This window comes from Polynucleobacter sp. MWH-Creno-3A4 (assembly GCF_018881885.1).
Classification (GTDB): Bacteria; Pseudomonadota; Gammaproteobacteria; order Burkholderiales; family Burkholderiaceae; genus Polynucleobacter.
The window spans coordinates 401726-858441 of sequence record NZ_JACXSA010000001.1 but is presented as its reverse complement, the minus strand read 5'-3'; the positions used below and the strand labels follow the sequence as shown (position 1 = coordinate 858441).

General features: G+C 46.0%; 475 protein-coding genes, 11 tRNA genes, 3 rRNA genes, 1 other RNA gene, 3 pseudogenes and 1 riboswitch (2 of these 494 running past the window's edge). Of the genes and pseudogenes, 231 read left to right on the top strand and 262 right to left on the bottom strand.

Going from position 1 to position 456716, the window contains the following annotated elements; translation table 11 throughout:
* From mraZ to bioB, 3 genes are all read right to left on the bottom strand, one after another.
* Nucleotides 1-20 carry the beginning of a division/cell wall cluster transcriptional repressor MraZ gene (gene mraZ, locus IEN92_RS04370; RefSeq protein ID WP_215376719.1) on the bottom strand. 409 nt of this gene lie to the left of the window's left edge, so only the first 20 of its 429 coding nucleotides appear in the window; its start codon is at nt 18-20; its stop codon lies off the left edge, out of view.
* A gap of 293 nt (nt 21-313) precedes the next feature.
* The gene (gene coq7 / locus IEN92_RS04365; RefSeq protein WP_216160914.1) at nt 314-943 is read right to left on the bottom strand and encodes a 2-polyprenyl-3-methyl-6-methoxy-1,4-benzoquinone monooxygenase; all 630 of its coding nucleotides are present in this window, start codon (nt 941-943) and stop codon (nt 314-316) included.
* A 12-nt stretch (nt 944-955) separates the two neighbouring features.
* A complete protein-coding gene (gene bioB / locus IEN92_RS04360) occupies nt 956-1993 on the bottom strand; it encodes a biotin synthase BioB (RefSeq protein WP_216160911.1) in 1038 nt (345 codons plus the stop codon).
* Nucleotides 1994-2082: 89 nt separating this feature from the next.
* On the opposite strand from bioB, the gene bioA reads away from it, so the two are divergent.
* From bioA to IEN92_RS04340, 4 genes are read left to right on the top strand one after another with little or no spacing between them, the layout of a single operon-like run.
* On the top strand, nt 2083-3429 hold the full coding sequence (bioA, locus tag IEN92_RS04355) for an adenosylmethionine--8-amino-7-oxononanoate transaminase (protein WP_216160907.1): 1347 nt from the start codon (nt 2083-2085) through the stop codon (nt 3427-3429).
* Complete coding sequence (gene bioF, locus IEN92_RS04350; protein ID WP_216160903.1) at nt 3426-4661, top strand: 8-amino-7-oxononanoate synthase; 1236 nt, start codon at nt 3426-3428, stop codon at nt 4659-4661. The genes bioA and bioF overlap by 4 nt, the downstream gene beginning before the upstream one ends.
* Nucleotides 4662-4669: 8 nt before the next feature.
* A complete protein-coding gene (gene bioD, locus IEN92_RS04345; protein ID WP_255539758.1) occupies nt 4670-5377 on the top strand; it encodes a dethiobiotin synthase in 708 nt (235 codons plus the stop codon).
* Between the two features lie 59 nt (nt 5378-5436).
* A complete protein-coding gene (locus IEN92_RS04340) occupies nt 5437-6630 on the top strand; it encodes a M20 aminoacylase family protein (RefSeq protein WP_216160898.1) in 1194 nt (397 codons plus the stop codon).
* A gap of 7 nt (nt 6631-6637) precedes the next feature.
* On the opposite strand, the gene IEN92_RS04335 is transcribed toward IEN92_RS04340, so the two are convergent.
* From IEN92_RS04335 to apaG, 3 genes are all read right to left on the bottom strand, one after another.
* Complete coding sequence (locus IEN92_RS04335) at nt 6638-7414, bottom strand: enoyl-CoA hydratase (protein WP_216160895.1); 777 nt, start codon at nt 7412-7414, stop codon at nt 6638-6640.
* A gap of 28 nt (nt 7415-7442) precedes the next feature.
* Entirely contained in the window at nt 7443-8573 is a 1131-nt protein-coding gene (locus IEN92_RS04330; protein WP_216160893.1) for a murein transglycosylase A, read from the bottom strand.
* A 125-nt stretch (nt 8574-8698) separates the two neighbouring features.
* Complete coding sequence (apaG, locus tag IEN92_RS04325) at nt 8699-9073, bottom strand: Co2+/Mg2+ efflux protein ApaG (protein ID WP_216160891.1); 375 nt, start codon at nt 9071-9073, stop codon at nt 8699-8701.
* Nucleotides 9074-9122: 49 nt separating this feature from the next.
* On the opposite strand from apaG, the gene rpe reads away from it, so the two are divergent.
* Genes rpe through trpC form a run of 5 tightly spaced genes read left to right on the top strand, consistent with a single transcriptional unit; the run spans nt 9123 to nt 13746 of the window.
* Nucleotides 9123-9848, top strand: coding sequence for a ribulose-phosphate 3-epimerase (gene rpe / locus IEN92_RS04320; RefSeq protein ID WP_215374876.1), 726 nt, complete (start codon nt 9123-9125; stop codon nt 9846-9848).
* A complete protein-coding gene (trpE, locus tag IEN92_RS04315) occupies nt 9848-11353 on the top strand; it encodes an anthranilate synthase component I (RefSeq protein WP_216160889.1) in 1506 nt (501 codons plus the stop codon). The genes rpe and trpE overlap by 1 nt, the downstream gene beginning before the upstream one ends.
* Entirely contained in the window at nt 11337-11903 is a 567-nt protein-coding gene (locus IEN92_RS04310) for an aminodeoxychorismate/anthranilate synthase component II (RefSeq protein ID WP_215374870.1), read from the top strand. Before trpE ends, IEN92_RS04310 begins: the two co-directional genes overlap by 17 nt.
* Before the next feature lie 7 nt (nt 11904-11910).
* Nucleotides 11911-12936, top strand: coding sequence for an anthranilate phosphoribosyltransferase (gene trpD, locus IEN92_RS04305; protein WP_216160886.1), 1026 nt, complete (start codon nt 11911-11913; stop codon nt 12934-12936).
* A gap of 6 nt (nt 12937-12942) precedes the next feature.
* Nucleotides 12943-13746 carry an indole-3-glycerol phosphate synthase TrpC gene (gene trpC / locus IEN92_RS04300; RefSeq protein ID WP_215374864.1) on the top strand — a complete coding sequence of 268 codons (804 nt, stop codon included), beginning with the start codon at nt 12943-12945 and terminating at the stop codon, nt 13744-13746.
* Here trpC and IEN92_RS04295 read toward each other — a convergent pair.
* Nucleotides 13727-14296, bottom strand: a complete 570-nt coding sequence (locus IEN92_RS04295) for a hypothetical protein (protein ID WP_216160883.1) — start codon at nt 14294-14296, stop codon at nt 13727-13729. The two genes, trpC and IEN92_RS04295, sit on opposite strands and share 20 nt — an antisense overlap.
* A gap of 123 nt (nt 14297-14419) precedes the next feature.
* Between IEN92_RS04295 and IEN92_RS04290 the strand changes: the two genes are divergently transcribed.
* The gene (locus IEN92_RS04290) at nt 14420-14770 is read left to right on the top strand and encodes a hypothetical protein (RefSeq protein WP_216160880.1); all 351 of its coding nucleotides are present in this window, start codon (nt 14420-14422) and stop codon (nt 14768-14770) included.
* Here IEN92_RS04290 and ychF read toward each other — a convergent pair whose 3' ends face one another.
* Nucleotides 14771-15865 (bottom strand): redox-regulated ATPase YchF, encoded by a 1095-nt coding sequence (ychF, locus tag IEN92_RS04285; RefSeq protein WP_215374855.1) that lies wholly within the window; start codon nt 15863-15865, stop codon nt 14771-14773.
* Nucleotides 15866-15905: 40 nt separating this feature from the next.
* On the opposite strand from ychF, the gene IEN92_RS04280 reads away from it, so the two are divergent.
* The 4 genes from IEN92_RS04280 to IEN92_RS04265 are packed head-to-tail and all read left to right on the top strand — an operon-like array spanning nt 15906 to nt 20449.
* The gene (locus IEN92_RS04280; RefSeq protein ID WP_216160877.1) at nt 15906-17180 is read left to right on the top strand and encodes an FAD-dependent monooxygenase; all 1275 of its coding nucleotides are present in this window, start codon (nt 15906-15908) and stop codon (nt 17178-17180) included.
* Entirely contained in the window at nt 17173-17889 is a 717-nt protein-coding gene (locus IEN92_RS04275) for a DsbC family protein (RefSeq protein WP_216160875.1), read from the top strand. Before IEN92_RS04280 ends, IEN92_RS04275 begins: the two co-directional genes overlap by 8 nt.
* Before the next feature lie 2 nt (nt 17890-17891).
* The gene (locus IEN92_RS04270; RefSeq protein WP_216160872.1) at nt 17892-19676 is read left to right on the top strand and encodes a M61 family metallopeptidase; all 1785 of its coding nucleotides are present in this window, start codon (nt 17892-17894) and stop codon (nt 19674-19676) included.
* A 17-nt stretch (nt 19677-19693) separates the two neighbouring features.
* A complete protein-coding gene (locus tag IEN92_RS04265; protein WP_216160869.1) occupies nt 19694-20449 on the top strand; it encodes a uracil-DNA glycosylase in 756 nt (251 codons plus the stop codon).
* Here the strand turns inward: IEN92_RS04265 and IEN92_RS04260 are convergent.
* Nucleotides 20438-20734, bottom strand: coding sequence for a hypothetical protein (locus tag IEN92_RS04260; protein WP_255539755.1), 297 nt, complete (start codon nt 20732-20734; stop codon nt 20438-20440). The genes IEN92_RS04265 and IEN92_RS04260 overlap by 12 nt on opposite strands.
* Before the next feature lies 1 nt (nt 20735).
* Here IEN92_RS04260 and hemA point away from each other — a divergent pair, with 1 nt between their 5' ends.
* The 5 genes from hemA (at nt 20736) to rmuC (ending at nt 25684) form a co-directional block, all read left to right on the top strand.
* Nucleotides 20736-22052 carry a glutamyl-tRNA reductase gene (hemA, locus tag IEN92_RS04255; protein ID WP_216160866.1) on the top strand — a complete coding sequence of 439 codons (1317 nt, stop codon included), beginning with the start codon at nt 20736-20738 and terminating at the stop codon, nt 22050-22052.
* Nucleotides 22053-23132 (top strand): peptide chain release factor 1, encoded by a 1080-nt coding sequence (gene prfA / locus IEN92_RS04250; protein WP_216160864.1) that lies wholly within the window; start codon nt 22053-22055, stop codon nt 23130-23132. It abuts the gene before it with no gap.
* Nucleotides 23133-23138: 6 nt separating this feature from the next.
* Nucleotides 23139-23990 carry a peptide chain release factor N(5)-glutamine methyltransferase gene (gene prmC, locus IEN92_RS04245; protein WP_216160862.1) on the top strand — a complete coding sequence of 284 codons (852 nt, stop codon included), beginning with the start codon at nt 23139-23141 and terminating at the stop codon, nt 23988-23990.
* Nucleotides 23991-24088: 98 nt separating this feature from the next.
* Nucleotides 24089-24397, top strand: a complete 309-nt coding sequence (gene grxD, locus IEN92_RS04240; protein ID WP_215374829.1) for a Grx4 family monothiol glutaredoxin — start codon at nt 24089-24091, stop codon at nt 24395-24397.
* A 12-nt stretch (nt 24398-24409) separates the two neighbouring features.
* Nucleotides 24410-25684 (top strand): DNA recombination protein RmuC, encoded by a 1275-nt coding sequence (rmuC, locus tag IEN92_RS04235; protein WP_216160859.1) that lies wholly within the window; start codon nt 24410-24412, stop codon nt 25682-25684.
* An 86-nt stretch (nt 25685-25770) separates the two neighbouring features.
* Here the strand turns inward: rmuC and IEN92_RS04230 are convergent, their stop codons facing one another.
* Complete coding sequence (locus IEN92_RS04230) at nt 25771-26355, bottom strand: phasin family protein (RefSeq protein ID WP_216160856.1); 585 nt, start codon at nt 26353-26355, stop codon at nt 25771-25773.
* 173 nt (nt 26356-26528) lie between these two features.
* On the opposite strand from IEN92_RS04230, the gene IEN92_RS04225 reads away from it, so the two are divergent.
* Nucleotides 26529-27875: an MFS transporter gene (locus IEN92_RS04225; protein ID WP_216160853.1), complete on the top strand. Its 1347-nt coding sequence runs from the start codon at nt 26529-26531 to the stop codon at nt 27873-27875.
* A 62-nt stretch (nt 27876-27937) separates the two neighbouring features.
* Here the strand turns inward: IEN92_RS04225 and IEN92_RS04220 are convergent, their stop codons facing one another.
* The 9 genes from IEN92_RS04220 to petA all read right to left on the bottom strand — a co-directional run bounded on the left by IEN92_RS04220 (nt 27938) and on the right by petA (nt 34579).
* Nucleotides 27938-28771, bottom strand: coding sequence for a glycosyltransferase family 47 protein (locus tag IEN92_RS04220; protein ID WP_216160850.1), 834 nt, complete (start codon nt 28769-28771; stop codon nt 27938-27940).
* 10 nt (nt 28772-28781) lie between these two features.
* Nucleotides 28782-29459 carry a hypothetical protein gene (locus IEN92_RS04215; RefSeq protein WP_216160847.1) on the bottom strand — a complete coding sequence of 226 codons (678 nt, stop codon included), beginning with the start codon at nt 29457-29459 and terminating at the stop codon, nt 28782-28784.
* 32 nt (nt 29460-29491) lie between these two features.
* On the bottom strand, nt 29492-29887 hold the full coding sequence (locus IEN92_RS04210) for a hypothetical protein (RefSeq protein WP_216160844.1): 396 nt from the start codon (nt 29885-29887) through the stop codon (nt 29492-29494).
* 625 nt (nt 29888-30512) lie between these two features.
* Nucleotides 30513-30588 (bottom strand) — tRNA-Thr (locus tag IEN92_RS04205).
* Between the two features lie 17 nt (nt 30589-30605).
* Complete coding sequence (locus IEN92_RS04200) at nt 30606-31013, bottom strand: ClpXP protease specificity-enhancing factor (RefSeq protein ID WP_216160841.1); 408 nt, start codon at nt 31011-31013, stop codon at nt 30606-30608.
* 28 nt (nt 31014-31041) lie between these two features.
* Nucleotides 31042-31653 (bottom strand): glutathione S-transferase N-terminal domain-containing protein, encoded by a 612-nt coding sequence (locus IEN92_RS04195; protein WP_215374814.1) that lies wholly within the window; start codon nt 31651-31653, stop codon nt 31042-31044.
* Between the two features lie 97 nt (nt 31654-31750).
* Nucleotides 31751-32524: a cytochrome c1 gene (locus IEN92_RS04190; protein ID WP_370623863.1), complete on the bottom strand. Its 774-nt coding sequence runs from the start codon at nt 32522-32524 to the stop codon at nt 31751-31753.
* 41 nt (nt 32525-32565) lie between these two features.
* On the bottom strand, nt 32566-33966 hold the full coding sequence (locus IEN92_RS04185) for a cytochrome bc complex cytochrome b subunit (RefSeq protein ID WP_216160832.1): 1401 nt from the start codon (nt 33964-33966) through the stop codon (nt 32566-32568).
* Between the two features lie 10 nt (nt 33967-33976).
* Nucleotides 33977-34579 carry a ubiquinol-cytochrome c reductase iron-sulfur subunit gene (gene petA, locus IEN92_RS04180; RefSeq protein WP_215374808.1) on the bottom strand — a complete coding sequence of 201 codons (603 nt, stop codon included), beginning with the start codon at nt 34577-34579 and terminating at the stop codon, nt 33977-33979.
* A 137-nt stretch (nt 34580-34716) separates the two neighbouring features.
* Here petA and mscL point away from each other — a divergent pair, with 137 nt between their 5' ends.
* Genes mscL through IEN92_RS04160 form a run of 4 tightly spaced genes read left to right on the top strand, consistent with a single transcriptional unit; the run spans nt 34717 to nt 40810 of the window.
* Nucleotides 34717-35139: a large conductance mechanosensitive channel protein MscL gene (gene mscL, locus IEN92_RS04175; protein ID WP_216160829.1), complete on the top strand. Its 423-nt coding sequence runs from the start codon at nt 34717-34719 to the stop codon at nt 35137-35139.
* A gap of 46 nt (nt 35140-35185) precedes the next feature.
* Nucleotides 35186-37420, top strand: coding sequence for a glycosyltransferase family 41 protein (locus IEN92_RS04170; protein WP_216160826.1), 2235 nt, complete (start codon nt 35186-35188; stop codon nt 37418-37420).
* A 10-nt stretch (nt 37421-37430) separates the two neighbouring features.
* Nucleotides 37431-38609: a Do family serine endopeptidase gene (locus tag IEN92_RS04165; RefSeq protein WP_216160823.1), complete on the top strand. Its 1179-nt coding sequence runs from the start codon at nt 37431-37433 to the stop codon at nt 38607-38609.
* 17 nt (nt 38610-38626) lie between these two features.
* A complete protein-coding gene (locus IEN92_RS04160) occupies nt 38627-40810 on the top strand; it encodes a tetratricopeptide repeat protein (RefSeq protein ID WP_216160821.1) in 2184 nt (727 codons plus the stop codon).
* A 92-nt stretch (nt 40811-40902) separates the two neighbouring features.
* Here IEN92_RS04160 and IEN92_RS04155 read toward each other — a convergent pair whose 3' ends face one another.
* Nucleotides 40903-42150, bottom strand: a complete 1248-nt coding sequence (locus tag IEN92_RS04155) for a porin (protein ID WP_216160818.1) — start codon at nt 42148-42150, stop codon at nt 40903-40905.
* Between the two features lie 209 nt (nt 42151-42359).
* Here IEN92_RS04155 and IEN92_RS04150 point away from each other — a divergent pair, with 209 nt between their 5' ends.
* Nucleotides 42360-43820 (top strand): tetratricopeptide repeat protein, encoded by a 1461-nt coding sequence (locus IEN92_RS04150; RefSeq protein WP_216160816.1) that lies wholly within the window; start codon nt 42360-42362, stop codon nt 43818-43820.
* Here the strand turns inward: IEN92_RS04150 and tatC are convergent.
* From tatC to hisB, 10 genes are read right to left on the bottom strand one after another with little or no spacing between them, the layout of a single operon-like run.
* Complete coding sequence (gene tatC / locus IEN92_RS04145) at nt 43817-44590, bottom strand: twin-arginine translocase subunit TatC (protein WP_216160812.1); 774 nt, start codon at nt 44588-44590, stop codon at nt 43817-43819. The two genes, IEN92_RS04150 and tatC, sit on opposite strands and share 4 nt — an antisense overlap.
* A gap of 20 nt (nt 44591-44610) precedes the next feature.
* On the bottom strand, nt 44611-45087 hold the full coding sequence (tatB, locus tag IEN92_RS04140) for a Sec-independent protein translocase protein TatB (RefSeq protein WP_215374790.1): 477 nt from the start codon (nt 45085-45087) through the stop codon (nt 44611-44613).
* A gap of 50 nt (nt 45088-45137) precedes the next feature.
* Complete coding sequence (gene tatA, locus IEN92_RS04135; protein ID WP_215374788.1) at nt 45138-45359, bottom strand: Sec-independent protein translocase subunit TatA; 222 nt, start codon at nt 45357-45359, stop codon at nt 45138-45140.
* Nucleotides 45360-45376: 17 nt separating this feature from the next.
* A complete protein-coding gene (locus IEN92_RS04130; protein ID WP_216160809.1) occupies nt 45377-45733 on the bottom strand; it encodes a histidine triad nucleotide-binding protein in 357 nt (118 codons plus the stop codon).
* A gap of 6 nt (nt 45734-45739) precedes the next feature.
* Complete coding sequence (locus IEN92_RS04125) at nt 45740-46141, bottom strand: phosphoribosyl-ATP diphosphatase (protein ID WP_216160806.1); 402 nt, start codon at nt 46139-46141, stop codon at nt 45740-45742.
* 28 nt (nt 46142-46169) lie between these two features.
* Entirely contained in the window at nt 46170-46577 is a 408-nt protein-coding gene (gene hisI, locus IEN92_RS04120; RefSeq protein ID WP_216160804.1) for a phosphoribosyl-AMP cyclohydrolase, read from the bottom strand.
* Between the two features lie 32 nt (nt 46578-46609).
* Entirely contained in the window at nt 46610-47368 is a 759-nt protein-coding gene (hisF, locus tag IEN92_RS04115) for an imidazole glycerol phosphate synthase subunit HisF (protein WP_216160801.1), read from the bottom strand.
* Nucleotides 47368-48129, bottom strand: coding sequence for a 1-(5-phosphoribosyl)-5-[(5-phosphoribosylamino)methylideneamino]imidazole-4-carboxamide isomerase (hisA, locus tag IEN92_RS04110; protein ID WP_216160798.1), 762 nt, complete (start codon nt 48127-48129; stop codon nt 47368-47370). The genes hisF and hisA overlap by 1 nt, the downstream gene beginning before the upstream one ends.
* Before the next feature lie 20 nt (nt 48130-48149).
* The gene (gene hisH, locus IEN92_RS04105) at nt 48150-48812 is read right to left on the bottom strand and encodes an imidazole glycerol phosphate synthase subunit HisH (protein WP_216160795.1); all 663 of its coding nucleotides are present in this window, start codon (nt 48810-48812) and stop codon (nt 48150-48152) included.
* A gap of 50 nt (nt 48813-48862) precedes the next feature.
* On the bottom strand, nt 48863-49450 hold the full coding sequence (hisB, locus tag IEN92_RS04100; RefSeq protein WP_215376713.1) for an imidazoleglycerol-phosphate dehydratase HisB: 588 nt from the start codon (nt 49448-49450) through the stop codon (nt 48863-48865).
* Between the two features lie 116 nt (nt 49451-49566).
* Between hisB and hisC the strand changes: the two genes are divergently transcribed.
* Nucleotides 49567-50634, top strand: coding sequence for a histidinol-phosphate transaminase (gene hisC / locus IEN92_RS04095; protein WP_216160792.1), 1068 nt, complete (start codon nt 49567-49569; stop codon nt 50632-50634).
* Nucleotides 50635-50636: 2 nt separating this feature from the next.
* Here hisC and hisD read toward each other — a convergent pair whose 3' ends face one another.
* From hisD to IEN92_RS04015, 16 genes are all read right to left on the bottom strand, one after another.
* Entirely contained in the window at nt 50637-51959 is a 1323-nt protein-coding gene (gene hisD, locus IEN92_RS04090; RefSeq protein ID WP_216160789.1) for a histidinol dehydrogenase, read from the bottom strand.
* A gap of 26 nt (nt 51960-51985) precedes the next feature.
* Nucleotides 51986-52612, bottom strand: a complete 627-nt coding sequence (gene hisG / locus IEN92_RS04085) for an ATP phosphoribosyltransferase (RefSeq protein WP_215374763.1) — start codon at nt 52610-52612, stop codon at nt 51986-51988.
* A 20-nt stretch (nt 52613-52632) separates the two neighbouring features.
* A complete protein-coding gene (gene murA, locus IEN92_RS04080) occupies nt 52633-53907 on the bottom strand; it encodes a UDP-N-acetylglucosamine 1-carboxyvinyltransferase (RefSeq protein ID WP_216160786.1) in 1275 nt (424 codons plus the stop codon).
* A gap of 37 nt (nt 53908-53944) precedes the next feature.
* A complete protein-coding gene (locus IEN92_RS04075) occupies nt 53945-54193 on the bottom strand; it encodes a BolA family protein (protein ID WP_216160784.1) in 249 nt (82 codons plus the stop codon).
* Nucleotides 54194-54210: 17 nt separating this feature from the next.
* A complete protein-coding gene (locus tag IEN92_RS04070) occupies nt 54211-54999 on the bottom strand; it encodes an ABC transporter permease (RefSeq protein WP_216160781.1) in 789 nt (262 codons plus the stop codon).
* Nucleotides 54996-55748, bottom strand: coding sequence for an ABC transporter ATP-binding protein (locus IEN92_RS04065; RefSeq protein ID WP_216160778.1), 753 nt, complete (start codon nt 55746-55748; stop codon nt 54996-54998). The genes IEN92_RS04070 and IEN92_RS04065 overlap by 4 nt, the downstream gene beginning before the upstream one ends.
* Nucleotides 55749-55752: 4 nt before the next feature.
* Nucleotides 55753-56010 (bottom strand): lipid asymmetry maintenance protein MlaB, encoded by a 258-nt coding sequence (locus IEN92_RS04060; RefSeq protein WP_216160775.1) that lies wholly within the window; start codon nt 56008-56010, stop codon nt 55753-55755.
* 23 nt (nt 56011-56033) lie between these two features.
* Nucleotides 56034-56678 carry a phospholipid-binding protein MlaC gene (locus tag IEN92_RS04055; RefSeq protein WP_216162160.1) on the bottom strand — a complete coding sequence of 215 codons (645 nt, stop codon included), beginning with the start codon at nt 56676-56678 and terminating at the stop codon, nt 56034-56036.
* 63 nt (nt 56679-56741) lie between these two features.
* Entirely contained in the window at nt 56742-57503 is a 762-nt protein-coding gene (locus IEN92_RS04050; RefSeq protein WP_215374748.1) for a VacJ family lipoprotein, read from the bottom strand.
* Entirely contained in the window at nt 57500-57982 is a 483-nt protein-coding gene (gene mlaD, locus IEN92_RS04045) for an outer membrane lipid asymmetry maintenance protein MlaD (protein ID WP_215374746.1), read from the bottom strand. The genes IEN92_RS04050 and mlaD overlap by 4 nt, the downstream gene beginning before the upstream one ends.
* A 21-nt stretch (nt 57983-58003) precedes the next feature.
* Nucleotides 58004-58792 carry a lipid asymmetry maintenance ABC transporter permease subunit MlaE gene (gene mlaE, locus IEN92_RS04040; RefSeq protein ID WP_216160772.1) on the bottom strand — a complete coding sequence of 263 codons (789 nt, stop codon included), beginning with the start codon at nt 58790-58792 and terminating at the stop codon, nt 58004-58006.
* Nucleotides 58792-59643 (bottom strand): ABC transporter ATP-binding protein, encoded by an 852-nt coding sequence (locus tag IEN92_RS04035; protein WP_216160769.1) that lies wholly within the window; start codon nt 59641-59643, stop codon nt 58792-58794. Before IEN92_RS04035 ends, mlaE begins: the two co-directional genes overlap by 1 nt.
* Before the next feature lie 10 nt (nt 59644-59653).
* Complete coding sequence (locus IEN92_RS04030) at nt 59654-61117, bottom strand: glutamate synthase subunit beta (protein ID WP_216160766.1); 1464 nt, start codon at nt 61115-61117, stop codon at nt 59654-59656.
* A 38-nt stretch (nt 61118-61155) separates the two neighbouring features.
* Complete coding sequence (locus tag IEN92_RS04025) at nt 61156-65901, bottom strand: glutamate synthase-related protein (RefSeq protein WP_216160763.1); 4746 nt, start codon at nt 65899-65901, stop codon at nt 61156-61158.
* A 184-nt stretch (nt 65902-66085) separates the two neighbouring features.
* Nucleotides 66086-66790, bottom strand: coding sequence for a transposase (locus IEN92_RS04020; RefSeq protein ID WP_215374730.1), 705 nt, complete (start codon nt 66788-66790; stop codon nt 66086-66088).
* Nucleotides 66791-66802: 12 nt separating this feature from the next.
* Nucleotides 66803-69136: a penicillin-binding protein 1A gene (locus tag IEN92_RS04015; protein WP_215374727.1), complete on the bottom strand. Its 2334-nt coding sequence runs from the start codon at nt 69134-69136 to the stop codon at nt 66803-66805.
* 139 nt (nt 69137-69275) lie between these two features.
* On the opposite strand from IEN92_RS04015, the gene IEN92_RS04010 reads away from it, so the two are divergent.
* The 4 genes from IEN92_RS04010 to aroB are packed head-to-tail and all read left to right on the top strand — an operon-like array spanning nt 69276 to nt 72718.
* A complete protein-coding gene (locus tag IEN92_RS04010) occupies nt 69276-69980 on the top strand; it encodes a hypothetical protein (RefSeq protein ID WP_216160760.1) in 705 nt (234 codons plus the stop codon).
* Between the two features lie 4 nt (nt 69981-69984).
* Nucleotides 69985-71082 (top strand): type II and III secretion system protein, encoded by a 1098-nt coding sequence (locus IEN92_RS04005; protein ID WP_216160757.1) that lies wholly within the window; start codon nt 69985-69987, stop codon nt 71080-71082.
* Nucleotides 71083-71094: 12 nt separating this feature from the next.
* Entirely contained in the window at nt 71095-71619 is a 525-nt protein-coding gene (locus IEN92_RS04000; RefSeq protein ID WP_216160754.1) for a shikimate kinase, read from the top strand.
* A gap of 16 nt (nt 71620-71635) precedes the next feature.
* Nucleotides 71636-72718 (top strand): 3-dehydroquinate synthase, encoded by a 1083-nt coding sequence (aroB, locus tag IEN92_RS03995; protein ID WP_215376705.1) that lies wholly within the window; start codon nt 71636-71638, stop codon nt 72716-72718.
* On the opposite strand, the gene cyaY is transcribed toward aroB, so the two are convergent.
* Nucleotides 72715-73092, bottom strand: a complete 378-nt coding sequence (cyaY, locus tag IEN92_RS03990) for an iron donor protein CyaY (protein WP_216160751.1) — start codon at nt 73090-73092, stop codon at nt 72715-72717. The genes aroB and cyaY overlap by 4 nt on opposite strands.
* 47 nt (nt 73093-73139) lie before the next feature.
* Between cyaY and IEN92_RS08945 the strand changes: the two genes are divergently transcribed.
* Complete coding sequence (locus tag IEN92_RS08945; protein ID WP_223146549.1) at nt 73140-73334, top strand: lipoprotein; 195 nt, start codon at nt 73140-73142, stop codon at nt 73332-73334.
* Nucleotides 73331-74629 (top strand): diaminopimelate decarboxylase, encoded by a 1299-nt coding sequence (gene lysA / locus IEN92_RS03985; protein WP_216160748.1) that lies wholly within the window; start codon nt 73331-73333, stop codon nt 74627-74629. The genes IEN92_RS08945 and lysA overlap by 4 nt, the downstream gene beginning before the upstream one ends.
* 70 nt (nt 74630-74699) lie before the next feature.
* On the opposite strand, the gene IEN92_RS03980 is transcribed toward lysA, so the two are convergent.
* The gene (locus IEN92_RS03980; RefSeq protein ID WP_216160745.1) at nt 74700-75419 is read right to left on the bottom strand and encodes a cytochrome c; all 720 of its coding nucleotides are present in this window, start codon (nt 75417-75419) and stop codon (nt 74700-74702) included.
* 115 nt (nt 75420-75534) lie between these two features.
* Between IEN92_RS03980 and yihA the strand changes: the two genes are divergently transcribed.
* Together yihA and hemB are read left to right on the top strand one after the other, a co-directional pair.
* Nucleotides 75535-76200 carry a ribosome biogenesis GTP-binding protein YihA/YsxC gene (yihA, locus tag IEN92_RS03975; protein WP_216160742.1) on the top strand — a complete coding sequence of 222 codons (666 nt, stop codon included), beginning with the start codon at nt 75535-75537 and terminating at the stop codon, nt 76198-76200.
* Nucleotides 76178-77203: a porphobilinogen synthase gene (gene hemB, locus IEN92_RS03970; protein WP_215374704.1), complete on the top strand. Its 1026-nt coding sequence runs from the start codon at nt 76178-76180 to the stop codon at nt 77201-77203. The genes yihA and hemB overlap by 23 nt, the downstream gene beginning before the upstream one ends.
* Before the next feature lie 7 nt (nt 77204-77210).
* Here hemB and dsbD read toward each other — a convergent pair whose 3' ends face one another.
* The 53 genes and pseudogenes from dsbD to IEN92_RS03705 form a co-directional block, all read right to left on the bottom strand.
* Nucleotides 77211-78893, bottom strand: coding sequence for a protein-disulfide reductase DsbD (gene dsbD, locus IEN92_RS03965; protein WP_216160739.1), 1683 nt, complete (start codon nt 78891-78893; stop codon nt 77211-77213).
* The gene (gene cutA / locus IEN92_RS03960) at nt 78890-79240 is read right to left on the bottom strand and encodes a divalent-cation tolerance protein CutA (RefSeq protein WP_216160735.1); all 351 of its coding nucleotides are present in this window, start codon (nt 79238-79240) and stop codon (nt 78890-78892) included. The genes dsbD and cutA overlap by 4 nt, the downstream gene beginning before the upstream one ends.
* 67 nt (nt 79241-79307) lie before the next feature.
* A complete protein-coding gene (rplQ, locus tag IEN92_RS03955) occupies nt 79308-79703 on the bottom strand; it encodes a 50S ribosomal protein L17 (protein WP_215374697.1) in 396 nt (131 codons plus the stop codon).
* A gap of 16 nt (nt 79704-79719) precedes the next feature.
* Nucleotides 79720-80700, bottom strand: a complete 981-nt coding sequence (gene rpoA / locus IEN92_RS03950; RefSeq protein WP_215374694.1) for a DNA-directed RNA polymerase subunit alpha — start codon at nt 80698-80700, stop codon at nt 79720-79722.
* 23 nt (nt 80701-80723) lie between these two features.
* Nucleotides 80724-81347: a 30S ribosomal protein S4 gene (rpsD, locus tag IEN92_RS03945; protein WP_215374691.1), complete on the bottom strand. Its 624-nt coding sequence runs from the start codon at nt 81345-81347 to the stop codon at nt 80724-80726.
* 116 nt (nt 81348-81463) lie between these two features.
* Nucleotides 81464-81871, bottom strand: a complete 408-nt coding sequence (rpsK, locus tag IEN92_RS03940; RefSeq protein ID WP_011901923.1) for a 30S ribosomal protein S11 — start codon at nt 81869-81871, stop codon at nt 81464-81466.
* Between the two features lie 18 nt (nt 81872-81889).
* The gene (gene rpsM / locus IEN92_RS03935; RefSeq protein WP_215374689.1) at nt 81890-82255 is read right to left on the bottom strand and encodes a 30S ribosomal protein S13; all 366 of its coding nucleotides are present in this window, start codon (nt 82253-82255) and stop codon (nt 81890-81892) included.
* A 24-nt stretch (nt 82256-82279) separates the two neighbouring features.
* Nucleotides 82280-82396 (bottom strand): 50S ribosomal protein L36, encoded by a 117-nt coding sequence (rpmJ, locus tag IEN92_RS03930; protein WP_012357167.1) that lies wholly within the window; start codon nt 82394-82396, stop codon nt 82280-82282.
* 34 nt (nt 82397-82430) lie between these two features.
* Complete coding sequence (infA, locus tag IEN92_RS03925) at nt 82431-82649, bottom strand: translation initiation factor IF-1 (RefSeq protein ID WP_068320132.1); 219 nt, start codon at nt 82647-82649, stop codon at nt 82431-82433.
* A gap of 4 nt (nt 82650-82653) precedes the next feature.
* Nucleotides 82654-83988, bottom strand: coding sequence for a preprotein translocase subunit SecY (gene secY, locus IEN92_RS03920; protein WP_216160732.1), 1335 nt, complete (start codon nt 83986-83988; stop codon nt 82654-82656).
* Between the two features lie 17 nt (nt 83989-84005).
* Entirely contained in the window at nt 84006-84446 is a 441-nt protein-coding gene (rplO, locus tag IEN92_RS03915; protein ID WP_216160729.1) for a 50S ribosomal protein L15, read from the bottom strand.
* Nucleotides 84447-84470: 24 nt separating this feature from the next.
* Nucleotides 84471-84659 (bottom strand): 50S ribosomal protein L30, encoded by a 189-nt coding sequence (gene rpmD, locus IEN92_RS03910; RefSeq protein ID WP_215374680.1) that lies wholly within the window; start codon nt 84657-84659, stop codon nt 84471-84473.
* 23 nt (nt 84660-84682) lie between these two features.
* Nucleotides 84683-85201: a 30S ribosomal protein S5 gene (gene rpsE / locus IEN92_RS03905; protein WP_068947703.1), complete on the bottom strand. Its 519-nt coding sequence runs from the start codon at nt 85199-85201 to the stop codon at nt 84683-84685.
* An 18-nt stretch (nt 85202-85219) separates the two neighbouring features.
* Nucleotides 85220-85573 carry a 50S ribosomal protein L18 gene (gene rplR / locus IEN92_RS03900; RefSeq protein WP_215374677.1) on the bottom strand — a complete coding sequence of 118 codons (354 nt, stop codon included), beginning with the start codon at nt 85571-85573 and terminating at the stop codon, nt 85220-85222.
* 13 nt (nt 85574-85586) lie between these two features.
* The gene (gene rplF, locus IEN92_RS03895; protein ID WP_215374674.1) at nt 85587-86120 is read right to left on the bottom strand and encodes a 50S ribosomal protein L6; all 534 of its coding nucleotides are present in this window, start codon (nt 86118-86120) and stop codon (nt 85587-85589) included.
* A gap of 10 nt (nt 86121-86130) precedes the next feature.
* Nucleotides 86131-86526, bottom strand: coding sequence for a 30S ribosomal protein S8 (gene rpsH / locus IEN92_RS03890; protein WP_216160726.1), 396 nt, complete (start codon nt 86524-86526; stop codon nt 86131-86133).
* Nucleotides 86527-86550: 24 nt separating this feature from the next.
* Nucleotides 86551-86856 (bottom strand): 30S ribosomal protein S14, encoded by a 306-nt coding sequence (gene rpsN / locus IEN92_RS03885; RefSeq protein WP_071464445.1) that lies wholly within the window; start codon nt 86854-86856, stop codon nt 86551-86553.
* A 9-nt stretch (nt 86857-86865) separates the two neighbouring features.
* On the bottom strand, nt 86866-87408 hold the full coding sequence (rplE, locus tag IEN92_RS03880) for a 50S ribosomal protein L5 (protein WP_015420243.1): 543 nt from the start codon (nt 87406-87408) through the stop codon (nt 86866-86868).
* A 16-nt stretch (nt 87409-87424) separates the two neighbouring features.
* A complete protein-coding gene (rplX, locus tag IEN92_RS03875; protein WP_015420242.1) occupies nt 87425-87733 on the bottom strand; it encodes a 50S ribosomal protein L24 in 309 nt (102 codons plus the stop codon).
* Between the two features lie 9 nt (nt 87734-87742).
* Nucleotides 87743-88111 (bottom strand): 50S ribosomal protein L14, encoded by a 369-nt coding sequence (rplN, locus tag IEN92_RS03870; RefSeq protein ID WP_011901910.1) that lies wholly within the window; start codon nt 88109-88111, stop codon nt 87743-87745.
* Between the two features lie 183 nt (nt 88112-88294).
* Nucleotides 88295-88564: a 30S ribosomal protein S17 gene (rpsQ, locus tag IEN92_RS03865; RefSeq protein ID WP_011901909.1), complete on the bottom strand. Its 270-nt coding sequence runs from the start codon at nt 88562-88564 to the stop codon at nt 88295-88297.
* Between the two features lie 12 nt (nt 88565-88576).
* Nucleotides 88577-88771 (bottom strand): 50S ribosomal protein L29, encoded by a 195-nt coding sequence (gene rpmC / locus IEN92_RS03860; RefSeq protein ID WP_215374672.1) that lies wholly within the window; start codon nt 88769-88771, stop codon nt 88577-88579.
* A gap of 14 nt (nt 88772-88785) precedes the next feature.
* Nucleotides 88786-89199 carry a 50S ribosomal protein L16 gene (rplP, locus tag IEN92_RS03855; protein WP_071464443.1) on the bottom strand — a complete coding sequence of 138 codons (414 nt, stop codon included), beginning with the start codon at nt 89197-89199 and terminating at the stop codon, nt 88786-88788.
* A 2-nt stretch (nt 89200-89201) separates the two neighbouring features.
* Nucleotides 89202-90029: a 30S ribosomal protein S3 gene (rpsC, locus tag IEN92_RS03850; protein ID WP_215374669.1), complete on the bottom strand. Its 828-nt coding sequence runs from the start codon at nt 90027-90029 to the stop codon at nt 89202-89204.
* Between the two features lie 8 nt (nt 90030-90037).
* Nucleotides 90038-90370: a 50S ribosomal protein L22 gene (gene rplV, locus IEN92_RS03845; protein WP_215358374.1), complete on the bottom strand. Its 333-nt coding sequence runs from the start codon at nt 90368-90370 to the stop codon at nt 90038-90040.
* Between the two features lie 7 nt (nt 90371-90377).
* On the bottom strand, nt 90378-90656 hold the full coding sequence (rpsS, locus tag IEN92_RS03840) for a 30S ribosomal protein S19 (RefSeq protein ID WP_087908800.1): 279 nt from the start codon (nt 90654-90656) through the stop codon (nt 90378-90380).
* 19 nt (nt 90657-90675) lie between these two features.
* On the bottom strand, nt 90676-91506 hold the full coding sequence (rplB, locus tag IEN92_RS03835) for a 50S ribosomal protein L2 (protein ID WP_068947694.1): 831 nt from the start codon (nt 91504-91506) through the stop codon (nt 90676-90678).
* Between the two features lie 2 nt (nt 91507-91508).
* Nucleotides 91509-91823 carry a 50S ribosomal protein L23 gene (gene rplW / locus IEN92_RS03830; RefSeq protein ID WP_215374667.1) on the bottom strand — a complete coding sequence of 105 codons (315 nt, stop codon included), beginning with the start codon at nt 91821-91823 and terminating at the stop codon, nt 91509-91511.
* On the bottom strand, nt 91820-92440 hold the full coding sequence (rplD, locus tag IEN92_RS03825; RefSeq protein WP_215374664.1) for a 50S ribosomal protein L4: 621 nt from the start codon (nt 92438-92440) through the stop codon (nt 91820-91822). Before rplD ends, rplW begins: the two co-directional genes overlap by 4 nt.
* A gap of 11 nt (nt 92441-92451) precedes the next feature.
* Nucleotides 92452-93108 carry a 50S ribosomal protein L3 gene (rplC, locus tag IEN92_RS03820; RefSeq protein WP_216162158.1) on the bottom strand — a complete coding sequence of 219 codons (657 nt, stop codon included), beginning with the start codon at nt 93106-93108 and terminating at the stop codon, nt 92452-92454.
* Nucleotides 93109-93305: 197 nt separating this feature from the next.
* The gene (gene rpsJ / locus IEN92_RS03815; RefSeq protein WP_011901899.1) at nt 93306-93617 is read right to left on the bottom strand and encodes a 30S ribosomal protein S10; all 312 of its coding nucleotides are present in this window, start codon (nt 93615-93617) and stop codon (nt 93306-93308) included.
* Nucleotides 93618-93734: 117 nt separating this feature from the next.
* Complete coding sequence (gene tuf, locus IEN92_RS03810; protein WP_215374647.1) at nt 93735-94925, bottom strand: elongation factor Tu; 1191 nt, start codon at nt 94923-94925, stop codon at nt 93735-93737.
* A gap of 50 nt (nt 94926-94975) precedes the next feature.
* The gene (fusA, locus tag IEN92_RS03805; RefSeq protein WP_215374662.1) at nt 94976-97078 is read right to left on the bottom strand and encodes an elongation factor G; all 2103 of its coding nucleotides are present in this window, start codon (nt 97076-97078) and stop codon (nt 94976-94978) included.
* A 27-nt stretch (nt 97079-97105) separates the two neighbouring features.
* Nucleotides 97106-97576, bottom strand: coding sequence for a 30S ribosomal protein S7 (gene rpsG / locus IEN92_RS03800; RefSeq protein ID WP_068320103.1), 471 nt, complete (start codon nt 97574-97576; stop codon nt 97106-97108).
* Between the two features lie 161 nt (nt 97577-97737).
* The gene (gene rpsL, locus IEN92_RS03795) at nt 97738-98118 is read right to left on the bottom strand and encodes a 30S ribosomal protein S12 (RefSeq protein ID WP_068947691.1); all 381 of its coding nucleotides are present in this window, start codon (nt 98116-98118) and stop codon (nt 97738-97740) included.
* Between the two features lie 176 nt (nt 98119-98294).
* Nucleotides 98295-102557 carry a DNA-directed RNA polymerase subunit beta' gene (rpoC, locus tag IEN92_RS03790; protein WP_216160723.1) on the bottom strand — a complete coding sequence of 1421 codons (4263 nt, stop codon included), beginning with the start codon at nt 102555-102557 and terminating at the stop codon, nt 98295-98297.
* Nucleotide 102558: 1 nt separating this feature from the next.
* The gene (gene rpoB / locus IEN92_RS03785; RefSeq protein WP_216160720.1) at nt 102559-106659 is read right to left on the bottom strand and encodes a DNA-directed RNA polymerase subunit beta; all 4101 of its coding nucleotides are present in this window, start codon (nt 106657-106659) and stop codon (nt 102559-102561) included.
* A 227-nt stretch (nt 106660-106886) separates the two neighbouring features.
* Complete coding sequence (gene rplL / locus IEN92_RS03780; RefSeq protein WP_068947688.1) at nt 106887-107264, bottom strand: 50S ribosomal protein L7/L12; 378 nt, start codon at nt 107262-107264, stop codon at nt 106887-106889.
* Nucleotides 107265-107423: 159 nt separating this feature from the next.
* Nucleotides 107424-107939 (bottom strand): annotated as a pseudogene (gene rplJ, locus IEN92_RS03775) (50S ribosomal protein L10); the annotation flags it as partial.
* A gap of 237 nt (nt 107940-108176) precedes the next feature.
* Complete coding sequence (rplA, locus tag IEN92_RS03770) at nt 108177-108878, bottom strand: 50S ribosomal protein L1 (protein WP_215374652.1); 702 nt, start codon at nt 108876-108878, stop codon at nt 108177-108179.
* Nucleotides 108879-108880: 2 nt separating this feature from the next.
* Complete coding sequence (gene rplK, locus IEN92_RS03765) at nt 108881-109312, bottom strand: 50S ribosomal protein L11 (RefSeq protein ID WP_011901890.1); 432 nt, start codon at nt 109310-109312, stop codon at nt 108881-108883.
* Between the two features lie 163 nt (nt 109313-109475).
* The gene (gene nusG / locus IEN92_RS03760; protein WP_087908791.1) at nt 109476-110048 is read right to left on the bottom strand and encodes a transcription termination/antitermination protein NusG; all 573 of its coding nucleotides are present in this window, start codon (nt 110046-110048) and stop codon (nt 109476-109478) included.
* Between the two features lie 7 nt (nt 110049-110055).
* Nucleotides 110056-110433, bottom strand: coding sequence for a preprotein translocase subunit SecE (gene secE, locus IEN92_RS03755; RefSeq protein ID WP_215374649.1), 378 nt, complete (start codon nt 110431-110433; stop codon nt 110056-110058).
* A 20-nt stretch (nt 110434-110453) separates the two neighbouring features.
* Nucleotides 110454-110529: transfer RNA gene (locus tag IEN92_RS03750), tRNA-Trp, on the bottom strand.
* Nucleotides 110530-110553: 24 nt separating this feature from the next.
* Nucleotides 110554-111744: an elongation factor Tu gene (gene tuf, locus IEN92_RS03745; protein ID WP_215374647.1), complete on the bottom strand. Its 1191-nt coding sequence runs from the start codon at nt 111742-111744 to the stop codon at nt 110554-110556.
* Between the two features lie 65 nt (nt 111745-111809).
* A tRNA-Thr gene (locus tag IEN92_RS03740) sits at nt 111810-111884 on the bottom strand.
* A gap of 21 nt (nt 111885-111905) precedes the next feature.
* Nucleotides 111906-111979 (bottom strand) — tRNA-Gly (locus IEN92_RS03735).
* A 5-nt stretch (nt 111980-111984) separates the two neighbouring features.
* Nucleotides 111985-112069 (bottom strand) — tRNA-Tyr (locus IEN92_RS03730).
* Between the two features lie 105 nt (nt 112070-112174).
* Nucleotides 112175-112288: ribosomal RNA gene (gene rrf, locus IEN92_RS03725) — 5S ribosomal RNA — on the bottom strand.
* Between the two features lie 105 nt (nt 112289-112393).
* Nucleotides 112394-115267 (bottom strand): 23S ribosomal RNA (locus IEN92_RS03720).
* A 268-nt stretch (nt 115268-115535) separates the two neighbouring features.
* Nucleotides 115536-115611: transfer RNA gene (locus IEN92_RS03715), tRNA-Ala, on the bottom strand.
* Between the two features lie 30 nt (nt 115612-115641).
* Nucleotides 115642-115718, bottom strand: a tRNA-Ile gene (locus tag IEN92_RS03710).
* Nucleotides 115719-115777: 59 nt separating this feature from the next.
* Nucleotides 115778-117310: ribosomal RNA gene (locus tag IEN92_RS03705) — 16S ribosomal RNA — on the bottom strand.
* Together the 16S, 23S and 5S rRNA genes with 5 tRNA genes alongside form the textbook arrangement of a ribosomal RNA operon.
* Nucleotides 117311-117518: 208 nt before the next feature.
* On the opposite strand from IEN92_RS03705, the gene IEN92_RS03700 reads away from it, so the two are divergent.
* Both IEN92_RS03700 and IEN92_RS03695 read left to right on the top strand, forming a co-directional pair.
* On the top strand, nt 117519-117767 hold the full coding sequence (locus IEN92_RS03700) for a hypothetical protein (RefSeq protein ID WP_216160715.1): 249 nt from the start codon (nt 117519-117521) through the stop codon (nt 117765-117767).
* Nucleotides 117768-117785: 18 nt separating this feature from the next.
* Nucleotides 117786-118442, top strand: a complete 657-nt coding sequence (locus IEN92_RS03695) for a GNAT family N-acetyltransferase (protein ID WP_216160712.1) — start codon at nt 117786-117788, stop codon at nt 118440-118442.
* A 6-nt stretch (nt 118443-118448) separates the two neighbouring features.
* Here IEN92_RS03695 and IEN92_RS03690 read toward each other — a convergent pair whose 3' ends face one another.
* From IEN92_RS03690 to IEN92_RS03680, 3 genes are read right to left on the bottom strand one after another with little or no spacing between them, the layout of a single operon-like run.
* A complete protein-coding gene (locus IEN92_RS03690) occupies nt 118449-118775 on the bottom strand; it encodes a c-type cytochrome (protein ID WP_215374639.1) in 327 nt (108 codons plus the stop codon).
* Between the two features lie 47 nt (nt 118776-118822).
* Nucleotides 118823-119473: a BON domain-containing protein gene (locus IEN92_RS03685; RefSeq protein ID WP_216160706.1), complete on the bottom strand. Its 651-nt coding sequence runs from the start codon at nt 119471-119473 to the stop codon at nt 118823-118825.
* Between the two features lie 33 nt (nt 119474-119506).
* Complete coding sequence (locus tag IEN92_RS03680; RefSeq protein WP_215374634.1) at nt 119507-120109, bottom strand: phosphoheptose isomerase; 603 nt, start codon at nt 120107-120109, stop codon at nt 119507-119509.
* An 85-nt stretch (nt 120110-120194) separates the two neighbouring features.
* On the opposite strand from IEN92_RS03680, the gene rsmI reads away from it, so the two are divergent.
* Entirely contained in the window at nt 120195-121094 is a 900-nt protein-coding gene (gene rsmI, locus IEN92_RS03675) for a 16S rRNA (cytidine(1402)-2'-O)-methyltransferase (RefSeq protein WP_216160703.1), read from the top strand.
* Nucleotides 121095-121143: 49 nt separating this feature from the next.
* On the opposite strand, the gene IEN92_RS03670 is transcribed toward rsmI, so the two are convergent.
* Nucleotides 121144-121374 carry a hypothetical protein gene (locus tag IEN92_RS03670; RefSeq protein ID WP_251366755.1) on the bottom strand — a complete coding sequence of 77 codons (231 nt, stop codon included), beginning with the start codon at nt 121372-121374 and terminating at the stop codon, nt 121144-121146.
* 102 nt (nt 121375-121476) lie between these two features.
* Here IEN92_RS03670 and IEN92_RS03665 point away from each other — a divergent pair.
* From IEN92_RS03665 to gcvH, 3 genes are all read left to right on the top strand, one after another.
* Nucleotides 121477-121552, top strand: a tRNA-Arg gene (locus IEN92_RS03665).
* 190 nt (nt 121553-121742) lie between these two features.
* On the top strand, nt 121743-122777 hold the full coding sequence (locus IEN92_RS03660; RefSeq protein ID WP_216162156.1) for a fatty acid desaturase: 1035 nt from the start codon (nt 121743-121745) through the stop codon (nt 122775-122777).
* 295 nt (nt 122778-123072) lie between these two features.
* Nucleotides 123073-123468: a glycine cleavage system protein GcvH gene (gene gcvH, locus IEN92_RS03655; RefSeq protein ID WP_215376696.1), complete on the top strand. Its 396-nt coding sequence runs from the start codon at nt 123073-123075 to the stop codon at nt 123466-123468.
* A gap of 3 nt (nt 123469-123471) precedes the next feature.
* On the opposite strand, the gene priA is transcribed toward gcvH, so the two are convergent.
* The 26 genes from priA to dnaA form a co-directional block, all read right to left on the bottom strand.
* A complete protein-coding gene (priA, locus tag IEN92_RS03650; RefSeq protein WP_216160700.1) occupies nt 123472-125610 on the bottom strand; it encodes a primosomal protein N' in 2139 nt (712 codons plus the stop codon).
* 264 nt (nt 125611-125874) lie between these two features.
* Nucleotides 125875-126993 (bottom strand): uroporphyrinogen decarboxylase, encoded by a 1119-nt coding sequence (hemE, locus tag IEN92_RS03645; RefSeq protein WP_216162154.1) that lies wholly within the window; start codon nt 126991-126993, stop codon nt 125875-125877.
* A gap of 9 nt (nt 126994-127002) precedes the next feature.
* Entirely contained in the window at nt 127003-127419 is a 417-nt protein-coding gene (locus IEN92_RS03640) for a F0F1 ATP synthase subunit epsilon (protein WP_215374625.1), read from the bottom strand.
* A 21-nt stretch (nt 127420-127440) separates the two neighbouring features.
* A complete protein-coding gene (gene atpD / locus IEN92_RS03635) occupies nt 127441-128841 on the bottom strand; it encodes a F0F1 ATP synthase subunit beta (protein ID WP_071467468.1) in 1401 nt (466 codons plus the stop codon).
* Nucleotides 128842-128896: 55 nt separating this feature from the next.
* Nucleotides 128897-129766 carry a F0F1 ATP synthase subunit gamma gene (atpG, locus tag IEN92_RS03630; protein WP_215374622.1) on the bottom strand — a complete coding sequence of 290 codons (870 nt, stop codon included), beginning with the start codon at nt 129764-129766 and terminating at the stop codon, nt 128897-128899.
* A gap of 17 nt (nt 129767-129783) precedes the next feature.
* The gene (gene atpA / locus IEN92_RS03625) at nt 129784-131325 is read right to left on the bottom strand and encodes a F0F1 ATP synthase subunit alpha (protein WP_215374619.1); all 1542 of its coding nucleotides are present in this window, start codon (nt 131323-131325) and stop codon (nt 129784-129786) included.
* Nucleotides 131326-131370: 45 nt separating this feature from the next.
* On the bottom strand, nt 131371-131907 hold the full coding sequence (locus IEN92_RS03620) for a F0F1 ATP synthase subunit delta (RefSeq protein WP_216160697.1): 537 nt from the start codon (nt 131905-131907) through the stop codon (nt 131371-131373).
* A 1-nt stretch (nt 131908) separates the two neighbouring features.
* Nucleotides 131909-132379, bottom strand: a complete 471-nt coding sequence (locus IEN92_RS03615) for a F0F1 ATP synthase subunit B (protein WP_215374616.1) — start codon at nt 132377-132379, stop codon at nt 131909-131911.
* A 63-nt stretch (nt 132380-132442) separates the two neighbouring features.
* Nucleotides 132443-132709 (bottom strand): F0F1 ATP synthase subunit C, encoded by a 267-nt coding sequence (atpE, locus tag IEN92_RS03610; RefSeq protein WP_011901869.1) that lies wholly within the window; start codon nt 132707-132709, stop codon nt 132443-132445.
* Between the two features lie 45 nt (nt 132710-132754).
* The gene (gene atpB, locus IEN92_RS03605; protein ID WP_216160694.1) at nt 132755-133630 is read right to left on the bottom strand and encodes a F0F1 ATP synthase subunit A; all 876 of its coding nucleotides are present in this window, start codon (nt 133628-133630) and stop codon (nt 132755-132757) included.
* Between the two features lie 40 nt (nt 133631-133670).
* Entirely contained in the window at nt 133671-134165 is a 495-nt protein-coding gene (locus tag IEN92_RS03600) for an ATP synthase subunit I (RefSeq protein ID WP_216160691.1), read from the bottom strand.
* A 69-nt stretch (nt 134166-134234) separates the two neighbouring features.
* Complete coding sequence (locus tag IEN92_RS03595; protein ID WP_215374601.1) at nt 134235-135125, bottom strand: ParB/RepB/Spo0J family partition protein; 891 nt, start codon at nt 135123-135125, stop codon at nt 134235-134237.
* A 22-nt stretch (nt 135126-135147) separates the two neighbouring features.
* Nucleotides 135148-135918, bottom strand: a complete 771-nt coding sequence (locus tag IEN92_RS03590) for a ParA family protein (RefSeq protein WP_215374598.1) — start codon at nt 135916-135918, stop codon at nt 135148-135150.
* Between the two features lie 18 nt (nt 135919-135936).
* The gene (gene rsmG, locus IEN92_RS03585; protein WP_216160688.1) at nt 135937-136605 is read right to left on the bottom strand and encodes a 16S rRNA (guanine(527)-N(7))-methyltransferase RsmG; all 669 of its coding nucleotides are present in this window, start codon (nt 136603-136605) and stop codon (nt 135937-135939) included.
* The gene (gene mnmG / locus IEN92_RS03580; protein WP_216160685.1) at nt 136602-138521 is read right to left on the bottom strand and encodes a tRNA uridine-5-carboxymethylaminomethyl(34) synthesis enzyme MnmG; all 1920 of its coding nucleotides are present in this window, start codon (nt 138519-138521) and stop codon (nt 136602-136604) included. The genes rsmG and mnmG overlap by 4 nt, the downstream gene beginning before the upstream one ends.
* 106 nt (nt 138522-138627) lie before the next feature.
* Nucleotides 138628-139380: a TSUP family transporter gene (locus IEN92_RS03575; RefSeq protein ID WP_216863893.1), complete on the bottom strand. Its 753-nt coding sequence runs from the start codon at nt 139378-139380 to the stop codon at nt 138628-138630.
* Between the two features lie 109 nt (nt 139381-139489).
* On the bottom strand, nt 139490-140419 hold the full coding sequence (locus IEN92_RS03570; protein ID WP_216162151.1) for a branched-chain amino acid ABC transporter permease: 930 nt from the start codon (nt 140417-140419) through the stop codon (nt 139490-139492).
* 2 nt (nt 140420-140421) lie between these two features.
* A complete protein-coding gene (locus IEN92_RS03565) occupies nt 140422-141342 on the bottom strand; it encodes a branched-chain amino acid ABC transporter permease (protein ID WP_216160682.1) in 921 nt (306 codons plus the stop codon).
* 18 nt (nt 141343-141360) lie between these two features.
* Complete coding sequence (locus IEN92_RS03560) at nt 141361-142584, bottom strand: ABC transporter substrate-binding protein (protein WP_215374587.1); 1224 nt, start codon at nt 142582-142584, stop codon at nt 141361-141363.
* A 22-nt stretch (nt 142585-142606) separates the two neighbouring features.
* Nucleotides 142607-143311: an ABC transporter ATP-binding protein gene (locus IEN92_RS03555; RefSeq protein WP_215376684.1), complete on the bottom strand. Its 705-nt coding sequence runs from the start codon at nt 143309-143311 to the stop codon at nt 142607-142609.
* Nucleotides 143305-144066 (bottom strand): ABC transporter ATP-binding protein, encoded by a 762-nt coding sequence (locus IEN92_RS03550; protein WP_216160679.1) that lies wholly within the window; start codon nt 144064-144066, stop codon nt 143305-143307. The genes IEN92_RS03555 and IEN92_RS03550 overlap by 7 nt, the downstream gene beginning before the upstream one ends.
* Nucleotides 144067-144154: 88 nt before the next feature.
* Nucleotides 144155-144379 carry a DUF3717 domain-containing protein gene (locus IEN92_RS03545; protein ID WP_370623900.1) on the bottom strand — a complete coding sequence of 75 codons (225 nt, stop codon included), beginning with the start codon at nt 144377-144379 and terminating at the stop codon, nt 144155-144157.
* A 14-nt stretch (nt 144380-144393) separates the two neighbouring features.
* Nucleotides 144394-144888, bottom strand: a complete 495-nt coding sequence (locus IEN92_RS03540; protein WP_215374579.1) for an SET domain-containing protein — start codon at nt 144886-144888, stop codon at nt 144394-144396.
* Between the two features lie 3 nt (nt 144889-144891).
* Nucleotides 144892-147390, bottom strand: a complete 2499-nt coding sequence (gene gyrB, locus IEN92_RS03535) for a DNA topoisomerase (ATP-hydrolyzing) subunit B (protein WP_216160672.1) — start codon at nt 147388-147390, stop codon at nt 144892-144894.
* Between the two features lie 11 nt (nt 147391-147401).
* Nucleotides 147402-148517 carry a DNA polymerase III subunit beta gene (dnaN, locus tag IEN92_RS03530; protein WP_216160669.1) on the bottom strand — a complete coding sequence of 372 codons (1116 nt, stop codon included), beginning with the start codon at nt 148515-148517 and terminating at the stop codon, nt 147402-147404.
* A 264-nt stretch (nt 148518-148781) separates the two neighbouring features.
* Entirely contained in the window at nt 148782-150209 is a 1428-nt protein-coding gene (gene dnaA / locus IEN92_RS03525; protein WP_255539753.1) for a chromosomal replication initiator protein DnaA, read from the bottom strand.
* Between the two features lie 223 nt (nt 150210-150432).
* Here dnaA and rpmH point away from each other — a divergent pair, with 223 nt between their 5' ends.
* From rpmH to mnmC, 7 genes and pseudogenes are all read left to right on the top strand, one after another.
* Nucleotides 150433-150567, top strand: coding sequence for a 50S ribosomal protein L34 (rpmH, locus tag IEN92_RS03520; RefSeq protein WP_011903922.1), 135 nt, complete (start codon nt 150433-150435; stop codon nt 150565-150567).
* 8 nt (nt 150568-150575) lie between these two features.
* The gene (rnpA, locus tag IEN92_RS03515) at nt 150576-150893 is read left to right on the top strand and encodes a ribonuclease P protein component (protein ID WP_251366752.1); all 318 of its coding nucleotides are present in this window, start codon (nt 150576-150578) and stop codon (nt 150891-150893) included.
* A gap of 1 nt (nt 150894) precedes the next feature.
* Entirely contained in the window at nt 150895-151128 is a 234-nt protein-coding gene (gene yidD / locus IEN92_RS03510; RefSeq protein ID WP_215374570.1) for a membrane protein insertion efficiency factor YidD, read from the top strand.
* A gap of 15 nt (nt 151129-151143) precedes the next feature.
* Nucleotides 151144-152817: a membrane protein insertase YidC gene (gene yidC / locus IEN92_RS03505; protein WP_216160666.1), complete on the top strand. Its 1674-nt coding sequence runs from the start codon at nt 151144-151146 to the stop codon at nt 152815-152817.
* 43 nt (nt 152818-152860) lie between these two features.
* Nucleotides 152861-154216, top strand: coding sequence for a tRNA uridine-5-carboxymethylaminomethyl(34) synthesis GTPase MnmE (gene mnmE / locus IEN92_RS03500; protein WP_216162147.1), 1356 nt, complete (start codon nt 152861-152863; stop codon nt 154214-154216).
* A 92-nt stretch (nt 154217-154308) separates the two neighbouring features.
* Entirely contained in the window at nt 154309-156174 is a 1866-nt protein-coding gene (locus tag IEN92_RS03495) for a phosphoenolpyruvate carboxykinase (GTP) (RefSeq protein WP_215374566.1), read from the top strand.
* Nucleotides 156175-156221: 47 nt separating this feature from the next.
* Nucleotides 156222-157223: pseudogene (mnmC, locus tag IEN92_RS08910) on the top strand (FAD-dependent 5-carboxymethylaminomethyl-2-thiouridine(34) oxidoreductase MnmC); the annotation flags it as partial.
* A 59-nt stretch (nt 157224-157282) separates the two neighbouring features.
* Here mnmC and IEN92_RS03490 read toward each other — a convergent pair.
* Both IEN92_RS03490 and dprA read right to left on the bottom strand, forming a co-directional pair.
* The gene (locus IEN92_RS03490; RefSeq protein WP_370623862.1) at nt 157283-159946 is read right to left on the bottom strand and encodes a DNA topoisomerase III; all 2664 of its coding nucleotides are present in this window, start codon (nt 159944-159946) and stop codon (nt 157283-157285) included.
* Between the two features lie 221 nt (nt 159947-160167).
* Nucleotides 160168-160842 (bottom strand): DNA-processing protein DprA, encoded by a 675-nt coding sequence (gene dprA / locus IEN92_RS03485; protein ID WP_216160663.1) that lies wholly within the window; start codon nt 160840-160842, stop codon nt 160168-160170.
* 71 nt (nt 160843-160913) lie between these two features.
* Between dprA and def the strand changes: the two genes are divergently transcribed.
* The 24 genes and pseudogenes from def to IEN92_RS03365 all read left to right on the top strand — a co-directional run bounded on the left by def (nt 160914) and on the right by IEN92_RS03365 (nt 179737).
* Nucleotides 160914-161429, top strand: coding sequence for a peptide deformylase (gene def / locus IEN92_RS03480; protein WP_216160660.1), 516 nt, complete (start codon nt 160914-160916; stop codon nt 161427-161429).
* A 7-nt stretch (nt 161430-161436) separates the two neighbouring features.
* Complete coding sequence (gene fmt / locus IEN92_RS03475; protein ID WP_216160657.1) at nt 161437-162435, top strand: methionyl-tRNA formyltransferase; 999 nt, start codon at nt 161437-161439, stop codon at nt 162433-162435.
* Nucleotides 162420-163751 (top strand): 16S rRNA (cytosine(967)-C(5))-methyltransferase RsmB, encoded by a 1332-nt coding sequence (gene rsmB, locus IEN92_RS03470; RefSeq protein ID WP_255539751.1) that lies wholly within the window; start codon nt 162420-162422, stop codon nt 163749-163751. Before fmt ends, rsmB begins: the two co-directional genes overlap by 16 nt.
* Complete coding sequence (locus tag IEN92_RS03465) at nt 163748-164329, top strand: DUF4390 domain-containing protein (RefSeq protein ID WP_216160654.1); 582 nt, start codon at nt 163748-163750, stop codon at nt 164327-164329. The genes rsmB and IEN92_RS03465 overlap by 4 nt, the downstream gene beginning before the upstream one ends.
* Nucleotides 164326-166614, top strand: a complete 2289-nt coding sequence (locus IEN92_RS03460) for an ATP-binding protein (protein WP_216160651.1) — start codon at nt 164326-164328, stop codon at nt 166612-166614. The genes IEN92_RS03465 and IEN92_RS03460 overlap by 4 nt, the downstream gene beginning before the upstream one ends.
* Before the next feature lie 2 nt (nt 166615-166616).
* Nucleotides 166617-167300 (top strand): response regulator, encoded by a 684-nt coding sequence (locus IEN92_RS03455; protein WP_215374553.1) that lies wholly within the window; start codon nt 166617-166619, stop codon nt 167298-167300.
* Nucleotides 167301-167407: 107 nt separating this feature from the next.
* Nucleotides 167408-169612 carry an OsmC domain/YcaO domain-containing protein gene (locus tag IEN92_RS03450; protein WP_216160648.1) on the top strand — a complete coding sequence of 735 codons (2205 nt, stop codon included), beginning with the start codon at nt 167408-167410 and terminating at the stop codon, nt 169610-169612.
* A 47-nt stretch (nt 169613-169659) separates the two neighbouring features.
* Nucleotides 169660-169735, top strand: a tRNA-Phe gene (locus IEN92_RS03445).
* A 193-nt stretch (nt 169736-169928) separates the two neighbouring features.
* The gene (locus IEN92_RS03440) at nt 169929-170684 is read left to right on the top strand and encodes a class I SAM-dependent methyltransferase (protein ID WP_216160645.1); all 756 of its coding nucleotides are present in this window, start codon (nt 169929-169931) and stop codon (nt 170682-170684) included.
* Between the two features lie 409 nt (nt 170685-171093).
* Nucleotides 171094-171810 carry a Crp/Fnr family transcriptional regulator gene (locus tag IEN92_RS03435; protein WP_215279283.1) on the top strand — a complete coding sequence of 239 codons (717 nt, stop codon included), beginning with the start codon at nt 171094-171096 and terminating at the stop codon, nt 171808-171810.
* A 96-nt stretch (nt 171811-171906) separates the two neighbouring features.
* The gene (locus IEN92_RS03430; protein WP_112318537.1) at nt 171907-172119 is read left to right on the top strand and encodes a DUF2892 domain-containing protein; all 213 of its coding nucleotides are present in this window, start codon (nt 171907-171909) and stop codon (nt 172117-172119) included.
* A gap of 45 nt (nt 172120-172164) precedes the next feature.
* On the top strand, nt 172165-172719 hold the full coding sequence (locus IEN92_RS03425) for a YeeE/YedE thiosulfate transporter family protein (protein ID WP_216160642.1): 555 nt from the start codon (nt 172165-172167) through the stop codon (nt 172717-172719).
* A 2-nt stretch (nt 172720-172721) separates the two neighbouring features.
* On the top strand, nt 172722-173252 hold the full coding sequence (locus tag IEN92_RS03420; RefSeq protein ID WP_216152637.1) for a YeeE/YedE thiosulfate transporter family protein: 531 nt from the start codon (nt 172722-172724) through the stop codon (nt 173250-173252).
* 90 nt (nt 173253-173342) lie between these two features.
* Nucleotides 173343-173519, top strand: coding sequence for a hypothetical protein (locus IEN92_RS03415; protein ID WP_216160639.1), 177 nt, complete (start codon nt 173343-173345; stop codon nt 173517-173519).
* Nucleotides 173520-173654: 135 nt separating this feature from the next.
* Complete coding sequence (locus tag IEN92_RS03410) at nt 173655-173972, top strand: RodZ family helix-turn-helix domain-containing protein (RefSeq protein WP_216130863.1); 318 nt, start codon at nt 173655-173657, stop codon at nt 173970-173972.
* Between the two features lie 145 nt (nt 173973-174117).
* Nucleotides 174118-174261 (top strand): hypothetical protein, encoded by a 144-nt coding sequence (locus IEN92_RS03405; RefSeq protein ID WP_216160636.1) that lies wholly within the window; start codon nt 174118-174120, stop codon nt 174259-174261.
* Between the two features lie 7 nt (nt 174262-174268).
* Nucleotides 174269-175303, top strand: a complete 1035-nt coding sequence (locus IEN92_RS03400; RefSeq protein WP_216160633.1) for a helix-turn-helix domain-containing protein — start codon at nt 174269-174271, stop codon at nt 175301-175303.
* A 365-nt stretch (nt 175304-175668) separates the two neighbouring features.
* Nucleotides 175669-176034 carry a hypothetical protein gene (locus IEN92_RS03395; protein WP_071467002.1) on the top strand — a complete coding sequence of 122 codons (366 nt, stop codon included), beginning with the start codon at nt 175669-175671 and terminating at the stop codon, nt 176032-176034.
* Nucleotides 176035-176095: 61 nt separating this feature from the next.
* Complete coding sequence (locus tag IEN92_RS03390; RefSeq protein WP_216160630.1) at nt 176096-176605, top strand: hypothetical protein; 510 nt, start codon at nt 176096-176098, stop codon at nt 176603-176605.
* Between the two features lie 107 nt (nt 176606-176712).
* The gene (locus tag IEN92_RS03385) at nt 176713-177990 is read left to right on the top strand and encodes an MFS transporter (RefSeq protein ID WP_216160627.1); all 1278 of its coding nucleotides are present in this window, start codon (nt 176713-176715) and stop codon (nt 177988-177990) included.
* 67 nt (nt 177991-178057) lie between these two features.
* Nucleotides 178058-178447, top strand: coding sequence for a tautomerase family protein (locus IEN92_RS03380; RefSeq protein ID WP_216160624.1), 390 nt, complete (start codon nt 178058-178060; stop codon nt 178445-178447).
* Between the two features lie 17 nt (nt 178448-178464).
* Nucleotides 178465-178572 (top strand): annotated as a pseudogene (locus tag IEN92_RS03375) (sodium-dependent bicarbonate transport family permease); the annotation flags it as partial.
* Between the two features lie 71 nt (nt 178573-178643).
* Nucleotides 178644-179327 (top strand): haloacid dehalogenase type II, encoded by a 684-nt coding sequence (locus IEN92_RS03370; RefSeq protein WP_216160620.1) that lies wholly within the window; start codon nt 178644-178646, stop codon nt 179325-179327.
* An 11-nt stretch (nt 179328-179338) separates the two neighbouring features.
* Nucleotides 179339-179737 carry an MAPEG family protein gene (locus tag IEN92_RS03365; RefSeq protein ID WP_216160617.1) on the top strand — a complete coding sequence of 133 codons (399 nt, stop codon included), beginning with the start codon at nt 179339-179341 and terminating at the stop codon, nt 179735-179737.
* Nucleotides 179738-179813: 76 nt separating this feature from the next.
* On the opposite strand, the gene IEN92_RS03360 is transcribed toward IEN92_RS03365, so the two are convergent.
* Nucleotides 179814-180305, bottom strand: coding sequence for a Dps family protein (locus tag IEN92_RS03360; protein ID WP_216160615.1), 492 nt, complete (start codon nt 180303-180305; stop codon nt 179814-179816).
* Nucleotides 180306-180436: 131 nt separating this feature from the next.
* Here IEN92_RS03360 and IEN92_RS03355 point away from each other — a divergent pair, with 131 nt between their 5' ends.
* From IEN92_RS03355 to IEN92_RS03335, 5 genes are all read left to right on the top strand, one after another.
* Nucleotides 180437-180862 (top strand): MarR family winged helix-turn-helix transcriptional regulator, encoded by a 426-nt coding sequence (locus IEN92_RS03355; protein WP_255539750.1) that lies wholly within the window; start codon nt 180437-180439, stop codon nt 180860-180862.
* A gap of 17 nt (nt 180863-180879) precedes the next feature.
* Complete coding sequence (locus IEN92_RS03350; RefSeq protein ID WP_216160612.1) at nt 180880-181290, top strand: DoxX family protein; 411 nt, start codon at nt 180880-180882, stop codon at nt 181288-181290.
* Nucleotides 181291-181314: 24 nt separating this feature from the next.
* Nucleotides 181315-181872: a flavodoxin family protein gene (locus IEN92_RS03345; protein ID WP_216160609.1), complete on the top strand. Its 558-nt coding sequence runs from the start codon at nt 181315-181317 to the stop codon at nt 181870-181872.
* A 97-nt stretch (nt 181873-181969) separates the two neighbouring features.
* Nucleotides 181970-182485, top strand: coding sequence for a DUF1003 domain-containing protein (locus tag IEN92_RS03340; protein WP_216160606.1), 516 nt, complete (start codon nt 181970-181972; stop codon nt 182483-182485).
* A 24-nt stretch (nt 182486-182509) separates the two neighbouring features.
* Nucleotides 182510-183358, top strand: a complete 849-nt coding sequence (locus IEN92_RS03335; RefSeq protein ID WP_216160603.1) for a lysophospholipid acyltransferase family protein — start codon at nt 182510-182512, stop codon at nt 183356-183358.
* 4 nt (nt 183359-183362) lie between these two features.
* Here the strand turns inward: IEN92_RS03335 and IEN92_RS03330 are convergent, their stop codons facing one another.
* Complete coding sequence (locus tag IEN92_RS03330) at nt 183363-183713, bottom strand: DUF3147 family protein (protein WP_216160600.1); 351 nt, start codon at nt 183711-183713, stop codon at nt 183363-183365.
* Nucleotides 183714-183803: 90 nt separating this feature from the next.
* Between IEN92_RS03330 and IEN92_RS03325 the strand changes: the two genes are divergently transcribed.
* Genes IEN92_RS03325 through IEN92_RS03315 form a run of 3 tightly spaced genes read left to right on the top strand, consistent with a single transcriptional unit; the run spans nt 183804 to nt 185958 of the window.
* Nucleotides 183804-184700: a cation diffusion facilitator family transporter gene (locus tag IEN92_RS03325; RefSeq protein WP_216160597.1), complete on the top strand. Its 897-nt coding sequence runs from the start codon at nt 183804-183806 to the stop codon at nt 184698-184700.
* Between the two features lie 54 nt (nt 184701-184754).
* Complete coding sequence (locus tag IEN92_RS03320; RefSeq protein WP_216160594.1) at nt 184755-185408, top strand: MIP/aquaporin family protein; 654 nt, start codon at nt 184755-184757, stop codon at nt 185406-185408.
* On the top strand, nt 185401-185958 hold the full coding sequence (locus IEN92_RS03315; RefSeq protein ID WP_216160592.1) for a peroxiredoxin: 558 nt from the start codon (nt 185401-185403) through the stop codon (nt 185956-185958). Before IEN92_RS03320 ends, IEN92_RS03315 begins: the two co-directional genes overlap by 8 nt.
* A gap of 25 nt (nt 185959-185983) precedes the next feature.
* Here the strand turns inward: IEN92_RS03315 and IEN92_RS03310 are convergent, their stop codons facing one another.
* Nucleotides 185984-186628 carry a histidine phosphatase family protein gene (locus IEN92_RS03310; RefSeq protein WP_216160589.1) on the bottom strand — a complete coding sequence of 215 codons (645 nt, stop codon included), beginning with the start codon at nt 186626-186628 and terminating at the stop codon, nt 185984-185986.
* A gap of 68 nt (nt 186629-186696) precedes the next feature.
* On the bottom strand, nt 186697-186837 hold the full coding sequence (locus IEN92_RS03305) for a hypothetical protein (RefSeq protein ID WP_216160586.1): 141 nt from the start codon (nt 186835-186837) through the stop codon (nt 186697-186699).
* Between the two features lie 168 nt (nt 186838-187005).
* Here IEN92_RS03305 and IEN92_RS03300 point away from each other — a divergent pair, with 168 nt between their 5' ends.
* Nucleotides 187006-187239 (top strand): DUF2798 domain-containing protein, encoded by a 234-nt coding sequence (locus IEN92_RS03300; protein ID WP_216160583.1) that lies wholly within the window; start codon nt 187006-187008, stop codon nt 187237-187239.
* Nucleotides 187240-187262: 23 nt separating this feature from the next.
* Nucleotides 187263-187502, top strand: coding sequence for a hypothetical protein (locus IEN92_RS03295; RefSeq protein WP_216160580.1), 240 nt, complete (start codon nt 187263-187265; stop codon nt 187500-187502).
* 7 nt (nt 187503-187509) lie between these two features.
* On the opposite strand, the gene IEN92_RS03290 is transcribed toward IEN92_RS03295, so the two are convergent.
* Nucleotides 187510-189138, bottom strand: a complete 1629-nt coding sequence (locus IEN92_RS03290; RefSeq protein ID WP_215377071.1) for a peptide chain release factor 3 — start codon at nt 189136-189138, stop codon at nt 187510-187512.
* 56 nt (nt 189139-189194) lie between these two features.
* Entirely contained in the window at nt 189195-189932 is a 738-nt protein-coding gene (locus tag IEN92_RS03285) for a pseudouridine synthase (protein WP_215374434.1), read from the bottom strand.
* A gap of 100 nt (nt 189933-190032) precedes the next feature.
* On the opposite strand from IEN92_RS03285, the gene IEN92_RS03280 reads away from it, so the two are divergent.
* Nucleotides 190033-191361, top strand: coding sequence for a dicarboxylate/amino acid:cation symporter (locus IEN92_RS03280; protein ID WP_215374431.1), 1329 nt, complete (start codon nt 190033-190035; stop codon nt 191359-191361).
* Here IEN92_RS03280 and IEN92_RS03275 read toward each other — a convergent pair whose 3' ends face one another.
* The 4 genes from IEN92_RS03275 to can are packed head-to-tail and all read right to left on the bottom strand — an operon-like array spanning nt 191362 to nt 195134.
* The gene (locus IEN92_RS03275) at nt 191362-192780 is read right to left on the bottom strand and encodes a protein kinase (protein ID WP_216160577.1); all 1419 of its coding nucleotides are present in this window, start codon (nt 192778-192780) and stop codon (nt 191362-191364) included.
* A 3-nt stretch (nt 192781-192783) separates the two neighbouring features.
* Nucleotides 192784-193536, bottom strand: a complete 753-nt coding sequence (locus tag IEN92_RS03270) for a metallophosphoesterase (RefSeq protein WP_215374425.1) — start codon at nt 193534-193536, stop codon at nt 192784-192786.
* Between the two features lie 25 nt (nt 193537-193561).
* Complete coding sequence (locus IEN92_RS03265; RefSeq protein WP_216160574.1) at nt 193562-194461, bottom strand: lipid A biosynthesis acyltransferase; 900 nt, start codon at nt 194459-194461, stop codon at nt 193562-193564.
* 7 nt (nt 194462-194468) lie between these two features.
* Entirely contained in the window at nt 194469-195134 is a 666-nt protein-coding gene (can, locus tag IEN92_RS03260) for a carbonate dehydratase (RefSeq protein ID WP_215374420.1), read from the bottom strand.
* 22 nt (nt 195135-195156) lie between these two features.
* On the opposite strand from can, the gene IEN92_RS03255 reads away from it, so the two are divergent.
* On the top strand, nt 195157-195453 hold the full coding sequence (locus IEN92_RS03255; RefSeq protein WP_216160570.1) for a DUF167 domain-containing protein: 297 nt from the start codon (nt 195157-195159) through the stop codon (nt 195451-195453).
* Between the two features lies 1 nt (nt 195454).
* Here IEN92_RS03255 and IEN92_RS03250 read toward each other — a convergent pair whose 3' ends face one another.
* Nucleotides 195455-196351, bottom strand: a complete 897-nt coding sequence (locus IEN92_RS03250) for an aspartyl/asparaginyl beta-hydroxylase domain-containing protein (protein WP_370623899.1) — start codon at nt 196349-196351, stop codon at nt 195455-195457.
* A gap of 231 nt (nt 196352-196582) precedes the next feature.
* On the opposite strand from IEN92_RS03250, the gene IEN92_RS03245 reads away from it, so the two are divergent.
* Nucleotides 196583-196873 (top strand): hypothetical protein, encoded by a 291-nt coding sequence (locus IEN92_RS03245; protein WP_255539749.1) that lies wholly within the window; start codon nt 196583-196585, stop codon nt 196871-196873.
* 113 nt (nt 196874-196986) lie between these two features.
* Nucleotides 196987-197271: an HU family DNA-binding protein gene (locus IEN92_RS03240; RefSeq protein WP_087908896.1), complete on the top strand. Its 285-nt coding sequence runs from the start codon at nt 196987-196989 to the stop codon at nt 197269-197271.
* 81 nt (nt 197272-197352) lie between these two features.
* Here the strand turns inward: IEN92_RS03240 and rodA are convergent, their stop codons facing one another.
* From rodA to IEN92_RS03215, 5 genes are read right to left on the bottom strand one after another with little or no spacing between them, the layout of a single operon-like run.
* Complete coding sequence (rodA, locus tag IEN92_RS03235; RefSeq protein ID WP_215374410.1) at nt 197353-198504, bottom strand: rod shape-determining protein RodA; 1152 nt, start codon at nt 198502-198504, stop codon at nt 197353-197355.
* The gene (gene mrdA, locus IEN92_RS03230) at nt 198486-200393 is read right to left on the bottom strand and encodes a penicillin-binding protein 2 (RefSeq protein ID WP_216160564.1); all 1908 of its coding nucleotides are present in this window, start codon (nt 200391-200393) and stop codon (nt 198486-198488) included. Before mrdA ends, rodA begins: the two co-directional genes overlap by 19 nt.
* Before the next feature lie 8 nt (nt 200394-200401).
* Entirely contained in the window at nt 200402-200926 is a 525-nt protein-coding gene (gene mreD / locus IEN92_RS03225) for a rod shape-determining protein MreD (protein ID WP_216160561.1), read from the bottom strand.
* Nucleotides 200923-201858 (bottom strand): rod shape-determining protein MreC, encoded by a 936-nt coding sequence (gene mreC, locus IEN92_RS03220; RefSeq protein ID WP_216160558.1) that lies wholly within the window; start codon nt 201856-201858, stop codon nt 200923-200925. The genes mreD and mreC overlap by 4 nt, the downstream gene beginning before the upstream one ends.
* 24 nt (nt 201859-201882) lie before the next feature.
* Nucleotides 201883-202926, bottom strand: coding sequence for a rod shape-determining protein (locus IEN92_RS03215; RefSeq protein ID WP_215374401.1), 1044 nt, complete (start codon nt 202924-202926; stop codon nt 201883-201885).
* A 61-nt stretch (nt 202927-202987) separates the two neighbouring features.
* On the opposite strand from IEN92_RS03215, the gene gatC reads away from it, so the two are divergent.
* The 12 genes from gatC (at nt 202988) to IEN92_RS03155 (ending at nt 214309) form a co-directional block, all read left to right on the top strand.
* A complete protein-coding gene (gene gatC / locus IEN92_RS03210) occupies nt 202988-203281 on the top strand; it encodes an Asp-tRNA(Asn)/Glu-tRNA(Gln) amidotransferase subunit GatC (protein ID WP_215374398.1) in 294 nt (97 codons plus the stop codon).
* On the top strand, nt 203278-204795 hold the full coding sequence (gatA, locus tag IEN92_RS03205; RefSeq protein WP_216160553.1) for an Asp-tRNA(Asn)/Glu-tRNA(Gln) amidotransferase subunit GatA: 1518 nt from the start codon (nt 203278-203280) through the stop codon (nt 204793-204795). Before gatC ends, gatA begins: the two co-directional genes overlap by 4 nt.
* Nucleotides 204795-206264, top strand: a complete 1470-nt coding sequence (gene gatB / locus IEN92_RS03200) for an Asp-tRNA(Asn)/Glu-tRNA(Gln) amidotransferase subunit GatB (protein ID WP_216162137.1) — start codon at nt 204795-204797, stop codon at nt 206262-206264. The genes gatA and gatB overlap by 1 nt, the downstream gene beginning before the upstream one ends.
* 35 nt (nt 206265-206299) lie before the next feature.
* Nucleotides 206300-206974: a DUF484 family protein gene (locus tag IEN92_RS03195; protein ID WP_216160551.1), complete on the top strand. Its 675-nt coding sequence runs from the start codon at nt 206300-206302 to the stop codon at nt 206972-206974.
* The gene (locus tag IEN92_RS03190; RefSeq protein WP_215374390.1) at nt 206955-207956 is read left to right on the top strand and encodes a tyrosine recombinase XerC; all 1002 of its coding nucleotides are present in this window, start codon (nt 206955-206957) and stop codon (nt 207954-207956) included. The genes IEN92_RS03195 and IEN92_RS03190 overlap by 20 nt, the downstream gene beginning before the upstream one ends.
* Nucleotides 207957-208024: 68 nt before the next feature.
* Nucleotides 208025-209083 carry a GTP-binding protein gene (locus IEN92_RS03185; protein ID WP_216160548.1) on the top strand — a complete coding sequence of 353 codons (1059 nt, stop codon included), beginning with the start codon at nt 208025-208027 and terminating at the stop codon, nt 209081-209083.
* A gap of 222 nt (nt 209084-209305) precedes the next feature.
* Nucleotides 209306-209683 (top strand): RNA polymerase-binding protein DksA, encoded by a 378-nt coding sequence (gene dksA / locus IEN92_RS03180; RefSeq protein ID WP_050747259.1) that lies wholly within the window; start codon nt 209306-209308, stop codon nt 209681-209683.
* A gap of 13 nt (nt 209684-209696) precedes the next feature.
* Nucleotides 209697-210599: an acetylglutamate kinase gene (gene argB / locus IEN92_RS03175; RefSeq protein ID WP_216160545.1), complete on the top strand. Its 903-nt coding sequence runs from the start codon at nt 209697-209699 to the stop codon at nt 210597-210599.
* A gap of 9 nt (nt 210600-210608) precedes the next feature.
* Nucleotides 210609-211259, top strand: a complete 651-nt coding sequence (slmA, locus tag IEN92_RS03170) for a nucleoid occlusion factor SlmA (protein WP_215374380.1) — start codon at nt 210609-210611, stop codon at nt 211257-211259.
* Nucleotides 211256-212395, top strand: coding sequence for a homoserine O-acetyltransferase (locus IEN92_RS03165; RefSeq protein WP_215374377.1), 1140 nt, complete (start codon nt 211256-211258; stop codon nt 212393-212395). Before slmA ends, IEN92_RS03165 begins: the two co-directional genes overlap by 4 nt.
* Nucleotides 212392-212985: a methionine biosynthesis protein MetW gene (metW, locus tag IEN92_RS03160; RefSeq protein WP_215374374.1), complete on the top strand. Its 594-nt coding sequence runs from the start codon at nt 212392-212394 to the stop codon at nt 212983-212985. Before IEN92_RS03165 ends, metW begins: the two co-directional genes overlap by 4 nt.
* Nucleotides 212948-214309, top strand: a complete 1362-nt coding sequence (locus IEN92_RS03155; RefSeq protein ID WP_370623861.1) for an AmpG family muropeptide MFS transporter — start codon at nt 212948-212950, stop codon at nt 214307-214309. Before metW ends, IEN92_RS03155 begins: the two co-directional genes overlap by 38 nt.
* Nucleotides 214310-214312: 3 nt before the next feature.
* Here the strand turns inward: IEN92_RS03155 and IEN92_RS03150 are convergent, their stop codons facing one another.
* Entirely contained in the window at nt 214313-215095 is a 783-nt protein-coding gene (locus tag IEN92_RS03150) for an exodeoxyribonuclease III (protein WP_216160542.1), read from the bottom strand.
* Nucleotides 215096-215103: 8 nt separating this feature from the next.
* Here IEN92_RS03150 and pyrE point away from each other — a divergent pair, with 8 nt between their 5' ends.
* Nucleotides 215104-215772: an orotate phosphoribosyltransferase gene (pyrE, locus tag IEN92_RS03145; RefSeq protein WP_216160539.1), complete on the top strand. Its 669-nt coding sequence runs from the start codon at nt 215104-215106 to the stop codon at nt 215770-215772.
* Nucleotides 215773-215784: 12 nt separating this feature from the next.
* On the opposite strand, the gene dapF is transcribed toward pyrE, so the two are convergent.
* Genes dapF through IEN92_RS03130 form a run of 3 tightly spaced genes read right to left on the bottom strand, consistent with a single transcriptional unit; the run spans nt 215785 to nt 218475 of the window.
* A complete protein-coding gene (gene dapF / locus IEN92_RS03140) occupies nt 215785-216639 on the bottom strand; it encodes a diaminopimelate epimerase (protein ID WP_216162133.1) in 855 nt (284 codons plus the stop codon).
* 53 nt (nt 216640-216692) lie between these two features.
* Nucleotides 216693-217592, bottom strand: a complete 900-nt coding sequence (locus IEN92_RS03135) for a lipid A biosynthesis acyltransferase (RefSeq protein ID WP_216160536.1) — start codon at nt 217590-217592, stop codon at nt 216693-216695.
* A 22-nt stretch (nt 217593-217614) separates the two neighbouring features.
* Nucleotides 217615-218475 (bottom strand): lysophospholipid acyltransferase family protein, encoded by an 861-nt coding sequence (locus tag IEN92_RS03130; protein ID WP_370623860.1) that lies wholly within the window; start codon nt 218473-218475, stop codon nt 217615-217617.
* A gap of 201 nt (nt 218476-218676) precedes the next feature.
* Here IEN92_RS03130 and metK point away from each other — a divergent pair, with 201 nt between their 5' ends.
* From metK to metF, 3 genes are all read left to right on the top strand, one after another.
* Complete coding sequence (metK, locus tag IEN92_RS03125; protein ID WP_216160534.1) at nt 218677-219843, top strand: methionine adenosyltransferase; 1167 nt, start codon at nt 218677-218679, stop codon at nt 219841-219843.
* A gap of 75 nt (nt 219844-219918) precedes the next feature.
* Nucleotides 219919-220024: riboswitch (S-adenosyl-L-homocysteine riboswitch) on the top strand.
* Nucleotides 220025-220086: 62 nt separating this feature from the next.
* Nucleotides 220087-221538 carry an adenosylhomocysteinase gene (gene ahcY, locus IEN92_RS03120; protein ID WP_215374359.1) on the top strand — a complete coding sequence of 484 codons (1452 nt, stop codon included), beginning with the start codon at nt 220087-220089 and terminating at the stop codon, nt 221536-221538.
* Nucleotides 221539-221570: 32 nt separating this feature from the next.
* A complete protein-coding gene (gene metF / locus IEN92_RS03115) occupies nt 221571-222401 on the top strand; it encodes a methylenetetrahydrofolate reductase [NAD(P)H] (RefSeq protein WP_216160531.1) in 831 nt (276 codons plus the stop codon).
* Here the strand turns inward: metF and IEN92_RS03110 are convergent.
* Nucleotides 222390-223016, bottom strand: a complete 627-nt coding sequence (locus tag IEN92_RS03110; RefSeq protein WP_215374352.1) for a 5-formyltetrahydrofolate cyclo-ligase — start codon at nt 223014-223016, stop codon at nt 222390-222392. The genes metF and IEN92_RS03110 overlap by 12 nt on opposite strands.
* 97 nt (nt 223017-223113) lie before the next feature.
* Between IEN92_RS03110 and IEN92_RS03105 the strand changes: the two genes are divergently transcribed.
* The 3 genes from IEN92_RS03105 to IEN92_RS03095 are packed head-to-tail and all read left to right on the top strand — an operon-like array spanning nt 223114 to nt 227123.
* Nucleotides 223114-225060, top strand: a complete 1947-nt coding sequence (locus IEN92_RS03105; protein WP_216160528.1) for a lytic transglycosylase domain-containing protein — start codon at nt 223114-223116, stop codon at nt 225058-225060.
* Between the two features lie 24 nt (nt 225061-225084).
* On the top strand, nt 225085-225993 hold the full coding sequence (locus IEN92_RS03100; RefSeq protein WP_216160525.1) for a complex I NDUFA9 subunit family protein: 909 nt from the start codon (nt 225085-225087) through the stop codon (nt 225991-225993).
* Nucleotides 225993-227123: a polynucleotide adenylyltransferase gene (locus tag IEN92_RS03095; RefSeq protein ID WP_216160522.1), complete on the top strand. Its 1131-nt coding sequence runs from the start codon at nt 225993-225995 to the stop codon at nt 227121-227123. The genes IEN92_RS03100 and IEN92_RS03095 overlap by 1 nt, the downstream gene beginning before the upstream one ends.
* On the opposite strand, the gene IEN92_RS03090 is transcribed toward IEN92_RS03095, so the two are convergent.
* Entirely contained in the window at nt 227120-228307 is a 1188-nt protein-coding gene (locus IEN92_RS03090; RefSeq protein ID WP_216160519.1) for a class I SAM-dependent methyltransferase, read from the bottom strand. The genes IEN92_RS03095 and IEN92_RS03090 overlap by 4 nt on opposite strands.
* Nucleotides 228308-228332: 25 nt before the next feature.
* On the opposite strand from IEN92_RS03090, the gene IEN92_RS03085 reads away from it, so the two are divergent.
* The 8 genes from IEN92_RS03085 to IEN92_RS03050 all read left to right on the top strand — a co-directional run bounded on the left by IEN92_RS03085 (nt 228333) and on the right by IEN92_RS03050 (nt 239808).
* On the top strand, nt 228333-229139 hold the full coding sequence (locus IEN92_RS03085) for an SDR family oxidoreductase (protein ID WP_216160516.1): 807 nt from the start codon (nt 228333-228335) through the stop codon (nt 229137-229139).
* A gap of 14 nt (nt 229140-229153) precedes the next feature.
* Nucleotides 229154-229549 carry a dihydroneopterin aldolase gene (locus tag IEN92_RS03080; protein ID WP_216160512.1) on the top strand — a complete coding sequence of 132 codons (396 nt, stop codon included), beginning with the start codon at nt 229154-229156 and terminating at the stop codon, nt 229547-229549.
* 10 nt (nt 229550-229559) lie between these two features.
* Nucleotides 229560-230468 carry a tRNA 2-thiocytidine(32) synthetase TtcA gene (gene ttcA, locus IEN92_RS03075; RefSeq protein ID WP_215374331.1) on the top strand — a complete coding sequence of 303 codons (909 nt, stop codon included), beginning with the start codon at nt 229560-229562 and terminating at the stop codon, nt 230466-230468.
* Complete coding sequence (gene glmU, locus IEN92_RS03070) at nt 230465-231955, top strand: bifunctional UDP-N-acetylglucosamine diphosphorylase/glucosamine-1-phosphate N-acetyltransferase GlmU (RefSeq protein WP_216160508.1); 1491 nt, start codon at nt 230465-230467, stop codon at nt 231953-231955. The genes ttcA and glmU overlap by 4 nt, the downstream gene beginning before the upstream one ends.
* Entirely contained in the window at nt 231955-233787 is a 1833-nt protein-coding gene (gene glmS / locus IEN92_RS03065; RefSeq protein ID WP_216160505.1) for a glutamine--fructose-6-phosphate transaminase (isomerizing), read from the top strand. The genes glmU and glmS overlap by 1 nt, the downstream gene beginning before the upstream one ends.
* Before the next feature lie 127 nt (nt 233788-233914).
* Entirely contained in the window at nt 233915-235456 is a 1542-nt protein-coding gene (locus tag IEN92_RS03060) for an efflux transporter outer membrane subunit (RefSeq protein ID WP_216160502.1), read from the top strand.
* A 169-nt stretch (nt 235457-235625) separates the two neighbouring features.
* Entirely contained in the window at nt 235626-236765 is a 1140-nt protein-coding gene (locus IEN92_RS03055; RefSeq protein ID WP_216162129.1) for an efflux RND transporter periplasmic adaptor subunit, read from the top strand.
* A gap of 7 nt (nt 236766-236772) precedes the next feature.
* Nucleotides 236773-239808: an efflux RND transporter permease subunit gene (locus tag IEN92_RS03050; RefSeq protein ID WP_216162127.1), complete on the top strand. Its 3036-nt coding sequence runs from the start codon at nt 236773-236775 to the stop codon at nt 239806-239808.
* Here the strand turns inward: IEN92_RS03050 and IEN92_RS03045 are convergent.
* A complete protein-coding gene (locus IEN92_RS03045) occupies nt 239795-240295 on the bottom strand; it encodes a flavin reductase family protein (RefSeq protein WP_216160500.1) in 501 nt (166 codons plus the stop codon). The genes IEN92_RS03050 and IEN92_RS03045 overlap by 14 nt on opposite strands.
* A 10-nt stretch (nt 240296-240305) precedes the next feature.
* On the bottom strand, nt 240306-240602 hold the full coding sequence (locus IEN92_RS03040) for a hypothetical protein (protein ID WP_216160497.1): 297 nt from the start codon (nt 240600-240602) through the stop codon (nt 240306-240308).
* 87 nt (nt 240603-240689) lie between these two features.
* On the opposite strand from IEN92_RS03040, the gene IEN92_RS03035 reads away from it, so the two are divergent.
* On the top strand, nt 240690-241673 hold the full coding sequence (locus IEN92_RS03035; protein ID WP_216160495.1) for an MDR family oxidoreductase: 984 nt from the start codon (nt 240690-240692) through the stop codon (nt 241671-241673).
* A gap of 14 nt (nt 241674-241687) precedes the next feature.
* On the opposite strand, the gene IEN92_RS03030 is transcribed toward IEN92_RS03035, so the two are convergent.
* Nucleotides 241688-241864 carry a DUF1289 domain-containing protein gene (locus tag IEN92_RS03030; RefSeq protein WP_216160492.1) on the bottom strand — a complete coding sequence of 59 codons (177 nt, stop codon included), beginning with the start codon at nt 241862-241864 and terminating at the stop codon, nt 241688-241690.
* 47 nt (nt 241865-241911) lie between these two features.
* Here IEN92_RS03030 and IEN92_RS03025 point away from each other — a divergent pair, with 47 nt between their 5' ends.
* The gene (locus IEN92_RS03025; protein WP_216160489.1) at nt 241912-242997 is read left to right on the top strand and encodes an MBL fold metallo-hydrolase; all 1086 of its coding nucleotides are present in this window, start codon (nt 241912-241914) and stop codon (nt 242995-242997) included.
* Here the strand turns inward: IEN92_RS03025 and IEN92_RS03020 are convergent.
* Nucleotides 242909-243358, bottom strand: coding sequence for a PhaM family polyhydroxyalkanoate granule multifunctional regulatory protein (locus tag IEN92_RS03020; RefSeq protein WP_216160486.1), 450 nt, complete (start codon nt 243356-243358; stop codon nt 242909-242911). The two genes, IEN92_RS03025 and IEN92_RS03020, sit on opposite strands and share 89 nt — an antisense overlap.
* A gap of 74 nt (nt 243359-243432) precedes the next feature.
* On the opposite strand from IEN92_RS03020, the gene IEN92_RS03015 reads away from it, so the two are divergent.
* Nucleotides 243433-244497 (top strand): homocysteine S-methyltransferase family protein, encoded by a 1065-nt coding sequence (locus IEN92_RS03015; protein ID WP_216160483.1) that lies wholly within the window; start codon nt 243433-243435, stop codon nt 244495-244497.
* Complete coding sequence (gene metH / locus IEN92_RS03010; RefSeq protein WP_216160480.1) at nt 244494-247244, top strand: methionine synthase; 2751 nt, start codon at nt 244494-244496, stop codon at nt 247242-247244. The genes IEN92_RS03015 and metH overlap by 4 nt, the downstream gene beginning before the upstream one ends.
* On the opposite strand, the gene IEN92_RS03005 is transcribed toward metH, so the two are convergent.
* Nucleotides 247241-247552 carry a DUF1840 domain-containing protein gene (locus IEN92_RS03005; protein ID WP_215374295.1) on the bottom strand — a complete coding sequence of 104 codons (312 nt, stop codon included), beginning with the start codon at nt 247550-247552 and terminating at the stop codon, nt 247241-247243. The two genes, metH and IEN92_RS03005, sit on opposite strands and share 4 nt — an antisense overlap.
* A 35-nt stretch (nt 247553-247587) precedes the next feature.
* Here IEN92_RS03005 and argS point away from each other — a divergent pair, with 35 nt between their 5' ends.
* From argS to IEN92_RS02990, 3 genes are read left to right on the top strand one after another with little or no spacing between them, the layout of a single operon-like run.
* Nucleotides 247588-249315 (top strand): arginine--tRNA ligase, encoded by a 1728-nt coding sequence (gene argS / locus IEN92_RS03000; protein ID WP_216160477.1) that lies wholly within the window; start codon nt 247588-247590, stop codon nt 249313-249315.
* Nucleotides 249316-249353: 38 nt separating this feature from the next.
* On the top strand, nt 249354-249965 hold the full coding sequence (locus IEN92_RS02995; RefSeq protein ID WP_215374291.1) for an SPOR domain-containing protein: 612 nt from the start codon (nt 249354-249356) through the stop codon (nt 249963-249965).
* Nucleotides 249962-250609, top strand: a complete 648-nt coding sequence (locus IEN92_RS02990) for a thiol:disulfide interchange protein DsbA/DsbL (RefSeq protein ID WP_216160475.1) — start codon at nt 249962-249964, stop codon at nt 250607-250609. The genes IEN92_RS02995 and IEN92_RS02990 overlap by 4 nt, the downstream gene beginning before the upstream one ends.
* A gap of 20 nt (nt 250610-250629) precedes the next feature.
* Here the strand turns inward: IEN92_RS02990 and IEN92_RS02985 are convergent, their stop codons facing one another.
* Genes IEN92_RS02985 through IEN92_RS02965 form a run of 5 tightly spaced genes read right to left on the bottom strand, consistent with a single transcriptional unit; the run spans nt 250630 to nt 255393 of the window.
* Complete coding sequence (locus IEN92_RS02985) at nt 250630-251406, bottom strand: SDR family oxidoreductase (protein WP_216160472.1); 777 nt, start codon at nt 251404-251406, stop codon at nt 250630-250632.
* On the bottom strand, nt 251403-252698 hold the full coding sequence (locus IEN92_RS02980) for a cyclopropane-fatty-acyl-phospholipid synthase family protein (RefSeq protein ID WP_215374280.1): 1296 nt from the start codon (nt 252696-252698) through the stop codon (nt 251403-251405). Before IEN92_RS02980 ends, IEN92_RS02985 begins: the two co-directional genes overlap by 4 nt.
* Nucleotides 252695-253480, bottom strand: a complete 786-nt coding sequence (locus tag IEN92_RS02975) for a DUF1365 domain-containing protein (RefSeq protein WP_216160469.1) — start codon at nt 253478-253480, stop codon at nt 252695-252697. The genes IEN92_RS02980 and IEN92_RS02975 overlap by 4 nt, the downstream gene beginning before the upstream one ends.
* On the bottom strand, nt 253481-254869 hold the full coding sequence (locus IEN92_RS02970; protein WP_216160466.1) for an FAD-dependent oxidoreductase: 1389 nt from the start codon (nt 254867-254869) through the stop codon (nt 253481-253483).
* On the bottom strand, nt 254866-255393 hold the full coding sequence (locus IEN92_RS02965; protein ID WP_216162125.1) for a glutathione peroxidase: 528 nt from the start codon (nt 255391-255393) through the stop codon (nt 254866-254868). Before IEN92_RS02965 ends, IEN92_RS02970 begins: the two co-directional genes overlap by 4 nt.
* Nucleotides 255394-255551: 158 nt before the next feature.
* Between IEN92_RS02965 and rfaE2 the strand changes: the two genes are divergently transcribed.
* A complete protein-coding gene (gene rfaE2 / locus IEN92_RS02960) occupies nt 255552-256040 on the top strand; it encodes a D-glycero-beta-D-manno-heptose 1-phosphate adenylyltransferase (RefSeq protein ID WP_216160464.1) in 489 nt (162 codons plus the stop codon).
* Here rfaE2 and IEN92_RS02955 read toward each other — a convergent pair.
* Nucleotides 256037-256849: a type III pantothenate kinase gene (locus IEN92_RS02955; protein ID WP_216160461.1), complete on the bottom strand. Its 813-nt coding sequence runs from the start codon at nt 256847-256849 to the stop codon at nt 256037-256039. The two genes, rfaE2 and IEN92_RS02955, sit on opposite strands and share 4 nt — an antisense overlap.
* Entirely contained in the window at nt 256846-257646 is an 801-nt protein-coding gene (locus IEN92_RS02950) for a biotin--[acetyl-CoA-carboxylase] ligase (protein WP_216160458.1), read from the bottom strand. The genes IEN92_RS02955 and IEN92_RS02950 overlap by 4 nt, the downstream gene beginning before the upstream one ends.
* 37 nt (nt 257647-257683) lie before the next feature.
* On the opposite strand from IEN92_RS02950, the gene IEN92_RS02945 reads away from it, so the two are divergent.
* The 7 genes from IEN92_RS02945 to IEN92_RS02915 are packed head-to-tail and all read left to right on the top strand — an operon-like array spanning nt 257684 to nt 262356.
* Nucleotides 257684-258787: a VanZ family protein gene (locus IEN92_RS02945; protein WP_215374263.1), complete on the top strand. Its 1104-nt coding sequence runs from the start codon at nt 257684-257686 to the stop codon at nt 258785-258787.
* Between the two features lie 5 nt (nt 258788-258792).
* Entirely contained in the window at nt 258793-259101 is a 309-nt protein-coding gene (locus IEN92_RS02940; RefSeq protein WP_370623859.1) for a ferredoxin, read from the top strand.
* 20 nt (nt 259102-259121) lie between these two features.
* Nucleotides 259122-259847 (top strand): alpha/beta hydrolase, encoded by a 726-nt coding sequence (locus IEN92_RS02935; protein ID WP_216160452.1) that lies wholly within the window; start codon nt 259122-259124, stop codon nt 259845-259847.
* 9 nt (nt 259848-259856) lie between these two features.
* Nucleotides 259857-260123, top strand: a complete 267-nt coding sequence (locus tag IEN92_RS02930) for a DUF493 family protein (RefSeq protein WP_216160449.1) — start codon at nt 259857-259859, stop codon at nt 260121-260123.
* A gap of 5 nt (nt 260124-260128) precedes the next feature.
* Nucleotides 260129-260785 carry a lipoyl(octanoyl) transferase LipB gene (gene lipB / locus IEN92_RS02925; protein ID WP_370623858.1) on the top strand — a complete coding sequence of 219 codons (657 nt, stop codon included), beginning with the start codon at nt 260129-260131 and terminating at the stop codon, nt 260783-260785.
* A complete protein-coding gene (lipA, locus tag IEN92_RS02920) occupies nt 260772-261782 on the top strand; it encodes a lipoyl synthase (protein WP_215374250.1) in 1011 nt (336 codons plus the stop codon). The genes lipB and lipA overlap by 14 nt, the downstream gene beginning before the upstream one ends.
* Nucleotides 261775-262356 (top strand): hypothetical protein, encoded by a 582-nt coding sequence (locus IEN92_RS02915; RefSeq protein WP_216160443.1) that lies wholly within the window; start codon nt 261775-261777, stop codon nt 262354-262356. The genes lipA and IEN92_RS02915 overlap by 8 nt, the downstream gene beginning before the upstream one ends.
* Nucleotides 262357-262362: 6 nt before the next feature.
* Here the strand turns inward: IEN92_RS02915 and IEN92_RS02910 are convergent, their stop codons facing one another.
* Nucleotides 262363-262620: an accessory factor UbiK family protein gene (locus IEN92_RS02910; protein WP_216160440.1), complete on the bottom strand. Its 258-nt coding sequence runs from the start codon at nt 262618-262620 to the stop codon at nt 262363-262365.
* Between the two features lie 262 nt (nt 262621-262882).
* Between IEN92_RS02910 and IEN92_RS02905 the strand changes: the two genes are divergently transcribed.
* The 8 genes from IEN92_RS02905 to ptsP all read left to right on the top strand — a co-directional run bounded on the left by IEN92_RS02905 (nt 262883) and on the right by ptsP (nt 270476).
* Nucleotides 262883-263788, top strand: coding sequence for a TorF family putative porin (locus IEN92_RS02905; protein WP_216160437.1), 906 nt, complete (start codon nt 262883-262885; stop codon nt 263786-263788).
* A gap of 24 nt (nt 263789-263812) precedes the next feature.
* The gene (locus tag IEN92_RS02900; protein WP_011903792.1) at nt 263813-264151 is read left to right on the top strand and encodes a P-II family nitrogen regulator; all 339 of its coding nucleotides are present in this window, start codon (nt 263813-263815) and stop codon (nt 264149-264151) included.
* A 13-nt stretch (nt 264152-264164) separates the two neighbouring features.
* Nucleotides 264165-265649, top strand: coding sequence for an ammonium transporter (locus IEN92_RS02895; protein ID WP_216160434.1), 1485 nt, complete (start codon nt 264165-264167; stop codon nt 265647-265649).
* A 104-nt stretch (nt 265650-265753) separates the two neighbouring features.
* The gene (gene gshA, locus IEN92_RS02890) at nt 265754-267052 is read left to right on the top strand and encodes a glutamate--cysteine ligase (protein ID WP_215374242.1); all 1299 of its coding nucleotides are present in this window, start codon (nt 265754-265756) and stop codon (nt 267050-267052) included.
* A gap of 14 nt (nt 267053-267066) precedes the next feature.
* Nucleotides 267067-268008: a glutathione synthase gene (gene gshB, locus IEN92_RS02885; protein WP_216160430.1), complete on the top strand. Its 942-nt coding sequence runs from the start codon at nt 267067-267069 to the stop codon at nt 268006-268008.
* 1 nt (nt 268009) lies between these two features.
* A complete protein-coding gene (locus tag IEN92_RS02880; protein WP_216160427.1) occupies nt 268010-268432 on the top strand; it encodes a PTS sugar transporter subunit IIA in 423 nt (140 codons plus the stop codon).
* A 17-nt stretch (nt 268433-268449) separates the two neighbouring features.
* A complete protein-coding gene (locus IEN92_RS02875) occupies nt 268450-268719 on the top strand; it encodes an HPr family phosphocarrier protein (protein ID WP_215374237.1) in 270 nt (89 codons plus the stop codon).
* Nucleotides 268720-268721: 2 nt separating this feature from the next.
* Nucleotides 268722-270476, top strand: a complete 1755-nt coding sequence (gene ptsP / locus IEN92_RS02870) for a phosphoenolpyruvate--protein phosphotransferase (RefSeq protein ID WP_215374235.1) — start codon at nt 268722-268724, stop codon at nt 270474-270476.
* Here the strand turns inward: ptsP and IEN92_RS02865 are convergent.
* Genes IEN92_RS02865 through gpmA form a run of 3 tightly spaced genes read right to left on the bottom strand, consistent with a single transcriptional unit; the run spans nt 270473 to nt 273379 of the window.
* Nucleotides 270473-271225: a HesA/MoeB/ThiF family protein gene (locus IEN92_RS02865; protein WP_216160423.1), complete on the bottom strand. Its 753-nt coding sequence runs from the start codon at nt 271223-271225 to the stop codon at nt 270473-270475. The two genes, ptsP and IEN92_RS02865, sit on opposite strands and share 4 nt — an antisense overlap.
* Before the next feature lie 17 nt (nt 271226-271242).
* The gene (locus IEN92_RS02860; protein WP_215374232.1) at nt 271243-272676 is read right to left on the bottom strand and encodes a S41 family peptidase; all 1434 of its coding nucleotides are present in this window, start codon (nt 272674-272676) and stop codon (nt 271243-271245) included.
* A gap of 13 nt (nt 272677-272689) precedes the next feature.
* A complete protein-coding gene (gene gpmA, locus IEN92_RS02855; RefSeq protein ID WP_216160420.1) occupies nt 272690-273379 on the bottom strand; it encodes a 2,3-diphosphoglycerate-dependent phosphoglycerate mutase in 690 nt (229 codons plus the stop codon).
* 22 nt (nt 273380-273401) lie between these two features.
* Here gpmA and IEN92_RS02850 point away from each other — a divergent pair, with 22 nt between their 5' ends.
* Genes IEN92_RS02850 through IEN92_RS02835 form a run of 4 tightly spaced genes read left to right on the top strand, consistent with a single transcriptional unit; the run spans nt 273402 to nt 275664 of the window.
* A complete protein-coding gene (locus tag IEN92_RS02850; RefSeq protein WP_216160417.1) occupies nt 273402-273815 on the top strand; it encodes a rhodanese-like domain-containing protein in 414 nt (137 codons plus the stop codon).
* Nucleotides 273816-273823: 8 nt separating this feature from the next.
* Nucleotides 273824-274078 carry a glutaredoxin 3 gene (gene grxC / locus IEN92_RS02845; protein WP_216160413.1) on the top strand — a complete coding sequence of 85 codons (255 nt, stop codon included), beginning with the start codon at nt 273824-273826 and terminating at the stop codon, nt 274076-274078.
* Between the two features lie 27 nt (nt 274079-274105).
* Nucleotides 274106-274621 carry a protein-export chaperone SecB gene (gene secB, locus IEN92_RS02840; RefSeq protein WP_216160410.1) on the top strand — a complete coding sequence of 172 codons (516 nt, stop codon included), beginning with the start codon at nt 274106-274108 and terminating at the stop codon, nt 274619-274621.
* A 20-nt stretch (nt 274622-274641) separates the two neighbouring features.
* Entirely contained in the window at nt 274642-275664 is a 1023-nt protein-coding gene (locus IEN92_RS02835) for an NAD(P)H-dependent glycerol-3-phosphate dehydrogenase (RefSeq protein ID WP_216160407.1), read from the top strand.
* Nucleotides 275665-275677: 13 nt separating this feature from the next.
* On the opposite strand, the gene trmL is transcribed toward IEN92_RS02835, so the two are convergent.
* The gene (gene trmL / locus IEN92_RS02830) at nt 275678-276148 is read right to left on the bottom strand and encodes a tRNA (uridine(34)/cytosine(34)/5-carboxymethylaminomethyluridine(34)-2'-O)-methyltransferase TrmL (protein WP_216160404.1); all 471 of its coding nucleotides are present in this window, start codon (nt 276146-276148) and stop codon (nt 275678-275680) included.
* Nucleotides 276141-276890, bottom strand: coding sequence for a ComF family protein (locus IEN92_RS02825; RefSeq protein WP_216160401.1), 750 nt, complete (start codon nt 276888-276890; stop codon nt 276141-276143). Before IEN92_RS02825 ends, trmL begins: the two co-directional genes overlap by 8 nt.
* A 23-nt stretch (nt 276891-276913) precedes the next feature.
* Between IEN92_RS02825 and IEN92_RS02820 the strand changes: the two genes are divergently transcribed.
* The 7 genes from IEN92_RS02820 (at nt 276914) to IEN92_RS02790 (ending at nt 282495) form a co-directional block, all read left to right on the top strand.
* Entirely contained in the window at nt 276914-277711 is a 798-nt protein-coding gene (locus IEN92_RS02820; protein ID WP_255539746.1) for a class I SAM-dependent methyltransferase, read from the top strand.
* A 180-nt stretch (nt 277712-277891) separates the two neighbouring features.
* Nucleotides 277892-279049 carry a cytochrome c oxidase subunit II gene (gene coxB / locus IEN92_RS02815; protein WP_215374220.1) on the top strand — a complete coding sequence of 386 codons (1158 nt, stop codon included), beginning with the start codon at nt 277892-277894 and terminating at the stop codon, nt 279047-279049.
* Nucleotides 279050-279089: 40 nt separating this feature from the next.
* Complete coding sequence (ctaD, locus tag IEN92_RS02810; protein WP_215374218.1) at nt 279090-280709, top strand: cytochrome c oxidase subunit I; 1620 nt, start codon at nt 279090-279092, stop codon at nt 280707-280709.
* The gene (locus IEN92_RS02805) at nt 280609-280824 is read left to right on the top strand and encodes a cytochrome oxidase small assembly protein (RefSeq protein ID WP_216160398.1); all 216 of its coding nucleotides are present in this window, start codon (nt 280609-280611) and stop codon (nt 280822-280824) included. The genes ctaD and IEN92_RS02805 overlap by 101 nt, the downstream gene beginning before the upstream one ends.
* Nucleotides 280825-280838: 14 nt before the next feature.
* The gene (locus tag IEN92_RS02800) at nt 280839-281420 is read left to right on the top strand and encodes a cytochrome c oxidase assembly protein (protein ID WP_215374214.1); all 582 of its coding nucleotides are present in this window, start codon (nt 280839-280841) and stop codon (nt 281418-281420) included.
* Complete coding sequence (locus IEN92_RS02795; RefSeq protein WP_215374212.1) at nt 281417-281611, top strand: DUF2970 domain-containing protein; 195 nt, start codon at nt 281417-281419, stop codon at nt 281609-281611. The genes IEN92_RS02800 and IEN92_RS02795 overlap by 4 nt, the downstream gene beginning before the upstream one ends.
* A 29-nt stretch (nt 281612-281640) precedes the next feature.
* Nucleotides 281641-282495, top strand: a complete 855-nt coding sequence (locus tag IEN92_RS02790) for a cytochrome c oxidase subunit 3 (RefSeq protein ID WP_215374210.1) — start codon at nt 281641-281643, stop codon at nt 282493-282495.
* 53 nt (nt 282496-282548) lie between these two features.
* Here the strand turns inward: IEN92_RS02790 and IEN92_RS02785 are convergent, their stop codons facing one another.
* The gene (locus IEN92_RS02785) at nt 282549-282761 is read right to left on the bottom strand and encodes a twin transmembrane helix small protein (protein ID WP_215374207.1); all 213 of its coding nucleotides are present in this window, start codon (nt 282759-282761) and stop codon (nt 282549-282551) included.
* A gap of 14 nt (nt 282762-282775) precedes the next feature.
* Here IEN92_RS02785 and IEN92_RS02780 point away from each other — a divergent pair, with 14 nt between their 5' ends.
* Genes IEN92_RS02780 through IEN92_RS02760 form a run of 5 tightly spaced genes read left to right on the top strand, consistent with a single transcriptional unit; the run spans nt 282776 to nt 286817 of the window.
* Nucleotides 282776-283552, top strand: coding sequence for an SURF1 family protein (locus IEN92_RS02780; RefSeq protein WP_255539745.1), 777 nt, complete (start codon nt 282776-282778; stop codon nt 283550-283552).
* 2 nt (nt 283553-283554) lie between these two features.
* Complete coding sequence (locus IEN92_RS02775; protein WP_215374205.1) at nt 283555-284211, top strand: hypothetical protein; 657 nt, start codon at nt 283555-283557, stop codon at nt 284209-284211.
* A complete protein-coding gene (locus tag IEN92_RS02770; RefSeq protein ID WP_255539744.1) occupies nt 284211-285335 on the top strand; it encodes a heme A synthase in 1125 nt (374 codons plus the stop codon). Before IEN92_RS02775 ends, IEN92_RS02770 begins: the two co-directional genes overlap by 1 nt.
* The gene (gene cyoE / locus IEN92_RS02765; protein WP_215374202.1) at nt 285332-286225 is read left to right on the top strand and encodes a heme o synthase; all 894 of its coding nucleotides are present in this window, start codon (nt 285332-285334) and stop codon (nt 286223-286225) included. The genes IEN92_RS02770 and cyoE overlap by 4 nt, the downstream gene beginning before the upstream one ends.
* Before the next feature lies 1 nt (nt 286226).
* On the top strand, nt 286227-286817 hold the full coding sequence (locus IEN92_RS02760; RefSeq protein ID WP_216160396.1) for an SCO family protein: 591 nt from the start codon (nt 286227-286229) through the stop codon (nt 286815-286817).
* Between the two features lie 8 nt (nt 286818-286825).
* Here IEN92_RS02760 and rpoH read toward each other — a convergent pair whose 3' ends face one another.
* Together rpoH and ftsY are read right to left on the bottom strand one after the other, a co-directional pair.
* The gene (rpoH, locus tag IEN92_RS02755) at nt 286826-287755 is read right to left on the bottom strand and encodes an RNA polymerase sigma factor RpoH (RefSeq protein WP_215374194.1); all 930 of its coding nucleotides are present in this window, start codon (nt 287753-287755) and stop codon (nt 286826-286828) included.
* Nucleotides 287756-287847: 92 nt separating this feature from the next.
* Nucleotides 287848-288738, bottom strand: a complete 891-nt coding sequence (ftsY, locus tag IEN92_RS02750) for a signal recognition particle-docking protein FtsY (RefSeq protein WP_216160393.1) — start codon at nt 288736-288738, stop codon at nt 287848-287850.
* A gap of 62 nt (nt 288739-288800) precedes the next feature.
* Here ftsY and IEN92_RS02745 point away from each other — a divergent pair, with 62 nt between their 5' ends.
* From IEN92_RS02745 to IEN92_RS02725, 5 genes are read left to right on the top strand one after another with little or no spacing between them, the layout of a single operon-like run.
* Nucleotides 288801-290168, top strand: a complete 1368-nt coding sequence (locus IEN92_RS02745; RefSeq protein ID WP_216160390.1) for a pitrilysin family protein — start codon at nt 288801-288803, stop codon at nt 290166-290168.
* Nucleotides 290168-291505 (top strand): pitrilysin family protein, encoded by a 1338-nt coding sequence (locus IEN92_RS02740; RefSeq protein WP_216160387.1) that lies wholly within the window; start codon nt 290168-290170, stop codon nt 291503-291505. Before IEN92_RS02745 ends, IEN92_RS02740 begins: the two co-directional genes overlap by 1 nt.
* A complete protein-coding gene (gene rsmD, locus IEN92_RS02735; RefSeq protein ID WP_370623898.1) occupies nt 291498-292112 on the top strand; it encodes a 16S rRNA (guanine(966)-N(2))-methyltransferase RsmD in 615 nt (204 codons plus the stop codon). Before IEN92_RS02740 ends, rsmD begins: the two co-directional genes overlap by 8 nt.
* 36 nt (nt 292113-292148) lie before the next feature.
* On the top strand, nt 292149-292646 hold the full coding sequence (gene coaD / locus IEN92_RS02730) for a pantetheine-phosphate adenylyltransferase (RefSeq protein WP_215374182.1): 498 nt from the start codon (nt 292149-292151) through the stop codon (nt 292644-292646).
* A 16-nt stretch (nt 292647-292662) separates the two neighbouring features.
* Complete coding sequence (locus tag IEN92_RS02725) at nt 292663-292932, top strand: YfhL family 4Fe-4S dicluster ferredoxin (protein ID WP_215374179.1); 270 nt, start codon at nt 292663-292665, stop codon at nt 292930-292932.
* A gap of 5 nt (nt 292933-292937) precedes the next feature.
* On the opposite strand, the gene pth is transcribed toward IEN92_RS02725, so the two are convergent.
* The 6 genes from pth to IEN92_RS02695 all read right to left on the bottom strand — a co-directional run bounded on the left by pth (nt 292938) and on the right by IEN92_RS02695 (nt 297877).
* On the bottom strand, nt 292938-293528 hold the full coding sequence (gene pth, locus IEN92_RS02720; protein WP_215374176.1) for an aminoacyl-tRNA hydrolase: 591 nt from the start codon (nt 293526-293528) through the stop codon (nt 292938-292940).
* A gap of 94 nt (nt 293529-293622) precedes the next feature.
* Nucleotides 293623-294273 (bottom strand): 50S ribosomal protein L25/general stress protein Ctc, encoded by a 651-nt coding sequence (locus IEN92_RS02715; protein ID WP_215374172.1) that lies wholly within the window; start codon nt 294271-294273, stop codon nt 293623-293625.
* Between the two features lie 145 nt (nt 294274-294418).
* Complete coding sequence (locus tag IEN92_RS02710) at nt 294419-295387, bottom strand: ribose-phosphate pyrophosphokinase (RefSeq protein WP_215374169.1); 969 nt, start codon at nt 295385-295387, stop codon at nt 294419-294421.
* A gap of 52 nt (nt 295388-295439) precedes the next feature.
* A tRNA-Gln gene (locus tag IEN92_RS02705) sits at nt 295440-295516 on the bottom strand.
* Nucleotides 295517-295521: 5 nt separating this feature from the next.
* Nucleotides 295522-296397, bottom strand: coding sequence for a 4-(cytidine 5'-diphospho)-2-C-methyl-D-erythritol kinase (gene ispE / locus IEN92_RS02700; RefSeq protein ID WP_216863888.1), 876 nt, complete (start codon nt 296395-296397; stop codon nt 295522-295524).
* Nucleotides 296390-297877: a lipoprotein insertase outer membrane protein LolB gene (locus tag IEN92_RS02695; protein WP_215374166.1), complete on the bottom strand. Its 1488-nt coding sequence runs from the start codon at nt 297875-297877 to the stop codon at nt 296390-296392. The genes ispE and IEN92_RS02695 overlap by 8 nt, the downstream gene beginning before the upstream one ends.
* A gap of 35 nt (nt 297878-297912) precedes the next feature.
* Here IEN92_RS02695 and mutM point away from each other — a divergent pair, with 35 nt between their 5' ends.
* Both mutM and mutY read left to right on the top strand, forming a co-directional pair.
* The gene (gene mutM, locus IEN92_RS02690) at nt 297913-298749 is read left to right on the top strand and encodes a bifunctional DNA-formamidopyrimidine glycosylase/DNA-(apurinic or apyrimidinic site) lyase (RefSeq protein ID WP_215374164.1); all 837 of its coding nucleotides are present in this window, start codon (nt 297913-297915) and stop codon (nt 298747-298749) included.
* Entirely contained in the window at nt 298734-299879 is a 1146-nt protein-coding gene (mutY, locus tag IEN92_RS02685) for an A/G-specific adenine glycosylase (protein WP_216160384.1), read from the top strand. Before mutM ends, mutY begins: the two co-directional genes overlap by 16 nt.
* On the opposite strand, the gene rapZ is transcribed toward mutY, so the two are convergent.
* The 9 genes from rapZ to IEN92_RS02640 form a co-directional block, all read right to left on the bottom strand.
* Nucleotides 299824-300714 carry an RNase adapter RapZ gene (rapZ, locus tag IEN92_RS02680; protein ID WP_215374158.1) on the bottom strand — a complete coding sequence of 297 codons (891 nt, stop codon included), beginning with the start codon at nt 300712-300714 and terminating at the stop codon, nt 299824-299826. The genes mutY and rapZ overlap by 56 nt on opposite strands.
* Before the next feature lie 3 nt (nt 300715-300717).
* Nucleotides 300718-301704 (bottom strand): HPr(Ser) kinase/phosphatase, encoded by a 987-nt coding sequence (hprK, locus tag IEN92_RS02675; RefSeq protein ID WP_216160381.1) that lies wholly within the window; start codon nt 301702-301704, stop codon nt 300718-300720.
* Nucleotides 301701-302162, bottom strand: a complete 462-nt coding sequence (locus tag IEN92_RS02670; RefSeq protein ID WP_216160379.1) for a PTS sugar transporter subunit IIA — start codon at nt 302160-302162, stop codon at nt 301701-301703. Before IEN92_RS02670 ends, hprK begins: the two co-directional genes overlap by 4 nt.
* A 33-nt stretch (nt 302163-302195) precedes the next feature.
* Nucleotides 302196-302519 (bottom strand): ribosome hibernation-promoting factor, HPF/YfiA family, encoded by a 324-nt coding sequence (gene hpf, locus IEN92_RS02665; RefSeq protein WP_215374151.1) that lies wholly within the window; start codon nt 302517-302519, stop codon nt 302196-302198.
* Between the two features lie 184 nt (nt 302520-302703).
* Entirely contained in the window at nt 302704-303471 is a 768-nt protein-coding gene (lptB, locus tag IEN92_RS02660; RefSeq protein WP_215374149.1) for an LPS export ABC transporter ATP-binding protein, read from the bottom strand.
* Nucleotides 303468-304034, bottom strand: coding sequence for a lipopolysaccharide transport periplasmic protein LptA (lptA, locus tag IEN92_RS02655; protein ID WP_216160375.1), 567 nt, complete (start codon nt 304032-304034; stop codon nt 303468-303470). The genes lptB and lptA overlap by 4 nt, the downstream gene beginning before the upstream one ends.
* Nucleotides 304031-304678: an LPS export ABC transporter periplasmic protein LptC gene (lptC, locus tag IEN92_RS02650; protein WP_216160372.1), complete on the bottom strand. Its 648-nt coding sequence runs from the start codon at nt 304676-304678 to the stop codon at nt 304031-304033. Before lptC ends, lptA begins: the two co-directional genes overlap by 4 nt.
* A 3-nt stretch (nt 304679-304681) precedes the next feature.
* Nucleotides 304682-305254, bottom strand: coding sequence for an HAD family hydrolase (locus tag IEN92_RS02645; protein WP_216160369.1), 573 nt, complete (start codon nt 305252-305254; stop codon nt 304682-304684).
* Nucleotides 305255-305275: 21 nt separating this feature from the next.
* Nucleotides 305276-306268, bottom strand: coding sequence for an SIS domain-containing protein (locus tag IEN92_RS02640; RefSeq protein WP_216160367.1), 993 nt, complete (start codon nt 306266-306268; stop codon nt 305276-305278).
* Between the two features lie 11 nt (nt 306269-306279).
* Here IEN92_RS02640 and IEN92_RS02635 point away from each other — a divergent pair, with 11 nt between their 5' ends.
* Nucleotides 306280-308262, top strand: a complete 1983-nt coding sequence (locus IEN92_RS02635; protein ID WP_216160364.1) for a monovalent cation:proton antiporter-2 (CPA2) family protein — start codon at nt 306280-306282, stop codon at nt 308260-308262.
* A 2-nt stretch (nt 308263-308264) separates the two neighbouring features.
* Here the strand turns inward: IEN92_RS02635 and uvrA are convergent, their stop codons facing one another.
* The gene (uvrA, locus tag IEN92_RS02630) at nt 308265-311186 is read right to left on the bottom strand and encodes an excinuclease ABC subunit UvrA (protein ID WP_216160360.1); all 2922 of its coding nucleotides are present in this window, start codon (nt 311184-311186) and stop codon (nt 308265-308267) included.
* Between the two features lie 37 nt (nt 311187-311223).
* On the opposite strand from uvrA, the gene IEN92_RS02625 reads away from it, so the two are divergent.
* The gene (locus tag IEN92_RS02625) at nt 311224-312408 is read left to right on the top strand and encodes an MFS transporter (RefSeq protein WP_216160357.1); all 1185 of its coding nucleotides are present in this window, start codon (nt 311224-311226) and stop codon (nt 312406-312408) included.
* A gap of 79 nt (nt 312409-312487) precedes the next feature.
* Nucleotides 312488-312943 (top strand): single-stranded DNA-binding protein, encoded by a 456-nt coding sequence (gene ssb, locus IEN92_RS02620; RefSeq protein WP_215295892.1) that lies wholly within the window; start codon nt 312488-312490, stop codon nt 312941-312943.
* A 78-nt stretch (nt 312944-313021) separates the two neighbouring features.
* Here the strand turns inward: ssb and queF are convergent, their stop codons facing one another.
* From queF to ilvA, 3 genes are read right to left on the bottom strand one after another with little or no spacing between them, the layout of a single operon-like run.
* Nucleotides 313022-313849, bottom strand: coding sequence for an NADPH-dependent 7-cyano-7-deazaguanine reductase QueF (gene queF, locus IEN92_RS02615; RefSeq protein ID WP_216160354.1), 828 nt, complete (start codon nt 313847-313849; stop codon nt 313022-313024).
* A gap of 18 nt (nt 313850-313867) precedes the next feature.
* Nucleotides 313868-314776: a 5'-nucleotidase gene (locus IEN92_RS02610; protein WP_215374124.1), complete on the bottom strand. Its 909-nt coding sequence runs from the start codon at nt 314774-314776 to the stop codon at nt 313868-313870.
* 12 nt (nt 314777-314788) lie between these two features.
* Complete coding sequence (gene ilvA, locus IEN92_RS02605; protein WP_216160352.1) at nt 314789-316309, bottom strand: threonine ammonia-lyase, biosynthetic; 1521 nt, start codon at nt 316307-316309, stop codon at nt 314789-314791.
* Between the two features lie 134 nt (nt 316310-316443).
* On the opposite strand from ilvA, the gene IEN92_RS02600 reads away from it, so the two are divergent.
* The 12 genes from IEN92_RS02600 to rnpB all read left to right on the top strand — a co-directional run bounded on the left by IEN92_RS02600 (nt 316444) and on the right by rnpB (nt 330425).
* Nucleotides 316444-320283 carry an FAD/FMN-binding oxidoreductase gene (locus IEN92_RS02600; protein ID WP_216160348.1) on the top strand — a complete coding sequence of 1280 codons (3840 nt, stop codon included), beginning with the start codon at nt 316444-316446 and terminating at the stop codon, nt 320281-320283.
* Nucleotides 320283-320669 carry a gamma-butyrobetaine hydroxylase-like domain-containing protein gene (locus IEN92_RS02595; protein WP_215374115.1) on the top strand — a complete coding sequence of 129 codons (387 nt, stop codon included), beginning with the start codon at nt 320283-320285 and terminating at the stop codon, nt 320667-320669. Before IEN92_RS02600 ends, IEN92_RS02595 begins: the two co-directional genes overlap by 1 nt.
* On the top strand, nt 320669-321412 hold the full coding sequence (gene ubiE / locus IEN92_RS02590; RefSeq protein ID WP_216160344.1) for a bifunctional demethylmenaquinone methyltransferase/2-methoxy-6-polyprenyl-1,4-benzoquinol methylase UbiE: 744 nt from the start codon (nt 320669-320671) through the stop codon (nt 321410-321412). Before IEN92_RS02595 ends, ubiE begins: the two co-directional genes overlap by 1 nt.
* A 68-nt stretch (nt 321413-321480) precedes the next feature.
* Nucleotides 321481-322392 (top strand): Tim44 domain-containing protein, encoded by a 912-nt coding sequence (locus tag IEN92_RS02585; protein ID WP_216160341.1) that lies wholly within the window; start codon nt 321481-321483, stop codon nt 322390-322392.
* 53 nt (nt 322393-322445) lie between these two features.
* Nucleotides 322446-323066, top strand: coding sequence for an SCP2 domain-containing protein (locus IEN92_RS02580; RefSeq protein ID WP_216160339.1), 621 nt, complete (start codon nt 322446-322448; stop codon nt 323064-323066).
* A gap of 3 nt (nt 323067-323069) precedes the next feature.
* Complete coding sequence (ubiB, locus tag IEN92_RS02575; RefSeq protein ID WP_216160336.1) at nt 323070-324656, top strand: ubiquinone biosynthesis regulatory protein kinase UbiB; 1587 nt, start codon at nt 323070-323072, stop codon at nt 324654-324656.
* Between the two features lie 52 nt (nt 324657-324708).
* Entirely contained in the window at nt 324709-325362 is a 654-nt protein-coding gene (locus IEN92_RS02570) for a DUF502 domain-containing protein (protein WP_216160333.1), read from the top strand.
* Nucleotides 325363-325378: 16 nt separating this feature from the next.
* On the top strand, nt 325379-327178 hold the full coding sequence (aspS, locus tag IEN92_RS02565) for an aspartate--tRNA ligase (RefSeq protein WP_216160329.1): 1800 nt from the start codon (nt 325379-325381) through the stop codon (nt 327176-327178).
* A gap of 20 nt (nt 327179-327198) precedes the next feature.
* Entirely contained in the window at nt 327199-327642 is a 444-nt protein-coding gene (nudB, locus tag IEN92_RS02560) for a dihydroneopterin triphosphate diphosphatase (protein ID WP_216160326.1), read from the top strand.
* Between the two features lie 16 nt (nt 327643-327658).
* Nucleotides 327659-328999: a glycerate kinase gene (locus IEN92_RS02555; protein ID WP_216160323.1), complete on the top strand. Its 1341-nt coding sequence runs from the start codon at nt 327659-327661 to the stop codon at nt 328997-328999.
* 1 nt (nt 329000) lies between these two features.
* Nucleotides 329001-330059: a dihydroorotase gene (pyrC, locus tag IEN92_RS02550; protein ID WP_216160320.1), complete on the top strand. Its 1059-nt coding sequence runs from the start codon at nt 329001-329003 to the stop codon at nt 330057-330059.
* Nucleotides 330060-330118: 59 nt separating this feature from the next.
* Nucleotides 330119-330425, top strand: an RNA gene (rnpB, locus tag IEN92_RS02545) — RNase P RNA component class A.
* Here rnpB and IEN92_RS02540 read toward each other — a convergent pair.
* Nucleotides 330426-330848: an OsmC family protein gene (locus IEN92_RS02540; protein WP_216160317.1), complete on the bottom strand. Its 423-nt coding sequence runs from the start codon at nt 330846-330848 to the stop codon at nt 330426-330428.
* 419 nt (nt 330849-331267) lie between these two features.
* Here IEN92_RS02540 and rplM point away from each other — a divergent pair, with 419 nt between their 5' ends.
* The 4 genes from rplM to erpA all read left to right on the top strand — a co-directional run bounded on the left by rplM (nt 331268) and on the right by erpA (nt 333762).
* Entirely contained in the window at nt 331268-331696 is a 429-nt protein-coding gene (gene rplM / locus IEN92_RS02535) for a 50S ribosomal protein L13 (protein WP_011903721.1), read from the top strand.
* A gap of 9 nt (nt 331697-331705) precedes the next feature.
* The gene (gene rpsI / locus IEN92_RS02530; protein WP_071466175.1) at nt 331706-332107 is read left to right on the top strand and encodes a 30S ribosomal protein S9; all 402 of its coding nucleotides are present in this window, start codon (nt 331706-331708) and stop codon (nt 332105-332107) included.
* A gap of 138 nt (nt 332108-332245) precedes the next feature.
* Nucleotides 332246-333304: an N-acetyl-gamma-glutamyl-phosphate reductase gene (gene argC, locus IEN92_RS02525; RefSeq protein ID WP_216160315.1), complete on the top strand. Its 1059-nt coding sequence runs from the start codon at nt 332246-332248 to the stop codon at nt 333302-333304.
* Nucleotides 333305-333384: 80 nt separating this feature from the next.
* Nucleotides 333385-333762 (top strand): iron-sulfur cluster insertion protein ErpA, encoded by a 378-nt coding sequence (erpA, locus tag IEN92_RS02520; protein ID WP_215374082.1) that lies wholly within the window; start codon nt 333385-333387, stop codon nt 333760-333762.
* A gap of 7 nt (nt 333763-333769) precedes the next feature.
* Here the strand turns inward: erpA and IEN92_RS02515 are convergent, their stop codons facing one another.
* Nucleotides 333770-334897, bottom strand: a complete 1128-nt coding sequence (locus tag IEN92_RS02515; RefSeq protein ID WP_216160312.1) for an anhydro-N-acetylmuramic acid kinase — start codon at nt 334895-334897, stop codon at nt 333770-333772.
* A 76-nt stretch (nt 334898-334973) separates the two neighbouring features.
* Here IEN92_RS02515 and tyrS point away from each other — a divergent pair, with 76 nt between their 5' ends.
* Nucleotides 334974-336206, top strand: coding sequence for a tyrosine--tRNA ligase (gene tyrS, locus IEN92_RS02510; protein ID WP_216160309.1), 1233 nt, complete (start codon nt 334974-334976; stop codon nt 336204-336206).
* A gap of 6 nt (nt 336207-336212) precedes the next feature.
* On the opposite strand, the gene ruvB is transcribed toward tyrS, so the two are convergent.
* From ruvB to IEN92_RS02460, 10 genes are all read right to left on the bottom strand, one after another.
* Nucleotides 336213-337283, bottom strand: coding sequence for a Holliday junction branch migration DNA helicase RuvB (gene ruvB, locus IEN92_RS02505; RefSeq protein ID WP_216160306.1), 1071 nt, complete (start codon nt 337281-337283; stop codon nt 336213-336215).
* A 27-nt stretch (nt 337284-337310) separates the two neighbouring features.
* Entirely contained in the window at nt 337311-337892 is a 582-nt protein-coding gene (ruvA, locus tag IEN92_RS02500) for a Holliday junction branch migration protein RuvA (protein WP_215374071.1), read from the bottom strand.
* A 29-nt stretch (nt 337893-337921) separates the two neighbouring features.
* On the bottom strand, nt 337922-338440 hold the full coding sequence (gene ruvC / locus IEN92_RS02495; protein ID WP_216160302.1) for a crossover junction endodeoxyribonuclease RuvC: 519 nt from the start codon (nt 338438-338440) through the stop codon (nt 337922-337924).
* A 21-nt stretch (nt 338441-338461) separates the two neighbouring features.
* The gene (purH, locus tag IEN92_RS02490; RefSeq protein WP_216160299.1) at nt 338462-340042 is read right to left on the bottom strand and encodes a bifunctional phosphoribosylaminoimidazolecarboxamide formyltransferase/IMP cyclohydrolase; all 1581 of its coding nucleotides are present in this window, start codon (nt 340040-340042) and stop codon (nt 338462-338464) included.
* Between the two features lie 48 nt (nt 340043-340090).
* A complete protein-coding gene (locus tag IEN92_RS02485; protein ID WP_216160297.1) occupies nt 340091-340330 on the bottom strand; it encodes a helix-turn-helix domain-containing protein in 240 nt (79 codons plus the stop codon).
* Between the two features lie 41 nt (nt 340331-340371).
* On the bottom strand, nt 340372-341388 hold the full coding sequence (dusB, locus tag IEN92_RS02480) for a tRNA dihydrouridine synthase DusB (protein ID WP_216160293.1): 1017 nt from the start codon (nt 341386-341388) through the stop codon (nt 340372-340374).
* A 140-nt stretch (nt 341389-341528) separates the two neighbouring features.
* Nucleotides 341529-342686: an FAD-dependent monooxygenase gene (locus IEN92_RS02475; protein WP_216160290.1), complete on the bottom strand. Its 1158-nt coding sequence runs from the start codon at nt 342684-342686 to the stop codon at nt 341529-341531.
* A 3-nt stretch (nt 342687-342689) separates the two neighbouring features.
* Nucleotides 342690-344057, bottom strand: coding sequence for an aminopeptidase P N-terminal domain-containing protein (locus IEN92_RS02470; protein ID WP_255539742.1), 1368 nt, complete (start codon nt 344055-344057; stop codon nt 342690-342692).
* Entirely contained in the window at nt 344050-344766 is a 717-nt protein-coding gene (gene murU, locus IEN92_RS02465; protein WP_216160285.1) for an N-acetylmuramate alpha-1-phosphate uridylyltransferase MurU, read from the bottom strand. Before murU ends, IEN92_RS02470 begins: the two co-directional genes overlap by 8 nt.
* Nucleotides 344767-344776: 10 nt before the next feature.
* The gene (locus IEN92_RS02460) at nt 344777-345778 is read right to left on the bottom strand and encodes an aminoglycoside phosphotransferase family protein (protein WP_216160282.1); all 1002 of its coding nucleotides are present in this window, start codon (nt 345776-345778) and stop codon (nt 344777-344779) included.
* 108 nt (nt 345779-345886) lie between these two features.
* Here IEN92_RS02460 and IEN92_RS02455 point away from each other — a divergent pair, with 108 nt between their 5' ends.
* From IEN92_RS02455 to rsmA, 4 genes are read left to right on the top strand one after another with little or no spacing between them, the layout of a single operon-like run.
* Nucleotides 345887-348331, top strand: coding sequence for an LPS-assembly protein LptD (locus IEN92_RS02455; RefSeq protein WP_370623897.1), 2445 nt, complete (start codon nt 345887-345889; stop codon nt 348329-348331).
* Nucleotides 348332-348378: 47 nt separating this feature from the next.
* Nucleotides 348379-349785: a peptidylprolyl isomerase gene (locus IEN92_RS02450; protein WP_255539740.1), complete on the top strand. Its 1407-nt coding sequence runs from the start codon at nt 348379-348381 to the stop codon at nt 349783-349785.
* Nucleotides 349757-350767: a 4-hydroxythreonine-4-phosphate dehydrogenase PdxA gene (gene pdxA, locus IEN92_RS02445; protein WP_216162108.1), complete on the top strand. Its 1011-nt coding sequence runs from the start codon at nt 349757-349759 to the stop codon at nt 350765-350767. Before IEN92_RS02450 ends, pdxA begins: the two co-directional genes overlap by 29 nt.
* A gap of 3 nt (nt 350768-350770) precedes the next feature.
* Nucleotides 350771-351547 (top strand): 16S rRNA (adenine(1518)-N(6)/adenine(1519)-N(6))-dimethyltransferase RsmA, encoded by a 777-nt coding sequence (gene rsmA, locus IEN92_RS02440; protein ID WP_216160276.1) that lies wholly within the window; start codon nt 350771-350773, stop codon nt 351545-351547.
* A 5-nt stretch (nt 351548-351552) separates the two neighbouring features.
* Here rsmA and IEN92_RS02435 read toward each other — a convergent pair whose 3' ends face one another.
* From IEN92_RS02435 to IEN92_RS02395, 9 genes are read right to left on the bottom strand one after another with little or no spacing between them, the layout of a single operon-like run.
* A complete protein-coding gene (locus tag IEN92_RS02435) occupies nt 351553-352287 on the bottom strand; it encodes a 1-acyl-sn-glycerol-3-phosphate acyltransferase (protein WP_215374040.1) in 735 nt (244 codons plus the stop codon).
* A gap of 7 nt (nt 352288-352294) precedes the next feature.
* Nucleotides 352295-352867, bottom strand: coding sequence for a D-glycero-beta-D-manno-heptose 1,7-bisphosphate 7-phosphatase (gmhB, locus tag IEN92_RS02430; RefSeq protein ID WP_215374038.1), 573 nt, complete (start codon nt 352865-352867; stop codon nt 352295-352297).
* Entirely contained in the window at nt 352864-355002 is a 2139-nt protein-coding gene (gene glyS / locus IEN92_RS02425) for a glycine--tRNA ligase subunit beta (RefSeq protein WP_216160273.1), read from the bottom strand. The genes gmhB and glyS overlap by 4 nt, the downstream gene beginning before the upstream one ends.
* Nucleotides 354999-355880 (bottom strand): glycine--tRNA ligase subunit alpha, encoded by an 882-nt coding sequence (glyQ, locus tag IEN92_RS02420; protein WP_215374034.1) that lies wholly within the window; start codon nt 355878-355880, stop codon nt 354999-355001. The genes glyS and glyQ overlap by 4 nt, the downstream gene beginning before the upstream one ends.
* 59 nt (nt 355881-355939) lie before the next feature.
* Complete coding sequence (lnt, locus tag IEN92_RS02415) at nt 355940-357466, bottom strand: apolipoprotein N-acyltransferase (RefSeq protein WP_255539739.1); 1527 nt, start codon at nt 357464-357466, stop codon at nt 355940-355942.
* A gap of 8 nt (nt 357467-357474) precedes the next feature.
* Nucleotides 357475-358314: an HlyC/CorC family transporter gene (locus IEN92_RS02410; RefSeq protein ID WP_216160271.1), complete on the bottom strand. Its 840-nt coding sequence runs from the start codon at nt 358312-358314 to the stop codon at nt 357475-357477.
* 56 nt (nt 358315-358370) lie between these two features.
* Entirely contained in the window at nt 358371-358829 is a 459-nt protein-coding gene (ybeY, locus tag IEN92_RS02405; protein WP_216160268.1) for an rRNA maturation RNase YbeY, read from the bottom strand.
* Entirely contained in the window at nt 358819-360165 is a 1347-nt protein-coding gene (gene miaB / locus IEN92_RS02400; protein WP_216160266.1) for a tRNA (N6-isopentenyl adenosine(37)-C2)-methylthiotransferase MiaB, read from the bottom strand. Before miaB ends, ybeY begins: the two co-directional genes overlap by 11 nt.
* Nucleotides 360166-360213: 48 nt before the next feature.
* Nucleotides 360214-361476 carry a putative Na+/H+ antiporter gene (locus IEN92_RS02395; protein WP_215374026.1) on the bottom strand — a complete coding sequence of 421 codons (1263 nt, stop codon included), beginning with the start codon at nt 361474-361476 and terminating at the stop codon, nt 360214-360216.
* 58 nt (nt 361477-361534) lie between these two features.
* On the opposite strand from IEN92_RS02395, the gene IEN92_RS02390 reads away from it, so the two are divergent.
* Nucleotides 361535-361945, top strand: a complete 411-nt coding sequence (locus tag IEN92_RS02390; protein WP_215374024.1) for a rhodanese-like domain-containing protein — start codon at nt 361535-361537, stop codon at nt 361943-361945.
* Nucleotides 361946-361976: 31 nt separating this feature from the next.
* Entirely contained in the window at nt 361977-362366 is a 390-nt protein-coding gene (locus IEN92_RS02385; protein ID WP_216160263.1) for an OsmC family protein, read from the top strand.
* Between the two features lie 39 nt (nt 362367-362405).
* Here the strand turns inward: IEN92_RS02385 and IEN92_RS02380 are convergent, their stop codons facing one another.
* Together IEN92_RS02380 and IEN92_RS02375 are read right to left on the bottom strand one after the other, a co-directional pair.
* Nucleotides 362406-362693, bottom strand: a complete 288-nt coding sequence (locus tag IEN92_RS02380; RefSeq protein WP_216160260.1) for a glycine zipper domain-containing protein — start codon at nt 362691-362693, stop codon at nt 362406-362408.
* A 46-nt stretch (nt 362694-362739) separates the two neighbouring features.
* Complete coding sequence (locus IEN92_RS02375; protein WP_216160256.1) at nt 362740-363102, bottom strand: Rap1a/Tai family immunity protein; 363 nt, start codon at nt 363100-363102, stop codon at nt 362740-362742.
* Between the two features lie 111 nt (nt 363103-363213).
* Here IEN92_RS02375 and IEN92_RS02370 point away from each other — a divergent pair, with 111 nt between their 5' ends.
* Both IEN92_RS02370 and IEN92_RS02365 read left to right on the top strand, forming a co-directional pair.
* Nucleotides 363214-363738, top strand: coding sequence for a gamma carbonic anhydrase family protein (locus IEN92_RS02370; RefSeq protein ID WP_216160253.1), 525 nt, complete (start codon nt 363214-363216; stop codon nt 363736-363738).
* Between the two features lie 16 nt (nt 363739-363754).
* Nucleotides 363755-364684 (top strand): AEC family transporter, encoded by a 930-nt coding sequence (locus IEN92_RS02365; RefSeq protein ID WP_216160250.1) that lies wholly within the window; start codon nt 363755-363757, stop codon nt 364682-364684.
* Here IEN92_RS02365 and maiA read toward each other — a convergent pair.
* Nucleotides 364661-365335, bottom strand: a complete 675-nt coding sequence (gene maiA, locus IEN92_RS02360; RefSeq protein ID WP_215374015.1) for a maleylacetoacetate isomerase — start codon at nt 365333-365335, stop codon at nt 364661-364663. The two genes, IEN92_RS02365 and maiA, sit on opposite strands and share 24 nt — an antisense overlap.
* A 90-nt stretch (nt 365336-365425) precedes the next feature.
* On the opposite strand from maiA, the gene IEN92_RS02355 reads away from it, so the two are divergent.
* Entirely contained in the window at nt 365426-366055 is a 630-nt protein-coding gene (locus IEN92_RS02355; RefSeq protein WP_215374013.1) for a trimeric intracellular cation channel family protein, read from the top strand.
* A 210-nt stretch (nt 366056-366265) separates the two neighbouring features.
* On the top strand, nt 366266-367936 hold the full coding sequence (locus tag IEN92_RS02350; RefSeq protein WP_216160247.1) for an MFS transporter: 1671 nt from the start codon (nt 366266-366268) through the stop codon (nt 367934-367936).
* A gap of 66 nt (nt 367937-368002) precedes the next feature.
* On the opposite strand, the gene IEN92_RS02345 is transcribed toward IEN92_RS02350, so the two are convergent.
* The 3 genes from IEN92_RS02345 to IEN92_RS02335 are packed head-to-tail and all read right to left on the bottom strand — an operon-like array spanning nt 368003 to nt 369183.
* Complete coding sequence (locus IEN92_RS02345; RefSeq protein WP_216160244.1) at nt 368003-368614, bottom strand: MOSC domain-containing protein; 612 nt, start codon at nt 368612-368614, stop codon at nt 368003-368005.
* 32 nt (nt 368615-368646) lie between these two features.
* Nucleotides 368647-368967, bottom strand: a complete 321-nt coding sequence (locus tag IEN92_RS02340; protein ID WP_216160242.1) for a DUF6150 family protein — start codon at nt 368965-368967, stop codon at nt 368647-368649.
* 36 nt (nt 368968-369003) lie between these two features.
* Nucleotides 369004-369183 (bottom strand): hypothetical protein, encoded by a 180-nt coding sequence (locus IEN92_RS02335; RefSeq protein WP_215374006.1) that lies wholly within the window; start codon nt 369181-369183, stop codon nt 369004-369006.
* Between the two features lie 242 nt (nt 369184-369425).
* On the opposite strand from IEN92_RS02335, the gene IEN92_RS02330 reads away from it, so the two are divergent.
* The 14 genes from IEN92_RS02330 (at nt 369426) to IEN92_RS02265 (ending at nt 379635) form a co-directional block, all read left to right on the top strand.
* Nucleotides 369426-369581 carry a hypothetical protein gene (locus tag IEN92_RS02330; RefSeq protein ID WP_216160239.1) on the top strand — a complete coding sequence of 52 codons (156 nt, stop codon included), beginning with the start codon at nt 369426-369428 and terminating at the stop codon, nt 369579-369581.
* A 20-nt stretch (nt 369582-369601) separates the two neighbouring features.
* Nucleotides 369602-369943 (top strand): hypothetical protein, encoded by a 342-nt coding sequence (locus IEN92_RS02325; RefSeq protein WP_216160236.1) that lies wholly within the window; start codon nt 369602-369604, stop codon nt 369941-369943.
* A gap of 94 nt (nt 369944-370037) precedes the next feature.
* A complete protein-coding gene (locus tag IEN92_RS02320) occupies nt 370038-370604 on the top strand; it encodes an SRPBCC family protein (protein WP_216160233.1) in 567 nt (188 codons plus the stop codon).
* 123 nt (nt 370605-370727) lie between these two features.
* A tRNA-Met gene (locus IEN92_RS02315) sits at nt 370728-370804 on the top strand.
* 60 nt (nt 370805-370864) lie between these two features.
* Nucleotides 370865-371398, top strand: coding sequence for a DUF2878 domain-containing protein (locus IEN92_RS02310; RefSeq protein WP_216160230.1), 534 nt, complete (start codon nt 370865-370867; stop codon nt 371396-371398).
* Nucleotides 371399-371516: 118 nt separating this feature from the next.
* Nucleotides 371517-372608, top strand: coding sequence for a recombinase RecA (gene recA / locus IEN92_RS02305; RefSeq protein ID WP_215373989.1), 1092 nt, complete (start codon nt 371517-371519; stop codon nt 372606-372608).
* A 4-nt stretch (nt 372609-372612) separates the two neighbouring features.
* A complete protein-coding gene (gene recX, locus IEN92_RS02300; protein ID WP_216160227.1) occupies nt 372613-373134 on the top strand; it encodes a recombination regulator RecX in 522 nt (173 codons plus the stop codon).
* Between the two features lie 188 nt (nt 373135-373322).
* On the top strand, nt 373323-374492 hold the full coding sequence (gene sucC, locus IEN92_RS02295) for an ADP-forming succinate--CoA ligase subunit beta (protein ID WP_215373985.1): 1170 nt from the start codon (nt 373323-373325) through the stop codon (nt 374490-374492).
* Between the two features lie 15 nt (nt 374493-374507).
* Complete coding sequence (gene sucD / locus IEN92_RS02290) at nt 374508-375401, top strand: succinate--CoA ligase subunit alpha (RefSeq protein WP_216160224.1); 894 nt, start codon at nt 374508-374510, stop codon at nt 375399-375401.
* Between the two features lie 80 nt (nt 375402-375481).
* The gene (locus IEN92_RS02285) at nt 375482-376186 is read left to right on the top strand and encodes a TerC family protein (protein ID WP_215373982.1); all 705 of its coding nucleotides are present in this window, start codon (nt 375482-375484) and stop codon (nt 376184-376186) included.
* Between the two features lie 120 nt (nt 376187-376306).
* Complete coding sequence (locus IEN92_RS02280; RefSeq protein ID WP_216160219.1) at nt 376307-376804, top strand: pilin; 498 nt, start codon at nt 376307-376309, stop codon at nt 376802-376804.
* An 84-nt stretch (nt 376805-376888) separates the two neighbouring features.
* Nucleotides 376889-378865, top strand: coding sequence for a tetratricopeptide repeat protein (locus IEN92_RS02275; protein WP_216160216.1), 1977 nt, complete (start codon nt 376889-376891; stop codon nt 378863-378865).
* A gap of 100 nt (nt 378866-378965) precedes the next feature.
* Nucleotides 378966-379313 carry a hypothetical protein gene (locus tag IEN92_RS02270; protein ID WP_216160213.1) on the top strand — a complete coding sequence of 116 codons (348 nt, stop codon included), beginning with the start codon at nt 378966-378968 and terminating at the stop codon, nt 379311-379313.
* Nucleotides 379249-379635 (top strand): hypothetical protein, encoded by a 387-nt coding sequence (locus tag IEN92_RS02265; protein ID WP_216160210.1) that lies wholly within the window; start codon nt 379249-379251, stop codon nt 379633-379635. Before IEN92_RS02270 ends, IEN92_RS02265 begins: the two co-directional genes overlap by 65 nt.
* Before the next feature lie 80 nt (nt 379636-379715).
* Here IEN92_RS02265 and moaC read toward each other — a convergent pair whose 3' ends face one another.
* The gene (moaC, locus tag IEN92_RS02260; RefSeq protein ID WP_216160208.1) at nt 379716-380195 is read right to left on the bottom strand and encodes a cyclic pyranopterin monophosphate synthase MoaC; all 480 of its coding nucleotides are present in this window, start codon (nt 380193-380195) and stop codon (nt 379716-379718) included.
* A gap of 23 nt (nt 380196-380218) precedes the next feature.
* Here moaC and IEN92_RS02255 point away from each other — a divergent pair, with 23 nt between their 5' ends.
* Complete coding sequence (locus IEN92_RS02255; protein WP_216160205.1) at nt 380219-381916, top strand: M48 family metalloprotease; 1698 nt, start codon at nt 380219-380221, stop codon at nt 381914-381916.
* Here IEN92_RS02255 and IEN92_RS02250 read toward each other — a convergent pair.
* From IEN92_RS02250 to IEN92_RS02230, 5 genes are read right to left on the bottom strand one after another with little or no spacing between them, the layout of a single operon-like run.
* Entirely contained in the window at nt 381913-382539 is a 627-nt protein-coding gene (locus IEN92_RS02250; RefSeq protein WP_216160202.1) for a DUF2946 family protein, read from the bottom strand. The two genes, IEN92_RS02255 and IEN92_RS02250, sit on opposite strands and share 4 nt — an antisense overlap.
* 8 nt (nt 382540-382547) lie before the next feature.
* Nucleotides 382548-382982, bottom strand: coding sequence for a nuclear transport factor 2 family protein (locus tag IEN92_RS02245; RefSeq protein WP_215373968.1), 435 nt, complete (start codon nt 382980-382982; stop codon nt 382548-382550).
* 23 nt (nt 382983-383005) lie between these two features.
* Nucleotides 383006-384037 carry a lipopolysaccharide heptosyltransferase II gene (gene waaF / locus IEN92_RS02240; RefSeq protein ID WP_216160199.1) on the bottom strand — a complete coding sequence of 344 codons (1032 nt, stop codon included), beginning with the start codon at nt 384035-384037 and terminating at the stop codon, nt 383006-383008.
* Nucleotides 384038-384082: 45 nt separating this feature from the next.
* A complete protein-coding gene (locus IEN92_RS02235; protein WP_216160196.1) occupies nt 384083-384271 on the bottom strand; it encodes a zinc-finger domain-containing protein in 189 nt (62 codons plus the stop codon).
* Nucleotides 384272-384297: 26 nt separating this feature from the next.
* On the bottom strand, nt 384298-385221 hold the full coding sequence (locus IEN92_RS02230) for a branched-chain amino acid transaminase (RefSeq protein ID WP_216160193.1): 924 nt from the start codon (nt 385219-385221) through the stop codon (nt 384298-384300).
* Between the two features lie 191 nt (nt 385222-385412).
* Between IEN92_RS02230 and IEN92_RS02225 the strand changes: the two genes are divergently transcribed.
* The 7 genes from IEN92_RS02225 to IEN92_RS02195 all read left to right on the top strand — a co-directional run bounded on the left by IEN92_RS02225 (nt 385413) and on the right by IEN92_RS02195 (nt 392937).
* Nucleotides 385413-386624: a phosphoglycerate kinase gene (locus IEN92_RS02225; protein ID WP_216162099.1), complete on the top strand. Its 1212-nt coding sequence runs from the start codon at nt 385413-385415 to the stop codon at nt 386622-386624.
* Nucleotides 386625-386626: 2 nt separating this feature from the next.
* The gene (gene pyk, locus IEN92_RS02220; protein ID WP_216160191.1) at nt 386627-388069 is read left to right on the top strand and encodes a pyruvate kinase; all 1443 of its coding nucleotides are present in this window, start codon (nt 386627-386629) and stop codon (nt 388067-388069) included.
* 70 nt (nt 388070-388139) lie between these two features.
* The gene (fba, locus tag IEN92_RS02215) at nt 388140-389204 is read left to right on the top strand and encodes a class II fructose-bisphosphate aldolase (RefSeq protein ID WP_215373958.1); all 1065 of its coding nucleotides are present in this window, start codon (nt 388140-388142) and stop codon (nt 389202-389204) included.
* Nucleotides 389205-389211: 7 nt separating this feature from the next.
* Nucleotides 389212-390108 carry a phosphoribosylaminoimidazolesuccinocarboxamide synthase gene (locus tag IEN92_RS02210; RefSeq protein WP_216160188.1) on the top strand — a complete coding sequence of 299 codons (897 nt, stop codon included), beginning with the start codon at nt 389212-389214 and terminating at the stop codon, nt 390106-390108.
* A gap of 38 nt (nt 390109-390146) precedes the next feature.
* Entirely contained in the window at nt 390147-390641 is a 495-nt protein-coding gene (purE, locus tag IEN92_RS02205; protein WP_216160185.1) for a 5-(carboxyamino)imidazole ribonucleotide mutase, read from the top strand.
* Nucleotides 390642-390644: 3 nt separating this feature from the next.
* The gene (locus tag IEN92_RS02200; RefSeq protein ID WP_216160182.1) at nt 390645-391829 is read left to right on the top strand and encodes a 5-(carboxyamino)imidazole ribonucleotide synthase; all 1185 of its coding nucleotides are present in this window, start codon (nt 390645-390647) and stop codon (nt 391827-391829) included.
* 1 nt (nt 391830) lies between these two features.
* Nucleotides 391831-392937, top strand: a complete 1107-nt coding sequence (locus IEN92_RS02195) for an L-threonylcarbamoyladenylate synthase (RefSeq protein WP_216160179.1) — start codon at nt 391831-391833, stop codon at nt 392935-392937.
* On the opposite strand, the gene dacB is transcribed toward IEN92_RS02195, so the two are convergent.
* Genes dacB through IEN92_RS02175 form a run of 4 tightly spaced genes read right to left on the bottom strand, consistent with a single transcriptional unit; the run spans nt 392883 to nt 398382 of the window.
* On the bottom strand, nt 392883-394424 hold the full coding sequence (gene dacB / locus IEN92_RS02190; RefSeq protein ID WP_216160176.1) for a D-alanyl-D-alanine carboxypeptidase/D-alanyl-D-alanine-endopeptidase: 1542 nt from the start codon (nt 394422-394424) through the stop codon (nt 392883-392885). The two genes, IEN92_RS02195 and dacB, sit on opposite strands and share 55 nt — an antisense overlap.
* Nucleotides 394425-394473: 49 nt before the next feature.
* Entirely contained in the window at nt 394474-396909 is a 2436-nt protein-coding gene (locus tag IEN92_RS02185; protein ID WP_216160173.1) for an ATP-binding protein, read from the bottom strand.
* A 7-nt stretch (nt 396910-396916) separates the two neighbouring features.
* Entirely contained in the window at nt 396917-397540 is a 624-nt protein-coding gene (locus IEN92_RS02180; protein WP_215373945.1) for a response regulator transcription factor, read from the bottom strand.
* The gene (locus IEN92_RS02175; protein WP_216160171.1) at nt 397540-398382 is read right to left on the bottom strand and encodes a diguanylate phosphodiesterase; all 843 of its coding nucleotides are present in this window, start codon (nt 398380-398382) and stop codon (nt 397540-397542) included. Before IEN92_RS02175 ends, IEN92_RS02180 begins: the two co-directional genes overlap by 1 nt.
* Before the next feature lie 314 nt (nt 398383-398696).
* Between IEN92_RS02175 and IEN92_RS02170 the strand changes: the two genes are divergently transcribed.
* From IEN92_RS02170 to IEN92_RS02160, 3 genes are all read left to right on the top strand, one after another.
* Nucleotides 398697-398987: a co-chaperone GroES gene (locus IEN92_RS02170; protein WP_087909492.1), complete on the top strand. Its 291-nt coding sequence runs from the start codon at nt 398697-398699 to the stop codon at nt 398985-398987.
* Between the two features lie 28 nt (nt 398988-399015).
* The gene (gene groL / locus IEN92_RS02165; protein ID WP_215373942.1) at nt 399016-400668 is read left to right on the top strand and encodes a chaperonin GroEL; all 1653 of its coding nucleotides are present in this window, start codon (nt 399016-399018) and stop codon (nt 400666-400668) included.
* A gap of 126 nt (nt 400669-400794) precedes the next feature.
* Entirely contained in the window at nt 400795-401277 is a 483-nt protein-coding gene (locus IEN92_RS02160; RefSeq protein WP_216160167.1) for a hypothetical protein, read from the top strand.
* 62 nt (nt 401278-401339) lie between these two features.
* Here IEN92_RS02160 and IEN92_RS02155 read toward each other — a convergent pair whose 3' ends face one another.
* Genes IEN92_RS02155 through IEN92_RS02145 form a run of 3 tightly spaced genes read right to left on the bottom strand, consistent with a single transcriptional unit; the run spans nt 401340 to nt 404234 of the window.
* On the bottom strand, nt 401340-402707 hold the full coding sequence (locus IEN92_RS02155) for an NAD(P)(+) transhydrogenase (Re/Si-specific) subunit beta (RefSeq protein WP_216160165.1): 1368 nt from the start codon (nt 402705-402707) through the stop codon (nt 401340-401342).
* Between the two features lie 28 nt (nt 402708-402735).
* The gene (locus IEN92_RS02150) at nt 402736-403077 is read right to left on the bottom strand and encodes a proton-translocating transhydrogenase family protein (protein WP_215373937.1); all 342 of its coding nucleotides are present in this window, start codon (nt 403075-403077) and stop codon (nt 402736-402738) included.
* Nucleotides 403078-403103: 26 nt separating this feature from the next.
* Nucleotides 403104-404234, bottom strand: a complete 1131-nt coding sequence (locus IEN92_RS02145; RefSeq protein ID WP_216160163.1) for a Re/Si-specific NAD(P)(+) transhydrogenase subunit alpha — start codon at nt 404232-404234, stop codon at nt 403104-403106.
* A gap of 177 nt (nt 404235-404411) precedes the next feature.
* Between IEN92_RS02145 and mnmA the strand changes: the two genes are divergently transcribed.
* Complete coding sequence (mnmA, locus tag IEN92_RS02140; RefSeq protein ID WP_216160160.1) at nt 404412-405524, top strand: tRNA 2-thiouridine(34) synthase MnmA; 1113 nt, start codon at nt 404412-404414, stop codon at nt 405522-405524.
* A 25-nt stretch (nt 405525-405549) separates the two neighbouring features.
* Here the strand turns inward: mnmA and IEN92_RS02135 are convergent, their stop codons facing one another.
* A complete protein-coding gene (locus IEN92_RS02135) occupies nt 405550-406164 on the bottom strand; it encodes a glutathione S-transferase (protein WP_216160157.1) in 615 nt (204 codons plus the stop codon).
* A gap of 94 nt (nt 406165-406258) precedes the next feature.
* On the opposite strand from IEN92_RS02135, the gene purB reads away from it, so the two are divergent.
* Together purB and IEN92_RS02125 are read left to right on the top strand one after the other, a co-directional pair.
* Nucleotides 406259-407638, top strand: a complete 1380-nt coding sequence (gene purB / locus IEN92_RS02130) for an adenylosuccinate lyase (protein WP_216160154.1) — start codon at nt 406259-406261, stop codon at nt 407636-407638.
* A gap of 77 nt (nt 407639-407715) precedes the next feature.
* On the top strand, nt 407716-408996 hold the full coding sequence (locus IEN92_RS02125; RefSeq protein WP_255539738.1) for a 3-deoxy-D-manno-octulosonic acid transferase: 1281 nt from the start codon (nt 407716-407718) through the stop codon (nt 408994-408996).
* A 6-nt stretch (nt 408997-409002) separates the two neighbouring features.
* Here IEN92_RS02125 and secF read toward each other — a convergent pair whose 3' ends face one another.
* The 5 genes from secF to queA form a co-directional block, all read right to left on the bottom strand.
* A complete protein-coding gene (gene secF, locus IEN92_RS02120; RefSeq protein WP_216160148.1) occupies nt 409003-409977 on the bottom strand; it encodes a protein translocase subunit SecF in 975 nt (324 codons plus the stop codon).
* Between the two features lie 3 nt (nt 409978-409980).
* On the bottom strand, nt 409981-411840 hold the full coding sequence (secD, locus tag IEN92_RS02115) for a protein translocase subunit SecD (protein WP_215373924.1): 1860 nt from the start codon (nt 411838-411840) through the stop codon (nt 409981-409983).
* 25 nt (nt 411841-411865) lie between these two features.
* Nucleotides 411866-412192 carry a preprotein translocase subunit YajC gene (gene yajC, locus IEN92_RS02110; protein WP_215373923.1) on the bottom strand — a complete coding sequence of 109 codons (327 nt, stop codon included), beginning with the start codon at nt 412190-412192 and terminating at the stop codon, nt 411866-411868.
* Between the two features lie 130 nt (nt 412193-412322).
* Complete coding sequence (gene tgt / locus IEN92_RS02105; protein ID WP_215373921.1) at nt 412323-413480, bottom strand: tRNA guanosine(34) transglycosylase Tgt; 1158 nt, start codon at nt 413478-413480, stop codon at nt 412323-412325.
* Entirely contained in the window at nt 413477-414523 is a 1047-nt protein-coding gene (gene queA / locus IEN92_RS02100; RefSeq protein WP_216160145.1) for a tRNA preQ1(34) S-adenosylmethionine ribosyltransferase-isomerase QueA, read from the bottom strand. The genes tgt and queA overlap by 4 nt, the downstream gene beginning before the upstream one ends.
* A 30-nt stretch (nt 414524-414553) precedes the next feature.
* On the opposite strand from queA, the gene recG reads away from it, so the two are divergent.
* Nucleotides 414554-416620: an ATP-dependent DNA helicase RecG gene (recG, locus tag IEN92_RS02095; protein WP_216160142.1), complete on the top strand. Its 2067-nt coding sequence runs from the start codon at nt 414554-414556 to the stop codon at nt 416618-416620.
* A 10-nt stretch (nt 416621-416630) separates the two neighbouring features.
* Complete coding sequence (gene ubiA / locus IEN92_RS02090) at nt 416631-417494, top strand: 4-hydroxybenzoate octaprenyltransferase (RefSeq protein ID WP_216160140.1); 864 nt, start codon at nt 416631-416633, stop codon at nt 417492-417494.
* On the opposite strand, the gene proC is transcribed toward ubiA, so the two are convergent.
* From proC to IEN92_RS02065, 5 genes are read right to left on the bottom strand one after another with little or no spacing between them, the layout of a single operon-like run.
* Nucleotides 417491-418360, bottom strand: coding sequence for a pyrroline-5-carboxylate reductase (gene proC / locus IEN92_RS02085; protein WP_215373914.1), 870 nt, complete (start codon nt 418358-418360; stop codon nt 417491-417493). The two genes, ubiA and proC, sit on opposite strands and share 4 nt — an antisense overlap.
* Nucleotides 418357-419082, bottom strand: coding sequence for a YggS family pyridoxal phosphate-dependent enzyme (locus tag IEN92_RS02080; protein WP_216160137.1), 726 nt, complete (start codon nt 419080-419082; stop codon nt 418357-418359). The genes proC and IEN92_RS02080 overlap by 4 nt, the downstream gene beginning before the upstream one ends.
* Complete coding sequence (gene glcF / locus IEN92_RS02075) at nt 419079-420356, bottom strand: glycolate oxidase subunit GlcF (protein ID WP_216160134.1); 1278 nt, start codon at nt 420354-420356, stop codon at nt 419079-419081. The genes IEN92_RS02080 and glcF overlap by 4 nt, the downstream gene beginning before the upstream one ends.
* Before the next feature lie 8 nt (nt 420357-420364).
* A complete protein-coding gene (gene glcE, locus IEN92_RS02070; RefSeq protein WP_216160131.1) occupies nt 420365-421507 on the bottom strand; it encodes a glycolate oxidase subunit GlcE in 1143 nt (380 codons plus the stop codon).
* The gene (locus IEN92_RS02065) at nt 421507-422997 is read right to left on the bottom strand and encodes an FAD-linked oxidase C-terminal domain-containing protein (RefSeq protein ID WP_216160128.1); all 1491 of its coding nucleotides are present in this window, start codon (nt 422995-422997) and stop codon (nt 421507-421509) included. The genes glcE and IEN92_RS02065 overlap by 1 nt, the downstream gene beginning before the upstream one ends.
* A gap of 42 nt (nt 422998-423039) precedes the next feature.
* Between IEN92_RS02065 and IEN92_RS02060 the strand changes: the two genes are divergently transcribed.
* Nucleotides 423040-423609 carry a cob(I)yrinic acid a,c-diamide adenosyltransferase gene (locus IEN92_RS02060; protein ID WP_215373907.1) on the top strand — a complete coding sequence of 190 codons (570 nt, stop codon included), beginning with the start codon at nt 423040-423042 and terminating at the stop codon, nt 423607-423609.
* 39 nt (nt 423610-423648) lie between these two features.
* Here IEN92_RS02060 and IEN92_RS02055 read toward each other — a convergent pair whose 3' ends face one another.
* Genes IEN92_RS02055 through IEN92_RS02040 form a run of 4 tightly spaced genes read right to left on the bottom strand, consistent with a single transcriptional unit; the run spans nt 423649 to nt 431257 of the window.
* Nucleotides 423649-424773, bottom strand: a complete 1125-nt coding sequence (locus IEN92_RS02055; protein ID WP_215373906.1) for a 3-deoxy-7-phosphoheptulonate synthase — start codon at nt 424771-424773, stop codon at nt 423649-423651.
* A gap of 30 nt (nt 424774-424803) precedes the next feature.
* Entirely contained in the window at nt 424804-426294 is a 1491-nt protein-coding gene (gene tldD, locus IEN92_RS02050) for a metalloprotease TldD (protein WP_251366728.1), read from the bottom strand.
* A 20-nt stretch (nt 426295-426314) separates the two neighbouring features.
* Nucleotides 426315-427148 carry a carbon-nitrogen hydrolase family protein gene (locus IEN92_RS02045; RefSeq protein ID WP_216160125.1) on the bottom strand — a complete coding sequence of 278 codons (834 nt, stop codon included), beginning with the start codon at nt 427146-427148 and terminating at the stop codon, nt 426315-426317.
* The gene (locus tag IEN92_RS02040) at nt 427145-431257 is read right to left on the bottom strand and encodes a YhdP family protein (protein WP_216160122.1); all 4113 of its coding nucleotides are present in this window, start codon (nt 431255-431257) and stop codon (nt 427145-427147) included. Before IEN92_RS02040 ends, IEN92_RS02045 begins: the two co-directional genes overlap by 4 nt.
* Nucleotides 431258-431322: 65 nt before the next feature.
* On the opposite strand from IEN92_RS02040, the gene glnE reads away from it, so the two are divergent.
* On the top strand, nt 431323-434148 hold the full coding sequence (gene glnE / locus IEN92_RS02035; RefSeq protein ID WP_216160119.1) for a bifunctional [glutamate--ammonia ligase]-adenylyl-L-tyrosine phosphorylase/[glutamate--ammonia-ligase] adenylyltransferase: 2826 nt from the start codon (nt 431323-431325) through the stop codon (nt 434146-434148).
* Between the two features lie 5 nt (nt 434149-434153).
* On the opposite strand, the gene recN is transcribed toward glnE, so the two are convergent.
* Complete coding sequence (gene recN, locus IEN92_RS02030) at nt 434154-435824, bottom strand: DNA repair protein RecN (RefSeq protein ID WP_216160116.1); 1671 nt, start codon at nt 435822-435824, stop codon at nt 434154-434156.
* A 26-nt stretch (nt 435825-435850) separates the two neighbouring features.
* Nucleotides 435851-436756 (bottom strand): NAD kinase, encoded by a 906-nt coding sequence (locus tag IEN92_RS02025; protein ID WP_215373897.1) that lies wholly within the window; start codon nt 436754-436756, stop codon nt 435851-435853.
* 37 nt (nt 436757-436793) lie between these two features.
* Here IEN92_RS02025 and hrcA point away from each other — a divergent pair, with 37 nt between their 5' ends.
* The 5 genes from hrcA (at nt 436794) to dnaJ (ending at nt 442906) form a co-directional block, all read left to right on the top strand.
* Nucleotides 436794-437804, top strand: coding sequence for a heat-inducible transcriptional repressor HrcA (hrcA, locus tag IEN92_RS02020; RefSeq protein ID WP_216160114.1), 1011 nt, complete (start codon nt 436794-436796; stop codon nt 437802-437804).
* A 21-nt stretch (nt 437805-437825) separates the two neighbouring features.
* Entirely contained in the window at nt 437826-438920 is a 1095-nt protein-coding gene (gene hemH / locus IEN92_RS02015; RefSeq protein ID WP_216160111.1) for a ferrochelatase, read from the top strand.
* A 66-nt stretch (nt 438921-438986) separates the two neighbouring features.
* Entirely contained in the window at nt 438987-439544 is a 558-nt protein-coding gene (grpE, locus tag IEN92_RS02010) for a nucleotide exchange factor GrpE (RefSeq protein WP_216160108.1), read from the top strand.
* 190 nt (nt 439545-439734) lie between these two features.
* Nucleotides 439735-441669 carry a molecular chaperone DnaK gene (dnaK, locus tag IEN92_RS02005; RefSeq protein ID WP_216160106.1) on the top strand — a complete coding sequence of 645 codons (1935 nt, stop codon included), beginning with the start codon at nt 439735-439737 and terminating at the stop codon, nt 441667-441669.
* 100 nt (nt 441670-441769) lie between these two features.
* Entirely contained in the window at nt 441770-442906 is a 1137-nt protein-coding gene (gene dnaJ / locus IEN92_RS02000; RefSeq protein WP_216160103.1) for a molecular chaperone DnaJ, read from the top strand.
* Here dnaJ and panB read toward each other — a convergent pair.
* Genes panB through IEN92_RS01970 form a run of 6 tightly spaced genes read right to left on the bottom strand, consistent with a single transcriptional unit; the run spans nt 442903 to nt 448174 of the window.
* Nucleotides 442903-443721: a 3-methyl-2-oxobutanoate hydroxymethyltransferase gene (gene panB / locus IEN92_RS01995; RefSeq protein WP_215373887.1), complete on the bottom strand. Its 819-nt coding sequence runs from the start codon at nt 443719-443721 to the stop codon at nt 442903-442905. The genes dnaJ and panB overlap by 4 nt on opposite strands.
* A 17-nt stretch (nt 443722-443738) precedes the next feature.
* On the bottom strand, nt 443739-444266 hold the full coding sequence (folK, locus tag IEN92_RS01990; RefSeq protein ID WP_216160100.1) for a 2-amino-4-hydroxy-6-hydroxymethyldihydropteridine diphosphokinase: 528 nt from the start codon (nt 444264-444266) through the stop codon (nt 443739-443741).
* A gap of 52 nt (nt 444267-444318) precedes the next feature.
* Nucleotides 444319-445722 carry a polynucleotide adenylyltransferase PcnB gene (gene pcnB / locus IEN92_RS01985; protein WP_216160097.1) on the bottom strand — a complete coding sequence of 468 codons (1404 nt, stop codon included), beginning with the start codon at nt 445720-445722 and terminating at the stop codon, nt 444319-444321.
* Nucleotides 445719-446399 carry an HAD-IB family hydrolase gene (locus tag IEN92_RS01980; RefSeq protein ID WP_216160094.1) on the bottom strand — a complete coding sequence of 227 codons (681 nt, stop codon included), beginning with the start codon at nt 446397-446399 and terminating at the stop codon, nt 445719-445721. Before IEN92_RS01980 ends, pcnB begins: the two co-directional genes overlap by 4 nt.
* A 19-nt stretch (nt 446400-446418) precedes the next feature.
* A complete protein-coding gene (gene hda, locus IEN92_RS01975; RefSeq protein WP_216160091.1) occupies nt 446419-447174 on the bottom strand; it encodes a DnaA regulatory inactivator Hda in 756 nt (251 codons plus the stop codon).
* Nucleotides 447175-447184: 10 nt separating this feature from the next.
* The gene (locus IEN92_RS01970) at nt 447185-448174 is read right to left on the bottom strand and encodes an AI-2E family transporter (RefSeq protein WP_215373877.1); all 990 of its coding nucleotides are present in this window, start codon (nt 448172-448174) and stop codon (nt 447185-447187) included.
* Between the two features lie 72 nt (nt 448175-448246).
* Between IEN92_RS01970 and purM the strand changes: the two genes are divergently transcribed.
* A complete protein-coding gene (gene purM, locus IEN92_RS01965; protein WP_216160088.1) occupies nt 448247-449299 on the top strand; it encodes a phosphoribosylformylglycinamidine cyclo-ligase in 1053 nt (350 codons plus the stop codon).
* A gap of 15 nt (nt 449300-449314) precedes the next feature.
* On the opposite strand, the gene miaA is transcribed toward purM, so the two are convergent.
* Entirely contained in the window at nt 449315-450319 is a 1005-nt protein-coding gene (gene miaA, locus IEN92_RS01960; RefSeq protein ID WP_216160086.1) for a tRNA (adenosine(37)-N6)-dimethylallyltransferase MiaA, read from the bottom strand.
* 54 nt (nt 450320-450373) lie between these two features.
* On the opposite strand from miaA, the gene IEN92_RS01955 reads away from it, so the two are divergent.
* Nucleotides 450374-451018, top strand: coding sequence for a VTT domain-containing protein (locus IEN92_RS01955; protein ID WP_216160083.1), 645 nt, complete (start codon nt 450374-450376; stop codon nt 451016-451018).
* A gap of 10 nt (nt 451019-451028) precedes the next feature.
* On the opposite strand, the gene IEN92_RS01950 is transcribed toward IEN92_RS01955, so the two are convergent.
* Nucleotides 451029-451871 (bottom strand): SirB1 family protein, encoded by an 843-nt coding sequence (locus IEN92_RS01950; protein WP_215373870.1) that lies wholly within the window; start codon nt 451869-451871, stop codon nt 451029-451031.
* A 5-nt stretch (nt 451872-451876) separates the two neighbouring features.
* Entirely contained in the window at nt 451877-453430 is a 1554-nt protein-coding gene (gene murJ, locus IEN92_RS01945) for a murein biosynthesis integral membrane protein MurJ (RefSeq protein ID WP_215373868.1), read from the bottom strand.
* A gap of 150 nt (nt 453431-453580) precedes the next feature.
* Here murJ and rpsT point away from each other — a divergent pair, with 150 nt between their 5' ends.
* Nucleotides 453581-453847: a 30S ribosomal protein S20 gene (rpsT, locus tag IEN92_RS01940; RefSeq protein ID WP_215373866.1), complete on the top strand. Its 267-nt coding sequence runs from the start codon at nt 453581-453583 to the stop codon at nt 453845-453847.
* A gap of 73 nt (nt 453848-453920) precedes the next feature.
* Here the strand turns inward: rpsT and IEN92_RS01935 are convergent, their stop codons facing one another.
* A complete protein-coding gene (locus IEN92_RS01935; RefSeq protein WP_215373865.1) occupies nt 453921-454235 on the bottom strand; it encodes a DUF3579 domain-containing protein in 315 nt (104 codons plus the stop codon).
* 152 nt (nt 454236-454387) lie between these two features.
* On the opposite strand from IEN92_RS01935, the gene argF reads away from it, so the two are divergent.
* The 3 genes from argF to IEN92_RS01920 form a co-directional block, all read left to right on the top strand.
* The gene (gene argF / locus IEN92_RS01930; protein ID WP_215373864.1) at nt 454388-455335 is read left to right on the top strand and encodes an ornithine carbamoyltransferase; all 948 of its coding nucleotides are present in this window, start codon (nt 454388-454390) and stop codon (nt 455333-455335) included.
* Between the two features lie 65 nt (nt 455336-455400).
* Entirely contained in the window at nt 455401-456633 is a 1233-nt protein-coding gene (locus tag IEN92_RS01925) for an argininosuccinate synthase (RefSeq protein ID WP_216160080.1), read from the top strand.
* Between the two features lie 36 nt (nt 456634-456669).
* Nucleotides 456670-456716: the 5' end (the start) of a pyrimidine/purine nucleoside phosphorylase gene (locus IEN92_RS01920; protein WP_071466051.1), read on the top strand. Its footprint extends 259 nt past the window's final position; 47 of the gene's 306 nt are visible here — the first part of the coding sequence; its start codon is at nt 456670-456672; its stop codon lies beyond the right edge, outside the window.

Below are 456716 nucleotides of genomic sequence, written 5' to 3'. Positions count from 1 at the left end.
GCTGACGCACCTTGAAACACCATTTACCCCACTTTTTCACACTTCCTCCCACTTTAGAGGATCACGCTAGGGGGGTCAAGTGTTTTTGGGGATTTTTTTGGGAATTTCTCTAGTGTTTACAAACACTTAGCGTCATGTCCTGAGAAAATACTGATAATAAAATAGCTACTTGAAACAATGGCTTGGAAAATATACTTAAGAATAGGTCTTAGCTATAAGGCCAGATAATGCCTAAATATACTGTATTTAAAAACAGTATTCTAAAAAATGACTTTAAAAAAATAATCGTTAAATGTAATTGCTTTGATTTATTTTAAATTTTGTAAGCAGTTGTCGTCATGAGTTTTGACATCGCTTGCATAATTTTCTGAATTGGCTCTGGCAAGCTAACACCGCCTGCATGCAAAGCTGCTTGTCCATGTGCAATTTCATCCATGCGCATTTGATCAACAATAGCGCGTGAACGTTGATCTGTTTCGGGCAACTTTTGGAGATGACTTTCTAAATGATTCTCGACTTGCTTTTCAGTTTCTGCAACAAAACCTAAGCTCCATTGATCGCCCGCTAAGCCAGCCACCAAGCCGATTGCAAAGGATCCGGCATACCAAAAAGGATTGAGATAACTCGTGTGCGAACCCAACTCTTTAAGACGTGTTTCACACCAAGCCAAGTGATCCATTTCTTCTTGACCAGAGTGATCTAGCATCTGTTGAATTTGCGAATTTCTGGCAGCTAATTTTTGTGATTGATAGAGTGCTTGAGCACAGACCTCACCAACGTGATTCACGCGCATCAAGCCGGCAGCATGCTTTCGCTCAGCAGCATCAAGAGCTGTCGTTACTCCCACTTCTGAGCCAGGCGTTGGCCGCCCCGCATTCGCCCCACCTACAACCGAGCGCAGCGCAGTGTCAAATTCAATAATGAAACGGTCGATGAGGGCCATAAACCGAAAAAATTAGACCAAAACCTCAGCTTTACAACTTTGCTTAGTCTTAAGCCCCAATTCTGCCAATAGCGCGCGATCTTGCTCTGCCTCAGGGTTGCCGGTTGTGAGTAACTGCTCACCATAGAAGATGGAATTGGCTCCAGCCAGAAAGCACATGGCCTGCACAGCTCTTCCCAGCTCTTGTCTACCAGCAGATAAACGCACACGTGCCTTGGGCATAGTGATTCTGGCAACAGCGATTGTTCTCACGAATTCCAAGGGGTCTAAAGGCTTTTGATCGGCTAGGGGAGTGCCTGCAACTGGCACGAGATGGTTAATCGGCACTGACTCAGGATAGGGGCTGAGATTCGCTAAGCGAGCAAGGAAAGCAGCACGTTGTTCGCGAGATTCCCCCATGCCCACAATACCGCCACAGCACACAGACATCCCTGCAGCACGAACGTTTGAAATAGTATCCAGACGATCTTGATAGCCCCGTGTAGAGATCACGGAACGATAAAAGTCTTCACTCGTATCTAGATTGTGATTGTAAAAATCCAAGCCAGCCTCTTGCAGTGCCTGGGCCTGATCGGCCTCCAGCATGCCTAAGGTAGCGCAAGTCTCAAGACCCAAGGCTTTGACACCTTTGATCATCGCAGTGACTTTTTCAATATCCCGATCCTTAGGCTCACGCCAGGCGGCGCCCATGCAAAAACGATTTGAGCCAGCTGCTTTAGCTGCTTTAGCAGCCTCTAAAACCTCTTCCAAGCCCATGAGTTTTTCTGCTTTGACATCGGTGTCATAGCGGGCAGCCTGTGGGCAGTAACCGCAGTCCTCGGGACAGCCGCCTGTCTTGATGGAGAGCAATGTTGCCAATTCCACATCGCCCTCAGGGAAATTCACTTTATGTGTTTCTTGGGCTTTGCTCATTAATTCATTGAAAGGCAAGTCAAATAAAGCCTCTATTTGCGCGACTGTCCATTCACCAGAGGCATCGACCTCTTTACGTAAATTTGCCTTAGATTTGACTAAGGTAAGCGGTTTTTCAACAGTTTGGGCGTCCAACATGGGCAAATTCCAGAAAATAGATCAATTCAAGGCATAAACATAACAGATACAAGCCGGAAATTGGAAAAACTAGTGGTCAAATATCAAACATGAAGGATATTTCTGATTTAAATCAACCCAGTCTCGTTGATCGCAGCCTCGCTGCCGTTTGGCACCCCTGCACTCAGATGAAACACCATGAATCCTTTCCTCTGGTGGGGATTAGCAAAGGTAAGGGTGCATGGCTTTACGATGAGCAGGGAAATGCTCTGCTTGATTGCATTAGTTCATGGTGGACAAATCTATTCGGCCACTCCAATCCTCAAATCAATCAAGCCATCATCGATCAATTAGAAAAGATTGAGCATGTGATGCTGGCAGGCTTTACTCATGCTCCCGTTGTTGAGTTGTCTGAAAAACTCTCCGCACTAACTGGCGGCAATTTAGGCCACTCTTTCTATGCTTCTGATGGTGCCTCTGCAGTAGAGATTGCCTTAAAGATGAGTCACCACTTTTGGCAACTCAAAGGCAAACCTCAAAAGAAAAAATTTGTTTGCTTAGAAAATGGGTATCACGGAGAGACACTAGGGGCATTAGCAGTCACTGACGTTGCCATCTTCCGCGAGGCTTACGGATCACTGCTACAGGATGTTTTCACCGTTGCATCACCTGATGCACGTAAGGCAAATATTAGTGAGAGCGCAGAGCAAGTTGCTCAACATGCGGCCAGTGAGCTTGAACAACTGCTTCAAAAAGAACATGAACAGATTGCTGCCATCATCATCGAACCCTTGGTGCAATGCGCGGGACAAATGGCTATGTATTCGCCTGAATATCTTCGTCTAGCAAGAGATTTATGCAATCGCTATGAAGTTCATCTGATAGCAGATGAGATTGCGGTGGGCTGCGGCCGAAGCGGTCGATTTTTTGCCTGTGAGCATGCCGGTATTTGGCCCGATTTTTTAACCTTATCTAAAGGCATTAGCGGAGGCTATCTACCGCTTTCTCTTTGCCTCACTAAGGATTCTATCTATCGCGCTTTTTATAGCGACCAAACACAACAGGGCTTTCTTCACTCCCACTCTTATACTGGAAATCCATTAGCTTGCGCTGCAGCTCTAGCTTGCTTAAATATTTTTGAAACTGAACATGTTTTAGAAAAAAATAGTCTTCTCTCACAAGATTTAGCAAATGCTTTTACATGGGCAAAAGCAGATTCTCGTATCGAGCATTGGCGCCAACAAGGAATGATTTTGGCTTTTGATGTCAAAACTTCTGCCATCAAAAACCCAAGCCTCTTTGCACGTGAGATGTTTGCGAATGGCTTAACTCAGGGCATTTTGATTAGACCCATTGGCAATACGATTTATGTCATGCCGCCCTATATCTTGTCTGCTGACGAGACAAAGCAAATGGGTGCTGCAGTTCAAAGTGCGCTGGAGAAAACTCTCGCATGAAAAAAGTATTTACAGCCCTAAACCTGGCTCAAGAACAGATTGAAGAGCTGGACTCACAACTTCTGAAGCGCACTTTACGTGCCACTCAATCGCCTTGTGATGTCAATGCCATCGTTGGCGACAGGGAGCTTAAAGCGTTTTGTAGTAATGATTATTTAGGTCTTGCCAACCACCCTGAACTTATAAAAACACTAGCACAGGGCGCTGAAAAATATGGAGTTGGTAGTGGCGCATCTCATTTAATTAGTGGCCATAGTGCTGCCCATGAATTACTAGAAGACAAATTAGCTACTTTTCAAAAAGAGCATATTCCTCAAGCCCGTGCCTTATTTTTTAGCACTGGATACTTAGCTAATCTTGCTGCAATTACAGGCCTGATTCGACTTGCACCCCCAAAGGGTGCGAGCATTTACTCTGCCAAACTCAATCACGCCTCTTTGATTGATGGCGTCCGCCTTGCAAGCGCTCAGTCGAGCGCAAGTGTTAGCTTGTTTGATCACACTGACCTTAGCTCTCTGATTGAGCAACTCAGTCTAGACAGTAAAGCGCTAAAACTCATCGTAACGGATGGTGTTTTTAGCATGGATGGAGACCTCGCACCAGTTAGAGAGCTGCTGAAAATTGCCGAGCAATACGATGCTCTGCTCTTAGTGGATGATGCGCATGGCTTTGGAGTGCTAGGTAAATCTGGTCACGGCATTTTGGAGCAGGAAAATATTCATTCCGATCGAATTATTTATATTGGCACCCTAGGTAAGGCTGCGGGCGTCAGTGGAGCATTCATTTGCGCTCAAGACACCTTTATAGAGTGGCTGATACAAAAAGGGCGTCCCTATATTTACAGCACTGCAACTCCGCCAGCCATTGCACATGCCCTACTAAAGAGCCTAGAAATTATTGAGAGTGATGAAGGTGCTCGACGCCGTACCCAACTAAGCCAATTAATCAACATGTGGCGAGACGAAATGGTGTTCACAAGCTGGCAAAAAGTTCCATCTTGCACGCCGATTCAACCTGTCGTTCTTGGTAGCAATGCCAATGCACTACTGGCAGCTAAATTGCTAGATGAAGCGGGTTATTGGATTCCAGCAATACGTCCGCCAACCGTTCCGGTTGGTAGTGCGCGCTTACGTATTACCTTTTCAGCTAATCACAGTCTTGAAGATTTACAAAAACTCATGAAGACTTTAAATTCAATCGAGCAAACAGTGATCGAGCAAGCATCTTCATGAGTAATCGCATGAATTTTTTCGTAACTGGGTCTGATACGGAGGTTGGCAAAACCCTGGTGAGTGGCGCGCTCATTGTGAAGCTGCGTGATCAGGGCATTAACGCAATTGGATTTAAGCCTGTTGTTGCAGGAACCTTCAAAAACTCAAATGGCCAAGTTCTGAATGAAGATTTAGAAACGCTTCGATTAGCCTCTAGGCTATCCCCAGGTGATCTAACTTTGTGCCCTTACGTGCTGGATGCCCCCGCTGCCCCACATTTAGTGGCCGCTAAAGATAACTTGCGGCTGGAGATGCAAACCATCATGCAAGCGCTTCATGTCGTTCAAAAGCAATGTGATTATGTTGTCGTCGAAGGTGCGGGTGGGCTCTTAACTCCGATCAATGATCAAGAGGATCTTGGTGATTTTGCCCAGCAGCTTGGTTTCCCAGTCATTTTGGTGGTCGGCATGAAGTTGGGTTGTATCAATCACGCACTGCTCACTCTAGAGGCAATCCAATCTCGCAAATTAACAATTGCTGGTTGGATTGCAAATTCTCCATTAATTGAAATGCCATTCTTAAATGAAAATATCCAAACCTTGCAATCTAGAATTCATGCTCCTTTTTTAGGAAACATTCCGACATTACCTAAGGATCTTCAAAAGCTACAAAATCAACCCTACTCTATCGAAGCCCTTAATTTTGCAGCACAGCATATTCGATTGCCAGCACCTTAAATTCATCCTTATAGCGGTGTAAAAGTGCATGCGGAATGACTTTCAGATAAGATGAAGGCATGCATTTACTCCCTGAAATCCTGGATTCTGCAGAATCTATCCAAGACATTCGTCGCAATATTCATGCTCATCCAGAATTGCGTTTCGAAGAGAACCGCACGGCTGATCTCGTAGCTGAAGCACTATCAAGCTGGGGTATATCCGTTTACCGCGGTATGGGGAAAACTGGTGTCGTGGGTCGCTTAGATGGCGACTTAGGCCCGGGCAAGATGATTGGTTTGCGCGCTGATATGGATGCGCTGCCCTTACAAGAGCACAATAATTTTGCACACGCATCCCGCAATGTTGGAAAGATGCATGCTTGTGGACATGATGGTCACACTGCAATGCTTTTGGGTGCTGCGCAATATCTTTCTAATCACCGAGACTTCAAGGGGAGCATCATTTTTATTTTCCAACCCGCCGAAGAAGGTGGTGCTGGTGCAAATGAAATGATCAAAGATGGACTCTTTAAGCAATTTCCTTGCGATGCTGTCTTTGGTTTGCATAACTGGCCGGGCTTAGCCGCAGGTCACTTTGGCGTGACAGCAGGCCCCATGATGGCCTCAAGCAATTCTTTTGAAATTACTATCACCGGCAAAGGTGGTCACGCCGCACTTCCTCACAATAGTGCCGACCCAGTGCTCACTGGCGCACAAGTAGTACTAGCATTACAGAGCATCATCACCCGTAACAAGCGCCCTGTTGATGCCGCAGTGCTATCAGTGACGCAATTTCATGCGGGCGAGACTAGCAATGTGATCCCGGATAGCGCCTTCATTGGCGGCACGATTAGAACCTTTACGCTTGAAGTACTCGACTTAATGGAAGAGCGCTTGCGAGAAATTTCCCATAATGTTGCGACCGCATTCGATTGCCAGGCAGAAATTATCTTTTCTCGAAACTATCCACCACTAATCAATCATGAGGCTGAAGTCGAATTTGCCAGTGAAGTGATGAGCGAATTAGTGGGCAAGCAAAATGTCGATACAGCAATTGACCCCACTATGGGCGCAGAAGATTTTGCATTTATGTTGCTTGAAAAGCCTGGATGCTACGTGTTTCTGGGTAATGGTGATGGGGATCACCGCTCTGTAGGGCATGGCATGGGACCATGCCATCTACACAATCCCTCTTATGACTTCAATGACGCTTTGATTCCGATCGGCGTGAGCTATTGGGTCAAACTAGCTCAGCGCTATCTAGAAAAATAATCCAAGCTTAAGAATTGGTAAATTTCGCAGGGCGTTTTTCCATGAATGCTGCCATTCCCTCTTTTTGATCATTCGTTCCAAAGCAAGCATGGAATAAACGACGCTCAAAATGGATTCCTTCGGAGAGAGTTGTTTCATAAGCTGTATTCACAGCCTCTTTCACCATCATCGCAGTTAGCAAAGGCATGTCAGCAATCTCTTTGGCGATGGCTTTAACTTCTTTTAATAGTTCAGCTTTAGGAAATACTCTCGCTACTAAACCTGAGCGCTCAGCCTCTGCAGCATCCATCATGCGACCAGTTAAAGCCAAATCCATGGCTTTCGCTTTAGAGATCGCACGTGGTAAACGTTGTGTCCCGCCAGCCCCTGGAATAATGCCAAGCTTTACTTCTGGCTGGGCAAACTTGGCATTATCTGCTGCCATGATTGTGTCGCACATCATGGCCAACTCACAGCCCCCACCAAGCGCATAACCAGAGACGGCTGCAATTACCGGTTTACGAATTTTTCGAATGGTTTCCCAATTACGGGTAATGAAATCATCACGATAAACATCCTTTAAACCATACTTCGCCATGGATGCAATATCTGCGCCAGCAGCAAATGCTTTTTCACTACCAGTCACAATGATGCAACCAATATTGTCATCTGCATCAAAACTCAGCAATGCCGCGCCAAGCTCGTCCATTAATTGATCATTTAGCGCATTGAGAACCTCGGGGCGATTTAAGGTAACCATGGCAACCTTGCCCTCTACTTCTGTCAAAATTGTTTTGTAGCTCATCAATTTCTTTCTATTTAAGATCCATTAATTAACGCGGTAACAATAACCACATCTTGCCATTTTGTTTCATACGGCCAGCAATTTCTCCAGCAGACTCCCCAGAACCCCAATAATAGTCAGCTCTAACGCCCCCGACAATGGCCTTACCTGTATCTTGCGCCATGACTAATTTTTGCAAGGTCTGATTACTTAAAGGTTTTGTAGTGGATAAGAATACAGGCGCCCCTAATGGCATCGCTTGCAAATCTACTGCTATGCTACGCTCGCTAGTTAAAGGAACGCCTAGCGCGCCTATGGGACCTAAATTCTCATCCATGCTACTTGGCAACTCTTTAAAGAACACAAAGCGAGGGTTGGCATTGAGCATTTCATTGACACGATCTGGGTTGCGTTTAGCCCATTGAGAAATGCCTTGCATTGTTGCTTCACTGCGCGTAATTTCCTTGCGATCTAGTAACCACTGCGCTGAAGATTTGAAGGGCTGCTCATTGGTTCCTGCAAACCCCAATCTCATGATGCGGCCATCTGGTAAGCGAATCTTTCCAGACCCCTGAATTTGCAAAGAGGCTGCTGCTACTGGGTCTTGAACCCAAGCAATTTCTGAACCCTGAAGAATCCCTGAGCTCATCAGCTCTGTACGGGTTGGGCCAGGATTTGGTCGAGATTTTTTCCAGGCATTGGGATAGGCATATAGCGGGACGGTATAAGTACTTGTACGAGTTTGAGAACCCTCCATTAAAGGCTCGTAGTAGCCTGTAATTAAACCGGTTTCACTTCCAGCGCTATTGCGAATTTCATAAGCCTGAAAATTGCTTTCGAAATATTGACGGATAGCTCGCGTATCACGACTAGCTACATTAGTAGTCTGGGAGCACACCTGCCGCCAATTCACTTCGCCACCACGCTTACGTAGGGCGTCGCAACTTCTGAGCCATGCAGGCCAAGCTTGCAATAGATCATCTTCCTGCCACCCCGGCACAGCCTGCCATGAAACTGCACTAAAGGTCGCAATCGAAGAACTGTAAGTGCTTGGGGGACCACCCGATCCGCCGGAGCGATAACCCGTTCCACGAGTCGGGGGTGTTGAACAGCCAGCGATCAAGGCAGCAATCAAAATTGCGAATACACTTGCTGGAAATAATTTACATTTAGAAATCATGATTGCCAATTTACTCGATGAATACCCCATGCTGCTTTTTGTGATTGAAGGCGCTATTGCCTTGGGGCTCTTATTATTTATTGTCCTTTGGACTGGCAAGGGCAAAAAATAGTTTTTATACGCTGCTAATGTAGCGTGCGAGGCATCACAAGGGCAAATTCAGGAATGGGTGCCTGAAAAAACTGTGCCTCTTCCGTTACGCAAAAATACTCTCCACGCATCGTTCCAGCTGGTGTTGGCAATGTTGCCCAACTGGTGTACTCAAATTGCTCTCCACCCCGCAATAAAGGCTGCTGCCCAACCACACCCAAGCCACGAACCTCTTGGACATCGTTATCACCATCGGTAATGAGCCAATGGCGGGCAATTAACTGAATACTGGCTGTTCCAGTATTTCGGATAGTGACCGTATAGGCAAAGGAAAATTGGCGGTTATCGGGGTCAGATTGCTCAGGAAGGTACTGGGCTTTGACCGTAATACTCATTTCATGGGGATTCATGATCGAATTCTGCTCCATCCCAAGGCCAACTGCAAGCTAGAATCTAGGGATGGAAAGCCAAAATTCATCCTTAAATAGCCAATTTGTTATAGCCCCATCCATTTTGTCGGCGGATTTTGCCTGCCTAGGCAAAGAGGTCCAAGACGTTTTGCTGGCTGGTGCCGATTGGATTCACTTTGATGTGATGGATAACCATTACGTTCCCAATTTGACTATTGGTCCATTAGTTTGCGAGGCTATCCGCCCACATGCTACTAAAAATGGCAAACCCGCTGTGATCGATGTGCATTTAATGATTGAACCTGTAGATCGCATCGTTCCTGATTTTGCAAAAGCGGGAGCAAATTTAATTAGCTTTCATCCTGAGGCCAGTCCTCATGTAAATCGCACACTGAACCTTATTCGTGATCAAGGTTGCCAAGCGGGTCTTGTATTAAATCCCGCAACTCCACTTGATCATTTAGATCACACTTTGGAATTACTTGACCTAGTGCTTCTGATGTCAGTCAACCCTGGCTTTGGCGGGCAATCATTTATTCCGAGTACCCTTCATAAGATCGCACAAGTGCGCGAACGTCTCGACCGCTATCAAGCTGAAACTGGACGCCACATTCGTCTTGAAGTCGATGGTGGCATTAAGGTGGATAACATTGGCCAAGTTGCACAAGCAGGTGCAGATACTTTTGTTGCAGGCTCTGCAATTTTTGGTAAAGAGAATTACGCAAAAGTCATTGAAGCGATGCACTCAGAATTAGGTAAGTTAGGAAAAGCCTAATGCAGCTTGAAGAATTTAATGCCTTAGCCCAACAGGGCTTCAATCGCATTCCTCTAGTCAAAGAAGTGCTTGCCGATTTAGAAACACCTCTATCGCTCTACGTCAAGCTCAGCCTGGCCTTTGGGACAAAAAATACTTATCTACTAGAGTCAGTTTTGGGTGGCGAGCGCTTTGGTCGCTTCTCTTTTATTGGTCTACCTGCAAGAACCATCCTCAGAACAGTTGGTACGCCAATAGCACCTCTGAACGAAGTACTTACCGATGGAAAAGTGGTTGAGAGTAATACTGATAATCCACTGGATTTTGTTGATGCCTATTTCAAGCGTTTTAAAGTTGCTCTTCAACCAGGCTTGCCCCGTTTTTGCGGTGGTCTTGCTGGCTACTTTGGTTACGATACCGTTCGCTATATTGAAGCACGCTTAGCTACACATGCTTTACCTGACGAACTGGGTGTTCCTGATATCCAATTGATGTTGACTGAAGAACTTGCAGTGATCGACAACGTGGCTGGCAAAATTTATTTGATTGTCTATGCGGACCCTAGTATTGCTGATAGTTTTGACAAGGCGCAGCAGCGCTTAAAAGAATTGCTTGCCTGTCTCGGTAAGCAAACCAATATGCCAGCATCATTGCCAAGCACCAAAACAGAATTGCTTCGCAAATTTAAGGCGGCTGATTTTGAAGATGCAGTCCGCAAAACCAAAGAATATATTTTGGCTGGCGACTGCATGCAAGTGGTCATTGGTCAACGCATTAGTAAACCCTTTACTGAGTCCCCATTGGCTTTATACAGAGCACTTCGCTCCCTAAATCCCTCGCCCTATATGTATTTCTATGACTTTGGAGATATGCAGATTGTGGGCTCCTCCCCAGAAATTTTGGTACGACAAGAAAAGCGTGCTGCAGAAAAGATTGTGACCATTCGTCCTTTAGCTGGAACACGCCCACGGGGTGCCAACCCTGAAGAAGATGAACGTCTTGCTAAAGAGCTCTTAGCCGACCCTAAGGAAATCGCTGAGCACGTGATGCTGATTGACCTTGCCCGTAATGATGTTGGCAGAATCGCAAAAACTGGCTCAGTAAAAGTCACGGATTCCATGTCAATTGAGAAGTACTCCCACGTACAACATATTGTGAGCTCGGTAGAGGGTGATCTTCTCGATAATATGAGCAATATGGACGTGTTACGAGCAACCTTCCCTGCGGGGACACTCTCCGGCGCACCAAAAATTCGTGCCATGGAAATCATTGATGAGATGGAAATTGTAAAGCGCGGAGTTTATGGTGGTGCAGTAGGCTATCTTTCTTTCTCGGGAGATATGGATGTAGCGATTGCTATTCGTACTGGTGTGATTCGTAACGGTATGCTGCATTCCCAAGCTGGTGCTGGCGTAGTCGCGGACTCCGATCCTACTGCTGAGTGGAAAGAAACTGAAGCTAAAGCACGCGCAGTTTTGACTGCCGCAGAACTAGTACAAGGAGGACTTGATGCTCCTAATGATTGATAACTACGATTCATTTACCTATAACCTTGTGCAGTATTTTGCTGAGCTAGGAGAAGAGGTGAAAGTCTTTCGTAATGATGAAATTGCAGTGGATGAGATTGCGAAACTCAATCCTGCCAGAATCTGTATCTCCCCTGGACCGTGCAGCCCAGCTGAGGCAGGTATCTCAGTGGAGACCATCAAACGCTATGCAGGACAGATACCAATTTTGGGAGTATGTCTTGGTCATCAAGCTATTGGTGAAGCCTTTGGCGGCAAAGTCATTCGTGCTCAAAAAGTGATGCATGGTAAGACTGACTTTATTCATCACACTGGTGTGGGTGTTTTCCAAAACCTGCCTGATCCATTCAAGGTCACTCGCTATCATTCACTGGCCATTGAGAAAAGCTCTTTGCCGGCTATGTTGGAAGTAACAGCTACCTCTTCTGATGGCGAGATTATGGGAGTGCGTCACCGTGAACTTGCAGTGGAAGGCGTGCAATTTCACCCTGAATCTATTCTTTCTGAGCATGGCCATGCCCTGCTAAAGAATTTTTTACAAACTAAATAAACGTCCGATGCCTATTACTCCACAAGAAGCATTACAACGCTGCATTGAACATCGTGAACTGTTTCATGACGAGATGACCGCCATGATGCGGCTCATCATGAGTGGCGAAATGCCACCTGAGCTTGTGGCTGGACTATTAGTAGCCTTACGCACAAAAAAAGAAACCGTTGGAGAAATCGCTGCTGCTGCACAAGTCATGCGGGAATTTGCTACTCCTGTGCATATTGGTGATCGCACTCACCTAGTTGATGTTGTGGGCACTGGTGGCGATGGCGCACATACCTTCAATATTTCGACTGCAGCCATGTTTGTGGCGGCAGCGGCTGGAGCAAAAATTGCAAAACACGGTAACCGGAGTGTCAGCAGTAAATCTGGCAGTGCCGATGTTCTGGAAGCTTTGGGGGTAAATCTCAATCTCTCTGCAGAACAAGTTGCCAAATGCATCGCCACAGTGGGAGCTGGCTTCATGTTTGCCCCCAACCATCATCCCGCCATGAAAAATGTAGTGCCTATTCGTAAGCAGTTGGGCGTTCGCACGATTTTCAACATCTTGGGGCCTCTTACTAACCCCGCAGATGCGAAACGTATTCTGATGGGCGTATTTCATCCAGATCTTGTTGGCATTCAAGCGCGGGTATTGCAAGCTCTGGGTATGGAGCATGCATTAGTGGTCTATGGTCGCGACGGTTTAGATGAGATCTCTCTTGAGGGCCCCACACTTGTTGGTGAGCTCAAAGATGGAGTAGTACGCGAATATGAAATTCAACCAAAAGATTTTGGACTCAGCACCGCGCCTACCATAAGCTTCAAAGTTGCCAACGCTGAAGAATCCAAGAATATTGTTTTAGATGTAATCGATAACAAGCCTAGCGCAGCAAGCGATATTGTCTGCTTGAACGCCGGCGCCACCCTCTATGTCGCTGGGGTCGCTAAAGATATTGGCTCAGGAGTCGCAATGGCCAAAGCAGCAATTGCATCCGGCGCAGCCCGTCAGAAGTTAGACGAATTTATTGCTGCAACCCAATCTAAATAATTTCCTATGAGCGATATTCTCAACAAAATTGTTGCAACCAAGAAGATTGAGATTGCAAACATCTCAAAGCAAATTTCACTAGCTAATCAACGTGATCTCGCGCAGTCAAATAATCAAGATGCTTTGCTGAAGCCCCGCGGCTTTATCGACGCCATCAACAATAAGATTGCACAAGGCAAAGCGGGCGTCATTACTGAGATTAAAAAAGCAAGCCCTAGTAAAGGGATTTTGCGAGAGCACTTCAAACCAGCAGAAATTGCCCAATCTTATGAAAAATATGGCGCGGCCTGCTTATCCGTACTGACGGATATCGACTACTTTCAAGGTTGCAATGCCTACCTAAAAGAGGCGAGATCTGCTTGCGGCATTCCCGTGCTGCGCAAGGATTTCACCATCGATCCCTATCAAATCTATGAGGCTCGTGCGATTGGTGCAGATGCTATTTTGTTAATCGTCGCCTGCCTGGAGCTCAACCAGATGAAAGAGCTCGAAGCGTGTGCCCACGAATTAGGTCTCGACGTTTTAGTTGAAGTTCATAATGCTCCAGAGCTAGAGCAGGCCCTAGAACTCAAAACATCTTTAGTGGGAATCAATAATCGCAACCTGAAGACCTTTGATGTCACTCTAGAAACTACTCTCTCACTTTTATCTATGGTTCCAAGTAATAAGACCTTGGTAACTGAATCCGGGATATTGAATCGTGCTGACGTACAACGAATGCGTGACAACCACATCAATGCATTCTTAGTTGGCGAGGCCTTTATGCGTGCGCCAGATCCAGGCATCGCTCTTAATGAGCTGTTTTCATAAACCTCTTCAAGCTATCTAAGCAGTATTTAATCAATGCAATGAGCAGTATTGAACCCAATACATCGCCAATAAACATCACCAAAAAGTGATTGAGGCTACCAGCATCTTCAAAGCCTGAGAGAGTGAACCACACTTGATGTGCCCCAGCGCTCAAGGCGGCATATACCAAAATACAACCCAGTAACTTTGGCATATTGAGGTCGCTTAAGTCGGGTGCCAGCTGAATATTCCTGATTACTAGAACCCTGGCAAGGTAAGGGGCAAATCCAGAGATCAGGCCAATGCCGATGCACACACTCAAATCATGCGGGAAGTCGCCATAGTAGCTAATTAAGAATGAGCTTAGAGCAATGCCAATAGCCCCCGGCAGGCCAAAAATCAGCGTTAAAAACAAGCGAAGGCCAGCAGGCAAATAAATCCAATTGACACCAAGACTAAAAGTGAGCTCACTGGTAAGCCAGTTATTGAAATAGAAAAGAGATGCGTAAGTCAGGGCGCTGATGGCAAACCCAAAAAACGTCTCAGAAAAAATTGCTGAAATTTTAGACATTGCTTTAATTATCAACCTATTCATTTGCGCAACACATCTCATCAGCGAAGAGCCTTATTAGGGAATATACTAGCTGTAACCCAAGTTTTATTGCACAACAAGAAAATTAACCTTCGAGACATTATGGCAACCAATAAGCCGCTTTCTTATCTTCGCTTTCTCAATTTGATCGATGCCTTAGATCGAATGAACCCCGGCAAAAAATTAGATGGTATTGAAGAAAACTTGCTAGATAAGATTGTTAACTGTGCACATACAAAAGAATCTATCTTGGTAGGTGATTTAATTGCCCTCTCAGAGCTTGGTTCTCAAGCAACATTACATGGTCGCCTGAAAAATCTCAGCGCTATGGGTTATATCAAGATGGTTGCAAACGCTGATGGGCGCAAGAAAGAGGTCGTGCCTACCAAATTAGCCCTGAAACGCTATGAAGAAATCTCTAAATGTCTTGAGAAAGCAATTAAAGCTGCTTAATTAAACATTAAATAAGAAGTTCAGTACGTCTCCATCTTTAACGACGTATTCCTTACCCTCAGCGCGCATCTTGCCAGCCTCTTTAGCGCCTGATTCACCCTTAAACTGAATGAAGTCTTCATAGGCAATCGTTTGTGCTCGGATAAATCCACGCTCGAAGTCCGTATGAATTACACCAGCTGCTTGTGGAGCTGTATCACCCTGGTGAATAGTCCAAGCGCGAACTTCTTTAACCCCAGCAGTAAAGTAAGTCTGCAAGCCCAATAAAGAATAGCCCGCACGAATCACGCGGTCTAAGCCAGGCTCTTCCATACCTAAGTCAGCCAAAAACTCTGTTTTATCAGCATCATCTAAATCTGCAATCTCTGCTTCAATCGCTGCACAGACAGCAACGACTGGGGCCTTTTCTTTTGCAGCGTGCTGCTTTACTGCCTCAAGATGCGGATTATTAGTGAAGCCGTCTTCTTTGACGTTAGCGACGTACATTGCTGGCTTTGCAGTAATTAAACACAAAGGTTTAATTAGGAGGAGCTCCTCCTCGCTCAAATTTAGGCTGCGCACTGGCAGTGCTGAATCGAGATGGGCTTGCACCTTGGTCAGAACGGCAACTAAAGCAGCAGCCTCTTTATCATTACCCGACTTAGCTGCTTTAGTAGAACGGCTAAGCGTTTTCTCCACAGTAGCTAAATCGGAGAGAGCCAACTCGGTGTCAATGACGCCGATATCAGCAATAGGATCCACTTTGCCAGCCACGTGAATAACATTCGCATCCTCAAAACAGCGCACCACATGAGTAATTGCATCTGTTTCGCGAATATTGGCTAAAAATTGATTTCCGAGGCCTTCACCCTTAGAAGCTCCCGCCACTAAGCCCGCAATATCGACAAATTCCACGGCGGCAGGCAAAACGCGCTCGGGCTTGACGATCTCGGCTAAGGCAGCAAGACGGGGGTCAGGAACCTCAACTACGCCCACATTAGGCTCAATCGTGCAGAAAGGATAGTTTTCCGCTGCGATTCCAGCCTTGGTAAGCGCATTAAAGAGGGTAGATTTGCCGACGTTAGGCAGGCCGACGATGCCACATTTCAAAGACATGGGCTTATTGTAAAGGGGCTGGTTTCGATATCATCGAGTTATGTCAGAAGCTCACCAAAACAAGCCCTCCAAATCCTCTACCCATTCGGCCAAAAAGCGCTCTGCGGATGTCGTTGTTATTGGCGGAGGCATTGTGGGCAAGGCCTGTGCCCTCGGGTTAGCCCAAATAGGTTTACAAACCATCGAGATCGCCCCAGATCTCGAGCAGGCCATTACAAGCCCCCAAGGCTCTCAATGGGGCCAAAGAATCTATGCTTTTTCACCAAGCACTCAAAAACTGCTCGCCCATCTACAAATTTGGGATGCGCTAGATCACACCCGCATGCAAGCAGTACGGGATATGCGCATCTTTGGCGATCGTGGCGAATTGCAAGATCAACTCCACCTTTCTGCATTCGAAGCTGGAACACCACAACTTGCCTGGATCGGTGAATCTAATTTAATTGAACACACCCTTGATCAAGCGTCCCGCTTCCAAAATAAATTGGAGCGAATTAACGATGCTGTCGACAGAATAGATGTTGATGCAGATGGAAGTACGCTGCATTTAAAAAATGGTGAGTCTATTCATGCGCAATTAGTGATTGCTGCCGATGGCGCCAACTCACCTATTCGAGCATCGCTTGGCATTACTACGAGCGAAGAGAGTTATTCACAAAGTGCAGTTGTTGCCAATTGGATTTGTACATACCCCCACTTAGAAACCGCTTATCAATGGTTCTTGCCAGGTGGCGATATTGTCGCAATGCTGCCTTTACCTGGCAAACAAATATCTATGGTGTGGTCTACCTCACCTGAGCATGCCGCCGACTTATTAAAGCTGAATCAAGCCCAATGGCAAGAGCGTTTTAGCTTAATTGCCAAGGGCGCTATTCTGAAGCAATTAGGAGATCTCACGCTGAATTCAACCCCCGCAGGATTTCCATTAAGAAAGATTCGTGCAGAGCGCTTTATCGGCCCCGAATCTACTCCCAAGGTTGTTCTCATTGGGGACGCTGCCCATGTGATGCATCCCCTAGCGGGGCAAGGCTTGAACTTGGGCTTACGGGATGTTGCGGTGCTTCTCAACATTCTGGGAAAACGTGAATCTTTTCGGTCACCCAGTGATACGGTATTACTCCGCCGCTATGAGCGTCAAAGACAGGGTGATACAAGTGCACTACTTTGGGTTACCGATAAGCTAAAGAAATTATTTTCTGCTAGTAGCAATACAGAGCGCCATCTACGTAATTGGGGCCTTGGTCTTGTGAACAAAAGCCACTTCATCAAACAGCGTCTCATTGAGCGCGCCCTCGGAGAAATTGATTTTGATTAAATTGTTATCTGTATTGAGTATTTTTCTTGCTACCCTACTTTGCTCTGGATTTGCCAATGCGCAAGCTGAACAGCAGATCAAAACAGAGATACAGAAAAAGTTAGGGACAAACACAAAAGTGAGAAGTGTCACTAGCTCGCCAGTGACAGGTTTATATGAAGTTTTGGTGGGAAATGAGATTTTTTATACAGACGCGTCTGGTAAATACCTGATCCAAGGCGAGATCATTGAGTTATCTAGCGGTAAAAATATTACCGAGCAAAGGCAATCTGATTTGAATCGTATTAAGTGGGCCGATTTGAATCAAGCCAACGCCATCAAAAACGTCCGAGGCAATGGCAGTCGTCAACTGGCAGTCTTTTCTGATCCCAATTGTGGCTACTGCAAACGCCTAGAGAAATCTTTACAGCAATTGGATAACGTCACAATTTATACCTATCTGATTCCGATCTTATCTGCAGATTCAGCCCAGAAATCAAAGCAAATTTGGTGCTCCGCAGATCCCTATAAGTCTTACATTGATTGGATGGTCAATGGAGTAGGTCCAAGTGGCAAAACGGATTGCAGTACACCCCTTGATAAAAATCTAGCCTTTGCGAAAACCTATGGGATTACTGGCACACCAACGCTATTTTTTGCCGACGGCAGTCGTTTTCCTGGTGCAGTTCAAATCGCCGATATTGAAAAGAAATTGGGCTCCCTTAAATAAATATGACAACCGTAACTCATCTTCCTGCAATCCAATACACGGTATGGCCAGCCGATTTACATGGGCACCGCTATCAGGTGAAATTGCAGATTGCAAACCCGGACTCAGAAGGTCAGGTATTGCAAATGCCTGCTTGGATTCCGGGAAGTTATTTGATTCGGGATTTTAGTAAGCATATTGAATCGATTGAGGCGTATTCGACTCAAACCAAAAAGAAACTGTTGTTGGAGAGAATGAATAATGATCAATGGCGATTACCTAAGGTCAATGGTGCAGTAGAAATCCTCACTACGATCTACGCCTATGATTCTTCCGTGCGTGCAGCCTATCTCGACACTGAGCGTGCATTCTTCAATGCGAGCAGCTTATGTTTAGAAGTCAAAGGTCAGTCAGATTTACCTTGCTCACTCGCAATCGCCCCCCCCGAGACTGAGTTTGCCGCTCACTGGTCAATCCAAACTACCCTAAGATCAGTCAAAACCGATGATCGAGGCTTTGGTTTTTATCTTGCACAAAACTATGCCGATCTTCTGGACCACCCTGTAGCCATGGGTGAATTTCAGCTGGTTCAGTGGGTCTCCAATGGCACGCCGCATAGCATGGCAATTCAAGGATGCATTCACCCAGTCGATGCAAAGCGACTTTCACAAGATCTCCAAGCGATCTGCAACTGCACAATCAATCTCTTTGAACCAAAAACAAAGCAAGCGCCCTTTAGTCGCTATCTCTTTTTGGTCAATGCAGTGTTAAATGGTTACGGCGGCCTCGAGCATCGTGATAGCACAGCATTACTGTGTCGCCGTGATCAAATTCCTCAACGCGACACACCATTAGATGAAACTGCTTACCGCGATTTTTTGGGCTTATGCAGCCATGAATATTTCCACGCCTGGTTAGTCAAGCGAATCCAAGCGAAAGCATTTCAACCCTATGATCTGAGCCAACGGAATCACACTCGTTTACTTTGGTTATTCGAAGGCTTTACAAGTTACTACGACGATTTGCAACTTTTGCGTAGCAAACGTATTGATCTTCAAACCTATTTAGATTTGGTGACGAATAACTGGAATGCTATCCTGCGCGGGCCTGGCAGAAATAAACAAAGTCTTGCTGATAGCTCATTTGATGCCTGGACTAAGTATTACCAAACCGACGAGAACACCCCGAATGCTGTAGTTAGCTATTACGGCAAAGGTGCACTACTGGCACTTGGGCTTGATTTACAAATTCGGGCATTCTCGAAAAATCAAAAATCACTAGATAATCTCATGCGTCTTGTTTGGCAAAAGCATGGTGTCACCCTTGAGGGCATTGCCGAGAATGGATTAGACGATTTGGTGCTTGAAGCTATCGGCACAGATTTTTCCAAGACTTGGAATGAAATCAAGACTCGCTATATTTTTGGTACTGAAGATATCCCGATTCAAAAGTGGATCGCGTCGAAATTCGTATCAGTGAAAACAAAATCATCATCTAAGTTGGAGAAGATCAAGTTACAGCTTGGGATGCGTCACACTGATGTTAACGGCTGGCTAAAAATAACCCATGTACTGGATAGTGGAGTAGCGCAGTCGGCGGGTCTAGCGCCTGGTGACCTTCTGGCTAGCATCAATGGTCAACGCATTACGGGCGCCCGTATTGATAAGGTACTTGGCAGTCTTATGGAAGGCCAAAATATTCATTTCTGCTTCTATCGAGATGACTTGGAACATGAGCGTATTGCGAGCTTGAATCCGAATCAATTACCCGCCCAGTATGAGCTCATTGCCAATAGCGCCAAAACTTAATCTAATTGACTTTTCTAGTGTCTACTTTTTCTAAAGACAACATACCGGAAGATTGGCGCAAATTATTAGGCGACTATCTAGATTCTGATGCTTGGAATACATTGCAAAGCAATTTACAAGCCGTCCTTGATGCTGATCCAAAAATGATTCGACCTGAGCCTAGTCATTTTTTTAAAGCCTTAGATTTGACATCTGTAGCATCCACTAAGGTTGTGATTCTTGGGCAGGATCCTTATCACTCCCCTGGCCTTGCACAAGGTCTTGCATTTTCGATCCCCAAAAATATCCCTACAAACTCTCGCGAGTTTCCCAGTTCATTACGTAACATCAGCAAAGCACTCATGCTCGAAGGCTTTGGCAATTTACCAAATGGAGATTTACAACATTGGGCAAAGCAAGGGGTGTTATTACTCAATACCGCCTTGAGTGTTCGACTGGGAGAAGCAGGTAGTCACGCTAATCTGGGATGGAAAGGCTTTGTGGATCAATTGATTACAAATCTTGCATTGCAAAAACCGCATTTGGTTTGGATGCTATGGGGTGGACATGCTCAATCCAAACTCCCGCTGATAGAAGCAGGCAAGGATCAATTTATTTTGCAATCATCACACCCTTCAGGCTTGGGCGTATATAAGACTAATCAGCCTTTTTTAGAGCCTGGCGCTAAAGCAAGCTGTGGGCACTTCACCAAGACCAACCAATGGCTAAAACAGTTTGGCAAAGAAGAGATTCGGTGGATTGCTTCAACAGATCAAGCAGACCTATTTCACTAAAGCAGTAAAAATACAGCCCACCAAACAAGAGGCAAAAATGGCGCTGAGCCACTCCAGCATTTGCCCTGACTGAAAAAATCCCAGATATTGCCCAAGGTAGGAGCTCACAGTAGCCGCCAAAAAGCCCATAAAGGCAGTCAGTAAAAGCTTGCCTGCCTTTAGTCGGCCAGCTTGCCCAGGATAAAAAATCCAAGCGGAAGCCCCGGATATCCCCCCAATCACCAGAAAAGCCAAAAACCCCATCGTTGCCCCCATTAATGCTGCCATCAAATCTATAATCACCATTATGAAGTTGTTGACACTCGGCATCAATCATCACACAGCGCCGGTCGCCATTCGGGAAAAGGTCGCCTTTGACCCCGAATTTCTTCAAGAAGCGTTGCACGATTTACGCCAACATTTGGTTGGCGCGAATCAGACCGGCCTGCCTGAAGCAACCATCTTGTCAACTTGTAATCGTACCGAGGTTTACTGCGCAGCAAATGATGACAGTGCTGCGGGCCTCCTTCATGAAGCTACTTTTGACTGGCTAGCCAAAACCCAACAGGTATCAACGACCAGTCTTCAGCCGCATATATATTCACTACCCCAATCTGATGCCGTACGACATGCCTTTAGGGTTGCCTGTGGCTTAGATTCTATGGTGATTGGTGAGACCCAAATTTTGGGACAAATGAAAGATGCAGTTCGGACTGCAAATGATGCGGGCGTATTGGGAACCTACCTCAATCAACTTTTTCAGAAAACATTTGCAGTAGCAAAAGAAGTGCGTGGTTCTACTGAAATTGGCGCCCATTCGATTTCAATGGCAGCTGCCTCAGTTCGTCTTACCGAAAGAATCTTTGAAAAGATTTCTGATCAGCGTATTTTGTTTATTGGTGCTGGCGACATGATCTCGCTTTGCGCGACGCATTTTGTTGCACGTAAACCAAAAAATGTAGTGATCGCCAACCGCACGATTGAACGTGGTCAAGAATTAGCAGACTCCATTTCCGCTCAAGGTATTGACGCCCAGTCCTTTAAGCTTTCAGAACTTCCTGGCCGCCTCCATGAATTTGACATTATTGTTTCCAGTACAGCATCCTCTTTACCCATTATTGGTCTAGGGATGGTCGAAAGTGCTCTGAAACAACGCCGCCATAAGCCGATGGTCATGATTGATCTTGCCGTACCTCGTGACTTTGAGCCCGAGATCTCTCGCTTGGACGATGTCTATCTATACACCGTAGATGATTTGGGTGTGATGATTCAAACTGGCGCTAACTTACGCCAAGCTGCAGTCAGTCAAGCAGAAGCCATTATTGAAGATCGGGTTGGTAACTTCATGCATTGGATGCAAGGACGCAATACCGTACCAATCATTCAAGATATCCAGCAGCAAGGTGAGCGCCTCAGACAACTTGAGTTAGAGCGCGCCATGAAACGTCTCATGCGTGGTGAAGACCCGCAAGAAGTGCTCAATGCCATGGCACAAGGTTTGACCAATAAATTTTTACATGGCTCGCTTCATGCCCTACAACATTCCAATGGGGCAGAACGTGATGCCCTCATTAAGCTCTTACCTAAACTATTCGCCTCCCACTCTAAGCCAGAAGATCATTAGATGAAGCCTAGCATGCGGGCTAAGCTAGAACATCTAGACACGCGCTTAGCCGAACTTAATTCCCTGTTAACTTCCGAAGAAGCAACCAAAGATATGGATGCCTATCGGAAACTCACGCGTGAACATTCTGATATCGCGACTGTGGTTGAGCAATTTGGCCTCTACAAGCAAGCCGAGGCGGATGCAGCGGCCGCAGAAGAGATGCGTAAAGATCCAGATATGAAGGACTTTGCCGATGAGGAGCAAAAAGAAGCCTTAGCTACCATGGAAGCCCTTGAAGGAAATTTGCAAAAGCTACTACTACCTAAAGATGAAAATGATGAGCGCAATGTCTTCTTAGAAATACGAGCAGGAACTGGTGGTGATGAAAGCGCCCTCTTTGCTGGCGATCTTTTGCGTATGTACACCCGCTTTGCAGAACGTCAAGGCTGGAAAGTAGAGGTTGTGAGTGCCGCTGAATCTGACTTGGGTGGATATAAAGAGGTTGTCCTCCGTTTGGTTGGTCAATCTGTTTATTCTCGCCTCAAGTTTGAGTCTGGAGGGCATCGCGTACAACGCGTTCCCCAGACAGAAACTCAGGGACGTATTCATACATCAGCTTGTACCGTAGCCGTGATGCCCGAGGCGGATGAATTAGAGGCGGTGAAGATTAATCCTGCTGAGTTACGCATAGATACGTTCCGCGCCTCTGGTGCTGGTGGCCAACACATCAATAAAACCGATTCTGCTGTCCGCATCACCCACTTACCAACCGGCACAGTAGTGGAATGCCAGGATGATCGCAGCCAACATCGCAATCGTGAGCAGGCTATGAAAGTCTTAGTCTCTCGGATTATGGATGCGCGTGAGCGTGAGAAGCATCAGCTTGAAGCCCAAACCCGAAAATCCCTGATTGGCTCGGGTGATCGAAGTGATCGCATCCGTACTTATAACTTTCCACAAGGACGCATCACTGACCACCGCATCAATCTCACACTCTACAAAATAGATGCCATGATGGATGGTGACATTGATGATCTGTGCAATGCTTTAGCCTCTGAGCACCAAGCAGAACTGCTCGCCGCCCTGGGCGACAGCTAAGCATTCATGGGGCAAGAATTGCGCTTACGCTCTTTGCTGGGCGCTTCTGTACTGCCACCAAATGAAGCGCGCATTCTGATGGCGCATGTACTCGATGTCCATTACCAATTACCACGCTCTGCCCTGTTATCGCGGGATGATCTAGAGCTCAACGCCAAGGCACTAGAGAGCTGGAAGTCCCTTGAGTCCAAAAGAATTCAAGGTGAACCGATTGCTTACCTCATTGGTAAAAGAGGTTTTCATAACATTGAGCTCCATGTTGCGCCTGGTGTCCTCATCCCCCGCCCTGAAACTGAACTGTTAGTTGAAATTGGCCTGCGAGAAATCGAACGCCTTCATCACTCAGTGAAGGTATTGGATTTAGGCACTGGTTCTGGGGCTATTGCTCTAGCAGTCGCATCTTCGGCACGCAATGCAATAGTGATAGCTACAGATCAGTCCTCTGAGGCTTTGGAGATTGCAAAAACCAATGCCAAACTTTTGGATTTAGAGAATCAAGTGCAATTTTTACAGGGCAACTGGTATCAGGCCTTAGATGCTGAAACTTGCTTTGACATCATCCTCAGCAATCCCCCTTATATTGCCAAACAAGATCCGCACTTGACTCAGGGTGACCTGCGCTTTGAGCCTATCTCAGCACTCACTGATCAGGCCGATGGACTTGAGTGCATAAGGGCCATCATCAGTGACGCAAAGAAATACCTCACCCCCAATGGCCTACTGGCGCTTGAACATGGTTTTGACCAATCGGATGCAGTGATGGGTTTGATGGGGTCTGCCGGGTTTGCTGACATTCAGGCGCACCTGGATTTGGCCGGTCATAAGCGCGTCGCCTCTGGAAGAAATGCTATTGCCTAGTAGTTCCTTTAATAACCTTTTTCCACATAAAGTCTTAAAATCTACCCTATAGCGTTTTAACCCCTTTTTACAGAATGACTGCTTTCAAGAAAGAATTTATGGATACACAAGCTCAAATCAAAGAAATCGTTACTAGCCATCCCGTTGTCTTATTTATGAAGGGAACTGCACAGTTTCCACAATGTGGATTCTCTGGCAACGCAATCAATATCTTGAAAGCTAGCGGCGTTGAAAAACTCCATACTGTGAACGTATTGGAAGATGCTGGGATTCGCCAAGGCATCAAGGAGTATGCCAATTGGCCAACCATCCCTCAGCTATATATCAACGGCGAGTTCATTGGTGGCTCAGACATCATGACTGAAATGTTCCAGTCAGGTGAACTTCAGAAACTGGTTAAAGCCTAAAGTATTGCCTGAGTGACTTTTGATCTAAGCTCCCTCCTACTATTTGGCCTGCCATTTGCTGTATGTGCAGGCCTTTTGGTTTATGCGCTCAGTTTGCGTTCAAGTCTTGCGCGTGCAGAACTTCAAATACAAACCGAAGTTGCTCTAGCATTTAGTCTCAGGGCCGAACGTGATCAAGCCCTTCAAAATGCCATTCGTCTCGAGGCTGAATTAGATTCTGAACGCAAGCAAGGTCTTGGACGCATTGAATCTCTGAATGAAGCTAAAGAGGCTCTTACAAATCAATTTAAAAATCTGGCTAATGAGATTTTGGAAGATAAGTCAAAGCGCTTTACAGAACAAAATACCGCAAGCCTTGATGCACTCCTTAAGCCTTTGCAAACCAAGCTCACTGAATTCAAAGAGCAGGTTAATACCTCTTATGGCAATGAAGCGCGCGAACGCCATGCACTCAAAAGTGAAATTGAGCGCCTTGCTAATCTGAATCTGCGCATGTCCGATGAGACACGTTCCCTCACCCAAGCACTCAAAGGTGACTCCAAGGTTCAAGGCAACTGGGGCGAACTCGTTCTGGAATCCATCCTGGAATCCTCTGGCCTTCGCAAGGGTGAAGAGTACCTTGTGCAGGATAGCCATACCCAAGCTGATGGCTCACGTCTTCAGCCCGACGTAGTCATTAAGCTTCCCGAAGGAAGAAGTCTGGTCGTCGATAGCAAGGTATCGATAACCGCTTACGCAAGGCATGCCGAGACTACTGACCCAGTAATCGCCGAACAAGAGCTAGCGGCCCACATCCAGTCTTTGCGTCAGCATATTCAAGGACTTTCTGGAAAGAACTATAGCGCCTTGTATGGCGCTGGCTCTGTTGATTTTGTTTTAATGTTTGTGCCCATTGAACCCGCATTTTTATTGGCTTTAAAGACAGCGCCAAATCTCTATCAAGAAGCCTTGTCTAAGAATATTGTGTTAGTTTGTCCAAGCACTCTGATGGCAACCTTACGCACTGTCGCTCACCTCTGGAGACAGGATCACCAGAACCGCAATGCGCTTGAAATTGCTAAACAGTGTGGCAATCTTTATGACAAATTTGTAGGTTTTGTTGAGGATCTCGAAAAGCTTGGGCAACGCCTGGATCAAGCGCAAACCAGCTATCACGATGCCTTTAATAAGCTTAAGACTGGCAAAGGCAATCTGATTCGCTCCGCTGAAAAGGTGCGTGAGCTCGGCGTCAAACCCAGCAAGAATCTATCAACTCCCTTGATCGAATCCTCTTCGGATTCTGAGTAAACCAAGCAAGAAAAATCCCCGCCTAGTTCGTACTAAGCGGGGATTTATTTAAAACCCAATTCCGATAAATCTATTGCTTCAGTGACTTATGCAGATTTGCGTGCACGTGCTGCAGGTGTAGCTGCTTTCTTTACTTGAGCAATTTGACCTTGAACAGCTTCAATTGCTTGATCAGTAGTTTTTTCTGCAGTTGCAAATGCTTCTTTGCTAGCAGCACGGAACTGCTCGAAGCCCTGCAAAGCGCTACCGTATGCAGTTTTGAAAGAAGACAAAAATACATCTGAGCCTGCAGGTGCATTAGCGGCAAAGGTATTCATCCAATCCTGGAATCCATCTTGCAACTGGTCAATGCTGGCATCAACAACGTTTGCAAACTCTTTATTGCCTTCGCGCAATACTTTGCTAACTTTCTTCTGGTAGGCAACTGCTTGATTGCTAGCAGCTTGCAAAGTTTCTGTACTCAAAAGTTCTGTAACTTCTTTTGGGTCTTTAGCAGACAATACTTGCGTAATACCATCTTGAGCATTTACCAATACATCCTTAGAAGCAGCGTAGTTCAACTCAGCCAATTTTTGGGCATTTTCCAAAGCAGCTTCGCTTAAAGAAAATGAGGCCTCGAGGCCTTTGCTATTCATTTGAGACAATTTAGCGGTGATTTGAGCTTGGTTCATGTATTTCTCCATAAATTAAGTGGTACAACTAGTTCATTAAGTGCACGATTTAATAATCTGGAGGCTGCGGATGCTTAAATATTGCACTGCACCATCAAACTGTAACTGAAGGAATATGGCAAATCAAGAACTTTTTGCTGCTTTGCAACAAATAATTCGCAAGATTATATAAATTGAATAAAATCAATAACTTAGAAAAAATTAAAGGTTCAAATTCCTATCGAAAAATAGCCATTGCAACCTGCTTTGGGACATTTTTGGAATGGTATGACTTTCTGACCTTTGCTACCTTAGCGGTTGTTTTTGGCCCGCTCTTCTTTCCGTCAAGCGACCCAAGCACAGGCCTTTTGGCCAGCTTAGCGACCTTTGGGGTTGGAATGGTAGTCCGTCCTGTTGGCGCAGCTATATTCGGCTCAATGGGCGATCGGATTGGTCGCAAACCCGTTTTCATGATCACCATTGCGCTGATGGGTCTCGCAACCGTCTGCGTCGGCTTTTTGCCTACTTATTCCCAAGTTGGCATCTGGGCTCCCATCCTCCTAGTAAGTTTGCGCCTACTTCAAGGTCTATCTGCCGGGGGCGAAATCGGCGGTGGCGCTGTCTACCTAACAGAACATGCCGGCAACCAGTACAGGGGATTTAAAACAAGCTTTTTGCAGCTGATGGGTCCACTCGGAATCTTGGTATCGACAACGCAAATTACATTGATACAGCATTACCTATCACCAGAGGAATTTGAAACTTGGGGGTGGCGCGTACCATTTTGGATTTCCATTTTGCTATTAATCATTGCGTTTAAAGTACGCATGACTTTAGAGGAGACGCCAGTATTTATGGAACTTGCAAGCCAAGGAGAGAAAACTGACTCTCAGTTGATCAATAATTTTAAGGATACTGAAATTCGCAAAAGAATGTTCATATTATTTTTCTGCATATCCTCTAGTGGCGCAATATTATTCTTTTGCGTTCAGGTATACACAGCAATTTTTCTGAAGACGACGGTTCAAATACCATCAGAGCTTGTGGATAAATTAAGCATCTACGGGACTGTTGCCCTCTTGCCCCTGACTGTTTTTGCTGGCTGGCTTTCAGACAAAATTGGGCGTAAACCAGTCGTATTAAGTGGCGTTATTTTAGGCGCCCTATTTATTCGGCCAGCATTTGAGCTTCTCCAAAACCTAGGGCAGATCTACATCACAACTGGTGGTCAAAAGGCAATTGTGGGTATTGGACTAATCTTAACGATACTCTCCTTATCTCTTGCACTCGTAGTAGGCCCACAAACAGCCCTACTAGCAGAGCTCTTTCCAGCAAAAAATAGAAATAGTGCAGCAACACTTCCTCACAACCTAGCGGCAGGCTGGATTGGGGGACTGCTCCCCCTAATAGTCACTTGGATCAATCAAGAATGGGGAAATAGTTTTGCGGGGCTCTGGTACCCGGCTATTTTTCTTGGGATGGCAGCGATTGCTGCGATACCATGGTTGCCGGAAACCAATAATAGAAACCTATTAACGTAAATTTACAACGATGCAATACGTTCAGCTATTTTTTTCTGAATAGCTGACTTGTAATCAGTCCACTAAGTAATGCAGCGTTGCTGTAGCTCGAGAATTTCATTTGGATGAGCAGCAATCCTCGCCCTCATTTCATCCAAAAATTCAGGTAAGTCAGACCAAGACTGAAGAATCGGGAACGGTACTGGACCAATAAATGCTAACGCATCTGGTGAAAGCAAAAATTCATGTGATAGTGAAATCGGAATGCAGCCCAATTCCAAAGCATCATATAGTCGAATGGTTTCAGAGTTATTGCCAGATGGGCAAGGCGCCAGTACGCTATCTTCCATAATTGCCGCATATAAACCTACGTTGTACCCGCTAGCAAATCCATTTGATGGCATTAAATATAAGTTTTCACCGCAATTACTTGTGGCCTGACCAAAACTAGCACGCTCATTATTGAAAGAATCAGCATTATTAATCCATCCCAGGAAAGAGGCCAAAGTTTGGCGTTGTGAGGCCTTTTTCAGCAGGCCACCCAACCTAGGGCCGACCCCTGTCCTAAATCCATTTGGCGCCCACATTACCCTACCATCAAGATAGGCTGAGTTAATAATGCTAGGGAAATAATAATTTCTAACTACTAAATCACACTCGGCATATACAGAAATATCCTTATCCAAGCGCTCGCCGCCCATGTGGTAGAGCACAAGCTTGTTTCCCATAGATTTAATATGGCGAATGAGATCAACATTAATCTGGTTGAGCTCTAAATAAATAACGGCTGCATCTCCAAAATGCGCTGAAGAGACCCCAAGACTATAAGGTGCTCCTCCAAAAAGATTATTCTGAACAAACCAGGTTTCTAAAGCTCCGTTCAGTGAATCAGGTGAGCTGATTATTTGTAGATTCATTTATAGAAAGTTAGCCTTGATGATATTGAATAATGGAATCCCCGCTGGAATAGTATTTACTCAATTCCTCAAAGAATGGAGGGGGATCAACATAGTCATGCCATATTTTGATTGGTCCAAAAAAACTTCTTTGCCATTGCGGGCGAAAATTCCAATTCATAGGCAGCACAAAAGGATTGAAGCCCGTCTCCTGAATCGCTAAAGCAAAGGAGCCCTGGTCATTTGCGGGCATTCTGTAAGGACCATCTTTATTGACCCCTAAAATTGAGGAGTCAACTATATTTGCCAGCTCACTCCATTTTTCAAAAACAGATTTTGCCTGTTTAGCAAAAAAAATAACGCCAGTGTTATATTCGATTTCATCTCCCTTGAATATATTCTGATATCTCTTTCCCCATGGGGACTCGCAAATAGATAGGGCCAGGCCAAATTGTCTCGCCTTTTCAAAACCGAAATCTAGATTGCCCAAGACTACCGTATCTAAATCCAAAAAAAGGGTTTCTTCAAAGGGTGATAACTCAAACATAGCCGCTTTTTTATTTAAGCTAGATGGCTCATTGACTGGCGCCTCTATTTTGATTATTTCATGAGTCAATTCAGGATGAAACTTTTTGACTGATGCCTTTAAACGATCAATCGGAAGCTTAGTTTCATCCCCCCAGTAAATAGATAAGATTCCGCGAGACATTGATATCCTTGGTTAGCAGTTATTGAGTTTGATTAAAGTAATAGTGTACTTAGGGGGAAGCCGTAAAGAATAGCCCAATGGCTGCGAAGACCTGTGTATGGGTCAAGCATAATGTGTCTATTCGCCTCCAATCCATGATTGAAAACTGCCAATAAACCTCCAAGCCAGGTAAATTGGGCATGCCTCATTCCAATCAAATAATCGCACTCGCCGAGTAATGAGATATTTTTGCCTGCAGTAATGCTTTCCTGAAGAGCTAATGCGGGATTTTGGGCTACCATGCCCGCATTGAAATTATTGTATCTTTTTTCGAGCTCATCCCAGCGCACATCAACCCCAACCAATCCAGCCTGAATATGCTCAATAGCATTAGGGTCATCGCTGGATAAAAAAATTAATATTTTTTTCTGTGGGTATTTAAAAATCAAACTCCTGACCTGCTGCAAGTATGACTCAGTAGGAACGTAGGGGCACTCTGAATTTTTGTCTCCCCTACGGACATGTAAGCCAATACGAAAATCGTAAGAATCCCAGCAAAGGCGCTCTTTCAACAAATCAATTTCTTTTTGGAGGAATGCGCTAGGCGTCCCACAAATAGCTTGTGCTAGGACCGCGCACCACTGATGACGAGATAGTTCAATACAACTTTCTATTGGAGGCGCTGGGTATTGGTGATCAGCCTTGATTTTGGGCGATGCATTCCATGTATCCCTCATGAAATCCCATTCAATAATCTCTTGGTCCCTAGCCACTTCTATAGGTTGCTTTACTTGGATATCAAATATTTGCTCTATTAGATAAGGTGATTCGATCAAAAAAGAGTAATTTGCATCTAGTGCAAGAGAAATATTTAAACCTGTCATCAGCCTAGAGGTAATCGCACCAAAGCCGCCATGCTCAACACGATGAAATAATGTACTCCCACTCTTTAATTTGTTTGTAGCAAGGAGAGCTTGGAGATAATAATCCGGTGATTTCTGAGCAGCCATCATTCGAAATTATTATTAATTTTGGGGTGTTGGTTTTAACGCCCGTGTAGTGAGAGCTCATAAATGGTGCCCCTTGTCCGACTCGAACAGACCACCTACTGATTACAAATCAGTTGCTCTACCAGATGAGCTAAAGGGGCAACGGGATTATTTTAGCCTATTTCACAATCCTTAAGGAAGGTCTGCCGGCTTTGGGTTTTTCAGACTCCTGATCCCCAGAATCAGCAACGTGTAGATCCCTGGCTTTAGCTGGATCAAATGGGAAAGACATGCCCTGCCCATTCTCTCTGGCGTAAATAGCCAAGACATGGCTCACGGGCACCATAATCTTTCTAGGAACGCCCCCAAACCGGGCTTGAAAGCTAATCCAGTCATTTTCCATTTGCAGCTGGTGACATGCCTCTAGCGAGAGATTTAAAACAATCTCATCATTCTTCACAAACTCCATCGGCACCTCCACCCTAGAGTCCACAAAGACCGCAATAAAGGGGGTAAAACCAAAATCCGTGCACCACTGATGTAGAGCACGGATTAAGTAGGGTTTGTTGCTTGGAACGTCAGGCATGCCGACCATAATGAACCGCTAGAGTTGCTTAGCGGCGCATGACCTTTTCCGAAGGGGTCAATGCTTCGATATAGGCTGGTCTGCTGAAAATACGCTCAGCGTATTTCAAGAGCGCTGCAGCATTACGAGAAAGATCAATACCGTAGTGCTCAAGACGCCATAGCAATGGCGCAATGGCAACGTCTAGCATTGAGAACTCATCACCGAGCATGTACTTATTCTTCACAAAAATCGGCGCCAACTGTGTCAAGCGATCACGAATAGCTAAACGCGCTTTTTCATGATTCTTTTCTGCAGCCTTACCTTTTTCATTTTCCAATGAGGCGACGTGTACGAATAACTCTTTCTCAAAATTGAAGAGGAAGAGACGTGCGCGCGCACGGGCGACTGGATCAGGCGGCATCAACTGTGGATGAGGAAAACGCTCATCAATATATTCATTGATGATGTTTGATTCATACAAAATGAGATCGCGCTCAACCAAGATAGGCACTTGGCCATAAGGGTTCATCACCGAGATATCTTCTGGCTTATTAAACAAGTCAACATCGCGGATTTCAAAATCCATGCCTTTTTCAAAAAGCACCAAACGGCAGCGTTGCGAGAAGGGGCAGTTAGTACCCGAGTACAACACCATCATAAATATAGTTCCTTAAATTTCTACTTCAATACAACAAACGCACAACAGCGTTAAATCTTTTCACTCATGAGCCCCAATTCAGGACTCATGAACTACATTAGTGAATATCTTTCCAATAAGCTTTGTTCAAACGCCAAGCCAAGATCGTGAAGATCGCCAAGAACAGAAGCACGATCACGCCAAGACGCTTACGCTCCAACTGGACAGGCTCTGCCATCCAAGACATAAAAGCAACCAAGTCAGCGATGTTGTCGTCATATTCTTGGGGCTTCATCGTTCCAGGTGTTAATTGCTCAAAGCCAACAAACACCTTTTCCACTCTGCCTTCATCATGCGGATCTTTGTGCTCTTCAAACTTCGCAGCACGCTCACCCTGTAGCTGCCAAAGTACATGCGGCATACCTACGTTTGGATAAACCAAATTATTCCAACCCGTTTGAGTGGTGTCGTCTTTGTAGAAGGTACGGAAGTAGGTATACAGCCAATCCGTTCCACGCGCACGAGCCTCTACAGATAAGTCTGGAGGATTCTTACCAAACCATGCCTTAGCCTCCTTTGGAGACATTGAAATGGTCATCAAGTCACCCACCTTGGCATCAGTAAAAATCAGATTGTCTTTGATTTGCTGATCAGTTAGGCCGATATCGCGCAAGCGGTTGTAACGCATGCTAGAAGCTGCGTGGCAATTTAAGCAATAGTTCACAAAAATCTTTGCACCGTTTTGCAATGAAGCATTGTTGCTTACGCGGTTAGGTGCAGCGTCTAATGGAAAGCCGCCTTCATTTGCATTGGCATTCAGACTCAGACCAAGGGCGGCAACTAATACTGTTGCTTGGCAGATGCCCATCAAAGTTTGCAGAATTCGTTTCATACTAGTTCCTAATTTCTCTTCGCTGTTATCGCAGGCTTAAATTAATGGGACTTAAAGGTAACGCGTGTTGGAACTGGCTTGAATGTACCAAGCGTGCTCCAGAACGGCATTCCTAAGAAGAAGCCCAGATAGTAAATAGTGCAAACCTGAGAAATCTTTTCAAATACTGGTGATGGTGGCTGAATTCCCAAGTAACCCAAGATCACGAAGCTCACCACAAAGACGCCATAAATGTATTTATGGAAATCTGGGCGATAGCGAATGGATTTCACTGGGGAATGATCAAGCCATGGCAAGAAGAACATGATCACTACAGAACCACCCATGATCACAACACCCCAAAACTTAGCATCAAACAAATAGAAGCCGCCAGCTAAAGCCAAAGCGATTGCAGCACAAGCGCCCTTCACTTTGAGATCTTTGGTTTTCAAGGCAAACATCCCTAAAATCACTGCCAAGAAAATCCATAAGGGCAACAAGAAGTTTGAGGTGGTTGCACGCAACATAGAGTAGAACGGCGTGAAATACCATACTGGTGCAATGTGTGGAGGCGTTTGCAATGGGTTTGCAGGTACAAAGTTATTGGCTTCAAGGAAGTAGCCGCCCATCTCTGGAGCAAAGAACACGATGCAAGCAAAGACCATTAAAAATCCGCCCAAATACATCACGTCATGCACGCTGTAATAAGGATGAAAAGGAATGCCGTCTACTGGGTGTCCGTTTGCATCAAGGGTATCTTTGATCTCAACGCCATCAGGATTGTTGGAACCAACTTCATGCAAAGCAAGAATATGGGCTGCTACCAAACCAACCAATACCAGTGGAATCGCAATCACGTGGAATGCAAAGAAGCGGTTCAGAGTTGCATCACCCACAACATAATCACCACGCAACCAAAGGGATAGGTCTGGACCAATGAATGGGATTGCAGAGAACAAGTTCACAATTACTTGAGCGCCCCAGTAAGACATCTGACCCCATGGGAGCAAGTAACCGAAGAATGCCTCGCCCATTAAGCATAAGAAAATTGCGCAGCCGAAAATCCAAATGAGTTCACGTGGCTTGCGATATGAACCGTAGATCAAACCACGGAACATATGCATGTAAACCACCACGAAGAACATGGAAGCACCGGTGGAGTGCATATAGCGAATCACCCAGCCCCACGGCACTTCGCGCATGATGTACTCAACAGAGTCAAACGCCTTGGCAGCGTCAGGCTTGTAGTTCATGGTCAAGAAAATACCGGTAAATATCTGGTTTACCAACACAACAATCGCTAAGGCGCCAAAAATATAGAAGAAATTTAAATTCTTTGGTGCGTAATACTCACTCATATGCCGCTTGAAAGCTTCCGTTACCGGCAGGCGTGAGTCAACCCAAGCCATCAGCTTTTGAGCAGCAGAGGCGTCTGCTGGAACTTGTTTTTCGTGGAATGCCATCTATCTCTCCTTAGGCCTTCTTATCGTCGCCAACCAAAATCTTGGTATCGCTCAAATACATATGTGGCGGTACTTCAAGGTTATCTGGGGCTGGTTTGTTTTTATACACACGGCCGGCCATGTCAAAAGTAGAGCCATGACATGGGCAAAGGAAACCACCTGGCCAAGTATTTGGCAAAGATGGTTGTGGACCCGCTTCAAACTTCGCATTTGGTGAACAACCCAAGTGAGTGCAAATACCAACCACCACAAGGTATTCAGGCTTAATGGAGCGCCATTGGTTCTGAGCATATGGTGGTGTGAACTGAGCAGGATCACGCAATGAATCTGGATCAGCCAATTCGCTATCCAACTTAGAAAGTTCAGCAACTTGCTCTGGGGTGCGACGAATAACCCAAACAGGCTTACCGCGCCATTCAACTGTTCTCATCTCATCAGGCTGCATGCCAGTGATATCGATTTCGACTGCAGCACCAGCGGCTTTTGCACGCTCTGATGGCTCAAAACTATCAATAAAAGGGTAAAGGGCTGCTGCTGCACCTACACCACCTACTGCCGAAGTGGCGATCAACCAATTACGGCGATCCTTGTCCATGGAGGGCTTGTCACTCATTTACAAAATTCCTAAAAAGGGTATTTATGGGTGGAAATTGCTTAAAGATAGGATTTTAAAGTAAAAAGTGGGGTAAGCAAGAAAGTTATGGGGTTAATCTCGAGTTAATCAGGATCCAGATAGGAAGGGAAGGCTAAATGAGCGTTTTAAAGGAATTTCGGGACTTTGCCGTCAAGGGCAATGTCATTGATTTGGCGGTAGGCGTGATTATTGGCGGGGCCTTTGGGAAAATCGTGGATTCCCTGGTAAATGACATCGTGATGCCGGTGATTTCGACCCTTTTTGGGGGTCATATCGACTTTACAAACCTATTTATTGTCTTAGGTCACGTCCCAGAGGGAGTTCCCAGAACTTTTGACGCCCTCAAAAAGGCTGGGGTGCCGATTTTCGCCTATGGCAACTTCATCACCATTTCGATTAATTTCATCTTGCTGGCGTTTGTCATTTTTCAAATGGTCAAGGTCGTCAATAAAATTCGCATTATGGATGCCCCTCCTCCTCCTCCAACACCAGAAGATATTGTGTTGTTGCGTGAAATTCGGGATAGCCTAAAGAAGTGAGTTATTTCAACTTACAAATAAAAATTTAGCCTACAGGTAGCATTACTTGTCATCCCTAACAACTACTCAAGAAAAGACTCGAGCACAACTCATTTTTCAGGATGGGCTTGCACACTTTCAGCAAGGTAGATTGAAAGAAGCCGATGATTTGTTTTATCAAGCTCATCAACTCGATCGAAATAACGTAGGGGCACTTAACTTATTGGGTATTCGTGCGTATCAAAAAAATGAATTCTCAATTGCTCTCAATTTTTTAAATAGCGCTAATTTACTTGCACCACATTCTCCACACACCCTGAGCAATTTGAGCTTAGTGCACATTGCACTCTCACAATTTCAAGAGGCGCTTAATTTTTGCGATCTGGCGATTGAGCAAGACTCGAGCGTTCCAGAAGCCCACAATAATCGTGGCAATGCATTAAAGGGCTTAAAACGGAATCTGGAAGCACTTGATGAATATAAAAAGGCCATAGAATTGCGCCCAAATTATTCGGAAGCTTTGAGTAATACAGGGATAGTTTTGCTAGAAGAGGGTATGCCAGACCAGGCTATTCCCCTGTTAAAGCAAGCAACTCTTGTCAACCCCGATCTCGCGGAAGCTTTTAATAGCTTAGCTAATGCCCTTACTGATTTAGGCAACTACGAAGATGCCTTTTATAACTATGAGCGGGCCTTACAAATTAACCCAAATTATTTGGATGCCTGTTTAAATTTTGGCAACAGCCTTAAAAAAGGTAAGCAGTATCAAGGTGCCATTCATTGTTATGAGCATGCGCTCAAAATTAAGCCTGATCACTCGCAAACATTTTATTTATTAGGGGAGTTGTATTACGACATTGGCAACCCCTCTGTAGCAAAAGAGCATTACGCCAAGTCGCTTGTACTCGACCCTCAAAATATCGAAACAGCATATGGTCTAGCTATTGCTCAAATTCCCAAGATTTACAAAAACTCAAATGAAATAAACGCCTCTAGAGCTTCCTTTTCAAAGGAGTTAGATTTTTTAAAAACCTTCACTCCGACGAAAGACAGTCTAGAAATCACTTCAAAGTGCATCGCACGGCACCCTTTTTATCTCGCCTACCAAGAAGAAAATAATCGAGAACTGCTTACTCAATTTGGGAAGATTTGTACTCAACAAGCTCTGCCAATCCAAAAAAGTCTAGGCTCCATACAGGGAGAAACTCAATCTGGGAAAAAAATTCGAATTGGTATTGTTAGTAAATTCTTTTGCGATCATCCAGTTTGGTATGCCATTACTAAAGGATGGGTAAATCACCTCAATACCAATCAATTTGAGCTTCTCCTTTTTAATACTGGTGGCACCGAGGATGAGGAGACTGCACTTGCCAAATTAAAAGTTGCTCATTACTTCAATTGCGGCAAAGTGCTTGGACCTGCTGCGCAGCAAATCCTTGATGAACACTTAGATGTCATTTTGTACCCTGAAATTGGCATGGATACTACTTCCAAAGCGCTTGCATGCCTGCGCCTTGCCCCTCTACAACTTGCAAGCTGGGGTCATCCGGAAACGACGGGATTACCCAACATTGACTACTTCCTTTCATCCGAGCTGTTAGAGCCTCTTGAGGCAGAGAAGAATTACAGTGAAAAATTAATTCTGCTGCCCAACCTAGGAACCCATTTTGATCCCCCTCACGTAGAAATTACAGCCCCTAATTTCCTCGAACTAGATATTGATGAAACGTTGCCAATATTACTTTGCGCAGGCTCCCCTTCAAAATATTTACCAAGCTACGACAGCATTTTTGTTGAGATTGCAAAAAGGCTAGGTAAATGTCAATTTGTTTTCTTCTCGTTTGATGAAAACTTAAGCGTGGCGCTACAAGAGCGTCTTCGCAAAGCCTTTTTAGAAGCGCAGCTTAATGTAGATCAATTTATTCGCTTTATTCCGTTTCAAAAGAAAGAGGTATTTTTTGGACTTATGAAAAAAGCCGATATCTACTTGGATACGATTGGATTTTCTGGTTTTAATACTGCAATGCAGGCCCTTTTTTGTAATTTGCCAGTAATCACTATTGAAGGCCGGTGGATGCGTGGTCGCTTAGCAAGCGGAATACTCAATCAGATTGGGCCCTCCCAGTTAATTTGTAAAACAGAGGGTGCCTATATAAATCTGGCGGTGGAGATGATTCAGAATAAAGACTTACTCCAATCCTATAAGTCTGCAATCGCAGAACGTAAAATGGGCCTATTTAACGACCTCATTCCTATCAGAGCACTAGAAGATTTCTTGAGTCATCACACTCCAAAAAAATGATTGCCCTCAGATGAATTCTCAATTGCATAAGCACTGGCTCATTTTTTCGCAAGCAGTCACGATTCTATTGGCAGCCTTATTTATTGTTGTCACTCTTAAGCCCGAATGGATCGAAGAATCCAGAGTAAGCACCCTTACAGAAAATGCCACCTTTCGAGAGGTGGGTGGAGAAGGTCAATTAAACCCTCACTCCTATCATGATGCTGTAAGACGTTCAATGCCAGCAGTGGTGAACATTTTTACCAGCAAATCTCTTACAAAACCTAAGGCTCGCAAAGAGATCAAGCCTAGCCCCTCTGATCCTCTATCTCAATTCTTCTTTGGCGAACAGCCGCCCCAAGAGCAGTCCAATACAAGCTTAGGTTCTGGTGTTCTGGTTAGCCCCGAAGGTTACATCCTGACCAATCATCACGTCATCAGTGAGGCAGACAGTATTGAGGTAGCTCTAGCGGACGGCAGAAGGGTGAAAGCGCAGGTGATTGGAAGTGACCCAGAGACCGATATTGCAGTCTTAAAAATTGATGCCAAAAGTTTGCCAAACCCTATCAGTTTAGGCAAGGTCGAATCTGTTCGGGTGGGTGATGTGGTGTTGGCCATTGGCAACCCCTTTGGTGTTGGCCAAACTGTTACGTCCGGAATTGTTTCAGCTTTGGGTAGAGACCATGTAGGCATTAATACATTTGAAAATTTTATTCAAACGGATGCCGCTATTAACCCCGGCAATTCTGGTGGCGCCCTTGTCGATACTCGCGGAAATTTAATTGGTATTAATACTGCTATTTTTTCAAATAATGGTGGATCTATGGGCATTGGTTTTGCCATCCCCGTCAATCTTGCCAAGCAAGTGATGGAAGCCATCTTAAAAAATGGTTCAGTACTGCGTGGCTGGCTTGGAGTTGAGCCACAAAATCTTTCCAAGGAGTTGTCAGAATCCCTGAACCTTCCAGAAGCGACTAAAGGCGTTCTTATTGCTGGTGTCTTAAGCGGTGGACCAGCAGATCGTGCTGGCGTAAGGCCCGGTGATATTCTGATTGAGTTAAATGGCCGTAACGTATCCGATATAAGAGATCTATTGAATCAAGTGGCACAACTTTCTCCCGGCACTGAGGCTAGCTTACAGATTTTGAGAAAGGGTAAACCTATCTCACTAAAAACTACTATTAGTAAACGCCCACGACCGAATAATTAATGCTACAAAATTAAATTATGAATCCTAAAAATCAAATGCGTATCGGTGAGGCCGTTGGAGTGATACAAAGCGGTCAATTTTCAAAAGCAGAAAACCTTCTCAAAGAGGTTTTGCAAAGTGAGCCCTTAAATATCGCTGCATTGGAGATTTCTGGCCTAGTGAACGCAGCACAGGGAAAGCATGCTGAGGCAGCTAAGTATTTAAAACAAGCCGCCCAAATCAATCCCCATAATTTCTCCACGCAATATAACCTCGCCAAAGCATTAAGTGAGTGCAATGAACATCAAGCCTCCATCGCACATCATGAGCTTGCTATTAAGCTATCCCCCAACAACCCTGAAGCCTGGAATAACTATGGCAAAAGTCTTTCTAGCATTAAGCAATCTGATAGGGCCATAGAGGCATTTACTAAGGCGCTTGAAATAAACCAGCAGTACCCTGAGGCAATGCATAACCTAGGGTCTACTCTGGCTGAGTTAAAACAACACGATAAGGCTATTGAGGTCTTTGATAAACTGATTGCACTAATGCCAGATCGAGCAGAGGTTTGGAGCAATAAAGGTAAGGCTCTATATGAGCTTAAGCGCTACAGTGAAGCTAATGCTCACTACGAAAAGGCGATTTCTTTAAAACCAGATTTTGCTGATGCCTGGTTAAGCTGGGGAAATGTGTTTTGGGGTCTTAAACAATATGATGAAGCCATTTCTTGCACATTAAAAGCAATTGAGCTCAATCCTAATATCCCACTGTATTGGCATAACCTCGGGGTTAATTTCACAAGCCTAAGGCTTTATAAAGATGCCCTAAAGGCCTTTGACAAAGTTTTAAGCCTTGATCCTGACTTTCCTTACTTAATGGGAACTTGGCTACACACGAAAATGCTACTGGCTGACTGGTCAAACCTTGATCATGATTTGAATATCTTAAATACCAAAATTGAACAAGGTAAAGGTGTTGCAACCCCTTTTTCAATCCTCGGGCTATCCAACTCAGAAGCAATTAATCACCAGACTGCAAAGATACAAATTGAACATAAATACCCCTTCAACCCCTCACTTGGGCCAATACAACCGCGACAGAATCCTAAGATAAAGCTTGGTTACTTTTCAGCTGACTATAAAACTCATGCTGTAGCAGCGCTAATTGCCAATCTCATCGAGTCGCATGATCGCAATCATTTCGAGGTTATTGGGTTTTCTTATGGGGTAGCAGATCTAAAGGATCCCATGCGCGAAAGACTCTCAAAGGCATTTGATACGTTTATTGATGTGCAAGATAAGTCGGATTTGGAGATAGCTGCATTATCAAGAGAGCTTGGGGTTGATATCGCGATTGATTTAGGTGGCCATACTGCTGATGCCAGAACCGGTATATTCGCCTTCAGGGCGGCTTCGATTCAAGTCAATTACCTTGGCTACCCAGGAACAATGGGCGCCAACTACTATGACTACATCATCGCAGACAAAACCATCATCCCAGAAGCTAATGCACAATTTTTCACGGAAAAAGTAGCCTATCTTCCGCACACCTATCAGCCAAATGATAGAAAACGAGAGATTTCATCGAGGCAATTTACACGCTCTGAATTAGGGTTGCCGGAAGACAGCTTTATCTTCTGCTGTTTTAATAACAATTACAAAATTACTCCAATAACATTTGATAGTTGGTGTCGAATTTTGCATGCGGTTGAGAGCAGCGCATTATGGCTGCTTGAAGATAATCATACTGCTGCGCCAAATCTACAAAAAGAGTTTGCCGCCCGAGGAATTAATCCTGCTAGATTGGTCTTTGCGCCTCGCATAGATTCTGTAGAGCACCTAGCGCGTCACAGACTCGCCGACCTATTTATTGACACCCTGCCTTACAACGCACATACCACTGCTAGCGATGCACTATGGGCCGGACTACCAGTATTGACTTTGCTAGGTCATACCTTTCCAGGAAAGGTTGCAGCCAGCCTGCTACACGCAATCCGTCTTCCAGAGCTAGTTACCCACTCAACTAAAGAGTTTGAGGCATTGGCGATAGAACTCGGCAATCATCCAGAGAGGCTGAATTCAATCAAACAAAAGCTTGCTAGCAATCGCCTAACCAGCCCCCTGTTTGATATCGACTCTTTTACTAGAGATATTGAATGCATTTATCAAAAGATGCATCAACACCAGCAACGACACTTGGCTCCACAAACCTTCTCTGTTTGAAAATAATTTTAGGCAATAAAAAACCCGCCCTATTTCTAGGGCGGGTCAGTTTGATGCTTTTTTAATTCTAGCTAGCTTACGCTAGCATTGAATTAGAAAGTGTGACGCAAGCCAAGGGCGTATCCACTTGCACTGGAACTAACTGTAGTTGTTCCATATGAAGCAGTAGACTGAACTTGCTGACCATAGATAGCATACAAGTTTGTACGCTTGCTTAGGTAATAGTTAGAGCCCAACTGCCATGCATTGAAGTTAGCTGTTGGAGTAGTAGCACCCAATGCTGTGTAACGACCTAGACCAGCACTTGCCCAACCTTCAATTGTTGGAGTAATGTAGCTACGAACACCAATCTGCTCGCTTTGACGCTTCATGTAGTAGTTGGCATTTTGAGTTGCGCTTGCAGTACGTGAAACATACTGACCATAGGCTGTCAAGATACCAAAGTCATAAGTTGCGCCAATCAAGTACTGATTGTCTTGAACGTTCAAGCCGTTCTGTGTAAGTGTACCAACACCTGTGCTTGAGTTAACTCCAGAGGAAGGCTGAGCATTTACCCATGGGTTATTAACAGTTGTACCGGATGGAGTAGTTAAATTGCTTGTATAAGTTAGCTGCTTGAGTTGCTGAACAGCAGCACCAATGTAAAGCTTATGCCATGTGAAATCAGCACCTAAACCCCAACCGCTAGCATTGGTGTTACCGCCAGAAGAAGAAGAAAGAACTGTTGTGTTGCTGTTTGCTAGCGTGTAGATACCGCTTGCTGTAAAACCAGAGAAGCTGTCAGTTTTGAATGACAAAGTATTGGCAGTACGGTTGGTGTATGCAGCGTTGTAGTCTTGACCAGCGTTATCTTTTGCAAGAGTACCAGCTGAGTAAGTTACGTTACCAACAATGTTGTTGTTTTTACCTGGGTCAGTTACTGCACCGAGGTTAAAGATTGGGGTGTATTGCAAACCAACAGCTGCTTGGCCCAAACCATTTTTCTTCAAACCAACAAAAGACTGACGGTTTAACAAACCTTTGTTTGCGTTACCACTGTTGTCTTGATCTTCAGGATACATTTCAACTTCATAGGTGAAGAATGCGCTAGTACCGCCGCCTAAATCTTCGTTACCTTTGAAACCCAAACGTGAAGTTTGCTCAGCACCTTTGCCAGTAAAACCATTGGCTGTAGTTTGAGTACCGCCTCTGTTCATATATGCAGATGAATTAGAGTTCAACTTTGTGTTAGTACCTACATAACCAGCGTCAATGATGCCGTACACGGTTACGCTTGATTGAGCTTGGGCAGCACCAGCAAAAGCTGTTACTGCTGCAACTGCGAATAGCGATTTTTTCATTCTTCAAATCTCCAAAAATTAAAAGTAATGCCCAAATAAAAACTGGGACCTACGAATTTTGCTGGTTTTGCCCTTGCAGACTGGGGGTAAGAGTATTTAGGACCTCTTTTTGCTTGTCAAAAGGGAGTTTTTTGGTTTTCTTCGTTGTATCTCGGCAACAAGGGACAAGATTCCTGTCTTTTATGGCGTCTAGATGACAAAATTGTCACATGGCAAGCCGCGAATTCTTAAAAATCCTCAGTTCAGCCCGTTTAGGTGATGTATTAGCGCAACAAAAGCTAGCTGAGGCCTATTTAACAGGGGCGTATAAAACCCCGATTCAGCCTGCAAATGCACTCATTTGGCTCGAAAAATCCTATTTTTCCGTTACAAATCAAGAACTTAAAGATAAGCAGACTAGCTCAAATTCCACCACTGAGATTTTGACTCAAATCGCCCGCATTCCTCTGGCTCAAACTTTTCAGTCCCCTGCGTTTGGCTTCGGTTGGACTTCTTTTTGGCAGTTGGCTCACACAAAGGCCGAAACTCAACTCCATTTAGCTGCCAAGTGGCAGCTTGCTAACCTCTTGATCAACCCAGACCACCAAGAAATTCAAGCTCAACTCATGGAGTTTCTCAAAGGCAAAAATATTTCAAGCTCTCTTGAAGCAATTGCTGGACTGGATTTAAAAGGTCTGCAAAAAATTGCGAAACAATTTTTACAGGAGCTCGCTGAGACCGACTCTCCATTTACATCAGCAGCTAAAGAACTGCTCATCAAACTCCAACCGAAAAATGCAGCGCTATCGTCTTTATGGATCTCTTGGCTTGATGATAAAAATGAAGAGGCTTTGCTACAAGCTGCTGAGCTTGGACTCACCATGGCAAGATTGACCTTAGGACTTCGGCTTGCCCAATTAGATGGCGGGGATACTAAATCCAATGCCTCACTTAAGAAGGCGGCTTATTGGTTAGAGCTTGCAGCCAAAGATGGTGATCGTGATGCTTGGTATGCGCTTGGAGAAATTTATCGTCGCCCGCAGTTCTCTGGCTATAGTGCTGCGGAAAGCGATCGCTGCTTTGACCGAGCAGCTGACCTTGGCCATGCTGAAGCACAACTGCGCAAAGGCGCCAACCTTTGGCGTAAACGAGAAAAGTCTGATGAAAAAGTTCGCGGCTTGCAAGCCTCCTACTGGGTATGGCAAGCCCACCAGCAAGGCATTGCAGAAGCCAAAGAACTGCTCGGCAAAATTTTAGAAAGTTGTCCCGATCCCCAGAAAAATGATTGGCACGAGCTTGCACTTCAGGCAGAGCAAGCGATTAACCATCATGTTGAACACCAACTAGATGAAGATTGGCTGTTGTTGTGCCATCGCATTGTGATTGCCAATCAATTTCATTTCAGTAAGGCGGAGTTATTGCTCTGTGAAGTGGGTCAGCTACAACATGAGCACTGCGTTGTTGTGGATATTCGCTGGGAGTTACCTAAGATCTTACCGAGATTGATTCAGATCGAGACTATTCAGCAGCGTCGTGCTTTATTGGCTGCAGGCAAGGTGTTTGCCAGTTCTGATTTAGAAATCGAAGGTAACTTACGACAAAGACGTTATCGCTTTGATCGTGTTACTCATTGGCTAACGACTACCTTCGCCAAGGCGAATAAACATCAGACGAATACCGAGCTAGCTTAATTCTCCGAATTGACTTCTTCATCCGCAGGCTTAGGGGTATAGAAGCGCGCAACCAATAAGCCCAACTCATATAGCAAGGTCATTGGAACAGCTAACAGCAACTGAGAAAGCACATCGGGCGGAGTCACTACTGCCGATATCACAAAAGCGCCCACAATCACATAAGGGCGAATCTCTTTGAGTTTAGCCAAAGGCACAATTCCCATGCGCACTAGGACAACTACTACTACGGGCACTTCAAAAGTAATACCAAAAGCCAAGAAAGTGGTCATGGCAAAACTTAAATAGTTATCAATGTCAGTCGACATCTCGGCGCCCAAGGGAGCGTTATAACTTGCCATAAATTTAAATACGGTCGGAAATACCAAGAAATACGCAAATGCCATGCCGATGATGAATAAGGTGTAGCTGCTGACTACCAATGGCAAGATTAACTTGCGCTCATGTAGATACAAACCTGGGGCTATGAACGCCCACAACTGGTACATCACGATTGGGAGCGCAATAATGAAAGCAACCAGCATGGTGACTTTCATCGGCACAAAGAAAGAGCCGGTGACATCGGTCACGATCATCTTGCCGCCCGCAGGCAAAGCTTCCAATAAAGGCTGAGCAAATAAATGAAAAATATCTGGGGCCCAATAGACTAAGCCTATAAACACCACAATAATTGCCAGCGCTGCCTTAATGACACGATCGCGCAGCTCATATAAGTGCGACAGAAATGATTCTTGTAAACCAGAGTCTTCAGTTGAGTGGCTATCAGTCATGCAAGGGTCTTATTCTGCTTTTATTTATTAGTACTGTGATGAAAGCGCTTCATCCGAGCAGCGCCAGACTGCACGCGAGTACGCAGTCCTGTTGAGCGCTTAAACCACATTGGCCGAGCTGCGCGCCTCACGCCCCAGCTATTTCGGCCTTGGCGCTTGGATTTGCGTAGCACTTCTTTTTCGTCAAGTGGCGGTTTCTCAAAAGAAGTTTCAAAGATGTCCGCTTGATCACTCAGATTGGTGTTAGCTTCTTGAACAGTGGAATGAATACTGCTCTCCACTTCCTTTAGCGCCGCAGTACTTTCTTCACGGAATTTTTTGAGCTCATCAATCTCCATCTGGCGATTGACCTCAGACTTCACTTCAGCCATGTAGCGTTGTGCTCGGCCGAATAAATTACCAGCCATACGCGCCACTTTTGGCAAGCGTTCTGGACCTACAACAACTAAAGCAACCACTGCGATAAGCGCAAGTTTTGAAACTCCGAGATCAATCATTTAAACCAGTCTTCTGAAAACTGCATGAATTTCGATTGCGCTATCAATAATTATTTATTGAGGTCTTTGGCCTGCACATCAACGGTTTTATCGACTGTTGAAGCACCTTGTTGGATCTGCTCTTTTGGTTCTTCAGATGTTTTCATGCCATCTTTAAAACCTTTTACAGCGCCACCTAAATCTTGACCGATGTTGCGTAATTTCTTGGTACCAAATACCAACATCACGATGACCAAAACAATTAACCAGTGCCAAATGCTAAATGAGCCCATTTTTTAATCTCCTTGGATTATTTTTTCCAGGGGCGCGGACCGCCCATCACATGCAAATGCAGGTGATAAACCTCCTGCCCTCCATCCGCACCATTGTTCACCATCAATCTAAAGCCACCATCCTTGCCTGGACGGCAGCCCTGTTCTTTGGCAAGACGAGGTGCTAATTCCATCATTCTACCCAGCAAAGGGGCGTCTATGCTTTCTGCTGACTCCAGCATGGGAATATGTTTCTTGGGAATCATCAAAAAATGCACTGGTGCTGCTGGATTGATATCTTTAAAGGCATAGATCTCCTCATCCTCATAAACCTTATGTGAGGGGATCAAACCTTGTGAAATCTTGCAAAAGAGGCAGTTAGGATCGTGTGACATGCTAACTTACTCCTGACCAGATGCTTTTCTGGCGGCTTTTTCTTCTATTCCAGATGTTCCAAGGCGACGATCTAACTCCGCAATCACGTCTTCTGGGCGCAAATGAAATTGTGACAATGCAATCAGGCAATGAAACCAAAGATCGGCCATCTCGCCCACCAAGAGCTTTTGTTGCTCGGTGGCTAAATTTGTACTGCGGGCATCCTTGGCAGCCATCACCGCTTCAGTTGCCTCTTCACCAATCTTCTTCAAGATCCCATCGTCACCCTTAGAAAAGAGTAAAGCGGTATAAGAAGTTTTGGGATCGGCCTGCCCAGCTTTGAATGCATCGCGACGTTGATCCACCACATCCGCTAAATGCGCTAATGCAGAATCTAGATTGGTAGGCTTATTTGCAGAACTTGTCATGATGTGATTTTATGTCTTTTTAGAAAGTTCACTTCTGAGATTCATCTACCCAGGCAGATTTATTCGAATCCCATTGCAAAAAGAAACAGCTGTGTTCCCCGGTATGGCAAGCGATACCATCTTTTTGCTCAACAATCAGCAAAATCGTATCGCCATCACAATCTAAGCGAATCTCTTTTACCTTCTGAGTGTGGCCAGACTCCTCACCTTTATGCCACAGCTTTTGACGAGAGCGTGTCCAATAGACTACCTCACCCAGTTGCAAAGTCGCTAATAGGGCATCGCGATTCATCCAAGCCATCATCAAGATGTCCTTACTACCAAACTCTTGTGCGATCACCGGCACCAAGCCTTGCTCATTCCAGGCCACTGCATCTAGCCAAGCACCGGCTTGCAAAGATTGCATGGGGGTAAAAGTACTTTGTGGATTGCTCATAGATGAACTTTACAGCGAATCAGGAAATACAGCTAAATACGAACCGGGATCCCCTGGGCTGCCATATATTCTTTTGCCTGTCCTACGGTGTATTCACCATAGTGGAAAATACTTGCTGCCAAAACTGCATCGGCATGGCCTTTAGTGATGCCATCGACCAAATGTTGCAGATTGCCGACGCCACCCGAAGCGATGACCGGGACAGAAACGGCATCACTGACTGCGGCAGTTAAGGCCAAGTCAAAGCCATCTTTACTGCCGTCACGATTCATGCTGGTGAGCAAAATTTCACCAGCGCCGCGTTTGGTAACTTCAATAGCCCAATCCACCACATTTATACCAGTAGCAGTTCTACCGCCATGGGTAAAGACTTCCCAATTCCCAGCAGCGGTTTGCTTGGCATCGATAGCAACTACGATGCACTGTGAGCCGTAATAGGCGGCAGCATCAGAAACCAAATCGGGATTAGCGACTGCCGAGGAATTCATACTCACCTTATCTGCGCCAGCGTTGAGTAAGCGTCGCACATCTGCTACAGCGCGCACGCCACCACCTACAGTCAAGGGAATAAATACTTGTGATGCCACATCTTCAATGATGTGCAAGATTAAATCGCGACCATCCGAAGTTGCGGTGATATCGAGAAAAGTTAATTCGTCTGCACCTTGCGTGTCATAGCGCTTAGCGATTTCTACAGGGTCGCCTGCATCGCGTAAACCTACAAAGTTCACACCTTTAACAACGCGCCCTGCAGTGACATCAAGACAAGGAATAATTCGCTTGGTTAACACTAGCTAATTTTCTTTGCATACTTGAGTGTTAACTCATCAGCATATTTTTGTGCAGCTGCGAGATCCAGATCGCCAGCGTAAATAGAGCGGCCAGCAATGACGCCCATGACGCCCTCTTCTTCCGCCTTACAAAGCGCCTCGATATCGTGATTGTTTGAAAGGCCGCCACTGGCAATGACCGGAATCCGAATCGCCTGAGCCAACTTGATAGTCGCTTCAATATTGACGCCCTTAAGCATGCCATCGCGCCCAATATCGGTATAGATAATGGCCTCAACACCCCAATCTTCGAATTTCTTAGCAAGATCAATCACTTCGTGACCGGTAATCTTGCTCCAGCCATCAGTAGCAACTTTGCCATCACGAGCATCTAAGCCAACCATGACATGCCCAGGGAATGCAGTGCAGGCGTCCTGGACAAAACCGGGATTTTTCACTGCGGCAGTGCCAATAATGACGGTGCTAATGCCGTCATCCAATAAGCGCTCAATGGTTTCGAGATCACGAATACCGCCGCCCAGTTGAACTGGAATTTCATCGCCAACTGCTTTAAGAATGGATTTAATCGCTGCTTCATTTTTTAACTTGCCTGCAAAGGCACCATTTAGATCGACTAAATGTAAACGGCGTGCGCCTTTACTAATCCAATGCGTTGCCATCGCGCCAGGATCTTCAGAAAAAATAGTTGCTTTATCCATGTCACCTTGTTCGAGGCGAACACAATGGCCGTCTTTGAGATCAATTGCAGGAATGAGCAGCATAACTAAGGGCTAATAAATTATTAAGGTTGCCAAGAAACAAAATTTTGATAAAGCTTTAATCCGTATTCTGCACTTTTTTCTGGATGAAATTGTGTCGCAAAAATATTATCTCGCGCTACTGCAGATGTAAACCAGTCTCCATATTCCGTTGAGCCAGCAATATCCTCTTTGCGCTGCGGCACAACATAGTAACTATGCACAAAATAAAAGCTTGTTTGGTCCGGAATGCCATTCCAAAGAGAGTGCTTACTATCCTGACGAACCTGATTCCAGCCCATATGGGGGACTTTATAAACAGAGCCGTCTGCCTGTTTCTGACCTGCTAGCTCAAAACGGCGAACCTCGCCCGGAATCAAGCCCAAACAAGGGGTCCACTGCGCACTTTCGGATGCCCGTACTTCAGCACTTTGATCAAACAACATTTGCTCGCCTACACACACCCCAAGAAGGGGTTTATTTTTAGAGGCCTCCAATAAGGCATCCAATAGACCAGATTCTTCCAAGTGCTTCATGCAGTCTGGCATTGCCCCTTGACCAGGCAAAACAACCCGATCAGCAGAACGAATTTCTACTGGATGATGCGCAATCAAGACATTGTCATCAGGCGCTACATGATGGAATGCTTGATATACGGAACGAAGATTTCCCATTCCGTAATCGATGATCGCAATGGTTTGCGCCAATTTAGCCTGTCTTTCGCAATTGTCTACAGAGCAACTATAGGGTGTCTAGATTAGAGACTACCTTTAGTGGAGGGAACCGCACCGGATGCTCGTGGATCAATAGCCAGAGCCATGCGCAAGGCACGGCCAAAGGCTTTGAAGACCGTTTCGATTTGGTGGTGCGCATTAATACCGCGCAGATTATCGATGTGCAAAGTCACTCCAGCGTGGTTCACAAAACCACGGAAGAATTCAATACTGAGATCGACATCAAAGTCACCCACACGCGCACGGGTAAATGGCACATTAAATTCCAAACCAGGGCGACCTGAAAAATCGATCACCACGCGCGAAAGTGTTTCATCCAAAGGAACATAGGAGTGGCCATAACGGGTAATCCCGGCTTTATCACCTACCGCCTTGGCAAAAGCTTGACCCAAGGTGATTCCTACATCTTCAACTGTGTGATGATCATCAATATGGGTGTCGCCATTGGCAACCACCTTGAGATCGATCATGCCGTGACGGGCGATCTGATCCAACATATGGTCTAGAAAAGGGACACCGGAGGCTAGCTCAGCCTTACCAGTACCATCTAAATTGATGGAAATTTGAATTTTGGTTTCCGAAGTGTTTCGGGTAACGTCGGCTTGCCGCATGCTTCGTTGCGCCGCGAGGCGAAGTGTTGATTGAAGCCTCATAATATCATTCCTAGCAGAGATTTAAATGCCGTTATTGCTTCACTTTCTTACTGATTTTTGAGCTGAGTACCCTCATGAGCCGTTTTTGGAGCCCTGTTGTTCAAACTTTGACCCCTTATGTTCCTGGGGAGCAACCGCAAATGCAGCGGCTGGTGAAGCTCAACACTAACGAAAGCCCTTACGGTCCCTCACCCAAAGCGCTTGCCGCAATTCAATCCCAAAACACTGAAGATTTGCGTCTTTATCCAGATCCAGAGGGTGCCACACTGAAACAGGCGATTGCCAAACTGCATGGACTAGATCCAAAACAAGTCTTTTTGGGAAATGGCTCAGACGAAGTTCTGGCACATGTGTTTGCTGGACTCTTAAAACACAGTCAACCCGTTTTATTTCCTGATGTGACTTATAGCTTTTATCCGGTGTACTGCAAGCTATTTGGCATTGAACATAAAACAATTCCGCTCGGAGGAAATTTTGAGATCAGTATCAGCGACTACAACAAACCCAATGGGGGGATTATTTTTCCCAACCCCAATGCGCCAACGGGCAGATCGATAGCCCGCTCTGAAATCGAAACCCTGCTCTCTCAAAACAAAAACTCAGTAGTAGTGATTGATGAAGCTTATGTCGATTACGGTACGCAGTCTTGCATTCCCTTGCTGCGAGGTGCATCTTGCCCAGAAAATCTCTTAGTAGTTCATACACTTTCCAAGTCCCGCGCGTTAGCAGGTCTGCGGGTTGGTTTTGCGGTCGGACACCCTGATTTAATCGAAGGCTTGGAGAGAGTCAAAAATAGCTTTAACTCTTATCCCTTGGGTCGCTTAGCGCAGGCAGGTGCCATTGCTGCAATTGAAGACCAGGCCCATCTTGAGCAAACTGCCACCATGGTGATCAATACGCGCACCAAGTTGGTAAGTGAATTAAGTGCACTCGGATTTGAAACACTTCCCTCAACAGCAAACTTTGTGTTCACCCGCCATCCTAAGCATGCTGGCATAGAGCTCTATCAAGCATTACGAGATCGCGGCATTATTGTGCGTCACTTTAAATTACCGCGCATCGATACCTTTTTACGAATCACGATTGGCACAGATGAACAAAGCGGCGAACTTGTCGCCGCTTTAAAAGAAATCCTAAGGTAGATTTATTTTTTCAGGCGCATCTCAGCAGCACGTGCGTGGGCTTGCAAGCCCTCACCATGAGCTAAGGTGCTCGCTACCGCGCCCAAAGTTTGGGCTCCAGCTTCACTCACTTCAATCATGCTGGAACGCTTGATAAAGTCATAGACACCCAATGGCGATGAAAAGCGTGCTGTACGAGCTGTAGGGAGGACATGGTTCGGTCCTGCACAGTAATCGCCCAGGGATTCACTGGTGTAGTTACCCATAAAGATTGCGCCTGCATGACGAATCTTCTCCGCCCACTTTCGTGGTTCAGCCGCACAAATCTCTAGGTGCTCTGCGGCGATTGCATTTGCAATCTCGCAGGCCTCATCCATACTTTTTACCTGAATCAAAAGTGCACGATTTACGAGAGAGATTTCAATAACTTTTGCTCTGGACATCTCCGGAAGCAGCTTATTGATACTGGCTTGCACTTGCTCAATAAAAGCAACATCAGGGCATAGCAAAATGGATTGGGCTTGCTCATCGTGCTCTGCCTGAGAGAACAAATCCATTGCAACCCAATCAGGATTGCTTGAGCCATCGCATAAAACCAGAATCTCTGAAGGGCCTGCGATCATATCGATGCCCACAATGCCAAATACTCTGCGCTTTGCAGCAGCAACATAAGCATTTCCTGGACCAACAATCTTATCTACGGCTGGGATTGTCTTCGTTCCATAAGCCAAAGCACCTACTGCCTGAGCGCCACCAATCGTAAAGACGCGATCAACCCCAGCTAAATAAGCAGCTGCCAATACCAAGGGATTGCGTGCTCCATCAGGGGTTGGCACCACCATGATCACTTGCTCAACACCGGCTACTTTTGCAGGGATGGCATTCATCAAAACAGAAGATGGATAAGCTGCTTTACCACCGGGTACGTAAATACCAACGCGATCCAATGGAGTCACTTTTTGACCTAAACGCGTGCCATCTGACTCTTCATACGCCCAAGAGTGGCAACCTACTTCAATCTTTTGCTTCTCGTGATAAGCCCGAACACGTTGGGCAGCAATATCGAGTGCATTCTTTTGCTCGGCTGATAAGGTCTTATAAGCTTGCTCTAAATCTTGCCGGGAAATCTCTAATTCAGAAACCTGAGTCGCATTTAGACGATCAAACTGTTTCGTGAAATCCAGAACAGCCTCATCACCCTTCTCTTTAACCGCCAGAAGAATCTTTGCGACAGCGCCATCAATCGCTTCATCATCAGCCATCGGCAATGAAAGACTAGAGAGCAAGGTTTCTTTAAAACCCGCATCCTGACTATTGAGGCGCTTGACGTTAATTTTGGCGGACATTTGAAAGTGTTGCGTTCTTTTGGTGCTTACTTGAGCAACTCAAAAATTGGTTGTAGCTGCGCACGCTTACGTTTGTAAGAAGCCTGATTAACTACTAAGCGTGCACTGATGTCTGCAATTGGCTCAACTTCAACCAAGCCATTTGCACGCAAGGTATTTCCGGTCGAAACCAAGTCCACAATCGCATCTGCCAAACCCACCAGTGGAGCCAGCTCCATCGATCCATAGAGCTGAATCGTATCGATGTGTACGCCTTTATTCGCAAAGTGTTCACGAGCGCAATTGACATACTTGGTTGCAATTTTTAAACGTGAGCCTTGTTTGACAGCTGCTGCGTAGTCAAAACCTTCGCGCACAGCCACTGACATACGGCACTTGGCAATATTCAGATCGTATGGCACATAGAGGCCATCGGTGCCTTTTTCCATCAACACATCTAAACCTGCTACACCAAAATCAGCTCCACCAAATTGCACATAAGTAGGCACATCTGAGGCGCGCACAATAATCAAGCGGACGTCAGGATTGGAGGTCTCAATAATGAGTTTGCGAGACTTCTCAGGATCTTCCTTCGGCACAATGCCGACCTTAGACAAGATCTCAGCAGTCTCTTCGAAGATGCGCCCTTTAGAGAGGGCTAAAGTCAATTTCATGGACTAATTATCCATCAGGCTTACTTAATGCGCTCAATCTTGGCGCCTAACAGCGTCAATTTCTGCTCCATACGGTCATAGCCACGATCTAAATGGTAGATCCGATCCACTTGAGTTTCACCTTGGGCAGCCAAGCCAGCAATGACTAAGCTGGCTGAAGCTCGCAAATCGGTCGCCATCACAATAGCGCCAGAAAGCTTTTCCACACCCTGCGCAATTGCCGTATTGCCTTCAATTGCAATATCTGCACCCAAACGATTGAGTTCTTGGACGTGCATAAACCGATTCTCAAAAATCGTTTCTGTAATTGTGGAGCTGCCACTTCCTACCGCATTCACAGCCATCAACTGTGCCTGCATATCTGTAGGGAATGCAGGGTACTCAGAGGTGCGGAAACTCACCGCCTTTGGGCGTCCTCGCATGGAAGCCTTAATCCAATCCGGACCAACTTCCATTTGTAATCCTGCTTCCTTAAGCTTGACTATGACGGCATCTAAAGTATCTGGACGACATTGCTTCACCAGCACATCGCCACCAGCCGCAGCAACTGCACATAAGAATGTACCTGCTTCAATGCGATCCGGAATAACGGAGTGCTCAGCACTGTGCAGCCTTTCAACGCCTTCGATCACTAAGCGATCGCTACCAATGCCAGTAATTTTGGCGCCCATCTTCACGAGCAATTCAGCAAGATCACCAACCTCAGGTTCACGTGCTGCGTTTTCCAGAATTGTCGTCCCCGACGCCAAGGTAGCAGCCATCAGTAAATTTTCTGTACCAGTGACCGTAATCATGTCAGTCAAAATTGAAGCACCCTTTAAGCGATCCGCTGGCGACTTAGTCTCTGCCTGAATATAGCCGCTCTTAATCTTGATATTGGCTCCCATCGCTTTGAGACCCTTGATGTGCTGATCCACCGGGCGGGCACCAATAGCACAGCCACCAGGTAAAGATACTTTGGCGTTATGCATACGAGTCAAAAGAGGGCCTAACACCAAAATGGAGGCTCGCATGGTTTTCACCATTTCATACGTTGCCTCTGAACTCTTAATCACTGCGGCATTCAATATCAAATGGCTGCGATCTGCTGGATCTGGAAAGCTGACGGTCACGCCAATTTCTTGCAAGAGCTTGAGCATAGTACGCACATCTTGCAAATCAGGCACATTACGCAATACCACCGGCTCATCCGTTAGTAGGCACGCACACAAAATTGGGAGTGCTGCATTTTTAGCGCCTGCGATGATCACCTCACCTTTCAGTGGTGAGCCGCCTTGCATTCGTAATTTATCCATGAAGCAATTCCAATAAAAACGGGGTATTTAATAAAATTTATACAGCAGAATTCTGAGCAAATTCTTCCGGTGTAAAAGCCTTGATTGACAAAGCATGCACTTCAGCTTTCATGCGATCGCCCATTGCACCATAGACCAGTTGATGACGCTGCACCAAACGCTTGCCTTCAAACTGGGGGCTCACAATGGTTGCAAAAAAGTGTTGGCCATCACCCTCTACCTGAATATGCGTGCACTCAATGCCTTGCTTGATATAGCTCTCAATTTGTTCTGGGGTCGGTAACATCATTTCTCCTATCAAACCTAGTGCCTGAGCTTATAGCCCTTTTGCAACAAACGTAAGGCTATTGCCGAAACCAGCACAAAAAAGCAAGCAACGATTGCCAAACTATTCCATGGGGAAATATCGGATACCCCAAAGAAGCCATAACGAAAACCGTCAATCATGTAAAAGAAGGGGTTGAAATGAGAGACTGTTTGCCAAGCGGGCGGTAGCGAGTGAATAGAATAAAACACTCCTGACAACATCGTAGCTGGCATGATCAAAAAGTTCTGAAAGGCAGCCAATTGATCAAATTTATCTGCCAAAATGCCCGCAATTAAACCGAGACTTCCCAAAATAGCGGCCCCTAAAAAAGCAAAGATCAAAATCCACAATGGATATTCAATCGATGGCAAGCCATACCAAGCGGTAACTAAAAAGACACCGGAACCCACCACCACACCCCGAAATACCGCTGCCAACACATACGCTGCAAAGAATTCAAAGTGACTCAAGGGGGCGAGCAAGACAAAGACCAAATTACCAGTAACCTTGGACTGTATTAACGATGAGGAAGTATTGGCAAAAGCATTTTGCAAAACACTCATCATCACTAAGCCCGGTATCAAAAACGCGGTGTAGCTTAAGCGCCCATAAACCTCTTTACCTTCGAGTACATGACCAAAAATCATGAGATACAAAATAGCCGTTAGTACTGGGGCAGCAACCGTTTGAAACCCTACCTTATAAAAGCGTTTGATTTCTTTGCTGAGCAAGGTAGGGAAGCCGCTGCCGTACTCCAGGGGAGGTGTATTGAGCCCATGCTTCATAAGGCGCCTCCAGACATGATGTTGACAAAAACTTCTTCCAAATCCGTCTTGCCCTCACCATCTTTTTTGACTGAGCCATAGCGAGCCAATAAGTTAGAGGTTGTATCAAGAGCAACAATCTTGCCTTGCTTGAGCATGGCAATCCGCTGACATAGGGCCTCAGCCTCCTCTAAATAATGGGTCGTCAAAACAATGGTGTGTCCATCTTGATTGAGTCTGCTGACAAATTGCCACAAAGACTGACGTAGCTCAACATCTACCCCTGCAGTTGGCTCATCCAAAATAATGACTGGGGGGCGATGCACTAATGCCTGAGCAACTAAAACTCGCCGCTTCATACCACCTGACAAGGAGCGCATATTACTGTCTGCTTTGGAGGTGAGATCGAGGTTGGACATAATCTCATCAATCCAGGCATCGTTATTGCGAATGCCAAAATAACCTGACTGAAAACGTAAAGTCTCACGTACAGTAAAAAAGGGATCAAATACCAATTCTTGTGGAACCACACCCAACATACGACGCGCCTCACGAAATGCTTTTTGCACATCGGCGCCCATGATGGCGGCGTGTCCCTTACTTGGAGTCACTAAGCCGGCCAAAATGGAAATTAGGGTGGTCTTACCAGCACCATTTGGGCCAAGCAAACCAAAAAATTCGCCCTGTTCAATATTTAAAGAAACATCATCTAGGGCTTGAAGTGCCCCGTAATGTTTGGATATATTTTTGACAGAGATTGCAGGATGCATGCCGTTACAAACCTAGCAATGCAGAAACACCATACAGGCCAGCAAGTACTTTCAATTTCTCGGGTGCATGCTCTACTACAAGAGAATGGCCATCGGTTTGAAGCTTTTTTTGCCAAGCCAATAAAACCGTCAGCACCGTAGAATCAAAATCCTTCAATGCTGAACAGTCAACCATTTGTAGGCTTGCTAGATTTAACAAGCCCTCTTTCTCAAGCTGCAATGCATTTTCTTGCGTTACTGTTTTTGGCAAAAAGAATGGCATTGCTAGATATTGAAAGTGATCAATTAAGAATTCGTAGGCTTAGCGCTAGCTAGCTGCTTATTGCGGTCTTGCAAGAATTTCACTAGACCATCAATACCGTTTTGACTAATTTGGTTGGTGAACTGGTTGCGGTAAGCCTCTACCAACCAAACACCCATGATGTTCATGTCGTAGACTTTCCAGCCCTTATCGGTTTTCTCAAGACGGTAATCTAATGGGACCGGATCTCCGCGCCCAAGTACAACCGTTTTTACAACTACCTCTTTATCGTCAGGTGCAGCACGAAGTGGTTTGAATTGCACAGTCTGATCGCGCAGCTGACTTAACGCTCCTGAGTAAGTGCGAATCAAGAGGTTTTTAAATTCTGAAACCAACTGGTTTTGTTGCTCAGGAGTTGCCTTCTTCCAATTTGGACCCATGGCCATTTCGGTAGTACGACGCATATCGGTATAGGGAACAATTTTCTTGTCGACTAACTCAACAATTTTAGGAATATTGCCCTTTTGAATATCTGGGTCTGCTTTTACTGAAGCCATCACATCGGTGACAACCATTTTGATCAAGGCATCTGGAGTAGTTGTTTGATCCGGAGTTTGAGCAAAGACTGCACTATAGATGGACAGCAAGCCACACACTAAAAATCTGAAAATGCTTTGGTAACTTTTCATATCCACTATCTCGCTATCTTTATCTAGACTGGGACTCATTTTAGCCCCTTCTCGTTATATCAATTATTCGTAGGGGTTTTCATATACCGGCATTGGAGGCTCTTCATCATCGCGCCCCTCATTGATTTGATACTCGCGCCGCTGAATATAGGCATCCCGCATGAAGCTGTATTTATCAATCGCAGCACCATCCAATAAATCACCCGCTTCGTAATAGGTATTACGAGCATTGACTACCCGCAACCCAGTAATGCTATTTCGAAGTGCCACATTGGGCATGATGCTAAATAAGTAATCGGACTCTAGATCTGCCACTGTACCGAAAGTATCGCGCACGTTACTTGGCCCAAAGAATGGCAAGACAACATATGGACCAGCAGGAACACCCCAGACGCCTAAAGTTTGGCCCCAATCCTCTTTATGCTTTTCAAGACCACCGGGAGTAGCCATATCAATCAAACCGCCTAAACCAAAAGTAGTGTTTACTACGACACGCATCAAATCACTGAAAGCGTAATCAGGCTTGCCTTGTAAGAGATTAAATAGTGCCGTATAGATATCGTTGTAATTACTAAAGAAGTTATAGATACCTTCACGCACAAACTCAGGCAACACAAATCGATACCCAGCAACTACCGGCTTCAGAAGATAAGCATCCAAACCTTCGTTGAACTCGAAGACAGAGCGATTAAAGGGCTCCCAGGGATCGTGTGGCGAGGGCTCTACGCCAGCAGGAATCGAGGCACAGCCTACTAGAACAGCAGCAAAACCCAGGAGCACTATGTGCTTAAGCTTATGCTGCAGACCTAGTACCCACAAACTCATTTTGCTGCACCCTTGTCTTGACCGCTATCTGCTGCCTTGTTGTAGAGAAACTGGCTAATCAAGTTTTCCAAAACAATGGCTGATTGAGTCTGAGCAATCTTTTCGCCATTCACCAACATATCATCCGAGCCACCCGCCTCAAGACCAATATATTGTTCGCCCAGCAGACCGGATGTCAAAATCTTGGCGGATGAATCTTTGGGAAATTTATAGGCGTCTTCAATGGTCATCACTACTGTTGCTTGATAGGTCTTATCGTCAAAAGAGATGCTGGCAATTCGACCGACCACTACTCCAGCACTTTTGACTGGTGCGCGTGGCTTCAAACCACCAATATTGTCAAAGCGTGCAGAAATTTTGTATGTCGGTGCAAATGACACCGCATTCATATTGCCCACTTTCAATGCAAGAAATAACGCGGCCAACAATCCAATGGCAACAAAAATTCCTACCCAAATATCAATTGCACTTTTTCTCATAAGGGCCCCAGTTTATTCTTTCTAATTTGAAAACATCATTGCGGTTAGCAAGAAATCCAACGCTAAAACCGATAAAGAAGAAATCACCACCGTACGGGTGGTCGCTTGTGAAACACCCTCAGGCGTCGGTTTAGCCTCATAGCCTTGATAGAGAGCAATAAATGTCACTGCCACACCAAAAACCATGCTTTTAATTAATCCGTTGCCGATATCAGAAAAGAGGTCTACTCCTCCCTGCATCTGAGACCAAAACGCCCCAGAGTCGACCCCAATCAGTGGAACTCCGACAAAATAGCCGCCCATGACACCCACTGCCGTAAAGATCGTTGCCAAAATCGGCATTGAAATAATGCCAGCCCACAATCGAGGAGCAATCACACGACCCAGTGGATCCACAGCCATCATTTCCATTGCGCTCAATTGTTCGCCGGCCTTCATCAACCCGATTTCTGCAGTTAAGGAGGTGCCTGCGCGCCCAGCAAACAATAAAGCAGTAATGACAGGCCCTAACTCGCGAGTTAAAGAAAGCGCTACCAATAAACCTAATGCCTGCTCAGAGCCATAACGGTTCAAGGTGTAATAGCCCTGTAATCCTAAGACAAAGCCAACAAACAAGCCCGATACCGCAATGATCACAAAAGAGTGATTTCCAACAAACAGAATTTGATCCACCACTAAACGCGGTCGTTTTAATAAAAATCCTGAACGCCAAATCACTGCTACAAACATGCGGGCAGCAAGCCCAAGACTCGCTAAATTGCTACGAACGAAAAATCCAAGATCGCCAAAAAAGTTGAGGAGTGCATTCATCAAACACTTACTCCAAAATCTTCTGCCAAGCTTTGTCCTGGATAGTGAAATGGCACTGGTCCATCAGGTGCTGCATCTAAAAACTGTCTGACAAACGGATCTGTTGAACGACTTAATTCCTCTGGCGTGCCTTGCGCACCAATACTGCCATTAGCAATAAAGTACACGTAGTCCGCAATCTCAAAGGTCTCCTCAACATCGTGCGTCACTAACAGACTGGTGGCGCCAAGTGCATTATTCAAATCCCGTATCAACCGAGCTGTAATGCCCAAGGAGATAGGATCCAAGCCAGCAAACGGCTCGTCGTACATGATGAGTGGGGGATCTAAAGCAATGGCTCTCGCTAAGGCAACTCGTCGCGCCATTCCCCCAGAAATCTGTGAGGGCATTAAATCACGAGCACCACGCAAGCCAACGGCATTTAATTTCATCAACACCAGTGAGCGCAATAGTTCTTCACTTAAGTCAGTGTGCTCGCGCAAAGGAAAAGCGACATTCTCAAAGACACTCAAATCCGTAAACAATGCGCCAAACTGAAATAACATCCCCATACGGCGACGTGATGCCATCAACTGATCAGTGGTCATCTTGCCAATGTCTTGGCCTTCAAATAACACTTCGCCAGATTGGGCAATATTTTGACCGCCAATTAAACGCAGAATGGTTGTCTTGCCACACCCAGAGCCACCCATCACGGCAACTACTTGACCACGCCGAAACTCCATATTGAGCCCGGACAGAATCTGTCGCTCCCCTGCAGCATAAGAAAAGTTAACGTCTTTAATGGAGACGACTACCTCTCCTGCTATTTGCGTACTTGCATCCAAAGAGTGTGAGTGGGCAATGTTCATATCCCCGATATTATCGGGGTAAAACAGATGACCCCATCAAATACTCGTCTACTGCCTGGGCGCATTGACGCCCTTCACGAATTGCCCAAACCACCAAAGACTGTCCACGACGCATATCGCCAGCCGCAAATACCTTGGGAACGTTTGTTTGATAAGCATTTTGGCCATCCACAGTGGCTTTGGCATTGCCACGAGCATCTTTCTCTACACCAAAAGCATTGAGAACTTGTTGCACTGGAGAGACAAATCCCATCGCTAAAAGCACTAAATCTGCCTTGATCTCAAATTCAGAATTGGGAACTTCAGCCATCTTGCCGTCTTTCCACTCCAAACGCACGCCAATGAGTTTTTCTACTTTGCCGTTTTTACCTTCAAAGCGTTTTGTGCCGACAGACCAATCGCGATCACAGCCTTCTTCGTGAGAAGAAGAGGTGCGTAGCTTGGTTGGCCAATATGGCCACACCAAAGGCTTATTCTCCACTTCTGGAGGTTGTGGAAGTAACTCAAACTGAGTAATTTTTGTAGCGCCATGACGATTTGAGGTGCCCACACAATCAGAACCCGTATCGCCACCACCAATAACAACAACATGCTTATCAGTAGCGCGGATTTCATTTTTGAAATCACCAGCATTCTCTTTGTTTTGTGGAATCAAAAACTCTAATGCATAGTGCACTCCAGAGAGTTCGCGGCCCGGTACTGGGAGATCGCGTGGTTGTTCAGCGCCACCACTGATCACTACTGCATCAAAATCTTTCATCAACTGCTCAGGGGACACAGTCTTATTAGAGTAATTTTTTACTTCAGCACCAATCGCTTCTTTACCAACAAAAACACCAGTTTCGAATTTCACGCCCTCAGCTTGCATTTGCTCTACGCGACGATCAATCAACCACTTTTCCATCTTGAAATCAGGAATGCCGTAGCGCAGTAAGCCGCCAACACGGTCGTTCTTTTCAAAGACGGTGACATCGTGACCAACGCGAGCCAGCTGTTGTGCAGCTGCCATACCTGCAGGGCCGCCACCGACAATTGCGACTTTTTTTCCGGTCTTCATTTTAGGTGGCTGTGGTTTTACCCAACCGCTCTCCCAGCCTTTATCAATAATCGCGTGCTCAATGGATTTAATACCAACAGCGTCATTATTAATGCCTAAGGTACAAGCAGCTTCGCAAGGTGCTGGGCAAATACGGCCAGTAAATTCAGGGAAGTTATTGGTCGATTGCAAAACGTCTAAAGCATTTTTCCAATCGTTATGAAACACCAAATCATTGAAGTCGGGAATGATGTTATTCACTGGGCAACCGTTATTGCAAAACGGAATACCGCAATCCATACAGCGAGCGCCTTGAATCTTAGCTTCTTCGTCAGTTAGGGCTGCAACAAACTCTTTGTAGTGGTGGAGACGTTTCACGGGCGCTTCGTATGTTTCGTCGACGCGCTCAAATTCCATAAATCCAGTGACCTTACCCATATCTAATCCTTAGTATCTTTTCTTAATGTCAGCATCAGTTAAGCAGCAACAGTTTTGTTTTGCGCTTTATCCCACAACTCACCTAAAGCACGCTTGTACTCCGTTGGAAGAACCTTCACAAAACGACCGCGTGCATTTTCCCAATCGGCCAAGAGGGCTTTTGCCCGCTCTGAGCCGGTATAGCGGAAATGACGTTCAATCAAACTCTTCAGAATTTGCTCATCGGTTAAACGTTCGCCGCCATCCTTAACATCGACTGGAGCATGCCATTCAGACTTTGGCATCTTGGCGATTTGCTCAGCTGAAGGCAGAACCTTTTCCAAAGTTGCCATGCTGGTGTTGCAACGCTTACTGAACATGCCGTCTTCGTCATAGACATAAGCAATACCACCACTCATACCGGCAGCAAAGTTACGGCCAGTGGTTCCCAATACAACTACGGTGCCACCAGTCATGTATTCACAACCGTGATCGCCAGTACCCTCAACAACGGTAGTTGCCCCGGAGTTGCGAACTGCAAAACGCTCACCAGCAACGCCATTAAAGAATGCTTCACCGGCAATTGCACCATAGAGGACAGTATTACCCACAATGATGTTCTGTGAAGTATCACCACGGAACTCATGCGGAGCGCGAACGATCACCCGACCACCAGATAAGCCCTTACCAACGTAGTCATTACCATCGCCTACTAAATCTAAGGTAATGCCCCGAGCTAAGAAAGCTGCAAAGCTTTGGCCGGCAGTGCCATTGAGCTGTATATGAATGGTGTCATCAGGCAAGCCTGCATGGCCATAACGCTGCGCCAACTCACCAGAGAGCATCGCGCCCACAGTGCGGTTGACGTTTTTCACTGGAACAATGAAAGACACTTTCTCGCCACGCTCCAGTGCAGGCTCACTCTTTTCAATCAAAATATTATCGAGCGCATTTCCCAAACCGTGATCCTGTGTCAGAACCTGATAGCGTGGAACTTCAGCAGCTACTTGAGGTTCAGCAAAAATCTTGCTGAAATCCAAGCCATGCACCTTCCAGTTCTCAATACCTTTACGGGTATCTAACAAATCAACGCGGCCAATCAAATCATCAAACTTACGGATGCCCAATTGCGCCATGATCTCGCGCGCCTCTTCAGCAATAAAGAAGAAGAAGTTCACAACATGTTCTGGCTTACCAGAGAACTTTTTACGTAGCTCTGGATCTTGAGTGGCCACACCAACAGGACAAGTATTCAAATGACACTTACGCATCATGATGCAACCCTCGACCACCAATGGAGCGGTCGCAAAACCAAACTCATCAGCGCCCAACAAGGCACCAATCACCACATCGCGACCCGTCTTCATTTGACCGTCAGCCTGAACACGAATACGGCTACGCAGGCCGTTGAGTACTAGGGTTTGCTGTGTTTCAGCAAGACCGAGTTCCCAAGGGGAGCCAGCATGTTTAATTGATGAAAGTGGGGATGCGCCCGTACCGCCATCATGGCCAGCGATTACTACGTGATCTGCTTTCGCCTTGGCAACACCAGCGGCAACTGTACCAACACCAACCTCAGAGACCAGCTTCACAGAAACGTCGGCTTTTGGATTGACGTTTTTCAAATCATGAATCAACTGAGCGATATCTTCAATCGAGTAAATGTCATGGTGCGGAGGAGGCGAAATCAAACCTACGCCCGGGACTGAGAAACGCAACTTACCGATGTAGTCAGAAACTTTGCCTCCAGGCAATTGACCACCTTCGCCAGGCTTAGCGCCCTGCGCCATCTTGATCTGAATTTGATCAGCAGAACGCAAATATTCAGTCGTAACGCCGAAACGTCCTGAGGCAACTTGTTTAATTTTGGAACGCAATGAGTCGCCATCCAACAAAGGAATATTGGCTTCAACCACATCACTTCCCAAGACGCTTGCGAGGGTTTCGCCCTTTTTAATTGGAATGCCTTTAAGCTCATTCACATAACGGTTAGGATCTTCGCCGCCCTCACCGGTATTGGACTTGCCACCGATACGGTTCATGGCAATCGCCAGAGTAGCGTGCGCTTCAGTAGAGATAGAACCCAAGGACATCGCACCCGTTGCGAAACGTTTGACGATTTCTTTAGCAGACTCTACTTCATCCAATGGAATTGCTTTTGCTGGATCAATCTTGAACTCGAATAAGCCACGCAATGTCATTTGACGCTTAGTTTGATCATTGATGATATTGGCGTACTCTTTGTAAGTCTGATAGCCCTTATCGGCACCAATGCGTGTGGAATGTTGCAATTTCGCAATCGTGTCTGGAGTCCACATATGGTTTTCACCGCGAATACGGAAAGCATATTCACCGCCAGCATCGAGCATATTGGTCAACACTGGATCATTACCAAAGGCAGAAGTGTGCATACGCAAGGCTTCTTCAGCAACTTCAAATACACCAATACCACCCACGTTAGATGGCGTACCTTTGAAGTACTGATCAATGATGTCGTGGTTCAAACCAATGGCTTCAAAAATCTGTGAGCCGGTATAAGACATGTAAGTAGAGATGCCCATCTTAGACATCACTTTTTGCAAGCCCTTACCAACCGCTTTGATGAAATTCTTAACAGCTTTTTCACCAGATAAATCGCCCGACAAGCCTTTAGCCATCTCGGTCAAAGTTTCCATAGCAAGGTATGGATGAACGGCTTCTGCACCATAGCCAGCCAAGAGTGCGAAGTGATGTGTTTCACGCGCACTACCGGTTTCCACGACGAGGCCAACGCTAGTACGCAGACCTTTTTGTACTAAATGCTGATGGATTGCTGAAGTTGCCAATAGCGCAGGAATCGCCACATGCTTCTCATCTACCTGACGATCACTCACGATCAGGATGTTGTAACCAGAGCGAACCGCATCTGCTGCTTCAGCACACAGTGATGCTAAACGCGCTTCAATACCAGCCTTACCCCAAACTGCTGGATAACAAATATCCAATTCATATGAGCGGAACTTGCCATTGGTGTAGTGACCAATATGACGAATCTTCGTCATATCATCAAAATCTAAAATGGGCTGACTCACTTCCAAACGCATTGGCGGGTTGATGTTGTTGGTATCTAATAAATTGGGTTTTGGTCCAATAAATGACACCAAAGACATCACCATGTTTTCACGGATTGGATCAATCGGGGGATTGGTAACCTGTGCAAACAATTGTTTGAAGTAGTTATACAAAGGCTTGTTCTTGTTGGACAGAACTGCCAATGGGCTGTCATTGCCCATGGAGCCAATCGCCTCTTCACCGTTCATCGCCATTGGGGCCATCAGGTACTTAATGTCTTCCTGGGTGTATCCAAATGCTTGTTGGCGATCTAACAATTTAGCTGCTGGGCGAATCGTATTTTTTTCATCTACTAAGTCAGCCTTGCTAGCATCAACTTCGTCTAACTTGACGCGTACAGCATCGATCCAGCTCTTATAAGGCTTGGCTTTAGAAACAGCATTTTTGAGTTCAACGTCATCAATAATGCGGCCTTGCTCCATGTCGATCATGAACATCTTGCCGGGTTGCAAGCGCCATTTTTGAACAATCTTGCTCTCTGGAATAGGCAATACACCCGCTTCAGATGCCATGATGACCAAGTCATCATCCGTCACGTAATAACGTGCAGGGCGCAAACCATTGCGATCCAAAGTTGCGCCAATTTGACGACCATCTGTAAATGCCATGGCAGCAGGACCATCCCATGGCTCCATCATGGCTGCATGGTATTCATAGAAAGCACGGCGGTTGTCATCCATCAATGCATGCTGTTCCCATGCCTCAGGAATCATCATCATCATCGCTTGGGCCAATGGATAACCGGACATTACCAATAACTCTAAACAGTTATCAAAACAGGCAGTATCTGATTGACCTGGATAAATTAAAGGCCAAAGTTTCTTTAAATCATCGCCAAGAACTGGTGAACTAATGGCGCCTTCTCGTGCGTTTACCCAGTTGACGTTACCTTTAACCGTATTGATCTCACCGTTGTGCGCAATCATGCGATATGGGTGCGCCAATTCCCATGCAGGGAATGTGTTGGTAGAGAAGCGTTGATGCACTAAGGCGAGCGCTGATACAGTCCGCTTGTCTTGCAAATCTTGGTAATAGGCACCTACTTGATTCGCTAACAGCAAACCCTTATAAACAATGGTTCGCGCAGACATAGACGCGACGAAATATTCTTTGCCATGCTTCAAATGTAAATCTTGGATCGCATGACTTGCTGTTTTACGAATGACATACAACTTGCGCTCAAGCGCATCAGTTGTCATGATGTCGCGACCGCGGCCAATAAAAATTTGGCGAATAAATGGCTCAGTCATTTGTACTGTTGGTGACATCGGCAATTTCACATCTACCGGAACATCTCTCCACCCGAGTACTACTTGACCTTCCAAACGCACAGTGCGCTCTAACTCTTGTTCACATGCCAAACGGGATGCGTGCTCCTTAGGTAAGAAAATCATGCCGACACCGTACTCACCTAAAGGTGGCAATGTCACACCTTGTTTGGCCATTTCCTCGCGATACAAAGTGTCAGGTATCTGAATCAATATTCCTGCACCATCGCCCATCAAAGGATCGGCGCCAACCGCACCGCGATGGTCGAGGTTTTCCAGGATCTTCAAACCTTGAGCAACTATCTCGTGGGATTTCTTGCCCTTGATATGTGCAACGAATCCTACGCCGCATGCATCATGTTCATTGCTAGGGTCATAAAGACCTTGAGCGATTGGGCGAAGATCGGTATTCAATTGTGTAGTCATAGTATTTCCGAGTGGCGACAAAGGCCTGAGTACTTTTGGAGGATCAAATATAGGTGAATACCCATGTCGATGCAATAGAAATAAAATGAGTCTGTCCCATTTATTTTGCCACCGCACCAAAATGAATTATCGAAAAAGGGACAGAGTCGTGTATCACTCACGGTCTCTGACCCGAACTATCTCTCTAAGTTGCTGAATTTAAAGAGCTTATCTTTCTAGGGCGCCCACGATGCCGGATCTGAGCTATCTGCGGATTATCTTTAAAGAGTCTTTTGGCGTAAATATCGCTCACCCAAGGCTTGGAGCGCAGTAGGGATTCCGTGATTTGACGATCTTCCCAGTGGGGAGCACCCTCCTTTACAAAATGCGCCCACGCCATTTGCCTCTCAAAGGGTGTATTACCTAATTTCCAAAAATGCTGGTGATCTACCAACCAGGGCTCAGAATTTCCCCCGATATGGCTTACAAAACTGGTCCATGTCGAATCTTGAGGGCTAGATTCATAGCCCGCCCTGACAGGATTGAGCTCTATATAGCGCATGCAGCGCAAAAAATAATCTGGGTCGATCAGAGAGGAGCGGTAGCGTCCTTCCCAAATAGTTCCCGAGCGTTGATGCTGCTGATTGAAATATTGAGCATAGCGTCGACCTAGAGACTGCATCGTTTTGGCAAGCGAGTCTTCGTTTTGCGGTGTCAACAAGAGATGAACATGATTGGGCATTAATGCAAATGCATGTACTGCACAGCCAAACTGTCTGGCTGCTTCTCGCAACCATTCGAGATAGGTACGTCGATCTTCTGGAGTAAAGAAAAGGGTTTCCCGATTATTGCCACGCACCATCACATGCATGACTTGACCAGGGATAACAGTGCGTGCTTGCCTAGCCATGTTGGCAACGAACTACTGTAGGTCGCGTGTACCGCCGCGAGCAAACTCTGGGATAAACCAATCGCCGTCAACCTGCGTGACACCCTCTGGCACCGCACGAGTTTCTTGTGGAATCTCTTTCAAAGCAACAGACATATAAGAAATCCACATTGGCAGAGCTAGGCCACCGCCTGTTTCACGATCACCTAGGCTTGCTGGTTTATCAAAACCAATCCATGCAATAGCGACCACTTTAGGGTTATAGCCCGCAAACCACGCGTCGTGTGATTCATTGGTCGTACCAGTTTTACCCGCAATATCAGCACGCCCCAGCTTTGCACGAGCAGATGCGGCAGTACCAGTCTTAGTAACTTCTTGCAGCATGCTGTCCATCACAAAGGCTGTGCGGGCATCTAACACTCGCGGTGCGCCATCACCCACAGTGGCTGGCTTGGCTTCAAAAATCACAACGCCTTTTGAATCGATCATCTTGTTAATCAAGAAAGGATCGACGCGGTAGCCACCATTAGCAAACACGCTGTAGGCTGAGGCCATTTGCAATGGAGTAACTGAACCTGCACCAAGCGCCATTGTTAAATACGGCGGATGTTTCTCTGGCTCAAAACCAAAACGTTGAATGTATTCCTGTGCGTATGAAGGGCCAATTGCTCGAATGATGCGAACTGAAACCAAGTTCTTTGATTTTGCTAAAGCATTCCGTAAACGCATCATGCCATCGTATTTACCATCGTAGTTCTTTGGTTCCCAGGCTTGGCTACCCGTCTCCATACTGCCAATCGATAGAGGAGCATCGTTCACCATAGTGCTCGGTGTGAAGCCTTTTTCAATAGCGGCAGCATAAATAAATGGCTTGAAGGATGAGCCTGGTTGACGCAGGGCTTGAGTGACGTGATTAAATTGATTGCGACGGAAGTCAAAGCCACCAACCAAGGACAGGATCGCTCCAGTATCTGCATTCATAGAAACAAATGCGGCCTCCACCTGAGGTAACTGGGCTAACTTCCAAACCCCACCATCCAATAAGAGCCTGACAACCGCACCTGGACGCAACCTTTTCTTAGGTTGAGTGCTATCGGTTAATGATGCGGCTGCCAATTTCATGCCTTCACCTTTGAGGGTGATCGTATCGCCCGTGGCAATCATCACCTGCATTTCTTTTGGCTTTACATCTAAGACAACGCCAGACTGCAAATCATCTAATTGCGGATAAGCCAGTAAAGCTTCATCAATGGCGCGCTGACGTTTTACTGGATCCTCAGGAAGCTCAATAAATCCCTCTGGTCCACGGTAAGCATGTCGTAAGTCATACTCAAAAATTCCTCGGCGCACTGCTTTGTAGGCTGCATCTTGGTCAGCCTTCAGTATGGTTGTATAAACATCAATACCTTGGGAATAAATAGCTTCACCATATTGCGCAAACAATAACTGACGCACCATTTCTGCAGGGAAGTCAGCGCGCACAGCAAACTCATTTCCCAGGCCACGAATATGCAATTCTTCAGTCATAGCCTTTTGATACTCGTCAGGAGATATATATCCAAGATCGCGCATACGCTGCAAAATATATTCTTGACGAATTTTGGCCCGCCGGAAATTGCTAACGGGGTTGTAGGCAGACGGTGCTTTTGGCAAGCCTGCCAACATTGCGGACTCTGCAATCGTGATGTCTTTTAACTCTTTGCCAAAATAGATTTGGGCTGCGCTTGAGAATCCATAAGCCCGCTGACCCAAAAAGATCTGATTCATATAGATTTCTAGAATCTTGTCTTTCGTTAGCTGCGACTCAATTTCCCAAGCCAATAAGACTTCATAGATTTTTCGACTAAAGGTTTTCTCGTTACTTAAAAAAAAGTTTCGAGCCACCTGCATCGTGATCGTTGAGGCGCCCTGCGATAAGTGCCCGCGCAAATTGGTAACCGTGGCCCTCAAAATTCCAACATAATCAACTCCGCCATGAGAATAGAAACGATCATCCTCAATTGCTAATACAGCATTGCGCATACTCAAGGGTATCTCTGCAAGCGGAATGACTCTGCGACGCTCTTCGCCAAACTCACCAATGAGCACCTTATCTGCCGTATAAATACGCAGAGGAGTTTTAGGGTTGTAATCTGTTAAAGCAGAAATTTTTGGCAAATTAGGCTTCGCCACTAAGAATGCATAGCCCACCAATACCATCACCATCACGGCAATCACTACGCCAATAATTAAAACTGCTTTGATCAGCGGACTACTGGAAGATTTACGTGGCGTACCTGGATCAAAGCGAGGCTGACCTGGACGTCTATTGAACTGACGAATTGGCCGCTGATTTGGCGTTGGCTTGTCATTTGGAGGTAAGGCCATATGTTCGAATTATAGGGTGCTTAAGCAATTTAACTAAATCCTCCAAAAACCCTGTAAGAGTCAATTTCTGCCGCCTTTCTGACGCTCAATTCAAAGTATTCTGATTGCCCTACAAGTCTAGGTCCAGAAAAATGGTGGCATGCCATCTCGCCACATATCTCCGCAATCCTTTGATGAAATTTTGAGTGAGCTTGGGGATGATCCAGCAATTCCTGATCCTCATGGGATCCGTAAAACATCCGCGCCCAAAACCGCCCATCAACAGCCTAAAAATCCATCCAAAGTGCGTCAGCCCCTCGATGCTTTGAGCGCTCTTACTGCTGGACCTCAAGTTCAAAAATTGGGACCGTTTATCGGGATTGGCCTTTGTTTGATTGGCCTTTCTCTCGCTCTATTTATTGCCTTTGAGTCCATCGAATCCCGCTCAGAGTCTCTCATTCAGGAATCGCAAAATCAAATTTCTGCGCTCCAAAAGGAATTAGGTCTATTGCGTACAGAATTACAAAATATCGAGGATAATCTATATGAGGAAATAGATTTATTAGAAGTAAGCATTCACTCTTTAAAAGAAAATAAGCCTCTTTTCAAAGGAAATCCCAAGCCTCAGCCCACCCCCCATGAGTCTGAACTCAAAAATTGGCGCTTTTTAGGCACGGCTCAAATTCGGGGGTCTCACCAAGCGTTTTTTCATACCGGCAAAAAGAATGGGGCGTTTCAAAAAGGCGCTCTTGTTTTAGGGGACTGGCGTTTAACGCAAATCGAAAAAGAGTTTGTCACCCTAACCCATCCCCTAGGAAAAACACTCGTTCTCAAATCCACTAATCCGAACTTATCTGGACCGTAACTGCATGCCTAAAGTTTTTAAAAGATTCGTTACGTGGCTCCTCCTATTTCTTACATTTTCAGTAAATCCGGTCGGCGCCAATATTTCTGGAAATTTCTCTCCCGAAGATCCTATCAGTTTGCAATTTAACGATATTGAGCTTGTGGAACTGTTGCAAGCGCTTGCCAAATTAGGGGGCAGCAATTTCTTATTAAGTGAATCCATCAAGGGGCGCATTACGATTGACCTAATAAATACGCCATGGCAAACCGCTTTGCACTCCATTCTTGCTAGCAGGGGTCTGCGATTAGTCCGCAATGGAGATATCTATTGGATTGGTCCACATGCAGAAATTCAAGCATTTCAAAAACACCGGCGTGACGATGCAGCACTGCCTTTTGGCGGAGATCATATTAATAGCCCAAGGCAGATTTTGATTGAAGCGCGCATTGTGGAGGCAGATGAACGCTTTGCCCGAGAGCTTGGTGTAAAGCTTGGCTACCAAGCCAACTCTCTAAACAACTCCGACCAAAAGGTTGTCGGCAATATGGATTTATCTGGAGCGGGTTTAAACGGCTTTCATCCAGCAACCATCGCAGCTACCCTAGTTTCTCGAAATGGGAGCCGACTTCTCCAGATGGAGCTCTCAGCCCTTGAGTCGGACGGGCAAGGAAAGATTCTCTCGAACCCACGGATCATGACTGGCGATCAGGTAAAGGCCACTATCGAACAAGGTACTGAACTGCCCTATCAAACTACGTCCCAAAATGGCAGCAAACTACAATTTAGAAAAGCCAACTTGCGCCTTGAGGTTCTGCCCAAAATTCACCCAGATGGAAAAATATCTATGCTGGTGGGGATCAATAAAGACACCATTGGGATGAAAACAGAGCAAGGATACGCGATTGATACCAAAAGTCTGAGCTCTGAGGTCACCGTTGAAAATGGTGGAACAGCCATCATCGGCGGAATTTTTCAGACCACCGAACGAGAAGATGAAGTCAAAATCCCACTCCTGAGCGATATTCCCCTCATTGGCCATTTATTTCGCCATAAATCTAAATTGCAAGATAAAACTGAGCTTCTGGTCTTCTTAACACCTACCGTTCTTGATAAACCCTAATAAAATCGAAGGGTGAATTCCTCGAAAAACAATATTTTTCTGATCGGCCTGATGGGCGCCGGGAAGTCGACCGTAGGTAAAGTGTTGGCAAAGAAACTCGGGCGCCGATTTTTGGACGCCGATCATGTGATCGAAGAGCGTTGTGGTGTCAAAATTCCTGTCATTTTTGAAATGGAAGGTGAGGAGGGTTTTCGTAAACGAGAGGCTCAAGCCATTCGTGAGATTACCGCTGAACATGACATTGTTTTGGCTACTGGCGGTGGCGCTATTTTGCTTCCTGAAAATCGACAAGCGCTTAAAGAGCGTGGCATCGTAATTTATTTGCATGCCAATCCGGCCGAACTGTGGCATCGCACTAAAGGCGGGGAAGGTCGCCCTCTTTTACGCAATGGTGATGCCAAAAAAATTCTTGAAAATTTATATGCGATACGCGACCCACTTTATCGTGAAATCGCCGATCATGTGATTGAAACTGGCAAACCTAGTGTCAATCAATTAGTCAGCACCTTAATCATGCAACTCGAACTTTCCGCTTAAATATATTGGCACTCTGATGAAAACACTAGAAGTTGATCTTGGCAACCGCAGCTACCCAATTTATATTGGCACTGATCTCATTGATCAAGCAAGTCTATTTGTTGCCTGCGAAAAAGCAACTTCAATCTACATCGTTACCAATACTACGGTTGCACCTCTTTATGCAGCTCGCCTCACCAAGACTTTAGAAACCTTTGGCAAGCCTGTGAGAACGATTACCCTGCCTGATGGAGAGTCTTATAAGGACTGGAAAAATCTTCAGCTCATTTTTGATGACCTCCTAAAATTTGGAGCAGATCGCCAAACCCTGTTAATTGCTTTAGGTGGCGGTGTTATCGGCGATATGACAGGGTTTGCGGCTGCTAGCTTCATGCGCGGCATTCGCTTCATTCAAGTTCCAACCACCCTGCTTTCTCAAGTAGATTCTTCGGTTGGAGGAAAAACTGGCATCAATCATCCTTTAGGTAAAAACATGATTGGCGCTTTTCATCAGCCCGTGGCCGTCATTGCCGATTTAAACACTCTCAAAACTTTGCCGCCTAGAGAGCTATCCGCCGGCCTTGCTGAAGTTGTAAAACATGGTGCAATTGCTGATGCCTCGTTTTTAGATTGGATTGAAGCCAATGCAGCGGCCTTATTAGCATGTGACACGACTGCTTTAGGGCACGCCGTACTGCGATCTTGTGAAATTAAATCTGCAGTTGTATCTGCTGATGAGAGAGAGGGCGGCATTCGTGCCACCCTGAATTTTGGCCACACCTTTGGACATGCAATTGAAGCTGGTATGGGTTATGGCACATGGCTCCATGGTGAGGCAGTTGGCTGCGGCATGGTAATGGGAGCTGATTTATCGCACCGACTTAATCAGATCAGCAAGGCTGAACTCGATCGGCTCACCAAGATTATTCAGTCCATGAACTTGCCTATTGTTCCACCTCAATTTGGCGCTGCTCGCTATATGGAGCTAATGCAAGTTGATAAAAAAACTGAGGGCGGACAAATTCGTTATGTACTTCTAGAAAAGATTGGGAAAGCCCAAATCAAAAGCGTACCCGATACAGTAGTTCTAGAAACCCTCGCCGCTACCGGAGCGGCTTAGATCAGCTGAATTTTGAGGGCTTGACCAGCCTGAGCACTGGCAAATTCAGTCAAATCGCTTAACAGTTCTTTACCGGTTTTGGTATCGAGCCACAAAGGCTTAGCCATAGTACCCGCCCAACGATAGTGATATCCACCTGATTTGGCGGCCACCCAGATTTCATGAAGCGGTGGCTGGGTATTGACCACAATCACACTTTTATCCCGAAAACGAATGTTGATCACATTACCCCCTTGACGCTCAATATCGAGATCAAGATCCAATTGGTCATCAGCAGTCTCTAGAGCAAGTTCGATTGACTGCAATAAATTGCTGCCTAACTGGTGAAACTGCTTGTCATCAATGGCTTCGACACTCAAATTATTTGGATTCATATTGGAGTCCTGCATGCTATATTCAATCATTCGTTTTAGAGACATTCATGATAGCGATTCTCAATAGAGCCCTGTGCATTAGCCTCCTAATAGCCCTTTCTGGATGTGGGGTTAGGGGACCACTCTTTATGCCCAATGTGCCCCCTGTGCCGCCAGCCCCTACTGAGCCCGAACCTCAAGGTAAGCTCTATCCACCTCAAACTCCTGCTAGTACTAGCAATCCATCACCGGTAAAGCAATGACAAGCAAAGCAACTCCTCTTCCAAAACTATCAGGCTTTAGCGAGCAGGGTGGCAATTGGTTCGCTGAAGAAATTCCGCTCGCGGATCTCGCAAAAGAATTTGGCACCCCACTGTATGTTTACAGTAAAAAGGCACTGACTGAGGCCTACCAAGCGTATGACAAAGCCTGTATTGATAGCAAAGGCAAACGTCGCGCTCGAGTTCATTACGCAATGAAAGCGAATAGCAATCTAGCAGTAATTGATTGCTTTAAAAAACTAGGGGCAGGTTTTGACTTAGTGAGCGGAGGTGAATTAGCGCGCGCACTAGCTATCGGTGCAGACCCCGAAAGTCTGGTGTTTGCTGGCGTCGGCAAATCCTCTGAAGAAATTGCCCAAGCCCTAAACGCTGGTGTCAAATGTATCAATGTGGAATCCATTGCAGAACTTCACAATATCAATCGGATCGCCGTCAAGCTTCACTGCCGCGCTCCAATTTCATTGCGCGTCAATCCGGATGTGGATGCACAAACGCACCCTTATATCTCTACAGGCCTCAAAGGAAATAAGTTTGGCATTGCGTATCACGAAGTATTAAAAACCTATCGCGAAGCATCCCAGCTTTCACAAATTGATGTTGTTGGTATTGATTGTCATATTGGATCTCAAATCACAACAACTGCGCCGTACTTAGATGCACTCGATAAAGTGTTAGATTTGGTTGAGCACCTTAAAAGGGAAGGCATCGTGATTCACCACTTAGACCTAGGTGGGGGTCTTGGAATTTCTTATGGTGATGAAACACCGCCTGATATTACTGAATTCACTAATACTCTTTTGAACCATGTAGCAGAGCGAGGTTTTGCGCACCTTGATGTTGTGCTTGAGCCAGGTAGATCCTTGGTGGGCAATGCAGGTGTGCTTCTCACCAAAGTGGAATACCTTAAACCAGGTGCCGAGAAGAATTTTTGCATCGTTGATGCAGCAATGACTGAACTCATGCGTCCAGCCTTATATGAAGCCCATCATGGGATTGTTCCGGTTCGGAGCAAAGATGCCAAGGCCTTAACTTACGACGTAGTCGGACCAGTCTGTGAATCAGGAGATTGGTTAGGGAGAGATCGCAAACTTGCTGTGGAAGAGGGAGATCTTCTAGCCATTCTGTCTGCAGGAGCGTATGGGTTTGTTATGGCATCTAACTACAACACGCGCCCTAAACCCGCTGAGATTATGGTTGACGGAAAAAATGTTTACGTCATTCGAGCTCGTGAAAAAATAGCTGACTTGTTTGCAAGTGAGAATGTTTTACCGAAGTAATTCAGAAAACTTGCAGATAAATAAAAACCCCGCTACTTGAGCGGGGTTTTTATTTAAAGTCGGTATCTGATTAATGCAAGCCAGCAATGTAATCTGCCACTGCCTTCATCTCTTGATCTGACAATTTCGTAGCGATGGTTGTCATCATTGGGCCATTCTTACGAGTGCCGTTGCTGAACGCCACCAACTGCGCGTAAGAGTAGTCTGCCCATTGGCCGCCTAAGAGTGGGTATTGAGCCGGAATTCCAGCACCATTAGGGCTATGACAGCCCGCACAAGCTGGTAAGCCTTTAGCTGCAATACCACCGCGATAAATGCTCTGACCCAACTGAATGGTTTCTTTGTTTTGAGCAACGCCTTGGGAGGCGGGCTGCTTACTCAAGAAGGCTGCAATATTCACCATATCTTGCTCTGTCAAAGTAGCTGCCATTCCCATCATGATTGGATTAGCACGAGAGCCCTCTTTAAAGTTTCTCAATTGCTTAGCCGTGTAAGCAGCATGTTGTGCTGATAATTTTGGCCATGTGCCAATTGCACTCTGGCCTTTAGGGCCGTGGCAAGTAATACAAGCAGTCACGCCGCGACTTGCGTCGCCATTAGAGTAAAGCGCCTCACCAGCAACAGCATCAGCCTTTGGCTTGCCAGGAACTTCAGCCTTGACCGCAGGTGCCATCGGATCAGCATCAGCAGCAATTACTGCACCAGAAATACCGATCAGAGCGAAAATAGAGAGAACCGCAAAACCAGCACGCAAGCTAGTGAATTTGGAGATTTGGGAGGTTTGACGCATTATGTTTACCTTGGCAAAAATTCCTAAAAGTGTTTGGGCCCTGCATTTACAACCTTTTTACCCAACACCATGAGATATTTCATGATTTTGCGTGATTTTACAATAGCTTCTGGACATGTCTAAACTCTTTCAAGCCCGATTCGCGACCACAGTCAATGACACCCATTGTCTGCCAGCCACACCCCTGCGTGAAGTGGCCTTTGCTGGGCGCTCAAATGCCGGCAAATCTAGTGCAATAAACGTCCTTTGCAACCAAAAAAGACTCGCTTTTGCCAGCAAAACCCCTGGCCGCACCCAGCACATTAACTATTTCGGTCTTTTTGCCAAAGATGACCTTTTGGCCTATTTAGTGGACTTGCCGGGATATGGATACGCTGCCGTAAACCATGAGACCAAATATCACTGGAATAGCCTTCTGAGCGACTATCTTCAGGAGCGAGAGCAATTGGTTGGTATGGTCCTCATTGTGGATGCCAGACGTGGCATTACCGATCTGGATGAGCAAATGATCCAATGGTTTGTCCCAACCGGTAAACCCATCCATATTTTGCTCAGTAAATGCGACAAGCTCAATAAGAGCGAGTGCAAGCATGCCTTAGAGGCAGTTCAGAAACAGTTGCAACAATATGACCCAGCTTTACCAGATGGCACAGGGGAGTCTAAACAGCTGACAGCACAATTATTTTCCAGCACTAAACGCATTGGCCTAGAAGAGGCAGATAATTTAATTATTAAATGGCTATTTGAAGCAGAAACCCATGAAGAAGAAATCATCAACTAATACCTTGCTCAGCTTTCCAATACACCGCCCTCGCCGGATGCGTCGTGATGACTGGTCACGCCGTCTCATGCAAGAAAGCAGCCTTACGCCAAACGATTTGATTTATCCCGTCTTCTTGCTAGAGGGCAAAGGTCAATCTGAGGCAGTGGCTTCGATGCCTGGTGTGAAACGGATGTCTTTAGACCTACTTTTAGATGTTGCACAAGAATGTGTTGATTTAGGAATCCCAGTTCTTGCCCTCTTTCCAGTGATTGATGCCGCCTTAAAAACGCCGGATGGTAAAGAAGCCTTTAATTCTGATGGGCTCGTTCCAAATGCGGTGCGCACACTTAAAAAACATTTCCCAAACTTAGGAATCATGACCGATGTTGCACTCGACCCCTACACGAGCCATGGTCAAGATGGTGTGCTGGATAAAGATGGGCGCATCTTAAATGATGAAACCACTGCAATCCTGGTACAACAAGCATTGACTCAAGCAGAAGCAGGGGTAGATATCGTTGCACCCTCTGACATGATGGATGGTCGCATTGGAAAAATTCGCGAAGCGCTTGAGAAACAGAATCTCATTCATACGCGCATCATGGCCTATTCGGCAAAATATGCGTCTGCATTTTATGGTCCATTTCGGGATGCAGTAGGTTCAGCCAAAAATCTCGGCAAGGCGGATAAGAAAACCTATCAAATGGATTGCGCCAATGGCGACGAGGCTTTGCGGGAGGTTGCACTAGATATTAGTGAAGGTGCCGACATGGTAATGGTCAAGCCTGGCATGCCTTATTTAGATATCGTAAGGCGCGTTAAGGATGTTTTTAATTACCCAACATACGCCTATCAAGTCAGCGGTGAATACGCCATGATTAAAGCGGCTGCACAGAATGGCTGGTTAGATCATGACGCAGTAATGATGGAATCGTTACTGGCATTTAAGCGGGCTGGGGCTGATGGCATTTTGACTTACTTTGCGCTTGAAGCAGCGCGTTTATTAAAAGCAACTAAGTAAATCTGTTTTAGTTGCCCTTAATTGTTACCTGTTTTAAGCGTTCAATAAAACGTTGTGGTGGCATATAGCCAATGACTCGTTGATCCTTGAGCTCTTCTGAATTTTGGTTGAAGATCAAAATTCCTGGAGGGCCAAATAATCCAAATCGCTTAAGCAATGCCTGGTTCTCAGGGCTGTTTGCAGTAACATCTGCCTGCAATAAAACCAGTTGCTTGAGCTGATTACCGACCTCAGGGTTTGCAAAAGTATTGACTTCCATTTCTTTGCAACTAATGCACCAGTCTGCATAAAAATCTAGCAGGACAAACTTGCCCTCTTCCTTGGCTATACCCAGCTGGGCATCCAACTCAGCAAGCGTATGAATCACCAGAAAAGATAATTCTCCAACTTGATGAATTCTCTGCCCATTGATTGTTTTGACTGATCCAATCGGCTCATTTTTCAGAATTAATGGCGATGCAATCCAAGCTGCCGTTGCCACCAATAGGATGCCTAAGGTACGTTGTAACCAAACCATCCACATGCCTGTAGATGGAATCAAAATACGTGCCTCGATCGCAATCAATAGGAGTGGCAGACCCATGCCCAGCGCCATTACAAAGAGCAATCCTGCCCCCAGGCTGATTGACCCAGTCTGGGCAATAAAGGCCAACACACCTGCAAGTGGGGCCGTAATGCACGGGCTAGCCACCAAAGTGGAAATTCCACCCAAGGCAAATGCCCCAAACACGCTACCGCCCTTTTGGCGCCCCGCTAGTTTATCGATATGCTGATGCCATGAGTGTGGCAAACGCAGCTCATAGAGCCCAAATAGGCTGCCTGAGAGGATCAAAAGTAGTACTGCAAAAGCTGCTAGTGCAAGCGGGCTTTGGAGAACCCTTTGCACACTCCCGCCCAATGCTGCCATCAATGTTCCTGCTAAGGCATAGACCAAAGCCATGCCAAGTACATATGCCAGTGCCAGGGCACTAGCGCGTCTCTTGGAAATTGCTTTGCCATCTTGGGTCCCAAAAATCACGCTCGATAAAATAGGCAGCATTGGTAGAACACAAGGCGTAAATGCTAGCGCTAAGCCCAAAATAAAAAAGGCTAAGAATAAATAAGCATTAGAAGTGCCCTCTAAAAAGCGGCTGATTGCATTGATATCATCTCGCTCACGCCAAAGATCAAACACACTAAATTGGGTCACTTGCTGATCTGCAGTATTTTGCAAACTATCCAATGCTTCAGGTATCGGCGCTGCCTTAACCCCAGGAGCCGCTAATAAAAATTTCAATGTCATTGGCGGATAGCAGATACCAGCTTCTGCGCAACCTTGTAGGGCGACATCAATATGAATAGGCTTGCCAGTAATGGTTTTAACATCTAGCAACACTATGAAAGGCTGCTTGTAGATTTGTAGTTTTTTCTGAAAAGTTTCATCAAACTTCTCAATCCCCACTGGCAGTGCAGGCCTTATTTTATATAGCTTTCCAGCCTCAGTACCCGCCTCGAATTGAAGTGATTCTTGATAGATGTAGTAGCCTTTGGAAGGCATAAATTCCAGTTCAATTTGATTGGAATTTTCTAACCAAGTAGCTTCGACTCGGAATGCTTTTTCTGGGGGCAGGAAATCCGGTGCAGCGAAAACTTGTGCCGATAACAGCACGAGCAATGCGATAACGGTTTTCAGAAAAGATTGCATTCTCATGCTTTCGAATTTACCTCAGCTTGTACCCACTCACCATATTGCTGATCGTATTGCTCTGGGGAAAATGCCAAAATTTCAGGTAGATCGTAGGGATGGCTATCTTTAATAAAGATGCAAATCTCGTCCCATCGGTGCGCTACTGTCTTGGCAGATAAAAGAACCTCCTGCTCTTCGCACACCTTGCCTTCCCAGCGATATATGGAAGATATCCCTTCGGTTATCTGTACGCAGGCTGCGAGCTGAGCCTCTACTAGGGCTCGAGCTATGGTGCTAGCGGACTCCATATTTGGAAGGCTCGTAACGACCACTAAAAGCTTATTGGAATTCACTGAGGGAGCTTGAGGCATAGCGTATTTATAACCCGTAAATGAAAAAAGCCAGACCGAAGCCTGGCTTTATATGCGGCCGTGAGACTTAAGCCTCTTCAGCTACTACTGCTGTTTCTTCAGCTTCTGGACGATCAACCAGCTCTACTAATGCCATTGGAGCATTGTCGCCATGACGAAAGCCAAACTTCAAAATACGAAGGTAGCCACCTGGACGTGTTGCGTAACGTGGGCCGAGCTCAGTGAAGAGTTTGGTCACGATATCGCGATCACGAGTGCGATTGAATGCCAAGCGACGGTTTGCCAAGTTATCTTTTTTACCCAAGGTAATCAAAGGCTCAACAACCATGCGCAATTCTTTTGCTTTTGGCAAAGTGGTTTTAATCACTTCGTGCTCCAAAAGAGAATTGGACATGTTGCGCAGCATCGCCAAGCGATGTGAAGATGTTCTGTTTAGTTTGCGTAAGCCGTTTCCGTGACGCATGATGCTTCCTTTCTAATTATTTCTCGAGGTTAGCTGGAGGCCAGCTTTCGAGTTTCATGCCAAGACTTAAACCACGAGCAGCCAATACGTCTTTGATTTCATTCAAAGACTTACGACCCAAATTAGGCGTCTTCAACAATTCATTCTCTGTACGTTGAATCAAGTCACCAATGTAGTAAATGTTCTCAGCCTTCAAGCAATTTGCAGAGCGAACTGTGAGCTCGAGATCATCAACCGGACGCATCAACATTGGATCAACCATTGAAGAGCGATTTGGTGCTAAATCACCAGAAACTTCGCTGCTCTCAAGAGCTGCGAATACTACCAACTGATCCACCAAGATGCTAGCTGCCTGACGAATCGCTTCCTCAGGAGACAACACACCGTTGGTTTCAATAGTCATTACGAGACGATCGAGGTCGGTGCGTTGCTCAACACGAGCAGACTCAACAGCATAGCTAACACGGCTAACTGGGCTAAAAGAAGCATCCAACACGATACGGCCAATGATCTTAGTAGTTTCGTCGTTGTACTGACGTACGTTACCTGGAACATAGCCACGGCCTTTTTCAACCTTGATCTGCATATCCAACTTGCCACCAGCCGACAAATGCGCGATGACATGATCAGGGTTCATGATTTCTACATCATGTGGAAGATCGATATCTTTTGCTGTAACGACGCCTGGGCCTTCTTTACGCAAATTGATAGTGACTTCATCGCGTGACTGCAACTTAAATACGATACCTTTGAGGTTGAGCAAGAGATTAACAACATCTTCTTGAACGCCATCTAAAGTGGAATATTCATGAACTACACCTGCAATCGCTACTTCAGTTGGTGCATAACCAACCATTGAAGACAAGAGTACGCGACGTAATGCATTTCCGAGTGTGTGGCCATAGCCACGCTCGAACGGCTCCATAACAACCTTAGCTTGGTTGGCGGTAAGCGCTTCAACAGAAATAATTTTTGGCTTGAGCAAATTTGTTTGCATATTTTTTCCTTGAGAGTGCCTAATTAGCGTGAATACAATTCGACGATCAAACTTTCATTAATTTCACCGCTGATATCTTCGCGGTCGGGCACTTGCTTAAATGTTCCTTCCAGCTTGGCTGCATCAACTGAAACCCAGGTAACTGCAGACATTTGCTGAACCAAATTGAGTGATTCTGCAATACGCGCCTGTTTCTTCGCTTTTTCGCGGATCGCAACTACATCACCAGGTTTAACCTGAATGGATGGAATATTCACAGCGCTACCATTTAAGGTAATCGCACCGTGAGAAACCAACTGACGTGCTTCTGCGCGAGTTGAACCAAAGCCCATGCGATAAACCACGTTGTCGAGACGTGACTCTAGCAACTGGAGCAAAGTTTCGCCAGTATTGCCCTTACGACGCTCAGCTTCTGCGAAGTAACGACGGAATTGACGCTCTAATACGCCATAGATACGTTTAACCTTTTGCTTTTCACGCAATTGATTACCGTAATCCGATGTTCTTGAGCCAGATGTACGACCATGTTGACCAGGCTTAGTATCTAACTTGCACTTGTCTGACAGGGCGCGACGTGCGCTCTTTAAAAATAAGTCGGTACCTTCCCGACGTGCTAATTTGGCCTTAGGCCCTAAGTAACGTGCCACGATGCTTTCCTTTCTTTGCCGCAGTCTTACGACCGGCGGTGAGTTCACCCTTTAATTCAGATGAACAGTGGGCTTTTAATAAAAAACTACAAAACTTGTACTACCAACTTCCTAGCTTAGATACGACGACGCTTAGGAGGACGGCAACCATTGTGTGGAACTGGGGTAACGTCTTGAATCTCAGTGATCTTGATACCCAATGAGTTCAATGCACGAACCGCGGATTCGCGACCTGGACCTGGGCCCTTGATCTGAACTTCCAAATTCTTGATACCGCATTCAACAGCAGCTTTACCAGCAACCTCTGCAGCTACCTGAGCAGCAAATGGCGTTGATTTACGTGAGCCTTTGAAGCCCTGACCGCCAGAAGTTGCCCATGAAAGCGCATTTCCTTGACGATCAGTGATCGTAATAATGGTGTTGTTAAAAGAAGCATGAACGTGTGCGATGCCGTCAGCAACGTTCTTTTTAACCTTCTTGCGAGCGCGCTGTGAAGCAGCGGAAGCGGATTGTTGTTTTGCCATGTCAATAAACTTTCTTGATTATTTCTTCAGTGCGATGCCAGACTTACGTGGGCCCTTACGGGTACGCGCATTCGTCTTAGTACGTTGACCACGAACAGGCAAGCCCTTACGATGGCGCACGCCACGATAGCAACCCAAGTCCATCAAACGCTTGATGCTCATAGTTACTTCACGACGAAGGTCACCTTCGGTAATGAACTTACCAACTTCATCACGCAACTTTTCTAAGTCGCCGTCAGTCAGGTCTTTTACTTTTTTGTCGATAGCAACACCTGTGGTTTCACAAATTTTGCGTGCACGAGTTGTGCCAATGCCAAAAATTGCTGTTAAACCGATAACAGTATGTTGATGATTTGGGATATTTACCCCAGCGATACGTGCCATGAGATTTCCTCTTAATTAACCAGATCAGCCTTGACGCTGCTTATGACGTGCATCTGAAGAACAGATCACGCGCACAACGCGTTTGCGCTTAATGATCTTGCAATTTCTGCAAATACACTTAACGGATGCTAAAACTTTCATAACTCACCTCTTAAAAATAGGTACTACTTAATCTTTACTTCGCTCGGAAAATGATTCTGGCGCGCGTAAGGTCGTAAGGAGTCATCTCCACTGTTACCTTATCTCCCGGCAAAATACGGATGTAATGCATCCGCATCTTTCCGGAAATGTGCCCTAGAACCACATGTCCGTTTTCTAGCTTCACGCGAAACATCGCATTCGGCAAATTCTCTACAACTTCCCCCGCCATCTGAATTACATCGTCTTTAGACATTCAGTTAGGCGCCCATCTTAAAGTTGGCTTTTTTCATCAAAGAGCCGTACTGTTGCTGCATCACATATGACTGAACTTGAGCCATAAAATCCATCGCAACCACAACAATAATCAACAGTGAAGTACCGCCGAAATAAAACGGCACGTTGTACTTCAACACTAAGAATTCTGGCAACAAGCAAACCAAAACCATATAAATCGCACCAGCCAAAGTCAAACGCACCAAGATCTTGTCGATGTAACGCGCTGTCTGATCACCGGGACGAATTCCTGGAACAAATGCGCCGCTCTTTTTCAAGTTATCTGCTGTCTCACGGCTGTTAAATACCAAGGCGGTATAGAAAAAGCAGAAGAAAATAATCGCTGCAGCATACAAAATGGTGTACACAGGCTGACCTGGGGCCAAAGTAGCTGCCAAATCTTTAATGATGCGACTAAAAATATTTCTTGGCTCACCGGATGTAAACCAGCCAGCAATCGTTGCAGGGAACAAAATAATAGAAGAAGCAAAAATAGGAGGAATAACGCCTGCCATATTTAACTTCAATGGGAAATAAGAGGACTGACCGCCATAGATCTTGTTGCCAACTTGACGCTTAGCGTAGTTCACCAAGATGCGGCGCTGACCACGCTCTACAAACACCACAAAATAAGTCACTGCTACGCAAATCACAACGATCAATAGCGCAGAAACAATGTTCATTGAGCCGGTACGCACCAACTCTAACAGGCTAGCTAATGCATTTGGCAGGCCAGAAACAATACCGCCAAAAATAATGATGGAGATACCGTTACCCAAACCACGCTCAGTAATTTGCTCGCCAAGCCACATCAAGAACATGGTGCCAGTAACTAAAGTAACTACTGTATTCAATTCAAACATCAAGCCTGGATGCACTACTAAACCTGGCTGTGCTTGCAGGGCAACAGAAATTCCTAAAGCCTGGAAAGTAGCCAAGAATACAGTGCCATAACGGGTGTACTGGGTAATTTTGCGCTGACCAGCTTGGCCTTCTTTTTTCAAAGACTCGAGTGAAGGCACAACAATCGTCATTAGCTGCATGATGATTGATGCAGAAATGTAAGGCATGATTCCCAAAGCAAAAACGGTGAAGCGAGATAAAGCACCGCCTGAGAATAGGTTAAACATTCCCAAGATACCGTCTTTTTGACCAGCAAATAACTGCGCCAATTGGTCTGGATCAATGCCTGGAACAGGAATATGAGCACCTAAACGGAACACGATCAAAGCCAGCACCAAGAAAATCAAGCGTTGGCGTAATTCGCCAAACTTGCCTCCTGTTGCAGTGCTTGTGTTATTGGTAGGTGCTAATGCCATGTTGAGTAAAAGTTCTATTAAGCTGCTTCAACCAATTTGCCGCCAGCTGCTTCAATAACAGCTTTAGCACCAGCAGTTGCTGTAATACCTTTGAGGGTTACAGCAATCTTGAGTTCACCAGTCTTCACAACCTTCACAGCATTGATTTGCTCACCAGCAAAACCATGCGCTTTCAAAACCAACAAGTCCACTTCTGGCAGATTGATTTTGGCTAAGTCATTCAAGGTAATTTGGCCAACGTGACGACGTGTCAAAGACACGAATCCACGTTTTGGCAAACGACGGTACATCGGCATCTGACCGCCTTCGAAGCCCACTTTGTGGAATCCGCCAGAACGGGATTTTTGACCTTTGTGACCACGGCCAGCAGTTTTACCAAGACCAGAACCAATGCCGCGACCTACGCGACGACGGTTTTTCTTGGAGCCCTCTGCGGGCTTGAGTGTATTGAGTTCCATATTCTTCGCCTATTAACTTGCTAGTTAGCCAACAACTTTAACTAGATAAGAAACTTTATTAATCATGCCGCGAACCGCTGGTGTATCTTCCAATTCAGAAACTGAATTGATACGACCTAGGCCTAAACCACGTACAGTTGCACGGTGGCTTTCGCGTGTGCCGATCAAGCTGCGAACTAATTGCAGTTTGACTTTGGAGTTAGATGTTGTCATTTGTAGATTCCTAATCTTTAGTCTTAGCCGAGAATCTCTTCAACTGACTTACCGCGCTTAGCAGCAATCTCAGCAGGAGTACTCATCTTGCTCAAACCATCAATCGTTGCACGAACCAAGTTGTAAGGGTTTGTAGACCCAAGTGACTTAGCAACAACGTTCGTTACGCCCATTACGTCGAAAATCGCGCGCATTGGGCCGCCAGCAATAATTCCAGTACCGTCTTTAGCTGGAGAAATCAAAACGCGTGACGCGCCATGCTGACCAGTAACAGTGTGCTGTAAGGTGCCCTTACGCAAGGAAACCTTGATCATCTTGCGACGAGCTTCATCCATTGCTTTTTGAACGGCAACTGGAACTTCTTTTGATTTGCCTTTACCCATACCGATGCGGCCATCGCCATCGCCAACTACAGTAAGTGCAGCGAAGCCAAGAATACGGCCACCCTTAACCACTTTAGTTACACGATTAACAGCGATCATCTTCTCGCGAAGACCATCATCACGCTCTTCGTTTTGCATCTTAGTTTGCATTTTTGCCATGTTTTTTCCTAAACCCTTTTAGAACTTCAGGCCGGCTTCACGCGCAGCTTCAGCTAAGGCCTTAATACGGCCGTGGTAACGATGACCGGAACGGTCAAAAGCAACATCAACAATGCCTGCCTTAACAGCGCGCTCAGCAACCAACTTGCCGATTTGTTTAGCCGCATCAGCGTTGCCGCCGTTTTTGATCGCTTGGCGCAATTCTTTTTCCATAGTTGAAGCAGCTGCAACAACTTTTGTTCCACATGGGCTATATACCTGAGCAGAAATATGTGAATTGCTACGGATAACTGTTAAACGATTTGCCAATGCTTCGGCAATGCGAATGCGAGTCTGCCGAGCACGTCTTTGTCTGGATTCGTCTTTATTCATTTTCTAATCTCGCTTACTTCTTCTTAGTTTCTTTCAGATGCACAACCTCATCCACGTAGCGAACACCCTTACCTTTGTATGGCTCTGGTGAACGATAGGCGCGAACTTCAGCTGCGACCTGGCCAACTTGCTGCTTGTTGGAACCTTTAATAATGATTTCAGTTTGAGTTGGAGTCTCCGCTTTTACACCCTTTGGTAGGTTATAAATAATGTCGTGTGAGAAACCTAACTGCAACTTCAATGTTTCGCCTTGAGCAGCAGCACGATAACCAACGCCTACCAAGCTGAGCTTGCGCTCAAAGCCAGTAGTTACGCCAACAACCATGTTGTTTACCAAAGCGCGTGCTGTACCTGACTGTGCACCAGCTTCTGGTGAGTCGCTGTTTACAACCACTGTCAATACGCCATCTTCCTGTTTCAAACCAACAGTCGGATGCAAGTTATGTGTCAATGTGCCTAATGGGCCTTTAACAGTAATGTTTGCACCATTGATGCTGATTTCAGCTCCTTTAGGAACTGTAATTGGTGATTTACCTACGCGGGACATATTTCGCTCCTTAAGCTACGTAGCAAATAACTTCGCCGCCCACGCCTGTTGCACGTGCTTTACGGTCGGTCATTACGCCTTGAGGGGTTGAAATAATTGCAATGCCCAAGCCATTCATTACTTCTGGAATGTCATGACGGCCTTTATAGATACGTAGACTTGGTGTAGATACACGGTCAATACGCTCAATAACAGGGCGGCCTGCATAGTATTTGAGATCAATGTGGAGCACTGGCTTAGCTGCTTCACCTTTGATTTCGAAACTTTCGATATAGCCTTCATCTTGCAAAACTTTTGCGATGGCTACTTTTACTTTTGACGACGGCATCAAGACTAAGGGTTTCTGCACTGCTTGCGCATTGCGGATTCTTGTCAACATGTCGGCGATTGGATCGCTGATACTCATGAGTTCTCCTAATTCTTTCGCCGCTTACCAGCTGGCCTTGGTTAAACCGGGGATTTCGCCACGGAAGGCGATTTCACGAATCTTGCTACGAGCCAAACCGAACTTGCGGAATGTGCCACGTGGGCGACCGGTTAATGAACAACGATTTCTTTGACGAATCGGGCTTGCGTTACGTGGAAGTGCCTGTAGTTTCAAGCGGGCTTCATAGCGCTCTTCATCGCTGCGTGATTGATCAGCAATGATCGCTTTCAGTTCAGCACGCTTGGCAGCGTACTTCTCTACAGTTTTAGCGCGCTTATTCTCGCGCTCAATTAGGGATAGTTTTGCCACGTTAGCCTCTTAATTGCGGAAAGGGAATTTGAATGCTGCCAACAAAGCTTTTGCTTCTTCGTCGGTTTTAGCAGTCGTCGTAATACTGATATTGAGACCGCGGAGGGCATCAATCTTGTCGTATTCAATTTCAGGGAAAATGATCTGTTCTTTAACGCCGATGTTGTAGTTACCACGGCCATCAAATGCTTTACCAGAAATACCGCGGAAGTCGCGTACTCGTGGCAATGCAACAGTCACAAATCGGTCTAAAAATTCATACATGCGTTGACCACGCAATGTCACCATGGCGCCGATTGGGTAGCCTTGACGAATTTTGAAACCCGCAATCGCTTTTTTAGCTTTAGTTACAACTGGCTTTTGACCCGCAACTTTAGTTAAATCGCCTACTGCATTTTCAATAATTTTCTTGTCGTTCACTGCATCACCTAGGCCCATGTTCAGGGTTACTTTAGTAATACGTGGAACTTCCATTACAGACTTGTAGCCAAATTTGGCGATCAAATCAGCAACGACTTTTGCTTGGTAATGTTCTTGGAAACGTGTGCTCATAATTTCTCCGTGCCCTTTATGCGCTTAAAGTTGCGCCAGTGGTTTTGAGGAAACGTTGCTTTTTGCCATCTACGAGTTTGATACCAACACGTGATGGTTTACCGTTACCGTCAACCAAAGCCACATTAGAAATGTGAACAGGCATCGTCTTGTCAATCATGCCGCCGGTTACACCTGCAGCTGGGTTTGGCTTAACGCTCTTTTTATAAATATTTACGCCTTCGATCACTAATTTGTTCTCGAGAACGGCCGTTACAGTTCCTTGCTTGCCTTTATCGCGGCCAGTCAACAGAACTACGGAATCACCTTTACGAATCTTTTTCATATCAGCCTCTTAAATCACTTCGGGGGCGAGAGAAACGATCTTCATGAACTTCTCAGTACGCAATTCGCGTGTTACTGGTCCGAAGATACGTGTGCCAATTGGCTCTAACTTAGCGTTGAGCAATACCGCAGCGTTTGCATCGAACTTAATCAATGAACCGTCTGGACGGCGAACACCCTTAGCTGTTCTCACTACAACAGCGTTATAAATATCACCTTTTTTTACACGGCCACGTGGAGCAGCTGACTTAACGCTGACTTTGATGACATCACCGATACTGGCGTAACGACGCTTAGAGCCGCCCAATACCTTGATGCACAAAACTTCACTGGCGCCTGTGTTATCGGCGACCTGCAATCTACTTTCGGTTTGTATCATTTCTAATCCCCAACTTATTAGCCAAAGGCAAACAGTCTTGGTTCCGTCTATGGGCTTTAACGAAAGCTAAAACCCGGAATTAATGAAAAACACTGCTTCTCCAATAAAACCAGAGAAGCCTTCTATTCTACTACGTAAAACAGGGATTTGGGAAGATATTTCGCCAAATCCCCTAAAAAATACTTAAATACCTTTAGAGGCCTCAACCAAACGGGTCACAACCCAAGATTTAGTACGTGAAATTGGCTTTGATTCAGCAATTTCAACGGTATCACCCATCTTGTATGTGCCAGCTTCGTCATGTGCATGGTACTTTTTGGACTGGCCAACGTACTTACCAATCACGGGATGCTTCACTTGACGCTCAACCAACACGGTCACAGTTTTCTGCATTTTGTCGCTAACAACGCGGCCCACTAGGGTGCGGCGCAAGGGTTTAGATAATTCTGTCATATCCCTTTTTCCTTATTTCTGTGCAGTCTTTTGGGCAATAAAAGTCTTTACACGAGCGATATCGCGCTTAGTTTTACCCAATTGGCTGGTATTAGTGAGTTGCTGAGTGCCCTTTTGCATACGGAGCTTAAAGTTGGTCTTTAAGAGCTCTGTTAATTCTGCATTTAAGCCATTCAGATCTTTAGATGCTAATTCTTTATTTTTCATAATCTCTATCCCGATCAACCTAAGTGGCGAATCACGAAAGTGGTCTGCAAAGGTAACTTAGCAGCAGCAAGCTTGAAAGCTTCGCGCGCCAAAGTCTCATCCACACCATCCATCTCATAAAGCACTTTGCCTGGTTGAATTTCAGCTACGTAGTACTCTGGATTACCTTTACCGTTACCCATACGTACTTCAGCAGGTTTTTGTGAAATTGGCTTATCTGGGAAAATACGAATCCAAATACGGCCACCACGTTTAATGTGACGGGTCATTGCGCGACGTGCTGACTCAATTTGACGAGCAGTCAGACGGCCACGGCCAACGGCCTTCAATCCAAAGTCACCAAAGGCTACAGAACTACCGCGTGTTGCCACGCCAGTGTTACGGCCTTTTTGTTCCTTACGATACTTACGACGCTTTGGTTGTAGCATGCTTACTCTCCTGACTTCTGCGTATCTGCGGCAGGTGTTTCAACCTTACGAACACGCTTCACTGCTGGTTTGGCAGCAACTAATGGCTTGTCTGTGGCAGCAGCTGGTTTACGAGCCGCTGTCTTGCTTGGTGCGCGACGAGTTTTCTTTTCTTCGGCAGCAGGTTCAGCAGATGGAGCGGCTACTTGAGCTTCTGCACCGCGACCCAATGTGTCACCTTTATAAACCCAAACTTTTACACCGATGATGCCGTATGTTGTTTCTGCTTCTGATGTTGCGTAATCGATATCAGCCTTCAATGTATGAAGTGGAACACGACCCTCACGGTACCATTCGCGACGAGCAATTTCTGCACCGTTCAAACGACCTGAAGACATGATCTTGATACCTTGTGCGCCAAGACGCATGGCGCTTTGCATTGCCCGCTTCATCGCACGACGGAACATGATGCGCTTCTCTAACTGTTGAGTAATAGAGTCAGCAATCAATTGCGCGTCAACTTCCGGCTTACGAATTTCTTCAATGTTCACGTGAACTGGAACACCCATACGCTTTTGCAATTCACGGCGGAGAACTTCAATGTCTTCGCCTTTTTTACCAATTACAACGCCTGGACGTGAGCTATAGATAGTAATACGTGCGTTCTTAGCAGGACGCTCGATTACAACTTTACTAACGGATGCATTCTTCAACTTCTTCTTCAAATAGCTACGGACATCTACGTCCTCTTTGAGCATCTTTGCAAAGTCAGTATTGTTTGCATACCAACGTGATGTCCAATTCTTCGTTACCGCGAGTCGGAATCCGGTGGGGTTAATCTTTTGGCCCATATCTTTCCTTAGTTACTCAAGGTCACGCTAATGTGACAAGTTTGTTTTTCGATTTGATTGCCACGACCCTTAGCACGTGCAGTGAAGCGCTTCAAGGAAGTACCTTTATCAACGATTACCGCTGATACCTTGAGCTCATCAATGTCAGCGCCTTTATTGTGTTCAGCATTTGCAATCGCTGATTCAACTACTTTTTTCACAATGAAGGCAGCTTTTTTGGGGCTGAAATTCAAAATGTTTAATGCGCGAGCAATCGGCAAACCACGAATTTGGTCAGCGACCAAACGTGTCTTTTGCGCAGAAATGCGGGCGCTCTTGTGAATAGCTTTAACTTCCATCATCATCCCCTTACTTCTTCACAACTTTCTTGTCAGCAGCGTGACCTTTGAAAGTACGGGTCAAGGCAAATTCGCCTAACTTATGACCCACCATGTTTTCTGATACATAAACCGGAACGTGTTGACGACCGTTGTGAACAGCAATTGTCAGACCAATAAAGTCTGGAAGAATTGTTGAACGGCGTGACCAAGTTTTGATCGGCTTTTTGTCTTTGTTGGCTTGTGCAACTTCAACTTTTTTTACTAAGCTGGCGTCGCAGAATGGGCCTTTTTTAGCTGAACGTGTCATATCTATTTATCCTTATCGCTTAACGTTTTTGACGACGTTGAACGATCATCGAAGTTGTGCGCTTATTGCGACGTGTGCGATAACCTTTGGTTGGAGTACCCCATGGAGATACAGGTACACGGCCTTCGCCAGTTCTACCTTCACCACCACCGTGTGGGTGATCTACTGGGTTCATTGCCACACCGCGAACGGTTGGGCGAATACCACGCCAGCGATTTGCACCTGCTTTACCAATTTGACGCAAGCTGTGCTCTTCATTACCAACTTCACCAATAGTGGCGCGGCACTCAATCAGAACACGGCGAACTTCACCAGAACGCAAACGCACTTGAGCGTATACGCCCTCACGAGCTAACAATACTGCTGAACCACCAGCGGAACGGGCAACTTGTGCACCTTTACCTGGGAGGATTTCAACACAGTGAATCGTGCTACCAACTGGAATATTGCGAATTGGCAAGTTATTACCAGATTTGATCGGCGCTTCAGAACCATTCATGATGGCTTGACCTACAGTCATACCTTTAGCAGCAGGAATGTAGCGGCGCTCACCATCCGCAAACACGATCAATGCAATATTTGCACTGCGGTTTGGATCGTATTCCAAGCGCTCAACTTTTGCTGGAATACCATCTTTGTCGTTGCGTTTAAAGTCAACAACACGATAGTGATGCTTATGACCACCACCTTTGTGACGGGTAGTGATGTGACCGTTATTGTTACGGCCCGCTTTTTGAAACTGTGGCTCTAACAATGGTGCAAAAGGCTTGCCTTTATGGAGGTCAGGATTGACCACCTTGACCATTGAGCGACGACCTGGTGAGGTCGGTTTTGTCTTCATCAAAGGCATGATTAATTCGCCTCCGCTTCAAAGTTAATTTCTTGACCTGGTTTCAAATTCACATAGGCCTTCTTAGTGTGGTCACGACGACCTTCAAAACGGCCATAGCGCTTAGGCTTACCTTTTTGATTCACGATTTGAACAGAGTCAACTTGCACTTTAAAGAGCAATTCAACTGCTTGTTTTACATCGGTCTTGTTTGCATCGCGAGCAACTTGGAAAACTACTTGTTCGTTTTTCTCTGCAACCATAGTGGCTTTTTCAGAGATAACCGGACCAAGCAGAACCTTCATCAGGTTGTGATCATTTTTACGGACTTGGCTCATTTCAGCAACTCCTCAATTTTTGCGATCGCAGCTTTGCTTACCAATACCTTTTTGTATTGAACCAAAGCTAATGGATCAGCGTGCTGTGGCTCAACCACGGCAACTTTATGCAAGTTACGTGATGCCAAGTACAAATTCTCGCTAACCTGATCAACGATGATCAAGACTGAATCCAAGCCCATTGCTTTCACTTTGTCAGCTAAAACTTTAGTCTTTGGAGCGTCAAGAGAAAATTGATCAACTACATTCAAACGACCTTCGCGGGCTAACTGAGACAAAATAGATCTCATACCAGCGCGGTACATTTTCTTATTTACTTTTTGGCTGAAATTCTCTTCAGGAGAATTCGGGAATATACGACCACCTCCACGCCACAGCGGGGAAGAGCTCATACCAGCACGTGCACGACCAGTACCTTTTTGACGCCAAGGCTTCTTAGTTGTGTGCTTAACTTGCTCACGGTCTTTTTGTGCACGGTTACCGCTACGTGCATTTGCTTGGTAGGCCACTACAACTTGGTGTACCAATGCTTCGTTATATTCACGTTCGAATACTTCTGGTGAAGCTTGAACGCCTGCACCTAAAGTACCGTTATCTTGGAGAAGCTTAAGTTCCATATTCGCTCTCCTTATTTCTTCTTCAACGGTGTTTTCACCGCTGGAGTAACAATCACTTTACCGCCTGGGGCACCTGGAATGGCGCCTTTAACCATGATGAGATTACGTTCTGCATCAATGCGTGCGATGACTAAATTTTGGACAGTACGGGTAACGTCACCAAGGTGGCCAGTCATGCGCTTACCTGGGAAAACACGACCTGGATCTTGTGCCATACCAATAGAACCTGGTACGTTGTGTGATCTAGAGTTACCGTGTGATGCGCGACCAGAAGCAAAGTGGTAACGCTTGATAGTACCTGCGTAACCTTTACCAATAGACACGCCTTGCACGTCCACTTTTTGACCAGCAGTAAATGCAGTGTCAGCAGGAATTACTTGTCCTGGTGTCATCTCTGCGATTTTTGCTGCATCTAAATGAAATTCGTTGAGTGCATTACCAGCCATCACGCCTGCTTTAGCAAAGTGACCAGCCATTGATTTGGTAACGCGAGTAGCTCTACGTGTGCCGTGAGCCAACTGGATAGCATCATAGCCATCAGTTGCCTGGGTCTTGATTTGAGCGACTCTGTTGTCACTCACGTCGATCACGGTCACAGGAATTGAATCCCCTTCGTCCGTAAATAGACGGGTCATGCCGACCTTGCGGCCGATTAAGCCTAAGCTCATATTCATGCTCCACGCCGACTTCGATTGGTCGGCAAAATTAATTTAAGTGATTTACAAGTAAAAATACTTCTAAATCAATAACTTACAACGTTTTTAATGCTGATAAAACTCAGATATTCGCCCAAATGATTGAGCGAAGCCTTAGATTCTATCCCGAAAATTCAGTCTTGACAAGCAAAAAGACTGGAAACAACACATTACTGCAGCTTAATTTCGACGTCCACACCAGCTGGGAGGTCTAATTTCATCAAAGCATCTACAGTTTTTTCAGTAGGATCAACAATATCCATCAAACGGAGATGGGTGCGGATCTCTAACTGATCGCGTGATGTCTTGTTCACGTGTGGTGAACGCAAGATATCAAAGCGCTCAATACGGGTTGGCAAAGGTACTGGACCCTTAACAACCGCGCCAGTACGCTTAGCTGTATCTACGATTTCAGCTGCAGACTGGTCAATCAAACGATAGTCAAATGCTTTAAGGCGAATACGAATTTTTTGGTTTTGCATATTAATTCCAAAGAGCGATGTGGTGCTGCCACGTTATACATCTAAAGAGCACGGTGACATCAGCAGCACTGATGTCACCGGTTAGCAAACCGCTAAATATTATTTACTTCTACTTCCTTAAGCCAAAATCTTTGCAACCACGCCGGCGCCAACAGTACGGCCACCTTCACGGATCGCAAAACGTAAACCTTCTTCCATCGCGATTGGCGCGATGAGTTTGACGGTAATGGTGACGTTATCACCAGGCATCACCATCTCTTTGTCTTTTGGCAACTCGATTGAACCAGTTACGTCCGTTGTACGGAAGTAGAACTGGGGACGATAGTTGTTAAAGAACGGAGTATGACGACCACCTTCGTCTTTACCCAAGATATAAACCTCGGCTGTAAAGTGAGTATGTGGAGTGATTGAACCTGGCTTAGCCAATACTTGGCCACGCTCAACTTCTTCACGTTTTGTACCGCGCAATAAGATACCAACGTTATCGCCTGCTTGACCTTGGTCGAGCAATTTGCGGAACATTTCAACACCAGTACAAGTAGTCTTGAGTGTTGGCTTGATACCGATGATTTCGATCTCTTCGCCTACTTTAACGATACCGCGCTCAATACGACCAGTCACTACAGTACCGCGACCGGAGATAGAGAACACGTCTTCTACTGGCATCAAGAACGCGCCATCAATAGCACGCTCTGGAGTTGGGATGTAAGAGTCCAATGCTTCAGCCAACTTCATGATGGCTTCTTTACCCAATGGACCTTCGTCGCCTTCAAGGGCTAACTTAGCAGAACCTTGCACGATTGGTGTGTCATCGCCTGGGAAGTCGTATTTAGACAGAAGTTCACGAACTTCCATTTCTACGAGTTCTAACAACTCAGCATCATCCACCATATCGCACTTGTTCAAAAATACGATGATGTAAGGAACACCAACTTGGCGTGCCAAGAGGATGTGCTCACGCGTTTGTGGCATTGGGCCGTCAGCAGCAGAGCAAACTAAAATTGCACCGTCCATCTGCGCAGCACCAGTAATCATGTTCTTAACGTAGTCAGCATGTCCTGGGCAATCTACGTGAGCGTAGTGACGATTCGCTGTCTCATACTCAACGTGCGCTGTATTAATCGTAATACCGCGGGCTTTTTCTTCTGGAGCAGCATCGATCTGATCGTATGCTTTAGCTTCGCCACCAAATGCTTTTGAGAGCACGGTTGCGATTGCTGCTGTCAAAGTCGTTTTACCGTGGTCAACGTGACCGATGGTGCCTACGTTTACGTGCGGTTTTGTCCGCTCGAACTTTTCTTTTGCCATTTTTGTCTGCCTTCTTTAGCTAGTCAATATTCAAAATTAATGTGGATAAATTACTTCGCTTTAGCAGCCATGACTGCTTCAGCAACGTTCTTTGGTGCTTCGGAATAATGCTTAAATTCCATGGTGTAAGTAGCGCGACCTTGGGTCAACGAGCGTAAGCCAGTTGAGTAACCAAACATCTCTGCCAATGGCACTTCAGCGCGAACAATCTTGCCGCCGCCTGGAATGTCATCCATACCTTGCAAAATACCGCGACGTGATGAGAGGTCGCCCATTACGTTGCCCATGAAATCTTCTGGTGTTTCTACTTCAACAGCCATCATTGGCTCAAGCAACACCGGAGATGCTTTACGCATACCGTCCTTGAACGCCATTGAGCCTGCCATCTTAAATGCGTTTTCGTTAGAGTCAACGTCATGGTATGAACCGAAGAACAATGTCGCTTTGATATCTACCACTGGATAACCAGCCAAAATACCAGAGTTCAATGTTTCGATAATGCCTTTTTCAACTGCAGGGATGTATTCACGTGGAACCACACCACCCTTAATTGCGTCAACGAATTCAAAACCTTTGCCTGGGGCTTGTGGCTCTAACTTCAATACCACGTGACCGTATTGACCACGACCACCAGACTGCTTAACGAACTTACCTTCAATCTCTTCGCAAACCTTGCGAATCGTTTCACGATAAGCAACTTGTGGCTTACCAACAGTTGCTTCAACGCTGAACTCACGCTTCATGCGGTCAACCAAAATTTCCAAGTGGAGCTCGCCCATACCGGAAATAATAGTTTGGCCTGATTCTTCATCAGTCTTTACACGGAAAGATGGATCTTCTTGTGCCAAGCGATTCAAAGCAAGACCCATTTTTTCTTGGTCGGCTTTTGTCTTTGGCTCAACTGCTTGAGAGATCACTGGCTCTGGGAATACCATGCGCTCCAAAATCACAATACTATCTGGATCACACAATGTTTCGCCAGTAGTTGCGTCTTTCAGACCAACTGCAGCAGCGATATCGCCTGCATAAACTTCTTTAATTTCTTCACGTTGGTTTGCATGCATCTGCAACAAACGGCCAACACGCTCTTTCTTGCCCTTGATTGGGTTGTAGATGGTGTCTCCAGACTTCATTACGCCTGAGTAAACGCGGAAGAAGATGAGCTGACCAACAAATGGGTCGGTCATGATCTTAAATGCCAATGCAGAGAATTTCTCATCATCAGCAGCTTTACGTTCTGCAGGGGTACCGTCTTCCAATTCACAAGGAACTGGTGGGACATCTAATGGGGATGGCAACAACTCAACCACCGCATCCAACATCGCCTGAACGCCTTTGTTCTTAAACGCAGTTCCGCACAACATTGGAACGATTTCATTGGCGATAGTACGTTGACGCAATGCTGCTTTGATTTCGTCTTCGGTCAAGCCTTCGCCGCCGAGATATTTTTCCATCAATTCTTCTGAACTCTCTGCAGCAGCTTCGAGCATCTTCTCGCGCCACTCTTCAGCGGAAGCTTGCAACTCTGCGGGAATGTCTTCGTAGGTAAACTTGGTGCCCTGAGAAGCCTCATCCCAATAGATGGCCTTCATCTTCACCAAATCCACAACGCCTTTGAAGTTTTCTTCAGCACCGATTGGAATTTGAATCAAGATTGGGTTCGCTTTGAGGCGAGTCTTCATCTGGTCATAGACCTTGAAGAAATTCGCACCAGTACGGTCCATCTTGTTTACGAATGCCAAACGGGGAACTTGATACTTGTTCGCTTGACGCCAAACAGTTTCAGATTGTGGCTGCACACCGCCTACCGCACAGTAAACCATGCAAGCACCATCCAAAACGCGCATTGAACGCTCAACTTCAATCGTGAAGTCTACGTGTCCTGGGGTATCAATAATGTTGATACGGTGCTCAGGCATATTGCCTGCCATACCCTTCCAGAAAGTGGTTGTAGCAGCGGAAGTAATCGTGATACCACGCTCTTGCTCTTGCTCCATCCAGTCCATGGTAGCCGCGCCATCATGCACTTCACCGATTTTGTGGTTAACACCGGTGTAGAACAAAACGCGTTCTGTAGTTGTTGTCTTACCTGCGTCAATGTGCGCAGAAATACCGATGTTGCGGTATTTGTCGATGGGGGTTTTACGTGCCACTGTTTATGCCTTTTCTTGACTATTCGATTAGAAGCGGAAATGTGAGAAAGCTTTGTTAGCTTCTGCCATACGGTGAACTTCTTCACGCTTCTTCATTGCTCCGCCGCGACCTTCTGCAGCTTCTAATAATTCATTGGCCAAACGTTGAGCCATCGATTTCTCGCCACGCTTCTTAGCGGCTTCGCGCAACCAGCGCATTGCCAAAGCGGAACGACGTGATGGACGAACTTCAACAGGAACTTGATAGTTAGCACCACCAACACGACGGCTCTTTACCTCAACCATTGGCTTAACGTTGCCCATGGCTGTTGAAAAAATTTCGAGTGGTTCTTTATTTGCTTTTTTCTCGATGTGATCAAAGGCACCGTAAACGATACGCTCTGCAACCGATTTCTTACCGTCCAACATGAGGACGTTCATGAATTTAGCGACTTCTACATTACCGAATTTTGGATCCGGCAAAATTTCCCGTTTGGGAACTTCACGACGACGTGGCATAACTACTCCTTCAGTTCAGTTAGGGGTGCTTCACATGAATCACCCACTCCGGTTGCCCTACTATCCAAGAAAATTCCCAGACGGAACAACCACTTACTTGCCTTTAAAGTCTGGCAAAAATGACTTACTGCAAAAACTTTTACCGCTTAATTATTAAAAAATTAAGCAGCTTTCTTAGCGCGCTTGGCACCGTACTTAGAACGGGCTTGCTTACGATCTTTAACACCTTGCAAGTCCAAAGAACCGCGAACGATGTGGTAACGCACACCTGGCAAGTCCTTTACACGACCACCGCGGATCAACACAACTGAGTGTTCCTGGAGGTTATGACCTTCACCGCCAATGTATGAAATCACTTCAAAACCATTGGTTAAGCGAACTTTAGCTACTTTACGCAGCGCAGAGTTAGGCTTTTTAGGAGTGGTTGTGTACACACGTGTACATACACCACGGCGCTGCGGACTGTTTTGCAGCGCAGGGCTCTTGCTTTTAACGGTAAGCCTTGTTCTTGGCTTGCGTAATAATTGATTAATTGTTGGCATAAAATAGCTCGGTTAGTACTTCTTTGTTGCTTTCTTCAAGAAAATCAATGACTTAGAGTATTTCTAGGTCAAAAAGACCCTCTTCTGAATCAGTAGAACTCAGCATTCTAGCTTGGCCAGCCTTTTCCGTCAACCTCGAAGGAAAAAACTGGCCATTTCTGGCCAGAATTACCAAATTAGCTCGGATCCGCCTCCCCAGCAGGAGCGACGACTTCAGCCTCAATTTCTACAGGCATGCTAGCCATTGCTTCTTCTTCGGCAGCGATCATTTGAGCGCGATCACGTTCAAATTGCTCTCTGACCTTGCGTGCACGGCGGTAAGACAAGCCGGTACCAGCAGGGATCAAGCGACCAATAATGACGTTTTCCTTGAGGCCACGGAGTGTATCGGTCTTGCCCATAATTGCGGCTTCGGTCAATACACGGGTGGTTTCTTGGAAAGAAGCCGCTGAAATGAAGCTGTCAGTCGACAAGGATGCCTTAGTAATACCGAGCAACACGTTATCGAACTGAGCTGGGTGCTTACCTTGGGCAATCACGGCATCGTTTGCGTCATACAGCTTAGAACGCTCAACCTGCTCACCAGTAATGAAGGATGTATCGCCTGGATCAGTCACCTGAACACGACGCAACATCTGACGCACGATGACTTCAATGTGCTTGTCATTGATCTTCACACCTTGGAGACGATAAACGTCTTGAACTTCGTCAACGATGTAAATTGCTAACTCTTCGATGCCTTTGAGAGTCAAGATGTCATGTGGATCAGCAGGGCCTTCCACAATCATCTCACCCTTGTTCACAACTTGACCATCATGAACGAGAACTTGCTTCTCTTTAGGAATCAAGAATTCATTAGCTTCGCCATCCATATCGGTAATGACCAAACGTTGTTTACCTTTGGTTTCTTTACCAAAGGAAACTGTTCCAGTCACTTTTGCCAAGACAGCTGCGTCTTTAGGTGAACGAGCTTCGAACAATTCTGCAACGCGTGGCAAACCACCGGTAATGTCGCGAGTCTTCTGTGATTCGATTGGAATACGAGCCAATACTTCACCGACTTCAACTTTCTGACCATCTTTAACTGTAATCAAAGCACCTACTTGGAGGCCAATGTTTACCGGATGATCAGTACCAGCGATCATGACTTCGTTACCCTTGTCATCAACTAAGTTGATCATTGGGCGAACGCCTTTGCTTGCTGCAGAACGACGCTTACCGTCAATTACCACCAAGGTGGAAAGACCAGTCACTTCGTCAACCTGCTTAGCAACGGTCACGCCTTCCTCAACGTTGTCGAAGCGAGCAATACCAGCGTACTCAGAAATAATCGGACGGGTTAATGGATCCCAAGTCGCTAAACTTGCGCCAGCCTTAACCGCTGCATCTTCTTTCAACAAGAGCGTTGCACCGTAAGGTACTTTATGACGCTCGCGCTCACGACCATTCTCATCAACGATCAAGGCCTCACCAGAACGTGAAATCACGATCTGCTCACCCTTCGCGTTCTTCACAACACGCATCGTGCCGGAGAACTTCAAAGCACCGTTAGACTTAGCTTCGATATTGCTTGCAACCAAGGCTCGTGACGCTGCACCACCAATGTGGAAGGTGCGCATAGTCAACTGTGTGCCTGGCTCACCGATGGACTGAGCAGCGATAACACCAACTGCTTCACCAACGTTCACCAAACCACCGCGACCGAGATCACGTCCGTAGCACTTAGCGCACAAGCCAAAGCGAGTTAAGCATGACAATACTGTGCGAACTTTAACTTCATCGATACCCAATGCCACGATTTGATCAACATGATCTTCGTCGAGCAATGTGTCATTAGGAACGATGACTTCTTGTGTGTCAGGATGAACGATGTCACCGATACATACACGACCCAAAATACGATCGCGCAATGCTTCGATAATTTCGCCGCCTTCAACAAGCGCCTTCATCGTTACACCAGAAGTTGCGCCGCAATCTTCTTCAATCACCACGAGGTCTTGAGTTACGTCGCATAAACGACGTGTCAAGTAACCAGAGTTCGCTGTCTTCAACGCGGTATCAGCCAGACCTTTACGAGCACCGTGGGTTGAGATGAAGTACTGCAATACGTTCAAACCTTCACGGAAGTTCGCAGTAATTGGGGTTTCAATGATGGAGCCATCAGGCTTAGCCATCAAACCACGCATACCAGCCAACTGACGAATCTGCGCTGCAGATCCACGTGCGCCAGAATCCGCCATCATGTAGATGGAGTTAAAGGATTCTTGACGAACAGTCTTACCGTTACGGTCGAGCACGTCAACGTGTGACAACTCATCCATCATCGCCTTACCAACTTGGTCGCCTGCGGCACCCCAAATATCAACCACGTTGTTATAACGTTCTTGATTAGTTACGAGGCCTGACATGAACTGCTTGTCATACTCCTTAACTTTGGCAGAAGCCTCGGTGATGATGCGCTCTTTAGAGCTTGGGATCAACATATCATCAATCGCAACCGAGATACCAGCATTTGTTGCCAAACGGAAACCAGACTGCAAGAGGCGGTCAGCAAAAATCACTGTTTCGCGCAAACCGCACTTACGGAATGATGTGTTGATCAAACGTGAGATCTCTTTTTTCTTCAAAGGCTTGTTAATTTCCTCGAAAGACATGCCTTTTGGCAAAATCTCAGACAAGATGGCACGGCCAACTGATGTTTGATAGATCTTGGTCTTCTCAGCAAAACGCGCATCGCCTTCTGCTTTCTTATCCACGATCTCATACTCAGTAATACGCACTGCAACACGAGAAGCCAATTCAACTTGACCTGCTTCGTATGCGCGTACTACTTCAGTAATGTTGGCGAAAACCATGCCTTCGCCTTTACCGTTGATCTTGTCACGTGTAGCGTAGTACAGACCCAACACCACGTCCTGTGAAGGAACGATTGATGGCTCGCCGTTAGCTGGGAACAATACGTTGTTCGAAGCCAACATCAAAGTACGTGCTTCCATTTGCGCTTCGAGCGACAAAGGAACGTGAACCGCCATTTGGTCACCGTCAAAGTCAGCGTTAAATGCCGCGCAGACTAATGGGTGCAATTGGATCGCTTTACCTTCAATCAGCATTGGCTCGAAAGCCTGAATACCGAGACGGTGCAATGTAGGCGCACGGTTCAACATGATTGGATGTTCACGAATCACTTCTTCGAGAATGTCCCAAACGATTGGAGTCTGGCTTTCAACTTCTTTCTTCGCAGCCTTAATCGTGGTTGCAATTCCTAAAGTCTCAAGCTTGTTAAAAATGAATGGCTTGAACAATTCCAAAGCCATCAATTTTGGTAAGCCGCACTGATGTAATTTCAATGTAGGGCCAACCACGATGACTGAACGACCAGAGTAGTCAACCCGTTTACCCAACAAGTTTTGACGGAAACGACCGCTCTTACCTTTAATCATCTCAGCTAAGGACTTGAGAGGACGCTTATTAGCGCCAGTCATAGCCTTACCGCGACGACCGTTATCGAGCAATGAGTCAACCGCTTCTTGCAACATCCGTTTTTCGTTACGAACGATGATCTCTGGTGCGCGCAACTCCAACAAACGCTTCAAACGGTTGTTACGGTTGATTACACGACGATAGAGGTCGTTCAAATCGGAGGTAGCAAAGCGACCGCCATCCAATGGCACCAATGGGCGCAATTCAGGTGGCAATACTGGCAATACTTCCATGATCATCCAGTCAGGCTTAATACCTGAAGTCTGGAACGCCTCGAGCACTTTTAAGCGCTTGGCGTATTTCTTGATCTTGGCATCGCTACCAGTGGCTTTCAATTCAGCACGAATGGTCTCTACTTCACGATCGATATCAATCGAACGCAGGAGATCACGAATACCTTCCGCGCCCATGATGGCAGTAAATGCACCGTCACCATACTCTTCAGTCTTAGCAATGTATTCATCTTCAGACATGATCTGACCACGCTTCATCGCGCCTTCAGGAGTCATGCCAGGATCAACCACTACATATGCTTCAAAGTAAAGAACGCGCTCGATATCACGTAAGGTCATATCGAGAACCATGCCCAAACGGGATGGCAAGGACTTCAAGAACCAGATGTGCGCTACAGGGGCTGCCAACTCAATGTGGCCCATGCGCTCACGACGTACCTTAGCGAGGGTTACTTCAACGCCGCACTTCTCGCAGATGACGCCACGGAACTTTAAGCGTTTGTACTTGCCGCATAAGCACTCGTAGTCTTTGGTTGGTCCAAAAATCTTGGCGCAGAACAAACCATCACGCTCGGGCTTAAAAGTCCGATAGTTGATGGTTTCTGGTTTGCGTACTTCACCAAAAGACCATGAACGAATCTTCTCAGGAGATGCAAGGCCAATCTTGATGACATCAAACTGCTCATCACCCTGCGTTTGCTTAAATAAATCGAGCAATGCTTTCATATCAGTTGCGCTCCATGTCAATGTCAATACCCAACGAACGGATTTCTTTTACCAGCACGTTGAAGGATTCGGGCATGCCAGCATCAATCGTGTGCTCGCCCTTGACGATGTTTTCGTAAACCTTGGTACGGCCTGCGACGTCATCGGACTTCACTGTCAGCATTTCCTGCAAGACATATGAAGCGCCGTATGCTTCGAGGGCCCAAACTTCCATCTCACCAAAGCGCTGACCACCAAACTGGGCTTTACCGCCCAATGGCTGTTGCGTTACCAGAGAGTAAGGTCCAGTTGAACGAGCATGCATCTTGTCATCAACCAAGTGGTGGAGTTTCAAGACATGCATTACACCGACAGTCACTGGACGCTCAAACTGATCGCCAGTGCGGCCATCGCACAGAATCATTTGCTGACGTGATGGTGTCATCTTCAAAGATGTCGCAACATCTTGTGGATAAGCCAACTCGAGCATGCGTCCGATTTCTGCTTCTGTAGCACCGTCAAACACTGGAGTAGCAAATGGCAAACCTTGGCGGAGATTTTCAGCCAAAACAGTAATTTGCTCATCAGTGAAGTTGTCGATATCTTCAATGCGGCCGGTTTCGTTGTAAAGCTGTTTCAAGAACTTACGCAGTTCAGCTTGCTTAGCTTGTTCACGAACCATCTCGTCGATACGCTTACCAATACCTTGGGCAGCCCAACCTAAGTGGGTTTCCAGAATCTGGCCAACGTTCATACGGGAAGGAACACCCAATGGGTTCAAGACGATATCTACTGGACGTCCGTCAGCCATAAATGGCATATCTTCGGCAGGAGCGATTTTAGAAACCACGCCCTTATTACCGTGACGACCAGCCATCTTGTCACCAGGCTGCAAGCGACGCTTCACTGCCAAGTACACCTTAACCATCTTGGTTACGCCAGGCTGTAAATCATCGCCCTGGGTAAGTTTGGTGCGCTTCTCTTCAAAAGCTTCGTCAAACTGCTTACGTTTCGCTTCAATAGAAGATTTAATTGCTTCTACTTGTGAGGCAACTTCATCATCTGCCGGACGAACATCGAACCAATGGTATTTATCCAAATCAGCAAGATATTCCTTGTCGATCTTTGTGCCTTTAGCTAATTTCTTAGGGCCGCCGTTAGCAACCTTGCCAATCAACAGCTTTTCTAAACGCATGAAGGCATCGCCCTCAACAATACGCAACTGGTCGTTTAAGTCCAAACGATAGCGTTGTAATTCTTCTTGAATAATGGACTGTGCACGTGCATCGCGCTCAATACCTTCACGTGTGAAGACTTGAACATCGATCACAGTACCGATCATTCCTGATGGAACGCGCAAAGATGTATCTTTAACGTCAGATGCTTTTTCACCGAAGATCGCACGGAGGAGCTTCTCTTCAGGCGTGAGAGTGGTCTCACCCTTTGGAGTTACTTTACCAACCAATACATCACCAGCTTCAACTTCAGCACCGATGTAAACGATACCGCTCTCATCCAAACGGGAGAGTTGTGATTCTGCCAAGTTGGAGATATCGCGAGTAATTTCTTCTGAACCCAACTTGGTATCACGCGCAACAACCGACAGCTCTTCAATATGAATAGAGGTGTAACGGTCATCAGCAACAACTTTTTCAGATATCAAGATTGAATCTTCGAAGTTGTAACCGTTCCATGGCATAAATGCCACAGTCATGTTTTGACCCAAAGCCAATTCACCCAAATCAGTTGATGCGCCGTCAGCAACTACGTCGCCGCGTGCAACACGATCACCAACCTTCACGATTGGACGTTGATTGATATTGGTGTTTTGGTTTGAACGGGTGTACTTGATGAGGTTGTAAATATCTACACCAACTTCACCAGCTGCAGTTTCATCATCGTTTACACGAATCACAACACGGTTTGCATCAACGTAGTCCACGATACCGCCGCGGTTTGCTAATACAACAGTGCCAGAGTCAACGGCAACAATACGCTCTAAACCTGTACCTACTAATGGCTTATCTGGACGCAGACAAGGAACTGCTTGACGCTGCATATTCGCACCCATCAACGCACGGTTTGCATCATCGTGCTCTAAGAATGGGACAAGAGAGGCAGCGGCAGAAACGATCTGGCTAGGAGCAACGTCGATGAAATCAATGCGCTCTGGGCTAACCATCATGGTTTCACCAGCTTGACGAGCAGAAACCAATTCGTCAGCCAACTTACCGTTTTTGTCGATCGTTGCATTCGCCTGAGCAATGACATACTTAGCTTCTTCAATCGCAGAGAGGTAAACCACTTCATCGCTTACCTTGCTATTGGAAACTTTACGGTATGGAGTCTCTAAGAAACCATGCTCATTCAAACGTGCAAATAGCGCGAGTGAGTTGATCAAACCAATATTTGGTCCTTCTGGAGTTTCGATTGGGCAAACACGTCCGTAGTGGGTTGGATGCACGTCGCGCACTTCGAAGCCTGCGCGCTCGCGGGTCAAACCACCAGGCCCCAATGCAGAAATACGACGCTTGTGCGTGATTTCTGAAAGTGGGTTGGTTTGGTCCATAAACTGGGACAGCTGTGAAGAACCGAAGAACTCACGAATCGCAGATGAGATTGGCTTGCTGTTAATCAAGTCATGCGGCATGAGGTTTTCTGTTTCGGCTTGGCCGAGACGTTCTTTAACCGCACGCTCAACACGTGACAAACCAGCACGGAATTGGTTTTCAGCCAATTCGCCAACGCAACGTACACGACGATTACCTAAGTGATCGATATCGTCCACTTCGCCTTTACCGTTACGCAAATCTACGAGGGACTTAATGGTGTCAAGAATATCTTCGTTTGACAGAACCATTGGGCCTTCCATTTCTGGACGGTTCAAACGGCTGTTAACCTTCATACGGCCAACACGAGATAGATCGTATGTATCTTCGCTGTAGAACAAGCGCTGGAACAAGGCTTCAACAGCATCTTCTGTTGGAGGCTCACCAGGACGCATCATGCGGTAGATGGCGATACGTGCTGCTGTTTGATCAGCAGTTTCATCAGTACGCAATGTCTGTGAAATATACGCACCAGAATCCAAATCATTGGTGTAGATAGTTTCCAATTGCTTGATGCCTGCATCACGCAATGTAGCCAACAACTCTTCAGTGATTTCATCATTAGCGTAAGCCAAGATTTCACCAGAATCTGGATCAACAATATTGCGCGCAACGACACGACCAACTAAATAATCGTCTGGTACAGCGATTGTTTTTGTTTTAGCAGCCTCGAGTTCACGAATATGCTTTGCATTAATACGCTTATCTTTTTGAATGACGACTACGCCATTCTTATCCAGCACATCAAAGTTGGCCAACTGGCCACGCAAACGCTCAGGAACAAATTCCATTGATGCGCCATTAGCGGTCAATGAGAAATGATCGAAGTTGAAGAAGTTTGCAAGAATCTGTTCGTTGTTTAAACCAATTGCCTTGAGCAAAATAGTGACAGGCATCTTACGACGACGGTCAACGCGGAAATAGAGAATATCTTTTGGATCAAACTCGAAATCGAGCCATGAACCACGGTAAGGAATGATGCGTGCTGAGAATAGCAACTTACCGGAACTATGTGTCTTGCCCTTGTCATGTTCAAAGAACACGCCTGGGGAACGGTGCAACTGAGAAACGATCACGCGCTCAGTACCGTTGATCACAAAAGAGCCGTTTTCTGTCATGAGTGGAATTTCACCCATGTAGACTTCGCTCTCTTTTACCTCTTTAACCTTAGTCGGCGCTTCGCGATCATAAATAATCAAGCGAACTTTAGCGCGTAAGGCTGAGTGATATGTGTAACCACGTTGTTGACATTCTTTGACGTCAAACGGTGGTTGTGACAACTGGTAGGACACGTATTCCATACGCGCATAGCCGTTGTTAGACACAATTGGGAATGCTGATGTAAAGGCAGCTTGAAGTCCCTCAGTAAGACGAGACATTGCCGGCTTATCAGCCTGTAAAAATTTAGCGTAGGATTCCAGCTGCGTTGCGATCAGGTACGGAACCTGGTGGTTATTTACTCGCTTAGCAAAGCTTTTACGGACTCGCTTGCGTTCGGTGAAGCTATAGTTCATTTCATCTCCGAATTCAGCGACTGTACAAAGATTTGGCGATTGGCCACTACCAATCACTGGCGGACAACACTAAATCGCATGGATCTAGTGCCCGACCAAACTTGCATTCTGCAGTCGTATCAGAAGGCAAACCCGATTTCAATCAGAAATGAAATCGGGTTTGACCACTAATGGTCAAACCCAACATAGCTAACGCTCCTTTTTGAGAAGCGCTAGCGGAGTTTGTATTACTTGAGTTCTGCTTTAGCGCCAGCTTCTTCAAGCTTCTTCTTAGCTTCTTCAGCAGTTTTCTTGTCAACGCCTTCTTTGATTGGCTTCGGTGCACCGTCAACCAAGTCCTTAGCTTCTTTCAAGCCAAGACCAGTAATTTCGCGAACTGCCTTAATTACTGAAACCTTGTTTGCGCCAGCTTCAAGCAAGTTCACAGTGAATTCTGTTTGCTCTTCTGCAGCAGCACCGCCACCGCCTGCACCGGCAGGACCAGCAACAGCCATCGCTGCGGCTGATACGCCAAACTTCTCTTCGAACGCTTTAACCAAGTCGTTCAAATCCATAACGGACATGCTACCTACTGCTTCAATGATTTCTTCTTTAGTAATCGCCATTTTTAGCTCCTAATACTTAAATAGTTAATCTGTCGCTTATTCAGCGGCAGGGGTTTCTTTTGCTTCTGTTCCAGTTTCTGGGGCTGCGGCTGCAGGCTCAGCGGCTGCTTCTGGAGCAGCGGCTTCAGCAACGACTTCTGCTGGGGCTGCTGCTTCTACTGCAGGTGCTGCTACCGGAGCAGGTGCTCCAGCTGCCTTTTGTGCTGCTACTGCGCCCAATACGCGAGCCATCGCAGAAACAGGTGCCAACATCACACCTAACAACTGAGATAACAACTCGTCGCGGCTTGGAATTGTTGCGAGGGCTTTTACGCCTGCAACGTCTAACAACTTGCCGTTATATAAGCCAGCTTTAATGACTAGCAAATCTTGAGTCTTAGCAAAGCCCTGCAATACTTTTGCCGAAGCAATCGGATCAGCAGAGATGCCGTAAATCAAGGGGCCAACCATCGAATCAGCAAGAGGTTCAAACTGTGTGCCTTGTGCAGCACGGCGTGCCAATGTGTTCTTCAAAACGCGAAGATAGACACCTTGGTCACGTGCGCTAGCACGTAGCTTTGTCAACTGCTCTACTGGAATACCACGGTATTCAGCGAGCACGACAGTTTGAGCTCCAGCCAATTGAGCGCCGACATCAGCAACAATCGCTTTTTTGTCTTGTACATTCAAAGGCACGGTTTAACTCCATAAAAACCAACTGTTTCCAGTTGGGGTTACACACCAGCGTCTGATCATTTGTTCACAAAGATTCTTGTGAAAATCTTTTCAGGGTCGCCATCTGCGCTGGCTATTACTTTCGTAACGATTAAGAATTAACTCTGTATAAGCAACTAATTCACCAACGGTCTTTGATGTTCGACTCTCACTCAAAGAGCAGGAGTCGACCCAAAGTTCTTTTTTGTTACAAGCTACTTATTGAGCTGCCTGTAACGATGCTTGGTCAACGCGCACGCCTGCACCCATGGTGCTGCTTACGGCAACCTTCTTTAAATAAATACCCTTAGATGCAGGAGGTTTTGCTTTATTCAAAGCCTCAAGCAATGCGAGCAAGTTAGATTTCAATGCAGCTGGCTCGAATGAACGACGGCCAATGCTTGCGTGCACGATACCGGCTTTGTCCACACGGAACTGCACTTGACCAGCTTTTGCGTTCTTCACTGCAGTAGCAACGTCAGGTGTAACTGTTCCAACCTTTGGATTTGGCATCAAACCACGTGGGCCCAATACTTGACCTAAGGTACCAACAATTTTCATTGTGTCTGGTGATGCGATCAAAATATCGAAATCAATTTTGCCGCCTTTAATTTGTTCAGCAAGATCTTCCATGCCAACGATTTCTGCGCCAGCAGCTTTGGCTTGTTCAGCCTTCTCGCCTTGGGCAAAAACAGCCACACGAACATGCTTACCTGTACCAGCTGGGAGCACTACTGCGCCACGCACAACTTGGTCAGATTTCTTAGCATCAATACCCAATTGAACAGCAACGTCGATAGACTCATCAAACTTTGCAGTTGCACACTCTTTAACGAGGTTCAATGCATCTTCTAATGGGTAGAACTTGTTGCGATCAACTTTAGATTGAATTGCTTTAACGCGTTTAGATAACTTAGTCATGATTAGAGACCTTCCACAGTGATGCCCATGGAACGGGCGCTACCAGCGATTGTTCTAACAGCTGCGTCCATATCGGCTGCTGTCAAATCTGGCATTTTTGCTTTAGCGATTTCTTCTGCTTGAGCACGAGTAATTTTTCCTACCTTATCGGTATGAGGACGTGGTGATCCTTTTTCGATCTTCGCAGCCTTCTTAATCATGATGGTTGCTGGGGGAGTCTTCATGATGAATGTGAAGCTCTTATCAGCGAACGCTGTAATCACGACTGGAATTGGCAGGCCAGGTTCCATGCTCTGAGTTTGAGCATTAAACGCCTTACAGAATTCCATAATGTTCAGACCGCGTTGACCCAATGCTGGACCTACGGGTGGTGATGGATTTGCTTTACCTGCAGGGATCTGCAGCTTAATAAAGCCAATAATCTTCTTTGCCATGTGTGCTCCTTAAAGCGCGCCTTACCTCATTAGGAAAGACCGCCGTTGAGTAAACGCTTCGCTAGTTTTTGGCTTTCTAGCTCCGCTCCTCGGTTAATTACAAAAACTAAATAACCACTTAATACAAACTACCGCACTGCAAAACCGGACTAAGTCCTTGTTTTTACATCTTTTCTACTTGGCCGAACTCCAGCTCAACTGGGGTACCGCGGCCAAATATTGTAACAGAAACGCGTAATCTTGACTTCTCATAATTCACTTCTTCAACGTTTCCATTGAAATCAGTAAACGGACCTTCTTTAACGCGAACCATCTCACCCACCTCAAACAGGGTCTTAGGCTTCGGTTTATCAACCCCAGCCTGCATTTGATCCATGATTTTGGTGACTTCAGCAGTAGAAATCGGGCTTGGGCGGTTACGTACACCACCTACGAAACCGGTTACTTTTGGCGTGTTTTTCACTAAATGCCAGCTTTCATCGGTCATTTCCATCTCAATCAGGACATATCCTGGGAAGAAACGGCGCTCAGTCACTGATTTTGTACCGGATTTGATCTCCACAACCTCTTCGGAAGGGACCAAAATACGGCCAAATTTCTCAGGCATGCCAGAACGTGCAATACGCTCTTCAAGACCTTTTTTGACGCTCTTTTCCATGCCGGAGTAAGCGTGAATAACGTACCAGCGCATATTGCCGGTAGCTTGTGGATTTGCGGCTACTTCAGAATCAATCATTTTTTACTCACTTCCAGCCTAAGAAGACTGAAAAAACTAGCCATTCAATCAATTTGTCTGCAATCCATAAAAACAGGGACATGATCAGGACAAAGCCAAATACGACTAGAGTCATTTGGGTGGTCTCTTTACGAGTCGGCCAAACAACCTTTTTTACTTCGTACCAAGAATCTTTTGCGTAGGCGATAAAACGACGCCCATCCGGTGAAATCGCCACAATCAAAACTGCAGCTGCAATGCCACCAAACAAAACGCCCAGGCGCACTAATAAAGATTGATCGATGAGCGTGTAGTAAAGCACTAACGCAGCAACGACAATTAAAGCAGCGAGTCCGGAGACCCAACTGCTCTTTTCTTCAGAGTGACCTACAGTTTGTTGAGACATATCACTTTCAGTTCAAATCGTGGCAGGGGCGGAGGGCATCGAACCCCCAACCTTTGGTTTTGGAGACCAACGCTCTGCCAATTGAGCTACACCCCTTTATAAAAACGTATTACTTACTACTTAAGCCAAAATCTTTGCAACCACGCCGGCGCCAACAGTACGGCCACCTTCACGGATCGCAAAACGTAAACCTTCTTCCATCGCGATTGGCGCGATGAGTTTGACGGTAATGGTGACGTTATCACCAGGCATCACCATCTCTTTGTCTTTTGGCAACTCGATTGAACCAGTTACGTCCGTTGTACGGAAGTAGAACTGGGGACGATAGTTGTTAAAGAACGGAGTATGACGACCACCTTCGTCTTTACCCAAGATATAAACCTCGGCTGTAAAGTGAGTATGTGGAGTGATTGAACCTGGCTTAGCCAATACTTGGCCACGCTCAACTTCTTCACGTTTTGTACCGCGCAATAAGATACCAACGTTATCGCCTGCTTGACCTTGGTCGAGCAATTTGCGGAACATTTCAACACCAGTACAAGTAGTCTTGAGTGTTGGCTTGATACCGATGATTTCGATCTCTTCGCCTACTTTAACGATACCGCGCTCAATACGACCAGTCACTACAGTACCGCGACCGGAGATAGAGAACACGTCTTCTACTGGCATCAAGAACGCGCCATCAATAGCACGCTCTGGAGTTGGGATGTAAGAGTCCAATGCTTCAGCCAACTTCATGATGGCTTCTTTACCCAATGGACCTTCGTCGCCTTCAAGGGCTAACTTAGCAGAACCTTGCACGATTGGTGTGTCATCGCCTGGGAAGTCGTATTTAGACAGAAGTTCACGAACTTCCATTTCTACGAGTTCTAACAACTCAGCATCATCCACCATATCGCACTTGTTCAAAAATACGATGATGTAAGGAACACCAACTTGGCGTGCCAAGAGGATGTGCTCACGCGTTTGTGGCATTGGGCCGTCAGCAGCAGAGCAAACTAAAATTGCACCGTCCATCTGCGCAGCACCAGTAATCATGTTCTTAACGTAGTCAGCATGTCCTGGGCAATCTACGTGAGCGTAGTGACGATTCGCTGTCTCATACTCAACGTGCGCTGTATTAATCGTAATACCGCGGGCTTTTTCTTCTGGAGCAGCATCGATCTGATCGTATGCTTTAGCTTCGCCACCAAATGCTTTTGAGAGCACGGTTGCGATTGCTGCTGTCAAAGTCGTTTTACCGTGGTCAACGTGACCGATGGTGCCTACGTTTACGTGCGGTTTTGTCCGCTCGAACTTTTCTTTTGCCATTTTTGTCTGCCTTTAGTTAACTCTTAAACCAAAACTCGAAATACACAATTAATCAAACTTGAACCTGGTGCCCATGGGCAGGATCGAACTGCCGACCTCTCCCTTACCAAGGGAGTGCTCTACCACTGAGCCACATGGGCCAATCTTTTTGCTACAAATTCTGGAGCGGGATAAGAGAATCGAACTCTTGACCGAAGATTGGAAATCTGCTGTTTTACCATTAAACTAATCCCGCACATCTGGTGGAGGGGGTAGGATTCGAACCTACGTAGGCATAGCCAACAGATTTACAGTCTGCCTCCTTTAGCCGCTCGGACACCCCTCCGCGAACCCAATATTCTGACTCCAAACGGAGTTTCTGTCAATCTCTCAAAACGCTTTGCACAAGTAAAAACGCCCAGACCTAAAAGGGTCTGGGCGTCGCATTGGTGCCCGGCAGTTACCTACTTTCACACGGGTAATCCGCACTATCATCGGCGTAGAATCGTTTCACTGTCCTGTTCGGGATGGGAAGGAGTGGTTCCAATTCGCTATGGTCACCGGGCGTAGAGGGTTGAGTTGCTGATAAATCAACAACTCCATTTGAGTAAGCATGTAATAAGGATGCAGATTAAATCTGGCAAACATCCAACACAATAGTGCTGGTTATAGGATCAAGCCTAACGGGCAATTAGTATCGGTTAGCTTAATGCATTACTGCACTTCCACACCCGACCTATCAACGTTGTGGTCTTCAACGACCCTTTATGTAGGTTAAACCTACGGGAGATCTCATCTTCAGGCAAGTTTCCCGCTTAGATGCTTTCAGCGGTTATCTCTTCCATTCATAGCTACCCTGCGATGCTTCTGGCGAAACAACAGGTACACCAGCGGAATGTCCACTCCGGTCCTCTCGTACTAGGAGCAGCCCCCGTCAAATCTCCAACGCCCATGGCAGATAGGGACCAAACTGTCTCACGACGTTTTAAACCCAGCTCACGTACCTCTTTAAATGGCGAACAGCCATACCCTTGGGACCGGCTACAGCCCCAGGATGAGATGAGCCGACATCGAGGTGCCAAACACCGCCGTCGATATGAACTCTTGGGCGGTATCAGCCTGTTATCCCCAGAGTACCTTTTATCCGTTGAGCGATGGCCCTTCCATACAGAACCACCGGATCACTATGACCTGCTTTCGCACCTGCTCGACTTGTCGGTCTCGCAGTTAAGCACGCTTTTGCCATTGCACTTTAGGTACGATGTCCGACCGTACCAAGCGTACCTTCGTACTCCTCCGTTACACTTTGGGAGGAGACCGCCCCAGTCAAACTGCCTACCATGCACTGTTCCCGACCCGGATAACGGGCCAAGGTTAGAACCTCAAATAAATCAGGGTGGTATTTCAAGGTTGGCTCCAACAGAACTAGCATCCTGTTATCAACGCCTCCCACCTATCCTACACAGACCGATTCAAAGTCCAATGCAAAGCTACAGTAAAGGTTCATGGGGTCTTTCCGTCTAGCCACGGGTAGATTGCATCATCACAAACATTTCAACTTCGCTGAGTCTCAGGAGGAGACAGTGTGGCCATCGTTACGCCATTCGTGCAGGTCGGAACTTACCCGACAAGGAATTTCGCTACCTTAGGACCGTTATAGTTACGGCCGCCGTTTACTGGGACTTCAATCAAGAGCTTGCACCCCATCATTTAATCTTCCAGCACCGGGCAGGCGTCACACCCTATACGTCCACTTTCGTGTTTGCAGAGTGCTGTGTTTTTATTAAACAGTCGCAGCCACCTTTTTATTGCAACCCTTTCGTCCTTCCGTTGTTCACGGTCAAACTACAAGGGCGCACCTTATCCCGAAGTTACGGTGCAAATTTGCCGAGTTCCTTCTCCTGAGTTCTCTCAAGCGCCTTAGAATACTCATCTCGCCCACCTGTGTCGGTTTGCGGTACGGTCTTGTTAGACTGAAGCTTAGAGGCTTTTCTTGGAACCACTTCCAATTGCTTCGCGAATAAATTCGCTCGTCTCACGCCCTTGAATTACGCTACCGGATTTACCTAATAGCCATCTCCAACGCAAGAACCGGGACTTCCAACACCCGGACAACTTTCCGCGATCCGTCCCCCCATCGCATCTAACAATGGTCAAGGAATATTAACCTTGTTCCCATCAGCTACGCATCTCTGCCTCGCCTTAGGGGCCGACTCACCCTGTTCCGATGAACGTTGAACAGGAAACCTTGGGCTTACGGCGAGGGGGCTTTTCACCCCCTTTATCGCTACTCATGTCAGCATTCGCACTTCTGATACCTCCAGCATCCTTTACAAGACACCTTCACAGGCTTACAGAACGCTCTCCTACCATCACATTACTGTGATCCGCAGCTTCGGTTATATGCTTAGCCCCGTTACATCTTCCGCGCAGGACGACTCGATCAGTGAGCTATTACGCTTTCTTTAAAGGATGGCTGCTTCTAAGCCAACCTCCTGACTGTTTTAGCCTTCCCACTTCGTTTCCCACTTAGCATATATTAGGGACCTTAGCTGGCGGTCTGGGTTGTTTCCCTCTTGACACCGGACGTTAGCACCCGATGTCTGTCTCCCGTGCTTGCACTTGTAGGTATTCGGAGTTTGCTATGGCGCAGTAATCCGCAATGGACCCCACTACCATGACAGTGCTCTACCCCCTACAGTGATACACGAGGCACTACCTAAATAGTTTTCGGAGAGAACCAGCTATTTCCAGTTTTGTTTAGCCTTTCACCCCTATCCACAGCTCATCCCCTAACTTTTCAACGTTAGTGGGTTCGGTCCTCCAGTACGTGTTACCGCACCTTCAACCTGGCCATGGATAGATCAACTGGTTTCGGGTCTACACCCAGCAACTAGCGCCCTATTCGGACTCGCTTTCGCTACGCCTTCCCTATTCGGTTAAGCTTGCTACTGAATGTAAGTCGCTGACCCATTATACAAAAGGTACGCAGTCACCCCTTACGAGGCTCCTACTGTTTGTATGCACACAATTTCAGGATCTATTTCACTCCCCTCCCGGGGTTCTTTTCGCCTTTCCCTCACGGTACTTGTTCACTATCGGTCGATTACGAGTATTTAGCCTTGGAGGATGGTCCCCCCATATTCAGACAGGATTTCTCGTGTCCCGCCCTACTTGTCTCTAGCCTAGTACCACTCAATAATTTTCACATACGGGACTATCACCCTTTATTGTTGGACTTTCCATTCCATTCTGTTAATTACTGAGCTATCACTAGAAGGCTCTTCCCATTTCGCTCGCCACTACTTTGGGAATCTCGGTTGATGTCTTTTCCTCTTGCTACTTAGATGTTTCAGTTCACAAGGTTCGCTTCTCATACCCTATGTATTCAGGTATGGATACCACAAAAGTGGTGGGTTTCCCCATTCAGAAATCCCCGGATCAAAGCTTATTTACCAGCTCCCCGGGGCTTATCGCAGGTTATAACGTCTTTCGTCGCCTGTAATCGCCAAGGCATCCATCATGTGCACTTATTCACTTGATCCTATAACGAGCACCATTGCTAGTACCTGTTACAGGTTTTACTTCTACTTCTGACATGTTTGCCGTAATCCAAACTGTAAGTACTTGTTAAGAACTTTGTAAAACTCGTTTGATATTACTGATTGATGATTCAATCTTTACCCTTATTACATTGTCAAATGTCCTCTCAAAGAAACATTTGACACTTTGCTTACTCAAATTTTTAAAGAACAGCCATAAATGGCAAAACTAAACAATCGTTAAATCGCTTAGTTTTGACATTTAGATGTTGGTGGAGGATGACGGGATCGAACCGACGACCCCCTGCTTGCAAAGCAGGTGCTCTCCCAGCTGAGCTAATCCCCCAACGTCCACTAAGTCCATATCACTGCTGATTGGTGGGTCTGGTAGGACTTGAACCTACGACCCCTGCGTTATCAACACAGTGCTCTAACCAGCTGAGCTACAGACCCGTGGCTTTTATTGTCAACCGATAAGTGTGGGCACTATAGCTCCAGCATCTTTTCTCTAGAAAGGAGGTGATCCAGCCGCACCTTCCGATACGGCTACCTTGTTACGACTTTACCCCAGTCATGAACCCTGCCGTGGCAGTCGCCCTCCTTGCGGTTAGGCTAACGGCTTCTGGCAAAACCCACTCCCATGGTATGACGGGCGGTGTGTACAAGACCCGGGAACGTATTCACCGCGACATTCTGATCCGCGATTACTAGCGATTCCAGCTTCACGTAGTCGAGTTGCAGACTACGATCCGGACTACGATGCATTTTCTGAGATTAGCTCCCCCTCGCGGGTTGGCAACCCTCTGTATGCACCATTGTATGACGTGTGAAGCCCTACCCATAAGGGCCATGAGGACTTGACGTCATCCCCACCTTCCTCCGGTTTGTCACCGGCAGTCTCTTTAGAGTGCTCTTGCGTAGCAACTAAAGACAAGGGTTGCGCTCGTTGCGGGACTTAACCCAACATCTCACGACACGAGCTGACGACAGCCATGCAGCACCTGTGTTCACTTTCTCTTACGAGCACCTAATGTATCTCTACTTCGTTAGTGACATGTCAAGGGTAGGTAAGGTTTTTCGCGTTGCATCGAATTAATCCACATCATCCACCGCTTGTGCGGGTCCCCGTCAATTCCTTTGAGTTTTAATCTTGCGACCGTACTCCCCAGGCGGCTGACTTCACGCGTTAGCTACGTTACTCAGGATGTAAATCCCGAACAACTAGTCAGCATCGTTTAGGGCGTGGACTACCAGGGTATCTAATCCTGTTTGCTCCCCACGCTTTCGTGCATGAGCGTCAGTGTTATCCCAGGGGGCTGCCTTCGCCATTGGTATTCCTCCACATATCTACGCATTTCACTGCTACACGTGGAATTCTACCCCCCTCTGACACACTCTAGCTATACAGTCACAGGCGCCATTCCCAGGTTAAGCCCGGGGATTTCACGCCTGTCTTGTATAACCGCCTGCGCACGCTTTACGCCCAGTAATTCCGATTAACGCTCGCACCCTACGTATTACCGCGGCTGCTGGCACGTAGTTAGCCGGTGCTTATTCTTCAGGTACCGTCATTCCCGGACTGTGTTAGAGCCGGTGTTTCTTCCCTGACAAAAGAGCTTTACAACCCGAAGGCCTTCTTCACTCACGCGGCATTGCTGGATCAGGGTTGCCCCCATTGTCCAAAATTCCCCACTGCTGCCTCCCGTAGGAGTCTGGGCCGTGTCTCAGTCCCAGTGTGGCTGATCGTCCTCTCAGACCAGCTACTGATCGTCGCCTTGGTGGGCTTTTACCCCACCAACAAGCTAATCAGGCATCGGCCGCTCTAATCGCGCGAGGTCTTTCGATCCCCCGCTTTCCCCCTCAGGGCGTATGCGGTATTAGCACAGCTTTCGCTGCGTTATCCCCCACGATAAGGTACGTTCCGATGTATTACTCACCCGTTCGCCACTCGCCACCAGGTGCAAGCACCCGTGCTGCCGTTCGACTTGCATGTGTAAGGCATGCCGCCAGCGTTCAATCTGAGCCAGGATCAAACTCTTCAGTTCAATTCCTGTGATCCTTGCGGATCGTCGCACTCATTCAAGAAATTGACTTGGTAATAAAACCAAATCTTTTTACTGTCTATGAGTACTATTTGTTTACATCTGTCCCGAAGGACTGGATGCTTTCGCCTAGTACCCACAATTATCGGTTGACTAATTTTTAAAGAGGGCTGAATCGTTTTTCAAAAACATTCAGCGAAGAAGCGAGACTATGACATACCCGAATAGGGTTGTCAACACCTTTCGCACTCTTTTTCCTAAAAAAGCGGAAGTTTTTTCTGACATTGAAAATAAATGCAATGAAATCAATGGGATAAATTTTAAAAAAATTTGGCTCTTTTTAAAAAAATTTGAGTTTTTGGAAGATTTTTTGCGAGGGAGAAAAACCCAAAACCGCATTTTCGATGCTGTATTTGCATATAAGCCACACCCTAGGGAAAACCCTGAAATTTTTCATTAATTCTGCTAAAATGTTGCTATGCACACTAAATTAGCGAGCAAGCACTTACCCCTTAAGCCCTATTTGGCTGGGCAAGCTGTTCCTGTGCGTGAACTCCATGCAGGACATAGGGAAGAAATTCTGCAGCACTTTCTACAGCTTGACGACGAAGATCGTCGCTTACGCTTCGGCACCCAAACACCAGATGAAGTGATTCGCAGCTATGTAGCGGGTCTAAATTTCAACAAAGATGCTATTTTTGGCATCTTTGATTTGAATTTAAAGCTCATTGGTATGGCGCACCTGGCGTATCTGCCTCAGGTTAAAGGCAAAACCCGATCTGCGGAATTTGGTGTCTCTGTTTTGCCAGAAGGGCGAGCACAAGGCCTTGGCACTGCACTCCTACAACGCTCAGCGGTTCATTCACGCAATACGCGCGTTGAAATCCTTTATGTTCATTGCCTGTCAAACAACAAAGCAATGATGCATTTGGCACAAAAAGCTGGAATGGCCGTTGAATATGCTTACGGCGATGCAGATGCCTATCTAAAATTGCCTCCAGCAAGCCCTGCAACCATTGTTCAAGAAGCTGCAAATGAACAGTGGGCAGACCTAGATTACGCATGGAAAGCAAACCTCAAGCGCTCAAATCAAGCCTGGTGGTGGTTCTTGGGTCGACCAGGGCTTGCACCCTAGTTACTTTTAGTTACTAGCTGGAGCGCCCCGCAGTATCCAGCCCGTCAATAGCGATAGATCAGCATCACTTAATTTCGCATTCGCGGGCATGGGCACCACACCCCACGAACCAGCACCGCCCTTAGCAATTTTATTTTTCAAAAATGCTTGTGCATTCGAATGACTTTGATATTTTTGTGCGACTGATTCAAAGCTAGGCCCAACAATTTTTTTGTTGACTGCATGACAGCCTAAGCAGGCATTTTGTTTGGCAACAGCATATGCTTTTTGATCTTCATTGCTTGCGTATGCTTTTTGCAAAAACAGCACGAATGCAGCGCATGAAAGCAGCATACGAATACATTTACTCCACGTGTACATCAATTCTTTTCAGAAAAAAATTATTGGTATTTAGGCGGGTTATCAGGTTGTGATTGATCTGCCTTGCCTTGTTTTTCTAGACGGACTTTTTCAGCTTCTGAAATGATGTCAAAGTAGACGTAAACATCTTTTACACCGCTCGCATTACTGGCAACTTTCTTTGCTAAGTCCGCCTCACTCTGAGTCAAGATACCCAACAAATAAACACTACTACCCTCAGCAACAATGTCCATTGAATTTGATGGTAATTTTTCTGTGAAGATCATTTGTGTCTTGATCTTGGACTCCAAGTAAGAGTCGTTAGCGCGTGCTGAGTAGCTGCTATTAGGGCCAACGACTAATTCGTTATAGACAGAGCGCACATTCTTCATTGCCTTCACATAAGCGCCGGCCTCATTCTTGATGTCAGCATCTTTCGCTTCACCAGTAAGCAATACTTTTTGATTAAATGAGGCAACATTGATATGGGCGTTATCTCCAAAACGTTTACTTAAAGCACTGTTCGCCTCCAACTCAATACCTTTATCAATTGCTTGCACGCCCGGACTGCGACGATCAGCCATCACCGCTGCACCTGCTGCAACACCTCCAACCGCGATTACACCGCAGGCAGACAATTGGGCTGCAATAGTCATTACAAAAAATAATTTGAGAAAGGAGCGTGTGTGCATTTGTAGATTTTCTGAAATGAATTGAAAAAATATTTAGTCGTATAAGACGTGATCAACGCCATCGCACAGACCATGCAATAAAACCAAATGGGTTTCTTGAATGCGTGCAGTGCGTGTAGATGGAACGCACAAATGAACATCATCTTGATCTAAGAGCGTGGCAATTTTTCCGCCGCCGTTGCCAGTAAATGCAATGATCTTGATGCCAATTTTCTTGGCTGCCTCGATTGCCTTAACTACATTCTTAGAATTTCCTGAGGTTGAAATTCCTAAAAGAATGTCGCCTTTTTTTCCAAGTCCGCGTACTTGCTTACTAAAAATGTCGTCGTAGCTGTAATCATTTCCAACTGCCGTCAAAATCGATGAGTCTGTTGTCAGCGCAATTGCCGCTAACTCTTCACGCTCTCGCTCGAATCGACCAATCAGCTCAGCAGCAAAATGCTGGGCATCTGCAGCAGACCCACCATTGCCGCACGCCATCACTTTACCGCCAGAACGCAAGCATTCCGCAATTGCTAAAACTCCGCGAGCAACTGATTCTGGGAGAACCTTCTCCGCCTCTTGCTTAACAGCGATGCTGTCTAAAAAATGCTGAGATGCGCGCTGCCGTAAACGCTCAATAGTGTCTTTATCCATAGCAATATTATGCGCCAAAGTAGTTGTAATTTCTAAAGCAACGTATCCTCTTACTTATGATGAATCTTACGCAGAAGATAGCCCCATGGAAATAGGCTCATTTGATTTTTTGAAACAGCAAGATTTGCCTGCTGGAGCCCTATACATGGTCGCAACACCCATTGGTAACTTGGGTGATATCACCTTGCGCGCATTACATGTATTGAATGCGGTTGACGGTATTGCCTGTGAAGACACTAGGCACAGTGCGGCACTGTTACAGCAATTCGGCATTCATAAAAAATGCTTGGCCTTACATGAGCACAACGAAGTAGGGGGCGCCCAAACCGTCATTCAGTCTCTGAATAAGGGTCAACGCTGGGCCTATATTTCAGATGCAGGCACTCCAGGCGTATCTGATCCTGGCGCACGTCTAGTACACGAAGTTCAAAAGGCAGGTTTTCGGGTAATCCCTGTTCCGGGCGCAAGCGCAGTCTCTTGTGCGATCTCTGCATCAGGCTCGGTCATGCTGAACTCAGAAGGGCGCTTTCAATTTTTAGGTTTTTGGCCGAACAAAACTAAAGAGCGAGATGCTTGGCTGCAGGATATCTCTACAAGCAAAAAAACCAGTATCTTTTTTGAATCACCGCATCACATTCGCGAAACACTATTAATACTTGCAAATGCACTCGAGGCCGATCGCCAGGTGTTTATTTGTCGTGAATTAACCAAAAAATTTGAACAGCTTGCTGCGCTTCAGGCGGGTGAAATTGCCACATGGTTAGAAAACGCAGAAAGCCTCAAGGGAGAGTTTGTCATTCTTGTTGCGGCTCGCCAAGCCAGCCCTGATGAGCCTCTAGAGCAAGCGTCACTAATGTTGTGGGCAAATGCTTTGAGTCCCCACTTAGGTAGCAAAGAAATTGCAGCCGTACTATCTCAAGTCTTAGGTCTTAGCAAAAAAGAGGCTTATCAAATTGCTTTGGATGCGAAAGAAGCTAAAGATTAGGAATAAAAAAGCTGGCATATAGCCAGCTTTTTTTGAACACTAAAAGTGTTTATTTGGCATCCGGAGCTTTAGGATCTGCTGGAGCGCTCGCATCTTGCACATTTAACTGCGCAACTGGCTTAATCAATTCATCTGCAGAAGCTGTTGAATCGCCACGTTTACCGTTGTTCACAAACACCATTAACAACAAAATAATGATCAGGGGCACAAAAAAGCTGGCAAACACCATGATGATTAGTTGTTTTGGGGACTTAATTAGATTTCCGTGCTCATTGCTCATAGGAATTTATCTTTTGACGGGTTTTAGGGTTGTTTTGACCAGATTATAACTAGAGAGTAGGGGTTTAGGCACTTACAATAGAGGGGTAAGCAGTTTTCGCGAGCGCCCGTAGCTCAGTGGATAGAGTATTGGCCTCCGAAGCCAAGGGTCGCAGGTTCGATTCCTGCCGGGCGCACCAAAACAATAGGGGTTTTTGACCTACGTCATGCATAGAAAAACAAAACCCACTATCATTTGGTTCTAACTTATTGATTCTTATCGTGTCTACACATCTAAATTCAGCCCTTTCAGAGCCATCCCTGACTAATCCCCTCCCTCCAGAGGCGCCATTGCCGCACCGAAAAATTATTCGGAGCTGGTTAATTCCGATGGCACAAGGTGAGACAGGGCGCGCCATCATGCTTCTCATCGTTGATGCCTGCTTATGGCTTGCTTGCATTGCAGGAACCGTGTTTGTTGAAAACCTGCTGCTAAAAATCATTTTTGGACTTGTTGCTGGTTTCGTAACGGGCCGCATCTTTATTTTGGGTCACGATGCTTGCCATCAAAGCTTTACACCGAATCGCGAACTCAACAAAGTTCTAGGTCGTATTGCATTTCTGCCATCACTCACACCATATAGCCTGTGGGATGTAGGCCATAACGTGGTGCATCACGGACAAACCAACTTAAAAGGTTTTGACTTTGTTTGGGCGCCTTTGTCCAAAGCAGAGTATGACGCCCTCCCCGCATGGCGCAAGGCCCTAGAGCGCCTCTATCGTAGCGGTTGGGGACCTGTTTTCTATTACCTTATTGAAATTTGGTGGAGACGCGAGTACTTTCCGAATGCCAAAAATAAGCCGGGCGATCGTCCGATCTTCTTAAAAGATAACTTACTGGTTACTGCCTTCGCGATTGTTTGGATTGGCTGCCTTATCGCTGGCGCTATCGCAACTGGCCAATCAGTTTGGCTTGGACTCATTACAGGCTTTGCAGTGCCCTTCTTGTTTTGGAACGGCATGATTGGATTTGTGGTCTACGTTCACCACACCCATCCATCAGTATCTTGGTATGACAAAAAGTCTGAATGGCTACGCGCCCAGCCTTTTGTATCAACCACCGTGCACCTGACTTTTAACTGGATTTGGGGTTCTTTGATGCACCACATCATGGAGCATACTGCCCATCACGTCGATATGAGCGTTCCCCTCTATCGCCTCCAAGAAGCCCAAAATACCCTTGAAACCATCCTTCCAGAGCGTATTTTTGTCCAAAAGTTCTCTTGGGACTGGTATTTCGATACTGCTCGCAAGTGCAAACTCTATGACTTTGAAAATAAGGCTTGGCTCGATTTTGATGGCAATAAAACGGCTGAATCGGTCAGAGTTGTCCTGAGCCCAGCCCCAGTGGGACAAAACGGGTAAAATAGATCTTCTGTACAAGATTTGCCTTACCCGGATTGCCCATGACTACCTCGACTCCAGCCCCTACCCAAGAAACCTCACAGAGCCTTAAATTTTGCTCTTCTTGCAGTCGGGAAAAACGACTTGAAGGTGGCACATGGATTCCAACGAGCAATCGTAAGCAACGCTGGATTTGTGCTAGCTGCTTATACAATCGCACACATCGCACCGGCTCAGCCAAAGCCTAATTTGCAGCGAGCGCGCATAAGCGCTCTCAACTGTATTGGTATTTGTTTCAATCCTTATTGAAATACCCATCGTGAATACTCAAGACAAATTTAAGTTTGCACAAACTCATGAGTGGGCTGACCCGGAAGATGATGGCCTGGTATGGGTTGGTATTAGTCATCACGCTCAAGAAGCCCTAGGTGATGTGATGTTCTTTCAAGCGCCTAAGTTGGGTCAACAAGTAAAGCAAGGTGAAGCGATTGCTGTGATTGAATCCGTAAAAGCTGCCAGCGATATTCATGCGCCCATTAGCGGCGAAATTGTTGAGCTTAACGAGCAAGTTGACGTATCACCAGAGTTGGTCAATGAAAAACCGTATGCAGTATGGTTATTTAAAATCAAGCCGGCATCTGACGAAAGCCTTGCAGCAGACTTCAATCAACTCTTGAGTTTGGATCAATACACCTCTGGGCCAGGAGCCTGAGCGTTAAATTGAAATTGGGTCTCGCTCAATCAACCAGCGAATACGCTCCGCCTTGCTAATTCGCCCCTGCGAGCCATCGCGTAAATCAAGATCAATCGCCTCCAGTACGTCCTGTAATTGCCTACGATCATCTGACTCCACCACTAGTTGAGCGCGCTCTACTCCAGCAACTCGCACCATGCTTTTTGGAACAGGGTCATAAACTCGCAATCTAGATGCAATAAGGCCTCGAGCTTTTAATCGGCCTTTTAGATTAGTTAAAAATTGGATGGCTTTATCTAAGCTCTTTGCTTCTGCATGAACAAGGCCTTGGTATGAGAATGGGGGCAATTTAGCTTCATCCCGCTCACTAGCAATATGGGATAAAAATCCATCGACATCATGACGTAATAAATATTGAAAAACGGCTGATTCGGGGAACTGCGTTTCTATATAAATGTCTCCACTGACTTCACCATCTTTACTTGCTCTGCCAGCCCGTCCTGCAACCTGAACAAGCTGTGCAAATAATCTTTCGGCCGCACGAAAGTCTTGAGAAAAAAGCCGGCTATCTGCATCTAACACTGCGACTAATCCAATGTTTTGATAGTCGTGACCTTTGGCAATCATTTGGGTACCAACCACGATATCCACATTGCCATCATGAATTTCTTGGAATAGCTCTTCTGCGCCTTTACCTCTTCGACTGGAGTCTGTATCAACCCTCAGCACTCTTGCGCTTGGCCAGACCTCTTCAATAGCATCCTCAAGCTTTTGAGTCCCTTGTCCGAGCGCCTTTAAATCGGCATTGCCGCAGTCGGGGCAATGACCGGGAATTTGCTTTACAAGACCACAATGATGGCAGCTCAATAGTGGCTTTCTGCTTAAAGCTCCAGCCTTATGCATCACCATATAAGAACTGCACTGCTGGCATTTCGATAACCAAGAGCAAGCGCTACAACTCAATACCGGTGCATAGCCTCGGCGGTTAATTAATACGAGGCTTTGTTTTTTATCTTGCAGATTTCTATTAATTGCATTCACTAGCGGTTTACTTAGTGAAATTTTGGCTATAGGCTTATCTAGATCTCCAGGGCTAAATTGATTTTGTGGGTCTCGCATATTAATTAAATGCACTTTTGGCAAACTAGCCCCTTGGGCTCGCTGATCCAGGCGAAGATGTTGATAGCGCCCCGATTTAGCAGCCATCCAGGTTTCAAGCGATGGTGTTGCCGAAGACAGTAGTATTGGAATCTTTAAATCATGCGCGCGCCAGACTGCCAAATCTCTAGCAGAGTAACGGATTCCATCTTGTTGCTTATAGGATGGGTCATGCTCTTCGTCAACAACGATGGCCCGAAGGTTTGGTATCGGTGTTAACGCTGCCAAGCGTGTGCCCAATATAATTTTTGCTTTGCCGGTTACCGCCTCAAACCATGCAATACCCCGTTTCTTCTCGCTGACGCCGCTATGCAGTACAACCATTTTCTTATCTGGAAAATATGCGCGTACTCTGCGCTCTAATTGAGGCGTTAGGTTAATTTCTGGCACTAAGATGAGCGCTTGAGCATCTTCGTCTTTGAGCGCAGTACTCAACCAATTTAAAAATACTGCTGTTTTTCCACTTCCGGTTTGGCCTTGAAGTAGGGTAGCCTTAAATTCGCCATCAGCCAAATTTGCTCGCAAGGTTTTTAATGCAGATTCTTGGGCTTCGTTTAATTCGGATTCGCTAATAAATCCTTCGCTACGCTCAAGTTCTTCATTTTTCTTTTTCTTTATTTTTTTGGATTCGCTTGGTGCAAGCTTCTCGATATTTTTTTGCCAGTCTGCCGGTGTTTTCCACATCTTTGGAATAGTGGGAATGATGGTTTCACCTAGCCCATGAATGTAATACTGGCTTGCAAAGCCCATTAGCCTCAATGCCGAGGAATCTAACGGGGGAAGTGGCGCTGCCTGAATTACGCTCTTTAATTTATCGATTTCAAAATCAGAGTGAGTGCTTACTTTTACAACTACTCCCACCAAAGTTGAGCGCCCAAAGGGTGCCTCGACAATGTGGCCAATCTCTGGGGATAGCCCAAGAGCCTGAGGATCCCACAAGTAATCAAAGCCCTGAGCCAAGGGCTTATCGACAACTACTTGAACCACTATCGGTGAAGGCATTTTTTACTTCAATCTTCTATTTTGCTTGTGGATAAGTCTGTGGATATCATCCAATGATTCTGATTTATAAGCCAATTTAACAGCGATCTATTTCTGCACTCTTTTTGAGCTTTTTTGATATTTATTATATAAATCAGTAACTTATAGTGCTTTTCGAAAGTTAATGTTTACCTTTATTCGCAATCCTCATGAATTTTGAATTTCCCAGCTGTCTGTGCATAACTTTCATGAAAAATTTCAGACTAAGTTAGCAAACACTTGGGATTATTGCTTTGATCTAAGTGCTCGCGATCTCTCAATCACTGTTTCAGCTAGTGCGGTCACACTTTCAGGAGGGGTAAATTGAGAAATTCCATGCCCCAAATTAAAGACATGTCCATCTAGTGGATGCAAGCCTGGCTTTAGGCTTGGAGCGCCGGCCAAATCTTCAAGCAAGAGGTTTGCCTGCTGAGCAATCTGTTTTGGCTCAGAAAACAGAATAAGGGGGTCCAGGTTACCCTGCAGGGCCAAAGGCTTGCCTAATTCAAGCAATTGTTTACGAGCGCGGCTAAGCGATATCGTCCAGTCAATTGCAATGACATCGGCACCTACTTGCGCCATATCGTTTAACCAAATCGCACCGCCTTTGGTAAACATGATCACAGGAATTTTTCTGCCTTCATATTCACGCGGCAATAGCGCGATCACTTTTTGCATAGAAGCTAAAGACATCTTTTGATACCAACCATCTGGAAGCATTCCTCCCCATGTATCAAAAATCATGAGCGCTTGTGCACCGGCTTTTACTTGCTCAGTTAAATACATTGCAACGGACTGAGCATTGATATCCAAAATATGTTGCAAGAGGTCAGGGCGACTAAACATCATGGTTTTAGCATGACGAAAATCATCCGAGCTAGAACCATCAATCATGTAACACGCCAATGTCCATGGGCTCCCAGAGAAGCCAATCAGTGGAACGCGTTGCTTACCATCTTGAATCAGCGCTTTACGAATTTCTGATACGGCATCAAATACATACTTGAGCTCGCCCATATCAGCAACGCGTAATTTTTTAACCTCATCCTCTGTACGCAAAGGGCGGTCAAAACTCGGTCCTTCTCCAGTGGTAAATTTGAGGCCCAATCCCATTGCATCTGGGATAGTCAAAATATCAGAAAACAAAATCGCTGCATCCAATGGATAGCGATCCAAAGGTTGAAGTGTTACTTCAGTGGCGTATGTAGGATTTTTTGCGAGCCCCAAAAAACTTCCCGCTTTAGCGCGAGTGGCGTTGTATTCAGGGAGATAGCGACCGGCTTGGCGCATGAGCCAAAGCGGTGTTTGATCAACCGCTTCGCCCAGGCAGGCCTTTAAAAACCGATCATTTAACAACAAGGAGATGACCGGTTTTTACTTTTTACGACGGAAACGGGCAATTGCAGCCAGCTGCGCAGCGGCCATTGCAAACTCAGATTGGGCCAGGGCCAAATCAAAGTCAGTGCCACGATTTTGCATGGCCTCTTCTGCACGTTTCTTTGCTTCTAATGCTTTGGCTTCATCGAGATCATGACCACGAATAGCTGTGTCAGCCAATACAGTAACGCGATCTGGCTGAACTTCTAGGTAGCCACCCGCAACAAACACAAACTCTTCGTCGCCATCCGCTTTTTCAATACGAACAGAGCCCGGACGAATACGTGTAATGAGTGGGGTGTGGCCACGCAAAATACCGAGCTCACCACTTTCACCTGGAAGGGCTACGAACTTAGCCTCTCCGCTAAAAATGGACTGCTCGGCACTCACTACGTCGACATGTATGCTTGACATAATTTCCCTAGATTGAAGCGATTAAAGCTTCTTCGCCTTCTCAATGGCTTCATCAATTGAACCCACCATGTAGAACGCTTGCTCAGGCAAGTGATCCAACTCACCGCTACAAATCATCTTGAAGCCGCGGATGGTTTCTTTTAATGGCACATATTTACCTGGTGAACCAGTAAACACCTCTGCAACGTGGAAAGGCTGTGACAAGAAACGTTGAATCTTACGAGCACGTGATACAGCCAATTTGTCTTCTGGTGACAGTTCATCCATACCCAAAATCGCAATAATGTCGCGCAATTCTTTGTAGCGTTGCAATGTCATCTGCACATCACGAGCAACTTCATAGTGCTCTTGACCAACCACTTGTGGGTCGAGCTGACGGCTAGTTGAATCCAATGGATCAACTGCTGGGTAAATACCCAATGCAGCGATGTCACGTGACAACACAACTGTGGAGTCTAAGTGCAAGAAGGTTGTTGCTGGAGACGGGTCGGTCAAGTCATCTGCAGGAACGTAAACGGCCTGAATAGAGGTAACGGAACCGGTCTTTGTAGAGGTAATACGCTCTTGTAATTTACCCATCTCTTCAGCCAATGTAGGCTGGTAACCCACAGCAGAAGGCATACGACCGAGCAACGCAGAAACTTCAGTACCAGCCAATGTATAGCGGTAGATGTTGTCAACGAAGAACAAAATGTCACGACCTTCGTCACGGAATGCTTCTGCCATTGTCAAACCAGTCAAGGCAACGCGCAAACGATTGCCAGGAGGCTCGTTCATCTGACCAAACACCATTGCTACTTTGTCAATAACGTTAGATTCTTTCATCTCGTGGTAGAAGTCATTACCTTCACGAGTACGCTCACCAACACCAGCGAACACTGACAAACCAGAGTGTTGCTTAGCGATGTTGTTAATCAATTCCATCATGTTCACGGTCTTACCAACACCCGCACCACCGAACAAGCCAACCTTACCGCCTTTAGCAAACGGGCAAACTAAGTCGATAACCTTAATACCGGTCTCTAACAAGTCAACAGAAGGTGAAAGCTCATCAAACTTTGGTGCTGGCTGGTGAATAGCGCGACGCTCTTCAGTAGCAATCGGACCTGCATCATCAATTGGGCGACCCAAAACGTCCATAATGCGGCCCAAAGTCGCTGGCCCAACAGGAACAGAAATTGGCTTACCTGTAGATTTCACTTCCATGCCACGACGCAGACCATCGCTTGCGCCCATAGCAATCGCGCGAACTACGCCATCACCAATTTGTTGCTGAACTTCAAAGGTCAAACCTTTTTCAGCAAATGATTTTTCACCGCTATCAACTAATGTCAACGCATCATAAATGTTTGGCATTTTGTCGCGTGGGAACTGAATGTCCACAACAGGACCGATACATTGCACGATATTTCCGTTACTCATCGCTTTCTCCGCTTTTAATTCCTAAATTCTTTCGTATTTCTAATATGCAGACCGCTTAAACCGCAGCCGCTCCACCAACAATTTCTGACAACTCTTTGGTAATAGCAGCCTGTCGTGTTTTGTTGTAATCCAATTGCAATTCACCGATCACGTTCTTCGCGTTATCTGAAGCGGCCTTCATTGAGACCATGCGCGCAGATTGCTCAGAAGCCATATTTTCAGCAACCGCTTGATAAATCATTGCTTCCACATAACGCTTTAAAAGGCCATTCAAAATAGACTCTGCGTCCGGTTCGTAAATATAGTCCCAAGATGGTCCTGATTTATCTTCAGGAGTCAGATCGGCTGGCTCCAAAGGCAACAGCTTTTCTAAAACCGGCTCTTGTTTCATTGCATTTACAAAGCGGGTGTATGCCAAATACACTGCATCAATTTCACCGCGCTCAAACGCCTCTAACTGGGCGGTAATTGCGCCAATCAAAACATCCAAATGCGGTGTATCGCCAATTTGAATGGTCTGAGAAATCAACTTCGCTTTTGAGCGATTCAAAAATTGCAAGCCCTTTGAACCAATTGCGGTATACGCAACCTCAATATTTTTTTCTTGAAAATCGCGCACTTGGTTAGCAATCAAACGCAAAACGTTGGTATTCAATCCACCGCATAAGCCTTTGTCTGTTGTTACCAAAATCGTGCCGGCCTTCTTAACCTCGCGAGTTGCCATATATGCAGGGCGGAACTCAGGATTGGCTTTAGAAAGGTTGGCAACAATCTCACGAATTTTTTCAGCGTATGGACGCGCGTTGCGCATACGCTCCTGGGCGCGACGCATCTTGGATGCGGCGACCATTTCCATTGCCTTCGTGATCTTGCGCGTATTTTGCACGCTCTTGATCTTAGATCGTATCTCTTTTGTGCTTGCCATGATTTATGCGAACCCTCTTAGAAAGAGGCAGAACGCTTGTAATCCTCAATCGCAGCGCGCAAAGCAGCTTCGTCATCTTTGCTCAAGTCTTTGGTCTCTTCGATACGTCCAACCAAGTCAGCGTACTTAGATTTCAAATGATCTTGCAAACCTTTTTCGAAGGCCAATACGTTCTTTACTTCGAGGTCATCGAAGTAACCGTTATTCACGGCGTAGAGTGAAGCAGCCATTTCCCAAACTTGGAGTGGCTTGTATTGAGCTTGCTTACACAATTCAGTAACACGGCGACCACGCTCAAGTTGCTTGCGGGTTGCTTCGTCAAGATCAGAAGCGAACTGAGCAAATGCTGCTAATTCACGATATTGCGCCAAGTCGGTACGAATACCGCCAGACAATTTCTTAATCACTTTAGTTTGTGCAGCACCACCAACGCGGGAAACAGAAATACCGGCGTTAATCGCAGGACGTACGCCAGCGTTAAACAAGTCAGTTTCCAAGAAGATCTGACCGTCAGTAATCGAAATCACGTTGGTTGGAACGAATGCAGAAACGTCACCAGCTTGAGTTTCAATAATTGGCAATGCAGTCAATGAACCTGTTTTGCCTTTTACTGCACCGTTGGTGAACTTCTCAACGTACTCAGCATTTACGCGAGCAGCGCGCTCGAGCAAGCGTGAGTGGAGGTAGAACACGTCGCCAGGATAAGCTTCGCGGCCTGGTGGGCGGCGGAGCAACAAGGAGATTTGACGATAAGCAACCGCTTGCTTGGTCAAGTCATCGTAAACAATCAAAGCATCTTCACCGCGGTCGCGGAAGTATTCGCCCATGGTGCAACCAGCGTATGCAGAAAGATATTGCATCGCTGCAGATTCAGAAGCACTTGCTGCCACAACCACGGTGTAATCCATCGCGCCCAATTCTGTGAGCTTGCGAACAACGTTTGCAATCGTAGAAGCTTTTTGACCAATCGCTACGTAAACGCAATAAACGCCTTTACCTTTTTGGTTAATGATCGCGTCAACCGCAACTGCTGTCTTACCAGTTTGACGGTCACCAATGATCAACTCACGCTGACCACGGCCAATTGGAACCATCGCATCAATCGCCTTCAAACCAGTTTGTACTGGCTGGCTAACAGATTGACGGGCGATAACGCCAGGAGCGACTTTTTCAATGAAGTCAGTTAACTTGGTGTTGATTGGGCCTTTGCCATCAATTGGCTGACCCAATGCATTTACAACGCGACCTAGCAACTCTGGTCCAACTGGAACTTCCAAAATGCGGCCAGTACATTTCACTGGATCGCCTTCTTTAATGTGGGTGTATTCACCCAACACTACGGCACCAACAGAATCGCGCTCAAGGTTCAAGGCGAGGCCGATGGTGTTGTTAGGAAACTCCAACATTTCGCCCTGCATCACACCAGACAAACCATGTACGCGGCAAATACCGTCGGTCACTGAAATTACAGTGCCTTCGTTGCGAACTTGGGAGTCAACGCCCATTTCGCTAATTCGGCTTTTGATCAGTTCGCTGATCTCGGAAGGGTTGAGTTGCATTACTTACTCCTGGGTCTTATTTCGTATGTTCTTAATAGGGATAACTTATGCGCCAAGACTTGCTTGCATTTGAGCTAACTGTGCCTTCACAGAACTATCCATTACTTCATCACCAACTTGAATGCGGACACCGCCAATCAATGCTGGATCAACTTGAATAGTTGGGCGCAATTCTTTACCCCCAAAGCGCTTCTTCAAACTTGACAACAAATCTTTAAGTGCAGAACCCTCTAAAGGGAATGCACTGGTAATCATTACTTCTGCTGCACCTTCGCTCTTGTCCTTCATTGCCTCAAATTGATGTGCAATTTCTGGAACGGCAGCCAAGCGGTGATTTTGATTCACAAGATTCAAAAAGCTTGCAATCTTAGGATCAAGTTTGCTCTTCACCATGCCAGACAACAACTTGCTCAAATCATCAGCAGATACTTTTGGATTGTTTGATAAAGCAGCAACTTCCGGCAAAGCAGCAAGCTGAGCCAATTCGTTTAATTGCTCCAAACATCCAGCAAGCTCAGATGGCTTGGCGCTTTGAAACAGCGCTTCGGCGTAAGGACGTGCAATTGTGGCTAATTCAGCCATATCAAAGTTCTGCCTTTAATTGATCAAGTAATTGGCCGTGCGCTTTTGCATCAACTTCGCGACGCAAAATTTGCTCAGCGCCCTTAACAGCAAGTACAGCTACTTCGGCACGCAATACTTCACGCGCTCGGGTAACTTGCTGGTCTGCATCTTGCTTTGCTTGAGAGATGATGCGCGCTGCTTCAGCTTGTGCGTTAGCACGAATTTCATCGGCCGACATTTGTGCACGTTTTTCAGCTTCAGCAACACGTTGAACACCTTCTTGGCGTGCTTTAGTTAATTCTTGCTCTGCTTCGTTGCTGGCCAATGCGAGTGCTTCTTTTCCGCGCTCGGCAGCAGCCAAGCCATCGGCAATTTTGCTTGAACGCTCATCTAACGCCTTAACTAGCGGTGGCCACACAAAACGTGCAACAACCCACCATAAGACGAAGAAAACGATCATTTGCGCGAATAGGGTCGCGTTCAGATTCACGATATTCCTTTCAGTATTGTTGAGAACAGTTGGATGACCTGATGGTCATCCACGCCAAAACAATTACTTAATAACTGCGAGCAGTGGGTTTGCGAAAGCAAACAACATTGCAACACCAACGCCGATCAAGAAAGCCGCGTCGATCAAACCAGCCAAAAGGAACATCTTAGTTTGGAGTGGCTCCATCAATTCTGGTTGACGTGCACAAGCTTCGATGTATTTACCACCCATCAATGCGATACCCAAACAAGCGCCGATCGCGCCGAGGCCGATGATGATGCCGATACAGATAGCTGTTGAACCTTGAATAGTTGCGAGAAATGCTTGCATGTTGCTGACTCCTGAAGTTAAAAGAGGTAAGTTAAAAATAAAATCTTAGTGATGGCTATGCGCCTGCCCGATGTAGACCAAAGTCAACATCATGAAAATAAAGGCCTGCAACAAAATAACCAAAATGTGGAAGATGGCCCAAGCTGATCCAGCAATAACATGGCCCACCAATCCGAACAGGGATAAATCTAAGTTAAACGTCCACACGCTACCAAGCAAAGCGATTAATAAAAAGACCAATTCGCCTGCGTACATATTGCCAAAAAGTCGCATTCCTAAAGAAACGCCCTTTGCAAGATATTCAATGATGTTCAGCGCTAGGTTGAATGGCGCCAAGTACCACTTCGCACCAAATGGGGCAGAAATGAGTTCATGCAAGAAGCCGCCGAAACCTTTTACTTTGAAGCTGTAGAAAAACACCAAGAGCAAAACTGATAGCGACATGCCCATCGTTGCGTTCAAGTCAGTCGTTGGCACCAGTCTGTGGTGTGGTACGTGGACACCAAAACTTTCAATGTAATGATTCACGCCCAAAACCCAATCCACTGGAATTAAATCCAAAGTATTGAGGAGAATGATCCAAAAAAATACGAAGAGGGCGAGAGGTGCAATAAACGTACGATCGCCATGAACAATGCTCTTGGCTTGTGTGTCCACCATCTCCACAACCATTTCAACCAAACATTGAAAACGGCCCGGCACACCTGGGGTCGCACGACGTGCTGCAATCAACAAAATGAATACTGCAATCAAGCCCATCAAAGAGGCCCAAAAAATAGTATCTAAATTAATTACGCTGAAATCAATGATGGAAGCTTGATGCTCACCAGTGCTGGTGAGATTTTGTAAGTGCTCAGAAATGTACGCTGTTGGCGTCATTTGCTCTGCTGCCTCGTGGGCCTGGTGTACTTCGCTAGACATCTCTTAACTAGTCCTTTGTTTCAATCTCAATTGTCACTTCTTAGCGCCACAACCACGCTAGCCATACACACTTTAAGGCGAACACGTAAGTCACCAACAATGGGACCCACAGCACGCCAGGGACAAATAAAGCAATCCCTATAAACAGCATTAAGGTTGAGGCGATCTTTATAAACTCACCGGAAACCAATGCTGCCAAAAATCTTCCTGGATTCAATCTTTGCGATTTTTTTGCCAGCTCTAGTCTTGTTAAAAACAATGCTGTAGGCAAGACGCTAATTAAACCACCTAAAAACGCCGACTGAGTATAAAGGCTTACCCCTACCGGCTCCCCAAAAATTGACCAAACCACCATACTGACTGCCGTAACAGCGATTTGGACTAAAACAATTTTCCAAGGGGAGAGGGCGGGGTACTTTGTTGCGTTGCTTTGCTGCAGCGCAATCATTTCCTCTTTACTGATTGCCCGATACACCTCTTCTTCGGGCTCATCCCATTCATTTACCTCGGAAAATTGATTTTTTGTAGGAATCAATTTAGCCCCGAAAGTTTAGTGTGTGCACTGCAATATGTCAAAGGGTTTGGGGGGATATTTCTGAACAATTTAGGACTCAATACCCAACTTTTTTAATAAGGAATCAAGCTCATCAAACTGACTAAAGCCAATTCGAATCTCACCACCCTTACCTTTGAACTTAAATTCCACGTTTAAACCAATTAAATCCGCGATTTCTTGAGAAAGGCGGCGCGTATCGGGGTCGCGACTTGGGCTGCTAGCACCAGCCTTGGATTTAGATTTTTTATCTCCAATCTGCCCGCCAGCAATAGCCAATGCTGCTGACATCTTCTCTGCTTCACGGACCGACAAGCCCTGCGCGGCGATTCTTTGGGCTAAGGCAACCTGGCTAGCCCCAGGCAATGGCAATAAGGCACGGGCATGGCCCATATCGATATCGCCCGCTAAAAGCATTGCTTGCACTGGTTTTGCGAGCTGGGCTAAGCGCAATAAATTGGTGATGGCACTGCGCGACTTGCCAACCGCCTTTGCAGCCTGCTCATGCGTAAAACCAAACTCCTCAATCAGTCGCGCCAAACCCTGCGACTCCTCGAGCGGGTTTAAATCCTCACGCTGCATGTTTTCAACCAGGGCCATCGCAGCCGCTGCCTGATCATCAGCCTCAGAGACCAATACTGGAACTTCTTTTAATCCTGCAATTGTGGCTGCGCGAAAACGGCGCTCACCAGCAATAATTTCGTACTTGCCTACGCTCACCAAGCGAACCAATAAGGGCTGCATAACGCCTTGCTCGCGAATGCTGTCGGCTAGCTCTTGAAGTGCGCCCGCCTCCATCTTTTGTCGTGGTTGATATTTACCAGCCTGTAGTGCAGTTAAGGGCAAACGATTGATTTCTGTTGAGGAATTTGCTTCCTGAGGTTTTTCCCCCAAGAGCGCCTCTAATCCTCTGCCCAAACCTTTTTTCTTGATAGCAACCATGATCTTTTATCTTCTTAAAAAATTACATTTGTTTAATGCGCTCAACCATCTCGGCACCAAACTCTAAATAGGCTTTTGCACCACGCGATGACTTATCGAAAGCTACCCCAGGGAGCCCATAAGATGGGGCCTCTGCAAGGCGTACATTGCGCGGAATAATGGTCTTAAATACCTTATCTCCAAAGTGCTCGAGCAATTGATCGGAGACCTGTTGCTGCAGTGTCATGCGCGCATCAAACATCACGCGCAACAAACCGATGATGACTAAGTCGGGATTAAGATTTGCGTGAACTTGTTTGATGGTGTTCACCAAATCAGACAATCCTTCAAGCGCAAAGTATTCGCACTGCATTGGAACAATTACGCCGTTTGCTGCGCACAATCCATTGAGCGTCAATAGAGATAAAGCAGGCGGGCAGTCAATCAAAATAAAATCGTAATCGTTGGCAACTTTTGCAAGCGCGTCTTTCAGGCGAGACTCGCGTTCATCTATATCCACCAACTCAATTTCAGCGCCAGCCAAATCTCGATTTGCAGGAAGCACATCGTAAGCAGAACTTTCGCAACGTTGCGCACAATCCTTCACCGCAGCCAAACCAATCAATACTTGGTAAACGCTCTGAGTCAGATCTGCCTTTTCAACCCCAGAGCCCATAGTGGCATTGCCCTGAGGGTCTAAGTCCACCAATAGCACTCTTTGCCCAAGCCCAGCCAATCCGGCAGCTAAATTCACTGCAGTGGTGGTCTTACCAACGCCACCTTTTTGATTTGCGATACAGAATATTTTTGCCATGGGTGCTTTGGATTTTGCTTAAAAGGAAGGGATGGATTTTCTCATGGGGGTCAGCACCAATAGGCGTCGCTCCGCAGAGAGATTGGGAATAACTAAGGCTTCATCGGCAAGCAACTGCCAATCATCCATAGATACATCAGCCATTTCTTCGTCAGCTCGCTTAGATTTCATTGCGAATACCAGGCCGCCCGGTTTAATTAAAGGTAGCGAGAGCTCTAAAAAACGTGCGAGGTTAGTAAAAGCACGTGAAATCACTGCATCAAATTGAGCCGGTTGTTGCAACGCAACATTTTCTACTCGCTCGCTCAAAACTTCTATGTTTTTAAGCTTCAGTTTGCCGCGCACATGCTGCAGAAATGCTGTCTTTTTACGGATGGCCTCAATCAGCGAAATTTGCCACTCCGGATGAACAATCGCAATAGGAATCGCCGGCAAGCCGCCGCCCGATCCAAGATCGGCAATTTTAGGATCAGGCATTTTTAGAAAGCGTCTTAAAACAGGCAAAACTGCAATAGAATCAATGAGATGTAGTCGTACGGAGTCTTGCTCGTTCTCAATTGAGGTCAGGTTATGGACCTGATTCCAACGCCCCATTTCCTGTAAAAAAAGCTCTAAATCCGCAATATTGGCATCACTTAAATTGAGGCCTAATTCTTCTATTCCCAAAGAAAGTAGGGCCTCGGTCATGCGGTTTCTTGGGTGCGACCCAAACCCTTTTTAAGGTGCACTAAAAGCAGCGACAATGCAGCTGGAGTTACCCCAGAAATTCTGCCTGCCTGACCCAAGGTGGCAGGCTTATGTAAATTGAGTTTTTGTTGAACCTCTTTAGATAAACCTAATACTTCTGTGTAATCCAAGGACTCAGGGAGAGGGAAGGCCTCATTATGGGCTTGGCGTCCAATTTCAACCGCTTGGCGGTCAATATAGCCTTGATATTTCACTGAAATTTCTACTTGATCGCTTATCTGAGAGGCAAGCCCAATATCGTCATCCAAGCTTCCAGGTGACCACAACCCACTGCCTAAAGAGGTGATTGCCTCGTAAGTGACGCCTGGGCGTCGTAACAGCTCAGTTAAATTGCACTCGTGGGATAAATCCTGGCCCAAAAGTTCTGCAACCAATGGTGCAGCCTCATGCTTAGGGCCAATCCAGATATCTTGCAAACGAGATGTTTCACGTGAAACAGCCTCTTGCTTTCTGCAGAAAACCTCCCAACGATAGTCGTCCACCAAGCCAAGCTCACGACCAATAGTAGTAAGGCGCATATCAGCGTTATCTTCGCGCAAACTTAAGCGGTATTCTGCTCGGCTGGTGAACATCCGATAGGGCTCTTGTACCCCTCGGGTGATTAAATCATCGACGAGCACGCCAATATAGGATTCGCTACGTTTGGGTAACCATGGCTCCTTGCCTTGTGCGGCCAATCCGGCATTAATTCCTGCCAACATTCCTTGGGCGGCCGCCTCCTCATAGCCGGTAGTTCCATTAATTTGGCCAGCAAAATACAAACCGCCAATGGCCCGAGTTTCTAAGCTATGGCGTAATTGGCGTGGATCAAAGAAGTCATATTCAATGGCATAGCCTGGGCGGACGATTACCGCGGACTCTAAGCCACGAATGCTCCGCACCAAATCCCACTGGACATCAAAGGGAAGGCTGGTAGAAATTCCGTTGGGATAAAACTCATTGGTTGTTAATCCCTCCGGCTCCAGAAAGATCTGATGACTATTTCTAGAGGCAAAGCGATGAATTTTGTCTTCAATAGAAGGGCAGTAACGTGGGCCAACCCCTTCAATAAGGCCCGTATACATAGGAGAGCGGTCTAGACCGCCACGAATAATGTCATGGGTCTTTTCATTTGTATGGGAAATCCAGCAAGGCACTTGCTTAGGGTGCTGCTCAGGACGCCCCAAATAAGAAAATACGGGGATAGGATCCAAATCGCCAGGCTGCTCGAGCATGACAGAGAAGTCAATCGTTCTGCCATCAATGCGAGGTGGAGTACCAGTCTTAAGCCTACCTTGGGGTAGCTTTAGCTCCTTTAAGCGCGCCGACAGAGAAACTGCCGCAGGGTCGCCAGCACGGCCACCTGCATAGTTATTCAAACCAACGTGAATCTTGCCGTCTAAGAAAGTTCCAGCCGTTAAAACCACTTTTTTGGCCATAAACTCCAGACCCATTTGGGTCAACACACCTTGAACCTCGTCACCCTTTACTAGCAAATCATCTACCGCAGCCTGGAATAAGGTGAGATTGGGTTGATTTTCAAGGCGGCGGCGTATTGCCGCCTTATAGAGAATACGATCGCCTTGGGCGCGAGTTGCTCTCACCGCAGGGCCTTTACTCGAATTCAGAATACGAAACTGAATGCCTGCCTCATCAGTAGCAGCCGCCATTGCGCCGCCCATGGCATCAATTTCTTTAACGAGATGCCCCTTGCCAATGCCTCCAATAGAGGGATTGCAACTCATGGCGCCTAAATTCTCAATACTATGGGTAATTAATAAGGTCTCACAACCCATGCGTGCCGATGCGAGGGCGGCCTCAGTCCCAGCATGACCGCCGCCCACTACGATGACATCGAAACTTTTGGAATAACGCATGAATTCCCTCAGATAGGGCGATGATCATAGCATTTTGTTTGTTTCACGTGAAACAAAAGTGGCAAAAAAGCCATGAAGTACCAGGGAGCTTTTCTAAGCTACTGATTTAATTCAGAAAATAGGCGTTCCATGCAGACTTCAGAATCAGCAGACTAACCACCACCAAAAAAGCCTTTCTAACAAAACCACTGCCATGCTGAATTGCCAAGCGGCTACCAAGCTGACTGCCAGCAATATTGGCAACCATCATGGCGACCCCAAGGGGAGGGTTAATTTGACCTAGACTTGCCAGCATCAAAATTGCGGCTAGGTTTGTTGCAATGTTGACCAACTTGGTCGCGGCAGACGCATGCAAAAAATCAAATGCAAACAACCTTACAAAACCAAACAGCAAAAAACTTCCTGTTCCCGGACCAAAGAAGCCATCATAAAAACCAATAGTCAATCCGAGCAGAGCACCTTTACATTGCTGAAAGCGGCTTTTGCCAAGAGGGGGCGCATGCGCCTCTCCAAGAGATGGCTGAAACCAGGTGTAAAGCAATAGGAATAAAAGAACAAATGGCAGAGCTTTGCGCAAAGGCTCAGCAGGAAAATTGCTAACGGCATTCGCGCCCAAAAGCGAGCCAAAAAATCCAGCAATAATTGCAGGCAACACAATTGCCCAAGGCAAAGAAACGTGATGCAAAAATTTTCGGGCAGCATTTAAAGTTCCGCCAATAGAAGCTACTTTATTGGTACACAACAGGGTTGCCGGTTGCGCATTAGGATAGGCCGCAAACAAGGCGGGCACCTGAATGAGTCCACCACCACCGGCCACTGCATCCACTAAGCCGGCAAAGAATGCCGTTGCCAAAAGCAAGGGCCAGATAAAAATAGAAAATTCGATGAGTGTCTCTTTTGTTTAAATGCGTGCGCCGTATTGAAAATTCACGTCGCACTAAACCCAAATAATAAAAAGGGGAAAGAAATTAGTTTTTGTTTTTGAAGTGCGCAGCAATTTCACCAACCACACCACGACGAAATGCCAAAACACAAATGACAAAAATAAATCCTGTTGCGATCGTGCTCCAAGAGCCAATGTTGGCAAGATAGTTTTGCAAACCAACCACAATGCCAGCGCCCACTACTGGACCGAGAATGGTTCCCATACCACCAAGCAGGGTCATCAAGACCACCTCGCCAGACATATGCCAATGAACATCGGTCAATGTAGCCAACTGGAAGACGAGTGATTTTATAGAACCCGCTAAGCCTGCTAGAGCAGCTGAAATCACAAAGGACATTAGCTTGAAGCGGTCAACGTCATAACCCAAGGAAATTGCACGCGGTTCGTTTTCACGAATGGCCTTCAAAACCTGACCAAATGGGGAGTTAACGGCACGCATAATCAGTACGAAGCCAAATAAGAAAACTGCCAAAACAAAGTAATACATAGCAACATCATTTTTGAGGTCTATGAGACCAAACAGCATTCCTCGCGGTACACCCTGAATTCCATCTTCACCACCGGTGAATGGCAACTGCACAGCCAAGAAATAAATCATTTGTGAGAGTGCCAATGTCACCATCGCAAAATAAATACCCTGACGACGAATCGCAAGAGCGCCGATTAAAAAGCCGAGTGCGCCCGACCCCAATACACCCAACAGAATTCCAAGCTCGGGGGAAAGGCCGGACTCTTTGCAAAGATAGGCGGTGATGTAAGCGGCAGTTCCAAAGAAAGCAGCGTGACCAAAGGACAAGAGGCCGGTGAAGCCGAGCAATAAATTAAAGGCACAAGCAAAAAGGGCAAAGCACAACACCTTCATTGCAAACACCAAATAAATGAAATCCTGGAAAGGCAATAAAAGGGCGATTAAAACCAAGATGCCGTAAAGCAGTTTTATTTTTGGATTCATCATTATTTTTCCCGCCCAAAGAGCCCAGCGGGCCGGAGCAATAAAACGATTGCCATAATCACAAAAATCACTACTCCAGAAGCTTCTGGGTAAAACACTTTGGTCAGGCCCTCAACTAAGCCCAATCCTAGACCGGTCAAAATGGCACCCATGATTGAGCCCATGCCACCAATCACAACCACAGCAAAAACCACAATGATTAAGTTAGAGCCCATTAATGGGTTTACTTGGAAAATTGGGGCCGCTAAAACACCAGCAAACCCAGCAAGACCAACACCATAGGCATAGGCCAAAGAAATCATCAAAGGAACATTAATACCAAATGCTTGCAGTAATTTTGGGTTCTCAGTGCCCGCGCGCAGATAAGCGCCAAGCTTGGTTCGCTCAATCACATACCAAGTCGAAAAGCATACTGTCAAAGAAATTACCACCACCCAAACACGATACTTCGGCAAGATGATGCCAATGGAATCTAAGGGAATTGCGCCTTGAAGAAACTCTGGGGCCGGGTAGCTTTCACCAGAAATCCCATACCAATGGCGGAACATGCCCTCAATAATTAAAGCCAAACCAAAGGTCAGCAATAGGCCATACAAGTGGTCCAAGTGATACAGGCGACGCAACATGGTGCGCTCAAGAATCAAACCGAAGCCCGCCAATACTAGCGGCACAATAATTAAAGCAAACCAATAGTTAATCGATAAATCTGGAAAGCCCAGCCACTGACTAATTTGCGTAAGACCAATCCACGCAATAAATGCACCCATGGTGTACTGTGCGCCGTGGGCAAAATTAATGATGTTGAGAAGGCCAAAAATAATGGCCAATCCCAAACTCAATATGGCATAAAACGAGCCATTAATCAGCCCCACCAAGAGCTGGGCTACCAGCCCTTGAGGGGTAATTCCGAGAAGTTCAAACATTCTTAATTTCTAAGTAACTTACTTATTAACCAGTTTGCACTTTGATTGGGAAAGCGGCAAAGTGGCTTCGGCTGCTGGAATCGTAGCGCGCACATTGTAGTAATCCCAAGGGCTCTTAGAGTCCGCTGGTTTTTTCACCTCAAGCAAATACATATCGTGCTCAAACTTGCCATCAGCACGAATCTTGCCTTTAAAGAGTCCATCGTCGATATTGGTTGACTTGAGCGCCTTCATTACAGCCTGAGTATCGTCAGTGCCAGCCTTTTGAACGGCATTTAAGTAAGCAAGAACAGAGGAATAAACGCCTGCCTGAACCATGGTTGGCATACGCTTATGTTGCAAGATAAAGCGCTTTGAAAATGCGCGAGTCTTGTCATCCTTGTCCCAATAAAAACCCTCTGTAAGATACATTCCTTGCGCTGCTGGGAGACCCAAAGAGTGCACATCAGAAATAAACATTAACAATGGCACAACCGTTTGCTTTTTGTTAATTCCAAACTCTGAAGCTTGCTTAACGGTGTTAATGGTGTCCTGTCCAGCATTAGCCAAAGCAACCACATCAGCTCCGCTAGCCTGCGCTTTCAGAAGGTAAGAAGAGAAATCACTGTTGGGGAATGGGTGCTTGCTAGTGCCTAAAACCTTACCGCCATTGGCCGTTACAACCGCAGTAGCATCTTTCTCAAGCGCTGCGCCAAAAGCATAGTCGGCAGTAATGAAATACCAATTCTTTTTGCCTTGCTTCACTACCGCCTTGCCAGTGCCATTGGAAAGAGCATAGGTGTCATAAGCCCAATGTACGTTATTGGCCGTACATTTCTCATTGGTAATTGTTAGTGAACCAGCACCAGAAACCAGAGTAATTTTGTTCTTTTGTTCTGCAACTTCCATCACAGCCAATGCAACGTTGGTCGACACCAACTCAACAATCACGTCTACACCGTCTTTGTCGTACCACTCGCGCGCCTTGTTTGCCGCAATATCTGCTTTGTTTTGATGGTCGGCACTCACAAGCTCAATCTTTTTGCCAATAACAGTGCCGTCTTTAGAAAAATCGGCAATTGCCATCTTGGCAGCAATCACCGCGCCTGGACCAGCCAAGTCAGAATAAGTTGAAGAAAGGTCGGTCAACACACCAATCTTTACAACATCGCCACTGACTTTAGAGCCACTTTGTGCAAAAACTGGATTTGAACCGAACATGGTTGCCGCAACCAGACAAGCGGTTATTTGCTTTAACTTCATTTCTATCTCCTATAGAAAACCACTAAACACCAAGGTACTCATTTAATAGCGCCGCCTTTTCAGCAAGCTCATTTTGATTTACTACCTCAACTACCTTCCCGTGCTCAACCACATAATGGCGATCAGCCAAAGGTGCAGCAAAGCGAAAATTTTGTTCAACCAAGACAATCGTGAAGCCCTTATTGCGCAAGCTGGTCACCACCTCTCCTAGCTTTTGCACGATTACTGGCGCCAAGCCCTCGGTGATCTCGTCCAATAAAAGCAGTTTGGCGCCCGTTCTAAGAATGCGAGCCATTGCCAGCATCTGCTGCTCGCCGCCAGATAGACGAGTGCCAGGACTATTGCGTCTTTCGTAAAGGTTGGGAAACATCTCATAGATCTCATCCAAGCCCATGCCACCAGGCGCGATCTCCGGCAATAGCAATAGATTTTCTTCGGCGCTAAGGCTAGCAAAAATACCGCGCTCTTCAGGGCAAAACCCAACGCCAAGGCGCGCTATCCTATAAGTAGGCATTGAAATGGTTTCGGCCCCATACACTTGGACCGATCCGGTTCGCTTACTTGTTAATCCTAAAATTGTTTTTAAGATGGTGCTTCGACCCGCACCATTTCTACCTAGCAAGGTCACTACCTCGCCATCGCGTACAGCAAAATTAACGCCGTGCAATATATGGGATTCGCCATACCAAGACTCTAAATTCTTGACCTCGAGTGCCATGGTCATAATGCGTCTCCTCCATGGCTACCCATGTAGGCCTCAACTACTAAAGGATTATTTGACACCTCATGATAGGAGCCCTCAGCTAAAACGGAGCCGCGCTGCAAAACGGTGATGCGATCCGCAATTGCAGAAACCACCTTCATATTATGTTCAACCATTAAGATGGTTCGGCCCTTAGCAACACGATCAATTAATTCAGTAACGCGCTCTACATCTTCATGTCCCATGCCTTGTGTAGGCTCATCCAAGAGCATTAGCTCGGGCTCCATCGCCAAGGTGGTAGCAATTTCCAGGGCTCGCTTACGTCCATAGGCCAAATTCAGGGTTTCCTCATTGGCGAAACCCTCCAAACCCACCTCATTTAATAACTCATGGGCTCGCTCATTCAGAACATTTAGAGAATTTCCGGATCTCCAAAAATGGAACTCCGTACCCAAACCTCGCTGCAGTGCAACACGCACATTCTCTAAAACCGTAAGGTGCGGAAAGACGGCTGAAATCTGGAATGAGCGAATAATGCCGCGACGGGCAATCTGTGCTGGCGCCTCTTTGGTGATGTCAAAACCATTAAATAAAATCTGGCCGCTGCTGGGCTCTAAAAATTTGGTTAGTAAGTTGAAACAGGTTGTCTTGCCTGCACCATTGGGGCCAATTAATGCATGAATGGTGCCCCTAGCCACATCCAGGTTCACATCAGTAACCGCAGAAAATCCTTTAAAAGATTTCCCAAGTCCAATTGTTTTTAATATTGTTTCTTGCAATCTGACGCCCTCTAACCCCAAACTGAGGCAAGACTTTGAGAATAACCCAAGAAGGTTTCACCTTGTATAGCGATAACCCTAAAGTGGTTTACTTGTTTTGATTTATTTTCGAAAAAGTCTGAATTGCGGTCCGGGCCAACTCGTCCAAAACATCCATGGGAATTCTTTGGGCGCCCTGAACAATCATGAGGGCATAAGGCTTTGCTAAAGCGGATGCTTCGGGACACAAACTCAACTCCTCACCCTCTGCTGGTGATTGGCTACGCCAGTAGTTAATTGCCGCCTCAAGCTCTTGGATGCTGACATACAACATAGGGGACAAGAGGCTTACTTTTCTTTAACTGCAAGCATTGTGCCGCGACATTTTTTTGCGCCACAACGACACTCGTAGTCTTTTTTCATGCTCTTGGTAACGCGGCCCTCAACATCTAAGGAGTAGTCGTAAAACAGCTCTTCCCCAACCTTAAGAGAGCGCTTTGCATAAATAAATACGCGTGGTTTGCCGTTGTAGTTATCTTCGCGCGTTTCGCAACTGGGTTTGCAAGAATGATTAATCCAGCGGGCTGCGTTCCCGCCATACTTGGCATCAATTACGCGACCATCATCTAATGAAAAATAAAAGGTATGGTTTGGGTCTTTAGGATCATGTGGATGACGCTTTTCAGCGAGCTTCCAACTAATACGCTCACCCTTGTACTCAATAATTGCTTGGCCTTTTTTAATTGGCTTTGCTGCAAATACGCCCTTGCCATGAATGGGTGAAGACTTAACAACTATGGCGGAGCGGTCCACCTTCGGGGGAGACAATTTTTTGGATTTCATTATTTAAACGTCTAGGTTGCGTGCAATAAGGGCATTCTTTTCAATAAAGGCACGGCGAGGCTCAACCTCATCGCCCATGAGCGTGGTGAACACCTGGTCAGCAGCAATTGCGTCTTCAATCTTTACCTGCAACAAGGTACGGGAGTTGGCATCCATGGTGGTTTCCCAAAGCTGAGATGGATTCATCTCACCCAAACCTTTGTAGCGCTGACGACTGAGAACACGCTCTGCTTCAGATAACAACCAAGAGAAGGCTGCCCTAAAGTCATTAATAGTTTGTTCTTTAGGGTTCTTATCGGGATCACCACGGCGTACTTTTGAGCCCGGCAAAACCTTGCCCGACAAAACAGCGGCCGCATTTGCCAGGCTTTGATAATCATCCCCGTGCACAAAATCTGAGTTGATTGAAGACAGCTTCAGATTTCCATGAATTCTACGAGACAACAACAACCTAAACCGCTCTGTGCGATCTTCTTTTTGCACAATAATCTCTGGCGGTAAAGCCAAAGGATTTAAAGAGTCTGCTAGAGCTTGTCTTAAACGGTCAGCGGACTCGTTTGCAGACTTTTCTGTATCGAGATTCAGTTGTGTGCCAGAGGCAATGGCTCGCAATGCGTCTTCGTCTATGGTGCGCGATAAGCGATCCACAATTGACTGTATAACTTGGTAGTGCTTAGCCAGCTCATTGAGTGCCACACCCTCAATAATCTCGCCTGATGGTGTTTGTAGTGATGCTGTTTCGAGAGCAATTTTTAGTAACAACTGATTTAACTCAGCATCATCCTTAATGTATTGCTCGCTCTTGCCGAACTTCACCTTATAAAGCGGTGGTTGCGCAATGTAAATGTGCCCACGCTCAATCAACTCTGGCATCTGCCTATAGAAGAAGGTTAATAAAAGCGTGCGAATGTGGCTGCCGTCTACGTCCGCGTCGGTCATGATGATGATGCGGTGATAGCGAAGCTTGTCAGCCTTATATTCTTCGATGCCAATGCCAGTTCCGAGAACGGTAATTAATGTAACCACCTCTTGGCTTGCCAACATCTTGTCAAAGCGCGCCTTCTCAACGTTGAGAATTTTTCCTTTTAAGGGAAGGATTGCCTGGAAGCGACGATCACGGCCCTGCTTTGCAGAACCGCCTGCGGAGTCGCCCTCAACAATAAACAATTCTGATTTGGCTGGATCTTTCTCTTGGCAATCGGCCAACTTTCCAGGAAGGCCTAGACCATCTAATGCGCCCTTACGGCGTGTCATATCACGCGCTTTGCGTGCAGCCTCGCGAGCGCGCGCTGCGTCAACAATCTTTCCACACAAAATCTTGGCGTCTGCTGGGCGCTCTTGCAAATATGCGCTCAGAGCTTCAGCAACAATCTCCTCTACTGGGCCGCGAACTTCGCTGGAGACCAACTTGTCTTTTGTTTGGCTTGAAAATTTTGGCTCAGGAACTTTGACCGATAAAACACAAGCTAAGCCTTCGCGCATGTCATCGCCAGAGATCTCAACCTTCGCTTTTTTGGCAACCTCATTCTCATCAATATATTTATTGATAACCCGAGTCATTGCTGCGCGCAAGCCTGTTAAATGAGTGCCGCCATCTCTTTGGGGAATGTTGTTGGTGAAACAAAGCACTTGCTCACTAAAGCTGTCATTCCACTGCATTGAAACTTCTGCAGTAATTTGCCCACCCAAATCAGACGGACGGACGCCTTCTGCATAAAAAATATTGGGATGCAAAACATTTTTGGTTTGATTGATGTACTCAACAAATCCTTTAACTCCACCGGAGAATGCAAAGTCTTCTTCTTGGCCTGTACGCTGGTCTATCAACTTAATGTGTACGCCATTATTTAAGAAAGAAAGTTCGCGAATCCGCTTCACCAGAATTTCATAATGAAACTCTACATTTCCAAAAATATCCTCATCAGCCAAAAAGTGAACCTCAGTTCCAGAGAGCTCTGTATCGCCAGTAACAGTGATTGGTGAGGTAGCAACACCGTTTTCCTCTTGAATGTTGCGGTTTTTAATTACGCCGCGCTCAAACTCCATGTAGTGCGTCTTACCATCACGGCGAATAGTTAATTTCAGCCACTTTGATAGTGCGTTTACACAACTAACGCCTACGCCATGCAAACCACCGGAGACTTTGTAACTATTTTGATCAAACTTACCTCCGGCATGTAGCTCAGTCATGACAATTTCAGCTGCGCTGCGTTTCGGCTCATGCTTATCGTCGTATTTAATGCCGGTCGGTACTCCGCGACCGTTATCAACAATCGAGATGGAGTTGTCTGTCTGAATAACTACGGTAATTTCAGAACAATACCCAGCTAAAGCTTCATCAATGGAGTTATCCAAGACCTCAAAAACCAAATGATGTAAACCCGTTCCATCGGAAGTGTCTCCAATGTACATGCCTGGGCGTTTACGAACAGCTTCGAGACCCTCTAATATTTGAATCGATGCAGCGCCGTACTGCTCTACTACCTTTTTTTCTTCTGTCATTTTTTTCTAAGTTAAATACGCATTGGCATCACAACATACTTGAAGCTCTCTGAGCCAGGCAGAGTAATCACAGCACTACTATTTGCATCACCCAAACTAATTTGAATTTTGTCATTCTTTAGGTTTGATAAAACATCCAACAAATAACTCACATTAAAACCAATTTCAACAGCATCACCGCTGTACTCGGTTTCGATTTCTTCTTGAGCTTCTTCTTGCTCAGCATTAGTAGATTGAACTGTGATGCGATTAGGTGATAAAGAGAAGCGAACGCCTTTGAATTTGTCGGTGGTCAAAATAGCTGCGCGTTGTAGTGCTGCTTGCAACACGTCACGTCCAACAACCAATGTATTTTTATGTCCTTTTGGAATTACACGCTGGAAGTCTGGAAATTTACCTTCGACCAATTTGGAAATTAATTCAATATCACCAAATGCAAACTTCACTTGATTTGCAGTTAAGCTAATTTCAAGAGGTTCATCAGAATCCTCCAATAAATGCTGGCACTCTAGGATTGTTTTGCGAGGAATAATAATTTCTTGTCTTTGTCCGGAACCAGATGGCGCCTCAGTTAATTCAACTTGAGAAAACGCCAAACGATGGCCGTCCGTTGCAACAGCAACAACCTCTTTTCCTTCAACAACCAAAAGCATCCCATTTAAGTAATAGCGAATGTCTTGCTGGGCCATGGAGAAGTGCACTTGACTGACCAATTGACGAAAACTCTTTTGAGACATTTTCCAGGCAGCGGTAACCTCACCCACGCTTTGCATTACTGGAAACTCTGTTGCAGATAAGGTTTGCAGTGAGAACCGGCTTTTTCCACTCTGAACAACCATGCGGTTGTCTTTTAGGTTTAAAGAAACTGGACCCTCAGGAAGAGCGCGCAAGATATCAAGTAGCTTTCTAGCAGCAACGGTGGTTGTTACGTCTTCCGTTCCAACACCGAAATTTGCATTGGTTGTGATTTGAATTTCAATATCCGTTGAAATGAAAGACACTTTTTCACCCACCTTCTTAAATAAGAGGTTTGCCAAAATTGGCAGGGTGTGTCTACGCTCAACAATTCCACTAACAACCTGAAGGGGTTTTAGTAAGTTATCGCGTGAAGTGTTAACGAGTTGCATTGCTTTTAAATCCTTTGTATATATCTTAGTAGTAATAGTAATAAGGCTTCTAAATTCCGTGGATAACTCAAAAACACTTTATAAATCAACACATTGGAAGACAAAAAACCTGTGGAAAACTACTGTATAAATCTTGCATAAAACGGGGATAACTTTTTTTCAATACCCTATTTTTGCATGAAGCTGAACCTTTCCACAATTTATCCACACACAATCCCCAAACTTATCCTTAGGGTTGTCCACAAACTTATCCACAGGCAAAAATCATGCCTTCAAGGTTTGCTCAATCACATGGATTTCATGGTTTAGTTGACTATCGTGGGAACGCTCATCTGCTATTTTGCGAACCGCGTGCAAAACAGTTGTATGGTCTCTGCCACCAAATAACTCACCAATCTCCGGAAGGCTCTTTTGGGTTAATTCCTTTGCCATAAACATGGCAATTTGTCTTGGTCTTGCAATATTGGCTGGGCGCTTTTTGGAGTACATGTCGGCCACCTTGATGCTGTAAAAATCCGCAACCGCTTTTTGGATATTTTCAACCGAAATCTGACGATTTTGGATGGATAGCAGGTCTTTTAGGGCGGTCCTAGCAACCTCAATAGTTACCTCACGGCCATGGAAACGAACAAAAGCCAAAATCTTTCTCAGTGCCCCCTCCAGCTCTCGGACGTTAGAGCGCAAGTGCTTGGCCACGAAAAAAGCCACATCCTCACTCATTGGGATGCCCTCGCTAATTGCTTTTTTCATCAAAATGGCGACCCGCATCTCTAGCTCGGGCGGCTCAATAGCGACTGTTAAACCAGAATCAAAGCGAGATATCAGGCGATCATCAATCCCCGCCATCTCTTTTGGGTAGGTGTCGCTAGTAATGATGACCTGGGACTTATTGCTTAGTAGGGCCTCAAACGCATAGAAAAACTCTTCTTGGGTCCTTGATTTGCCACTAAAAAACTGAATATCGTCAATCAGTAATAGATCAAGGGAGTGGTAATAGCGCTTGAAGCGATCAAAAGCTTTTTGTTGGTAGGCTCGAACCACATCAGATACATACTGCTCTGCGTGGATGTAGCGAATTCTGGCGTTGGGTTTTTCTTTGAGTAGATGGTTACCAATAGCATGAATTAGGTGGGTTTTGCCCAAACCAACCCCGCCGTAAAGGAACATGGGGTTGTAGGAGCTGCCGGGGTTATGGGCCACCTGGATCGATGCTGCCCTGGCCAATTGGTTTGCTTTGCCGGTAACAAAGGTTTCAAAGGTTAAGTTGGGGTTGAGTTTCGAGTGATCCTCGATCTCAAAAGCGTCGCCCTCGGCGGAAACTAAGAGATTTGGTTCAACAAGCTCACTGGCTTCTCCTGGGGGGCTAACTGGCTCAGCCGGGAGCGTGGTTGATGGCGCACCCACCTCAACGTCGAGCACAAAATTGACATTAATGGGCAGACCAAAATATTGGGAAGCGAGCTCTTGAAAACGATCTGAGAAAGTTTTTTTAATCCAATCTAGCTTAAATCTGTTGGGGGCGCCAACAGTTAGTGAGTGATCACTCTCATCGAAAGATACAAGGGTTAATGGCTGTATCCAGGTTTTAAACTGTTGGGGCGACAGCTCGCGGGAAAGGGTGCCAATGGCACCATCCCAAAAACCCAAGGGGCTAATTGAATTCAAGGCGGGAGGATTTTGTAGGTTGCTCATATTTTTAGAGGATCCATTGTAGCGACGCTGCAAAGTTATCCACAAGTCAGAAAATCGTGGAAAACCTGTGGATAACTTGTGTATAAAAGTAAAAAACGCTTTTAAATTACTGGTTTAGATAAAAACCACACAAAAATAGAGAAAAATACCTATATATTCCTCGGGATAGATTGACCTTTTGCCCGGCAACAAGGAAAATAATCGGTTTTCCCCAGGATCTATCATGAAAAGAACTTACCAACCATCAGTAACACGTCGTAAGCGCACCCACGGCTTTCGTATTCGCATGAAAACCAAGAGTGGACGTGCTGTATTAAATGCTCGTCGTGCAAAAGGCCGCAAACGTTTGGCTGTTTAATTTAGTCATTGAACAGCGCAAGGATTTCTGAGTTATTAAAAACACGCCCTAAGACAAGTTTGTATTGGGGTATGTATGTTGCGCCCATTCAAGCGGATGGCAGACCTGAGCTCGGTGTTGCGGTGGCCAAAAAATTAGCAAAAAGAGCTGTTGATCGAAATCGTCTTAAGCGCATGATTCGAGAGCTGGTTCGGGCTGCACAGGCCAGCGCACTCAATAAGGACGTCGTTGTAAAGCTTAAAAAGCCCATTGGGCGGGAAACCCGCGGCAGGCTTAGAAAAAAAGAAAAAGAACTTTTGCGCTCTCAAATGTCTGGGTTAATTTAAAGTGCGCACCTTGAATAAGGCGGCAATTAAGCTAGTCAAAATGTATCAACTTGCTCTTAGCCCTTATGTGGGTATGCATTGCAAGTATGTGCCGAGCTGCTCGCAATATGCTTGCGACTGCTTTAATCATTACGGATTTCTTAAAAGCATCCGCCTCATGTTGTGGCGCATTTTGCGTTGCAACCCGTTGTCACGAGGCGGTTATGATCCTGCTGTAAAACAAACATCTCAATAACTTAAGTAAACACACATGGACTTTAAAAAAACAATTCTTTGGGCAGTATTCTCGATGTCGGGTCTCATGCTCTACAACAATTGGCAGGTCCATGAAGGTAAGCCATCCTTTTTTGGGGGTGCACCAGCAAGCGTACCAGCCGCAACAGATAAAGCAGTTGTTGGCAATAAGGTCGATGTCCCTGCACAAATTTCAGGTGCGCCTGCGGTCGCCCCTACTCCTGCAGTAAGCGCGCCAGCTATCGAGAGCTCTGAAAAGTTTGTATTGCAAAACGATGTATTGGTGTTAGAAGTTAGCGCCAATGGTGGCAATGTGATTGATGCCAAATTGTTGAAACATCTCACAGCCGAAAAGAAGCCTGTTGAATTGTTTCAGTACACAGCCAATCATAAATATTTCGCGCGTTCGGGCTTAATCGCCTTAAACAATAATGATCTTCCAAACCACACCAGTACTTTTAAATTAGTTCAGTCCGGTAAGGATGGCGCAGGCAGACCGTTTCTCACTCTAATGAGTGAGCGCAACGGAGTAAAGCTTGAGAAAACATTTATTCTCAACCCTGGTAGCTATGTCGTTGATGTTGGCCATCGCGTGACGCAGTCCAGCGCCAACAATGCTCCATTAGTGCTGTACACAGAAATCGTTCGCGATCCTAGCCAAGAGCAAAAAATTGGACCATTTGGTGGCGCTTTCTCTGCTAGTACTTTTACTGGCCCGGCTGCTTATACCGATAAAGAAAAATTCAATAAGCTGGAATTTACGGCAATTGATAAAAATAAAATTACTATTCCAACAGAGGCTCCAGCAGGAACCCCAGCGTGGATTGCGATGGTGCAACATTACTTCGCCAGCGCATGGATTCCAGGCGATAAGTTTGCACGCGATATTTACGCAGGAAAAATTGATAACGGCCTCTATCGCATTGGTATGCAAACACCACTTGGTGTTGTAGCTCAAGGTTCTACTATCGTAGAAAAAGCCCAATTGTTTGTTGGCCCACAAGAAGAAAGTGTTTTAGAAAAGATTGCCCCAGGCTTCGAATTGCTCAAAGACTATGGCTACCTAACCATTCTGGCAAAACCAATTTTTTGGTTGTTAGAAAAAATACATGCTTATGTTGGTAATTGGGGTTGGTCAATCATTCTGCTAACAGTTTTAATTAAGTTGGCATTTTTCCCGCTCTCCGCTGCAAGTTATAAATCGATGGCCCGCATGAAAGAAGTGCAGCCTCGCTTAGCGGCCATGAAGGAGCAATACAAGGGCGAGCCACAAAAACTCAATCAAGCCATGATGGAGATGTATCGCAAAGAGAAGATCAATCCTCTGGGTGGTTGTTTGCCTGTGGTGATTCAGATTCCTGTGTTTATTTCTTTGTATTGGGTATTGCTATCTTCAGTAGAGATGCGCGGCGCACCTTGGATTTTGTGGATTCAAGATCTGTCGATCCCAGACCCTTATTACATCTTGCCTGTGATCATGGCGGTGTCGATGTTTGTACAAACCAAACTGAACCCAACCCCGCCAGATCCTATTCAGGCAAAGGTCATGATGTACATGCCTATCGTGTTTTCGATCATGTTCTTCTTCTTCCCGGCCGGCTTGGTTTTGTATTGGGTTACCAATAACCTTCTATCGATTGCGCAGCAGTGGCAAATCAACCAAATGTTTGGAAAAAAAGAAGCCAAGTAGTTTGTTGATGGCATAAGTATTGAATGGAAGACATACTGCAATGATGACCAGAAAGCTGCCCATCATTGCAGTAGCCACCGCTCCGGGCAGGGCCGGTGTGGGCATTGTTCGTATTAGCGGGCAAAACCTACAAAACATTGCAAATGCACTTTTTCAGAAGCCACTCTCTCCGCGTCAAGCAACATTGCTTGCTCTGCGTGATGCAGGCGGACAAACCATTGATCAACTGATTGCGATTTATTTTGTCGCCCCAGCATCATTTACCGGTGAGGATGTTTTAGAACTTCAATGCCATGGCGGTCCCCAGCTCCTTGAGTTGGTGATGAAGCGCTGCCTCGAATTGGGAAAAAACGAGGGCTTGGTGATTGCGGAGCCCGGTGAATTTACTCTGCGTGCATATCTCAACAACAAGATTGATTTGGCACAGGCCGAGGCCATTGCCGATTTGATCGATGCGCAAAGTGAAGCTGCTGTTCGAGGGGCTGCTCGCTCCCTGCAGGGCGCATTCTCCGAAGACATTAATGATTTGATAGAAGAAATTACTCAACTACGCATCTTGGTCGAGTCAACCTTAGACTTTCCTGAGGAGGAGATTGAGTTTTTAGAAAATGCGCAAGCACGCGACCGACTCTTGGCGGTAAAAACAAAACTCCAATCTTTGCGTGATGGCGCTAAGCAAGGAAAAATTTTGCGCGATGGTATTCAGCTTGTATTGGCTGGAGCGCCGAATGTGGGAAAGAGTTCTTTACTCAATAGGCTAGCGGGTGAAGAGGTGGCTATCGTAACGCCGGTTGCGGGTACCACCCGTGATCGCGTTAAAGAAAGTATCAGCATTGAGGGCGTCCCGATGCACGTCATTGATACCGCTGGCTTACGTGAAACCGCGGATGTAGTTGAGGCGATGGGGATTGAAAGATCTTGGGATTCCATTCGCATGGCTGATCTGGTAATTTTCTTAACCGACCCCAACTCTGGTGAAGACGGCCTAAAGCAGCGTATTCTTGAGCAGATTCCCTCAAAATGCCCAGTTTTAGAGGTCATTAACAAGACAGATCTGATTGCGCCCAATCGCGCTGATCCGCCAAATGGCGCGATTTTGATTTCTGCCAAGACTGGTGAGGGTATTGAGGTTCTGAAACAAAAAGTGCTAGAAATCGTGGGTTGGAACGGCCCCCAAGAAGGCGCCATTGTGGCCCGCAGAAGGCATTTAGATTGCTTGGAGAGAGCCTCTGAGCATATTGCGCAATCAGAACAATTCGCGGCAAATGGCAACAATTCGCTTGAATTATTCGCAGAAGAGCTATTTTTAGCTCAAAATCACCTAGGGCAAATCACTGGAAAGCTCCTTCCGGACGATCTTTTGGGGAAAATCTTTAGCCAATTTTGTATTGGCAAATAGAGGGTTTTCTCTGTGCTGGGTCTACACACCAAATATGACCAAAATGTTAAAATCACTGGATCATAAAAATTAAATCTTCCTAGGAAAACCATATGACCACAGCCACCAGCGGCCAAGTAAACGTTAATGCGCCTGCTTATGTAAAAAACGAGCGCCTAGTAGATTGGGTTGCTGAAGTTGCTGCCCTTACCAAGCCAGATGCCATTCATTGGTGCGATGGCTCCCAAGCTGAATACGACGAACTTTGCGAATTGTTGGTAAAGGCGGGTGTATTTAAGCGCCTAAACCCAGCTAAACGTAAAAACTCATTTTTAGCCCTTTCCGACCCAGAAGATGTGGCTCGTGTCGAAGACCGCACCTTTATTTGTTCAGCAAAAAAAGAAGATGCCGGCCCAACCAATAACTGGGTCGAGCCAGGCGAAATGCGCGCAACATTAAACCCGCTGTTTGATGGCTGCATGCGCGGTAGAACCATGTATGTAGTGCCATTCTCAATGGGCCCCATTGGCTCACCAATTGCTCATATCGGTGTTGAACTATCTGATAGCCCTTATGTTGCAATCAATATGCGCCTAATGACCCGCATGGGTAGGGCTGTGATAGACCAATTGGGTACAAATGGCGAGTTTGTGCCTTGTATTCATACGGTTGGCAAACCTTTGGCTGCTGGTGAAAAAGACGTGGCATGGCCGAATAATAAGAATAAATACATTGTGCACTTCCCAGAAACACGTGAGATTTGGTCGTTTGGATCTGGTTATGGTGGCAACGCATTGCTGGGTAAAAAATGTTTTGCTCTACGCATCGCCTCCAATATGGGCCGTGAGCAAGGCTGGCTAGCAGAACATATGTTGATTTTGGGCGTGACCTCACCTGAAGGCAAGAAGTATCACATTGCGGCCGCGTTCCCTTCTGCTTGCGGCAAGACCAACTTCTCCATGATGATTCCGCCCAAGGGATTTGATGGTTGGAAAGTCACCACCATTGGTGATGACATTGCATGGATCAAACCACGCAAAGATCCAGTCACTGGCAAGACCCGTTTATTTGCAATTAATCCAGAGTCCGGTTACTTTGGCGTTGCTCCTGGCACAAACCGTCAAACCAATCAGAACTGCATTGATTCTCTAAATCAAGACGTGATTTTCACCAACGTGGGCTTGACTGATGATGGTGATGTTTGGTGGGAGGGTTTGACAGAAACTCCACCTGCACATTTGATTGATTGGCAAGGCAAAGACTGGACGCCAGCTGATGGGGCTGCTGGTCGTAAGGCTGCCCACCCAAATTCTCGCTTTACGGTTGCTGCAACCAATAACCCGGCAGTTGATCCAAAGTGGGATGATCCAGAGGGCGTTCCAATTGATGCATTCTTATTTGGCGGTCGTCGCTCAAATACTGTTCCTTTGGTCAGCGAAGCGCGGGATTGGGTGGAGGGCGTTTATATGGCGGCCACTCTTGGGTCAGAAACTACTGCAGCGATCACCGGCCAAATCGGCGTTGTCAGACGTGACCCATTTGCAATGATCGCATTCGCTGGTTACAACATGAGTGATTACTTCCAACATTGGCTCAATATCGGCAAGAAGCTAGAGGCCGAAGGTGCTGTATTGCCGAAGATCTACTGCGTCAACTGGTTCCGCAAAGATGAAAATGGCAAGTTTGTTTGGCCAGGCTTTGGTGAAAATATGCGCGTCCTCTCTTGGATTTTGGAGCGCGCCGAAGGCAAAGCAAAAGGCAAGGAAACCCCGTTTGGCATTACTCCCGAATACAGCGATATGCATTGGGGCGGCCTTGATTACTCTACTGAGAAATTCGCTAAAGCAATCACTGTTGCAGTTGACGACTGGAAAAATGAGCTGAAATTGCATACAGAGTTGTTCGATCACCTAGGTGAGCGCTTGCCCAAAGAGTTGAAAGAGACTCGAGCAAAGATCGAACAGCGCTTAAATGCTTAATCTCTAAAGCACATAGTCACCATTTACGCTTTACCCAGACTAGATAAATGACCAAACCCCAACACCATGAAATCGTGGTGATTGGGGCGGGCATTTGTGGCGCAAGCATTGCAAGTGAATTGCTAGAGCGTGGCAAATCTGTCTGCGTTATTGATCTTGCGAACTCCCCAGCCACCGCTTGTTCAAGTCATGCCTATGCGATAGCGCATCCACATATTGGAAAAGGCTCTCCCCGTTTATTGCGCCTAACGCGCTTAGCGTTTTTATTGGCCGAGGCCAGGTGGGGCAAGGATTGGCGGGTACATGGTATTTTTCAGCCCACCAAAAAAGATAGAGAATTTAATCGCGCAGAAGTCTCTGCACATTTGGCCGCCCTTGACTTAAAAGACGATATCGCGATTGCACTTGACGTCGATGAAGCAGAGCAAATGTGCGGCATTAAACAAAGTGGAGTATGGATTTCTCGGGGAGCCTCGCTTAATTTATTGGAGGCAAGCAATGCCCTATTGCGTTCCCAAGAGCGCTTAATCTGCATTTGGAATACGCGTGTCGCAAGACTAGAGCAGATTGACGAAAAGTGGCAGTTGTTCAATGATGCCAATAAAACCATTCTTTCTGCCGACAAGGTGGTGGTAGCAAATGCAATGGGATGTAAGGGCCTAATGAATACCATTGGTATTCGTCTGCCGCTGAAACCCGTTCGAGGTCAACTCAGCATTTTTTCAATTACAGAAAGCAGTCCCTGGATTAGTAAATTGCCTCGAGTTGGGATATCAGGCGATGGCTATTGCCTACCCGCTGAGCGACTTGAAGACGGCAGTTATGCCTGGATGGTTGGCTCTAGTTTTGATGAAGGCGAGGATGACCTTATACCCAGAGGCGCTAGCGATGATTTTAATCGCGAGCAAGCTCAAGGCCTAGTTGATTATCTCGATGGTAATCCTCAGGATCTCAGTAAGGCCGGAGATTTTGTCGGTGTACGCTGCGTTGCCGGTGATCGCTTGCCGATGATTGGCACGCTTACTCAGCGCCCAGGAATTTTCTTGGCGACTGCTTTAGGATCCAGAGGAATCTTGTGGTCAGCCTTAGCAGCCAAGCTGATTACCGCTCAGCTACTAGAGGATGACTTTGCTTTACTGGCACGCTTGGGTTTTGCGGCTGACTTAGTGGCAGCGCTAGCGCCCGCCCGTTTCTTTGCGGGAGCCTTAGCTGCACCTGGAGCCTTAGCCTCAAACTCGAAACCAATTTTGCCATCTGCACCCAGGGCTAAATAGGCCTTAAATCCACGACCTGTTCTATTGGATTTGAAGTTGGTCAACAAGTCAGTCTTACCTTCTTTAAGTAATTTTTGAACCTGCTCGGCTGCAATTTCTTGTTGTAAAACCACTTTGCCTGTTTTGAAATCGCAGGTTTTACTTGGGCCGGTATTGTTCTCACAAACATAGCGCATGCCATCTTCATAGACTGCGCCAGAACATTTTGGGCAAACTCCTAAAGCTTGGCGACCGGTGAAATCTACGGCCTCAGTTTCTTCATCTTGAGTATTGCCAAAGTCAAACTCTAGTTTGAAACCTGCATTTGGATAGTCTGCATCATCCTCTGGGATTTCACTTAATTTGATAATGGCTGCAAATGGGCGCCCCATTTTGCTGCGGAATCCCTGCAAGGGTCCAATGGTTTTCTCGCGCAGCAATTCTTCTACCTCAGGATATTCAAAGGCACGTCCACCGGGAGTTTTACTGATAGTGAATCCACACTTCTCACAAGCAAAGCGGCGATAGTTTTCTTTAACGGGGCCCTTGCAATGAGGACAAGGCGTGCTCATGGTGGCGTAATCGCCTGGAATGGTGTCGCTGTCGTATTCTTTGGCGCGTTTCACAATGCGCTGAGTCATCTGCGCAATTTCTTGCATAAAGGTGTCGCGATTCATCTTGCCCTGCTCAATGAGCGAAAGCTTGTTTTCCCAGCTACCAGTCAAATCTGGGCGTGTTAATTCTTCAACATCGAGCCCGCGCAACAAAGTCATTAACTGAAACGCCTTAGCGGTTGGGATGAGTTCACGCGCTTCACGCACGATATATTTTTCAGCAAGCAAACCTTCGATGATCGCGGCTCGAGTGGCTGGTGTACCTAAACCCTTTTCTGCCATGGCTTCGCGCATCTCATCATCATCAACCCATTTGCCAGCGCTTTCCATTGCAGACAATAAGGTTGCTTCGGTGTAGCGCGCAGGAGGCTTGGTCTTTAAGGGGACAGCCGCTACGGAATCTGTTTGTACCGATTCACCCTCTTGAACGGGCACAAGCTCATCATCAGCCTGATTTGATTTGCCATACACAGTGAGCCAGCCTGGATTAACCAAGACACGACCTTCGGTTTTGAAGTGATGACCAGAGACTTCAGTAATGCGGGTGGTGACGCGGAACTCAGCTGCAGGGTAAAAGACTGCCAAGAAGCGACGAACTACTAGGTCGTACAACTTTGCTTCAGGCTCGCTTAAGTTCTTAGGCGTTTCTAGGGTTGGAATGATCGCAAAGTGATCAGAAATCTTTGAGTTATCAAAGATGCGTTTATTTGGCTTAATCCAACCATACCCCCCTTTTGCTTTGGGATCTTTGGGGTCGCCCTGCAAAATTTGTTTTGCAAATGCACGATAGTCTTGTGAGTTCTCTGCCAAGATTTCCATGGTTTGCTTGACGGTGTCCAGGTAGTCCTCTGGCAGTGCTTTTGCATCCGTACGGGGATAGGTTAAAACCTTGTGACGCTCATAAAGCGCCTGTGCAATACCAAGTGTATTTTTTGCAGAAAAACCAAAGCGCGCATTTGCCTCCCGCTGCAAACTGGTAAGGTCAAATAGCTGAGGGGCAAGCTGTGTTGCAGGTTTGGCCTCTTCGGTGACAGCCGCTTTTTTATCGCGGCAAGCAGCAACAATACTTTGTGCAGCAGCTTCGCTCCAAAGGCGATTCTCGCGTGCATCGGGTTCAGTAACATCTTTCTTGAATTTAGGATCAAACCAGCGGCCTTCATAAACGCCACCCGCCGCAATAAATTCAGCTTTGACTTCCCAGTAGTCTTTAGAAACGAACTTACGAATCAGCTCTTCGCGCTCAACTACGATCGAGAGTGTAGGTGTTTGAACGCGCCCAACGGTGGTTAAAAAGAAGCCCCCGCTCTTGCTATTAAAAGCAGTCATTGCGCGAGTACCGTTAATGCCCACCAGCCAGTCTGCTTCAGAGCGACAGCGCGCAGCGTCAGCCAACGGTTGCATGTCTTCATCGGAGCGCAAACTTGCGAAGCCATCACGTATCGCAGCCGGCGTCATAGACTGAAGCCACAAGCGCTGAATCGTCTGGGATGCTTTTGCATGCTGTGCGATCAAGCGGAAAATAAGCTCGCCTTCGCGTCCCGCGTCACACGCGTTAATTAGAGAATTGATGTCTTTACGCTTAATGAGTTTTTGTAAAACCTTAAGACGTGATTCAGTTTTAGCAATGGGGCGCAAATCAAAATAAGGCGGCACAACCGGCAAATTAGCAAATGACCATTTGCCTCGCTTTACGTCATACTCTTCGGGAGCTGCAATCTCTAAAAGGTGGCCAACAGCAGAGGAGATCACAAAGTTCTCGCTCTCAAAATAGTCCTCGTGTTTGGTAAAGCCGCCCAAGGCCTTGGCAATGTCATTTGCTACCGATGGTTTTTCGGCAATGATGAGTGCTTTCGGGTGATCCACGGAAGAGGTCTTGGAGCTGCTTTTGGTAGATGCTTTAGCCACGCGTTTGCCTAAATTTGAGCCTGAAATGATGTTTTTAATAGGAAAAAAGATGAGCAATTTAAACCAAATCAGGCTTTGGTCGATTGCTTACCCCTTTTTTATTATTAACCGATAAATTGGGAAAAGTCCAAAAAGCCTGTTTTTTCACCATAAAAGCTACTATTTATCAGGCAAAGATTAACCAAAACCGCCTCTATATATAGGGTTTTAGGACAATTCTCTTAAAAGATAAGCTCTTCCAGCACATCTTTTGGGGTTTTTATGAGCTTTGCCCCTTGCTGAATCAGCAGATTGCACCCAACCGAATGAGGGTCCCAAATAGATCCTGGGACGGCAAAAACCTCCCGTCCTAGCTCTGCTGCCAGGCGGGCAGTAATTAAGGAGCCAGAACGTTCTGCCGCCTCAATCACGATAACCCCAAGCGAGAGTGCAGCAATGATGCGGTTCCGCTTTGGAAAGTGGAGCGCTCTAGGCGGCGTTCCGGGCGGCAATTCTGAGAGCAAAAGGCCTTGCTTTGCGATGGATCTAGCCAAACGGAGATGTTCGCGGGGGTAAATGACGTCAACCCCCGTCCCACAGACGGCCATAGTGCAGTGATTGGGTCCCAGGCTAAGGGTTGCATGATGTGCCGCACCATCGATCCCTCTTGCAAGGCCTGAGATAACTAATAGCCCTGCATGGGAAAGCGCTTGGGCAAAATACCTCGCGTTGCCCAAGCCTTCCGGGCTGGCATTGCGAGATCCAACGACTGCAACCATGGGCATTTTGAGTAAATCAAGATCCCCATCAATATAGAGGTGTTGTGGCGGGTCACATAAATCAGTCAGGCGTGGCGGGTAGCATTTGTCCCCACGGTCAATTCGGAAACGAGAGTTTGGTGCCAGATTTGTGCGCATCACATGATTTTCAGCCTTGGTTCAATGGGTGCAATTGGGACAGACTGATTGCTCTGTTGGATAATTCCTATATGGCTTTGTTAAATGTCCTTTGTTATCCAGACCCACGCTTACATAAGGTTGCAAAACCCGTTGCGCAGGTAGATGCTCGCATCAAAAAAATTGTCGCTGATATGGCCGAGACAATGTATGAAGCCCCTGGCGTCGGCTTAGCTGCGACCCAAGTAGATATTCATGAGCGGATCGTGGTGATCGACGTGTCTGATAATCAAAATGAGTTAATGGTTTTTATTAACCCCGAAATTGTTTGGTCAAGTTCAGAGAAAAAATCTTGGCGTGAGGGCTGCCTGTCAGTGCCCGAGTATTACGATGAGGTTGAAAGGCCAGCTCAAGTTCGAGTTAAGGCTATAGGCATAGATGGCAAAGAGTTTGAACTTGAAGCGGATGGGCTATTGGCTGTGTGTATACAACACGAGTTAGATCACCTGCAAGGAAAAGTATTCGTCGAGTACTTATCGATTCTGAAGAGAAATCGAATTTCATTAAAGATGAAAAAGCGCGCAAAAGAATTAGTAGGTCAGCGCTAAGCGCCCAATGAAAATTGTCTTTGCTGGAACTCCCGAGTTTGCTGCACAAGCAATGCGTGCAATTCATGCTGCAGGTCATGAAATCGTCTTAGCCCTGACTCAGCCGGACCGCCGTGCTGGTAGGGGTATGCACCTGCAAGCTAGCCCGGTTAAAGAATTTGCACTAGAGCATGCTATTCCTGTGCTTCAGCCAGAAACACTAAAGCGCAACAGCGCTGATCCAGAAAAACAAGCGCAGGCACAAGCAGCATATCAAGAGCTATTAAAAATAGATTTTGACGCCATGGTTGTAGTTGCTTATGGCTTGATCTTGCCGCAGGAAATCTTAGATATTGCCCATGGCGTTGGCAGACATGGAAGCTTTAATATTCATGCATCTTTATTGCCCCGTTGGCGCGGTGCAGCGCCTATTCAGCGAGCAATTGAATCTGGCGATAGCAAAACGGGGGTGTGCATTATGCAAATGGATGCTGGGCTGGATACCGGCGATACCGTGCTCATAAATGCCCTAGAAATTTCTCCCGATGAAAACAGCAGCACCTTGCACGATCGTTTAGCCACATTGGGAGCAAGATCGATTGTTGCTGTGCTGAATCATTTGGAAGCCGGCGAAAATGTAATATGCACCCCTCAAGAAATTGAAGGAGTTACCTATGCCGAAAAAATACTCAAGAGTGAAGCAGAGATCGATTGGAGTTTGAGTGCTGTCGAAATTGATCGTCGTATCCGTGCCTTCAATCCCTTTCCTGGCGCTACTAGCCATGCCGGCGATACGACAATGAAATTTTGGAGCTCCCGCATTCCTAGGGCCTTTGATCTCACTAAGCCTGCGGTTCCAGGAGCTGTTTTGGGCTTTGGCGACGAAGGTGCCTACATTCAGTGTGGTGAAGGCGTTTTAGAGGTATTGGAAATGCAAAAACCAGGCGGCAAAAAAACCAGTGCAAAAACATGTTTGCAAACACTGCACAGCCCAGATGGCCAAATTTTCTTTTGCAGAAAAGTCTAAATAGTTTGGCTGATAACAAAACATCGCTACCTCTATCTGAAGCAATGACTATTGCTGCGCAGGCTATTGGCGAGGTAATGACTGGCCGATCGCTTACTGAGGTATTGGATGAGCTTGAGCCTCATGAGCGGCCCATAGTGCAGAGCCTTAGCTTTGATGCCTTGCGTAAATGGGTGCGCTCACACGAGTTGATTAAACAATTTATACCGAAGACGCCACCACCAGAGGTAGAGCATTTATTGAGCGTTGCGATTGCGCTGTTTTTAAACGAGAACACTGAAGGCAAAGGATATGCGGCCCACACCATTGTTGATCAAGCAGTGAGAGCTTGTGGTGAATACGATCAAACCATGTATGCCAAGGGCTTGGTGAATGCAGTCCTACGCAAGGTTGGCCTATTGGTGGAGCCGCCAGCAGGGGAAAGGCGTTACCCTCCCGATCCTATCCCCATGTTCGTTCCCCCTTGGTGGCGGGCTAATTTAAAGCGCAATTATTCGAAGTCTTGGCAATCGATTTTATTCACTCAGGCAAAACGTGCACCATTGATATTGCGCGTAAATAAAAGACAATATTCCCGAGAGCAATATCAGGCACTATTGAATGAGGCTGGAATCTCAGCAAGTCCAATTGATTCCGTTGCGGGAGTCAATTTGTCATCAGCGCTTCTGTTGCCAAACCCCGTACCTGTTTCAGAGTTGCCCGGTTTTTATAGTGGCGCAGTATCAGTTCAAGACGCTGGCGCCCAAATTGCAGCGGGTTTACTTAATCCAAAGTCAACGGACCGAGTGTTAGACGCCTGTGCTGCGCCTGGTGGAAAAACGGCGCATTTGCTTGAGCTAGCCGATTGTGAGATGGTGGCTCTAGAGCTCGATGGTGAGCGTCTTGGCAAAATTGGGGGCAATCTAGACCGCTTGCGCTTAAATTCTCCAAAAATAAAAGTAGTTCGAGGCGATGCCTCAAAAACGGCTTGGTGGGATGGGGCACTTTTCGACAAAATTTTGCTCGATGCGCCTTGTTCTGCTTCAGGCATTGTTGCAAGGCATCCAGACATTCCATTTTTAAGGCGCGAGGCAGATATTCGGGCTCTGCAGGAAAAGCAGCGCGGGATTTTGGAGCAGGCATGGAAAATGCTCAAACCCGAAGGTTTGCTGCTTTATGTCACTTGTTCGGTATTTCCGGAAGAGGGAGAGGCGCAGGCCAATTGGTTTGCTGCCGAGCACAGCAATGCTGTACGATTAAGCGCTCCAGGACAGATTCTGCCAACGAATATTAGCGATGGTTTCTTCTATGCTTTGTTTAAGAAAAATGGGCAATGAGCCAAAGAATTAAACAATTCATCTTTCTCTGCTTGATGGCGCTCAGTGTTTTTGCAGGCAGCGCTAGCGCAGAGGGAATCAAAATTAAATCTCTTGAGTTAGAGAGGGTTGAGAATGATTGGCTTTTGAATGCCGCTCTTCAGATTGAGCTTTCACCGGGACTAGAAGACGCAGTTAAAAAGGGTGTGGTCTTGTATTTTCAAACGGAGTTTGAGTTAACGCGCTCGCGCTGGTACTGGTTTGAAGAGAAGTCGGCCCTTGCTCAAAGACAGGCCCGCCTGTCTTATCAGCCTCTTACTCAGCAATACCGTATTTCATCCGAAGGTTTTACCTTTTCAGCAAAAACCATTGCTGAGGCCTTGCAAGCGGTTGGAATTATTGGTGGTTGGCGAGTAATAGATAACAATCAATTAGATACAAGCAAGTCTTATACGGCTGGCTTACGCATGACTCTTGACTTGAGCAAGCTGCCGAAGCCTTTCCAGGTAAACGCGTTGAATAATCGTGATTGGAATGTTTCCAGCGAATGGCTGCGTTTCCCCTTTTCGCCAACTGGCCCCAACATCGTTAAGCAATGAAGCTCCCGTTTACCTTAAAGCTTTTGCGCAAGAGGGCAACCTCAATTGCAATTGGGGTCATTGGTGTATTTGCTCTATTGCTTTTAGTGCTGTTATCGATCGCATCTTCTAATACAGAATTTTTTGATAACTACTACATTTGGCTCTATGCAGCCAATATGATCATTGGGGCTTGTCTCATCCTCGTCATTGTGATCCTGGCTGCAGTTATTGCAGTCCGCTGGTATCGGGGTCACTTTGGAACGCGCTTAATAGCAAAGCTGGCCATGATTTTTGCCTTAGTAGGCATCGTGCCGGGCTTAATTTTGTATGGCGTTTCTCTTCAGTTCGTCTCCAAGAGTATTGAAACTTGGTTTGACGTCAAGATTGAGTCAGCACTGAACTCTGGTCTCGAGTTAGGGCGTGTAACTTTACAGGTTGCCCAAGAAGAGATTTTGGCTGAAGGAAACTATATTGCTGAGCAAGTTGCACTAGTGCCAGCAGGTACTAGTGCTGAGCAAGTTGGTGCCATGGTGATGAAGATCCGCAATCAGTTTGGCATTCAAGAAGTCAGCCTCTTTAATATGCAGCGCAATTTAATTCTGACAAGTGAGCTCAAGCCAAAAAATTACTTTCCTGCCCCAGGTCCTGATGCAGTTGCTGAAGCATTTAAGAAGAAGGGTATTACCTTTGTTGATCAAATTGAACTGAAAGGTGGGCAGCGCGGTTACCGAGTGAGGGCAATTGTGCCGATCGTGCGCAAAAAATCCAATTCAAGCAAACTTGATTCCAATAAAGACCTAGAAGACCGATATTTTTTGCAATTGGTGCGCTTTATTCCAGCTCCATTGGCGAAGAATATTTTTGCGGTGGAGTCTGCTTATAGCGAGTACCAAGAGAAGTCTTTGGGGCGCACGGGTTTACGCAAAATGTTTGTGGGTACTTTAACGCTCACACTATTTTTTGCAGTGTTTGTTGCAATTACTTTAGCGCTGCTATTGGGCCGCCAGCTGGCGCGCCCACTTCTGATGTTGTTAAAAGGAACACAAGCAGTTGCCCAGGGTGATTTGTCACCTAAACCCGAGTTGGATACGGGGGATGAGCTAGGAATGCTCACGCGCCAATTCAACGTCATGACAAGACAGCTAGCTGATACCCGTAGCTCTTTGCAAGAATCAAAGGCGTTCTTGGAAAAAGTGCTGGGTAGTTTGACTGCAGGGGTTTGTATCTTTGATAAAAAATACAATGTGGTGTCGAGTAATGCTGGCGCCGACCGCATTTTTGGACAAGACCTGACTTATTTAGATGGTAAGCCCTTAAGTAGTTGTGCTGGCTTGATGGAGTTTGAGGAAGCCGTCAAAGAGGGCTTTGCAACAATGAAGTTAGCGGTTACAAGTGGAGAGACTCAGGACACTACACAAATCAGCCACCAAAAAGTCCCCGTTTGGCAAAAACAAATTCAGCTGCACACTACGAATGAATTTGAAAACGAGCTTGGGGTTACTTTATTCGTGAGGGGCACTGAGCTGACATCTGAGTTGCGGATGGTCGTATTTGATGACATTACCGATGTGGTGAGTGCACAGCGCTCAATAGCTTGGAGCGAAGTTGCTAGACGTTTGGCGCATGAGATTAAAAATCCGCTTACACCGATTCAGCTATCAGCTGAGCGGCTTCAGCATAAGTTGGCTGGTAAGTTAAGTCCTGAGCAGGAAGAAATGATGAACCGCAGCACCGAAACCATCATTGGTCAGGTGCAGGCCATGAAAGAAATGGTGAATGACTTTAGGGATTTTGCGAAAACACCAACCCCACAATTAAGGCCGGTTTCTATCAATGCGCTCACTACAGAAATTTTAGGTCTCTATGAGGGCAGCCCTCTGCGCACGCAGTTAGATGCGCATTGTCCTGACATCATGGGAGACCCAACTCAATTAAGACAGGTTATTCATAATCTTTTGCAAAATGCACAAGATGCCACGCTCGAGGGGTCCCATCCTGGAGAGCCAGTTGAGGTAAAAACCGAGTTGGTTCCTTATGGGGAGCACAATGGCATAGAGCAAAAAGCAGTGCGTTTAACAATAAGTGATTCTGGAGTTGGATTTACGGCTAAGATATTGGCAAGAGCATTTGAACCCTACGTCACAACGAAGACTAAAGGTACTGGATTAGGTTTGGCGGTTGTTAAAAAAATCATTGACGACCACTCTGCCAAAATTGAAATACGCAATCGTATGCGGGGAACAGAAGTGGTAGGTGCACAAGTGTCAATATTGTTTATGAATCTTGCAAAAGAGGCGGCCTAAGAATGGCTAGTATTTTGGTTGTTGATGACGAGATGGGAATTCGTGAGCTTCTCAATGAGATTCTGACGGATGAGGGCCATACTGTATATGCCGCTGAAAGCGCTGTGCAGGCTCGTACCATTCGAGAGCAAATGCGACCAGACTTGGTTTTGCTAGATATTTGGATGCCAGATACCGATGGCATCACTTTATTAAAAGAGTGGTCGAAAACAGGACAGCTCACCATGCCAGTAGTGATGATGTCCGGTCATGCCACGATTGATACTGCGGTTGAGGCTACCCGCATTGGCGCTCTCAATTTCTTAGAAAAGCCGATTGCCTTACAGAAGCTTTTAAAGACGGTGAGCAAGGCGCTTGAAATCTCACCAAAATATGTTGAGCCCCAAGCAGAAAGGGCAGTTCAATCTAATGCTAACGTAGCGCCCACTCCAAAGCCTGTGAGCAATGAATCTCATGCGGCACCACTTGAGGGTGAGTTCATTAGTGGAATTGCCAAAACCTATTTCGATCTACCCTTGAGAGAGGCCAGAGATCTTTTTGAGAAAGCCTATTTCGAGCATCAAATGCAAATCATGGGTGGCAGCATGACCAAGATTTCGGAATACACCGGTCTTGAGAGAACCCATTTGTACCGCAAGCTCAAGGCATTGGGGATCGATACTTCACGCAATAAGGGCGAACAATAAAGTCACTAGCGAATCATCCTGAATATGGCGATGATTCTTTTGTGAAGCCTGGCTACATAAATTGATGCCCCATCAGGCCTTGCTCATTATCTTTTGAAATTATTCCCATGGAAATTAAGGTCAACTTTCTCGACAAGTTCCGTTTAGAAGCCAAGTTTGACGACTTCACGGTGATTGCGGACCAGCCTATACGTTATAAGGGGGATGGCTCTGCTCCAGGCCCTTTTGACTACTTCCTTGCGTCATCGGCTTTATGCGCAGCATATTTCGTCAAGTTGTATTGCGACACTCGCAATATTTCTACTGAACATATCCGCCTTTCCCAGAACAATATTGTTGATCCCGAAAATCGCTACAAGCAAATTTTTAAGATTCAGGTTGAACTGCCCGAAGATATTTCCGCGCATGATCGCCAAGGGATTTTGCGTTCCATCGAGCGTTGTACGGTTAAAAAAGTGGTGCAAGAGGGCCCAGAGTTCGTCATCGAAGAAGTAAAAAACCTCGATGCAGATGCTCAAACTTTATTGACCCTAAGGCCTGACGTAAATGCGAATACGCATATCCTAGGCAAGGACCTGCCGCTGGAGCAAACGATTGCCAATATGTCCGGCCTATTGGCAAATCTGGGAATCAAGATAGAAATTGCCTCTTGGCGAAACATCATTCCTAACGTTTGGTCTTTGCATATCCGGGATGCACACTCGCCTATGTGTTTTACCAACGGCAAAGGAGCAACAAAAGAGAGTGCCCTAGCCTCGGCGCTAGGCGAATATATTGAGCGGCTCAGCAATAACCATTTTTATGCGGGCGCATTCTGGGGTGAGGACATCGCCAATAGTGAATTTGTGCATTACCCAAATGAACAATGGTTTAAGCCGGGTAGCAAGGATGCAATACCAGCAGAAATTCTTGATGAGTACTGCTTAAAAATCTTTAATCCAGATGGTGAGTTGCGCGCTTCGCACTTAATCGATACCAACTCAGGTAATGCGCAGCGCGGCATTTGTTCTTTACCTTTTGTGCGGCAGTCGGATGGTAAGACGATATATTTCCCAGCAAATCTTGTTGAAAATCTGTATGTCAGTAATGGTATGAGTGCTGGAAATACATTGGCCGAAGCCCAGGTGCAATGTCTTTCAGAGATTTTTGAGCGAGCAGTCAAACGTGAAATCCTGGAAGGGGAAATTGCACTCCCAGATGTGCCTCATGAAGTGCTTGAGAAGTACCCCAGTATTCTCGCTGGCATTCGGGGGCTTGAAGAGCAAGGCTTTCCAGTTCTAGTAAAGGACGCATCGCTGGGCGGAATCTATCCAGTGATGTGCGTTACTTTAATGAACCCACGGACGGGCGGTGTCTTCGCCTCTTTTGGCGCGCACCCAAGCTTTGAGGTGGCGCTAGAAAGAAGTTTGACCGAGCTACTTCAGGGCCGCAGCTTAGAGGGCCTTAATGATTTGCCACCACCGACTTTTGCAAGTGAAGCGGTAACTGAGCCTAATAACTTTGTTGAGCACTTTATTGATTCCAGCGGCATCGTGTCATGGCGTTTTTTCAGTGCGAAGTCTGATTACGAATTTGTTGAGTGGGATTTCACGAGCAAGACTGAAAATTCTAATGTGGGGGAAGCTGAAAAATTATTTGGCATCCTCAAAGATATGGGTAGAGAAGCCTATGTCGCAGTACATGATCAGCTGGGCGCTATTGCATGCCGAATCTTAGTGCCTGGCTATTCCGAGGTGTATCCAGTCGAGGATCTGATTTGGGACAACACCAATAAGGCATTGCTATTTCGAGAAGATATCTTGAATCTGCATGACCTCGATGATGCACAACTCATTGCGCTACTTGAGCGTTTAGAGAACAACGAGTTAGATGAGTACGGAGATATTGCAACATTAATTGGCATCGAGTTTGATGAGAACACCCCTTGGGGGCACTTAACAGTTTTAGAGTTAAAGCTCCTTATTCATCTTGCTTTAAAGCAATTGGATGAGGCGCAGGAATTGGTGGGCGCGTTCTTGCAATATAACGACAACACCGCAGAGCGTAGATTGTTTTATCAAGCCCTAGATGCGGTGCTCGAAGTTCTCCTCAGTGAAGATCTGGATCTGGATGACTATGAAGTCAACTTCCGACGAATGTTTGGCAATGAGCGGATGGATGCTGTCATCGGCTCAGCAAGTGGCGACGTGCGTTTTTATGGCTTGACCCCAACTAGCACCAGGCTGGAAGGGCTAGACAGACACCATCGTTTAATCGACAGTTACAGAAAATTGCATTTCGCCCGCTCCAAGAATCAAACAAAAGCTCCCTAGACCCTTTTTTAGGCTAAAACGCAGTTTCATTTATAATCCCAAGTCTTGGCCTGGTAGCTCAGTCGGTAGAGCAGAGGATTGAAAATCCTTGTGTCGGTGGTTCGATTCCGCCCCGGGCCACCAAGAATTCTCCGAACATTAGAAGTGGGCCATAGAATCTCTAGTGTTAGCCGCGGTCTGGCACCATTTCCCTAGCCCATCCAACTTTCCCCTTGACTCGGAATGTCGTTTAAAACGACAAACCAATTTGACATCCTTGTGGTGGTCATATTAAAACTATGCCTATACTTTAAGCATCCGTATTGCTGGAGAAATCATGACTACACATAACGAAAGAATAGTTGAGCAGTTTTCATTACAAGCTGTTCCATTTACTCAGGTGCCTGGACATTCAGACTCGATCAATATGCTGATTGAGTTCTCAGGTGCGAGCCAAGATTCAACAGTATTAGATTTGGCTTGTGGTCCAGGCATCGTTGCTTGTGAGTTTGCCAGGCACGCCAAGCACGTAACTGGAATTGACATTACGCCAGCCATGATCGAGCAGGCGAAGAAGCGTCAACAAGAAAATCATTTGGACAATGTGGAATGGAAGATTGGCGATGTGACTGCTTTGCCGTTTCCTGATCACAGCTTTTCAACTGTAGTGACTCGCTATTCATTTCACCACTTTGAAAATCCCAAAGCCGTATTGGCTGAAATGATTAGAGTCTGTAAGCCCGGTGGCAAAGTATTGGTGGCCGATGTGGTCTTACCAGCTGATAAGGTTGAGAAATATGATGCTCTCGAGCTGATTAGAGACCCATCCCATGTTCATGCTTTAACCCACTCCGAAATGGGAGAGGTATTTAAGACATCATCATTAAAGAGTATTGAGACAGCCAACTACAAAGTAGAAATTGAATTAGAGCAACAGATAAAAGCCTCGTTTCCCAAAGGGGGCGATGAGGACAAGATCAGAAAGATGTTCGCTGATGAGCTGATTGAGGATCGTATGGGGGTCAATGTTCATCGAAGGGGAAATGAAATTCATTACGAGGTTCCCATTACTATTCTGGTGGGCACATGCTGACAGATACACAATCTGTACGCACAGAAAAATTGCCCCTCGCAAGATTCTGATTTCATTGCTAAATTTGACCGGCACAAGGACGCACAATTTTTAGATAAGTCGAGACTGGTGGCTCAAGCCCTTGAAATCAAAGCGAAAGCGGTCTATCGGAGGATATTTGAAAATCCTTGTGTCGGTGGTTCGATTCCGCCCCGGGCCACCAAGAATCTTAATAGCCCACTTGTTGGGCTATTTTCTTTGGTGGCTTGGCAGGGTTAGGCGCCATTGGTCTCGGATATCCCCATCATGAACTGTCCTTTAAAAGGACGAATCAATTAGACATCCCTGTGTCATTCGATGTCGTTTAAAACGACAAAACTGTAAAATAGGCTCTTAACATTCGAGTCTAAATGCCCACTTAATAAAGCCAATGAAGACCATAGAAATCAAAAGTGCATGGAAGGGCAATAGTAATTGTGAGGCATGCTCTATTAGGAGTTCTGCATTATTTGCTGAACTCAATGAAGAAGACTTTTCAAAGATTCATAGTCCGATAGATGATTTGAGCTTTGAAGCTTACTCCAGCATTTATGCACAAGGAGATACTGCACAAGATCTTTATACCCTTCGAGAGGGTTATATCAAATTACTGCATGTCAACCCAGATGGCTCTAGCAGAATTATTAGGGTGGTAATGCCAGGAAATCTATTTGGCATGGAGGCTTTATTGGGCGAGCGTTATGAGCATTCTGCAGTTGCCCTTACAAATGTTCATTTATGCAAAATCCCTAAATCAATTATTTCTTCTTTAGGCGAGGAGTCTCCAAGACTTCATCGTCAAATTGTTAAGAAATGGGGCGAAGCATTATCCCAATCAGAATCATGGTTCTCGGAGATTAATACCGGAAGAATCGAGGTGCGTCTTGCCCGCTTCCTTTTAAAGTTAGCTAAACAATCGGGATCCTTTGCCATTGCGCCGCTGTTTAAGCGCGAAGACATGGGTTTGATGATGGATGTCAAATTTGAGACGATTAGCAGGGCTTTGGCATCCATGGCTGATCAAGGCTTAATTAGCAAAATTACCCGTCTTTCCGTACAAATTCCCAATATCGACACATTGCGTAACTTCTCTGAAAAGGGAATTTAGTCTTTCTATCGCATTTAATGATCTAGATCAAAAGCCTCCCCCCAGATAGGCATAGACTCAATCAGTATCAACAGATCTTATCTATGTGGGGGTTATATGAAATGTAATGTTGGCCGTATCGATCGCGTACTACGCATCTCTGTTGGACTGGTCTTAGTTGGTTTAGCCGCAAGCAATGTGGTTGGTGCATGGGGCTGGATTGGCATTGTTCCGCTGACCACTGGCTTATTTAAGTTCTGCCCACTGTATCCAATCTTGGGCATTAATTCTTGCGGCGCTGGCTGTAGCAATGGCAGTTGTTCTAAGTAATCTTTTGCCAACAGCTTAAAAGCAAATCAATGATAAGGATCCAAGATGATCAATCCAGAACAAACCAGAGCATCTAGGTCTAAAGGGTGGAGTCCCTATTTGGCAGGTGCCTTAGTTGGAGTGCTGGCTATCGTTTCTGTCTATCTGACTACCGTTTATATGGGCAAGTCCACCTACTTAGGAGCATCAACTACTTTTGTTCGCGCGGCAGGTCTAGCAGTTCAAGTGGTAGACCCTAGCTATGTTGCACAAAATGTTTATTACGTAAAAGAAAAGGTTGTCATTGATTGGCAATTTCTCATGGTGATTGGCATCTTCTTTGGCGCATTGCTTTCCTCAAAAATGGATGGCAGTTTTAAGTTAGAAAGCTTGCCACCATTATGGGAAAAACGTTTTGGCTCTTCAGTTCCAAAGCGTGCTGTATTTGCTTTTGTTGGTGGCATCGTGGCAATGATTGGCGCTCGCTTAGCCGATGGCTGTCCTAGTGGACATGGACTGAGCGGCATGATGCAGTTATCAGTAAGCTCTTTTGTCGCATTAGCCATGTTCTTTGGTTTTGGCGTCATCGTCGCAAACCTCATGTACAGAAAGGCAAGCTAATCATGTCTATAGATCAACTATTAGGATTAGCAACTGGCGTTATCTTTGGTTTCTTATTACAAAAAGGGCGTGTTCTACGCTATGACAAGCAAGTTGCCGCATTGTTATTAAAAGACATGACGATTTTTAAATTTATGCTCTCAGCTATTGTTGTCGGAATGTTTGGCATCTTGGCTTTGCATGAGATGGGGCTTATTACATTGAGCCTTAAAGCAATGAATGTTGGTGGCATTTTGGTGGGCGGCGCATTGTTTGGGGTAGGTTGGGCAGTCTTGGGCTATTGTCCTGGCACCTCAGTAGGCGCAGTGGGTGAAGGTCGCTGGACTGCAATCTTTGGAGTTATTGGCATGGTAGTTGGCGCAGGAATTTATGCCCAAATGTATCCATTCTTTAAATCAACGGTGCTTGCTTGGGCCGACTTAGGAAAGATTGGATTACCCGAGACTCTTGGCGTTAATCAATGGGTTGTTGCCGTAGTATTCGCGTTGATTACTCTTGGTATGTTTCGCTGGTTTGAGAAAAAAGGACTTTGAAGGTATGCTAGAGCTTTGTAGTTGGCTCTCGCTACGCCTTAACTCGCGATGTCGTTTTAAACGACAAATTCGGCATTATCTAAAACTCATATGAAGGCATTAAAAGAAGCTCTAGAGAAATTAAGACAGACTGGGTCTATTGGGCTTGAAGACTTTAGAAATCTGAAGATGAAGGATATTGAACAGCTCACCGAAGAAATTAAGCAGTGGTGTCTTTATGGCAATGGCAAACCCGAGAGGCTGGGCAAGAAACATAAAGAGCATTAAGTCAAAAATGTTATTTAGAGAACAAAACTATTTCACATTCGAGCAATCTTCAATGTCGTTTAAAACGACATAATTTGTCATGCCTGTGTCATAAACCACTTATAAATTTGAGCCTATTCTTTATTTTGGTTCATTGTGTCTCTAATCGATATTCGCTCAGCCAAGCAAATTGGTAAATTATTGAGAAGCTCTCGTGAATCTCAGAGAGCTAATCTTCAAAACATATCTAAACAATGTGGGCTTAGCGTTGCCCAGTTAGTTCATATCGAGAATGGCAATCTTTTTGCTTTTGAGAGTAACTTAGAAAAAATCTTGAGTTATTCCAATGTTTATGCTCAGGCATTAAATATCGACATCAATACTCTTAGCGAAGCTCAATCAATGGCGCCAACAAGAGATGTCGAAGCTCTATTAGATCGTCATATACCCAGCTTTTTAATCAAGCGTTCCTAGTTGTCTAAATTTAATGTGGCTCAGACCAGTCTTAAATAAAGATTAATTTGTTATGTATTGGAAGATCCGTTTTAGGGTTAATAAATCAGCTGATAGCCCGATTTCAACAATTCGCATAGATTCTGACACATTAAGAGATGCCTGCTTGGACGTTCTCAGCATATATCGCAATGCAACCATCTTAAGTTATCAAGAAGATGGTGGTGAGGTTAAAGCTTTTGATTTGTCAGATATTGGTGCTAAGACCTACCCAATAGATCCCCTGATATTTTCAGCCGCCAAGGAATGAGAAGTGTATGGCCATTCCAAATATTCTAGGAAAGAATTTTAAAAAAGCTAGAGAGGCACAAGGGCTATCTTTTTCCGAATTAGCAAGTAAGGCCACTCTTTCGCAAAATCAAATTGAACAAATAGAAAATGGTGGCAATAAGAGTTTTTATACGGCGGCAATCAAATTTCAAAGTGCCAAAAAGGTTGCCAAGATATTAGGACTTTCAGATGAAGAGGCTTTTGAAAAGAAAAAAACTAATGACAGCCAACAAATTCCATTTCATTTTCCAGAGACAGCAAAAACAGAATTAATTGAGGACCCCAAAACTGAGTTAGAGCAACCCCCCAAAATCGTTTCTCTTTCTAACGCCGAGCCAAAAAAAGCCTCAAAATTAAAAAAAGAAATGAGTGCGGAATTAGAAAAAGTAAGCTCTATTACTACCCATCTAGAAGAAGTCATTGCTACAGCTAAAACGGATAATGATAAGAATCGGCAAAAGACGATCTCATATTCCAAATTTCTTATATATCTTGGTAGTGCTGTAGCTTTAGTCTTTGTGGTTGTTCAATACAATCATCACTCTAAAGAGACAAAGATTTATCCCTCGGCTACTTCAGCTTTACCAATAGAGCCTTCAGAGCCAAATCAGGTTGAAGATATTAAAGATGCTGAGGAAGTAGAAGTAACCAAGGCGCCACCCTCAGAAGCTATTGCTCCAAAAGAAGTACCAAAGCCAACAGCTAAAGCGGTCACCACGATTGCAGAGTGTTCGGGATTGTTTTCTAACCCTGAAAAACATACCCCCACTATAGCAAGCAAGATTGGCAATCAAGTCTATGTACAAAGTAAATCTGAAGCCTCAATATGTTTTGAAGACGCAGACGGTAATCAGCAAAAAAGAGATTTAGCTCAAAATGCTGGTGCCAGTTTTTATGGAAAAGCCCCATTTAAGTTGGCTTCAAATAACCTTGACCAATTTGATATTTTTTACCAAGGATATAAGGTCAAAGCAGATTTATCTAAAAAGGCGATAACACTTGTGGAGCGAAGTGTCGATTAAATAGACGCTGAATAAACTGTCCTTTTAAAGGACGCTTCATGTAGCGGTGTCGAGCACTCCAAGGATGCTCCATCCCTGCGCCAGTCAACCCTCTTGACCGACGCATTAACTACCGCACTCCTTGTGTCGGTCAAATACTTCTTTCAAATCAATCCCATACAAAGGACATGTTGATTTTGTGAACAAAGTTTTCGCATGGTGGGAGAACCAGATGATTGAAAAGCGAAATCGGTCAAGCTGAACGGGTTGAAAATCCTTGTGTCGGTGGTTCGATTCCGCCCCGGGCCACCAAGAAACACCAAAACCACCTTCGGGTGGTTTTTTCATTTGCGGTTCGACTAATTAGATTCACTTAGAATCAAGCTATGCGTTTGATGTCTATTGCCACCCTCATCTTTTTATTCAATACAGCTTTTATGCCTGTGTTCGGGATGGCTCACGAGCAATCACATCAAGCTCAGGAAGGTGTGGTCCAAATTGCTTGGAATGATGATCAATCTAGCAATGGCTTATTTCAAATAGCCCACGATGATCATCAGGTTCAAGCGGGCTCTAGTGATTTGGATGAGCACTCTAGTGACCATCAATGTCATCATATTTCAGTAATAGGGATGGTGAGCTTCGAGGGCGGGCAAGTGGTAATTCACTCCTCTGGCCATATTTTTTCTGAGCCAATTTTTCTGATTCAATCTTTTCCTGCTTTCATCGAGTATCCGCCCAGAAGCGCTTAAACAAATAGCTCCGTACTCAATCTATTGCGATTGAGCATCACACATTTGTTTAGGGTTTTATATGAAAGCGATCAAAGTTGTTTTGTTTGCCTTGGCTTTAGTCTCCAGTATTTATAGCGCAGTAGTAAATGCGGAAGAGTCAATGGATGACCATTCGTTGATTTTGTTGGTAGGTCCCGCAATGGAGAAAAGCACGGTTGATGGCTCAAAGGCCTACGGTACAGCACTAGCATTTGAATTTACTGCGATTGAGCATCAATTAGAAATTGAGCTTGGAACACAGTATTTGAGTACCTCTAATCCAAAAGAACTTGGCGCTCAAATAATCTTTAAAAAGCCTTTTGAATTGGCGCAAGATGTCGAGCTTGGCGTTGGTCTTGGGCCTGCCATATGGAGGAAAACCAGCTCACCTGGCAACAGCCTGCAATCAGGCGTGGCCTTTGTTGCAGACTTTATGTTTTGGACAACTAAAAAGCTTGGTTGGTATTTGAGCCCAAGTTATGCCTATGGAACTAGCGGTGGGGCGGATAGATCGGCCGGAGTTTCTGTAGGACTATTGTTTTCCATGTAAAGCTTGGGTTAGATATTCTTGGCCCTAGTGGATTTCACCCGCAGAAAAGCAAATCTAGGTATATTGACAATAAGCACTTCATTTAAATAAATACAGCAAAGGTTGAAATGACCACTATCGCTAAACCGCAATCTAAATTTTCCACAGTGATTAGAGTCACCAGTGGAAACTTTATAGAGATGTATGACTTCTTCCTATTTGGTTTTTATGCCACCTACATCTCCAAAGCGTTCTTCCCATCTGAAAGTGAATACGCATCTTTAATGCTCACTTTTGCTACTTTTGGCGCGGGATTTTTAATGCGTCCATTAGGCGCGCTACTGCTCGGCGGTTATATTGACCGCATTGGTCGTCGCAAAGGTTTAGTCCTGACTCTTGGAATTATGGCTACCGGTACCGCAATGGTTGCCTTCATTCCAAGCTATGCAACGATTGGTTTGTTTGCCCCCTTGTTAGTGCTTGTGGGCCGCTTGCTTCAAGGCTTTTCAGCTGGCGTCGAGCTGGGTGGCGTATCGGTTTACCTTTCTGAAATGGCGACACCTGGTCATAAAGGGTTTTATGTCAGCTGGCAGTCTGCCAGCCAGCAAGTCGCCATCATTTTCTCAGCTGCATTGGGCTATTTCCTGAATGAATCTATGAGTAAGGAAGTGATTGCAGATTGGGGATGGCGTATCCCATTCTTTATTGGCTGCATGATTATCCCGATTGTGTTTCAGATTCGCCGCTCATTGCAAGAGACGCAAGAATTTCTGGCTAAAAAACACCACCCTAGTTTTAAAGAGGTGATGAAGTCATTAACACTCAATTGGCGCTTGGTGGTTGCGGGCATGATGTTGATTGTTATGACCACGGTGTCTTTTTATTTGATTACCGTTTATACGCCGACATTTGGCAAGAGCGTGATGCAGCTCTCAATCATTGATAGCTTGCTGATTACGCTCTTTGTGGGCTTATCAAATTTCATCTGGCTACCAGTGATGGGCGCACTATCTGACAGAATTGGACGATGGCCCATCATGGCTTTGTTTTCTGGATTGGCATTGTTGACCGCTTACCCTGCCTTGAATTGGCTAGTGGCAAACCCAAGTTATGAACATATGTTGGTAGTAGAACTGTGGCTCTCATTCTTATATGCCAGCTATAACGGCGCCACAGTGGTTGCGTTAACAGAGATCATTCCAATTCAAATCAGAACTACGGGATTTTCTCTTGCGTATAGCTTGGCCACCGCTATATTTGGCGGATTTACACCACTGGTATGCACTTGGTTGATTGAGACTACAGGCAATAAAGCTTCGCCAGGATATTGGATGGCAATGGCAGGCGGCATGGGATTGATTGCTACAGCCTTAATTTATAAAGGCATCGTTAAGGCTAAAGAATAATCTTTGCTGCCGATTTGGTATGAATCATTAGATCTGTGAAAGCGAGAAGACACTCGGGAGAATAGCAATGCCATTAGTCAGAATCGATCTTAGTAAAAAACACTCTGAGAGCTTTGCTCAGGAGGTTGGCGAGATTGTTTATCAGGTGATGCGTGAGCAAATCAATGTTCCTAATGATGATAAATTTCAAATTATTACGAGACATGATTCAAGCGAATTCAACATTCCGCAAAGTTATTTAGGAATTGAATATTCAGAAGGGATTATTTTTATTCAGGCGACCATCAGTTTTGGTAGGTCGATTGAGCTTAAAAAGAATCTGTATAGGGCTATTTGCGACTCACTAGTAAACGCCCTTGGTGTTCGGCCCCAAGATATTTTTATTAATTTACTTGAAGTGAATAAAGAAAATTGGTCTTTTGGTAATGGCGAGATGCACTATGCCGATAAGGTTTAAGTCTCTATGCTCTTCCCGAAGTAAATCTTGCCCTATACATGGGTATGTCATTGGGAATTACATTTCCCTTCAACATCATTTTTGGAATTCCCTTATACGCCTATGTTGCAGGCCTCACTTACTAAGAAAGACCTATCTCTTTAATCAATATTGTTTTAAGGGACAATAGAAATTCATAATAAAAGTAGGAGACGATATGTATAAGCTGATTGCCTTTGATGCCTATGGCACATTATTTGATGTTTACTCTATGGGGCAGCTGGCAGAAGAACTATTTCCCGGTAATGGCCAGGCCTTTGCTCTGATGTGGCGTGATCGTCAAATTGAGTACACCCGCCTCGTGACGATGAGTGACCCTAATCCCAGCGGAAGCAAGCACTATCTTCCATTTTGGGATTTAACTATCCGTTCATTGCGGTATGTTTGTAAGCGAATGAACTTAAATCTCACGCTGGAATATGAGAAACGTCTGATGGATCAGTATGCCAAGCTAACAAGCTTTGAAGATAGCTTAAGCGTACTCCAATCAATTAAAGAAAAAGGTTTGTCTACAGCAATCTTGTCGAACGGTAGTAGAGAGATGTTAGCCACTGTTGTTCAGAGCAACGGCCTACAGTCTTATCTAGATAAAGTTGTCACGATTGAGGATGTGCGTTTATTTAAAACTGCCCCTCAGGCCTATGAACTTTTATTGAAAGCATTCCCAGTCAAGAAAGCAGAAATTCTCTTTGTCTCCAGTAATGCTTGGGACGCCCTGGCCGCCAAGTGGTATGGCTTTGACGTGTTTTGGGTGAATCGTTTGGGCCACCCTTATGAAGAGATTGGCGAGCAACCAAACTATGTAGGCAACTCTTTAAGCAAAGTCTTAGAAGTGATTTAAGGTCCACACGAATGCTACTAATTACATCCATCATTGCCGCTGTTTTAACCATCATTTTTATTAGACTCTCTTTTGCTGTGATTGGGCTGAGAAGAAAAAACAAAGTAGGTTTAGGAACTGGCGGTCATGACAATCTAGAGAGGGCAATTCGGGCTCAAGGAAATTTCGCTGAATACGTGCCTTTTGGGATTATTTTGCTGGCCTGTCTCGAGCTCAATGGTGCACCCTGGTGGTTGGTCGCTATTCCGGGCGCCACCTTAATCATTGGCCGCTTGATTCATGCTGTGGGAATGAATACGCCTCCACCAGACTTCAGCAAAAGAGTGCTTGGAATGCAGTTCACATTCAATACGCTAATAGCGCTAGTGATTTTGAATCTGGGCTGGTCTGCATATAGGCTGCTTGGTTAAAAGTCACCATAGTCCAAGCTTCTAAGAAACAAAAATGGCCCACCAAGTGGGCCATTTTCTTTACAGATCTGAAGAATTATTCTTCTAACAAGCTTCTGAGCATCCATGCGGTTTTCTCATGAATATCTTGTCGTTGAGTGAGCAAATCTGCTGTGGGTTGATCATTGGCCTTTTCTACCAAAGGGAATAGTTTGCGAGCAGTTCTTGCAGTAGCCTCTTGCGCCTTAACAAGATGCTTGACCATATCCATTGCTTTAGGAGTTCCTTCAACCTCTTTAATAGAGGTCAGCTTTGCAAACTCCTTATAGGTTCCGGGGGCAGGTTCTCCAAGCGCTCGAATGCGCTCTGCAATTAAATCTAAAGCTGCCCACTGCTCTGTGTATTGAGCCATAAACATGGTGTGCAGGGTGTTAAACATTGGCCCTTTCACGTTCCAATGAAAGTTATGAGTCATTAAATATAAGGAATAGCTATCGGCTAAAAGCGCTGACAACCCTTGTGCAATGGCCTTGCGGTCTTTTTCGTTAATTCCAATATCTATAGCGGTGTTGGTGAATTTGCTGCTCATAATTTCTCCTTGATTGGAAATAGCAATGGATACGGTATTCATATCAACTTTAATACTGCCACGTTTTCAAATTCTAGTTGTAATTAGTACGAATTCGTACTAATATAGTACGCATACAGACTATATGAGGGATGCAGCATATGGGTTATTTGGCTTTAATCAAGGGGTTAGCTACCACTTATCAGGCATTTGAAGGACATTCCGCAAGCCATGTAAAGAAGTTGGGCTTAACAGTTACCCAATTTGATATTTTGGCGACATTGGGCAATCAACCCCCTATGACCTGTAAAGAGCTAGGCGAAAAGACGCTCATCTTGAAGGGAACCATGACGGGGGTGCTGGAAAGATTGGAATCTAAAGGCCTTATTGCAAGAGTCCCCAATGAGGCGGATGGTCGGAGTTACAAAATTAGACTCACGTCCACGGGTGAAAAGCTGTTTCAGAAAGTATTTCCTGAACACCTTAAGCATCTAGAAAAGACATTTGGAAAATTAAGCAAAAAAGAGATCGAAAAAGCAGTAAGCGCATTAAAAACTATCAAAGCAGCATTTAATTAACTACTAAAAGGAATTGTATGAACACCTATCAAAATCTACTCAATTTAATTGGGCGAGTACTTGTTGCAACACTATTTTTGCCGGCGGGCCTAGCGAAGCTAGCTGGATTTGAGGGAACCATTGCTTACTTTGCCTCCCTCGGAATCCCGGCCCCAGTATTTGCATTGGTGGCAACGATCATTATTGAGATTGGCGGAAGTATTGCCTTGCTTGTTGGATATAAAACCAGGGTAGTGGCAAGTCTTATGGCTTTGTTTACCCTGGCTGCGGCAATTACGGGCCATGCCTTTTGGGCGGCGCCAGTCGACGCAGCATTTATTGCCCAACTTCTGTTCTTTAAGAACATTGCCGTAATGGGCGGTTTGTTAATTTTGGCATCAGCAGGTGCCGGTAAATTTAGTATCGATGGCCTTAAAGCAAGCAAATAATGATCTATTGATAAGGAAAATGAAATGACTAAAGTAGCCGTTGTATTCCATAGTGGTTATGGCCATACCGTGAAACAGGCGGAGGCCCTAGCTAATGGCGCTAAAGGGGTTCTGGTAGCCATTGATGCAGAGGGTAATTTGACTGATGAGCAATGGGCAATATTGAACGATGCTCACGCGATTGTCTTTGGTTCACCAACATATATGGGCTCAGTAAGCTGGCAATTCAAAAAATTTGCCGATGCAAGTTCAAAAGCCTGGTTTACACAGCAATGGAAAGATAAGGTGTTTGGCGGCTTTACCAATTCGGCAACCATGAATGGCGACAAGCACTCAACCTTGCATTACTTCTTTACCTTAGCAATGCAGCATTCTGGTATTTGGGTGGGCACAGGATTAATGCCCTCTAATGCCAAGTCAGCCAAGCGGGATGATGTGAACTATGTTGGCTCATCCGCTGGTGCAATGATGACAACGCCGTCAGATGCCAGTGCAGATGAAGTGAACTCAGGCGACCTAGAAACGGCGCGTCTCTACGGCGAAAGAATTGCCAAAATTACGAGCGAGTTTCATAAGGCGTAATGAAGTAATTTGAGCCTTTTGTTGATGGACTAAACCACCTTCGGGTGGTTTTCATTTATAGGGCGTAGAGTGTAGAGAGCACACCAGGAGGATTACTATGGCCATTACCGCACCCAATAATCAAGAGCTAAAAGTCTTAGAGGCTCTCCGCGCCCACCGCAGAAGACATCGAGCGGGACTCCCCAGCAAAATTTCTGAACATATTGAGCAACCAGCTGGCTCATTGACGGTTGGCCAAAAAATATCAGATGCGGTTGCAAAGACTGTGGGATCTTGGAAATTCATCATCATCCAAAGTCTGTGTATATCTGCCTGGATTATCTATAACTCGATAAGCAATGCAAATTCTTGGGATCCCTATCCTTTTATTCTCTTGAATTTGATGCTGTCGTTTCAGGCTGCATATACTGCTCCTGCAATCATGATGAGCCAAAATCGGCTCTCAGAGATTGATCGCCAACATGCTAATAATGACTTTGAGGTCAATGTAAAGGCAGAGCTAGAAATTGAATTACTGCATCAAAAGATAGATGCCATGAAAGAAAAGGAGCTCTATGCCCTTGCTAAAGCAGTAGAGGCTCTGAGCGAGAAATTAGATGTATACCGCAAGTAACACTATTGGAGCCTACAATGGCCAATGCATTTCATCTTAAGGTTGTTTAGCTCCCTGCCCTTGGCAGTTCTCCAGGTTTTTGGGGCCGGAGTCGGCATCTTGGTTTTTCTGTGCTCCCCTAAATATAGGGGGCGTCTAAATAAAAATCATGCCAGTGCAGCAAAGTATGCCGGCTTTTCTTTTACGCCATGGAGGGTGGCTGCTGAATCAGGGATGATTTTTGCAGATACGCTTTGGATTTGGCGACATCCCAATTCAGCTCTCAATAAAGCAACGGTACAAAATTTAGATCAAATTGTTGACCTGTCAAAAAATGGAAAAGGATTAATTATTCTTGCCTCCCATTTAGGCGGATTTGAAATCGTGCCCCGTATTTTTGCAGAGCACATGAAGGCAACGGTAATGTATCGCCCTGCCAAAAAATCCTGGGTTAATCAGTTGATGCTCAAATCTCGACAACACGCTGAAATGGAATTTGTTGAAGCGAATTTGGGCGGAGTCAGAAAAGTCAAACGAGCTTTGGTCCACGGCGAGGTGGTTGGCATATTGGCAGACCAGGTGCCGAATGTGGGTGATGGTGTTTGGGCCAAATTTTTTAATCAATATGCATACACCACATCATTTCCAGCAAAGCTAGCCAGGCAAACAAAAGTCGCCACATTATTCGTGAGCGCAGAAAGGCTTGGTCTTGGTAAGGGGTGGTCTATTAAGAGCCAGCTGATGTCAGAGGTTTTTCCTACTTGCACAACCGAGGCCTGCACCCTCATGAATCAATACTTTGAAGACATGATTATTGCTAAACCACATCAATACATGTGGTCATATAACCGATACAAAACTCCAGCAGGATCTCAAGCCTTACCAATCGGATAGTTTTCTACAGCAACTCAACACTAAAGTTTTTCATCAGCAATGCGAATAGCCCATAGCAGATGATGGTCACTATGACACTGGCACCCATGGTGAACCAAAATCCAATGCGTGGAAGCAAATAAGGAAAGAGCAAAAACATTGGCAGCGTTGGAATGACATACCAAAATGTGTAGTAGGCGTGATTGGCTATTTTTTCTTCTGGCTGATTCTCTACAAACAACCAAACGAGAGTCAGTAGAGTCATCAAAGGCAGTGCAGCAATAAAGCCACCAAGCCTATCGCTTCGTTTGGCTACCTCGGATATGAATACAACCATTCCCGCGGTGAGTAAGTATTTAGTAATGATCCAAGTCATTTGAGCCTTTGGGTGCGGGTTAGTAGCCCCATTATAGAAAGATTGCCAAAACGACATAATGGCTTCTTTTGGGTTTGTTAGTATCAGCTAATGGATAAAACAATCGAAGATCACGAGCTCGAAACGTCTGATAAACAACAAGCAGCCAAGAAAAGCACCTTGGTTAGCGTGGCAGTCAATATTTGCCTAACGATATCTCAGGTATCAGCGGGCCTTTTATCTGGCTCGCAAGGCTTGATTGCAGACGGCATCCACTCACTCACAGATTTAGTGGCTGATTTTGTTGTGCTATTTGCGAATCAACATAGCGCCAAAGAGGCGGATGATGATCATCACTATGGACATCAACGATATGAAACCGCTGCGTCATTATTTTTAGGCGTATCTTTATTAGCTGTTGGTGTTGGAATGCTGTGGAAAGCTGGCGAAAAGATTATCGATCCTGTACCCGCTGGGCAAATTCAGATCATTGCTTTATATGTTGCATTAGGTTGCTTGGCTGCTAAAGAGTTGCTCTTTAGATATATGTTGGCTGTCGCTGAACGCGTTCGGTCTTCAATGTTGGTGGCAAATGCTTGGCATGCGCGATCAGATGCAGCCTCTTCTTTGGTAGTTTCTGTTGGCATTGTGGGCGCTCTCTTTGGCTATCCCATCTTAGACTCGGTAGGCGCATTAGTCGTGGGCTTAATGGTTGCTAAGACGGGATGGCAGTTTAGTTGGGATGCCTTGAATGATTTGATGGACAGGGCGGTATCCGTTGAGGAGCATCAAAGAATTGAAGAAATTATTCAATCGACAGCAGGTGTTAGAGGCTTTCATGATCTACGCACGCGTAAGATGGGTGACATGATCTTGGTGGATGTTCATATTGAAGTAGATGCTAATTCAAGCGTTCAAATAGGGCACGATATTGCCCTGGCAGCCAGAAATCAAATCATGAAAGAGTTACCCGTTTTAAATGTAATGACCCATATTGATCCTATTTGAATAAGCTGGGTTTAGACTTGGGAGCTTTTTATCTCTACGCTATATTCTTATCCTATGAAAACCTATTTTTCTGAGTTTATTGGTACCGCCTTACTGCTTGCTATAGTGACTGGCTCTGGGATCATGGGCGAGGCATTGGGTGGCGGCAATGCAGCAGTTGCTCTACTAGGCAATAGCATTGCTACCGGCGCTGGTCTTTATGTTCTTATTTGCTTACTCGGTCCAATTTCAGGCGCACACTTTAATCCAGTGGTCAGCTTAATGTTCTGGAAGCTCGGACATCTTGACTTCAGCAAGATGCTTGGCTACTGGGCGTGTCAATTCAGCGGAGCAATCCTAGGAATATGGATAACCCACTATATGTTTGGTCTGGCAATCATTGAAACATCTGAGAAGAGTAGGGCGGGTTCAGGTATTTGGTTAAGTGAATTTATCTCTACGCTGATTTTGCTCTCAGTGATTCGAATAGGTGATCAAGAGGCCAAGGATCGTGTGCCGATGTTGGTAGCACTAACGGTGACGGCTGGCTACTGGTTTACTTCCTCCACTTTTTTTGCTAATCCTGCGGTGGCTTTAGCCAGAAGTTTTACGAATACCTTTGTTGGTATCTCGCCAAGCGATGTTCCAGGCTTTGTAATTGCCGAGCTCTTAGCAACACTTCTATTGATGACCTTAGCCGCACTTCAATACAAAAAAACGAATGACTAATCTGAACCAACTTCCAAGCGATCTTCCTATCCCACAAGATGATGGATCTACTGACCACCTGATTGGAATGCAGCTGCCGCATATCTCCTTGGGCTCGACAAGTGGCAAGGACATTGCGCTAGGTGTGATCAAGGGCAAATTGGTTATTTACTGTTACCCCATGACAGGGCAGCCTAATGTCGCTCTCCCTGACGGCTGGGATCAAATCCCTGGAGCAAGGGGTTGCACCCCACAAAGTTGTGCCTTTAGGGATCACTATCAGGAGCTTCAGTCGCTTGGTGCACAAGTCATTGGCTTGAGCGTACAAACTACTGAATATCAAAAAGAGATGGCCGATAGGTTGCATTTACCTTTTCCAGTGGTCAGTGATGCAGACTATCAATTTCAGCGGGCTTTGAATATGCCCACCTTTGTTGCTAGCGGAATGACCTTACTCAAGCGTGTCACTCTGATTGCAAACGATGGTGTGATCATTGGCGTGCACTATCCCATCTTTCCAAGCGATAGCGATGCACCTTGGGTTGTCAACTTCTTAAAAAATCACTGCTAAAAAGTTGATTTAATCAGAGATGGATTTAAAGATCTAAATTGTCCAGAGCGTTTTTTTGGAGATGACTAGTATCTGCCCAGCGCTCAACCTTCCATGAACTGCCATCATGGCTAATCCAATTGAGCGATGCATTGGGGACTGTAACGGCTTTGTCGGCCTCCAAGGCTTGATTGCTAGCCACTCGATACATCATGTCTAATGCGCCCCCATGACTAACTAACAAAATAGTTTTGCCGACATGTTTTTGTCTAAGCTCCTCTAGCGCGCATCGGATGCGCTCTGCAAATTGCACAATACTTTCTCCGCCACGCATATCGTGATAGAGGTCCCTGCTCAAATGAATCTTCCACAGCTCTGGCTCTACTAGGGGAGCATCGTTCAAGCTTAAGCCTTGCAGGGCGCCAAGATGACGTTCTCTAAGGGCGCTATTTGTGATCGCGGTAACTGGATATAAGTTTTCAATGGCTTTAGCCGTTTGCCTAGCTCGCTGCAGGTCGCTGGTGTAAAGCACATCGAACTGCAAATTCATCTCTTTCAGGGCTTGAGCCATTTGGGAGGCCTGCTCTAATCCGGAAGCATTTAACTCAATATCAGTATGACCCTGTAGGCGACGCTCGACATTCCAATCAGTTTCTCCATGGCGCACTAAGCAAAAGCGGGTTGTAGTCATGGGTCAATGATAAAGCCCTCAACAAAACTTAGGATGTAAAAAAGCCCCGTTGGTGCGGGGCTTGGAATTTATGCAGCAGCGATAGCGTATTTGCTAAGCGCTCTTAAAATCTTGTCTTTATCTTTTGGTTTTGTACTGGTCTCAAGTAATTTATTGAGCTGTGTAACGTTCAGTGGCCCAAGGCGCGCTTTTCCTGTTTTGGTGAGCATGGGGTCGTTTTTTCTGTTTCTTTGGTTTTGGCCTACAGCCATGAAGTTTCCTAGAGTAATGGAATGATGAATCCTAGAAGCAAGTTCAAAGATTCCCCTGTCTAGGGCGCACAATAGTGATCACAGTTCAGAATAACAGCTTCAATGTTCAGGCGCTATGATTAAGGCATGATTAATCTTGCAAACATCCTTTTTTCTTTGGTAATGGGCTTTCTGATGTCAGTGAGCATTACCCTTGCAACTACTTTTGTGCGTGTGGGGCCTGTAGAAAACTTCTTTTTAGTTTGGCTTGAGGTTTGGTTGGTAGCATATCCAGTGGCAATCGTCTGTATATTGCTTTATCGTCCATTCGCTAGCAGGATAACGGCTGCATTATTAGAAAAAATCATTCACAGTAAATAACTAAGGCATCAGGAAGGTTTTATATGAAGGCTTATCTACCTAGCATTCTCTGCATCATTAGCCTCAGTGGGTGTGCTGCAGTCTATACAGACGCATCAGATGCCAATCACGTGACCTATCTGAATAGTAATGGCGAGTCTATTGCACAGTTAACCCAAAACGCTAATGCTTATTGTGCGCAATACGGTAAGGTTGCCACTTTCAGAAATAGTGACACACAGTTGGTTGCTGTTTTTGACTGCAAGTACCCACAAAAACAATAGCAATCAATTAGCCTGCCAGATCCGACTGGTAGATTAATCCGGCATGTTCTCTGAGCGCGTGGAATTGAATCGATTCCCAGCGCTGTTGTGCTACATCTAACTCCGACTTATGGGAAGCCAAAAAAACTGATGCGCCCACAACATCTTCTGCCATGCGGTGAATGTTTTCTTGAGTGAACTTTTTTAATGCTACGGGGTCATCTGAGCTGACCCAGCGCGCTAAGCTATAGCGTGCAGGCAACAAACGTACTTCTGCCCCATATTCAGTTTGGAGGCGGTGACTCACTACTTCGAATTGCAGCTGTCCAAAAGCGCCAAGTAGCATCGTGCCACCAGACATAGGGCGGAATACCTGAATAGCGCCTTCTTCACCTAATTGCATCAGGCCAGTTCTCAGTTGTTTAGATCGCAAAGGATCGGCAGATTCAACCATGCGAAAAATTTCAGGCGCAAAAAAAGGTAGGCCAGTAAATTGAAGTTGCTCGCCCTCTGTTAGGGTGTCACCCAGGCGAAGTAGGCCATGATTTGGCAGACCAATAATATCTCCTGGAAACGCTTCATCCAAAATATCGCGTCTTTGCGAAAGAAAAGACAAAGCATTATTGGTGCGCACTTCTTTTGCGTTACGACAAATCTTGAGCTTCATGCCGCGCTGAAAGTGACCAGAGCAAATTCGTAAAAATGCTACGCGATCGCGATGGGCGGGATCCATATTCGCTTGAATCTTAAACACTACTGCTGAGAATTTATTTTCAGACGGACTTACTTCGCGTTGCAATGCTTTGCGTGAACCTGGTGAAGGTGCCAGCTCAACAAGCGTATTCAGAATTTCTCGAACCCCGAAATTGTTAATCGCTGAGCCAAAGAAGACGGGCGATTGTCGGCCTGCCAAGAAGGCCTCGCGGTCAAAAGCAGGCATCGCTTCTTTGATAAGCTCGACTTCTGCTAAGGCGTTTTCAAGATCAGATCCAAGACGCTCTCTAAGGGCAGGATCATTGATATCGACAACTGCATGAGAGTCTTCCGTAACACGATCTTCGCCCGCCTTGAACATACGCATACGCATATTGGCAATATCAATCACGCCGGCAAAGGATTTGCCCATACCTACTGGCCAAGTAAATGGCACAACTTCAATACCTAGGGCGGTTTCAATTTCATCCATTAATTCCATGGGAGGCTTAACCTCGCGATCCATCTTATTAATGAAGGTCACAATTGGCGTGTTGCGAGCACGACATACTTCAAGTAAACGAAGGGTTTGTGATTCAACGCCGTTGGCAGCATCAATGACCATTAATGCAGAGTCAACAGCCGTTAATACACGGTAGGTATCCTCGGAGAAGTCTTGGTGGCCCGGAGTATCTAAGAGATTAATGATGCAGTCACGATATTCCATCTGCATGACTGAGCTTGCTACAGAAATGCCGCGTTGCTTTTCAATTTCCATCCAGTCTGAAGTTGCATGTCGACTGGCTTTACGAGCCTTTACGCTCCCCGCAATCTGAATCGCCCCTGCATAGAGTAGTAGTTTTTCAGTAAGCGTAGTTTTTCCTGCATCTGGGTGAGAGATGATGGCAAAGCTGCGACGTCGTAATACTTCTGCGCCTGGGGTACTGGAGGTAGTGGTTTCGATGGTAATTCTGCGCTGATTAGTGTGGTTCGGACGCAATTATAAGCGGGCAAGCTTCTTCAGAATTGCTCATCCGCCCTAACAAATCGCCATTGGCCTGGGGGCAATGGGCCCAATGAGATACGACCCATTCTGACGCGCTTCAGGCCAATGACTTTGAGGCCTACCATCTCACACATTCTGCGAATTTGGCGCTTACGACCTTCGCGCAATACAAAACGTAACTGATCTTCATTTTGCCAACTCACTTGTGCTGGTTTGAGTGCAACGCCATCCAGCGAGAGGCCATGCTTTAAACGATCAAGATCTTCAAATGAGAGTGCCCCTTCCACTCGCACCAAATATTCTTTTTCAATCGGACTGTTTTCTCCGATCAGCAATTTAGCAATGCGCCCATCTTGGGTCAGTACCAGCATGCCAGTAGAGTCAATATCTAACCTACCTGCAGGAGCTAGTCCTTTGGTATTAAAGCGCGGGCTGCGGCCCTTATCCAGTGGACTGCCGAAGTAATTATCTGGGGTGATTAAGGAGGCAGCAGGTTGATACTCTTGCTCATCATCGTAGTGAGAGATATAGCCTACTGGCTTATTCAAAATCACGGTTACTCGAGAAGCCTGTTGTACTTTGGCTCCAGACTGTAATTCAATCTTTTGATGCCGATATGCACGAACACCAAGCTCATTGACTACCTCACCATCAACGGTGACTAAGCCTTGCTCAATATAGGCATCTGCCTCGCGGCGTGAACATAATCCCAGTTCTGAGAGCAGTTTAGAAACACGTACTTTTTCTTCCATGGCTACATTATCCGTTAAAGACGGGATTTAAATGGTGCAGGGCAATATTAGATATTCGCTAAACTGCAAAAGTCATCCAAATTGAACAAGGAAAAACAAAATGACTGCTAGTTTGAAAAAACCACCAATTTATAAAATTCTCTATTTTCAGGTGCTGGTAGCAGTCGTTTTGGGTGTTTTACTGGGCCATTTCTATCCTTCCTTAGGCGTTGATATGAAGCCTTTTGGGGATGCCTTTATTAAAGGCATCAAGATGTTAATTGCGCCCATTATTTTTTGTACGGTTGTGGTTGGTATTGCCGGCATGGAAGACATGAAAAAAGTTGGCAAGACAGGCGGCATTGCCCTTCTGTATTTTGAAATCGTGAGCACGATTGCCTTGATCGTGGGACTGGTTGTAGTGAATGTTCTACAGCCCGGTGTCGGTATGAACATTGATCCAGCGAGCTTAGATACTAAAGGGATTGCTGCTTACACTGGCCCAGGAAAAATGGCCACAACGACTGAATTTTTACTCAACATTATTCCGAGTACAGCCGTTGACGCATTTGCGAAGGGTGAAATTTTGCAAGTGCTCTTTATTGCAGTGTTATTTGGTTTTGCGTTACATAGATTTGGCGGTCGTGGAACGATGGTGTTTGACTTGATTGAAAAAACCTCACATGTTCTTTTTGACATCATTGGCATCATCATGAAATTTGCACCAATCGGCGCTTTTGGGGCAATGGCCTTTACGATTGGTAAGTATGGCGTCAGCTCATTATTTTCTCTAGGCAAGCTGATGGGTGCCTTCTACATCACCTGCTTACTGTTTGTCTTTATTGTTTTAGGGATCATCGCGCGCTTAAATGGATTTAGCATTTTCAAGTTTGTGCGCTATATCAAGGAAGAGCTTTTAATTGTTTTAGGTACCTCATCCTCCGAATCAGTTTTGCCACGCATGATGGAGAAGATGGAGCTTTTGGGAGCCAAGAAAAGTTGCGTAGGCTTGGTTATTCCAACAGGGTATTCATTTAATCTGGATGGCACCTCAATCTATTTAACAATGGCTGCAGTATTCATTGCGCAGGCGACTGATACCCCCATGACTATTTTTCAGCAGGTCACTCTTTTGCTGGTTTTATTGCTGACCTCAAAAGGTGCCGCAGGTATTACGGGCAGCGGATTCATTGTATTGGCAGCAACATTATCTGCAGTGGGTAATGTGCCTGTAGCAGGCCTTGCAATTATTTTAGGCATCGACCGTTTTATGTCTGAAGCACGTGCTTTGACCAACTTAGTTGGTAATGGCGTTGCAACTATCGTTGTTGCAAAGTGGACAGGCGAGCTAGATGAGAAACAGTTGTCTAGCGCCTTAAACAGAGATGGCTGGATTGAAGCGCAGGATCCTGAATACTTGTTGGATCAAAAAGAAGAAAAAATGCGTTAATCAAGTTCTCACAATGTGAACGCTGCAGGGGGCCTCTTCTACGATTTTCGTCATAGAGGTTCTCCACGGAGCGACTTTATTTGGGAGCTTGTGGGAGGCGCCGATCAAAATCAGTGAGGCATCATTGTCCTTGGCAAACTCCACAATGCGTGACGCGGGGTCCATCGCTTCTAGTACATGATAAGAAATTCTTTCTGGTGGAAGCTTCAGAGGCTTCGCCCAATCCATCAATTGAACTAGGTGCCCACGCACAATTCCACTGGCTGTTTCACTTTCGTGATTACCTTCGTAGGTTGGGGTGCTTGCAATAGTACTTAAGCACACCAAGCGACTTTCAGGATAGGCTTGCAAGAGATTTTTGGCGGTGCTTTGCATGCGTTCGCGTAAATCTTCATCTGATTGTCTGGTATCAATCGCTGCAATCATCAGCGGCGCATCATAGTTACCCATACTCGGACGTGGGCTGGGAGAAGGTTCGTAGCCAGCAGCTTTAAACATTCCCTTCAGGTTTTCCCAAAAGCTGGGAGGCTCTACTCGCTCACCACGCTCTGTAATCCTAATTCCCTCTGGATCTCTGAGTGCCTGGCGTAATTGTGTTGCACTTTGATAGCGATCTGCGGCCCGCGGCTCTATACAGCGCAGCACGACTTCTTGGAGCCAGCGCGGAATTTCTCGGCGAATTGCCCGCGGAGGAAAAGGCTTTGCCCACATCCGTCTTCGCAGGCCGCTCATGGTTTGAGGATTGCCAAATGGCAACTCACCAGTGAGCAATTCATACATGATGACGCCGATGGAGTAGATATCGCTTCGTGAGTCCGAGCGAATACCTGCAACCTGTTCTGGAGAGATATATGGAGCAGAGCCAATACCCTTGCGCATCTCTTCCGCAAGCAAATCTGGGTAACGCGCATGATGCGAGAGACCAAAATCGATGAGGATTAATTTGCCTTGTTCATCAATCAGAATGTTTTCTGGCTTGATATCCAGGTGAATAGCATCCTGTGAATGGAGTGATTGCACCGCTTGTGCGAGATCTGCTCCAATGCGTACAACCTCGTCAACGGTAAATAATTTTCCTTCTTTAATAAGATCTTCTAATGGCCGGCCTGCAACTCTTTCCATGGCAATGTAGGGGCGAGTTGCCATATTGCCGGCACCCAGAAACTTCGGTACATAAGGGCTTTTGAGGGAACGCAAAATGGTGAGTTCGGTTTCAAAACCAATCAAGCTCTCAACAGGTTGATCTCTTCCTACCCTGGGGATCTTTAACAGAATCGGGACATCAATACCTTCCTTGGTAGCAGAGAATAGGCTAGCCATTCCACCGCGATGCACTTCTTTTCCCAGGGTAAAGCCATCGACAACTTTACCTTCTTGAAAGATGTCATCTACCGCTTCAATATTCGTATTAATCGGCATGGCTTATTTGCCAGTGATCAAGCGATTGGCTAATTCTTCTGGCAATCCCGCGCGACGCACTTTATCTGCCGCAGCAAAATGATCGTATGGTGTGCGATGAAAAGTAAGCACTTCAGTTTCTGGTTCAAAGACCGCAAAACATGCCTCAGGATTGCCGTCTCTAGGTTGGCCCAGTGACCCGACAACACCGACCCACTGGCGATGTGGGAGCACTGGAATTTCATCGCCAGGATGAGGGGCAAAGCGAATGAGCTTGCCAACGGCGCTTTGATAAAAGAGGGCTTGCTCGTGCGCATGACCTACAAAGGTATAGCTTTTGCCTGAACTCTGGGCACAGTACCAAGCACTCATGCTATCCGTGACATAGTTCCAGTCAGCAGGATTGTGAGCAGATGCATGCGCAAAGCAAATCTTCTCTTCATTTATGATCAGCGGGAGGTTTTTTAGAAATTCGATATGACTATCATTGAGCTGGGTCTTAGTCCACTCAATTGCAGCATTGGCATTAGGGTTCATTTTCATACTGCAATCTTTAAAGATTGCTTCGTCATGATTCCCCAATATGGCAAGCGCTTTTTTGGCGTCTACTAAGTCAGCGATACGCTCAATGATGCCTGCAGGATCTGCGTTATAGCCAACGATATCGCCTAAGAAAGCCATGCGGGTTACTCCAAGCTCTTCGGCCCTGGCCATGCAGGCCTCGTAAGCCTCTAAATTACTGTGAAGATCGGCAAATAGCCCAATGCGTTCTGTCATCCCTTAATGATAGGTCAAAAGGGTATTAGATAGAAGGGTTATAGGGGTTAGCTTGATTGCTTGGTGGATTTTTAAAGCGCTTATGGACCCAATAGTATTCGGCTGGGCGCAGTCGGATTTCAGTCTCAAAGTATTGATTTAACCGGGCCGTGTCAGCTATCGGATCTGGCCCTGGAAAATTTTCTAAGGGTTTGCTGATTTCGCAAAGATAACCAGACTCATCCGCTTTTAAAGTGGTAGTCATCAAACACACATCTGCCCCAGTGATTTTTGCTAACCGCGAAACTGCAGTGATGGTATTTGTTTCAATTCCAAAGAAAGGGACAAACTCGGAATCTTTGATGCCGAGATCAATGTCTGGTGCGATGATGATGAAATCGCCATTGCGAATTTCGCGAATAATTTCTTTCGTGTTTCCTTGGCGATCAATTGAATTTCCACCAAAGCGATTACGCCACTCAATAATTTTTTTATTAAAGAATGGATTCTTCATACGCTGAAAAAAGCCCGAAGTACGAGGCCAGTGTTCTTGCTTTGCGAGGGCGCTTAGAATAATGCTGCCTTCAATGCCAGTGAAGTGCATATTGACGAGGATACGCGGCTTTTTACTTGCAAGGTCTACGGCAGATTTCACTTCAATCATATCGCTGAGCTGCTTGCTACTACCCATCCAAATAATACTTTTCTCCACCAAGCTTCTGCCCAGCAGGCGCCAGTGTTCTTTACTAAGGCGGCCGATCTCTTCAGTACTTAATTTTGGAAAACACAAATGCAAATTAGTCTTGACTACCTGGTTTCTGTCTCCAGGAATATGCGCAGCAATAAACCCCAAGCCATAGCCAATGGCAACTAGCAGCTTATAGGGTAGTAGGGAAAGTAGCTTTAGAAAAGCAACAAGAAGATGATTAAGCAAAGATCTGAGCAAATGAAATTTACTCAGATTCGTAGCGCGTTAGAGTTTTTTGATAGCGCTCTTCCATTTCATCAATGGAGCTACAAGACATTCCCAGGTCTTTGATAATTCCAGTATCTAAACGATAAGCCCAGCCATGCACGGTGAGGTCTTGGCCGCGTGCCCAAGCATCTTGAACAATCGTGGTTTCGCAGACATTCACAACTTGTTCAATCACGTTGAGCTCACATAGGCGATCTTGGCGTTTGGGAGTTGGTAAAACTTCTCCCAAGTAGCGCTCATGTTTTTGATGAACGTCTTTTACATGCCGCAACCAGTTGTCCGCAAGACCTACGCGTAGATCGCTTAGTGCAGCGTGCACGCCCGCGCAACCATAGTGACCAACCACTAAGATATGTTTGACTTTCAATAAGTCAATTGCAAATTGAATCACCGATAAGCAATTTAAATCGGTATGAACGACCACGTTAGCAACGTTGCGGTGAACGAATAATTCGCCGGGCAAAAGATCAACAATTTCATTGGCAGGCACGCGACTATCAGAGCAGCCAATCCAGAGATATTCCGGAGCCTGTTGGTTAACCAGTCGCTTAAAAAAATCAACATCTTTCGCAACCATGCCCTCAGCCCATTCGCGATTGTTTTCGAATAGGTGTTCCAATGCTTTGGAGTTCTTCATAATCATGGTTTAAGTTTAAAGTACTTTAATGACGCCTATTTGGTTAAAACAAACCCCTAACGGAATTACGTTAAATCTGCATTGCCAGCCTGGTGCGAAGCAAACCAAAGTGGTGGGCTTGCATGATGGGTGCCTCAAGATTTCTCTTCAGGCTCCGGCTCAAGAAAATAAAGCAAATGAGCTATTGCTTGCCTGGCTGTCGAAGCAGTTGAAGCTGCCTCAAAAGCAAATTCAATTCGTTTCGGGGCAAAACAGCAGAAAAAAGCGAGTGGAGGTTTGGGGCCCGATTAGCGCGGAACAAATTATTTTGGCCCTAAACCCCTAAGTCACCAAAAAATTGCCCACAAGAGCCCTAGGATCAACACCCACTTACCGATGTAATAAACGCTGCGATGTGATGCTTTCAGTTTTTTTGCTTGGGCTCTGAGTTGATAAAAATACTTGAACAGAACATTTACAGCCCCAACTTTTTCGCCTTCAACATTTTGAGACGCGGCTGCACTCATCACGTAGTGACCAAACCAGCGATTGAGCCAGCGCACTACTTTTGTATAAACCGGTCTCTCAACATCGCAAAATAGCACTATGCGTTGTTGATCGGTTTCATTCGCAGCAAAGTGAATATAGGTCTCATCAAACATGACGGGCTCGCCATCTTTCCAAAAATAGCGTTCACCATCGACCTCGATAAAGCATTTGGGATCATTCGGTGTGACTAGGCCAATGTGGTAGCGCAGTGAGCCTGCATAAGGGTCGCGATGGCGTACTAGGGTTGCTCCAGGCGGCAAAGAGGCAAACATCGCCGCCTTAATCGAGGGAATCGATTTAAGCAGGGCAACAGTCTTTGGGCAGCTCGATTGGGCTGAAGGCAAGTCCTTTCCATACCAATAGAGATAAAAACGCTTCCAGCCCGTTCTAAAGAAGGAATTAAAGCCAATATCGTTATAACCGGTAGCAGCTGCAATGGCGCCGTCTGCGTTTAATGAAAGGGCTTCTTGGCGAATCGTTTCCCAGTTATCTTGCAAAGGCTTCATCTCTGGAAACTGACTTACTGGAATATAGGCTGACGCCTTTACTTTGGAAAATAAATATAAAAGCGTATTAATTGGGGCTAATAGAACTTGATAGTCCATTAGTGAGCGCACAATTCCAAAGCGTACTTTGCCTCTGAAATAAACATATAAGGCTGAGACTATAAAAATAAAAAAGACGATATGACGAATTTGCATAGAGTTAGCCAATTAAGTAAGTGCATCCATTTTAATTTGCCTAAGCTTGTCCAATGGGCTATTTCTTCAGCAGGGATGCACATATACTTAGCAAAGATAGGTTCGGGTGCCCGATTAGGGTTTATGTGGATATTAGTCTAGGAAGATCGTATGAATAGGTTCATAAAGTGGCTCTTAAGCCTTGTTTTAATTGGGGTTGTGGGTATTTCCCTATACACCTGGTTCATGCTTACTTGGAGCTATGGCAGCGGTGAACGCGCCGGTTATGTGCAGAAATTCTCGAAACGCGGGTTTATTTGTAAAACTTGGGAAGGGGAGCTGGCGATGGTTTCTATGCCCGGGACAATGTCTGAAAAATTCTACTTTACGGTGCCTGAAGATGCTGTAGCAGAGAAAATTAATGCTAATCTAGGAAAAAAAGTAGCCCTTCAATATCAACAGCACATTGGTTTGCCAACGAGCTGTTTTGGGGATACAGAATATTTCGTATCTGGCATTATCGTTTTGGATGAGTAATTTGTAGTCGTAGTAAAAAATTGCTGTATCGCATCTTTATTTTTGTAATTTTTTGTGGTTAAAATCATGTAAGCGTAATGTGCGCTGACATCAATATCTATAAGGAGCTTCACTTGAACAAAGCCGAACTAATCGCAGCGATTGCTGACGACGCGGAGATCTCTAAAGCCAAAGCTGAATTCGCATTGAATTCTGCAATTGAGAACATTATCAAAGCTGTTACCAAAGGCGACTCAGTACAACTGATCGGTTTCGGTACATTTGCATCTGGCAAGCGTGCTGCACGTATGGGCCGCAATCCAAAAACTGGCGAGCCACTCAAAATTGCTGCTGCTAAAACTGTTAAGTTTTCTGCTGGTAAAGCATTTAAAGATTCAGTTAACAAACGTAAGAAGTAATTCTTTCTTTGTTAATAAAAAAGCCCGAGATACCGGGCTTTTTTATTGCCTGAAGAATGGATTGCTCTCAGGTAATTTCTATTAGCTTTGGACTAAGCGGCGATGACGATGAATGCTCATCAAGATACCAGCCCCAAATCCCAGGGTGACCAATGCAGTACCACCATAACTGATAAATGGCAGCGGTACGCCAACAACCGGAAGTAAGCCACTAACCATACCAATATTCACGAATGCATACGTGAAGAAAATGAGCGTAACGGATGCGCCTAATAATCGTGTAAATAAGTTAGGCGCACTTGAAGAGATAGTTAAGCCTCTTTTAATGAGCGCAAAGAAAAGTGCAATCAATATGAGGTTGCCTAGCAAACCAAACTCTTCTGAAAAAACAGCAAAGATAAAGTCCGTATGTTTTTCAGGAATAAATTCTAGGTGGGCTTGTGTGCCCTGAAACCAGCCCTTCCCAAAAAATCCACCTGAGCCAATGGCAATCATCGATTGAATAGTGTGAAATCCTTTTCCGAGAGGGTCGCTACTTGGATCGAGCAATGTACAGATACGATGCTTTTGATAGTCATGCACAAATGGCCAGACAACATCGTGTGCACAAATTGTGCCGCCAAAAATAATAATTAAGAGAATGCCAATTACGCCAATACCAACAAAGGGCAAAATCCATTTCCAGGGCAACCCAGCTAAGATGATGACGTACAGCCCAGCTGCAAAAACCAATAGCGCGGTACCCAAGTCCGGTTGACGGGCAATCAGAAAAACGGGTATAGCCAGAATGATCGCTGCAACTCCATAGTCCCAACTCTTCTGAATACCTTCACGCTTTTGAAAGTACCAAGCAAGCATCAGAGGCATAGCAATCTTCATGATTTCAGAAGGCTGAATCACAATGCCAATATTTAACCAACGACGTGCACCTTTTTTGATTAATCCGAATACTGCAACTGCAACGAGCAAGGCAACGCCGAATCCATAAATCCAAACAGCCCCCATCTCTAACCACTTTGGTGGAATACGAGAGACGATCCACATCACTAAGAATGAGAGAGCAAGATTGCGTAGCTCATCAGAAATTTGCACAGGTGTGTTTTGACTTGCAGATAGAAATGTAAAAAAACCAACAGCCGCTAAGCCAAGCAGAATAAGGCCTAGCTGGCGATCTAATCCAGCAAAGATGCTAAAGAAAGCAGATTTAATTTTGATTAAGGGGCTCTTTTCCATTCTGGAACCTCCTTAGGCCACTTGCCCTCAATGTAATAGTCCAGCGCTTGACGTGCAATCGGTGCAGCATACTGCGCACCAAAGCCTGCATTTTCGACTACCATCGCAATTACAATGGTTGGCTTGTCTGCAGGAGCAAATGCAATATATAAAGCATGGTCACGCAAGAACTCTGCAGTAGCACCATGTTTGTAATCTTTCGAATTCAAACTAAAGACTTGTGCAGTACCTGTTTTTCCGCCTACTTGATAGTTGGTACCTTTGAACGCTGCAGCAGATGTGCCGGAGTTGTTCACTTCGACCATGGCTTTTTTGATTACTTCAATATTTTCGGCATTGAGGTCGATTCGATAGCTCTCTTTGGGTGTTGTCAAAACGCGATTACGGGTAAATGGATCTTCAATCGCTTTAACTAAGTGTGGCTTCATCACAATCCCGTTGTTTGCAACGTTTGCCATCGCATGGGCCAACTGCAAAATAGTGAAAGCGTTGTAGCCTTGGCCGATGCCTAAAGAAATCGTTTCACCTTCATACCATTTTTGTTGCTCTGGTTTTTTGAAAGTATTCTTTTTCCACTCTGTGGAAGGAAGGACCCCTTTTGCTTCACCCTGCAAATCAATCCCAGTGATCTGACCAAAGCCAAGCGGCTTCATAAAGTCAGCAATCATATTCACACCCATATCGCGAGCAAGCATGTAGTAGTAAGTATCACAAGATTCAACAATAGACTTTTGCATATCCACAATACCGTGACCACCCTTCTTATCGTCACGGAAAGTGTGATTACCAAAATCAAAATAACCTGGATCTGAAATAGTTTGTGATGGCGTACGCTTTTTATTTTCCAAGGCAGCTAATGCCATGAAAGGCTTATACGTTGAGCCTGGTGGATAGATGCCTTTGAGCGGGCGGTTATAGAGCGGCTTTTGTGGAGAGTCATTGAGCTCTTTCCAGGTAACCGAATCAATTCCTTCAACAAAATCATTCGGGTTAAAGTTGGGCTTGGATACGAAGGCGAGCACATCTCCGGTCGCTGGTTCAATTGCTACGAATGCACCACGAAAGTTTCCATACAACTGTTCAACTAAATATTGCAACTTGATGTCTACCGAGAGAACAATATTTTTTCCAGGAACTGAAGGTGCGCTAGAGAGTGTGCGAACCGGTTTTCCGCCAGCAGTAATTTCTACTTGGTCGTACCCAGGCACACCACGTAGAACGTTTTCGTAACTTTGCTCTAAGCCAATTTTCCCAACGTACTGAATGCCAGGCAAAAAGGAGGCTTGCAGGGCATCAGGATCATCTGCCTTGGCACCCTCAATTTCAGCCTGCATACGCTCTTTATCTTTTTGAGAAACTCGTCCGATATAGCCTATAAGGTGCGAGGCTAGTTCGTTATAGGGGTACTCACGGAAGCTTCTAGCCCGAATCTCAACCCCTGGAAAGCGGTAGCGATTGGCCATAAACCGGGCTGTTTCGGTCTCATTGAGCATTGAACGCAGTGGAAAAGTGCCCATATTTCGAGAATCTTCCAGGGAGCGCTTGAAATTTCGGCGATCTCTGGGGGAAATATCAATAATTTCAGAAAGCTCATTAATCAGCTGATCTACATTGCCTTTCACCTCTTCGGCATTCACATCGAGCGTAAGAGCAGAGTAGTTCCTACCAATCACAAGACCGTTACGGTCAATAATCAATCCGCGATTTGCTGGGGCAGGTACTAAAGCAATACGATTGCTTTCTGCAAGTAAGGAGTATTTGCTGTGGCTAATGAGTTGGAGCCATACCAAGCGCGTTACCAGTAGCAAGAAGCAAAAGGTAACAAACAAAGTCGCAATATGAATGCGCTCTTGAAATGAGTCGAGATCTGGTTTTTTAAATGAAACCATACAGCTTCTTAGAGTGGCCGATTGTGATCGACGTCAATCGGGCGACGCTGAGGCGCAAGCAATATGTGCGTAGCCACTGGCCAAAGCATTGCCTCAATAAAAGCCTGTATAGCCCCTGTGAGGGCCCACCAGTAAAGCTCTCCGCTGAGTAACCAATGCACTAATACTGGAAATAAAGAGACGAGCAAGAAGACTGGTAGCAGGTGTAGGGCTTGGGATAAAACAGTTAACGCAACAATCCGTCTATGCCAGGAGATGGCAAGGTATGCCACAAGGGAATAGCTAAAGGCATGAAGACCTAGAAGATCCGAGTTATGCACATCCATCATTAAGCCAAGTATGAAAGCGGTGATCACACTGACATAACGATGTTGGTGAATGTTCCAAAACACGATACACAAAATCAACCAGTCGGGAACCCAGCCATAGTTACCGATAGGCAATAAATTTAAGAGCAGCGCACAAAAGAGGCTGAAGTAAATAAACACCGGATTTACCGGACGCAGAATATAGCCGCTTTGGAAATCAATCATTGCATTCCCCTTGCGCGCGTTTGACGGCGACCGGGTGCATTCGTTTGTGAAGCGCCACTGCTTGACTTATTGTTGAGCGTCGGTGCCTTAGCGTCAAACTGTGGATCGTATAAAAATGCCAAGGCTTGGCGGTAGCGATTGACTGCAGCCACCGGAACGCAAAAGACATTGGAAGAGTTCTTGTCGGCGTTTCGTTCAATTTTGCTGATGATGGCCACTGCAAATCCTGGCGGATAAACGCCATCAATTCCGGAGGTTAATAAGATGTCTCCAACCTCTAGGTCGCTAGCAACTGGTAGATAGCGTAGTTCTAGGGGATTGCCGCGGCCTGCCCCAAAAACAGCCGCTCTTAGCCCATTGCGAGCAACTTGGACGGGAACCGCAAAGTCGCGATCCTCCAGCAAAGAAACCTCAGCTGAACGATCGTAGAGGCGGACAACTTGCCCAAGAATGCCGGACTCATTGGCAATAGGGTTGCCTAGTTTCAGGCCGTCATTACTGCCACGATTAATCACAATCCGTTGAGAGATCGGATTTGGTGGGTTAAAGAGGATTTCTACCGGTAAGGTTTTGAAGGCAACTTGTTTTTGGAGCGCCATCAGTTCACGCAAATTCTGGTTTTCTACCATGAGAAATTCAGATTGATTTGCTAGTAAAGAGAGCTCTGCTTGCCGCGCTTTCATGACTTGATTTTCTTGATCAAGCGTTGAGCGCGTAGTGAAATATTCTGACGTTGCTTCATAAGCATTGCGTGGCGTCATCATGACATATTCAAGGGGGCGCAAAATCCAATTCACATTATTGCGAATTGGATCGAGTGCTTTGAAACGAAAATCGATCAGCATCAGAGCGATGCTGATCGACAGACAGACAATCAGTTTGAGTAAGGCCGGAATGCCCTGTCTGAAAAGTGGTGGAGCGCTATGTTGCAATTCCCTAGTCGACGTGTATGTCGCTTACTCGTGCGAGAACACTCCGCCTAACTTATCCATGCGCTCAAGTGCAATACCGCAACCACGAGCCACGCAAGTTAATGGATCTTCTGCCACATGAATTGGCAAGCCAGTTTCTTCGAGCAAGAGACGATCAAGGTCGCGCAAAAGGGCGCCGCCACCAGTAAGCATCATGCCGCGCTCAGCAATGTCGGACGCCAACTCAGGCGGAATCTGCTCGAGAGCCGCTTTGACTGCGGTGACAATTTGATTCAATGGATCAGTGAGCGCTTCCAAAATTTCATTGCTAGTGACAGTGAAGCTACGGGGGATGCCTTCAGAAAGATTGCGACCTTTAACTTCCATCTCGCGCACTTCAGCACCAGGGAAAGCAGAGCCGATAGTTTTCTTAATTTGTTCAGCAGTTTGTTCACCAATCAACATACCGTAGTTACGACGAATGTAATTGGTAATGGCTTCATCAAACTTATCGCCACCAACACGCACAGAGCCTTTGTAGACCATGCCACCTAATGACATTACGCCTACTTCTGTAGTGCCGCCACCGATGTCTACTACCATCGAACCAGCTGCTTCAGAAACTGGCAGTCCAGAACCGATTGCGGCAGCCATTGGCTCTTCAATCAAAAATACTTGTGATGCGCCTGCACCTAATGCAGATTCACGAATGGCACGACGCTCAACTTGAGTGGAGCCACAAGGAACGCAAATAATGATGCGTGGGCTTGGTTTTAATAATTTGCTTTCATGCACAAGCTTGATAAATTGCTTGAGCATTTGTTCGGTAATAGTGAAGTCGGCAATAACGCCGTCCTTCATTGGGCGGATGGCCTCAATATTTCCTGGAACCCGACCTAACATCGCTTTTGCCTCTTTTCCGACGGCCAAAATGGTTTTTTTGCCATTTGGGCCACCTTCTTGGCGAATCGCCACAACCGAGGGTTCATCGAGGACAATACCCCGCTCACGCATGTAAATTAAGGTGTTGGCGGTTCCTAGGTCGATGGCTAGGTCATTGGAAAAGTAGCTGCGGAAAAAACCAAACATGATGTAGTGGGAAAATAGAAGTTGTTAATAAAAATATATAGGAATGATACTCTAGCGCCCCATGAATCTTGATGATGTCCAGCGCATTGCGCACCTTTCCAGGCTTGAGTTAAACCAAGCAGAAGCTGAAGCGGTTTTGCCTCAATTGCAGGCTATTTTTTCTTTGGTTGAAGAAATGCAAGCCGTCGATACCAGCGGTCTTGAGCCTTTAGCTCATCCGATCCTCTTTTTGCGGGATTTGGCCCAGCCTTTGCGCGCCGATCAGGTTACCGAGTCGGATCATCGTGCTGAAAATATGCAGTCTGCCCCAGCCCAGCAAGATGGCTACTTCTTAGTTCCCAAGGTGATTGAATGAGCTGGCACAACACCCCGATCGCTCTAATGGCGAAAGCCTTGGCTGCAAAAGAAGTCTCTAGTACCGAGTTAACCCAGTACTTTTTAGACAGAATTGAGGCTGGAAAGCGGTGGAATGCTTACTTAGATGTAAGTGCTCACTTAAGTTTAGATCAAGCCAATAAAGCAGATCAATTAATCTCTTCTGGTAAAGCAGGAAAATTAACAGGTATCCCGGTCGCTCACAAAGATGTCTTTGTGACACGCGGCTGGAAGTCGACTGCGGCATCGAAAATTTTGGATGGGTATCAAAGCCCATTTGATGCAACCGTGGTTGCCAATTTGGGAATTCCGGATGAGGGCAATCCGAATGGTGCCGGCATGGTTTGCTTGGGCAAAACCAATATGGACGAATTTGCTATGGGCTCTTCCAATGAGAACTCTGCCTATGGCGCTGTCCTCAACCCCTGGAACTCCGCTCATGTTGCAGGCGGTTCATCAGGTGGCTCTGCCGCAGCTGTTGCAGCGGGATTAGCCCCAATTGCAACCGGCACAGATACGGGCGGTTCAATACGCCAACCAGCGGCATTTTGTGGTCTGACTGGAATTAAACCAACTTATGGGCGTGTCTCGCGTTACGGCATGATTGCCTACGCATCTTCATTGGACCAAGCAGGTCCCATGGGAAAGACTGCTGAAGATTGCGCATTGTTACTTTCCGCTATGTCTTCTCATGATCCGCGCGATTCCACATCGCTTGCAGATTCTGGTGAAGACTATGGTCGTTACCTCAATCAAGCATGGCAAGAAAAAGACGCGAACGCTGCGAAACCACTTGAGGGTTTACGCATTGGCCTACCAAAAGAATTCTTTGCAGAGGGTTTAGCTACAGATGTTGCTAAGTCAGTGCATGAGGCCGCCAAAGTGTTTGAGAGTTTAGGTGCAAAGTTAGTCGAAGTGAGTTTGCCGAAAACGAAATTATCTATTCCGGTGTATTACGTTTTGGCTCCTGCAGAAGCATCCAGTAATTTAAGTCGCTTTGACGGTGTTCGCTACGGACATCGCGCTAGTGAATACAAAGATCTTGGTGATATGTATCAGAAGTCGCGAACTGAAGGTTTTGGTGCTGAAGTAAAGCGACGCATCATGATCGGCACTTATGTCTTGTGTCATGGATATTACGATGCTTACTATTTGCAAGCACAAAAAATTCGTCGCATTATTGCCGCGGATTTTCAGGCAGCCTTTAAGGAGTGTGATGTCATCCTCGGGCCCGTTGCGCCTGATGTGGCTTGGCGACTAGGGGAGAAATCCAAAGACCCGGTACAAATGTATTTGGAGGATATTTATACCCTTTCAACAAATTTGGCGGGCTTACCAGCAATGAGTGCGCCTTGTGGATTTAATCCCAGCAATTTGCCCATTGGTATGCAATTAATTGGCAATTATTTTTCTGAAGCACGTTTATTGCAGGTAGCGCATCAATACCAACAAGCCACTGATTGGCATTTACGTCAAGCAAGCGAGGTGGCATGATGCAATGGGAAGTCGTTATTGGTCTTGAGACCCACGCGCAATTACAAACGAATTCAAAAATATTTAGTGGTGCAAGCACACGCTTTGGCGCAGAACCAAATACACAAGCTTGTGCAGTAGATCTCGCATTACCAGGCGTGTTACCAGTTCTCAATCGCCAGGCGGTTGAGCACGCGATCTGTTTTGGCTTGGCTGTAGGCGCAAAGATTTCACCTGCCAGCATTTTTGCGCGCAAGAATTATTTCTATCCTGATTTGCCTAAGGGTTATCAAATTAGCCAGATGGAAATCCCCGTTGTCGTTGGAGGCCAGCTAGAAATTTTGGTTGGTGATGAGGTGAAGCTTGTGCAGCTGACACGTGCCCACATGGAGGAAGATGCTGGCAAATCCGTTCATGAAGAGGGCTTTATTGGCCCCCATGGTGAAGCCTCTAGCGGCATTGATTTAAATCGAGCAGGCACACCGCTTTTAGAGATCGTGACTGAGCCTGTAATGCGAAGTGCTGCCGAAGCAGTTGCCTATGCCAAGGCATTACATACCCTAGTCGTTTGGCTTGGCGTTTGTGACGGCAATATGCAAGAAGGCTCTTTCCGTTGCGATGCCAACGTTTCAGTTCGTCCGATGGGGCAAAAAGAATTTGGTACCCGTTGCGAGATAAAGAATCTAAACTCATTCCGTTTTTTGGAAGAGGCGATTCAATATGAAGTGCGTCGTCAAATTGAGTTAATTGAGGATGGCGGTACGGTTGTTCAAGAAACCCGCCTGTACGATCCTGACCGTGGCGAAACACGCAGTATGCGTAGCAAGGAAGATGCAAATGACTATCGCTATTTTCCTGATCCAGATTTATTGCCTGTAGTCATTGATGGGTCATGGATTGGTGCTGTGCGCAGCAAGATGCCTGCGCTTCCTGCACAGCTCCGTGAGCAGTGGCAAAAGGAATATGGTTTGAGTGCTTACGATACTCAGTTACTAACGCAAGATCGTGATACTGCTGCCGTCTTTGAAGAGCTTCTCTCAATTGTTGGTAAGCCATTAGCAAAAGCTGCAGCAAATTTAATCGCTGGTGAATTCGCTTCTTCATTAAATCGTGCGGGCCTTGCCGTCAATGATGCTCCATTAAAAGCCGAGCATTTGGCTCCATTACTCACCCGTGTTGCGGATGGCACGATCTCTAACAAGATTGCTAAAGATATTTTTGCGATTCTATGGGAAGAGGCTATTGCAGGTAAAGCGATGAGCTCGGTCGATCAAATTATTGATGCCAAAGGCTTGAAGCAGATTAGTGATAGTGGCGCCCTAGAAGCCATCATTGATCAGGTGTTGGCAGCTAATCAGAAGTCAGCAGAAGAGTTCCGATCTGGTAAAGAGAAGGCATTCAATGCTCTAGTGGGTCAGATCATGAAGGCATCACAAGGCAAGGCCAATCCTGGCCAGGTAAATGAGCTCTTGCGTAAAAAGCTGAGTTAAGTAGGTTAATAAAGAGCAGGCTAAGAAAGAAATAGATGAGCGCAATAGATCCAAAGCAGGCGGAGCAAGAAGAGTTAGTTGCTGAGTGGTTGCGGGCAACCCCAGGTTTTTTTGATCGTTATGCCGATCTCTTTAATGAGATTCGCATTAAGCATCCCCATGAAGATCGTACGATTTCATTGCAAGAGCGGCAGATGACTGTCTTGCGCACCCAAAATCAAGAGCTCAATCGTCGCTTAAGTGAGATGCTGCACTTTGGTAGCCGCAACGACAAGACTCAACAAAGTTTAGTAGCTTGGTTGTTATGTCTAATGAAGGCAAACAATAAGGCTGATGTAGAGGCTGCAATTACTTCGGGATTGTCAGAGGTGTTTGAGGTGGAGTCTGCGCAATTGTTATCGCCAAATTCTGCATTTGGCCCCTGGATTGATACACCACTTTGTGGCTCAGCTAAAGAGCTCGCAGCAGCCAGCGTGGATTTACTAGCCAGCCAAACCACGATTGATCCTGAGTGGCAAAGCATGGTTGCCATTGGCTTGCCCTTAGGTAAAAGTGTTGGCGTTAACCAATCGCCGGCAGTGCTGTTGCTAGCTAGTAAAGACGAAACCCGTTTTACAGCAGATATGGGCGCTTTCTATTTGCGTCAGATTGCCGAACTTACCGCAGCAGCTTTGGATCGTATCCAGGCTTATGAAATTAAAGGCGACTGAACTTCATCCTCTCATGCAGGAATATCTGCATGAGTTACATGTACTGCGTCAACTATCACCGCATACGCTGAAGGCGTATGGTATGGATCTAAGCGATCTACAAAATTTTGCTCTCGAAGATTCCATTGATTTATTAAAAGTCAGCAATGGCCATGTGCGTCGTTGGGCTGGACGCTTGCATTCCAAAGGTAATTCATCCCGAAGTATTGCTAGAGCGCTTTCAGCATGGCGGGGATGGTATGACTGGTTAACAGAGAAAGATGCTCGCCGAGATGCCCGTGCCGGGAAGGTTGCAAGCAATTTAATTGCCAATCCAGTCGATGATGTGAAGGCTCCTAAGCGCCTCAAATCCTTGCCTAAAGCCTTGTCAGTCGAGCAAGCACTTTCCTTAGTCAACCAGGCGGTTAAAGAGGCAGAAGAAAAAAAAGATTTGGAATCCATTCGAGATGCAGCCATTATTGATTTGCTCTATTCCTCGGGCTTGCGTCTTTCTGAGCTCCTGGGGATTGATGTGATGCAAAGCAAAGATCGACAACATGAATCTGCGGGCTGGTTAGACTGGGACGCCGCTGAAGTGACGGTCTTGGGTAAGGGCGGTAAGAGGCGCTCTGTTCCGGTGGGCGCGCCTGCCATGCAATCACTCCTGCAGTGGCGGCAAATGCGTGATGGGGCTAGTTTTGTTGAGCAATCTCAGGCGCTTTTTTTATCTGCAACGGGTAAGCGTTTATCGCCTAGAACAGTGCAAGCGCGTTTGCGAACGCTAGCAATGCGAGCTGGATTGCCCACTCATGTACACCCTCACATGATGCGCCATAGCTTTGCCAGCCATGTATTGCAATCATCACAAGATTTGCGAGCTGTTCAAGAGATGCTGGGGCATGCCAGTATCGCGAGCACTCAGATTTATACCTCACTAGATTTTCAACACCTCGCTCAGGCATACGATAAAGCGCATCCTCGCGCAAAGGCTGGCAAAGGCTGAGGAACTCGGTAAGATAGTAGGTTTCCCACCTTGGGTAAATCAGTTTCTAGATTTTGATTGGATCATTCATGGCATTAATTCCGGTAACCATTTTGACGGGCTTCTTGGGCAGTGGAAAAACCACCTTGCTCAAACATATTCTGACTGAGCAACATGGTAAAAAAATTGCGGTCATCGAAAATGAATTCGGCGAAGAGAATATTGATAACGACATCTTGGTTCAAGACAATCAAGAAAATATTGTGCAAATGAGCAATGGCTGTATTTGTTGCACCATTCGCGGTGACCTGGTTGAAGCGCTAAATACGCTTTGGGAGCAACGCAAAGATAAAAAAATTCAGTTTGATCGCGTTGTCATTGAAACGACTGGAGTCGCTAACCCAGGCCCAGTAGCCCAAACATTCTTCATGGATGATGATGTGGCTGATCATTACGTATTGGATGCTGTTGTGACCTTAGTGGATGCCAAACATGGGCAGCAACAGCTCAATGAGCATGAAGAGGCGCAGCGCCAAGCAGGCTTTGCAGATCAAATCTTTATTACCAAGACCGATCTCGTTACTCCCGCTGAGGTGGATGCCTTGCGTGGTCGTCTAATGCACATGAACCCGAGAGCCCCAATTACAGGAATCTCTAAAGGAGTGGCGCCATTAGATGCGGTTTTAGATCTCAAAGGCTTCAACCTGAATGCGAAGCTGGATATTGACCCTCATTTTTTAGAGCAAGATGACCACGATCATGAGCATTGCGGGCATGACCATTCACACGATCATGATCACAGCACTTGTGGGCACGATCATAGTCATGATCATCACGGCCATGCGGGCCACACAGATCGCATCCAATCCTTCATTTTTCGTAGTGATAAACCCTTTGATCATAAAAAGCTGGAAGACTTCCTGGGAGGCATTTTGGAGGTCTTTGGTGAGAAGATGTTGCGTTATAAGGGCGTCCTGTATGTCAAGGGAAGTAACCGAAAAGTGGTCTTCCAGGGGGTTCATCAGATGATGGGGAGCGATTTGGCAGGCCCTTGGGGTGCTGAGCCTAAGCAAACTCGGATGGTCTTCATAGGCATCGATCTGCCTAAAGACACCCTACTGGCTGGGCTTGAGGGATGTTTGGCCTAGGAAGATTCGGGTACAATCCGCCGCCACGGTCAAGATTGATGAATATTAATAAAAGGGCCGTAAAAGTTTGGCAGAATGGGGCAATAATGCTTCAAACCAGGAAAGAATGAGATGACGGTAAAAACAGCAACAAAACCAGCGACCGCTGCAAAAGCAAGCAGCAAGGTTGCGAGCACTAAGGTTGCAAAAGGTGCGCCATTAACTGAAGTGGAATTGCTCAAAATGTCCGACAAGGACTACATGAATGCAGCTCAGTTAGATTTTTTCCGTCAGAAGCTGTTGACTCTCAAAGACGACATTTTGAAGAATGCTTCGGAGACTACGGAGCATTTACGTGAAAATATTCTAGTTCCAGATCCTGCTGATCGTGCAACTATTGAAGAAGAGCATGCATTGGAATTGCGCACGCGTGATCGTGAGCGCAAGCTGCTTAAAAAAGTTGAACAGGCATTGGCTCGTATTGAATCAGGCGACTATGGTTGGTGTGAAGAGACTGGCGAGCCAATTGGCTTAAACCGTTTAATTGCAAGGCCTACAGCCAACTTATCTCTTGAGGCTCAAGAGCGTCGTGAACTCCGCCAAAAATTGTTTGGCGAATAAATTCTGATTCAACATGACTGAACGTTTACCAACTTTGGGGGATATTCCTCCCATATTAAAAGCAGAGATATTGGCTGAGGCATTGCCTTACATTCGTCAATATCACGGCAAAACCATCGTGATTAAGTACGGTGGAAATGCGATGGTGGAAGAGCGTCTGAAGGAAAGTTTTGCACGTGATGTCATTTTGTTGAAGTTGGTTGGTATGAACCCAGTAGTGGTTCATGGCGGCGGCCCACAAATTGATGAGGCATTAAAAAAGATTGGCAAAGCAGGTACCTTCATACAGGGCATGCGCGTCACCGATGAAGAAACCATGGAAGTGGTGGAGTGGGTGCTTGGTGGCGAAGTCCAGCAAGATATTGTGATGTTGATTAATCACTTTGGCGGCCAAGCAGTTGGCTTGACTGGTAAAGATGGCGGCTTGATTCATGCGAAAAAGATGATGGTGCCAAGCGATACAGATCCTGGTCAAAAAATTGATCTGGGTTTTGTGGGGGAGATTGAAGCCATCAATCCTGCGGTCGTTAAAGCCCTTCAAGACGATGCCTTTATTCCAGTGATCTCTCCAATTGGTTTTAGCGAAGAAGGCCAGGCTTACAACATCAATGCGGATCTGGTTGCTGGCAAGATGGCTGAAATCTTGCATGCAGAGAAATTGGTGATGATGACCAATATTCCTGGCGTGATGGATAAAGATGGCAAATTACTTACTGACTTAACAGCTAGAGAAATAGATGCGCTCTTTGCAGATGGCACTATCTCTGGCGGCATGCTACCGAAGATCTCTTCTGCTTTAGATGCAGCAAAAAGTGGCGTGAACTCTGTACACATTATTGATGGACGGATTGAGCACTCTCTCCTTTTAGAAATTTTGACCGAGCAAGCTTTCGGTACGATGATTCGTTCGAGATAAGCAAACCATATGCCTTCATCTTTAGAGCCGATCAATCTCGACGACAGCAGCGTAGATGCTGGCAAGACGCGTAAGCGTCCTCGCCCAGGCGAGCGCCGTCTGCAAATTCTGCAAGTGCTTGCTGAGATGTTGCAGAACCCTAAAAGTGAGCGAGTTACTACTGCGGCTTTAGCAGCGAAGATTCAAGTTTCAGAAGCGGCTTTGTATCGTCATTTTGCGAGTAAAGCGCAAATGTTCGAGGGTTTGATTTCCTTTATTGAGCAAACTGTCTTTGGCTTAATTAATCAAATCAATCAAAAAGAAGAATCTGGTCTTGCTCAGGCTAGAGGAATCTTGCAAATGCTTTTATTCTTCGCTGAGAAGAATCCTGGTATGACCCGCGTTCTTTTAGGCGATGCTTTGTTACAAGAGGATGATCGTTTGCAAGAGCGAATTACTCAGGTTCTTGATCGCGTGGAAGCTTCTCTAAAGCAGGCTTTACGTATTGCACAAACTCAAGGCGGGGCTTGGGCAAAGGTCAGTCAAGACGAGGTGAGTATTCGTGCTGCCTTGTTGATGAGTTTTGTTTTGGGTCGTTGGCATCGATTCGCTCGCAGCGGTTTCAAAAAATTGCCAACAGAAGCCTCTGAAATTAGTCTGCGCATCCTTCTCTCAGAATGAGCGAGTTACACCTCTCTAGAAATACCATCCATTTTGCCGAGCCCCTGCCTTTGCAGAGTGGCGCCATGTTATCTGGCTATGATTTAGTCATTGAAACTTATGGCAAGCTCAATGCTGATAAAAGTAATGCGGTTCTAATTTGTCATGCACTCAACGCATCGCATCACGTAGCAGGCCCTAGCCCAGAGGATCCAGAAGATATTGGCTGGTGGGACAACATGATCGGCCCCGGCAAGCCTGTAGATACCGATCATTTCTTCGTGATTGGCGTGAATAATTTAGGCTCCTGTTTTGGCTCTACTGGGCCAATGAGCATCAACCCAGAGACTAGTAAGCCGTATGGCGCAGACTTCCCGGTTGTTACTGTTGAGGATTGGGTAAACACCCAGGCACGTCTTGCAGATAAATTGGGTATTCGTAAGTTTGCTGCAGTCATGGGAGGTAGTTTGGGTGGTATGCAAGCGATGGCTTGGGCTATCCAGTTTCCAAAGCGCTTAGACCACTGTGTCGTGATTGCATCTACTCCAAAATTGAGCGCACAGAACATTGCTTTTAATGAGGTAGCACGCAATGCCATTTTGTCTGACCCAGATTTTCATGGCGGCAATTACTACGAGCATGGCGTAGTGCCTAAACGTGGTTTGCGTTTAGCGCGTATGGTTGGTCATATCACCTATTTATCTGACGACGACATGGCTGAAAAATTTGGCCGTGAGTTACAGCGCCCTCATGGCGAATCAAACGATTATCGTTTTAGTTTTGATGTCGAGTTTGAGGTTGAGAGTTATTTGCGTCACCAAGGAGATAAGTTCTCCACTTACTTTGATGCCAATACGTATTTGTTAATTACTCGTGCCCTGGATTATTTTGATCCTTCTCGTCGTTATGACGGTAGCTTGAATCGTGCTTTAGCTGAAGTACAAGCAAAATTCTTGGTAGTGAGTTTCTCAACCGATTGGCGCTTCCCGCCCAACCGTAGTCGCGAGATTGTTCAGTCTTTGCTGAGCAATAAGAGTGAAGTGAGCTACGCTGAAATTGATGCACCTCATGGACATGATGCATTCTTGTTAGATGATGAGCGCTATCACAACCTGGTGCGAGCCTACTTTGCGCAAATGCTGGAGGTCCAGTCATGATCGTGATGCATAAGCGGGCAGACTTTGCAGCGATTGCCAATTGGATTTCTCCCAATAGTCAGGTGTTGGATTTGGGTTGTGGTGATGGCAGTTTCTTAAAGTATTTGCAAACACAAAAGCCAGTTCATGCTTATGGTGTTGAGATCGATGACGCACGCGTACTCGCTTGTGTCCAAAAAGGGCTGAATGTCATTCAGCAAGATCTAGAAGGTGGCCTTGCACTCTTCGAGGATGCTAGTTTTGACACTGTTGTGCTCTCTCAGACTTTGCAGACCATTCATGAAACCGAAACGATTTTGCGTGAAGTGGTGCGTGTTGGCAAAGAATGCATTGTTTCTTTCCCGAACTTTGGCCATTGGTCACATCGTTTGGCAGTTGGACTAGGCCGCATGCCAGTATCTAAGAGCCTGCCCTATCAGTGGTACAACACACCTAATGTGCGCGTACTCACGGTGGCCGACTTCGAAAATTTAGCTTCAAGCCTGGGCCTCAAAGTGCTAGATCAATGTATCTTGCACGAGGGACAACAGGTCACCTTACTGCCAAATCTTTTTGGCAGTTTGGCACTCTTCCGCGTTCGCAGCGCCTAAATCCGTGCTCAAAGCAGTTCAGTCTTGGCTGAGTGAGTTTCGGGTTTATCTCGAATGGCCATGTCTTCGCATGTTGTTTCTGGGTTTTTCTGCAGGGCTTCCTCTGTTGCTGATTCTAGGAACCTTGAGCTTCTGGTTACGTGAGGCTGGCATTGATCGCAGCACCATTGGCTACTTAACTTGGGTGGGCTTGATTTATGCCTTTAAGTGGGCTTGGGCGCCACTGGTTGACCGCCTGCAAATTCCGCTTTTAACCAAACTCTTTGGGCGTCGCCGAAGCTGGTTGCTCTTTGCTCAGGCGCTCATCATCTTAGGTCTTGTGGCGATGTCGACGTTGGATCCAAAGCTTGCCTTGAACTCAGTAGTATGGTGTGCCCTCCTAGTTGCCTTTGGTTCAGCAACGCAAGATATAGCATTAGATGCTTTCCGGATTGAGTCTGCTAATAGTGATCATCAGGCTGCTTTAGCAGCTACTTATCAAACAGGATATCGACTCGCTTTAATTTGGTCTGGTGCAGGCGTTTTATGGCTTGCTGCCAGAGCAGAATCTGGCAGTGGTTATGATGCCAGTGCCTGGCAGTTTGCGTATCTTTGTATGGCCGCATCTATTGGGGTTGGTGTAATCACCACCTTATTGAGTAAAGAACCTGCGCGATATGAATTAGCCAAAGTGCGCACCGCTAAAGCATGGCTTTATCAAACCTTGGTGGAGCCATTTGCAGAGTTCCTTACGCGTTATCGTTGGCATGCAGTATTGATTTTATCTCTCATTGCCGTGTACCGTATCAGCGATGTGGTGATGGGAATTATGGCCAACCCATTTTATGTAGACATGGGGTACACCAAAGATGAAGTAGCTGCTGTGAGCAAAGTGTTTGGCGTAGTGATGACTCTGGTTGGCGCCTTCATTGGTGGAGTACTGACACTGCGTTTTGGCGTTCTGCGAATTCTATTTGTGGGTGCTGTGCTGTCAGCAGTAAGCAATCTATTGTTCGCCTGGCTTGCAACCCAAGGGCATGATTTACAGGGCTTGATTTGGGTTATCTCTGCGGATAATTTGAGCTCAGGTATTGCTAGTGCCGCTTTCATTGCATTCTTATCTGCCCTGACCAATATTCGGTATTCAGCAACTCAATACGCTCTCTTTAGTTCAATGATGCTTTTGTTGCCTAAGTGGCTCGCAGGCTTCTCGGGCGTTTTTGTTGATAACTATGGCTATCAAGCATTTTTCTACGGCACCGCCATTATTGGCGCCCCAGTTCTCATACTCATTTGGGCAACGATTCACTTCAATGTCGTTCAGATTAAAAAAGAAATCGAATAGTTTTTAAAGCTTCCAGTCGTAGTCAACCGTGAGTGGTGCGTGATCTGAGAAGCGCTCATCTTTGTAGACTGATGTTTTGATTGCACTAGCAGCAATGCTTGGTGTACTGATGTGATAGTCAATTCGCCATCCGACATTCTTGGCATAAGCTTGACCACGATTACTCCACCAGGTGTAGCAAGACTCTCCAGCATCAGGTTCAAGTTTGCGATAGACATCTACATAGCCTACCTGATCAAATAAGTTCGTTAGCCAGGCACGCTCTTCAGGTAAAAAACCAGAATTTTTAATATTACCCTTCCAGTTCTTAAGATCGATTTCATGATGGGCAATATTAACGTCGCCGCAGAGCACGATTTCTCGCCCCGATTTCTTGAGCTTGACCAGGTGAGGCAAAAAGCTGTCGAGATAGCGATATTTAGCCTCTTGGCGCTCGGGTGAGCTTGAGCCTGAAGGCATATAGACGGAAATCACCGATAAGCCTTTGAAGCGCGCCTCGACATAGCGACCCTCTGCATCAAATTCTTCATTCCCATAGCCGTATAAGACCTCATCTGGCTTATGGGGGGTATAGATACCGCAGCCACTATAGCCTTTTTTCTCGGCATGGTGAAAGAAGCCATGCATCCCATCGGGGTTCAGAATTGCGTCCTCTAGGTCATCTCGTTGAGCCTTGAGTTCTTGCATGCAAATGAAGTCCGCCTTTTGTTGAACAGCCCAGGGCAGAAAGCCCTTTTTGACTGCAGAACGGATACCGTTGAGGTTCGCTGAAATGATGCGTAACATGTAGGCCTATGAGCTCAAATAATTCAAATCAAGATAAATTTATTCACTTCGCCTTGGAGGCAAAGGTTTTGTCCTTCGGGGAGTTTAAAACCAAAGCAGGCAGACTCTCGCCATATTTTTTTAATGCGGGAGGATTTAATGATGGAGCTCGTTTAAGCGCCTTGGGTCGTTACTACGCTAATGCTCTAAAAGAATCCAAAATTCAGTTCGATATGCTTTATGGCCCAGCTTACAAGGGCATCACATTAGCGGCTGCCACTGCAATTGCCTTAGCTGATGGGGGTTTAAACATTCCTTTTGCTTATAACCGTAAAGAAGCTAAAGATCATGGTGAGGGCGGCTCATTAGTTGGTGCCCCAGTTAAGGGGAAAGTGGTCATCATTGATGATGTGATTTCTGCAGGAACATCTGTACGTGAATCCGTCGATCTTATTCGGGGGGCTGGTGCAGAGCCGGTAGCAGTCTTAATTGCCTTAGATCGGATGGAGCGTTCTGGCAATGCTATCGAGATCGGCGAGCACTCCGCTGTACAAGCGGTTGAACAAGAATTTGGTTTGCCAGTCATTGCGATTGCTAACCTAGCAGATTTAATGGCTTTCTTAACCGCATCTAGCGACACTGAGCTCAGCAATTACTTGCCGGCAGTGAAGGCTTATCGAGACCAATACGGAATCTAAGGCAGCACTCTCTTAGATTTCTGTTTCACCTTCAAAGACGGTAACTGCTGGGCCTGTCATGATGACTGGCTGAACAATATTGTGCGCAATACCACCCCAAGCAATTTGTAAATCGCCCCCGCGAGTATGAACTTTTACGGGTGAGTCTAATAAACCTCTGCGGATTCCTGAAACAACCGCCGCACAGGCGCCCGTACCGCAGGCTAGCGTCTCTCCAGCGCCGCGTTCATAGACGCGCAATTTGATTTCATGGCGATTCATGACCTGCATATAGCCCGCATTGACTCTATTGGGAAACGCCGGATAGCTTTCAATTTCTGGACCTTCTTCTAAAACAGCTGCGCTATCGACATCAGCAACTACTTGAACCGCATGAGGGTTACCCATTGAGATAACCCCGACGAGACTGTCATGAGTGGCCGGCTGATTTAAAGGAAGTGCATAAAGTATTTCCTGAAACTCTTGAACACTTGCTAAGCCATTCGCATTAAATGGAATCTGATTATGTTCAAAAATGGGCGCACCCATATCCACCTCAACTTGACCATCGGGGTGGGATTTCAGTGTAAGGACGGTATGTGCTACTTCAACACGCAATGGGTTTTTAGTCGATAAGCCTTGATCTAAAACAAAGCGAACAAAACAGCGGGAGCCATTGCCACATTGCTCTACTTCGCCACCATCAGCATTAAAAATGCGATAGCGAAAATCTGCATCAGGGTGAGTAGCCTTTTCTACTATCAAAATTTGATCAGCACCAACACCAAATTGCCGATGAGCTAAGGTTTGCCACTGCTCTGTAGAGATATCACTCAGATCTTGATCGATACCATTGAGCACAATGAAATCGTTGCCAGCACCATGCATTTTGGTGAAGCGCAACTTCCGTGTCGGTGAATGTGTGCTCAAAATAGTTCTACTTAATCGTAAAGGCTGGGTTCGCCAGGCGGTCTATGTTTAAAACGTTTATGTACCCAATAGTACTCTGCCGGTCTTTCACGAACAAGTTCTTCAATGTATTGATTTAAGCGCGCGGTATCTTTTTCTGGGTCATCACTCGGAAAATTGGGAAGTGGCTTGCTAATGTGACAGGTATAACCTTTCCGATCTTTGTTCAGAGTTGTGGTCATGAGATTGACTTCTGCATTGGTAAGCTTGGCTAGGCGTGATACTGAGTCCACAGTGCTAGTCTGAATGCCAAAGAAGGGTACGAAAATAGAATCCTGTGGTCCTAAGTCGATGTCTGGAGCAATGATGGCTACATTGCCACTTTTGAGCTCGCGGAGCAGATCGCGCAAGCGATGCTGCCTTTCAATCGATTGACCTCCAAATCGATCGCGCCATTGCACCATCTTCTGATTAAAAAGCGGGTTCTTCATTTTTTGATATAAACCAACACCATTGGGCCAATGATTGCGAGCGCTTAAGGCAGAAAACGCCATGAAGCCCCCCTCGAGACCAACAAAATGGGGGTTTACTAGGATGCGTGGTTTCTTGTCGCCAAGATCAATTTCTGAGCTGATGGAAACAAACGCAAGAATTTGTTTCCTAGTCCCAAGCCATACTCGGCTGCGTTCAACTACGCTACGACCAAATAATTTCCAGTGCTCTAGTGCGAGGGCATCAATGTCTTTTTCAGTGAGACTGGGAAAACACAGTCGCAAATTCGTTTTAACCACTCGGGAGCGGCTATTGGGAATATGGGCAGCAAGCCAACCAAGTGCATAACCTACATAAATTGTTATGAAGTAGGGAAGGAAGGCAAAGAGGCGCAGTAAGCTGAGCCCTAAGAAATTGAAGAGGTTGGATAACCAGGTCATTTCAAAAAATAATAAAGTTCTATTAAGGAGTTGGTGGCAATTCTGCACCGGCGGGATGCTTGTAGCGGTTGTATGACCAAATAAATTGTTCTGGAGCAACTAAGACCGCATTTTCAATGGCAACATTTAATTCTGCAGCTGCAATATTGGCGTTCTCAGATAGTGGAGTGAGCCGAGTGGCTTGCATTAGCCAGCCTTCACCGATCTTCTTTCGTTTAGCAGTGAACATCACCACTGGGGTATTGTTGCGATTCGCAAGTCGGGCGGGCAATGGTGTGGTGTATGCAGGACGTCCAAAGAAGGGCACCCAAACACCCTCTCCACCACTAGGTACTTGATCGGGAAGAATGCCGATTGCTTCACCACGCGTGAGTGCCCGCGTCATTTGGCGCACGCCATTGAGGTTAGTGGGGACAAAATGCATATTGGGATACGCGCGCCCTGTTTCCACTACTTCATTGAGCCACTCTTGACGTGAGGGCCTGTACAAAATAGTTGCTGGAAAATGTTGTGCCAATACCCGAGGAATAATTTCAAAGCCGCCAAGGTGAGGCGTTAGCATCACTAATCCATGGCCTTCATTGATAGCAGTTTCTACTACATCCCAGTTTGTCACTTCAACTAATTTGAGTGCTTTCTCGGGGTTATGCCAGATCCATAAGCTATCTGAGAACAGCATTCCTGAGGCTCGAATCGCTTCCCAAAGTTTGCATGGCAAGCCGTGAAGTTTTACAACTCTCTCATATTGAGGGCGAAACAGTGAGCGATATTGTTTTGAGCCAACATAGGCTAGCAAGCCAAAAAATGACCCAATAATCTGGACCAAGGAGAGGGGGAGTGCGGCAATCGCTTTGAGGCTGAGCTTAAGAAGAAGTGTTCTCACCCCCCAATGATATTCAATGCTGCCCCTAGGGCCAAATTTATCTGCGCCTTGATGGGAGCGCCTATTTGGGATAGAATTGATCCATCGCTGAGTTAAGGCAACTTGCAGGGCGATTCATAAATTCTGCTAAAGCGTCGCCGTTGTGGTTCCTGGCACGTCGAGTTGTCCCATAGATCGTGTTAATTTTTAAAGGAATATGCAATGGCAAACGATTACTTCTTTACCTCAGAATCTGTTTCTGAAGGTCACCCCGATAAAGTAGCAGACCAAATTTCTGATTCCATCTTGGATGCCATCCTGGCCCAGGATCCAACCGCACGCGTTGCAGCAGAAACCTTATGTAATACCGGTTTGGTAGTTCTGGCTGGTGAAATCACTACCAATGCGAACATTGATTACATTCAGGTGGCTCGCAATACTTTGCGCGAAATCGGTTACGACAATACAGATTACGGTATTGATTACAAAGGTTGCGCTGTATTGGTTGCCTATGACAAGCAAAGCCCTGATATTGCCCAAGGCGTTGATAAGGCACATGATGATGGTTTAGATCAGGGCGCTGGCGACCAAGGCTTGATGTTTGGGTATGCCTGTGACGAGACCGCAGAGCTCATGCCTTTACCAATCCACTTGTCGCACCGTTTAGTAGAGCGTCAATCTCAGCTGCGTCGTGATGGCCGTTTGAATTGGTTGCGCCCAGATGCAAAGTCCCAGGTGACCTTGCGCTATGTCGATGGTAAGCCTGACTCCATTGATACAGTCGTTTTATCTACTCAGCACGATGAAGATATTTCTCTCGAAAAATTGCGTGAAGCAGTGATCGAAGAAATCATTAAGCCAGTCTTGCCTAAGCATTTGATTAAGGGCGCAATTAATTTTCTAGTGAATCCAACAGGTCGTTTTGTTATCGGCGGCCCACAAGGTGATTGCGGTTTAACTGGTCGCAAGATCATCGTTGATACCTATGGCGGCGCTGCCCCACATGGTGGTGGCGCCTTCTCAGGCAAGGATCCCTCTAAGGTAGATCGTTCAGCTGCTTACGCTGGTCGTTATGTAGCCAAGAATATCGTTGCTGCTGGCTTGGCAAGCAAGTGCTTAATTCAAATCTCATACGCAATTGGTGTTGCTAAACCAACCTCTGTGATGGTCAGTACCTTTGGCACTGGCAAGATTTCTGACGAGAAAATTGCCCAGTTGGTTTCTGAGCACTTTGACTTGCGTCCGAAGGGAATCGTGAAGATGCTCAATCTGTTGCGTCCAATTTATCGTAAAACTGCAGCTTATGGCCACTTTGGCCGTGAGGAACCAGAATTTACTTGGGAGCAGACTGATAAGGCTGCTGCATTGCGTGCAGCTGCTGGCCTATAAGCTCTAATGCTTTAAAAAGGCAGCATTCAGTAGTATTGAGGCGAAATATGGCGTAATTGTTTACAATTACGCCATACCTTCAAGGAGCGTTGCAAGGATTGCTGAGACCCGGCACTTCCCCAGGCTTGAAGGGAGTAGATTCCTAAACGGAGTTTGCTAATTGCAACCGCGCTCGCTAACCCATGATTCAATGGCTAGCGAGTATCTACTCCAGCATTGAATTGTATTTAGCTGGAGCATTACATGAATACCGTTTCCGATTTTAATTTGCAAGATTTCGTGGCAACCCGTTGCGCAATTGCGGACATTTCTCTGGCTGATTTTGGTCGCAAGGAAATCGCCATTGCTGAAACTGAGATGCCTGGTTTGATCGCTATACGCGATGAATTTGCTGCTGCACAGCCACTGCGTGGTGCGCGCATTACTGGTTCATTGCATATGACCATTCAAACCGCAGTATTAATTGAGACCCTAGAGGCGCTCGGTGCTGAAGTCCAATGGGCCTCTTGCAATATTTTCTCAACCCAAGACCATGCTGCTGCTGCCATTGCTGCCAATGGCACACCAGTTTTCGCAATTAAAGGCGAAACCCTTGAGCAATATTGGGACTTCACTCATCGCATTTTTGAATGGGCTGATGGCGGCTATACCAATATGATTTTGGATGATGGTGGTGACGCTACTTTGTTGTTACATCTTGGTGCGCGTGCAGAAAAAGATCAAGCTTGTCTCAATAATCCAACTAGCGAAGAAGAAACTATTTTGTTTTCTGCCATCAAGAAAAAATTGGCACAAGACCCAACTTGGTATTCCACGCGCTTAGAAAAAGTGAAGGGCGTTACGGAAGAGACTACTACTGGCGTACATCGCCTGTATCAAATGTTTGCCAAGGGTGAATTGAAGTTTCCAGCGATTAACGTGAATGACTCTGTAACCAAAAGCAAGTTTGACAATCTTTATGGTTGCCGCGAGTCATTAGTTGACGCGATTAAGCGCGCAACAGACGTCATGGTTGCCGGTAAGGTTGCAGTAGTTTGTGGTTATGGCGACGTAGGTAAAGGTTCTGCGCAAGCCTTGCGTGCCCTATCTGCTCAGGTTTGGGTGACTGAAGTCGATCCAATCTGCGCATTACAGGCTGCGATGGAAGGCTATCGTGTTGTTACGATGGATTACGCGGCTGATAAGGCAGATATTTTTGTTTCAGCAACTGGTAACTACCATGTAATCACGCATGATCATATGGTGAAGATGAAAAATCAGGCAATCGTTTGTAACATCGGCCACTTTGATAATGAAATTGATGTTGCTGGTATTGAAAAATACAAGTGGGAAGAAATTAAGCCACAAGTCGACCACGTAATTTTCCCAGCAGCCAATGGTCAGCCTGAAAAGCGCATCATCATTTTGGCTAAGGGCCGCTTAGTAAATCTAGGTTGCGGTACAGGTCATCCTTCATACGTAATGAGCTCTTCATTTGCAAATCAAGTGATTGCGCAAATTGAATTGTGGAATGCAGTTGGCACAGATAAATACCCAGTTGGTGTGTACACACTGCCTAAGCATTTGGATGAGAAGGTCGCACGCTTACAGTTGAAGACCCTCAATGCACAACTCACTGAATTGACTGATCAACAGGCCAATTACATTGGTGTAACGAAGGAAGGCCCATATAAGGCTGACCACTATCGTTATTAATCCAATCCATCTAGCATAGCCAGGCCAATATCATGGAATTAAGCGTCGAATTCTTTCCTCCAAAAACACCTGAAGGTGAGAATAAACTACACCTTGTGCGAGAGCGTTTCAGCGAAATGCTCAAGCCTTCGTTTTACTCCGTGACTTTTGGTGCTGGCGGCTCTACTCAGTCTGGCACCTTAAAGGTAGTGAGTGATATTCATGCAGCAGGCGCTGCAGTTGCGCCTCACTTGTCTTGCGTTGGCAGCTCACGTGAAAGTGTGCGTGAAATGTTGAAGCAGTATCAAGCATTGGGCATAAAGCGAATAGTTGCTTTGCGCGGCGATTTGCCGTCAGGCATGGGTCAGTATGGCGAGTTTCACCATGCGAATGAGTTGGTCGAATTTATCCGTGCAGAAACAGGTGATTGGTTTCATATTGATGTCGCTGCTTACCCGGAATGTCATCCACAAGCCAAATCTCCTGCAAGCGATGTGCATTTCTTTGTGCAGAAGATGAAGGCGGGCGCAGATTCTGCCGTGACTCAGTATTTTTACAACACTGATGCCTATTTCCGCTTTGTGGATGAAGCCTATGACTTAGGGGTTACACAGCCAGTTATTGCGGGCATCATGCCAATTACCAATAGCAGTCAGTTATTGCGTTTTTCGGATGCTTGTGGCGCTGAGATCCCGCGTTGGATTCGTTTGCGTTTGCAGTCTTACGGCGATGATATTGCCTCTATTCGTGCTTTTGGTGAAGAAGTAGTCACCGATTTGTGCGACCAACTCTTAACTGCTGGCGCGCCAGGTTTGCATTTCTATTCCCTGAATCAAGCAGATGCTGTTTTGGCAATTGCAGAAAACTTGGATTTAGCGAAGTAAGCCTGATTCGGTGAGGAGCATATCTAAAGGTTCATCATGAGTTTGAGCTGACCACTGGCTATCATTAAGTTTTTGCCAATCAAATCCAATCCCAATGCAAATTAGCTTGGGATTTTTTTCTCTCAGAGCTGCAAGGGTGCGATCAAAATATCCACCACCGTAGCCAAGACGCCAATAATGCGTTTTGCCATTCTCGCTTGAGCTAGACCATCCAACGCAAGGAATTAAGATGCAATCGGGATCAATTGCAGGCCTTTGGGAATTGGTGGGAATAGGCTCAGGAACTCCATGCTTACTGGGACTCAGATCATCCCCATTCTGCCACTCGTAGAAATCCAGGTGCTTGTCTGGGCGAGCAAAAGGCAGAGCCATTTTGTGGCCAGGGTTAGTAGTAGCCCAAGAAATGAGTGTTTCCCGTAAATCTAGCTCATCCTGAATTGGCCAATACAGGGCAATCGTTTTTAGGGATTTACCATTGCTAACTAGAAACTGATTTAGGGTGTCAATAAGCCGCTTTTGAGTCTGGGCGTAATCAGGCCGAGCGGCATATTCTGTGCGCTGCCTTAATAAATCTTGACGAAGAGATTTTGGAGAATTACCGTGCATATCGTCCATTATCAGGCGAAAATTAGAAGATATAGTAAACAAGTTGGCATCGAGTAAATGCTAGCGCAATTCAATACAAGGGTAGATGGTGAAGGTAAAGTCTGAAATGCTAAAAAGCGCTCTCCCTCAATGGACCAAGATTTTGTTCCTAGGGCTAGCCTTAGCCATGCCTAGCGCTTTTGCAGAAAAATCTAAAAAACCTAGCCTACCTAAATCCTATGAAAGCAAAGCTGCCCCTGTTGAGATTAGTGATACAGATCGGATGTTTATTGATTTGCGTGAAGCCGCCAAGAAAAACGATGTATTTCGTACGCAGCAACTTTCATCTAATCTAACAGGTTACCCATTTGATGACTATGTAGCTTATTTTCGGATTAAGCCTCAATTATTTGACAGTGGCGGCGGGGCTCGAAGTGATTACAGCGCAGATGCCCAAGTAGTTGCATTCTTAAATCAGTACCAAGGTACAGCATTGGCTGACCGTATGCGCAATGATTGGCTACTGGTATTGGGCAAGCGTAAGGACTGGGCGCGCTTTGATGCAGAGTACGCCAAATTTGTACTCGATGACGATACGCAAGTGAAATGCTATTCATTGCTGTCAAAGTTATCTCAAGGAGAGAATCCAACCAAATTGGCAATCGATGCTCGCGCTGTTTTATTGGACCCCAGTTATTTCGGGCAGGCTTGCCAAGAGTTGGTTCCATCACTAGTCGCTGCTGGCGGTATGACGCCGAGTGAGGCCAAGGCCATTGGCCGCGCTGCGAGTGAAAAAGGGTACGACACCATGGCACGTCGTTTGGGTGGCGAAGATCCTATTGCGGAGATTGTGAAAGCCGCTAAAGCGGATCCCTCTAAGGCATATCGTGACTTTCAACAAAGTTCATCGCGCTACAGTAAAGAAAATCAGGCTGTAGCCTGGGGAGTGATCGGTCAATTCTTGGCAAAGAAGCTAGATCCCAATGCGGATGACGCTTATCGTTTGCAACAGGAGCTTGGCTATAACGAACTGCTCTCTGCTGAGACCCAAGAGTGGAAAGTGCGAGCAGGCTTACGCGCCAAAGATTGGGCCTTAGTAAAAAACGCAATTGATGGCATGAATCCAGCAGTGCGTAACCGCGACCCTGCTTGGACTTACTGGTATGGGCGCGCCTTAAAGGCCGAAGGCCAAGATACAAAAGCAAAAGAAAGCTTTGAGCTGATTGCAGAGCAATATAACTTTTATGGCCAATTGGCAAGAGAAGAGCTGGGTAAATCCAACCATGCGCCATCTCGAACAAAGGCGACCGAACAAGAGATTGATGCGATGGCTACGCGTAAGGGCTTTGTTCGAGGCGAGCGTTTGTATGCCATGAATTTACGCTTTGAAGGAAACCGCGAATGGAATTGGGAATTGCGGAATATGACCGACAAGCAATTGATTGCAGCTGCTGAATACGCTAAGCGCATTGGCTTATATGACCGTGTAGTCAATACTGCTGACCGGACAAAACAGGAGCATGATTTTTCTTTGCGCTATCCAACACCATATCGCGAAGAACTTTCCCCAATTGCAAAACAAATTGATTTAAATCTTGCCTGGGCTTATGGGTTGATTCGTCAAGAGTCGCGGTTCATCATGAATGCTTCATCTTCTGTTGGGGCTTCGGGTTTGATGCAAGTGATGCCTAATACCGCAAAGTATGTTGCTAAAAAGATTGGCATGGCCAATTACACCAATGATAAATTAAGTGACACCAATACAAACCTCACTTTGGGTAGTAACTATCTCAATATGGTGTTGATAGACCTAGACGGTTCTTGGGTGCTGGCATCAGCTGCTTATAACGCCGGGCCTTCTCGCTCCAAGGCATGGCGTGAGAAGTTGTCCGGGCCCACCGAGGGGGCTATCTTTGCCGAAACTATTCCCTTTAATGAGACGCGTACTTATGTCAAGAATGTGCTTTCCAATGCAAATTACTATTCATCAGTAATGAATGGTCAGCAACAATCTTTAAAGCAGCGCTTGGGAGTCATTGCACCAAAAGCGGCTACCCAATCTGATTTACCTTAATTAATGAAGTGAATCTAAGGACTTATGAAATACGACATTCTTCTTATTGGTGGTAATGGTTTTGTGGGCCGCGTCTTGGCTGCACAGTTGCAGGCGCAGGGATATTCCGTGCTCTTGCCCACTAGCCATTTGGCTGCGGGCCGTGAATTAAGAATGCTGCCTAAAGTGCATCTTGAAGATACTGACATACATGATTTTGATGAGCTTCAGGCTTTGTGTGCTCGTATTCATCCATATGGCGCAGTCATTAATTTAGTGGGTGTTTTGCACGATAAGCCCGCTAGGCCTTATGGAAAAATCTTCAAGGCAGCGCATGTAGATTTACCTAAAAATATTATTACTGCGATGCAATTGCACGGGCTAAAGCGCTACCTGCATATGAGTGCTTTGGGTGCAGACTCCAATGGACCGTCCATGTATCAACGCAGCAAGGGGGATGGGGAAGTGGCAGTAAAAGCAAGCGATTTAGATTGGACTATCTTTAGGCCCTCAGTTATCTTTGGTGCGCAAGATCAATTTATCAATCTCTTTGCAAAGCTTACTAAGGCACTTCCAGCAATGCCTTTGGCAAATTATGACGCTCAGTTTCAGCCGGTGAGCGTGGATGATGTTGCAAGCGCTTTTGTGATAGCGCTAAAAATGCCGCAAACAATTCGTCACTCCTATGACTTGGTTGGACCAACGGTTTACACCATGAAAGAGATTGTCGAGTTTGCAGCCCGTAAGGCTAAGGCCTCATGTGCAATTATTCCGGTGCCAGCATTTGTTGGCTATCTACAAGCCTTGGCTTTTGAGTTTTTGCCTGGACCTACTTTGATGTCTCGTGACAATATTGCTTCAATGCAATTGCCTAATGTCTTGCCAGTAAATGGAGTTGATGCATTAAGTGCAGTATTTGGAATGAGTCGGCGAACTCTAGAGGGCATGAAGTAATGAAAATCTATGCAGTTGGTGGTGCGATACGGGATACCTTGATGGGTTTGCCGGTGCACGATATCGACTATGTAGTGGTTGGCTCTAGCGTTGATGAAATGATTGCAAAAGGCTTTCGGCCAGTGGGTAAGGACTTCCCAGTTTTTTTACATCCAGATACTCAAGCAGAATATGCCTTGGCACGTACTGAGCGGAAAACAGGACAGGGTTATAAAGGCTTTCATTTTTATGCAGATCCCTCAGTCACACTAGAGCAGGATTTAGAGCGACGTGATTTAACCATTAACGCCATGGCCCGAGAAGTGGATGTCGATGGCAAACAGTTTGGCCCCATCATTGATCCGTATAACGGTCAAGAAGATTTGGCTGCAAAGATATTTCGCCATGTATCCGATGCATTTGCTGAGGATCCCTTGCGTTTATTGCGTATAGCCCGCTTTGCTGCTCGTTTCCCAGAGTTTAGAGTTGCAGACGCGACAATGACTGCATTAAAAGCGATTGTTCAGTCTGGTGAACTAAATGCACTATCTGCTGAGCGCATCTGGCAGGAGCTTGCCAGAGGTTTGGTTGCCTCTAAACCCATGCATCTCTTTCAGGTATTACTCAATACCGGAGCAGCGAAGACCATATTGCCAGCAAGCCTTGGGACAAGCCTTGCGGAAGAATTATTTCGTGAAGAATTGATTACACATTATGAATCAGCTAGTAATAACTTAGAGGAGCGATGCGCTATCACTCTGATGCATTTGCCAGTGAGTGAAATTCGTTCGTGGGCTGATGGTGTTCGTATGCCAATTGAAGTACGTGACTTCTGCGAGATCTTTGCACAATTGCGCGATGTGATGGATCAGTTTCCCAATGGCAAATTTCAAGCAGTAGATATTTTGGCCTGGTTTAATCGTGCTGATATTTGGCGTAAACCTGATCGTGGCTTAGTGCTATTAAATCTTGGTCAAAAGCTTGGAATGCCGGTCTCATCTTTCATTGCGGCGATGCGCAATGCTCAAGCCATTAATACAGCAGAAATTATTGCCGGTATCGAGGCTCAGGATCGCTCAAATGGCGAGCGTATTGGGGGCGCATTTGAGAGCGCAAGACTTGCCGCCATCGCTCAGGCGCTGCAAGTCTAAAGTCGATTTCTACCTCTAAGTCCTGGTAAATCCTCTAAGGTATAACCTGGCAATATATCTTCAAGTCTTTTCGAGAAGGCAAATGCCTTAAATAACTCGCCCATCTCTGCTTCAGAGAGTAATTTTTGTAGCGAGTTTGAAATAGGTAGAAAAGTTTCTGGATCGCTTGGGTCTCCAAGCTCTAATGCAATATCTCCAATACCAGCATCTAAAAGATAGGCTGCTTGATTGGTGAGATATACGTCATCCGCATCCTCTGCAAGTGCACTGCGTGCAATCTGTGACCATTCAACATGGGTTGTTACATCACATAGGCCCGGAAGATGAAATGGATCTTGAATTGCATGATGACGGTGGTGCGCCATCAAAGTACCCTCTAGCCTTTGTGGGTGGTAGTACTCATTCTCTGGGAATCCATAATCCAATGTTAGAAATAAACCGGTATGCAATTGCTTTGCAACTTGCCTCATCCATGCATTAGCGGGGGCATGTAATTCAGTGACGTAGCCTTCAGAAAAGTTTCCAGTTAATAAGCTTTCGGGAATTAAATCCTGGGCTACGGGGGATCCTGACTTCCAAATCAATTGATCTTGTTCAAGTGCTACCCCATACCAGTACCAAAATCCATTTTGATAAATGATGACATCACAAGGGATGGCATCGATGACTTCATTTGCGAGAATGATGCCCTTGAAATCTGTTGGCAATTTACTAAGCCAATTGCATTCGGTCGATATATGGAGATTCTTCACAAGACCACCAATGCGCTCTTGTTGCCGCTGCGCTAGGTCTGGTGAAATCTCGATGATGTCGTAGCGATCCAAACTCAAGCCCAGATCTTTTAAGCGACTCAGAATTGAGGTAGCAAGCTTTCCTGTTCCAGCACCAAATTCAAGAATTTGGGTGGGCAAGCCTTTTTCTTGGAGGCCCTCAAGAACCGGTAAGAGGGTGGAGCAGATAGCAGAGCCAAATAAGGGGCTCAACTCAGGGGCTGTGGTGAAATCTCCACCAGAGCCTAATTTATGAGCCCCTGCACTGTAATAGCCCATGCCAGGCTCATATAGCGCCATCTCCATATAGCGGGAAAATGGCAGCCAGCCGCCCTCTGAAGCAATTTGCTCGGCTATTTTGGCCTTGAGTAGGGCGCTATGCTCCGTTTCAAGGCTGGTCAAGGTAATATCCATAGCTCGCTAGTCTAAGAGAATTTAATTGAACGCACCCTTATCTCAGCAACATAAAGCAGTTTTAGTGACTGGCGCCGCCAAGCGCCTGGGTCGAGAAATTGCTTTGGAATTTGCGCGCCAAGGCTGGGATGTCGCTGTCCATTATGGGCAATCTGAGCAAGAGGCTCAGGAAACAGTCAAGGAAATTGGGCGCTTGGGGGTTAAAGCACAGGCCTTCCAGGCCGATTTAGCCGATGAGGCAGCTACTAAAAAGCTATTTGCATCCGTTAGAGAGCAATTTCCCCATCTGCATAGCTTAGTGAATAGCGCTTCTATTTTTGAATATGATCGTGCGAATTCTAAAGTGCCTTTAAGCACTAAAAGTTTGCAAGACCATATGCAGGTGAATTTGGCAGCACCGATCTTGTTATCTCAATTGATGTTCGAGCATCATAAAAATAGTGCAGGTAAAACTGAAGCCGAATTTCTTCCGTCTGTGATTCAACTACTTGATCAAAAGTTGATTAATCTCAATCCTGATTATTTGTCTTACACCTTATCTAAAGCTGCATTAGCGACCTCTATTGAAATGCTAGCGCTCGACTTTGCGCCTCACCTGCGTGTAGTGGGTCTAGCCCCCGGAATATCCTTACCATCTGGCGACCAAACCGAAGAGGGCTTTATTAAAGCCCATCAAATGACACCGTTGGGCAAGTCGTCAACCCCTGCCGATGTGGCTAAAGCAACTGTGTTTTTATCTCTGGCCAATGCCATTACAGGAACCACTTTGTATGTGGATGGTGGCCAACATTTATTACCTTCATCACGTGATGTGATGTTTAAAACTAATTAAGTAAGTTCAATTTTATGCACGCCATCCTTTCTCATCCTGCACTCATCGATTGCCGCCGATTATTTTTGCGTGACTATGAAATTTATATCAATATCGGTGTTCATGATTTTGAGAAAAAGGCAGAGCAACGCGTCATTCTGAACGTAGATCTGTATATTCCGTTGGGCATGAATACGCCAGCGAATGATCAATTAGATGAAGTGGTTGATTACGATTTTATGCGTGAAACAATCAAGGCCTTAGCCTCCAAGGGCCATATTCAACTGCAAGAAAGCTTTTGTGATGACATTACAGCAGCTATGCTGCTACATCCAAAGGTATTGGCTGCGCGAGTTAGCACAGCCAAGCCTGACGTTTATCCCGACTGTCATTCAGTGGGTGTTGAAGTATTTCGGATTAAGCAAGCATAAGTGAGTAGCAATGGGCGATATTCGTAAAGTTGTCTTTGAAGAAAACAAGCTAGAGAAAAAACTCTGTCGCTTGGTAGGTCAGGCTATTGGCGACTTTGGCATGATTGAAGATGGCGATAAGGTAATGGTGTGTGTATCTGGCGGCAAGGATAGTTACGCCCTGCTCGATATCTTGATGAAGTTGCGTGAGCGAGCACCGATTAACTTCGAAATTGTTGCGGTAAATCTAGATCAAAAACAGCCAAACTTTCCAGCCGAAACTTTGCCAAATTATTTAAAGGGCTTAGGCGTTCAATTTCATATTGAAGAGCAAGATACCTACAGTATTGTGAAGCGCGTGATCCCTGAGGGTAAAACAACTTGTGGATTATGTTCGCGTTTACGTCGGGGCATTTTGTATCGCGTTGCCGATGAATTGGGTGCAACTAAGATTGCTTTAGGTCACCATCGTGACGATATCCTAGAAACATTGATGCTCAATATGTTTTATGCAGGCAAGTTAAAAGGCATGCCCCCGAAGTTACGTTCAGATGATGGCAAGCATATTGTGATTCGTCCATTAGCTTATGTGCCTGAGAAGCTATTAGAGCGCTATGCGGTCGATATGAATTTTCCCATCATTCCATGTGATTTATGCGGCAGTCAGCCCAATCTTCAACGCCAGGTGATGAAAGAAATGCTTCGCGACTGGGAAAAGAAGCATCCTGGGCGGGTTGAAAATCTCTTTCGCTCCATGCATCACATCGTGCCCTCCCATTTAATGGATGGTGAAGCGTTTGACTTCCAAAATTTAGAGATTTCCACAGAGCTATCCGGAATTGCCGCTAGGTCATCTGGAGATAAGGCGATTGATGAGGCTGAATTGGATGAATTGGCTTGTGGAACCCTCATACAGGGGACTTATAATCCCCCTTTATGAATATCGTCATATTGGCTGCTGGGCAAGGAAAGCGGATGAAATCCGCCTTGCCCAAGGTCCTGCAAACCCTGGCAGGTAAGCCCCTGCTTCAGTATGTCCTCGACACCGCATTATCTTTACAGGGCAAGCAGTCTAAAACAGGACCCATCGTTGTCGTTGGACATGGCGCTGTTGACGTTAAAGACTTTCTGCTCAATCTGAGCAAAGAAGATTCCAGATTTGCCAAAGTGACTACTGCACTTCAAGCTGAGCAGAAGGGAACTGGACATGCACTATTACAGGCACTATCAAAACTTGATGTCCAAGAGCCCACTTTAGTTCTGTATGGCGATGTGCCACTCACTAGCAAAGATACTCTGAGCAAGTTGCTTAAATTGGCCGATGGTGTCCGTGGTCAAGATGCTGCTTTGGCTTTGCTGACGCAGAATCTTACAAACCCCACTGGCTACGGCCGCATCGTGCGCGATACCGATGGTTCTGTTGCAGCAATTGTTGAAGAGAAAGATGCTACATCTGCACAAAAAAGTATTCAAGAAATTAATACCGGCATTATGGTGCTGCCTACCAATGCATTAAAGAGGTGGCTTAAAGCATTGCGTGCTAGCAATGCGCAAGGTGAGTACTACTTAACGGATGTGATTGCGATGGCGGTTAAAGATGGTGTGCCAATTCGTACAACACAAGCCACTCATGAGTTTGAAACTGTTGGAGTAAATAGCCGCGATCAATTGGCCGCTTTAGAGCGAGCTCATCAATTGCATATTGCTACTCAGTTAATGGCTGCGGGTGTATCCCTTTCTGATCCTGCACGTATTGATGTACGTGGCACCTTGGAATGTGGCACAGATGTTTTTATTGATGTGGGCTGCATCTTTGAGGGCGACGTCTCTTTGGCAGCTGGTACAAAAATTGGGCCCTACTGCGTGATTCGTAATAGCGTACTTGGTAAAGATGTTATCGTAAATGCCTATAGCCATATTGACGGTGCCAAAGTTGGTAACCAATCCATTATTGGCCCTTATGCACGTTTACGCCCAGGAGCAGATCTTGCTAATGATGTTCATATTGGTAACTTCGTAGAAGTGAAGAACAGCAAGATCGCAGCAAACAGTAAGGCAAATCATTTAGCCTATGTTGGCGATTCCATTGTTGGTTCTAGAGTCAATATCGGAGCTGGCACAATTACTTGTAACTATGATGGTGTCAATAAACATCAGACCATTATTGAAGATGATGTTTTTATTGGTTCTGATACCCAATTGGTTGCACCAGTTCGTGTAGGCCGTGGAGCCACACTAGGCGCAGGAACCACCTTAACTAAAGATGCACCTGCCAATCAGTTGACAGTATCCAGAGCTCGGCAAGTTTCTTTGCAATGGCAGCGCCCTGTAAAGCAAGTCAAGAAGCCTGTGGCGAAAAAAGCGGTTGCTAAAAAAGTACTCGTCAAGAAAGCAGTTGTTAAAAAAACTGTAAAAGGTAAAAAATAATGTGCGGCATTGTTGGCGCAGCATCTCACCACAATATCGTTGATGTTTTGATAGAGGGTCTACGTCGTCTTGAATATCGTGGGTATGACTCCTGTGGATTTGCGTTGATTAATAGTGAAGACCCCAAGCATCCGATTGAAAGAGCTCGAACTACCGCTCGTGTTTCAGAATTAGCGGAGCAGGGTAAAGAGTTCGTGGGCACTATTGGTATTGCCCATACTCGTTGGGCAACGCATGGTAAGCCCGATACGCAAAATGCCCACCCGCATATATCTGGCAGTCTTGTGGCAGTAGTGCACAACGGCATTATTGAAAATTATGAAACGCTACGCTCAGAATTAAAAGCGGCTGGTTACACATTTACTTCAGAGACTGATACAGAAGTGATTGCCCATTTAATTCATCAGCAATATGTAGCTAGCGGTCAAAAAGATATTGCTCAGTCAGTCAGGGCAGTCTTGCCTAAGCTTCATGGTGCGTATGCAATTGGCGTCATTGCACAGGACAATCCAAGTACGCTTGTCGGTGCTCGCGTTGGCTCGCCTTTGGTCGTAGCGCTGGGTGATCATGAAAACTTTCTTGCTTCAGATGCGCTAGCTTTAGCTGGGCGCGCTAGCTCCATGATGTATCTGGAAGAAGGTGATGTTGCCATTCTGAAAGCTGAGAGTGTTGACATCATTGATCAACATGGAAATGCTGTTCAAAGAGAACGTAAACCCATGCCAGCGCAGGCTGATTCTGTTGATCTTGGACCTTATCAGCACTACATGCAAAAAGAGATTTTTGAACAACCTAGGGCAATTGGCGATACATTGGCCAATATTGCTAGCTTTGGGCCTGAACTCTTTCATGCCAATCCTGATGACTGGAAAGCATTTGATCAAATTTTGATTCTGGCGTGTGGCACAAGTTACTACTCTGCATGTGTTGCTAAATATTGGTTAGAAGATATTGCGGGCATTCCAACACAAGTTGAGATTGCCAGCGAGTATCGCTACAGAACAACGGTTCCTAATCCAAAGACATTGATTGTGGTGGTTTCGCAATCTGGTGAGACAGCAGATACTTTGGCAGCTTTACGTCATGCTAAAGCGCTTGGGCACCCTTATACATTGGCAATTTGCAACGTAGCTAGCAGCGCAATGGTGCGTGAAACTGCATGGCATTTCTTGACTAAAGCTGGCACTGAAATCGGTGTTGCTTCTACTAAAGCATTTACCACCCAACTTCTCGCTTTATACCTTCTGGCTGTATCGTTGGCGAAGCGAGCAGGGAGAATCTCTTCCGAGAAGGAAAAAGAGCTTCTCAGAGAGTTGCGCCATCTCCCTAAAGCCCTTCATGCTGTATTAGCCTTAGAGCCACAAATCATTGCCTGGAGTGAGGTGTTTGCTAAGTGTGAAAATGCGCTTTTCTTAGGTCGTGGCTTGCATTACCCGATTGCGCTTGAGGGCGCACTGAAGTTAAAAGAAATCTCTTATATTCATGCTGAGGCCTATCCAGCTGGTGAGTTAAAACATGGGCCATTAGCCTTAGTGACAGACAAGATGCCAGTAGTTACCGTTGCACCTCATGACACGCTCTTAGAAAAGCTTAAATCCAACATGCAAGAAGTGAAAGCGCGTGGTGGCAAGCTCTATGTTTTTGCGGACCAAGATTCTGAGATCGTGAATAGCGAAGGCATTCATGTCATCCGCCTACCTGAGCACTATGGCAATCTATCCCCTATTTTGCATGCAGTGCCACTTCAGTTGCTGGCGTATCACACAGCTTGTGCGCGTGGTACTGATGTGGATAAGCCCAGAAACCTAGCAAAGAGTGTCACGGTCGAATAATTTTTAAGTTTGACTTTTACTTAAAGTTGTGAACAAAAATTAGGTAAGTAAATCAGGGCTTTACGGTGCCTCACTGATATTTTTGTGTTCAAATAAGCCTTGTATAAGAGGATATTTGCTGCACTAAATGTTTCTGCCAAAAGTTTCCCAATCCTTCTGCTTAAAGTTGCTTCCCCTGATTTGTGCTGGGGCGCTCTCTGCTTGCGCTGTAGGACCAGACTTTAAGCAGCCTGAATCGCCTAAAACTTCTTCGTATACCGAAACTACCTTATCCCAAAAGTTAACTACAGCGCCTGGCGTTCCTGGGGGCAGCTCCCAAGAATTTATTGAGGGCGCAGATATTGAGGCCCAATGGTGGGAGCTTTACAAATCACCAGAGTTAGATGCGCTGATTAAAAAGGCCTTGGAACAAAGTCCAACCTTAGGCGCAGCCGATGCTGCTTTACGGGTTGCACAAGAAAATGTAAACGCTCAAATTGGCGGGCAATATTTTCCAGCGGTGAGCGCAAGTGGCGGGGCCACTCGTCAACTTCAACCTTCAGCAATTTATGGCCTACCATATGGCTCTGATACTTATAACCTCTATAACGCCTCAGTAAACGTTACCTATAAGTTAGATGTGTTTGGAGGGGCTCGCCGCGCTGTAGAAGGTGCTAAAGCACAAGCAGAAGTTGCCCAGTTTCAGCTTGAGGGCGCCTATCTTTCTTTAACTGCCAATGTGGTCACCAGTGCGGTGAAAGAAGCAGCACTGCGTGCGCAAATGCAAGCAACGGAAGAAATTCTGAAAGCGCAAACCAATCTTGCAGAAGTCACTGAAAAACAATTGCTGATTGGCACGGTGTCTAAAGTTGATGTCACTTCCCAAAGGACATTGGTTTCAAACTCACAAGTAGATTTATTTACCTACGAACGTAATTTAGCCTTTGCTCGCAATCAATTGGCTGCGCTCGTTGGTGAACTACCCAGCAATGCGAATATTGCAAAGTTCGATCTTGCCAATTTGCAATTGCCTGAAAAATTACCTCTCTCAGTCCCATCAAACCTAGTGCGTCAGCGCCCGGATGTACGAGCTGCAGAAGCCCAACTGAAGGCTCAGAATGCATTTGTTGGGGTGGCAACTGCCAATTTATTACCGCAGTTCAACATCACCGGCTCAATTGGATCTGCTTCACTCACCTCTAATAATTTATTTGGTCCGAATTCATCATTGTGGTCATTGGGCGGTGGAATTTTGCAGCCACTATTTCAAGGCGGGCAATTACTGGCCCAGCGACGTGGTGCCATTGCTGCCTACGAGCAAGCGGCTTTTCAATATCAAGCCACTGTCTTAAATGCGTTTCAAGAAGTTGCCAACGCTCTACGTGCGCTTGAAACCGGTGCGCAAGCACTCAAAGCCGCATCTGATGCCGAGCGTTATGCTTACGAAACTTTGGAGCTTGTTCAACAGCAATACAAATTAGGTACGGCAAGTTACTTAGCCGTTTTGTATTACCAAAATCAGTATCAGCAAGCAAAAGTGAAATCTGTATCAGCTCAAGCAACGCGCTTTTCTGATACGGCAGCGCTTTTTGCAGCATTAGGGGGCGGCTGGTGGAATCGTAGCGGTCCTGCATTTAAACCAAAAGACATAGCGAATAAAGATCAAAATGAAACTTCTGGAAACAATTAAAAGCAAAGTTATTGCTTGGGTGCTTGCTTTATGGGCCTGGGTCCAGCGCAAGGCGATTGAGTGGAAGTTGCGCGAGAGGGCAATCGCTCTCTGGGAAAAAGCCAAAGCCTTCTATGCGCGCATGGGTCAAAAATGGCGGGGTACCAAAGCTTATGCCAAGTTGATGGCTATGGAGCCATTGCAGCGTCGTATGACCATTATGTTGTGTGGTGTCTTTTTACTCCTAGGATTGATTTTTGCTTTTAATCAGTTCAAGACTTTCATGATTAAGCATTTCATCTCCGGTATGGGTCTGCCACCAGCAACCGTCTCAACGATGGTGGTCTCCAATACAGAGTGGCAACCGAAATTAACGAGCGTTGGTAATGTTCGCGCCTTTCGGGGCGTGGAGTTAAGTACCGAAATTGGCGGTCTGGTGCTCACAGTGCCGATTAAATCTGGCCAAGATGTCACAGAAGGCGAATTACTCATTAAATTAAATGATGCTTCAGACGTCGCGCAGTTGAAATCACTAAAGGCCATGGCTGATTTGGCTAAAGTCATTAATGAGCGTGATAGACAGCAGTTAGCTATCCAAGCAATTAGCAAAAACGTTTTTGATACCAGCGCTGCTGATGCAAAATCAAAGCAAGCCCAGGTTGAGTCGCAGATAGCTTTAGTAGCAAAGAAAAATCTGAAAGCCCCCTTTAGTGGCCGCGTCGGTATTGTCTCGATTAATCCTGGTCAGTACGTCAACCCAGGCGATAAGCTTCTCACCTTGCAAACGTTGGATCCTATTTTTGTAGATTTCAACCTGCCTCAGAATAATGCAGAGCAAATACAAGTTGGCCAAGAGGTTGTTGTGACAACTGATGCTTTTAAAGATGCTAGCTTTACTGGAAAAATCACTGCGGTAAGTCCGAAGGTTGATACCAACACACGGAATATTCAAGTTGAGGCACAAATTGCCAATCCTGATAAGAAGATTCTGCCCGGCATGTTTGCCAATGTAAATATTAAGCTTGGTGATCAGGTCAAGTTGTTGACTTTGCCGCAAACTGCTGTCACGTATAACCCGTATGGCTCAACGGTATTTATTGCTAAGCCAACTGGTAAGAAAGATAAGCAAGGTAATCCTTCCCTAGAGGCACAACAGGTATTTGTTACCACTGGATCAACCCGCGGTGATCAAGTGGCAATTCTAAAAGGCCTTGATGAAGGCGCTACAGTCGTTACTAGTGGCCAGCTAAAGTTAAAGAACGGTACACCATTGATTATTAATAACAAGGTGCAACCAGCAAATTCACCTGACCCTAAGCCGCAGGAATAAGTAGTTGATAAATTGGACTGATACATTCATTCGCAAGCCAGTGCTGTCACTGGTGGTGAGTGCGCTCGTGCTGGTATTTGGTTTAAAGGCGATTGGATCTTTGCCGGTTAATCAATACCCGCAAACACAAAATGCGATTGTCACCATCACTACTGCGTACTATGGTGCCGATCCAGAAACGATCGCAGGCTTTATTACGCAGCCGCTTGAAGCCTCTATTGCGCAAGCACAGGGAATTGATTACTTATCTTCTTCAAGCGTCAGTGGCGTATCCACAATCGTTGCTACTTTGAAGTTGAACTATGACTCGAATGCTGCATTAACGCAGATTCAGACGCAAATTAGCGCAGTGAAGAATCAGCTCCCACCACAAGCTCAGCAACCCGTATTGACAGTGCAGGTTGGTCAATCAACTGCGGCAATGTATATGGGTTTTTATAGCGATGAGATAGCAAATAACGCCATTACTGATTATCTATTACGTGTTGTAAAGCCCAAGTTAGATTCAGTTGAGGGTGTGCAAAATGCTGAAATTACTGGTGGCAGAAAATTTGCCTTACGTGCTTGGTTAGATCGCGAAAAGATGGCGGGTCTAGGAGTCGGTGCTGATGATGTGTATAGCGCCATGGCTGCCAATAACTATCTCTCAGCCGTTGGCAGCACTAAGGGGGACATGGTTGCCGTTGATTTGGTGGCTGGAACAGACCTACATACTCTGGAAGAGTTTCGCAAGTTGGTGGTGAAAAAAGATGGTGTCAATATCGTCTATCTCGATCAGGTAGCCACGGTGACTTTGGGGTCAGAGGATTACAACACTAATGTGGCCTTCAGCGGTAAAAGATCGGTATTTATTGCCATTAAGGTGGCACCCCAGGCCAATTTACTTGATGTTGCTCAGCGAGTCCGTGATGTAGTGCCTGGAATTCAAAAGCAATTGCCGATTGGTATGACTGGCAAGATTGTGTATGACTCTACGAAGTTCATCACAAGCTCAATAGATGAGGTTGTCTCTACATTGCTTGAGGCCCTCTTCATTGTGACGGTTGTGATCTATCTTTTCTTGGGTAGTGTGCGCGCAGTTGCTGTTCCGGTAATTGCGATGCCGCTATCTTTGATTGGCACTTTCTTCCTCATGCAGGTCTTAGGCTATTCTATTAATTTATTAACCTTGCTAGCTTTGGTGTTGGCGATTGGATTGGTGGTTGATGACGCCATCATCGTTGTAGAGAACGTTGATCGGCATATGAAGGAGGGTAAGTCTCCTCTAGAAGCCTCATTAATTGCAGCTCGTGAATTGGGCGGACCAATTTTGGCAATGACCGTGGTATTGATTGCGGTCTATATTCCAATTGGCTTCCAGGGTGGTTTAACGGGCGCACTCTTTACTGAATTTGCATTTACCTTGGCAAGCGCTGTTGCAGTTTCTGGATTGATTGCCTTAACACTTTCACCGATGATGTGCTCACGCATATTCACAGAAGAGCAAGAGGCCTCTCCATTCGTGCAAAAGATTGATCGAGTCTTTGATAAGGTGCACCACAGTTATCAATCTACTCTACGAGATTTATTAAGTACCTGGCAGGTCATTATTGTGATGGGTGCCATTCTTCTAGGAGGCGTTGCTTATTTATATGCGACAGCATGGGGTGAATTAGCACCAACAGAAGATCAGGGTATTGTATTAATGCAAGCATCAGGGCCGCCTAATAGTACGGTGAATCAAATGCAGACATACGCTGATCAGATTTATCAAATCTCCAGTGCTGAGCCTGAATACGAGCAGATGTTTCAAATTACAAGTCCAACCAGTAGTTTCGGTGGAGTACTCCTTAAAGATTGGGGTGAGCGCAATCGTAATGCAACCAAGTTCCAGGAAGATATGCAGCAGAAGTGGAACACGATTGCAGGTGCCCGCGTTGCAGCCTTCCAGTTCCCCGCATTACCTGGTGCTCAGGGCTTACCCGTCCAGGTGGTGATCAACACTACCGAATCTTATGAGCAACTGAATGAGGTGTCTCAGGCAGTCTTGGATAAAGCCCGCCGCTCTGGAAACTTTTTCTTTGTAGATTCTGATTTGAAGATCGACAAGCCACAAGATATATTGGTCATTGACCGAGAGAAGGTGGCTGCCTTAGGGATGACCCAGCAAGAAGTTGGCTCTGCACTGTCTGCAGCTTTAGGCGGCGGTTATGTAAATTACTTCTCAGTCGCTGGCCGCTCTTATAAAGTCATTCCACAAGTGAAGCAGGTAGATCGTCTAAATCCAGATCAAATCCTTGACTACTATATTCGTACTCCTAGTGGTGCGATGATTCAGGCGCGCACGATTGCTAGTATTAAGCAGCGCGTTGTTCCCCAATCTATCAACCATTTTCAGCAATTAAATTCCGCCACGATTTCTGGGGTGAGTACGCCTTTCATTTCTCAGGCAGATTTATTAGAGTACATGCGCCAAACCTTGAAAGAGGTTGCACCTAATGGCTACAGTATGGATTACGCAGGACCTTCGCGCCAATTTATGGCCGAGTCTGGCGGCTTTTTGGTCACCATGTTCTTTGCGATCCTGATTGTCTTTTTAGTACTTGCTGCGCAATTTGAGAGTTTCCGTGACCCTATTGTGATTTTGGTTTCTGTGCCGCTAGCGCTATTTGGCGCATTGATTTTTATTAATTTGGGATTTACCACCTTGAACGTCTATACCCAGGTTGGCTTGGTAACCCTCATGGGCTTAATTAGTAAGCACGGCATTTTGATTGTGGAATTTGCCAATGAATTGCAAGCTGCAGGGCGGAGCAAATTGGACGCTATTGTGGAGGCGAGTAGTGTGCGCTTAAGGCCAATCTTGATGACGACTGCAGCGATGGTGCTTGGCGTTTTACCGCTAGTGATTGCCTCTGGTGCCGGGGCTGCAGGCCGTAAATCAATGGGCATTGTGATTTTCACTGGCCTATCAATTGGTACGCTCTTCACTCTATTTGTAGTGCCAGCAATGTACCTCTTCATTGGCGCAGATCACCACGCTAAGAAGTTTAAGCAGGATTGATTTCAGAAAAATCTAGGCCGACAAATTTGCTGCGTGCAAATATCAGCGGTTCTCTTTCTGGATGATTTTTTAAGCTAATCACTTTGGCAACAATAATGTTGTGGTCACCGCCAGTGTGTACAGAAACTGTCTCACATTCATAGTAAGCCACGCAATGCTCAATTTGGGTTAATCCACTTGCCGCTAAACGATGTTCAACACTTAGAAATTGGTCTTGTTTTACGGTAGCAAAGTGCATTGCTAATTGCTCTTGAGAGCGTTCTAGTACATGGATGAGATGCATTTTACCTACCTCAACCCAAGGCATTAAACGAGACTGCTTTTTAAGACTCCACAAAATGAGTGGGGGTTCGAGAGAAACGGTATTGAATGAGCTAATGGTGATGCCGTGATGACCAGCGCTCTCATCAAGGCAGGTGATGACAGTGACCCCAGTAGCAAACGACGCAAATCCCTTGCGCAAATCTTGCGAGGTAAACGGGGTCATTAGGCTTAGCTTACTTTGCTTCGGTTTTGGTTTCAGGGGTGATCGTTGTTCCTGGAATTGGAATCAACACTTCATTTTCTTCTGCTCTAACGCATTTAAAGCGATATTCCTTGCCAGCCTTCGATAAGAAGCTGGCGCCCTCATAAAAGTCATTGCGACAGGTTTTAGTGGCGAAGTCCATAACGTCCTGGGGGCTTGCGCTGGAGGTAATCAGGCGCATATTGCCCATAGACATATTAATTTCAGTGGAATAGCAAGCGGAGAGCATTAAGCTAGAAGCTGCAGTTAATAGTAGAATTTTTTTCATGGAAACCTCCATAATTAGCAATGCTCGTTAGGATAAACCTATTGGGTGACGACTGCGGGAAAATGCCCCGTTATAAAAGGATGAGACATGTTTAAAGCAATATTAGTGAATAAAGATGATCAAGGCTATCGTGCCGAGTTGGGGCAGGCAGATGAGGCTAGCCTGCCAGAAGGGGATGTTCGAGTAAAGGTGCTTTATTCGACTCTTAACTATAAAGATGGCTTGGCTATTACTGGCAAAGGGCCGGTTGTGAGAAGCTTTCCAATGGTGCCGGGCATTGATTTTGCAGGGGAAGTGATTGAGAGCTCTAGTCCAGAGTTCAAGGCTGGCGATCTGGTGCTTTTAAATGGTTGGGGTGTTGGCGAAGGTCACTGGGGTGGTTTAGCTCAACAAGCCCGAGTCAAGGCGGAGTGGTTGATTCCATTGCCTAAAGGATTTACAGCAAAGCAAGCTTTGGCAATTGGGACTGCTGGTTACACCGCCATGCTTTGTGTCATGGCCTTGCAAAAACATGGTCTCAAGCCAAGCGATGGAGAGGTATTGGTAACGGGTGCTGCCGGAGGGGTTGGTAGCTTCGCCATTACTTTATTGAGTAAGTTAGGTTTCAAGGTAGTTGCTAGTACTGGCCGAATGGCTGAGGCAGATTATTTAAAGAAATTAGGTGCCGTTGAAGTCATTGACCGCGCATCCTTATCTGCTCCAGGCAAGCCTTTGGCTAAGGAGCGTTGGGCAGCAGTAGTGGATAGTGTTGGTAGTCACACACTAGCCAACGCCTGCGCCCAAACCAAGAGTGATGGAGCGGTCGCCGCTTGCGGACTTGCCCAGGGCATGGATTTCCCATCAACGGTTGCCCCATTTATTTTGCGTGGCGTAACTTTGTATGGCATCAATAGCGTCACAGTGCCACGTGCAAAACGAATCGCTGCTTATGAGCAATTAAGCCAATTAGTTGATCTCAAAACGCTCGATGAAATCTCCCATGAAATTACTTTGGAAGAATCCCTAAAGTATGCGCAGGAGTTAATGGCGGGTAATGTGCGTGGACGCTTAATTGTGGATGTAAATAAGTAAGCTGATGCTGAGATTTATTCTGTGGTTTGAGGTTTGCGTTTTTTAAGTTTTGACCAAACCTCAAGCTTCTCAGCATTAGAAAAATCTGACCAATCTGCAACTTCAGTCAATGTGCGATAGCAACCCCGGCAATAGCCATTTTCAGGATTGATATCGCACCAGTTGGTGCAAGGTGATGGGACTGTTGTCAAAGTAAACCCAAAGGCAGTAACACTACAAAAGAAAATAAATCGACACCATGAACACTCAAAATCAGTCTAGGGCCGAAAGTGCTATTTATTATCCATTAGGAGAAGCCTTACCGGATCTTGGCAGCACGATTGAGCTTGCGCCTGGTGTTCGGTGGCTCAGAATGAAGCTCCCCTTTGCTTTGGACCACATTAATCTCTGGCTTTTGCTTGACGAAATTAATGGGATTGCGGGTTGGACAATTGTGGATTGCGGTATTGCCAATGATGAGACCAGGGCCTCATGGGAAAAGATTTTTGCCACTCAGTTAGACGGGCTGCCAGTACTACGCGTTATTGTCACCCATATGCATCCAGATCATGTTGGTTTGTCGCAATGGCTCTGTGAGAAGTGGAATGCACCCTTGTGGATCTCAATGACAGACTACTTAACGGCACAATGGTTAAGCTGTAAAGAGGGTGGTGCAGCAATTGGTGCTCGTGCTGGCGGTGGTGGTTCTGCAGACCATTTTCAGAAACATGGCTTAACTACCCCAGAAGATTTAGAAAAAATTCGGGCGCGTTCAAATTACTACAGCAATATGGTGCCAGGCGTTCCACGCCAATATCGCCGCATCTTAGATGGTGAAAATATTCTCATCGGTGGTAGGCAATGGCAAGTCATTATGGGATATGGTCATGCCCCAGAGCATGCCTCGCTGTATTGTGAGTCTTTAGGTGTATTGATATCTGGGGATATGCTCTTGCCACGCATTTCAACAAATGTCAGCGTCTACGATGCCGAGCCTGATGGCGATCCTTTGGGCTTGTATTTAGATTCACTCGATCGTTATTTACCACTGCCTGAAGATACTTTGGTTCTGCCATCCCATGGCAAGCCGTTTACAGGCATGAAGCCCCGTATTGCCCAATTAAAAGCACATCATGATGAGCGCCTAGCGGATACCTTGGGGGCATGTAAAAAACCGGCCACTGCTCGAGAGATAGTGCCGGTTTTATTTAAACGTGAGTTAGATATTCATCAGCTTACTTTTGCGATGGGCGAGGCTATTGCTCATCTGAATTACCTACTTCGTCGAGGTAAGTTGCGTCGCCAGCTTTGCGACGACGGCGTGTTGCGGTTTTCCGAGGTTTAGTTGCGCTACTCTTTGTTGCAGATTCTTCGTTAGAGCCAGTGGCTGCTGCACCAGCTGCTGAGACAGCATCGCCAAAGGACTTCAAGGCCATCATCGTGGCATGTTGCACTTCAAGGCCCTGAATCGTGGACTTCAAGATGTTGAGGTTCAGATTTAGCCAGTTTTCAACGCTTTTAAGGTCCTTGATGCGCTTTTCAAGCTCTTCAACATCTAGACCTGGAAAAGCTGAGCCAAACCCACCAGCGGCCTTTGAGGCGTCTGTAGCAAAGGGAAATTGACCAGCCTGTGCAGCCGTTCCTTGCCCCCACATCGTTTTAAACATTTCAAGGCTTTGATTAAATTCTGGAATGGTTCCAAACATTGTGGCTCCGGGTTAAATAAAAAGTGGCTTTTCCAATAGAATAAGGGATTCTAGAGATTTATCCCGGTTAATCAATGCAATTTAATGGTATTTCCCAGCCCTACACCCGCGGTCAGGCACTTCCCGAGCTGTTAAAGCAGCGCATCCTGATTTTGGATGGTGCAATGGGTACCATGATTCAACAGTACAAATTGACTGAGTCTGACTACCGTGGATTGCCAGGAAATACGCGTTTTGCTGATCACCCTGGTGATATCAAAGGTAACAATGAGTTGTTGGTTCTAACCCAGCCCCACATCATTAGCAAAATTCATGAGCAGTACCTGGAGGCCGGTGCTGACATTATTGAAACCAATACGTTTGGCGCAACCTCAGTTGCACAAGAAGATTACAAAATGGCTGGCTTAGCTCGCGAGATGAATGAAGTCTCTGCTCGACTTGCCAAAGCTGCCTGTGAAAAATACAGCACTCAAGACAAGCCTCGTTTTGCTGCTGGCGCTATTGGCCCAACTCCTAAGACCGCTAGCATTTCGCCAGATGTCAATGATCCTGGCGCGCGTAATGTCACCTTTGAAGCGCTGCGCGCTTCATACCGTGAGCAGATTGAGGGTTTGTTTGCTGGCGGTGTTGATTTATTTTTGGTTGAAACGATTTTCGATACGCTCAATGCAAAGGCTGCGCTATTTGCCTTAGATGAATTTTTTGAAGAAACAGGAGAGCGTTTGCCGGTCATGATTTCTGGAACGGTGACCGATGCTTCCGGGCGTATTTTGTCTGGTCAAACTGTTGAGGCCTTCTGGAATAGCTTGCGCCATATAAAACCACTGACATTTGGTTTGAACTGTGCCCTAGGTGCTGCACTAATGCGCCCTTATATTGCAGAGCTTGCGCGGATTTGTGATGCAGCAATCTCTTGCTACCCGAATGCTGGCCTGCCTAACCCAATGAGTGACACCGGTTTCGATGAAACCCCTGAAATTACTTCAAGTCTAGTTGATGGTTTTGCTAAGGATGGTTTGGTGAATGTAGTTGGTGGTTGTTGTGGTACCACGCCAGATCATATTCGCGCAATTGCCAATGCAGTGAGTAAGCGTAAGCCACGTGCTTTCTATCGCGAAAACGCAGAGGCTGCCAAATGAGTAGTTTGGAGAAAAAAATGCCGCCGCCGATGAAGTTATCTGGCTTAGAGGCATTTAACGTTACTTCGGCTGTCGGTTTCGTAAACATTGGTGAGCGTACTAACGTTACGGGATCCAAAGCATTTGCACGCATGATTCTGAACAATCAATTTGATGAGGCTCTCGCAGTAGCGCGTCAGCAAGTTGAGAATGGTGCACAAGTCATCGATATCAATATGGATGAGGCGATGCTAGATTCCGAGGCAGCGATGATTCGCTTCCTCAATCTGATTGCTTCAGAGCCAGACATTGCCCGCGTTCCCATCATGATTGATTCCTCCAAGTGGAGCGTGATTGAAGCAGGCCTTAAGTGTATTCAGGGCAAGCCCATCGTCAATTCGATTTCACTCAAAGAGGGCGAAGAGTCCTTTAGGAAACAAGCTCGCTTGATTCGTCGATACGGCGCTGCTTCTGTGGTGATGGCTTTTGATGAAGCAGGTCAAGCTGATACATTTAAACGTAAAACAGAAATCTGCCAACGCTGTTACGAGATTTTGGTAAATGAAATTGGTTTTCCTGCAGAAGATATTATTTTTGATCCCAATATCTTCGCAATAGCTACCGGCATTGAAGAGCACGATAACTACGCAGTAGATTTTATTAATGCTACTCGTTGGATTAAAGAAAACCTTCCGGGTGCAAAAGTGAGTGGTGGCGTTTCTAATGTGAGCTTCTCATTTCGGGGCAACGACCGGGTGCGCGAGGCAATTCACACTGTTTTCCTATATCACGCGATTCAAGCAGGCATGGATATGGGTATCGTCAACGCCGGCCAACTGGGTGTATACGCCGACTTAGATCCTGAGTTGCGTGAACGTGTCGAAGATGTTGTCCTAAACCGCTTTAAAGAAAAAGAGGGCAAGACGCCAACAGAGCGTTTGTTGGAGATTGCCGATCAATTTAAGGGTGGTGGTGCTAAGCAGGTAGAGAACTTGGTGTGGCGTGAATCACCAGTGCGCGAGCGCTTAACTCATGCGCTAGTTCATGGGATTACTACTTTTATTGAAGAAGATACCGAAGAGTTACGTGCTGAAATCATGGGTGCTGGCGGTAGACCAATTGAGGTCATTGAAGGCCCACTCATGGATGGTATGAATGTGGTTGGCGATCTGTTTGGCGCAGGAAAAATGTTTTTGCCACAAGTAGTCAAGAGTGCTCGAGTCATGAAACAAGCGGTTGCGATTCTGATTCCTTATATCGAGGAAGAAAAGCGTCAGCATATTGCTGCTGGTGGTGAGGCGAAAGCCAAAGGCAAGATCGTGATGGCTACAGTAAAAGGTGATGTCCACGATATTGGTAAAAATATTGTGACTGTAGTGCTGCAATGTAATAACTTCGAGGTAGCAAATATGGGTGTGATGGTTCCTTGCGCAGAGATTCTCAAGCGCGCTAAGGAAGAGAATGCGGACATCGTTGGGTTATCTGGCTTGATCACACCATCCCTGGAAGAGATGACTTATGTCGCACAAGAGATGCAGCGTGATGATTATTTCCGTGAACGTCAAATTCCCTTGATGATTGGTGGTGCAACTACTTCACGGGTGCATACCGCTGTGAAGATTGCCCCCCACTACGATGGTCCAGTGGTATATGTCCCTGATGCATCCCGATCTGTTTCTGTCGCTTCCAGTCTGCTCTCAGATGAAAGTGCCAAGAAATTTATTCAAGATTTGCGTGATGACTATGTCCGTATTCGCGAGCAGCATGCCAATAAGAAAGCAGCCCCAACAATTTCTTTAGAAGCGGCTCGTAAAAATCGTGAGTTGATTGATTGGTCTGCTTACGTTCCAGAGAAGCCCAAGTTTATTGGTCGTCGTGTATTTAAAAACTTTGCACTGAGTGACATTGCTAAATATATTGACTGGACACCTTTCTTTCAGACCTGGGATTTGGCCGGTAAATTCCCGGCCATCTTGGATGATGAAGTAGTAGGTGTTGAGGCTCGCAAGGTATATGAAGATGCACTGGTTTTGCTAGATAAGCTAATCAAGGGTCAGTGGTTGCAGGCTGATGCAGTGGTTGCCTTTTACCCAGCGAATACTGTGGGCGATGATATTGTTTTGTACAGCGATGAAAAGCGCGAGCACCCACTATTTGTGTGGCATAACTTGCGTCAGCAGGCTGAACGACCCATCGTGGATGGAGCTCGCAGACCAAATCGTTGCTTGGCGGATTATGTCGCACCAAAAGATTCTCGAGTGAATGATTACCTCGGATGCTTCGCAGTGACAACAGGTCACGGCGTAGAAAAGAAGGTTGCTGAATTTCAAGCTAAGCATGATGATTACAGCGCCATTATGTTGAAGGCTTTAGCTGATCGCTTAGCTGAAGCTTTTGCTGAGTTAATGCATCATCGAGTGAGAACGGATTTGTGGGGCTATGCTACTGATGAAATTCTGACCAATGATCAGATGATCAATGAGGAGTATCGCGGCATTCGTCCGGCGCCTGGCTATCCTGCGTGTCCAGCGCACGAGGTTAAGCAAGATCTTCTTAGGGTAATCGGGTCAGAAGATATTGGTATGACCTTGACTGAGTCAATGGCCATGAATCCAGCTTCCAGTGTGAGCGGTTTCTATTTAGCTCATCCAGATGCGCGCTACTTTAATGTTGGAAAAATCTCAACTGATCAGTTGGAAGATTTGGCTAAGCGTCGTGGTGAGTCAGTTGAGGATGTACGCCGTCAACTCGCTAGCTTGATAGATTAAACGCCCCACATCACGGGCTCATCTTTGGCTTTGGCCTGCTTCATCAGTTCTAAAAAAGGATAGGCCCTTTGACCAAGTCGGTCAGCGAGTTTGGGCTTTTCTTCGCCCTCTTCATGCTCTGTTTTTGAGCGTTCTTCTAGGTCTTTCAGAATTGCATTTTCTAGGGTGGTAATGAGATTCGGTAATTGCTCTACGGTCAGAATTCCCCTGGGCTCCAGTGGACGACCCAAAATATCAAAGATTCGCTTGGTCAGATCGGCCAACATAATGACGTCCGGTCCAGCTTTTGAGCGAAATTGATAGATCATTTCGATAGCTTACCACCTGATAAACTCACTCTTCTATGTTGTTAACCAATAAAAACCATTTAATTGAGATGCTCGGTAGTGCCCTAGCTGGTATCGCTCAGGAGCGAGGCTTGGCAGAGCCATCTGCGCCCCGTTTAGAGCGTCCTAAGGCAGTAGATCATGGCGATGTCGCTTGCAATATTGCGTTGCAGTTATCAAAAGCCTGGAAGCTCAATCCTAGAGATTTAGCCCAGACCTTAGTAGATCGTCTGCAACAGCAAGCCGGCTTTGATCAACTCATTGCATCATGCGAAATCGCGGGCCCTGGTTTTATCAATTTCCGCTTCAGTAATGTCGCCAAAACAGCAGTGATCAATGAGATTCTTGAGAAGGGCGCCCACTTTGGAGAGCATCCCGCGAGCAGCGCAAACGCTCCAAGCGCGATGATTGAGTTTGTCTCAGCAAATCCAACCGGACCATTGCATGTAGGTCATGGTAGGCAAGCGGCGCTGGGTGATGCCTTAGCTAATTTATTGGCAACGCAAGGTGTCAAAGTGCATCGTGAGTTTTATTACAACGACGCAGGCGTACAAATTGCTAACTTAGCATTATCTGTTCAAGCCCGTTTGCATGGCTTAAAGCCAGGCGATACCGCTTGGCCTGAGCAAGCTTATAACGGTGAATATATTGCGGAGATTGCTTCCGCCTTTAAGGACTCGCCTCAATATGAAGATGACATTGAAGCGATTCGTCAATTTGCAGTCGCTTACTTACGCAATGAGCAGGATATTGATTTAAAAACTTTCGGTGTGAAGTTTGATTGCTATTACCTGGAATCTTCTTTGTATACCGATGGTAGTGTTGCGCAAATCGTTGGTGATTTACAGGGCATTGGTAAGACCTACGAAGCTGAAGGTGCATTGTGGTTAAAGACTACTGATGATGGCGATGATAAAGATCGTGTAATGCGTAAATCGGATGGGAGCTTCACTTACTTTGTCCCCGATATTGCTTATCACGCAAGTAAGTGGAATCGTGGTTTTCAGAAAGTGATCAATGTGCAGGGTAGTGACCACCATGGCACGATTGCCCGTGTGCGCTCTGGCTTGCAGGGTGTTGCACAAAAGCGTGGTTGGGATATTCCCAAGACATATCCAGAGTATGTATTGCACAAGATGGTTACTGTCATGCGTCATGGCGAAGAGGTAAAAATTTCCAAGCGAGCGGGCTCTTATGTCACAGTCCGAGATTTAGTGGAATGGTCTGGTGGTGTTACTCCTGAAATGACCCCACAAGAGCGGGAGCTAGCTCTCCAGCGCGGTCGTGATGCAGTGCGCTTTTTCTTGATTTCCCGTAAGGCAGATACGGAATTTGTCTTTGATATTGACTTGGCTCTTCAGCAAAATGATGAGAACCCAGTGTTTTACGTTCAATATGCTCATGCACGAATTTGCTCTATCTTGCAACAATGGGCTGGTCAGACTGATGATTTGATTTCAGCAGATTTATCTTTATTGCAAAGTAAAGCTTCGGATCATTTATTGCGTCGTTTGGCAGAGTATCCCGAAGTGTTGACAGATGCGGCACATGAGCTGGCTCCTCATGCCCTGGCTTTTTATTTGCGCGATCTTGCGGGCGATTTCCACACTTTCTACAATGCGGATCGAGTTTTGGTCGATGATCCAAGCTTGAAGTTGGCTCGTTTGGCGCTTTTATCAGCAACTCGCCAAGTCTTGCAAAATGGTTTAAAAGTATTAGGGGTATCTGCACCAGCTAAGATGTAATGGCAGCGTATGAAGTGAAAAGGTAAGATGAGGAAATCATGAAAAAACCGAATCAAGAAACTGGCTTCATCAAGAGCGGAAATAATGCCCAGTATGGTGGCACGATCTTGGGCTTTGTTTTGGGTTTAGGTGCCGGTCTAGCACTAGCCTTTGGCATTACTTTTTATTTAAATAAAAATACCCCCCAAGAAAGACCCGGTGTTCGGGCGCCAAATTTACCGTTAACGATTAAACCTTCTCCATCGCCAGCTGAAGGCGAAGTTGCTGCACCTGCAGCGCCATTAGATTTGAATAAACCTTTGCAAGGAAAATCACCTGCAGCAGCGTCCTCAGACCCTATTGGTGATTTGGTAAATGGAAAAAAACCGGTTGATTCTCCTCCTACCTTGGCACCTGCAGCAGCAAAATCAGATGCAATTTATTTCCTGCAGGCTGGGGCTTTTGTAAAGCGCGCTGATGCAGATGCGCAAAAGGCAAACTTAGCCATTCAAGGCATTCAGGCGCAATTGAGTGAAGTGACCAGCGATGGAAATACGCTTTGGCGTGTCAGGGTTGGTCCATTCAATAGCGTTGAAGAAAGCAATCCAGTGCGTGATAAGTTAAATGGCATCGGCGTCAAACCAACCCTCATTAAATCTAGTAAATCATGATTTCATTAAGTAAAAGAATTTTTATCGCACTATCTATTTTTTGCTTAAGCGGGATTGTTAGCGCACAAAGTACAAAGATTGAAGAGGGTTTCGATTACCGTGTATTACCTAACGCTCAACCTTTAGAGGTGAAGGGCAAAGTAGAGGTGATCGAGTTCTTTTGGTATGGTTGTCCACATTGCTATGACTTTGAGCCAGACCTGAGTGCTTGGGTCAAACGTCAGCCTAAGGATGTATCTTTCCGGAGAGTGCCAGTAGCATTTCGTGATGACTTCTTGCCGCACAGCCAATTGTTCTATGCCTTAGAGGCTATGGGTAAGGGCGATGCGCTAAATGAAAAAGTAATGTATGCAATGCATAAGGAAAATAAGCGTTTACTCACGGAATCTGAGATTGCTGATTGGGTCGCATCCCAAGGTGTCGATCGCAATACTTTCTTAGCAACTTACCGATCCTTTGCAGTTGTCTCAAAGGCTCGTGCAGCCAAGCAATTAACTGAGGCTTATCGCATCGATGGCGTACCAACAATTGTGATGCAGGGCAAATATGTCACCTCCCCATCCATTGCTGGCAGCAAAGCCAAAGCTATTTTGGTGATGGATTATCTCGAGGATAAAATTCGCAAAGATAAATATAAACAGTAGTAACTACATAGCACCACTGCTTAAATCTTTACAAAGCGCCGCACAATCCAAAAGTAAATGGGGTATGGCAGGATTCTTAAAAACTTTAAGAATCTAGAAAATCGCTTGGGAAAGTGAATGTCGAACTCTCCCCGTTGAATTCCAGACAAGATGTCAGCGGCAGCCTCTTCAGCGCTGATTAAGGCCGGCATTTCAAAATCGTTCTGAGCGGTCGCCTCGGTTGCTACAAAGCCCGGTGAAATCATATGAACGCTCACCCCTTGAGGAAGTAAGTCGTAATAGAGGATTTCGCAGAAGTTAATAATTGCCGCCTTGCTTGGGCCATAGGCCAAGGCCTTAGGAAGGCCGCTGTATCCTGCAACACTACCTACAATTGCAATATGGCCGGCATGGGCTTTGAGCATTTCGGGAAGTACAAGTCCTACAGCGCGCATTGGGCCCAATAAGTTTGCATCAATTGTTTGCTCTGCGGCTTTGATATCAAAGTCGTCAGCCCCTAGTGGAATGTAAATGCCGGAAACAAATAACAATAAATCAATGCCACCCCAAACATTGAGGATTGATTGATAGCCATTTTCCAATTGAGTCTGATTGGTTACGTCTAATGGCAAAACCAATGCTTGCTCTGCATTCCCAAGAGAAGCAATTTGATTCAGGCGCTCAGCCCTTCTACTCGAAATAGCAATCTTTGCACCAGCGCGAAGAAGCGCTTTTGCACAGGCCTCGCCAATTCCGCTGGAGGCGCCAATGATCCAAACACGTTTACCAGAGAAGGATGAAATACCCTTTTGTTTCATATGCTCAGGGCATCAGGCGATGCTTGTGGGGGTTTATGGCTCAAAGTGAATTGCACGACATCGATATTGCGTTCTGAAAAGCCAGCTGCACAATACATTAAGTAGAAATTCCAGAGACGAATGAAGGCCTCATCAAAACCTAAGCGATGAATTTCAGATAATTTTTGATTAAAGGCATCTCTCCATAGGCAAAGTGTTTTTGCATAATCAGCTCCGAAAGCAAATTCGGATTCAATTTGAAGCCCTGCCTTAGCAGCATATTCTTTAAAGCTGGAGCGAGAGGGTAGCATTCCGCCAGGAAAGACATATTGTTGAATGAAGTCCGTATTGTGGCGATAGCGCTCAAAGAGTTCTTCTGCAATCACAATCGTTTGAATACAGGCTTTACCACCTGCCTTGAGGCATTTCGCTATCGTCTGGAAGTATTCAGGCCAATGTTTTTCACCAACTGCCTCAAACATTTCTACTGAGGCGATCCCTTCAAATTGCTCTTGGCAATCGCGGTAGTCCTGGAGCCGAACCTCAAATGTGCTCGGGTGCGCCATTGCAGACTGAATCTTTTGGAGACGATCTTTGGCAAATGCTTGCTGTTCAGTAGATAGGGTTAAGCCGGTAATGGAAATATTGTTCTGAAGGGCTTCTTCCATAACGCCACCCCAACCACAACCAATTTCTAAGACGTGATCGCCAGGTTTGATTTGGAGTGATTTTAAGATACGTCTAATCTTTGCTCTCTGGGCATCGGCAAGAGATTGTTGTTCATCACCCGAAAACCAAGCGCTAGAGTAACTCATGGTTGGATCAAGCCATAGCGCATAGAATGCATTGCCCAAATCATAGTGGGCATGAATATTTTTACGACTGCCAGACTTGCTGTTATCTCTGAGCCAGTGTCTGACGCGATAGAGCAGTGAGCCATACCAGCTGCCATAAATGGCTTTTTCGAGAATCTGACGGTTACGAATTGCCAGTTCCAGAATAGCTTTTAAATCCGGGGTGTTCCATTCACCGCGGATATAACTTTCAGCAAAGCCAATGTCACCATGAGACAGCACTTGCTTGAATACTGCCCAGTTCAAGATATGAATCTCAGCATGCAGGGCATCGTTTGGGTTGCCAAACTCCCTGACTTTGCCATCCGGTAGAGTCATTCTTAAATAACCGCTACTCAGCTTTGACAAAAGGCGTAATAGTGTTTCAGTGCTGACTCTAGATGGAGATGTTTTTACAGCTCGATTTTGAGGTCGCACAAAATTCAGTCGCGAGAGTAAAGATTGTCCAGGACGGTTCATTTGCTAACTTCGAATTCCGGTGGATGGGGTTTTGTATGAAAGGGTACACCTTTTAGCCATAATTTCAATGCTTGCCAATGGATGCGAAAGATCACGCCCAGACTCATTAAGGGGTAGCGAAGAAAAGCCAGCCAAAGAGACGATGAGCTTAAGGGACGGCTGGTTCCGCTAATGCTGGTATTGATGAGCGGGAGCCCATCTTCGTGGAGCTCAATCCGGCACACTGAATGATTTCCGCTGTTGCTATCCTGAGGAAAGAGGAAACGAAAATGGTAGTCACCTCGCACATCACAAAACGGTGAAACATGGAATACTTTTTGGCTAGTTAAGGTTTCTCCGGAGCGCAATGCTTCACCATTAGGCTTAGCTAATATGTAGCAGTGACGCTCGCCAAAAGTATTATTAACCTCAGCTAATACGGCTTGAACTTGACCGTCTGCTCGAGTACAAATCCAAAAACTCACAGGATTAAATACATAGCCTAGTACTCTAGGAAATGTCTGCAGCCAGATTTCCCCATCAACATTTTGAATTTGGTTGTCGTGAAGGATCTGCTCAATCCATTGGAGGCTATCAGCTGCGCCCGTGCCATGGTCTTTATCAAAAAAAGAAAATAAGCCCAATTGATTGTCTTTTAGTCCATGCTGGCTGAGTAACTTCAGATTGTCTTTTCTAGCGCGCATCGGGATTGATACGGTGAATACACCGTAGCCAAAGGCATTTTGTGCTGGCCGAAAGCGGCGATGCTTAACAACTCCAAAGTTAATCTTGGCCTGACTCATTTAATGTGCATCTTGCTCGGGGTGGGTTTGGCGTGGCGAGTGAGTGCTCTCAATCAATGCTTCTGCAACCAATTCGCCAGAGCGTAAGCCATCCTCATGAAAGCCAAAGCCCGTCCAAGCACCGCAGTACCAGATAGATCCCGTTCCTTGAATCAGCGGCAACTCTTTTTGAGCCTGAATAGCATTCATATCAAACACTGGGTGAGAGTAATGAATTTCTTGATGAATCAACTTTGGATTTGGCTCAGCTGAGGGATTTAAGCTCACGATAATTTGTGTATCTTTGAGCTCCACTGGCAGCGGCTGTAAGCGATTAATCAAATAGTTCACGCTGACGTGTTGTTTTGCCGAAGTGTGTATCCCCGCTTTGGCGGTGTAGTTCCAGGCAGCCCAACAGCGCTTTGTTTCAGGAAGAAAGTGCTCGTCGGTGTGGAGAATGGCGCGATTTTTTTGATATGGGATGGCCGCCAGAATATTTCGGGCTTGCTGGGCTATGCCGTGAACCAGGTCGAGGGTTTGATCACTATGGCACGCCATGACTACCTCATCGAACCAGGCGCTCCCGGAGGGGCTAATGACCTCCACTTTTGAGGAGCCATCTCGCGAAGCATTCACGCGTACAACGCTCTCACGTAGGATATGTACTTGATGGGATTCGAGGGCTGCCACAATGCGCTTCACATACTCTCGTGAGCCACCTTTGATGGTTAGCCATTGAGGGCGATTCTGAATTTGTAATAAACCATGGTTATGACAAAAGCGCACCATAGTTTGGATGGGAAATTGCAGCATTTGCTCGACAGAGCAAGACCAGATAGCGCCAATCATTGGCAGAAAATAATTTTCTCTAAAGCTTTGGCTCAATCGATTGCGATCTAAAAAGTTGGCAATCGATTCATCCGGCTCTTTATAAAGATGGCCTGCTTCAATTTGAGCCTGAGCCAACTTTGTCGCCAGTTGGTTAAAGCGCAAGATGTCGTATGCCATTCTCCAGAAAGACGGAGACAGTAAGTTGGATCTTTGACCAAAGAAGGAATTGAGATCATTCCCAGCCCATTCAATATTTCGATGGGACTGGCCCTTCTCAGATGTATCGATGGAGACCGAGAAAGACATTTCAGAAGGGGCTATAGGAGCATCAATCTCTTCAAAGAGACGTACCAAGCGGGGATAAGTTTTCCGGTTAAAAACCAAGAACCCAGTATCTACCCCATGCGTCACTCTCTGACCATTAATTTCGCAAGTCAAATCAACCGTATTGCTATGTCCGCCAATATGATCGCCGCCCTCATAAAGGGTGATCTCAAATTCAGGATGCTGTCTTAAGGCATATGCACAACCAAGACCAGAGATCCCAGCGCCAATAATGGCAATTCTTTTTTTTGTCACTGGGACTTTTCTCCCAAAAGCTTTTCGATTTCGCTAGTGATGCTGCCGCTCGTTGGCTTAGTCATACTTCCATACGAATCCACTACATTGCCATTACGATCAATCAAATATTTATAGAAATTCCATTTAGGTGTTGTGCCTGTTTTCGCAATCAACATTTTGAATAATGGATTCGCATTACTACCAGTCACTGAGCTCTTAGCGAACATCGGAAATTTCACGTCATAAGTATTCTTGCAAAAGTCAGCAATTTCTTTATTGCTGCCAGGCTCTTGTTGTCCGAAGTCGTTGGAAGGGAAGCCTAGCACTACAAAACCTTGATCTTTATATTTCGCATAGATTTTCTCCAGACCTTCATATTGGCTGGTAAATCCGCAAAAGCTAGCGGTATTCACAACCAAAATGACTTTGCCCTGATATTGGCAAAGGCTTTGAGGTGCTTCATCTTGAAGGCGCAAAAAGGTTTGGGAGAGGAGAGGGCTACAGCTGGAGGCTGCATTGGCAGTTTGGCTACCCCAGATCATTGTCAGGAGGGCAAAGACCCAGACGCTGATGAGATGGCGCGGGTAAGGTGATATCTGGCGAGGCATTGAGACCTTCTGGGATTGGGTGAATAGAGTGCAAGTCTAAGACATTCTGGGCAATATCGCTGAGCATTGGCTAATGCTATTAATATTGAGTTATGAGTACATTGCCACTGCCCTCTTTCGAATCCAAAATTTGCCCTCTGGATGAACTGGCTAGCCGAGTGGCAAAACTACCTAGACCCTTGGTTTTTACTAATGGAGTGTTTGATATTTTGCATCGAGGTCACGCCAGTTATTTGGCGCAGGCTCGTGCTTTAGGGGCAAGTTTGGTGGTGGGGGTGAACTCAGATAGCTCAGTAAAGATGTTGGGTAAGGGTGATGACCGACCTATTAACTCTGAAGCAGATCGACAGGCGCTGTTAGCTGCGCTGGAGAGTGTTGATATGGCAGTGCTTTTTACTGAGCAAACGCCAGTGAATTTGATTGAAGAAATGCGTCCTGATATTTACGTCAAGGGTGGCGATTATGAAATCGATACTCTAGCGGAAACAAAGTTAGTCAAGACCTGGGGCGGAAAAGCTATTGCGATCCCATTCTTATACGAGCGCTCTACGACAAGCTTGTTAGGTAAGATCCGCTCTTAGAGATTTTGTAGTAGCCACGCCCAAATTCCTCGTAGCACTAAGCCCTCAGTGATCTCTATGACGCAGGAAGTTTGAGATTTCATTTTGTGCATCTCTCTCGCAAAAATCTGAGCATTGCCGCCATCAAGCCAAATTCGCTCAACTGGACAATTCATTTCTTTTGCTAGAGCGACTGCATACTGAATAGCGCCAATTTGTGCAGCATCACATCCACCAATAATGGCTTGATTAGTTGATAAACCAAATCCATCAGAGTCTCCCTCACGCACGGCCAGAGGGAGTGCGGCTGTATTACCCGCTAAACTCTTTTGCATCAGCTCAAGTCCTGGCAATATCCAGCCACCATAGTGCACTCCATTAGCACCGAGAAGGTCTATGGTAGTTGCGGTGCCGGCATTAACGACGATGGTATTGGTGTTTGAAAGTGCGCGTGCCCCAATCATTGCAGCCCAGCGATCGGCACCAAGCTTGCTCGAATCTTGATAGAGTGTCCGCAGGCCCGCACATTCACTATTGCCTTTGAGCTGCTGCCAAAGGACATCACTCCATTGTGGAAAAAGTGATTTGAGATTTTCAATAGCTTCGCTACCAGCAACGCAAGTAAAGCCAATCGCATCAGGTTTGGGTAAAGTCTTCGAAATGTAATCTGTTAGCTCTGCTTTATGTTCAGGCGAGGCTAAAGATTTACTGCTAATCGATCCAGAGTAAGCCCATAGCTTTTTCTGTCGGTCTGAGGGTTGTTGAGTAGACTCAACTGCAGCCCATTTAAGGCGTGTATTGCCAACATCAAACAGTAAATAAAGGCTCATGATTGTGCTCTTAGGGATACATCGCCCGCATGAATCACGAGCGTTTTATTGTCTTGCTGCAATAGTAATGCGCCGGTTTCATCAATGCCTTGTGAAATACCATGAATGGGCTCTTTGCCGATACCCGATATAGACACCGCCTGACCAGTGTAGGCATCCCAGCGTTTCCATTGTGCTTGGTATGGGGCAAAACCGACTTCATCGAATTGCTTGAGTGCACTCTCTAGAGCTGCAATCAATTTGATCCAAAGATATTCCGTATCGGGTAACTCTGCAGGCGCTGTAATGAGTTGATCTAGTGTGCTTATCTTGAGTCCAGACGGATTATCAAGTCCAGCTTCAATAGCAGCGCGATTGCGCAAGTTCATGCCAATACCAATAATCATCCAAGTGCTATTGCCTGCTTTGGCTTGGCCGCCCTCTATGAGAATGCCGCCGAGTTTGCTGTTATTTAGAAGTAAATCATTTGGCCACTTTAAGCGTAAGCCTGCTTGATGCAAAACATTGGAATCAAGATTTAAGGCTTCTGCGATTCCGGTAATAACAGCCATTCCAACCAGAAGACTCAGTCCAGTCATTTCTGCGGGGGTTCTTTTGAAGGGGTAGGCTAATGAAAAACTGATGGAGTCGCCTGGCTTGGCGAACCAGCTCCGCCCTGCCCGGCCTTTGCCTGCGGTTTGCTTATGGGCAAGCCGAGCGACGGGGTCAATAAGCTCTCCCGCGCGCCAGCGCTCCAGGAGGTCATCATTTGTGGATTGAGTTTCAGTAACGCGTTCAAGGATGCAATTGGCAGTCATTTCGCCATTGTAGAAAGGTCTGACCTAGAATTGTGGGATGGATCAAAAAGATCAGCGCCCCTATAAGTTTGTTTGGCCTTTGCAGGCCATGCCTTTAGCTAGGGTCATGAGCCTCAGTTATGCACTCTTGATCATTTACATCAGCCTAAATCCCTTTGACTTTGACTTTCAGAATGGCATTGATGCCTGGTCTTGGATAGACGCTCCTCTACCGCGATTTATTACTTTATTTGATGTTTCAGTCAATATCCTCGCATATATCCCGTTTGGTTTTTTGTTGGTATTTGCTGCTTATCCACGGTGGCGCAATTTTGTTGCTTTGGGGATTGCTCTAAGCCTCAGCGCCATTTTGGCGATCAGTGTAGAGACCTTACAGTCATGGTTACCCACCCGAGTACCCAGTTTGATGGACTGGTGGGCTAATATCTTTGGAGGTCTCTTGGGGGGCTTGCTAGCCATTCCATTAGGCCCTCAATGGTTATCAGGCAGCGTTGTACGACGACGTTTTGATCAATGGTTTGGATTGAATTGGGGTGCCTGCGCTCTTTTCCTACTATTTCCTTGGTCGCAAATTTATCCTCAAAGTTCTTGGTTGGGTACAGGTGTATGGGGCCATGCGATTTTTGGCTCGATTGATTGGGGAACCCTAGTAATCAATCAAGTAGTCCAAGAGACCTTAATCACTGCTTTATGTTGGCTTGGCGTCGCTTTGTTACTGTCTTTAGGGTTACGTTCCAAGGCCCCGCAGTGGCGAATTCTGAATGGACTTTTGTGTTTAACGGTGTTGATTAAGATCTTATTTACTGCCCTGCAATTCGGTGGCGAATTTAGTTTGATCTGGCTGACAGCAGGCGCCTTATGGGGCATGGTGTTAGCAAGCATTTTGTTGAGATGGGCTTTGCGCTTAGGTCAGGGCAGTAAGTTTTGGCTAGCTTTGTGCTGTTTAGGTATCGCCACTATTGCCATTAACGTCTTGCCGGATAATCCTTATTTCATCATGAACTTGCGGCACTGGAATCAAGGACGCTTGTTACATTTTAATGATTTGATGCAATGGGTTTCGGTAGTATGGTTACCAATCGCATTGACTTGGATGATTTATCACGTTGGCGAATTTAACCCGCAGTACAGAAAAAGATAATGTCTATGAGTTTTACACACCACCTATTTTTTTGTTTGAACCAACGCAGCAATGGAGACAACTGTTGCGATCTACATAATGCATTTGCGCTATTTGATTATGCAAAAAATCGAGTGAAAGAACTGGGTCTTGCGGGTCCCGGAAAAATTCGGGTGAATAAAGCGGGTTGCTTGGACCGCTGCGCAGAGGGTCCTGTGATGGTAGTTTACCCAGAGGGTATCTGGTATACCTTCATAGATGAGGAAGACATAGAAGAAATCATTCAATCCCATTTAATTTCTGGGCGCCCAGTTGAGCGCCTGCAGTTGGCTTAATTATTGTTGAAAGTATGTTCATGAATAGCCGTACAAAAATCATTCATATTGATGGCCTCGTGGGTTCGATAGAAATGTCTATTGATCTTCCAGATGAATTGAAAAATGATCCAACATTTGTAATTCGTGGTTTAGCTTTAGTTGCACACCCTCATCCATTGATGGGGGGCACCATGGATAACAAGGTTGCGGCAACGATGGCGCGGGCTTTTAATCAGCTAGGCTTTGTTAGCGTGCGTCCGAATTTTCGTGGGGTTGGAGGCACTGCAGGCCTGCATGATGATGGTGTCGGTGAGCTTGAGGATTTGTTGCATGTAACTGATTGGATGAGAACGCCTTCAAGTTGGACATCCTTTGAGGCTACCGCCCAGCAAGCTTGGGTTAGCACTGTGAATGCATTGCCACTGGTGGTATCTGGTTTCTCGTTTGGCAGTTTTGTGGGGAGCCATTTAGTACAGAGACTGATTGACCTTGGTCGCCCAGCTGAGCGACTAGTGATGGTCGGTAGCGCTGCCGGTAAGTGGACTTTAGCTCCTGTACCTGCTGATACTATTTTGATTCATGGTGAGTTGGATGAAACAATTCCACTCATTGATGTACTAGATTGGGCGCGCCCACAAGAGCTCACAGTACAAGTGGTGCCAGGTGCAGACCATTTCTTCCACCGCAGGTTGCACTGCATTCGTAACATCATTACTGGTGCCTGGCTGGGCATGCCAGACCACCGTAAACAATCATTGAGATAAGAGAAAATTATGGCTGAAGAAAAATCCCTCATTGAGTATCCTTCGCTATTTCCGATTAAGGTCATGGGCAAGACGAATCCTGAGTATTTGCCTGCGATTTTGCATATTGCAAAACAATTTGATCCCACATTTGATGAGAGCAAGGTCGAGCAACGCCCGTCTAAGGATGGTAACTACCTGGGTCTGACTTTGCCGATTACTGCGACGAGTCGTGAGCAGCTAGATGAGTTGTATCGAACACTATCGACACACCCACTCGTTAGTATTGTTCTGTAATTTAGTTGATGTCTGTCTTAGTAAAGCATCTTGGCATTGCAGATTACGCATCAACCTATGAGGCGATGCTCGTCTTCACTAGTCAGCGTGATCACTCAACTCCAGATGAGATTTGGATTCTAGAGCATCCACCAGTATTTACATTGGGTCTTGCGGGTGATGCTAGTAATTTACATTCACCAAGCAATCAAATTCCGTTAATACAAGTGGATCGTGGCGGTGAAATTACTTATCACGGGCCCGGGCAAATCGTGATTTATCTTTTGCTTGACCTCAAGCGACTTGGAATTTTTGTAAAAGAGTTGGTCTTCAGAATCGAGCAAGCCTTAATTGATACCTTGAAAGATTGTGGAATTGCTGCGGAAAGGCAAGTTGGCGCTCCAGGGATTTATGTTTCTAAGCAGCCTGGAGTGCCCGCTCAGTGGTTTGGGGCCAAGGTCGCTGCTCTAGGTCTAAAGGTCTCTAAAGGCTGTTCATATCACGGCCTAGCGCTCAATGTGGCGACTGATTTGGAGGCATTTGGCCGCATCCACCCCTGTGGTTATGAGGGCTTAAAGACGGTGGATATGCAAACCCTTGGGATCAAGGACAATATAGACATTATTAGCCAAAGGCTTTTGGAGCATTTACAAAAGCAACTGATGCCACATGACCACCAATAAAACTGATACCAAGACAACGATAGAGTCTCGTCAAGACCTTAACTACGATGCAACTCGTAAGCAAAAGTCTGGAGAAAAAACTGCGCGCATTCCAATCAAGATTATTCCTCTAGAAGATGTCTTAAAAAAACCAGATTGGATTCGGGTAAAAGCGGCTTCTGGAAATTCTCGTTTTAATGAGATCAAAAAGATTCTTCGCGAAAATGAATTGGTTACCGTATGTGAAGAAGCAAGTTGTCCCAATATCGGTGAGTGCTTTGGTAAAGGCACTGCCACATTCATGATCATGGGTGATAAGTGCACCCGTCGCTGCCCATTTTGTGATGTGGGTCATGGCCGACCTGATCCCTTGGATCAGAAAGAGCCCGGTAACCTTGCCCGTACTATTGCGGCCCTGAAATTAAATTACGTTGTAATCACTAGCGTGGATCGCGATGATTTACGTGATGGTGGCGCAATGCATTATGTGGAATGTATTTCTGAATCGCGCACCCTATCACCAAGTACTCGTATTGAGGTTTTAGTTCCAGATTTTCGTGGTCGTCTTGATAAAGCCTTAGATATTTTTGCAGAGCATGCGCCTAACGGTTTACCTGATGTGATGAATCACAATCTCGAAACTGTTCCACGCCTATACAAAGAAGCGAGGCCAGGTGCGGATTACTTGCACTCTTTAAAGCTCTTAAAAGATTTCAAAGAGCGCTTTCCCAATATTCCTACCAAGAGTGGCTTGATGGTCGGCCTTGGTGAAACAGATGAAGAGATATTAGAAGTGATGCGAGATATGCGTGAGCACAATATCGACATGCTAACAATCGGCCAGTATCTTGCGCCTTCTGGCCACCACCTCCCAGTGCGTCGCTATGTACACCCAGATGTATTTAAGATGTTTGAAGAGAAAGCCTATGCCATGGGCTTCTCCCATGCTGCTGTGGGTGCTATGGTGCGGTCTAGCTACCATGCGGATCAACAAGCTCACGGAGCAGGAGTTGTTTAGAGTCCTTAAGGTTGGCGTATTACTGTCAGCATTTATTTTGTTGGTAGCCTGTAGTCCGAAGCTAGATTGGCGCACTGTTCAATCACCTCAAGAGCGATATAGCGCTTTGTTTCCTGGCAAGCCAGATAAATTAGAGCGCCATATTCCGTACCAAGATCAAGAGCTCAATCAAACCCTTGAGGCAGCAAAGGTGGATGATGATATTTATTCGATTGGTACGATCCAGGTTCCCGTGAATCAAGCTGCCGTGACCGAAAAGATTGTTGTGAAACTAAAAAGTAATTTGCTCGATAGAGCTAAGGCATCTGGTGGCACAGTAATAGAAGAGTCGACAACCTACCAAACAAACAATCGTCAACGTTTGGCAACGACGGATTATTTCATCACTTTTAATTTGAATGAAAGAGCGCAGCAACAAATGCGAGTGCGCTGGATCACGCGGCAGTCGAGTAATGGAGATGCAATGATTTATCAAGTATCTGTTTTGCATTCAAATGCAAATGGAGACTCTCCGAAGATTCTCTTATCTCAAGAAGAATACGCAAACTTTTTTAATGAGTTCTACCCAGAGTAAAAAAACTTAAACAGTTTTTTCTAGGGCGGCAACTTTAGCTTCGAGCGCTTCTAGCTTTTCTCTGGTCTTTGAAAGCACTTTGGTTTGCAAGTCAAACTCTTCGCGAGTGACCAGATCCATTTTCTGAAAACCTTGGTTCATCATTGCGCGAACATTTTTTTCTATTTCTTGTGCTGGTGAATTGCGAATAGCTTCACTCACCTTGTTTTGCATATCACTTGCAATACGTTGCATTTGCTCGAGGATTTCGCCAGGTTTTTGCATGAGGGGCCTTTGCAGTTCTTAAAAAAGTTGCATAAAAGATACACATTGATATTTTATGTTGGGTCCCAAAAAAGGGGTAAAACAGCTAAAAATGCCCAAAAAGACCTTAAATTCACAGTCATGGTGCAATATTAAGCACCAATAAAGTGCATATGCCTTAATTAGGGGATTTGTGACAAATCCATGAACCCCCAAACCATCAATATCACTCCATGCATTTGGCATTCAACCCTTTTTTATTACAACCAGTAAGGAGCATTACATGAAAACTTTACACAAGAAAGCAATGTCTGCAGCAGCAGTAGCATTGTTGAGCGGCTTGGCTTGCTCATCTGTGTTTGCTGAAGAGGCAGCTGCAGAAGCACCAGAAGTTAGCCCAATTACCGCAAACGTGACTATCGTTAATGATTACCGCTATCGTGGTATCAGCCAATCAAACTTTAAGCCAGCGATTCAAGGCGGTTTTGACTATGCTCACGAGAGTGGTTTCTATATTGGAAACTGGAATAGCTCAATTAGCTGGATCAGTGATTCATATGGCCAGGCTGGTAGCTACGGTGGCAAGGCTTCTTCAGGCACAGCTGTATCAGCGCCGATTGAAATGGACTTCTATGCTGGTTTCAAAAAGGAATTGATTGGCGAGGGTTTTGCTTCAGATATTGGATTCCTTCAGTACTACTACCCAACTTCAGGCTTGCCTAATGGCTCAACCAATCCAAATACTAGTGAGATTTATGTGGCGCAAAACTTTACTTTTGGCCCTGTAACTGGTTTTGCAAAAGTGTCTTATGCAGTTTCAACATTGTTTGGTACTGCTAATTCATCTGGATCATATTATCCAGACTTGACGGTAAATTACGATACTGGTGTTTGGGGCTTAGCCTTGAATGGCCACGTAGGTTACCAGTACGTTGCTGGAAACCTGAATAATGGTTCGACATCATATGCTGGAAACACTATTAACAACGGAACGAGTAATAGCACTTTGTACAGCTATACCGATTGGAAATTAGGCGTGACTAAAGATTTCGGTGGCGGCTTATCTGCAGCGATTGCTTATGTGGGAACTAATGCAGCAACCTATATGGGTGGTTATGCTTATTCAAGCCCACAGGGCAAGAACTTGGGTAAGTCCACTGGCTTGATTTCTTTAACAAAGACTTTCTAATTTCCACTCTGAACGGAGAAATATATGAAATTAATTACCGCAATCATCAAGCCCTTCAAGCTTGACGAAGTGCGCGAAGCTCTCTCAGAAGTGGGAGTTTCGGGCATTACCGTCACTGAAGTTAAAGGCTTCGGTCGTCAAAAGGGTCACACCGAGTTGTATCGTGGTGCTGAGTATGTTGTCGACTTTTTGCCTAAGGTAAAAATTGAAGCTGCTGTTGAAGATGGCATTTTGGAGCGTGCGATTGAAGCAATTGAAAAATCTGCACGTACAGGCAAGATTGGTGATGGCAAGATTTTTGTTTCACCAGTTGAGCACGTCATTCGTATTCGTACCGGTGAAACCGGCGCGTCAGCACTTTAAAGAGAGGTTCAAAATGTTAACTTGGATGAAACGACTCGTTGCTGGTGGTGCTGTGGCTTTAGCCATTGGCGCTGCTGGTGTAGTAGTTACTTCGCCAGCGCATGCTGATGAAGTAAAAAAACCTGCAGTTACTGCTCCGGCAGCAACTCCTGCAGCTGCAGAACCTGCGCCAGTACTTTGCTCTGAAAAGTGCAATAAGGCTGATACCGCTTGGATGATGGTATCTACAGCATTAGTGCTGTTGATGACGCTTCCTGGTTTGGCGTTGTTCTACGGTGGTTTGACACGTAGTAAAAACATTCTGTCGATCTGCATGCAATGTTTTATGGTCTTTTCTTTGATTACCGTGCTTTGGTCAATTTACGGCTACAGCATTGCATTCACGGAAGGTGGCGCATTCATTGGTGGATTCGATCGACTGTTCTTGACTGGTATGAATCCAGACTCAGTAGCAGCAACCTTTAGTAAGGGTGTTGTGATTCCTGAGTATGTATTTATGGCATTCCAAGCTGTGTTTGCAACTATCACTTGCTGCTTGATCATTGGCTCCTTTGCTGAGCGTGCTAAGTTCTCTGCAATCTTGGTGTTCATGGTTATTTGGTTCACATTCAGCTACTTGCCAATCGCTCACATGGTTTGGTTCTGGCCTGGTCCTGATGACATCAAAGATGCTGCATCACTCGAAGCAATTACTGCTCGTGCTGGTTGGTTATGGCAAAAAGGTATTCTTGACTTCGCTGGTGGTACCGTTGTTCATATCAATGCCGCGATTGCTGGCTTGGTAGGTTCTTTCGTGATCGGCAAGCGTGTTGGTTACGGCAAAGAAGCAATGAAGCCACATAACCTCGTTTATGTCATGACTGGTGCTGCACTCTTGTGGTTTGGCTGGTTTGGTTTCAATGCTGGTTCTGCACTCGAAGCAAACGGCAGCGCAGCATTGGCTTTCGTGAACACATATTTAGCTACTGCTGCTGCTGTATTGGGTTGGTCTGTTGCTGAATGGGTTCTCAAAGGTAAGCCATCCATGTTGGGCGCAGCTTCTGGTTGCGTAGCAGGCTTGGTTGCTATCACTCCTGCTGCTGGTTTTGTTGGCCCAATGGGCGCAATCGCAATCGGCGCATTTGCTGGTGTAGTTTGCCTCTGGGGTGTAACTGGCCTCAAGAAGATCTTGGGCTCAGATGACAGCTTGGACGTATTTGGTGTGCACGGCGTAGGTGGTATCTCAGGCGCTTTGTTAACCGGCATCTTCGCTGATCCAGCATTGGGCGGCACAGGTATCTGGGATTACGTAGCGAATGCTACAGCCCCTGACTACTCCATGGCTAGCCAATTGTGGATCCAAGCTCAAGGTGTGATTACGACTTTGATCTGGTCTGGCGTAGTTTCTTATATCGCATTTAAATTGATTGATATCGTGATCGGTTTACGTGTGAAAGAAGAAGAAGAGCGCGAAGGCTTGGATATCAGCTCACACGGTGAGGCTGCATACGAGTCTTAATCAGTAAATTACCCCTCACTGGGCGGCCTTGGTTGGCTGCTCGGTTTTTAAGCGCGGAATCCTTGGATTCCGCGTCTTTCTTTTAATAATCTTACAATGGTGGAATGGTTCCACATCTCATCACAGCCTTAAGCGGCCCCTTACTCGAACTAGAGTCTAGGGTTCTAGAAGCAACCCCAACCATCGAGCGTTGGTTCAGGTTGGAATGGCAAGAACATACCCCGCCTTTCTATTGCTCAGTTGATTTACGAAATTCTGGTTTTAAGCTAGCGCCGGTAGATACCAATCTCTTTCCTGGCGGCTTTAATAATCTTTCTCCGCAGATGTTGCCTTTGGCCGTTCAGGCTGCAATGGCTGCCATTGAGAAGATTTGCCCAGAAGCCAAAAATTTATTATTGATTCCAGAGCGTCATACCCGCAATACTTTTTATTTGCAAAATATTGCACGCTTGTCTTCCATCTTGCGTCAAGCTGGTTTGAATGTGCGCCTGGGTACTTTTTCGGAAGAAATCAAGAAACCCACTTGGATTGAGTTACCTGATGGCAATCGCCTATTAATGGAACCCCTCTCTCGTTTGGGCTTAAAGAAACAACGCTTGGGTTTAAAAGATTTTGATCCATGCTCAATCCTTTTAAATAATGATCTATCTGCAGGCATTCCACCCATTTTGGAAAATCTGCATGAACAATACCTTTTGCCCGGCCTCCATGCTGGCTGGCATGTCCGTCGCAAGTCGAATCATTTTGCTGCATATGAAGAGGTTGCCAAGAAGTTTGCCAAAGTAGTTGATATTGATCCTTGGATGATCAATCCCTACTTCACGAGTTGTTCGGATGTGAACTTTCATGAGCGCAAGGGTGAAGAAGAACTTCAAGCTGCCGTAGAGCAAGTCTTGAAAAAGACTGCTAAGAAATATCGTGAATACGGCATCAAAGAAAAACCTTATGTTGTTGTCAAAGCGGATGCCGGTACCTACGGCATGGGTGTCATGGTGGTGAATGATCCTTCACAACTCAAGGATCTAAACCGCAAAGACCGCAATAAGATGAGCGTAGTCAAAGAAGGTCTAGCAGTAAGCGACGTGCTCATTCAGGAGGGCGTGTATACCTTTGAGAAGGTCAATGAGGCAGTCGCAGAGCCAGTCGTTTATATGATCGATCGCTATGTGATTGGCGGTTTCTACCGTGTACATACCGACCGTGGCCCTGACGAAAATCTCAATGCCCCAGGGATGCATTTTGTGCCCTTAGCATTTGAACAAAATTCCATGCCAGATATGAGTGCTAAGCCTGGAAGTGCCGCCCCAAATCGCTTCTATTTATACGGGGTAGTGGCTCGACTGGCATTGCTTGCGGCATCTTTAGAGCTTGAGCGTACTGATCCTGATGCTGAAGCGGCTTAATTGAGCTGATAAACATGGACTTTCTATTTATTGCCGATCCTCTCGAATCTTTTAAGATTAAAAAAGATTCCACCTTGGCAATCATGCGTGCTGCACAAGAAGCGGGCCACCGCTTATGGTTTTGTCAGAGTCGCAACATTTTGTGGAGAGACGAATCTGTTGTTGCTGATTGTCAAACCCTGGTAGTTAAACCTAGTGCTTCTTCTTGGTTTGAGCTGGGCCATTTAGAGTCACGCACGCTCAAATCATTTTCTGCGGTATTGATGCGCACAGACCCACCCTTTGATATTGAATATCTCAATACCACTTGGTTGCTTTCTGCGGCGGTTCGACAGGGTGCAAAAGTATTTAACAATCCTGCCGCAGTTCGTGATCATTCTGAAAAGTTATCCATCACAGAATTTCCAGAGCTCATTCCACCCACTTTAGTAACTCGCGAACTGAGCGCAGTAGAGGGATTCCATCAGACACATCAAGATATTGTCATTAAGCCCTTAGATGGCATGGGTGGTATGGGTGTTTTTCGAGTAGGTTCTGATGGCCTGAATCTGGCTAGTATTGTGGAGACCCTTGGTGAAAATGGCGCTAGGACTTTGATGGTGCAACGCTTTTTGCCAGAGATAGCCGAGGGCGATAAACGGGTGCTATTAATTGGTGGAGAGGTTGTGCCCTTTGCATTAGCACGCATTCCTCAAGGTAAAGATATCCGTGGCAATTTAGCTGCTGGCGGTAAGGGCGTTGCAATGCCATTAAGTGATGCTGAAAACGCTATCGCCAAAAGACTTGCACCCATCCTGAATCAGCGCGGTTTGTTCTTGGTTGGGCTAGACTTAATCGGGGGCTATCTCACTGAAATTAATGTCACTAGCCCTACATGCTTTGTAGAAATCACAGACCAAAGTGATTTCAATGTTGCTCAGTTTTTTATATCAACACTTGAAAAGGCTTTGTCTTAACATGGCTGGAATCGTCATTGTTGCCCACACACCGATTGCTAGTGCAATGCTGAACTTTGCAGAGCATACTTTTGGCATTGTTCCTGAGCGCGTTAGGGCTGTGGATGTCCCTCCGCATGAAGATACTAAAGCGAGCTTTGATCGGGTGATGAAGGCTGCCTATGGTGTGAATACAGGTAATGGCGTACTCATTTTGACAGATGTCATGGGTGCAACTCCTGCGAATGTGGCGTCTAAGCTTGAAGCGCTTGGACCATTATCAGGATTGAATGCTCCGGTGATTGTGCTTGCGGGCTTGAATTTACCTATGCTGATGCGCTGCATCTCTCACCGTGGAGAGGATTTAGAGGAATTGGCACAAAAAGCCTTAGCGGGTGGCCAAAATGGAATTTTGCGTCTCGGCGCTAAGGTTGGCCAAGAATAATAGGGAGTGAATTTGCCATGCCAGTTGCTGAAATCGAAATCATCAATAAATTAGGTTTGCATGCTCGTGCTTCTGCCAAGCTGTCTCAGTTGGCAGCACAATTTCCATGTGAAATACTGCTGTCACGCAATGGGCGTCAAATCAACGCTAAGAGCATTATGGGCGTCATGATGTTAGCTGCAGGGATTGGTAGCACCGTAACCTTAGAGACTGTCGGTGAGCAAGCAGATGAAGCGATGCAGGCTCTGACAGAATTAATCAATAACCGCTTTGGTGAAGGCGAGTAGCAATGACATTTGCATTGCACGGTATCCCAGTATCAAAAGGCATTGCCATCGGCAAGGCAGTACTGATTTCACGTGCAGCTTTGGAGGTAAGTCATTATTTAGTTGAGCCAGGCAAAGAAGAACTTGAGGTTCAAAAGCTCTTAGATGCTTTTGATCAGGTTCGACAAGAGTTAAACCAACTGCGAAAAGGTTTACCAAAAGATGCTCCGCAGGAGATGGGTGCCTTCCTTGATGTGCATGGCATGATTTTGGAGGATCCCGCATTAGCGCAAAAGCCAATGCAATTGATCCGCACCCAGCGCATGAATGCTGCATGGGCCCTCACCACCGAATTAAATGATCTTTTAGAGCAGTTTTCTGAAATCGAAGATCCCTATTTAAAAGAGCGTGCGCACGATATTCGACAAGTGGCTGAGCGGGTGATTAAAGCCATCAATGCCCAGAATAAAGATTCATTGGATAGTGCGGATTTAATGTCGCCCAGCGAATTAGGGGTTGATTCGATCATCGTAGCTCACGATATTGCCCCGCATGACATGCTGCGTTTTAAAGACTCTGCTTTCACTGGATTTGTTACTGATCTTGGCGGCAAGACATCGCATACTGCGATTGTGGCGCGTAGCATGGAAATTCCTGCTGTGGTGGGTGTTCGCCATGCAAGTGAAATGATTCGGCATGGCGATTGGCTGGTGCTCGATGGTGAGCAAGGTGTAGTAGTGGTAGCTCCTGATGCTAACTTGCTTGAAGAGTATCGAAAACTACAAAGCCAGGCTATCAAAGAAGCTCGCAAACTGCAGGAGCTCAAGCACACCAAAACAGAAACTCTGGATCATGTTGAGATTGAGTTGTTCGCCAATATTGAATTGCCTGAGGATGCGGTACAGGCCGTCAAGCTGGGCGCAGTAGGCGTGGGCTTGTTTCGATCAGAGTTTTTATTCATGGATCGTAAGCAAGCACTCCCTGATGAGGAGCAGCAATTTCTAGAGTACCGCCGGGTAGTGGATTTAATGCATGGACTACCTGTCAACATTAGAACAATTGATGTTGGGGCTGATAAAGCCTTGGGTGCTGGAGGAATGGATGTATCGCAAACTGGCACATCACCACTGGGCTTGCGGGCTATCCGCTGGTCTTTGACAGAGCCCGAAATATTCTTAACCCAGCTGCGGGCAATTTTGCGTGCTTCTGCTTTTGGCCAAGCGCGGATTATGATCCCCATGTTGGCGCACGCCAAAGAGATTGATGAAACTTTCCGCTTGATTGAGAAAGCAAAGCAGCAACTGTTTCAACGTGGCCAACCCTACAACCCAAATATTCAAGTGGGCGCTATGATTGAAATTCCGGCAGCTGCTCTAGTGCTGCCACTTTTTATCAATCGATTTGATTTCCTGTCGATTGGTACGAATGATCTCATTCAGTACACCTTGGCAATTGATCGCGCTGATCATGCAGTAGCCCATCTATATGATCCGTTGCACCCAGCCATTTTGCAGTTGTTGGCAAGCATTATTGATCAGGCAAAACGCGCTAATGTGCCGATTGCAGTGTGTGGTGAGATGGCCGGTGATCCTGCTTTAACGAAGTTATTACTTGCTTTAGGCTTGACCGATTTTTCAATGCATTTCAGTCAACTGCTGTTAGTTAAGCGTGAGATTTTGAAGGCTGATGTAGGAATGTTAAAAGGCCTTATTCCCAGAGTCCTGAAGGCTTATGAGCCAGAGGCCCAAGCCAAGGCTTTGGAACGTCTACTGGCCTAGTGGGGCTTGCCGCAAACCGAGCACTCGGGGTTGCGGCTCATTTTGAATTCATCTATTTGCGTAGTCCGCGCATTCCACAGAAGCATACGGCCCACCAAACTCTCTCCGAAGCCTACCAGCACCTGTATTGCTTGAGCAGCCTGCATCGCACCAATAATGCCCACTAAGGGAGAAAAGATTCCCATTGAAGAGCAGCTCACTTCTTCAAAATGCTCATCTGGTGAGAAGATGCAAGCGTAACAGGGTGAAGCAGTATTCCGTGGATCAAATACCGTAATCTGACCATCGAAGCGGAGTGCTGATCCAGAAACTAATGGCACTTCATGTTTGACGCAACTTGCATTGATCAAATGACGGGTAGAAAAATTATCGGTGCAGTCTAAAACAATATCTACGATCGGCAATAATTCATCTAACAGAGAAGATGTTGCTTTGGCTTCAATAGTTTCAATCCGAATGCCAGAATTGAGACCCAGTAAAAATTGCTTTCCAGAGGCAACTTTGCTTTGATTCACACGTGCCTCTGCATGCATGATTTGCCGCTGGAGGTTGGTAATCTCCACTTGATCGTGATCTATCAGGGTAATGTGCCCAAGGCCGGCGGCAGATAAATAGGGGGCCGCAGCACTACCAAGTCCTCCGGCCCCTATTACCAAGGCGTGAGAATTTAAGAGTTTCTCTTGACCGGAAACATCGATCTCTTCAAGCAGTAAATGCCTTGAATAGCGAAGTAACTGCTCATCATTCATGGGTAGATTAGTGAAAACTACTCGAGCTTGGATGAAGAGCGCTTCACCGGTTGGCCATTCAGAAATGCCACTGCTTGAGTCAGCATGAAATCATCTGCACTACCAAGCTCAGGCGGCTTTTTGTTCTTATCTTTTTCTTTCTCTTCAGGAGTTTTCTTTGCATTCTTTTCTTCAATGCGCTGTAACTCCTCGAGACGACGCTGCTCACGATCTTTAATGAGTTTATCTTCGGCAGACTGCTTATTACGAAGATGTTTTTCACTATCAATTTCACGGGTGATCAGGACATCATCAGGATCACCATCTTTATTTTGATCAACTGGAATATCTGGTTTGACGCCAAACGCCTGGATCGATTTACCGCTTGGGGTGTAGTAGTAAGCCGTAGTGATTTTCAAAGCAGAGTCATTCGTTAAGGGCCGTACGGTTTGCACGGATCCCTTACCAAATGTTGTCTTACCAATAATGGTGGCACGCTTATAGTCTTGCAATGCACCCGCAACAATTTCAGAAGCAGAGGCGGAATAGGCGTTGACCAGAACGACCATGGGTAATTTTTTGAACATTTCTGGCACGCCTGCCAAAGGATCTCCGGATTCGCTCAGACGATACATGGCAGGGGTTGCGTTAAATACTTGCTGAGAGTCTGGAGCTTGACCTTTAGTAGACACAACAACAACATTGGCTGGTAGAAATGCAGCAGCAACACCAACCGCACCTTGTAGAAGGCCGCCACCATTGTTTCGTAAATCAAGAATGATGCCTTTAAGTTTTGGATCTTGATTGGCTAGTTCCGTTAATTTTTTGGCAAGATCAGGAACGGTGCGCTCTTGAAAGCTAGTCACTCGAACCCAAGCAATATCGTTATCTAAGATCTTTGCTTTAACAGACTGAACTTTGATTTCTGCTCGAGTAATAGTTACCGGAAAGCTACGCTCTTCGCTCTTTCGATAGATCGTTAAGGTGATTTTGGTGCCGGGTGTGCCGCGCATAGTGCGTACGGCTTTATCAAGTGACATTCCGCGCACTGGTTTGTCATCTAGGCGAGTAATTAAATCTCCAGCCTGAAGTCCTGCCCGTGCTGCTGGACTATCTTCAATTGGGTTAAGCACTTTAACAACGCCATCTTCAGAAGTGATTTCAATGCCCAGCCCTGCAAATTTTCCAGAAGTAGCTTCCTGCATTTCAGCAAAATCTTTTTTGTCCAAAAAGGTGGAATGCGGATCGAGGCTGCTAACCATGCCCTTGACGGCATCGGTCAGTAGTTGCTTGTCTTCAATAGGTTCAACGTACTCACGCTTGATTTGTGCAAAGACATTGGAAAGGGTCCGGAGCTCATCGAGTGGAAGCTGCGTATTTTGTTGAGCAGTAGCCGACAGTTGGATGGTAGCGGTTACACCAGCAATAAGGCCCACAGCGATGAGGGCAAAGCTCTTGAGAAATTTACGCATGTTTCTTTTTAATCTAGTCTAGGTAAAAGTGCTGAATGGGTTTAAGGTTGTCATCGAGCTCATATACGAGCGGGACGCCATTAGGTACATTAATTTCCATAATGGCCTCATCAGACATTTGATCTAAATATTTAATGAGCGAGCGAATACTGTTGCCATGCGCCACTAACAAAACACGTTTACCAGCTTTTAGGGCTGGCGCAATAGATTCATTCCATAAAGGCAATACTCGATCAACGTTGTCCTTGAGACACTCACCTAAAGGAACGTCTTCTGTACTGAGCTTGGAGTAGCGCTGATCATTTTTAGGATTGCGCTCATCTTCTGCTTCTAGTAATGGTGGACGCACATCATAAGAGCGACGCCAAATATGAACTTGTTCGTCTCCATATTTAGTGGCAGTCTCTGCTTTATTCAAACCCGTTAGCGCTCCGTAGTGACGCTCATTTAATCGCCAACTATGAATCACCGGTAACCACATGAGATCCATGCTGTCTTGAACATGCCAGAGGGTACGAATGGCACGTTTTAAAACTGAGGTATAGGCCACATCAAATTCATAGCCTGCTTTTTTGAGGTTTTCCCCTGCTTTCAGGGCCTGTTCCGCACCCTTGGGGGTTAAGTCAACATCCGCCCAGCCAGTGAAGCGGTTTTCGAGGTTCCAGGCGGATTCGCCATGACGAATAAGGACGAGTTGTTTCATAGAGCCATTCTATAATCCAGTGATGAACTTTCTCACTCAAATTGATAATTTAGCGCTTATTGCCCTTTTAGTTGTTTCGGGCGCCGCGCTTTTCCTACCTACATTATCTACGCTTATTAGCGGAAAAGGCTTATCGCCTACGGAAGCGACTATTTGGATTAATCGTCGTAAGGCTTATGTTTTCGATTTGCGCCCAGAGGCTGCATTTAAAGAGGGTCGACTGCCAGGCGCTAAATTAGTTAACTCAGCGGAGATCACGTCTGCTATTGAAAAGCTGAAATTGGATCGTAAGTACCCAGTTGTTTTGGTTTGCGATACGGGCGCTCACTCTCGCAAGGCACTCACAGATGTGCAAAAGCTCGGTTTTTCTGAAGTTGGGGTTCTTGATGGCGGCGTTAAAGCCTGGAAAGAAGCTTCCCTCCCATTGGTTAAATAAGGGAATTTATGCCTCAAGTAACGATGTACAGCACCCAAGTTTGTCCATATTGCGTAATGGCTGAAAAACTATTACTCAAAAAAGGCGTCGAAAATTTAGAAAAGATTTTGATTGATCGTGATCCAGCACAGCGCGAAATGATGATGACTCGCACTGGTCGTCGTACGGTTCCACAAATTTATATTGGTGAGACTCATGTTGGCGGATACGATGATCTAGTGGCTTTGGATCGTGCGGGTAAGCTCGACCCTTTATTAGTTTAATGTATTCAATCGTCAAGAAAGACAGCAATGACTGAACAAACTTCCGCACCCCAAGCAGACAGCTCTAAAGAGCCTGGATTTCGTATTCAGCGTATTTATCTTAAGGACCTGTCTCTTGAGCAGCCTAATGCGCCGCAAATTTTATTGGTTGCCTCTGAGCCGCAAGTAGAGGTGGAAGTTGATGTTGCGGTCAATCCATTGAGTGATGAACTTTTTGAAGTTTCGATTATTGCTACTGTGACATCTAAGTTAGATTCAAAAGTATTGTTTTTGGTTGAAGCCAATCAAGCTGGTATTTTTGAATTTAACAATATCCCACCACAACAGTTAGATCCGATGCTAGGTATCGCTTGCCCAACCATTTTGTACCCCTACCTTCGTTCTAATATTGCCGACATTATTAGCCGCGCAGGCTTCCAGCCAATTCATTTGAATGAGATTAATTTCCACGGCATGTATGAGCATCGTTTGATGCAAGCTCAACAAGCAGCTAGCAAAGAGAACGACGCTGCTGATGAGAGCAAGATTATTCTCCCTCACTAGGCTGTAATCCCACACAGATCATGAAAGTCACCCTGATTGGCGCTGGCGCCTGGGGAACAGCGATGGCGGCCCAAGCGGCTCGCCATCTTCAAGATGGCCAAGTTTGCTTATGGTCGCGTAGCAAAGCGCAGCTCGCAGAAATCGAGAGAAGCGGTGAGAACCGCCCATATCTTCCTAGCATTGAGCTGCCTAAAAACCTTCAGTTTGAGAGTGACTTTTCTCAGGCTATTAAGAGACTCTCTGCAGATGATCTATTGGTCATCGCCACACCCATGTCTGGACTTTCAGAAACGATTGCTAAAGTATTGGCGATTGCTGAGCATCCGCTCAATATTATTTGGTTATGCAAAGGATTGGAGCCGACAACAGCTCTATTGCCGCACCAAGTTGTTGCGCGTGAAGACAAGCTACACAGTTGTGGCATCAAACATTTTTATGGTGCATTATCAGGCCCAAGTTTTGCTGCAGAGGTAGGGGCTGGCATGCCATGTGCATTGACCATCGCGAGTAATTCAAGTGACTTGTGTGCGGTAGTACAGTCAGCGTTTCATCATAGCAATATGCGCGTTTATGCAAGTGATGATTTGATTGGTGTTGAGTTAGGCGGTGCTATCAAAAATGTTTTAGCAATTGCTGCCGGAATTGGTGATGGCTTGGACCTAGGCTTAAATGCACGCGCTGCAGTGCTGACGCGAGGCCTTGCTGAGATGATGCGTCTAGTGAAAGCGGCAGGTGGCAGACCTGAGACTTGCATGGGGCTGACAGGCGTAGGCGATTTAATTTTGACTGCTACTGGGAACCTCTCCCGCAATCGTCGCGTCGGCTTGGAGCTTGCTGCAGGTAGGCCCTTAGCAGAAATACTCTCTGGATTAGGTCATGTTGCCGAGGGAGTGCTGTGTGCCGCCGCAGTGACCGATTTAGCAAAACGCTTAGATGTTGAGATGCCCATTACTGCAATGATGGGCGAAGTCTTATCTGGAAGATTAAACACCCAAGAGGCCTTAAAAAAGCTCATGGGCCGTGATCCAAAAATAGAAGCTTAGGGTCTTCGAGTTTTTAGCTTCCGCCCGCAAGCCCAATTTGACGCCATGCTTCGTAAACTACGATCGCTACGGTATTCGATAAATTTAAGCTGCGACTACTGTCTTGCATCGCAAGACGCATTTGATTCTTTTTTGGAATAGAGTTACGCACTTCATCTGTGATGCCTTTGGTCTCAGAGCCAAACACAAAGTAGTCATTGGGGGCGTATTTCCCATCATGAAAATTTGTGTTCCCTTTGGTTGTGAGCGCAAATAGATGCTCTGGGTCGACTTCCTCATTTTTCAGAAACTCTGCCCAGTTAGGGTGAACTTTGACTTGAGCGAATTCGTGATAGTCCAAGCCAGCTCTGCGTAACTTCGCATCTTCCATCGGAAAGCCTAGGGGTTCGATTAAGTGCAACTTCGCCCCAGTGTTGGCACACAGGCGAATGATATTGCCAGTGTTGGGCGGAATCTCAGGCTCGAATAAGACAATATTAAACATGCGGTGCTCTTGTAGTTCTCAATAAAACCCAATTCATCACTTGGGATGCTCCATTGTCCTTCAGAAGTCGGGCTATTTCATTGAGCGTAGCCCCGGTAGTCATGACATCGTCAAAAATTACTACGCTTTGCCCATCTAGTAACTGCCTATATTGAGGGTCGAGATAAAACATATTCTGAATTGCCAGGTGCCTAGTGGAAAATTTCTCTCCCGCCTGTGCAAATTCATGATGATGGCGTTTTAGTACAAAGGGTGTTTTTAAGAGACCTTGCCCACACTCAATTTTGCGAGCAATTTCCCAGCTTTGATTAAAACCGCGGGCGCCCAATTTTTGAATACTCAGTGGTACTGGAAATAAGAGCTGTGCATCAATCATTTTTAATTGTTCTGACAATATTTTGTTCCAGGCGTTTGCAAGCCCATGCGCATAAGCAAGACGTTTTTGATACTTGAGTTGATGCAGTGCGTTTTGAAGTGCTCCCTCATAGCGATCTAAGCAATAGCTTGCATCAAAATATGGTGGATTGAGGGTGCATGAATCACATTTCTGTTTTGCTATCTCAGATGCTTGAAGTGCAATGCCACATTGGGAGCAGCATACGTAATTAAACAAGGCATCATTCGCCAGAGACTCTAGGCAGTTGGTGCAAATCGTATCGCATTGATAGCGCTCGCAGACGATGCAGGCGCTCGGTATGCCGAATCTGCCAATAGCCTGAAGAAGCTTCTCTAGAAATCCCATAGGGCGCTGAGTATACTGAGCCAATGACCCAGCCGATCAGATGGTTACAGGACGAAATTGCAGACCGTATGTTGCAAAAACTCGATATCGTCAAACTTGATGTCAAAGATATTTTGATTGCTCCGGACTTTATTGGCAGGCATTTGAAATCTTTTGCTAAGCGCTATCCCCATGCCAATATTCATAGTCTGACAGAAGAGAATATTCCCCGCTTCGATCTGAAATATGCAAAGGCAATGGCAAATTGGCGTGCAATATTTGGTGGTAGTACAAATGCACTTTCCACATATTTATCTATCGGTAAATTTGACCTTCCTGATAATTCTGTAGATTTAGTCTTTAGTGATCTTTTGATGCAGGACTTGGTGGATCCTCGACACTTTCTTCAGGAGTGTTGGCGTGTCCTGAGAGAGGGCGGCCTCATTACTTTTAGCTATTTGGGGCCCGATACCGGAAAAGAATTGCGCGGACTCCAAACCAACGCCCTTCAGCTGAAGAGCTTATTAAATCCTTGGGATATGCATGATATGGGTGATGCCCTTATGGCTGAGCGTTTTTCTGATCCTGTAACGGATATGGAATTTGTTCATCTTGATTACGAAACAGATGCACTTTTGCTAGCGGATGCCGATGCATTGAAATTACTGCAATTGGCTGCAAAGGAAATCCCTGAAAAGGATCTTTTGCCCAAAAAAATGACTTTAGAGGTGGTATACGGCCATGCCTGGGCCATTGGAAAGCACCTGGCTAAACCGCAGGACAATATTGCCTATATTGACGTAAATCAAATTGGACGCAAGACTAGGCGAGATTCTGCTTAAGTGTAAGTGCTTACTATCATTTAAACCTACACCAAGATTGGATTGAGCTGGGATAACCCTGTTTGTTCTTGTGTTCAATTAACCCTATAATCACCGCAGGCAGTATTGGCTTAAAACCGCTTTTTGGGCATTTTTGGAGCGTTTTTAGCACTTTGCTCACGACAATAAACAGAGAATAAGATGAATTTATTTGGAAAAGTCATTAGGGCTTCGCTCTATCTAGTAGCAGCCTTCGGCACAGCATTTGCGCAGGCATCAGAAAACATGCCAGGAGGCCCAGCTGTTAATCAGCTGAACTTCGCAGCACCAGCAACCAAAATCATGCAAGAAATTCATTGGTTGCACTGGATGATGTTGATCATCTGCGCAGTAATATTTGTTGGCGTGTTTGGCGTGATGTTCTATTCCATTCTCAAGCACCGCAAATCATTGGGCCATAAATCTGCTTCTTTCCATGAGAGCACCACGGTTGAAATTATTTGGACCGTGATTCCACTGCTCATCGTGATCGGTATGGCATTGCCTGCAACCAAAACGGTTGTAGCAATGAAAGATACAACCAACTCAGACATCACCATTAAGACCACTGGCTATCAGTGGAAATGGGGATATGACTACATCAAGGGCGAAGGCGAAGGCATTAGCTTTCTATCAACCCTGTCTACATCTCGTGAAGCCATTAACAACCTTGCGCCTAAGTCCAATACTTACTTGATGGAAGTAGATAACGAAATGGTTGTGCCTGTTGGCAAGAAAATTCGTTTGATCACTACCGCAAATGATGTGATCCATGCTTGGACCATTCCTGCATTCGGTGTAAAGCAAGATGCGATCCCAGGATTTGTAAGGGATACATGGTTTAGAGCTGACAAGATTGGCACTTTCCGCGGTCAGTGTTCAGAGTTGTGTGGTGCAGAGCATGCCTTCATGCCAATCGTTGTGAAGGTTGTTTCACAAGAGGACTACACTGCTTGGGTTGCGCAAAAGAAAAAAGAAATGGGCGCAGGCGGTGATGATCCTACTAAGGTTTACACACTAGAAGAACAAAAAGAGCGTGGTGCAAAAGTCTATGCAGCTAACTGCGCTGCTTGCCACCAAGCAAATGGTAAGGGCGCAGGTGCCTTCCCAGCATTAGATGGCAGCAAAGTGGTGAATGGTCCAAAACAAGGCCAGTTCAATATTTTGCTAAACGGTAAGAATGCAATGCCGAAGTGGGCTGGCGTGATTTCTGATGGTGATATCGCCGCAGTGATTACCTATACCCGCAACTCATGGGGTAATAAGACGGGCGAAGTGATTCAGACCCAAGACATTATTACTGCACGTGGCGGCCAGTAATCCATTTACTAATACAGATAAAACGAAACCGGAGTAATCCATGAGCACAGTCTCTACTACTATTGACCACGGACACGATCACGCACATGATGATCACATGCCACACGGTTGGCGTCGTTGGTTGTTTGCAACCAATCACAAAGACATTGGCACGATGTACTTGATCTTCTCCTTCATCAGCTTATTGGCTGGTGGTGTGATGGCATTGGGTATTCGCCTAGAGCTGTTTCAGCCTGGTTTGCAATTTTTCCGCCCTGAATTCTTTAACCAATTAACTACCATGCATGGTTTGGTAATGGTCTTCGGTGCAATCATGCCGGCCTTCGTTGGTTTTGCCAACTGGATGGTGCCTTTGCAAATTGGCGCATCTGACATGGCCTTTGCTCGCATGAATAACTTCAGCTTCTGGATTCTGCCAGTTGCAGCTACTTTGTTGCTGAGTTCATTCCTTGTTCCCGGCGGCGCTCCTGCAGGTGGTTGGACAATCTACGCTCCATTGACCTCACAGATGGGCCCTGGTATGGATATGGCGATTTTTGCCCTTCACTTATTGGGTGCTTCATCCATTATGGGTTCTATTAACATCATCGTGACTATTTTGAATATGCGCGCTCCTGGCATGACATTGATGAAGATGCCAATGTTCTGTTGGACTTGGTTGATTACTGCTTATTTATTGATTGCCGTGATGCCGGTATTGGCTGGTGCAATCACTATGGTTTTGACTGACCGTCATTTCGGTACTTCTTTCTTCTCCGCTGTTGGTGGTGGCGATCCAATCATGTTCCAGCATATTTTCTGGTTCTTTGGTCACCCAGAGGTTTACATCATGATTCTTCCGGCATTCGGAATCGTGAGCGAAATCGTTCCTGCGTTCTCTAGAAAAACATTGTTTGGTTATAGCTCAATGGTCTACGCAACGGCATCCATTGCGATCTTGTCATTCATTGTTTGGGCTCACCATATGTTTGCAACTGGCATGCCAGTGACTGGTCAATTGTTCTTCATGTATGCGACTATGTTGATTGCTGTGCCAACTGGCGTGAAGATTTTTAACTGGGTAGCCACCATGTGGAAAGGTTCAATGACCTTTGAAACTCCTATGTTGTGGGCAGTTGGATTTATTTTCGTATTCACGATGGGCGGCTTCACCGGCTTGATCTTGGCAATGGCGCCAATTGATATTGGTGTTCAAGATACCTACTACGTTGTTGCCCACTTCCACTATGTACTAGTAGCGGGATCATTGTTTGCGATGTTTGCTGGCTTCTACTACTGGTGTCCAAAGTGGACTGGCTATATGGCTAATGAAACTCGCGGCAAGATCCATTTCTGGGCTTCCATGATTTTCTTCAACATCACCTTCTTCCCAATGCACTTCTTGGGTCTTGCAGGTATGCCACGTCGCTATGCTGACTATCCAACTCAGTTTGCTGACTTCAATATGATTGCTTCGATCGGTGCTTTAGGCTTTGGTTTAGCGCAGGTGTATTTCTTATTCTGCGTAGCCTTGCCTGCATACCGCGGTCATGGTGTCAAAGCTTCAGCAAAACCTTGGGATGGTGCGAAAGGTTTGGAGTGGACCATTCCTTCACCAGCGCCACACCATACTTTTGAGACTCCTCCAAGTGCGGAGCAAATGCGTGAAGCAGGAATTTAATTCTTCAGCCAAGCAAACCCTAGCTGCCAATAACCGCAGATTAGGGTTTGTCTTGTTGAGCGTAGTGTTGGTATTTTTTATTGGAATTGTGATTAAACGGAGCTTCTTGGGTTAATCCCGCCGATTGCGATGGTTTCTACTGAATCACTGAATCGACAGATTTTATTGAAGCTCCTCATTGCAGCAGTAATGATGTTTGGTTTTGGTTACGCTTTGGTTCCAATGTATAAGGCCTTGTGTGAGGTTACCGGAATTAACGTAGTAACAAGTAAGAATGATTATGGTGTCAGAGCATTTAGTCCTAATCGGGTTGGTAATACGCAAGTAGATTACTCCCGTACAGTGACCATTGAATTTGACTCTAATAGTCGTGGGCCATTTACTTTTAAGCCAGTGAAGAACTTCTTGGAAGTGCATCCTGGTGAGATGACCGAGATTGTGTACGAAGTAACAAACAATTTAGGTCGTACGGTACGGGCTCAGGCAATACCGAGTTATGCGCCTAAAAGCGCAACAGAGTTTTTTACGAAATTAGAGTGTTTTTGTTTTCAGGAGCAAACACTGGCTGCAAATGAGACGAAGAAGATGCCGGTGGTTTTTGTGATTGATGCAGGCTTGCCTGATGATGTGAAAACAATTACGTTGTCGTACACCTTCTTTGAGTTAGGACTGGGCACTCCGCCCGCACCCAAATCAAAGGTAGTGTCATGAAGAAGAAAAGTAGTTTTATGCAGTCTATGAAAGCTGTTTTATGGGGCTTCTTGGGAGTGCGTAAAAAAGCAGGTTTGCAGGAAGATGTAGCTTCACTCAGTTTTGTACACATTATCATTGCAGGTGTACTTGGTGCCTTGATTTTTATGGGCGTCCTGTTATTGATAGTGAAAGCAGTTGTGTCCCATTGATTATTTTTTGATTGAATAGAGAGAATAAGATGTCATCCAATTCAACCCCATACTATTTCGTCCCAGGACTATCTAGACATCCAGCCATGGCGGCCTTTGGCTTAATCGCCTTTGGTTTTGGCATGTCCGGTTGGGTGAATCACACTTCTTGGGGCGGCTCCCTGGCATTGGTTGGTGTGGCTTGGATCCTGTACGTGCTCTATAACTGGTTTGGCGACACGATTGCAGAATCGAATGCTGGCAAGAATGGTGTCAACGTAGACATCTCTTATCGCTGGTCAATGGCTTGGTTCATCTTCTCTGAAATCATGTTCTTCGGCGCATTCTTTGCGGCCTTGTTCTATGCACGCAATATTGCGATGCCATGGTTGGGTAGTGTTGAGAGCAAACTCATCTGGCCTGACTTTCAGGCAGTTTGGCCGAATGATGGTCCTTCAGGCTTGGTACAGAAATTCACTACCATGGGGCCTTGGCCGATTCCAACTATCAACACCTTGTTGTTGTTGAGCTCTGGTGTAACTATTACGATCGCTCACCACGCTTTAGTGCAGAACCATATGAAGAAAGCCATTATTGGTTTGGCTGCAACTGTTGCTTTGGGCGCAATCTTCTTGGGTTTCCAGGGCTATGAGTACTACCATGCTTACCATGAGCTGAACTTGAAGTTAACTTCAGGTATCTATGGTTCAACTTTCTTTATGTTGACAGGTTTCCATGGCTTCCACGTATTCCTTGGCGGCACTATGTTGGCAATTGTTTTACGCCGCATGATTCGTGGTGACTTTACAGCTCAACACCATTTCGCTTTTGAAGGTGCAGCATGGTACTGGCACTTCGTTGACGTTGTATGGCTTGGCCTTTATATTGCCGTCTACTGGATGTAATTTGAAGTAAAAATCGGGGCGTAAAGCCCCGATTAGTTTTTAGCAGCGAAGTTTTAGTTGATGCCGACTTTGATGCCAGTAGGCTGTATATAGCCAAAGTGATAGGCGACCAAAATGCCAAGGAAAAGTGCAATGGAGAGGCCAATCCGCAGCATTAAAGAGTGAACCATTCTCGAGCTATTGCCCCGATCTTTCATCATGTAATACAGGGCTGATCCTAGGCTGGCAACAATCAATAGTAGGGCAACCGGAATAATCCACTTCATCTCGCATCCTTATCTTGAATCTATTTAACACTCTCATCGCTAAGCGCCTAGTTGCTACTGTATCAGCCTTACTGGTGATAGCAATTGGTTGTGGCGCAGGAATTTGGCAAATCAATAGAGCGGAAACCAAAATCGCTTTGGCAGCCAATTTATTAGCTCGTCAACAAATGCCAATATTGAGCGCTAATGCTGGTCCTTGGGCTTTAGAGGAGGTGAGTGAGCGGCGCATGATTGCACGGGGTCAATATATCCCTGAAGCAGCGATATGGCTAGATAACCGCCCAAGACCCATTCCACCAGTTGGAAGTAGTAGCTCACAATCCGGTTTTTATCTGATGATGCCTATGCGTCTTGAAGGGAAAAAGGATGTGCTTTGGATTAATCGCGGCTGGGCGCCTCGCAATAATGAGGATCGTGAAGTATTGCCATCGGTGAAGACCCCCTCAGGGGTTGTCAATATCGAGGGTATTGTCTTTGCGCACCCCGGCAAAGTCTATGAATTGGGTAGCAGCAAGCCAAATCTTGAAACAGGCAAACCCCGTATTGAGCAAAACTTTGATTTGGCAGCTGAAGCTAGGCTCCACAACTGGGATCAAAGCCCTTTTATTTTGCGTGAGGTTGAGGCTGGTATTGCGGATGGCTTATTGCGGGAGTGGGCGCCTCTGACAACCGGAGTCGATCGCCATTATGCTTATGCATTCCAGTGGTTTGCTTTAGCCACTTGTGGCTTCTTATTTTGGCTGATTACTGGTCTGCGGCAATATTCGCGGAATAGTAAAAATGGGGATTGAGCGTGAGCGATAAAGAGTTGTTAATTCCGGCTTCACAGACTGATGCATCGACGATCAATGCACAGACTCGACGTGGTCGCATCCAAATGCTCTTGTTATTGCTTGCTTGTGCAGCACCGGTCATTGCTTCTTATTTAGCGTATTACGTGATTAAGCCTGAGGGCGGCAAAACTAATTTTGGTACTTTGGTTTATCCCGTTCAAGAATTGAATACCGCTTGGCTGAATGTTCCTTTGCAGGGGAAGTGGACCCTCTTGATTGCCCGTCCTGCTGGAGAGTGCAGCATCAAGGATGAAAAATGTATCGAGGCATTATTTTTAATGCGTCAAGTGAAGGTTGCGATGGGCAGAGAAAGTAATCGTGTACAACTTTTATGGGTCAATACTGATGGGCGGCCTGTTGATCCTGAAGTGGCTAAGGTTTATGACGAGCAATCAGCCGGCTTGAAAGTGGTTGGGCTACCGTCGGACCCTGATACAAAAGCAGCCTTTGAGGCTTGGCTTAACAAAGAGGGCGCTGGGCAAGAAATTCAGCTACTGGATCCAAGTCCTGCAAAGATGATGTATTTCCCTGTTACGAATTCTCCCAAGGAATTTGCGAGTATTAAAAAAGATTTAGAAAAGCTTTTGAAGCTCAATCACAAGGGCGAGAATTTGTAATGCCTAATTTTGTATTGCTTCTAGAGCTTGCGTTGATAGCAATCATTTTTGCAGGCCTACCCTTGGCCTATCTTTGGAGAAAGCCAGGGTATAGCTTTTTTCAAAAACTCAACTGGGTTTTAGTCTTCATGACTTTTGATCTGATTGTGTTTGGCGCCTTTACTCGCTTAACTGACTCAGGGCTCGGTTGCCCGGATTGGCCTGGTTGCTATGGAGTATCAAATCCTTTTCATGCTTTAGGTGAAATACAGCAGGCTGAAGCCAGTTTACCAAGCGGTCCCGTTACGGTGATTAAGGCTTGGATTGAAATGATTCATCGCTATTTGGCGATGACGGTAGGGGCCTTAATTTTGGTTCAAGTTGCCCTAGCATTTAGCAAGCTCAAGGCTTTAGGTAAGGCACCATTGTTCGGTAGTCTAGGCCTGCTCTTGCTTGTTTGTATTCAGGGTGCATTTGGGGCTTGGACTGTGACCCTAAAATTGCAGCCCATCATTGTGACAACGCATTTGATGTTGGCATTACTTTTATTGGCTGGCTTAACTGCTTATGCTCAACAAGATTGGGAGGCTAAATCTGCTACGGTACGAACAATTCGTATTCGTCCTGTACCAGCTCAACTGCTCTGTTTGGCTTTTGTAGTGCTAACGATCCAAATCTTTTTAGGCGCTTGGGTTAGCACTAATTACGCCGTACTAGCATGTCCTGATTTTCCGACTTGCCTAGGTAGTGCTTGGCCTGAAACTAATTGGAGTGAGGGCTTCACTTTCTGGCGTCAATTAGGTCTTAATGCACAAGGTGAGTTTATTTCCCCGGTGGCATTGCAGACAATTCACTGGGCACATCGTTTATTTGCGATGGTTGTTTTGATTGTTCTGGCTACATTAAGTTGGAAGACCATGAAATTAGCAACCCCAGTTTTATCCAGTCTAAGTCGCTTTGCTAAGCTTTTGCTCACCTTACTTGTTCTGCAAGTGATCACTGGAATATCGAACGTAGTATTTCAGTGGCCCTTGCTAGCAGCCCTTTTACATACTGCGGGTTCTGCCGCTTTGGTATTCTGCTTGGTCAGAATGAGTTATTGGGCATCTTGGAACTCAACAACTCAAAAGAAGATGAATTCATGAGCGCACTTGAGACATCAAAACCAGTGGCAATGCCGCGTTGGCGTCAGTACTGGGTTTTAACAAAACCCAGGGTGACTCAGCTCGCTGTGTTTTGTGCTGTCATTGGGATGTTCTTGGCTACCCCAGGAATGGTTCCTTACCCAGTACTCTTTGGCGGAATTGTAGGCATTTGGTTGTTAGCTGGTGCAGCTTTTGCAGTGAACTGTTTAATTGAGCAAGCGGTTGATGCCAAGATGAAACGCACTTCATGGCGCCCCTCAGCAACTGGAGAGGTTACCCCGTTTCACATCATTGTTTTTTCCATCATCCTGGGTTCGCTGGGCATGATTATTTTGTGGAATTTTTGTAACCCATTAACCATGTGGCTTACCTTGGCAACCTTTGTCGGTTACGCAGTGATTTATACCTGGCTATTGAAGCCGGCGACCCCCCAAAATATTGTCATTGGTGGCTTATCTGGTGCGATGCCGCCAGCCCTGGGATGGGCGGCTGTGACCAATACCCTTTCAGCAGAAGCGTGGCTGTTGGTACTCATTATTTTTGTTTGGACACCACCCCATTTCTGGGCTTTGGCTTTGTACCGTCGCGATGACTATGTGCAATCTGGTTTACCGATGCTGCCAGTTACTCATGGGGAACGCTTTACGCTGCTGAATATTCTTTTATATACCTTGATTTTAATTGCCGCAACAATGCTGCCCTATATCTACGGTATGAGTGGCATGGTGTATTTAATATCTGCTATTGTTCTAGGTTTGATCTTCTTAGCGTATGCCATCGCTTTATTTGTGTCGTATAGCGATGCGTTAGCAAAGAAAACCTTTCGTTTTTCCATTACCTATTTGTCATTGCTTTTTGCAGCCTTGCTGGTAGATCACTATTTTCTCTAAGATGAATATGACTTTTTTGCGTAATTGCTGTGTTGCCGCTCTTCTCATTGCATTAACTGCCTGCAGTCCTAAGCCTGAGTTTAAGAATATCGATATCACTGGCAGCAGTGCATTTGGGAAAGACTTCAGTTTGGTAGATCCAGACGGCAATGTAAAAACACTTGCTGATTACAAGGGTAAAGTCGTGGTCATGTTTTTTGGCTATACCCAGTGCCCCGATATTTGTCCAACGACCCTGACTGAAATGCAGCAGGTGATGACTCTTCTAGGCCCACAATCGGATAAAGTACAGGTACTTTTTGTTACGGTTGATCCAGAGCGCGACACCGCAGCGATATTGAAACAGTATGTACCTTCTTTTGATTCTCGTTTCTTAGGTTTGCGTCCAGCAGATGATGCTGCTTTAGAGAAAGTCGCAAAAGACTTTAAGATTTATTACAAGAAAGTGCCAGGCACAAGCCCTGGTTCATACACTATGGATCACACTGCGGGAAGTTATGCCTTCGATCCAGAGGGTCACTTACGCCTCTATATCAAACATGCGCAAGGCCCTGAGACCTTGGCACATGACTTGAAGGAACTTCTAAAGTAGGATTTTGATTAAGCTGCTGCAGTTTGCAGCATGCCGCGCATCTTCTTGAGGGCTGCAGTCTCAATTTGACGAACGCGCTCAGCAGAGATGCCATATTCAGCGGCAAGGTCGTGCAATGTTTTTGTACCATTGCCATCGGCATCCATAGCCAACCAGCGGGATTGGACAATGTTGCGACTGCGCTCATCTAAGGCCATCAAAGCTTGGTCAAGCTTGGGGCCTTGCAGGGCATCAGTTTCGTTGCTCGCAATCCGTTCTGTTGGCTCTTGGCTGTTATCGGCCAGCCATTGAATTGGTGCATAGGCTGCATCCTCATCAGTATCTTCACCTTCAAGCGCAATATCACCACCAGCCAAGCGCATCTCCATTTCTTTCACATCGGAGCCCTTAACATCAAGCGCCTTTGCTAAAGCATCGATCTCGCTTGGAGTGAGAGCGCTTAAGCTAGGTTTGTTGCTACGCAAGTTAAAGAACAACTTACGTTGTGCCTTGGTCGTTGCCATTTTGACCAAACGCCAATTCTTGAGAATGTACTCATGAATTTCTGCTTTGATCCAATGTATCGCATAAGACACTAGGCGAGCGCCATTGCTTGGGTCATAGCGCTTCACAGCTTTCATCAAGCCAATATTGCCTTCTTGAATTAAGTCAGCATGCGGAATGCCGTAGCCCAGATATTGACGAGCAACAGAAACAACGAGACGCAAATGGGAGAGCACTAAAGTTTTAGCAGCATCGACATTTTCTGTGCGACGAAATTCCTGCGCAAGATGTAACTCTTCAGCAGCACTAAGCATTGGTACGCGATTCACGTACGCAATGTATGAATCGAGAGTGCCAACCCCAAGGGATGGCAGCATTGGAAACGCAGACGCCGCTGCAGCCTGCGCTACAGGCAGCCTTTGCATATTCGGTTTGTCAGATTTCTTTTGAACCATTTTTCTTATCAATATGAGGTTTGAATGAAAGACTATTTTAGCACTCCTGTCAAGAGAGTGCTAATGGTTTATTTGATCTTTAACTTATTGATTTAATTGAATAATTCAGAAGAATATTGTCTGGCGGTGAATGGGGCTAAATCATCAATACCCTCACCTTTGCCCAGGGCCAATATGGCCGGTTTTGGCCCCTCTTGAAGGGTATGTGCCAAAGCGCAAATAACGCCGCCCTTAGCAGTGCCATCGAGCTTAGTAACGATGATTCCAGTAAGACTTAAGGCTGCGTGAAAGGCCTTCACTTGGCTTAAACCATTCTGTCCAGTATTGCCATCCAGAACTAGCAAGGTGTGGTGAGGCGCTCCAGGAAGTGCCTTGCCGATAACCCGCTTGACCTTCTTTAGTTCTTCCATGAGGTGGTCTTGGGTAGCCAGACGTCCAGCGGTATCAATAATGAGAATGTCGCTTTTGCGCGAGATCGCAGAATGAATTGCATCGTGCGCAACCGCAGCAGCATCGCCGCCTTCTTGGGTAATGACGTCTACTTGATTGCGACCAGCCCATTCTTGTAATTGATTGCGTGCCGCCGCTCTAAAAGTATCTCCTGCAGCCAGTAAGACGGACTTACCTTGAGATTGAAAGAGTCTACAAAGCTTGCCAATGGTGGTGGTTTTACCTGCGCCATTGACGCCGACCACTAACCAGACCTCAGGGATGCTGCCTTTAATGGGTCTAAAGAGTGGATTTGGTGAGGGCTCTAGGACCCTTAATAAAGTAGCCACCTCTTCAATCAGGAGGGCTTGTAACTCTTCAGGGCTAGATGCTTTTTCAGATTTAGCCGCTTTGCGAAGCTTGCTAATCAGTTGTTCAGTCGTGGGGAGTCCCACGTCACTTTGAATCAGTGACTCTTCTAAAGTATCAAACCAAGCTTCATCTATTTTGCTTGATTTAAAAAGGGATCCGAGGGTTTTACGTAAGCCGAACATAATCGATACAATTTAAACCTTGCATCTTATCAATTTAATTTTGGGATATGGTGATTTAGCAGATGCGCTCCAATTTACTCCGAATTCTCTTTTTATTCTTGGTATTAGCACCACTGTCATGGGCTGCTAATAGTGATTTAGCAGATACCCATGAATTCATGCTCAATAATGGATTAAAGCTGATTGTTCGCGAGGATCATCGCGCGCCTACGGTAGCGCATATGGTTTGGTACCGGGCTGGCTCAATGGACGAAGTCAATGGGCGCACGGGTGTAGCCCACGTACTTGAGCACATGATGTTCAAAGGCACTGAGAAAGTAAAGGCGGGAGAGTTTTCTCGTCTAGTTGCAGCAGTGGGTGGTCGTGAGAATGCCTTTACGTCACGTGATTACACCGCGTATTTTCAGCAGGTTGAAAAATCAAAACTCGATGAGGTCATCAAGCTAGAGGCAGATCGTATGTCGAATCTGAATTTTGATGATGCTGAGTTTTTAAAAGAAATTCAGGTGGTGATGGAAGAGCGACGTCTGCGCACTGAAGATAATCCAAGTAGCTTATTGAATGAATCATTAATGGCTACTGCCTATATGAGTTCACCTTATCGTCATCCGGTAGTGGGCTGGATGAATGATCTCCAAAACATGACTGCATCTGATGCACGCGACTGGTATCGCAGTTGGTATAAGCCCAATAATGCAACTGTGGTCATTTCTGGTGACGTTGATGCCAAGCAGGTGCTATCACTGGTCGAGAAATATTACGGAGCAGTTGCCGCACAAGAGTTGCCAGTGCGCAAGCCGCAATTAGAGCCACCCCAAAAAGGTATTAAACAGGTGCAAGTGAAAGCCCCTGCAGACAGTCCCCAATTGGCCATGGCTTGGAAAGCGCCACGTCTAGAGCCCGGCAAGCTCGATGATGTTGAGCCATATGCCCTTGAACTACTGACAGCTGTATTGGATGGTTATGACAACGCTCGCCTAAATAGGGTGCTGGTGAAGCAAGAAAAAGTAGTAAATGATGTTGGCGTGGGATATGACATGGTGTCACGTGGACCAGAATTATTTGTTGTTAATGTCTCGATAGCTAAGGGAAAGACGGTTACTCAAGCTCAGTCGAGCATTCGTAGGGCCTTAGAAGAACTCAAGCAAAAAGGAATTTTGGAGTCAGAGCTTCAGCGTATCAAAGTGCGTATTTTGTCTGAGCAGATTTATAAGCGTGACTCTATATTCGGGCAAGCAATGGAAATTGGGGGCACTGAGATGGCAGGATTCTCTTGGAGGGATATCAACTATATGCTAGACAAGATGCAAACGATAACGCCTGAACAAGTTCAAGCAGTTGCTAAAAAATATCTAGTTGATGAAGGTTTAACTATTGCAGTGCTGGATCCAGTAGCTCGAAAATCTGCAGCCACTCAGGAGGGCAAATAATGAATGCTCTCAATAAAACGATTCTGGCTTGCATGCTGGCATTGACCTGTCATGGAGCTGCATATGCAATTTTGCCGATAGAGCAACTGGATGGTTATAAAGGCGCCAAGGGATTTTTAGTACAAACCAAAGCGCTTCCTATGGTCGATATTGAAGTCAGCATCGATGCTGGGGATCGTTATGATCCAGCGGACAAAAGTGGACTCGCAGATATGACGGCAGCCCTGATGAATTATGGGGTTCGGGGAGATCAAGGATACTTAAATGAGGCGCAAATTGCGGATGAAATTGCGGATTTGGGCGCGAATATCGGTCTATCTGTCGGTGGTGAGCGAGCCATTTTACGAATTCGGAGTCTAAGTAGAAAAGATTTGCGAGAGCGGGCTGTGAAGTTGGCTTCCGCGATGCTCAGCGCCCCAAGTTATGACGTCAAAATTGTTGATCGAGAAAAACAAAGAACGATTGCTAATTTACTTGAGGCCGAAACCAAGCCAGAGTATGTGTTGGAGCGTAGTTTTACTAAATCAGTTTATGGTAATTACCCATTAGCGAATTCACCCTCCACTAAATCAGTAGCATCACTAAACACAACGGATTTGCTGCAATTTCACAAGCAGTTTTATCGCAGTGAGCGCATGATTGTGAGTATTGTGGGGGATGTTGATCGCGCAGAAGCTAATGAGATCATGCAGGCTTTGCTGCAAAAAATTCCTCAATCAGGCCCTGTGATTCCTAGCTTGCCAGAATTGCAACGGTCCCCTATAGAACCCTTGGCGCAGCGTGAACAGCAAATTCCATTTGATTCTCAGCAAGCTCATATTGCAATGGGTATGACAGCAGTGACCCGGAACAACCCAGATTACTTCCCGCTCTTGGTTGGTAATTATGTTTTGGGCGGCGGTGGCTTTGTTTCTCGCTTAATGTCTGAGGTGCGCGAGAAGCGTGGCCTTGCCTACAGCGTCTTTAGTTATTTTGCCCCTGGTAAAGACACAGGCATTTTCCAGGCAGGCTTGCAGACCAAAGGCGATCAAGCTTCTCTTGCCCTAGAGGTAATGAGTTCAACCATTGCTAAATTTATTGCTGATGGGCCCACGCCTGCCGAGCTCCTAGCTGCCAAGTCGAATTTGGTGAACGGCTATCCACTGCGTATTGATAACAATCGCAAGCTCTTGGATAACGTTTCATCGATCGCTTGGAATAATTTGCCACTGGATACGATGGAGATTTGGACTAAGCAAGTTGAGGCAGTGACTTTAGAACAAGTGACGGCTGCATTTCAAAAATATCTGGCAATGGATCGCATGAGAATTGTAGTTTTGGGGGCTCAAAATAAATAAGCAGATCAAAAATCTGAAAGAGCCTCCAAAAAAAGTCCGCATTATTGGGGGGCTTTGGCGGAGTCGTTTACTCACGGTATTGGATTTACCTGGACTGCGACCCACTACTGATCGCATCCGAGAAACTGTATTTAACTGGCTTGGTCAAGACCTAACGGGCTTGCAGTGTTTAGACCTATTTGCAGGCACTGGCGCTCTAGGATTTGAAGCGGCCTCTCGTGGTGCGGATGTTGTGGTGTTGTTAGAAAAAGATAAAAAAGCCCATGCAAACCTTTTGACAAATTTTTCTTTATTGCAGTCTTCCCCAGTTGATGGGCAAATTGAAATATTGCACAGAGACAGTTTGGAGTATTTAAAGCAACAAGCAGATCACTCCAGCAATTTAATTTTCATAGATCCGCCTTTTCAAGATACGCGATTGTTGGATCAGGCCGTGATAGAAGCTGGGAGAGTGTGCGATGACTCGAGCGGCGGTGGCATTTATGTAGAATTTCCCTCTGAGCGAAGCCGCGAGGAGGTAGAGGCCCTCTTACCGGAGTGGCATTGTGGAAAATACTTAGAGGCGGGACAGGTAAAAGCTTGTCTATTTCGGGGTGGAAGGGACTAAACTCTTGCCTGTAGCTGATAAAGCCTTAGGAGAGTTATGACTGTCGCTGTTTACCCAGGAACTTTTGATCCCTTTACTCGTGGTCACGAAGATTTAGTGCGTCGTGCATCCAGCATTTTTGATCAGTTGATTGTGGGGGTTGCCTCTAGTCGCAGCAAGCATCCATTCTTCTCATTGGAAGAGCGTATTGATATTGCTACTGAAGTATTGGGGCACTACTCTAATGTCAAGGTAGTTGGCTTTGATGGCTTATTAAAAGATTTTGCACGTGAGCACAATGCTAGGGTGATTGTGCGCGGCTTGCGTGCTGTTTCTGACTTTGAGTATGAGTTTCAGATGGCGGGCATGAATCGTTATCTCCTGCCGGATGTTGAAACTTTATTCTTAACTCCTTCTGATCAATACCAATTTATTTCGGGTACCTTTGTGCGTGAGATTGCTTCAATGGGCGGTGACGTTAGCAAGTTTGTTTTCCCATCCGTAGAGAAGTGGTTGGTCAAGAAGATTGCCAGTAATCAGCAAAATAAAGCATAGGGCTAGTTACTAAATCATGGCCTTAATGATTACGGACGAATGCATCAATTGTGATGTGTGTGAGCCAGAATGTCCTAATGATGCGATTTATATGGGATTGGAGATTTATGAGATCGATCCCGATAAATGCACCGAATGTGTTGGTCACTACGATGCGCCCCAATGCCGTCAGGTTTGCCCGGTCGATTGCATCCCATTTAATCCCAGCTATACCGAATCTCAAGACCAGTTAATGGCAAAGTACAGGCTATTAACGGCTAGTAAAAAGGCAAGTTCAGCTAACTGAGCAATTTAGCCTTTGGAGTGCAGCTCCAGCATGGCAGTTTGCGTATCACCCTTCATAAAGAGCGGCAAGATTTGCAAAGCATTTTCAATGCTGGCATCAATTAATTTTTGTTCTGCTAACTGCGGCCTGCGTAAAACATAATCAGCCACATCCATCACACGGCCATCACCAGCCACATCTCGTGGATGACCAATACCCAGGCGTAGTCGCCAGTAATCAGGAGTCCCTAAGTGGGCTTGAATATCTTTTAAGCCGTTATGACCACCAGTGCCCCCACCCAATTTAATGCGGGCAGTTCCAGGCTTTAGATCAAGTTCATCTTGAACAACCAAAATATCTGCTGGTGTCATTTTGTGAAAGCGACAAAGTGCACCTACTGCTTGGCCACTCAAATTCATATAAGTACTCGGTTTGAGTAGAAAGAGATCTTCACCTTCCCATTTGGCTTTTGCTACTTTGCCCTGAAAGCGTTTTTCAGATTCAAAGCGAGTATTTAATTGTTTCGCCAAGGCATCGACAAACCAAAAGCCGGCATTATGCCGATCCTCTTCGTGTTCATCTCCAGGGTTACCCAGTCCAACGATTAATTTAGTCATGGTGAGAGTGTAAAGATTTCAACGCATTTCGACAAAAGAAAAAAGAAAGCCCGCTTGCGCGGGCCTTCGTTTGCAAACAGTGCAGCTTAATAAATTAAGCTTTGTCCTTTGCATCAGCAGCCGGAGCAGCGGCTGGAGCTGCAGCGGCAGCAGGAGCGGCCTCTTCAGTCTCAGCGGCTTTTACAGCTGGGATACGGGCGTTTGCAATCACCGGGTTCTCTTGCTCAACGTGCAATACCAAGGTAACGCCTTTTGGCAATACAACGTCTTTTGCATGGATGGAGTGACCCACTTCAATTTTGCCCAAGTCCACTTCAAGGAACTCTGGTAAGTCTGCTGGTAAGCAAGATACTTCGAGGTCATTGAGGATGTGGCTAATAACAGCACCTTGCAATTTCACTGCAGCGGAAGTGTCAGCATTGGCGAAGTGCAATGGAACGCGCATGTGAACTTTCTCAGTCGCAGAAACGCGCTGGAAGTCAATGTGCAATACCAATGGTTTAAATGGATGCATTTGGTAATCACGTAACAACACTTTTTGTGCGGCTCCGCCGATTTCCAAATCTAGAATGGATGAGTGAAATGCTTCCTTGCGGAGAGCATGAAACAGTGCGTTATGGTCTAACTCGATAACAGCAACTGGATCTTTACCACCGTAAACGATTCCCGGAGTTTTTCCGGAATTGCGCAGACGGCGGCTCGCACCCGTTCCCTGTACGCTTCTTTCAAAGGCTACTACTTTCATAATAAATTCCCTAGTTAAGGTTAATTTCCGTTCGCGACCAAACAGAAAAGCCTTCGATTATATCGTGGGAAGAGGTATTTTTGCCTAAAAATACTCAAAAAACGCCTGAGAAGTGCCAAAAACGGGGTAAAACGGGGTTTTTGCCTTATTCCGCAAACATCGACATCACGGAGTCGCCTTTGCTAATGCGAGAAAGGGTCTCTGCTAGCAAGGGGGCTACGGTCAACTGACGAATTTTGCTCACTTTGAGAGCTTCTGCAGTCAATGGGATGGTGTCAGTAACGACGAGTTCATCCAGTTCTGAAGCGGCGATACGAGCTACAGCACCGCCAGAGAGAACGGCGTGGGTACAGTAAGCGGTTACGCCCTTGGCACCACGCTCTTTGAGTGCTTCAGCAGCCTTACAGAGAGTTCCGCCGGTATCAATGATGTCATCCATGATGACGCAATGGCGGCCTTCTACTTCACCAATCAAATGCATCACTTCTGAAACGTTGGCTTTGGGGCGACGTTTATCAATAATCGCTAAATCTGTACCTAGCTGTTTTGCCATTGCACGGGCACGAACTACACCACCAATATCGGGTGAGACGATGATGAGATCTTTTTGGGTCTTCTGAGCCTCTAGGTCAGCCAAGAGCACTGGCGAGGCGTAAATGTTATCTACTGGAATATCAAAGAAACCTTGAATTTGATCGGCGTGGAGGTCCATCGTCAGTACGCGCTCAATGCCTGCAACCGACTGGAGCATATTGGCCACAATGCGCGCAGAGATTGCAACTCGAGCAGAACGTGGACGGCGATCTTGACGGGCATATCCAAAATAGGGAATAACTGCAGTGATGCGACCAGCAGATGCGCGCTTAAGTGCATCGATCATGATCATGAGTTCCATCAAGCTGTCGTTAGTAGGCGCACAAGTTGATTGAATAACCACAACATTCTTGCCACGGACATTTTCTTGAATTTCTACTTGAATCTCGCCATCAGAGAAGCGACCTACAAACGCTTTGCCCATTGGGAGATGAAGTTCTTTAGCGACAGCCTCTGCCAAAATGGGATTTGCATTGCCTGTAAATAGCGTCAGTAAATCTGAGTGGGTAGAGGCAGTCATAGAATCAGGCTTTATCGGGTCAAAAGGTTGTCTTTAACGTTTCTACAGTATTTGGCAGGGGAAGAAGGATTCGAACCTTCGCATGCTGGAATCAAAATCCAGTGCCTTAACCAGCTTGGCGATTCCCCTACAGGTCAATCTGAAGAAATCAAATTGTAAGCGGGATTCTTATTTAACCCACTAACAACTCGTCCCACCCATCCTTTTGGAAGATTTTGTAAAAGATTATCCAGTTTTGCGAAATCCGTCTTGGGATCCAAGAGGGTAAAAACGCTGCTTCCAGAACCAGACATACGGGGCTCTGAGCCAGGTACTGCCTGGGTAATCCAATCCAAAGCTTGCTTCACTTCAGGACAAATCCGCATCGCTACCGCCTCACAATCGTTCGATAAATTCGACCATGGCGATGCAAGAAAACCATCAATTGTAATCGGGGCGTGGTTTCGGGTCAATTCAGGGTCTAGAAAAATGCTAGCTGTGGCAATTCCCTGTTTGGGGAAAATGACCAAGAAGTCACGATTTTCCAGGGTAATTTCTTGGATTTTTTCGCCAATTCCCTCCACAAAAGCGTTGTGGCCCCAGATGAAAAAAGGCACATCTGCACCCAGCTGAAGGCCTAAATTGGCCAAAGTTTCTTTCTCGAGCCCAAGGTTCCAGAGGGTATTGAGTCCAATGAGGGTGCTTGCAGCATCAGAAGAGCCGCCACCCAATCCTGCTCCAATCGGAATTTCTTTGGTGAGATCAATTTCTACGCCACCTTCAAAGCAAGAAAATTCTTTTAATAATTTTGCAGCCTTAACCACTAAATCATTTTCTGGAGGAACGTTGCTTATCGGGTTAATGCGGCGTACTGCATTTTCTGGAATGCTCTTTAGGCTAACTATGTCACACCAATCAATCAATTGGAAAACGGATTGGAGTAAATGGTAGCCGTCGGTACGGCGACCAATAATATGAAGAAAAAGATTTAGCTTGGCTGGTGCGGGTAGCACCAAATGATGTTTACTCATTCGGGTTATCAAATACCAGTCGAATATCAATTGACCCAATATTAGAACTGCGAGTCATGCTGAGTTTTTCCAGGCGATTCTGTTTGCTCCAGGTATAAACCAAGTCCCACCCATCTTGATTAATTTTACTGACTTGCCCTTTAGCATTTCTTTCAATGCTTGCTTCACTGCCAGGTCTGACTTCACCCCTTAGCCAGCTTGACAATCCGCGTGCAGGGAGTGGTAGTCCCAAGGTATTTTGAACTAAGGTGTCTGCGTCAATGGCGGTGACCACTTGACCATCACGTTCAAGAGTTGCTTCACCAGGAGTAATCGTAATTTTTGCAATCGATCCACCCATTGGGTTACGAATCTCCAGAATATCTTTAAGCTCATCCTGTGTCAGAGTAAATCCGCCTGAGCCACCCTGATTTTGGCTTTCAGTAATACCAACGACTTTCACAGCAAAGCGCCCGTCCCATGAGCCTTTGGAGTTTGGCTCTGGGTATGACCAGTCAGGCTTTAAACGTTTTAAAGTTTCTTTTAGAGTGGGATTGTTTGCATCAATTTTTTGACCTTGTCGCCATATTTCTTCGGCTTCAGGACGACGATTCATTGCCCAGAGAACCTCACCTGTATGGGCAGCAATATCAGCCTCAGGCTTCATAGCGAATGCTTGCTGGAGTTGTTCTAAGGCAAGTGCATTTTTGCCAAGGCGAAAGTTCACCCAACCCAAGCTATCCAAAATGAAGCTATCTTTTGGTGATAGCTGGTGCGCTTTGCTAATCAGTGCAAATGCCTCGGGTAACTTGGTATTGCGGTCTGCTAATGAATAGCCCAAGGCATTTAATGTGTTTGCATCATTAGGATATTTACGCAAAATTTCACGCAAGGTTTTTTCCATCACATCGATGTGACCGGCTTTTTCTGCAGACATCGCATAGGTATAGAGTAGACCAGGATCTTTTAGTGAGATTCTGACGGTGGATGCAATTTCGTAGAAGGCCCTCAATGCTTCTGATTCATCTTTTGCTTTTGCAAGGAGGGCTTGCAATTGCAATAAAGTTTTTTCTTGTTGTGCCGGGGTTTCTTGCTTTAAAAGTGCTATCGCTGGCTTGATAGCATCTGACCAGCGATTGCCCAAGATCAGTAAGGTAACAAAGACTTCTTTAGGTTTGGTTTCGGAAGCTGGAGAAAGTTCATCCCAAGTCTTTGCTGCTTGGAGGGCCAGCTCAGGTGAATTTCCAATAATGGCAATTTCCATCGCTCTTTGGGCAAGGCGCGGATCTTTGTATTGACGAGCCATTTCCAGATAGGTGTTGTAGGCTAAACCAGCCTCACCTCGTTGCAGAGCGATTTCAGAGGCAAGCACTTCAAATATAGCTTCCCCGCTATCTGAGCCTTTTGTCTGGGCTAAAGCTGAGCTAGCAAGAACAAGGCCGCTCGATAAAGAGGCAAGTAATAGACCTCGAATCAGGAATTTTTGTAGGAATTGGCTCATCAGCACATTCTAATCCGCGAATCTACAATCCCTGTATGCCAGAACTTCCAGAAGTAGAAGTCACCCGTTTAGGAATTACCCCTCATCTTGAAGGGCGTAAGGTCAGCGTCGTCAAAGTGCTTGATGGGCGCTTGCGTTGGCCGGTGCCCAGCAATTTACCCAAGATTTTGCCTGGACAAACAGTCCAATCGATTGCCCGACGTGGTAAATACTTGCTTCTTGAAATGGATACTGGACATTTACTCATCCATTTGGGCATGACCGGAACTTTGCGGGTCTTACCGAGTGCAGAGCCCTTGAAGACCCATGATCGAGTGACGCTAGAGTTTGGCAAATTGAGTCTGCGTTTGCATGACCCCAGAAAATTTGGTGCAGTGTTATGGCATCCCAGAACAAAAGGCCCAATTGAAAAGAATACCCTTTTGCAAAAATTGGGAGTCGAACCTTTTTCTGCAGAATTCGCAGGCGAGCTTGGCGCCCAAGTGCTGTATCAGAGTTCTCGAAAGCGTACTGTTGCAGTTAAGCAATTTCTATTGGCTGGACAAGCAGTTGTTGGTGTTGGCAACATCTATTGTTCGGAAAGCTTATTTGATGCAGGCATTCATCCTGCAAAACCTGCGGGTAAATTGACGCGCCCCCAATGTGTACGACTGGCTAATGCAGTGCGATCAATTCTAAAAAAAGCCATTGCTGCAGGGGGTAGTAGTTTGAAAGATTTTGTGAACAGTGACGGAGACCCTGGACATTTCATGGTGCAAACCAAAGTCTATGATCGCAAGGGATTGCCTTGCAAAGTTTGCAAAACCCCCATTTCACAAATTGTCCAAGGGCAACGGTCCACCTATTTCTGTCCCCAATGTCAAAAGCGCTAAGCGATACTTTTGCTGCTCGGCTGATTGCCTGGCACGGCCATAGCGGTCGCTCTGGTTTACCTTGGCAAGGGAACCGAGATCCCTATGCAGTATGGGTTTCAGAGATCATGCTCCAGCAAACGCAAGTTACAACCGTACTAGAGCGCTATCCCCGATTTATGAAGCGTTTTCCCACCGTCAAAAAATTGGCTGCTGCGGATATTGATGAAGTATTGGCGGAGTGGGCCGGTTTAGGTTATTACTCGCGGGCCAGAAATTTGCATACTTGTGCACAACAAGTGATGCAAGAATTTTCTGGAAAATTTCCAAGTGATCCTGCCTTACTTGAGCAGTTAAAGGGTATTGGTCGATCGACTGCGGGTGCGATTGCAGCATTTGCTTTTCATGAACGAGCGCCGATTCTTGATGCCAACGTCAAAAGAATTTTGGCAAGAGTGTTTGCTGTTGAGGGCTCAATTCAGGATAAGGTCGTGAATGACCGCCTATGGCAATTGGCAACAGCGTTATTACCTAATGATCCACAAGATATGCCGGTGTATACACAGGCCTTGATGGATTTTGGCGCTACTTGGTGTACCGCACGCAAACCAGTTTGTTTAGGCTCCGAAAGAAAATGCCCTTTTGAAAAAGCTTGCCAAGCAAATCTTAGTGATCAAGTACTTGCCTTGCCTCAGAAGGTTGTCAAAGCTAAATCTCCTGAATTCGATTCCGACATGGTATTAATTCGGTCTGGGAATTCGGTGCTATTGCAGAAACGTCCAAGTAAAGCAATCTGGGGCGGGCTATGGTGTTTGCCAGAGTCTGCTTGGAGACCTAAGGCTCCTCAGGCTTTAAGGGCTCCCCCAGCATTAGAGCAACTGCTAGTAGCAACTTTGCCACAAGAGAAGGTGGGGCGATTACTGAAGTCGTGTCAACAGCTATTTCAGGGCGAGCAAATCAAACATGTATTTACGCACCGTCGTTTATGGATGCAAATTTGGGAGTTGGATTTTATAAAACCACTGGAATTTTCAAATCCAGATGTGCAGTGGGTCGCGCTAAATCAACTGGGTCGCTATGGATTGCCGCAACCAATTAAGATTTTGCTACAGGGATTGAGTCAAGCTCGCGATGGCGATCTAAAAAATTAAGCTGTAGATCAGCTAAATCTTTTTGTGCACGGAAGTGTTCGCTAATCCGATTGACTAAGTAGACGGAGCGATGTTGGCCACCAGTACAGCCAATAGCAACTGTCAAGTAGCTGCGGCCATCAGCAATATAGTGAGGCAACCATTTATCAATAAATTGAATAATGTCATTTTCCATGCTGATGACTGCAGGAATCTTTTCAAGAAATTCTTTGACGGGCTTATCGTTGCCAGTTAAGGGCCTGAGGTCTTTATCGTAATGGGGGTTGGGGAGACAGCGCGCATCAAATACCAAGTCAGCATCACTAGGAACCCCCTTTTTGAATCCGAAAGATTCAAAGATGATTGAAAGGCCAAGAGGTTTGTCTTTAAGAAGATCACCAATCCAGGAGCGTAATGCGTGTGCAGGTAGATTGCTTGTATCAATCGTATGCGCTTGTGGGCGCAGGGGCTCCAGCAAATTACGTTCTTTATCGATTGCTTCAATTAAGGTAACGGATTCAGATTGAGTGGTATTGCCTGATAAAGGGTGACGCCTGCGCGTTTCAGAAAAGCGCTGAACTAAAGCATCGGTATTGGCGTTTAAGAAAACTACACGAACTTGATGATTGCGTCTTAAATTTTCAAGAATTGATGGAAGATCAGCAATCGACTGGCCACGACGGGCATCAATGGCGACCGCAATGCGTTCACTATTTTCTTTTTCTAGGGTGCTGATGAGGCTTTCTAGTAGAGATACAGGTAGATTGTCTACACAGTCATATCCTGCATCCTCAAATGCTCTCAAGGCAACTGATTTACCCGAGCCAGAGATTCCGGTAATCAGATTAATTTGCATGGCTTAGAGGAGTCGACCTTGGGATTTGACAGAGTCAGCCTCTGCATTCATTTGCTGACGTTGACGCTCTATGAATTCTTTTAGGGTATCAATACCGCGCAATTGCAAAATCGTATTACGAACAGCTGCTTCAACTAGAACAGCTAAGTTGCGACCAGCCGCCACTTGAATTTTCACGGTGCGAATGGGTACACCTAAGACATCAATATGTTGAGCTTCAAGAGGCAGTCTTTCAAACTCTCCATCCGTCCTGCGAACCAGTTGAACAATTAAACGGAGCTTCAGTTTGCGACGCACTGCAGTTTCACCAAAGATAGTGCGAATATCTAATAGCCCTAGGCCACGTACTTCGAGCAGATTGCGCAAAATTACAGGGCAGCGGCCTTCAATATAGTCTGGACCAAGACGGGCAAAATCTACCGCATCATCTGCTACTAAACCATGGCCGCGAGAAATCAATTCAAGACCCAGCTCGCTCTTACCCAAGCCAGAGTCCCCGGTAAGCAAGACTCCCAAACCTAAGATATCCATAAATACCCCATGCATTGTGATTTGGGGTGCGCCAATTTTGGTCAGGTAGATACGCAGATGATCAATCACTTCTGCTGCGGAGATCGACGTTGTAAATAAGGGAGTCGAAGAGCGCTGGCAAAAAAGCTGAAGGTCTGGATCTGCAGTTTTACCATCCGCCACAATGACGCAGGGTGGCGTTTTTGAAATCAAATTGGCAATTTGTTCTTGTTTTTGTTTTGGTTCTAGTGCCGCGTGGTAATCCACCTCTTGCTCACCAAAGATTTGTATGCGACTCGGGTGAATGAGGTTTAAGTGGCCAACCAAATCTGAACTGGCTGCAGCTGCTTTTACTGCTTCTGTTGGAAAGGTGCGGTCAGCCCCTTCTAATCCACCAATCCAAGAAAATTTGAGATCTGCTACGTTGTCATCAAAAATCTGCTGAGCAGTTACTCCCTCTAGGAGTAAGGGCTGTGTCATTTTGCTGCACCCCAGTGCTGTAGTTTTTCACATACCTTTACAGGATCCGTAGCTGTGGATAGAAATTCACGCGTGTCGGCATCTGACAATAACTGAGCAATTGAAGACAAAATTTCTAAATGTTGTTGAGTCGCTTTTTCTGGAACCAACAAAAAGATCAAAATGGAGACGGGCTGACCATCTGGAGCAGCAAAATCAATGGGGTCTTTTAGTCTCATGAAAGCAGCGCTCGGCTGCTTTAAACCTTTGACACGCCCATGAGGAATGGCTACGCCAGCTCCGAGAGCGGTAGAGCCTAAATCTTCACGAGCATTGAGGAATTCAACGACAGCATTTGCATCGATACCTACTTGTTTGGCAAAGAGGTTCCCAGCTGCTGCAAATGCATCAGATCTGCTTTTGGCAGGATTCTCTAATGCAATGCAGTCAGGGGTAAAAAGATTAGTCAGGGCATTCATTGCAATTGATTATAGGTGTCCTGACGACAAGACTTACTCAAATCGCTTTTCGTGATGGTGGTCCTGGATCTTTTCCTTGTGCTTAACCACTTGCCGTTCTAACTTATCGACCACGGCATCCATCGCGTGGTAAAGGTCGGCATTGTGAGCTTCAGCAAACAATTCCTTGCCTTTGAGGTGAATGGTGATCTCGGCGCTCTGACGTAGATCCTTCTCTTTGGCGTTATCGACGACCAGAAAGGCGGAGGCATCAATTACATGGTCAAAGTGCTTGCGAATTTTGGCCATCCCAGCTTCAAGATGTGTGCGCATGGCTGGTGTTACTTCCACATGGCGGCTATTAATCTTTAAATTCATTAGCATCTCCTCGGATATACGCGTGCGCATGCTCATGCATGGGGTGCGCAGCAAGCCCCTGAAATGATTTGAGCAGTATTTTGGGAAAGGAACATCATGAACCTCCAGCGTATCAGCGAATTTGCCGAAATCCAAGAGGGAAAACGATTTTTATTCAATAAAACGGCCAGAAAGACCGTCCAGATTACATCCGGAAGTTTTCGCCCAAATAAACCCTACGGACAGCATCATTTTGGATGATTTGATCGGGCTTACCTTCAGCAAGAACGCTACCCTCGCTAATAATGTAAGCGTGGTCACAAATACCCAAGGTTTCCCGTACGTTATGGTCAGTAATCAGAACGCCAATTTGGCGATCGCGTAGGAAGCGCACAATCCGCTGAATTTCCCCAACAGCAATAGGGTCAACACCGGCAAATGGTTCATCCAACAAGATAAATTTGGGTTGAGATGCCAGTGCTCTTGCGATTTCAACGCGACGACGCTCACCGCCCGATAGTGATAGGGCGGGATTGTTGCGCAGATGACTGATTTGAAGTTCACCCAGAAGCTCATCGAGACGATTGGCAATTTCAGCTTTGGTCAGAGGTTTGCCGCCTTGAACTTGAAGCTCTAGAACAGCCTGAATATTCTCCGCAACATTCAGCTTTCTAAATACTGAAGCTTCCTGTGGAAGATAAGACAGACCCATACGAGCGCGCTCGTGGATTGGTAGGTGGGTGATATCTGCGCCATCCAGAACAATATTGCCGCCGTCCAAAGGGACTAAGCCAACGATCATGTAGAACGAAGTTGTTTTGCCAGCACCATTAGGCCCAAGAAGTCCTACTACTTCTCCGCATTTCACCTCGATAGAGACATCTCGTACAACGGTTCTAGAGCCGTAGCGCTTTTGTAAGTGATGCGCGCTAAGGGTTGCAGTGTGATTGGTCTGAGCTAAATCCGTTGTCATTTCTCTAGTGTGGCTTTTCGTCTTGGTGAAAGGATTGCTCTTGCCAAAGGCAGATCATCCGGCTTTGCGTCCTGAGGAGGGGTAACCCGATAGTACTGCTTTACATCGTCATACTCAATTTTCCAGCCACGTAACTGGTCGAGCATTTGCACATTGAGGAGGCGCTTTAAATTAGCATCACCAGTAAGTGTCAGGATCTCAGTTTTGGCGTTATAAGCAACTTGATTGGCTGTGCCCTGCATGAATTCATCCTCAGGTCCTTCACGTCGCTGGCGAAAGCTAGCAATGGTGTTTTGCGAGCCCTTCACATCAACAAATTCATATCCTTCTGGGTCAACCTGTATGTGACCATCTTCTCCGGTGACAACGATGGTTCCTTTAATGAGCAAGATTTGACCATTTAGGTCATAGACCTGTTGAACATCGTTTACCGATACTTTTTCAGCTTCGAGAATCAAAGGTTTATCTCGATCCGCTTTTTCCGCACAGGTATATCCACTGATACTCAGCCCGAAAAGCAAGGCAATGAAAAATGCACTGGTGGAGCGAGAATGTGCCTTCATTGTTGTGGACTTCCTCGCGGTGCGCGCTCAATACGTCCTTTTACTTGACCCAAGAGCGTCATGCTTTGTTCAACATTATGAAAAATGCCACCTTCGGTGGAGTGCATGATTGACATGCCTTGTTCAAGCGTAATGGGTCTATCTGATTCAATGATGTCATCATTAATCAGTACCTTGAAATAACTGGAAGTTGCCAGCATGCGAAGGGTAGCCGGTTCGGTGGCGGTGGCAGCCTGCGCGGGCCGGAAGATACTGGCATTGTCAATTAAGTCGAGAATGGTGAGATCACCATCAAGGTGACCGGTATCAGATTTGACCGTTACCGGGGCCTTATCGGGCTGGAACAAGCGCATGCGGGGCGTCGCAATATCAATCGAAGCATCATCATCATAGTGCGTGACTTTATTGCCCAAGATTCGATACTTGGTATTGCCAAGTTCATTGAGAGCTGAAAGCGTACCATTGTTGATGGTGTAATCCGGCTCATGAAGTCTGACGCGCTCAAGTGCAGATTTTTCATGTGGTGTATTTTTTTGGACTAGCCAAAAAGTCAGCAGTGTTAGTACACCCATTAACAGCAATGGCATGAGGCGCAACAGTGTGCGACCAATGCTTTGCTTAATATGTTGAGAGCTCAATTGCATTGCTTAACTACTGGCCTTGCTGAGCAATTCCTCATAGCGGTTTTGCGCTTTCAAAATCAGATCGCACACTTCTCGCACAGCGCTATTGCCACCAGTTCGCGAGGTGACAAAATGCGCCACCTCTTTAACGGCATCATGGGCTTGGGCAGGGCAAATTCTGAAACCCGCATTTTTCATCATCGCTAAATCTGGCCAGTCATCACCCATTACCGCACAATCAGCAGCGCTTAATTGCAAGCCTTTGAGTATCTGATCTAGAGCGACTGCTTTATTTGCAACGCCCATGTGAACCTGTTTAATTCCCAGTTCTTCGCAGCGGGCTAAAACCATTTTTGAGTTGCGACCAGTGATGATCGCAGTGGGAATGCCACACTGCTCTAATAATTTAATGCCTAGACCATCTTGAATATCAAATGCTTTTAGCGATTCTTTACCATCTGCACTAATCCATACTTGCCCATTGGTTAAAACACCATCAACATCCAAGACTAGAAGCTTGACAGCGCCCGCGCGCTCCCATGCTTGGGGATACTGTGCAAGAGGATTGGTATTGTGGGTGTTAAACGCGCTGGGCATAAAGTTCAATAGGATGAATGACTAAATCACTTTTGCAGCAAATAAATCATGCAAATTGAGTGCGCCTAGTAGTTGACCATTGCTGTCGGTAACCACAAGATGATTAATGCGGTGTTTTTCCATCATCTCGATGGCTTCTTCGGCAAGTAATTCTGGCGGAATCGTCCGTGGTGCTGGCGTCGTTGCGCTTTTTAGTGTGATGCCATCAAGGTTGGTATTTTTTTCCAATAAACGACGTAAATCACCATCGGTCAAAATGCCAAATACTTTTTTGTTGCTATCTAAGGTGACCACCATGCCCATGCGTTTAGAGGTCATTTCTAGAAGAGCTTCCTGTAAAGATGCATCAATGGAAATCTTTGGTGTGTCATCAAAGCTGCGCATCACTTCACTGACGTGACTGAGTTGCTTGCGACCTAGTCTGCCACCTGGATGTGAGCGAATAAAATCCTCTGCTTCAAAACCTCTGGCATCTAAAAGTGCAACAGCTAAAGCATCGCCCATGGCGAGCGCAGCAGTAGTGCTAGTGGTTGGCGCAAGATTGAGTGGGCACGCTTCTTTTTCAACGCTAGTATCTAAATGCGCATCTGCCAATTTAGCGAGTGAGGAGTTCGGCGCACCAGTCAGTGCAATCAGTTTTGCACCAGTGCGTTTCACGATGGGAACGATAGTTAGCAATTCTTCGGTTTCACCGGAATTGGATAGCGCAACAAAAACGTCGTCCCTAGTCACCATGCCTAAATCACCATGGCTGGCTTCCGCTGGGTGAACAAAAAAAGCGGGTGAACCAGTTGAGGCAAAGGTGGCGGCAATTTTGCGCGCAATGTGGCCCGATTTGCCAATGCCGGAAACGACGATTCTGCCTTTGCAGCCATGTAATAGATCAACAGCGAGCACTAGGGCATCAGCATTGGCCCCTTCAAGGCGATCGCGCATGGTTTGCAGTGCAGCAGCCTCGATTGTGAGGGTGTCGCGCGCAAGCTTTAGGGTACGTTCACGAGTCTTAGCTATCATCGAGTAAGTATATGCCGTCAGTCCTTCAGTTAACTCTCATTCTCTTGGCCTCTGGTGTGGCCGGAGTGCTTATTTTCCGCTATTTTGGCTTACCCCCCATTTTGGGCTATTTGGCCATTGGGGTTCTGATTGGCCCCAATGCTCTGGGTATTGCCAATGATTCAGCTACCGTCAAGTATTTGGCGGAGTTTGGCGTAGTTTTCCTAATGTTTTCCATTGGCCTGGAATTTAACCTCCATAAGTTACGGGCAATGCGCAAGATCGTATTTGGTCTGGGTGGCAGCCAGGTCATTTTGACAATGCTCTTGGCCGTTCCAGCCAGCCTTTTGATGAACTGGATTTACCCCATTTCTTGGCAGGCTGCGATTGCCCTTGGCGGTGCTTTAGCGATGTCTTCCACCGCGATTGTGACGAAGCTGATTTCGGATCGCTCCGAGCTTGAGGCAGAGCATGGGCGAAATGTTGTAGGTATCTTGTTATTCCAAGATTTGGCAGTCGTGTTCTTATTGATCTTGCTGCCTTCCTTAGGAAAAAACCCTAAGGATCTATTTTTTGCTCTGACAACAGCCTCTATCAAGATCACGGTTGCATTGACCTTGATTTTCTTTATTGGTCAGACACTCATGAGTCGCTGGTTCAGATTGGTTGCTAAGTTACGTTCGCAAGAGTTATTCATGCTCAATCTCCTGCTGATTGTTTTGGGTATGGCCGGCCTTACAGAGCACTTTGGCCTATCTCTAGCCTTAGGCGCATTTCTCGCCGGCATGTTGATTTCAGAGACGCCATACCGACATCAAGTTGAAGAGGACGTTAAACCATTTCGCGATGTTTTATTGGGATTATTTTTTATCACTATCGGGATGCTCCTGGATTTCAGAGTGATCCAGGAGCAGTGGCTACTGGTATTAGCGCTCTTGGTGGGCCCACTCTTATTTAAATTCGGCTTAATCACTTTGTTATCCAGAGTGTTTGGATCAAGTCCTGGCATCTCCATTAGAACTGGGCTATGTTTAGCACAAGCTGGTGAGTTTGGATTTGTTTTGCTGACTCAAATTGATGGTTTGGATTTGATTGATCCCACATTGAGTCAGGCGGTTCTTGCTGCAATGCTGCTCTCCATGTTTTGCGCACCATTCTTGGTTGAAAACAGCGATCGCATTGCGATGCGCTTTTCCAGTAATGAGTGGTTATTGCAGTCACTTGCATTAACGCGTGTAGCTGCCAAGAGTGTGCGGAATGAAAATCACGTCGTTATTTGCGGCTTTGGACGTTCTGGGCAGAGTTTGGCAAGGATGCTTGATCAAGAAAAAATTCCTTATATCGCTTTAGACCTAGATCCAGATCGCGTAAAAGAGGCGGCTGCTGCTGGCGATAACGTGGTCTATGGGGATGCGAGTCGTGAGAACTATTTAATGGCTGCTGGACTATCACGGGCTAAGGCCGTAGTGATTACCTATGCCGATAGTGCAGCAAGTATGCGCGTGCTGCGTCAGGTTGAGCATTTGCGTCCCGGGATGACGGTACTTGTTCGTACTAGAGACGACTCTGACATCGCCAAGCTGCAAGCTGCAGGTGCTACAGAAGTTGTTCCAGAATTGATTGAAGGCAGCCTCATGATGGCATCCCATGTCCTACTTATCATGGGCGTACCAATGCGCAAGGTAGTTCGCAGAATTACGACGGCCCGTGAGGAGCGCTATAGCTTATTAAGGGGCTATTTCCGGGGTTCAGCAGATGATGACTTTGGGTCGAATGAGTCTTGGCGTTTACATTCAGTTACTTTGCTTCCGCATTCACAGGCAGTTGGGAAAACTTTAGATCAACTTGATCTCGAAAATGAAGGTATCAGCGTTCAAGCTGTGCGTCGCAAAGAGACAAACTTAGACTATGTGAAATTGCCTCTGAGTCCAGAACTTGAGCTGCGCGCAAATGACATTTTAGTAATCTCAGGAAATTCGGAGGCAATTGACTTGGCTGAAGCTAAATTGCTCTGAGATTAATGGGTTGCTTTTGCCTTCTCGCTCACTTTTTTCTTAACCACAACAGGCTTAGCAGCTTTAGGCTTAAGTAATGGCGCCAAGTAGTGGCCAGTAAAGCTCGCTGGATTTTTGGCAACCTCTTCCGGAGTGCCTGTGGCAATAATTTGACCGCCGCCTGCGCCACCCTTGGGTCCTAAATCAATAATCCAATCCGCAGTCTTAATCACATCCAGGTTGTGCTCAATGATGACGATGGTATTGCCTTGTTTCTTCAGAGTTTGGATTACTGTGAGCAAAAGTTGAATGTCATGGAAATGCAAGCCTGTTGTTGGCTCATCCAAGATGTAAAGCGTTCTGCCAGTATCTCTTTTAGAAAGTTCAAGAGATAACTTCACGCGCTGCGCTTCACCGCCAGATAAGGTAGTGGCGCTTTGTCCAAGCTTTACATAACCGAGGCCAACATCAAGCAGTGTTTTGAGCTTGCGCTTTACAACCGGTACTGCTTCAAAAAATTCATGGGCTTGCTCAATAGTCATTGAGAGCACTTCATGAATATTTTTACCTTTGTACCGAATATCTAAAGTTTCCCGGTTGTAACGCTTGCCATGACAAACGTCACAAGGAACGTATACGTCAGGCAAGAAGTGCATTTCCACCTTCAGAACGCCATCACCTTCACAGGCATCGCAACGACCACCTTTGACGTTAAAGGAGAAGCGCCCAGCTTCATAGCCACGCTCACGTGCCGCTGGGACACCCGCAAATAGTTCACGAATTGGGGTAAACAAGCCGGTATACGTTGCCGGATTAGAACGTGGTGTTCTGCCAATCGGTGATTGGTCAACACTAATCACTTTGTCAAAATGCTCTAAACCTTTCATTGCATCGTGTGCTGCAGGTTCTGCATTAGAGCCATAGAGATGTTGGGCTACAGCATGGTGCAAAGTGTCGTTAATTAGAGTGGATTTGCCTGAGCCTGAAACGCCTGTGACACAAGTCAGCAGTCCTACAGGAATCTGGGCATGCACTGATTGCAAGTTGTTACCACGAGCTCCAATGATTTCAAGGAAGCGATCATTTACCGGAATGCGTTTTTCTGGAACGGCAATGGCTTCGCGACCTGAGAGATAAGCGCCAGTCAGAGAGTTCAGATTGGCCTCGACTTCCTCAGGGGTCCCCTGAGCAACAATCTCGCCACCATGAACGCCGGCGCCAGGGCCAATATCGATTACCCAGTCAGAAGCACGAATCATGTCCTCATCGTGCTCAACCACTAAAACACTATTTCCTAAATCACGCAGATGTTTCAAGGTACCGATGAGGCGATCGTTATCACGTTGATGTAGACCAATCGATGGTTCATCCAATACATACATTACGCCAGTCAAGCCGGAGCCAATCTGGCTGGCTAAGCGAATACGCTGGGCTTCACCACCGGAGAGGGTGTCAGCACTACGCTCCAGAGAAAGGTAGTCTAGGCCAACATCATTTAAGAAACGCAAGCGTGCGCTGATCTCATTCACAATCTTGTCGGCGATTTCACGTTTGGCACCTTTGAGTTCAAGCGCCTCAAAATATTCTTTTGCATCTTTCAGCGGTAAGGCGCTGATCTCATAAATGGCGCGGGATTGTTTCTTTTCGCCTACTTTGACAAAGCGTGCCTCTTTGCGCAAACGACTACCATTGCACTCGGGACAAATTTGAATATTTTGGTAACGGGCTAATTCTTCACGCACTGTGACAGAGTCAGTTTCGCGATAGCGGCGTTCAAAGTTCGCAACGATGCCTTCAAAAGCATGTTCACGAATACTATTTTTGCCACGCTCATTGATGTATTCAAACGGAATCGTGACATCGCCTGATCCCAATAGGATGAGATCTTGTTGTTTCTTGGAGAGGGTTTCAAATGGCTTCTCAACATCGAAGCCACCATGCTTTGCCAGGGTCTGCAATAGCTTGAAGTAGAACTGATTACGTCGGTCCCAGCCTTTAATTGCTCCTGAAGCAAGGGAGAGGTCTGGATGCGCCACGATGCGCTTGGGGTCAAAGAAAGACTGATGACCTAAGCCATCGCATGAGGGGCAAGCACCCATCGGATTATTAAATGAAAAGAGGCGTGGCTCTAACTCTTGGAGAGAGTAGGAGCAAACCGGACAAGCAAACTTGCTCGAGAAAATCATTTCTTTGCCGGTATCCATATCGACGATCATGGCTTTACCGTCAGCGAGACGAAGTGCTGTTTCAAAAGATTCCGCAAGACGTTGCTGAATATCGGGACGCACTTTAATACGATCGACTACGACTTCAATGGAGTGTTTATCGTTTTTCTTCAGGGTTGGAAGTTGATCAACTTCAAAGATTTCTGCTTTGGCAGCATTAGCTGTGCCGCCACCAGAGCGCACCCGAAAGCGCACAAAGCCTTGTGCCTGCAGATCTTGGAAGAGGTCAACAAACTCACCTTTACGCTCACTGACTACTGGAGCCAGAATCATCAACTTTGTATCTTCAGGCATCGACAGTACGGTATCGACCATTTGTGAAACGCTTTGCGCCTCGAGTGGCAGATCATGGTCGGGACAATGTGGAGTGCCTGCACGTGCAAAGAGCAAACGCAAGTAATCGTGGATTTCAGTAACGGTACCCACAGTTGAGCGCGGGTTGTGACTGGTCGCTTTTTGTTCAATGGAGATCGCTGGTGAAAGCCCTTCAATCGTATCAACGTCCGGCTTTTCCATTAACTGCAAGAATTGACGAGCGTATGCAGAAAGCGATTCCACATAACGACGTTGACCTTCGGCATAAAGTGTGTCGAAAGCCAAGGAGCTTTTGCCAGAACCAGATAAACCAGTGAGAACGACAAGTTTCTCTCTAGGGATGTCTAGATTGATGTTTTTGAGGTTGTGGGTGCGGGCACCGCGGATCTTAATTTCGTTATTCATGATTTTTTTGCTTAACTTGTTAATATAGCTCTTTCCCATGAATCCTTCTGAACTCCGCTCCACTCTGGCCTTAGCAGGCATCTTTGGCCTCCGTATGCTGGGCCTATTTCTGCTATTGCCCGTCTTTAGCATCCATGCTCTGGGCTTACCGGGTGGGGAGCATGCCCTCTGGGTCGGTTTGACCCTGGGGATCTTTAATATTGTTCAGGCCTGTTTCTATATCCCCTTAGGGCGCTTATCGGATCGAATTGGGCGCAAACCGGTTGTTTTATGGGGCCTTTCCTTATTTGTAGCGGGAGCATTGATCTGCGCAGCCAAAGATGACCTCCTCTGGATAGCCATTGGGCGTGGGGTGATGGGTGCTGGTGCAGTATCGGCCGCTATTTCGGCCTGGGTAGCTGATTTAACCAGAGAGCAGGTACGAACTCGAGCCATGGCTCTGGTAGGCGGCAGTATCGCCTTGTCTTTTGCCTTATCCCTGGTGATCGCGGCACCAATTTATCGGGCAATTAGCCTCAGTGGAATTTTTATTGTTCTGGCAGTACTGGGTGTGATCGCCATGTTTGTAAGCTACTACGTTTTACCATCGAGTAAGCCGGAAGCAAAAGTTCAACAAGCCTCATTGAAAGAAGTTTTCTTTCGTCCAGAGTTAATGCGTTTGAACTTGGGTGTCTTCGTACTGCACGCTACTCAAGTAGCCATGTTCTTAGTGGTACCACGTTTATTGGTGCAAGCCGGCTTGCCACTTTCTTCACACTGGGAAATTTATCTGCCAGTCGTTTTACTTTCTTTTGTATTCATGGCACCCGCAATTATTTTCGGCGAAAAGAAACAGAAATTAAGAACAGTATTGTTGGTTGCGATTATTTTGTTATTCATTGCTGAAATAGTATTCATGCAGGCTAATTCAGTGATAGCTATTGCAGCAGCTCTACTCATTTATTTTGTAGGCTTTAATTTACTTGAAGCTTTGCAACCCTCTTTGGTGTCACGTTTTGCAAAAGAATCCAAGGGCACTGCACTGGGCGTTTACAACACCACCCAATCGATTGGCTTGTTTATGGGTGCTGCTATTGGGGGTTATTTAATGGATAGCCATGGCGATTTATCGGTCTTTGCAATGGGCGCAGCACTCTTAGTTTGCTGGCTTATAATTGCTTGGTCGATGGGCGAAATGCCAACAAGAGCAGCAGAATCAAAGGACGTATCCACAGAGACGTAACCGTAGCTTCATTGGTTTCATTTAAGTTTGCATCATTTTTTAGTAGTAATAACAGCAGCATTTTTCTTCGGGAGACAACATGGCTTCGGTAAATAAGGTCATCATCGTAGGTAACGTAGGACGCGATCCAGAAACGCGTTATATGCCAAGCGGCGACGCCGTTACCAATATTTCAGTAGCAACATCTGATCGCTACAAAGACAAACAAACTGGCGAAATGAAAGAAACCACAGAATGGCATCGTGTTGCATTCTTTGGCAAACTTGCAGAAATCGCTGGTCAATACCTCAAAAAAGGTTCGCAGGTTTATGTTGAAGGTCGTTTGCGTACCCGCAAGTGGACTGATGCTAGTGGCCAAGAAAAGTATTCCACTGAGATCGTTGCAGAAACAATGCAAATGCTTGGTGGCAAGCCTGTAGGCGGAAGTGGTGATGGTGGCGAAAGCTATGCACGCTCAAAGCCGGCTGAGCAGTCGGCTCCAGCCTCATCAAATGCTGCTTCACTAGGCGCAATGGATGACGATATCCCGTTCTAAGCGGCACTGACTGTAACAATAAAAACCCCTTCTAGGATTTCCTACAAGGGGTTTTTATTTATCTGGATTTAGGCAAAGTTATTGTCTTGCATGCCGAACATTATCCGGCCAGGGTGAATTGTGATCGGTTCTAAAGGGGTTGATATCTAGGCCACCACGCCGTGTATAGCGCGCATACACAGAGAGTTTTTCTGGTTTGCACTGACGCTTTATGTCTGTAAATATGGTTTCAACACAGTGCTCATGAAATTCACCGAGATTTCTAAAGCCAATCAGGTAGCGCAATAAACCTTCTTCAAGAATTGGCCTGCCTTGATAGCGAATTTGCACGCTGGCCCAGTCAGGCTGGCCGGTCACTGGACAATTGGATTTGAGGAGATGTGAAACCAGGCATTGCTCAATAGGACCAAAAGACTCATTCACTCCCAGTAGGCTTGGGTCTGCAGGTAAGTTTGGATCTACTTCAAGATCGAGGCGATCCATCAGGATGCCACCCATCTCTTGCATCCCCTTTTTAGCAATGGACTCCGTTGGGTTGATGCGAGTGGTGATTTTGCTGCTAGCCACCGCAGATAAATCAGCGATCAGTCTCTCTCTCACTTCATGTTCATCTTCAAAACGAGCGCTGTTGAAGCTATTAAGGTAGAGCTTGAAGGATTTAGATTCAATCATGTTGGGTGAGTCTGCTGGAATCTGAAACTCGGCTAATGCAATTTGTGGCTTACCTTTTTTGTTGAGCCAGCTGAGCTCAAAAGCATTCCAAATATCAACGCCGACAAAGGGCAATGCTTGATCTGCTTTGAGGCCAAGCTTTTTTCTATTTTCAACTCTAGGAATTGGAAATAACAAACTCGGATCATATTGATCTGGGTATTGTGTTGATTGTCCAAGCGGTAATGTTGCCATGAATTGCTTCGTCTATTTTTAGCTTTTAGGTCTATTCGATACGCCTGATACAACGTGGCCAGTCGGGGCAACAGAGGCTGCTGATTGACAATGTCCAGTCTGGTCATCAAAGAAAAAGTCTGGCTCAAACTCGCGTAAGAATTCACTCTTGGAAAGGCCACCCAAAAACATGGCTTCATCGACATCAATGCCCCATGCCATTAGCGTACGAATAGCGCGTTCATGTGCTGGTGCAGAGCGTGCAGTTACTAGGGCAGTACGAATGCGCATGCCGTTTTCACTGGTGGAGCGCTGCAGTCTATGGAGGGCCTCTAGTAAGGGTTTAAAAGGACCTGGAGGCAGTGGAATATCAACCTTTTTACTCTCGTGATCGACGAAAGCTTCAAGCCCCTTTTTCTGAAAGACTTGCTCTGCTTCATCTGAAAAGAGCACTGCATCTCCGTCAAACGCAATACGGATTTCATTAGGGTGCGACTCGGCGGTTTTGCTGGACTCGGGATAGACACGTGCAGCAGGGAAGCCCGCATCAATTGTTGCTCTAACATCATCTTCATTTGCAGATAAAAAGAGGTTGGCATGTAATGAGCGCAAGTAGTGATAGGGAGGCCGGCCTCTTGTAAATACGCCACGCTCGAGATGAAGGCCATGATGCTCAGCAGAGCGGAATACCCGTAACCCACTCACAGGATCATTTCGGGAGAGGATAACAACTTCAACCCGTTGCTCACCTTCCTCGTTAAATGCGAGCAGTTTTTTAACCAATGGAAAGGCAACTCCAGTCTGAGCGGCAATACCCAAGCGCTCAAGCTGTAATTTCATATATGCACTATCGTCGGTGGATTCGAAGATGCGATTCTCTTCCTCAAAATCAAACAGGGCGCGCGAGGAGATCGCAACGACAAGTTTTCCAGTGAGTGTGTATGACATGTTTGCTAGATCTTATTTCAGGAATAAACGATAAGCTGGGTTATTACTCTCATCCCAATGGGGGTAGCCCAATTTCGCCAAGAAGGTTTGGAATTTCTTCTGTTCATTTTGGGGAACCTGAATACCGACCAAGATACGACCATAGTCAGCGCCATGATTCCGATAGTGAAATAAGCTGATATTCCAGTTAGGTGCCATGCTGGTTAAGAACTTCATGAGTGCACCCGGACGCTCTGGAAACTCAAAGCGGTAGAGCAACTCATCTTTGGCAAGGGCAGAGTGGCCACCAACCATATGACGTAAATGAGACTTTGCTAACTCATCATGTGTGAGATCGATCGTTGCAAACTTCGCTTTTCGGAAATGTTTAGCAATCGCTTCACTATCACCCGCTTTTTGTGTGCCAATACCTACAAAAATATGTGCTTCACTTTGATCGCCAATGCGATAGTTAAATTCAGTGACATTACGCTTGCCGAGTAATTCACAGAAGCGCTTAAAGGAGCCGCGCTCTTCAGGAATCGTTACTGCAAATACAGCTTCACGAAACTCGCCAACGTCTGCACGCTCTGCCACAAAGCGCAGACGGCTAAAGTTCATATTGGCGCCGCACGCAACTGCCACCAAGGTTTTCTTCTTAATATGTTTTTGTTCTACGTATTTCTTCATGCCGGCAATAGCTAAGGCACCAGCAGGCTCCAGAATACTGCGAGTATCCGTAAAGACATCGTTAATAGCCGCACAGATTTCATCGGTATCAACTGTGACAATTTCGTCTACAACTTTTTTGCAGATACGAAAAGTTTCTTTGCCAACCAATTTGACGGCAGTGCCATCTGAAAATAAACCGACATCCTTCATCTCAATACGTTTGTTTGCTTTGAGTGATTGATTCATCGCATCGGAGTCCGATGCTTGAACGCCAATGACTTTAGTTTTTGGGCTGACTGCTTTGATGTATTCACCGATACCTGAAATCAAGCCACCACCACCAATTGCTACAAAAACTGCATCGATGGGTTTTTCGTATTGAGTAAAAATCTCATGAGCAATCGTGCCTTGACCAGCGATGACGTCAGGATCATCAAAAGGATGAACAAAGGTGAGCCCCCGTTTTTTGCCAAGCACTTCAGAATGTTGAAAAGCGTCACTGTATGACTCGCCATGAAGAATGATCTCTACCCAAGACCCACCTCGAGCCTTAACGGCATCGATTTTGACGCTAGGTGTTGTCACGGGCATCACGATGACTGCCTTGCATTTCATTTTGGCTGCAGCTAGAGCGACTCCCTGCGCATGATTGCCTGCAGAGGCAGCAATAACACCGCGTTTTAAGGCTTCTGGGGGTAAATGGGCCATCTTGTTATAGGCGCCCCGTAGTTTGAAAGAGAAAACCGGCTGGTTATCCTCCCTTTTTAGGAGCACTTGATTGCCTAAACGCTTGGTGAGTTCAGGGGCGAGCTGGAGCTCGGTCTCTCTGGCCACGTCGTAGACGCGAGCCGATAAAATTTTCTTTAAATAGTTCGTTGCCATCCAATGAGCGTACCACGGATGGCTCCTAAGCCCTTAGATTTGCAAGGGTTTATTACTTTGGACAACAACTTTCCCAGTTTCCTGCCACTATCAGGTTCGCTCAATTAAAATGCTTATTTACCAAATATGACGCTATGAATGCTCCATTAGCTTTGAACCAGTTGTTGGATGCTGAGGCGGGTTCTCCCCGTCTTCGTGAAATTCCTTACAACTACACTTCCTTTTCTGACCGAGAAATTGTGATTCGCCTGTTGGGCGAGGAGTCATGGCGCGTTTTGAATGACTTGCGGGGTGTGCGCCGGACTGGCCGTTCTGCTCGTATGTTGTTTGAAATCCTGGGAGATATCTGGGTCGTTCAGCGCAATCCTTTTTTGCAGGATGATTTGCTAGATAGCCCCCATCGTCGGAAACAATTGATTGACGCTTTATGGCATCGCTTGGGCGAAGTTAAAAAACGCAATAACGGTGACTCTGCAGAACAAGTTGAAATTTTATTAAGCGCCGCTTACCGCGCTATTGAAAATTTTGAGAACGGTTTTAAAGAGGTTGAACAAATTCGCAAACGCGCTCGTAAAGAGTTGGGCCGTCACACTGCCAGCGATAACATTTGTTTTGATGGCGTTTCACGTGCTGCGCATGTAACTGATGCAACCGATTGGCGTGTGGAATTCCCGCTAGTCGTTTTGAAGCCTGACTATGAATCTGAAATCCCCGGCCTTGTAAAAGCTTGTGTGGAATTGGGACTCACAATTATTCCTCGTGGAGGCGGCACTGGATATACCGGTGGCGCAATTCCTCTGTATGCAATGTCTGCAGTCATTAATACTGAAAAATTACAAGATATTGGCGGAGTTCAATCGAAACGCCTACTGGGGCTGAACCATGAAGTCTCAACTATTTTTACCGGTGCAGGCGTCGTAACACGTCGTGTTTCTGATGCCGCAGAGCATGCAGGGCTGGTGTTTGCTGTTGACCCAACTTCTGCCGATGCAAGCTGCATTGGCGGCAATATTGCGATGAATGCCGGCGGTAAAAAAGCAGTTCTATGGGGAACTGCATTGGATAACCTTGCCAGCTGGCGCATGGTCGATCCAGAAGGAAATTGGTTGGATGTCGAGCGCCTTGATCACAATATGGGCAAGATCCATGATGTCGCAACTGTGCGTTTCCAACTCACTTGGTCAGATGGTAATAGTGAACCAGGCCAACGTATTCTCAAAACAGAATTACTCGAAGTAGAGGGTAAGCGTTTTCGTAAAGAAGGTTTAGGTAAAGACGTTACAGATAAATTTTTATCTGGCTTACCTGGTGTTCAAAAAGAAGGTTGTGATGGTTTGATTACGAGTGCAACTTGGGTGTTGCATCGTATGCCGAAATATATGCGTACAGTTTGCTTGGAGTTTTTTGGTCAAGCACGTGAAGCCATTCCAAGTATTGTTGAAATCAAAGCCTACCTCGATGGTTTGAGTAAACAAGGCGGCCCAATTCTGGCCGGTCTTGAGCATTTGGATGATCGTTACTTACGAGCAGTTGGCTACTCGACCAAATCTAAGCGAAATAGCTTGCCCAAGATGGTCTTGATTGGCGACATTGCTGGTGATGACGAAGAAGCTGTTGCTGCAGCTACAAGCGAAGTGGTGCGGATGGCGAACTTGCGCGTTGGCGAAGGTTTTGTAGCTGTGAGCGCAGAGGCACGCAAGAAATTTTGGTTAGATCGCGCACGTACAGCGGCTATCGCTCGCCACACCAATGCATTCAAGATCAATGAAGACGTTGTGATTCCTTTGCCGCGTATGGGCGAATACACCGATGGCATTGATCGTATCAATATTGAGCTATCTCTTAAGAATAAATTACAAGTACTTGATGGCCTCGAATCGTTTTTGAAGAAGAGTGCGTTGCCGTTGGGTAAGAGCGATGAAGAGTATGAGATCCCTACTGCTGAAATCTTAGGTGATCGCGTTCAACAGGCCTTGGATTTAATCAGTAAGGTACGTACCCGTTGGGCTGAGTGGCTCAGGCAAATGGATACTTACTTCCCGAAGTTACAGAACTTCAGTCTACGTGCATCCTGGAAAGAGGAAGTGCGCGCCGAATTGCGCATTATTTTTGGTGGCTTGGCGTTTGAGCCAATTCTGGCTGAGCTCGAGGCCATTCATAAAAATATTCTGCGTAAGCGCGTATTCGTAGCCTTACACATGCACGCGGGTGATGGAAACGTTCACACCAATCTTCCCGTGAATTCTGATGACTATGAAATGTTGCAGGATGCACATCGGGCCGTGGACCGTATCATGAAATTGGCCCGCTCATTAGATGGTGTGATCTCTGGCGAGCACGGCATCGGTATTACGAAGCTAGAGTATTTGACCGAAGCTGAGTTAAAAGACTTCCGCAGCTACAAGAACCGGGTTGACCCAGAGGGCCGCTTCAATAAAGGTAAGTTGATGCCCCATGCTGACCTGAGTATGGCGTATACGCCAAGCTTTGGTTTGATGGGCCATGAGTCCATCATCATGCAGCAAAGTGACATCGGTGCGATTGCTGATAGCGTGAAAGATTGCTTACGTTGCGGTAAGTGCAAACCGGTTTGTGCAACCCATGTACCGCGCGCAAACTTGCTTTACAGTCCGCGCGATAAGATCTTGGCAACCTCTCTGTTGATTGAAGCCTTCTTATATGAAGAGCAAACACGTCGCGGTGTTTCTATCCGTCATTGGGAAATGTTTGATGACGTTGCAGCACATTGCACGGTGTGTCATAAGTGTTTAACACCTTGCCCCGTCAAGATTGACTTTGGTGATGTGACGATGAACATGCGTAACTTATTGCGCAAGATGGGGCAACAACGCTTTAATCCTGGAACTGCTGCATCTATGTTCTTCTTGAATGCCACCAGCCCTGAAACAATTCATTTGGCTCGCAAGACCATGATTGGCTGGGGTTATAGCTTGCAGCGGCTTGGTAATGATGTTCTGCGGAAGTTTGCCAAACAGCAAACCGCTCACCCACCTGCAACAGTAGGTAAGCCAAGCGTTAAAGAGCAGGTTATTTTCTTTGTGAATAAGAAGATGCCTGGCAATTTGCCAAAGAAAACTGCGCGTGCCCTCTTGGATATTGAGGATGCAAACTACGTACCGATCATTCGTGATCCAAAAACGACTTCTGCAGATACTGAGGCTGTGTTTTATTTCCCCGGTTGTGGCTCTGAGCGTTTGTTCTCTCAGGTTGGTTTAGCTACGCAAGCGATGTTATGGAACGTAGGAGTGCAAACCGTTCTACCCCCAGGTTATTTATGTTGTGGCTATCCACAGCGGGGTAATGGCGACTTTGATAAAGCGGAAAAGATGATTACGGATAACCGTGTGTTATTCCATCGTGTAGCCAATACTTTAAATTACTTAGATATCAAGACAGTCGTCGTATCTTGTGGCACTTGTTACGACCAATTGGCTGGGTACCAGTTTGACCAGATCTTCCCAGGCTGCCGCATCATTGATATTCATGAATTCTTGGCTGAGAAGGGCGTCAAGCTCTCTGGTGTAACGGGTGTGAAGTATATGTATCACGATCCTTGCCACTCCCCGATGAAACTGCAAGATCCATTGAAAACTGTAAATGAGTTGATTCAGCTTGAGGACGGTAAAGCGATTGCTAAAAATGATCGTTGCTGTGGTGAATCAGGCACGCTCGCAGTGACGCGTCCAGACATTTCGACGCAAGTGCGCTTCCGCAAGCAAATTGAAATGGAAAAAGGCGCTCATGATTTGCGCAAAGGCGATTTCACAGGGGAAGTCAAGGTATTGACTAGTTGCCCATCTTGTTTGCAGGGCTTGACTCGTTTTGATGCTGATAGCGATACGACTGCTGATTATATCGTGGTGGAGATGGCACAAAAATTACTGGGTAAAGACTGGATGCAAGATTATGTTGCCAAAGCAAACCAAGGTGGCATTGAGAGGGTTCTCGTTTAATGATTCCAAGCAATATCGTTGTTCATCAACAATCTAAGGTGCTAGAGCTTTCTTACGAAGGTGGCCCTACATATCGTTTGCCATTTGAGTTGCTCAGAGTGGTTTCACCATCGGCTGAGGTGCAGGGTCATGGTCCAGGTCAAGAGACCTTGCAAACGGGTAAACGTGAGGTATTGATTTCTAGTCTTGAGCCTGTGGGGCATTACGCGTTGAAGCCCACCTTCTCTGATGGGCATGATTCTGGTTTGTATTCTTGGGAATATTTATATTTCTTATGTGAAAACCAAGAACAAGTCTGGCAAGAATATTTAGCCAAATTGGCAGCAGCAGGTCTTGATCGTGATGCGCCGATGACGCAAGCTGGCCATTCTTGTGGGAGTCACTAATGAGTAAAACCCACTTCGGCTATCAAAGCGTCGATGAGGCAGAAAAAGCGAGCAAGGTTGCTGAGGTCTTTCACTCAGTTGCCAGTAAATATGATGTGATGAATGACTTAATGTCATTTGGTTTGCACCGCGTTTGGAAAAAAATTACCATTGCACGCGCCAATGTTAGGCCTGGACAAAAGATTTTGGATATTGCGGGCGGCACTGGCGATCTTGCTGCTGCTTTCGCGAAAGCAGCTGATTGGGGGCACAACCCTGATGCGCAAGTATGGTTGAGTGATATCAATGCTTCTATGTTGGGGGTTGGTCGTGACCGCTTGTTAGACCGAGGCATGGCTCTGCCTTGTGTTCAATTTGATGCCGAAAAAATCCCTTTTCCAGCGAACCATTTTGATGTTGTGACTGTTGCATTTGGTTTGCGTAATATGACCCATAAAGATGTGGCCCTGGGGGAGATGTGTCGCGTCATCAAGCCAGGTGGGCGCGTTCTAGTTTTGGAGTTTTCTAAGCCTGATGACTTCTTGCAGCCCGTGTATGACGCATATTCATTTAAGGTATTGCCATGGTTAGGCGAGAAGATTGCGCAAGACTCAGAAAGTTATCGATACTTGGCGGAATCTATTCGTATGCATCCTGATGCAGAGACTTTGAAAGAAATCATGTTGAGCGTTGGGTTTGATGAAGTAGAAACCCATAGAATGACTGGGGGCATCGTTGCCTTACATATTGGTATTAAATACTGATAGTTGTATAGTTTTTAAGCTCTTAAAAACTCAAGCTGTAAAGAAGTTATATGAAGGGGTAAATCACAATGAATAAGCATTTTTTCAAAGCAGTTCTCTTAAGCATGATCTTGGTGTTTGCATCTATTGGTCAGGCTGAAGCGGGTCGTTTAGGTAGCGGCCGAAGCTTTGGACGCGCTCCAAGTGCGCCAATGCAACGTCAAGCGGCTCCTGTTCAAAAACCAGCTCAACAAGCACAACCAGCTACTCCAGCCCCAGCTCCTCAAGCACCGGCACCCAGTCGCTTTGGTGGAATGGGCGGAATCTTAGGTGGTTTAGCTGCGGGTTTAGGTATTGGTTATTTACTTTCTCACTTTGGCTTAGGTGAGGCTGCCTCATCACTCATTACCGGTTTATTGATTGCGATGTTGGCTGGCTTTGTGATTATGTTTGTGATCAGAAAATTGCTCCCAGCAATGTCGGGTGCTGGCCAGAATGCCAATGTAGTGAACCCTGCAATGCAACGAAGCAATCTTGATCAGTCACCAAGACAAGAGCCGGCATTTAATCCGGCAGCGAATGCCTTTGGTGGAGTCAGTACTGAGCCTGAGCCATTTCAGTCTACTTTGCCACCAGGTTTTGATGAGCATACGTTTCTTGAAAATGCGAAGCAGTATTTCGTTACCCTGCAAAAAGCTTGGGATCAAGGTGATTTAGCATCTTTGCGTGAATTTACGACGCCTGAAATGTTTGCCACCATTCAGCAAGATCTGGCGGGAAGAATTGAGGCTTGTAACCAGACTGATGTTGTGACAATCAATGCGCGACTTCTAGGTATTGAGACGATTGATGCTCACTACTACTGCAGCGTGCAGTTTGGCGGCATGATTCGTGAACAGCAAGGCGCCCCAGCAAGCGATTTCTCTGAAATCTGGAATTTGAGTAAGCCTGTTGACGGCCCTGGCGGCTGGGTACTGGCGGGTATTTCTCAGTTGGTTTAAGCTTAAGGTACTTTCCATTGGAAAACCCGCACTAGTGCGGGTTTTTTACACTCATGAATAGCCATTTAACCTCTACCCATACTTTTGCCGCTGGCGCTGCATGCCGCGGGATTAATCATGTATTAGAAAGTGAGCCTTGGGCATTAGCTGAGTTAGCTAAGCATGCTGGGAAAACGATTCTGTTGAAATTACCTTTGGGAGATTTGGGTTTTGAGATTTCTTCGACGGGTTTACTAAATCCCCTGGAAGTGGTGAATGATCCTTCTTTAAGCTTAGAGGTTTCAACTAAAGCTCTTGGCGAACTGGCTGCAACTACTGGAAGTTTGCGTGAGCAAGCCTTCAAAGCAGTCAAAATTACCGGGGATGCTGACTTAGCTCAGTTATTGGGTCGTTTAGCCGGTCAGCTGCGCTGGGAGTACGAGGAAGATTTAGCGCGTCTGTTTGGGGATGCGCCTGCAAACTTTGCAGTTAGGCAGGGTAAGAAATTGGTTGCTGCTTCTCGTTCTGCCGCAGGTGATTTACTGGACAATATTGTCGAGTACGTGAGCGAAGAAAGAAAAGTACTTTTGAATAAACGAGACTTTATGGCCCATAAAGCCGTATTAAATGATTTGCGCGAATCGGTAGATCGGATCGAGAAGCGCATTCAACTACTAGAGCAGAAGGTGAAATAAATCGTGCGCCGCTTAGCTCGTCTCTGTTTTATATTCTTTACAGCCTGGCGTTATGGCTTATTGCCACTCTTGCGCGATATCCTCAAGCCTGGAGTGAGCAGGGGCCTATTAACAGTCGTCTGCTGGACTTCGCCCGGCGCCAGCTTGCCTAGGGGTGAGCGGATTCGTTTAACGCTTGAGGCACTAGGGCCAATCTTTGTTAAGTTTGGTCAGGTACTGTCAACACGACGCGATTTATTGCCAGAAGATATTGCTAATGAATTAGCGAAGCTACAAGATCAAGTGCCTCCATTCTCAAATGCAGAGTCACGTCGTTTAATCGAAGAAGCTCTTGGCAAACCTATTGAAGAAGTCTTTATCAGTTTTGATGCCACACCAGTAGCAAGTGCATCAGTGGCTCAGGTGCACTTCGGAATCTTGCGTGCAACTGAGAAGCATCCGGAGTGGGATCACAAAGCAGTTGCGATTAAAGTCTTGCGCCCTGGAATTCTGCCGGTGATTGAGGGTGATTTGGCTTTAATGTATGACTTAGCCAAAGTCATTGAAAAGAGTTCTGAGGATGGACGCCGTTTAAAGCCGCGTGAGAATGTGGCTGAATTCGATACCTATTTACACGATGAGTTAGATCTCATGCGTGAGGCGGCGAATGCAAGTCAGATCCGTCGACATTTTGTAGATTCCAAAAAGTTGATGATTCCTGAAATGTATTGGGATCTCTGTCACACCAATGTGATTGTCATGGAAAGAATGTATGGCATTTCTATTGGGCGGACAGCCGAGCTACGTGCTGCTGGCGTTGATTTCAAAAAATTAGCGGCTGATGGTGTAGAAATATTCTTTACCCAAGTTTTTGAAGATGGATTTTTCCATGCAGATATGCATCCCGGAAATATCATGATTAGCTTAGAGCCAGAAACCTTCGGCCGATTTATTTCTTTAGACTTTGGCATCGTGGGCGCTTTAAGTGAGTCTGATAAGAATTATTTAGCACTCAATTTCTTAGCATTCTTTAATCGTGATTACCGCCGTGTAGCGGAGCTGCACATTGAGTCAGGATGGGTGCCAGCAAATACCAGGGTAGAGGAATTAGAAGGGGCTGTGCGCTCTGTATGTGAGCCTTACTTTGATCGTCCGTTAAAAGAAATTTCCCTGGGCATTGTCTTGATGCGACTCTTTCAGACCTCGCGTCGCTTTAAAGTAGAGATTCAGCCGCAACTCACTTTATTGCAAAAGACCTTGTTAAATGTCGAAGGACTTGCACGTCAGCTAGATCCCGATTTGGATTTGTGGAAAACCGCCAAACCGATCCTCGAAAAATGGATTAGTAAACAGTTGGGTTGGCGCGGGTTAATCGATTCCCTAAAAGATGAGGCTCCTGCCTGGGCCAAGATCTTGCCAACTTTGCCTCGTCTAATTGCGGATGCTCTGACTCAGGCCAATCATCAAGCAAAAGATCAAACTGGTGAGTTGGAGGTCTTAAAGGCGCTTTTGCTTGAAGAACGGCGTACCCGTCGCTTGGTCGTGGGCGCTTTGCTCTTTGCTGGTGGATTTTTGGCCGGAATTTTGATCATTAGTCTAGGTATTTATTAGGCTTTCGCTGTTTCGCTCCTAAACCGCTAAAATAGCGGGCTAGGCAGAACACATGAAAAAATACTTTATTGCAGGCATCCTCGTTTGGGCACCATTGTCAATTACCGTTTGGGTAATTGCATGGGGCTTGGGCTTGCTCGACGGCGTATTTGGTTCAGTAATGCACGCCATTATTGTGGTTCTTCCGCAAGACGCTGCGCGAGACCTCCAGCATTTCCGAGATCTTCCCGGTGTTGGCATCTTGATCGTGATTGCAGTCATATTGTTGACTGGTCTACTGGCAATTAATTTTGCTGGTCAGTGGTGGTTAAAGGTCTGGGATAAGTTTGTTAATCGCATTCCGATTGTGCGCTCAATTTACTCAAGCGTTCAGCAAGTTTCATCCACTTTATTTTCTGGAAGCGGTCAAGCCTTTAGCAAGGCTCTGCTGATTCGTTACCCTCACGCTGATTCTTGGGCAATCGCTTTTCAAACGGGTGTACCCGCTAGAGAAGTGACTACTAAATTGGGCGAAGACTATGTCAATGTATTTTTGCCTACAACTCCTAACCCAACCTCTGGATTTTTCATGATCGTGCCACGTGCACAAACGATTGAATTGGATATGAGTGTTGAGGAAGCATTGAAGCATATTGTTTCAATGGGCTCGGTACCACCCAATAGTTCTAGCGGTATGACTGCAACCCAGTCACCACACCATTTTTGATTTTTAGGAAATTGTTATGTCGATGCGAAGCCATACCTGCGGTCAGGTAACCGATTCACTGATAGGAAAAGAAGTTACCCTTTCTGGATGGGTTAATCGCCGTCGTGATCATGGGGGCGTGATCTTTATTGACTTACGTGACCGCGAAGGCTTTGTTCAAGTGGTTTGCGATCCAGATCGTCCAGAGATGTTTGCGCTCGCTGAACAAGTAAGAAGTGAATACTGTATCCAGATTAAAGGCCTTGTACGTGCACGTCCTGCAGGTACTGAAAACACAGATTTAGTGAGTGGAAAAGTAGAAATACTTTGCCATAGCTTAGTTATCTTAAATGCTTCTGTGACTCCACCATTTCAGATTGATGATGAGAATCTATCCGAGACTACGCGCTTGACTCACCGTGTCTTAGATTTACGTCGTCCACAAATGCAAAAGAATTTGCGTTTGCGTTACAACGTTGCCATGGAGTGCCGCCGCTATTTAGATGATGCCGGCTTCATTGATATTGAAACGCCAATGTTGACCAAAAGCACACCAGAGGGCGCGCGCGATTATTTGGTTCCCTCACGCGTGCATGATGGTCAGTTCTTTGCATTGCCGCAATCTCCACAACTCTTTAAGCAACTGTTAATGGTGGCAGGTTTCGATCGCTACTATCAAATCACTAAATGCTTCCGAGATGAAGATTTACGTGCAGATCGTCAACCTGAATTTACGCAGATCGACTGTGAAACTGCTTTTTTAAGTGAATTAGAAATTCGTGAGCTGTTTGAAAACATGATCCGCCATATTTTCAAGAAAACCATGAATGTCGAGTTGCCCAATCCATTTCCAACCATGCCTTACTCTGAAGGTATGGCGCGCTTTGGCTCTGATAAGCCCGATTTGCGTGTGAACTTTGAGTTCACTGAATTAACGGATTTGATGAAGGATGTGGATTTCAAGGTGTTTTCAGGCGCCGCCAATCAAGAAGGTGGCCGCGTAGTAGGTTTGTGCGTGCCAGGCGGCGCAGAGATTAGTCGTAGTGAAATCGACGACTACACTCAGTTTGTCAGCATCTACGGCGCTAAGGGTTTGGCTTGGATCAAGGTGAACTCCGTTGCTGAAGGTCGCAATGGATTGCAATCTCCGATCGTTAAGAATTTGCATGATGCAGCAATTGAAGGCATCTTGAAGCGCACGGGTGCGAAAGATGGCGACATCATTTTCTTTGGTGCTGATAAAGAAAAAGTTGTGAACGATGCGATTGGCAATTTACGTTTGCGCATCGGCCTTTCTGCTTGGGGTAAAGAGCATGGACTCTTTACTGAAGGCTGGAAGCCATTATGGGTAGTTGACTTCCCGATGTTTGATTACGATGAAGGTGAGGCGCGTTGGGTAGCTTGCCATCATCCGTTTACCAGCCCTAAAGATGAGCATATGCAGTTTTTGGAATCTGATCCAGGAAAATGTTTGGCTAAAGCCTATGACATGGTTTTAAACGGTAGCGAGATCGGTGGTGGCTCTGTACGTATTCACCAAGAAGCGGTACAAAGCCAAGTTTTCCGTGCTTTGAAGATCGGCCCTGAAGAAGCGCAAGCGAAGTTTGGATTCTTGCTAGATGCTCTTCAGTATGGCGCACCTCCACACGGCGGCATTGCATTCGGTTTGGATCGCATCGTCACGATGATGACTGGTGCTGAATCAATTCGTGATGTGATTGCCTTCCCTAAAACACAACGTGCACAATGTTTGTTAACTCAGGCTCCTAGCCCAGTAGATGAGCGTCAGTTGCGCGAGCTGCATATTCGTTTGCGTCAGGCTGCGCCTGCGGCATAAGCAAAAAACAACATCCCATCTTGAAAATCCCTATCTCGGTTTTAGTTCTGATCTATAAATCGAATAGGGATGTTTTATTGATAGAGCGTGCTGATAGAAAAGGTTTCTGGCAGTCTGTCACGGGCAGCTTAGATGCTCCGGATGAAAATCTTGCATTAGCAGCTACCCGGGAGGTATTTGAAGAGACTGGTATCGCAGTCAACCAATTGCCTGAGGATGCCCTTCAAAATATGCACCATCAGATTGAGTATGAGATCTATCCTGAGTGGCGCTTTCGTTACGGCCCTGGCGTTACAAGAAATACTGAGCATTGGTTTGCGCTACAGGTGCCCGATAATATCCAAATCATGCTCTCTCCAAGAGAGCATGTGGCATATGAGTGGCTTCCCTTTGAGCTGGCTGCCAAAAAATGTTTTTCTCCTAGCAACGGCGATGCAATTCTGAAATGGTTTTCTCGAAAATAGCACTTAGAATAGATTGATGCAGCAATCTCCCTATACCGTATCGACAGAAGCAATTCTGAAAAAGGCCTTTGCTGCCGCAGTTGCCGTGGCTGATCCACAATTGATTGTTCCGCAACACTTGGCAAAAATATTCCCACCTGGCCAAGAACCAAAGGGAAAATGTTTAGTAGTCGGCGCTGGTAAAGCCAGCGCTTCAATGGCAAGCGCTGTAGAGGCCTATGCCAATACCCACTGGCCCCAAGTAAAAATTGAGGGGGTGGTATTAACGCGCTATGGCCATGCTGCTCCAACAAGCAAGATACAAATCGTAGAAGCAGGTCATCCTGTTCCAGATCAGGCGGGCATGGATGGAGCGAAAGCAATATACGCCTTAACTAATCAATTGGGGCAGGACGATCTTTTGATTTGCCTAGTTTCTGGTGGAGGGTCTAGCCTATTAACTTTGCCGCAAGAGGGTATCTCAATTGAGGATATGCGCAAGACTACTGAGGCACTTTTGCGCAGTGGTGCTCCGATTGAAGAAATGAATGTGGTGCGTAAGCACCTATCTGCTATTTTGGGTGGTAATTTAGCTCGGGTAGCGATTGCCCGTGGCGCCCGTGTTGAGGCTTTATTGATTTCTGATGTGACAGGCGACGCTCCTGCAGATATTGCTAGTGGACCGTGCGCTGCCGATTATTCGACCTACTTGGACGCAATAACTGTTCTTGAAAAATACCATTTAGGGAAAAATGAAATTCCTTCCTCGGTACTGAGTCATCTTGCGCAAGGACTTGCAGGAAACAAGCCCGAAACACTTAAAGATATCGACTTAGTTAATGCTCAAGTGGCTAATCATGTGATCGCTACAGCCTATAAAAGTTTAGAGGCTGCTGCCAACTATGTTCGTAGTCAAGGTTATGAGCCTATCGTTTTAGGGGATACGATTACTGGCGAGGCTCAGGAAGTTGGTGTTTCACAAGCACGCTTGGCTCGAGAACATTTAGCAAAAGGGCTTCCGAAGCCAGTAGCCATTATTTCTGGTGGTGAGTGCACTGTAACGATACCCCAGGGAGTGAAAGGGCGCGGCGGTCGTTGCAGCGAATACCTTCTTTCGCTATTTGCTGCAAGCGTTGATATGCCGGATCTAGCAGCGCTGGCTGCGGATACTGATGGTATTGATGGTAGCGAAAAGAATGCAGGGGCCTGGTTTACAAGCGACATTCGTAAAGTAAGTCAGAACAAAGGAATGGAGCCTGATTCATTCTTAGCGGGCCATGATTGTTATGGTTTCTTTGCAGAATTGGGTGCTTTGGTGGAAACTGGCCCTACACTGACGAATGTGAATGATTTCCGTATCATCTTGCTGAATAAATAATATGTCCAATAGTCCTACACACCTCGAATTAATCCAACCAGATGACTGGCATCTGCATATTCGTGATGGCGAGGTCATGAAGGATGTATTGGCAGATACTGCGCGTCAGTTTGCGCGCGCCATCATCATGCCGAACTTAAAGCCCCCAGTGACCACTGTTGACTTGGCTAAGGCCTATCAATCTCGTATTGAATCCAATCTCAAGTCTTTAGGGATCACCAGCTTTACACCACTGATGACTTTGTATCTCACTGATAACACTACTGCGGAAGAAGTGAAGAAGGCTAAAGCGGCAGGGATTGTAGGATTTAAGTTGTACCCTGCAGGTGCCACCACTAATAGTGATGCTGGTGTCAGCGATATCAAGCATTGCTATAAAGCTTTGGAGGCGATGCAAGCTGCAGGCATGCCTCTCTTGGTGCATGGTGAAGTGACTCATGCTGAAATCGACATCTTTGATCGTGAAGCAGTATTTATAGATAGGGTGCTTGCGCCACTACGAAAAGATTTTCCTGAACTCAAGATTGTGTTTGAACACATTACTACCAAGCAAGCAGCGCACTACGTTCGTGATGCAGCGAGTGGTGGAAACAATGTGATTGCCGCTACGATTACTCCCCAACATTTACTCATGAATCGTAATGCGATTTTTGCTGGTGGTATTCGTCCGCATAATTATTGTTTGCCAGTGCTCAAGCGTGAAGAGCACCGTCTTGCATTATTAGAAGCTGCTACTAGCGGCAACCCCCGTTTCTTTTTAGGTACCGATAGTGCGCCGCATGCTAAGGGCGCTAAAGAAGCGGCCTGTGGTTGTGCTGGTTGCTATAGCGCATTCAATGCCTTGGGTTTATATGCTGAAGCGTTTGAAAGCGTTGGTAAATTAGATCAGCTAGAGGGTTTTGCTAGCTTCTTTGGCCCTGATTTTTACTCTTTGCCCCGCAATAGTAAAAAAATTACTCTTTCTAAAACAGCACAAAGTATTCCCGCTGAATTGCCTTTAGGTGACACTACGATCGTTCCCTTACGTGCAGGCGAGACCATTGCTTGGTCACTGCTTTAAATACGCCCCCCACTGTTTTTACAAGCCAATTTGCTCTGACTGCGTTAGACTGCAGGCGCAGAGTCAATTGGGCAATCGCCGCCTCTTTATTGAGGGGGAGGAAAGTCCGGACTCCATAGGGAAGGGTGATGGCTAACGGCCATCCACGGCGACGTGAGGAATAGGGCCACAGAGACGAGCGTATTTAGTTACGGTGAAACGCGGTAACCTCCACCTGGAGCAATCCCAAGTAAGCAGGCGATGAGGCGTCCCGCTGAGTCTGCGGGTAGGGAGCTTGAGCCGTCAGGTAACTGCCGGCCTAGAGGAATGATTGCCCCTAGATGCAAATCTAGGCGACAGAATCCGGCTTATCGATTGGCTCTGCACTTATTCAGAAATGACTTCGACGCTGTAAGTCAGTTCAGCTGTTTTAGCCAGCATAGTGGTCGCAGAGCAGTATTTGTCATGAGAAAGTTTGACAGCGCGATCTACCTTGGTTTGGTCGAGGTCTTTTCCTTTGACCGTGAAGTGCAAGTTGATCTTGGTAAAGACTTTAGGATCTTCCGAAGCTCTTTCAGCCTGCAGGGTGACATCACAGGTGCTAACGGCTTGCCTCGCTCTTTGTAGGATTAAAACCACATCAAATGCGGAGCAGCCCCCTGCTCCCGCTAATAGGAGCTCCATGGGCCGTGGGGCTAGGTTTTTGCCGCCCGCTTCTGGGGCCCCATCCATGTTCACTAAATGGCCGCTGCCGGTTTCGGCTGAAAAAGCCATGCCACCATTACCCAACCAACTTACTCGACATTCCATATTAGTGACACCTAACTTACTAAATTAATCAATATTTTCAATAGTTTACCAATTTATAGGGCGGAGGTAAGGACCTTGAACTTGGCTAAAAAACATCAAAAAATTGATTTCAGTCAATTATCTTGCATTGCACAATAAATCTTGTGTAGAATAACCATATTGGTAGTCAGTCTTATACAAGACTGCGACTTACCTCCCAATGTCTCCTCCACCCAAACATCGGTGGATTCCAGCCCAGGACTAGTTCCTGGGTTTTTTTTGGGTTACAATTCAAGGCTTTACTGAATTACCGAGCCGGTCAGCGGTAATTTGTTGTACCAGTTGAATTACAGAATCTGCGAGCTTGCAAACATAAGCAGGGCCAAGGTGGACGTAGTTTGGTTGGGGTAATTTTTTTGACCATAACAATTTGAGAAATCATGAAAACTTTTTCTGCAAAATCCCATGAGGTAGTGCATGAATGGTTCGTGATTGACGCTACGGACAAAGTCCTCGGTCGTGTCGCCAGTGAAGTGGCACTCCGTCTACGCGGCAAGCACAAGCCTGAATACACCCCACACGTTGATACTGGCGACTTTATTGTTGTCATCAACTCTTCTAAGCTGCGTGTTACAGGCACAAAAGGCTTGAACAAGATCTATTACCGTCACAGCGGATACCCAGGCGGTATTAGCTCGACAAACTTCGATAAGATGCAGGACCGTTTCCCAGGTCGTGCTTTGGAGAAGGCTGTGAAGGGTATGTTGCCAAAAGGCCCACTAGGCTATGCCATGATTAAGAAATTAAAAGTCTATGGCGACGCCAATCATCCGCATGCGGCTCAACAGCCAAAAGCGTTAGAGATTTAAGGAAACCAAATGGCTATTAATTACGGAAATTGGAATTACGGTACCGGTCGTCGCAAGAGCTCTGTGGCACGCGTATTCATTAAATCTGGCAAAGGTGAAATCATTGTTAATGGTAAGCCTATCGATGCTTATTTTGCTCGTGAAACATCACGGATGATCGCTCGTCAGCCGTTGGCTCTCACAGCCCACTTAACGACCTTTGACATCAAAGTAAACGTTTCTGGTGGCGGTGAAACTGGCCAAGCTGGTGCAGTTCGTCACGGTGTTACTCGTGCATTGATCGACTACGATAACGCTTTGAAGCCAACTCTGTCTAAAGCAGGTTTGGTGACTCGCGATGCTCGTGAAGTTGAGCGTAAAAAAGTTGGTTTGCACGGCGCGCGTCGTCGCAAGCAGTTCAGCAAGCGCTAATTTCTTTCAGTCGCTATTGTTTTATCGAAAGGGTCGCGCAAGCGGCCCTTTTTGTTTCTACAATTGGGTAAATTGTAAGAATCTTGTATTAATCTTTACAAGTTGAAGTAATCACTAGGCAGTATTTTGGAGAAAGATATGATTAAGGTTGGCATCGTTGGTGGCACTGGATATACCGGAGTGGAGTTGCTACGTCTATTAGCGCAGCATCCCGAGGTAAAAATTGTTGCTATCACTTCTCGTACAGAAGCTGGCATGCCAGTTGCTGAGATGTTCCCATCCTTGCGTGGTCGGGTTGATCTTCAATTTACGACGCCAGATGAAGCTAAGTTAAATGAATGCGATGTTGTGTTCTTTGCGACTCCGCATGGTGTTGCGATGGCGCAAGCGAAAGAATTACTCGCAAATAATGTGAAGATTTTGGATCTTGCGGCAGACTTCCGTCTGAAGGATGTGCAAGAGTTTGCCAAATGGTACGGCATGGAACATAGCTGCCCAGACATTCTGGCAGAGGCGGTGTATGGTTTGGCCGAGATCAATCGTGAGGCCATTAAAAAGGCGCGAGTTGTTGGGTTGGCAGGTTGTTACCCAACCTCTGTTCAGCTGGGACTTGCACCACTTCTCTCTCCTAAGTCGACTGGAGGTAAGGATTTGATCGATGGGATGCACATCATCTCTGACTCTAAGTCTGGGACTTCTGGTGCAGGACGTAAGGCAGAAATTGGAACGCTGCTTTCAGAATCCAGCGATAACTTCAAGGCTTATGGCGTTAAGGGCCATCGTCATCTCCCTGAAATTGTCCAAGGCTTAAAGGCTATTGCAGGTCACGATCGGATTGGTTTGACATTCGTGCCTCACTTAACTCCGATGATTAGAGGTATTCATTCAACGCTATATGTGCGTTTAACAGATGCAGGTAAAGAGGTTGATTACCAAAAGCTCTATGAAAACTTCTACCAGGATGAGCCCTTTGTGGATGTAATGCCTGCTGGCAGTCATCCCGAAACACGTTCAGTGCGCGGTAGTAATGGTATGCGTATCGCTATCCATCGTCCTGGTGGCGGCGACACTTTGGTTATTTTGGTGGTAGAGGACAATTTGGTGAAGGGCGCTTCAGGCCAGGGCGTGCAGTGTATGAACCTCATGTTTGGCTTGCCTGAAACCACCGGCTTAACCCAGATTGCGGTTTCCCCATAACTGGCGGATTAATAACCCTTCAGCAAGCTAGACATTAAAAGCCTAAAATGGGACATTGCCTTTTGAATTAGGAGTAAATCATGACTGAATTAGCTACAACACAGCCCGTACAGGATTTAGCTGAGCCACCAACCCCTTTGGTGTTTACGGATGCTGCTGCTGCCAAAGTGGCTGACCTGATTGCTGAAGAAGGCAATCCAGAGTTGAAGTTGCGTGTATTCGTTCAGGGCGGTGGATGCTCAGGCTTTCAATACGGCTTCACATTTGATGATGCTGTGAATGAAGATGACACTCTCTTTGAAAAGAATGGCGTTACTTTATTGGTCGATTCAATGAGCTTTCAGTATTTGGTGGGCGCTGAGATTGACTATAAAGAAGATATCAATGGTTCACAGTTCGTGATTAAGAATCCAAATGCCACTACTACTTGTGGTTGCGGATCTTCTTTCTCCGCATAACAATTCACTACGCAGGATAGCAAGCGCCCAAAATTCTAGAGCCCCTCGCTCCTGTAACGGCTGGCAAATTTGCTGGCCGTTTTTCTTTATACGCCCATGCAAGCCATGCAAAGGCTAGGCCTTCAACGAGTTGAGGATCAATTCCTGCTGTATCACTTGAAGTGATTTCCAAAGGTTTTTTGAAAAGACTCTGCGCTTTTACCTTAAATAAATTCATCAAAGCCCGATTGTATGCACCCCCTCCACAGATAATTAACTTCTGGGTTTGCGGGGCGTGCTGCTCTAAAGCTTCTAGTGCTGCGTGAGCGGTTAAGTGCAATAAGGTAGCCTGCACATCTTCAGCATGAGGATTTTCTTTACCCAATTTTTCTTTTAGCCACTCCAGATGAAAGTCATCTCGACCAGTACTTTTTGGCGGAGCTTTTTTAAAGAATGGATCAGCCAACATTTTTATTAGTAATTCTTGATTCACTTTTCCTTGGGTTGCCCAATTGCCATTCTCATCAAAAGCGTTACCTTGATGTTCATATATCCAGGCATCCATCAGCATATTTCCAGGGCCACAGTCAAATCCTGTGACATCACCGCTTGTCGGAAGTAGCGTGAGATTAGCGATACCACCAATATTGAGAATAGCGAGATTTTCGGTGGACTTAAATTGCTGCGCATGAAATGCGGGAACTAGGGGTGCACCATGACCACCAGCAGCCAAGTCTCTACTTCTAAAATCTGCAATCACATCAATTCCGGTTTTCTCAGCCAAGAGTGCGGCATTCAGGGTTTGATGTGTGTAAGCCAGCTCGCCGAGATGGGGTTGGTGGCGAATCGTTTGACCATGAGCGCCAATAGCTGCGATATCTGAGGTAAGTAAATTGGCTTTTTCGAGGAGTTGGTTTACTGCCTGTGAATAGGCTAAGGCTAAAGCATTGCCCGCTTGCTTTTCTCGGTGCAGCTCATTTGGACCGGGGGTTTGGAGTTCAAAGAGGGCTTTTCGAAGTCCAGGCGCAAAGGGCGTGCTTACCGCCTCAAGAGCTTTGGTTTCGCCCTTAGGTCCAATCTTCGCCAAAACAGCATCTATCCCATCTAGGCTGGTGCCAGACATCAGGCCAATGTAAAGAGAATGCGGATTGTTCATAGGGTTCTCAGGAATGCGACAATTATGCTTTAGCAATTTAAATACTAATTTAACTGAAACAGTTAAGCGAATCAGCATGACGGCTAAACCAGAACAAAAATATCCTTTAACCCCCGAAGTCTTTGCAGCGCTAGAAGTAACTAAGCGAGGCTGTGATGAGCTTTTAGTGGAGGCTGATTGGGTTCAAAAGCTTGCTCGTAGTCAGGCTACTAAGACCCCTTTGCGGATTAAATTGGGTCTAGATCCTACTGCGCCCGATATTCATTTGGGGCATACGGTTGTTTTGAATAAATTACGTCAGCTTCAAGATTTAGGGCATACGGTTATTTTCTTGATCGGTGACTTCACCAGTATGATTGGCGATCCATCAGGCCGTAATGCCACTCGCCCCCCATTGACTGCAGAAGAAATTGCCGTGAATGCAGAGACCTACTATCGACAAGCCAGCATGGTGCTTGATCCATCCAAAACCGAAGTGCGTTACAACAGTGAATGGTGTGACCCATTGGGTGCGCGTGGCATGATTCAGCTTGCAGCAAAACATACTGTTGCCCGAATGTTAGAGCGTGACGATTTTACAAAGCGCTATCGCAATGGTGTACCGATTTCTATTCATGAATTTTTATACCCATTAATGCAAGGCTATGACTCTGTAGCCCTCAAAAGTGATTTAGAGCTTGGTGGTACAGATCAAAAATTTAATCTTCTGGTTGGGCGTGAGCTCCAGCGGGAATATGGCCAAGAGCCACAATGCATTTTGACCATGCCGCTCTTAGTTGGGCTCGATGGCGTGGAGAAGATGAGTAAGTCCAAGGGCAATTACATTGGCATCAGCGAAGCGCCTGGAGAGATGTTTGGCAAACTGTTAAGTATCTCGGATGATTTGATGTGGGATTACTTTACATTGCTCTCATTTAGACCACTTTCAGAAATTGATTTAATGAAGCAAGAAGTCTCTGCTGGCCGTAATCCAAAAGATTACAAGGTCCTACTTGCCCAAGAAATCGTAGCGCGCTTTCATTCTCAGGCTGCTGCTGAAAAAGCATTAGAAGATTTCAATCATCGTGCTAAGGGCGGCGTACCCGATGAGATTCCGGAGGTAAGTCTTGCTGGTGCTCCGATGGCTATTGCAAGTCTCTTAAAGGCTGCTGGTTTAGCTCCATCCACATCCGAAGCGATGCGGAATATTGAGCAAAATGGTGTGAAGATTGATGGCGCAACCGTGTCAGATAAGCAAGCTAAGATTGAAGCAGGAATCTACGTTGTGCAGGTCGGCAAACGTAAGTTTGCAAAAGTGACACTGAGCTGATTAGACCTACAGGTCTAAGCTGGCATTGCCACTCGGCGGTGTTAAGCCGAAGTGTTCGTATGCCTGACGAGTTGCTACTCGTCCTCTCGAGGTTCTTTGTAGATAACCCTGCTGAATAAGGTAGGGCTCTAAAACATCCTCAATAGTGTCGCGTTCTTCGCCAATTGCTGCGGCTAAGTTATCAATACCAACTGGTCCACCGTCGAACTTATGCATGATGGCTTCGAGTAGCTTTCTATCCATCACATCAAATCCGCTTGGATCCACATCTAACATTTTTAATGCAGCATCAGCCATGGCTTTGGTAATGGTGCCGGTACCCTTGACTTCAGCGTAGTCCCGTACACGGCGTAACAGCCGATTGGCAATCCGCGGTGTTCCACGGGCACGCTTAGCAATTTCTACTGAACCTTCCGGATCAATGTCCGCCTTGAGTAGGCTTGCAGAACGATTGATGATCTTGGTCAGTTCTTCAGTGGTGTAGAACTCGAGTCTTGCCACGATACCAAAGCGATCGCGTAAAGGGTTGGTCAGCATTCCGGCGCGTGTGGTTGCACCAATCAAGGTAAATGGTTTGAGATCAATCTTGACGCTACGTGCTGCAGGACCTTCACCAATCATGATATCTAGGCTGTAATCCTCTAATGCGGGATACAGAATTTCTTCAACGACTGGTGAAAGACGATGTATCTCATCAATAAAAAGCACATCATTTGCCTCTAGATTCGTTAATAAGGCTGCTAGGTCACCTGGTCTATCAAGCACAGGGCCACTAGTCTGGCGCAAATTGACACCAAGTTCTCTAGCGATGATGTGAGCAAGCGTGGTTTTACCAAGTCCTGGGGGTCCAAAGAGGAGAACATGGTCAAGAGCTTCTTGCCTTGCTCTGGTAGCGCTAATAAAAATTTCTAATTGAGCGCGAGCTTTGGTTTGCCCCACATACTCATCAAGCTGTTTAGGACGAAGTGCTTTTTCAAAAACAGCTTCGGCATTACCTGCGGCACCACTAACGATGCGATCATTACCCTCAGGTAAATCTTCAGGAATAGAGTTGAGATCGTCAGTATGAATTGCCATGCTGCAAGTGTAGTGCTGTTTAGCTAATTAGGCTTTAGATAGATACTTCAGGCCCATCCGAATACCATCAGAAACTGTACTGTCAGGTGGAATTTGTTTAAGTGCCAAGAGCGCTTCTTTTTCTGAGTAACCAAGGGCCAAGAGCGCTTGCAACACTTCACTGCTTGCCTCGATCGCCTGTGGCTTGCCATTGGCGATTCCTAAATCAGGGGCAAGCTTTCCTTTGAGTTCCAAGCAAAGCCGTTCAGCAGTCTTTTTTCCAATGCCAGGAACTTGAGTGAGGCGATCAGCTTCTTGTAGAGCAATTGCCTGTGCCAACTCATTGACGCTCATACCTGACAGAATGGCTAAAGCAGTTCTGGAGCCGACACCACTAATTTTAATCAGTTGTCTAAATGCCTCACGCTCAACTTCAGTGGCAAAGCCAAAAAGTTGCTGTGCATCCTCTCGGACTTGGAAGTGGGTGAGGAGAGTAATTTTTTGATTTACTTCCGGCAGTTGATATAAGGTGCTCATGGGCACATCAATTTCATAGCCAACCCCTTGGCAGTCGACTAAAAGCCTAGGGGGGTGAACTGAGACGAGAGTACCTTGAATGCGACCAATCATATGAAGATCTTAACCTGTGATGTGTATTTTTACTTACTATGCTTCTTGCTTGCGAGTGCGGCGGTGATCGCCTTAGGAATTTGCGCATGATGAGCAGCACAAATTGCCACGCCTAAAGCATCCGACGCATCCGTTCCAGGAGCACGATTTAAGCGTAGTAATCTTTTGACCATCTCTTGAACTTGAGGCTTAGCTGCCCTACCTGTTCCCACAATTGCCTGTTTGACTCGTAATGCGCTGTATTCAGCAACTGGTAACTTGGCTGAGACTAATGCTGCAATCACTGCGCCTCTCGCCTGGCCAAGCATCAGAGTAGAGCGCGGATTGACGTTTAAAAAAACCTCTTCGATCGCCGCGGACCCCGGTTGGTAAGTATCTAAAACTTCTATTACCCCGCTATAGAGCGCACCTAAGCGCTCGGGCAACCCTTTAGCAGGGTCCCCGCTCTCAATAGTTCCAGAAGCTACATAGGTCAGTTTTTGACCATCGACATCAATGACGCCAAAACCAGTAGTACGTAATCCTGGGTCAATTCCAATCCAGCGCATGTGCTCTTTATATCTTTACGCTTAATGACGGAAGTGACGTGTGCCAGTAAAGATCATGGCAATACCGTGCTCATTTGCTGCCGCAATGATTTCATCATCACGCATGCTGCCACCTGGCTGAATTGCACAACTTGCACCACCATGTACAACTACATCTAAGCCATCCCGAAATGGGAAAAAGGCATCGCTAGCAACAGCTGAACCCTGTAGGCTTAATCCAGCATTCTCAGCTTTAATGCTAGCCATCCGAGCGGAGTCGACGCGGCTCATTTGACCAGCGCCGATACCCAGAGTCATGCCATTGGCGCAATACACAATTGCATTGGATTTCACGAACTTGGCGACCCGCCATGCAAATAGCATATCGTTCATCTCGCTAGGTGTCGGCTGTCTTTGACTGACAACCCGCATTTCACTTGGTAAAACATTTTTCGCATCAGGTGACTGCACTAGTAGACCACCGCCGACGCGTTTGAAATCGAATGCATTAAAAGCATCCCCTAATGGAATCTCTAAGAGGCGCACATTTTGTTTGGCGGCAAAAATTGCTTTCGCTTCCACACTAAAGCTAGGTGCAATGAGGACTTCAACAAATTGCTTGGAGATCGCTTCAGCAGCAGCGCCATCACAAGGAACATTGAGCGCAATAATTCCACCAAAAGCAGAACTAGGATCAGTTTTAAAGGCTTTTTGATAGGCCTCTAGTGCGCTAGCACCAACAGCTACGCCGCAAGGGTTGGCATGCTTAATGATGACGCAGGCTGCAGCCCCACCAACATTTCCAGTAAAACTTTTGACGCATTCCCAGGCAGAGTCTGCATCAGCGATGTTGTTGTAAGACAATTCCTTACCTTGCAATTGCGTGTAATTCGCAAGTGCTCCAGCGACAGGGAAAATATCCTTATAGAAAGCGGCCGATTGATGCGGGTTCTCACCATAGCGCATCTCCTGGACTTTTTCAAAGGCAAGGTGGAGCGTCTCTGGATAGGCGGAGCGGGATTTGTGATCAAGGTCATCGCCTAGGGCGGAGAGGTAGTTGGCAATTGCCCCATCGTATTGAGCGGTATGGGCAAACACTTTTTTGGCTAAAGCTAAATTGGTTTTATAAGACACCACATTCTGATTGGTTTTCATTTCTGCTAATACGGGGGCGTAATCTTCAGGAGAAATTAATACCGTCACGTCTTGATGGTTCTTTGCAGCAGCGCGGAGCATGGCAGGGCCACCAATATCAATGTTTTCAACGGCATCTTCGAAGGAGCAACTTTCCTTAGCAACGGTTTGATTAAATGGGTAAAGGTTGATTACCAACATATCGATCGTGTCGATGCCATGCTCTTTCAGGGCTGCCATATGCTCAGGAAAATCTCTGCGCGCCAATAAGCCCCCATGCACCATGGGATGCAGAGTCTTCACTCGACCATCAAGCATTTCTGGAAACTTGGTTAATGAAGACACTTCAACCACTGGTAGATTGTTTTCCGCTAAAAGCTTTGCAGTGCCGCCAGTAGAAATAAGCTGAATGCCTTGCTCATGCAGGGCTTTGGCAAAAGGGACGATGCCATTTTTATCAGAAACGGAGAGTAGGGCTGTACGGATCATATTGTTGAGAGATCTTTTTAAATAAATGGATTGCTGGTTCGCTTTAAATTATTTCAGCAGCTGGTGTTCGACTAACTTTTTGTGCAAGGTATTGCGGTTAATCCCCAGATATTGCGCGGCTAAGGATTGATTTTGTTTAGCATGCTGCATGACGAGTTGTAACATCGGTTTTTCTACTTCTGCTAAAACCATGTCATAGATACCGCTTGGCGGCGTACCTTTGAGGTCTTCTAAATAGCGCTGTAATTGCGTTTCAATACATTCGGTAATGGGATGTCTATAGGTCATAAATAATGGCAGTGCTAAAAACGAAAATAACTTAGCATGAACTAAGCTGCTTCTAAAAAAAGTAGGCGGTCAGAATGTGATCCCATCTCATCAAAGTAATCATTGACCATCTGTAATTGGGTTTTGCAATCGTCGGCAGTATTCATGCGCTGACGAAAAGCATGAGAATCTCTTAAACCTTTGCAATACCAGCCAATATGCTTACGGGCTGTTCGCAGGCCAATGTGCTCGCCATAGAACTCATAGTGATCGAGTAGGTGGGCATTCATAATGCCTTGAATCTCATTAATCTCTGGGTTTGGCATTTTGCAGCCAGTAGTGAGGTAGTGGTTAATCTCGCGAAAGATCCAAGGACGACCTTGAGCTGCGCGGCCAATCATGATGGCATCAGCACCAGTGGTTTTTAAAACCAGTTCTGCTTTTTCAGGAGTGTTGATATCGCCGTTGGCTACTACAGGAATTCTCACACTATTTTTTACAGCAGTAATCGTTTCATATTCCGCTTCTCCATGGTACAGATCAGCGCGTGTGCGGCCATGCACGGTTAGCATAGAGATACCAGATTTTTCCGCAAGCTTTGCAATTTCAATTGCGTTTTTATGTTCACGATCCCAGCCAGTTCGAATTTTTAGTGTGACTGGCACTGCATCGGGGCCGATGCCTACGGCATTGACTACAGCCTCTAAAATGTGTTGCACTAGGGGCTCGTCACGAAGTAATGCTGAACCCGCGGCGACGTTACAAACTTTTTTAGCCGGGCAACCCATATTGATGTCAATAATTTGTGCGCCGTGTTCCACATTGATTTTTGCCGCTGCCGCCATCATCGCCGGATCAGCGCCTGCAATTTGCACTGCTATTGGTTTGAATTCACCCACATGATTGGCTCGACGTTGCGTTTTTTCACTTTTCCAAAGCAGTGCATTAGAGGCGACCATTTCAGAAACTGCATAGCCAGCACCCAATGTTTTGCATAGCTGCCTAAATGGTCGGTCAGTGACTCCGGCCATAGGGGCTACAAATAGTCTATTTGCGAGGAGATGAGGGCCAATCTTCATTTATTGGGGTTATAGCCAGGAGTGAGTGCGTAAAGCATGACACTTTAGCACAAATAGTCCTAAATCTGCCTATTTTTTAGGCAGATTGCAGTATCTAAGGAGGGGGCTAGAAGCTAGAGTTTGGAACCGATTGGAGCGTCTTAGCGCCTGCCAAACATCATCTGGCGAGCTAAGGCTGTTTTCACCGGGGGAAGCCACTGAAGGGCTGATAAAGCCAATCCGCGGGCAAGCACAATTGGGATGAGATTTGAAGTGAACACTCTGGCCATAAAGTCTGTCAGGCCAATTGTGGTTGTTCTATCTGCTTTGCGGCTCTGGGCGTAACCTTCTAATGCATCTTGGATGGTAAGTAGAGTTTGATTTTCTGTCGATCCTGAAAATACCCCAACTAATTTTTCAGCGAGCAAGTAAGCATCGCGTAATCCTAAATTCAGTCCTTGCCCTGCGACTGGATGTAAAGCTTGAGCAGCATTGCCAATCCAAACCTCATTTCCATGAGTAATCTCTTTGCGATAGTTCAAGCCGAGTTCATACAGGCGACGATCTTGAATTTTAATAAAGCGCCCAATACGAGAGCCAAATTCATTTTGTAAGGAGATTAGAAAATCTGCATCACTTAATTGCAGGCGACGCTGTGAAGATTCTGGAGATCCGCACCATACAAGATTTAAAGTATTGGGTCCGTAGTGACTTGGTAAAACTGCTAAGGGGCCTTCAGCGGTAAAGCGCTCCCAGGCTGTATAGGGGGCGGCATTCTCGACCTCTATTAAACCCACTAAGGCAGATTGCCCATAGTCTCGACCGGCCTCAACCCAATCCTGCTTTTTAAATAAACCACCCTCTGCATGCACAACGCACTTAGCGGGAATTAAATTAGCCACATCATTGCCATGAATATGTTGCCAAACAAAATTGGGGCTGTTTGCTTGAATTTTTCTGAGTGCTTGGCGTAAGGTGATGTGAATGTCACGGTAGCGAATAATATGACCTAAAGCATCTTGCTTGAGTTCTTCTCGTGTCATTAGTGCACGCCCAAAGCGACTGGCTTGCGATACATGTACTCGGTGAATGTCGGCGCATTCTTGAGGCCAAGCATGGATCGTATCTAATAAGAGTTTGCTGCCATGGGATAGGGCTATCCCCCTACTATCAGCGCTTGCAAGATCAGCATCATTTTCTGGGTTGCGATCTAGGAGGGTGAGATGCGCCCCTGGAAATTTTTGTAAAGTCCAAGCAGCACAAGCAAGCCCAACTGGGCCGCCTCCATGAATCAAGATATCGCAAGATTGAGAACGCATGATTTATTGGTTTTTCATGAGTGCTTCTATCTCATCTGCCTTAACTGGAGCACCTCGAGAAATTAATTCACAGCCGGTATCGTTGATAACGGCATCATCTTCAATCCGAATGCCAATATTCCAAAAGGCTTCATCAACATCTGCTGCAGGTCTCACATAGAGTCCTGGCTCAATTGTGATGACCATACTGCTTTGCAAGATGCGCCAAGGTTTATCTTCGGCAACATTAGTTTGAGTTACCTCGCGATAGGAGCCAACATCATGGACATCCATTCCCAACCAGTGAGATGTCCGATGCATATAGAAACGACGATAGGCACCGGTCTCGATTGCGTTTTCAAGCGAACCCAACTCAGAGAGTTTGAGTAATTTTTCATCAAGCAGACCCTGTGTCAACACGCGAAGAGCTGCTTCATGAGGCTGCATAAAGCTATTTCCTGGCTTTGTCACGGCAATCGCAGCTTCTTGAGCGGCTAGGGTAATGTCATAAAGAGACCGTTGTGGCCCAGTAAATTTTCCATTCACCGGAAAAGTGCGGGTGATATCAGAAGCATAGCTGTCTAATTCGCAACCAGCATCAATCAGACATAGTTCACCACTGCGTAATTCAGTATTCCCAGCACGGTAGTGCAAGATGCAAGAGTTTGCTCCCCCAGCCACGATACTGTTGTAGGCAACGCTCTGTGCACCACTGTTGCGGAACTCATGCAGCAATTCTGCTTCCAGTTGGTACTCGTGCATTCCGGGTTTGCAAGCTTGCATTGCGCGGATATGGGCGCGGGCTGAGATAGCCGCAGCGCGACGCATAGTGTCTATCTCATGTACATCTTTAAATAAGCGCATCTCATGAATCAGGGCTTCAACATCATGCAACTCGGATGGTGGATTGACGCCAGCGCGTGCTTTACCACGGACTTCTTTCATCCAATGGCGTAAGCGTCGATCTGCTTCGGCACTTTCAGAAAGTCGGATATAAATTGCTTTTTGATCGGCCAGAAGTTCGCTGAGCTTTTGATCTAAAGTGTGATTGCTATGAGCAAATTCAATTCCAAGTGCTTCAGGTGCAGCTTCTGGCCCAAGACGAATGCCATCCCAAATTTCTCGCTCTGGATCTTTGGGTCTACAAAATAAATGCGATTGAAGTTCGTAACTCTTTCCGCTATTGCTAACTTGCATGACTAAAGTTGCCCCTGGCTCTTCAAATCCGGTTAGGTAGAAGAAATCACTGTCATGGCGGTAAGGAAATTCACTATCGCGATTGCGACTCACTTCTGGTGCAGTGGAGATGATTGCAATACCACCACCGCTTTTACTGAAGATGTGTTTTGCTAATGCGTTTCTGCGGTCTTGATAGATAGTTGTTTTATTCATAAGCTGCATTTAGCTCTTGCAAGCGTTGCGGAGTTCCTACATCGTGCCATGGACCAGAATATTTTTCACCAGTGACCTTATTTTGCGTCATCGCCTCTCGCAAAAGGGGAGCTAGTTTGGCGGGAGCCCCGATTAGCAGGTCTTTAAAGAGATCCTTGTGATAGAGGCCAATCCCTGAAAACGTCAACTTTTCAGAGTCTGGGGACTCTTCACTGCTAACCATGCTTCCATGGAGATAAAAATCTCCATGAGGATGTTGAGCGGGATTTGGAACCATCAACAGGTGTGCCAATGGTTTACTCGGATCAATACGAAGTTTGTTGGCGGTCTCGATAAGCTTATTCATTGGTAGGCCGGGGGCAAATACATCACCATTCATGACTAAAAAGTAATCCTGGGCATTGATGAGGGCTAGTGCTTTGACTATTCCGCCGGCTGTTTCTAGAGCAGTACCTTCTGGCGAGTATTGAATATGTAAATTGAACTCGCGACCATCTTTCAGTGCGGCTTCTATTTTTTCGCCAAGCCATGCATGATTAATGACGACCTCTTTGAATTGTGCGTTGGCGAGTGCTTCAAGATGCCACGCCAACAAGGATTTGTTGTTGATGGTGAGTAAAGGTTTTGGTAAATGATCTGTGAGCGGTCGCATCCGCTCCCCCCTGCCAGCGGCAAGCAAAAAACAAGGAAGAGAATTGATCTTGCGCATTCGAATTTACTTAGGCCTTATTTTCGCGAGTGGATTCCAAAATGCGCGCTAGGGGCTTTAACTCGATATAGCGGTTGGCAGTCGTAATCGCATACTCTAATACCAATGGGATGTCTTTGAGATAGCCGTCTTTGCCGTCCCGGTGAAAGAGCCTGGCAAAGATGCCCAGAATCTTGAGGTGGCGCTGTAATCCCATCCACTCAAAATCGCGATAGAACTCACCAAAATCATTTGGCATTGGAAGTGCAGCTCTCCGACCTTCTTCCCAAAATTTGATTACCCAGTCAATAACGCGTTCTTCTGGCCAAGCGATATAAGCATCACGCCATAGGGAGGATGCATCGTAGGTAATGGGACCATACACGGCATCCTGAAAATCAATCACCCCAGGATTATTTTTAGTGGTCACCATTAAATTGCGTGAATGGTAATCGCGATGTACATATACCTTGGCTTGCGCTAAATTATTAGCAATGATGAGCGCAAAGGATTGCTTGATTTGATTTTCTTGTAATGTGCTTAATTCGATGTCGAGATGTTTGCGTAAATACCATTCTGGAAATAAATCTAATTCACGCTGTAACAAGGCCTTATCGTAGTCTGGCAATACGCCAGACTTGCTTGCTATTTGCATTTGCACTAAAGCATGTGTGGCATCTTTGTATAGGTGATCAGCTGTTGCATTATTGAGTTCTGCAAGATAAGTTTTGCTGCCGAGATCATTTAATAAAAGGAAGCCATCAACAATGTTCTGTTCCAAGATTTTTGGCACATTTAATCCTGCATCTGAGAGCAATAAATCCACCTGAATGAAGGTATCTAAGGGCTCGTGTTGAGGTGGCGCATCCATCACGATCAAAGTCCCAAAACCAGGTTTTTGGGACTCTATTCGGAAATACCTCCGAAAGCTCGCATCTGCAGAGGCTGGGGTCAGGGAGTCTAGATCTAATTGCCAGTTAGGCTGGAGGGCTTTTAGCCAGGCGTGAAGGGTGTTTAAGCGAGCGTCAGTCATGGTCGATTCGTATAATAAGGCTGGTCTGGATCCATGAGTCATTATCGCCGTTGCGCCGGCCGTTGCGCCCCTCTTTTTTTGGCTATAACCCCGCGAGTAATGACGGGGGTGGTATTGCTTCAATTCGCGCTCCCGATTTATGCCCAGGCGCCTGCTCCTTTGCCTCCTGTGACACAGCTAAATACGATTACTGTGCTCTTACCAGATCGCGGTAATGTCACTGTTTTGAAGTTAGATGACCAACTACGAGTTGGCAAGCCAATCGAGGATGGAAAGGCGTTAACTTTTACTTCAAGTGACACGATCGATGGTGTGGTGAACCGCGATATGCACTTAAAGAGTCGCGCACAAATTCGTCGCAATGGAGCGGCGTTAAAGGCAGACGAAATAACTTACAACCCAGATACGGATATTGCTGACCTAATTGGAAATGCTGAACTATCTAAAGGCAATGTCACATTTAAGGGTCCAGCAGGTCAATTCAAGGTAGATGCTCGAGAAGGTGCAATGGAGACGCCATCATATGAGTTGCGCGATAACCGTGCTAGTGGCTCTGCTAAAAAGTTAACTATTGCTGGCCCAGATATATTTGTATTTGATAAAGCCACCTATACCACTTGCACTCCAGAAAATATGGATTGGTATTTCACAGCAAGTACTTTAGAAATTGACAATGAGCAAAAAGAGATGGTTGGTACGCATGGCGTCATGCGTTTCTTTGATGTTCCGATTGCTTATGTCCCATATTTCACCGCCCCCACTGGCGGGCAGCGTCGTTCAGGTTTATTGGCTCCAGTGGTCGGATATAACTCAAACAATGGCTTAGATATTACGCAGCCCTACTACGTCAATATCGCCCCCAACCGTGATTTGCTCTTGTTGCCTAGAGAAATGAATCATCGAGGTTTTATGTTGGGTGCGCAATATCGTTTTTTAGATCCCCAGTACTCTGGAACTTTAGGCGGCGATTATTTACCATACGATAAACAAACTGGCACAAACCGGTGGAGATATGACTGGCAGCAAAGACAAGTTTTTGCTGGGGGGGTTGGTCCTGGAGGTGCCCCGATGCCTGGATCATGGTCGGGTTACGTCAATATGGCTCGTGTCTCAGATAGTTTGTACCCAACCGATTTTTCTCAAAGTATTGCTGGGCAGATTACGAATCAATTTAGGCAAGAGGCAGGCACTAGTAAGCAGCTAACTGGTGAGTTGAGTAATTGGGTTGTTGGGGCAAAGGTCGCTAACTTTCAAACCTTGCAGCCGGATCCAAACAATCTTGTGCAAGCGCCATACAACGTCATGCCAAACATCACTGCTGCATACAATAGCCAGTTGAGTCCTACCGTATCGGATGCAAGCGGTAAATACCTGGCATTACCTACTGGTCCAAAAACTACTTTTTCTACCGATTACACTCGGTTTGCTTATGCTTTAGGTAGCAACTTTAATGCCCCTGCACCTGGCGCATACACTCAGGCTGACAGAACTGTTGTTAAAGGTGCGCTTTCGCTTCCGCAAGTCACCCCTGGCTATTACATTACCCCTACGATTAGCTTTCAGTCAAACACTTATAACGCAACTGCCTACACGCTTGGCACCCCAAACGCTCAGGGATTTACCATTCCAACCTTTACATTGGATTCTGGTGTAGCGTTTGAGAGAGATGCTTCGGAGTTAAAAAGTTTTTTTGGGCGCGACATGTTTCTTACAATGGAGCCGCGTGCTTTTTATGCTTACACCCCTTATCAAAGCCAAGCAAACACACCATTGTTTGATACTGCTGATGCAGGCTTTGGTGTATCTCAGATTTTTACGGCAAATACGTTTATTGGTAACGACCGTATATCAGACGTTAATGCTGCAACAGTTGGTCTTACTAGTCGAATGATTGAGGCCAATACTGGCGCTGAGCGGGCCAATGTTACGCTGGCACAAAAGCAACAATTTACAGGTCAAAAAGTTGGTCTGAATGGAAATATCGCTAGTCCAACTACCTATTCAGATACTCTGGGTTCTGCATCGGTGCGTCTATTGGGCAACTTCAGTGCAGATATGTTTGGTCAGTACAACACCCAGTTAAATCGCTTTGTCCAGACAACCGTGGGTGCTAGCTGGAGACCAACTCCTGGCCGAAGTCTAAACTTTGGTTATCGTAATGTCTGGTCACCTCCAATTCAAGCTTCTACACAGAACAATCAAACTGCAACACCTGCTGCTACAACGACTGATCAATACAATATTTCAGGTCAATGGCCTCTCTCGCGAGAAGTATCTGTGTTGGGGCGTTGGGGTTATGATGCTTTAACTGTTAAAACTCTCAATACTCTAGTTGGATTAGAGTGGACTAGAGACTGCTGGACCTTTCGTGGAGCATATTCTCAGGCCGTTAATACTTCTTTGATTACCACCACCCAGGTCCTGTTCCAGATAGAATTTAGGGGCTTTGCTAGCGCTGGTAGTAATCCAGTTGATATCATGAGGTTAAATGTTCCAGGATATATGCCTACCTCGAAGCCAATACCACCCTCCATATATGAGAACTACCAATGATGCTTTGTAGGAGTTTTTTAAAACAGAGTTTTACTGTCATTTGCTTATTGGCAGCTCCATTACTTGTGGGGGTCGTATACGCCCAAGACTCTTCTCGCGGAATTACTGGGGGAGATAGCAAGATCCGCAATATTGATGGCGTTGCCGCAGTTGTTAATACTGGTTACGTCACTCGCAAAGAGATTGATGATCGAATCACGGCACTTCAGAAACAAGGCGTAAAGCTGCCTGATGGCCCCGATTTGCGTAAGTTAGTGTTAGAGCGTTTAATTCTTGAAAAAATTCAACTACAAAATGCATCACAAGATGGCATCGCAGTGACCAATAAGGAGCTAGACAAAATCATTGGCGATATTGCTGCTAAGAATAGGTTGACATATCTAGAGTTCAAAGCGAAGGTCACTGCCTCAGGTATGTCATTTGAGCGATATAAAGAAAATTTGCGTGAAGATATCATCGTTACTCGATATCGCGAACGATCAGTAGAGTCAAAAATTAAAATCTCTGATGCGGAGATTGATAATTTTATTGCCGATCGTCAACGTGCCATGGTAGGTGCTGGGGCACCTCGCTCTGCGCCCCCTGTAAAAGGTGCGCCAGAAGAAATTGATGTAGCGCAAATTTTTATTCCGGTTGATGCTAGTGCAGGTGCTGGTGCCCAGGCTGAAGCAAAGAAGCAGGCTGAAATTTTGTTGCGAGACGCTAGAGGTGATGTCGACTTCTTGCAACTCGGTGCAGCAGCAGCAAAAGAAAATCCGAAAATTAAATTTCAGGATTTGGGTTACCGAGCCCCTGATCGCTTACCGCAATTATTTTATGAAGCTGTTAGAAATACTGGCAGTGGTCAGGTAGCTAGTTCTGTGGTTAAGAGTCCTGCTGGATATCATGTTCTGAAGGTGATAGATCGTCGCGCAATGAGCGCCAGTGCCCCTGCGCAGCAGCAGGCAGCTGCACCAGAAGCCTCATCTAACCCTCAAAATATTCCCATTACCCAAACTATGGCACGCCATATTTTGTTGAAAAATAGGGCAGGCTTGTCTGATCAAGATGCCGAAAGACGTCTACAAGGTTATCGTGATCAAGTGCGCGCCAAGACCGCTGATTTTGGTGACCTAGCTAAAAAGTACTCTGAGGATGGCTCAGCTGCTAATGGCGGAAATTTGGGTTGGATGGGACCTGGAGATTTAGTGCCAGAATTTGAGCAAGCAATGAATCGACTTCAAATCGGTGAAGTTAGTAACCCAGTCAAATCCGAATTTGGTTGGCACTTGATTCAAGTACTCGAGCGTCGGGATGCGCAATTAACGGTTGAGAAGCAAAGAGAATTTGCACGTGCAGCGATCCGCGAAAGAAAATTTGAGCAAGCCTATCAGGATTGGGTTCGCGAGTTGCGTGATACAGCAACCGTCAAAATCCTGAATGTTGATGATGCAGCAAGCTCAGCCCCTCGTTAATCTGGTAATTACTACCGGCGAACCAGCTGGGGTTGGTCCTGAGGTTTCCATGGCTGCCGCACAAGACTTTTTGGCGGAACAACCGAATGCACGCATTACTCTTTTGGGTGACCCAGATTTACTAAGGGTTGACTCAGAAATTGATCCAAGTATATTCAAACGCCTTACGGTTGACCCTGTTCCCTTAGTTGCTCCTTCAGCGCTGGGGCTCTTAAATTCTTCTAATGCTCCATACGTTCTCAGTATGCTTGATCAAGCTATACATGCTTGCTTACAGGGGCGCTATGACGCAATGGTCACAGCGCCAATTCAAAAGAGCGTCATCAATGATGCTGGCATTTCTTTTACTGGCCATACAGAATATTTGGCACAGCATTGCAATACGCAGCATGTTGTCATGATGCTATGCGCTCCACTAGCAAAGGGTTTTTTAGGAATCAAGAGTCCTAGAGACTTGCGAGTTGCTCTAGTAACTACTCATTTGCGCTTGAGGGATGTGCCAGCTGCGCTTACATATGACCTGATTTTGGAAACAATTCAGATAGTTGACCAAGATTTAAGAGCCAAATTTGGTATTTCTAAACCCAATATTCGAGTTGCCGGTTTAAACCCGCATGCAGGAGAAGCAGGTTATTTGGGCGCTGAAGAGATGGAGTGCATTACACCTGCAATTGAATCTGCTAAGCAGCAGGGCATTGATGTCACAGGACCTTATCCTGGGGATACGATGTTTGATGCTGGGGCACTTGAGCAAGTAGATGCTTTTATTGCGATGTACCATGATCAAGGCTTAGCCCCCTTTAAGTTTGTAAGCTTTGGCGGGGGTGTAAATGTGACTCTAGGCCTACCAATTATTCGGACTTCGGTTGATCATGGCACGGCTTTAGATATCGCTGGAAAAGGAATTGCAGACTCCGGCAGTATGTTGGAAGCGCTCCGCTTGGCATATACCTTAGCTTTAAATACCCGAAAGCAAAATTAAGGAATGCATCGCGCACGAAAACGTTTTGGTCAAAACTTCTTGCAAGATGAAGGCGTTATTTACTCCATTGTGGCCTTAATTAAGCCTGCCCCAGAAATGCATGTGATTGAGATTGGCCCTGGCCTTGGCGCATTGACTAGGCCTTTATTGAGAAACCTAGAGCAGCTTGATCTATTGGAGATTGACCGCGACCTAGTTGCTTATTGGAATCAGCAAAATCTTGATGGCTTAAAAGTAATTGAAGGGGATGCTCTCCAATTTAATTTTTCAGAGTGGGCTAAAAATCGCACTGACAAAAAAGGACTATGTAAGGTAGTTGGTAATTTGCCTTACAACATTTCTTCTCCGCTACTATTTCATCTTGTTGCCGCTGCAAATGATGTTGATGAGCAGATTTTTATGTTGCAAGCTGAGGTGGTGGAGCGAATGGTTGCCACAGCGGGTAGTTCTGAATTTAGTCGATTATCAGTGATGATGCAGGCTCGCTACGATATGGAGCTTGTCTTGGAGGTTCCTCCCGAAGCATTTGATCCTCAGCCAAAAGTGAACTCCGCTGTAGTGCGCATGATTCCCCGAAAAGACTTTGATCTTAGTTCGACTCAATGGGGCGCCTTAGAGCAGGTAGTGGCTGCAGCTTTTTCACAAAGAAGAAAAATGCTGCGAACCAATTTACAGGCTTATTCTGAAAGATTGAAATTGACTGAGATTGAATTAAAAGCCAGAGCGCAAGATATTTCGGTTCAGCGCTATATTGAATGGGCTAAGATCTTAGCCGCTTAAATATTTTATTGGTAAGCGCTTGGATCAATGCGACGCATTTCAGCTTCGATCCAGCCTTCAACCTCTTGTTGCAACTGTTCACCAGATTTACCTTCAGAAGCAATAGCTGGGCCAATTGAGAAAATCACGGTACCAGGCTGTTTCAAAAAACTATTTTTAGGCCAGAAATTACCAGCATTATGTGCAATCGGAATAACTAAAGCACCAGTAGCACTTGCAAGGCGGGCGCCGCCTTTGCGGTATGGCTTTGTAGACCCTCTGGGTGTTCTGGTGCCCTCTGGAAATAACATGATCCATTTACCTTCAGCTAATCGCTTGCGTCCCTGACTCGCAACTGAAAGTGCTGCAGTTTGTTTATTTGCTCTATCGATATGAATCATTTTGAGTAAAGCCAAAGCCCAGCCAAAGAAGGGAATCCAAAGTAATTCACGTTTGAAGACAAAACATAGCTGCTTTGGTAGTAAGGCAATGTAGGCGATTGTTTCATAAGCAGATTGATGTTTGCTCAAGATCACAATTGGTTGGTTGAGTACTGCAAGCATATTTTCCATGCCGCGAATTTCATAATGTATTCCGCAAAGATGCCAGAGCAGCCAAATCACCACCTTGTTCCAAAAGCCAATGAAGTTATAACGATGTTCTGGACTAAGGAAAGGGAAGGCCAGCATACATAACACTGACCAAATTGGAGTGAAGATGAGGAGAAAAAGAGCGAATAGTAGTGATCGAATAAAAGTCATCAGTTTTCTAAACCTTATCTTCGAGAAGTGAGTGTGCAAACGACAGCAAATCCGCATGAATTTGAGTGCCCTCAGGCAAATCCCCTTTGGCCAAAGTTTTCTCGCCCTTTCCGGTGAGAACGAGATGGGGGATCGCTCCTAGAGCTAAGCCGGCCTGAAGATCGCGCAATGAGTCCCCCACAATGGGCACCCCCAAAAGAGCTTGCGTACTATCGGTTTTTTTATAGCGTAGTGCGATCTCTTTCATGAGACCTGGCGCAGGTTTGCGGCAGTCACAACCATGCGCGTCTGTATGTGGGCAGAAGAAGATGCTATCAATATGACCGCCTAATGGCTGTAGCAATTTATCCATCTTGCTGTGCATGGCATGCAGGTCATTAATTGTGAAATAACCCCTTGATAAACCCGATTGATTGGTTGCCACAGCAATTTGGTAGCCTGCTTGATTCAGCAGTGCAATTGCCTCTAGGCTTCCTGGTATGGGAACCCACTCATCAATCGATTTCACATAATCATCACGGTCATCGTTGATCACGCCATCGCGATCAAGGATGATGAGTTTTGTGGAGCTAGTGCTCATGCCAATTTGCCGAGATCGGCAATGAGATTCATTTTCTGGTGAAGTTGTTGCAGGAGAGCTAGGCGGTTGTCGCGCAGTTCAGTATTGGGGTCCATCACCATTACATCGGCGAAGAACTGGTCAATGGGACCGCTTAAGGCAACCAGTGCTTTAAGGAGTTCAACGAATTGACGCTTCTCATAAGCAGTATTAAGTGCAGGGGTAATAGCTTCTAAAGTCTGATAGAGAGTTGCTTCGGCTGGTATTTGCAGTAACTTGCTAGAACAAGAAGCTGGAATAGGGGTATTCGTTTTCTTCAGAATATTGCTGATGCGTTTATTTGCTGCTGCTAGCTGAGCAGATTCTGCCAGAGCATTAAATTCGCGTAGGGCAGTTAAGCGCTCAATAAGATCGTTGATTTGTGCGGGACCTTGGCTGAGGACGGCATCAATTTCAGCGCTAGTAAAGGGTTTTCCTGCAACAGATTGATCGCGCAAGTAGGCACGCAAGCGCTCAATAATGAACTCATATATCGCTGCAGCATTTGCCTTTTCTTGAACATCTTTTTGTGGAAATTGACTACGAGATAATTCAATTAACTCTGGCAGGCTCAAGGGGAGATTTTTTTCCAAGAGCAGGCGGCAGATACCTAGAGCGTGGCGGCGCAAAGCGTAGGGATCTTTATCGCCAGTTGGAGCAAGGCCTACACCCCAGATGCCAACCAAGGTTTCAAGCTTATCAGCAATCGCTAAGATGGTGCCGGTAGGGGTTTGCGGTAATGTGTCGCCCGCAAAGCGAGGCATGTAATGTTCGCTGCAAGCGGCGGCAACGTCACTGTGCTCTCCGTCATGAGTGGCGTAGTAACGACCCATAATGCCTTGTAGTTCTGGAAATTCACCGACCATGTCGGTTAGTAAGTCTGTTTTTGCAATTTCTGCAGCTCGGCTTGCAAGGGCTTCATCTGCAGAGAGTTTTTTTGCAACACCCACTGCGATTGCCTGAACACGTTTACTGCGCTCAAGCTGAGTACCTAACTGATTGTGATAAACCACTTTCCCCAAATCAGCAACGCGTGATGCTAAAGGACGCTTTTGATCCTGCTGGAAGAAAAAGCGCGCATCTGAAAGGCGGGGCCGTACAACCCTTTCATTTCCAGAAATAATCGCATCAGGCTTAGCGGTTTCAATATTAGAAACAATCAAAAAGCGATTGCGCAACTTGCCATTTTGATCTGTCAGCGCAAAGTATTTTTGATTGGTCTGCATCGTGAGAATCAAGCACTCTTGTGGTACTTCTAAGAATTCTTGATCAAAGTGACATTCATAAACCACTGGCCACTCAACCAAAGCTGTTACTTCATCCAAGAGGCTGTCTGGCATTAAGACAAGATCACTGCCAGCAGCTTTTAAAAGAGCAGATTCAATTTGTGCCCTACGTTTGTTAAAGCTCGGAATAATTTTGGCTTTAGTTTGCAAATCATTTTCATATTGATCTGCTGAGGCAATGGTGAGATTTCCTGGGGCTAGGAAGCGGTGGCCTTCTGTAAGATTTCCAGCATAAATCCCTAGGCTATTAATATTGAGAATTTGGTCACCATGCAAAGCCAAGATTCGATGGGCTGGGCGAGCAAACTGAACATCGGCCAATTGCCCATCTTTTTGTAGCACTTGATAGTGCATCATTTTGGCAATTGGTAATTTGCTGAGTGTTTGCTCAAGAGCTGTCTGTGCAGTTTGATTCAGTGCTGCACCAGGAGCAATGACGTTCAGATATAAAGCCTCGTTTTTTCCTTCGCCTGATTTCTCCAGGGCAGAGAGGTCAATATCACTATAACCAAGAGCACTCAATTTTTTGAGTAAAGGCGCTGTTGCTTGTCCTTGAGCATCGAAGGCGATGCTCGTTGGTAATAACTTCTCGCGCACAGGATAGTCTGGTGCCTGATTCAAAACATTGCTGATCTGTACTGCTAAGCGACGGGGTGTTGCAAAACTAGTAGCTTGCGAATCTGCTGTTGCCAAACCAGCAGCTTTTAAAGCGGAGAAGATGCCTTCACCGAATGCATCGCCTAAGCGGCGAAGTGATTTGGGCGGAAGCTCTTCTGTAAATACTTCAATCAACAGAGTGGCTAATTGAATCGGATTATTAGTAGTGCTCATATTGCTTGGCGTTGACACATTGGGAATCCCAGTTTTTCTCGAGATTCAAAGTAGGCTTGCGCTACTGAGCGTGACAGGTTGCGAATGCGACCAATATAGGCTGCACGCTCTGTAACAGAGATAGCGCCACGAGCATCAAGTAGATTGAAAGTATGCGCTGCTTTAAGAACCATCTCGTAGGCGGGTAAAGCCAATGGCACTTCCATGAGACGTTTTGCTTCACTCTCGAAATTTGTAAAGTTTGCAAATAGCAAATCCGTATTGGAGTGTTCGAAGTTATAGCAAGACTGTTCGACTTCATTTTGGTGATAAACATCACCATAGGTAATGCCATCAGCCCAAACTAGGTCATAAACATTTGAGCAGTTTTGGATGTACATCGCAAGACGCTCAATACCGTAGGTGATCTCACCAAGAACGGGCTTGCAGTCAAGACCGCCGACTTGCTGGAAATAGGTGAACTGCGTCACCTCCATGCCGTTTAACCAAACTTCCCAACCCAGCCCCCAGGCGCCTAATGTCGGGTTCTCCCAGTCATCCTCCACAAAGCGCACATCATTCTCTTTGAGATCAAGACCCAAAGCTGCTAGAGAGCCAAGATACAGTTCCAGAATATTTTCTGGTGCAGGCTTTAGGACAACTTGATATTGATAGTAGTGCTGTAGTCGGTTGGGATTTTCTCCGTAGCGACCATCTTTCGGTCGACGCGAAGGTTGGACATAAGCAGCCTTCCAAGGCTCGGGACCAATCGCCCGCAGGAAGGTTGCAGTATGAGATGTCCCAGCGCCAACCTCAAGGTCGATAGGTTGCAACAGGGCGCAACCTTGTTGGTCCCAATAATCTTGTAGTTTGAGAATGATTTGCTGAAAAGTAAGCATGTTTAACCTGGCTAAGCCATTGATTTTACATGGCTAGCAAGGGTGACGGCCAAAAGTCGCTAAAAACGACGATGACGAATCAAGCCCCAGATCAGTAAGAGACAAGAAATACTCAAAATCGGCAAATTGCCCCACATGACATAGGGCGTTTTTCCGGTGTAAGCCTGAACTCGAGTGCTTAGGGTGCCTTGTATGAACTCTGGAAGTACTTGCAGCACTTTGCCATCGGGGCCTAATACTGCCGTAATGCCAGTATTAGTGGCTCTTAAGGCAGGCAAGCCAGTTTCTAGAGAGCGTAATTGGGAGAGGCGCAATTGTTGCGTCGGTGCCTGAGACTTGCCAAACCAAGCAAGATTTGTCAGGTTAATCAATAGGTTGGTGGGCTTGGGATTATTTCGAATTCGACTAGCTAGCTCACCACCAAATACATCTTCATAGCAAATGGTGACAGCGGCATAAACCGGATCTTGATTTTTTCTGTGGATCATGAAATTTTCTTGAGCATTTCCACCGCGCGCAAAATCACTTAATGGAACACTAAAAGCATTTACGAACCAATGAAAGCCTGGGGGAATGAACTCTCCAAAAGGCACCAAATGATTTTTGTCATATCGATAGGGATTCTCTGAAGGAGAGAGTCCAAAGGCGCGATTTGAAAACTCTTGGGGTTTGGGGTCTCGGCCAATGACGCCAAATAGCAAATTACTGCCAGTGGAATTTGCGAAGCTTTGCAAGTTCTCAAGCAGACCATTGGGTAAATTATTTTCAGGCCAAGAAAAAGCAGTCTCTGGAGCAACAATTAATTCTGCATTGGATTGCAGCATGGTAGAGCTGTAAAAATGAATTTGTTGTAGTACGCCTTCGGGTTTGAAGATCAGGCTCTGTGAGAAATTGCCTTGAATGAGCTCAACTGTGACTGGCTCGCCAATCGGCTTAGTAAAGGACCATTGGTTTGCTGCAACCATAATGCAGCCCAGAAGAAAAAGTGTTGAAGTCGTATAGGCAACATACTTTTTGAGCTGAAAGATTTGCCAGGAGACATACACCACCAAAAAGGTGCATGCTAACCCGCCAAAATAAGGTGCCATTGCTGCAAAAGGCCCATTAACCTGGGATTCAGCAAGACCCATCCATGGAAAGCCTGTGAATAATTCACCACGTAAATATTCACTGACTACCCAGCTGGCGGCTAAAAATAAACCTGTGAAGCGAGAATATTTAAAGCAATGAAGCGAGAAACACGCTATCGAAAAATACAGGGAAACATAAGCAGATAGTAAAAAAACAGCCGCACAAGATAGGAGAGCATTCATTCCGCCTACATCATGCAGGCTAATGTAGAGCCACCATAGACCGACTACAAAGTAACCAAGCCCAAAAACCATTCCTGAGAAAAGATAGTGTTTGCGTAAACCTTGATTTTGCAAACTAAAGCGCCACCACACTAAACTCAGCAGTGGAATTTGAATCCAACCGCCGTAAGGAAGTTCCGCAGCAAGCGCAATCAGCGCGCCCAGAATAAAAAGCGTTAAGAATGCTAAAGCATTAGGGTTGAAGCGATCCTTACTGGAATGCAAATCAAGCAAGGCAATTCTCAGTCAAGTTGCTTAAGAATTTGGCGAGCCAACAAAATATGAATCTGCCGAGGATCTGCACGAAGCACCTCAAATTCAATGCCATCGATTGCAATTCGCTCGCCAATTTTGGGAACGCGCCCCAGTTTTTGTACAACTAGGCCAGCAACTGTTTCAATATCCTCTTCTGCAAATTGTGTACCCAGCGCTTCATTGAGCTGATCTAGCTCAGTAATTCCTTTGACACGAATATCGCCATTGTCTAAAGAAATGATGTTATCTGCTTCCTCGTCAATATCGTGCTCATCTTCAATGTCGCCAACAATTTGTTCAAGAACATCTTCAATGGTGATAATTCCCGCTACACCACTATATTCATCGACAACGATCGCCAAATGATTGCGGTTGTCTTTAAAGTCACGCAAGAGAACACTCAAGCGCTTTGATTCCGGAATGAATACTGCGGGACGTAACCAGTCGCGTACCTGGAAATCTTTTTCACTTGCATGGCGGAGCAAATCTTTTGCTAACAAGATGCCGATCACGTTATCACGACTACCTTCAAAGACAGGAAAGCGTGAATGAGCGGCTTCGATCACACTTTTGATGAGTTCATTGAGGGGTTGATTAATATCAATCCAATCAATTTGTGCGCGGGGTACCAAAATATCTCGTGCGCACAAGCGACCTACTTGAAATACCCCCTCAATCATAGAGAGTGCATCTGCATCAATTAAGCCCTCAGTTTGGGCTTCGCGCAGTGTGGCAATGAGTTCTTGGCGACGTTCGTTAGGACTGGATGGCTCGGGCGTTAAAAATTCCGCCAAGCGATTTAAAAGAGATTTATTGGGGTCAGGCATGTTGCAAGAATAGCGTAGAAATATGTTGAATCGTTAAATGGGCCGTTGATAGGCAGTTATTGATCTAGGTAAGGGTTTGGAAAACCCAGATTTTGCAGGATTTTGACCTCTAAGCCCTCCATCTTTACAGCATCCTTTTGTGATTCATGATCGTAAGCCTGTGCATGCAAGCAACCATGGACGATGAGGTGCGCTAAATGGGCTTTTAAGGTCTTATTTTGATTTTTAGCTTCTTTCTGAATAACCGGGAGACAAAAAATAATATCCGCAGTCAAACTATTTTTAGATAAGTCATACGGAAAAGTTAAAACATTGGTCGCATAGTTTTTTTTGCGAAAAGCGAAATTCAGTTTTTTGCCTTCCGCTGCATTTACGAAGCGCAGAGTAAGGAAGCCGCTATGATCGGTTGCGGCTCTTACCCATTTTTTTATCAACATCGAGGAAGCTGTCTTTGCTAATGCTGCCTCAATAGTAGGACTCGCAAACTGAATATCGATATTGAGTTTAGTGGGCATATGCTTGAACCAGTTCGCCTCTCAAGGTGTAGTTGAGCACTTCTGTGATGCGAATGTCCACAATTTGTCCAATCAAGGATTCAATATCCTGATCAGGCACTGTGAAATGAACCACTCGATTGTTCTCCGCACGACCTTGTAGATTAACCCCATCCTTTGCCAGGCCTTCGATCAAAATTTTCTCTGTATTACCCAACATTCTTTGACTAATGTGATTGGCTTGACTCTCAACGAGAGCCAGCAGCGTTTGTAGTCGTTTGAGTTTAGTTTCATAGGGGGTGTCATCGCTCAGGTTTGCAGCTGGGGTCCCGGGACGAGGACTAAAGATAAAGCAAAAGCTGTTATCGAACTCTAGTTCTTGCACCATCTTTAAAAGCTTTTCAAAATCAGCCTCCGTTTCACCTGGAAAACCAACAATGAAATCACTGGATAAAGTGAGGTCTGGGCGCACTGCTCGCATCTTGCGAATGATGCTTTTGTATTCCAGCGCTGTATAGCCACGTTTCATAGCAGAGAGAACAGAGTCTGATGCATGCTGCACAGGGAGATGTAAGTGACTCACTAGCTTCGGAACCTTTGCATACACATCAATAAGGCGCTGAGTAAATTCTTTTGGATGACTCGTGGTGAAGCGTATCCTTTCGACCCCAGGAATATCAGCAATGTATTCGATCAGCAATGCAAAGTCAGCAATCTCATCCGTACCGCCCATTTTCCCAAGATAAGCATTAACGTTTTGTCCCAGTAATACGATTTCTTTTACGCCTTTACTTGCAAGCCCTGCCACCTCGGTGAGGACATCATCAAAGGGTCTTGAGACTTCCTCGCCTCGCGTATAGGGAACTACGCAGTAACTGCAGTATTTGGAGCAGCCTTCCATAATTGAAACATAGGCAGACCCGCGGGTTTGCCTTGAGGCGGGTAAGTGATCAAACTTTTCAATTTCCGGAAAAGAAATATCTACCTGCGATACGCCAGTCTTCCGACGTTGGGCAAGCAGATCCGATAAGCGATGCAAGGTTTGCGGACCAAATACTACGTCCACATAAGGCGCACGACTCACAATTTGTTGACCTTCTTGACTAGCGACGCAACCACCAACACCAATTAGTAAATTGGGCTTGGTTTTTTTGAGTTCACGTAAGCGACCGAGATCAGAAAAAACTTTATCTTCGGCTTTTTCACGAATTGAACAGGTATTCAGAAGTACCACATCGGCATCTTCGGGTTTATCTGTGAGCTCCATGCCGTCATCGGCATGTAAGAGGTCGGCCATCTTACCCGAGTCATACTCGTTCATTTGACAGCCGAAGGTTTTGATATAGAGCTTTTTCATATGCCGTTCTCAGGTTTATAGCTGGGGGCGAAGCTCAGATTTTACTGTTTATAAGAATCGATACGCCAGAATTGTTATAAATGTGGGCGGAAGCGCAGCTAGGAATAGATAGAGAGCAGAAACTGCGCCACCTGGGAAGTGTTGACGCAAGATAGCGATGCCTGCTGGGTTTGGTGCATTTGCGATCACAGTGAGACCTCCACCAGCAACAGCGCCTCCAACCAAGGCAAGTTTGAATTCAAGAGATGTTCCGGTAACGAGAGAGCCAAGATAGGTCAGCGCAGCATTATCAGTAATTGCTGTGAGAGCGAGGCTGCCATAAAACACTGCGCTGGGGCTCATGTTTGAGAGGATGGGTTGTAGCCACCATCCTTGAAGGGCGCCCAAGACCACCAATCCACCCAAGAAGAATCCAACCAATAAAGCTTCCTTGAGAATGAGTGGGCTCTGATGCTTGGGATATGCAGTGGTATATCCGATAAAAAATAGTAGCAACCACATAAAAATCGTGGGGTCGTGAGCAAACACCACTACACCAAGCAAAAAGAGTAAGTGCACCAAAATCACTGCTGCTGGAATTTTTATCGATTTTCCAGGACTCCCTGAATCAATCAACTGCTTTTGGAAAATCAGCGTCGCGCACAATGCATTAATAAATATGGCAACACAAGATTCAATACCAAAGTTGGCAAACATAAAGCCCGAACTCCAGCCCCAAGTTGAAGCTACCATGAGCACAGGTGGGGCTGCGAAGTTGGTTAATGTTCCGCCAATCGAAATATTGACGAACAGAACTCCGAGAGTGCCAAATAATAGGGCTTTTGAGCATTGATGTTTATAAACAAGGTCGCGCAATAAAAAAGCAGCCAAAGTCATTGCTGCAGGCTCAGTAATCAGAGAGCCCAGCAAGGGTGTGATGCAGAGGGTTAAAAAATAAAGGGCAGGTGTGGCTCTCATGCGCAATCCAAGCTGCAATCCTTTAGCGAGTAGCTGCAAGATTTCAGTAGAGATATACAGAATCGGTTTGCTACCAGCCACAATCATGATGGCAAAAACAAATAAGGGCTCGGTAAAGTTGCGTTTATCTAGATAATCTTTTGCGGTATCCAAATTTCCGATCAGGGAGATGTAGATAAATAAAATGGCAGCCCAAAAGCCAAAGACAACCTCTACTTCGCCCAACAGATGCCATAGTCCGGCATGGGAGGGAGATCTTTTTGCAAGGGATTCAAAATACGCAGTGCAGAAGGTATGCAACACGGCAATTGCAAAAATAATGCTGGCACCAAGCTCTATCGGGGTAAAGTTCATAGCAGAATGGTAGCAAATGATGAAGCACTTCAATAGATTGTTACTTTAGGAGATTTTGGTGAAATTAAAGATTGGGTATCAAGACCTTATAGCCCAGGCAATGGCTGAAATTGAAACGGTATCTGTAGAAGAGGCCGGTGCTTTATTGGAGAATCCAGACACTGTCTTTGTAGATATACGAGATGTTCGTGAATTAGAGCGAGATGGCATGATTCCTAACGCTCTGCATGCTCCCCGTGGCATGCTGGAATTTTGGGTTGACCCTGAAAGCCCGTATTTCAAGCCTATCTTTGGTGAAGGTAAGCATTTGGTTTTATATTGCGCCTCTGCTTGGCGCTCTGCGTTGGCCACGCAAACTTTGCAAAAAATGGGTGTACCCAGAGTGTCGCATTTAGAGGGTGGTTTTGGTGCCTGGAAGAAAGCGGAGCTGCCTACGGCGGCTAAAGTGAGTAAGCCACATACTGCTTAATAGCAAATAAATTCTGAGTTGAAAGGTTGATATGAGAAAAGTACAGTCGCAGTTTGGCGATGGGCCGCTACAGCAAAAACTGCTAGTAGATGACTTGCAATTTCTGTCCGATGCAGCGCTTGATCAGGGCGGTAGTGGATCAGGCCCTAATCCTCACGAATACTTAGGCGCTGCCTTGGCTGCTTGTACAAGCATGACTTTGAAAATGTATGCCACTCGCAAAGCAATGGGCTTGGAGAATGCAATTGTGACTGTAGACATTGAGCGAAGCGATGATGTAGAGAAATTCACTCGCGATATCACGCTAGTCGGAAATTTAAGCCCTGAAGAAAAGGCGCGTTTGCTAGAGATTGCCAACAAATGCCCTATACATAAAGCTTTATCCGGAGAGATCCAAATAAAAACCCAGCTTGTAAATTAATACAAGCTGGGCTCGGTTTACGCTACTGCAATACTATTTTTAATTCGGAGCTGCAGCAGGCTGATTTGTTTTTCCAGCGTTGTAGCCAGCATTGTATTCAGAGGCTTGGTTTTTCTTGTAGGCATCATATACATAGCCAGATGCTGCACCAACTGCTGCACCACCGACTGCGCCCCAAATCGGGTTGCCATGGAAAATAGCGGTGCCGACTGCACCTGCAGCTGCACCAATACCAGCGCCTGAAAGTGTGCGCTGTTCAGTATTACTCATATTAGAGCAACCAACGATTGCTAAGGTTGCTGCCGTAATCGCGATAATTTTTTTCATATCAACTGATCCTTTAAATGTATTTTGAACTAGCTAGATGTGCCGATTATTTTCGGGCGCAAGGAAAACGTGAAGCCAAGAAGCCTAGGAAAACGCCTGCTGCTGGTTTATCAGCTACTTGAGGATTTTCTTGTGCGAACTTTACAAAGTCACCAATGACTTGATCACGTGCTGGCGCAGGTTGCTTAACGCAAATAAATGGCTTGGCGCGCTGTGGGTGTCGAGTTGCCAAATAGGTTTCATAGACCGCAGTTGTGAAGCCCACACAATAGCTTCGTGATTCCGGGCTTGCAGGGAGTTTGCAAACGCTACTTAATTCTTGAGTGCTCAGCACTTTGATGGTTTCTTGAGCCTGGGCCAGACCAGAAAATGCTGCGAGCGCAGCTAAAACAACGAGGACTTTCTTCATGGGTTCTCCCTTAAGTGTGTGAAAAATCATCATAACCGATCCATTTTATCGTTTGCGCCTCAGTAATGACTCCAGACCTAGGTCTTACCCTAGTCTTACTTATAATGGGTCATGGCTATATATGAACTAGACGGATACACCCCTCAATTATCTGAAGGCGTATGGGTTGCTGAAAGCGCGGAAGTAATTGGCAAAGTAGAGCTGCATAAAAATGCCAGCATCTGGCCAAAGGTTGTGATTCGTGGCGACAATGATCTGATTCAGGTTGGCGAGGGCAGCAATGTGCAAGACGCATCTGTTTTGCATACTGATCCTGGCTATCCACTCTTGATTGGCAAGCATGTCACGGTTGGACATCAAGTGATGTTGCACGGTTGTAAAATCGGCGATGGTAGCTTAATTGGAATTGGTGCGGTGATTTTGAATGGCGCAAAAATTGGTAAGAACTGCCTCGTTGGGGCAGGCGCTCTAGTTACTGAGGGAAAAGAATTTCCAGAAGGCTCCATGATTATTGGCTCTCCTGCCAAAGCGGTGAAGACCCTGAGCCCTGAGCAAATTGCGGGTATCGCTGATATCGCGGGACGTTACGTAAAAAACGCACAGCGTTACATCAAATCCCTAAAGAAAATAGCTTAACTCCAAGCCAAGTCAATTGCTCTACGTATTCAATGTCGTTTTACCCGTTTTTGCTCTCATACTTATAGGGTATGTTTGTGGCCGTACTGGTAAGTTGGGGGTAAGCGCCTCTATTGAGCTCAATCGTTTTGTGGTCTGGCTTGCATTACCAGCCCAGTTATTTAATTTTGCGGCAACTAGTGGTTGGCAAACACTGTGGCAACCAGAATTCATTTTTGCTTTCCTGATGAGTTGTTTTCTGGTTTTTATCCTCGTCCTTGGTGTGAGCTGGTATCGCACTCATGATTTAGCAGCATCGAGTTTTGATGGGCTATCTGCCTCTTACTCGAATACTGGATACATGGGCATTCCCCTCTGTGCATTGGCATTGGGGCAAGATGGTTTAGCGCCAGCCATTATTTCTACTTTTATTGTGTTTGTAATGTTTGCCTTAGCGACTGTGTTGATTGAGGTGGGCATGTTGTCGCATAAAAAATCCCATGAAGTCATACTGAGTGTTCTCAAATCTTTATGTACAAACCCTTTACTCATAGCACCAGTAGCAGGCTTACTTTGGGCTGCAAGTGAATTTCAGATGTATGGGCCTGCATCACAAGTAATTGCTTTTTTAGCGGCTGCTGCCACCCCCTGTGCCTTGGTCTCAATTGGTTTATTTCTGACGCAAAAAAGCGACTCCCTTCCAGCTCAGGCATGGAGTATTAGTTTTGCCAAACTTATTATTCAACCGTTGATCGCATGGTGTATTGCTGCCCAAATTTTGGATTTGCCCACACTTTGGGTAAATGCGATTGTGATTTTGAGTGCATTACCAACGGGGACCGGGCCTTTTATGTTGGCACAGTATTACAAAGCAGATGGGAGCGTGATTTCTCGTGTTGTATTAATTACTACTATGGGTTCCCTGGTAACGCTCTCACTGTTTCTATGGAGCAACAGTAGGATTTGATCCTTCGGCATCTATTTGGTTTTCCCAGGACGCATCGATAAATGCCGGCAACTTCATGCACTCACCAAAGATTCTCATGAGTGTGGGGTAGCAACTAGTATCCATTTGACTGCTTAGGGCATTAAATAATTGGGGCACAAGGCAGATATCGATCAAACCCGGTTGATCACCATAAGCAAAGCGGCCTACTCGAGAATCCTTGCCGAGCTGCTTTTCTAGACTTTCAAGCCCTAGATGCATCCAATGCTGATACCAAATATCTTTATTTTCTTTGCTGATACCCAATTGCTTTATTAAATAGCGCAATACACGCAGGTTGGTAATGGGGTGAATATCGCTGGCGATGTCCATGGCGAGTGAGCGCACCCAAGCACGATCCACTAACACTTTTGGAAGTAAAGCGGGTTCAGCGTGAATTTCTTCAAGGTATTCAATAATGGCTAGCGATTGATGAATAGAATTTTTTCCATCATCTAGTAGGGGAACTAAGCGATTCGGATTTTTATCTGCATACTCTGCTGATTGTTGATCGCCACCATGCTTATTTAGGTGCACCGGAATAACTGCATAGTCCACGCCCTTGAGGTTTAGAGCAATCCGAACTCGAAAGGCGGCGGAGCTACGCCAAAAACTATAGAGCTTGGTTTGCATAGAGAGTTTTTGCTAAAGACATGGAGATGAGTATATTCACAGGCAGCAATTTAGGTAAGAGCGTATTTAAAGTGCTTTAGACTTATTGCCATGGAAGAGATTAATTTCTGGATTGGCGTGATAGCAACCATGGCATTTGCTGTGACAGGCGTTCTAGCAATTGCTGATCGTGGGGTCGACCTCTTTGGGGTGTTGGTACTAGGGCTAATTACCGCAATTGGTGGGGGTACGATTCGAGACATCATTTTAGAGGCCCCCATCTTTTGGTCAGAAAACCAAATCTACGTTTGGCTAGCTTTGGGTGCAGGCGCACTTACCTTTTTTGCTGAATCTTTTTTTACTCAGCCACAAATTTATCGTTGGATGTTGTATATCGATGGCTTTGGCGCAGCGCTGTTTGCTATTCAAGGAGCCAATAAGGCCTGGATCATGAACTTTGGTTTGCCTGTTGCACCCGTGATCTTGGGCGTAATTACCGCAATTGGCGGAGGCTTATTGCGAGATGTGTTGGCTGGACGCAAAACGCTCTTGATGTCACATGAACTCTATGCAATTCCGGTGACCTTGGGTTGTTGCGCTTACGTACTGATTTTGAACTTTATTCCGCAATATGCACTAGAGGGTTCTGTGATTTGTATGTTCTGTATTTTTAGCTTACGTGCAGCAGCGATTTATTGGGATCTCCATGTTCCCAAAATGTTTATTACTAAAACGCGCTAATTGCGCTATCACTTTGCGGACCCCAATCCCCATGCAATTAGACGCTAGGCTTAGGCATGTGGCTTGAATACCTCTAGTTTGCATATTTCTCGGGAAAACCCCGAGACATTTTGATGGGGAATTACCCTAAGTAGTGGATTTCTTTGATTTTTTTCAAAGCATAATCGACCCGTTGTTTTTTATTTCAATAAAAATAGTTAGGAGCTACTGATGTCAACATCAACTAAAGCAGCCCCAATGACCGCCGAAGAACGCAAAGTCATTTTTGCATCCTCATTGGGCACGGTTTTTGAGTGGTACGACTTTTATCTTTACGGTTCTTTGGCTGCCGTTATTGCCAAGCAGTTCTTCTCAGGCTTAGATGCTGGCTCAGCCTTCATTTTTGCTTTGTTGGCGTTTGCTGCTGGTTTCATCGTGCGTCCATTCGGTGCATTGGTGTTTGGCCGCTTGGGAGATTTGATCGGGCGTAAATATACCTTCTTGGTCACCATCCTCTTGATGGGTGGCGCAACCTTCATTGTGGGTATCCTTCCTAACTATGCAACTATTGGTGTTGCTGCTCCAGTGATCTTGATTGCATTGCGTATGCTTCAAGGTTTGGCTTTGGGCGGTGAGTATGGTGGTGCTGCCACTTATGTTGCAGAACATGCCCCTCATGGCAAGCGTGGTGCCTACACAGCTTGGATTCAGACAACTGCAACTCTTGGTTTGTTCCTCTCCTTGCTCGTGATTTTGTTCACACGTGAATTTACTGGCCCAGACTTTGAAGTTTGGGGCTGGCGTGTTCCTTTCATCGTTTCTATCGCATTGCTGGCTGTATCTGTATGGATTCGTTTGTCCATGAATGAATCACCAGCCTTCAAGAAGATGAAAGAAGAAGGCAAACTATCAAAGTCACCTTTGGGCGAGTCATTCGGTCAATGGAAGAACTTGAAGATTGTGATCTTGGCATTGTTTGGCCTGGTTGCAGGTCAGGCAGTGGTTTGGTACACAGGTCAGTTCTATGCTTTGTTCTACCTCACCCAAGTGTTGAAGGTGGATGCTAAGACTGCAAACTTATTGATTGCTGCTTCATTGGTCATCGGTACACCATTCTTCGTGGTATTCGGTAGCTTGTCAGATAGGATTGGTCGTAAGGTCATCATCATGACTGGTTTGTTATTGGCTGTAATTACTTACATTCCTAACACACCAGTTTCAGTGTTTAATGCCTTGACCCACTTTGCTAACCCAGCGTTAGAAAAAGCAATGGCTACTGCACCAGCAACCATTACTGCTGATCCAGCAGAATGTACTTTCCAGTTCAACCCAACTGGTACAGCGAAATTCACAAGTTCTTGCGATATTGCAAAACAAGTGATGGCCTCTAACTCTGCTAGCTATACAACTATTCCAGCGCCAGCAGGAACGGTTGCTGTAGTGAAAATCGGTGATGTAGAAATCCCTGGCTATTCTTCTAAGGGCCTTGACCCTGCTGAAGCTAAAGCAAAGGATGCTGAGTTCAAGAAAGCAATTCGTGAAGCTTTGAACAAAGAAGGTTATCCAACTAAAGCTGATCCAGCACAAATTAACTATGTTGCTGTATTGCTCTTGTTGGTTTACTTAGTGCTTTTGGTAACCATGGTTTATGGTCCAATCGCTGCGATGTTGGTGGAAATGTTCCCAACCCGCATTCGCTATACCTCTATGTCCTTGCCATACCACATTGGTAACGGTTGGTTCGGTGGCTTGTTGCCAACGATCTCCTTTGCCTTGGTAGCGCAAAACGGTAACATTTACTACGGTCTCTGGTACCCAATCATCATCGCTGCGATGACATTGGTAATCGGTACACTGTTTGTTAAAGAAACCAAAGACGTAGATATCTACGCACGTGACTAAGAAGATTTACTAAGCTTCTGTAGTCTGCATCAAATAAGAAACCCGATCAGCAATGGTCGGGTTTTTTTATTCCCACAAATTTTGTTGATTACGGCTTTGGAGTAGATTGCGATTTTGCTGGGCAATGGAAAGCTCTCTTGGTCCGGGGATGAGTTTGATTTGTGCGCCAGCAGTCAATATTCCCGTTTTTAAGACGCGTAGATACCAGCCGCTAAAGCCGGATTGCAACATCGCTTTGACGGCGCCTTTATAACCGACTGTGGCATTGAATTTAAAGCAGGGCTCACGAAGTTTGACTACTCCAAATTCGAGCTCTCCAATTTGGAGTATGTCCCCCACAAATACCTCAGTTTCTAGCAAGCCCTCAATCGTGAAATTTTCGCCTATCGCTCCGAACTCTAGAGCGGTCAACTTCTTTGTTTCACGAGTCAAGAGTTGATTCCAAAATGCGTAGTGCTCAGCCGGATAAGCGTAGATCGCTTTTTCAATCCCGCCATGAGCACTGAGGTCTGCTTGTTCATCATCCTTTACGCCTAATACGCCAATCTCAACTGGGGTAGGGTTTTGTAGGTTACTAATACTCTTCTTAAGAATCGCTGAAGCAACAGATTGGTAGTTGGGGTGATGGTCGCCAAAAAGCGGTACAACTTTGCCTGCAGATATGGAGAGTAGTTTCATGGGAGAGTGATGTAGGGTTTAGTGACTAAGGTTTAATAGCGGCAGCGGGCTTCATTTTTGTATTTTGTGAAATACACAATGAGATCTGCTTCGGATTTGTATTGGGTGTAATAGATCACGGCACGCGCATTAGTTTTGTATTTTGTATAAAACCAGACTCCTGGATCAGTTTCAGAGGAGTATTGAGTCTCATAAACAATACAGTTTGCCTCGGATGCATACTTCGTTACATAAACTTTGGCGTTGGCTTCAGATGGGTAGTTAGTGATGTAAATTTGCGCTGCTGATGCGCCTAATGGTGGTAGGGCACTCAAAATGCAGAAAGAAACGAGTACATGGGGATGGAATCGCATCCCTCTATAGTAAGACGTAAAGCCAATAAGAGTCGATTAGCTCTCTAAATCTTCGCTGCTATCGTCAATCCGATATTCCACTTTCATCTTTTTAAAGACAGGCTGACCCATCAAATTCTTATCGTGCGCAGCTGGGTCTGTTAAATAGCAGTATCCGTAAAACGGGATCGGCTCTCTCTCAAACAGCTCTCGATCTTCAGTTGTAAAGGTGGTCATTTGTTTCTCCCCATTTCAATAGCGCTTGATACCCCACAAGCAGCCTCATTTTTCAGGAAGAAATATGACATTTCTACCGCCGCTCAAAATATTTTTCCATTAAAAAATCAGCCCCACATTTTTAGGTCTTCCAAACACCAGCAGACGCTAACTTGTCATAAATCCATCACTAAAGTGACTTAATTTCACCCTACATTGTTGAAGTAGGTGGGTCGCAAATGATTTCTAAAAAAGGGGTGGCGATGAATAAGTTCAATGCTTTCATATTGGTATCTGCAATGTCCTTTTTTGCTGGGCTCGTGAGTGCTAGCACCCTTGGTGTTGGAGATCCAATACCAAAAACTGAGCAAGTGATTTCCTATCTCAATCAAGCCCTTAATCAAGAACAAGCCTATTAATTTACTCACAGGAGCTATAAATGCCATATCAATTTATTAAAAGTAAGCCACGCCTCAGTTTTGTTGTGCTGACTGCGCTTTGTGTGGGTATCGGAGTTGTTGCTACTCAAGTGCAGGCCAATATTCAAGATCAATCTGAGATTGCATTAAGCAACCCTCATCAGATCCCTGATGAATTGAATCCGCGCTTTCGTCGTCTAGAGGACCGACTGGATGTTGTCAAGCAAGAGATCAAGGACTTGTTAGGTGCGACCAAGGGGGTGCAAGCAGATGAGGCGGAAACGGTTCATAGCCTTGCCCTGAAGGGTTCTGCGGGGAGCCCTGCGCCCGTATACGACTATACGACGGGAACCTCAAATTAATTTATTCAGCACTCATGAGATACGTGCAGGAAAACCACCCTCGGGTGGTTTTTTGCTATTCTTCAATGGTTTATTTCACTCATAAAGCCCATCAATGAAATGGATTTTTTCCGCAACGCTGTTTTTATGTTGTCTGCAAGTATTTGCTCAAGAATCTGGCAATCCTTTTGATGTACAAACTACCGTTAATGCAATTGATGGCCGCTTTCAAATTCATGCCAGCTATCTTGTGCCGATCAATCTGTGCAATGCCTTTGCATTTCTAAGTGACTATGAGGATGCTAAAAATATTCCGGGTATCACAGAGTCAAAAGTGATTTCAAGGTCGGGCAATAGAGTGCGGGTACAGCGAGTGGTTGAGGAGCAAATTTTATTTATTCCGATTGAGATTCAATCGGTTATTGAGTACACCGAGATTTCAAATCGATATCTGAGTTTTGAGCAGATTAGTGGCGATACGAAGCTCTACAAGGGCACATGGAGGTTAACTCCAGATAAGGAGAAGACCCTCTTTCGATATGAGTCCGTCGTTGAGCCTAATTCAATGATTCCAACAGTAGTGATTGAGTACTTCATCAAAAATAGTATTCGCAGTCGGTTTGAGCTCATGGCTCAGCGGGCTGCACAAAAAAAGTTTCCCGCAAATATGGCTTGTAATTAGTCACTTCCGCTTGGAATGGGAATCCAACCCAAAACCAACAAAAATCGGGATTTTGAAGATCTCAGACTATTGGATCCAGTCGGGCTGGCTCTAGCTGCAATTTGACCCTATAATTACGAGTTCGGCGAATTAGCTCAGCTGGTTAGAGCGACGGAATCATAATCCGCAGGTCCGGGGTTCAAATCCCTGATTCGCCACCAAATCTAAAGGCCATTGCCCACCGGCAGTGGCCTTTTTCATAGGCTGGCTAGAATCGTTGTATGGCTAAATTTTGGAACTTTGTTCTCTTTCAGGTTGGTTGGTTTGCCTGTGTCTTGGGCGCTGCCAACCGGCAGGTCCTATGGGCGGTTCTTGGGACCTTGGCTTATATTGCCTTCCATGCATGGCGTTCACCCTTCCCAAGGGCGGAAATGCGCCTTCTAATCAAGGCTCTCATCTTTGGAATGATTGCTGACAGTCTCATCATGCATTTGGGCTACATCGATTTTCTGGATTCCTGGCCTTCACCTTATTTATCGCCATTGTGGATGTGGACTCTTTGGCTTTTGGTGGCAACCACCGTCAATGGATCCTTATCTTGGTTGCGTGGTCGACCTATTCTGGCCGGTATTTTGGGAGCTATCTGTGGCCCATTGTCCTATGAGGCTGGCATTCGGCTGGGGGCTGGGACATGGGGCCCTGGGGGCTCATTGATCGGTTTTATCCTGCTTGCGCTAGTTTGGGGGTTGGCAATACCCCTGTTTTTCTATTGGGACCGCACCCCTTTAGAGCGTGGCTTATTAGCAAATCCGTAAATTCCTTTCAAAAGTCGCTTGCAAAGACTACTGTTTTTATATACAGTAAGTCCTAAGTTGTGGAACAGTAGATAAAACTTCGGGAAAAAGCCCAATACAAAGCGAAAAGGAATCAAAAATGGCCTTGGATGACAAACGAAAATCAGCCTCTTCTGAATTTGAAGGAATGAGCGGAGATAAGCAAAAGGCGCTAACAGCAGCCTTGGCACAAATTGAGAAGCAATTTGGCAAAGGCTCAATCATGAGATTGGGCGACGCTGAAATTAGCCAAGATATTCAGGTGGTATCAAGTGGTTCCCTGGGTCTAGATATTGCCCTTGGAGTCGGCGGTCTTGCACGTGGTCGTGTGATTGAAATTTATGGCCCAGAGTCATCCGGTAAAACAACATTAACTTTACATGCGATTGCAGAAATGCAAAAACTTGGTGGAACCTGCGCCTTTATCGATGCAGAGCACGCATTGGATGTGCAGTACGCTTCACGTCTCGGTGTCGATGTAAATAATTTATTAATCTCTCAACCTGACACTGGTGAGCAGGCCTTAGAAATTGCAGACGCTTTAGTGCGTTCAGGCTCTATTGATTTGATTGTGATTGACTCTGTTGCTGCCTTGGTTCCAAAGGCTGAAATTGAAGGTGATATGGGTGATTCATTGCCAGGCCTGCAAGCACGTTTGATGAGTCAAGCTTTGCGCAAATTGACTGGCGCTATCAAGCGCACCAATACAACAGTGATATTTATTAACCAAATTCGTATGAAGATTGGTGTGATGTTTGGCTCTCCAGAAACCACTACTGGTGGCAATGCACTCAAGTTCTACGCTTCTATGCGTTTGGATATTCGTCGCATTGGTAGTATCAAAAAAGGCGATGAAGTGGTTGGCAATGAAACGCGAGTGAAAGTTGTTAAAAACAAGGTTTCACCACCATTCCGCGAAGCAATTTTTGACATCATGTATGGCGCTGGCATTTCTAGGGAAGGTGAAATTATTGATATGGGCGTAGAAGCCGATATCGTTGAGAAATCTGGCTCCTGGTATAGCTATAACGGCGACCGTATCGGTCAGGGCAAAGACAATGTGCGCGATTTCTTGAAAGAAAATCCAGCGATTGCCAAAGATATTGAAGCCAAGATTCGGGAAAAGTTAGGCGTTAAAACTGGCTCTGCAGTAGTCACTGATGTCCTGAGCGAAGAAGAGGAAGTCGAGTAAGTCGATGTCTGAATTAGGCAGCAAAGAAAGAGTCAAGCAAAGCCCGAGTCTCAAAGCTCGGGCTTTGCGCCTTTTATCCCTCCGCGAATACAGTCGTAAAGGATTAGCAGCAAAGCTTGCAGAATCTGAGGCGAGATGGGCAAAGCTCGGGGCTGAGCAAGTGGATCAAACCTCCGAGTCTATGCAATCAAAGATTGAAGCTGTTTTGGATGATTTTGAGGGGCGCGGTTGGCTTTCAGACGAGCGATTTGCTGAAGCACTGGTACGTAGGCGCAGCGAGCGCTACGGAATGCGAAAAATTCAAGGTGAGTTAGAGCGGGCTGGCATTGGGGCGGCTCAGTCAAGCAAGCTGCTACAGTCACTCAAGGAGACTGAATATCAACGGGCTTATGAACTGTGGCTCCGCAAATATGGGATAAAAGCACAGGATCAGCAAGAGCGTGCCAGGCAATATCGCTTCTTAGCTTCGAAGGGTTTTAGCTCGGAAGTGGTCGGCAAAATCATTGGCGGTCAGCAGCCTGATTAGGGCAATTACGGATCACCAGCGAGGATTTGCCGCGTTGCAGCATGATAGACTTATGGAGTCGGTCAAGCCGTTCGCATTTATTCAAATTTAGCTAATTTGGCTATTTCTAGGGTAAGTATGAGATACAGGCAACATCGGTTTAACTAATCCTCATCACTTGCTAAAAAAGATACCGTTTCGGAGTAATTATGAAAATTCACGAGTACCAAGGCAAAGAGCTTCTTCGCCAATTTAATGTGCCTGTTCCTAACGGCATTCCTGCATTTAGTGTTGATGAGGCAGTGAAAGCTGCTGAAAAACTAGGCGGCCCAGTATGGGTTGTAAAGGCCCAGATTCATGCAGGTGGTCGCGGTAAGGGCGGCGGTGTGAAGTTGGCTAGAAGCATGGACGACGTGAAGAAATACGCTTCTGAAATCTTGGGTATGCAACTCAAGACTCACCAAACAGGACCTGAAGGCCAAAAAGTCAATCGTCTCTTAATCGAAGACGGTGCAGATATTCAAAAAGAGTACTACTTCAGTATCGTTACTGACCGCGCAACACAGAAAAATGTGATCATGGCCTCTAGCGAAGGCGGTATGGATATTGAGGAAGTTGCTGAATCTCATCCAGAAAAAATTATCAAAGTCTTTGTTGATCCATTGCTTGGCTTAACAGATGCAGATTGCGATATCGTTGCAAAAGGCATTGGCGTTCCTGAAGCCTCTATTCCAATGGCTCGCGATGTATTCAAAAACCTTTATAAGACTTATTGGGATACCGATGCTTCATTGGTCGAAATTAATCCATTAATTCTTGAGGGCAACGGCAAGATCAAGGCGCTCGATGCGAAGTTCAACTTTGATCCAAACGCACTATTCCGTCATCCAGAAATCGTTGCTTATCGCGACATCGATGAAGAAGATGCAGCTGAAATTGAGGCCTCTAAGTTTGACCTTGCTTATATCTCTTTAGATGGCAATATTGGTTGTTTGGTTAACGGTGCTGGTTTGGCCATGGCAACCATGGACACCATTAAGCTGTTTGGTGGTGAGCCAGCAAACTTCTTGGACGTTGGCGGTGGTGCGACAGCAGAGAAAGTAACTGAAGCATTCAAGATCATGTTGAAAAACAAGAGCGTTGAGGCAATTTTGGTCAATATCTTCGGCGGCATTATGCGTTGCGATGTGATTGCTGATGGTGTTGTTACTGCATGTAAGGCAGTAAACCTCACAGTGCCTTTGGTTGTGCGCATGAAGGGTACAAACGAAGAGCTTGGTAAGAAAATTCTTGCTGACTCTGGTTTGCCAATCATCAGTGCCGATTCAATGGCTGAAGCTGCTACTAAGGTAGTTGCTGCTGTTGCCAAAAACAAATAATCAAGGAATTTCAAAATGTCTATTTTGGTTAATAAAAATACTAAAGTCATTACCCAGGGTATTACTGGTAAGACTGGTCAGTTCCACACTGAAAAATGTCAAGAATATGCAAATGGTAAAAACTGTTTTGTTGCGGGTGTAAATCCGAAAAAAGCAGGCGAGTCAATTTTTAATATTCCAATTTATGCAACAGTAAAAGAAGCAGCTGCGCAGACTGGTGCCACTACTTCTGTTATTTATGTTCCGCCTCCGGGCGCAGCAGCTGCTATTTGGGAAGCGGTTGAGGCTGACCTCGATTTTGTAATCTGTATTACTGAAGGCATTCCTGTGCGCGATATGTTGGAAGTGCGCAATAAGATGAGGGCCAAAGAAGCTGCTGGCGGTAAGAAAACCTTATTGCTTGGACCGAACTGCCCTGGAATCATCACTCCAGATGAAATTAAGATCGGCATCATGCCTGGCCATATTCATAAAAAGGGCCGCATTGGTGTTGTCAGTCGCTCTGGTACCTTGACATACGAAGCTGTTGGTCAATTGACAGCAATTGGTTTGGGTCAATCTACTGCAGTTGGTATTGGCGGTGATCCTATTAACGGTTTGAAGCACATCGATATCATGAAGATGTTCAATGAAGATCCAGAAACAGATGCCGTCATCATGATTGGTGAAATCGGTGGTCCAGATGAAGCTGAAGCAGCCCGTTGGTGCAAAGCGAATATGAAAAAACCGGTAGTTGGTTTTATTGCCGGTGTGACTGCGCCTCCTGGAAAACGCATGGGCCACGCTGGTGCCTTGATTTCTGGTGGTGCTGATACCGCCGATGCCAAGCTTGCTGTGATGGAGGAATGTGGCTTCAAAGTAACAAAGAACCCATCTGAGATGGCTGCTTTATTAAAAGTCATGTTGTAATTAAAAGGGCGCTGTTTAAACAGCGCCCTTTTTAGTATTAAATAGTTAGACAAGAAAAAATAAAAAAGTAGGGAGACAAAATGGATTTTTCAGTCTTTTCAGGTGCAGCATTTTGGGCTGCACTTTTATCAATCATTGTGGCGAATATTTTGCTATCTGGCGATAACGCTGTGGTGATTGCCTTGGCTTCTCGGAATTTACCATCCCATCAACAAAAGAAAGCTATCTTTTGGGGTAGTGCCGCTGCAATTATTTTGCGTGTGGTGTTAACCATCACTGCTGTTCAACTACTCACCTTGCCTTATTTGAAGATAATTGGCGCAATTTTGCTGGTCTATATTGGCGTTCAGTTATTAGCTGATAGTGATGATGAAGCTGAAATGAAGGGGCACTCTAATATTTGGGGTGCTATTAGAACAATCCTAGTCGCTGATTTGGTGATGAGTTTAGACAATGTTTTGGCAGTTGCTGCAGCCGCGCAAAAAGGGCCAGAAGAAACTCGCTTGGCACTGCTTATTATTGGTTTGGGGCTTTCTATTCCATTGATTATTTTTGGTAGCACGATGTTGTTAAAGGTGATGGATCGTTTTCCAGTCATTATTACCTTGGGTGCAGGACTATTAGGATTATTGGCTGGCGGAATGTTGGTTGAAGACCCAGCAATTAAGGAATCGATTCAAGCTGCTATGGAAGATGCCCATATGATTTTTGAAGGTGTTGGGGTTGCCATTGTGATTTTGCTGGGAACCTATTTAAAGAAAAAGAATTCCAGCAAGCCAGCATAATTTCTTGTACCACTATCAGTAAAAGCCAGCCTCTAAAGCTGGCTTTTTTACATATAGCTGCCTTGAGTTCAAGAGGTATAGAGTAGATGATGAGGAATTTCACCTCAGGAGCTAAAAGATATGCAGACACAAACGCAAGACAAAGAATCTGGATTTACCTTGATTGAAGTCATGGTGGTTGTTGCCATCATCGGGATACTAGTCGCAGTAGCGGTCCCGCAGTATCAAGACTACATTGCTCGTAGCCGTGTGGTTGAAGGCATGAATTTATCTTCTAGTGCAAAACTTGCGGTTACTGAGGCGTTTGCTAGTCGAGGAACGGTTGCGATGGATGAGGCTACTAACGGTTCTTTTACCTTTGGCCCAACACGCAGCGTCAAGTTAATAGAGATTACACCTTCGGGCGCCATTGCCATTGACTACCAAGTGAGCGTTGCACCTGAAGGTAAGAACACATTGCATCTAGTACCCACAAATAATCCTGACGCAAATTCACCTCAGTCACTAGATTTGTCAAAGCCAGAGGGGGCAACATGGTCTGGCGGATGGTCTTGTAGATCGACAGAAACGAATCTTTTGCCTCAATTACTGCCTTCAGAATGCAGAATTAGTAAATAAGCAGTTGAGAATACTTAGCCAAGCCATACTATGGATTGGCTAAGTTAGAGCTCTCAACTTTATTGGTAGTTATAAAATGGCCCAATGAATCCTCAGCTCCAAATCATGCTTCAACAGGGTATCCAGGCCTTTCAGAGTGGAAATTTTGAGGGAGCTAATTCCATACTCAAAAGAATTATTGAGGTCGACTCAAAAAATCTTCCCGCATTGCATGTTCTCGGCCTAATTCAGGCATCTCAGAAAAAATATAAGGAGGCTGCCGAATTGCTCAGTAGGGCAGCTCGTATCAATCCAAACGATGCATCTATTCAATACAATCTTGCTAAAGCGATGGTTGATTGTGGTTTAGAGAAAGAGTCTTTGCCACATCATAAAAAAGCAGTTGAATTGATGCCGAATAATCCTGAGGCTTGGTTGAATTATGGCAAGACTACATCTAATTTGGGTAATGATGAGCAAGCTATTTTTTGCTATGACAAAGCATTAAGCTTTAATCCAGATTATGCAGAGGCTTACCTTAATAAAGGCGCAGCACTAAAAAAAATAGGGCAATATGAAGAAGCAATTCTGTCTTCTGAAAAAGCGCTAAAAATTAACCCAAATCTTGCTGAGGCATGGACAAATAAAGGGAATGTACTTTATGAATTAAAGCGTTATGACGAGGCTCTTATTTATTACGAGAGAGCTTTGATGCTAAATCCAGCATCTCACAAAGCATGGGCATATAAAGGACTGGCACTACAAGAAATTGAACATTATGATGCTTCGCTCATTCATTTTGACGAGGCCATTAAGCTTAAACCTGACTATCACGAGGCATGGGTCAATAGGGGAGTTGTCTTTCATCTGCTTGAGCGCTTTGGGGATGCGCTTATCAGTTTTGATGCAGCACTCAATATTGATTATTCAAACCCGAATGCTTGGATTAATAGGGGAATAACTCTACAAGAACTTAAAAAGTTTGAAGATGCTCTCATTCATTATGATGAGGCGCTTAAACTCAATCAAAATGATTGCACCGCTTGGTTTAATAAAGGAGTTGCATTGCTTGAGCTAAAGCGATTGGATCAAGCACTTTCTCATTTTGACCAAGCACTCAGCATAAATCCTAAATTTGCAGACGCATCTTTTAATAAAAGTATTGCTTTATTGCTGCAGGGTGATTTCGAAAATGGCCTACAACTTTATGAGAGTCGATGGGAGTCAGAAAAGGTTAGTCGCATTGCTGGCAAAAGAAACCTCACTCAACCGCTTTGGATTGGAAGCCAGCCCCTGCAGAATAAAACAATTCTTTTATATGATGAGCAAGGTTTTGGAGACTTAATCCAGTTTTCTCGATATGCCAAACTAGTCTCAGATCTTGGGGCGAGAGTTATTCTAGAGGTTCCAGGGCCACTTGCACAACTGTTTTCTGGACTTGAAGGGGTAGCCCAATTGGTAATTAAGGGCGAAGAGTTGCCAGATTTTGATTATCAGTGCCCACTTTTAAGTCTCCCATTTGCTTTAAAGACTGAGGTTGAAAATATTCCTGCAAGCCAGTCCTACTTGGTAAGCGATCCAAATAAAGTGGCCAAGTGGAAGCTCAAATTAGGAGAGGGTAAAAATAAAAGGATAGGGGTGGCTTGGAGCAGTACGTCAGCTTTTAAGGGGGATTCCAAAAGAAGTCTATTGCTTGAGGATTTTGTGAAAGCCCTTCCCACTGAAGGTTACGAATATATTTGCTTGCAAAAAGAACTAAAGGACTGCGACAAAGAATTTTTGCATTCCTATAAAAATATTAAATTTTTTGGTGACGACCTTGAGGACTTTAGTGAAACAGCCGCGCTAATAGAATGTGTCGATCTAGTCATTAGTACGTGTACTAGCATCCCTCATTTAAGTGCTGCGCTTGGCAAAGAGACCTGGGTTCTGCTATCTTACGTACCGGATTGGAGATGGTTGCTAGAGAGAGAAGATAGCCCGTGGTATCCGTCCATTAAACTCTGTAGGCAACAAGCTCTTGGCGATTGGGATAACCTTCTCAAAAGAGTGAATCTAGACCTGAGTTCAGCACATATTTAGTTTTTAGCTTCTACGGATTTTTATTTTTGTTAAGCTGCCAAGTAAGGCGGTAATCATGGCTTTACTTAATGTTCAATAATTTTTCTACTAAGTGATTTAAATGAAAATTTCATTATTTGGCCAAAGAAATCATTTGGGTGTAGGTACATTTTTTTCTGAATTGTCGGATGCATTTAAGAAATTCTATTACATTGGTAAATATATAGAAGAAGTAGACCCATTTGATCTAGATAAGTTGAAATCGGCGGTAGCTCAATCTAATCTTGACGATATAAATATTTGGTTTTGGCAGCACCCAGCAATTAAATCTGCCAAAGGTTTTAATATTTGTTGGGCTATTTTTGAGTCAGATAAATTGCCGCAGGAATATCTAGCAAACTTGTATGAGTATGCTGACCTTATATGGGTCCCAAGCTTGTGGGCTTCCAGTCGCCTCTACTTTTTATAGTGGGCACACTGAGTTCCTTAAGCCTATACGAGGCAAGTTTTTTGAAATTGACTATCAGTTGGAAAAAATTTTAGATGCTGAGTTTAAGAGTTACTGGCCACCCACTAACTCTGATTATGGGAGTTGGGCCAACCCAAGCATTGATAGTATTTCTAAAAGTCTACAAGCGATTATGGAGGGCTACAAAGAAAATGTGGAAGTGGCGATGCAGGCAAGTCAAATAATTCGCACTCACTATACTTGGGAGCGTTCAGCAGATTTGGCTCTAAAAAGTATGCATTCTATGGGAATATTAAATTTTAAATATGATATTGAGGGTTAGTTTTACCGATTTCATTGGTCTAAAAAAAGTGGGCGGTAAGAAAGGTTTGAATGTTTGGTAACCCCTGGCTTTATTATCAACTACTCTTTTATATTCCAACCCCCACTCTTACCCCCACTCTTCTCAAGTAGCTTGATGCCACCCATCACCATGCCGCGGTCTACTGCTTTGCACATATCGTAGATTGTGAGAAGGGCGACTTGCACCGCAGTAAGGGCTTCCATTTCAACGCCAGTGGGCCCTGTAGTTTCTGCTCGGACTTTACAGTTAATGCTGCTGTCTGTTGAGTTCGTTTCAAACTCTACACTGACATGGGTCAAAGCTAATGGGTGACAAAGGGGGATTAGGTCAGCCGTTTTCTTGGATGCCTGTATACCTGCAATTCTGGCGATTCCAAGCACGTCACCTTTTTTATGGGCGCCTGCCCCCACCATCTTGAAGGTTTCGGGAAGCATGCTGATTTTGCCGCTTGCAATGGCCACCCTGTGCGTGGCAGCTTTATCACCTACATTTACCATGTGGGCTTGCCCACTGTCATCAAAATGAGTTAGTTTGTTCATGGGATAAGTTTTACCATATAGGGATGCAGGATATAAAGCTTCTGAGAAAAACCTCTTTTGGGCATCGAGTTTTGGCAATACAGCTGATTTTGGCCATGACCTCCTATGGGGCTATCCCAGTTGTAGCAGCGCCTGCTGGAGATGTATCCGTGGAAGGTAATTCCGCAGCTATACAGAATATCGGCAGGGCCATGCAATCTCCCGAGGCGCAATCTTCAAAATTACCCCCTCGAAATACCTCAAGAAGTCAGCCTAATATTATTTTGCCGGATATGGGTGATCCTGGCGGCGATTCGTTAAGCCGCATCGATGAGCGTAAATATGGCGAGATGATCATGCGTCAGATCAGACCCGATCCAGATTATTCCAATGATCTGCCTATCTATGATTTCCTCAACACGATGGAGCGTCGTTTACTGCAGGCTGCAAAAAAACTGCAACTTGGTGGGGCTAACGAGCAAGGGAGTGGCGCTTATAACTTTGAAGTATTTGCGGTTAAAGATAGCAGTATCAATGCATTTGCTTTACCGGGTGGGTTTATAGGCTTTCATACGGGTTTGCTTGTCAGTGCAGAGACGGACTCCGAAGTGGCTTCAGTGATGGGTCATGAAACTGGGCATGTATTGCAGCGCCATCTTGCTCGCCAGATGGATAAGCAATCAACCAACACAATGATTGCTATTGCGGGAATGGTACTTGGTGCTTTGGCCATGTCTCGCAACCCTTCCGCAGGTGCTGGTCTAATCCAGGGTGGTCAAGCTCTCGCCGTTGACAATCAACTCTCCTATTCGAGGGATGCAGAGCGTGAGGCTGATCGAGTTGGCTTTCAGATTCTAGATGCAAGTGGCTATGACGTAAATGGTGCTCCTGGTTTCTTTCAGCGCTTGCAAAAAGCTACGGGAATAATGGATAAAGGGGTTCCTTCCTATGTACGTACCCACCCATTAACAACGGATCGTATAGCAGACATGCAAGATCGAGCTAGAACTGTTGCCTCGCGAAATGTTTCAACCTCAGTAGAGTTTTATTTCATCAAAGCAAGAGCGCGGATGGAGCAGTCTGGAACTTCCAGTGGCCTATATGATCTTAAAAATACCTTTGAGAGTCTCAGTAAACAGCCTCAAGTTGGCAAGCAAATGGAGGGCTTCTATGGTTTGGCTCTTATTGCGCAACGCCAAGGAAAGCTAGATCAAGCGGAGTCTTATTTGCAGCAAGCGCGCAATCTTGCTCAGACTGCTAGTGCTCCAGGCTCACCAATTCAGCGGCAAAGCCTATCGTTGGATATCACTGCCTCTGAATTGGCTTTAGCTAAAGGTAAAGGAGAAGAGGCATTACAAATTGCGCAAACCACCTTGCGCGCGTATCCTCAATCTTATGCAGCCGGGGCGGCAATGATTAATGCCGAGTTGGCATTAGGGCGTACCAATGATGCAATTACTTGGCTCAAGGCTCGTACCCGCTTACAGCCAAATGAAATTGTGTGGTGGACTTTATTATCTAAGGCCTATGATCAGGCTAAAAATGTAGCAATGCGTCATTTCGCATTGGGTGAAAAATATGCCTTGGAGGGTGCATGGCCCTCTGCAATTGAGCAATTAAAGATCGCTCGCACGGCTAGCGACTCTGATTACTATCAAGGCTCTAGTATCGATGCCCGCTTACGTGAAATGCAAAGGCAATACCGAGATGAACTCAAGGAGCAAGGTAAGTTACCGAGCTAAACACTGCTCTGATTGCTTGGTTTTGGGATGAAATGAAAGCGACTAGCCAGCTCATCGGAGTGTATCGGGTCCAGTGGAAGCTGCTTTTCTTGCCAAGTCCAAGTGCCAGCAAAACTACAGGCAGCCTGATGCAATTTTGCTAATTCAGAAAATTGATCTAAGTCATGATCATGTAAGAGCGCTACGCTCATGTGAGCTCCATGGGTAAATGACGACGCATTCTGCTCTTTATAGGGCGCTGGATATATTGAGCCAGCGATGTAGATATTTCCAAGCTCATCACTGAATGCTGCGCGTGGTTCAATCGTATTGTGGCATTGAGTAGTGAACTGTAAACCCTCATTATTTGAGTTGATCCGTACTATCCAGGGCGTAGCATCAAGGGTGATAAAGACTCGCTGTGGACCATTCTGAAAAAAGAATCTATCTTGATCATCGCTGGCATAGTTTCTAGCGATAAATTCTTTTAATCCCTGATGATTAATGACTTGTCCTGGTAATTGATGTTGCTGCGCAAATTCATCCCGCATGCGCCATTGACCTCTTCTATCTAAAGCAAGCCAGCCGTAGCAATCTGGCACATTAGGCCATTTGATGAGCGATCGTAATACTTGCTCATCCATGATGATGATTAATGCAGTCCGTGTGGTGTTGACGGAGCGTCAAATGTTTCTTCGGTAGAGCGACTTGCGTGTAAATGGGCGATGCGCCAACCTTGACTATCTTGCAGGAGGACCAAGGTGATATTAAGAAAAAACTCAGCCTCTACTTGATCTGCTCTGAGGTGAACTGCTTCTGTGGTGTCATATACCGCAGCACCCAAGATAGTGTGGCTAATACAAGCAATTGGCTCAAGAAATAAGGGCTGCTTAGAGAGTAAACGTTCTAGACCCTTGCGGATTTCAGCATGCCCACTTAAGCGGTGACCTTCGGGAAGTACGCAAGTAATGGAATCATCATCAAGCCAAATATCTAAGGCGCTTTGTACATCCCGATGACGCAATGCATCGCGCCAAGCATCCACTACTTCATCTGCATTATGAAAGAGTCTGGCAAGTTTGGACATAGCTCACTTTTCCTGAGAAATTACTACAAGGTGTTGAGTGTAGCGAATACTTGTTCCGGCAGGATGTCTTTTAAGCACAGTAAGTGGCCTAAAGGACACTCTCTTTTATGGCATGGGCTGCAAGACATATTCAACCAGATCACCTTAGCCTTATTGGAAAGGGGTGGAGTATGGGCTGGATCACTGGATCCAAAGATAGCAATCTGAGGAGTATTGAGAGCTGCTGCAATGTGCATTAAGCCCGAATCATTGCTGATGACGGCCTTACTCATGCTAATTAGGGCAATCGCTTCATCTAGCGAGGTTTCACCACACCAGTTCTGCAGATTGTCTGCAGCTCCCACTTGGGATGTAATTTCCTGGGCAAGAATATGGTCACCTTTACCGCCTAATAAGATCACCTGATTACTAGAATTTTCGGCTAATAAAAGCTTTGTAAGCTTTGCAAAATGGTCGGTAGGCCAGCGCTTAGTAGGGCCATATTCTGCACCGGGACACAGTACGTAAATAGAGTCAGGATTGACACCATGATCCTGCATCTTTTTTTCTACTAATTGTTTTGCTATCTGCGGGATATTGAGCTTGGGTGTTAGCTTGACCGAAGTGGCTAGCTCACCTTCTTTAAGGAGATGGCTGAGTGCTAAGTAGTGTTCCACCATCGGTGGGCGATTCACTTTGCTGGGATTATCAAGCGCTACATTGATCAGGCCAAAACGGCATTCACCACGATAGCCAATACGAAATGGAATATTAGCCAGCCAAGGAATGAGAGCAGACTTAAGGCTATTAGGTAATACAAAACAGGCTTGATAGTTTTTAGACTCAATCTCCTTAGCCAATTGTTTGCGTAGACTCCATTGCAGTTTTTGATGCTCGAACTTTGCTTCAATCACGTGATCAACTTCTGAGCAAGCGCGATAGATTGGAGCTACCCAATGGCTAGCAAGGACATCAATTTTGGATTTTGGATACTGAACTTTAAGTGCGGCTAGAAGTGGCTGGGTGGTAACAGCATCCCCAATCCAGTTTGGGGCGATGATCAGAATACTCTGCATATGTTGTATCCCGACTCAGCGCCAATTGATAGGCGCCGATGAGGCTTAGTGTCCGTGTGGCTCAGTGCCGGGAATGAGTTTGTAGTCAGTGCCACAGTATGGGCACTTTGCTTCCCCGGTTTTGGTGATGTCCAAGAAAACCCGTGGATGAGAGTTCCAGGTTGGTGTTTGATTCGTTGGGCAATGTAATGGGAGATCTTTACCATCTACCATTACTACTTGAGCTTGAGTCATATGCTATTCCTAAATACTAAAAGAAATTATTTCACGTAGGTGAGCCAAGATTTGTATTTATCATTTCTGCCATAAACAGCATCAAAATACGCCTTCTGAATTCTTTCAGTGATTGGACCACGCTTGCCATCGCCGATAGTACGATCATCAAGCTCGCGAATCGGGGTTACTTCAGCTGCGGTACCAGTGAAGAATGCCTCATCTGCAGAATAGATTTCGTCACGTGTGATGCGTTTCTCGCGTAACTCTAGACCGAGATCTTTCACAATCTCAATAATAGAGTCACGTGTAATGCCATCTAAGCATGATGCTAGATCTGGCGTATAAACAATGCCATCACTCACCATGAAAATGTTTTCTCCGGATCCTTCAGAGACATAGCCTTCAGTGTCTAGCAACAAGGCTTCGTCATATCCGTTGGCAGTGACTTCTTGGTTAGCCAAAATAGAGTTGATGTAATAGCCAGAAGCTTTAGCGCGCACTAATGAGGAGTTCACAAAGTGACGAGTAAATGAGGAGGTTTTAACGCGAATACCCTTGTTGATGCCATCCTCGCCTAAATAAGCGCCCCATTCCCAGGCTGCGATCGCAGTATGAATGGAGTTGCCTTTCGGGGAGATGCCCAGTTTTTGCGAGCCAATGAAGATAATGGGGCGAATATAACAAGCTTCGAGCTTGTTGCTATTCACGACGTCAATAATCCCCTTAGTGACTTCTTCTTGGCTGAATGGCATATTCATTTGGAAGATTTTGGTGCCATTGAAGAGGCGTTTAACGTGTTCTGGGAGGCGGAAAATGGCCGTTCCTTGAGGCGTTTTGTATGCTCGAATACCTTCGAATACGCCCATGCCGTAATGGAGGCTGTGGGTGAGGACGTGAATATTGGCCTCACGCCAAGGAATTAGCTTCCCATCGGACCAAATAAAGCCATCGCGGTCGGACATCGACATTTTCTCTACCTTTTTTGTATCTGGTTAATCGCGGCATCCAGTCTGGGGTTTAAGTGCCCTAGACCGGAAATGCGCCTAAGCTCCTATTGTAGAGCAGGCGGGGCGGTTTGATGGCCCGGATCCCTTGGGTAGGAGGGCTGGACGATTTAGAATGGAGTATTCCCAATAAACCACCTTATTTACTCAATCTCATGCCGGATACCTTATTCAAAGTTAAGCGTTTAAGTGAATTAGCCCAATCAGGCCAATTAAAGGGAAAACGGGTTCTCATTCGCGCTGATCTCAACGTCCCCCAAGACGAAGCGGGAAATATTACTGAAGACACCCGCATTCGGGCTTCTATGCCTGCAGTGCAGATATGTTTGGATGCTGGCGCAGCAGTAATGGTCACCTCTCACCTAGGCCGTCCGACTGAAGGCGAATTTAAACCTGAGGATAGTTTGGCCCCAGTAGCTGATCGCATTGCTACTTTGTTGAATCGCAAAGTGCCTCTCATTAGTGATTGGGTTGATGGCGGTTTTGAGGTGAAGCCAGGGGAAGTAGTGCTTCTAGAAAACTGCCGTTTAAATGTGGGTGAGAAAAAGAATAGCGACGAGCTAGCAAAAAAGATTGCCGCTCTGTGTGATGTATATGTCAATGATGCATTTGGTACAGCCCATCGTGCTGAGGCAACTACTCATGGGGTTGCTAAGTTTGCACCGATAGCTTGTGCTGGCCCTTTGATGGCTGCTGAATTGGATGCATTAAGTCGAGCATTGGCAAGTCCGAAGCGTCCACTAGTAGCAATTGTTGCAGGCTCTAAAGTTTCTTCGAAGCTCACTATCCTTAAAGCCTTGGCTGATAAGGTTGACGAACTGATTGTTGGCGGCGGAATTGCCAACACTTTCATGCTTGCCAAAGGTCTGCCAATTGGTAAATCACTTGCTGAACCTGATCTAGTGCAAGAAGCCAGAGAAATTATGGAGCTCATGGAAAAGCGTGGCGCTCATGTTCCGATCCCTGAGGATGTTGTTGTAGCGAATGAACTATCACCTTTAGCGCGTGCAAACCGGGTGCCTGCTGACCAAGTGGCAGAGGACGACATGATTTTGGATATTGGACCGAAGACTGCAGCACGCTTATCCATCATGCTTGCGCATGCAGGCACGATTGTTTGGAACGGCCCATTAGGAGTATTTGAGATTGATCAATTTGGCGGCGGCACGAAAATGCTCGCCGCTGCTATTGCTCATTCGCCCGCATTTTCCATCGCTGGCGGCGGCGATACTTTGGCAGCAATCGCAAAATACGGTATTGAAAATCAAGTGGATTACATTTCTACTGGTGGCGGCGCTTTCTTAGAGTTTCTTGAAGGCAAAACCTTACCAGCCTTTGCAGTACTGGCCGAACGGGCGAAAGACTAATCATGCTAAGAGCAACCAAAATCATCGCCACTCTGGGGCCGGCATCCGAAAAGCCTGAGGTATTGAGTGACATGATTCGTGCGGGCGTTGATGTTGTGCGCCTGAACTTTTCACATGGTACGGTTGCAGATCACAAAGCTCGTCATGATTTGGTGAGAAGTATTTCTGCGGATGTAGGTAAAGAAGTGGGCATTATGGCTGACCTGCAGGGACCCAAAATTCGTGTGGGTAAATTTGCTGAAGGCAAAATCCTCCTCAAAGAAGGTGAAAAATTTGTTTTAGATATTGCATGTCACTTGGGTGATCAAGGGCGTGTAGGGCTTGATTACAAAGAGTTACCAAATGATGTGAAGCCGGGCGATCGTCTGCTATTAAATGATGGTTTAGTTGTACTTCGTGTTGAAGGCGTTAAAGGTGGAGAAATTTTTACTCTCGTTGAGCAAGGCGGTCCACTTTCTAATAACAAAGGCATTAATCGTGCTGGTGGTGGTTTAACTGCTCCAGCCTTGACTGAAAAAGACATTGCTGACTTAGATGCAGCGATTGCGATGGGCGTCGACTTCTTGGCGATTAGCTTCCCTAAAGATGGTGCAGATATGGCCTATGCCCGTAAGCTGGCAGATGCTGCAAGCGCTAAGTATGGAGTGGGCAAGGTAAAAACCATTGCTAAAGTAGAGCGCGCCGAAGCTATTGAGCCAGATGCCCTCAAAAGCATCATTGCGGAGAGTGACGGCATTATGGTGGCCCGTGGTGATTTAGCGATCGAAGTAGGGAATGCTGCTGTACCCGCTTTACAAAAGCGAATGATTGCTTGGGCACGTGAGGCGGATAAGTTTACGATCACTGCTACTCAAATGATGGAGTCAATGATCAGTGCCCCAGTGCCAACACGCGCTGAAGTCAGTGACGTGGCGAATGCTGTGCTAGATGGCACAGATGCAGTGATGCTTTCTGCGGAGTCTGCCACAGGCTTGTACCCAGTACAAACTATCAAAGCGATGGCAGAGATTTGCGTAGAGGCAGAGAAGTCTTATCGAGTCCAATTGGACACGGACTTTTTGGACCAAACCTTTACTCGAATTGATCAGACCATTGCATTGGGTGCATTATTTACCGCTCATCATTTAAATGCCAATGCGATTGCAGCTCTGACTGACTCTGGATCAACAGCAATTTGGATGAGTCGACACAATATTCATGTACCCATTTTTGCTTTGACTTCGAAGATTGCTACGCAACGTGCTTTAAGCACCTACCGTAATGTCACCCCACTCGGTTTGGACTACAGCCGCGATCGGGATACTGCTTTGCAAGAAGTAGAAATGTGTTTAAAGCAAGCTGGTGCAATTAAAAAGGGCGATACAGTGGTATTAACTTCAGGCGAGCCAATGGGCGAACCGGGCGGTACCAACAGCCTCAAAATTATCCAGGTGAAAACCAATTAAATTTTTTCATCTACCTATTACATTGAAATATTGAATTACTACTATTAACGTTATTAACAAAGAGAACATCATGGCTTTAGTATCTTTACGTCAACTCTTGGATCATGCTGCTGAGAATGGTTACGGTTTACCGGCATTTAATGTCAATAATTTAGAGCAAGTCACTGCAATTATGGAGGCGGCTCATGAAGCTGATTCCCCAGTGATCATGCAGGCCTCTGCCGGTGCACGTAAATATGCAGGTGAAGCCTTTTTACGCCATTTAATTTCTGCTGCTGTTGAAGCCTATCCGCATATTCCAGTCGTCATGCACCAAGATCATGGCCAAAGTCCAGCTGTGTGTATGGCAGCAATCAAGAGTGGCTTTACTAGTGTCATGATGGACGGCTCTTTAGAGGCTGATGGAAAGTCTGTGGCGAGCTATGAATACAACGTAGATGTTTCTAGAGAGGTAGTGAAGTTTTCTCACTCCATTGGAGTCACTGTAGAGGCCGAGTTGGGAGTATTAGGCTCACTCGAGACAATGAAGGGTGATAAAGAGGATGGCCATGGCGCAGACGGCACTATGACTCGAGAGCAGTTGTTAACGGATGTTGAGCAGGCTGCTGATTTTGTGAAAGCTACCCAATGCGATGCTTTAGCCATCGCAATTGGTACCAGTCATGGTGCTTACAAGTTCACCAAGAAACCCACTGGCGATATTTTGGCAATTGATCGCATTAGAGAAATTCATGCGCGTATTCCGAATACCCATTTGGTCATGCACGGCTCATCTAGTGTTCCGCAAGAATTACTTGCAGAGATTCGAGAATTTGGCGGCGATATGAAAGAGACTTATGGCGTGCCAGTAGAAGAGATTCAAGAAGGTATTAAAAATGGCGTTCGTAAGATCAATATTGATACCGATATTCGCTTAGCAATGACAGGAGCGATTCGCCGTTATCTATTTGAGAATCCTAGTAAGTTTGACCCACGCGATTATTTAAAGCCTGCCCGTGAAGCAGCTAAAAAAGTCTGTATTGCACGCTTTCAGGCTTTTGGTTCAGCAGGTCAAGCATCCAAAATTAAACCCATTCCATTAGAGAAGATGGCAGAACTTTATAAAAGCGGAAAACTCGCTCAGATTGTGAAGTGATTTAACAATGCCAGCTTTGTATGCCACTTCTATTCAGTCATTACCTTTGTTATCTAAGGGTAAGGTGCGTGATGTTTACGCGCTCGGTGATGACAAATTATTGATGATCACTACTGATCGCTTATCTGCATTTGATGTGGTGATGGGTGACCCGATTCCCGAGAAGGGGGTCGTTCTGAATCAAATGGCTAATTTCTGGTTTGATAAGTTGGCCAAAGTTATTCCAAACCACTTAACTGGAATTGATCCAACATCCGTGGTTACTGCAGAAGAGGTCTCTCAGGTCCAGGGACGTGCAGTAGTTGCCAAGCGCTTGAAGCCAATTTTGGTTGAGGCCGTGGTACGCGGTTATTTAGCAGGTAGTGGTTGGAAAGATTACAAAGAGACTGGCAAGGTTTGTGGAATTGCCCTGCCTGATGGTCTAGAGAATGCGCAAAAATTACCTGAGCCGATTTTCACGCCTGCTGCTAAAGCAGAAGTGGGTGAGCATGATGAAAACATTTCATTTGAAAAGGTGGTGGAACTGATTGGTGAGAAATTGGCCAACCAGATCCGCGAAGTGAGTATTCGTTTGTATAAAGAGGCTTCTGAGTACGCCGCTACTCGGGGAATCATTATTGCTGATACCAAGTTTGAGTTTGGTTTAGATGATGCGGGCCAATTAGTTTTGATGGATGAAATTCTGACAGCGGATTCTTCTCGCTTCTGGCCGGCGGAGACCTATTACGTTGGATCAAACCCACCTTCTTATGACAAGCAGTTTGTGCGTGATTGGCTTGAAACTGCCATGGTAGATGGCAAACTTTGGCCTAAGACGGCGCCAGCTCCCAAATTACCTGCTGAAGTTATTGAAAAAACCGCCCAAAAGTATCGTGAAGCCCTCAGCCGTCTAACTCAGGGATAATAGAGGTCTTAGAAGAATTTAAGGTATTCGGAGAAGCAATGAGCAAGAAGCCAATAGTCGGAATAGTGATGGGTTCTAATTCAGATTGGGACACTATGCAGCATGCTGCTCAAATGCTCGAGCAATTTGGTATTGCGCATGAAGCCAAGGTCCTATCTGCACATCGCATGCCTGATGATATGTTCCAGTACGCTGAAAAGGCACGAGCTAATGGCCTACAAGCCATCATTGCTGGTGCAGGCGGCGCAGCCCACTTGCCGGGTATGCTGGCATCTAAAACCATTGTTCCTGTTTATGGGGTTCCGGTCGCCAGCAAATATTTGCGTGGCGAAGATTCTTTGTATTCGATAGTCCAAATGCCAAAGGGAGTACCAGTCGCTACTTTTGCTATCGGTGAGGCAGGTGCAGCAAATGCTGCTTTGCACGTGATTGCTGGCCTTGCTCTCCATGATGCAGACTTGGCAAAACGTCTAGAGGAGTTTCGCAGTAAGCAGTCTGATACTGCACGCTCCATGAATTTGCCGGGATATTAATACATGGCAGAGTATTTAGAGCCCATTTTGCCGGGTTCATATTTAGGTATCTTGGGTGGCGGTCAACTGGGGCGTATGTTTACTCAAGCTGCACAAGCTATGGGCTATAAAGTGTGCGTCTTAGATCCTAGTCCTGATAGCCCAGCTGGTTCAATTGCAGAAAAATGCATTCAAGCAGATTACACAGATTCAGCTGCTTTAAAAGAAATGGCATCCTTATGTGCCTCGGTAAGTACTGAGTTTGAAAATGTTCCAGCACAAGCCTTAGATGAGCTGGAGTCTCTAGGGGTTTTTGTGGCGCCTCGAAGTAGTTGCGTCTCTCTTGCCCAAAATCGCATTGCAGAGAAAAAATTCTTAGCAACTTGGAAGGCGGAGACCAATATTGGCCCCGCTCCAAATTTTGTCATTGAGCATGATGCCGATATTGCACATGTTCCAGAAGATTTGCTCCCAGGAATACTGAAGACTGCACGCATGGGTTACGACGGTAAAGGGCAGGCCACTGTTTATGATGCTGAAGAATTGGCTTCTGCATGGAATAATTTTGGGCGCGTGCCCTGTGTTCTCGAAAAGCGGATGGATTTGGATTTCGAGGTCTCTGCTTTGGTAGTGCGTGGTTACGACGATGCAGTAGTAGCCTATCCAGTCGCACAAAATATTCATCGCGATGGTATTTTGCATACATCTACTGTTCCGGCGCCCTCATTAAAGCCCGTGCAAGAGAGGAAAATTATTGATGCGGCCAAAGCATTAATTCGGAAGATTGATTACGTTGGCGTTCTTTGTATTGAATTCTTTGTGCTCAAGAACGGCGATATTGTGGCTAATGAAATTGCGCCCCGCCCACATAATTCAGGGCACTACACCTTGGATGCCTGCGTCACGAGTCAATTTGAGCAGCAAGTTCGAGCAATGGCGCGCTTACCGCTAGGCGATGCTCGACAGCTAGCGCCGGTTTCGATGTTAAATCTCCTAGGAGATCTTTGGTTTGAAGGTAGCGAAGAGAATGCTAAAGAGCCTGCTTGGAATAAAGTCTTGGCACACCCTGATGCAAAGTTACATCTCTACGGTAAGTCAGCACCGCGCATCGGTAGAAAAATGGGTCACATTAATTGCTTGGGTGAAGCTTTAAATGAAGCACGTCAAAATTGTGCTGCCGTTGCCGCGGAATTAGGTATCGAGCCATAGAATGTCTTCAGCCAGTACGCCACTGCAATCATCTGCAGTGATTAATGAGGCAGTACAGACCCTTCGTGATGGTGGTCTAGTGGCATTCCCAACAGAGACCGTATACGGCCTGGGAGCCGATGCCAAAAATCCTGAGGCGATTCAGAAGATCTTCACTACAAAAGGCAGGCCTGCTGATCATCCATTAATTGTTCATATTGCTGCCGCTAATCAATTTGATGTGCCGCAGATAGATTGGATCCCTTTATTGGCTCCTTGGGCTAGAGATATTCCTGAAGATGCCTTGAAATTAATCAACACCTTTTGGCCGGGACCGTTAACTTTGGTCTTTAAAAAAGAAAAAAGTGTCTTGAATGCGCTGACTGGCGGGCAAGATACTGTTGCCATACGCGCGCCTGCACACCCTATTGCTCAAGCCCTATTGCGAAAATTTAAGGGTGCTGTTGTTGCTCCATCAGCCAATCGTTTTGGCAAGGTATCGCCAACTAGCGCTGCCGATGTGCGTAATGAATTTGAAGGAATATTGGATTTGATGATTTTGGATGGTGGGGATTGCGAAGTTGGAATTGAGTCCACCATCATTGATTTTTCGTCAGGTGATAAAGCAATTTTATTGCGCCCCGGTGTCATTACTCCTAAAGAGATTTTGTTTAAAACAGGTGTTCATGTTTATCTGCCTGGTCAACTTCATCTTCAAAATAATGAAAGCGATGAAGGCGCAGATGTCCCCAGAGTTTCTGGAAGCTTGAAGGCGCACTATGCCCCAACTACGCCCCTTATTCTATATGCGCCGGGTCGCGCCTTGGATGCTTTGAGCGAATTTCCAGATATTAAATCGCGTGTTGCTGTAGCTGTTTGGGATTCTGAATCCTCACTAGTTTTGGAAGATCATCCTTCTATTGATGTGTCGGAGATCATTGTGTCTAGCGACCCTGCCAGTTTTGCTAGCAAGCTGTATCGCACACTCAGAGATTTAGACCAGCAGGGTTGGGATTTAATTCTTTTTCCTGAGCCACCAACGGGTGAAGAGTGGGATGGCGTGAGAGATCGTCTTCAGCGTGCGTGTTTTGGTTCTGGCCCATCCTCTAAGAGCCACGAAAGTAATTGATCGTGAGCCTCTAGCCCTCGCCAGGCATTGGGGTGGTTGATGAACGAGGTGACTGCATACATTTTTCCGGATTTACTAACAACGTATCCAGAGATGGCACGTACATCAGCAAGTGAGCCAGTTTTCATTCTGACTTCCGGTTTTTTCTTCAAGTGTAGAAATTTACGCAATTGGGTCATCAAGCGATTTCTCATCGTGCCATCAGTTCCAGCAATAGGCAGGCTGTTGTAGAAAATTTCTCCAACAGATAGATTGCGAGCGGCGATCAAGAGTTGATTCATTTGTGATGCTGAGATCGCTTCATTGCGTGAGAGGCCTGAACCATTTTCAATGACCAGATCTGGAAAATCCATACCATTTTTTTTCAGCCAACTCAGAATCACCAATTGTCCATTAGTAGTAGTGGCTGGCTTGCCCATTTTCTCTAGCGCCAAGGTAAGTAACAGTTGGCGTGCCATGACATTGTTAGAGTACTTATTGATATCGACAACATCATCTGCAAGATTGATGCCCTCAAATTGCAGCAGTAATCTTGCTGCCAATGGAACGGTGCCGTCTTTGCCCAGAGGGGGCTGAACCCAGGAACCGCCAGATAATTCCCAGGCAGCAGCAAATCCCTGGGTTAAGAAAGTGTTGGCATCTAGTGCAACTACGTTGTAGTTCACCCCCCGACAAGTACTTGGAAGGGCGCCAGAAAATTGTGCAATGAGGGGTTGATTCGTATTGCCCTCGCTATCTGGGCTAAGGTTAAAGCGAATATTGCTTTTCCAGTTATCACAGGATCGATCGACTAGTTGGAGTTGATTGTCGATCTTTAGTTGTGAGAGTGCTGGGGTATAAGAGATATCAATAAAGTCAGCAGTTCGAGATTTTCCTAGCTGGAAAGCAAGTGTTCTAAAGGCATAGAGCAAAGGATCTGGCGGAACGTTGTAGGCCTTCAGAGATTCGCCGTCAATGGTATTGTGCTCCATTACGCTGGAAGCATATGCGCTACGGTCAAAGAATAAATTGCCATCTATTTTTTGTATGCCAAGCCCTTGCAAAGATTTCATCATCTTGACAAGCTCCTCGGGGATGAGTTTGGGGTCTCCCGTTCCCTGAAGATACAAATTTCCCTTTAGTGCGCCTTGACGAATAACTCCGTCAGTGTAGACATTGGTACGCCAACGATATTGGGGCCCCAAAATATCCAAGCCACTTAAGGTAGTTAAGAGCTTCATTGTTGAAGCTGGATTCATGGCAACATCTGAGCGCCAATCTAATACATTCTTCGCTAGAAACTTTCCTGTGCGACTAGGTTCAATTTCAACTACAGAAATACTTACAGCCTCTTTGGGGATTTGACTACGCTCTAGACTAGTCATTACAGCTTGGGGGATTTGGGGAGAATTGAGTTCTTCGGCGCTTACATTCCGCGCAAAGAGACAAATCCCTAGCCAAATTGCTGAGGCAGCAATAGATAAGAGGCGCTGAAAAAATGATTTCATTGCCCATAGGATAAACCTACAGCGCAAGCAGGTAAAACAATCTAATTATCTAAGAGCCAGCATATTTTGCTTGGTATCTTGTAATGATTTGGTTTTGTTCTTCTAATAACGTGATGAAAGAAGCAATTTTTTCTGGTAAAGGCCCCATTTTTTCTAAACACTCACAACGTTCCACAAAGTTCTTTGCAGCAAGCAGTTGGGCTCCCCCTTTGATTTTATGGAGCATGCTAGCCAAATCGGACTCATCAATCGATTCATTCTTGAGTGCATCTAGAGCTTCATCATGGACTTTCCGAATTTCATCTAAGATCACGACGATATGGTCTGGGTTTTGTTTTAAGAGATTGGCAAATGCGTCAAATGAATACTCTTCCGTTAGGGCAGAGCCTTCGTCAGCATCCAAGCTACATTGACTGGTGAAAAAACGGCTTAATTCATTTTCAAGCGTCATTAAGCTTAGCGGCTTAATCAGAACACCATTCATGCCAGCAGCCAAAAACTGGTGACGAGAGTCAAGAGCATAAATATCTGCTGTGATAGCAATAATAATGAGCTCACGATAGCCCAAGGCACGAATAGTTTTCGCTAAATCAGATCCTAGCATTCCCGGGATAGATTGGTCAGTCAACAGAAGATCATAGGATTTTTCTGAAATAAATTGCAAGGCCGCACTGGCACTCTCGCATACTGTTACTACAAACCCGAGAGCCTGAAGTTGAAGAGAAATAATTTGGCGACTGGCCGGATGATCCTCGACTACCAAAGCTTGCAGTGCGCTATTTTCTAGCCCTGGTTTTTGAGATACCAATTTTCTAGATGGAGATGCATTGTCAATAAACGGCCTTTTAGATGCGGCAATACTTGTGCGGGGAAACGCAATGCAAAAATGAATATTGCTCCCAAAACCAGGCGCGCTTTCAAAATACAGTTGGCTATCCATAGATGTAACCAAATGATTGGTAATGGTTAAGCCTAGGCCAGTCCCGTTTTGCTCGCTCTGTCCCGGAATTTGTTCAAAGGCTTGTAAGGCCAGTTCAATTTCTTCGCTACCCATTCCAATACCAGTATCGATCACTCTAAATTCAATTAATTGGCCTGCATGATCATCTGCTAACACGCTAATTGAAAAATAGATCTCGCCATGATTCGTGAATTTGATGGCGTTGCTCAGTAGATTTTGCAAAATTTGACGTAATCGTAGGGCGTCTAACATTAGCACTGGAGCAATACGGGAATCTTTTGAGGTATGCAAAACCAATTTTTGTTTTCTGGCTAGTGTTGAGAATGCAGAATCCAGCTCATCAATTAGGGTATTGAGGCAGCAAGGCTCTAAATTCAAGGTCAGTTTTCCCGCTTCAATTTTTGAAAGATCGAGGACTTGATTTAAGATTCCCAACAAGGACTCAGCTGAAGTATGGGCACTCTTCAGCAATGATTTTTCATTATCAGAAAATTTTCTACTGGCCAATAAAAGTTCTTGAACACCCAAGATCGCATTCATTGGTGTACGAATTTCATGGCTCATCGTTGCTAGGAATTCAGACTTAGCAGCATTAGCCTTCTCAGCATGCTCTATCGAGGAAATGAGAGCTGCCGCCTCTTGCTTCTGAATACATTGTCTTTTGTACATACGCCAGAGTAAGAGGCTGCCAATAAAAAGCACTACTATGGTTGATAGCCAGGACAGAGAATGGATGCGGCTATGCGTTCTGGATTGAATGCTGCTATTGCAAATTGAAAAGAGTTGACCAGACTCTATGGGGTCTAGATTGCCTAGAAAGTGACTTAAGATTCCATGCAACGCTCGATCTTCATTGGAAATGAGCCACCGATATTCAAAAGGTTCATGACTATATGGCCCCTCAATTTGAAGATCGGTCGAATTAAACTGCTTTATGAGTTGTTTGGCCAGCCGAATAGGAAGGACTAAGGCCTCGATATCATTTTTGAGAAGATCTAATGCCAGTCCTTCTGCACTCTTAGAGATGCTTGCCTGAGGATGAATAGGTTGAGGTGGATTTTCATAGCCACGATCAAAGTACGCAATATTGCTTACATCAATCACCTTTTCCTTCTTAAGTGCTTTTTTGAGGATGACATCTTGGCCCCAGAAGAGAGTCTCTGATAGTGATGCATATTTGAGATATTCGCCATCAAAGATAGGTGGATCAATAATGAAGTCAACTTCACCATTCGCTAATTGCTCCAGGCCTTCCTGATCTGTTGCTCTCCACCTGGGAATGAAGTCCTGTCCAGTGGTTTGGCCCAGTTTTTTCAAGAAAAGATGAAAGACTCCAGGCTCATTGTGGTCATCACCAGCTTGCAAGTAAGACGTATATTTTTCATGAATACTATAGTGAACTTTCGGATGGGCATCGATCCATCGCTGTTCTTCTTGACCCATGGGGCTCGCAAACGCCTCCCCACTTACTCCATTAATCACAGAGTAAATCAGAAGAGAGCCGAAAGCGATCAATCGATGCATATGTCTTTTAGCTTTCGATAATCTTGTTCATGCGACAAAATAAGATCAGATCGGCAATATTATTGATACCTAATTTGTCAAAGACTCTAGTTTTATAGGTTGCAACCGTTTTATTGCTAATGTGAAGCATGTCGGAGATCTGCTGATTGGTATTGCCTTTACCAAGATATTTCATGACTTGCAATTCACGATCAGAGATAAGGGCTAACTTTTCGTTATCACTCAATGAGCTATTACCATTTTTTCCGTGTGTAAAAAAGTTATAGCCTTGTGAGATGGCAACACAGGCTGCTAAGATGACATCTGCCCCAGCTGTCTTATTCACAAATCCGTGGCCGCCCAACGAACGAACTCTGCCGCCATATACAGCTTCATCCATACTTGATAAAACGAGCATACGAACGTCTGGGTGCATCAGTCCGATTCGACGAATCACATCAAAGCCGTCAGTCTTAGGCATGTCCAGATCAAGAATCACCATATTGGGATTTATTTCCTTCATAGATCTAAGGCATTCCTCGCCATTTTGGGCTTGCCCAACTATTTCAAATAGCAACTGGTCTTGCAACATACTTTTTAGAGCCATCAGCATAGCCGGATGGTCATCTACCAACATCACGCGTTTTCTCATTACTTGTCTCCGTTTTGGTTTGGTTGTGGATGAGGGTGCAGCGAATAAATAGCTTTAGCGATACGGCTGTCATTGACTTGCAGCATCTGATGCCGACTGAGTGGTGACATCATCAAGCCCCCATAGCAATGATCAACTTGTATTAGGGATGCGTTTTCTAGATCTTTCACTAGCCCCACATGGCTCGCGTAAATTTTGGTTGATGAATAAGGCGACAGTCGTAAATGGGAAACCATTGCATCAGAAATCATCTTTTCTCGGCACTGACGCATATCGATGTGAATCCCTTCCATTTGCATTTGACTTATCCAATGCAATTCATCCTCTCTTCCAGAGAAGTTCATGAAATGGAGTAATACGCCTAGTCGTCTCATTCGCTGTAAACCCTCTTTGTATGCATCAGCATTCTCTGGATTGGGAGCTGTAGAAATTCCCAAGCCAACCAGTCCGACGGGTAGACGAGAGTTCAAAATGAGATCACTCAATGCATCGATATAGTCGCTGGAAATAATTGCATGGGATGGCACCGGCAAAATGCCGGGTATGAAGCGACCGCTTCGATACCAGTAAGAAATCGTATCTAGGCCTTCCATGAACATGCGTAGTAATTGCATGTCAGAGGCTTCTAATAGTGGTCTAAATAAAGATCCGGTCAGTTTTGTTCCCTTGCAGTTAAAGATGGGTTCGTGGCTAATCGCTTGTCGCTTGGACCAGGATTGGTGCTCTTCGAGAGCTTGGTGACTAATACCAAGCCAGGGCGCGCCAGAGGCGTCGCGGACTTCTTGGAAGGGTTTGTTCTTCCATGCCTTTACAAGCGTGTACAGCCGGGATTTCGGGCTCATCAGCATTCTCCAATCGGTGACTGTCCAGTCTAGGCAGGACGGATTGGAGGGGTAAGGGCTTAAGGCTGATTTATTTGTAGGAAACGACCTACTAACCTGTCCCAATTATAAAGATTGGTCAAATCCACAAGAATTTGGAGGGATCTACCCTTGAAATTCTTGTAATCAGACCTATATAATCAGCACTCTCTACACGCGAGTGCTAAAAGCGAAATTTCTTCGTAAATTTCACCGATATTCCGTGTAATGAGGATGTAATCAATTGATTTATATAGATTTTTAATTAGTTAACACTTACTAACATAGGAGAAGAGATGAATTTGCGTCCTTTACATGATCGCGTAATCATCAAGCGTTTGGATCAAGAATCAAAAACCGCTTCCGGAATCATCATTCCTGACGCAGCTGCAGAAAAGCCTGATCAAGGTGAAGTTTTGGCAGTGGGTCCAGGCAAGCGTGATGACAGCGGCAAATTAAATGCACCTGACGTCAAAGTAGGCGATCGCGTCTTGTTTGGTAAATATGCAGGTCAAACAGTTAAGGTCGATGGCGATGAGCTTCTCGTAATGCGCGAAGAAGACATCATGGCTGTTGTACAGAAGTAATTTCGGTATTTAAGAGAGGAATTCAATCATGGCAGCAAAAGACGTTGTATTTGGAGATAACGCTCGTACCAAGATGGTCGAAGGCGTAAATATTCTTGCGAACGCAGTAAAAACAACTCTCGGACCAAAAGGTCGAAACGTTGTTATTGAGCGTTCATTCGGCGGCCCTACCATCACTAAAGATGGTGTATCAGTAGCAAAAGAAATTGAATTAAAAGACAAGCTCCAGAACATGGGCGCGCAAATGGTAAAGGAAGTTGCTTCCAAAACCGCTGACATCGCTGGTGACGGTACTACTACTGCTACTGTGTTGGCTCAGTCTATCGTACGTGAAGGTATGAAATACGTAGTTGCAGGCCATAACCCAATGGACTTGAAGCGCGGTATCGATAAAGCTGTTACAGCTGCAGTCGAAGAGCTTGCAAAAATCAGCAAGCCTTGCACCACTACAAAAGAAATTGCTCAAGTAGGTTCGATTTCTGCAAACAGCGATCACAGTATTGGTCAGCGCATTGCAGAAGCAATGGAAAAAGTAGGCAAAGAAGGTGTTATCACTGTTGAAGATGGCAAGTCTTTAGAAGATGAGCTAGAAGTGGTAGAAGGAATGCAGTTTGATCGTGGCTATCTCTCTCCTTACTTCATTAACCAACCAGAGAAACAAGTTGCCGTATTGGAAAGCCCATACGTACTTTTGTTTGACAAGAAGATTGCTAACATCCGTGATTTACTCCCAGTACTCGAGCAAGTTGCCAAGTCTGGTCGTCCATTGTTGATCATTGCAGAAGATGTTGAAGGTGAGGCCTTGGCAACTTTAGTTGTGAACAATATCCGCGGAATCATTAAAACTTGTGCTGTTAAGGCTCCAGGCTTTGGAGATCGTCGTAAAGCCATGTTGGAAGACATTGCAATTTTGACTGGCGGTACTGTGATTGCTGAAGAAATTGGCCTTACACTTGAGAAAACCACTCTTGAGCACTTGGGTCAAGCAAAACGTATCGAAGTTGGCAAAGAAAATACCATCATCATTGACGGTGCTGGCGATGCTAAAGCAATTGAAGCTCGCGTGAAGAATATTCGTGTTCAGATCGAAGAAGCTACTAGCGACTATGACAAAGAAAAATTGCAAGAACGTGTAGCTAAATTAGCTGGCGGTGTTGCCGTGATTCGTGTTGGCGCTGCTACTGAAGTTGAAATGAAGGAAAAGAAAGCTCGCGTCGACGATGCATTGCATGCAACTCGTGCAGCTGTTGAAGAGGGCATTGTTCCTGGCGGTGGCGTAGCATTGATTCGTGCAATGCAAGGCATCAAAGGCCTGAAGGGCGACAATCCTGATCAAGATGCTGGTATCAGCATCGTATTACGCGCTATGCAAGAGCCATTGCGTACGATCGTTAGCAATGCCGGTGAAGATGCTGGTGTAGTTGTGAATGCCGTGCAGGAAAGCAAAGGAAATAACGGTTACAACGCGGCTACTGGTGAATATGGTGATCTCGTTGCCCAAGGTGTGATTGATCCAACTAAAGTAACTAAAACTGCATTGGTAAATGCAGCTTCTGTTGCTGGCTTGTTGCTCACTACTGACTGTGCAATTTCTGAAGCGCCAAAGGATGAGTCTGCTGGCGGCGGAATGCCTGATATGGGCGGTATGGGTGGTATGGGTGGTATGGGTGGCATGATGTAATAGCCCATTCCTTCGGCTGTTTAGCCGTGGAAAATCAAAACGCCTGGTTCATAAGACCAGGCGTTTTTTTATATGCTTTTGACTATCGAATAAACTAACTCCAGAAAAATCAATGCGAGGTATGTAATGAAGTTTGCAAAATTAGTTCTCATGGCCGCTTTGGTCTTTTTATTGGGGGGCTGTTCCGTTTATATGGCAGCCCATCAGCCAACTGAAAAAAATGTTGGGCTATTTAAACCAGGCACCCCAAGAGCCTTCCTGATTGCTGAATTTGGTCAGCCGGTATCCAGTGAAGTTCGCAATGGACAAAAGTATGAAATTTTTCGGTTTACTCAGGGTTATAGTGGGCAAGCAAAAGCTGGACGTGCCTTCGCTGAGGGTGTGGCGGATGTCATGACTTTGGGAGCTGCAGAGATTATCACTACACCCGTAGAGTCGATTGCCGATGGTAATTTAGTAGCATATGAAGTTAGCTATGACAGCAATGATTATGTGGTTCAGGTAATTTCATTGACGCCAGATGGGAGCCCATCTCCTGCAGCCCAACCAAATGCGTTGCCGCCAGTAAGTCAGCAAACCTCACTTCCGGCACAACAAACTCAAAAGTGAAGTAGTTTGAGGAAATAAAAAAGCTGCCACTGGCAGCTTTTTTATCGTCCTAAGTAAACGACCTATTCAACAGCCTTGACCATATCTTCAACCACCTTCTTTGCATCGCCGAAGACCATCATGGTTTTATCCATGTAGAAGAGTTCGTTATCGAGGCCAGCATAACCCGCTGCCATTGAGCGCTTGTTCACAATAATGGTTTTGGCTTTGAATGCTTCTAAGATCGGCATACCGAAGATTGGGCTACCAGGAGTACGTGCAGCTGGGTTAACAACGTCGTTTGCGCCCAGAATTAACACTACGTCTGCTTGACCAAAGTCGCTATTGATATCTTCCATTTCGAACACTTGATCGTAAGGAACTTCAGCTTCAGCCAAAAGTACATTCATGTGGCCAGGCATACGACCTGCTACAGGGTGAATTGCGTACTTCACAGTAACGCCATGATGAGTCAATTTCTCTGTCAACTCTTTAAGAGCATGCTGCGCACGAGCAACTGCTAAGCCATAGCCTGGAACAATGATGACTGTATCTGCGTTTTCCATTAGGAAGGCGGCATCTTCTGGTGAACCAGTTTTGTAATTCTTGGGGCTACCATCATCGCTACCGCCTGTAGCAGCTTCTGCACCAAAGCCACCAAGCAAGACTGCCAAAATAGAGCGGTTCATGGCTTTACACATAATGTAAGACAGAATTGCGCCAGAAGATCCTACGCAAGCACCTGCAATAATCAAAACAGGGTTGTTTAAGGTAAAGCCAATTCCTGCGGCCGCCCAACCGGAGTAGCTGTTCAACATAGAAACAACCACGGGCATATCTGCGCCACCAATTGGGATGATTAAAGTTACACCCAGAACCAATGCAATTGCACACATAGCCAAGAAAGCAGCATGACTGTCGGTCATAAAGTAGGCAATGCCCCCGCCCACCATGGCGACTGCCAATATCAAGTTCAATAAGTGTTGGCCTGAGAAGCTGACTGGCTTACCGCTGACTTTGCCGGAGAGTTTTCCAAAAGCAATCACTGAGGCGGTAAATGTAATTGCGCCAATAAATGCACCAATGAATAATTCAATTTTCTGGGCGCCAGTATGGTCATGCGCAGGATTAAATACCGCTGCAATAGCAATTAAGACTGCTGATAAACCCACAAAAGAGTGCATCAAAGCAACTAGCTCTGGCATCTTGGTCATTTGTACACGTTTGGCTGCAATGGTTCCAATGATTGCTCCGCCTACAACCGCAGCAGCAATTAACGAGACCGCTGGCTTGAAATCAGGAATAAAGAAAGTGGTAATGACAGCTAAAAACATGCCAATCATGCCAAAGGTATTACCTTGGCGTGAAGTGGTAGGTGATGACAGGCCACGTAGTGCGAGGATAAATAGCACTGATGAAATGAGATAGGAAATAGCGGTTATGTTTGACATGATTGGGTCTCTATAGATCTTGTTCTATTTATTTGGCTACATCAGCCGCATTTGCCTTCGGTGCTTTTTTCTTAAACATTTCTAGCATGCGCCGCGTGACCATAAAGCCACCAAAAATATTGATAGATGCGAGGAAAACGGCAACTGCGCCAATAATGCTGGTGAGGGTGATTTCATCGCCACCTATTACCTCGGTTTGTAAAAGTGCACCCACAATAATGATTCCAGAAATAGCATTAGTCACTGCCATTAGAGGGGTATGCAGGGCAGGAGTGACGTTCCAAACAACGTGATAGCCAACAAAGATGGCTAGTACAAACACAGTGATGTTTTGGACGGTAAGGATGCTTTGAAAAGCAGCGAGATCCATGATGATTCCTTCTTATGAATGTTCTATTAGTTTTTACGGACGGCTTGGCCATCACGGCACATTAAGCAGGCAGTAACAATGTCGTCATCAGTTGGAATGACTAACTTCGCTTCTTTATCAATAATCAATTTCATGAAATCGATTAAGTTCCGCGCATAAAGTGCGGATGCATCAGCAGCAACCATGCTGGCTAAATTGGTGTAGCCCACAATTTTCACGCCATTGATGTCCACAACTTTGTCTGCTTGAGTCAAAGGGCAGTTACCAGAACCATTGTCACCACGACCAGCGGCAATATCAATCACTATAGAGCCAGGTTTCATATTGGCTACGGTGTCGCTGTGTAAAAGAACTGGCGGTTTACGACCAGGAATCAAGGCGGTGGTAATGACGATATCTGCTTGCTGTGCGCGCTCGGCAACCAAGGCGGCTTGACGTTTCATCCAGGCCTCTGGCATAGGGCGGGCATACCCACCAACGCCTTGAGCAATCTCACGCTCTTCATCGGTTTCGTAAGGAACATCAACAAACTTAGCGCCAAGAGACTCAATTTGTTCTTTCGCAGCCGGACGGACATCAGATGCTTCAATCACAGCGCCAAGACGCTTAGCGGTAGCAATTGCTTGCAAACCCGCTACACCTGCTCCCAGAATCAAGACGCGCGCAGCTTTAACTGTACCGGCTGCAGTCATGAGCATCGGCATAAAGCGTTGATATTCATTAGCCGCAATCATCACTGCTTTGTAACCAGCAATGTTTGCTTGTGATGACAAGACGTCCATACTTTGTGCACGAGTGGTGCGAGGTGCAGCTTCTAGTGAGAACGCAGTAATACCTTGGGCCGCCATTGCTGCGATGTTGTCATTATCAAATGGATCGAGCATGCCAATCAGCACGCTACCAGATTGAATTTGTTTCAGCTCAGCGGCCTCTGGCGCACGGACCTTCAGAACAATTTCAGCACCAAAGGCATCCGCTGCAGTACCAATTGTGGCGCCAACAGCTGCATAAGCAGAGTCGGGCTGACTTGCTTGTACGCCAGCATCTTTTTGGATGACAACAGTGTGGCCTTGGCCAATCAGTTTTTTAACGGTTTCTGGTGTGGCAGCAACTCGAGTTTCCCCGGGCCTAGTTTCCAGTGGCACTCCTATGCGCATGGCATGTCTCCAAAAGCAAAATTTTTCAAAAAATCTATTTTAGTTAAATGGGCTTAGTTGCACCCATTTACTGACTTTCATGTCCACTTGCAGAGTTTTTGGCTAATTACCAGCTAAATCAGGCTAAGACTTTTACAATATGGACTGTTAGCTTATAGTGAATTTTCGCATTTTTTGATGATCCAGCTCAATTCTTCCTCAATACCACCTACAAACCCCAAGAAAGTCGTTATTGGCATGTCTGGAGGGGTTGATTCGTCGGTAGCAGCCTGGATGCTCAAGGAGCAGGGCTATGAGGTAGTAGGTCTTTTCATGAAAAATTGGGAAGATGACGATAACGATGAATATTGCTCCGCACGCCAAGATTGGCTGGATGTTGTCTCAGTGGCCGATTTAATTGGGATTGATGTTGAGGCAGTCAATTTTGCTGCTGAGTATCGCGAACGCGTCTTTGCGGACTTTTTACGCGAGTACGCTGCAGGGCGAACTCCAAATCCGGATGTCTTGTGTAATGCAGAAATTAAATTCAAGGCCTTCTTAGATCACTCCATGAGTTTAGGTGCTGATGCGATTGCTACTGGGCACTATGCAAGAGTACTCCATGAAGATGGCAAGGCGCAATTATTGAAAGCAATAGACGCAACTAAAGATCAAAGCTATTTTTTACACCGTCTAACGCAGCAGCAGTTAGCTAATGTGATGTTTCCCTTGGGAGACATTCCGAAAACAGAAGTGCGTAAGATTGCTGAAAAAATTGGTTTACACAATGCGCGCAAAAAAGATAGCACCGGTATTTGTTTTATTGGGGAGCGCCCGTTCAGAGAATTCCTAAACCGATATTTACCACGCACACCTGGTCCGATTAAAACACCTGAAGGCAAGACTGTGGGTGAACATATGGGCTTAGCATTTTTTACCTTAGGTCAACGCAAAGGTATTGGCTTGGGTGGCAGTCAAGATGGGAATGGGGATGCTTGGTATGTGGCGCGTAAGGACATGGCCAATAACACTTTATATGTGGCTCAAGGTCATGAACACCCATGGTTACTGGCTAATAGGTTAGAGGCGATGGACGCAAGTTGGATTGCCGGCGTAGCACCAGATTCCGGAAGTTACTCTGCAAAGACACGTTATCGCCAAGCGGATTCCGCTTGCACATTCAACTTAGCGGATGCCCCTTTGCAATTTGGATTAAGTTTTCCAGAGGCTCAATGGGCAGTCACTCCAGGACAGTCAGCGGTTCTCTACGATGGTGATATTTGTTTAGGCGGCGGAATTATTTCCGCCTAATCCCATCAGTAGTTTGAAAACTAATTTATGCCGCAGGTGGTTCAGTTTCAATAAATGAAGGTCTTTGCAGCAACTTTTGATAAAGACGATCTAAGTTCAGGTGTTTAGCTTGCCATTTCAAATCTGGAAAGCGGAATAATAAATAGCCCAGCGCACAACCTGTTGCAATATCTGCTAAGGTGATTTGATTGCCGTGACACCAAGTATTTTCAGCAAGCTTTTCAGACATTTCTTCTAGCGCATCATCAATTTTGCCCATTTGACGATCAACCCAAGCCGAGCTTTGTTGCTCAGCTGGACGCCAAGTGCGCTCAAGACGAGCCAAAATGCCGGCGTCCATGATTCCGTCAGCCAATGTTTCCCAGGTTTTGACTGAAGCCCGTTCACGGTTATCGCCAGGAATGAGCTTACTAACAGGGCTTAAGGCATCTGCATATTCGGCAATGACCCGGGAATCATAAATAGCTTCCCCATCCTCCAAAATGAGGCAAGGAACCTTCCCTAGGGGGTTGGAATTGGTGATTTTGCTGTCAGCTGCCCATACATTCTCGAGTTCCAGGTCAACATCGACCTTTTTCTCTGAAAAAACAATGCGTACTTTGCGTACATAGGGGCTGGTAAGGGATCCGATGAGTTTCATGGGCACAGTATAGCCATCCTAAAGGGGGTTTGCTCGATCCGGGAACGCATTAAAATTGGGTTTTATTGACATATTCAATGCAAAGGCAATATTCGTGAGTCAGCCGCTTTCCACCCTCAATGCCCTCTCCCCTTTAGACGGCCGCTATGCCGGCAAACTTGATGCCCTGCGCCCTTGGCTTTCTGAGGCAGCTTTTATGCGCCAGCGAGTGTTTGTAGAGATTCATTGGCTATTAGCCTTAGCCGCTGCCGGCCTTCCTGATGTGCCGAAAATTAATGCTGCTGATGAAGCTTTCTTGCTCGCGCTTCCAGAAAACTTTTCAGATGTGGATGCGCAGCGCATTAAAGATATTGAAGCTGTCACAAATCACGATGTCAAAGCGGTTGAATATTTCTTAAAAGAAAAAGTAGCAGGGCGTCCTGATTTGTTAAAAGCAAGTGAGTTCATTCATTTTGCTTGTACCTCTGAAGATATCAATAACACTTCACATGGTTTGATGTTGCGCGGCGCGCGGGATGAAGTGCTTTTACCTCAACTAAACAAAGTGCTTTCAGTCTTAACTGAGCTGGCTCTTGAGAACGCCAAAGTACCTTTGCTCTCTCGTACGCATGGCCAACCTGCTTCTCCAAGCACTCTCGGTAAAGAAATCGCCAATATTGCAAAACGTCTTGAGCGTGCAATTGAATCTATTGCTGCTGTTCCTTTATTGGGAAAGATGAATGGTGCAGTGGGTAACTACAACGCGCACTTATCTGCATACCCTGATTTTGATTGGGAGGGCTTTTCTAAGAATGTCGTTGAGAAACGTCTAGGCTTAACATTTAATCCTTATACGATTCAAATTGAGCCGCACGATGGCATGGCTCAGTTATTCGATGCTATTGCCCGTGCAAATACCATTCTCTTAGATATGGACCGAGATTTTTGGGCTTATATTTCTATTGGATACTTCAAGCAACGCACTAAAGCCGGTGAGATTGGTTCTTCTACCATGCCTCACAAAGTAAATCCGATTGACTTTGAAAACTCTGAAGGTAACTTGGGCATTGCTAACGCATTGTTACGCCACCTTGCAGAAAAATTACCAATCTCTCGCTGGCAGCGTGATCTCACGGATTCCACAGTGTTACGGAATTTAGGTCCTGCATTTGGCCATAGCGTATTAGCTTATGACAGCGCTCTTCGTGGCCTTGGTAAGTTGGAAGTCAATCATGCCGCGATTGCTGCAGACTTGGATGCGTGCTGGGAAGTATTAGCAGAGCCAGTACAAACAGTGATGCGTCGTTATGGCATTGAAAATCCCTATGAGCAGCTAAAAGAATTGACTCGCGGTAAAGGAATTAACCAAGCAGATCTACAAACTTTTATTCGAGGGCTCAAGATTCCAGAAGATGCAAAAGCACGCTTGCTGGACATGACGCCGTCTTCCTATCTAGGCAAGGCAGTTGAACTGACAGAGCGCCTTAAAAAGTGAGTGTACGCACTGACTCAGATTACGGGGCACGACCTCTAATCTGGTTTACTGCTTATCAACTGCTGTGGCATCTATTATTGCCATTAGCATTTATCCGCTTGGCTTGGCGCGCTCGCCATTCTTTTGCATACATGCACCACATTCCAGAGCGACTTGGCTTTGGCTATGACAAACCAATTCAGCAGGGGTCTATTTGGATTCATGCGGTATCTGTTGGTGAGACTAGGGCGGCTCAACCATTAATTGAAGCCTATCTTGCCCGTGGCGAAACCATTTTATTGACACATATGACTTTAAATGGTCGCCGCACCGGAAGGCAGTTGTTTGGTAAAGAAATTGCTGCGCGTCAAATCCATCAGGTGTATTTGCCTTACGACTTGTGTTGGTCTGTAGAGAATTTTCTGAAGTCTTTTAAACCTAAGCTTGGCCTCTTTATGGAAACTGAAGCTTGGCCAACGGTGGTCTTTCGTTGTGCGGATCTTAGATTGCCTTTGTTTCTAGTGAACGCGCGCCTTTCTGAACGTAGTGCACGGCGTGTAAATCGTTTTGGTAAGGCAGGTCGCGCATTATTTCAGGCGTTTAAAGGAATTTTGGCGCAAACCGATTTTGATGCGCAGCGATATCGCAGTCTTGGTGTGCGCAATGTCAGCATTGTAGGCAATCTCAAATTTGACGTGCCACTTGATCCTCAGTTAGTTGCCCAAGGACAATTATGGCAACAAGATTTACATGCAAGCAATCGAATGATGGTGTGCGCTGCTAGTACCCGTGATGGAGAAGAGGCCATCATCCTCAAGGCTTGGAAAGATTTGTTATCGAGTAATACATTTGAACTTGCGCCATTACTTTGCATCGTGCCACGTCACCCAGAAAGATTTACTGAGGTTGCTGACCAGATTCAGGCTGCAGGCTTAGCATTCCGCCGTCGTAGCGAGTGGACTGGAATTCCAAAAGATTGCAGCAGTGTGGATGTCATCCTAGGCGATTCAATGGGCGAGATGCCCATGTACTACAGCGCGGCTGATTTGGTTTTAATGGGCGGCAGTCTCCTGCCTTTTGGTGGACAGAATCTTATTGAGGCTTGTGCTGCAGGCTGCCCCGTTCTTCTAGGGGAGCACACCTATAACTTTCAACAAGCCGCTTTAGATGCCCTGACAGCAGGTGCTGCAAAGCGGATTCAGGGCGACTTATTACTAGGTGACTCAATTGCTTTGATGGAGGCTCTGAAAAACTTGCTTTTAAATACCGCTGAGCTTGGCAAGATGAGTGCGGCTGCTAAGGCCTATTCAATCGAACATCAAGGTGCAACTAAAAGAATCTTAGTTGACCTTGAGCAACAGAATTTCTCTCTCAGTTAGGGTGTTTTAAACCCGTGCCCCGTAGTTGGGGTCATCATTACGAGCGTTGTCGTCAGGCTTTTTATCGCCCTTCACCAAGTCCTCACGCGTTACACCTAGCCACATTGCCAAGGCTGCTGCAACGAATACTGAAGAATAGATACCAAACAAAATACCAATTGTTAGTGCTAGGGCGAAGTAGAAGAGAGTTGGACCGCCAAATATCAACATGGCTAACACCATCATTTCAGTACTGCCGTGAGTAATTACTGTACGGCTAATGGTGCTGGTAATTGCGTTATCGATAATCTCGCGAGTATTCATCTTGCGGTACTTGCGGAAGTTCTCGCGAATTCGGTCAAAGATCACCACAGATTCATTTACAGAGTAACCCAAGACAGCAAGCACTGCAGCCAGGACGGAGAGTGAGAACTCCCACTGGAAAAAAGCAAAGAAACCAAGGATGATTACCACGTCATGCAAGTTCGCAATGATGCCGGCTACTGCAAACTTCCACTCAAAGCGGAAGGAAAGGTAAACAACAATGCCAATAATCACAAATATCAGTGCTTTTAGGCCATCCATGGCGAGTTCTTGACCAACTTGCGGTCCCACAAACTCAACGCGTTGAAGTTTTGCGCCTGAGCTTGCTGGTTCAAGGGCCTGCATTACTGCTGCGCTTTGATCCGCAGAGGAGATCATTTTGCCTGCAGCATCTTTTTGCAATGGCAGGCGAATCATGACATCACGTGAGCTACCAAAGTTTTGGATTTGGGTATCTGCATAACCCAGTTTCTCGACCTTAGCACGGATCGAATCTAGTGGCGCAGTTTGGGGGTAGCTGACCTCCATCACTGTACCGCCAGTAAATTCGATGGAGAGATGTAAGCCGTTGTGCCATAGGAAAAATACTGCAGCTAAAAAAGTAATGAAAGAAATCGCATTGAGCACCAACGCATGGCGCATGAAAGGAATATCTTTTTTGATGCGGAAAAATTCCATAGCTTATTTCTCCTGGGGGCGCCAAACTTGGCCAATAGCGAGTTTTTGAATCTTCTTGTGTCTGCCGTACCAAAGATTAACAAGGCCACGCGAGAAGAAGACAGCCGAGAACATCGAAGTCAAAATACCCAGGCAATGCACAACCGCAAATCCTTTGATTGGGCCCGAACCAAAAGCCAATAAGGCAAGGCCGGCAATTAAGGTAGTGACGTTGGAATCCAAAATAGTTGCCCAAGCCTTATCAAAGCCAACGGCGATAGCAGTTTGAGGCGATGCTCCATTGCGTAGTTCTTCACGTATACGCTCATTAATTAAAACGTTTGAGTCAATCGCCATACCGAGCGCTAAAGCCATCGCAGCAATTCCAGGCAAGGTCAGAGTTGCCTGCAACATCGATAGTACGGAGATCAGTAGTAGTAGGTTGACGGCAAGAGCGACTACCGAGAAAGTGCCAAACAGCAAATAGTAGGCAATCATAAAAATAGCAATGGCTGCAAAGCCGATTAAAAGAGACTTAAAGCCTTTTTCAATATTCTCAGCACCTAAACTTGGGCCAATAGTGCGCTCTTCAATGATTTCCATCGGGGCTGCTAATGAGCCTGCACGGAGTAAGAGTGCTAAGTCATTCGCACTAGCAGTAGTTGGTTGGCCAGTAATTTGGAACTTGGAGCCAAACTCACCTTGAATGGTGGCAATTGTCAAAACTTCGCCTTTGCCTTTTTCAAACAAAATCATACCCATGGGCTTGCCAATATTCTCACGTGTGACTTCTTGCATGACTCTTCCGCCAGCAGCATCAAGTGAGATATTGACAGCGGGGCGTTGATTTTGATCAAAGCCAGCACTCGCATCAGTAATGCTTTCGCCACTAAAGATGACTGATTTTTTGAAAACCCCTAAACGGTTTTCTCCGAAGCGGAAGGTATCCATGCCAGGTGGAGGAGTTTCACCAACATTAATGGTCGAAACGATAGGATCTGCGAGGCGGGACTCTAGAGTTGCTGTTCGTCCAATAATGTCTTTTGCGCGAGCGGTATCTTGAACACCAGGCAATTGCACCACGATACGTTCGGCACCTTGTTGTTGAATGACCGGTTCTTTAACTGCTAACTCATTTACCCGCTTGTTTAAGGTAATGATATTTTGTTTAACCGCGTTATCCTGAATTTCTTTCAAAGCCGTAGGTTTAAATTCGCCAACCAATTTAGGTGATAAGCCGGTAGGTTTAACTTGCCAAATGAGTTCAGGCTGAGAGGTCATTAATACAGCGCGAGCAGCATCTGCATCCGAAGTATTGCCAAAATTAATGGTGATATTGTCTGCGCCGCGCTCAATACCTTGATGGCGGATATTTTTATCGCGTAATTGGGCGCGAATATCAGCTGCGAGGGACGTCACTTTCTTCTGGACGGCACCCTTCATATCTACTTGTAATAAGAAGTACACCCCGCCGCGCAGATCAAGACCCAAAGGCATCGGTAGGGCATTGATCGCATGCAACCAGTCTGGAGTGTTTGATAAGAGATTTAATGCAACGGTAAAGTTTGGATCATTTTGATCGGTATTGATTTTCTGTTGCAGCAGATCACGGGCGCGGAGCTGGGTGTCTGTATTACTAAAACGAATTTTGATAGAGCCTACATTGGCGGCGTTCTCAAAGAAAACACCGGTGTTGCTGATATCAGCCTCGGCCAAAATCTTTTCTACACGAGCTTGCGTCGCCAAATCAACCTTGATGGTTGGTTTGGCGGACGAGATTTGAACTGCTGGTGCCTCACCATAGAAATTGGGTAATGAATATAGTCCGCCAATTAATAAAGCAATGGCAATAACTATATATTTCCAGAGTGGGTAGCGATTCATATGCAGTAACTTTTAAGCAAAGAGATTAAGCAGACTTCAGAGTGCCTTTTGGCAACACAGTAGTAATTGCACCCTTTTGTAATTGCACTTCAGTACCAGCTGCAATTTCAACAGTAACTACTTGATCTTTTAATGCAGATACTTTGCCCATGATGCCGCCAACGGTGACTACTTCATCGCCAACAGCTAATGCTTCTAGCATCGCTTTAGCTTCTTTTTGACGCTTCATTTGTGGGCGAATCATGATGAAGTACAAAACTGCAAACATCAAAATTAATGGGAGAAAGCTCATTAGGCCACCAGAATCTGCGCCCGCAGCTGGAGCTTGGGCAAAAGCGTTACTAATCCACATATAAAACCTCCGTTAAAGACTATTTGGAAACTGCTTTAGTTTTAGGCTTTTAAGTAAAGCCCTAAACCCGCAATTCTAAACTGTATGGGGCTACGGAGCGGTTTTCAGGCTCTATCCCCTTATGGGGCTATTAATCCTGCCCAGGCTCAACCCCACGTTGGCGATTGGTATGAAATTCTTCTCGATATGCGCTAAAACGATCTTTGCTCAAGGCTTCCCTCACCTCGGTCATTAATTGAAGGTAGTAAGACAGGTTGTGGATGGTATTGAGTTGTGATCCTAGGATCTCATTGGCCTTCTGTAGGTGGTTTAAATAGGACCTAGTGAAGTTTTGGCAGGTATAGCAAGCACAGGTCGGGTCAACAGGGCGATCATCGTCCTTATAGCCAGAATTACGAAGCTTCAGATCGCCAAAGCGTGTGAAGAGCCAACCATTGCGCGCATTGCGGGTAGGCATCACGCAATCAAACATATCTATCCCCAAACTTACCCCCAAAATCAAGTCCTCGGGGGTTCCCACCCCCATCAGGTAATGGGGCATATGTTCAGGTAGCTTAGGGGCTGTGAAGTTCAAAATACGTTCAAATTCAGGCTTGGGTTCTCCAACGGAAAGACCGCCAATTGCAATTCCATCAAAACCCTGCTGGCTAACAGCATCTAAAGAAAATTCACGGAGATTTTCAAACATGCCGCCCTGGACGATACCAAAGAGACCATTGCCGGTATTGAGTTCCCGAAAGCGTTTCAGGGAGCGATCACCCCAACGCAAAGACATCTCCAAAGAGGCACGTGCAGTTTTCTCTGAGGTGGGTTGTCCCTTCATTTCATATGGGGTGCATTCATCAAACTGCATAGCGATATCACTATTTAATACCGCTTGAATTTCCATTGAGACCTCTGGAGACATAAAAAGTTTGTCACCATTAATCGGGGAAGCAAAAGTCACACCCTCTTCTGAAATCTTTCGTAGTGCTCCCAGACTAAAAACTTGAAAGCCTCCAGAGTCAGTTAGGATTGGCTTATCCCATCCCATAAAACGATGCAGACCACCATGCTTTTGAATCACGTCTAAACCTGGGCGCAACCACAGATGGAACGTATTCCCTAAAATAATTTGCGCCTTGGCTTCATGCAGATCACGTGGAGTCATTGCCTTCACAGTGCCATAGGTTCCGACGGGCATAAAAATCGGTGTTTGCACGCTGCCATGTGGAAGATCAAGTTGACCAAGGCGAGCAGGGCTTTGTGAGTCGCGGGCCAAAATATTAAAGTGGACAGGTTTGGTCATGGCTTTGTATTCTCAAGTCGGGATAAAAACATCGCATCTCCGTAGCTAAAGAAACGATACTTTTGAGCAATGGCGTGTTGATAGGCAGCGCGGATATTGTGCATCCCCGCAAAGGCGCTTACCAGCATTAACAGAGTAGATTTTGGCAGATGAAAGTTTGTGAGCAAACAATCCACAGTTTTGAACTGAAAGCCAGGGGTAATAAAGAGGTTGGTCTCCCCACTACTTTGTTGGCTGATAGCCTGGCTCTCTAGGGCTCTGAGGCTAGTTGTACCCACGGCAATCACTCGTCCACCCCGGCTTTTCGTTTCTTTAATTGCTTGCAAGGTTGCTTCTGGAATGGAGAACCACTCATAGTGCATCTTATGTTTAGAGAGATCTTCCTCGCGGACTGGGGTAAAGGTGCCAGCACCCACATGAAGCGTAACTGTAGCCTGCTGGACTCCTAGATTCTTCAATTCCTGCAGAATGGATTGATCAAAATGAAGTCCTGCAGTGGGTGCTGCGACCGCCCCAGGATTTTTAGCTACTACCGTTTGATAGCGTTGCGCATCCTCACCATCAGGGCGGTGTTCGATATAGGGTGGAAGTGGCAGTTCACCAAATCGTTCCAGCAAGGCAAATACATTTTCTGGAAAGCGAACTTCGTAAAAACGCCCATCGTAGCCAATCATTTCTACTGGAAAAGACTCTCCTGCTGGATTGTGAATGTGAACAATGGAGCCTGTTTTAGGAACCTTTGACGCTCTAATTTGGACCCAGGCTTGTTTATCCCCGCTAATGCGCTCGATCAGCAACTCAACATTACCCCCAGTCTCTTTATTGCCATGGAGTCGTGCCGGAATAACCTTAGTGTCATTAAAGACTAGTAAATCCCCAGGTTTGATAAGGCCAAGGATGTCCTTAAACTGGCGATCAAGTAATACCGCGTGACTGGGCCCGTCAGCCTTGACCTCTAAAAGGCGGCTATCAGTTCGATTGGCCAGTGGGTGCTGGGCAATTAGATCGGCAGGAAGTTCGTAATTGAAGTCGGAGAGTTGCATAGCATTACCATCAGGTATTGGATTTTAACGATGACTACCAAACCAACGCCAAGCACACTCCAAAAGATGGGTTTAGACAGCCCAATGGCCCTTGCCTTGCATCTTCCTTCTCGATATGAGGATGAGACAGAGTTATTCACCATCGAAGAGGCATTAAACCAGGGCCGGTTCAGTTCGACCCAAACTCAAGGGGTCGTCATTCGTAATCAGGTTTTATTTAGACCTAGGCGACAGATGTTGGTCACAATTGAAGATGACACCGGCACTTTGCAGCTCCGCTTCCTGAACTTCTATCCAAGTCAGCAAAAGCAAATGGCAGTTGGCACCCATATTCGGGTTCGCGGCGAAGTGCGCGAAGGATTTCAAGGCCCAGAAATGGTTCATCCTACAGTGAAAGCTGTTGCAGTTGATGCGCCACTGCCAACGAGCTTAACCCCGGTTTATCCAGCGAGCGCTGGTATTTCACAGACAGTGATTCGTAAGGCAGTTGCACAAGCATTGCGTGACCCAAGTTTACGAGACAGTTTGGCAGAGTTTCTTCCTGCGGCCTTGATGCAAGAATTGCTTCCAAGCAATGATTGGCCTAGTTTGCAATCTGCCATTCAGTATCTGCATCAACCCCCTTCCGATGCAAATACTCAGGCTCTGCTAGAAAGAACTCATCCAGCCTGGCGGCGTGTTCAGTTTGAAGAATTGCTCGCGCAGCAAATTTCATTAAAGCGCGCACATGCGATTCGAAGAGAGCGTCATGCTCCGAGCTTTACAAAGCCTCGTAACGATAAAAGCCTAGAGGCAAGCCTACTGAAAGTGCTTCCCTTTAAATTGACTGCTGCACAAGATCGCGTTTGGTCAGAGATCGGGAAAGATCTAGAACAATCCTTTCCGATGAATCGTCTCTTACAGGGCGATGTAGGTAGTGGTAAGACTGTGGTGGCCGCTTTAGCCGCTGCACGCGTTATGGATTATGGCTATCAAGCAGCTGTTATGGCGCCGACGGAGATCTTAGCTGAACAACACTACCTCAAGATGAAAGAATGGTTTGCGCCATTAGGTGTCCAGATCGCTTGGCTTTCTGGAAGTCTTAAGGCTAAAGATAAAAAATTGGCTCAAGAAATGATTGAGAGCGGTACTGCACAACTCATCGTAGGCACCCATGCACTCATCCAAGAAAGCGTGAGTTTTGCGAAGCTGGGATTAGCGGTAATTGATGAGCAACATCGTTTTGGAGTGAGGCAGCGTTTAGAGATTCAGCAACGACTCGGATCTGAATTGTTTTATTGCCATCAACTCATGATGTCTGCAACACCGATTCCGCGGACTTTAGCTATGACGTATTACGCCGATCTTGATGTTTCTGTGATTGATGAACTACCTCCCGGAAGAAAGCCCATCGCTACCAAGGTGATTAAATCCAGTCGCCGTGACGAGGTCATTGGCGGTTTACAAAGTTGGCTAGCTAAAGGATTGCAAGCATATTGGGTTTGTCCATTGATTGAAGAGTCTGAAGCACTCCAGTTGCAAACAGCAGTCGAAAGTTTTGAGCAGCTTACACAAGCTTTACCTGGCTTTAAGGTCGGCTTAGTTCACGGTCGTTTAAAAGCAGAAGAAAAAGCAGCGGTGATGGCTGCATTTAAGGCCAATGAAATTCAACTCTTAGTGGCAACCACCGTTATTGAGGTCGGGGTAGACGTGCCCAATGCTGCGCTGATGGTGATTGAGCATGCTGAGCGTTTTGGTTATGCTCAAATTCACCAGTTGAGAGGGCGCGTAGGGCGTGGATCGGCTGATTCAGTATGTCTTTTGATGTATGCAGAGCCCTTATCCATGGCTGCCAAAGAACGTCTGCAAACCTTGCGTGAGGTCTCGGATGGTTTTGTGATTGCTGAGCGAGATCTTTCGCTTCGGGGTCCAGGTGAATTACTCGGGGCAAAACAATCTGGTGATGCGATGTTGCGTTTTGTGGATCTACAACGGGATGCCTGGTTGATTGAATTGGCTCAGAAGGCTGCTGATCGCTTACTCGCTGAGCATGCAGATTTAGTTGAACGCCATCTGGAGCGCTGGCTTGGATCACGTGCTGAATTTCTGAAGGCGTGATAATGAGCTTATGAGATTCAAAGACCGACTTACCTCGTATGCTTACCTTATTCGCTTAGACAAGCCAATTGGTACGCTATTGCTTCTTTGGCCCACATTATGGGCACTTTGGCTGGCAAGTGGTGGGTTCCCAGATACCAAGACCCTATTGATTTTTGTAATGGGTACTTTTTTAATGCGAAGTGCTGGGTGTGCAATCAATGATTATGCTGATCGTGATTTCGATCGTCATGTGCAAAGAACACAGGGACGCCCCGTAACCAGTGGAAAAGTTTCTGGAAAAGAAGCGGTACTGGTTGCTGTTGTATTGGCAGCGATTGCGTTTTTGCTCATTCAGCCACTCAATGCGTATACCAAGAAACTCTCTTTTTTGGCATTAGCTGTTGCTTTTATTTATCCCTTTACGAAGCGATTTTTTGCCATGCCTCAAGCCGTGCTGGGTATTGCATTTGGTTTCGGTATTCCCATGGCTTATGCCGCTATTCAGAATTCGATTCCGTTTGAAGCATGGATTTTGTTTGTTGGGAATATTTTTTGGGCGATAGCCTATGACACCGCATATGCGATGGTGGATCGAGAGGATGATTTACGTCTGGGTTTACGCACATCGGCAATTACATTTGGTAAGCATGATGTGATGGCGATTGAAATTTGCTATGCCGCCTTATTCATCAGTCAAATCTGGGTGGCGCAACTAGCTAATCTTAATAATTATTTCTTGATTGGCTGGTTTGCAGCTTTAGCTTGCGCTGTTTATCACCTCAAACTCATCTCTACACGTCAAAGAGATGAATGCTTTCGGGCTTTTCGCCATAACAGCTGGCTTGGTGGGTTTTTGTTTCTAGGGATCGTGTTGGGTTTAGCGCTGAATTAGCTTCTACCTAATTCATCACCCATTGCTTTGCTTCGTTCGCTTGCCGCATCAATGGCTTTTTCTAAAATCCCATGCCAGCCTTGCTGCTTCATCACTTCTAGCGCTGCTGCAGTAGTGCCGCCTTTAGAGGTCACCCGCTCACGCAACACCCCAGCATGCTCATCGGAGTTATGTGCAAGTTGGGTTGCACCTTCAAGGGTTGCATACGCAAGTTTGCGGGCACTTTCAGCATCTAAGCCGAGTTTTTCTCCAGCAGACTGCAGCGCTTCTAAAAAAGCAAATACATAAGCAGGACCACTACCGGATATGGCAGTGACTGCATCCATCAGATTTTCTTCATCTACCCAAATACTTTGACCAACTGCATTGCAGATAGTCTGTGCCAAAGTACGATCAGATAGATTCACTACAGCATCCGCAAATAAGCCAGTGATACCTTTACCAATGAGTGCAGGGGTGTTAGGCATAGCGCGGACACATCGCGTGTGGTCAAGCCAGCGACTCATGTCTTGTACACGAATTCCTGCGGCAATACTGAGAATAAGGGGACTCGGAGCAGAGGCATGCTTTAGTTTGTCAGCGAGACTTTTTGCAACAACGTTAAAGTCTTGAGGCTTGATTGCCATTACTACGACATTGTTCTTAGAGAAGTCAAAAGCAAGGTGTTCTAAAGCGCTGATACTTTGTACGCCGAAATCTTCATTGAGCTTTAAAGCAGTAGCTGGATTGGCTTCCACTACGGAGATCTGGTTTGCATGAAATTCGTTGGAGATGAGACCGCTAATGAGGGCTCGTCCCATATTGCCACCACCAATAAAGGTGATGTGAACTTGGCTCAGGTTTTGGGTGTTTTGACTTGTACTCATTTGTTAATCTTATCGCGCTTCCCAAAAATAGCAGTTCCTATTCGAACCATGGTGCTGCCTTCTGCAATGGCAGCCTCTAAATCATCTGACATCCCCATAGATAGGGTGTCAAAGAATTGAAAGCGGGGATCGGTAAATCTGCTGGCTTGAATATGCTTAAAGCAGGCACGTACCTGAGACAATGCTGCGCGCTGCTGATTTGGATCAGGATTTGGTGCGGGAATAGCCATGAGCCCGCGAAGCACGATATTGGGTAATTTGGCAATCGCATCGCAAAGAGATTCCGCTTGATCAAGAGGCACTCCACTTTTACTATCCTCTTGACTGACATTGACCTGCACGCAGACCTGCAGTTCGGCTAGCGCTGGAAACTCACCGCGTTGCGTTGATAAGCGTTCGGCAATTTTCAGGCGGTCAACGCTGTGCACCCAATCAAAATGCTCAGCTACTTCTCTCGTTTTATTGCTCTGGAGTGGTCCAATGAAGTGCCATACCAACCAGGGACGCAATTTAGCAAGTTGAGTAATCTTTTCAACAGCTTCCTGCACATAGTTTTCACCAAAGGCCGATTGTCCTGCATGCATTGCCTCTTCAATTGCAGCTGCTGGAAAAGTTTTGCTGACTGCGAGAAGCTCAATATCTTCAGGTTCTCGCTTTGCTGATAGGGCTGCAAGTTCAATGCGTTGCTTGACTTGCATGAGATTAACAACTATCGAATTCATCGGGTCTTGGGAGATTTGCTGATGAGTTGATCGACAAGTTCAATCCAATGAAGTACCGGGGTATCTTCTTGTTGTAAATGGGTGATGCAGCCAATATTTCCAGAGACGATAAATTGAGCATCAGATTCTTCGCAGGCGGTATTGAGGTGATGAAGCTTATTTTTGCGAAGTTGCTCAGAGAGTTCTGGTTGGGTTACAGAATAAGTGCCTGCTGATCCACAGCATAGGTGGCTGTCTGCACATAGGCGGACACCAATGCCAATGCTCGTTAACAAGCCCTCAACCTTGCCACGGACTTGCTGTCCATGTTGCAAAGTGCAGGGCGGGTGATAGACAACCCCCGGTTTCTGATCGGTTCCAATGAGCTCAATGAGTTCTTCCTGGAGGGTTGGCAGGATTTCAGAGATATCTTTGGTAAGTCCCGAAATCTTCTTAGCCTTTAAGCTATAAGCAGGATCGTTGGCAAACAGGTGGCCGTAATCTTTGACCATTACGCCGCAGCCAGATGCCGTCATGATGATTGCTTCAACGCCGCTTTCTACTAAAGGCCACCAAGCATCAATATTTTGCTTAGCATTTTCTAGTCCGCCTGCTTGATCATTTAGGTGGTAACGCAATGCTCCGCAACAAGTCGCATTAGGTGCGCTGATGAGTTGAATCTTTAACGCATCTAAAACACGTGCAGTTGCTGAATTGATATTCGGCAGCATGCCAGGTTGAACGCAACCCTCCAGGATGAGCATCTTGCGAGCATGTACAGTACTTGGCCTAGCGTAAGGATCTGTTGATTTGCTCAAGGCTTTATTTTTAGCTTCAGGAATTTTGCGCTGAATACTGCTGGGCATCAAAGGGCGTACAAGACGACCAAGTGTCATTGCTGAGTTAAACAAAGCAGGCTTAGTTAAGCCTTCAATTAAGGCCCAACGCGTTAAGCGCTCCCCGATAGGGCGAGCTGGCGTATTTTCTTCAGCCCATTTGCGTCCGATATCTACTAGGTTGCCGTATTGAACGCCACTGGGACAAGTGCTCTCACAATTTCGGCAGGTAAGGCAACGGTCTAAATGCTGGCGAGTTTTTTCTGTAGGCGCTTGGCCTTCAGCCATCTGCTTGATCAGGTAGATGCGACCACGCGGGCCATCTAGTTCATCGCCTAAGAGTTGGTAGGTGGGGCAGGTGGCAGTACAAAAGCCACAGTGAACACATTTACCAAGGATGCGAGCAGCTTCAATCCCTTCGGGGGTATTAGCGAATTGCGGGGCGAGTTGAGTTTGCATAAAAATACTTAAGGAAGACGTTTAGTGGCAAAGACACCAGCCGGATCAAAAGCGGATCTTAAGCGTTCTTGCACTGTGACTAGGGCATTGGAATGGGCTTGCTCGCTCAATAATGTAAAGCGTTGAAAGCTTGGGTCAACGTTTGCGCCTTGCCTAAAGCGAGTGGCATGTCCACCATGATTTGTAGCGAGTTGTTTGATAGCAGCAAATGTCTTTTCATCGCCGGGAGCTTTGATCCAGCGTTGCTGGCCATGCCACTCAAGTAGCACCTCTTTACTTGCATCTGGAATCGTTAGCGTTCCACATGCAGCGGGAAGTGCTAAGCGATATAGAGTTTGATCTGGAGAAAGGTCTGCAAAATAAGACAGTTTGTGCTCGCGTAAGTCATTCCAAAAAGTGGTTGCAACATTTGGATCCACTTCGGTGGCAATAACGAGGGAGCTCATTAGCGGAATTGCGGCTTTGACTGCGGCCGCAGCTCCAGCTAAGCGAATCATCAATTGACCTTCATCATTGGCATTACCAATCCAACAGCTTGCAGATATCGGCAGAGGTTGGCCAGCCCACTCGTTTAATACCTTCAATGCATTTTTTTGGGAAATGGCACATTGCAGGGTTGCGATAGCTGCTGGCTTAGGCAGAACCTTAACTGATGCCTCTAAAAGTAGAGAGAGTGTGCCCATGGAGCCTGGCAGTAAGCGCGACACATCATAGCCGGCAACGTTTTTCATAACCTTGCCGCCAAAAGAAAGATCTTGACCTTTGCCATCCAGAATTCGAGCACCCAATACGAAGTCACGAAAATTTCCGACACTGATTCGACCTGGGCCCGCCAAGCCTGCTGCAATTGCACCGCCAAAAGTAGCGTGCTGACCAAAGTGTGGTGGCTCAAAAGCAAGCACCTGATTTTTTTCTGCGAGTGCGGCTTCAATTTCCCGCAATGGAGTGCCAGCACAAGCGGTAATCACCAGCTCCTCTGGTTGGTATTCCAAAATACCAGAGTAGCTGCGGGTATCTAGCTTGTTATAGGTGTTCGGATTACCGTACCAAGATTTTGTACCGCCACCCTGAATTGAGAGAACGGTATTATTTTTGGCCGCATCGAGAATTTGCTCCCGAAATGCATTAATCGTTGGGTTAGAGGCAGTCATTAGAAGCGCTCCAACTCAGGATGTGGCAGTTTGCCTCCGCTGATGCGCATCCGGCCGTACTCAGCACAACGAGTGAGTGTGGGAATCGCCTTATCAGGGTTGAGTAGCTTTTCTGGATCAAAAGCACCCTTCACGCCCCAAAAAGTTTCGCGCTCACCCTCTCCAAACTGTACGCACATTGAGTTGATCTTTTCGATACCTACTCCATGTTCACCGGTGATGGTGCCACCGAGTTCAACACAGGCTTCTAAAATTTCTGTACCAAACTCTTCAGCGCGATGCCATTCTTCTTGATCCGCGCCATTAAACAAAATGAGTGGATGCATATTGCCATCACCAGCATGAAACACATTTAAACAACCCAGACCGTATTTCTCTTCCATGCCAGCAATGCGCTTTAGCAAAGTTGCAATATGTCTTCTTGGGATAGTGCCATCCATGCAGTAATAGTCTGGCGCTAAACGGCCTGCCGCAGGAAAGGCATTTTTGCGGCCACTCCAAAATTTTAGTCGCTCACCTTCATCTTTTGAGATTTGAATACCGCTGGCACCTGCTTGCTCAAGGACCTTAGTCATGCGCTCGATTTCTTCGGCAACCTCTTCTGGGGTACCGTCTGATTCACAGAGCAAGATTGCAGCCGCATCTAAGTCATAACCTGCGTGAACAAATTCTTCTACTGCACGCGTAGTGGCTTTATCCATCATTTCTAGGCCAGCAGGAATGATGCCTGCCGCAATGATTGCAGCCACAGCATTACCGCCCTTTTCAATATCGTCGAAGCTCGCCATGATGACTCGGGCCAACTTTGGCTTTGCTACTAACTTCACAGTAACTTCAGTCACTACAGCTAGCATGCCTTCACTACCCATCAAGATCGCAAGTAAATCTAAGCCTGGGGAGTCAGGCGATAAGCTACCAAACTCAACAATCTCGCCATTCATCAACACACCACGAACACGTAAGACATTGTGTAGGGTCAAGCCATATTTAAGGCAATGTACGCCACCAGAGTTTTCATTCACGTTGCCGCCAATGGAGCAAGCAATTTGTGATGAAGGATCGGGAGCGTAATAGAGGCCTAAATGTGCAACTGCTTCGGAGATGGCAAGATTGCGCACACCCGGTTGCACCACGGCCGTTCTGGTGAACGGATCAATACTCAAGATTTTCTTTAACTTAGCTAGCGATAAAACCAAGCCTTGCGAAATTGGCATTGCCCCGCCAGACAAGCCAGTACCAGATCCCCGTGGGACAACTGGAATTTGCATGGCAAAGCAAATTTTGAGAATCTGAGCAACTTGCTCTTCGGTTTCTGGGAGGGCAACCGCCAAAGGCATACGTCTATAGGCAGCCAAGCCATCGCATTCATAAGGAATCGTGTCTTCAGGCTCCCAAAGCAATGCATATTCGGGGAGGATAGGGCGAAGGGCTGAGACCAGTTTGGACTGAAGCGCGCTAATCGCTGCTAAATCGGGGGGTGGGGTCACCATATTCATAAGAATCATTTTAGCCATATACCTATAATTAGGCTCATGGGAAATCGATTATCAAAAATCGCCACTAGAACGGGCGACGCCGGGATGACTGGCCTTGGCGACGGAAGTCGCGTAGAAAAGGATCATTTGCGGATTTGCGCCATGGGCGATGTGGACGAACTGAACTCAGAAATCGGTGTTTTGATGACTGAAGAGATCCCGGAATCTATAGCCCCAGAATTAAAAGCACTCTTTTTGCAGGTGCAACATGACTTGTTTGATTTGGGGGGCGAACTCTGTATCCCCAATTACAAGTTACTCAATCCTGAGCATGTTGCTCAGTTGGATGTTTGGCTGGAAAAATATAACCAGCAGTTACCGCCCTTAACAGAATTTATTTTGCCGGGCGGCACGCGTGCTGCTGCTCAAGCGCATGTTTGTCGAACTGTTTGCAGAAGAGCAGAGCGCTCAATTGTGCGCCTAGGTTGGGCCGAGCCTTTGTACGACTCACCCCGTCAATACGTTAATCGTTTATCAGATTTATTGTTTGTGCTCTCACGCATTTTGAACCGTGCTGCCGGTGGTACTGACATACTCTGGAAGCATGAAAAAAAAGAGACTAAGTAAATTAGTCTCTTTTTAGCTTTGCAGTAGTTACAGGGCGTATTACTTTTTCTTGCTTCTGCGTTTTTTCACAGCAGTTGCCAAACGCTCAAGCACTTTCACAGAATCATCCCAATTAATACAGGCATCCGTAATGCTCTTGCCGTATTCCAGTTTGCTTGGATCATCCTTGCCAGGTGTAAATTTCTGAGCACCATCATTGAGATGGCTTTCAACCATGACGCCAAAAATCTCGTTTGATCCAGTTTCAATTTGCTGGGCAATATCATCCGCAACAATGATTTGACGCTCATGTTTCTTGCTGGAGTTTGCATGGGATAGATCCACCATCAAACTCGCTGGAAGCTTGGCAGCAGCAAGCTCAGCGCAAGCTGCTTGAACATGTTTGGCTTCGTAGTTGGGCTCCTTGCCGCCACGCAAGATGACATGACAATCCTTATTGCCCTTGGTTTCGACAACGGAGACTTGCCCATTTTTGTGAACAGATAAAAAGTGATGCGGGCGTCCAGCCGCTTGAATTGCATCGGTTGCAATTTTGATGTTGCCATCAGTGCCATTCTTAAAGCCAATAGGCGCAGACAAACCAGAGGCAAGTTCACGGTGAACCTGACTTTCAGTAGTGCGTGCACCAATTGCGCCCCAAGAAATTAAGTCGGCAATGTATTGCGGAGAAATGACGTCAAGGAATTCGCTACCTGCAGGCATGCCAAGACGATTGATTTCCATCAGAACCTGGCGAGCAAGTCGAAGACCTTCTTCAATGCGATAGCTTTCATCAAGGTAAGGGTCGTTAATCAAACCTTTCCAGCCAACAGTAGTACGCGGTTTTTCAAAGTAGACGCGCATCACAATTTCTAACTCACCAGCGAAACGTTCACGTTCAGCTAAAAGGCGTTGGCAGTATTCCAATGCTGCTTTGGGATCATGAATAGAGCATGGCCCAATGATGACGAGCAAGCGATCATCGTTACCATGAATGATGTCGCGAATCTTTTTGCGGGTTTTGCTGATCAATGCTTCGGTTGGGGTTCCAGAGATTGGAAAAAAGCGAATCAGATGCTCTGGCGGAGGCAGAACAGAAATGTTGCTAATGCGTTGGTCGTCGGTGTCCGACGTTTTATCAACGACGGAGTACCAATTATTTGGGTTGGTGTTTTGTTGGCTCATCCGGCTATTTTAAGCCGTAATTTGGCAATCTTAGGCGGTTCCGCCCACGGTGAGGCTATCTATCCTCAAAGTTGGCTGCCCAACCCCGACAGGAACGCTTTGACCTTCCTTGCCGCACACCCCGATACCACCATCTAATTTAAGGTCGTTGCCGATCATGGAGACCTGCTTCAAGGACTCCGGGCCGCTGCCAATAATGGTTGCTCCTTTTACAGGGTATTGGATTTTGCCGTTTTCTACCCAATACGCTTCAGAAGCGGAGAACACAAATTTACCGCTGGTGATATCCACTTGGCCACCACCAAAATTGACGGCATAAAGTCCACGTTTAATGCTGGCCACAATTTCTTGGGGATCATCCTTGCCGGCCAACATATATGTGTTTGTCATGCGCGGCATCGGAAGTGAAGCAAAACTTTCGCGGCGACCATTACCGGTCAGAGGCATTTTCATGAGACGGGCATTCAGACTGTCTTGAATATAGCCTTTCAGAATCCCATCCTCAATCAAGGTAGTGCACTGAGTGGGTGTGCCTTCATCATCAATATTCAATGAGCCTCGGCGGCCAGTAAGCGTGCCATCATCTACTACAGTAACCCCTTTTGCGGCCACGCGTTGACCGATGCGACCCGCAAAAGCTGAAGAGCCCTTGCGATTAAAGTCACCTTCAAGCCCATGCCCAACAGCTTCATGCAATAGCACTCCAGGCCAACCTGGCCCCATCACAACAGTCATTGGGCCAGCAGGTGCGGGGCGTGAATCTAGATTGACTAAAGCACCATCAACGGCCTCATCTACATACTGGTTGATTAGTGCCGTATCAAAATAATGATAGTCATGGCGCGCGCCGCCACCAGAGGAGCCGGATTCACGTCGACCATTTTGCTCGGCAATCACATGTACCGACACGCGCACCAAGGGCCGCACATCAGCTGCTAGCAAGCCATCAGCTCGTACCACTAACACCACATCAAACTCACCCGCAAGACTTGCCATCACTTGAATGATGCGAGGATCACGGGCTTTTGCACGACGCTCAATGCTTTCTAGAAGAGCAATCTTTTCTTTGGGTTGCAGTGAGTCCAGTGGATTGAGGTCGGAGTACAGTTTATTAGATGCAGGATGAAATAATTTACTAGCCACCACTTGTTTCCCGCCTTGCGGACCAATGACCCGAGTGGCTTTGGCCGCTTTGTGAAGCGCTTCCAAATTAATTTCATCGGAATAGGCAAAAGCCGTTTTGTCGCCGTATATAGCCCGGACACCAACACCTTGATCAATATTGAAGCTGCCGGATTTCACAATTCCTTCTTCAAGACTCCAGCTCTCGCTACGAGTATGTTGAAAATATAGATCAGCATCGTCAAGACGGTGGGTAAACATATTGCCAAAAGTCTGATGCAAATCTTGTTCTGATAATCCTGTTGGTTCAAGCAAAATGGATTTAGCCAGTTTCAGTAAATCTGCCTGCTTTTTGGCTTTGGCCCACTTGGCGGGAAATAGTGCTTCTGGTGCATTCATGTGATTCGGCAGAACTTTCTTTAAAGCTTGCGGTGTGCAAGTGCGGGTAGCTTAGAGCGTACCTCGTTTAAGCGATCTTTGCTCAATACCCCTGAAATGAATCCCTGCCCTTCAGGGAGATTGCTTAATACCTCGCCCCAAGGGTCAATCAACATAGTATTGCCCCAGGTTCTACGACGATTTGGGTGGGTGCCACCTTGCGCTGAAGCTAAGACGTAACATTGATTTTCAATTGCGCGTGCTCGCAGAAGAATCTCCCAGTGATCTTTGCCGGTGGTGTAGGTAAATGCAGCAGGAATAATGTGGCAATCGACCTGACCTAGGGCGCGATAAAGCTCGGGGAATCTTAAGTCGTAGCAAATGCTAAGACCAAAAGCCCAATCTTGACCATCCACAGAGATTTTCAGAATGCCGGGATGTTCACCAGCTTCAATCGTTTCGGATTCCTGATAGCGTTCTGTATTTGTTTGAAATCCAAATAGGTGAATCTTGTCGTAGCGAGAGATTTGCTGGCCTGCTGGGTCAAACACCAGTGTCGTATTGAGAACCTTATTCGGATCTTTAGCTACAAGGGGAATGGTTCCTGCAACCAAGTACACCTGATGTTCTTTTGCAATAGCTGATAGTCGATCTTGAATAGGGCCTTGACCAATCGCTTCTCTTGCTCGGATCTTATCTGTATCTTTAAGGCCCATTAAGCAAAAGTATTCTGGTAGCACGACTAATTGAGCGCCTTGTGAAGCTGCGGCGTGAATGAAGTTGTTAGCAACCTCCATGTTTTCATCCACACTGGGAGTGGAGACCATCTGAATAGAGGTAACCTGTAGCTCAAGGGGATTAGTGGATGTAATCATTGGGGTTGAGGCTGCGGTACTGGATTTGGAGTCGTATTGTTGCTGGGTTTCGCTTGTTCTTTTAGAAGTTCTTTATTGCGGATCGTTTCTAAAGTTTTTACATCAATCGGCTGACCTTTTTGATCTAGCGCAATGACTTCGGGATTTTCCCAGGAGCCCTGGATTAAATAGTCCGATTGAAAATTGCGATTGATTTGATTAGTAATGAGGTATTGGCCAACCAATGCTCCCAGGCCAACAATCGGATTAATTGCGAAAGCAGCTAATGATCCAGCGGTTGCATCAATTGTGGGGAAGATAGTAACGCGTAGGTCTTGAGTTTGTTTGGGAATATTGATTTGTCCCGTCATAGCCACCCTAGCTTGATCTAAGCCCATAGAAAATTGTTTGGTTTGTGCAATTCCACTACTCACTTCAAAATTTGCGTTGATGCTATTAAAAGGAGTGCCTTTGGTGACAATATTGCCTAGGCTGCCTTGCAGATCAAACGTTGCAAATCTAAATAAACTTTGCAAACTTAAAACATCCAGAATTTGGGCGCCACTGGTATTGACTTCAAGTAGGCGTCCTTTTTCAAGGTTAAGATTGACCTTGCCCGCAAGAGAGTCATATTGAGGTGTAAATGGAGAGCCATCCCACTCTGCATTTGCATTGAGTTTGCCTTTTCCGCCCTCAATAGATTTTTGTGAACTCCAGTGGGCAATGATATGACCTGCATCCTTGATCTCCATATCGATATTGAGCTTACTGTGCTCTGTCTGATTCAGAGCTGCGCCCATCCACTGCCCAGAAACCATTGAGCTCCCTTGAGGATTATTTACTTGCAGGGACTCAAGGGTGAGTAAGTTAGCAGTGCTTTTGGTTTTAATTTTGATTTGACCAAGCTGAGCTTTAGACCAATTGAACTCATCGATTGATACATCAAGACTAGGGATCGTTCCAGGATCCAATTTAGATTTGCTGACTGTTTTTTTCTGCTCTACTTTCGTAGCTTCGTCTGGAATAGTGAGACGACTGAGGCGCCCACTGATAAGTCCACTGTAAAAACTTGGATTCGATTCTTGATATTGAAGTTGGCCAGCCACTTGAGGTGAGTTAAGGCGTAGCTTCCATACAGAATTTTTACTGACAGCGGATAAATTGAGGTCCTGCCAGATGCGATCTTGCAGGGCGAGCTTTCTAATTTCGGCTGTTACCTGAATAGGGCTTGCTTTGGGATCATTCAATTCAGTTGCAGAGCCCTTTTTCTTTTGTTTTCCAAAAAACTCAATCCAGGAATCAAGATTTAATTCATTACTAGCCAAATTTAAGTGGAAACCATCTTGGGGGAGCATTGCAGGAGCACCAATTCCTAGTGCATAACGCAATTCATCATCCCCATTACCCTCTCCTTGAACTGAATAGAGTTCGCCAAACTTGCCAGACCAACTAAAGCGGTCATTACCCGATTGTGAATTTGGGAAAGTTTTAAAAGTAAGTTGACCTTGCATCGGCGCACCCATCAGTTTTCTGGCTGGGATGGGTGAGGCGCTGGCCCAGTCGCGCAGATCAAATTTGAGATTAGTTTCACTACCTGCTTTATTGAAGTTCAGAGTGCCTTCATACTTGGCTCGACCACTCATTCCATCGAGGATGGGTGATGAATCTGTCCTAAGCGTATTCGCAAAATAACTCTTAATGAAATCCGCAGAAAAATCACCTGCAATATTGAAGCTCTGACCTGATGCAGACTGAGCACTATCGATCCTTAAGGACCCACCTAAAAAATTGGCAGTGAGGTCTTCAAATTCTGGGTGGATTTCGGTAATCCGAATTTTTCCTTTGAGATTTTCAAGTGGAGGCAATTTAGCCCATTGCACCCTATTGCCACTGAGATCTAGTTTGATATCAATATTGCTATCGGCATCACCAGACAGCGGCAGTTTTAGTCCAAGAGCAAGGTTTACAGGGCCGTTAACTTGCAAATTCTTTTCAAGCTTATTTTGTTTCTTAGCGAATGGAGATGCAAATAAATACTCCAACATTTGCGGAGCATCGCCTTGCGCATTACCGTTGGCGGAGAGTGTCAGATGATTTGCGCTGACATTAGGAATTTCAGCATGAAAGTTTTTCAGTGCAACTTGTTTGTAATTGGCCTGATCAATATCAATGGATAGCGCAGCGTTTTGCATGGTCATTAGGCCATCAATATTGCTGAACGCAGACCACACTCCCTGGTTGCTTGGTATCAGTGGGGCTGGGCTGAATGTTGCCCCTACGATTGGCAGGCTTAAAGTAAAGTCGCCTGGGTTACCACGAGGAAATGGAACGTCATTGGGGTCGCCATTGATATGGAGCTTACCGTTCTGAATAGTTCCCGCAGAAAAAGCCTTACTTAAATAGAGTCTGGCATCCTTGCCCATGCCAAGAGGTAAATAGCGATAGGCAGAAGTTAAGTTTGCTTTGGCAAAGTTCATATCCAAGGTCATCAAATCGGGTTTTTTAGGGTCACCGATGAGATAACTCAGATTCAGGGTCGTATTAATTTCAGGATTACTGAGTGAGAGTTGTTTGGCATTAATTAGCCAATTTCCTCTTTTCTTAGACCAGGAAATCTGTCCGCTTGCTTGATCTAATTGAATTTTGGGGTCGGCCAAAAAGTCATTGATCTCAAGCCCCAGATTTTTGGAATTTAAAGTGAGGCTACCCTGATTTTGATCGCCGGAGACAAAGCCTGAGAGATTAGTAACAGAAGGCATCGATTTGTTGATGCCTACGAAGCTCAGGTTAATCAGTTTGGCGCTGACTGAAAAATCAAGCTTATTCGATTTAAACCAGCCGCCTGGAATATTGAGTGCTGATAATGGAGACTTACTTTCTGACCAGTGAATGTCAAGATCTTGGAGCTCTCCGTCGGCTTCAGAAACTTTAATCCATTGATGTACTTTTTTCGATAGGGGTAGGTTCAGCGCAAATAAGGCAATGTCTTCCACCAGGATTTTTGGTGAAGAAAATCCAAATTCTTTAATCTCACCATCAGCACCCGGTGGCTTCCAGCGAAAAGTCATGGGGCTTAAATTTTCGAGTGGTGCTGTATTCGGGCTCTCGGCATCTCGCCATGCAAATGTTTTGGTAGTGATAGAAATGAGCCCACTTTCATTTTCTTGAACCACATTTGTCTCTAGTCGACCAAGGGCAATAGCATCCTCATTTTTTGCTAGCTGGATAGTGAGATTGTCAGCGGCAATATAGGCTTCGCCGCCATCTGGTTTTCCGTTATCCAGTTTTAGTTTTCCTCTGGAGCTCAACTTGCCCTCTAGAGTATTGAGGGGAACAGAAAACTCCTTAGAAATTTGAGTGAGATTCAGATCATTGAGATTCCAGGAAACAGTGCCAATCCAATCACGCCAATCGCCCGCTTGACCGCCTAGGTGGTGAACAAAGTCAGCCTTGATCTCCAGTGGCCCAGTAGTCCATGGTGTGCGAGTGGTGAGAAGCGCTTTGTGACTTCGAATGCCATTGCTGAGCGATAAATTTTGAATCTCAATGGTAGTAGGCGCCTTGTTATCCTGCTGATCAGTCCAATAGAGTTTGACGTCACTCACCAAAATATCGTCTTGAGAAAATAGCCAGTCTTCAAAACCATGATCTCCTGAATTGCTGTGTATCGGAATTCCCGCAATGGTGATGATCCCTTTAGCATTTCTTTGAGCATAAATTTCAGCGCCTTTGAAATTGAGCTCATGAAAGTAAGGCGTTAGGTGATAGAAAGAATTCCAGCTAAGCTCCCCGCTAATTTTTGAAATTTGTAATAAGGGTTTCGTCTTGTCTGGGCTATTAAAACGCAAACCTTCAATTTCAAAATTGGGTCGGATGCCAGTCCAGGAGACTTTCAATTCGTCCATGGTGACATTGGTGCCAATCCGAGCGCTAAGGAGTCGCTCTACTGATGCTTTGGATTTTTCAATTTGAGGCCAAACAATAAAACGAATGCCGAGGTGGCCAACCACCATGAGTAGCAAAATCAATCCGCAAAGAATGAGCGCGCGTTTACGCCAAAGTCCACCAGAACCTTGAGGACGTTTTGCAAGCACGCTCTTGAGGCGAGGCGGAATGAACTTTTGCAGCATGAGCTCTATTATCCGTCAGCCTTTACTGGGTCGCCAAGCTTCTGGCGACAGATTAAGATGGGGGAATGGATGAATTTTCTCGGCAAATCGCATTTTTAGAGCAGCATTCGACTTATGCGCGTCGCTGGCTCAATGCTCGCCCTGAGTGGGTTGATTGGCTTCGAATCCAGGGGTCAAAAAAGCTGAATTTGCAGGGAATTGCCGATTTGTTAGCCGCTTGTGAAATTGAGAGTGCAGCTGCATCCCAAGACGAGTCCCAGTTTATGGCCAATTTACGCCTGGCTAGACAGCGCCTCATGCTGTGGATTGCTTTTCGGGATCTCAATGGAATGGCTGATTTGGATGAGGTCACCCATAGTCTTAGTCAGTTTGCCGAGTTAGCAATCGCAAAATCCATTGCGTATATTCGGCAAGATCTCCAGAGTCGCTTTGGTTTGCCCTGGAGCATGACCAGTCATTCAGAAATGCCGTTGATGGTGGTTGGTATGGGCAAGCTTGGCGGCCTTGAGCTCAATCTATCGTCTGATATTGATTTAATTTTCTTGTACGAGCACGAGGGTGAAACCCTAGGGGGCCCTCAAAGCCTATCGAATCAAGAATGGTTTTCTCGCATGGGCAAACGACTCATGAAGTTACTGGCCGAGCTTGACGAGAATGGCTTTGTATTTCGGGTGGACATGCGCCTAAGACCCAATGGCGACTCTGGCCCATTGGTTTGTAGTTTGGACATGCTCGAAGAGTACCTGATCGTGCAAGGCAGGGAGTGGGAGCGTTATGCCTGGATTAAGGGGCGCCTGATTGCTCCTTCGCCTGGAACGGCAAATTATGAACATTGCGCAAAAGAGTTGGAGCAGCTCATTCGGCCATTTGTATACCGCCGGCATTTGGATTATGGGGTAATCGCTTCCATACGAGATCTTCATGCTCAGATTCAACATGAAGCAGATAAAAGATCCTCTCATCATCAAGGTCGTTCGCGGGACATTAAATTAGGTCGAGGCGGTATTCGGGAAATTGAGTTTCTTGCGCAAATGTTCCAGCTGATGCGGGGTGGTACTGATCCCCGCTTTAGAGTGCGCCCCACCCTAGAAGTGCTCAATTGGGTTGGACAAAAGGGCGCCTTGCCAACTGAAGAGGTTGAGTCCTTGCAGGCAGCATACAGATTTCTGAGGCGCCTAGAACATCGCCTGCAGGTTTGGGATGATCAGCAAACGCATTACCTCCCCGATGATCTTTCTGCTCGTGAACGTTTAGCAGCTGCCATGGCTGATAAAGATCAGAGCCTGGATGTCGATGGCTTTATGGCTGAGTTAGATCGCCATCAAAATAATGTTGCCGCTCTTTTTGAGAAGGCATTTTTACTGGATGACAGTCTTCGCTTGGATCTTGCGCCAATCGATCTTGCTTGGGAGCCGCCGTCCCAAGTTTTTCCACAGTCATTGCTGCGCTGGCAGGCTTGGGTTGAGAGCCCCAAGCAAAGACAGTTGCCCGAGAAGAGTCGCTTAATTTTTGTTAATTTAATGCGGACAGCTGCTCGTATTTTGAGTGAGGATGGCGTTGATCGAACTCATGCTGATCAAACCTTATTACGTTTTTTTGATTTGTTAGAGGCTATCGCGAGGCGCAGTGCTTATCTCTCTATTTTGGCTGAGTACCCCAGAGCATTGCTAAATGTATTGGACTTATTAAAAGCTTCTCATTGGGGCGCGCAGTACCTGACTCGACACCCCCATTTGTTGGATCACTTACTGAACTCTCGCACTGAACAAGCTTTGATCGAGCATCCTGAAGAGTATTGGCATGAAGTCAAAGCCAATTTGAACATTCGTCTTGATGACGTGATGTCCGATGCTGATGGTTCTGAGCAAGCTATGGATATTTTGCGAGTCACCCACCATACAGAAACATTCATTACGCTTTTAGCTGATTTAGGTATTGGGGTTGAGCAGGCGCTGCCGGTGGAAAAGGTGAGTGATCATTTATCAGCTTTAGCAGACTTGATTTTGCAGATCACTTTTGAGCGTGTGTGGCCTGAGGTTGCACAAAAATTTGGCCTAGCTCAGGAAGTGGTTAAAACAGCCCCACCATTTGCAATCATCTCTTACGGGAAGTTGGGCGGCAAAGAATTGGGGTATGCCTCCGATTTAGATTTAGTCTTCCTCTACCAATCCGATGAATCTGATTTTTCAGCTCAAGAAATTTATGCACTCTTAGCAAAACGAATGATCAACTGGCTAACTGCTTTTACGGCGACTGGTAGTTTATTTGAGATTGATACCCGTTTGCGGCCCAATGGCTCGGCAGGATTTTTGGTGACAAATGCTAATGCGTTTAAGAAATACCAAATGCGCGAAGGCAATAACGCTGCCTGGGTATGGGAGCACCAAGCCCTCACGCGGGCGCGTTGCTCAGCAGGTAATGTTGCAGTCGGAGCTGATTTTGATCAGGTGAGAGCAGAGGTGCTGAGCCAAAAGCGGGATATTGACCATCTTCGGACTGAAATTCTAGAGATGCGCCGAAAAGTGCACGCCGGACACCCCAATGTAAGCGGTCTATTTGATCTCAAGCATGATTCTGGCGGTATGGTCGATATTGAATTTATTGTTCAGTATCTGGTGCTGGCATATTCCCACCAACACGAGCAGCTCATTCATAACCTAGGCAATATTGCACTGCTGCGGATTGCTGGCGAAGCCGGTCTAATAGATCGCGAGGCTGCTTTATTGGTCGGGAATGCTTACCGCTTGTTACGGTCTCGCCAGCACCGCTTGCGCTTAGACGGTGCAGAAAAAACACGCATCAACATTGAAGATGAACCTGAGTTGATTGCTGCTAGAGATGCTGTGATGGTGCTATGGCTAAAGATTTTTAAAGCACCTTCAGCGAATTAAACAACTTAGCTTTGTTCTAGCAATTCGCGGGCGTGGCGACGTGTAGTATCTGTAATCGTTGCGCCACCTAACATTCGGGCCACTTCTTCAACACGTTCTACTCTGCCCAAGGGTTGAACTTGAGAAATGGTTTTCTCACCACTTTGCGCTTTGCTGACTTTGAAATGATGATTTCCTTGAGCAGCAACCTGCGGTAAATGGGTGACACAGAGAATTTGATGGGATTGACCTAGTTGATGCAGGAGTTTGCCAACAGTTTCAGCAACTGCTCCACCAATACCGGCATCAACCTCATCAAAGATTAAGGTAGGCGTGAATGAGGCTTTGCTGGTGATGACGCTAATGGCCAAGCTAATCCTGGCAAGCTCTCCCCCAGACGCAACCTTGGCAAGGGCGCGCGGTGTGCTGCCAGCATGACCGGCTACAAGAAACTCAATCTGCTCCAATCCGTAGGAGCCACCTTCGGCAAGCGGTATGAGGGCGATTTCTAGGCGTCCACCTGCCATCGACAGGTCTTGCATAGCATTGGTAACCAATGTGCCAAGATCAGTTGCAGCTGCTTTCCGTTTTTGGGATAGTTGTTTGGCAAGCTTGAGATAAGCAACTTCTTCTTGCTGGACTTTTTCACGAAGGGCATCAATATTTTGTGAAGCCGTTAATGCATCGAGTCGCTCACTAGTTTCTAGTAGTAGCTTTGGAAGCTCATCGGTATCGGTACGATATTTTCGAGCAGCCCCATGGAGTGCTTGCATGCGTTCTTCCACTTGCACAAGACGATCGGGATCAAGATCAAGTTTCTGTACGTAGCGATTCAGGCTATGAATGGCTTCATCCAGTTGAATTTGTGCGCTTTGCAAGGAGTCGCTGATGCTATTTAAGGCGGGATCATGCTCCGCTAAGGTGCTGATATTGCTGCAGACTTTAGAAAGGCTGGATTCAATTGCGTTATCAGAATCACTCAATACTTCAATTGCCTCTTGGCAGCCGCCAATGAGTTTGGCACCATTGGCTAGGCGAGCATGCTCACCTTGAATGCTTGACCACTCACCTTCGAGTGGAGATAAAGCCGTGAGCTCTTCAAGTTGCCATTCCAGACGTTCCCGTTCTCTCTCGATATCTTGTCCGGCATTCTCAGCCTGCTCTAATTTTCGGCGCGAATCATTCAGGGTTTTAAATGCTTGAGCGACTTCACTAGCTAGCAGTAGCAAACCAGCATGTCGATCGAGTAATTCCCGTTGCGCGCCACCCTTGAGGAGAAGTTGATGCGCGTGCTGCCCATGAATATCTACTAGTTGATCCCCAGCTTCGCGCAGTTGTGCCAAGGTTGCCACGCTGCCATTAATAAATGCGCGACTTCTTCCATTGCTCTCGACTGTTCTCTTGAGTAAAAGACTATGTCCTTCATCTTCAATTGGAAAGCCTTGCTCATCAAGCCACTGAGTGAAGCGTTGTATTTGGTCATCCTCAATTTGAAAGCGGGCAGAGATTTCTGCGCGATTGCAGCCCTCACGAATTTGGCTGCTGTCAGCGCGTTCTCCAAGCACTAGGCTCAAGGCATCTAAGAGAATGGATTTTCCAGCGCCAGTTTCGCCAGTGAGTACAGTAAAGCCAGTAGAAAAATCTAGTTCAAGCTGATCAACAATGACAAAGTCACGAAGTGAGATGGTTTGAAGCATGGCTTAGCGTAGCAAAGTACTCGACATCAGAATGTCGATGGGTATTCATTCCAATGCAGCTTCTCGCGCAAAGTTTTGTAGTCGCTGTGATTGCTGGGATGAAGTAGGGCGATCGTTTTATCAGATTGACGCACTTCAATTTTGTCACCAGCTTGCAAATCTGTTTGAGACTGCATGTCAAAATTGACAATTACTTCAAGGCCATTGACTACTTCAATCACTGTCAGGCTATCTTTCGGTAAGACGATGGGGCGATTGGAGAGTGAGTGCGGCGCAATTGGTACCAGCAGAATGCCTGCAACGTGAGGGTGCAAGATGGGGCCGCCAGCAGAAAGTGCATAAGCAGTTGAGCCTGTAGGAGTGGAGACTATTAAACCATCAGAGCGTTGGTTGTACATGAAGGAGCCATTGACATGAACTGCTAGCTCGACCATCCCAGAGATGCCAGAGCGATTAACAACCACATCATTGAGTGCCAAGGCGCGATTAATTTCCTTACCATCACGAATCACAACCGCGTCTAACAATGTTCTGGTGTCAGCTTCATATTCGCCGGCAATCATTTTCGGTAGGGTGGTTTGTACGGACTGAATGGGAATATCGGTCATATAGCCAAGGCGACCCATATTGATGCCCACTAGTGGCACATTGCTGCCTGCTAACTGACGGGCAATTCCCAACATCGTGCCGTCGCCACCCAAGACCACGACAAGGTCAATTGCTCCAGCAAAGTCCTGCGCAGTTTTGGTGGAATAGCCCTTTAGTCCCAGATGGTTGGCAGTATCTGCCTCGATAAAGACTTCGCAACCTAATCCAGTGAGGAGCTTGGCGATGTCATTGAGGCGTTCCTCAATGCCGTCCGCTTGAAATTTGCCGACAAGCGCAACCCGGCTAAATGCCTTCTTGGTGGAATTTGGGGATGGGCTTAACATATAACGATTAAACCATAGGCATAAAATCCTTTCCATCATGGACGAACGTTCCCGCGCCTTACTCAAAACCCTCATCGAGCGCTATATCGAGGAGGGTCAGCCTATTGGTTCCCGAACCCTATCCAGATTTTCAGGTTTAGACCTATCCGCAGCCACCATTCGGAATGTGATGGCGGATTTAGAGGAAATGGGCTTGGTGACCAGCCCGCATACCTCTGCAGGTCGAATTCCGACACCACAAGGCTACCGTTTGTTTGTCGACACCATGGTGACCGTTCGACCCCTTGAGGAGATGGCTGCCCGTGAGGTCGAAAAAGGTCTCTTGCCAGACTCGCCACAGCGGGTCTTGAACTCTGCTGCGCAGATTTTGTCTAATTTGACCCATTTCGCTGGGGTTGTCATTACTCCAAAGCGCGCTCAGGTTTTTAAACATATCGAGTTTTTGCGTCTAGGCGAAGGTAAGATTTTGCTGATTATGGTGACCCCAGAAGGGGATGTCCAAAATCGCATTCTGCCGACCACTCAGGATTACACCCCCAGTCAATTGATTGAGGCTGGCAATTACATCAACTCTCAGTTTGCTGGTAAAAGTTTTGAGCAAGTGCGTATGCATCTCAAATCGGATCTAGATAATTTACGAACAGACATTTCAGGTTTGATGGCCTTGGCGCTTCAAACGGGTGTCGCTGATTACGATATGAGTCGTGGCGAGATGGTACTTTCAGGCGAACGTCGTTTGCTTAACGTCGGTGAACTGAGTTCAAACCTTGACAAGTTGCGCAGGATGTTCGATATGTTGGAGCAAAAATCAGTACTGATGCAATTGCTCGATGTATCTAGTCATGCAGATGGCATCCAAATTTTTATTGGCGGCGAGAGTGATCTATTACCCTATGAGGATTTAGCGGTCATCAGCGCGCCCTATAGCGTAGATGGCCAAATTGTTGGTACTTTGGGTGTGATTGGCCCAACCCGTATGGCGTATGACAGAGTCATTCCAATTGTCGACATTACATCGAAATTATTATCTGGCGCATTGAGCTCTTAAACAATTATTAAAGGCACCGCTTTGAATCCAAACCCACACTTACGAGCTTCTAAAACAGCAGTGCTGTTGTTAAATTTAGGAACGCCTTCTGCGCCAACACCTAAAGCGGTGAGAGCGTATTTAAAAGAATTTCTTTCTGATCCACGCGTAGTTGAAATCCCCCGCATTATTTGGTGGTGCATATTAAATGGAATCATCTTGCCGATTCGCAGTAGCGCCTCCGCCAAAAAATATGCATCAATTTGGTTACCTCAGTTAGGCTCACCCCTGATGCATTACTCGCGTTTACAAGCCAAAGAACTTGGTGAGAAATTTGCCAACGAAGGCCATACTGTTTTAGTGGATTTGGCGATGCGCTACGGCAAACCGTCGACCCAGGAAACCCTTCAAAGTCTTCAAGCGCAAGGTATGGAGCGCTTATTGCTCTTACCCTTATACCCACAGTATTCAGCCACAACGACGGCATCTAGCTTTGATGAAGTCTTTCGGGTGCTCGGCACATGGCGCAATCAACCAGAGTTGCGCTTGGTAAAGCATTATCACGATAACCCTGCTTATATCTCTGCATTGAGAGATCAAGTTCTCAGTCATTGGGATAAAGATGGGCGTCCTGATTTTGCAAGAGGTGATCGTTTTGTGATGTCCTTTCACGGTTTGCCAAAACGCAATTTAATGAAGGGTGACCCCTACCATTGTGAGTGCCTTAAAACGGGGCGTCTGCTTGGGGAATCCTTAGGTCTTGAGCCAGGCCAATACATCGTGACCTTTCAATCTCGTTTTGGTAAAGCGGAGTGGTTAAAGCCTTATACCGCCCCTACAGTAGAAAAATTAGCAAAAGAAGGTTGTCAGCGACTCGATATTTTTTGCCCAGGATTTCCGGCCGATTGTTTGGAGACTCTTGAAGAGATTGCAATGGAGGCTAAAGAGATCTTCCTAGATCATGGCGGCAATGATTACCGCTATATTCCCTGCTTAAACAGCAATCCAAAGTGGATCGAGGCCTTAAGCGATATTGCTTATCAGCATTTGTTAGGATGGTCTTTAGGCGCTGAGTCCAATGAGGAGCTTGCCCAACGTGCAGCAAGAGCTGAGCAAGCTGAAAAAGCCAAGACTTGAAATTCAATAAACTAGCCCCACATAGCAAAGTAATCGTCCCTATTATCGAAAAGTGAATGCATCTCCATGACACAAGAAAATCAAAACCCTTCTCCAGAGCAAGACCAAGCTGCGGCTGAACCCGCGGTAGAAGCAACTGCAGAGGCAACAGCGCAAGCAGTTCCAAAAACACCTGAGCAAGAGATTGCTGCGCTCAATGAAAAAATTGGTGAGCTCCAGGACAATTTCTTGCGCGCCAAAGCTGAAGGTGAAAACATTCGCCGTCGTGCTGTGGAAGATATTGCGAAGGCCCACAAATTTGCAATTGAGAGTTTTGCGGAACATTTAGTGCCAGTAACGGATAGTCTTTATGCTGCGCTAAGTACTGATGCAACTGATGCCAAGGCCTTCAAGGAAGGTCTGGAAATTACCTTGAAGCAACTCTTATCTGCCTTCGAAAAAGGGCGGATGACAGAAATTAACCCTGCGGTAGGTGATAAATTTGATCCCCACCACCATCAGGCAATTGCCTCAGTTCCTTCTGAGCAGGATGCCAATACCGTGGTTTCTGTCCTTCAGCGGGGCTATACCGTGGCAGACCGTGTGCTCAGACCCGCTTTGGTGACCGTCAGCGCCCCTAAATAAGCTCAATCATTGGGGTAAAACCCCAAAAATGACATGAAAAAGGCAGATTTCTGCCTTTTTCCTATTTCAGCCCTTGAATTCCCCTTTTTAGACCCCATTTATTGGGTATTGAAATATTTTCGGTAATTCAAGCGAGTTACCAAACATCAACCAGAAGTACAACAAAGCAATTTAATTTTTTGGAGCCATTATGGGAAAGATTATCGGAATCGACTTAGGAACCACTAACTCGTGCGTTTCAGTTGTAGAAAACAATGCACCTAAAGTTGTCGAGAATGCAGAAGGCGCTCGCACAACTCCATCCATCATCGCTTACGTTGAAGATGGCGAAGTATTGGTTGGCGCGCCAGCAAAGCGTCAATCAGTGACAAACCCTAAAAATACAATTTACGCAGTGAAGCGCTTGATGGGTCGTAAATTTACCGATCCTGAAGTACAAAAAGATATTGGCCTCATGCCTTACGCAATTGTTCAAGCGGACAATGGTGATGCTTGGGTTGAAGCGCGCGATAAAAAAATGGCCCCACAGCAAGTTTCTGCAGAAATTTTGCGCAAGATGAAAAAGACTGCTGAAGACTATCTCGGTGAAGAGGTTACTGAAGCGGTGATTACTGTTCCTGCTTACTTTAACGATAGCCAACGTCAAGCAACCAAAGATGCTGGTCGTATCGCAGGCTTAGATGTAAAACGTATCATCAATGAGCCAACTGCAGCTGCATTAGCGTTCGGCTTAGATAAGCAAGACAAAGTGGATCGCAAGATTGCTGTATATGACTTAGGCGGCGGTACATTCGACGTTTCAATCATTGAAATTGCAAACGTAGATGGCGAAAAGCAATTTGAAGTGCTCTCCACTAACGGCGATACTTTCTTGGGCGGTGAAGACTTTGACCAACGCATCATTGACTGGATCATTGCTGAGTTCAAGAAAGAGCAAGGCGTTGATTTGAGTAAAGACGTTTTGGCATTGCAACGTTTGAAAGACGCTGCTGAAAAAGCCAAAATCGAGTTGTCATCTGCACAACAAACCGAAATTAACTTGCCTTACGTGACGGCTGACGCTAGCGGTCCGAAGCATTTGAACTTGAAGTTGACTCGTGCCAAGTTGGAGTCATTGGTTGAAGAGCTGATTAATCGTACTGCTGGTCCTTGCTTAACTGCCATTAAAGATGCTGGCGTGAACGTGGCGGATATCGACGACGTGATTTTGGTCGGCGGTCAAACTCGTATGCCTGCAGTACAAGACAAAGTAAAAGAAATCTTTGGTAAAGAGCCACGCAAAGACGTAAACCCAGATGAAGCAGTGGCTGTTGGTGCTGCAATTCAAGGTTCTGTATTGTCTGGCGATCGTAAAGACGTATTGCTCTTGGACGTTACTCCGTTGTCATTGGGTATCGAAACCCTTGGTGGCGTAATGACCAAGATGATTCCTAAGAACACAACCATTCCTACCAAGCATTCACAGGTTTACTCCACCGCGGAAGACAATCAGCCAGCTGTAACTATTAAGTGCTTCCAGGGTGAGCGCGAGATGGCTGCTGCAAACAAGTTGCTCGGTGAATTTAACCTGGAAGGGATTGCACCTGCCCAGCGCGGTATGCCACAAATTGAAGTGACCTTTGATATTGATGCTAACGGTATTTTGCACGTGACTGCAAAAGACAAAACTACTGGCAAAGAGAACAAGATCACCATCAAGGCAAACTCTGGTTTGACTGAAGAAGAAATTCAGCGCATGGTGAAAGACGCCGAAGCTAATGCAGCTGAAGATAAGAAAGCGCTTGAGTTGGTAACGGCACGCAATACTGCTGATGCTTTGGCTCACTCCACTAAGAAAGCTCTAGAGGAGCATGGCGCTGCATTAGAGACCTCTGAAAAAGAAGCAATTGAAGCCGCTCTCAAGGAGTTGGACGAAGCAATTAAAGGCAGCGATAAAGAAGTGATTGAAGCGAAGACTGAGGCTTTGGGTAAAGCGAGTCAGAAGCTGGGCGAGAAAGTCATGGCTGCTGAACAGGCTAAAGCAGGTGCCGCAGCTGGTGCAGCTCCTAGTGGTGCCGCTCCTGGAGCAGCACCCGATGCTGATGTGGTTGATGCTGACTTTAAAGAGGTTGATGACAAGAAATAATCAAGTCATTGGAAATCTTATAAGGTAGTTTTGATGTACTTAAATAACAAGTCGGCCTCGTGCCGACTTGTGTCATTCAGGTTGTTGAGAGGAATAGGCCGTGCCTAAAAGTAAACGCGATTTTTATGAAGTGCTTGGTGTAACAAGAGGTGCCAGCGAAGAAGAGCTAAAAAAAGCTTATCGTAAGTTGGCAATGAAGTATCACCCGGATCGCAATCCCGATAGCAAAACAGCTGAAGCCCAATTCAAAGAAGCTAAAGAGGCTTATGAAACGCTAACCGATCCTAATAAGCGTGCTGCTTATGACCAGTATGGCCATGCTGGCGTAGACCCATCGATGGGTGGCGGCTTTGGCGGCGGTGGCTTCGGCGGCGGCGGATTTGCTGATGCGTTTGGCGATATCTTCGGGGATATTTTTGGTCAAGGTGGCGGTCGTCAATCCGGCCCACAAGTCTATAAAGGCGCTGATTTACGCTACAACATGGACATTACTCTTGAGCAGGCTGCTGAAGGGTATACCACTCAAATTCGGGTGCCTAGCTGGAGCAATTGCAAACCCTGTCATGGCACTGGTGCAGAGCCTGGAACAAAAGCAGAGAAGTGTCCTACCTGTGATGGCCACGGTCAAGTTCGGGTACAGCAAGGCTTCTTCTCGATGCAGCAAACCTGTCCAAAATGTCGCGGCACTGGTGAGTACATTCCAAAGCCTTGCAAGACTTGTCACGGTACTGGTAAGCATAAAGAGCAAAAAACCCTAGAAATCAAAATCCCAGCCGGCATTGATGATGGCATGCGCGTTCGCTCAGTCGGTAATGGCGAGCCCGGCATCAACGGCGGCCCTTCTGGCGATCTTTATGTAGAGGTGCGCGTCAAACCCCATCCCGTATTTGAGCGTGATGGTAGTGATTTGCATGTGCAGATGCCAATCTCATTTGCTACAGCGACGATTGGTGGTGAAATTGAAGTGCCTACACTCTCAGGACGAGTGGAGTTTCCGATTCCAGAAGGCACTCAGACTGGCAAGACCTTCCGCTTGCGCAATAAAGGTATTAAAGGATTGCGTTCGACTTTAGTAGGCGATCTATTTGTTCATGTACTGGTTGAAACGCCTGTCAAGCTGAATGAAGAGCAGAAGAAATTACTGCAGAAGTTTGATGCAAGCCTCAAGTCTGGCGGGGATAAACACAATCCGCAGCAAAAAGGTTGGTTTGAGGGTGTGAAGAGCTTCTTCCACTAGCCCGCAAAGGCGTTTTCTAGTCCGGGAAACTTGCCGGACTTGACTTCGCGTACGTAGGCTTTGATAGCGGCTTCAATGGAGTGGTGGCCATCCATAAAGTTTTTGACAAACTTGGGTGGTCTACCAGGGCTAATACCCAGCATGTCTTGCAGAACCAATACTTGACCTGAGCAATCGGGTCCCGCACCAATTCCGATGGTGGGAATATGAAGTTCAGCAGTAATCTTTTCACCTAGAGTCGAAGGAATTGCTTCAAGTACTACCATCTGTGCACCTGCATCTTGGCAATCGATTGCTTGTTCGAGCATGATCGTAGCAGCATCCTTTGATTTACCTTGGACCTTGTAACCACCCAAGAGATGAACTGACTGGGGTAATAAACCAAGGTGGGCACACACCGGAACACTTCGCTCCACTAAGTACTCAATGATCTCAACTTGCCAATCTCCGCCACCTTCAAGCTTAACCATATCAGCACCAGCACGCATGAGCTCGGCAGCAGAGTCTAGAGCTTGAACAGGGTCACCATAACTAGCAAACGGCAAATCAGCAATTAAAAATGCTTGAGTATTTGCACGTGCCACACATTCGGTGTGATAAGCCATTTGTTCAATGGTCACGGGGGTAGTGCTGGAATAACCTTGAATCACATTTCCTAGGGAATCACCAATCAGGATAGATTCAACCCCGCAACGATTTAATAGTGCGGACATGGTCGAATCATATGCAGTTAGCATGGTGATTTTTTCACCCTCAGCATGCATTGAGAGTAGTTTGGTGATGGTAATTGGCTTATCGCCTTGTAAGTAACTCATGGCGAGAGTTTAATGAATTAATGCGCCGATTGGCTATAAACGTCTTTTTCTCCGCAATTGCAGTTCCTGCAGGGGAGTTTTTCGATTCTTTGGTGGGCTACTTTAGGGAGATAGGCTTTGAGTTCCCCTAAATTGGGTAAGAAAAAATCAGGGGCTATTTCCAGGAGGGGAAGAAGAACAAAAGAGCGCTCGATAATTCTGGGGTGGGGCAACATCAGCTCAGTTTCATTTTGAGTGACGCCCTCAAAAGAGAGGATATCGAGATCAAGCGTGCGGGGCGCATTTGAGTATGGACGCTCTCTACCGAACTGCTGTTCAATGGCTTGGCAAAGATGCAATAAGCCGTATGGGCTAAGTTCAGTTTCGATTTCAATGACGGCGTTGATATAGTCACCACCTGTCGCTTCCACAGGAGCACTTTGATAAAAGCAGCTTTTTGTAAGAATTTGCAATTCAGAGCGCAGTGCTAAGCATACGATTGCGTCAGTAATGAGCTGACGTGTATCGCCGATATTTCCACCAAATCCAATAAAAGCTCTTGCCATAAGATTCCAAACCCAAGATGAAACTACTTTACTGAATTTTTTTGAAGTCTGCTTAGCTTGCTGAAGTTTCTGGAGGCGTAGTAGTTTTAGGTTTTCTGCGACGACGACGCTTTGCTGGAGATGTGGCGCCGCTCCCTAGCTCAGTCTTGGCGCTGGCCATCAAGGCATCTTGACCTGCTGGGTCTGCGGCGATAAAGCTGGTCCACCACTCCCCTAGGGCAGAATCTTGTTCGCCAGTCGCACAACGCAGGAGCATAAAGTCATAACCAGCCCTAAACCGTGGCGATTCAATCAGGCGATAGGGGTAGCGACCGACGCGTTTTTCGAAACGGGGTTGCATAGCCCAAATCTCGCGCATGTCACTCTCAAAGCGTCTTTGAATCGTCATCCCACTGCTTTGCGTAGCAATCGTGTCGTCCATCGCATCATGTAGAGCCGGGATATTAGATATCCCTTTGGCAATATTGGCCTTCCAATTCTTAAGGAGATCTGGCCAAAGCAGGGTAGCGAATAAGAATCCTGCAGAAACACTTTTACCGGATTGAATGCGTTGATCCGTATTGGCTAGCGCCAATTTCACGAAATCATTAGCGCCCTTAGAATCAGCACCACTATCTAAGATGTGATCTAGCAATGGCAAAAGACCATGATGTAAGCCTGCATCACGCAGACCTTGAATGGCTGCCCAAGAATATCCCGACATCAAGAGCTTAAGAATTTCATCAAAAAGTCTGGCAGAAGGAACGTCATGTAATAGATTGCTTAGCTTAGCGATTGGCGCGCGTGTCGCTGGATCTAAATGAAATCCAGTTTTGGCAGCAAAGCGGATAGCTCTCAGCATGCGGATGGGATCTTCACGGTAGCGTTTAGCAGGATCACCAATCATGCGCAAGGTTTTCTTTTCCATATCGGCCATGCCGCCGTGGTAATCGAGCACAGTTTCTGTAGAGGGATCGTAGTACATCGCATTGATGGTGAAATCGCGTCTTGCCGCATCTTCACCTTGTGAGCCCCAAACGTTATCGCGCAGAATACGACCGCTTTCCGCAACATGGTCACCAGCGTTATCGAGTAGTGCCCTGAAAGTGGAGACTTCAATAATTTCAGGATGGCCTTTACCAAAAAAGGTGACATGAACAATCTGAAAGCGACGACCAATTAAGCGCGCTTTACGAAAAAGTCTTTGCACTTGATCGGGGGTGGCGTTGGTAGCAACGTCAAAATCCTTTGGACCAATTCCTAAAACCAGATCACGAACAGCGCCACCGACAATAAATGCTTCGAATCCAGCCTGTTGCAGTGTGTGAGTAACTTTGACTGCATTTTTAGAAAGCAAATGCGGATCAATGCGATGGATTCTCTTGGCAATACGTTTTGGCGCCCTAGACTGATTCACTTGCGTATGTCTGACCATGGGGTCACGACGCAAGATGCGTTTAATAAATTTAGTGATCATGCAAACAATTCAAGAACGGGCCAACCGCGTTGTTTGGCTTCATGCCGTAGGCGATCATCAGGGTTGGTGGCAACTGGGCGACTGACTTGTTCTAGCAAGGGCAAGTCATTCATTGAGTCTGAGTAAAAATAGCTATACGGTAATTGGCTTAAGGAAAGATTTTGACTCGCCAGCCAATTCTGGAGATTTTGAATCTTGCCTTCGCGGAAATTGGGGATACCCTTCACTTCACCAGTGTAATTGGCTAAGGGAACGTCATTGGTTGTTGCCGGTTCAGTAGCAATCAAATGCTCAATACCAAAGCGCTCCACAATGGGGCGGGTAACAAAACTATTCGTTGCCGTGATCACGCAGCAAATATCACCCTGATCTTGATGTCGCTTTACGAGGTCCAGTGCTTGCTGACGAAGTTGACCATGAATTACCTCATCCATAAAGGCGTCATGCCACTCTTTGAGTTGGGCGCGCGAATGTTCTGAAAGAGGTTTTAAGGCAAAGCGCAAAAACTCATGAATATCGAGCTTGCCTTCTTTGTAATCCTGATAGAAGCGTTCATTTTGGGTTGCATAGTATTTGCTATCGACTACGCCAATCCGGGCTAAAAATTGCCCCCACTCATAATCGCTATCGCATGGCAATAAAGTGTGGTCTAAGTCGAAGAGAGCTAATTGGGTCACAAATGAAATCTTTAATAAATTATTTTGGCTGAAGGAGTTCGCGTACCAAAGGCAAGGTTACTGCACGTTTGGTTTCCAGTGAATACGCATCCAAAGCATCCATTAAGGCCATTAAGTTAGGCATATCTCGATAAAAGCGATTTAATAGCCAGGGCAATACATCTGGCGATAAGACTAGTCCTCGAGCCTTAGCGGCTTGTTCTAATGCCTGTATTTTCTCATCATCCCCTAAAAGTTGGGTCTGAAAGACCAATCCCCAGGCCAAGCGGGTACGCAGGTCTTCACGCAGATTGAGATTGGCTGGAGCAGATTTACCAGCCATCAAAATAGAGATGTTTTTGCTGGCCTGTACACCATTGAGAATACGAAATAATGCGGCGACTAAGCGTTCATCCAGGCTTTCTACATCGTCCACAGTGATGAGTGAGGGGGCAGCACTTTGCCCTAGGCCAGATATTTTTTCTTCAAGACGAACCCAGGCGCTCGGCTCTTTGGGGTAGAGGGAGAAATATTCAAGCCCTAAATGCTCGGCAGTATTTCTCATTGCTTCGAGCAAATGGGTGCGCCCCGATCCTGCTGGCCCCCACCAATATATCCAGCGATGGTTCAGCGGATTATTGGATTGCGCTTCAGGCACTTCCTCCCAAGCTTTACATAGCGCCCTTAATGCAGACACCAAAGCAAGATCTTTGCCTGGTAAGTAGTTTTCTAAACTGGCTTTAGGGGCGTGACTAATATCTAGGGCAAATTGTCTAGGAAGTGAGCTGGTATTCATTAATGCGAAATTATTTTTGATACCAAGAACTTTGCGTGTAAACAGACCACAGGTATTGCACTAAGACCAGGGCAATTGCGCTAATTGGCAAAGCTAAAAGCACACCAAAGAAGCCAAAAAGATTGCCAAAAAGGAGTAACGCAAACAAGACTGCAACTGGATGTAGACCAATGCGCTCACCAACCAGGCGGGGCGTTAGAAAGAAGCCCTCAAGAATTTGACCTAATCCGTATATACCCAGAACACCAAGTAGTTCAGGCCCAAGACCAAATTGCAAAATTGCAGAGATGACTGAGAGACTTAAGCCCAGCGCGATACCAATATAGGGTATGACAATCATGAGTGCAGTGAATACACCCAAGGCAACCGCCCCCCTGACGCCAACAATACTCAGGCCCACGCTATAGAAAACAGACATGATGGAAATCACGATGATCATGCCGCGCAAATATTGTGATAGCAAACCATCGGTATGCATCGCAAGGTGACGAATAGTTGCCTGGGCACGACGCGGTGCAAGCTGTTGCATATATTGAAAGAATTGGTTCCAATCAATCAATAAATAAAACAGTACAAATAAAATAAGTACCGAGTTGACAAAACCTGTGATCACAGAGCTACCTGATGATAAGAGCGTCTCAAAAGTGCTGCCCATTAAGGTTTCAGCATTTTCGCTAAGGTGTTCTGTAATTTTTTGAGTTGCGGTGTCTCTGAGGGTGTCCCATTTCACATGAATATGCATATGGGCTAACTGGGGCTCAAGCCATGCTTGGGTGTTTTGAATCCAGCCGGGTAATTGCTCTTTAATCAAAGGCAACTCTGTTTTAAGCAAGGTGATGAAAAGAGTCAAAATTGCCAACACCACCCCTAAACCAAATATGACGGTGAGTGCAGCAGCCAAGATTGGGTGCAAGCGGCGTCCTTGGAGCCATAGGAAAGCAGGCCGTAGGATATAAGCTAGGATAAAAGCGGTGAGAAAAGGGGTAAAAATTTCTGCCATGTTGAGTAATCCTCTAGAATTCAATGATTCTACTGACCAAGTGCCATTTTTCACCAATATTCCATCTCTGATATGACATCTTCAAGCAATTCCTCCACAAAAGGCCTTTCCTACCGTGATGCTGGCGTCGATATTGACGCTGGAGATGACTTAGTCGATCGGATTAAACCCCTTGCTAAGAAGACCATGCGAGAAGGCGTTTTAGCCGGAATTGGTGGTTTTGGTGCCCTTTTTGAGGTGCCCAAGCGCTATAAAGAGCCAGTATTGGTTTCTGGGACTGATGGCGTTGGAACAAAGTTGAGATTGGCTTTTGAGTGGAATCGCCACGACACTATTGGTCAAGACTTGGTAGCCATGAGCGTGAATGACATCTTGGTTCAGGGCGCTGAGCCTCTCTTCTTTTTGGATTATTTTGCTTGCGGTAAGTTAACTGTTGATACGGCCGCTACTGTCGTGGGCGGTATTGCGAAAGGTTGCGAATTATCTGGCTGCGCATTAATTGGTGGTGAAACCGCTGAGATGCCAGGAATGTATCCACCAGGCGAATATGATCTCGCTGGATTTGCAGTAGGCGCTGTTGAGAAATCAAAAATCATTACGGGCAATACGATTGTGCCTGGCGATGTGGTGCTGGCAATCGGCTCTAGTGGCGCTCACTCCAATGGATATTCATTGGTACGTAAAATTATTGAGCGCGCTGGCGCCAAGCCAAGCGATGATTTAGGTGGTCGTCCATTGGGCGATGTTGTGATGGCTCCAACAGAGATTTACGTGAAGCCGCTTCTCAAGCTGATTTCTGAAATTGATGTGAAGGGTATGGCTCATATTACTGGTGGTGGCTTAGTGGATAACGTTCCACGGGTTCTCCCAGAAAACACACAAGCAGTTTTGCATCGTAGTAGCTGGCAAATGCCTGAGCTCTTTCGTTGGTTGCAGATGAAGGGTGGCGTAGCTGATGCTGAGATGGTCCGCGTCTTCAACTGCGGTATCGGCATGGTGGTAATTGTTGCTCCAAGCCAAGCAGATGCTGCCATCAAGTTATTAACTGCTCAAGGCTTAAAAGCGTGGACAGTTGGCGAAGTAGTCGAGCGCCCTAAGGATGCTCCACAAGCGATTGTTATTTAAGCAATCGCTGTAAACCTATTTTTTCAAATTACTTTTGCAGTAATCTAAGGCCGCCTTCAATTCGATTGGGTTGAAGGGGTCAAAGGTATTTCTGCCTGCGATTGCTCTTAGCCAGGTAAGTTGGCGCTTGCCAAGCTGTCTCGTTGCAGCAAACGCTTTGTAGCGCATCTGCTCAGCGTCAATTTCACCATTCAGAAACTCCCAAGCCTGGCGGTAACCAACGGATCGAATCGCTGGTAAATCTGCATGCAATTCTGGATTGGCGCGAAGCGTTTTCACTTCATCTAAAAATCCAGCTAGTAGCATTTCGTCGAAGCGCTTTTCTAAATTCTGATGTAATCGTTTGCGATCGCTTGGCTCAAGTGATACCAATTTAATCCATGGCGGTATAGTCGAGCCTTCTCTACCGTCTTCGCTTGGTGCATCAGCCAGTAGAGCAGACATCGGTTTGCCAGTAATTTCATAAACTTCAAGCGCACGTTGCACGCGCTGAGAGTCGTTAGGTTTCAAGCGTGCAGCAGTTTCTGGATCGACCTTAGCAAGCTTCTCATGCATTGCAGGCCAACCCAGTGCTTTACCTTCTTCATCAAGTCGTGCTCGAACCTCAGGGTTGGCTGGGGGAAGCGAGGAAAGCCCATATGCCCAAGCACGCCAATACAACATGGTGCCGCCAACAACTACTGGAATATTTCCCCTGCTGTGTATTTCTTCACATAAACGTTTGGCATCTTTTGCAAAGCGTGCTGCTGAGTACACTTCGGTTGGATCCAGGATATCAATTAGGTGATGAATAACAGCTACTTGCTCAGCTTTGGTGGGTTTTGCACTACCAATGTCTAGACCCCTGTAGACAAGTGCAGAGTCCATGCTAATGAGTTCGATAGTGCTGCCAATAGATTTGGCGTACTCAGCTAAAGACATAGCGAGATGGGTTTTGCCTGCACCAGTAGGGCCAACAATACATAGTATTGGAGCGGCCTCTGGAGCATGCATAGGCTGAATGTAGGGTTCAGTTTGCATACCTGATTATAAGAGCCTGTTAATATCCGCATCAAGCCAATCTATGGAGTGCCAGTGGATACCCTTTTACAGCTTAGTGATTTATTGCTGCATATTGATCGTCACCTCGATGTAGTAATTTCGCAATATGGTCCTTGGGCTTATGGTTTGTTGTTTGCCATTGTGTTTGCAGAGACAGGTTTAGTTGTTGCCCCATTTTTGCCTGGCGACTCGCTGTTATTTATTGCTGGCGCTTACTGTGCGACAGAACATTTCAACATCTGGACTTTGTGTAGTGGCTTATTGCTAGCTGCTGTAGCAGGCAACACCGTAAATTACTTTATTGGCCGCTGGATTGGTAAAAGAGTCTTTAGCAGTCAATCACGCTGGATCGATCAAGGGGCTTTATTAAAGACCCATGCTTTTTATGAGAAGCATGGCGGTAAGACCGTCATCCTGGCACGCTTCTTACCCATTATTCGTACATTTGCACCATTCATTGCAGGCGTGTCGGAGATGAATTTCTCCCGCTTTCAGTTTTTCAACATTACTGGGGCTGCACTTTGGGTATTTGGCTTAGTCATTGCTGGTTATTTCTTTGGAAATATTCCCATCATTCGTCAAAACTTAAACGTGATTGTTTTGCTTGGTGTCGGCGCTGCTGCAGTGCCAGTCATCTTGGCTGCACTCTACAAAATTTTCAAGCGCAATAAAAGCTGAGCACTAGGCTCTAGTGAAATTTTGTTTGACTCTCGAGTGTCGCAATATGCTCGCGAATATCTCCAGCGTCTTCTGCTTCTGGTAATTCACTGAGATAGCGGTGCATATCTTCTAGGGCGGGACGTAAATATTCAAGCTGGGCAAAAATCAGTCCGCGATCACGAACCTCTTCAATCGAATCTGGTAGCAAAATGACCAAGCGCTCTTGAATGCCTAGTAGGCGCTCCCAACGCTCATGTTCTGAGTAGATCATTTTCAGATTTCGCAAGAAGCGGGAGAGTATTTCGCGGGCATTTGAGGCACGCAGGAATACATTGAGCGGCAGGCTCAACTCACCCCGGTAGCCTTTGGCATCGAGATAAGGGTCAAGCATCTCTTGCAATTGATTTTTGGAGAGAGATTCGCCAGTCAGCGGATCCATGATGACTTCGCCTTGTTGCAAAGAGATGCGCATCATGAAGTGATTTGGAAATGAAACGCCTCGGATCTTTAAACCAATTTGTTGACCTAACTCCATCATCAGAATTGCTAAAGAGATTGGAATGCCTCTGCGATTCTCAAGTACATAGTGTAGGTAAGAATTTTCAGGCGCATAAAAATCATTTGGATTGGGGCCAAAGCCTAATTCGGTATAAAAGAAATGTTTCAGAATTTGCAGGCGCTGTATCGGTGAAGTATCTGGAGTAATCCGAGCTTTTAATTTATTGCCCATCTCATCGAGTTGATCCAGTACCCCTTGGACATCTAAATCCGGATAAGCGTGTTGCGCAACTGCGATCGCAGCCTCCGTTAGTGGGAAGTGTTCGTCTTCAGCAACTAAGGAGGTGAAATAGTCGAGTTGTTGTGTTGGCATATCTTCTATTTTGCATGACGCAAGAATTTTTGCCAGCGAATTCCAACTAAGGCGAGACCCCCAAAATAAACTAAGGCAGCAACGGCAAGCCAGAGGGCCACCAGGCCGATTCGTACCCAAGGCTCTGCCTGGAGTGCGATCCAATTGTGAGCGCTCGCAGCATAGAAAAGGACGGCTGAGAAGGGAATGAGAGCCAGAAAGAGTTGGCCGAGGTATTTAGCCCATGACGCGTTGGGTAGAGCGCCCCTTTGGTGAAGGCCAATCCACAGAAGGGCCGCATTGAGGCAGGCACCAGCACCCACTGATAGTGCCAGCCCGGCATGCCCAAGCCAGGGCACGAACACCAAGTTAGCCAACTGGGTGGCAACGAGGACAAGCAAGCCGATTTTGACGGGAGTGCGAATATCTTGGCGGGAGTAAAAGCCGGGCGCCAAAATTTTTACCAGGATCAAGCCAATCAGACCAACACCGTAAGCAGCCAATGCACGTTGTGTCATGAGTACATCTAGAGCATTGAATTTGCCATAGTGATAAAGCACTGCCGCCAAGGGTTCACCAAAAATAAAGAGTGCAATTGCGCTTGGGGCCGCCAAGAGGAAGGTGAGCTGTAATCCCCAGATTAATAATTCACCTGCGTGCGCTAAATCATTTTTAGCATTTGCTTTACTGAGACTTGGAAGAAGAACAGTGCCTAGTGCAACACCCAGTAGGGCTGTAGGAAATTCCATCAAGCGATCTGCATAAGAAAGCCAGGACACGCTCCCCGCCTGAAGGCGAGAGGCAATATTGGTATTGATGATGAGTGAGATCTGTGCAACCGATACCGCAAAGACTGCAGGCCCCATCAGTTTTAATACGCGTCGTGCATCAGGATTGGTAATCGCTGCTTTAATGGCGCCAGGCAATAAGCCAATTCGTGGCAGCAGTCCTAGACGAGCAAGCACTGGAACCTGAATGGCCAATTGCAAAATACCGCCGAGTAAAACACCAATGCTCAGGGCATAAATGGGTTGCTCTAAGTGGGGTGCTAAAAATATCGCACTGCCAATTAAGGCGAGATTCAGCAATACTGGGGTGAAGGCTGGAATCGCAAAGCGATGATAGGTATTGAGGATTCCGGCTGAGAGCGAGACCATCGAGATCAAGCCAATATACGGAAACATGATGCGAGTCATGACAACGCTGGCCTCATAGGCGGGTCCGCCAACAAATCCCGTAGCAATCACCAGAATCAGCAAGGGGGCGCCAATGACACCAAGGAGTACTGTTAGGAGCAAAGCCCAAAATAAGAGCGTGGCGACAGCATTAATGAGGATTTTGGCCTTGTTTTGGTCCTCATTGGTGGCAATTTCCCCCAAAATTGGCACAAAAGCCTGGGAGAAGGCCCCTTCGGCAAAAAGGCGCCGGAGCAAATTGGGCAGCCTAAAAGCCACATTAAAGGCGTCTGTCCACTCTGAGGCCCCAAAACTACGGGCAATGAGGGTCTCTCGCAGTAGGCCCGTAATACGGGAAAGCATTGTGAGTGAGCTGACCTTGGCGGCGGCAGAAAGCAGGTTCATGAGCCGATTTTCACCTATTTATGGGTGGACTGGGCTTTTTTGCCCCTTTCGGGTAAAATCTTGGGTTTTGGCGAGCTTGCTTAGGAATTGGCAAGTCCGCGAGATTTTTAACTAATCGCATTTTGCATTTTATAGAGGCAAGGTTTAAAGATGGCCAATACAGCACAAGCGCGTAAGCGCGCACGCCAGGCAGTAAAACAGAACGAGCACAACTCCAGTTTGCGTTCAAAGCTTCGCACTTCCATTAAGGCAGTTCGCAAAGCGATCGAAACTGGTGACAAAGATGCTGCTGCAAAAGTATTCGCAGCAACTCAGTCAACAATCGACAAGATTGCTGATAAAAAGATTGCTCATAAAAATACTGCGGCACGTCAGAAGTCACGTTTGTCTGCAGCTATCAAGGCGATGGCAGCGTAATACAGTATTCGTTTTAGGCTGGTCGAAGTAGTTTCGACCTAAGCCCGCTCCTCATCAGAGCGGGTTTTTGTTTTTAGGACTGGGCTTGGGGTTTGGGTTCAAACTCACAAGCTTCTTCGATTGGTAGATCGTTGTCTTTGGCAAAGTTGCATACAAAGTCGAGAGCTCTAGGATCAAGTTCACCTAGTCTGGTATCAACAACAACGCATTTCACTGTAGCAATCACGACGGGTATCACGTAGGGTGAGTAGGTGAAGCGGGGATCTCCAGAATCTCCGGGTGGGCGAAAAGTAGCCATCACTCCGCATAGACGCTCCGCCCAATCACTGGGTCGAAATGGTTTGCCAGAAGTTGTAATGCCTTGAATGAAAAGCTTTTTGTGGTTCAAGTTCGCGTAAAGAAGGTGGTAGGAATCGGTATAACTAAGCCCTCTAGCTTAACAGCCTGAGTTGGCCGTAAGATGACTTTAGGTTCTATTTTCGTGCAGTCGAATGGTTTAAGAAAAAAATGCAAGCCAAAACTTTAGTAGAAAGCTCAACTATGACATCTCTGGCAAAGCCTCAAGTGCCGGGTCAGGTCAAGCACTATCTGCAGTTTGCCGACCTTACTCGCGAAGAATATGAATATCTGCTTAAAAGAGCCGCGTGGTTAAAAGCCAAATTTAAGAGCTATGAGACTTGGCACCCACTACATGACCGTACTTTGGCGATGATTTTTGAAAAGCATTCCACACGTACCCGCCTGTCCTTCGAGGCGGGCATCCATCAGCTTGGTGGACATGCCGTGTACCTGAACACCCGCGATACCCAATTGGGCCGTGGTGAGCCTGTAGAGGACGCTGCACAGGTTATTTCACGGATGACTGACATCATCATGATTCGCACCTTTGGTCAGGAGATCATCGAACGCTTTGCTGCGAACTCACGTGTACCGGTAATTAATGGCCTCACGAATGAATTTCATCCTTGCCAAGTCTTGGCAGATATCTTCACTTTTGTAGAGGCTCGCGGCCCAATTCAGGGCAAGATAGTGGCGTGGGTTGGGGATGCTAATAACATGGCCTACACCTGGATACAGGCGGCTATCTGTTTAGATTTTCAAATCCGCTTCTCGGCACCCGAGGGTTATCAGTTAGACGCCTCCCGCCTAACTGCCGCCGCTGCAAAACACTTAACGATTTGTTCTGATCCTAAAGATGCTTGTAAAGACGCAGATTTAGTCACGACTGATGTGTGGACAAGCATGGGTTACGAGTCTGAAAACAGTTCGCGTATGAATGCCTTCAAAGCTTGGATGGTTGATGAGGAGTTGATGTCTTTAGCCAAACCTAATGCTTTATTTATGCACTGCTTACCAGCGCATCGCGGCGAAGAAGTATCTGCTGGAGTGATTGATGGTCCGCAAAGCATTGTCTGGGAAGAAGCAGAAAATCGTTTGCATGTGCAAAAGGCTTTAATGGAGTATTTGCTCTGTGGTCGCTTAGACTAAGCAAAAAAACATCCGCAATAAAATATCAAGTAATTTGTTTTCGTTAATTTTGATTGAATAAAAATATGTCCGATATTAAAAAAGCAGTGCTAGCGTATTCCGGTGGCCTTGACACTAGCGTAATCTTGAAATGGCTTCAAGATACTTATGGCTGTGAAATCGTGACCTTTACAGCGGATCTTGGTCAGGGCGAGGAACTTGAGCCAGCACGTGCAAAGGCATTGCAATTTGGCATCAAGCCAGAAAATATTTTTATTGATGATTTGCGTGAAGAGTTTGTGCGTGACTTTGTTTTCCCAATGTTTCGTGCCAATACGATTTATGAGGGCGAGTATTTATTGGGTACATCGATTGCGCGCCCATTAATCGCTAAGCGTCAAATTGAAATCGCCCGTCTGACCGGTGCTGACGCAGTTTCGCATGGCGCTACTGGTAAGGGTAATGATCAAGTACGTTTTGAGCTGGGTTACTACGCTCTTGAGCCAGGAATCAAAGTGATTGCTCCATGGCGCGAATGGGATCTTCTCTCGCGCGAGAAGTTGATGGCCTATGCAGAAAAGCACGGCATTCCAGTAGAGATGAAGCATAAGCAAGGCGGCTCACCATATTCCATGGATGCCAACCTTTTACATATTAGTTACGAGGGACGCCATCTAGAGAACCCAAATGCGGAGGCAGAAGAGTCCATGTGGCGTTGGACGGTCTCTCCAGAGAAGGCTCCAGATGTCCCAGAAATTATTGAAATCGAATTTAAAGCTGGCGATCCCGTAGCCATTAACGGCAAGGCTTATAAGCCCCATGAGTTATTGGCTGAACTCAATCGCGTTGGCGGCAAGCATGGTATTGGCCGCCTTGACTTGGTAGAAAACCGTTTTGTTGGGATGAAGAGCCGTGGTTGCTATGAGACTCCCGGTGGCACCATTCTTTTGAAGGCTCACCGTGGCATTGAGAGTATTACTCTCGATCGTGAAGTCGCCCACCTCAAGGATGACCTGATGCCGCGTTATGCAAGTCTCATTTACAACGGACTTTGGTGGTCTCCAGAGCGCATTGCTTTGCAAACCTTGATTGATCATACGCAGCAGATGGTTAACGGTCTTGTGCGTCTCAAGCTTTACAAAGGTTCTGTATCTGTGATTTCACGCGATTCAGAAAATACTTTGTTTGATCAGAACATCGCTACATTTGATGATGATGGTGGTGCATACAATCAAGCGGATGCCGGCGGGTTTATCAAGCTCAACGCCCTAAGAATGCGGATTGCTGAAATAGCAAAGCGCAAGCGCGCTAAGAAATAATCGACACTAGAACCAAACACAATAGAAAGAGCCAAGATGCAATTTGATCAAGTTTCAGTAGGCAAAAAAGCCAATGTATTTTT

Bases quoted from the DNA above. Each gene is read 5' to 3' on its own strand.
- coq7 (WP_216160914.1), bottom strand. From the start codon at position 943: ATGGCCCTCATCGACCGTTTCATTATTGAATTTGACACTGCGCTGCGC.
- bioB (WP_216160911.1), bottom strand. From the start codon at position 1,993: ATGTTGGACGCCCAAACTGTTGAAAAACCGCTTACCTTAGTCAAATCT.
- bioA (WP_216160907.1), top strand. From the start codon at position 2,083: ATGAAGGATATTTCTGATTTAAATCAACCCAGTCTCGTTGATCGCAGC.
- bioF (WP_216160903.1), top strand. From the start codon at position 3,426: ATGAAAAAAGTATTTACAGCCCTAAACCTGGCTCAAGAACAGATTGAA.
- bioD (WP_255539758.1), top strand. From the start codon at position 4,670: ATGAATTTTTTCGTAACTGGGTCTGATACGGAGGTTGGCAAAACCCTG.
- IEN92_RS04340 (WP_216160898.1), top strand. From the start codon at position 5,437: ATGCATTTACTCCCTGAAATCCTGGATTCTGCAGAATCTATCCAAGAC.
- IEN92_RS04335 (WP_216160895.1), bottom strand. From the start codon at position 7,414: ATGAGCTACAAAACAATTTTGACAGAAGTAGAGGGCAAGGTTGCCATG.
- IEN92_RS04330 (WP_216160893.1), bottom strand. From the start codon at position 8,573: ATGATTTCTAAATGTAAATTATTTCCAGCAAGTGTATTCGCAATTTTG.
- apaG (WP_216160891.1), bottom strand. From the start codon at position 9,073: ATGAATCCCCATGAAATGAGTATTACGGTCAAAGCCCAGTACCTTCCT.
- rpe (WP_215374876.1), top strand. From the start codon at position 9,123: ATGGAAAGCCAAAATTCATCCTTAAATAGCCAATTTGTTATAGCCCCA.
- trpE (WP_216160889.1), top strand. From the start codon at position 9,848: ATGCAGCTTGAAGAATTTAATGCCTTAGCCCAACAGGGCTTCAATCGC.
- IEN92_RS04310 (WP_215374870.1), top strand. From the start codon at position 11,337: ATGCTCCTAATGATTGATAACTACGATTCATTTACCTATAACCTTGTG.
- trpD (WP_216160886.1), top strand. From the start codon at position 11,911: ATGCCTATTACTCCACAAGAAGCATTACAACGCTGCATTGAACATCGT.
- trpC (WP_215374864.1), top strand. From the start codon at position 12,943: ATGAGCGATATTCTCAACAAAATTGTTGCAACCAAGAAGATTGAGATT.
- IEN92_RS04295 (WP_216160883.1), bottom strand. From the start codon at position 14,296: ATGTCTAAAATTTCAGCAATTTTTTCTGAGACGTTTTTTGGGTTTGCC.
- IEN92_RS04290 (WP_216160880.1), top strand. From the start codon at position 14,420: ATGGCAACCAATAAGCCGCTTTCTTATCTTCGCTTTCTCAATTTGATC.
- ychF (WP_215374855.1), bottom strand. From the start codon at position 15,865: ATGTCTTTGAAATGTGGCATCGTCGGCCTGCCTAACGTCGGCAAATCT.
- IEN92_RS04280 (WP_216160877.1), top strand. From the start codon at position 15,906: ATGTCAGAAGCTCACCAAAACAAGCCCTCCAAATCCTCTACCCATTCG.
- IEN92_RS04270 (WP_216160872.1), top strand. From the start codon at position 17,892: ATGACAACCGTAACTCATCTTCCTGCAATCCAATACACGGTATGGCCA.
- IEN92_RS04260 (WP_255539755.1), bottom strand. From the start codon at position 20,734: ATGGTGATTATAGATTTGATGGCAGCATTAATGGGGGCAACGATGGGG.
- hemA (WP_216160866.1), top strand. From the start codon at position 20,736: ATGAAGTTGTTGACACTCGGCATCAATCATCACACAGCGCCGGTCGCC.
- prfA (WP_216160864.1), top strand. From the start codon at position 22,053: ATGAAGCCTAGCATGCGGGCTAAGCTAGAACATCTAGACACGCGCTTA.
- prmC (WP_216160862.1), top strand. From the start codon at position 23,139: ATGGGGCAAGAATTGCGCTTACGCTCTTTGCTGGGCGCTTCTGTACTG.
- grxD (WP_215374829.1), top strand. From the start codon at position 24,089: ATGGATACACAAGCTCAAATCAAAGAAATCGTTACTAGCCATCCCGTT.
- IEN92_RS04230 (WP_216160856.1), bottom strand. From the start codon at position 26,355: ATGAACCAAGCTCAAATCACCGCTAAATTGTCTCAAATGAATAGCAAA.
- IEN92_RS04220 (WP_216160850.1), bottom strand. From the start codon at position 28,771: ATGAATCTACAAATAATCAGCTCACCTGATTCACTGAACGGAGCTTTA.
- IEN92_RS04215 (WP_216160847.1), bottom strand. From the start codon at position 29,459: ATGTCTCGCGGAATCTTATCTATTTACTGGGGGGATGAAACTAAGCTT.
- IEN92_RS04200 (WP_216160841.1), bottom strand. From the start codon at position 31,013: ATGCCTGACGTTCCAAGCAACAAACCCTACTTAATCCGTGCTCTACAT.
- IEN92_RS04195 (WP_215374814.1), bottom strand. From the start codon at position 31,653: ATGATGGTGTTGTACTCGGGTACTAACTGCCCCTTCTCGCAACGCTGC.
- IEN92_RS04190 (WP_370623863.1), bottom strand. From the start codon at position 32,524: ATGAAACGAATTCTGCAAACTTTGATGGGCATCTGCCAAGCAACAGTA.
- IEN92_RS04185 (WP_216160832.1), bottom strand. From the start codon at position 33,966: ATGGCATTCCACGAAAAACAAGTTCCAGCAGACGCCTCTGCTGCTCAA.
- petA (WP_215374808.1), bottom strand. From the start codon at position 34,579: ATGAGTGACAAGCCCTCCATGGACAAGGATCGCCGTAATTGGTTGATC.
- mscL (WP_216160829.1), top strand. From the start codon at position 34,717: ATGAGCGTTTTAAAGGAATTTCGGGACTTTGCCGTCAAGGGCAATGTC.
- IEN92_RS04165 (WP_216160823.1), top strand. From the start codon at position 37,431: ATGAATTCTCAATTGCATAAGCACTGGCTCATTTTTTCGCAAGCAGTC.
- IEN92_RS04160 (WP_216160821.1), top strand. From the start codon at position 38,627: ATGAATCCTAAAAATCAAATGCGTATCGGTGAGGCCGTTGGAGTGATA.
- IEN92_RS04155 (WP_216160818.1), bottom strand. From the start codon at position 42,150: ATGAAAAAATCGCTATTCGCAGTTGCAGCAGTAACAGCTTTTGCTGGT.
- IEN92_RS04150 (WP_216160816.1), top strand. From the start codon at position 42,360: ATGGCAAGCCGCGAATTCTTAAAAATCCTCAGTTCAGCCCGTTTAGGT.
- tatC (WP_216160812.1), bottom strand. From the start codon at position 44,590: ATGACTGATAGCCACTCAACTGAAGACTCTGGTTTACAAGAATCATTT.
- tatB (WP_215374790.1), bottom strand. From the start codon at position 45,087: ATGATTGATCTCGGAGTTTCAAAACTTGCGCTTATCGCAGTGGTTGCT.
- tatA (WP_215374788.1), bottom strand. From the start codon at position 45,359: ATGGGCTCATTTAGCATTTGGCACTGGTTAATTGTTTTGGTCATCGTG.
- IEN92_RS04130 (WP_216160809.1), bottom strand. From the start codon at position 45,733: ATGTCACACGATCCTAACTGCCTCTTTTGCAAGATTTCACAAGGTTTG.
- IEN92_RS04125 (WP_216160806.1), bottom strand. From the start codon at position 46,141: ATGACAAGTTCTGCAAATAAGCCTACCAATCTAGATTCTGCATTAGCG.
- hisI (WP_216160804.1), bottom strand. From the start codon at position 46,577: ATGAGCAATCCACAAAGTACTTTTACCCCCATGCAATCTTTGCAAGCC.
- hisA (WP_216160798.1), bottom strand. From the start codon at position 48,129: ATGCTGCTCATTCCTGCAATTGATCTCAAAGACGGCCATTGTGTTCGC.
- hisB (WP_215376713.1), bottom strand. From the start codon at position 49,450: ATGCGGCAAGCCGACGTTACCCGAAACACTTCGGAAACCAAAATTCAA.
- hisC (WP_216160792.1), top strand. From the start codon at position 49,567: ATGAGCCGTTTTTGGAGCCCTGTTGTTCAAACTTTGACCCCTTATGTT.
- hisD (WP_216160789.1), bottom strand. From the start codon at position 51,959: ATGTCCGCCAAAATTAACGTCAAGCGCCTCAATAGTCAGGATGCGGGT.
- hisG (WP_215374763.1), bottom strand. From the start codon at position 52,612: ATGAAATTGACTTTAGCCCTCTCTAAAGGGCGCATCTTCGAAGAGACT.
- murA (WP_216160786.1), bottom strand. From the start codon at position 53,907: ATGGATAAATTACGAATGCAAGGCGGCTCACCACTGAAAGGTGAGGTG.
- IEN92_RS04075 (WP_216160784.1), bottom strand. From the start codon at position 54,193: ATGTTACCGACCCCAGAACAAATTGAGAGCTATATCAAGCAAGGCATT.
- IEN92_RS04070 (WP_216160781.1), bottom strand. From the start codon at position 54,999: ATGAAGCATGGGCTCAATACACCTCCCCTGGAGTACGGCAGCGGCTTC.
- IEN92_RS04065 (WP_216160778.1), bottom strand. From the start codon at position 55,748: ATGCATCCTGCAATCTCTGTCAAAAATATATCCAAACATTACGGGGCA.
- IEN92_RS04060 (WP_216160775.1), bottom strand. From the start codon at position 56,010: ATGCCATTCTTTTTGCCAAAAACAGTAACGCAAGAAAATGCATTGCAG.
- IEN92_RS04055 (WP_216162160.1), bottom strand. From the start codon at position 56,678: ATGAAAAGTTACCAAAGCATTTTCAGATTTTTAGTGTGTGGCTTGCTG.
- IEN92_RS04050 (WP_215374748.1), bottom strand. From the start codon at position 57,503: ATGAGTTTGTGGGTACTAGGTCTGCAGCATAAGCTTAAGCACATAGTG.
- mlaD (WP_215374746.1), bottom strand. From the start codon at position 57,982: ATGAGAAAAAGTGCAATTGATATTTGGGTAGGAATTTTTGTTGCCATT.
- mlaE (WP_216160772.1), bottom strand. From the start codon at position 58,792: ATGAATGCACTCCTCAACTTTTTTGGCGATCTTGGATTTTTCGTTCGT.
- IEN92_RS04035 (WP_216160769.1), bottom strand. From the start codon at position 59,643: ATGAACATTGCCCACTCACACTCTTTGGATGCAAGTACGCAAATAGCA.
- IEN92_RS04030 (WP_216160766.1), bottom strand. From the start codon at position 61,117: ATGGGTAAGGTCACTGGATTTATGGAATTTGAGCGCGTCGACGAAACA.
- IEN92_RS04025 (WP_216160763.1), bottom strand. From the start codon at position 65,901: ATGACTACACAATTGAATACCGATCTTCGCCCAATCGCTCAAGGTCTT.
- IEN92_RS04020 (WP_215374730.1), bottom strand. From the start codon at position 66,790: ATGGCTAGGCAAGCACGCACTGTTATCCCTGGTCAAGTCATGCATGTG.
- IEN92_RS04015 (WP_215374727.1), bottom strand. From the start codon at position 69,136: ATGGCCTTACCTCCAAATGACAAGCCAACGCCAAATCAGCGGCCAATT.
- IEN92_RS04010 (WP_216160760.1), top strand. From the start codon at position 69,276: ATGCCATCTCGCCACATATCTCCGCAATCCTTTGATGAAATTTTGAGT.
- IEN92_RS04005 (WP_216160757.1), top strand. From the start codon at position 69,985: ATGCCTAAAGTTTTTAAAAGATTCGTTACGTGGCTCCTCCTATTTCTT.
- aroB (WP_215376705.1), top strand. From the start codon at position 71,636: ATGAAAACACTAGAAGTTGATCTTGGCAACCGCAGCTACCCAATTTAT.
- cyaY (WP_216160751.1), bottom strand. From the start codon at position 73,092: ATGAATCCAAATAATTTGAGTGTCGAAGCCATTGATGACAAGCAGTTT.
- IEN92_RS08945 (WP_223146549.1), top strand. From the start codon at position 73,140: ATGATAGCGATTCTCAATAGAGCCCTGTGCATTAGCCTCCTAATAGCC.
- lysA (WP_216160748.1), top strand. From the start codon at position 73,331: ATGACAAGCAAAGCAACTCCTCTTCCAAAACTATCAGGCTTTAGCGAG.
- IEN92_RS03980 (WP_216160745.1), bottom strand. From the start codon at position 75,419: ATGCGTCAAACCTCCCAAATCTCCAAATTCACTAGCTTGCGTGCTGGT.
- yihA (WP_216160742.1), top strand. From the start codon at position 75,535: ATGTCTAAACTCTTTCAAGCCCGATTCGCGACCACAGTCAATGACACC.
- hemB (WP_215374704.1), top strand. From the start codon at position 76,178: ATGAAGAAGAAATCATCAACTAATACCTTGCTCAGCTTTCCAATACAC.
- dsbD (WP_216160739.1), bottom strand. From the start codon at position 78,893: ATGAGAATGCAATCTTTTCTGAAAACCGTTATCGCATTGCTCGTGCTG.
- cutA (WP_216160735.1), bottom strand. From the start codon at position 79,240: ATGCCTCAAGCTCCCTCAGTGAATTCCAATAAGCTTTTAGTGGTCGTT.
- rplQ (WP_215374697.1), bottom strand. From the start codon at position 79,703: ATGCGTCACGGAAACGGCTTACGCAAACTAAACAGAACATCTTCACAT.
- rpoA (WP_215374694.1), bottom strand. From the start codon at position 80,700: ATGCAAACAAATTTGCTCAAGCCAAAAATTATTTCTGTTGAAGCGCTT.
- rpsK (WP_011901923.1), bottom strand. From the start codon at position 81,871: ATGGCAAAACAACAATCCGCTTCCGCTGCTTCACAGCGCGCTCGCAAG.
- rpsM (WP_215374689.1), bottom strand. From the start codon at position 82,255: ATGGCACGTATCGCTGGGGTAAATATCCCAAATCATCAACATACTGTT.
- rpmJ (WP_012357167.1), bottom strand. From the start codon at position 82,396: ATGAAAGTTTTAGCATCCGTTAAGTGTATTTGCAGAAATTGCAAGATC.
- infA (WP_068320132.1), bottom strand. From the start codon at position 82,649: ATGTCTAAAGACGATGTAATTCAGATGGCGGGGGAAGTTGTAGAGAAT.
- secY (WP_216160732.1), bottom strand. From the start codon at position 83,988: ATGGCATTAGCACCTACCAATAACACAAGCACTGCAACAGGAGGCAAG.
- rplO (WP_216160729.1), bottom strand. From the start codon at position 84,446: ATGGAACTCAATACACTCAAGCCCGCAGAGGGCTCCAAGAAAAACCGT.
- rpmD (WP_215374680.1), bottom strand. From the start codon at position 84,659: ATGACAACATCTAACTCCAAAGTCAAACTGCAATTAGTTCGCAGCTTG.
- rpsE (WP_068947703.1), bottom strand. From the start codon at position 85,201: ATGGCAAAAATGCAAACTAAGATGCAAAACGAAGAGCGTGATGATGGT.
- rplR (WP_215374677.1), bottom strand. From the start codon at position 85,573: ATGAATAAAGACGAATCCAGACAAAGACGTGCTCGGCAGACTCGCATT.
- rplF (WP_215374674.1), bottom strand. From the start codon at position 86,120: ATGTCCCGCGTAGGTAAATCACCAATTACAGTTCCTAAAGGAGCTGAA.
- rpsH (WP_216160726.1), bottom strand. From the start codon at position 86,526: ATGAGTATCAGCGATCCAATCGCCGACATGTTGACAAGAATCCGCAAT.
- rplE (WP_015420243.1), bottom strand. From the start codon at position 87,408: ATGAGCACACGTTTCCAAGAACATTACCAAGCAAAAGTCGTTGCTGAT.
- rplX (WP_015420242.1), bottom strand. From the start codon at position 87,733: ATGAAAAAGATTCGTAAAGGTGATTCCGTAGTTCTGTTGACTGGCCGC.
- rplN (WP_011901910.1), bottom strand. From the start codon at position 88,111: ATGATACAAACCGAAAGTAGATTGCAGGTCGCCGATAACACAGGCGCC.
- rpsQ (WP_011901909.1), bottom strand. From the start codon at position 88,564: ATGACAGAATTATCTAAACCCTTGCGCCGCACCCTAGTGGGCCGCGTT.
- rpmC (WP_215374672.1), bottom strand. From the start codon at position 88,771: ATGAAAAATAAAGAATTAGCATCTAAAGATCTGAATGGCTTAAATGCA.
- rplP (WP_071464443.1), bottom strand. From the start codon at position 89,199: ATGCTACAACCAAAGCGTCGTAAGTATCGTAAGGAACAAAAAGGCCGT.
- rpsC (WP_215374669.1), bottom strand. From the start codon at position 90,029: ATGGGCCAAAAGATTAACCCCACCGGATTCCGACTCGCGGTAACGAAG.
- rplV (WP_215358374.1), bottom strand. From the start codon at position 90,370: ATGATGGAAGTTAAAGCTATTCACAAGAGCGCCCGCATTTCTGCGCAA.
- rpsS (WP_087908800.1), bottom strand. From the start codon at position 90,656: ATGACACGTTCAGCTAAAAAAGGCCCATTCTGCGACGCCAGCTTAGTA.
- rplB (WP_068947694.1), bottom strand. From the start codon at position 91,506: ATGCCTTTGATGAAGACAAAACCGACCTCACCAGGTCGTCGCTCAATG.
- rplW (WP_215374667.1), bottom strand. From the start codon at position 91,823: ATGAGCCAAGTCCGTAAAAATGATCACAACCTGATGAAGGTTCTGCTT.
- rplD (WP_215374664.1), bottom strand. From the start codon at position 92,440: ATGGAACTTAAGCTTCTCCAAGATAACGGTACTTTAGGTGCAGGCGTT.
- rplC (WP_216162158.1), bottom strand. From the start codon at position 93,108: ATGAGCTTAGGCTTAATCGGCCGCAAGGTCGGCATGACCCGTCTATTT.
- rpsJ (WP_011901899.1), bottom strand. From the start codon at position 93,617: ATGCAAAACCAAAAAATTCGTATTCGCCTTAAAGCATTTGACTATCGT.
- tuf (WP_215374647.1), bottom strand. From the start codon at position 94,925: ATGGCAAAAGAAAAGTTCGAGCGGACAAAACCGCACGTAAACGTAGGC.
- rpsG (WP_068320103.1), bottom strand. From the start codon at position 97,576: ATGCCACGTCGTCGTGAAGTTCCCAAACGGGAAATTTTGCCGGATCCA.
- rpsL (WP_068947691.1), bottom strand. From the start codon at position 98,118: ATGCCAACAATTAATCAATTATTACGCAAGCCAAGAACAAGGCTTACC.
- rpoC (WP_216160723.1), bottom strand. From the start codon at position 102,557: ATGAAAGCATTGCTCGATTTATTTAAGCAAACGCAGGGTGATGAGCAG.
- rpoB (WP_216160720.1), bottom strand. From the start codon at position 106,659: ATGAACTATAGCTTCACCGAACGCAAGCGAGTCCGTAAAAGCTTTGCT.
- rplL (WP_068947688.1), bottom strand. From the start codon at position 107,264: ATGGCGATTACTAAAGAAGAAATCATTGAAGCAGTAGGTAGCATGTCC.
- rplA (WP_215374652.1), bottom strand. From the start codon at position 108,878: ATGACTAAGTTATCTAAACGCGTTAAAGCAATTCAATCTAAAGTTGAT.
- rplK (WP_011901890.1), bottom strand. From the start codon at position 109,312: ATGGCAAAGAAGATTATTGGCTTTATTAAGCTGCAGATCCCTGCAGGT.
- nusG (WP_087908791.1), bottom strand. From the start codon at position 110,048: ATGATTGATTCTGAAGTAGCCGCAAATCCACAAGCTACCGGCAATATG.
- secE (WP_215374649.1), bottom strand. From the start codon at position 110,433: ATGTCTCAACAAACTGTAGGTCACTCTGAAGAAAAGAGCAGTTGGGTC.
- tuf (WP_215374647.1), bottom strand. From the start codon at position 111,744: ATGGCAAAAGAAAAGTTCGAGCGGACAAAACCGCACGTAAACGTAGGC.
- IEN92_RS03700 (WP_216160715.1), top strand. From the start codon at position 117,519: ATGACATACCCGAATAGGGTTGTCAACACCTTTCGCACTCTTTTTCCT.
- IEN92_RS03695 (WP_216160712.1), top strand. From the start codon at position 117,786: ATGCACACTAAATTAGCGAGCAAGCACTTACCCCTTAAGCCCTATTTG.
- IEN92_RS03690 (WP_215374639.1), bottom strand. From the start codon at position 118,775: ATGCTGCTTTCATGCGCTGCATTCGTGCTGTTTTTGCAAAAAGCATAC.
- IEN92_RS03685 (WP_216160706.1), bottom strand. From the start codon at position 119,473: ATGCACACACGCTCCTTTCTCAAATTATTTTTTGTAATGACTATTGCA.
- IEN92_RS03680 (WP_215374634.1), bottom strand. From the start codon at position 120,109: ATGGATAAAGACACTATTGAGCGTTTACGGCAGCGCGCATCTCAGCAT.
- rsmI (WP_216160703.1), top strand. From the start codon at position 120,195: ATGGAAATAGGCTCATTTGATTTTTTGAAACAGCAAGATTTGCCTGCT.
- IEN92_RS03670 (WP_251366755.1), bottom strand. From the start codon at position 121,374: ATGAGCAATGAGCACGGAAATCTAATTAAGTCCCCAAAACAACTAATC.
- IEN92_RS03660 (WP_216162156.1), top strand. From the start codon at position 121,743: ATGGCACAAGGTGAGACAGGGCGCGCCATCATGCTTCTCATCGTTGAT.
- priA (WP_216160700.1), bottom strand. From the start codon at position 125,610: ATGCCTTCACCGATAGTGGTTCAAGTAGTTGTCGATAAGCCCTTGGCT.
- IEN92_RS03640 (WP_215374625.1), bottom strand. From the start codon at position 127,419: ATGTCAAGCATACATGTCGACGTAGTGAGTGCCGAGCAGTCCATTTTT.
- atpD (WP_071467468.1), bottom strand. From the start codon at position 128,841: ATGAGTAACGGAAATATCGTGCAATGTATCGGTCCTGTTGTGGACATT.
- atpG (WP_215374622.1), bottom strand. From the start codon at position 129,766: ATGGCAAGCACAAAAGAGATACGATCTAAGATCAAGAGCGTGCAAAAT.
- atpA (WP_215374619.1), bottom strand. From the start codon at position 131,325: ATGCAACTCAACCCTTCCGAGATCAGCGAACTGATCAAAAGCCGAATT.
- IEN92_RS03620 (WP_216160697.1), bottom strand. From the start codon at position 131,907: ATGGCTGAATTAGCCACAATTGCACGTCCTTACGCCGAAGCGCTGTTT.
- atpE (WP_011901869.1), bottom strand. From the start codon at position 132,709: ATGCAAGCATTTCTCGCAACTATTCAAGGTTCAACAGCTATCTGTATC.
- atpB (WP_216160694.1), bottom strand. From the start codon at position 133,630: ATGTCTAGCGAAGTACACCAGGCCCACGAGGCAGCAGAGCAAATGACG.
- IEN92_RS03595 (WP_215374601.1), bottom strand. From the start codon at position 135,125: ATGGTTGCTATCAAGAAAAAAGGTTTGGGCAGAGGATTAGAGGCGCTC.
- IEN92_RS03590 (WP_215374598.1), bottom strand. From the start codon at position 135,918: ATGGCAAAAATATTCTGTATCGCAAATCAAAAAGGTGGCGTTGGTAAG.
- rsmG (WP_216160688.1), bottom strand. From the start codon at position 136,605: ATGACCGAGGCCCTACTTTCTTTGGGAATAGAAGAATTAGGCCTCAAT.
- mnmG (WP_216160685.1), bottom strand. From the start codon at position 138,521: ATGCGTTATTCCAAAAGTTTCGATGTCATCGTAGTGGGCGGCGGTCAT.
- IEN92_RS03570 (WP_216162151.1), bottom strand. From the start codon at position 140,419: ATGAATCCAAAAATAAAACTGCTTTACGGCATCTTGGTTTTAATCGCC.
- IEN92_RS03565 (WP_216160682.1), bottom strand. From the start codon at position 141,342: ATGTTTGAACTTCTCGGAATTACCCCTCAAGGGCTGGTAGCCCAGCTC.
- IEN92_RS03560 (WP_215374587.1), bottom strand. From the start codon at position 142,584: ATGAAGTTAAAGCAAATAACCGCTTGTCTGGTTGCGGCAACCATGTTC.
- IEN92_RS03545 (WP_370623900.1), bottom strand. From the start codon at position 144,379: ATGTTGTATGTCAGCATCCAAGAGCTTGAGGCGGCAATTAACTACTGG.
- IEN92_RS03540 (WP_215374579.1), bottom strand. From the start codon at position 144,888: ATGAAATCCAAAAAATTGTCTCCCCCGAAGGTGGACCGCTCCGCCATA.
- gyrB (WP_216160672.1), bottom strand. From the start codon at position 147,390: ATGACAGAAGAAAAAAAGGTAGTAGAGCAGTACGGCGCTGCATCGATT.
- dnaN (WP_216160669.1), bottom strand. From the start codon at position 148,517: ATGCAACTCGTTAACACTTCACGCGATAACTTACTAAAACCCCTTCAG.
- dnaA (WP_255539753.1), bottom strand. From the start codon at position 150,209: ATGAGCAACCTACAAAATCCTCCCGCCTTGAATTCAATTAGCCCCTTG.
- rpmH (WP_011903922.1), top strand. From the start codon at position 150,433: ATGAAAAGAACTTACCAACCATCAGTAACACGTCGTAAGCGCACCCAC.
- yidC (WP_216160666.1), top strand. From the start codon at position 151,144: ATGGACTTTAAAAAAACAATTCTTTGGGCAGTATTCTCGATGTCGGGT.
- mnmE (WP_216162147.1), top strand. From the start codon at position 152,861: ATGACCAGAAAGCTGCCCATCATTGCAGTAGCCACCGCTCCGGGCAGG.
- IEN92_RS03495 (WP_215374566.1), top strand. From the start codon at position 154,309: ATGACCACAGCCACCAGCGGCCAAGTAAACGTTAATGCGCCTGCTTAT.
- dprA (WP_216160663.1), bottom strand. From the start codon at position 160,842: ATGCGCACAAATCTGGCACCAAACTCTCGTTTCCGAATTGACCGTGGG.
- def (WP_216160660.1), top strand. From the start codon at position 160,914: ATGGCTTTGTTAAATGTCCTTTGTTATCCAGACCCACGCTTACATAAG.
- fmt (WP_216160657.1), top strand. From the start codon at position 161,437: ATGAAAATTGTCTTTGCTGGAACTCCCGAGTTTGCTGCACAAGCAATG.
- IEN92_RS03465 (WP_216160654.1), top strand. From the start codon at position 163,748: ATGAGCCAAAGAATTAAACAATTCATCTTTCTCTGCTTGATGGCGCTC.
- IEN92_RS03460 (WP_216160651.1), top strand. From the start codon at position 164,326: ATGAAGCTCCCGTTTACCTTAAAGCTTTTGCGCAAGAGGGCAACCTCA.
- IEN92_RS03455 (WP_215374553.1), top strand. From the start codon at position 166,617: ATGGCTAGTATTTTGGTTGTTGATGACGAGATGGGAATTCGTGAGCTT.
- IEN92_RS03450 (WP_216160648.1), top strand. From the start codon at position 167,408: ATGGAAATTAAGGTCAACTTTCTCGACAAGTTCCGTTTAGAAGCCAAG.
- IEN92_RS03440 (WP_216160645.1), top strand. From the start codon at position 169,929: ATGACTACACATAACGAAAGAATAGTTGAGCAGTTTTCATTACAAGCT.
- IEN92_RS03435 (WP_215279283.1), top strand. From the start codon at position 171,094: ATGAAGACCATAGAAATCAAAAGTGCATGGAAGGGCAATAGTAATTGT.
- IEN92_RS03430 (WP_112318537.1), top strand. From the start codon at position 171,907: ATGAAATGTAATGTTGGCCGTATCGATCGCGTACTACGCATCTCTGTT.
- IEN92_RS03425 (WP_216160642.1), top strand. From the start codon at position 172,165: ATGATCAATCCAGAACAAACCAGAGCATCTAGGTCTAAAGGGTGGAGT.
- IEN92_RS03420 (WP_216152637.1), top strand. From the start codon at position 172,722: ATGTCTATAGATCAACTATTAGGATTAGCAACTGGCGTTATCTTTGGT.
- IEN92_RS03415 (WP_216160639.1), top strand. From the start codon at position 173,343: ATGAAGGCATTAAAAGAAGCTCTAGAGAAATTAAGACAGACTGGGTCT.
- IEN92_RS03400 (WP_216160633.1), top strand. From the start codon at position 174,269: ATGGCCATTCCAAATATTCTAGGAAAGAATTTTAAAAAAGCTAGAGAG.
- IEN92_RS03395 (WP_071467002.1), top strand. From the start codon at position 175,669: ATGCGTTTGATGTCTATTGCCACCCTCATCTTTTTATTCAATACAGCT.
- IEN92_RS03390 (WP_216160630.1), top strand. From the start codon at position 176,096: ATGAAAGCGATCAAAGTTGTTTTGTTTGCCTTGGCTTTAGTCTCCAGT.
- IEN92_RS03385 (WP_216160627.1), top strand. From the start codon at position 176,713: ATGACCACTATCGCTAAACCGCAATCTAAATTTTCCACAGTGATTAGA.
- IEN92_RS03380 (WP_216160624.1), top strand. From the start codon at position 178,058: ATGCCATTAGTCAGAATCGATCTTAGTAAAAAACACTCTGAGAGCTTT.
- IEN92_RS03370 (WP_216160620.1), top strand. From the start codon at position 178,644: ATGTATAAGCTGATTGCCTTTGATGCCTATGGCACATTATTTGATGTT.
- IEN92_RS03365 (WP_216160617.1), top strand. From the start codon at position 179,339: ATGCTACTAATTACATCCATCATTGCCGCTGTTTTAACCATCATTTTT.
- IEN92_RS03360 (WP_216160615.1), bottom strand. From the start codon at position 180,305: ATGAGCAGCAAATTCACCAACACCGCTATAGATATTGGAATTAACGAA.
- IEN92_RS03355 (WP_255539750.1), top strand. From the start codon at position 180,437: ATGCAGCATATGGGTTATTTGGCTTTAATCAAGGGGTTAGCTACCACT.
- IEN92_RS03350 (WP_216160612.1), top strand. From the start codon at position 180,880: ATGAACACCTATCAAAATCTACTCAATTTAATTGGGCGAGTACTTGTT.
- IEN92_RS03345 (WP_216160609.1), top strand. From the start codon at position 181,315: ATGACTAAAGTAGCCGTTGTATTCCATAGTGGTTATGGCCATACCGTG.
- IEN92_RS03340 (WP_216160606.1), top strand. From the start codon at position 181,970: ATGGCCATTACCGCACCCAATAATCAAGAGCTAAAAGTCTTAGAGGCT.
- IEN92_RS03335 (WP_216160603.1), top strand. From the start codon at position 182,510: ATGCATTTCATCTTAAGGTTGTTTAGCTCCCTGCCCTTGGCAGTTCTC.
- IEN92_RS03330 (WP_216160600.1), bottom strand. From the start codon at position 183,713: ATGACTTGGATCATTACTAAATACTTACTCACCGCGGGAATGGTTGTA.
- IEN92_RS03325 (WP_216160597.1), top strand. From the start codon at position 183,804: ATGGATAAAACAATCGAAGATCACGAGCTCGAAACGTCTGATAAACAA.
- IEN92_RS03320 (WP_216160594.1), top strand. From the start codon at position 184,755: ATGAAAACCTATTTTTCTGAGTTTATTGGTACCGCCTTACTGCTTGCT.
- IEN92_RS03315 (WP_216160592.1), top strand. From the start codon at position 185,401: ATGACTAATCTGAACCAACTTCCAAGCGATCTTCCTATCCCACAAGAT.
- IEN92_RS03310 (WP_216160589.1), bottom strand. From the start codon at position 186,628: ATGACTACAACCCGCTTTTGCTTAGTGCGCCATGGAGAAACTGATTGG.
- IEN92_RS03305 (WP_216160586.1), bottom strand. From the start codon at position 186,837: ATGCTCACCAAAACAGGAAAAGCGCGCCTTGGGCCACTGAACGTTACA.
- IEN92_RS03300 (WP_216160583.1), top strand. From the start codon at position 187,006: ATGATTAATCTTGCAAACATCCTTTTTTCTTTGGTAATGGGCTTTCTG.
- IEN92_RS03295 (WP_216160580.1), top strand. From the start codon at position 187,263: ATGAAGGCTTATCTACCTAGCATTCTCTGCATCATTAGCCTCAGTGGG.
- IEN92_RS03285 (WP_215374434.1), bottom strand. From the start codon at position 189,932: ATGGAAGAAAAAGTACGTGTTTCTAAACTGCTCTCAGAACTGGGATTA.
- IEN92_RS03280 (WP_215374431.1), top strand. From the start codon at position 190,033: ATGACTGCTAGTTTGAAAAAACCACCAATTTATAAAATTCTCTATTTT.
- IEN92_RS03275 (WP_216160577.1), bottom strand. From the start codon at position 192,780: ATGCCGATTAATACGAATATTGAAGCGGTAGATGACATCTTTCAAGAA.
- IEN92_RS03270 (WP_215374425.1), bottom strand. From the start codon at position 193,536: ATGACAGAACGCATTGGGCTATTTGCCGATCTTCACAGTAATTTAGAG.
- can (WP_215374420.1), bottom strand. From the start codon at position 195,134: ATGATTATGAAGAACTCCAAAGCATTGGAACACCTATTCGAAAACAAT.
- IEN92_RS03255 (WP_216160570.1), top strand. From the start codon at position 195,157: ATGACGCCTATTTGGTTAAAACAAACCCCTAACGGAATTACGTTAAAT.
- IEN92_RS03245 (WP_255539749.1), top strand. From the start codon at position 196,583: ATGCTTACTTGGAGCTATGGCAGCGGTGAACGCGCCGGTTATGTGCAG.
- rodA (WP_215374410.1), bottom strand. From the start codon at position 198,504: ATGGAAAAGAGCCCCTTAATCAAAATTAAATCTGCTTTCTTTAGCATC.
- mrdA (WP_216160564.1), bottom strand. From the start codon at position 200,393: ATGGTTTCATTTAAAAAACCAGATCTCGACTCATTTCAAGAGCGCATT.
- mreD (WP_216160561.1), bottom strand. From the start codon at position 200,926: ATGATTGATTTCCAAAGCGGCTATATTCTGCGTCCGGTAAATCCGGTG.
- IEN92_RS03215 (WP_215374401.1), bottom strand. From the start codon at position 202,926: ATGTTTGGTTTTTTCCGCAGCTACTTTTCCAATGACCTAGCCATCGAC.
- gatC (WP_215374398.1), top strand. From the start codon at position 202,988: ATGAATCTTGATGATGTCCAGCGCATTGCGCACCTTTCCAGGCTTGAG.
- gatA (WP_216160553.1), top strand. From the start codon at position 203,278: ATGAGCTGGCACAACACCCCGATCGCTCTAATGGCGAAAGCCTTGGCT.
- gatB (WP_216162137.1), top strand. From the start codon at position 204,795: ATGCAATGGGAAGTCGTTATTGGTCTTGAGACCCACGCGCAATTACAA.
- IEN92_RS03195 (WP_216160551.1), top strand. From the start codon at position 206,300: ATGAGCGCAATAGATCCAAAGCAGGCGGAGCAAGAAGAGTTAGTTGCT.
- IEN92_RS03190 (WP_215374390.1), top strand. From the start codon at position 206,955: ATGAAATTAAAGGCGACTGAACTTCATCCTCTCATGCAGGAATATCTG.
- IEN92_RS03185 (WP_216160548.1), top strand. From the start codon at position 208,025: ATGGCATTAATTCCGGTAACCATTTTGACGGGCTTCTTGGGCAGTGGA.
- dksA (WP_050747259.1), top strand. From the start codon at position 209,306: ATGTCCGACAAGGACTACATGAATGCAGCTCAGTTAGATTTTTTCCGT.
- argB (WP_216160545.1), top strand. From the start codon at position 209,697: ATGACTGAACGTTTACCAACTTTGGGGGATATTCCTCCCATATTAAAA.
- slmA (WP_215374380.1), top strand. From the start codon at position 210,609: ATGCCTTCATCTTTAGAGCCGATCAATCTCGACGACAGCAGCGTAGAT.
- IEN92_RS03165 (WP_215374377.1), top strand. From the start codon at position 211,256: ATGAGCGAGTTACACCTCTCTAGAAATACCATCCATTTTGCCGAGCCC.
- metW (WP_215374374.1), top strand. From the start codon at position 212,392: ATGATCGTGATGCATAAGCGGGCAGACTTTGCAGCGATTGCCAATTGG.
- IEN92_RS03150 (WP_216160542.1), bottom strand. From the start codon at position 215,095: ATGTTACGCATCATTTCAGCGAACCTCAACGGTATCCGTTCTGCAGTC.
- pyrE (WP_216160539.1), top strand. From the start codon at position 215,104: ATGAGCTCAAATAATTCAAATCAAGATAAATTTATTCACTTCGCCTTG.
- dapF (WP_216162133.1), bottom strand. From the start codon at position 216,639: ATGCATGGTGCTGGCAACGATTTCATTGTGCTCAATGGTATCGATCAA.
- IEN92_RS03135 (WP_216160536.1), bottom strand. From the start codon at position 217,592: ATGACCTGGTTATCCAACCTCTTCAATTTCTTAGGGCTCAGCTTACTG.
- metK (WP_216160534.1), top strand. From the start codon at position 218,677: ATGGCAAACGATTACTTCTTTACCTCAGAATCTGTTTCTGAAGGTCAC.
- ahcY (WP_215374359.1), top strand. From the start codon at position 220,087: ATGAATACCGTTTCCGATTTTAATTTGCAAGATTTCGTGGCAACCCGT.
- metF (WP_216160531.1), top strand. From the start codon at position 221,571: ATGGAATTAAGCGTCGAATTCTTTCCTCCAAAAACACCTGAAGGTGAG.
- IEN92_RS03110 (WP_215374352.1), bottom strand. From the start codon at position 223,016: ATGGACGATATGCACGGTAATTCTCCAAAATCTCTTCGTCAAGATTTA.
- IEN92_RS03105 (WP_216160528.1), top strand. From the start codon at position 223,114: ATGCTAAAAAGCGCTCTCCCTCAATGGACCAAGATTTTGTTCCTAGGG.
- IEN92_RS03100 (WP_216160525.1), top strand. From the start codon at position 225,085: ATGAAATACGACATTCTTCTTATTGGTGGTAATGGTTTTGTGGGCCGC.
- IEN92_RS03095 (WP_216160522.1), top strand. From the start codon at position 225,993: ATGAAAATCTATGCAGTTGGTGGTGCGATACGGGATACCTTGATGGGT.
- IEN92_RS03090 (WP_216160519.1), bottom strand. From the start codon at position 228,307: ATGGATATTACCTTGACCAGCCTTGAAACGGAGCATAGCGCCCTACTC.
- IEN92_RS03080 (WP_216160512.1), top strand. From the start codon at position 229,154: ATGCACGCCATCCTTTCTCATCCTGCACTCATCGATTGCCGCCGATTA.
- ttcA (WP_215374331.1), top strand. From the start codon at position 229,560: ATGGGCGATATTCGTAAAGTTGTCTTTGAAGAAAACAAGCTAGAGAAA.
- glmU (WP_216160508.1), top strand. From the start codon at position 230,465: ATGAATATCGTCATATTGGCTGCTGGGCAAGGAAAGCGGATGAAATCC.
- glmS (WP_216160505.1), top strand. From the start codon at position 231,955: ATGTGCGGCATTGTTGGCGCAGCATCTCACCACAATATCGTTGATGTT.
- IEN92_RS03060 (WP_216160502.1), top strand. From the start codon at position 233,915: ATGTTTCTGCCAAAAGTTTCCCAATCCTTCTGCTTAAAGTTGCTTCCC.
- IEN92_RS03055 (WP_216162129.1), top strand. From the start codon at position 235,626: ATGGAGCCATTGCAGCGTCGTATGACCATTATGTTGTGTGGTGTCTTT.
- IEN92_RS03045 (WP_216160500.1), bottom strand. From the start codon at position 240,295: ATGACCCCGTTTACCTCGCAAGATTTGCGCAAGGGATTTGCGTCGTTT.
- IEN92_RS03040 (WP_216160497.1), bottom strand. From the start codon at position 240,602: ATGAAAAAAATTCTACTATTAACTGCAGCTTCTAGCTTAATGCTCTCC.
- IEN92_RS03035 (WP_216160495.1), top strand. From the start codon at position 240,690: ATGTTTAAAGCAATATTAGTGAATAAAGATGATCAAGGCTATCGTGCC.
- IEN92_RS03025 (WP_216160489.1), top strand. From the start codon at position 241,912: ATGAACACTCAAAATCAGTCTAGGGCCGAAAGTGCTATTTATTATCCA.
- IEN92_RS03020 (WP_216160486.1), bottom strand. From the start codon at position 243,358: ATGTTTGGAACCATTCCAGAATTTAATCAAAGCCTTGAAATGTTTAAA.
- IEN92_RS03015 (WP_216160483.1), top strand. From the start codon at position 243,433: ATGCAATTTAATGGTATTTCCCAGCCCTACACCCGCGGTCAGGCACTT.
- metH (WP_216160480.1), top strand. From the start codon at position 244,494: ATGAGTAGTTTGGAGAAAAAAATGCCGCCGCCGATGAAGTTATCTGGC.
- IEN92_RS03005 (WP_215374295.1), bottom strand. From the start codon at position 247,552: ATGATCTATCAATTTCGCTCAAAAGCTGGACCGGACGTCATTATGTTG.
- argS (WP_216160477.1), top strand. From the start codon at position 247,588: ATGTTGTTAACCAATAAAAACCATTTAATTGAGATGCTCGGTAGTGCC.
- IEN92_RS02995 (WP_215374291.1), top strand. From the start codon at position 249,354: ATGAAAAAACCGAATCAAGAAACTGGCTTCATCAAGAGCGGAAATAAT.
- IEN92_RS02990 (WP_216160475.1), top strand. From the start codon at position 249,962: ATGATTTCATTAAGTAAAAGAATTTTTATCGCACTATCTATTTTTTGC.
- IEN92_RS02985 (WP_216160472.1), bottom strand. From the start codon at position 251,406: ATGAAACAAAAGGGTATTTCATCCTTCTCTGGTAAACGTGTTTGGATC.
- IEN92_RS02980 (WP_215374280.1), bottom strand. From the start codon at position 252,698: ATGAACCGTCCTGGACAATCTTTACTCTCGCGACTGAATTTTGTGCGA.
- IEN92_RS02975 (WP_216160469.1), bottom strand. From the start codon at position 253,480: ATGAGTCAGGCCAAGATTAACTTTGGAGTTGTTAAGCATCGCCGCTTT.
- IEN92_RS02965 (WP_216162125.1), bottom strand. From the start codon at position 255,393: ATGATCTGGGGTAGCCAAACTGCCAATGCAGCCTCCAGCTGTAGCCCT.
- rfaE2 (WP_216160464.1), top strand. From the start codon at position 255,552: ATGAGTACATTGCCACTGCCCTCTTTCGAATCCAAAATTTGCCCTCTG.
- IEN92_RS02955 (WP_216160461.1), bottom strand. From the start codon at position 256,849: ATGAGCCTTTATTTACTGTTTGATGTTGGCAATACACGCCTTAAATGG.
- IEN92_RS02950 (WP_216160458.1), bottom strand. From the start codon at position 257,646: ATGACTGCCAATTGCATCCTTGAACGCGTTACTGAAACTCAATCCACA.
- IEN92_RS02945 (WP_215374263.1), top strand. From the start codon at position 257,684: ATGGATCAAAAAGATCAGCGCCCCTATAAGTTTGTTTGGCCTTTGCAG.
- IEN92_RS02940 (WP_370623859.1), top strand. From the start codon at position 258,793: ATGAGTTTTACACACCACCTATTTTTTTGTTTGAACCAACGCAGCAAT.
- IEN92_RS02935 (WP_216160452.1), top strand. From the start codon at position 259,122: ATGAATAGCCGTACAAAAATCATTCATATTGATGGCCTCGTGGGTTCG.
- IEN92_RS02930 (WP_216160449.1), top strand. From the start codon at position 259,857: ATGGCTGAAGAAAAATCCCTCATTGAGTATCCTTCGCTATTTCCGATT.
- lipA (WP_215374250.1), top strand. From the start codon at position 260,772: ATGACCACCAATAAAACTGATACCAAGACAACGATAGAGTCTCGTCAA.
- IEN92_RS02910 (WP_216160440.1), bottom strand. From the start codon at position 262,620: ATGCAAAAACCTGGCGAAATCCTCGAGCAAATGCAACGTATTGCAAGT.
- IEN92_RS02905 (WP_216160437.1), top strand. From the start codon at position 262,883: ATGAAAACTTTACACAAGAAAGCAATGTCTGCAGCAGCAGTAGCATTG.
- IEN92_RS02900 (WP_011903792.1), top strand. From the start codon at position 263,813: ATGAAATTAATTACCGCAATCATCAAGCCCTTCAAGCTTGACGAAGTG.
- IEN92_RS02895 (WP_216160434.1), top strand. From the start codon at position 264,165: ATGTTAACTTGGATGAAACGACTCGTTGCTGGTGGTGCTGTGGCTTTA.
- gshA (WP_215374242.1), top strand. From the start codon at position 265,754: ATGGTTCCACATCTCATCACAGCCTTAAGCGGCCCCTTACTCGAACTA.
- gshB (WP_216160430.1), top strand. From the start codon at position 267,067: ATGGACTTTCTATTTATTGCCGATCCTCTCGAATCTTTTAAGATTAAA.
- IEN92_RS02880 (WP_216160427.1), top strand. From the start codon at position 268,010: ATGGCTGGAATCGTCATTGTTGCCCACACACCGATTGCTAGTGCAATG.
- IEN92_RS02875 (WP_215374237.1), top strand. From the start codon at position 268,450: ATGCCAGTTGCTGAAATCGAAATCATCAATAAATTAGGTTTGCATGCT.
- ptsP (WP_215374235.1), top strand. From the start codon at position 268,722: ATGACATTTGCATTGCACGGTATCCCAGTATCAAAAGGCATTGCCATC.
- IEN92_RS02865 (WP_216160423.1), bottom strand. From the start codon at position 271,225: ATGAATGATGAGCAGTTACTTCGCTATTCAAGGCATTTACTGCTTGAA.
- IEN92_RS02860 (WP_215374232.1), bottom strand. From the start codon at position 272,676: ATGCGTAAATTTCTCAAGAGCTTTGCCCTCATCGCTGTGGGCCTTATT.
- gpmA (WP_216160420.1), bottom strand. From the start codon at position 273,379: ATGAAACAACTCGTCCTTATTCGTCATGGCGAATCCGCCTGGAACCTC.
- IEN92_RS02850 (WP_216160417.1), top strand. From the start codon at position 273,402: ATGAACTTTCTCACTCAAATTGATAATTTAGCGCTTATTGCCCTTTTA.
- grxC (WP_216160413.1), top strand. From the start codon at position 273,824: ATGCCTCAAGTAACGATGTACAGCACCCAAGTTTGTCCATATTGCGTA.
- secB (WP_216160410.1), top strand. From the start codon at position 274,106: ATGACTGAACAAACTTCCGCACCCCAAGCAGACAGCTCTAAAGAGCCT.
- IEN92_RS02835 (WP_216160407.1), top strand. From the start codon at position 274,642: ATGAAAGTCACCCTGATTGGCGCTGGCGCCTGGGGAACAGCGATGGCG.
- trmL (WP_216160404.1), bottom strand. From the start codon at position 276,148: ATGTTTAATATTGTCTTATTCGAGCCTGAGATTCCGCCCAACACTGGC.
- IEN92_RS02825 (WP_216160401.1), bottom strand. From the start codon at position 276,890: ATGGGATTTCTAGAGAAGCTTCTTCAGGCTATTGGCAGATTCGGCATA.
- IEN92_RS02820 (WP_255539746.1), top strand. From the start codon at position 276,914: ATGACCCAGCCGATCAGATGGTTACAGGACGAAATTGCAGACCGTATG.
- coxB (WP_215374220.1), top strand. From the start codon at position 277,892: ATGAATTTATTTGGAAAAGTCATTAGGGCTTCGCTCTATCTAGTAGCA.
- ctaD (WP_215374218.1), top strand. From the start codon at position 279,090: ATGAGCACAGTCTCTACTACTATTGACCACGGACACGATCACGCACAT.
- IEN92_RS02805 (WP_216160398.1), top strand. From the start codon at position 280,609: ATGGTGCGAAAGGTTTGGAGTGGACCATTCCTTCACCAGCGCCACACC.
- IEN92_RS02800 (WP_215374214.1), top strand. From the start codon at position 280,839: ATGGTTTCTACTGAATCACTGAATCGACAGATTTTATTGAAGCTCCTC.
- IEN92_RS02795 (WP_215374212.1), top strand. From the start codon at position 281,417: ATGAAGAAGAAAAGTAGTTTTATGCAGTCTATGAAAGCTGTTTTATGG.
- IEN92_RS02790 (WP_215374210.1), top strand. From the start codon at position 281,641: ATGTCATCCAATTCAACCCCATACTATTTCGTCCCAGGACTATCTAGA.
- IEN92_RS02785 (WP_215374207.1), bottom strand. From the start codon at position 282,761: ATGAAGTGGATTATTCCGGTTGCCCTACTATTGATTGTTGCCAGCCTA.
- IEN92_RS02770 (WP_255539744.1), top strand. From the start codon at position 284,211: ATGCCTAATTTTGTATTGCTTCTAGAGCTTGCGTTGATAGCAATCATT.
- cyoE (WP_215374202.1), top strand. From the start codon at position 285,332: ATGAGCGCACTTGAGACATCAAAACCAGTGGCAATGCCGCGTTGGCGT.
- IEN92_RS02760 (WP_216160396.1), top strand. From the start codon at position 286,227: ATGAATATGACTTTTTTGCGTAATTGCTGTGTTGCCGCTCTTCTCATT.
- rpoH (WP_215374194.1), bottom strand. From the start codon at position 287,755: ATGGTTCAAAAGAAATCTGACAAACCGAATATGCAAAGGCTGCCTGTA.
- ftsY (WP_216160393.1), bottom strand. From the start codon at position 288,738: ATGTTCGGCTTACGTAAAACCCTCGGATCCCTTTTTAAATCAAGCAAA.
- IEN92_RS02745 (WP_216160390.1), top strand. From the start codon at position 288,801: ATGCGCTCCAATTTACTCCGAATTCTCTTTTTATTCTTGGTATTAGCA.
- IEN92_RS02740 (WP_216160387.1), top strand. From the start codon at position 290,168: ATGAATGCTCTCAATAAAACGATTCTGGCTTGCATGCTGGCATTGACC.
- coaD (WP_215374182.1), top strand. From the start codon at position 292,149: ATGACTGTCGCTGTTTACCCAGGAACTTTTGATCCCTTTACTCGTGGT.
- IEN92_RS02725 (WP_215374179.1), top strand. From the start codon at position 292,663: ATGGCCTTAATGATTACGGACGAATGCATCAATTGTGATGTGTGTGAG.
- pth (WP_215374176.1), bottom strand. From the start codon at position 293,528: ATGACTAAATTAATCGTTGGACTGGGTAACCCTGGAGATGAACACGAA.
- IEN92_RS02715 (WP_215374172.1), bottom strand. From the start codon at position 294,273: ATGAAAGTAGTAGCCTTTGAAAGAAGCGTACAGGGAACGGGTGCGAGC.
- IEN92_RS02710 (WP_215374169.1), bottom strand. From the start codon at position 295,387: ATGACTGCCTCTACCCACTCAGATTTACTGACGCTATTTACAGGCAAT.
- ispE (WP_216863888.1), bottom strand. From the start codon at position 296,397: ATGAGTAAACATCATTTGGTGCTACCCGCACCAGCCAAGCTAAATCTT.
- IEN92_RS02695 (WP_215374166.1), bottom strand. From the start codon at position 297,877: ATGAGCCAATTCCTACAAAAATTCCTGATTCGAGGTCTATTACTTGCC.
- mutM (WP_215374164.1), top strand. From the start codon at position 297,913: ATGCCAGAACTTCCAGAAGTAGAAGTCACCCGTTTAGGAATTACCCCT.
- mutY (WP_216160384.1), top strand. From the start codon at position 298,734: ATGTCAAAAGCGCTAAGCGATACTTTTGCTGCTCGGCTGATTGCCTGG.
- rapZ (WP_215374158.1), bottom strand. From the start codon at position 300,714: ATGCAAATTAATCTGATTACCGGAATCTCTGGCTCGGGTAAATCAGTT.
- hprK (WP_216160381.1), bottom strand. From the start codon at position 301,704: ATGACACAGCCCTTACTCCTAGAGGGAGTAACTGCTCAGCAGATTTTT.
- IEN92_RS02670 (WP_216160379.1), bottom strand. From the start codon at position 302,162: ATGAATGCCCTGACTAATCTTTTTACCCCTGACTGCATTGCATTAGAG.
- hpf (WP_215374151.1), bottom strand. From the start codon at position 302,519: ATGAATTTAAAGATTAATAGCCGCCATGTGGAAGTAACACCAGCCATG.
- lptB (WP_215374149.1), bottom strand. From the start codon at position 303,471: ATGACAACGGATTTAGCTCAGACCAATCACACTGCAACCCTTAGCGCG.
- lptA (WP_216160375.1), bottom strand. From the start codon at position 304,034: ATGAAGGCACATTCTCGCTCCACCAGTGCATTTTTCATTGCCTTGCTT.
- lptC (WP_216160372.1), bottom strand. From the start codon at position 304,678: ATGCAATTGAGCTCTCAACATATTAAGCAAAGCATTGGTCGCACACTG.
- IEN92_RS02645 (WP_216160369.1), bottom strand. From the start codon at position 305,254: ATGCCCAGCGCGTTTAACACCCACAATACCAATCCTCTTGCACAGTAT.
- IEN92_RS02640 (WP_216160367.1), bottom strand. From the start codon at position 306,268: ATGATAGCTAAGACTCGTGAACGTACCCTAAAGCTTGCGCGCGACACC.
- IEN92_RS02635 (WP_216160364.1), top strand. From the start codon at position 306,280: ATGCCGTCAGTCCTTCAGTTAACTCTCATTCTCTTGGCCTCTGGTGTG.
- uvrA (WP_216160360.1), bottom strand. From the start codon at position 311,186: ATGAATAACGAAATTAAGATCCGCGGTGCCCGCACCCACAACCTCAAA.
- IEN92_RS02625 (WP_216160357.1), top strand. From the start codon at position 311,224: ATGAATCCTTCTGAACTCCGCTCCACTCTGGCCTTAGCAGGCATCTTT.
- ssb (WP_215295892.1), top strand. From the start codon at position 312,488: ATGGCTTCGGTAAATAAGGTCATCATCGTAGGTAACGTAGGACGCGAT.
- queF (WP_216160354.1), bottom strand. From the start codon at position 313,849: ATGGCAACATTACCGCTTGGACAATCAACACAATACCCAGATCAATAT.
- IEN92_RS02610 (WP_215374124.1), bottom strand. From the start codon at position 314,776: ATGTCATACACACTCACTGGAAAACTTGTCGTTGCGATCTCCTCGCGC.
- ilvA (WP_216160352.1), bottom strand. From the start codon at position 316,309: ATGGCAACGAACTATTTAAAGAAAATTTTATCGGCTCGCGTCTACGAC.
- IEN92_RS02600 (WP_216160348.1), top strand. From the start codon at position 316,444: ATGAATGCTCCATTAGCTTTGAACCAGTTGTTGGATGCTGAGGCGGGT.
- IEN92_RS02595 (WP_215374115.1), top strand. From the start codon at position 320,283: ATGATTCCAAGCAATATCGTTGTTCATCAACAATCTAAGGTGCTAGAG.
- ubiE (WP_216160344.1), top strand. From the start codon at position 320,669: ATGAGTAAAACCCACTTCGGCTATCAAAGCGTCGATGAGGCAGAAAAA.
- IEN92_RS02585 (WP_216160341.1), top strand. From the start codon at position 321,481: ATGAATAAGCATTTTTTCAAAGCAGTTCTCTTAAGCATGATCTTGGTG.
- IEN92_RS02580 (WP_216160339.1), top strand. From the start codon at position 322,446: ATGAATAGCCATTTAACCTCTACCCATACTTTTGCCGCTGGCGCTGCA.
- IEN92_RS02570 (WP_216160333.1), top strand. From the start codon at position 324,709: ATGAAAAAATACTTTATTGCAGGCATCCTCGTTTGGGCACCATTGTCA.
- aspS (WP_216160329.1), top strand. From the start codon at position 325,379: ATGTCGATGCGAAGCCATACCTGCGGTCAGGTAACCGATTCACTGATA.
- IEN92_RS02555 (WP_216160323.1), top strand. From the start codon at position 327,659: ATGCAGCAATCTCCCTATACCGTATCGACAGAAGCAATTCTGAAAAAG.
- pyrC (WP_216160320.1), top strand. From the start codon at position 329,001: ATGTCCAATAGTCCTACACACCTCGAATTAATCCAACCAGATGACTGG.
- IEN92_RS02540 (WP_216160317.1), bottom strand. From the start codon at position 330,848: ATGGAATGTCGAGTAAGTTGGTTGGGTAATGGTGGCATGGCTTTTTCA.
- rplM (WP_011903721.1), top strand. From the start codon at position 331,268: ATGAAAACTTTTTCTGCAAAATCCCATGAGGTAGTGCATGAATGGTTC.
- rpsI (WP_071466175.1), top strand. From the start codon at position 331,706: ATGGCTATTAATTACGGAAATTGGAATTACGGTACCGGTCGTCGCAAG.
- argC (WP_216160315.1), top strand. From the start codon at position 332,246: ATGATTAAGGTTGGCATCGTTGGTGGCACTGGATATACCGGAGTGGAG.
- erpA (WP_215374082.1), top strand. From the start codon at position 333,385: ATGACTGAATTAGCTACAACACAGCCCGTACAGGATTTAGCTGAGCCA.
- IEN92_RS02515 (WP_216160312.1), bottom strand. From the start codon at position 334,897: ATGAACAATCCGCATTCTCTTTACATTGGCCTGATGTCTGGCACCAGC.
- tyrS (WP_216160309.1), top strand. From the start codon at position 334,974: ATGACGGCTAAACCAGAACAAAAATATCCTTTAACCCCCGAAGTCTTT.
- ruvB (WP_216160306.1), bottom strand. From the start codon at position 337,283: ATGGCAATTCATACTGACGATCTCAACTCTATTCCTGAAGATTTACCT.
- ruvA (WP_215374071.1), bottom strand. From the start codon at position 337,892: ATGATTGGTCGCATTCAAGGTACTCTCGTCTCAGTTCACCCCCCTAGG.
- ruvC (WP_216160302.1), bottom strand. From the start codon at position 338,440: ATGCGCTGGATTGGAATTGACCCAGGATTACGTACTACTGGTTTTGGC.
- purH (WP_216160299.1), bottom strand. From the start codon at position 340,042: ATGATCCGTACAGCCCTACTCTCCGTTTCTGATAAAAATGGCATCGTC.
- IEN92_RS02485 (WP_216160297.1), bottom strand. From the start codon at position 340,330: ATGACCTATAGACATCCCATTACCGAATGTATTGAAACGCAATTACAG.
- dusB (WP_216160293.1), bottom strand. From the start codon at position 341,388: ATGAAGATTGGCCCTCATCTCCTCGCAAATAGACTATTTGTAGCCCCT.
- IEN92_RS02475 (WP_216160290.1), bottom strand. From the start codon at position 342,686: ATGCGTTCTCAATCTTGCGATATCTTGATTCATGGAGGCGGCCCAGTT.
- IEN92_RS02470 (WP_255539742.1), bottom strand. From the start codon at position 344,057: ATGAATAAAACAACTATCTATCAAGACCGCAGAAACGCATTAGCAAAA.
- murU (WP_216160285.1), bottom strand. From the start codon at position 344,766: ATGCGCAAGATCAATTCTCTTCCTTGTTTTTTGCTTGCCGCTGGCAGG.
- IEN92_RS02460 (WP_216160282.1), bottom strand. From the start codon at position 345,778: ATGACTGACGCTCGCTTAAACACCCTTCACGCCTGGCTAAAAGCCCTC.
- pdxA (WP_216162108.1), top strand. From the start codon at position 349,757: ATGATGCAGCAAGCTCAGCCCCTCGTTAATCTGGTAATTACTACCGGC.
- rsmA (WP_216160276.1), top strand. From the start codon at position 350,771: ATGCATCGCGCACGAAAACGTTTTGGTCAAAACTTCTTGCAAGATGAA.
- IEN92_RS02435 (WP_215374040.1), bottom strand. From the start codon at position 352,287: ATGACTTTTATTCGATCACTACTATTCGCTCTTTTTCTCCTCATCTTC.
- gmhB (WP_215374038.1), bottom strand. From the start codon at position 352,867: ATGAGCACTAGCTCCACAAAACTCATCATCCTTGATCGCGATGGCGTG.
- glyS (WP_216160273.1), bottom strand. From the start codon at position 355,002: ATGAGCACTACTAATAATCCGATTCAATTAGCCACTCTGTTGATTGAA.
- glyQ (WP_215374034.1), bottom strand. From the start codon at position 355,880: ATGCTTACTTTTCAGCAAATCATTCTCAAACTACAAGATTATTGGGAC.
- IEN92_RS02410 (WP_216160271.1), bottom strand. From the start codon at position 358,314: ATGCCTGACCCCAATAAATCTCTTTTAAATCGCTTGGCGGAATTTTTA.
- ybeY (WP_216160268.1), bottom strand. From the start codon at position 358,829: ATGCCCACTAAACTCAATATCGATATTCAGTTTGCGAGTCCTACTATT.
- miaB (WP_216160266.1), bottom strand. From the start codon at position 360,165: ATGAAAAAGCTCTATATCAAAACCTTCGGCTGTCAAATGAACGAGTAT.
- IEN92_RS02395 (WP_215374026.1), bottom strand. From the start codon at position 361,476: ATGAACTTTACCCCGATAGAGCTTGGTGCCAGCATTATTTTTGCAATT.
- IEN92_RS02385 (WP_216160263.1), top strand. From the start codon at position 361,977: ATGAGAAAAGTACAGTCGCAGTTTGGCGATGGGCCGCTACAGCAAAAA.
- IEN92_RS02380 (WP_216160260.1), bottom strand. From the start codon at position 362,693: ATGAAAAAAATTATCGCGATTACGGCAGCAACCTTAGCAATCGTTGGT.
- IEN92_RS02375 (WP_216160256.1), bottom strand. From the start codon at position 363,102: ATGAAGAAAGTCCTCGTTGTTTTAGCTGCGCTCGCAGCATTTTCTGGT.
- IEN92_RS02370 (WP_216160253.1), top strand. From the start codon at position 363,214: ATGGCTATATATGAACTAGACGGATACACCCCTCAATTATCTGAAGGC.
- maiA (WP_215374015.1), bottom strand. From the start codon at position 365,335: ATGCAAACCAAGCTCTATAGTTTTTGGCGTAGCTCCGCCGCCTTTCGA.
- IEN92_RS02355 (WP_215374013.1), top strand. From the start codon at position 365,426: ATGGAAGAGATTAATTTCTGGATTGGCGTGATAGCAACCATGGCATTT.
- IEN92_RS02350 (WP_216160247.1), top strand. From the start codon at position 366,266: ATGTCAACATCAACTAAAGCAGCCCCAATGACCGCCGAAGAACGCAAA.
- IEN92_RS02345 (WP_216160244.1), bottom strand. From the start codon at position 368,614: ATGAAACTACTCTCCATATCTGCAGGCAAAGTTGTACCGCTTTTTGGC.
- IEN92_RS02340 (WP_216160242.1), bottom strand. From the start codon at position 368,967: ATGCGATTCCATCCCCATGTACTCGTTTCTTTCTGCATTTTGAGTGCC.
- IEN92_RS02335 (WP_215374006.1), bottom strand. From the start codon at position 369,183: ATGACCACCTTTACAACTGAAGATCGAGAGCTGTTTGAGAGAGAGCCG.
- IEN92_RS02330 (WP_216160239.1), top strand. From the start codon at position 369,426: ATGAATAAGTTCAATGCTTTCATATTGGTATCTGCAATGTCCTTTTTT.
- IEN92_RS02325 (WP_216160236.1), top strand. From the start codon at position 369,602: ATGCCATATCAATTTATTAAAAGTAAGCCACGCCTCAGTTTTGTTGTG.
- IEN92_RS02320 (WP_216160233.1), top strand. From the start codon at position 370,038: ATGAAATGGATTTTTTCCGCAACGCTGTTTTTATGTTGTCTGCAAGTA.
- IEN92_RS02310 (WP_216160230.1), top strand. From the start codon at position 370,865: ATGGCTAAATTTTGGAACTTTGTTCTCTTTCAGGTTGGTTGGTTTGCC.
- recA (WP_215373989.1), top strand. From the start codon at position 371,517: ATGGCCTTGGATGACAAACGAAAATCAGCCTCTTCTGAATTTGAAGGA.
- recX (WP_216160227.1), top strand. From the start codon at position 372,613: ATGTCTGAATTAGGCAGCAAAGAAAGAGTCAAGCAAAGCCCGAGTCTC.
- sucC (WP_215373985.1), top strand. From the start codon at position 373,323: ATGAAAATTCACGAGTACCAAGGCAAAGAGCTTCTTCGCCAATTTAAT.
- sucD (WP_216160224.1), top strand. From the start codon at position 374,508: ATGTCTATTTTGGTTAATAAAAATACTAAAGTCATTACCCAGGGTATT.
- IEN92_RS02285 (WP_215373982.1), top strand. From the start codon at position 375,482: ATGGATTTTTCAGTCTTTTCAGGTGCAGCATTTTGGGCTGCACTTTTA.
- IEN92_RS02280 (WP_216160219.1), top strand. From the start codon at position 376,307: ATGCAGACACAAACGCAAGACAAAGAATCTGGATTTACCTTGATTGAA.
- IEN92_RS02275 (WP_216160216.1), top strand. From the start codon at position 376,889: ATGAATCCTCAGCTCCAAATCATGCTTCAACAGGGTATCCAGGCCTTT.
- IEN92_RS02270 (WP_216160213.1), top strand. From the start codon at position 378,966: ATGAAAATTTCATTATTTGGCCAAAGAAATCATTTGGGTGTAGGTACA.
- IEN92_RS02265 (WP_216160210.1), top strand. From the start codon at position 379,249: ATGAGTATGCTGACCTTATATGGGTCCCAAGCTTGTGGGCTTCCAGTC.
- moaC (WP_216160208.1), bottom strand. From the start codon at position 380,195: ATGAACAAACTAACTCATTTTGATGACAGTGGGCAAGCCCACATGGTA.
- IEN92_RS02255 (WP_216160205.1), top strand. From the start codon at position 380,219: ATGCAGGATATAAAGCTTCTGAGAAAAACCTCTTTTGGGCATCGAGTT.
- IEN92_RS02250 (WP_216160202.1), bottom strand. From the start codon at position 382,539: ATGGATGAGCAAGTATTACGATCGCTCATCAAATGGCCTAATGTGCCA.
- IEN92_RS02245 (WP_215373968.1), bottom strand. From the start codon at position 382,982: ATGTCCAAACTTGCCAGACTCTTTCATAATGCAGATGAAGTAGTGGAT.
- waaF (WP_216160199.1), bottom strand. From the start codon at position 384,037: ATGCAGAGTATTCTGATCATCGCCCCAAACTGGATTGGGGATGCTGTT.
- IEN92_RS02235 (WP_216160196.1), bottom strand. From the start codon at position 384,271: ATGACTCAAGCTCAAGTAGTAATGGTAGATGGTAAAGATCTCCCATTA.
- IEN92_RS02230 (WP_216160193.1), bottom strand. From the start codon at position 385,221: ATGTCGATGTCCGACCGCGATGGCTTTATTTGGTCCGATGGGAAGCTA.
- IEN92_RS02225 (WP_216162099.1), top strand. From the start codon at position 385,413: ATGCCGGATACCTTATTCAAAGTTAAGCGTTTAAGTGAATTAGCCCAA.
- pyk (WP_216160191.1), top strand. From the start codon at position 386,627: ATGCTAAGAGCAACCAAAATCATCGCCACTCTGGGGCCGGCATCCGAA.
- fba (WP_215373958.1), top strand. From the start codon at position 388,140: ATGGCTTTAGTATCTTTACGTCAACTCTTGGATCATGCTGCTGAGAAT.
- IEN92_RS02210 (WP_216160188.1), top strand. From the start codon at position 389,212: ATGCCAGCTTTGTATGCCACTTCTATTCAGTCATTACCTTTGTTATCT.
- purE (WP_216160185.1), top strand. From the start codon at position 390,147: ATGAGCAAGAAGCCAATAGTCGGAATAGTGATGGGTTCTAATTCAGAT.
- IEN92_RS02200 (WP_216160182.1), top strand. From the start codon at position 390,645: ATGGCAGAGTATTTAGAGCCCATTTTGCCGGGTTCATATTTAGGTATC.
- IEN92_RS02195 (WP_216160179.1), top strand. From the start codon at position 391,831: ATGTCTTCAGCCAGTACGCCACTGCAATCATCTGCAGTGATTAATGAG.
- dacB (WP_216160176.1), bottom strand. From the start codon at position 394,424: ATGAAATCATTTTTTCAGCGCCTCTTATCTATTGCTGCCTCAGCAATT.
- IEN92_RS02185 (WP_216160173.1), bottom strand. From the start codon at position 396,909: ATGCATCGATTGATCGCTTTCGGCTCTCTTCTGATTTACTCTGTGATT.
- IEN92_RS02180 (WP_215373945.1), bottom strand. From the start codon at position 397,540: ATGAGAAAACGCGTGATGTTGGTAGATGACCATCCGGCTATGCTGATG.
- IEN92_RS02175 (WP_216160171.1), bottom strand. From the start codon at position 398,382: ATGAGCCCGAAATCCCGGCTGTACACGCTTGTAAAGGCATGGAAGAAC.
- IEN92_RS02170 (WP_087909492.1), top strand. From the start codon at position 398,697: ATGAATTTGCGTCCTTTACATGATCGCGTAATCATCAAGCGTTTGGAT.
- groL (WP_215373942.1), top strand. From the start codon at position 399,016: ATGGCAGCAAAAGACGTTGTATTTGGAGATAACGCTCGTACCAAGATG.
- IEN92_RS02160 (WP_216160167.1), top strand. From the start codon at position 400,795: ATGAAGTTTGCAAAATTAGTTCTCATGGCCGCTTTGGTCTTTTTATTG.
- IEN92_RS02155 (WP_216160165.1), bottom strand. From the start codon at position 402,707: ATGTCAAACATAACCGCTATTTCCTATCTCATTTCATCAGTGCTATTT.
- IEN92_RS02150 (WP_215373937.1), bottom strand. From the start codon at position 403,077: ATGGATCTCGCTGCTTTTCAAAGCATCCTTACCGTCCAAAACATCACT.
- IEN92_RS02145 (WP_216160163.1), bottom strand. From the start codon at position 404,234: ATGCGCATAGGAGTGCCACTGGAAACTAGGCCCGGGGAAACTCGAGTT.
- mnmA (WP_216160160.1), top strand. From the start codon at position 404,412: ATGATCCAGCTCAATTCTTCCTCAATACCACCTACAAACCCCAAGAAA.
- IEN92_RS02135 (WP_216160157.1), bottom strand. From the start codon at position 406,164: ATGAAACTCATCGGATCCCTTACCAGCCCCTATGTACGCAAAGTACGC.
- secF (WP_216160148.1), bottom strand. From the start codon at position 409,977: ATGGAATTTTTCCGCATCAAAAAAGATATTCCTTTCATGCGCCATGCG.
- secD (WP_215373924.1), bottom strand. From the start codon at position 411,840: ATGAATCGCTACCCACTCTGGAAATATATAGTTATTGCCATTGCTTTA.
- yajC (WP_215373923.1), bottom strand. From the start codon at position 412,192: ATGTGGATTAGTAACGCTTTTGCCCAAGCTCCAGCTGCGGGCGCAGAT.
- tgt (WP_215373921.1), bottom strand. From the start codon at position 413,480: ATGACCAAACCTGTCCACTTTAATATTTTGGCCCGCGACTCACAAAGC.
- queA (WP_216160145.1), bottom strand. From the start codon at position 414,523: ATGCAACTCTCCGACTTCAATTACGAACTTCCTGCCGATCTAATTGCC.
- recG (WP_216160142.1), top strand. From the start codon at position 414,554: ATGACTACCAAACCAACGCCAAGCACACTCCAAAAGATGGGTTTAGAC.
- ubiA (WP_216160140.1), top strand. From the start codon at position 416,631: ATGAGATTCAAAGACCGACTTACCTCGTATGCTTACCTTATTCGCTTA.
- proC (WP_215373914.1), bottom strand. From the start codon at position 418,360: ATGAGTACAAGTCAAAACACCCAAAACCTGAGCCAAGTTCACATCACC.
- IEN92_RS02080 (WP_216160137.1), bottom strand. From the start codon at position 419,082: ATGAATTCGATAGTTGTTAATCTCATGCAAGTCAAGCAACGCATTGAA.
- glcF (WP_216160134.1), bottom strand. From the start codon at position 420,356: ATGCAAACTCAACTCGCCCCGCAATTCGCTAATACCCCCGAAGGGATT.
- glcE (WP_216160131.1), bottom strand. From the start codon at position 421,507: ATGACTGCCTCTAACCCAACGATTAATGCATTTCGGGAGCAAATTCTC.
- IEN92_RS02065 (WP_216160128.1), bottom strand. From the start codon at position 422,997: ATGGTGACCCCACCCCCCGATTTAGCAGCGATTAGCGCGCTTCAGTCC.
- IEN92_RS02060 (WP_215373907.1), top strand. From the start codon at position 423,040: ATGGGAAATCGATTATCAAAAATCGCCACTAGAACGGGCGACGCCGGG.
- IEN92_RS02055 (WP_215373906.1), bottom strand. From the start codon at position 424,773: ATGAGCCAACAAAACACCAACCCAAATAATTGGTACTCCGTCGTTGAT.
- tldD (WP_251366728.1), bottom strand. From the start codon at position 426,294: ATGAATGCACCAGAAGCACTATTTCCCGCCAAGTGGGCCAAAGCCAAA.
- IEN92_RS02045 (WP_216160125.1), bottom strand. From the start codon at position 427,148: ATGATTACATCCACTAATCCCCTTGAGCTACAGGTTACCTCTATTCAG.
- IEN92_RS02040 (WP_216160122.1), bottom strand. From the start codon at position 431,257: ATGCTGCAAAAGTTCATTCCGCCTCGCCTCAAGAGCGTGCTTGCAAAA.
- glnE (WP_216160119.1), top strand. From the start codon at position 431,323: ATGGATGAATTTTCTCGGCAAATCGCATTTTTAGAGCAGCATTCGACT.
- recN (WP_216160116.1), bottom strand. From the start codon at position 435,824: ATGCTTCAAACCATCTCACTTCGTGACTTTGTCATTGTTGATCAGCTT.
- IEN92_RS02025 (WP_215373897.1), bottom strand. From the start codon at position 436,756: ATGTTAAGCCCATCCCCAAATTCCACCAAGAAGGCATTTAGCCGGGTT.
- hrcA (WP_216160114.1), top strand. From the start codon at position 436,794: ATGGACGAACGTTCCCGCGCCTTACTCAAAACCCTCATCGAGCGCTAT.
- grpE (WP_216160108.1), top strand. From the start codon at position 438,987: ATGACACAAGAAAATCAAAACCCTTCTCCAGAGCAAGACCAAGCTGCG.
- dnaK (WP_216160106.1), top strand. From the start codon at position 439,735: ATGGGAAAGATTATCGGAATCGACTTAGGAACCACTAACTCGTGCGTT.
- panB (WP_215373887.1), bottom strand. From the start codon at position 443,721: ATGAGTTACTTACAAGGCGATAAGCCAATTACCATCACCAAACTACTC.
- folK (WP_216160100.1), bottom strand. From the start codon at position 444,266: ATGGCAAGAGCTTTTATTGGATTTGGTGGAAATATCGGCGATACACGT.
- pcnB (WP_216160097.1), bottom strand. From the start codon at position 445,722: ATGATCACTAAATTTATTAAACGCATCTTGCGTCGTGACCCCATGGTC.
- hda (WP_216160091.1), bottom strand. From the start codon at position 447,174: ATGAATACCAGCTCACTTCCTAGACAATTTGCCCTAGATATTAGTCAC.
- IEN92_RS01970 (WP_215373877.1), bottom strand. From the start codon at position 448,174: ATGGCAGAAATTTTTACCCCTTTTCTCACCGCTTTTATCCTAGCTTAT.
- purM (WP_216160088.1), top strand. From the start codon at position 448,247: ATGACATCTTCAAGCAATTCCTCCACAAAAGGCCTTTCCTACCGTGAT.
- miaA (WP_216160086.1), bottom strand. From the start codon at position 450,319: ATGCAAACTGAACCCTACATTCAGCCTATGCATGCTCCAGAGGCCGCT.
- IEN92_RS01950 (WP_215373870.1), bottom strand. From the start codon at position 451,871: ATGCCAACACAACAACTCGACTATTTCACCTCCTTAGTTGCTGAAGAC.
- murJ (WP_215373868.1), bottom strand. From the start codon at position 453,430: ATGAACCTGCTTTCTGCCGCCGCCAAGGTCAGCTCACTCACAATGCTT.
- rpsT (WP_215373866.1), top strand. From the start codon at position 453,581: ATGGCCAATACAGCACAAGCGCGTAAGCGCGCACGCCAGGCAGTAAAA.
- argF (WP_215373864.1), top strand. From the start codon at position 454,388: ATGACATCTCTGGCAAAGCCTCAAGTGCCGGGTCAGGTCAAGCACTAT.
- IEN92_RS01925 (WP_216160080.1), top strand. From the start codon at position 455,401: ATGTCCGATATTAAAAAAGCAGTGCTAGCGTATTCCGGTGGCCTTGAC.